Source organism: Pseudomonadales bacterium (genome assembly GCA_041395945.1).
Lineage (GTDB): Bacteria > Pseudomonadota > Gammaproteobacteria > Pseudomonadales > Azotimanducaceae > SZUA-309.
In genome coordinates this window covers 1266414-1727786 of sequence record JAWKZN010000001.1, presented here as the reverse complement: position 1 = coordinate 1727786, position 461373 = coordinate 1266414, and the positions used below count along the sequence as shown (strand labels likewise).

The 461373-nt window shown below is 60.9% G+C and carries 432 protein-coding genes, 5 tRNA genes and 1 other RNA gene (2 of these 438 running past the window's edge); 265 read left to right on the top strand and 173 right to left on the bottom strand.

Annotated elements, in window-relative coordinates:
• A protein-coding gene (locus R3E82_08125; GenBank protein ID MEZ5550839.1) for a methyltransferase crosses the window boundary here: on the bottom strand, window positions 1–39 show its 5' portion. Its footprint begins 1011 nt before the window's first position; only the first 39 of its 1050 coding nucleotides appear in the window; the start codon lies at window positions 37–39; its stop codon lies beyond the left edge, outside the window.
• 73 nt (window positions 40–112) lie between these two features.
• Here R3E82_08125 and R3E82_08120 point away from each other — a divergent pair, with 73 nt between their 5' ends.
• Together R3E82_08120 and R3E82_08115 are read left to right on the top strand one after the other, a co-directional pair.
• Entirely contained in the window at window positions 113–979 is an 867-nt protein-coding gene (locus R3E82_08120; protein ID MEZ5550838.1) for an SDR family oxidoreductase, read from the top strand.
• Window positions 976–1929 (top strand): DUF3667 domain-containing protein, encoded by a 954-nt coding sequence (locus tag R3E82_08115; protein ID MEZ5550837.1) that lies wholly within the window; start codon window positions 976–978, stop codon window positions 1927–1929. Before R3E82_08120 ends, R3E82_08115 begins: the two co-directional genes overlap by 4 nt.
• Window positions 1930–2024: 95 nt before the next feature.
• On the opposite strand, the gene R3E82_08110 is transcribed toward R3E82_08115, so the two are convergent.
• Window positions 2025–2180, bottom strand: a complete 156-nt coding sequence (locus R3E82_08110) for a hypothetical protein (GenBank protein MEZ5550836.1) — start codon at window positions 2178–2180, stop codon at window positions 2025–2027.
• Window positions 2181–2419: 239 nt separating this feature from the next.
• Here R3E82_08110 and R3E82_08105 point away from each other — a divergent pair, with 239 nt between their 5' ends.
• Complete coding sequence (locus R3E82_08105) at window positions 2420–3454, top strand: alpha/beta hydrolase (protein ID MEZ5550835.1); 1035 nt, start codon at window positions 2420–2422, stop codon at window positions 3452–3454.
• A gap of 33 nt (window positions 3455–3487) precedes the next feature.
• The gene (locus tag R3E82_08100; protein ID MEZ5550834.1) at window positions 3488–3838 is read left to right on the top strand and encodes a RidA family protein; all 351 of its coding nucleotides are present in this window, start codon (window positions 3488–3490) and stop codon (window positions 3836–3838) included.
• Between the two features lie 66 nt (window positions 3839–3904).
• Here R3E82_08100 and R3E82_08095 read toward each other — a convergent pair whose 3' ends face one another.
• From R3E82_08095 to R3E82_08085, 3 genes are read right to left on the bottom strand one after another with little or no spacing between them, the layout of a single operon-like run.
• On the bottom strand, window positions 3905–4192 hold the full coding sequence (locus R3E82_08095; protein ID MEZ5550833.1) for a hypothetical protein: 288 nt from the start codon (window positions 4190–4192) through the stop codon (window positions 3905–3907).
• Between the two features lie 18 nt (window positions 4193–4210).
• Complete coding sequence (locus R3E82_08090; protein MEZ5550832.1) at window positions 4211–4699, bottom strand: glycine/sarcosine/betaine reductase selenoprotein B family protein; 489 nt, start codon at window positions 4697–4699, stop codon at window positions 4211–4213.
• A 50-nt stretch (window positions 4700–4749) separates the two neighbouring features.
• Window positions 4750–5538: an enoyl-CoA hydratase/isomerase family protein gene (locus R3E82_08085; protein ID MEZ5550831.1), complete on the bottom strand. Its 789-nt coding sequence runs from the start codon at window positions 5536–5538 to the stop codon at window positions 4750–4752.
• A gap of 190 nt (window positions 5539–5728) precedes the next feature.
• Here R3E82_08085 and R3E82_08080 point away from each other — a divergent pair, with 190 nt between their 5' ends.
• The 7 genes from R3E82_08080 to R3E82_08050 all read left to right on the top strand — a co-directional run bounded on the left by R3E82_08080 (window position 5729) and on the right by R3E82_08050 (window position 15270).
• Window positions 5729–8155: a thiamine pyrophosphate-dependent enzyme gene (locus R3E82_08080; protein ID MEZ5550830.1), complete on the top strand. Its 2427-nt coding sequence runs from the start codon at window positions 5729–5731 to the stop codon at window positions 8153–8155.
• The gene (locus R3E82_08075; protein MEZ5550829.1) at window positions 8145–9209 is read left to right on the top strand and encodes an ACP S-malonyltransferase; all 1065 of its coding nucleotides are present in this window, start codon (window positions 8145–8147) and stop codon (window positions 9207–9209) included. Before R3E82_08080 ends, R3E82_08075 begins: the two co-directional genes overlap by 11 nt.
• 78 nt (window positions 9210–9287) lie before the next feature.
• On the top strand, window positions 9288–10433 hold the full coding sequence (locus R3E82_08070) for a serine hydrolase domain-containing protein (GenBank protein ID MEZ5550828.1): 1146 nt from the start codon (window positions 9288–9290) through the stop codon (window positions 10431–10433).
• 142 nt (window positions 10434–10575) lie between these two features.
• Window positions 10576–12063, top strand: coding sequence for an aldehyde dehydrogenase family protein (locus R3E82_08065; GenBank protein MEZ5550827.1), 1488 nt, complete (start codon window positions 10576–10578; stop codon window positions 12061–12063).
• Window positions 12064–12141: 78 nt separating this feature from the next.
• Entirely contained in the window at window positions 12142–13245 is a 1104-nt protein-coding gene (locus tag R3E82_08060) for a saccharopine dehydrogenase C-terminal domain-containing protein (GenBank protein MEZ5550826.1), read from the top strand.
• 170 nt (window positions 13246–13415) lie between these two features.
• Window positions 13416–14456: a peptidyl-alpha-hydroxyglycine alpha-amidating lyase family protein gene (locus tag R3E82_08055; protein ID MEZ5550825.1), complete on the top strand. Its 1041-nt coding sequence runs from the start codon at window positions 13416–13418 to the stop codon at window positions 14454–14456.
• Between the two features lie 19 nt (window positions 14457–14475).
• A complete protein-coding gene (locus R3E82_08050; GenBank protein MEZ5550824.1) occupies window positions 14476–15270 on the top strand; it encodes an enoyl-CoA hydratase-related protein in 795 nt (264 codons plus the stop codon).
• A gap of 76 nt (window positions 15271–15346) precedes the next feature.
• Here R3E82_08050 and R3E82_08045 read toward each other — a convergent pair whose 3' ends face one another.
• Both R3E82_08045 and R3E82_08040 read right to left on the bottom strand, forming a co-directional pair.
• Window positions 15347–16609, bottom strand: a complete 1263-nt coding sequence (locus R3E82_08045) for a serine hydrolase domain-containing protein (protein MEZ5550823.1) — start codon at window positions 16607–16609, stop codon at window positions 15347–15349.
• A 63-nt stretch (window positions 16610–16672) separates the two neighbouring features.
• Window positions 16673–17905, bottom strand: coding sequence for an MFS transporter (locus R3E82_08040; protein MEZ5550822.1), 1233 nt, complete (start codon window positions 17903–17905; stop codon window positions 16673–16675).
• Between the two features lie 272 nt (window positions 17906–18177).
• On the opposite strand from R3E82_08040, the gene R3E82_08035 reads away from it, so the two are divergent.
• The gene (locus R3E82_08035) at window positions 18178–18492 is read left to right on the top strand and encodes a hypothetical protein (protein ID MEZ5550821.1); all 315 of its coding nucleotides are present in this window, start codon (window positions 18178–18180) and stop codon (window positions 18490–18492) included.
• Here R3E82_08035 and R3E82_08030 read toward each other — a convergent pair.
• Both R3E82_08030 and R3E82_08025 read right to left on the bottom strand, forming a co-directional pair.
• On the bottom strand, window positions 18415–19452 hold the full coding sequence (locus R3E82_08030) for an alpha/beta hydrolase (GenBank protein MEZ5550820.1): 1038 nt from the start codon (window positions 19450–19452) through the stop codon (window positions 18415–18417). The two genes, R3E82_08035 and R3E82_08030, sit on opposite strands and share 78 nt — an antisense overlap.
• A gap of 245 nt (window positions 19453–19697) precedes the next feature.
• Window positions 19698–19853 carry a hypothetical protein gene (locus R3E82_08025; GenBank protein ID MEZ5550819.1) on the bottom strand — a complete coding sequence of 52 codons (156 nt, stop codon included), beginning with the start codon at window positions 19851–19853 and terminating at the stop codon, window positions 19698–19700.
• Between the two features lie 113 nt (window positions 19854–19966).
• On the opposite strand from R3E82_08025, the gene R3E82_08020 reads away from it, so the two are divergent.
• The 10 genes from R3E82_08020 (at window position 19967) to R3E82_07975 (ending at window position 32898) form a co-directional block, all read left to right on the top strand.
• Window positions 19967–21697, top strand: a complete 1731-nt coding sequence (locus R3E82_08020) for an autotransporter assembly complex family protein (protein ID MEZ5550818.1) — start codon at window positions 19967–19969, stop codon at window positions 21695–21697.
• Complete coding sequence (locus tag R3E82_08015) at window positions 21694–25035, top strand: translocation/assembly module TamB domain-containing protein (protein ID MEZ5550817.1); 3342 nt, start codon at window positions 21694–21696, stop codon at window positions 25033–25035. Before R3E82_08020 ends, R3E82_08015 begins: the two co-directional genes overlap by 4 nt.
• A 157-nt stretch (window positions 25036–25192) precedes the next feature.
• On the top strand, window positions 25193–27007 hold the full coding sequence (locus R3E82_08010; protein MEZ5550816.1) for a DUF3604 domain-containing protein: 1815 nt from the start codon (window positions 25193–25195) through the stop codon (window positions 27005–27007).
• A complete protein-coding gene (locus R3E82_08005) occupies window positions 27004–27687 on the top strand; it encodes an arginine N-succinyltransferase (GenBank protein MEZ5550815.1) in 684 nt (227 codons plus the stop codon). Before R3E82_08010 ends, R3E82_08005 begins: the two co-directional genes overlap by 4 nt.
• Window positions 27688–28040: 353 nt before the next feature.
• Window positions 28041–28526, top strand: a complete 486-nt coding sequence (locus R3E82_08000; GenBank protein ID MEZ5550814.1) for a hypothetical protein — start codon at window positions 28041–28043, stop codon at window positions 28524–28526.
• Between the two features lie 19 nt (window positions 28527–28545).
• Entirely contained in the window at window positions 28546–29262 is a 717-nt protein-coding gene (locus R3E82_07995; GenBank protein MEZ5550813.1) for a HupE/UreJ family protein, read from the top strand.
• The gene (locus R3E82_07990) at window positions 29259–29801 is read left to right on the top strand and encodes a hypothetical protein (protein MEZ5550812.1); all 543 of its coding nucleotides are present in this window, start codon (window positions 29259–29261) and stop codon (window positions 29799–29801) included. The genes R3E82_07995 and R3E82_07990 overlap by 4 nt, the downstream gene beginning before the upstream one ends.
• Window positions 29802–29868: 67 nt before the next feature.
• Entirely contained in the window at window positions 29869–30939 is a 1071-nt protein-coding gene (locus tag R3E82_07985; protein ID MEZ5550811.1) for an aldo/keto reductase, read from the top strand.
• The gene (locus R3E82_07980) at window positions 30846–32585 is read left to right on the top strand and encodes a thiamine pyrophosphate-requiring protein (protein ID MEZ5550810.1); all 1740 of its coding nucleotides are present in this window, start codon (window positions 30846–30848) and stop codon (window positions 32583–32585) included. Before R3E82_07985 ends, R3E82_07980 begins: the two co-directional genes overlap by 94 nt.
• A gap of 25 nt (window positions 32586–32610) precedes the next feature.
• Window positions 32611–32898 carry a ferritin-like domain-containing protein gene (locus R3E82_07975; protein MEZ5550809.1) on the top strand — a complete coding sequence of 96 codons (288 nt, stop codon included), beginning with the start codon at window positions 32611–32613 and terminating at the stop codon, window positions 32896–32898.
• Window positions 32899–32927: 29 nt separating this feature from the next.
• On the opposite strand, the gene R3E82_07970 is transcribed toward R3E82_07975, so the two are convergent.
• The gene (locus tag R3E82_07970; GenBank protein ID MEZ5550808.1) at window positions 32928–33257 is read right to left on the bottom strand and encodes a cupin domain-containing protein; all 330 of its coding nucleotides are present in this window, start codon (window positions 33255–33257) and stop codon (window positions 32928–32930) included.
• 88 nt (window positions 33258–33345) lie between these two features.
• On the opposite strand from R3E82_07970, the gene R3E82_07965 reads away from it, so the two are divergent.
• Complete coding sequence (locus R3E82_07965; protein MEZ5550807.1) at window positions 33346–33801, top strand: hypothetical protein; 456 nt, start codon at window positions 33346–33348, stop codon at window positions 33799–33801.
• Here the strand turns inward: R3E82_07965 and R3E82_07960 are convergent.
• Window positions 33771–35720: a pyrroloquinoline quinone-dependent dehydrogenase gene (locus R3E82_07960; protein ID MEZ5550806.1), complete on the bottom strand. Its 1950-nt coding sequence runs from the start codon at window positions 35718–35720 to the stop codon at window positions 33771–33773. The two genes, R3E82_07965 and R3E82_07960, sit on opposite strands and share 31 nt — an antisense overlap.
• A 166-nt stretch (window positions 35721–35886) precedes the next feature.
• On the opposite strand from R3E82_07960, the gene R3E82_07955 reads away from it, so the two are divergent.
• Window positions 35887–37557 (top strand): hypothetical protein, encoded by a 1671-nt coding sequence (locus R3E82_07955; protein ID MEZ5550805.1) that lies wholly within the window; start codon window positions 35887–35889, stop codon window positions 37555–37557.
• 65 nt (window positions 37558–37622) lie between these two features.
• Window positions 37623–38792, top strand: a complete 1170-nt coding sequence (locus R3E82_07950; GenBank protein MEZ5550804.1) for a steroid 3-ketoacyl-CoA thiolase — start codon at window positions 37623–37625, stop codon at window positions 38790–38792.
• 452 nt (window positions 38793–39244) lie between these two features.
• On the opposite strand, the gene R3E82_07945 is transcribed toward R3E82_07950, so the two are convergent.
• The 3 genes from R3E82_07945 to R3E82_07935 form a co-directional block, all read right to left on the bottom strand.
• Window positions 39245–40639, bottom strand: a complete 1395-nt coding sequence (locus R3E82_07945) for an MATE family efflux transporter (GenBank protein MEZ5550803.1) — start codon at window positions 40637–40639, stop codon at window positions 39245–39247.
• A 10-nt stretch (window positions 40640–40649) separates the two neighbouring features.
• Window positions 40650–41855: a CoA transferase gene (locus R3E82_07940; protein ID MEZ5550802.1), complete on the bottom strand. Its 1206-nt coding sequence runs from the start codon at window positions 41853–41855 to the stop codon at window positions 40650–40652.
• Window positions 41856–41955: 100 nt separating this feature from the next.
• A complete protein-coding gene (locus R3E82_07935) occupies window positions 41956–43047 on the bottom strand; it encodes a hypothetical protein (protein MEZ5550801.1) in 1092 nt (363 codons plus the stop codon).
• A 115-nt stretch (window positions 43048–43162) separates the two neighbouring features.
• Here R3E82_07935 and R3E82_07930 point away from each other — a divergent pair, with 115 nt between their 5' ends.
• Window positions 43163–44677 (top strand): AMP-binding protein, encoded by a 1515-nt coding sequence (locus R3E82_07930; GenBank protein MEZ5550800.1) that lies wholly within the window; start codon window positions 43163–43165, stop codon window positions 44675–44677.
• 8 nt (window positions 44678–44685) lie between these two features.
• On the opposite strand, the gene R3E82_07925 is transcribed toward R3E82_07930, so the two are convergent.
• Both R3E82_07925 and R3E82_07920 read right to left on the bottom strand, forming a co-directional pair.
• The gene (locus R3E82_07925; protein ID MEZ5550799.1) at window positions 44686–46614 is read right to left on the bottom strand and encodes an NAD(P)/FAD-dependent oxidoreductase; all 1929 of its coding nucleotides are present in this window, start codon (window positions 46612–46614) and stop codon (window positions 44686–44688) included.
• Window positions 46615–46664: 50 nt separating this feature from the next.
• Window positions 46665–47777: a PQQ-dependent sugar dehydrogenase gene (locus tag R3E82_07920; protein ID MEZ5550798.1), complete on the bottom strand. Its 1113-nt coding sequence runs from the start codon at window positions 47775–47777 to the stop codon at window positions 46665–46667.
• A 79-nt stretch (window positions 47778–47856) separates the two neighbouring features.
• On the opposite strand from R3E82_07920, the gene R3E82_07915 reads away from it, so the two are divergent.
• Together R3E82_07915 and R3E82_07910 are read left to right on the top strand one after the other, a co-directional pair.
• Window positions 47857–48906 (top strand): Ldh family oxidoreductase, encoded by a 1050-nt coding sequence (locus R3E82_07915; GenBank protein MEZ5550797.1) that lies wholly within the window; start codon window positions 47857–47859, stop codon window positions 48904–48906.
• A 26-nt stretch (window positions 48907–48932) separates the two neighbouring features.
• A complete protein-coding gene (locus R3E82_07910) occupies window positions 48933–50129 on the top strand; it encodes a CoA transferase (GenBank protein ID MEZ5550796.1) in 1197 nt (398 codons plus the stop codon).
• Between the two features lie 60 nt (window positions 50130–50189).
• On the opposite strand, the gene R3E82_07905 is transcribed toward R3E82_07910, so the two are convergent.
• A complete protein-coding gene (locus R3E82_07905) occupies window positions 50190–52487 on the bottom strand; it encodes a tetratricopeptide repeat protein (protein ID MEZ5550795.1) in 2298 nt (765 codons plus the stop codon).
• Window positions 52488–52581: 94 nt separating this feature from the next.
• On the opposite strand from R3E82_07905, the gene R3E82_07900 reads away from it, so the two are divergent.
• From R3E82_07900 to R3E82_07890, 3 genes are all read left to right on the top strand, one after another.
• The gene (locus R3E82_07900) at window positions 52582–52920 is read left to right on the top strand and encodes a hypothetical protein (GenBank protein ID MEZ5550794.1); all 339 of its coding nucleotides are present in this window, start codon (window positions 52582–52584) and stop codon (window positions 52918–52920) included.
• An 83-nt stretch (window positions 52921–53003) separates the two neighbouring features.
• Window positions 53004–54080: an NAD-dependent epimerase/dehydratase family protein gene (locus R3E82_07895; protein MEZ5550793.1), complete on the top strand. Its 1077-nt coding sequence runs from the start codon at window positions 53004–53006 to the stop codon at window positions 54078–54080.
• A gap of 5 nt (window positions 54081–54085) precedes the next feature.
• The gene (locus R3E82_07890; protein ID MEZ5550792.1) at window positions 54086–55543 is read left to right on the top strand and encodes an NAD-dependent succinate-semialdehyde dehydrogenase; all 1458 of its coding nucleotides are present in this window, start codon (window positions 54086–54088) and stop codon (window positions 55541–55543) included.
• Here the strand turns inward: R3E82_07890 and R3E82_07885 are convergent.
• On the bottom strand, window positions 55509–57686 hold the full coding sequence (locus R3E82_07885; protein MEZ5550791.1) for a PQQ-dependent sugar dehydrogenase: 2178 nt from the start codon (window positions 57684–57686) through the stop codon (window positions 55509–55511). The two genes, R3E82_07890 and R3E82_07885, sit on opposite strands and share 35 nt — an antisense overlap.
• 153 nt (window positions 57687–57839) lie before the next feature.
• Here R3E82_07885 and R3E82_07880 point away from each other — a divergent pair, with 153 nt between their 5' ends.
• Window positions 57840–58406, top strand: coding sequence for a hypothetical protein (locus tag R3E82_07880; GenBank protein ID MEZ5550790.1), 567 nt, complete (start codon window positions 57840–57842; stop codon window positions 58404–58406).
• 10 nt (window positions 58407–58416) lie between these two features.
• Here R3E82_07880 and R3E82_07875 read toward each other — a convergent pair whose 3' ends face one another.
• On the bottom strand, window positions 58417–59262 hold the full coding sequence (locus tag R3E82_07875; protein ID MEZ5550789.1) for a fumarylacetoacetate hydrolase family protein: 846 nt from the start codon (window positions 59260–59262) through the stop codon (window positions 58417–58419).
• A gap of 243 nt (window positions 59263–59505) precedes the next feature.
• On the opposite strand from R3E82_07875, the gene R3E82_07870 reads away from it, so the two are divergent.
• Window positions 59506–61902 carry a M14 family zinc carboxypeptidase gene (locus R3E82_07870; protein ID MEZ5550788.1) on the top strand — a complete coding sequence of 799 codons (2397 nt, stop codon included), beginning with the start codon at window positions 59506–59508 and terminating at the stop codon, window positions 61900–61902.
• A 199-nt stretch (window positions 61903–62101) separates the two neighbouring features.
• On the opposite strand, the gene R3E82_07865 is transcribed toward R3E82_07870, so the two are convergent.
• Together R3E82_07865 and R3E82_07860 are read right to left on the bottom strand one after the other, a co-directional pair.
• Window positions 62102–65197: an efflux RND transporter permease subunit gene (locus R3E82_07865; protein ID MEZ5550787.1), complete on the bottom strand. Its 3096-nt coding sequence runs from the start codon at window positions 65195–65197 to the stop codon at window positions 62102–62104.
• Window positions 65198–65200: 3 nt separating this feature from the next.
• A complete protein-coding gene (locus R3E82_07860; GenBank protein ID MEZ5550786.1) occupies window positions 65201–66295 on the bottom strand; it encodes an efflux RND transporter periplasmic adaptor subunit in 1095 nt (364 codons plus the stop codon).
• Between the two features lie 150 nt (window positions 66296–66445).
• Between R3E82_07860 and R3E82_07855 the strand changes: the two genes are divergently transcribed.
• Together R3E82_07855 and R3E82_07850 are read left to right on the top strand one after the other, a co-directional pair.
• A complete protein-coding gene (locus R3E82_07855; GenBank protein MEZ5550785.1) occupies window positions 66446–68023 on the top strand; it encodes a malonyl-CoA synthase in 1578 nt (525 codons plus the stop codon).
• Window positions 68020–68574 (top strand): hypothetical protein, encoded by a 555-nt coding sequence (locus R3E82_07850; protein MEZ5550784.1) that lies wholly within the window; start codon window positions 68020–68022, stop codon window positions 68572–68574. Before R3E82_07855 ends, R3E82_07850 begins: the two co-directional genes overlap by 4 nt.
• Here the strand turns inward: R3E82_07850 and R3E82_07845 are convergent.
• Window positions 68567–70279 carry a solute:sodium symporter family transporter gene (locus tag R3E82_07845; GenBank protein ID MEZ5550783.1) on the bottom strand — a complete coding sequence of 571 codons (1713 nt, stop codon included), beginning with the start codon at window positions 70277–70279 and terminating at the stop codon, window positions 68567–68569. The two genes, R3E82_07850 and R3E82_07845, sit on opposite strands and share 8 nt — an antisense overlap.
• A 16-nt stretch (window positions 70280–70295) precedes the next feature.
• Between R3E82_07845 and R3E82_07840 the strand changes: the two genes are divergently transcribed.
• From R3E82_07840 to R3E82_07810, 7 genes are all read left to right on the top strand, one after another.
• Window positions 70296–71594, top strand: coding sequence for a hypothetical protein (locus R3E82_07840; protein MEZ5550782.1), 1299 nt, complete (start codon window positions 70296–70298; stop codon window positions 71592–71594).
• Window positions 71594–72322 (top strand): alpha/beta hydrolase, encoded by a 729-nt coding sequence (locus tag R3E82_07835; GenBank protein ID MEZ5550781.1) that lies wholly within the window; start codon window positions 71594–71596, stop codon window positions 72320–72322. Before R3E82_07840 ends, R3E82_07835 begins: the two co-directional genes overlap by 1 nt.
• A complete protein-coding gene (gene paaA / locus R3E82_07830; GenBank protein ID MEZ5550780.1) occupies window positions 72322–73350 on the top strand; it encodes a 1,2-phenylacetyl-CoA epoxidase subunit PaaA in 1029 nt (342 codons plus the stop codon). The genes R3E82_07835 and paaA overlap by 1 nt, the downstream gene beginning before the upstream one ends.
• Window positions 73347–73631, top strand: a complete 285-nt coding sequence (paaB, locus tag R3E82_07825) for a 1,2-phenylacetyl-CoA epoxidase subunit PaaB (protein MEZ5550779.1) — start codon at window positions 73347–73349, stop codon at window positions 73629–73631. Before paaA ends, paaB begins: the two co-directional genes overlap by 4 nt.
• Complete coding sequence (gene paaC, locus R3E82_07820; GenBank protein MEZ5550778.1) at window positions 73612–74373, top strand: 1,2-phenylacetyl-CoA epoxidase subunit PaaC; 762 nt, start codon at window positions 73612–73614, stop codon at window positions 74371–74373. Before paaB ends, paaC begins: the two co-directional genes overlap by 20 nt.
• The gene (locus R3E82_07815) at window positions 74367–75467 is read left to right on the top strand and encodes a 2Fe-2S iron-sulfur cluster-binding protein (protein MEZ5550777.1); all 1101 of its coding nucleotides are present in this window, start codon (window positions 74367–74369) and stop codon (window positions 75465–75467) included. Before paaC ends, R3E82_07815 begins: the two co-directional genes overlap by 7 nt.
• An 83-nt stretch (window positions 75468–75550) precedes the next feature.
• Window positions 75551–76444, top strand: coding sequence for an NAD(P)-dependent oxidoreductase (locus R3E82_07810; GenBank protein ID MEZ5550776.1), 894 nt, complete (start codon window positions 75551–75553; stop codon window positions 76442–76444).
• A 97-nt stretch (window positions 76445–76541) separates the two neighbouring features.
• Here R3E82_07810 and trxB read toward each other — a convergent pair whose 3' ends face one another.
• Window positions 76542–77480 carry a thioredoxin-disulfide reductase gene (gene trxB / locus R3E82_07805; protein MEZ5550775.1) on the bottom strand — a complete coding sequence of 313 codons (939 nt, stop codon included), beginning with the start codon at window positions 77478–77480 and terminating at the stop codon, window positions 76542–76544.
• Window positions 77481–77696: 216 nt separating this feature from the next.
• On the opposite strand from trxB, the gene R3E82_07800 reads away from it, so the two are divergent.
• On the top strand, window positions 77697–79994 hold the full coding sequence (locus R3E82_07800; protein ID MEZ5550774.1) for an arginine/lysine/ornithine decarboxylase: 2298 nt from the start codon (window positions 77697–77699) through the stop codon (window positions 79992–79994).
• Here the strand turns inward: R3E82_07800 and R3E82_07795 are convergent, their stop codons facing one another.
• Together R3E82_07795 and R3E82_07790 are read right to left on the bottom strand one after the other, a co-directional pair.
• Window positions 79995–80642 (bottom strand): VWA domain-containing protein, encoded by a 648-nt coding sequence (locus tag R3E82_07795; GenBank protein ID MEZ5550773.1) that lies wholly within the window; start codon window positions 80640–80642, stop codon window positions 79995–79997. It abuts the gene before it with no gap.
• A complete protein-coding gene (locus tag R3E82_07790) occupies window positions 80639–82171 on the bottom strand; it encodes a hypothetical protein (protein MEZ5550772.1) in 1533 nt (510 codons plus the stop codon). The genes R3E82_07795 and R3E82_07790 overlap by 4 nt, the downstream gene beginning before the upstream one ends.
• 294 nt (window positions 82172–82465) lie before the next feature.
• Between R3E82_07790 and R3E82_07785 the strand changes: the two genes are divergently transcribed.
• Window positions 82466–83392, top strand: coding sequence for a cyclase family protein (locus R3E82_07785; protein ID MEZ5550771.1), 927 nt, complete (start codon window positions 82466–82468; stop codon window positions 83390–83392).
• On the opposite strand, the gene R3E82_07780 is transcribed toward R3E82_07785, so the two are convergent.
• Complete coding sequence (locus R3E82_07780) at window positions 83370–84392, bottom strand: alcohol dehydrogenase catalytic domain-containing protein (protein MEZ5550770.1); 1023 nt, start codon at window positions 84390–84392, stop codon at window positions 83370–83372. The genes R3E82_07785 and R3E82_07780 overlap by 23 nt on opposite strands.
• Window positions 84393–84444: 52 nt before the next feature.
• Here R3E82_07780 and R3E82_07775 point away from each other — a divergent pair, with 52 nt between their 5' ends.
• Window positions 84445–84897 carry an SRPBCC domain-containing protein gene (locus tag R3E82_07775; GenBank protein MEZ5550769.1) on the top strand — a complete coding sequence of 151 codons (453 nt, stop codon included), beginning with the start codon at window positions 84445–84447 and terminating at the stop codon, window positions 84895–84897.
• A 20-nt stretch (window positions 84898–84917) separates the two neighbouring features.
• On the opposite strand, the gene R3E82_07770 is transcribed toward R3E82_07775, so the two are convergent.
• Window positions 84918–85259, bottom strand: a complete 342-nt coding sequence (locus R3E82_07770) for a cytochrome c3 family protein (protein MEZ5550768.1) — start codon at window positions 85257–85259, stop codon at window positions 84918–84920.
• A gap of 8 nt (window positions 85260–85267) precedes the next feature.
• Entirely contained in the window at window positions 85268–85936 is a 669-nt protein-coding gene (locus R3E82_07765) for a ferric reductase-like transmembrane domain-containing protein (GenBank protein ID MEZ5550767.1), read from the bottom strand.
• A 126-nt stretch (window positions 85937–86062) separates the two neighbouring features.
• Here R3E82_07765 and R3E82_07760 point away from each other — a divergent pair, with 126 nt between their 5' ends.
• Both R3E82_07760 and R3E82_07755 read left to right on the top strand, forming a co-directional pair.
• Complete coding sequence (locus R3E82_07760; protein MEZ5550766.1) at window positions 86063–87310, top strand: amine dehydrogenase large subunit; 1248 nt, start codon at window positions 86063–86065, stop codon at window positions 87308–87310.
• Window positions 87307–87834, top strand: a complete 528-nt coding sequence (locus R3E82_07755; GenBank protein MEZ5550765.1) for a methylamine dehydrogenase light chain — start codon at window positions 87307–87309, stop codon at window positions 87832–87834. The genes R3E82_07760 and R3E82_07755 overlap by 4 nt, the downstream gene beginning before the upstream one ends.
• A gap of 57 nt (window positions 87835–87891) precedes the next feature.
• Here the strand turns inward: R3E82_07755 and R3E82_07750 are convergent, their stop codons facing one another.
• The 17 genes from R3E82_07750 to R3E82_07670 all read right to left on the bottom strand — a co-directional run bounded on the left by R3E82_07750 (window position 87892) and on the right by R3E82_07670 (window position 103777).
• Window positions 87892–90006, bottom strand: a complete 2115-nt coding sequence (locus R3E82_07750) for a molybdopterin-dependent oxidoreductase (protein ID MEZ5550764.1) — start codon at window positions 90004–90006, stop codon at window positions 87892–87894.
• Between the two features lie 286 nt (window positions 90007–90292).
• Window positions 90293–91858 (bottom strand): alkaline phosphatase D family protein, encoded by a 1566-nt coding sequence (locus R3E82_07745; protein ID MEZ5550763.1) that lies wholly within the window; start codon window positions 91856–91858, stop codon window positions 90293–90295.
• 112 nt (window positions 91859–91970) lie between these two features.
• Entirely contained in the window at window positions 91971–92573 is a 603-nt protein-coding gene (locus R3E82_07740) for a Yip1 family protein (protein ID MEZ5550762.1), read from the bottom strand.
• Window positions 92570–92722, bottom strand: a complete 153-nt coding sequence (gene ccoS, locus R3E82_07735) for a cbb3-type cytochrome oxidase assembly protein CcoS (protein MEZ5550761.1) — start codon at window positions 92720–92722, stop codon at window positions 92570–92572. The genes R3E82_07740 and ccoS overlap by 4 nt, the downstream gene beginning before the upstream one ends.
• Before the next feature lie 2 nt (window positions 92723–92724).
• A complete protein-coding gene (locus R3E82_07730) occupies window positions 92725–94947 on the bottom strand; it encodes a cation-translocating P-type ATPase (GenBank protein MEZ5550760.1) in 2223 nt (740 codons plus the stop codon).
• Window positions 94944–95156 (bottom strand): hypothetical protein, encoded by a 213-nt coding sequence (locus R3E82_07725; GenBank protein MEZ5550759.1) that lies wholly within the window; start codon window positions 95154–95156, stop codon window positions 94944–94946. Before R3E82_07725 ends, R3E82_07730 begins: the two co-directional genes overlap by 4 nt.
• Window positions 95153–96580 carry a cytochrome c oxidase accessory protein CcoG gene (gene ccoG / locus R3E82_07720; protein ID MEZ5550758.1) on the bottom strand — a complete coding sequence of 476 codons (1428 nt, stop codon included), beginning with the start codon at window positions 96578–96580 and terminating at the stop codon, window positions 95153–95155. Before ccoG ends, R3E82_07725 begins: the two co-directional genes overlap by 4 nt.
• 9 nt (window positions 96581–96589) lie before the next feature.
• Window positions 96590–97492, bottom strand: a complete 903-nt coding sequence (gene ccoP, locus R3E82_07715) for a cytochrome-c oxidase, cbb3-type subunit III (protein MEZ5550757.1) — start codon at window positions 97490–97492, stop codon at window positions 96590–96592.
• Complete coding sequence (locus tag R3E82_07710) at window positions 97489–97680, bottom strand: cbb3-type cytochrome c oxidase subunit 3 (protein MEZ5550756.1); 192 nt, start codon at window positions 97678–97680, stop codon at window positions 97489–97491. The genes ccoP and R3E82_07710 overlap by 4 nt, the downstream gene beginning before the upstream one ends.
• Window positions 97677–98294, bottom strand: coding sequence for a cytochrome-c oxidase, cbb3-type subunit II (gene ccoO, locus R3E82_07705; protein MEZ5550755.1), 618 nt, complete (start codon window positions 98292–98294; stop codon window positions 97677–97679). The genes R3E82_07710 and ccoO overlap by 4 nt, the downstream gene beginning before the upstream one ends.
• Window positions 98291–99685, bottom strand: a complete 1395-nt coding sequence (gene ccoN / locus R3E82_07700; protein MEZ5550754.1) for a cytochrome-c oxidase, cbb3-type subunit I — start codon at window positions 99683–99685, stop codon at window positions 98291–98293. Before ccoN ends, ccoO begins: the two co-directional genes overlap by 4 nt.
• Before the next feature lie 188 nt (window positions 99686–99873).
• On the bottom strand, window positions 99874–100239 hold the full coding sequence (locus tag R3E82_07695) for a response regulator (protein ID MEZ5550753.1): 366 nt from the start codon (window positions 100237–100239) through the stop codon (window positions 99874–99876).
• Window positions 100240–100346: 107 nt separating this feature from the next.
• The gene (locus R3E82_07690) at window positions 100347–100967 is read right to left on the bottom strand and encodes a response regulator transcription factor (protein MEZ5550752.1); all 621 of its coding nucleotides are present in this window, start codon (window positions 100965–100967) and stop codon (window positions 100347–100349) included.
• The gene (locus R3E82_07685) at window positions 100957–102390 is read right to left on the bottom strand and encodes a PAS domain S-box protein (protein ID MEZ5550751.1); all 1434 of its coding nucleotides are present in this window, start codon (window positions 102388–102390) and stop codon (window positions 100957–100959) included. The genes R3E82_07690 and R3E82_07685 overlap by 11 nt, the downstream gene beginning before the upstream one ends.
• Window positions 102391–102393: 3 nt before the next feature.
• A complete protein-coding gene (locus R3E82_07680; protein MEZ5550750.1) occupies window positions 102394–102837 on the bottom strand; it encodes a globin in 444 nt (147 codons plus the stop codon).
• Between the two features lie 13 nt (window positions 102838–102850).
• Window positions 102851–103228 carry a hypothetical protein gene (locus R3E82_07675; protein MEZ5550749.1) on the bottom strand — a complete coding sequence of 126 codons (378 nt, stop codon included), beginning with the start codon at window positions 103226–103228 and terminating at the stop codon, window positions 102851–102853.
• 84 nt (window positions 103229–103312) lie between these two features.
• Entirely contained in the window at window positions 103313–103777 is a 465-nt protein-coding gene (locus R3E82_07670) for a universal stress protein (protein MEZ5550748.1), read from the bottom strand.
• A 159-nt stretch (window positions 103778–103936) separates the two neighbouring features.
• Here R3E82_07670 and R3E82_07665 point away from each other — a divergent pair, with 159 nt between their 5' ends.
• The 5 genes from R3E82_07665 (at window position 103937) to R3E82_07645 (ending at window position 107759) form a co-directional block, all read left to right on the top strand.
• Window positions 103937–104380, top strand: coding sequence for a universal stress protein (locus R3E82_07665; protein MEZ5550747.1), 444 nt, complete (start codon window positions 103937–103939; stop codon window positions 104378–104380).
• Window positions 104381–104394: 14 nt separating this feature from the next.
• Window positions 104395–104979 (top strand): universal stress protein, encoded by a 585-nt coding sequence (locus tag R3E82_07660; GenBank protein ID MEZ5550746.1) that lies wholly within the window; start codon window positions 104395–104397, stop codon window positions 104977–104979.
• Window positions 104980–105101: 122 nt separating this feature from the next.
• The gene (locus R3E82_07655) at window positions 105102–105548 is read left to right on the top strand and encodes a DUF4136 domain-containing protein (protein ID MEZ5550745.1); all 447 of its coding nucleotides are present in this window, start codon (window positions 105102–105104) and stop codon (window positions 105546–105548) included.
• A 9-nt stretch (window positions 105549–105557) separates the two neighbouring features.
• Entirely contained in the window at window positions 105558–106988 is a 1431-nt protein-coding gene (locus R3E82_07650; GenBank protein MEZ5550744.1) for a nodulation protein NfeD, read from the top strand.
• A gap of 12 nt (window positions 106989–107000) precedes the next feature.
• A complete protein-coding gene (locus tag R3E82_07645; GenBank protein MEZ5550743.1) occupies window positions 107001–107759 on the top strand; it encodes a slipin family protein in 759 nt (252 codons plus the stop codon).
• 38 nt (window positions 107760–107797) lie between these two features.
• Here R3E82_07645 and R3E82_07640 read toward each other — a convergent pair whose 3' ends face one another.
• Window positions 107798–108724 carry a universal stress protein gene (locus tag R3E82_07640; protein MEZ5550742.1) on the bottom strand — a complete coding sequence of 309 codons (927 nt, stop codon included), beginning with the start codon at window positions 108722–108724 and terminating at the stop codon, window positions 107798–107800.
• A gap of 179 nt (window positions 108725–108903) precedes the next feature.
• Between R3E82_07640 and R3E82_07635 the strand changes: the two genes are divergently transcribed.
• Genes R3E82_07635 through R3E82_07625 form a run of 3 tightly spaced genes read left to right on the top strand, consistent with a single transcriptional unit; the run spans window position 108904 to window position 112050 of the window.
• Window positions 108904–109929, top strand: coding sequence for a universal stress protein (locus tag R3E82_07635; GenBank protein MEZ5550741.1), 1026 nt, complete (start codon window positions 108904–108906; stop codon window positions 109927–109929).
• A 19-nt stretch (window positions 109930–109948) separates the two neighbouring features.
• A complete protein-coding gene (locus R3E82_07630) occupies window positions 109949–110857 on the top strand; it encodes a universal stress protein (GenBank protein MEZ5550740.1) in 909 nt (302 codons plus the stop codon).
• Window positions 110858–110874: 17 nt separating this feature from the next.
• Entirely contained in the window at window positions 110875–112050 is a 1176-nt protein-coding gene (locus R3E82_07625; protein ID MEZ5550739.1) for a cation:proton antiporter, read from the top strand.
• Here R3E82_07625 and R3E82_07620 read toward each other — a convergent pair.
• Genes R3E82_07620 through R3E82_07610 form a run of 3 tightly spaced genes read right to left on the bottom strand, consistent with a single transcriptional unit; the run spans window position 112042 to window position 113219 of the window.
• Window positions 112042–112479: a cytochrome c gene (locus R3E82_07620; GenBank protein ID MEZ5550738.1), complete on the bottom strand. Its 438-nt coding sequence runs from the start codon at window positions 112477–112479 to the stop codon at window positions 112042–112044. The two genes, R3E82_07625 and R3E82_07620, sit on opposite strands and share 9 nt — an antisense overlap.
• A gap of 13 nt (window positions 112480–112492) precedes the next feature.
• The gene (locus tag R3E82_07615; protein MEZ5550737.1) at window positions 112493–112918 is read right to left on the bottom strand and encodes a CBS domain-containing protein; all 426 of its coding nucleotides are present in this window, start codon (window positions 112916–112918) and stop codon (window positions 112493–112495) included.
• A 4-nt stretch (window positions 112919–112922) separates the two neighbouring features.
• Complete coding sequence (locus R3E82_07610; GenBank protein ID MEZ5550736.1) at window positions 112923–113219, bottom strand: TraR/DksA family transcriptional regulator; 297 nt, start codon at window positions 113217–113219, stop codon at window positions 112923–112925.
• A 213-nt stretch (window positions 113220–113432) separates the two neighbouring features.
• Between R3E82_07610 and R3E82_07605 the strand changes: the two genes are divergently transcribed.
• Both R3E82_07605 and R3E82_07600 read left to right on the top strand, forming a co-directional pair.
• Window positions 113433–113882 (top strand): universal stress protein, encoded by a 450-nt coding sequence (locus tag R3E82_07605; protein ID MEZ5550735.1) that lies wholly within the window; start codon window positions 113433–113435, stop codon window positions 113880–113882.
• Entirely contained in the window at window positions 113879–114097 is a 219-nt protein-coding gene (locus R3E82_07600; protein MEZ5550734.1) for a hypothetical protein, read from the top strand. The genes R3E82_07605 and R3E82_07600 overlap by 4 nt, the downstream gene beginning before the upstream one ends.
• A 12-nt stretch (window positions 114098–114109) precedes the next feature.
• On the opposite strand, the gene hemN is transcribed toward R3E82_07600, so the two are convergent.
• The 5 genes from hemN to R3E82_07575 form a co-directional block, all read right to left on the bottom strand.
• Complete coding sequence (gene hemN, locus R3E82_07595) at window positions 114110–115480, bottom strand: oxygen-independent coproporphyrinogen III oxidase (protein MEZ5550733.1); 1371 nt, start codon at window positions 115478–115480, stop codon at window positions 114110–114112.
• A gap of 15 nt (window positions 115481–115495) precedes the next feature.
• Complete coding sequence (locus R3E82_07590) at window positions 115496–116212, bottom strand: helix-turn-helix domain-containing protein (GenBank protein ID MEZ5550732.1); 717 nt, start codon at window positions 116210–116212, stop codon at window positions 115496–115498.
• 100 nt (window positions 116213–116312) lie between these two features.
• The gene (locus tag R3E82_07585; GenBank protein ID MEZ5550731.1) at window positions 116313–116633 is read right to left on the bottom strand and encodes a 2Fe-2S iron-sulfur cluster-binding protein; all 321 of its coding nucleotides are present in this window, start codon (window positions 116631–116633) and stop codon (window positions 116313–116315) included.
• Window positions 116626–117783, bottom strand: a complete 1158-nt coding sequence (locus R3E82_07580) for a PAS domain S-box protein (GenBank protein MEZ5550730.1) — start codon at window positions 117781–117783, stop codon at window positions 116626–116628. Before R3E82_07580 ends, R3E82_07585 begins: the two co-directional genes overlap by 8 nt.
• Entirely contained in the window at window positions 117783–118865 is a 1083-nt protein-coding gene (locus R3E82_07575; protein ID MEZ5550729.1) for a ferritin-like domain-containing protein, read from the bottom strand. The genes R3E82_07580 and R3E82_07575 overlap by 1 nt, the downstream gene beginning before the upstream one ends.
• 187 nt (window positions 118866–119052) lie before the next feature.
• Between R3E82_07575 and R3E82_07570 the strand changes: the two genes are divergently transcribed.
• From R3E82_07570 to R3E82_07555, 4 genes are all read left to right on the top strand, one after another.
• Window positions 119053–120291, top strand: a complete 1239-nt coding sequence (locus R3E82_07570; protein MEZ5550728.1) for a thiamine pyrophosphate-dependent enzyme — start codon at window positions 119053–119055, stop codon at window positions 120289–120291.
• Window positions 120292–120293: 2 nt separating this feature from the next.
• On the top strand, window positions 120294–121310 hold the full coding sequence (locus tag R3E82_07565) for an alpha-ketoacid dehydrogenase subunit beta (protein ID MEZ5550727.1): 1017 nt from the start codon (window positions 120294–120296) through the stop codon (window positions 121308–121310).
• The gene (locus R3E82_07560; GenBank protein ID MEZ5550726.1) at window positions 121307–122707 is read left to right on the top strand and encodes a dihydrolipoamide acetyltransferase family protein; all 1401 of its coding nucleotides are present in this window, start codon (window positions 121307–121309) and stop codon (window positions 122705–122707) included. The genes R3E82_07565 and R3E82_07560 overlap by 4 nt, the downstream gene beginning before the upstream one ends.
• A 93-nt stretch (window positions 122708–122800) precedes the next feature.
• Window positions 122801–123100 (top strand): hypothetical protein, encoded by a 300-nt coding sequence (locus R3E82_07555; protein ID MEZ5550725.1) that lies wholly within the window; start codon window positions 122801–122803, stop codon window positions 123098–123100.
• A 13-nt stretch (window positions 123101–123113) separates the two neighbouring features.
• Here R3E82_07555 and R3E82_07550 read toward each other — a convergent pair whose 3' ends face one another.
• Together R3E82_07550 and R3E82_07545 are read right to left on the bottom strand one after the other, a co-directional pair.
• The gene (locus R3E82_07550) at window positions 123114–124784 is read right to left on the bottom strand and encodes an NAD-dependent malic enzyme (GenBank protein ID MEZ5550724.1); all 1671 of its coding nucleotides are present in this window, start codon (window positions 124782–124784) and stop codon (window positions 123114–123116) included.
• A gap of 75 nt (window positions 124785–124859) precedes the next feature.
• Complete coding sequence (locus R3E82_07545) at window positions 124860–125870, bottom strand: D-cysteine desulfhydrase family protein (protein MEZ5550723.1); 1011 nt, start codon at window positions 125868–125870, stop codon at window positions 124860–124862.
• Between the two features lie 215 nt (window positions 125871–126085).
• On the opposite strand from R3E82_07545, the gene R3E82_07540 reads away from it, so the two are divergent.
• The 5 genes from R3E82_07540 (at window position 126086) to R3E82_07520 (ending at window position 130954) form a co-directional block, all read left to right on the top strand.
• Window positions 126086–126811: a TetR family transcriptional regulator gene (locus R3E82_07540; protein MEZ5550722.1), complete on the top strand. Its 726-nt coding sequence runs from the start codon at window positions 126086–126088 to the stop codon at window positions 126809–126811.
• The gene (locus tag R3E82_07535; GenBank protein ID MEZ5550721.1) at window positions 126808–127821 is read left to right on the top strand and encodes an HlyD family efflux transporter periplasmic adaptor subunit; all 1014 of its coding nucleotides are present in this window, start codon (window positions 126808–126810) and stop codon (window positions 127819–127821) included. Before R3E82_07540 ends, R3E82_07535 begins: the two co-directional genes overlap by 4 nt.
• Entirely contained in the window at window positions 127814–128743 is a 930-nt protein-coding gene (locus R3E82_07530; protein MEZ5550720.1) for an ABC transporter ATP-binding protein, read from the top strand. Before R3E82_07535 ends, R3E82_07530 begins: the two co-directional genes overlap by 8 nt.
• Window positions 128740–129828: an ABC transporter permease gene (locus R3E82_07525; protein ID MEZ5550719.1), complete on the top strand. Its 1089-nt coding sequence runs from the start codon at window positions 128740–128742 to the stop codon at window positions 129826–129828. Before R3E82_07530 ends, R3E82_07525 begins: the two co-directional genes overlap by 4 nt.
• 103 nt (window positions 129829–129931) lie before the next feature.
• Entirely contained in the window at window positions 129932–130954 is a 1023-nt protein-coding gene (locus R3E82_07520) for a hypothetical protein (protein ID MEZ5550718.1), read from the top strand.
• Here R3E82_07520 and R3E82_07515 read toward each other — a convergent pair.
• On the bottom strand, window positions 130877–131161 hold the full coding sequence (locus R3E82_07515; GenBank protein MEZ5550717.1) for a DUF454 family protein: 285 nt from the start codon (window positions 131159–131161) through the stop codon (window positions 130877–130879). The genes R3E82_07520 and R3E82_07515 overlap by 78 nt on opposite strands.
• Before the next feature lie 337 nt (window positions 131162–131498).
• On the opposite strand from R3E82_07515, the gene R3E82_07510 reads away from it, so the two are divergent.
• On the top strand, window positions 131499–131705 hold the full coding sequence (locus R3E82_07510; GenBank protein ID MEZ5550716.1) for a hypothetical protein: 207 nt from the start codon (window positions 131499–131501) through the stop codon (window positions 131703–131705).
• 447 nt (window positions 131706–132152) lie between these two features.
• Window positions 132153–132917, top strand: a complete 765-nt coding sequence (locus R3E82_07505; GenBank protein MEZ5550715.1) for a hypothetical protein — start codon at window positions 132153–132155, stop codon at window positions 132915–132917.
• A 54-nt stretch (window positions 132918–132971) separates the two neighbouring features.
• Here R3E82_07505 and R3E82_07500 read toward each other — a convergent pair whose 3' ends face one another.
• The gene (locus R3E82_07500; GenBank protein ID MEZ5550714.1) at window positions 132972–133436 is read right to left on the bottom strand and encodes a hypothetical protein; all 465 of its coding nucleotides are present in this window, start codon (window positions 133434–133436) and stop codon (window positions 132972–132974) included.
• A gap of 90 nt (window positions 133437–133526) precedes the next feature.
• On the opposite strand from R3E82_07500, the gene R3E82_07495 reads away from it, so the two are divergent.
• Window positions 133527–134174 (top strand): DsbA family oxidoreductase, encoded by a 648-nt coding sequence (locus tag R3E82_07495; GenBank protein ID MEZ5550713.1) that lies wholly within the window; start codon window positions 133527–133529, stop codon window positions 134172–134174.
• Here the strand turns inward: R3E82_07495 and R3E82_07490 are convergent.
• Both R3E82_07490 and cysE read right to left on the bottom strand, forming a co-directional pair.
• Window positions 134169–134369: a transcriptional regulator gene (locus R3E82_07490; protein MEZ5550712.1), complete on the bottom strand. Its 201-nt coding sequence runs from the start codon at window positions 134367–134369 to the stop codon at window positions 134169–134171. The genes R3E82_07495 and R3E82_07490 overlap by 6 nt on opposite strands.
• Window positions 134362–135234 (bottom strand): serine O-acetyltransferase, encoded by an 873-nt coding sequence (gene cysE / locus R3E82_07485; protein ID MEZ5550711.1) that lies wholly within the window; start codon window positions 135232–135234, stop codon window positions 134362–134364. The genes R3E82_07490 and cysE overlap by 8 nt, the downstream gene beginning before the upstream one ends.
• A gap of 113 nt (window positions 135235–135347) precedes the next feature.
• Here cysE and R3E82_07480 point away from each other — a divergent pair, with 113 nt between their 5' ends.
• Complete coding sequence (locus tag R3E82_07480) at window positions 135348–136250, top strand: NAD(+) kinase (GenBank protein ID MEZ5550710.1); 903 nt, start codon at window positions 135348–135350, stop codon at window positions 136248–136250.
• A gap of 68 nt (window positions 136251–136318) precedes the next feature.
• On the opposite strand, the gene R3E82_07475 is transcribed toward R3E82_07480, so the two are convergent.
• Both R3E82_07475 and R3E82_07470 read right to left on the bottom strand, forming a co-directional pair.
• Window positions 136319–136888, bottom strand: a complete 570-nt coding sequence (locus tag R3E82_07475; GenBank protein ID MEZ5550709.1) for a nucleotidyltransferase family protein — start codon at window positions 136886–136888, stop codon at window positions 136319–136321.
• A 38-nt stretch (window positions 136889–136926) separates the two neighbouring features.
• Window positions 136927–137928 (bottom strand): XdhC family protein, encoded by a 1002-nt coding sequence (locus R3E82_07470; protein ID MEZ5550708.1) that lies wholly within the window; start codon window positions 137926–137928, stop codon window positions 136927–136929.
• A gap of 67 nt (window positions 137929–137995) precedes the next feature.
• Between R3E82_07470 and R3E82_07465 the strand changes: the two genes are divergently transcribed.
• Both R3E82_07465 and pepN read left to right on the top strand, forming a co-directional pair.
• On the top strand, window positions 137996–138892 hold the full coding sequence (locus R3E82_07465) for a rhomboid family intramembrane serine protease (protein ID MEZ5550707.1): 897 nt from the start codon (window positions 137996–137998) through the stop codon (window positions 138890–138892).
• Window positions 138889–141609 carry an aminopeptidase N gene (pepN, locus tag R3E82_07460; GenBank protein MEZ5550706.1) on the top strand — a complete coding sequence of 907 codons (2721 nt, stop codon included), beginning with the start codon at window positions 138889–138891 and terminating at the stop codon, window positions 141607–141609. The genes R3E82_07465 and pepN overlap by 4 nt, the downstream gene beginning before the upstream one ends.
• 49 nt (window positions 141610–141658) lie before the next feature.
• Here the strand turns inward: pepN and R3E82_07455 are convergent, their stop codons facing one another.
• The 7 genes from R3E82_07455 to R3E82_07425 are packed head-to-tail and all read right to left on the bottom strand — an operon-like array spanning window position 141659 to window position 149762.
• Window positions 141659–142888, bottom strand: a complete 1230-nt coding sequence (locus R3E82_07455) for a serine hydrolase domain-containing protein (protein MEZ5550705.1) — start codon at window positions 142886–142888, stop codon at window positions 141659–141661.
• Between the two features lie 39 nt (window positions 142889–142927).
• The gene (locus tag R3E82_07450) at window positions 142928–144619 is read right to left on the bottom strand and encodes a BatD family protein (GenBank protein MEZ5550704.1); all 1692 of its coding nucleotides are present in this window, start codon (window positions 144617–144619) and stop codon (window positions 142928–142930) included.
• Entirely contained in the window at window positions 144616–146340 is a 1725-nt protein-coding gene (locus R3E82_07445; GenBank protein ID MEZ5550703.1) for a VWA domain-containing protein, read from the bottom strand. The genes R3E82_07450 and R3E82_07445 overlap by 4 nt, the downstream gene beginning before the upstream one ends.
• Entirely contained in the window at window positions 146333–147337 is a 1005-nt protein-coding gene (locus tag R3E82_07440) for a VWA domain-containing protein (GenBank protein MEZ5550702.1), read from the bottom strand. Before R3E82_07440 ends, R3E82_07445 begins: the two co-directional genes overlap by 8 nt.
• Window positions 147334–147831 (bottom strand): DUF4381 domain-containing protein, encoded by a 498-nt coding sequence (locus R3E82_07435; protein MEZ5550701.1) that lies wholly within the window; start codon window positions 147829–147831, stop codon window positions 147334–147336. The genes R3E82_07440 and R3E82_07435 overlap by 4 nt, the downstream gene beginning before the upstream one ends.
• A gap of 37 nt (window positions 147832–147868) precedes the next feature.
• Window positions 147869–148783 (bottom strand): DUF58 domain-containing protein, encoded by a 915-nt coding sequence (locus tag R3E82_07430; protein ID MEZ5550700.1) that lies wholly within the window; start codon window positions 148781–148783, stop codon window positions 147869–147871.
• A 7-nt stretch (window positions 148784–148790) separates the two neighbouring features.
• Window positions 148791–149762 (bottom strand): MoxR family ATPase, encoded by a 972-nt coding sequence (locus R3E82_07425; GenBank protein ID MEZ5550699.1) that lies wholly within the window; start codon window positions 149760–149762, stop codon window positions 148791–148793.
• Window positions 149763–149867: 105 nt separating this feature from the next.
• Between R3E82_07425 and R3E82_07420 the strand changes: the two genes are divergently transcribed.
• The 4 genes from R3E82_07420 (at window position 149868) to R3E82_07405 (ending at window position 154048) form a co-directional block, all read left to right on the top strand.
• Complete coding sequence (locus R3E82_07420) at window positions 149868–150089, top strand: DUF2835 family protein (protein ID MEZ5550698.1); 222 nt, start codon at window positions 149868–149870, stop codon at window positions 150087–150089.
• Between the two features lie 10 nt (window positions 150090–150099).
• Window positions 150100–151149, top strand: coding sequence for a quinone-dependent dihydroorotate dehydrogenase (locus R3E82_07415; GenBank protein ID MEZ5550697.1), 1050 nt, complete (start codon window positions 150100–150102; stop codon window positions 151147–151149).
• Window positions 151150–151250: 101 nt separating this feature from the next.
• Window positions 151251–152465, top strand: a complete 1215-nt coding sequence (locus tag R3E82_07410) for an ammonium transporter (protein MEZ5550696.1) — start codon at window positions 151251–151253, stop codon at window positions 152463–152465.
• Window positions 152466–152572: 107 nt separating this feature from the next.
• Window positions 152573–154048, top strand: coding sequence for a hypothetical protein (locus R3E82_07405; GenBank protein ID MEZ5550695.1), 1476 nt, complete (start codon window positions 152573–152575; stop codon window positions 154046–154048).
• A gap of 71 nt (window positions 154049–154119) precedes the next feature.
• Here the strand turns inward: R3E82_07405 and R3E82_07400 are convergent, their stop codons facing one another.
• The 4 genes from R3E82_07400 to R3E82_07385 form a co-directional block, all read right to left on the bottom strand.
• Entirely contained in the window at window positions 154120–155064 is a 945-nt protein-coding gene (locus R3E82_07400) for a D-alanine--D-alanine ligase (protein MEZ5550694.1), read from the bottom strand.
• Between the two features lie 71 nt (window positions 155065–155135).
• A complete protein-coding gene (locus R3E82_07395; protein ID MEZ5550693.1) occupies window positions 155136–155666 on the bottom strand; it encodes a GNAT family N-acetyltransferase in 531 nt (176 codons plus the stop codon).
• A gap of 21 nt (window positions 155667–155687) precedes the next feature.
• Window positions 155688–155903: a hypothetical protein gene (locus R3E82_07390; protein ID MEZ5550692.1), complete on the bottom strand. Its 216-nt coding sequence runs from the start codon at window positions 155901–155903 to the stop codon at window positions 155688–155690.
• Complete coding sequence (locus R3E82_07385; protein MEZ5550691.1) at window positions 155900–156844, bottom strand: C39 family peptidase; 945 nt, start codon at window positions 156842–156844, stop codon at window positions 155900–155902. The genes R3E82_07390 and R3E82_07385 overlap by 4 nt, the downstream gene beginning before the upstream one ends.
• Between R3E82_07385 and R3E82_07380 the strand changes: the two genes are divergently transcribed.
• Window positions 156845–157090, top strand: a complete 246-nt coding sequence (locus R3E82_07380; GenBank protein MEZ5550690.1) for a glutaredoxin family protein — start codon at window positions 156845–156847, stop codon at window positions 157088–157090.
• On the opposite strand, the gene R3E82_07375 is transcribed toward R3E82_07380, so the two are convergent.
• The 3 genes from R3E82_07375 to R3E82_07365 are packed head-to-tail and all read right to left on the bottom strand — an operon-like array spanning window position 157064 to window position 160401.
• A complete protein-coding gene (locus tag R3E82_07375) occupies window positions 157064–157891 on the bottom strand; it encodes a TatD family hydrolase (GenBank protein MEZ5550689.1) in 828 nt (275 codons plus the stop codon). The two genes, R3E82_07380 and R3E82_07375, sit on opposite strands and share 27 nt — an antisense overlap.
• Before the next feature lie 59 nt (window positions 157892–157950).
• Entirely contained in the window at window positions 157951–159909 is a 1959-nt protein-coding gene (locus R3E82_07370) for a transglycosylase SLT domain-containing protein (GenBank protein ID MEZ5550688.1), read from the bottom strand.
• A gap of 18 nt (window positions 159910–159927) precedes the next feature.
• On the bottom strand, window positions 159928–160401 hold the full coding sequence (locus R3E82_07365; GenBank protein MEZ5550687.1) for a universal stress protein: 474 nt from the start codon (window positions 160399–160401) through the stop codon (window positions 159928–159930).
• Between the two features lie 58 nt (window positions 160402–160459).
• Here R3E82_07365 and R3E82_07360 point away from each other — a divergent pair, with 58 nt between their 5' ends.
• Both R3E82_07360 and topA read left to right on the top strand, forming a co-directional pair.
• Window positions 160460–161041, top strand: coding sequence for a hypothetical protein (locus R3E82_07360; GenBank protein MEZ5550686.1), 582 nt, complete (start codon window positions 160460–160462; stop codon window positions 161039–161041).
• A 79-nt stretch (window positions 161042–161120) separates the two neighbouring features.
• Window positions 161121–163925, top strand: a complete 2805-nt coding sequence (gene topA, locus R3E82_07355; GenBank protein MEZ5550685.1) for a type I DNA topoisomerase — start codon at window positions 161121–161123, stop codon at window positions 163923–163925.
• 51 nt (window positions 163926–163976) lie between these two features.
• Here the strand turns inward: topA and lexA are convergent, their stop codons facing one another.
• Window positions 163977–164579 carry a transcriptional repressor LexA gene (gene lexA / locus R3E82_07350; GenBank protein MEZ5550684.1) on the bottom strand — a complete coding sequence of 201 codons (603 nt, stop codon included), beginning with the start codon at window positions 164577–164579 and terminating at the stop codon, window positions 163977–163979.
• A gap of 124 nt (window positions 164580–164703) precedes the next feature.
• On the opposite strand from lexA, the gene R3E82_07345 reads away from it, so the two are divergent.
• Genes R3E82_07345 through R3E82_07325 form a run of 5 tightly spaced genes read left to right on the top strand, consistent with a single transcriptional unit; the run spans window position 164704 to window position 169667 of the window.
• Entirely contained in the window at window positions 164704–165522 is an 819-nt protein-coding gene (locus R3E82_07345) for an outer membrane lipoprotein-sorting protein (protein ID MEZ5550683.1), read from the top strand.
• A complete protein-coding gene (locus tag R3E82_07340) occupies window positions 165519–167285 on the top strand; it encodes a hypothetical protein (protein ID MEZ5550682.1) in 1767 nt (588 codons plus the stop codon). The genes R3E82_07345 and R3E82_07340 overlap by 4 nt, the downstream gene beginning before the upstream one ends.
• Before the next feature lie 16 nt (window positions 167286–167301).
• Window positions 167302–168369, top strand: coding sequence for a mechanosensitive ion channel family protein (locus R3E82_07335; protein ID MEZ5550681.1), 1068 nt, complete (start codon window positions 167302–167304; stop codon window positions 168367–168369).
• Window positions 168366–168917 (top strand): hypoxanthine-guanine phosphoribosyltransferase, encoded by a 552-nt coding sequence (locus R3E82_07330; GenBank protein ID MEZ5550680.1) that lies wholly within the window; start codon window positions 168366–168368, stop codon window positions 168915–168917. Before R3E82_07335 ends, R3E82_07330 begins: the two co-directional genes overlap by 4 nt.
• A gap of 6 nt (window positions 168918–168923) precedes the next feature.
• The gene (locus R3E82_07325; GenBank protein MEZ5550679.1) at window positions 168924–169667 is read left to right on the top strand and encodes an S-methyl-5'-thioinosine phosphorylase; all 744 of its coding nucleotides are present in this window, start codon (window positions 168924–168926) and stop codon (window positions 169665–169667) included.
• Here R3E82_07325 and R3E82_07320 read toward each other — a convergent pair.
• Together R3E82_07320 and mfd are read right to left on the bottom strand one after the other, a co-directional pair.
• Window positions 169626–170639, bottom strand: coding sequence for a CsiV family protein (locus R3E82_07320; protein ID MEZ5550678.1), 1014 nt, complete (start codon window positions 170637–170639; stop codon window positions 169626–169628). The genes R3E82_07325 and R3E82_07320 overlap by 42 nt on opposite strands.
• Complete coding sequence (gene mfd / locus R3E82_07315) at window positions 170636–174103, bottom strand: transcription-repair coupling factor (protein ID MEZ5550677.1); 3468 nt, start codon at window positions 174101–174103, stop codon at window positions 170636–170638. The genes R3E82_07320 and mfd overlap by 4 nt, the downstream gene beginning before the upstream one ends.
• Window positions 174104–174437: 334 nt before the next feature.
• On the opposite strand from mfd, the gene R3E82_07310 reads away from it, so the two are divergent.
• From R3E82_07310 to nqrF, 10 genes are all read left to right on the top strand, one after another.
• On the top strand, window positions 174438–176222 hold the full coding sequence (locus R3E82_07310) for an FAD-dependent oxidoreductase (GenBank protein ID MEZ5550676.1): 1785 nt from the start codon (window positions 174438–174440) through the stop codon (window positions 176220–176222).
• Window positions 176219–178045: a 2-oxoacid:acceptor oxidoreductase subunit alpha gene (locus R3E82_07305; protein ID MEZ5550675.1), complete on the top strand. Its 1827-nt coding sequence runs from the start codon at window positions 176219–176221 to the stop codon at window positions 178043–178045. The genes R3E82_07310 and R3E82_07305 overlap by 4 nt, the downstream gene beginning before the upstream one ends.
• Window positions 178042–179097, top strand: coding sequence for a 2-oxoacid:ferredoxin oxidoreductase subunit beta (locus tag R3E82_07300; protein MEZ5550674.1), 1056 nt, complete (start codon window positions 178042–178044; stop codon window positions 179095–179097). The genes R3E82_07305 and R3E82_07300 overlap by 4 nt, the downstream gene beginning before the upstream one ends.
• 124 nt (window positions 179098–179221) lie before the next feature.
• Window positions 179222–180691: a glyceraldehyde-3-phosphate dehydrogenase gene (locus R3E82_07295; protein MEZ5550673.1), complete on the top strand. Its 1470-nt coding sequence runs from the start codon at window positions 179222–179224 to the stop codon at window positions 180689–180691.
• Window positions 180692–180951: 260 nt separating this feature from the next.
• Window positions 180952–182307, top strand: a complete 1356-nt coding sequence (locus R3E82_07290) for a Na(+)-translocating NADH-quinone reductase subunit A (GenBank protein MEZ5550672.1) — start codon at window positions 180952–180954, stop codon at window positions 182305–182307.
• Window position 182308: 1 nt separating this feature from the next.
• Window positions 182309–183493, top strand: coding sequence for an NADH:ubiquinone reductase (Na(+)-transporting) subunit B (locus tag R3E82_07285; GenBank protein ID MEZ5550671.1), 1185 nt, complete (start codon window positions 182309–182311; stop codon window positions 183491–183493).
• Window positions 183494–183545: 52 nt separating this feature from the next.
• Window positions 183546–184319: a Na(+)-translocating NADH-quinone reductase subunit C gene (locus R3E82_07280; protein ID MEZ5550670.1), complete on the top strand. Its 774-nt coding sequence runs from the start codon at window positions 183546–183548 to the stop codon at window positions 184317–184319.
• Window positions 184320–184348: 29 nt separating this feature from the next.
• Entirely contained in the window at window positions 184349–185011 is a 663-nt protein-coding gene (locus tag R3E82_07275) for an NADH:ubiquinone reductase (Na(+)-transporting) subunit D (protein ID MEZ5550669.1), read from the top strand.
• Window positions 185012–185014: 3 nt separating this feature from the next.
• Window positions 185015–185623 (top strand): NADH:ubiquinone reductase (Na(+)-transporting) subunit E, encoded by a 609-nt coding sequence (gene nqrE, locus R3E82_07270; GenBank protein MEZ5550668.1) that lies wholly within the window; start codon window positions 185015–185017, stop codon window positions 185621–185623.
• A 61-nt stretch (window positions 185624–185684) separates the two neighbouring features.
• Complete coding sequence (gene nqrF, locus R3E82_07265) at window positions 185685–186914, top strand: NADH:ubiquinone reductase (Na(+)-transporting) subunit F (GenBank protein MEZ5550667.1); 1230 nt, start codon at window positions 185685–185687, stop codon at window positions 186912–186914.
• An 83-nt stretch (window positions 186915–186997) separates the two neighbouring features.
• On the opposite strand, the gene R3E82_07260 is transcribed toward nqrF, so the two are convergent.
• Both R3E82_07260 and R3E82_07255 read right to left on the bottom strand, forming a co-directional pair.
• Complete coding sequence (locus tag R3E82_07260) at window positions 186998–187408, bottom strand: TM2 domain-containing protein (GenBank protein MEZ5550666.1); 411 nt, start codon at window positions 187406–187408, stop codon at window positions 186998–187000.
• A gap of 237 nt (window positions 187409–187645) precedes the next feature.
• Window positions 187646–188776, bottom strand: a complete 1131-nt coding sequence (locus R3E82_07255) for an aminotransferase class V-fold PLP-dependent enzyme (protein ID MEZ5550665.1) — start codon at window positions 188774–188776, stop codon at window positions 187646–187648.
• A 169-nt stretch (window positions 188777–188945) separates the two neighbouring features.
• Between R3E82_07255 and R3E82_07250 the strand changes: the two genes are divergently transcribed.
• Entirely contained in the window at window positions 188946–189869 is a 924-nt protein-coding gene (locus R3E82_07250; GenBank protein ID MEZ5550664.1) for an alpha/beta hydrolase, read from the top strand.
• Between the two features lie 7 nt (window positions 189870–189876).
• On the opposite strand, the gene R3E82_07245 is transcribed toward R3E82_07250, so the two are convergent.
• The 3 genes from R3E82_07245 to R3E82_07235 form a co-directional block, all read right to left on the bottom strand.
• Complete coding sequence (locus R3E82_07245) at window positions 189877–190686, bottom strand: DUF2799 domain-containing protein (GenBank protein ID MEZ5550663.1); 810 nt, start codon at window positions 190684–190686, stop codon at window positions 189877–189879.
• Window positions 190687–190760: 74 nt separating this feature from the next.
• Window positions 190761–191183: a hypothetical protein gene (locus tag R3E82_07240; GenBank protein ID MEZ5550662.1), complete on the bottom strand. Its 423-nt coding sequence runs from the start codon at window positions 191181–191183 to the stop codon at window positions 190761–190763.
• A 24-nt stretch (window positions 191184–191207) separates the two neighbouring features.
• The gene (locus R3E82_07235; GenBank protein ID MEZ5550661.1) at window positions 191208–191693 is read right to left on the bottom strand and encodes a glycine/sarcosine/betaine reductase selenoprotein B family protein; all 486 of its coding nucleotides are present in this window, start codon (window positions 191691–191693) and stop codon (window positions 191208–191210) included.
• A gap of 59 nt (window positions 191694–191752) precedes the next feature.
• Between R3E82_07235 and R3E82_07230 the strand changes: the two genes are divergently transcribed.
• Both R3E82_07230 and bfr read left to right on the top strand, forming a co-directional pair.
• Window positions 191753–191965, top strand: a complete 213-nt coding sequence (locus tag R3E82_07230) for a hypothetical protein (GenBank protein ID MEZ5550660.1) — start codon at window positions 191753–191755, stop codon at window positions 191963–191965.
• A 215-nt stretch (window positions 191966–192180) separates the two neighbouring features.
• Complete coding sequence (gene bfr, locus R3E82_07225) at window positions 192181–192654, top strand: bacterioferritin (GenBank protein ID MEZ5550659.1); 474 nt, start codon at window positions 192181–192183, stop codon at window positions 192652–192654.
• A 29-nt stretch (window positions 192655–192683) separates the two neighbouring features.
• Here bfr and mobA read toward each other — a convergent pair whose 3' ends face one another.
• Window positions 192684–193340: a molybdenum cofactor guanylyltransferase MobA gene (gene mobA, locus R3E82_07220; protein ID MEZ5550658.1), complete on the bottom strand. Its 657-nt coding sequence runs from the start codon at window positions 193338–193340 to the stop codon at window positions 192684–192686.
• Window positions 193341–193512: 172 nt separating this feature from the next.
• Between mobA and R3E82_07215 the strand changes: the two genes are divergently transcribed.
• The 3 genes from R3E82_07215 (at window position 193513) to R3E82_07205 (ending at window position 198309) form a co-directional block, all read left to right on the top strand.
• Window positions 193513–195147, top strand: coding sequence for an EAL domain-containing protein (locus tag R3E82_07215; protein ID MEZ5550657.1), 1635 nt, complete (start codon window positions 193513–193515; stop codon window positions 195145–195147).
• A 178-nt stretch (window positions 195148–195325) separates the two neighbouring features.
• Complete coding sequence (locus R3E82_07210; GenBank protein MEZ5550656.1) at window positions 195326–196540, top strand: TAXI family TRAP transporter solute-binding subunit; 1215 nt, start codon at window positions 195326–195328, stop codon at window positions 196538–196540.
• A complete protein-coding gene (locus tag R3E82_07205) occupies window positions 196537–198309 on the top strand; it encodes a TRAP transporter fused permease subunit (GenBank protein ID MEZ5550655.1) in 1773 nt (590 codons plus the stop codon). Before R3E82_07210 ends, R3E82_07205 begins: the two co-directional genes overlap by 4 nt.
• Window positions 198310–198359: 50 nt before the next feature.
• On the opposite strand, the gene R3E82_07200 is transcribed toward R3E82_07205, so the two are convergent.
• Genes R3E82_07200 through R3E82_07185 form a run of 4 tightly spaced genes read right to left on the bottom strand, consistent with a single transcriptional unit; the run spans window position 198360 to window position 205049 of the window.
• Window positions 198360–200321 carry an alkyl sulfatase dimerization domain-containing protein gene (locus tag R3E82_07200; GenBank protein ID MEZ5550654.1) on the bottom strand — a complete coding sequence of 654 codons (1962 nt, stop codon included), beginning with the start codon at window positions 200319–200321 and terminating at the stop codon, window positions 198360–198362.
• On the bottom strand, window positions 200318–201199 hold the full coding sequence (locus R3E82_07195) for a transglutaminase family protein (protein ID MEZ5550653.1): 882 nt from the start codon (window positions 201197–201199) through the stop codon (window positions 200318–200320). Before R3E82_07195 ends, R3E82_07200 begins: the two co-directional genes overlap by 4 nt.
• 2 nt (window positions 201200–201201) lie before the next feature.
• Entirely contained in the window at window positions 201202–203679 is a 2478-nt protein-coding gene (locus tag R3E82_07190; GenBank protein ID MEZ5550652.1) for a circularly permuted type 2 ATP-grasp protein, read from the bottom strand.
• Window positions 203676–205049 (bottom strand): alanine/glycine:cation symporter family protein, encoded by a 1374-nt coding sequence (locus R3E82_07185; GenBank protein ID MEZ5550651.1) that lies wholly within the window; start codon window positions 205047–205049, stop codon window positions 203676–203678. Before R3E82_07185 ends, R3E82_07190 begins: the two co-directional genes overlap by 4 nt.
• 319 nt (window positions 205050–205368) lie before the next feature.
• Between R3E82_07185 and queF the strand changes: the two genes are divergently transcribed.
• Entirely contained in the window at window positions 205369–206202 is an 834-nt protein-coding gene (gene queF, locus R3E82_07180; GenBank protein ID MEZ5550650.1) for an NADPH-dependent 7-cyano-7-deazaguanine reductase QueF, read from the top strand.
• Between the two features lie 13 nt (window positions 206203–206215).
• Here the strand turns inward: queF and R3E82_07175 are convergent, their stop codons facing one another.
• Both R3E82_07175 and R3E82_07170 read right to left on the bottom strand, forming a co-directional pair.
• A complete protein-coding gene (locus tag R3E82_07175) occupies window positions 206216–206938 on the bottom strand; it encodes an acyltransferase (GenBank protein MEZ5550649.1) in 723 nt (240 codons plus the stop codon).
• 82 nt (window positions 206939–207020) lie between these two features.
• On the bottom strand, window positions 207021–207857 hold the full coding sequence (locus R3E82_07170; GenBank protein MEZ5550648.1) for a hypothetical protein: 837 nt from the start codon (window positions 207855–207857) through the stop codon (window positions 207021–207023).
• 200 nt (window positions 207858–208057) lie between these two features.
• Here R3E82_07170 and ffs point away from each other — a divergent pair.
• Window positions 208058–208154: signal recognition particle sRNA small type (gene ffs, locus R3E82_07165), an RNA gene on the top strand.
• 18 nt (window positions 208155–208172) lie between these two features.
• A tRNA-Ser gene (locus R3E82_07160) sits at window positions 208173–208260 on the top strand.
• 45 nt (window positions 208261–208305) lie between these two features.
• Here the strand turns inward: R3E82_07160 and R3E82_07155 are convergent.
• The 4 genes from R3E82_07155 to R3E82_07140 form a co-directional block, all read right to left on the bottom strand.
• Complete coding sequence (locus tag R3E82_07155; protein MEZ5550647.1) at window positions 208306–209496, bottom strand: ISL3 family transposase; 1191 nt, start codon at window positions 209494–209496, stop codon at window positions 208306–208308.
• A 166-nt stretch (window positions 209497–209662) separates the two neighbouring features.
• Window positions 209663–210205: a hypothetical protein gene (locus tag R3E82_07150; GenBank protein ID MEZ5550646.1), complete on the bottom strand. Its 543-nt coding sequence runs from the start codon at window positions 210203–210205 to the stop codon at window positions 209663–209665.
• A gap of 82 nt (window positions 210206–210287) precedes the next feature.
• On the bottom strand, window positions 210288–211787 hold the full coding sequence (locus R3E82_07145; protein ID MEZ5550645.1) for an FG-GAP-like repeat-containing protein: 1500 nt from the start codon (window positions 211785–211787) through the stop codon (window positions 210288–210290).
• Complete coding sequence (locus tag R3E82_07140) at window positions 211784–212134, bottom strand: hypothetical protein (GenBank protein MEZ5550644.1); 351 nt, start codon at window positions 212132–212134, stop codon at window positions 211784–211786. The genes R3E82_07145 and R3E82_07140 overlap by 4 nt, the downstream gene beginning before the upstream one ends.
• A gap of 471 nt (window positions 212135–212605) precedes the next feature.
• On the opposite strand from R3E82_07140, the gene R3E82_07135 reads away from it, so the two are divergent.
• From R3E82_07135 to R3E82_07120, 4 genes are all read left to right on the top strand, one after another.
• Window positions 212606–213622: a hypothetical protein gene (locus R3E82_07135; protein MEZ5550643.1), complete on the top strand. Its 1017-nt coding sequence runs from the start codon at window positions 212606–212608 to the stop codon at window positions 213620–213622.
• A 190-nt stretch (window positions 213623–213812) separates the two neighbouring features.
• On the top strand, window positions 213813–215513 hold the full coding sequence (locus R3E82_07130) for a hypothetical protein (GenBank protein ID MEZ5550642.1): 1701 nt from the start codon (window positions 213813–213815) through the stop codon (window positions 215511–215513).
• A gap of 53 nt (window positions 215514–215566) precedes the next feature.
• Window positions 215567–216175, top strand: a complete 609-nt coding sequence (locus tag R3E82_07125; protein MEZ5550641.1) for a PEP-CTERM sorting domain-containing protein — start codon at window positions 215567–215569, stop codon at window positions 216173–216175.
• 94 nt (window positions 216176–216269) lie between these two features.
• Window positions 216270–218372, top strand: coding sequence for a TonB-dependent receptor (locus R3E82_07120; protein MEZ5550640.1), 2103 nt, complete (start codon window positions 216270–216272; stop codon window positions 218370–218372).
• 1307 nt (window positions 218373–219679) lie between these two features.
• Here R3E82_07120 and R3E82_07115 read toward each other — a convergent pair.
• Window positions 219680–221941: a TonB-dependent receptor gene (locus R3E82_07115; GenBank protein MEZ5550639.1), complete on the bottom strand. Its 2262-nt coding sequence runs from the start codon at window positions 221939–221941 to the stop codon at window positions 219680–219682.
• A 217-nt stretch (window positions 221942–222158) separates the two neighbouring features.
• On the opposite strand from R3E82_07115, the gene R3E82_07110 reads away from it, so the two are divergent.
• Together R3E82_07110 and R3E82_07105 are read left to right on the top strand one after the other, a co-directional pair.
• Complete coding sequence (locus R3E82_07110; protein ID MEZ5550638.1) at window positions 222159–223100, top strand: AraC family transcriptional regulator ligand-binding domain-containing protein; 942 nt, start codon at window positions 222159–222161, stop codon at window positions 223098–223100.
• Window positions 223101–223296: 196 nt separating this feature from the next.
• Complete coding sequence (locus R3E82_07105) at window positions 223297–223785, top strand: hypothetical protein (GenBank protein MEZ5550637.1); 489 nt, start codon at window positions 223297–223299, stop codon at window positions 223783–223785.
• A 136-nt stretch (window positions 223786–223921) separates the two neighbouring features.
• On the opposite strand, the gene R3E82_07100 is transcribed toward R3E82_07105, so the two are convergent.
• The 6 genes from R3E82_07100 to R3E82_07075 form a co-directional block, all read right to left on the bottom strand.
• On the bottom strand, window positions 223922–224242 hold the full coding sequence (locus R3E82_07100; GenBank protein MEZ5550636.1) for a hypothetical protein: 321 nt from the start codon (window positions 224240–224242) through the stop codon (window positions 223922–223924).
• Window positions 224243–224310: 68 nt separating this feature from the next.
• The gene (locus tag R3E82_07095; GenBank protein MEZ5550635.1) at window positions 224311–224859 is read right to left on the bottom strand and encodes a GNAT family N-acetyltransferase; all 549 of its coding nucleotides are present in this window, start codon (window positions 224857–224859) and stop codon (window positions 224311–224313) included.
• 33 nt (window positions 224860–224892) lie between these two features.
• Complete coding sequence (locus tag R3E82_07090; protein ID MEZ5550634.1) at window positions 224893–225900, bottom strand: hypothetical protein; 1008 nt, start codon at window positions 225898–225900, stop codon at window positions 224893–224895.
• Between the two features lie 113 nt (window positions 225901–226013).
• Window positions 226014–227453 (bottom strand): MFS transporter, encoded by a 1440-nt coding sequence (locus tag R3E82_07085; GenBank protein MEZ5550633.1) that lies wholly within the window; start codon window positions 227451–227453, stop codon window positions 226014–226016.
• Window positions 227454–227581: 128 nt separating this feature from the next.
• Entirely contained in the window at window positions 227582–228985 is a 1404-nt protein-coding gene (locus tag R3E82_07080) for a M20/M25/M40 family metallo-hydrolase (GenBank protein MEZ5550632.1), read from the bottom strand.
• Between the two features lie 96 nt (window positions 228986–229081).
• Window positions 229082–230233 carry an alpha/beta hydrolase gene (locus R3E82_07075; GenBank protein ID MEZ5550631.1) on the bottom strand — a complete coding sequence of 384 codons (1152 nt, stop codon included), beginning with the start codon at window positions 230231–230233 and terminating at the stop codon, window positions 229082–229084.
• A gap of 231 nt (window positions 230234–230464) precedes the next feature.
• Here R3E82_07075 and R3E82_07070 point away from each other — a divergent pair, with 231 nt between their 5' ends.
• Genes R3E82_07070 through R3E82_07060 form a run of 3 tightly spaced genes read left to right on the top strand, consistent with a single transcriptional unit; the run spans window position 230465 to window position 233399 of the window.
• Window positions 230465–231814, top strand: a complete 1350-nt coding sequence (locus tag R3E82_07070) for a response regulator (protein MEZ5550630.1) — start codon at window positions 230465–230467, stop codon at window positions 231812–231814.
• Window positions 231815–231862: 48 nt separating this feature from the next.
• Entirely contained in the window at window positions 231863–232534 is a 672-nt protein-coding gene (locus tag R3E82_07065; protein MEZ5550629.1) for a protocatechuate 3,4-dioxygenase, read from the top strand.
• Window positions 232479–233399 (top strand): M23 family metallopeptidase, encoded by a 921-nt coding sequence (locus tag R3E82_07060; protein ID MEZ5550628.1) that lies wholly within the window; start codon window positions 232479–232481, stop codon window positions 233397–233399. Before R3E82_07065 ends, R3E82_07060 begins: the two co-directional genes overlap by 56 nt.
• Here the strand turns inward: R3E82_07060 and R3E82_07055 are convergent.
• The 4 genes from R3E82_07055 to R3E82_07040 all read right to left on the bottom strand — a co-directional run bounded on the left by R3E82_07055 (window position 233383) and on the right by R3E82_07040 (window position 236312).
• Window positions 233383–233973 (bottom strand): GNAT family protein, encoded by a 591-nt coding sequence (locus R3E82_07055; protein MEZ5550627.1) that lies wholly within the window; start codon window positions 233971–233973, stop codon window positions 233383–233385. The genes R3E82_07060 and R3E82_07055 overlap by 17 nt on opposite strands.
• Window positions 233970–235052 (bottom strand): alpha/beta fold hydrolase, encoded by a 1083-nt coding sequence (locus R3E82_07050; protein MEZ5550626.1) that lies wholly within the window; start codon window positions 235050–235052, stop codon window positions 233970–233972. The genes R3E82_07055 and R3E82_07050 overlap by 4 nt, the downstream gene beginning before the upstream one ends.
• A complete protein-coding gene (locus R3E82_07045) occupies window positions 235049–235474 on the bottom strand; it encodes a hypothetical protein (protein MEZ5550625.1) in 426 nt (141 codons plus the stop codon). Before R3E82_07045 ends, R3E82_07050 begins: the two co-directional genes overlap by 4 nt.
• A 406-nt stretch (window positions 235475–235880) precedes the next feature.
• Window positions 235881–236312, bottom strand: coding sequence for a hypothetical protein (locus R3E82_07040; GenBank protein ID MEZ5550624.1), 432 nt, complete (start codon window positions 236310–236312; stop codon window positions 235881–235883).
• Between the two features lie 85 nt (window positions 236313–236397).
• On the opposite strand from R3E82_07040, the gene R3E82_07035 reads away from it, so the two are divergent.
• From R3E82_07035 to R3E82_07015, 5 genes are all read left to right on the top strand, one after another.
• Window positions 236398–236673, top strand: a complete 276-nt coding sequence (locus tag R3E82_07035; protein ID MEZ5550623.1) for a hypothetical protein — start codon at window positions 236398–236400, stop codon at window positions 236671–236673.
• Window positions 236674–236876: 203 nt separating this feature from the next.
• Window positions 236877–237494 carry an FHA domain-containing protein gene (locus R3E82_07030; GenBank protein MEZ5550622.1) on the top strand — a complete coding sequence of 206 codons (618 nt, stop codon included), beginning with the start codon at window positions 236877–236879 and terminating at the stop codon, window positions 237492–237494.
• A 27-nt stretch (window positions 237495–237521) separates the two neighbouring features.
• On the top strand, window positions 237522–238163 hold the full coding sequence (locus R3E82_07025) for a cytochrome b/b6 domain-containing protein (protein MEZ5550621.1): 642 nt from the start codon (window positions 237522–237524) through the stop codon (window positions 238161–238163).
• Between the two features lie 17 nt (window positions 238164–238180).
• Window positions 238181–238555, top strand: coding sequence for a DUF1924 domain-containing protein (locus R3E82_07020; protein MEZ5550620.1), 375 nt, complete (start codon window positions 238181–238183; stop codon window positions 238553–238555).
• 7 nt (window positions 238556–238562) lie between these two features.
• Complete coding sequence (locus tag R3E82_07015; GenBank protein ID MEZ5550619.1) at window positions 238563–239141, top strand: hypothetical protein; 579 nt, start codon at window positions 238563–238565, stop codon at window positions 239139–239141.
• Here the strand turns inward: R3E82_07015 and R3E82_07010 are convergent.
• Window positions 239133–240032 (bottom strand): class I SAM-dependent methyltransferase, encoded by a 900-nt coding sequence (locus tag R3E82_07010; GenBank protein ID MEZ5550618.1) that lies wholly within the window; start codon window positions 240030–240032, stop codon window positions 239133–239135. The genes R3E82_07015 and R3E82_07010 overlap by 9 nt on opposite strands.
• A gap of 60 nt (window positions 240033–240092) precedes the next feature.
• Here R3E82_07010 and R3E82_07005 point away from each other — a divergent pair, with 60 nt between their 5' ends.
• The 3 genes from R3E82_07005 (at window position 240093) to R3E82_06995 (ending at window position 244643) form a co-directional block, all read left to right on the top strand.
• The gene (locus R3E82_07005) at window positions 240093–241259 is read left to right on the top strand and encodes a hypothetical protein (GenBank protein ID MEZ5550617.1); all 1167 of its coding nucleotides are present in this window, start codon (window positions 240093–240095) and stop codon (window positions 241257–241259) included.
• 7 nt (window positions 241260–241266) lie between these two features.
• Window positions 241267–242328 (top strand): phosphotransferase family protein, encoded by a 1062-nt coding sequence (locus R3E82_07000; protein MEZ5550616.1) that lies wholly within the window; start codon window positions 241267–241269, stop codon window positions 242326–242328.
• 83 nt (window positions 242329–242411) lie between these two features.
• Entirely contained in the window at window positions 242412–244643 is a 2232-nt protein-coding gene (locus tag R3E82_06995) for a PQQ-dependent dehydrogenase, methanol/ethanol family (protein ID MEZ5550615.1), read from the top strand.
• A gap of 61 nt (window positions 244644–244704) precedes the next feature.
• Here R3E82_06995 and R3E82_06990 read toward each other — a convergent pair whose 3' ends face one another.
• Genes R3E82_06990 through R3E82_06980 form a run of 3 tightly spaced genes read right to left on the bottom strand, consistent with a single transcriptional unit; the run spans window position 244705 to window position 246558 of the window.
• Entirely contained in the window at window positions 244705–245283 is a 579-nt protein-coding gene (locus R3E82_06990) for a hypothetical protein (GenBank protein ID MEZ5550614.1), read from the bottom strand.
• Window positions 245280–245897, bottom strand: a complete 618-nt coding sequence (locus R3E82_06985; protein MEZ5550613.1) for a hypothetical protein — start codon at window positions 245895–245897, stop codon at window positions 245280–245282. The genes R3E82_06990 and R3E82_06985 overlap by 4 nt, the downstream gene beginning before the upstream one ends.
• Window positions 245887–246558, bottom strand: coding sequence for a MotA/TolQ/ExbB proton channel family protein (locus tag R3E82_06980; protein MEZ5550612.1), 672 nt, complete (start codon window positions 246556–246558; stop codon window positions 245887–245889). The genes R3E82_06985 and R3E82_06980 overlap by 11 nt, the downstream gene beginning before the upstream one ends.
• A 184-nt stretch (window positions 246559–246742) precedes the next feature.
• Between R3E82_06980 and R3E82_06975 the strand changes: the two genes are divergently transcribed.
• Window positions 246743–247756 (top strand): Yip1 family protein, encoded by a 1014-nt coding sequence (locus R3E82_06975; protein MEZ5550611.1) that lies wholly within the window; start codon window positions 246743–246745, stop codon window positions 247754–247756.
• Here R3E82_06975 and R3E82_06970 read toward each other — a convergent pair.
• Window positions 247748–249193, bottom strand: coding sequence for an MFS transporter (locus tag R3E82_06970; GenBank protein MEZ5550610.1), 1446 nt, complete (start codon window positions 249191–249193; stop codon window positions 247748–247750). The genes R3E82_06975 and R3E82_06970 overlap by 9 nt on opposite strands.
• Window positions 249194–249390: 197 nt before the next feature.
• Between R3E82_06970 and R3E82_06965 the strand changes: the two genes are divergently transcribed.
• Window positions 249391–250821, top strand: coding sequence for a saccharopine dehydrogenase C-terminal domain-containing protein (locus tag R3E82_06965; GenBank protein MEZ5550609.1), 1431 nt, complete (start codon window positions 249391–249393; stop codon window positions 250819–250821).
• A 44-nt stretch (window positions 250822–250865) separates the two neighbouring features.
• On the opposite strand, the gene R3E82_06960 is transcribed toward R3E82_06965, so the two are convergent.
• Together R3E82_06960 and R3E82_06955 are read right to left on the bottom strand one after the other, a co-directional pair.
• Entirely contained in the window at window positions 250866–251732 is an 867-nt protein-coding gene (locus tag R3E82_06960) for an LLM class F420-dependent oxidoreductase (GenBank protein ID MEZ5550608.1), read from the bottom strand.
• Window positions 251729–252025: a hypothetical protein gene (locus R3E82_06955; GenBank protein ID MEZ5550607.1), complete on the bottom strand. Its 297-nt coding sequence runs from the start codon at window positions 252023–252025 to the stop codon at window positions 251729–251731. Before R3E82_06955 ends, R3E82_06960 begins: the two co-directional genes overlap by 4 nt.
• 231 nt (window positions 252026–252256) lie before the next feature.
• On the opposite strand from R3E82_06955, the gene R3E82_06950 reads away from it, so the two are divergent.
• Window positions 252257–253174 carry an MBL fold metallo-hydrolase gene (locus R3E82_06950; protein MEZ5550606.1) on the top strand — a complete coding sequence of 306 codons (918 nt, stop codon included), beginning with the start codon at window positions 252257–252259 and terminating at the stop codon, window positions 253172–253174.
• Between the two features lie 3 nt (window positions 253175–253177).
• Here the strand turns inward: R3E82_06950 and pspF are convergent, their stop codons facing one another.
• Window positions 253178–254179 (bottom strand): phage shock protein operon transcriptional activator, encoded by a 1002-nt coding sequence (pspF, locus tag R3E82_06945; protein ID MEZ5550605.1) that lies wholly within the window; start codon window positions 254177–254179, stop codon window positions 253178–253180.
• A gap of 221 nt (window positions 254180–254400) precedes the next feature.
• Here pspF and pspA point away from each other — a divergent pair, with 221 nt between their 5' ends.
• The 4 genes from pspA to R3E82_06925 are packed head-to-tail and all read left to right on the top strand — an operon-like array spanning window position 254401 to window position 256456.
• Entirely contained in the window at window positions 254401–255114 is a 714-nt protein-coding gene (gene pspA, locus R3E82_06940; protein MEZ5550604.1) for a phage shock protein PspA, read from the top strand.
• Between the two features lie 8 nt (window positions 255115–255122).
• Window positions 255123–255368 (top strand): envelope stress response membrane protein PspB, encoded by a 246-nt coding sequence (pspB, locus tag R3E82_06935; GenBank protein ID MEZ5550603.1) that lies wholly within the window; start codon window positions 255123–255125, stop codon window positions 255366–255368.
• Between the two features lie 5 nt (window positions 255369–255373).
• Window positions 255374–256168, top strand: coding sequence for a PspC domain-containing protein (locus R3E82_06930; protein ID MEZ5550602.1), 795 nt, complete (start codon window positions 255374–255376; stop codon window positions 256166–256168).
• Window positions 256169–256228: 60 nt separating this feature from the next.
• Window positions 256229–256456 carry a hypothetical protein gene (locus tag R3E82_06925; protein ID MEZ5550601.1) on the top strand — a complete coding sequence of 76 codons (228 nt, stop codon included), beginning with the start codon at window positions 256229–256231 and terminating at the stop codon, window positions 256454–256456.
• On the opposite strand, the gene R3E82_06920 is transcribed toward R3E82_06925, so the two are convergent.
• Window positions 256398–257126, bottom strand: a complete 729-nt coding sequence (locus tag R3E82_06920; GenBank protein ID MEZ5550600.1) for a glycerophosphodiester phosphodiesterase family protein — start codon at window positions 257124–257126, stop codon at window positions 256398–256400. The two genes, R3E82_06925 and R3E82_06920, sit on opposite strands and share 59 nt — an antisense overlap.
• Before the next feature lie 43 nt (window positions 257127–257169).
• On the opposite strand from R3E82_06920, the gene dnaX reads away from it, so the two are divergent.
• The 15 genes from dnaX (at window position 257170) to R3E82_06845 (ending at window position 272985) form a co-directional block, all read left to right on the top strand.
• Window positions 257170–258759, top strand: coding sequence for a DNA polymerase III subunit gamma/tau (gene dnaX, locus R3E82_06915; GenBank protein MEZ5550599.1), 1590 nt, complete (start codon window positions 257170–257172; stop codon window positions 258757–258759).
• Entirely contained in the window at window positions 258756–259073 is a 318-nt protein-coding gene (locus tag R3E82_06910) for a YbaB/EbfC family nucleoid-associated protein (protein MEZ5550598.1), read from the top strand. Before dnaX ends, R3E82_06910 begins: the two co-directional genes overlap by 4 nt.
• Complete coding sequence (gene recR / locus R3E82_06905) at window positions 259073–259672, top strand: recombination mediator RecR (GenBank protein MEZ5550597.1); 600 nt, start codon at window positions 259073–259075, stop codon at window positions 259670–259672. The genes R3E82_06910 and recR overlap by 1 nt, the downstream gene beginning before the upstream one ends.
• Window positions 259641–260750, top strand: a complete 1110-nt coding sequence (locus tag R3E82_06900) for an HRDC domain-containing protein (GenBank protein MEZ5550596.1) — start codon at window positions 259641–259643, stop codon at window positions 260748–260750. The genes recR and R3E82_06900 overlap by 32 nt, the downstream gene beginning before the upstream one ends.
• Window positions 260747–261007: a YcgL domain-containing protein gene (locus R3E82_06895; protein MEZ5550595.1), complete on the top strand. Its 261-nt coding sequence runs from the start codon at window positions 260747–260749 to the stop codon at window positions 261005–261007. Before R3E82_06900 ends, R3E82_06895 begins: the two co-directional genes overlap by 4 nt.
• Entirely contained in the window at window positions 261007–261444 is a 438-nt protein-coding gene (locus R3E82_06890) for a YcgN family cysteine cluster protein (protein MEZ5550594.1), read from the top strand. The genes R3E82_06895 and R3E82_06890 overlap by 1 nt, the downstream gene beginning before the upstream one ends.
• Window positions 261444–261788, top strand: coding sequence for a hypothetical protein (locus tag R3E82_06885; GenBank protein ID MEZ5550593.1), 345 nt, complete (start codon window positions 261444–261446; stop codon window positions 261786–261788). The genes R3E82_06890 and R3E82_06885 overlap by 1 nt, the downstream gene beginning before the upstream one ends.
• A 105-nt stretch (window positions 261789–261893) precedes the next feature.
• The gene (locus tag R3E82_06880; GenBank protein ID MEZ5550592.1) at window positions 261894–263882 is read left to right on the top strand and encodes a VWA domain-containing protein; all 1989 of its coding nucleotides are present in this window, start codon (window positions 261894–261896) and stop codon (window positions 263880–263882) included.
• Between the two features lie 117 nt (window positions 263883–263999).
• Window positions 264000–264848, top strand: a complete 849-nt coding sequence (locus R3E82_06875) for a MoxR family ATPase (GenBank protein ID MEZ5550591.1) — start codon at window positions 264000–264002, stop codon at window positions 264846–264848.
• Window positions 264849–264906: 58 nt separating this feature from the next.
• The gene (locus R3E82_06870; protein ID MEZ5550590.1) at window positions 264907–266085 is read left to right on the top strand and encodes a VWA domain-containing protein; all 1179 of its coding nucleotides are present in this window, start codon (window positions 264907–264909) and stop codon (window positions 266083–266085) included.
• Window positions 266086–266242: 157 nt separating this feature from the next.
• Window positions 266243–269998, top strand: a complete 3756-nt coding sequence (gene hrpA, locus R3E82_06865) for an ATP-dependent RNA helicase HrpA (GenBank protein ID MEZ5550589.1) — start codon at window positions 266243–266245, stop codon at window positions 269996–269998.
• A 141-nt stretch (window positions 269999–270139) separates the two neighbouring features.
• Window positions 270140–270532 (top strand): hypothetical protein, encoded by a 393-nt coding sequence (locus R3E82_06860; protein MEZ5550588.1) that lies wholly within the window; start codon window positions 270140–270142, stop codon window positions 270530–270532.
• A 45-nt stretch (window positions 270533–270577) separates the two neighbouring features.
• The gene (locus R3E82_06855; protein ID MEZ5550587.1) at window positions 270578–271420 is read left to right on the top strand and encodes a DUF692 domain-containing protein; all 843 of its coding nucleotides are present in this window, start codon (window positions 270578–270580) and stop codon (window positions 271418–271420) included.
• Window positions 271401–272177: a putative DNA-binding domain-containing protein gene (locus tag R3E82_06850; GenBank protein MEZ5550586.1), complete on the top strand. Its 777-nt coding sequence runs from the start codon at window positions 271401–271403 to the stop codon at window positions 272175–272177. Before R3E82_06855 ends, R3E82_06850 begins: the two co-directional genes overlap by 20 nt.
• Complete coding sequence (locus tag R3E82_06845) at window positions 272170–272985, top strand: VacJ family lipoprotein (protein MEZ5550585.1); 816 nt, start codon at window positions 272170–272172, stop codon at window positions 272983–272985. The genes R3E82_06850 and R3E82_06845 overlap by 8 nt, the downstream gene beginning before the upstream one ends.
• Before the next feature lie 80 nt (window positions 272986–273065).
• Here the strand turns inward: R3E82_06845 and R3E82_06840 are convergent, their stop codons facing one another.
• Together R3E82_06840 and dusA are read right to left on the bottom strand one after the other, a co-directional pair.
• Window positions 273066–273509 (bottom strand): TerB family tellurite resistance protein, encoded by a 444-nt coding sequence (locus R3E82_06840; protein ID MEZ5550584.1) that lies wholly within the window; start codon window positions 273507–273509, stop codon window positions 273066–273068.
• A 5-nt stretch (window positions 273510–273514) separates the two neighbouring features.
• Entirely contained in the window at window positions 273515–274528 is a 1014-nt protein-coding gene (gene dusA / locus R3E82_06835; protein MEZ5550583.1) for a tRNA dihydrouridine(20/20a) synthase DusA, read from the bottom strand.
• Window positions 274529–274829: 301 nt separating this feature from the next.
• Between dusA and lpxC the strand changes: the two genes are divergently transcribed.
• Window positions 274830–275732: a UDP-3-O-acyl-N-acetylglucosamine deacetylase gene (gene lpxC / locus R3E82_06830; GenBank protein ID MEZ5550582.1), complete on the top strand. Its 903-nt coding sequence runs from the start codon at window positions 274830–274832 to the stop codon at window positions 275730–275732.
• Between the two features lie 9 nt (window positions 275733–275741).
• Here lpxC and R3E82_06825 read toward each other — a convergent pair whose 3' ends face one another.
• The 4 genes from R3E82_06825 to R3E82_06810 all read right to left on the bottom strand — a co-directional run bounded on the left by R3E82_06825 (window position 275742) and on the right by R3E82_06810 (window position 282616).
• The gene (locus R3E82_06825; GenBank protein MEZ5550581.1) at window positions 275742–277100 is read right to left on the bottom strand and encodes a hypothetical protein; all 1359 of its coding nucleotides are present in this window, start codon (window positions 277098–277100) and stop codon (window positions 275742–275744) included.
• Window positions 277101–277244: 144 nt separating this feature from the next.
• Complete coding sequence (locus R3E82_06820) at window positions 277245–278885, bottom strand: hypothetical protein (GenBank protein ID MEZ5550580.1); 1641 nt, start codon at window positions 278883–278885, stop codon at window positions 277245–277247.
• Window positions 278886–278921: 36 nt separating this feature from the next.
• Window positions 278922–281396, bottom strand: coding sequence for a LamG domain-containing protein (locus tag R3E82_06815; protein ID MEZ5550579.1), 2475 nt, complete (start codon window positions 281394–281396; stop codon window positions 278922–278924).
• Between the two features lie 17 nt (window positions 281397–281413).
• Window positions 281414–282616 carry a hypothetical protein gene (locus R3E82_06810; protein ID MEZ5550578.1) on the bottom strand — a complete coding sequence of 401 codons (1203 nt, stop codon included), beginning with the start codon at window positions 282614–282616 and terminating at the stop codon, window positions 281414–281416.
• A gap of 332 nt (window positions 282617–282948) precedes the next feature.
• Here R3E82_06810 and R3E82_06805 point away from each other — a divergent pair, with 332 nt between their 5' ends.
• The 7 genes from R3E82_06805 to R3E82_06775 all read left to right on the top strand — a co-directional run bounded on the left by R3E82_06805 (window position 282949) and on the right by R3E82_06775 (window position 290605).
• Window positions 282949–285669, top strand: a complete 2721-nt coding sequence (locus R3E82_06805) for a hypothetical protein (protein ID MEZ5550577.1) — start codon at window positions 282949–282951, stop codon at window positions 285667–285669.
• A gap of 29 nt (window positions 285670–285698) precedes the next feature.
• On the top strand, window positions 285699–286475 hold the full coding sequence (locus tag R3E82_06800) for an outer membrane beta-barrel protein (protein ID MEZ5550576.1): 777 nt from the start codon (window positions 285699–285701) through the stop codon (window positions 286473–286475).
• On the top strand, window positions 286445–287101 hold the full coding sequence (locus tag R3E82_06795) for an outer membrane beta-barrel domain-containing protein (GenBank protein ID MEZ5550575.1): 657 nt from the start codon (window positions 286445–286447) through the stop codon (window positions 287099–287101). Before R3E82_06800 ends, R3E82_06795 begins: the two co-directional genes overlap by 31 nt.
• Before the next feature lie 14 nt (window positions 287102–287115).
• Complete coding sequence (locus R3E82_06790) at window positions 287116–287352, top strand: DUF4266 domain-containing protein (protein MEZ5550574.1); 237 nt, start codon at window positions 287116–287118, stop codon at window positions 287350–287352.
• Complete coding sequence (locus R3E82_06785; protein ID MEZ5550573.1) at window positions 287339–288559, top strand: DUF3570 domain-containing protein; 1221 nt, start codon at window positions 287339–287341, stop codon at window positions 288557–288559. Before R3E82_06790 ends, R3E82_06785 begins: the two co-directional genes overlap by 14 nt.
• An 80-nt stretch (window positions 288560–288639) precedes the next feature.
• Complete coding sequence (gene gltX, locus R3E82_06780) at window positions 288640–290139, top strand: glutamate--tRNA ligase (protein MEZ5550572.1); 1500 nt, start codon at window positions 288640–288642, stop codon at window positions 290137–290139.
• 61 nt (window positions 290140–290200) lie between these two features.
• Entirely contained in the window at window positions 290201–290605 is a 405-nt protein-coding gene (locus tag R3E82_06775) for a DUF4345 family protein (protein ID MEZ5550571.1), read from the top strand.
• A gap of 7 nt (window positions 290606–290612) precedes the next feature.
• Here the strand turns inward: R3E82_06775 and R3E82_06770 are convergent, their stop codons facing one another.
• Window positions 290613–291446 (bottom strand): class I SAM-dependent methyltransferase, encoded by an 834-nt coding sequence (locus R3E82_06770; GenBank protein ID MEZ5550570.1) that lies wholly within the window; start codon window positions 291444–291446, stop codon window positions 290613–290615.
• 139 nt (window positions 291447–291585) lie between these two features.
• Between R3E82_06770 and R3E82_06765 the strand changes: the two genes are divergently transcribed.
• Window positions 291586–292995: an MBL fold metallo-hydrolase gene (locus R3E82_06765; GenBank protein MEZ5550569.1), complete on the top strand. Its 1410-nt coding sequence runs from the start codon at window positions 291586–291588 to the stop codon at window positions 292993–292995.
• Here R3E82_06765 and R3E82_06760 read toward each other — a convergent pair.
• Entirely contained in the window at window positions 292979–293554 is a 576-nt protein-coding gene (locus R3E82_06760) for a YceI family protein (GenBank protein MEZ5550568.1), read from the bottom strand. The two genes, R3E82_06765 and R3E82_06760, sit on opposite strands and share 17 nt — an antisense overlap.
• 183 nt (window positions 293555–293737) lie before the next feature.
• On the opposite strand from R3E82_06760, the gene R3E82_06755 reads away from it, so the two are divergent.
• A tRNA-Ala gene (locus R3E82_06755) sits at window positions 293738–293813 on the top strand.
• Between the two features lie 21 nt (window positions 293814–293834).
• Here the strand turns inward: R3E82_06755 and R3E82_06750 are convergent.
• Window positions 293835–295322 carry a helicase HerA-like domain-containing protein gene (locus R3E82_06750; protein ID MEZ5550567.1) on the bottom strand — a complete coding sequence of 496 codons (1488 nt, stop codon included), beginning with the start codon at window positions 295320–295322 and terminating at the stop codon, window positions 293835–293837.
• Between the two features lie 250 nt (window positions 295323–295572).
• On the opposite strand from R3E82_06750, the gene mscL reads away from it, so the two are divergent.
• From mscL to R3E82_06735, 3 genes are all read left to right on the top strand, one after another.
• Window positions 295573–295989, top strand: a complete 417-nt coding sequence (mscL, locus tag R3E82_06745) for a large-conductance mechanosensitive channel protein MscL (protein ID MEZ5550566.1) — start codon at window positions 295573–295575, stop codon at window positions 295987–295989.
• A gap of 102 nt (window positions 295990–296091) precedes the next feature.
• Window positions 296092–297738, top strand: a complete 1647-nt coding sequence (locus tag R3E82_06740; GenBank protein MEZ5550565.1) for a response regulator — start codon at window positions 296092–296094, stop codon at window positions 297736–297738.
• A 42-nt stretch (window positions 297739–297780) separates the two neighbouring features.
• Window positions 297781–298317, top strand: coding sequence for a YaeQ family protein (locus R3E82_06735; protein MEZ5550564.1), 537 nt, complete (start codon window positions 297781–297783; stop codon window positions 298315–298317).
• Window positions 298318–298370: 53 nt separating this feature from the next.
• On the opposite strand, the gene R3E82_06730 is transcribed toward R3E82_06735, so the two are convergent.
• A complete protein-coding gene (locus tag R3E82_06730) occupies window positions 298371–299006 on the bottom strand; it encodes a hemolysin III family protein (GenBank protein ID MEZ5550563.1) in 636 nt (211 codons plus the stop codon).
• Between the two features lie 231 nt (window positions 299007–299237).
• On the opposite strand from R3E82_06730, the gene R3E82_06725 reads away from it, so the two are divergent.
• From R3E82_06725 to R3E82_06715, 3 genes are read left to right on the top strand one after another with little or no spacing between them, the layout of a single operon-like run.
• On the top strand, window positions 299238–301361 hold the full coding sequence (locus R3E82_06725) for an adenosylcobalamin-dependent ribonucleoside-diphosphate reductase (GenBank protein ID MEZ5550562.1): 2124 nt from the start codon (window positions 299238–299240) through the stop codon (window positions 301359–301361).
• A gap of 40 nt (window positions 301362–301401) precedes the next feature.
• A complete protein-coding gene (locus R3E82_06720) occupies window positions 301402–302040 on the top strand; it encodes an NrdJb (protein MEZ5550561.1) in 639 nt (212 codons plus the stop codon).
• A 52-nt stretch (window positions 302041–302092) separates the two neighbouring features.
• Entirely contained in the window at window positions 302093–303373 is a 1281-nt protein-coding gene (locus R3E82_06715) for a DUF418 domain-containing protein (protein ID MEZ5550560.1), read from the top strand.
• A 21-nt stretch (window positions 303374–303394) separates the two neighbouring features.
• Here R3E82_06715 and R3E82_06710 read toward each other — a convergent pair whose 3' ends face one another.
• Complete coding sequence (locus R3E82_06710; GenBank protein MEZ5550559.1) at window positions 303395–304582, bottom strand: acyl-CoA dehydrogenase family protein; 1188 nt, start codon at window positions 304580–304582, stop codon at window positions 303395–303397.
• Window positions 304583–304706: 124 nt separating this feature from the next.
• On the opposite strand from R3E82_06710, the gene R3E82_06705 reads away from it, so the two are divergent.
• The 5 genes from R3E82_06705 (at window position 304707) to can (ending at window position 310587) form a co-directional block, all read left to right on the top strand.
• Entirely contained in the window at window positions 304707–306476 is a 1770-nt protein-coding gene (locus tag R3E82_06705; protein MEZ5550558.1) for an SUMF1/EgtB/PvdO family nonheme iron enzyme, read from the top strand.
• A gap of 75 nt (window positions 306477–306551) precedes the next feature.
• Entirely contained in the window at window positions 306552–307733 is a 1182-nt protein-coding gene (locus R3E82_06700) for a pectin acetylesterase-family hydrolase (GenBank protein MEZ5550557.1), read from the top strand.
• A gap of 5 nt (window positions 307734–307738) precedes the next feature.
• Window positions 307739–308932 carry a class I SAM-dependent rRNA methyltransferase gene (locus tag R3E82_06695; GenBank protein ID MEZ5550556.1) on the top strand — a complete coding sequence of 398 codons (1194 nt, stop codon included), beginning with the start codon at window positions 307739–307741 and terminating at the stop codon, window positions 308930–308932.
• Window positions 308933–308967: 35 nt separating this feature from the next.
• Window positions 308968–309963: a magnesium transporter CorA family protein gene (locus R3E82_06690; GenBank protein MEZ5550555.1), complete on the top strand. Its 996-nt coding sequence runs from the start codon at window positions 308968–308970 to the stop codon at window positions 309961–309963.
• A gap of 9 nt (window positions 309964–309972) precedes the next feature.
• The gene (gene can, locus R3E82_06685; GenBank protein ID MEZ5550554.1) at window positions 309973–310587 is read left to right on the top strand and encodes a carbonate dehydratase; all 615 of its coding nucleotides are present in this window, start codon (window positions 309973–309975) and stop codon (window positions 310585–310587) included.
• Here can and R3E82_06680 read toward each other — a convergent pair whose 3' ends face one another.
• Window positions 310588–311622 carry a DUF21 domain-containing protein gene (locus R3E82_06680; GenBank protein MEZ5550553.1) on the bottom strand — a complete coding sequence of 345 codons (1035 nt, stop codon included), beginning with the start codon at window positions 311620–311622 and terminating at the stop codon, window positions 310588–310590. It abuts the gene before it with no gap.
• A 146-nt stretch (window positions 311623–311768) separates the two neighbouring features.
• Here R3E82_06680 and R3E82_06675 point away from each other — a divergent pair, with 146 nt between their 5' ends.
• From R3E82_06675 to R3E82_06660, 4 genes are all read left to right on the top strand, one after another.
• Complete coding sequence (locus R3E82_06675; protein ID MEZ5550552.1) at window positions 311769–312632, top strand: mechanosensitive ion channel; 864 nt, start codon at window positions 311769–311771, stop codon at window positions 312630–312632.
• Between the two features lie 176 nt (window positions 312633–312808).
• Window positions 312809–313633, top strand: coding sequence for a TonB-dependent receptor plug domain-containing protein (locus R3E82_06670; GenBank protein ID MEZ5550551.1), 825 nt, complete (start codon window positions 312809–312811; stop codon window positions 313631–313633).
• The gene (locus R3E82_06665; protein ID MEZ5550550.1) at window positions 313566–315842 is read left to right on the top strand and encodes a TonB-dependent receptor; all 2277 of its coding nucleotides are present in this window, start codon (window positions 313566–313568) and stop codon (window positions 315840–315842) included. Before R3E82_06670 ends, R3E82_06665 begins: the two co-directional genes overlap by 68 nt.
• A gap of 107 nt (window positions 315843–315949) precedes the next feature.
• A complete protein-coding gene (locus R3E82_06660; protein ID MEZ5550549.1) occupies window positions 315950–316393 on the top strand; it encodes a hypothetical protein in 444 nt (147 codons plus the stop codon).
• Window positions 316394–316399: 6 nt separating this feature from the next.
• Here the strand turns inward: R3E82_06660 and R3E82_06655 are convergent, their stop codons facing one another.
• Both R3E82_06655 and R3E82_06650 read right to left on the bottom strand, forming a co-directional pair.
• Complete coding sequence (locus tag R3E82_06655) at window positions 316400–316660, bottom strand: MoaD/ThiS family protein (GenBank protein ID MEZ5550548.1); 261 nt, start codon at window positions 316658–316660, stop codon at window positions 316400–316402.
• Window positions 316657–317850 carry a hypothetical protein gene (locus tag R3E82_06650; GenBank protein MEZ5550547.1) on the bottom strand — a complete coding sequence of 398 codons (1194 nt, stop codon included), beginning with the start codon at window positions 317848–317850 and terminating at the stop codon, window positions 316657–316659. The genes R3E82_06655 and R3E82_06650 overlap by 4 nt, the downstream gene beginning before the upstream one ends.
• 186 nt (window positions 317851–318036) lie before the next feature.
• On the opposite strand from R3E82_06650, the gene R3E82_06645 reads away from it, so the two are divergent.
• From R3E82_06645 to R3E82_06630, 4 genes are read left to right on the top strand one after another with little or no spacing between them, the layout of a single operon-like run.
• The gene (locus R3E82_06645) at window positions 318037–318468 is read left to right on the top strand and encodes an NIPSNAP family protein (GenBank protein MEZ5550546.1); all 432 of its coding nucleotides are present in this window, start codon (window positions 318037–318039) and stop codon (window positions 318466–318468) included.
• A gap of 46 nt (window positions 318469–318514) precedes the next feature.
• On the top strand, window positions 318515–319654 hold the full coding sequence (locus tag R3E82_06640; GenBank protein ID MEZ5550545.1) for a serine hydrolase: 1140 nt from the start codon (window positions 318515–318517) through the stop codon (window positions 319652–319654).
• Window positions 319655–319700: 46 nt separating this feature from the next.
• Window positions 319701–320465: a glutathione S-transferase N-terminal domain-containing protein gene (locus R3E82_06635; GenBank protein MEZ5550544.1), complete on the top strand. Its 765-nt coding sequence runs from the start codon at window positions 319701–319703 to the stop codon at window positions 320463–320465.
• 53 nt (window positions 320466–320518) lie between these two features.
• Entirely contained in the window at window positions 320519–320698 is a 180-nt protein-coding gene (locus R3E82_06630; protein ID MEZ5550543.1) for a PLDc N-terminal domain-containing protein, read from the top strand.
• A gap of 9 nt (window positions 320699–320707) precedes the next feature.
• Here R3E82_06630 and R3E82_06625 read toward each other — a convergent pair whose 3' ends face one another.
• Window positions 320708–321892: an acyl-CoA dehydrogenase family protein gene (locus R3E82_06625; GenBank protein MEZ5550542.1), complete on the bottom strand. Its 1185-nt coding sequence runs from the start codon at window positions 321890–321892 to the stop codon at window positions 320708–320710.
• Between the two features lie 126 nt (window positions 321893–322018).
• Here R3E82_06625 and R3E82_06620 point away from each other — a divergent pair, with 126 nt between their 5' ends.
• Window positions 322019–322456: a PaaI family thioesterase gene (locus R3E82_06620; GenBank protein MEZ5550541.1), complete on the top strand. Its 438-nt coding sequence runs from the start codon at window positions 322019–322021 to the stop codon at window positions 322454–322456.
• Window positions 322453–322899: a PaaI family thioesterase gene (locus R3E82_06615; GenBank protein ID MEZ5550540.1), complete on the top strand. Its 447-nt coding sequence runs from the start codon at window positions 322453–322455 to the stop codon at window positions 322897–322899. Before R3E82_06620 ends, R3E82_06615 begins: the two co-directional genes overlap by 4 nt.
• 37 nt (window positions 322900–322936) lie before the next feature.
• On the opposite strand, the gene R3E82_06610 is transcribed toward R3E82_06615, so the two are convergent.
• The 4 genes from R3E82_06610 to R3E82_06595 form a co-directional block, all read right to left on the bottom strand.
• A complete protein-coding gene (locus R3E82_06610) occupies window positions 322937–324148 on the bottom strand; it encodes a CaiB/BaiF CoA-transferase family protein (GenBank protein MEZ5550539.1) in 1212 nt (403 codons plus the stop codon).
• Between the two features lie 63 nt (window positions 324149–324211).
• Entirely contained in the window at window positions 324212–325444 is a 1233-nt protein-coding gene (locus tag R3E82_06605) for an acyl-CoA dehydrogenase family protein (protein MEZ5550538.1), read from the bottom strand.
• A gap of 49 nt (window positions 325445–325493) precedes the next feature.
• On the bottom strand, window positions 325494–326627 hold the full coding sequence (locus R3E82_06600; protein ID MEZ5550537.1) for an acyl-CoA dehydrogenase family protein: 1134 nt from the start codon (window positions 326625–326627) through the stop codon (window positions 325494–325496).
• 15 nt (window positions 326628–326642) lie between these two features.
• Window positions 326643–328538 carry a DUF3604 domain-containing protein gene (locus R3E82_06595; GenBank protein MEZ5550536.1) on the bottom strand — a complete coding sequence of 632 codons (1896 nt, stop codon included), beginning with the start codon at window positions 328536–328538 and terminating at the stop codon, window positions 326643–326645.
• Between the two features lie 202 nt (window positions 328539–328740).
• On the opposite strand from R3E82_06595, the gene R3E82_06590 reads away from it, so the two are divergent.
• The gene (locus tag R3E82_06590; protein ID MEZ5550535.1) at window positions 328741–329355 is read left to right on the top strand and encodes a glutathione S-transferase family protein; all 615 of its coding nucleotides are present in this window, start codon (window positions 328741–328743) and stop codon (window positions 329353–329355) included.
• Here R3E82_06590 and R3E82_06585 read toward each other — a convergent pair.
• Entirely contained in the window at window positions 329349–329777 is a 429-nt protein-coding gene (locus R3E82_06585) for a globin (GenBank protein ID MEZ5550534.1), read from the bottom strand. The genes R3E82_06590 and R3E82_06585 overlap by 7 nt on opposite strands.
• 237 nt (window positions 329778–330014) lie before the next feature.
• Between R3E82_06585 and R3E82_06580 the strand changes: the two genes are divergently transcribed.
• Window positions 330015–331394 carry a M28 family metallopeptidase gene (locus R3E82_06580; GenBank protein ID MEZ5550533.1) on the top strand — a complete coding sequence of 460 codons (1380 nt, stop codon included), beginning with the start codon at window positions 330015–330017 and terminating at the stop codon, window positions 331392–331394.
• Here the strand turns inward: R3E82_06580 and R3E82_06575 are convergent.
• The 4 genes from R3E82_06575 to R3E82_06560 form a co-directional block, all read right to left on the bottom strand.
• On the bottom strand, window positions 331384–332619 hold the full coding sequence (locus R3E82_06575; protein MEZ5550532.1) for a CaiB/BaiF CoA-transferase family protein: 1236 nt from the start codon (window positions 332617–332619) through the stop codon (window positions 331384–331386). The two genes, R3E82_06580 and R3E82_06575, sit on opposite strands and share 11 nt — an antisense overlap.
• Complete coding sequence (locus R3E82_06570) at window positions 332606–334117, bottom strand: M81 family metallopeptidase (protein MEZ5550531.1); 1512 nt, start codon at window positions 334115–334117, stop codon at window positions 332606–332608. Before R3E82_06570 ends, R3E82_06575 begins: the two co-directional genes overlap by 14 nt.
• On the bottom strand, window positions 334114–335118 hold the full coding sequence (locus R3E82_06565) for a mechanosensitive ion channel (protein MEZ5550530.1): 1005 nt from the start codon (window positions 335116–335118) through the stop codon (window positions 334114–334116). The genes R3E82_06570 and R3E82_06565 overlap by 4 nt, the downstream gene beginning before the upstream one ends.
• Window positions 335119–335203: 85 nt before the next feature.
• On the bottom strand, window positions 335204–336364 hold the full coding sequence (locus R3E82_06560; protein ID MEZ5550529.1) for a CaiB/BaiF CoA-transferase family protein: 1161 nt from the start codon (window positions 336362–336364) through the stop codon (window positions 335204–335206).
• Window positions 336365–336541: 177 nt separating this feature from the next.
• On the opposite strand from R3E82_06560, the gene R3E82_06555 reads away from it, so the two are divergent.
• From R3E82_06555 to R3E82_06535, 5 genes are all read left to right on the top strand, one after another.
• A complete protein-coding gene (locus tag R3E82_06555) occupies window positions 336542–337369 on the top strand; it encodes a hypothetical protein (GenBank protein MEZ5550528.1) in 828 nt (275 codons plus the stop codon).
• Window positions 337338–338477 (top strand): hypothetical protein, encoded by a 1140-nt coding sequence (locus R3E82_06550; protein ID MEZ5550527.1) that lies wholly within the window; start codon window positions 337338–337340, stop codon window positions 338475–338477. Before R3E82_06555 ends, R3E82_06550 begins: the two co-directional genes overlap by 32 nt.
• A gap of 42 nt (window positions 338478–338519) precedes the next feature.
• Window positions 338520–338960 (top strand): DUF6152 family protein, encoded by a 441-nt coding sequence (locus R3E82_06545; GenBank protein ID MEZ5550526.1) that lies wholly within the window; start codon window positions 338520–338522, stop codon window positions 338958–338960.
• A 186-nt stretch (window positions 338961–339146) separates the two neighbouring features.
• Complete coding sequence (locus R3E82_06540) at window positions 339147–339698, top strand: hypothetical protein (GenBank protein MEZ5550525.1); 552 nt, start codon at window positions 339147–339149, stop codon at window positions 339696–339698.
• 34 nt (window positions 339699–339732) lie between these two features.
• A complete protein-coding gene (locus R3E82_06535; GenBank protein MEZ5550524.1) occupies window positions 339733–340086 on the top strand; it encodes an MFS transporter in 354 nt (117 codons plus the stop codon).
• Between the two features lie 26 nt (window positions 340087–340112).
• Here R3E82_06535 and R3E82_06530 read toward each other — a convergent pair whose 3' ends face one another.
• The gene (locus R3E82_06530) at window positions 340113–340580 is read right to left on the bottom strand and encodes a hypothetical protein (GenBank protein ID MEZ5550523.1); all 468 of its coding nucleotides are present in this window, start codon (window positions 340578–340580) and stop codon (window positions 340113–340115) included.
• Window positions 340581–340698: 118 nt separating this feature from the next.
• On the opposite strand from R3E82_06530, the gene R3E82_06525 reads away from it, so the two are divergent.
• The 5 genes from R3E82_06525 (at window position 340699) to R3E82_06505 (ending at window position 346211) form a co-directional block, all read left to right on the top strand.
• Entirely contained in the window at window positions 340699–341607 is a 909-nt protein-coding gene (locus tag R3E82_06525) for a TauD/TfdA family dioxygenase (protein MEZ5550522.1), read from the top strand.
• Between the two features lie 215 nt (window positions 341608–341822).
• A complete protein-coding gene (locus tag R3E82_06520; protein ID MEZ5550521.1) occupies window positions 341823–342143 on the top strand; it encodes a 2Fe-2S iron-sulfur cluster-binding protein in 321 nt (106 codons plus the stop codon).
• 100 nt (window positions 342144–342243) lie between these two features.
• Window positions 342244–343515, top strand: a complete 1272-nt coding sequence (locus R3E82_06515) for a cytochrome P450 (GenBank protein MEZ5550520.1) — start codon at window positions 342244–342246, stop codon at window positions 343513–343515.
• A 53-nt stretch (window positions 343516–343568) separates the two neighbouring features.
• Window positions 343569–345002 (top strand): aldehyde dehydrogenase family protein, encoded by a 1434-nt coding sequence (locus tag R3E82_06510; protein MEZ5550519.1) that lies wholly within the window; start codon window positions 343569–343571, stop codon window positions 345000–345002.
• Window positions 345003–345512: 510 nt separating this feature from the next.
• Window positions 345513–346211, top strand: coding sequence for a YafY family protein (locus R3E82_06505; GenBank protein MEZ5550518.1), 699 nt, complete (start codon window positions 345513–345515; stop codon window positions 346209–346211).
• 19 nt (window positions 346212–346230) lie between these two features.
• Here R3E82_06505 and R3E82_06500 read toward each other — a convergent pair whose 3' ends face one another.
• Complete coding sequence (locus tag R3E82_06500) at window positions 346231–347133, bottom strand: aldo/keto reductase (protein ID MEZ5550517.1); 903 nt, start codon at window positions 347131–347133, stop codon at window positions 346231–346233.
• Window positions 347134–347427: 294 nt separating this feature from the next.
• Between R3E82_06500 and R3E82_06495 the strand changes: the two genes are divergently transcribed.
• Both R3E82_06495 and R3E82_06490 read left to right on the top strand, forming a co-directional pair.
• On the top strand, window positions 347428–348618 hold the full coding sequence (locus R3E82_06495; GenBank protein ID MEZ5550516.1) for a thiolase domain-containing protein: 1191 nt from the start codon (window positions 347428–347430) through the stop codon (window positions 348616–348618).
• Between the two features lie 2 nt (window positions 348619–348620).
• Complete coding sequence (locus R3E82_06490; GenBank protein ID MEZ5550515.1) at window positions 348621–349049, top strand: OB-fold domain-containing protein; 429 nt, start codon at window positions 348621–348623, stop codon at window positions 349047–349049.
• Window positions 349050–349109: 60 nt separating this feature from the next.
• On the opposite strand, the gene R3E82_06485 is transcribed toward R3E82_06490, so the two are convergent.
• From R3E82_06485 to R3E82_06475, 3 genes are read right to left on the bottom strand one after another with little or no spacing between them, the layout of a single operon-like run.
• Entirely contained in the window at window positions 349110–349529 is a 420-nt protein-coding gene (locus R3E82_06485) for a MaoC/PaaZ C-terminal domain-containing protein (protein MEZ5550514.1), read from the bottom strand.
• Window positions 349526–349990 carry a MaoC family dehydratase N-terminal domain-containing protein gene (locus tag R3E82_06480; protein MEZ5550513.1) on the bottom strand — a complete coding sequence of 155 codons (465 nt, stop codon included), beginning with the start codon at window positions 349988–349990 and terminating at the stop codon, window positions 349526–349528. The genes R3E82_06485 and R3E82_06480 overlap by 4 nt, the downstream gene beginning before the upstream one ends.
• Window positions 349987–350622 carry a PHP-associated domain-containing protein gene (locus tag R3E82_06475; GenBank protein MEZ5550512.1) on the bottom strand — a complete coding sequence of 212 codons (636 nt, stop codon included), beginning with the start codon at window positions 350620–350622 and terminating at the stop codon, window positions 349987–349989. The genes R3E82_06480 and R3E82_06475 overlap by 4 nt, the downstream gene beginning before the upstream one ends.
• A gap of 48 nt (window positions 350623–350670) precedes the next feature.
• On the opposite strand from R3E82_06475, the gene R3E82_06470 reads away from it, so the two are divergent.
• From R3E82_06470 to R3E82_06460, 3 genes are all read left to right on the top strand, one after another.
• The gene (locus R3E82_06470) at window positions 350671–350991 is read left to right on the top strand and encodes a 2Fe-2S iron-sulfur cluster-binding protein (protein MEZ5550511.1); all 321 of its coding nucleotides are present in this window, start codon (window positions 350671–350673) and stop codon (window positions 350989–350991) included.
• Window positions 350992–351112: 121 nt separating this feature from the next.
• On the top strand, window positions 351113–352315 hold the full coding sequence (locus tag R3E82_06465; protein MEZ5550510.1) for an amidohydrolase family protein: 1203 nt from the start codon (window positions 351113–351115) through the stop codon (window positions 352313–352315).
• On the top strand, window positions 352312–352749 hold the full coding sequence (locus R3E82_06460; protein MEZ5550509.1) for a thioesterase family protein: 438 nt from the start codon (window positions 352312–352314) through the stop codon (window positions 352747–352749). The genes R3E82_06465 and R3E82_06460 overlap by 4 nt, the downstream gene beginning before the upstream one ends.
• A gap of 195 nt (window positions 352750–352944) precedes the next feature.
• Here the strand turns inward: R3E82_06460 and larE are convergent, their stop codons facing one another.
• The 4 genes from larE to R3E82_06440 are packed head-to-tail and all read right to left on the bottom strand — an operon-like array spanning window position 352945 to window position 357174.
• Window positions 352945–353769: an ATP-dependent sacrificial sulfur transferase LarE gene (gene larE, locus R3E82_06455; protein ID MEZ5550508.1), complete on the bottom strand. Its 825-nt coding sequence runs from the start codon at window positions 353767–353769 to the stop codon at window positions 352945–352947.
• A 27-nt stretch (window positions 353770–353796) separates the two neighbouring features.
• Window positions 353797–354534: a nickel pincer cofactor biosynthesis protein LarB gene (larB, locus tag R3E82_06450; protein MEZ5550507.1), complete on the bottom strand. Its 738-nt coding sequence runs from the start codon at window positions 354532–354534 to the stop codon at window positions 353797–353799.
• Complete coding sequence (gene larC / locus R3E82_06445) at window positions 354531–355997, bottom strand: nickel pincer cofactor biosynthesis protein LarC (protein MEZ5550506.1); 1467 nt, start codon at window positions 355995–355997, stop codon at window positions 354531–354533. The genes larB and larC overlap by 4 nt, the downstream gene beginning before the upstream one ends.
• A gap of 10 nt (window positions 355998–356007) precedes the next feature.
• Window positions 356008–357174, bottom strand: a complete 1167-nt coding sequence (locus R3E82_06440) for an aldo/keto reductase (protein MEZ5550505.1) — start codon at window positions 357172–357174, stop codon at window positions 356008–356010.
• Between the two features lie 168 nt (window positions 357175–357342).
• Between R3E82_06440 and R3E82_06435 the strand changes: the two genes are divergently transcribed.
• The 5 genes from R3E82_06435 to R3E82_06415 all read left to right on the top strand — a co-directional run bounded on the left by R3E82_06435 (window position 357343) and on the right by R3E82_06415 (window position 361511).
• Entirely contained in the window at window positions 357343–358611 is a 1269-nt protein-coding gene (locus R3E82_06435) for an HDOD domain-containing protein (GenBank protein ID MEZ5550504.1), read from the top strand.
• Window positions 358612–358721: 110 nt separating this feature from the next.
• Window positions 358722–359606 (top strand): enoyl-CoA hydratase, encoded by an 885-nt coding sequence (locus R3E82_06430; protein MEZ5550503.1) that lies wholly within the window; start codon window positions 358722–358724, stop codon window positions 359604–359606.
• 9 nt (window positions 359607–359615) lie between these two features.
• Window positions 359616–360392, top strand: coding sequence for an SDR family oxidoreductase (locus tag R3E82_06425; GenBank protein ID MEZ5550502.1), 777 nt, complete (start codon window positions 359616–359618; stop codon window positions 360390–360392).
• Between the two features lie 9 nt (window positions 360393–360401).
• The gene (locus tag R3E82_06420; protein MEZ5550501.1) at window positions 360402–361067 is read left to right on the top strand and encodes an HAD hydrolase-like protein; all 666 of its coding nucleotides are present in this window, start codon (window positions 360402–360404) and stop codon (window positions 361065–361067) included.
• 15 nt (window positions 361068–361082) lie between these two features.
• Window positions 361083–361511, top strand: a complete 429-nt coding sequence (locus R3E82_06415) for a GFA family protein (protein ID MEZ5550500.1) — start codon at window positions 361083–361085, stop codon at window positions 361509–361511.
• A 3-nt stretch (window positions 361512–361514) separates the two neighbouring features.
• Here R3E82_06415 and R3E82_06410 read toward each other — a convergent pair whose 3' ends face one another.
• Together R3E82_06410 and R3E82_06405 are read right to left on the bottom strand one after the other, a co-directional pair.
• Window positions 361515–362654, bottom strand: coding sequence for an acyl-CoA dehydrogenase family protein (locus R3E82_06410; GenBank protein ID MEZ5550499.1), 1140 nt, complete (start codon window positions 362652–362654; stop codon window positions 361515–361517).
• A 15-nt stretch (window positions 362655–362669) separates the two neighbouring features.
• A complete protein-coding gene (locus tag R3E82_06405) occupies window positions 362670–364169 on the bottom strand; it encodes a CoA-acylating methylmalonate-semialdehyde dehydrogenase (protein MEZ5550498.1) in 1500 nt (499 codons plus the stop codon).
• A gap of 139 nt (window positions 364170–364308) precedes the next feature.
• Here R3E82_06405 and R3E82_06400 point away from each other — a divergent pair, with 139 nt between their 5' ends.
• Window positions 364309–365094, top strand: coding sequence for a head GIN domain-containing protein (locus tag R3E82_06400; GenBank protein MEZ5550497.1), 786 nt, complete (start codon window positions 364309–364311; stop codon window positions 365092–365094).
• 23 nt (window positions 365095–365117) lie between these two features.
• A complete protein-coding gene (locus R3E82_06395) occupies window positions 365118–365810 on the top strand; it encodes a nitroreductase family protein (protein MEZ5550496.1) in 693 nt (230 codons plus the stop codon).
• Window positions 365811–365845: 35 nt separating this feature from the next.
• Here the strand turns inward: R3E82_06395 and R3E82_06390 are convergent, their stop codons facing one another.
• A complete protein-coding gene (locus R3E82_06390; GenBank protein MEZ5550495.1) occupies window positions 365846–366841 on the bottom strand; it encodes an arginase family protein in 996 nt (331 codons plus the stop codon).
• Between the two features lie 160 nt (window positions 366842–367001).
• Between R3E82_06390 and R3E82_06385 the strand changes: the two genes are divergently transcribed.
• Window positions 367002–367775 carry a type III pantothenate kinase gene (locus R3E82_06385; GenBank protein MEZ5550494.1) on the top strand — a complete coding sequence of 258 codons (774 nt, stop codon included), beginning with the start codon at window positions 367002–367004 and terminating at the stop codon, window positions 367773–367775.
• Here R3E82_06385 and nhaC read toward each other — a convergent pair whose 3' ends face one another.
• Window positions 367776–369290: a Na+/H+ antiporter NhaC gene (gene nhaC, locus R3E82_06380; protein MEZ5550493.1), complete on the bottom strand. Its 1515-nt coding sequence runs from the start codon at window positions 369288–369290 to the stop codon at window positions 367776–367778. It lies immediately after the preceding gene.
• 142 nt (window positions 369291–369432) lie between these two features.
• The gene (locus R3E82_06375) at window positions 369433–370530 is read right to left on the bottom strand and encodes a metal-dependent hydrolase (GenBank protein ID MEZ5550492.1); all 1098 of its coding nucleotides are present in this window, start codon (window positions 370528–370530) and stop codon (window positions 369433–369435) included.
• Window positions 370531–370685: 155 nt separating this feature from the next.
• Here R3E82_06375 and R3E82_06370 point away from each other — a divergent pair, with 155 nt between their 5' ends.
• From R3E82_06370 to R3E82_06355, 4 genes are read left to right on the top strand one after another with little or no spacing between them, the layout of a single operon-like run.
• On the top strand, window positions 370686–371153 hold the full coding sequence (locus R3E82_06370; GenBank protein ID MEZ5550491.1) for a phasin family protein: 468 nt from the start codon (window positions 370686–370688) through the stop codon (window positions 371151–371153).
• An 18-nt stretch (window positions 371154–371171) separates the two neighbouring features.
• Window positions 371172–371690, top strand: coding sequence for a MauE/DoxX family redox-associated membrane protein (locus tag R3E82_06365; protein ID MEZ5550490.1), 519 nt, complete (start codon window positions 371172–371174; stop codon window positions 371688–371690).
• Window positions 371683–372273, top strand: a complete 591-nt coding sequence (locus R3E82_06360; protein ID MEZ5550489.1) for a hypothetical protein — start codon at window positions 371683–371685, stop codon at window positions 372271–372273. The genes R3E82_06365 and R3E82_06360 overlap by 8 nt, the downstream gene beginning before the upstream one ends.
• Entirely contained in the window at window positions 372270–373580 is a 1311-nt protein-coding gene (locus tag R3E82_06355) for an aspartate aminotransferase family protein (GenBank protein ID MEZ5550488.1), read from the top strand. Before R3E82_06360 ends, R3E82_06355 begins: the two co-directional genes overlap by 4 nt.
• A gap of 53 nt (window positions 373581–373633) precedes the next feature.
• Here the strand turns inward: R3E82_06355 and R3E82_06350 are convergent, their stop codons facing one another.
• Window positions 373634–374086 carry an Lrp/AsnC family transcriptional regulator gene (locus tag R3E82_06350; GenBank protein MEZ5550487.1) on the bottom strand — a complete coding sequence of 151 codons (453 nt, stop codon included), beginning with the start codon at window positions 374084–374086 and terminating at the stop codon, window positions 373634–373636.
• A 160-nt stretch (window positions 374087–374246) separates the two neighbouring features.
• Here R3E82_06350 and R3E82_06345 point away from each other — a divergent pair, with 160 nt between their 5' ends.
• The 6 genes from R3E82_06345 (at window position 374247) to R3E82_06320 (ending at window position 380013) form a co-directional block, all read left to right on the top strand.
• Window positions 374247–375104: an MBL fold metallo-hydrolase gene (locus R3E82_06345; GenBank protein MEZ5550486.1), complete on the top strand. Its 858-nt coding sequence runs from the start codon at window positions 374247–374249 to the stop codon at window positions 375102–375104.
• Between the two features lie 25 nt (window positions 375105–375129).
• Window positions 375130–375654: a sulfur transferase domain-containing protein gene (locus R3E82_06340; GenBank protein ID MEZ5550485.1), complete on the top strand. Its 525-nt coding sequence runs from the start codon at window positions 375130–375132 to the stop codon at window positions 375652–375654.
• Entirely contained in the window at window positions 375655–376602 is a 948-nt protein-coding gene (locus tag R3E82_06335) for a putative sulfate exporter family transporter (protein MEZ5550484.1), read from the top strand.
• A gap of 323 nt (window positions 376603–376925) precedes the next feature.
• Window positions 376926–377195, top strand: a complete 270-nt coding sequence (locus R3E82_06330) for a hypothetical protein (GenBank protein MEZ5550483.1) — start codon at window positions 376926–376928, stop codon at window positions 377193–377195.
• A 23-nt stretch (window positions 377196–377218) separates the two neighbouring features.
• Window positions 377219–379378 (top strand): selenide, water dikinase SelD, encoded by a 2160-nt coding sequence (gene selD / locus R3E82_06325; protein MEZ5550482.1) that lies wholly within the window; start codon window positions 377219–377221, stop codon window positions 379376–379378.
• Window positions 379379–379398: 20 nt separating this feature from the next.
• The gene (locus R3E82_06320) at window positions 379399–380013 is read left to right on the top strand and encodes a DsbA family protein (GenBank protein ID MEZ5550481.1); all 615 of its coding nucleotides are present in this window, start codon (window positions 379399–379401) and stop codon (window positions 380011–380013) included.
• A 42-nt stretch (window positions 380014–380055) separates the two neighbouring features.
• On the opposite strand, the gene R3E82_06315 is transcribed toward R3E82_06320, so the two are convergent.
• The gene (locus R3E82_06315) at window positions 380056–381141 is read right to left on the bottom strand and encodes a homoserine O-acetyltransferase (GenBank protein MEZ5550480.1); all 1086 of its coding nucleotides are present in this window, start codon (window positions 381139–381141) and stop codon (window positions 380056–380058) included.
• Between the two features lie 157 nt (window positions 381142–381298).
• Between R3E82_06315 and R3E82_06310 the strand changes: the two genes are divergently transcribed.
• Together R3E82_06310 and R3E82_06305 are read left to right on the top strand one after the other, a co-directional pair.
• Window positions 381299–381898 (top strand): hypothetical protein, encoded by a 600-nt coding sequence (locus tag R3E82_06310; GenBank protein MEZ5550479.1) that lies wholly within the window; start codon window positions 381299–381301, stop codon window positions 381896–381898.
• A gap of 263 nt (window positions 381899–382161) precedes the next feature.
• Complete coding sequence (locus R3E82_06305) at window positions 382162–382881, top strand: hypothetical protein (GenBank protein MEZ5550478.1); 720 nt, start codon at window positions 382162–382164, stop codon at window positions 382879–382881.
• Window positions 382882–382925: 44 nt separating this feature from the next.
• Here the strand turns inward: R3E82_06305 and selB are convergent, their stop codons facing one another.
• The 3 genes from selB to R3E82_06290 are packed head-to-tail and all read right to left on the bottom strand — an operon-like array spanning window position 382926 to window position 387237.
• Window positions 382926–384788: a selenocysteine-specific translation elongation factor gene (selB, locus tag R3E82_06300; GenBank protein ID MEZ5550477.1), complete on the bottom strand. Its 1863-nt coding sequence runs from the start codon at window positions 384786–384788 to the stop codon at window positions 382926–382928.
• Entirely contained in the window at window positions 384785–386155 is a 1371-nt protein-coding gene (gene selA / locus R3E82_06295; protein ID MEZ5550476.1) for an L-seryl-tRNA(Sec) selenium transferase, read from the bottom strand. The genes selB and selA overlap by 4 nt, the downstream gene beginning before the upstream one ends.
• A complete protein-coding gene (locus tag R3E82_06290) occupies window positions 386155–387237 on the bottom strand; it encodes a glycoside hydrolase family 172 protein (protein ID MEZ5550475.1) in 1083 nt (360 codons plus the stop codon). Before R3E82_06290 ends, selA begins: the two co-directional genes overlap by 1 nt.
• Before the next feature lie 273 nt (window positions 387238–387510).
• Between R3E82_06290 and R3E82_06285 the strand changes: the two genes are divergently transcribed.
• Together R3E82_06285 and rpoS are read left to right on the top strand one after the other, a co-directional pair.
• Entirely contained in the window at window positions 387511–388125 is a 615-nt protein-coding gene (locus R3E82_06285) for a response regulator (GenBank protein ID MEZ5550474.1), read from the top strand.
• 8 nt (window positions 388126–388133) lie between these two features.
• The gene (gene rpoS, locus R3E82_06280; protein ID MEZ5550473.1) at window positions 388134–389063 is read left to right on the top strand and encodes an RNA polymerase sigma factor RpoS; all 930 of its coding nucleotides are present in this window, start codon (window positions 388134–388136) and stop codon (window positions 389061–389063) included.
• Window positions 389064–389141: 78 nt separating this feature from the next.
• Here rpoS and gltA read toward each other — a convergent pair whose 3' ends face one another.
• Window positions 389142–390434, bottom strand: coding sequence for a citrate synthase (gene gltA, locus R3E82_06275; GenBank protein ID MEZ5550472.1), 1293 nt, complete (start codon window positions 390432–390434; stop codon window positions 389142–389144).
• A 456-nt stretch (window positions 390435–390890) separates the two neighbouring features.
• Here gltA and sdhC point away from each other — a divergent pair, with 456 nt between their 5' ends.
• From sdhC to aroC, 13 genes are all read left to right on the top strand, one after another.
• Window positions 390891–391268, top strand: coding sequence for a succinate dehydrogenase, cytochrome b556 subunit (gene sdhC, locus R3E82_06270; GenBank protein MEZ5550471.1), 378 nt, complete (start codon window positions 390891–390893; stop codon window positions 391266–391268).
• Entirely contained in the window at window positions 391262–391630 is a 369-nt protein-coding gene (gene sdhD, locus R3E82_06265) for a succinate dehydrogenase, hydrophobic membrane anchor protein (GenBank protein MEZ5550470.1), read from the top strand. Before sdhC ends, sdhD begins: the two co-directional genes overlap by 7 nt.
• A 4-nt stretch (window positions 391631–391634) precedes the next feature.
• Complete coding sequence (gene sdhA, locus R3E82_06260) at window positions 391635–393407, top strand: succinate dehydrogenase flavoprotein subunit (GenBank protein MEZ5550469.1); 1773 nt, start codon at window positions 391635–391637, stop codon at window positions 393405–393407.
• A gap of 65 nt (window positions 393408–393472) precedes the next feature.
• The gene (locus tag R3E82_06255; GenBank protein ID MEZ5550468.1) at window positions 393473–394177 is read left to right on the top strand and encodes a succinate dehydrogenase iron-sulfur subunit; all 705 of its coding nucleotides are present in this window, start codon (window positions 393473–393475) and stop codon (window positions 394175–394177) included.
• 133 nt (window positions 394178–394310) lie between these two features.
• Window positions 394311–397151 (top strand): 2-oxoglutarate dehydrogenase E1 component, encoded by a 2841-nt coding sequence (locus tag R3E82_06250; protein ID MEZ5550467.1) that lies wholly within the window; start codon window positions 394311–394313, stop codon window positions 397149–397151.
• 28 nt (window positions 397152–397179) lie between these two features.
• A complete protein-coding gene (gene odhB / locus R3E82_06245; GenBank protein ID MEZ5550466.1) occupies window positions 397180–398457 on the top strand; it encodes a 2-oxoglutarate dehydrogenase complex dihydrolipoyllysine-residue succinyltransferase in 1278 nt (425 codons plus the stop codon).
• A 19-nt stretch (window positions 398458–398476) separates the two neighbouring features.
• Window positions 398477–399925, top strand: coding sequence for a dihydrolipoyl dehydrogenase (gene lpdA, locus R3E82_06240; GenBank protein ID MEZ5550465.1), 1449 nt, complete (start codon window positions 398477–398479; stop codon window positions 399923–399925).
• Between the two features lie 35 nt (window positions 399926–399960).
• Entirely contained in the window at window positions 399961–401130 is a 1170-nt protein-coding gene (gene sucC / locus R3E82_06235) for an ADP-forming succinate--CoA ligase subunit beta (GenBank protein ID MEZ5550464.1), read from the top strand.
• Window positions 401127–402002: a succinate--CoA ligase subunit alpha gene (gene sucD, locus R3E82_06230; GenBank protein MEZ5550463.1), complete on the top strand. Its 876-nt coding sequence runs from the start codon at window positions 401127–401129 to the stop codon at window positions 402000–402002. The genes sucC and sucD overlap by 4 nt, the downstream gene beginning before the upstream one ends.
• Window positions 402003–402106: 104 nt before the next feature.
• On the top strand, window positions 402107–404035 hold the full coding sequence (gene htpG, locus R3E82_06225; GenBank protein ID MEZ5550462.1) for a molecular chaperone HtpG: 1929 nt from the start codon (window positions 402107–402109) through the stop codon (window positions 404033–404035).
• Window positions 404036–404119: 84 nt separating this feature from the next.
• Window positions 404120–405019, top strand: a complete 900-nt coding sequence (locus tag R3E82_06220; GenBank protein ID MEZ5550461.1) for a DUF4892 domain-containing protein — start codon at window positions 404120–404122, stop codon at window positions 405017–405019.
• Window positions 405012–405878, top strand: coding sequence for a 50S ribosomal protein L3 N(5)-glutamine methyltransferase (prmB, locus tag R3E82_06215; protein MEZ5550460.1), 867 nt, complete (start codon window positions 405012–405014; stop codon window positions 405876–405878). Before R3E82_06220 ends, prmB begins: the two co-directional genes overlap by 8 nt.
• A gap of 46 nt (window positions 405879–405924) precedes the next feature.
• Window positions 405925–407010, top strand: coding sequence for a chorismate synthase (gene aroC / locus R3E82_06210; GenBank protein MEZ5550459.1), 1086 nt, complete (start codon window positions 405925–405927; stop codon window positions 407008–407010).
• Between the two features lie 11 nt (window positions 407011–407021).
• Here the strand turns inward: aroC and R3E82_06205 are convergent, their stop codons facing one another.
• Window positions 407022–407921 carry a LysR family transcriptional regulator gene (locus R3E82_06205; protein MEZ5550458.1) on the bottom strand — a complete coding sequence of 300 codons (900 nt, stop codon included), beginning with the start codon at window positions 407919–407921 and terminating at the stop codon, window positions 407022–407024.
• 101 nt (window positions 407922–408022) lie between these two features.
• Here R3E82_06205 and leuC point away from each other — a divergent pair, with 101 nt between their 5' ends.
• The 18 genes from leuC (at window position 408023) to R3E82_06115 (ending at window position 427710) form a co-directional block, all read left to right on the top strand.
• On the top strand, window positions 408023–409438 hold the full coding sequence (gene leuC / locus R3E82_06200) for a 3-isopropylmalate dehydratase large subunit (protein ID MEZ5550457.1): 1416 nt from the start codon (window positions 408023–408025) through the stop codon (window positions 409436–409438).
• Window positions 409435–410094 (top strand): 3-isopropylmalate dehydratase small subunit, encoded by a 660-nt coding sequence (leuD, locus tag R3E82_06195; GenBank protein MEZ5550456.1) that lies wholly within the window; start codon window positions 409435–409437, stop codon window positions 410092–410094. The genes leuC and leuD overlap by 4 nt, the downstream gene beginning before the upstream one ends.
• A gap of 4 nt (window positions 410095–410098) precedes the next feature.
• Window positions 410099–411226, top strand: coding sequence for a 3-isopropylmalate dehydrogenase (gene leuB / locus R3E82_06190; GenBank protein MEZ5550455.1), 1128 nt, complete (start codon window positions 410099–410101; stop codon window positions 411224–411226).
• Window positions 411223–412245 (top strand): aspartate-semialdehyde dehydrogenase, encoded by a 1023-nt coding sequence (locus R3E82_06185; GenBank protein MEZ5550454.1) that lies wholly within the window; start codon window positions 411223–411225, stop codon window positions 412243–412245. Before leuB ends, R3E82_06185 begins: the two co-directional genes overlap by 4 nt.
• Before the next feature lie 453 nt (window positions 412246–412698).
• On the top strand, window positions 412699–415002 hold the full coding sequence (locus R3E82_06180) for a FimV/HubP family polar landmark protein (protein MEZ5550453.1): 2304 nt from the start codon (window positions 412699–412701) through the stop codon (window positions 415000–415002).
• A gap of 12 nt (window positions 415003–415014) precedes the next feature.
• Window positions 415015–415812 (top strand): tRNA pseudouridine(38-40) synthase TruA, encoded by a 798-nt coding sequence (gene truA / locus R3E82_06175; protein ID MEZ5550452.1) that lies wholly within the window; start codon window positions 415015–415017, stop codon window positions 415810–415812.
• A 198-nt stretch (window positions 415813–416010) separates the two neighbouring features.
• Window positions 416011–416661, top strand: a complete 651-nt coding sequence (locus tag R3E82_06170) for a phosphoribosylanthranilate isomerase (GenBank protein ID MEZ5550451.1) — start codon at window positions 416011–416013, stop codon at window positions 416659–416661.
• A 31-nt stretch (window positions 416662–416692) separates the two neighbouring features.
• Window positions 416693–417898, top strand: a complete 1206-nt coding sequence (gene trpB / locus R3E82_06165) for a tryptophan synthase subunit beta (GenBank protein MEZ5550450.1) — start codon at window positions 416693–416695, stop codon at window positions 417896–417898.
• Window positions 417895–418707, top strand: a complete 813-nt coding sequence (trpA, locus tag R3E82_06160) for a tryptophan synthase subunit alpha (protein ID MEZ5550449.1) — start codon at window positions 417895–417897, stop codon at window positions 418705–418707. Before trpB ends, trpA begins: the two co-directional genes overlap by 4 nt.
• Before the next feature lie 5 nt (window positions 418708–418712).
• Entirely contained in the window at window positions 418713–420014 is a 1302-nt protein-coding gene (gene folC / locus R3E82_06155; GenBank protein MEZ5550448.1) for a bifunctional tetrahydrofolate synthase/dihydrofolate synthase, read from the top strand.
• Window positions 420015–420029: 15 nt separating this feature from the next.
• Window positions 420030–420557 carry an SPOR domain-containing protein gene (locus tag R3E82_06150; protein MEZ5550447.1) on the top strand — a complete coding sequence of 176 codons (528 nt, stop codon included), beginning with the start codon at window positions 420030–420032 and terminating at the stop codon, window positions 420555–420557.
• 31 nt (window positions 420558–420588) lie between these two features.
• The gene (locus R3E82_06145) at window positions 420589–421086 is read left to right on the top strand and encodes a CvpA family protein (GenBank protein MEZ5550446.1); all 498 of its coding nucleotides are present in this window, start codon (window positions 420589–420591) and stop codon (window positions 421084–421086) included.
• Window positions 421087–421090: 4 nt separating this feature from the next.
• The gene (gene purF / locus R3E82_06140) at window positions 421091–422617 is read left to right on the top strand and encodes an amidophosphoribosyltransferase (protein ID MEZ5550445.1); all 1527 of its coding nucleotides are present in this window, start codon (window positions 421091–421093) and stop codon (window positions 422615–422617) included.
• A gap of 1 nt (window position 422618) precedes the next feature.
• On the top strand, window positions 422619–423539 hold the full coding sequence (locus R3E82_06135) for an AAA family ATPase (protein ID MEZ5550444.1): 921 nt from the start codon (window positions 422619–422621) through the stop codon (window positions 423537–423539).
• A gap of 32 nt (window positions 423540–423571) precedes the next feature.
• Window positions 423572–424582 (top strand): DUF58 domain-containing protein, encoded by a 1011-nt coding sequence (locus tag R3E82_06130; protein MEZ5550443.1) that lies wholly within the window; start codon window positions 423572–423574, stop codon window positions 424580–424582.
• On the top strand, window positions 424563–426602 hold the full coding sequence (locus R3E82_06125; protein MEZ5550442.1) for a DUF3488 and transglutaminase-like domain-containing protein: 2040 nt from the start codon (window positions 424563–424565) through the stop codon (window positions 426600–426602). Before R3E82_06130 ends, R3E82_06125 begins: the two co-directional genes overlap by 20 nt.
• A gap of 50 nt (window positions 426603–426652) precedes the next feature.
• Entirely contained in the window at window positions 426653–427090 is a 438-nt protein-coding gene (locus tag R3E82_06120) for a DUF1289 domain-containing protein (protein ID MEZ5550441.1), read from the top strand.
• On the top strand, window positions 427087–427710 hold the full coding sequence (locus R3E82_06115; GenBank protein MEZ5550440.1) for a tRNA-(ms[2]io[6]A)-hydroxylase: 624 nt from the start codon (window positions 427087–427089) through the stop codon (window positions 427708–427710). Before R3E82_06120 ends, R3E82_06115 begins: the two co-directional genes overlap by 4 nt.
• 26 nt (window positions 427711–427736) lie before the next feature.
• Here R3E82_06115 and R3E82_06110 read toward each other — a convergent pair whose 3' ends face one another.
• Window positions 427737–428444: a UDP-2,3-diacylglucosamine diphosphatase gene (locus R3E82_06110; GenBank protein MEZ5550439.1), complete on the bottom strand. Its 708-nt coding sequence runs from the start codon at window positions 428442–428444 to the stop codon at window positions 427737–427739.
• Window positions 428444–429307 carry a bifunctional methylenetetrahydrofolate dehydrogenase/methenyltetrahydrofolate cyclohydrolase FolD gene (gene folD, locus R3E82_06105; protein MEZ5550438.1) on the bottom strand — a complete coding sequence of 288 codons (864 nt, stop codon included), beginning with the start codon at window positions 429305–429307 and terminating at the stop codon, window positions 428444–428446. Before folD ends, R3E82_06110 begins: the two co-directional genes overlap by 1 nt.
• Window positions 429308–429480: 173 nt before the next feature.
• Between folD and R3E82_06100 the strand changes: the two genes are divergently transcribed.
• The 9 genes from R3E82_06100 to R3E82_06060 all read left to right on the top strand — a co-directional run bounded on the left by R3E82_06100 (window position 429481) and on the right by R3E82_06060 (window position 438602).
• Window positions 429481–429557, top strand: a tRNA-Pro gene (locus R3E82_06100).
• 61 nt (window positions 429558–429618) lie between these two features.
• A tRNA-Arg gene (locus tag R3E82_06095) sits at window positions 429619–429695 on the top strand.
• A 126-nt stretch (window positions 429696–429821) separates the two neighbouring features.
• A tRNA-His gene (locus tag R3E82_06090) sits at window positions 429822–429897 on the top strand.
• A gap of 22 nt (window positions 429898–429919) precedes the next feature.
• The gene (gene tig / locus R3E82_06085; protein ID MEZ5550437.1) at window positions 429920–431317 is read left to right on the top strand and encodes a trigger factor; all 1398 of its coding nucleotides are present in this window, start codon (window positions 429920–429922) and stop codon (window positions 431315–431317) included.
• Between the two features lie 27 nt (window positions 431318–431344).
• Window positions 431345–432001 carry an ATP-dependent Clp endopeptidase proteolytic subunit ClpP gene (gene clpP / locus R3E82_06080; protein ID MEZ5550436.1) on the top strand — a complete coding sequence of 219 codons (657 nt, stop codon included), beginning with the start codon at window positions 431345–431347 and terminating at the stop codon, window positions 431999–432001.
• A 130-nt stretch (window positions 432002–432131) separates the two neighbouring features.
• Window positions 432132–433412: an ATP-dependent Clp protease ATP-binding subunit ClpX gene (gene clpX, locus R3E82_06075; GenBank protein ID MEZ5550435.1), complete on the top strand. Its 1281-nt coding sequence runs from the start codon at window positions 432132–432134 to the stop codon at window positions 433410–433412.
• 191 nt (window positions 433413–433603) lie between these two features.
• Complete coding sequence (gene lon / locus R3E82_06070; protein MEZ5550434.1) at window positions 433604–436063, top strand: endopeptidase La; 2460 nt, start codon at window positions 433604–433606, stop codon at window positions 436061–436063.
• 138 nt (window positions 436064–436201) lie between these two features.
• Complete coding sequence (locus R3E82_06065) at window positions 436202–436516, top strand: HU family DNA-binding protein (protein ID MEZ5550433.1); 315 nt, start codon at window positions 436202–436204, stop codon at window positions 436514–436516.
• 184 nt (window positions 436517–436700) lie between these two features.
• Complete coding sequence (locus R3E82_06060) at window positions 436701–438602, top strand: SurA N-terminal domain-containing protein (protein MEZ5550432.1); 1902 nt, start codon at window positions 436701–436703, stop codon at window positions 438600–438602.
• Between the two features lie 43 nt (window positions 438603–438645).
• Here R3E82_06060 and R3E82_06055 read toward each other — a convergent pair whose 3' ends face one another.
• The gene (locus R3E82_06055) at window positions 438646–440211 is read right to left on the bottom strand and encodes a LysM peptidoglycan-binding domain-containing protein (GenBank protein MEZ5550431.1); all 1566 of its coding nucleotides are present in this window, start codon (window positions 440209–440211) and stop codon (window positions 438646–438648) included.
• A 17-nt stretch (window positions 440212–440228) separates the two neighbouring features.
• Here R3E82_06055 and R3E82_06050 point away from each other — a divergent pair, with 17 nt between their 5' ends.
• Genes R3E82_06050 through dnaQ form a run of 3 tightly spaced genes read left to right on the top strand, consistent with a single transcriptional unit; the run spans window position 440229 to window position 442315 of the window.
• Window positions 440229–441119, top strand: a complete 891-nt coding sequence (locus R3E82_06050; GenBank protein MEZ5550430.1) for a class I SAM-dependent methyltransferase — start codon at window positions 440229–440231, stop codon at window positions 441117–441119.
• Window positions 441116–441568: a ribonuclease HI gene (gene rnhA / locus R3E82_06045; GenBank protein ID MEZ5550429.1), complete on the top strand. Its 453-nt coding sequence runs from the start codon at window positions 441116–441118 to the stop codon at window positions 441566–441568. The genes R3E82_06050 and rnhA overlap by 4 nt, the downstream gene beginning before the upstream one ends.
• Window positions 441569–442315 (top strand): DNA polymerase III subunit epsilon, encoded by a 747-nt coding sequence (gene dnaQ / locus R3E82_06040; protein ID MEZ5550428.1) that lies wholly within the window; start codon window positions 441569–441571, stop codon window positions 442313–442315. It abuts the gene before it with no gap.
• On the opposite strand, the gene nhaB is transcribed toward dnaQ, so the two are convergent.
• Window positions 442275–443783, bottom strand: a complete 1509-nt coding sequence (nhaB, locus tag R3E82_06035) for a sodium/proton antiporter NhaB (protein ID MEZ5550427.1) — start codon at window positions 443781–443783, stop codon at window positions 442275–442277. The two genes, dnaQ and nhaB, sit on opposite strands and share 41 nt — an antisense overlap.
• A 179-nt stretch (window positions 443784–443962) precedes the next feature.
• Between nhaB and nudC the strand changes: the two genes are divergently transcribed.
• The gene (gene nudC, locus R3E82_06030) at window positions 443963–444844 is read left to right on the top strand and encodes an NAD(+) diphosphatase (protein ID MEZ5550426.1); all 882 of its coding nucleotides are present in this window, start codon (window positions 443963–443965) and stop codon (window positions 444842–444844) included.
• Between the two features lie 49 nt (window positions 444845–444893).
• Here nudC and R3E82_06025 read toward each other — a convergent pair whose 3' ends face one another.
• The gene (locus R3E82_06025; protein ID MEZ5550425.1) at window positions 444894–445241 is read right to left on the bottom strand and encodes an SCP2 sterol-binding domain-containing protein; all 348 of its coding nucleotides are present in this window, start codon (window positions 445239–445241) and stop codon (window positions 444894–444896) included.
• Window positions 445242–445310: 69 nt separating this feature from the next.
• Between R3E82_06025 and sohB the strand changes: the two genes are divergently transcribed.
• Together sohB and R3E82_06015 are read left to right on the top strand one after the other, a co-directional pair.
• Window positions 445311–446369, top strand: a complete 1059-nt coding sequence (sohB, locus tag R3E82_06020) for a protease SohB (GenBank protein ID MEZ5550424.1) — start codon at window positions 445311–445313, stop codon at window positions 446367–446369.
• 25 nt (window positions 446370–446394) lie between these two features.
• Window positions 446395–447381, top strand: coding sequence for a YhdH/YhfP family quinone oxidoreductase (locus R3E82_06015; GenBank protein MEZ5550423.1), 987 nt, complete (start codon window positions 446395–446397; stop codon window positions 447379–447381).
• A gap of 12 nt (window positions 447382–447393) precedes the next feature.
• On the opposite strand, the gene R3E82_06010 is transcribed toward R3E82_06015, so the two are convergent.
• Entirely contained in the window at window positions 447394–448566 is a 1173-nt protein-coding gene (locus R3E82_06010) for a cation:proton antiporter (protein ID MEZ5550422.1), read from the bottom strand.
• Between the two features lie 218 nt (window positions 448567–448784).
• Here R3E82_06010 and R3E82_06005 point away from each other — a divergent pair, with 218 nt between their 5' ends.
• Window positions 448785–448910 (top strand): hypothetical protein, encoded by a 126-nt coding sequence (locus R3E82_06005; GenBank protein ID MEZ5550421.1) that lies wholly within the window; start codon window positions 448785–448787, stop codon window positions 448908–448910.
• A 12-nt stretch (window positions 448911–448922) separates the two neighbouring features.
• On the opposite strand, the gene metH is transcribed toward R3E82_06005, so the two are convergent.
• The gene (metH, locus tag R3E82_06000) at window positions 448923–452582 is read right to left on the bottom strand and encodes a methionine synthase (protein MEZ5550420.1); all 3660 of its coding nucleotides are present in this window, start codon (window positions 452580–452582) and stop codon (window positions 448923–448925) included.
• A gap of 220 nt (window positions 452583–452802) precedes the next feature.
• On the opposite strand from metH, the gene nfuA reads away from it, so the two are divergent.
• Entirely contained in the window at window positions 452803–453384 is a 582-nt protein-coding gene (nfuA, locus tag R3E82_05995) for a Fe-S biogenesis protein NfuA (GenBank protein ID MEZ5550419.1), read from the top strand.
• An 18-nt stretch (window positions 453385–453402) separates the two neighbouring features.
• On the opposite strand, the gene R3E82_05990 is transcribed toward nfuA, so the two are convergent.
• Entirely contained in the window at window positions 453403–454479 is a 1077-nt protein-coding gene (locus tag R3E82_05990; protein MEZ5550418.1) for a 3-deoxy-7-phosphoheptulonate synthase, read from the bottom strand.
• A 542-nt stretch (window positions 454480–455021) separates the two neighbouring features.
• Between R3E82_05990 and R3E82_05985 the strand changes: the two genes are divergently transcribed.
• The gene (locus R3E82_05985; GenBank protein ID MEZ5550417.1) at window positions 455022–455417 is read left to right on the top strand and encodes a TerB family tellurite resistance protein; all 396 of its coding nucleotides are present in this window, start codon (window positions 455022–455024) and stop codon (window positions 455415–455417) included.
• Window positions 455418–455432: 15 nt separating this feature from the next.
• On the opposite strand, the gene R3E82_05980 is transcribed toward R3E82_05985, so the two are convergent.
• Together R3E82_05980 and R3E82_05975 are read right to left on the bottom strand one after the other, a co-directional pair.
• Window positions 455433–455819 carry a PilZ domain-containing protein gene (locus R3E82_05980; protein ID MEZ5550416.1) on the bottom strand — a complete coding sequence of 129 codons (387 nt, stop codon included), beginning with the start codon at window positions 455817–455819 and terminating at the stop codon, window positions 455433–455435.
• Window positions 455820–455939: 120 nt separating this feature from the next.
• Window positions 455940–456425, bottom strand: a complete 486-nt coding sequence (locus tag R3E82_05975) for a molecular chaperone DnaJ (GenBank protein MEZ5550415.1) — start codon at window positions 456423–456425, stop codon at window positions 455940–455942.
• 130 nt (window positions 456426–456555) lie between these two features.
• Between R3E82_05975 and R3E82_05970 the strand changes: the two genes are divergently transcribed.
• The 4 genes from R3E82_05970 (at window position 456556) to thrH (ending at window position 459401) form a co-directional block, all read left to right on the top strand.
• Window positions 456556–456753 (top strand): DUF465 domain-containing protein, encoded by a 198-nt coding sequence (locus R3E82_05970; protein ID MEZ5550414.1) that lies wholly within the window; start codon window positions 456556–456558, stop codon window positions 456751–456753.
• A gap of 10 nt (window positions 456754–456763) precedes the next feature.
• The gene (locus R3E82_05965; protein MEZ5550413.1) at window positions 456764–457657 is read left to right on the top strand and encodes a 5'-nucleotidase; all 894 of its coding nucleotides are present in this window, start codon (window positions 456764–456766) and stop codon (window positions 457655–457657) included.
• 39 nt (window positions 457658–457696) lie between these two features.
• On the top strand, window positions 457697–458683 hold the full coding sequence (cysB, locus tag R3E82_05960; GenBank protein ID MEZ5550412.1) for an HTH-type transcriptional regulator CysB: 987 nt from the start codon (window positions 457697–457699) through the stop codon (window positions 458681–458683).
• Window positions 458684–458798: 115 nt separating this feature from the next.
• Window positions 458799–459401 (top strand): bifunctional phosphoserine phosphatase/homoserine phosphotransferase ThrH, encoded by a 603-nt coding sequence (gene thrH / locus R3E82_05955; GenBank protein MEZ5550411.1) that lies wholly within the window; start codon window positions 458799–458801, stop codon window positions 459399–459401.
• 45 nt (window positions 459402–459446) lie between these two features.
• Here thrH and R3E82_05950 read toward each other — a convergent pair whose 3' ends face one another.
• The 3 genes in view from R3E82_05950 to purB are tightly spaced (at most 1 nt apart) and all read right to left on the bottom strand, a layout consistent with a single transcriptional unit that may run on beyond the window.
• Window positions 459447–459953 (bottom strand): hypothetical protein, encoded by a 507-nt coding sequence (locus tag R3E82_05950; GenBank protein ID MEZ5550410.1) that lies wholly within the window; start codon window positions 459951–459953, stop codon window positions 459447–459449.
• Window positions 459950–460924, bottom strand: coding sequence for a GNAT family N-acetyltransferase (locus R3E82_05945; protein MEZ5550409.1), 975 nt, complete (start codon window positions 460922–460924; stop codon window positions 459950–459952). Before R3E82_05945 ends, R3E82_05950 begins: the two co-directional genes overlap by 4 nt.
• Window position 460925: 1 nt before the next feature.
• On the bottom strand, window positions 460926–461373 hold the end of the coding sequence (purB, locus tag R3E82_05940; GenBank protein MEZ5550408.1) for an adenylosuccinate lyase. It continues 923 nt past the right edge of the window; 448 of the gene's 1371 nt are visible here — the last part of the coding sequence; its start codon lies off the right edge, out of view; its stop codon occupies window positions 460926–460928.

The following is a 461373-nucleotide window of genomic DNA, read 5'->3' as shown; positions in this document are numbered from 1 at the left end:
GGTCTTCTGACCAGTGGCTGGTCCGGGTATTGTGCTCATGGCTACGTCCTCCGGGATTGAAAGGTATCATGGTCGCCTACCGGACTGGTGGTTGTCAGCAGAGGGGGTGTCGGTGTCATATCGATCGGGATTTCGTGCCGGTCTGTTCGAAGGGCAGACCATCTTTATTCCTGGCGGCGGCGGCGGACTCGGTCGCTGTATTGCGCATGAGCTGGCTGCACTGGGTGCGCACCTGGTGCTCAGCGGACGTACACTGGCCAAACTTGACAGGACACGATCGGAAATCGAAGAGGATGGCGGCCGGGTACTGGGCTGCTACACGGCTGAACTGCGTGACGAAACGGAAGTGCGTGATCTGGTGGCCAAGGTGCTCGATAGGCATGGCGCCTTCGACGGACTGGTAAATGCCGCCGGGGGTCAGTTTCCGGCACAGCTGAAGGATCTCTCACTCAACGGCTGGAATGCCGTGCTGCACAACAATCTCACCAGCTATTTTCTGCTGGCACGGGAAGCCTTCAATCAGTGCCTCGCGGATCGTGGTGGCAGCATTGTGAACATCGGTGCCGATCACGACCGGGGGATGCCTGGTATGGGGCATAACGGTGCTGCGCGCGCAGGGCTGAGTAATCTGACGTATACGGCTGCCACCGAATGGGCACATGCCGGAGTGCGGGTGAACTGTGTGATCCCCGGATTCATCGCCACGACAGGGCTCGATCGCTATCCCGAGGCGGACTGGCCTGCGCTCAAAGCGATCGAACGCCAGGTGCCGCTGCGGCGCCATGGCACTGCAGCGGAAGTCTCTGCCATGGTGGTGTTTCTGATGTCGGAAATGGCCGCCTATGTGACCGGTGCGGAGTTCCGTGTGGATGGTGGTATCCACAATGGCAGCGGAGGCTTCCTGTTCCGGGCACCGGAGCCACGCAGACGCCAGGTTTACAACGGCTTCCACCGGGATGAGCCGTCGAAGCTGCTGTGAGCGCGACCCGGTGTGCCAACTGTGGGGCCCGGCGCACGGGCCGCTTCTGTTCGAGCTGCGGGCAGAACGATCGGGATTACCAGCGCTCGCTGCCGCCAATGCTGGGGGAAATGCTGCGGGAAACCTTCGAGGTGGACGCACGTCTGGTGCAGACACTGAAACGCCTGCTGTTCCAGCCCGGGGCACTGACCGAAGAATTCTCGAGCAATCGGCGGGCGAGCTATGTCAGCCCGATTCGCCTCTATCTGTTTGTCAGCCTGGCATTTTTCTTTCTGCTGGCAGTCAATGTGGACATCGAGCTGTCCCGTGCGCAGATGCGCGTCGATGTAGAGATCGCTGAGTCGATCGCAGCTGCCGATATGGGTCCCCTGCGTGAGCGCCTTGATGAAGCACACCGCTACAAGGTGGATGAAATCCTCATGCGGCCCGCAGATGCGATCAGTCGCTCCCTGCTGATAGAGCTGAGCCAGTCCCTGGCGGAGGGGGAGGGCGAAGGGCTCCATCCCGATCTGCTGAACCTGATTCTGGACGGACTCTACGAGCCACGTCTGGCCTTCGAACGCTCCCTCGACAATCTGCCGGTGGCCATGTTCCTCATGCTGCCGATTTATGCCGGATTACTGGCGCTGCTTTATGTTCAGAAGCGTCGTTACTTCGTCGAGCATCTGGTATTCGCCGTGCATGTGCAGACGTTTGTTTTTCTGGCGCTGATCATTCTCCTGCTGCTGCCGAATCAGACAGCGCTGCCTCGGCTCGATCAGGCGATTGCAGGGGTTGAAGCGGTGCTGATGGCGGTGACGTTTGTGTATCAGTACCAGGCACTGAGGCGCTACTACGGGGAAGGCAGGTTCGCCACCCTGATAAAGTTTTCCGTATTGCTGTTCGTGTACTTCGTGCTGCTCGTACCGGCTCTGCTCGGGGTGATGTTCGTCGCTTTTGTCGCCGGTTGACGACTGCCGGTTGATGACTCGCACAGGCTGGGTCGCAGCCTGGGCGCCAGGCCCGGTGACAGTGCTCTCAGTAACCTGACCAGGCCATCAGGCCATCAGGCCATCAGGCCTCCGGTGATGCCAATCAGCACGGCCGCAGAGATACAGCCGGTAAACCAGCGTGCGTAGCTTGGCAGGTCCCGCCACCAGTGTTCGAGCTGATCGAATTTTCCTGGCAGAGTGTGTGTCTGGAGTTGTATTTCAGGTTGCATCGGGGTTGCCTCTCTTTTAAGGGAAACCTTTGACGACAGGCCAAAGATAGCGCCGGATTCTCGATGAATACCCCAGAAATGAGGGAAGATGCTGCAGAAATACGGGAGGACTCAAACGGCGCACCTGAGCTTCTGTCCCAGTCAGGGCGCGCACTTCGGCCCCGCGCAGCGCGCAGGATGGTATTCTCCGCGGCTGCCGGCTGATCAACGAATTCAATTTTTTCCACACAGGTCGAATCATGGCATCAAAAATCGAAAGTGACCGAAGAATAGATCCCCGCATCCGGATGATCATGGGTGCGATCCCGAGTACCACCCAGAGCAACGTGGACACCCGCGAACAGCTCCTCGAAGAGGCCAACAGCGAGTCAGCGATGGCGGCCCGCGAAGGCATGAAGGTGTTCATGGAAGCCTGCGACAGCGAGGAAATAGCACCCTCAGCGGGTCTGGTGATCCGTACCCTGGATTTCAGGTCCGCGCCGGACGGCAACAGCATCAAGGTGCAGTTCATCCGACCGGATACCGACGCCATCCTGCCCTGTGTGTATTACATCCATGGCGGTGGGATGCAGACGATGTCCTGCTTCGACGGCATGTATCGAGCCTGGGGCAGGATCATTGCCGCACAGGGTGTGGCGGTCGCGATGGTGGACTTCCGCAACTGCCTCACCCCGTCCTCTGCGCCCGAAGTGCTGCCGTTCCCCGCCGGGCTGAACGACTGTGTGTCCGGGGTCAAATGGCTGCATGGCAAGGCGGGCGAACTGAAGATCGATCCCGCCCGCATCATCGTTGCCGGTGAAAGTGGTGGGGGTAATCTGACCCTGGCCACCGGACTGAAGCTGAAACAGGACGGAGATCTGAACCTGATCCAGGGACTGTATGCGCTGTGTCCCTACATCGCGGGCAGCTGGCCCCAGGATAAGTACCCGTCTTCCACAGAAAACAACGGCATACTCCTCGACCTGCACAACAATCGTGGCGCCATGGCCTACGGTATCGACGAATTCGAAAAGCGCAATCCGCTCGCCTGGCCAGGCTTCGCCAGCGAAGCGGATGTGACAGGACTGGTACCCACGGTGATCAGCGTCAACGAGTGCGACCCGTTACGTGACGAAGGCATCGAGTTCTACCGGCTGCTGCTGCAGGCCGGTGTGCCGGCGCGCTGCCGTCAGGTGATGGGCACGGTCCATGGCACGGAGGTTTTTGCAATCTCCGCACCCGACGTGAGCCGCGAGACCGCGGCCAGCATTGCGCACTTTGTGCGCGGTGGGTGAGAACGCCCCGTTCATTCAACTGGAGCTATCCACATGAGCATCAGACGACTACATGTCGGTCCGCGTCTTTCGCAGATCGCCATACACGGCAATACGATCTATTCCGCAGGGATCGTTGCGGACGACCCCAAACAGGATGCGGCGGAGCAGACCCGCCAGATCCTCGCCCGCATCGACCAGTACCTGGAAGAAGCCGGGTCCGATAAAAGCCGCCTGCTGTCGGTCACCATCTGGCTGGCAGACATGAAGGACTACAAACCGATGAACGGCGTCTGGGATGCCTGGGTTGCGCCAGGCAATTCACCACCCCGGGCCTGTGTGGAGGCGAAGCTGGCGACGCCGGACTACAAGGTGGAGATCCGCGTGGTTGCAGCGAAAGACTGAGAGGCGATACGGCGGGCGCCCGGATTCGCTGCAGCGGCGGCAGATCGAGTGCCCCCGGTAATCCGTTCAACCCATCGTGTTCGCACTGCCAGGCCGGAACTCGAATGGCTCGGACCACTCGGTCGGAAAATCTTCGAGAATCCCGCCTTGCGTAGCCGTTTCAATCAGCGAAAGTGCCCGCCGGAGGATCAGGGTCTGGGTCTCCACATCACCTGCAGCGCCGAAGTTGTTGCCCATCGGGTGATTCACGAACAGTGCCCGGGGTGGCTTCACCAGGGAGATGAGATCCCGGCCGGTTGCCACACACACCGTGGCGATGCCGCGTTCTTCGACCAGGCGACATACCAGACCCACGGTCTGGTGGTCGAGGGGTCATGAGGGTGCGGCGATGAGTACATCCACACCATCTGCGATGAGTGCATCGGCAAAGGCAGGCCCGGACTCGTTCAGTACCTTGCTGCGGTTGTAGATGCGACCCATGAAGCCGCTCCAGAATCGCGGGGCGACACTGCCGATCTCTCCCCGTGCGGCGAATTCCCGCAGGCGCTCCAGGGGGAAGATGCAGTTGATGTCGCGGTCGGCGTCGCTGTGATCGTAGTAGCTGTCGTGGACCTGGAAGTCATCACCCGCAGTATCCGAAGGTATAGCATCCAGGCGATGGTCGTTGCGGGCGTCCGGGTTGAAGGCGGGCAGGGCACACTGTGAGACACCACCCGAGGTGAGCAGGCTCACCTTACATTCCCGCAGTGGCCTGCTGAGCCGGTGCAGGGGTGCGGTGTCGTTGACCGTCCACTGATAGGGCGGGTTGCCAAGGGATCCGTAGTAGCTGTTGAGCGTGTCTACATAGCGGATGGGCTGCATCGGGGATTCTCCTTTTCGGTACTGTTTCTCGTTCGACGTCTGCGCGTTGCTCAGTGCTTTTTCCTGTCCGCTTTACTGTTGAAGCGATTGCGTGCGGCACGGGCATCGTCGCTGGCAGCGGTAAGCTGGCTCTGGTCTGCGTCCGCGAAACTGGCCGCTCTGTTCAACGCTGTCACCTGGGCGTTCACGGCCTCCTTGATCATGCGGGTGGCGATGGCGGGCATGTCTGCCGCTGTACGAGCCATCTCGAGCGCTTTTGCCACAGTCTGACCATCCGCGGCGACTGCGTCCACCAGGCCCCAGTCCAGGGCGGTAGCGGAATCCATGCGCTCGCAGAGGATGCAGATGCGCTTGGCCCGGGCCGGCCCCACCATGTTCACCAGGCGCGGCAGGGCGCCCCATTGCAGATTCAGTCCGATCTGCACTTCCGGTACCCACAGATAGCAGCTTTCGCCCATGACCCGCCAGTCGCAGGCCAGGGGCAGTGCTACACCGGCACCGACGGCGAGTTTCTCCATGGCCGCGATGGTGATCTGTGGCATGGCTTCCCAGGCTTCGCACAGACGCACGCCACGATAGAAAATCTGCCGGCGTTCCAGGTCAGAAAGGGACGGGTCGCTGCGCGTGGACAGATCTTCCAGATCCGCCCCGGCGGAAAAATAATTCGTCGATCCGGTCAGCACCACCGCGCGGGTTTTCACATCGTCGTGAAAACTGCGGGCGACGGCGGTGAGTTCGAGGATGAGCTGGCCGTCGAATGCATTGAGGTTCTTCTTGCGGTCGAAGGTGATGGTGGCGATCGGACCATCGTGTTCGACGCTGACGTAACTGGATGACATGGTTTTTCCCCTGGGCCACTGATCGGTTGAGGTCTGTCTGCGAGGCTGGTTGCCGGACATCTGCCGCTGCTGGCAACGGCGTTTCCGCAGAGGCTCAGAGTATCCGACGCTTGAGCCGCGGATGCCAACTTTCGGTACCCGGCAACGGACGGTATGATCGCACCCCCCTGATGCCACAAGTCCAGAGCTCGTGAGCGAAGCCCCCCATATCCGCCTGATGCGCAGCTTCCGCGAGCGGGTGGCTGCCGGTGCTCTGCCCGGACCGAGGCACAACCTGAACGCTGCTGCGGTCGGGATCACACCCGAGCGGCTGGTCTCCGTTTTCGAAAGTCAGCTCATGAGTCGCCATCTGGACTACGCGGCGCGTCGACTCGGCGAACAGAAGCGCGGCTTCTACTCCATCGGCTCCGCCGGTCACGAGGGCAATGCGGCGGTGGCCAGTGTGCTGCGGCCCACAGATATTGCCTTTCTGCACTACCGCTCAGGCGCTTTCCTCATCGAGCGTCAGAAGCAACAGCCCGGGTCCACGCCGCTGTGGGACATGGCGCTGTCCTTTGTCGCCAGCAGCGAAGATCCGGTATCCGGCGGGCGCCACAAGGTGCTGGGCAGCCACGCACTCAAGGTGCCGCCCCAGACCAGCACCATTGCCTCCCATCTGCCGAAGGCGGTTGGGGCGGCATTCTCGATCCCGTTGGCTCGTCTGTTGAATGCGGACTTTGCCGAGCTGCCCTTCGATGCACTGGCGCTGGTGAGCTTCGGAGATGCCAGTGCCAATCATTCCACGGCGCAGGGTGCGCTCAATGGCGCGGCGCTGACCGCCTACCGGCGCCTGTCGCTGCCGCTGATCTTTCTCTGCGAAGACAACGGCATCGGCATCTCGGTGCCGACGCCGGGTAACTGGATCGCAGCGAATTATGCCAACCGTCCCGGTCTGCACTATCTGCACGCCGACGGCACTGAGATCCTCGAAGTACTGGCTGTCGCTCAGGAAGCGGCGCAGATCGCCCGGCAGCAGCGCAAACCGGTGTTTCTGCATCTGGAGATGGTGCGACTCATGGGTCATGCCGGCTCGGATGTGGAAAGCGCCTATCGGCCGGGTACGGAAATCGAGGCGGCGGAGGCGGCCGATCCACTGCTGAAAACGGCGCGCACCCTCATCGATGAGGGCATCCTCGCAGAAGCGCAGATTCTTGAGATGGAAGCTCAGATCGCCGAGCGGGTGAACCGCATTACTGAACTGGCGAGCGCCAGGCCCAAGCTCACCAGCGCCGCCGCCGTGATGCGTTCGATCCTGCCGGGTGGCGACGCACTGCTCGCACCGCTCGATGCTGCACGCGACAGCGCGCCTGGCAGCGTTCCCGGCAGCGCGCGCGATGAAGGGCAGGATCCCGCGCACAACGATGTGCATGACAAGGCGTACGCCAGTGTGCGTGAAAGTTCGCTGGTCTGGTCGACGGCAACGGCCGCCATTGACCGGCGGGCGACGGTTACTCCGCAACATCTTTCCAGACTCATCTCCCTGACCCTTGCAGGCATCCTCGCGAATGATCCGCGCGCGCTGGTATTCGGCGAAGATGTGGGGCGTAAAGGCGGCGTGTATGGCGCCACCACGCGACTGCAGGGCGAGTTCGGTCTGCGCCGGGTGTTTGATACCCATCTCGACGAGCAGTCGATACTCGGACTCGCCATTGGCCTGGCCCATAACGGCTTTGTGCCCCTGCCGGAAATCCAGTTTCTCGCCTATGTGCACAATGCCGAAGATCAGATCCGCGGGGAGGCGGCGACCCTGTCGTTCTTCTCGGACGGCCGTGCAGCCAACCCGATGGTCATCCGTATCGCCGGGCTCGCCTACCAGCGCGGTTTCGGCGGACACTTTCATAACGATAATGCCATCGCCGTGTTCCGTGACATTCCCGGCCTGGTACTCGCCACACCGTCCCGCGGCGACGACGCCGTCGGCATGCTGCGCACCTGCTACCGGCTGGCCCGGGAGCAGGGGCGGGTGGTGGTGTTCCTCGAACCCATCGCCCTGTACAGCGTCAAAGACCTCTATGAAGAAGGCGATGGCCTCATGAGTTTCAGTTACGAAGCGGTGACAGGCGAGGTCGAGTTCGGCCGTCCGGGAGTGGAAGGTGGAGAAGACGGGGATAGTGCAGTGGATGTCGCCATTGTCTCCTATGCCAACGGCGCCTATCTGTCGCGGCGGGCGCGACGCACGCTGGAAGCCGAAGGTATCTCCAGCCGGCTCATCGATCTGCGCTGGCTCAATCCACTGCCCGTCGACGCGGTGCACGACGCCATCGGTGCGGCGCAACGGGTGCTCATCGTGGATGAATGTCGGCGCACCGCCTCGCCGAGCGAAGAACTGATCACTGGACTCATCGAGCGCGGATTGTCGTTACCGCTTGCGCGGATCACCGCCGAGGACAGCTTCATTCCTCTGGGAGCCGCCGCCTACGAAGTGCTGCCGAGTGAAGATCGTATCGTCGCCCGGGTGCGGCAGATGATGGCCGCCACGACCGCTGACCCGGGTGGCAGGAAGCCTGCCACCGGTAAGAAGCCCACCGCAGGCAAGAAGCCCTCCACAGGCAAGCGGGATACCGACCGTGGCCACTGAGCACAGTCCCGGCCCACGTCGGCCAACCGCAGTGGTGATCGCCCCGGGGCGGGGTACCTACAACACTTCAGAGTTGGGATATCTCTCTAAATATCATGGAGATAAGTCAGATTTCCTCGATTCAATCGACCAGTTCCGTGCCGGGCTGGAGCGGGAATCGGTGCGTGCCCTGGATGGGTCCGAGAAATTCTCCCTGTCCCGCCACACCCGGGGCAGCAATGCGGCCGGCCTGATCTACGCCTGTGCCCTGGCGGATTTTCAGGACATCGGGGATTTCGACATCGTGGCCATCACCGGTAACTCGATGGGCTGGTATCTGGCCCTGGCAGCGGGCGGCTGCCTCGACTGGCGCGGTACGGGCCCGGGCTCGGGGATCGAACTGACGGAAACCATGGCCGGCCTGATGGATGCGGAAGGCGTTGGCGGCCAGCTCCTGTATCCGCTGGTCGACAGCGACTGGCAACCGGCTCCGGCCAGAGTGGCGGCCGTCAACTCAGTGCTGGCACAGATGCCCGAGCTGCAGGTATCGATCCGGATGGGCGGATCCGTGGTGCTGGCCGGTCCCGACGCCGTGCTGCGTGCGGCGATGCAGGTGCTGCCCGAAGTGGAGGGACGCTTCCCGCTGCGGCTTGCCAATCACGCAGCCTTTCACACCGCACTGCTTGCACCGGTGAGCGCACGCGCCTTCGAGGTGCTGCCGGTCAACCACCTGCAACCGCCCCGGGTACCCCTCATCGATGGCCGCGGCGCCATCTGGCAGTCCTGGTGTGATCTCGATGCGCTGCGTCGCTACACCCTCGGCACACAGGTGACCGAGCGCTACGATTTCACCCATGCCATCGAAGTCGCGCTCAAGGAATTTGCCCCCGACCGGCTGATCCTGCTGGGTCCCGGTTCGACCCTGGGCGCACCCGTGCTGCAGACGCTGACCGCGCAGCGCTGGCTGGGCCTGGACAGCAAAGCCCGGTGGCAGGAGCGCCAGGCGCAAGACCCGTTCCTGCTGGCCATGGGCATCGAGGCCCAGCGCACACTCGCTACCCGCACCGGTTGTTGACTATCCGCTCAGATGCGCCGCAGATTCCGATCACCGGCTCGCCCTTTTTCTCAAAGACGTTAACTAAGGAACTGCAAGATGCCCGATAACAGCCCCACCATCCACGGCCACTGCGATCCCCGTTTCGAAGCGGTGAAACAGGCCTTTGCAAACAACTTCGCCGAACACGGTGATGTCGGCGCCAGTGTGGCGGTCACCCACAATGGTGAGTACGTGGTCGACCTCTGGGCCGGCAGTCGCGACGCGGCGGGTGAGGAGCCCTGGCAGGAAGACACCATCGTCAACGTCTACTCCACCACCAAAACCATGGCGGCACTGTGCGCCCTGGTGCTGGCCGATCAGGGTGAGATCGATTTCGAGGCGAAGGTGGCCGACTACTGGCCCGAATTCGCTCAGAACGGTAAAGGCGATGTGCGGGTAAAACACGTCATGAGCCACAGCGCGGGCCTGTCCGGACTGGATGTGCAGATCAGTGCCGAGCAGGCCTATGACTGGGATTTCATGATCGACACCCTGGCGAAGCAGGCCCCCTGGTGGGCGCCGGGCACGCAGAGTGGTTACCACGCCCTCACCCAGGGCTATCTGATCGGTGAAGTGGTGCGACGGGTGACAGGTCAGAGTCTCGGCACCTTTTTCAGGGAGCAGATTGCCCAGCCGCTGCAAGCGGACTTTCACATTGGTACCGGAGAAGAACACTTTGCCCGGATCGGCGAACTGATTCCGCCGCTGGCCGGACCTGCCAGCCAGGCCGGTGATCCGGACAGCATTGCCGCCCGCACCTTCCGCTCGCCCGCCATCGATGCGAAGGACTCCCGCACACCCGGCTGGCGCAAAGCGGAGATTCCGGCCGCCAACGGACACGGCAATGCGCGTTCGGTGGTGCGGGTGCAGTCGGTGCTGGCCAATGGCGGCGAAGCCTTCGGCAAACGCATCCTGAGCGAAGCGGGCTGTGCCCGGGTCTTCGAAGAACAGACCAATGGTCCGGATCTGGTGCTGGGTATCCCGGTGCGTTTCGGCATGGGTTACGGACTCACCAGCGAACTGATGCCGATGGGGCCGAATCCGCGGGTCGCCTACTGGGGCGGCTGGGGTGGCTCGTCCATCGTGGTGGATGCAGACGCCAGGTTATGTGTGTCCTATGTGATGAATCGCATGGAGGCCAATCTCACCGGCGATCCCCGGGGCTTCGGCATCCTGGGTGCCGCGTTGCAGTCGGTACTTTGAGCACCGCGGTAGGCAAAGGTAGAATCGCCGCCCTCGCCATCCCCGGGAAAAATGCTGCAGAAGCGCCATTTTCCACCCATTGAAAGACTGCAGGAATAAGACAATGCCCCATCTGGACGTGATCACCCGAGCAGGCATCCGCATGGCGGGCGCCTACCCCGAAGGTTTTGCACGAGGCACTGCCGCTGGGGAACTGATTGTCCGCTCGCCCATCGACGGTGCCGAAATGGCGCGTCTGCAGCCCCACAGTCAGGCCGATGTGACGCGCATGATCGAGCAGGCCGACGCTGCCTTCCGTGCCTGGCGCAGCGTGCCGGCCCCGCGGCGCGGTGAGTTCGTGCGTCTGTTCGGCGAGGCGTTGCGCGCGGAGAAAGTGGCACTGGCGCAGCTGGTTTCCAGCGAATGCGGCAAGATCCTCGCGGAGGGTCTCGGCGAAGTGCAGGAAATGATCGATATCTGCGATTTCGCGGTGGGTCTGTCCCGCCAGCTCTATGGGCTGACCATGCCTTCCGAGCGCCCCGGTCACGTGATGCGTGAACTGTGGCAGCCGATGGGCGTCTGCGGGGTGATTTCGGCCTTCAACTTCCCGGTGGCCGTCTGGTCATGGAACGCGGCACTCGCGCTGGTCTGCGGCGACAGCGTGATCTGGAAGCCGTCGGAGAAGACACCGCTGACCGCGCTGGCGGTGCAGAACATTTTCGAGCGGGTGGCGGCCGGTTTCCAGGAAGCACCAGCGTATCTGAATCAGGTACTCATCGGGGATGCCACCATCGGTGCTGCGCTGGTTGCCAGTCCCCGGGTGCCGATCATTTCTGCAACCGGATCCACTGCCATGGGGCGGGCGGTAGCGCCGGTGGTTGCGGCAAGATTCGGCCGCTGCATCCTCGAACTGGGCGGCAACAACGGCATGATCGTAGCGCCCTCCGCCGATCTGGAACTGGCGGTACGGGCAATCGTCTTTTCCGCAGTCGGCACGGCGGGCCAGCGCTGCACCACGTTGCGCCGCCTGTTTGTCCACGACAGTGTCTACGACGAGCTGCTGGCGCCGTTGCGGAAGATCTACGCGAAGCTGTCTATCGGCAGTCCGCTCGAAGAAGGGGTGCTGGTCGGTCCGCTGGTCGACGCCGAAGCCGGTGCGTGCATGACGGCTGCACTGGAGACTGCGCGTGCGCAGGGCGGCCAGGTGCATGGTGGTGGACGGTTGCTCGAAGACAGGTACCCGGACGCCTGTTATGTGCAGCCCGCAATCGTCGAGATGCCGGGTCAGACCGACATCGTGAAACACGAAACCTTCGCGCCTATCCTCTATGTGATGCGCTACCGCAGCTTCGAAGAGGTCGTGGCGACCCACAACGACGTACCCCAGGGGCTTTCCTCCTGTGTGTTCACCGGCAGCGTCAAAGAGGCCGAATATTTCCAGTCACCGGCCGGATCGGACTGCGGCATTGCCAACATCAATATCGGACCATCGGGTGCGGAAATCGGCGGCGCCTTCGGTGGTGAAAAGGAAACCGGCGGTGGCCGGGAATCCGGATCCGATGCCTGGAAAGCTTATATGCGCCGGCAGACGGTGACGGTGAATGCATCCGACGCACTGCCACTGGCTCAGGGTATCAATTTCGATGTGTGAACCGGTCACCGGCGCATCCTTGCGGGCAGGGATACGGGCAGGGAGGGTTGAATCGAACGCAGCTTGTGAGGACTCTCGATGAGCGCTGACAGAATCAGAAAAATAGCGGTGGTCGGTCTCGGTGGTGTGGGAGAGCTCGCTGCACGCCTGCTGCACGACACCGGCTTCGCCGTGACCGGAGTGGACGTGCGGGCACCGGAGGCTGAAGTGCCGTTCCCGGTGGTGACCGCATCCGCCGCATCGATGGACAAGCTCAGGAAGGTTCTGAAAGGTCAGGACGCGGTATTGTCCTGTCTGCCTTATCACCTCAACAAGGATCTCGCGCGGCTCGCCAGCGAACTCGGCATCTTCTACTTCGATCTCACCGAAGACGTGCCCACCATGGAACTCATTCTCGAACTGTCGAAGACCAGCAAACGCCTCATGGCGCCCCAGTGTGGTCTGGCGCCGGGCTTCGTCGGCATCGTAGGTGCCCATCTGGCCGAGCAGTTCGAAACCATCCGTTCCATCAAGCTGCGGGTCGGTGCACTGCCTCAACATCCCACCGGACTGCTGGCCTATTCGTTCAACTGGTCGCCGGAAGGGGTGGTCAACGAGTACCTCAACGATTGCGAAGTGATCGAACTCGGCGAACACAAATGGGTGTCGCCCATGGAGTGGATCGAGACGGTGCATGTCAACGGTGTGCGGCTCGAAGCTTTCACCACTTCCGGCGGACTGGGCACCATGTGCGAGACCTACAAAGGTCGTGTCGCCAATCTCGACTACAAGACCATGCGTTACCCGGGCCACTGCTCGCTGATGAATTTCTTCTTCCACGAGCTGCTGATGCGCGATGACCGGGCGCTGGCCGGAAAGATCCTCACCAACGCCAAGCCACCGGTGGACGAAGATGTGGTGCACGTACACGTTTCGGCGGAGGGCATGCAGGGTGAGCGCCTCAGTCGCCGGGAGTTCGTGCGTTCCTACTATCCGGTGAAGATTCACGACCGAATCTGGCGCGCCATCGCCTGGACCACCGCCTCCTCAGTGTGTGCGGTCATCGAAATGGTGAACAACGGCACTCTGCCGGAGACCGGTTTCCTGCATCAGGAGAAGATTCCTCTGGAGGATTTCTTCCTCACGGTAAACGGCAGCCGCTACGCGGCCCACGGCCAGGGTCGCAGCTGGGAAGAGGAGTAGCTTCGGCCTGCCTTCCGAGCGCTCCGGAAAACGGCGCGCCGTTGTGTACAATCGACCGGGTCCTGAGTGCGCCTGCGCCAGGTGCACGTCCGCATGTCTGCACGCGTGCATATCTGCGCAAGCGCACAGGATGCGAATTCGCCAACAACAGAATCCCCGGGGGAAACCAGATGACGCGTCCCGATTTAACCGCACGACCTTGGCTGGCCGCGCTGCTGAGTGCACTGGCCCTGATCAGCGCTGCTGCGATCGCCGAGAACCACGCGCCCAACCCTTACACCACCATCGAAAACTGGGGCAAGCTGCCGGAGGGGCGCACCTGGGGGTCTACCAGCGCCATCTATCCGACCCGGGACGGCAGACACATCTGGGTGGGCGAGCGCTGCGGGGCCAATGTCTGTGTCGGCAGCGATCTGGATCCGATCCTGCTCTTCGACCTCGACGGCAATCTGGTACGCAGTTTCGGTGCCGGTCTGATTGCCTGGCCCCACGGGCTGCATGTGGACGCCGACGACAATGTCTGGGTCGCGGATGCGGTGGGCTACGCGCCGGTCCCGGAAGGCTGGGGGCATGTGGTCTACAAATTCAGCCCCACCGGCAAGGTGCTGATGGTGCTCGGTAAGAAAGGCGTTGCTGGCGCTGGTAAGGACACCTTCCGCAAGCCCAATGATGTGGTGGTGGCGCCAAACGGTGACATCTTTGTGGCTGACGGTCACGGTTCCGCGCCGGATGAACCGGTCAACAACCGCATCGTGAAGTTCGCCGCCGACGGTACCTATCTCATGGAGTGGGGCGTGCCGGGTGGAGACCGCAGCGAGTTGAACGAACCCCACGGGCTTGCCATGGATTCCCAGGGCCGCATCTTTGTCGCCGACCGTCAGAACAGCCGTATCGTGATTTTTGATCAGCAGGGCCAGCACCTCGGTACCTGGACTCAGTTCGGCAGACCCAGCGGCCTGTTCATCGATGGCAATGACAAGCTGTATTCCGCCGACTCCGAATCCAATGCGCGGCGCAATACGGGCTGGAAGCGGGGCATCCGCATCGGCAGTGTAAAGGATGGTTTTGTCACCGCCTTCATCCCGGATCCGGAACCGGATCAGGACAACTCGGGCACCAGTGGTGCCGAAGGGGTCGCCGTGGACGCCATGGGGAATGTCTACGGTGCGGAAGTGGGCCCGAAGGGCGTGAAGAAATACGTGCGCAAATAGCGCAGCAGAGGAGCCGGTAATGAGCGAAGTGCTGACAGAAGATCGGGGCCACGCGCGCTGGATCATCCTCAACCGACCCGAAGCCATGAATGCCATCACCGGCACCATGCTCACCGAACTCAATGATGTGCTGAAGGCGGCGGATGACGATCCTGAGGTGCGGGTGGTTCTGCTCACCGGTGCCGGACGTGCCTTCTGCGCGGGGCTGGATCTCAAGCAGGCGGCCGCCGGTGAGGGCATTGGCGGGGCCGGACTCGCCAGCGCGGGCGCGCGTCATTACTCGACCCGGGAAATCTGCACCGTGACCCTGCAGCGCATGGATACGCCGGTGATCGGGGTGATCAATGGTGCTGCAGCCGGTTATGGTCTCGACCTGGCGCTGGGTTGTGACATGCGGCTGATGTCGGATAAGGCGGTGCTGATGCCGGGTTTTGCGAAGATGGGTGTGGTGCCCGAAAGCGGTGGCACCTGGTATCTGCCGCGGCTGCTCGGCTGGGCCAAGGCCTGCGAGGTGTCCATGCTCGGTGATCCGCTCAATGCCCAGGCCGCCGTCGACTGTGGACTGGCGAATCGGGCAGTGCCTGCTGCTGAACTGGAGAACACGGCCCAGGACTGGGCGGACCGGATCGCCGCGAACGCACCGCTGGCCATCGCCGAGATGAAGCGCCTGTTCCGCCACGGCCAGACCCAGGATTTTGAAAGCCACTCACACCATGTGCTGATGTCGGTGCTGAACCTGTTCAAGTCGGAGGATTTCCGGGAAGGGGTGCAGTCTTTCGCGGAGAAGCGTCCACCGAATTTCAAGGGAAAATAACCGGACTCTCAGCGATGTTCCTGCATCGCTCGATGGCTCTGCATCGCTCGATGGTCCTGCATCGCACCTGCCAGGGTCAGGAAAGCGCCACGTGCCTTCGTCGATAGCTTATCCAGCGGAGGACCGCTGCCAGCAGCCAGATCACACCCAGCCCGACGAGCGCGATGCGGATGCTTGAGTCTGTGACGTAGCCCAGTCCCAGAAAATCCGGTTTCCCCGTCTGCCAGAAAACCCATTCAAACCCCAGATAGGTTGCCAGTGACCGGTTTCCGGAGGCGAGTGCAATAAAAGCGTCCCGGCTAGCGGGGTTGATGCGCAGTGACGAGTTGATGGCGGGTTCGTTCTGGCCGTCGTGGCCGTAGACGAAATCGCCTGAACCGGTGCCTGCATACAGGATAGTGCCCAGTCCCCAGATCTCGAATCCGAACAGGCTCGCCTGGGGTGCGCGCATGTGCCGCAGAGTGTCCTGAGCGATCACATCCGGTGCACGATCGTTCAGGACAGCGTCTGCCAGACGGGTCAGATCTGCCGCGGTGGACGCGAAGCCGGTGGCAGCGCTGGCCGCGTACTGGTAAAGCTCGGCTGGCGTGCCGTCCGGGTTGTACACATTGGCTGCGTTTTCTCTAAGCCCCGGAAAACCATAGGTGGATCGCGACATACCCAGAGGATCGAGCAGGGACGACTGCATGTACGCGGGAAAGGTCTGTCCCGTCACGTCCTCGATCAGCAGTTGCAGAATCAGATAGCCGCCCCCGGAGTAGTCCCATTCACTGCCGGGTGTTCGGCCCAGGACAATCTGGACTTTCTCTCCCGAGGATGAGCGGGGATTGTTGAGTGATTCGACCAGCGAGGGGAGGGTTTCACCGATCGCGTACTCGCCGAAGCCAAGGCCGTCGGTCAATCCGGCGGTGTGACTGAGGAGTTGTCTGACGGTCACCGCTGCGCTTTGGTACGGGCTGTCGGGAATCTGCCAGCGTCTGAGATAGGTCGAAACCGGCGCATCCAGTTCGACCCGGCCGGATTGCGCAAGGTGCATGACGCCGAGTGCGGTAATCCATTTGCTTAAGGATGCGGTAGGAAACAGGGTATCCCGGTCGATCTTCTGACTCTGCTTGAGGAAGCCTTCAGCGAAGCGTTCGCCATCCTCGATCAGCACCAGTGCGAAATTACCCCTGTTGTGTGACTGCGCATAAGCCATGGCCGCCTGCCGGAACGCTGCAGGGTCGGTGCTGTCGGTCAGAGGGGTGTGCCACCAGCCGTTCACTGTGGTGTAGCCCACCAGCAGGATCCAGCCAGCCGATGCAACCGCCGCCACTGAAACGATTCGCAGAATGTTCACATGCTGCTCCACGGGTAGTCCATATCACTGATGGTCAGAGCCTGCATCCTGTGTCTTCGAGGCTCAACTGGCCCGTCGGGCGAGCCGGGCCAGCCGCGCAGTGGCAAGCATCATCCCCGCGGCCACCGCTGCCAGGCCGATCAGTCCGGGCGTGAAACTGCCTGTGGTGTCATAGAGCAGCCCGAGCCCCAGTGGCCCCAGCACGCCGCCGACTTCGGCAAAGGAAAAGAACAGTCCGCTGGCGGTGCCCGTTCTGCGCGGATTCATGCCGGGCAGTTCCATCAGCGTCAGAATCAGGACCGTCATCAGGGAAGCGCGCACCAGACCCTGCAGCAGCAGCGCACCGGTCAGCACCAGGGGTGCGGTGCTCAGCAGCAGCAGACAGGAGACAGCGCCGGCGAGACACAGCCCTGCCAGGATGCGGAAGCGACGCTCGGGCGTCGCCAGTCTGGGAATGGTCAGCGACCCCAGAATGCCGACCAGCATAGGCAGTGCGGCCCAGTAGCCGGCCGCCGTGATCGACATGCCACCGCTGCGCAGCAGCTCCGGCAGCCAGTTGCTCAAGCCGTGATTGATGAGAAACACACCCACACTCATGGCGAGTACCAGGCGCACGGCGGGCATTGCGAGCAGCACCATGACAACAGAGCGACTGGGCGCGACCCTGCCGGCAATGGCATCCTCCGAAGCGGGCGGATCCGCCGCGCCGGGCGCTTCGGGGAACCCGGGCACGCGCTGACCACACCAGGCCGTGATCGCCCACCAGAGAATCGCCGCCAGCAGGCCCACGGTACCCCACAGCAGCATGATGGCGCGCCAGCTCTCAGCAAACAGCGGCATCAGCAGCGGGTGGGTGAGGGTGAGGGCGAGGATGCCACCCAGGGTCGGGCCGGTGATATAGATGCCCATCGCAAGCCCCCGGCGGGTACCGGAGAAAACCTGGGCCACCACCTTTGGCGCACCGGACGAAATGATCGGTCCGCCGATGCCGAACACCATCACTGCCAGCAGCAGCGCCCAGTAGCCGTCTGCCAGCGCGCGGCCGGCCGCTGAGGCGGCGATCAGCAGCACGCCGATAAGCAGTGCACGCCGGCTGCCCAGGCGATCGAGCAGCAGTCCGCCGGGAATCGCTGCGGCGATGTAGGCCAGTTGCCAGGCACCCATGATGCTGCCCATGGCAGAGTGGGACAGACCCAGATCCGCCTCGATCACCCCTACCAGGGGTGCCAGGGAGCTCGCGATGGCGCCGAAGGCCAGATAGCAGACCCAGAGCCCGAAGAGCAGAATCCACTGCAATTTTTCACAATCCACTTGGCTAAACGATCAATCGACTATAAATTTGCGCTCCGATGGTGACCAGGGTGTGATTCTCCGGGTCCTAACTGGCGAATATTCGGCACCTTATGCCGGGGTCCTGACAGCCGGACTCGCTGTCCGAGTTGGCTGGACGCCAGGGCGAGAAACGTAGTGTTCAGAGAATATTCAGTTGAAACAGTGTGTTATGGGCGTTATCGGGAAATTGGTATGGATGCTGCTGCATTTTTTACCAGCCGCCCTGGAGTGAGTTGATGAGTCAGCCCTTATCGGACCGCCGCCTGCACAGCGAAAACCTGGCCTATGCCGGGACCGGCGGCGTCAGCCAGAACAACGGCCGGGCGGGTTTCGTGCCAGCCTTCCGCGACGATGCCACCGGCAGGGTGGAAGTGGCCCGGATGGAAAATGGCGAACCGGCCACCATGCATCTGCTGTGTGCCTTACCCGATGAGTGGGTGTGTGCGCGGGATGCGGATGGGCGGGTGACGGCTTTACTCGCCTCCGTCGTTGCGGGATTTGTTCGGGAAGGTCGCTTCTACACCCGGGAGGAAGCTGCCGCCCTGGTCTGACTGCAGTCCACGCAGGAAGATTCTCACATCCGCCGCCGAACGCTTCGGCACCTCTTCCATCGGCAGGTGGCCGACATGCTCGTACACCACCAGCGTGCTGTCGGGAATCGTCGCTGCGAAGCGCTCGCCCACCGCTACCGGAATCAGTGTGTCGGTATCTCCCCAGAGGATGAGTGTGGGTACACGAATTCTGTTCAGAGGCGTTTGCGTTGCGGAGCTGTTGCGATTCTGACTGAAGCGTTTCAGGGTTGCCGCGCGTGTACCCGAACGCATGTTGAGTGTGTAGTAGCGTTCGATGAGAGCGTCGCTGACCAGCGCAGGATTCGCGTAAGAAGATTTCAGTCCCTGGGAGACCAGATAGGCCGGATCCAGATAGCGGGCGATGGACTGGAACCAGCTCAGGCGCAGCAGTCTGAAAGCCAGAGGGGATTCACCGGGTGTGTCTCCCTCCGCTACCGCACGCCAATCGGCGGGACCCGACGCATCGACCAGAATCAGGGCAACCACTTCCCGGGGATGTCGGAGCGTATAGCGCCAGGCGACACCGCCACCCATCGAGTTGCCGCCGAGGACGAATGCCGGCAGAGCAAGGTGTCGGGTCAGCGCCTGCACCACGTCCATATAGGCCTCGGCGGAGTAGTCGTCTTCCGGCGTCCGCCCTGTCAAGCCGTGTCCAGGCAGATCCAGGCTGACGATCCGGTACTCGCTACCGAGGGTGGCGACCCAGGGTTCCCAGGTGTGCAGGGAGGCGTTGGAACCGTGGATCAGAACCAGCGGCAGCCCATCCGGCCTGCCTTCGTCCCGATAGTGAATGCGGGCGCCGGACTCGAGGGTGAGGAAGCGCGATGCTGCACTCGTGTATCTGGCGTCAACCGTCTCTGCCGGGATGTCATGCTCGAAAACGCCGAAGGCGACGATGACTGCGATCAGCAGCCCGAAAAACGACAGATATTTGAACAACGGCTCGACCCCTTGCCTGAAGTGAAAGGGCAGACTGGTAGACTGCCCTGGCGATGATGCGATGCAGGGGTCAATGATGTTGGAAGTAAGCCTGCATGCACAAGGGCGCATACAGCGGGATCAGAAGATTGTGAGCACCGGGGTGTGCAATGGGCGGGCCCGAAGTGCCGGCAGTACCCGGTTTCCCGGACTGATCCGCCCTCCCTGTGCGGGGAAGGCGGATCTGTCGGGGGTGGTACAGGCTGCTAGGCTGCCACTGAGCTGGCCGCCTGCGCTTCTCGCGCCAGCAGCTGGAGGGCCGCCTTCAGGGAAAGATAGAAAGCGTCGGGCTGATATTCGTCCAGTTCAAATTCGTCGTCGAACTCATCCGTGACGCCGTTGCCGAAGTATTGATCTTCCATGAGTCTTACCATCCTTTTAAGTAAGTTTTTATTTGGCCCGTCTTCGATGGTAGTACGTGGCGACCCGCAGGCTGTGACGTGGGTCTTGTTTCCGCAAGCCGGGCGATGTCCGCGTGCCTGATCGTTTTGCATGGTTGGTCATTCTTGCGTGGCTTGTCTGCGGGCAGCAGGCCATTGCCGATGTGCGCATCGACGGTCTCAAATCAGAAAACGATGACGCGATACGGGAAAACGTGCTCGCCCACCTGCGGGTAGACGACGAATCCTGTGACGCGGATGCCGCCCGGGTCCGTTATCGCTTCGGTAATGCCCGGGAAGAGATCCGGGAGGCCCTGCAGCCCTTCGGCTATTACTCTGCCGAGATCAGCGCTCAGCTGGAATTTCCGGAAGACGCCTGCTGGCTGGCGCGGTTCGCGATCACGCTGGGCAAACCGGTACGAATCAGCGCCACCGAGATTGCCGTGGTCGGGGCGGGTGCAGGTACCGAGGAGTTTGCTGCGCTGCTCGACCGGCATTCGCTCAAGCCCGGCACGCAACTGTCTCACAAGGCCTACGAGTCGCTGAAGAGTCAGCTGCTGATCACGGCCCGCGAGTACGGCTATTTCGATGCCCGGCTGGTGAAAAACCGGATGGCCATTACACCGCACCTGTTCCAGGCGCAGGTCGAACTGGTTCTGGACACAGGCCCGCGCTACAGCTTCGGTGAACTGTACATCGAAAGCGACAGCCTCTCGCCCAATCTGATCCGCCGTTACGTGGACTTCAGACCTCAGACCCCCTTCGAGCAGCGCCGGTTGCGCAAGCTGCACAACGATCTGGTGACGGGAGAGTATTTCCAGGAAGTGGACATCCGTACCGTCAACACGGCGCAGCAGACGGTGGATGTCCATGTCAAGCTCACCCGCGGGCGACGTTTGCGCTACGGGGTGGGACTGGGATTCGGGACTGACACCGGCGTGATGGTGCGCGGAGATTTTGTCAGCCGCTGGGTCAACGCACGCGGGCATCGACTGGAACTCGACACCCGGCTTTCGACGCCGGAGCAGAGCGCAACCTTCGATTACCGCATTCCGGGTAAAAGGCCCCAGCGGGACTGGTATTCGATCTACGGGGGTTATCACGAGAAGGATACGGATGCCATCAGGACCACGGGCTGGAAACTTGGGGTGCGCGACACCCGCTTCCACAGCAGCCGCTGGAGTTCGAGCCGCTTTCTGGAGAATGTGGTGGACCGTTATGAGCAGGATGGCGACTGGCAGGAGCAGCAGACCCTGGTGCCCGGTTATGTTCTGACCTACCAGGTCGCCAATGCCACCGAGCGTCCAACCCGGGGTCTGCGCCTCAGCGCTGAGGTGCTCGGTGGCAGCGATGCACTGCTGTCTGATGTCACCTTCGCCCGCTTCAAAGTCGGCGGCAAAGTCATCCTGCCTGTGACAAAACGTGGCCGCCTGCTGGTGCGGGGTGAAACCGGCTGGATGGAGACGGACAATTTTGATGGCGTGCCGCCTACCTGGCGTTTCTTCGCGGGGGGTGACAGCAGTGTGCGGGGGTATGACTACCAGTCGCTGGGCCCGGTGGATGAGGAAGGCAAGAGTCTGGGTGGCGAACGACTGCTGACCTTCAGTGCGGAGATGGACTGGCAGATCTGGCAGGGCTGGTCCGGCGCCCTGTTTGCCGATGCCGGAAATGTCGGCAAGAACGATCTGCTCAAAGACATTCCCTGGAGTGTGGGAATGGGGGCGCGATGGTATTCGCCGCTGGGACCGATCCGGCTCGATCTGGCCTTTCCCCAGAGTGGTGACGGCAGTTTCCGGATTCACGTGTCCATGGGCCCGGATCTGTGAGCTCAGGATTACGCTGGCCGAGTCTGATCCTGCTTCCTCCGCTGCTGATCGCGGTGGTGGCAGCGGGTGTACTTTTCTTCACACCGACGGGTGTTGGTGTGGCGCTTGCCGTCGCTGATCGACTGCTCGGACCGGCGCTGCAGGTCGAGGGCTGGAGCGGGACCCTTACCGGTACCGTGTGTGCGGATTCCGTCGTTTACCGCAAGGCTGGGATCGATGTTGAAGCCGTGTCCGTCTGTGCACAGGTGAACCTGTGGGAGTCCTTTGACTTTCTGCGGGTCAGTCTGGCCGCAGTCGATGCTGCCCGGGTACTGGTCATGGTCACCGCGACCGACGACGCACCGGCACCCGATCCCCGGGATCTGAATCTGCCTGTCACCATCAAAGTACAGCGTGCCGCCATCGAGCTGCTTGAGATCAATGGATTCCGCATTGACGATTTCAACACCCGGGTCCGACTCGATAACGATGATCTGGACAGCAGCAGCACCTTCGAACAGGCGGGCAGACGCGTTTCGGTAACGACAAGCGGGCCCTGGCAGAGACTTACGGCGGAAGGCTGGATCGAGGTGCCTGAGACGATCGCGCTCTCCGGCTTCGTCGACCTCACACGGGCAGCGCTGCCTTTCAAGGCGACGGTGGAAGCCGCGTCACTGGCACTCGAGCCCTGGACCGGTCGGGCGCTTGACCTCGGCACCGTACTGCTGGATGTGCAGGGTGACAGCGCGTCTTACAGGTACCGGCTGAGGGGGGACGTTGACGATGCTCTGCTGGGGTACGCGCGGGTCCAGGCGGAGGGTGAAGGCGATCTGCAGGCACTGACGCTGGATGCCCGGGTGAATGCAGATCCGCTGGCCACCGGGGTGGGTGCGGTAGAAGGCGTCCACCTCACCGGCAGGATTGCCTGGCTGCCTGGCTTTGCATTCGATCTCGTGGCCGACGCGGACGCGGTGCCTGTGGTGCTGGCCGGTTACAGCGCGCAGTTCAGCGGCCGGGTACAGGGTGCGGGTGATGCGAACTCCATCGATGTGTCCGTGACGGCACTTCAGGGTGTGGTGAATGACACTCCGGTTGCGGGGGAAGGGGCTCTGCGGTGGTCGAGTTCCGGCTCCGCTGCCGGCTTTGCACTCGGGATCGAGCGAGTGGCGCTGTCCGTCGGGCAGGGGTCCGTCGACGCGCATGGTTCGGTGCGACCGGACGCGGCCGATCTGTCGATCACCGCGCGTAACTTCGCTCTGCCGTTTCTTTATGCGCCGCTGGGCGGACGTGTGAGCGGTTCCCTGGACCTCTCCGGTGAGATGACTGCGCCGGACATCGTCTCCGAAGTGGTGGTGGAGGAGCTGACCTTCGCAGGTCATTCAGTGGCCAGGGCAGAGTTCACCCTGGGTGGCAGCTCGGCGGAAGGGGGGCTCAGAGTCGATCTTCGCGGTGCGAGCCTCTATGCCGGTCGCAGTACAGACGGCGATGCCGGGGAACCTCTGATCGCTGACGCGGGCATCCGCGGCAGTGTTGTTTACAGGCATCGGGACACGCGCTGGGATGTGGAGGTGAACGAATTTGCTTTTGAATTCGAAGATCCACTGGCAGGTGTAATGCAGTTTGAACTCACCACCCCCGGTCTGGTCAGCTACACGGAGGGTCGCTTCGAACTGAGTGAAGCCTGTCTGCAGGCACGTGTCGCGCTGGTGAGCGGCTCACCAGCACGGCTGTGTGCATCGGGACGTTATCCCGAAGGTCCGGTACATCTGGAGATTTCGGACCTGCACCTCGTCGATTTCCGCACACCGATCAACGACATCAGTCTGAGTGCGGGTCTGGCGGCGAAGGTCGACTTCAGTTCACTGCAGCCACTGATCGGTTCCGGCGGGTTGCAGATGACAGCACTGACAGCCAGACCTTCCGCAGACGAAACCCTGCTGCTGGGCGACCTGTCGGCGGATCTGGAAATCGATACGCGCGCAGCCCGGCTGGTACTCACAACCCCGCAGAATCAGCCCCTGCTGATTGCCGGCGATCTGCGCGGTCTGGTTGCACAGGAACTGATGGCGTCGAACATCGAGGGCGAGGTTCGCATCGACGTCGATGGCATCTGGGCCATAGAGACTTTTCTGCCGATGAGCGTGAATTACGAACTGGCACGGATGCGCGGTGCGCTTGCACTCGATGCCTCGGTTTCCGGAACCTTTGAGGAACCGGTGATCAGTGGCGGAGTTTCGGTGCGGGATGCAGGGTGGGATGTGCTGGCGGTGGGTGCGGCGTTTTCAGAAATCGGGCTCGACGCCCGGCTCATCGACTCGCAGCGCATGAGTTTTCAGGCCGGCGGTAATCTGGGCGGTGGTGCCTTCAAACTGACAGGCACACTGGAGCAGCTGCAGTCGGACGATCGACAGCTGACAGCCGCCCTCGAGCTGGAACCCGGCCGGGTGGTTGACCTGCCGGACTATCGCGCCGATATCGGTGGTCAGATCACGGTGGCGATGGGACCCGATTCACTGCAGATCGAAGGTGAACTGAGCATGCCGAGTGCGCTCATTCGAATTGACGCTCTCCCGGCGGCTGCGGTGGGTGTGTCTCCGGACGCGGTCGTAATCGAAGACGACGCCGAGACTGAAGTTGCTGTGCGACAGATCCGCCGCAGCAACCTGAAGCTGACCCTCGGGGAGGATGTTCGACTCGAAGCTTTCGGTCTGGCGACCGGACTGCGAGGCAGCCTGAGGGTGCAGGAGCGGCCGGATGAGCCGCCAGAGGTTCGCGGCACCATCAACCTGCGCGATGGGGTCTTCGCTGCCTACGGACAGGAACTCAGCGTCGAGCGCGGACGGCTGAGATTCGCAGGTCCGATGGATGACCCGAGCATCGACGTGCTCGCCAGCCGGGTCGTGCCCTATGGGGAAAACGAGGTAACCGTGTCCCTGCTGCTGGGAGGTACGGCGAAGGCGATCACCACTGAGGTTCGATCCACGCCTGTGCTGCCCGAAGGGGATGCGCTGGCGCTGCTGATGACCGGCCGGACCCTGTCTGAAATGTCCAGCCAGGAGCAGACCAACGTCTATGGCGCAGCCATTGCGCTGGGCATGTATGGCGCATCGGGCATCACGGAGACGGTCGCCTCCACCCTGGGGCTCGAAGAAATCATCGTCGAACAGGACAATCTGGGTGAAGTGAAAGTCGGCGCAGCGGTTCGACTGAACAAGGATCTCTATCTGCGCTACACCTACGGCGTGTTTTCCCGACTGGGGGGCGTGCTGTTGCGCTACAGCCTCAACAAACGACTCTCGGTGCAGGGGCAGGCGGGGGATGCCCAGTCGATCGAGATCCGCTACGGCGTGGATGGCTGAGGTACAGGTCCGATCGCTGGCATGATCGGGAGCTGGTTCGGCAGTTCGACCGGGCATGGGTAAAACAGGTATCGTCCCTCACCGGAAGAATTCAACGCAGAGGAATCTGGGTATGCGTGGTTGGATGACTGTACTGGCGGTAGTCGGAATGCTCGCAGTGTCAGCAATCGGAGCGACTGAATCGAAACAGCTGCTCTGGGGCGATACCCATCTGCACACGTCTTATTCCTTCGATGCTTTCCTCAACAACAACCTGAGCGCAGATCCGGACACCGCCTTCCGCTGGGCGAAAGGTCTGCCGGTGATTCACCCCTACCATCGGGCGCGGGTGCAGCTGTCGCGACCGCTGGACTTTCTGGTGGTCTCAGACCATGCAGAACTGCTGGGTGCACTGCGGGACATCTACTACAACGGCATCGAGCGCCAGGATGCAGGCGTCATCGGCGGACTGACCGACTGGTATACCGCACGTGTGGTACGGGATGCGATCGACGAACGCAGAGGTGCGGAGTTGTTCGCGGGTGCGCTGCCGGTCTCTGCGGATCCCCGTGCAGCGGCAGAAGGCTGGAAGGCACAGGTGGCCGGCGCCTTCAGGATTTCCGACGGTATCGTTGCGACCAGCTGGCAGCGCAGCGTTGAGATCGCGGACAGCCACAATGTGCCCGGTCAGTTCACCAGTTTCATCGGCTGGGAGTGGAGCTCCATTCCCGGCGGTGCCAACCTGCACCGGGTGGTCTTCACCAGTGCGGATGGGGCGATAGCCGGCAGGTTTCAGCCTTTCGCCAGCAGCGACAGCCCGTACCCTGAGGATCTGTGGCGCTGGCTGGAAGCAACCAGCGCGGCCACCGGCGCCGAGTTCGTCGCCATCCCGCACAATTCCAATATCTCCAAAGGATTGATGTTCGACGACCGCTCCCTGCGCGGAGAACCGATGACGGCCGACTATGTCCGGCGTCGCGCACGCTGGGAGCCGGTGGTGGAAATCACCCAGATCAAAGGGGATTCGGAGACCCATCCGGCTCTCTCGCCGGAAGACGAGTTCGCGGATTTCGAGCACTATCCTTTCTACATCCAGCAGGCGCCCGAACCCTATGTGGCAGCGCCGGGTGACTTCGTGCGCAGCGCTCTGCGCAGCGGGCTTGCGCTGGGTGCGTCGCTCGGCACCAATCCTTATGCCTTCGGTGTCATCGGCTCCACGGATTCGCACAGCGGGCTGGCCTCGCCGGACGAGACAAACTTCTGGGGCAAAATGGCCACGGACTCGACACCGGAGACCAAGAGCGGCTTCAGCATCGCCGGTGGACCCAGCGGCTGGAACATGTCTGCCCAGGGGCTGGCTGCGGTGTGGGCGTCGGAGAACACCCGGGAAGCCATTCTCGCCGCATTCAAGCGACGTGAGGTGTACGCCACCACCGGACCACGGATCCAGGTGCGACTGTTTGCCGGCAATGGGTTCAGTGAAGCGGACGTCTCTGCTCCCGGTCTGCTCGATACCGGGCTCGACGCGGGTGTGCCGATGGGCGGAGAACTCGATCGAGCGGACCTCACCGAGGCAATGCAGATTCTGGTAGTCGCACTCAGAGATCCGGAAGGGGCGAATCTCGACCGGATACAGATCGTGAAAGGCTGGCTGGATGCGCAGGGTCAGACCCATGAACGTATTTTCGATGTCGCCTGGTCCGGCGCGCGCGCACCGGGCGAAGACGGGCGCCTGCCGCCGGTTGGGAATACTGTCGACCGGCGCACCGGCCGCTATACGAACAGCATTGGCGATACCGAACTGCGCGCACTCTGGCAGGATCCGGAATTCGATCCTGCACAACCCGCCTTCTACTATGCCCGGGTGCTCGAGATTCCGACCCCACGGCACAGTCTGCTGGATGCGCTGGCGCTGGGGATAGAACCGTCGGCTGACTATGCGCTCACACTCCAGGAGCGCGCCTATTCCTCACCGGTGTGGTACCGGCCATGAGTGATTCCTCTGGTTTCAGCGGCAGGCAGGTGCTGCTTATCGTCTTTCTTGCCATCCTGCTGACCGCGGCGGTGTCCTACTGGTTTGTGCGCACCTACATTTATGCCGCTGACTTCACCCCTGTCACCCTGTCGGAAAAGGAGCAGTCGCAGCTGGACGGTAAGCTGGCAGAGCTCGGTCTCGATCCGCTGGATGTGATGCCGGAAGCGCAGCGGAGTCGTGGCGATGCCGACCGCTTCGATAAAGACGGACGCCTCATCCCAGAGAAGTATTCTGAAGCAGGCGCGAGCCGTGAAATTCATCTCACCGAAAAGGAACTCAACGCGCTGGTGGCGAGCAGTCCCGATCTCGCACGACGCTTCGCCATCGATCTGTCGAGCAGCCTGGCCAGCGCGAAACTGCTGGTGCCGGTGGATCCGGATTTTCCGCTCTTCGGGGGCAAGACCCTGCGGGTGACGGCGGGTCTGGAACTGGACTACCGGAACCGGCAGCCGGTGGTGATCCTGCGGGGGGTCAGTGTCATGGGGGTACCGATTCCCAACGCCTGGCTGGGGAATCTCAAGAATGTGGATCTTGTGGAGCAGTTCGGAGGCGGACCGGGCTTCTGGCGCGGATTCGCCGACGGTGTGGAGACGATCGAGATCCGGGATTCGGAATTGCAGATCGTGCTCAAAGAGTAGACGGCGGTGTGGTCGGACCCCCGCCACCCACCTGCAGGACTCAGGTGACGGTAGCGACGATGGCGATCAGGGCGAGACTCACCCCTATCAGCACAACCACGTTGATTCCGATGCGTTTCATGGTCGCAGCATCTGCGGGATCGAGGTAGCTCACGGCTTTCTCCAGCAAGCAAACGCTTAAACATTACGGGCGGGCGGGACAGGTGACTTTGATTCAGATTAATCAGAATGCTGATGGTGCCTGCAGCGTGCAGTATTGCGGCGATTCGGCGTCGGGCGGACACTCGGTTACACTGCATCCTCCCCGCCACCGGGCGCGGGAAAATTATCTGCAAGCCCTGGAGAGCAAGCGCGTGGAAAGACGATGGAACAGAGCCCTGGGCACGGTCATTGCCGGCGTTTTTTTGGTTGGACTGCTGGGCGGCTGTGCCGAACCGCAGGTACAGGTGCCGTACCGGGCCGTCACCGACAGCAAGCAGTTCATGAACTGGGTGCTGGATCCCCAGGCGGATGTGATCTGGGGTTCCGCGGGCGTGGTATCCACCCTGGAGGGAGAGCGGGATCTGCGGCCTACCACCCAGGAAGACTGGGACGCGGTACGGAACGCGGCCGCCACGATTGCCGAAGCGGGCAATCTGCTCATGATGCCGGGTCATGCCCGGGCAGGCGCTGACTGGAACGAAATCTCCCAGGGATTGACCGCCAAAGGCATGGAGCTGGTGGCTGCAGCGGAAAACAAAGACGCCGACGCGATCTTCGAACTCGGTGGCCACCTCTACAACATCTGCGTGGCCTGCCATCAGTTGTACGTGTATCCGGACGGTGATCAGGGCGAATAGGGAGCCTGTGATCCCGCCAGTGATCCTGCCCGCGACCTTGCGCGCGACCTTGCGCGCGCTCCTGCGGGCATTCGGGACGATGGTGCTGCTGGCGCTGTCTGTGGATGCGCTGGCGCACAATCTCTCTGCCAGTAACGCGAGTTTCGTCGAAGCGCTCAACGGTCCGGCGATCGTGCCCTTCCTGTATCTCGGCGCCAAGCACATGGTTACCGGCTATGACCACCTGCTGTTTCTGATCGGTGTGGTGTTCTTCCTGCGCGAAGCGAAAGACATCGTTCTGTATGTGTCGCTGTTCACCCTCGGTCACAGCATTACGCTGCTCGGCGGTGTGCTGGCGGGATGGCAGGTCAACGCCTATCTCATCGATGCGGTGATCGGTCTGTCCGTAGTCTACAAGGCGTTCGAAAACATGGGCGGTTTCGACAGACTTGGCCGCTGGAAGCCGGACACCCGGGCTGCAGTCGGCCTCTTCGGCCTGTGTCATGGGCTTGGGCTGGCGACAAAACTGCAGGATCTCACCCTGACTTCAAACGGACTGATCACCAACATGGTCAGTTTCAATGTTGGGGTTGAGCTCGGTCAGCTCGCGGCACTGGCGCTGATACTCCTGCTGCTCATGCGCTGGCGTTCGGGTGCAGGCTTCGAACGTCAGGCGTTTGCCGCAAACGCGGTACTGATGACCTGCGGTTTCCTGCTGGCCGGCTATCAGCTCGGTGGTCTGGTGCTGGAGTCGTGAGTGCCGCACCCGCGCGGCGACTCTGGAAGGCGACACTGGCGTCGTTCGTCGTGGCGGTGGTGGTACTGTTCACCCTGGTGCTGCCCGCGGAATATGGGGTGGATCCCCTCGGTACCGGTGAAGCCCTGGGACTGCTCGGATTGTCGAGAACGGGTCCTGCGGCGGTGATCGGTGCGGAGGAAGGCTATCGGCAGGATCACATGCGCTTCGAACTCGCGCCTTTCGAGTCGGTGGAATACAAGTACCGACTGGAGCAGGACGCCGCCATGCTGTTCGACTGGACTGCCACAGGTGAGCTGGTCTACGAACTGCACGCGGAGCCGGACGGGGCGGAAGCCGGTTATGCAGAGAGTTTTGAGAAGGGCCGCGCCAGCGCGGCTGCGGGCACCTATCTTGCGCTGTTTCCGGGCATTCACGGCTGGTTCTGGGAAAATCGGGGGAATCAGACCCTGACCCTCGAATTGCACACTGCGGGCTATTACTCCCTGGCCATCGAGTTCCGGGACGGCGATCGCAGCGAGCGGTTACCGTCGCGATGAGACGCGCCTCTCCAAGATCGCACTAATCGGGGTAGAATCCCCCGAGGTTCAATTCGGGAGGGAGACCATGGATCAGGATTTCAGTCAGGACAGTCGGTCGCCTGTCACCGGCACCAGCCGACGACGCTTCTTTCAATACGCGGCTGCTGTCGGTATCGGTGCCCAGACGCTCATGCGCTCGGGTGATGTCCGCGCCGCGGTGTTCGATGCGAAGGAATCCGTTGCGCTGCCCTGGCCGGAAATGCGCTACCGGACCCTGGGCAGAACGGGCTTCGAAGCCAGCCGTCTGATCTACGGCTGTGGTGCAGCGCTGATGCGGCGCCCCAACGACAGACTGCTCAACACCGCGCTGGAGGCAGGCATCAATGTCTTCGATGTGGGCACCAGCCGCTACTACGACATGGCGGAACGCAATCTCAAGAATTTCCTCGCCGCCAATCGCAAGAATATTTTCCTGATCTCGAAATCCTTCATTCCGGAACAGGTACAGCCGGATGACGATTTCAGCGTCGCCGATGCACAGGCGGCGGCAAAGGGCTGGCTGTCCATGCTCGATGAAAGTCTGAGTGAACTCGGGGTAGAGCAGGTGGACGCCTATTATCTGATGGGTTCCAACAATGTCCGGGTGATCGGCAGTGAAGAGATTTATCGGGCGTTCCAGTCTGCGAAAGCTGCCGGTAAGGCGCGCTTCTTCGGACTGAGCACACACCAGAATGCCCATGCGGTGCTCGAAAAGGCCATCGAAACCGGCTGGTACGACCTGGCGATGATCGCCATCACCCCCGGCGGCTGGTATGACTGGGAGACCAAAAAGCTGCTGCCTGGTACGCCGAGCATGGTGGAACTGCGACCCCTGCTCGATCGGGCCCGGGCAGCCGGTATCGGTATGATCGGAATGAAGGCCGCCCGCTACATTGCCGGTCGCGGTTTTCTCGGTGGCGGCAATGCGGACGCCTTTGACGGGCACTATCAGGGTGCGCTGCTGCAGGCGAAGCTGTCGTCCTTCCAGCGCAGCTACGCCTATGTGCTCGAACACGGCCTCGACTGTGTGAACGCCGATATTCAGAACTACGACCAGCTGAAGGAAAACTACGTCGCCGCCGCGACATCCAGCGAGTACTTCAACGCCACCGCCTGACCGGAGCATGCACCATGAATGTAGGTGAGGGCATTGCCCACGCGCTGAAGCGGGAAGGGGTGGACGTGCTCTTCGCCTACCCGGTGAATCCGCTGATCGAAACCTGTGCGATGGCCGACATCCGCACGGTGATCGTGCGTCAGGAACGGGTGGGCCTGCACATGGCGGATGCCTATTCGCGCCTGTCGTCGGGTAAGAAGATCGGTGTGTTTGCCATGCAGCACGGGCCTGGTGCGGAGAACGCCTTCGGCGGTGTCGCCCAGGCCTATTCCGAGTCGTCACCCATCCTGGTGCTGCCCGCCGGTTATCCCCGGCGGCTGGCCCACTACTACCCGAATTTCAATTCCACCCTCAACATGCAGCATGTCACCAAGTGGGCAGAGCCGGTGACCATGGGCAAGGCGCTGCCCGAGATCATGCGGCGCGCCTTCTTTCAGTTGCGCAACGGTCGTCCCGGGCCGGTGCTGGTGGAGGTGCCGCTGGATGTGTTCGCTGAAGAGGTACTCGATGGCTGGCAGCATGAACCGGCGTATGCTGCCCGTTCGGCCCCGGATCCGGTTGACGTGGAGAAAGCGGCGGCAGTCCTGGCGGCTGCGCAGCGGCCGGTGATCTATGCCGGACAGGGCGTGCACTATGCCGAGGCCTGGACTGAGCTCAAGGCGCTGGCCGAGGCCTGGAATATTCCGGTGACCACCAGCCTGGAAGGCAAGAGTGCGTTTCCGGAAAACCATCCCCTGTCTCTCGGCAGTGGCGGGCGTGCGAATCCGCGGCCGGTGAAACGTTTCCTCGAAGATGCGGACGTGATTCTCGGCATCGGCTGCAGCTTCGCGCTGACCGCTTTCGGTGTGGCGATGCCACGGGGCAAGACCATCATCCACGCCACTCTGGATCCCATGGATCTCAACAAGGATGTCCCCGCGCAGCACGCCCTGATCGGTGATGCCAAACTGACGCTGGCAGCACTTACCGATGCGATGAGCGGGCACCCCCGGAAGACGGCGGACGCACGCAGAGGTGTCGGTCAGCAGATTGCCGCGCTGCGGGAGGAGTGGCTGGCCGAATGGATGCCGAAGCTGACCTGCGACACCGCACCGATCAATCCCTACCGGGTGCTGTGGGATCTGCAGCACACCGTGGACAGGGACGAGACGATCATCACCCATGACGCGGGCAGCCCACGGGATCAGCTCACGCCGTTCTGGTCGAGCACCACACCCCTGTCCTACATCGGCTGGGGCAAGACGACTCAGCTCGGTTACGGCCTGGGTCTCGCCATGGGAGCGAAACTGGCACGGCCGGAAAAGCTCTGTATCAACGTGTGGGGTGATGCCGCCATCGGCTTCACCGGTATGGATTTTGAGACTGCGGTGCGGGAGCGGATTCCCATACTGTCGATCCTGCTCAACAATTTCTCGATGGCCATCGAGCTGCCAATCATGAAAGTCTCTACCGAGAAGTATCGCAGCACGGACATTTCCGGCAACTATGCGGACATGGCCAAAGCCTTCGGCGGCTATGGCGAGCGGATAACAAATCCTGCGGATATCCGCAGTGCCATCAACCGGGGAATCGAAGTCACCCGGGGCGGACAACCGGCACTGCTCGAGTTCATTACCGATAAAGAGATCAGTATTTCGGCGGGATGAAACCTGCCGCAGTGGAGAATTGATAATGGCGAATGAAGGCTACCATGAACCCATCAACGAGCTGTCCGATGAGACCCGGGACATGCATCGTGCAATCACGTCGCTGATGGAGGAACTGGAAGCGGTGGACTGGTACAACCAGCGGGTTGATGCGTGTAAGGACAAGGAACTCAAGGCCATACTTGCGCACAACCGGGACGAAGAGAAGGAGCACGCCGCCATGGTGCTGGAGTGGATCCGCAGAAAGGATCCTGCCTTTGATCATGAGTTGCGTGATTTCCTTTTCACGGATAAACCGATCGCTCACGATTAGGCCGACAACCGGGATCCGGTCGGTGCGGGTCAGACGGCGGCGGCGAAAAAGACCAGCAGTGTCATGTCCTCCTCAATTTCGAAGAAGCTGTGTGTCTCGGTCGCACGCACGTAGATCACACTGCCTGCGCTCACCGATTTGAGCTCATCCGCGATCTTCACGTTGGCGCGGCCTTCGACCACGTAGTAGACCTCGTCCTCATCGTGGGGACTCTGCATGTCCTTGGAGCCGGCTGCCAGATGGTAGACGCCGCAGGAGAGTGCCGGCACCCGCAGAAATTCCTTGTACTCCACACTCTTGCCTGTGAGCCGGGACTTGATTGCGTCGAGGTCAAATATTTTCCAGGGATCATCGGTCATGCGGGAGGTACTCGGTGGATTGGCCTGCCTGCATCATAGAGGGCCGTGGGTTATTCTCAAGCCAGGCTTATGGGGAGACAGCGGGTAAATGGATCTGATGAAACTGCGTGATGATGCGGCCGGTGAGTGGGCACGGCGGCCCTGGTGGCTCAACCTGATCGGTCTTTTCTGCCTGTATATGACCTTCCTGTATATGCCATTCGATCTCTTTCTCAAGCCGGTGGCCGTTGACGAGGAGGTCTGGTTCGGTATCACCCTGCACGGCTGGCCGGCCAAACTCACCGCGCCCCTGCACTGGCTCATCTATGGGGCAGGAGCCTGGGGCATCTGGCACATGCGTGTCTGGATGTGGCCCTGGGGGGCCGTTTACCTGGCGCAGATCTGTATCAGCATGCTGGTCTGGAATCTGCTTGATCCCAGAGGGCAGGGCTGGACGGCGGGGCTGATTGCGGCGGCCGTCTTTGCGGTGCCGACGATTGCCATGTGGCGCTCCCGCGGTCTGTTTTCACCGGGTTATCGTTCGACCGCCTCTTCGAGGGCATAGGCGATCAGGTAGTCGGCGGCGGGCGCATCGCTGGTCCAGTGTCCACCGGCAGCCACCACCACGAACTGACGCCCGCCCGAGCTGTAGCTCATGGGGACCGCATTGGCCGTTGTCGGCAGTTTGTCACGCCAGACTTCCTCGCCGGTGCTGATGTCGAACGCACGCATATAACGGTCGCTGGCAGCTCCGATGAACACCAGACCGCCACCGGTGACCATCGGTCCGCCCATTTCGATACCGCCCTTCATCCGGGAGACCGGCCAGGGTGCTGTTTCTTCGAGTGTGCCGAATGGCACCTGCCAGAGAATATCGCCGTTCGACAGGTCAATGGCCGCGAGCGTGCTCCAGGGTGGGGGGCTGCAGGGTGCACCCAGTGGCGAAACCAGGGGCTCGAGCTGGACACAGTAGGGTGAGCCCAGCTGGGGCCAGACGTTCTCGGGACAGATCGCCCGGGGAATGAGACGCACGGTGAATGCCATATGTTTGGTGTTGGCAACGAGAATCTGTCGTTGTGGATCCAGTGCCGGGGCACCCCAGTTGTTGCCTCCCAGAGGGGAAGGGTAGTAGACGGTGCCTGCCAGGCTGGGCGGGGTGTAGATGGGTCCGGTTTGCAGTTTCTCGATCTGCCTGCGACAGCTGCCCCTATCGAGAAATGTGAAACCCCAGGCATCTTCCGGTCCGAAGCGCAGCGCATGGAGGGGTTCGGGCTTGACCGGGAAGGGCTGGGTAGGGCTCAGGTACTCACCGGGTACGGCACCGTCCTGTGGCACCGGCCGCTCTTCGACCGGAAACAGGGGGATGCCCGTGCGTCGATCGAGCACGAAGGTCATTCCCATCTTGGTGACCTGCACCAGTGCTTTCTGCAGTTTGCCGTCTATGGTGAGATCGGCGAGGGTGGGTTGCGCCGGGGTGTCGTAGTCCCAGATGTCGTGATGTACGAACTGGTAGTGCCAGACCACCCTGCCGGATTGTGCATCCAGTGCCACCACCGAACTCGAGTAGTGATCCAGATCGCCCTTGCGGTCCCCGCCGTAATAGTCGGGTGAGGAATTTCCGGTGGGAACATAAATGAGGCCGAGTTCAGGATCCACCGATATGATCGACCAGACATTGGTGGTGCCACTGACATAGGTACCGTCCTCGGCGATTGCTGCACTGCCTGGGGGTACCGGGTTCCAGCCCCAGCGGAATGCGCCGGTCACGACGTCGTAGGCGCGCACCACGCCGGAGGGTATGTCGTTACGCTGACTGTCGGCGACGTATGCGCCGGTGACGAGTGTTTGTCCGATGATGGCGGGTGGGCTGGTGATGCTGTATTCCGAGGCGGTGTGTTCTGTCAGCCCGGCACTCAGTTCGATGTCGCCCCCTCCGGCGAAATCCTCACAGCGTTTGCCGGTTGCGCCGTCGACGGCGACGATGCGTGCGTCCAGCGTACCCATGATGATCCGGTGGTCGCAGGCTGCCCCGCTGGGGATGGGGTTCTGCCAGGAACTCACGCCCCGGCAGTTCGTGAGGCCCTCTACATCGATGTTCACTTTCGGGTCGAATGACCATTTTTCAGCACCGGTCTGGGCATCGAGTGCAAATATGCGGTTGAATGGTGTGCAGTAATAAAGGGTATCGTTGACCATGATCGGCGTAGTCATGAAGGTCGTAGGTCGTACCTGGTCTGCATCGACCCTTTCCGTCAGTTCAATCAGCTCGGCTTCGCGGTAGTCGCCCGATCGGTGCTGCCAGGCGACCTGCAGTCGGCCCACGTTGTCCGCATCGATCTGAGTGGCGGGTGAGAATTTTCCGCCACCGGGACCCGCGCCATAAGCGCCCCATTCGATGTCTGTTTCCCGCTGCTCGCCGCTCGCAGCGGCGCAGAGTGCAGCAGACAGCCACAGACCGACGACGCTGAGTGTGCGTAATGCCATATGCCATTCCCCTGTTTCCCGTAATCGATGATAAACGAGTTGTGCACTGAGCTGGACTTCCGGTTTTTCCGGAGTCAGAGAAGCCGGAGTGTCGGGGCGACGCGCCTAGGCGTTGCTACTTGCTCAGAGGTTCCCTAGCATCGCCCGGGCACTGAGAGGATTAGCGATGAAGGCTGTAGTGTTTCTGATCGCCGTATCGGGACTGCTCACGGGCTGTGGCAGCGAGCGTGATTCCGGGGAAGATCTGTCGCGGCAAACGGGCGCGGCGGAACCGGGTACGACTACCGATGACGCGAAGGCCGAGGTGGTGGTGCTGGCCAGGGGTGCGGCTATTTCCGGCGCCAACGGGATAGCATTCGCCCCGGACGGCCGGCTGTTCATCGCCTCGGTGATCGGATCAGAACTGGTGGTGATGGATCCGGACAGCGGCAGGATTCTCGAGCGCCGCTCCGATGGGGTGGATGGCCCAGACGACATCGCCTTTAACAGCCAGGGTGATTACTACTGGACCTCGATCCTCACCGGCGAAGTTGCCGGCATGACCGCCAATGGCACAAGGATCACCGCGGCGCGGCTTACCCCCGGGGTTAATCCGCTGACCTTCTCGGATGACGACAGGCTTTTCGTTTCCCAGTGCTTCTTTGATGACAAGCTCTACGAAGTAGATCCGCGCGGCCTCACCCCGGCACGCCTGATCGCGGACGATCTGGGTCCCGGCTGCGGTCTCAACGGCATGGACTGGGGGCCGGACGGCAGGCTCTACGGGCCGCGCTGGTTTCAGCAGCAGGTAGTCAGTTTTGACGTGGACACCGGTGAGCGGCGTATCGAAGCAACCGGACTGGAAGTACCTGCAGCGGTGAAATTCGACTCCAGGGGCGTGCTCCATGTGCTGGATACCATGGCAGGTGCAGTCGTTCGTATCGAAGACAGCAGACAGACCATCGTCGCCGACCTTGAACCGGGACTCGACAATCTGGCCTTCGATGCGGCAGATCGCCTGTTTGTATCCAGCTTCGCGGACGGCGCGGTCTGGCGGATCGAGGCGGATGGCACACCCAGGGCCCTGGCACCCTCAGGCATGGCGCATCCGGGCGGGGTCGCCCTGCTCGAGCGCGCGCGGGGCAACCTGGTTGCGGTCGCCGATCTGCATGCACTGCGGGGCTTCAGCGTGGAAGACGGTACACCGGTCTTTACCCAGCGCAATGTTCTGGGCGTTGGTGCGCTGGGATCGTTGACCAGTCTGACTGCCGATGGTGCCAATCTGATCCTCACCTCCTGGACGGAAAACAGCGTGCGTGTCTGGGATCCGGTTGCGGAGAAGACCCTGGAACGGCACGACAATCTGCGTCTGCCGGTGAGTACGGTGCGTTATCAGGGCGAACTGGTGGTTGCCGAGCATGCGGCAGGCGAGGTGCGCAGCATGGGTACCGCGGGCAGCACGGTTTACGCCAGCGGCCTGAGCGCGCCGACCGCGCTGTGCACGGACGGCCGTTCCCTCTGGGTCAGCGATCGGGCCGAGGGTCGGGTCCTGAGGATCGCTGACGATGGCAGGGCAATCGAACCGGTTGTTGTCGCCGAGGGCCTGGCAGCACCAGAGGGTCTCGCACTCTGGCGGGGCAGACTGCTGGTCCGGGAGGGGGAGAGTGGTCGGGTTCTGGTTCTCGATTCCGGTAACCCGCGGGTGCTGGTCACACTGGGTGCCGGATCACCGGCGGCATCAGAAGCCCAGCCGCCTTCGATGATATTCAATGACATCGTGGTCGCCGGAGAGCGACTCTACGCCGCGGATGAACTGACACGCCAGCTGGTACGGGTGGATCTGAGTGGCGTGAATTGAGACCGGCGCCCGAACCGCTACAATAGCCGGCTCATTTTTCAATCGTTTGTTCAACAGAGGTTCCCATGGAAGACGTATACATCATCGAAGCCGTCCGCAGTCCGATCGGTAAGCGCGGCAAAGGTCTGGCCGGCCTGATGCCGGCAGATCTGCTCGGCGCGGTGCAGCGCGCGGCACTGGAGCGCAGTGGCATTCCCGCGGAGAAGATCGGTCAGATCATCGGCGGCTGCGTCTCCCAGGTGGGCGAGCAGTCTTTCAACATTGCGCGCATCGCCTGGCTTTCCCAGGGCCTGCCGGAAGAGGTTGCCGCTACCACTGTGGATTCCCAGTGCGGCTCCAGCCAGCAGGCGACCTCCCTGGCAGCAGCCATGGTGGCCTCCGGTATGGAAGACATCGCCATGGCCTGTGGCGTGGAAATGATGTCCCGGGTGCCACTGGGCTCGAACATGAAAGACGGGGTGCCCATGGGTGCCAGTTACATGTCCCACTACCAGCCCACCAGTCAGTTCATGGGTGCGGCGATGATCGCCGAGGAATATCAGATCACCCGCGCGGATACGGACGCTTTCGGTCTGCGTTCACAGGAGCGGGCAATCCGGGCGTGGGAGGAGGGCCGATTTGATCGGGAGATTGCCCCGATTGAGGCACCCGAACTCGACGCCGAGGGTAAACCCACAGGTAAGATGCGGACGATTTCAAGGGATGAAGGGCTGCGTGCGACCACCCTGGAATCCCTCGCCGGCCTGCAGCCGGTTGCCGGGCAGGAACTCCACACCGCCGGCACCAGCTCCCAGGTATCCGATGGGGCCGCAGTCGTCATCGTGGCCAATGCCAGGGCGGTAAAAGAACTGGGTCTGAAACCCCGGGCGAAGATCATCGCCACCACGCTGGTGGGAGTGGATCCGGTCACCATGCTGAAAGGACCGATTCCGGCAACCCAGAAAGTGCTCGCTCAGACAGGTCTCAGCGTGGACGACATCGATGTTTTCGAAGTCAACGAAGCGTTTGCCTCGGTCGTACTCGCCTGGGAGAAGGCGCTGCATCCGGATCCGGAGAAGGTGAATCCCAATGGTGGTGCAATCGCGCTGGGTCATCCCACCGGTTCCACCGGTGCGCGGCTGCTGACCACGGCACTGCATGAACTCGAGCGCACGGGCGGACGCTACGGGCTGGTGGCGATGTGCTGTGGTGGTGGACTTGGGACCGGCACCATTATTGAACGGATCGACGGCTGAACAGTAACCGTCGCTGATTTACTGCTGCCGAACGGTCAGCAGAGATCGGGCAAGGGGCCCGGACGGAAGTTGATCCGGGCGTGAGCGAGGACGGGCTAACCCGGGCCTCGCTCGACAGCTCCGCTGTTCCCTCGCGCAGCTATTTGCCTCGCGGGAAGCCCGCGAGTCAAATAGCCTTACTCGGCCTCGCTACACGGCCCGGGTTCGCCCGTCCTCGCTCACGCCTGGTACATCTCTCCGAACTTCTTGATCGCGCTTCCGCCTGGTGATCGGAGTAGTCCTGCGTCTGTAGAAGCGGATCTGCGAATCCTGCATTGTGGGCGAGTCGTGCATGGAGTCGATACGCTGGTCTGGTCTCACAGCTCTGTCCCGGATCCACCCCAGCCACGAACTTCGCTCCGAAGACAGCTCTCTCCGAGCAGCAGCCAAGCGAGATCAACCTCCGGACTGTTTCACATATGCGAAAAGCGCGTAATCCTCTCGACGTTGCTGCTGGTGGAGCGCAGTCGCCAACCCATGCACAGCGCCACCAGTCCCAGTCCGATGGTCATGCCTGTCCAGAATCCGATCACTCCCATGGGCTCGAATCCCAGCAGGCCGAAACCCAGTACTGCACCCAGCGGCAGCGAAACTGCCCAGTAGCCGAGAATGAAAAACAGCATGGGTATCCGGGTGTCCTTGTAACCGCGCAGTGCGCCGACCAGAGTGCCCTGGGTGTCGTCGACGATCTGATAGATGGCAATCAGCAGCAGCACTGAGGAGGCCAGGGCCGCCACCGCAGGATCGGAGGTGTAGACGCTGATGATTTCATGGCGGGCCAGCACCAGGATCGCGCTGACGATCAGCGCGTAGACCAGAGAAACGCCGAAGGCCACCACCGCCACGTGACGGGCTGCGCCGAACTGATTTGCTCCGACAAAGTAACCGACGCGAATGCTCGCGGCCGCACCCAGCGACATGGGCAGCACGTAGGTCGCCCAGCCGACGTTACCGGCAATCGAGTGTGCGGCAATAGCTGTCACACCCAGGGATGCGATGAGGAAAGTCATCACCGAAAACACGGTCATCTCGAGGAAGACGGTTACCGCGATCGGCAGGCCGATTTTGAGGATGGACAGAAAAGCCGTCAGGCTCGGTGGTTCGAGGTGGCTGAGTACACCGGTTTCCCGGAAATAGCGGGCCCGCAGCAGCAGGCTCATGAGTGCCAGTTCGAACCACAGCACAATGGCGGTTGCCCAGGCACAGCCTTCGCCGCCCAGCTCCGGTGCGCCGAATTCACCATAGATGAAGGCATAGTTGAGCAGCGCGTTGAGTGGCAGCGCAGTGCCGGCGATGATCATCGGTGGCAGCGTCCGGCCGAGACCTTCGCTGCTGTGGCGCAGAGTCACGTAGAGCAGCATCGCAGGCACTCCCCAGGCCACCGCACTGAGATAGCGCCCGGCGACCGCCGCAGCGGCCGGGTCTGCGTCTGCCCAGACGAATATCGGGTCCGCATTTACCACCAGCAGGATGCACAACACCGATACGAACACAGCGAGCCACAGTCCCTGACGGATCTTCGCACCGGTGGCTGCCAGTTCACCTCTGCCGCGCAGCTGGGCGATGATCGGGGTCAGCGCCATGTTGAGTCCGGCAAAGAACATCATCACCGGCCACAGCACGTTGCTGCCGAGGGCAACACCGGCGAGATCGGTGGAGCTGTAGTGTCCGGCCATGGCCACGTCGAGAAAGCCCATCGCCATGATGCAGAACTGGGTGGCGGCCATGGGAGCGCCGAGCCGGAACAGGGCCAGCAGTTCGCCCCGGATACCCTGCCTGACGGCGGCGCCTGTCGTGAGAGCGCTCATGGCAGAGCTGTCAGATTGCGCCGCTGGTCCGGAAGGCGCGGATCTGCGCTTCGTCGAAACCGATTTCCTGCAGTACCGAATCCGTGTGCTCGCCCAGGCGCGGTGGCGGCAGTTTCGTCGCCGGTCCGTCGTCGTCCGCAATCCATCCGGAGCGGACCAGTTTCACACTGCCCCGAGTGCCGGTTGGATCCGGAAAGTCGATGAAGGCACCGCGGTGCGCAAACTGCGCATCAGCGAGCACCTCGGGATAAGCGCGGATCGACGCGGCCGGGACATTGGCGGTGGCGAATACATCCAGCCATGCCGATGTGGTATCACCGACCAGTGCGTCGGCAATCAGCGTGCGTGTTGCCTCATAGTGCTTTACCCGTGCCGGACCGGAAGCGAAACGCGGATCGCTCAGTGCATCTTCCCGGCCGATGCAGCGGAACAGTGCCGCAACCTGACCGTCGCGCAGGGCCAGTACATTCATGAAGCCATCCGCGGTTCTGAATGCATTCGCGGTGGGCTGACCGGTTGGCGAGCGGTTGCCGAGCAGTTCCGGCACGACTCCGTTGACCAGATAGTTACTGACCTGGGCTGTCTGCAGCACTATGGCGGTATCCATCATCGCGACATCGAGGAACTGACCGAGTCCGGTGGTGCGGCGGCGATAGAGGGCGGTTGCGATGGCGAAGGCGCTGTTGAGTGCGGTGGCCATGTCCACCGGCATATAACCGGTGCGGGTGGGGCCGGTTTCCGGATAGCCGGTGATTGCCATCATTCCGGAATCCGCCTGAATGGCGCCATCGTAGGCGGGCACTGCCGCTTTCGGACCGGACTGACCGTAACCCGAGATTGCGCAGTAAATGAGATCGGGGCGAATCCGGCGCAGCGCCTCGTAGCCGAAACCGAGCTTGTCCATCACCCCGGCCCGGAAATTCTCCACCACCACGTCAGCGCCGGAAACCAGCCGCTCCACAATGAGCTTCGCCTCGGGAGATTTCAGATTCAGGGTGATGCTGCGCTTGCCCAGGTTGCAGCTCAGGAAGGACGGCGACATCCCCGCACTGCGGTCTTCCCGGTCGTTCATCAGCCCCCGGGTCTGGTCGCCGATCTCGGGTTGCTCGATCTTGATGACATCGGCACCCAGCAGGGCCAGTTGCTGGGTGGCAAAAGGTCCTGCCAGTACCTGGGTGAAGTCGATGATACGGATGTCGCCGAATGCAGGGTTCATGAATCTGCCGGAAGTGAGGTTTGCGTGCGGTCCGAATGTACTAGGAATTTACGCCGACTGCTGCCCCGATCTGAGGATTCGCGCAGATCGTACCCATCCATCAGTCCAGCTGCCGGACCACGCGCAGGCGCCATAGCCCCACGGTGAAAAGCGGCAGCAGATAGACGAACAGGAAGCCCCAGGCCAGGGTGCCGTAACCCGAGGCGATCAGATCGACGATGCCGACCGAGGACAGAGTGCCTGAAAGTAACAGGATCGTGCCGGCAATCACCGCGTGATGACCGCGCCCGAGCACGACGCCTCGACGCTCGCGCCACCAGGTATCCAGCCGCTCGATGAATCCCTGTATGTTGCCTGCGCCGGTTTCGATGAAGGTGCCGAACAGCACGACCAGATAAGCCGTCTGCAGCACGGGCAGGGAGAGTTCGGCGAAGATCGAATACACGGGCAGCGCCTGATCGAGTATGCCCGGGTATGCACCAGCGAAGCTCAGATGAAACAGCATGGCGGGAATCATGGCCACCAGCCCGCCGATGAGACCGGCCGATATGGCCTGATTGCGGGACTCAATCGCACGGGCCGAATAAAGGATGATGGGGATGCCGGAGACGTTGTAGAACGCATACTGAAAGCCGCCCACCACCCAGTCGGCGCGCCAGTCGAAGCTGAAGGTCGGGATGATCTCGCCAACCGGATGGAGATTCATCACCGCAAGGAAATAGGCGATGAATACCGCGTACAGCAGCAGACTCCAGGAAGCCAGTATCCGGGTCACCCAGTCCCGGCCGAAGTAGTTGAGTGCCACCACTGCACCGAGCATGAAGACACCGCCGAAAATGGCAGGCAGTCCGAGTTCCGCTTCGATGATGCTGCCCGCCGCCGCGCCGATCACGGCGAGTACCACAATGAATATCAGCACGCTGAGAATTTCGAACAGAAACCAGCCCCTGCCCAGCAGCAGCTTGAAGAAGGTACGGTAGTCGTAGGCGGTGTAGCGCTGTGCTACCGCCAGGGTGGCGGCAAACACGATGGACATCGCCGCTGTGGCGAGAATCATCCCGGCAAAGCCGTTGCCCATGCCGAAGCGGGTGAAGAACTCCACCAGTTCCCGGCCGGTGCCGTAGCCGCCACCGATATTCACGGACTGCAGGATGGCGCCGGGCAGCAGGTAGATTTTCAGAATGCGCAACATGGGCGGCGATGCTAGGCGACCGGTGAGGTGCTGGCAAACACTCTCCCGGGTTTCGGGTGGGTTTGCCTGGCATTCCCATTCGAGCGACACTCCTGCCAACCGGGAGGAGAGAACGATGCATACATTCGCAGTACCCCTGCAGGCAGCACTCAGAATCGCAGCGGATAAAGTGGCGGTGATCGATGGTGACCGATCGATTACCTACGAAGAGCTGCACGAGCGTGTTCGCGCACTCACCGGTGGTCTGCGCGCGCTCGGTCTGCAGCGGGGTGATCGCGTGGCCATTCTTGCGGCAAACGGCCATCGCTACATCGAGACCTATGTCGGGGTGCCCGCCGCAGGTTTCGTGGTGGTACCGCTGAACACCCGCCATGCGGCTCCCGAACTCAAATATGCGCTGGAAGACTCCGGCGCGCGGGTACTCATCACTGACCGGGATCCGGGTGGCCTGGCGGGTGTGGTGGAACAGGTTGTGAGGATCCCGGATGGCTATGAGGGATTGCTGAACAAGGGCGAACCCATGGATCCGGGGGCCGGTGTGGTGGAGAGCGATCTCGCCGGGCTGTTTTACACCGGAGGCACCACGGGGAAGTCCAAAGGGGTGATGCTCAGCCACCGCAATCTGATCGCCAATACTTTTCAGTTCATGGTGGCAGTGCCACAGACCCGGGATGAGAAGGTTCTGGTGATGGCGCCCATGTTTCACGCGGCGGGTTCCAACGGTATTCTCGCCAACATCTGGACCGGAGGCACCCAGGTGCCCCTGGCGGTTTTTGATCCAGCAACGGCGCTGGATCTGATCGAGCAGCACGGCATCACCGAGACTCTGGGAGTGCCCACCATGCTGGCTGCCATTGCGGAAGAGCAGCTTGTGCGTCCCAGGAAAGTCGACAGCCTGCGCATCATGGCCCACGGCGGCTCACCGATCGCCACCGAAGTGCTGCGTCGCACCCACAAAGCTTTCCCCACCGCGGTACTCGTCGAAGTCTATGGGGCCACCGAACTCTCCCCGCTGTGCACGGTGCTGGTGGGCGAAGAGAAGCTGCTCGATTCTCCCGTCGTGCGCTCCTGCGGGCAGCCCGTCACCGGCGATCTCATCGACATCCTCAGTCTGGACGGTGAACCCGTGGCACCGGGGTCGGTCGGAGAAGTGGTGGTGCGGGGTGCGAATGTGATGATGGGCTACTGGAACAAACCCGAGCAGACCGCCGCGGTACTGAAAGACGGCGCCTACTGGACGGGCGATCTCGGCTATATGGACGCCGACGGCTATCTCTATCTTGTAGACCGCAGCAAGGACATGATCGTCTCCGGTGGCGAAAACGTGTACTCCACTGAAGTCGAAGAAGTGCTGTACCAGCATCCTGCGGTGCTCGAGGCCGCCGCATTCGGTGTGCCGGATGAGAAGTGGGGTGAAGCCGTGTGGGCGGTGGTGGTGCCCCGGGCAGAGCACAGCAACATCGATCCCAGAGAGATCATCAGCTTCTGCAGACAGCAGATCGCCGGTTACAAAGTGCCCAAAGGCATCGATCTGCGCAGCGAGCCGCTGCCGAAGTCAGGACCCGGGAAGGTGCTCAAGCGGGAACTGCGCGCACCCTACTGGGAGGGCAGGGACCGGTCAGTGAACTGATCCGCCGCTTAGGCGAAATCGAAGTCCGCCGGATCGGGCGATCTCGTGTTACGCCAGAAATCGAGCAGGGAAAAAGGCCAGTTCTGGGTCACCCGGCCTTTCTCATTCTTGTACCAGGTTGGCACATTGGCAGCACCCCAGGCCATGTTCAGATTGCCTTCGTCGATGCGCCTGTTATAGGCATCATGTACTTCCTGTCTGCAATCGAGTGACCGGCCTTTGCGCTCCAGCAGCAGCTTCAGGCAACCGAGGATGTAGCGGGCCTCGCATTCCGAGAAAAAAATGATGCTGCCGTTCACCACGATGTTGGTGTTCGGGCCATACATGCAGAACAGGTTCGGAAAACCCGGTATGGTGATTCCCAGATAGGCTCTCGGATCGCCGTCCCAGTGCTGCTGCAGATCCAGACCGTTACGCCCCCTGATTTCCATCGGCCAGAGAAAGCGGCTGGCGTGGAAGCCGGTGCCGTATATGATGACATCGCCTTCATGCCGGGTACCGTCTGCCATGACCACGCCGGTCTCGGTGATCTCGCTGATCTGATCGGTGATCAGGTGCACATTGTCTCTGCGCAGTGCGCGGATCCAGTTGCCGTTGTCGAACAGAATCCGTTTCGCCCCCGGCGGGTAGTCGGGAACCACCTTGGCCAGCAGGGCTTTGTCGTCGCCGCAGAGTTCTTCGAGTGACTCGGTGAAGAGCTGGCGGATTTCGTCATTCTTCTCGCTCACGGAGCGATCCTGATCGTTCCAGGCGGGATCCTTTGCCACGCCATCGAGAATGCCTTCCGCTGCACGCCAGAAGCTCGCGAAGCGGAACCACTTGGCGTAGTAGGGGATATGGTTGAGACACCAGTGTTTACCTGCCGGGACATCGTCGTGATATTCGGGCACCGGCGCCATCCAGTTGGCCGTGCGCTGAAAGATGGTGACTTCGGCTGCCGTTTTCGCGATTTCCGGTGCGAACTGGAATGCGCTTGCTCCGGTGCCGATGACGAGAATGCGCCTGCCGCTGAGATCGTGCTGGTGCTGCCACTCGGTGGAGTGGAAGGAAATGCCCTTGAATCGATCCTGACCGGGAATCGACGGCCATTTCGGACGGTTGAGCTGGCCCACGGCGTTGATGACGGCATTGGCTGTGAGGGTGTCCGTGTGTCCGTCCTTGCCCTGCACCTCCACCTGCCAGGTGCCGTCGGTATCGCTGTAGATACAGCGCTTCACTTCGGTGTTGAATCGCACCCGGGGTTTGATGCCGTAGTCGTCGGCACACTGATCGAAGTACTGACGCAGAACTTCCTGGCGTGAAAAGAACTGGGGCCAGTCGTTGGGTCGGAAACTGTAGGAGTAGATGTGGTTGGGGCTGTCGACCCGGCAGCCCGGATAGGTGTTCTGGTACCAGGTGCCGGCAACCTGGGGATGTTTTTCGACGATCTCGTAGGAGATGCCCGCCTGCTGCAGGCGAATGGCTGCGAGTATGCCCGACATGCCCGCGCCGATGATGACCACCTTGAAACTGCTGCGGTCAGCCTCGGGGATGCCGTCGAAGTCCGGCGGTGCATAAGGGTCGTCGCCGTCGAGCATGAGTTCGGCGTGCAGGAAGTCACCGTAGTCCGATGACACTTCGTGGCCGATCATGAAATTGACCATCTCACTCACCGCGGCCGGGTCCGGTGCCGGCGGGATCTGGTGGCCATTGTCCCGATAGGCGCGCAGGGCATCGAAAGCCAGGCGGCGTACGGTTGCCTGATCTTCCGGCGTGATGTTGCCCTGGGGGTCGCCGAAGAAACCGTTGTCCGGTCGAATATCGCCGCGCAGCAGGCTGACGTCGCCGGTGATGTGTACCAGCGCGCACATGAGTGAGGGAATGTGGGCCTCCTCCAGAGCACTCGCGATGTCGTTGTCGTCTCCGGGCAACGGGTCGAGGTGATCGAATGCGGCCATGATTCTCCCCTGGGTGCGGGTGCAGCGTGTTTATTAGCGCAGGTGCTCGCTCACTGCAACCTGTCCGCACGGGCAGGGGTCAGTTTCAGGAGACGCCCGCCGGCTTTATCTTCCAGCACCCAGATTGCGCCGTCCGGTCCCTGTTCGATTTCCCGGATGCGCCGGCCCATGGCGAAGCGTTCCACCTCCCGGGCGTCAGTGCCGTCGATGGCGACTCTGACCAGTGCTTCGGAAGACAGCCCGCCGAGAAAGGCGTTGCCCTGCCAGTCGGGAAACAGTGTGCCCGAATAGATCATCAGTCCCGCCGGAGAGATGGCGGGTACCCAGAATACCCGGGGTGCTTCGAACTCAGGGCGGGTGTGGTGATCGGGAATGTCTTTGCCGTCGTAGTGGTCGCCGTTGGAGACGATGGGGTAGCCATAGTTTTTTCCCCGCAGCACCAGATTCAGTTCGTCGCCGTGCCTGGGTCCCATCTCCTGATTCCACAATCGGCCCTGTGCATCGAAGGCAAGGCCGAGGGGATTGCGATGCCCGAGGCTCCAGACCTCCGCCGCGATTCCCCCCTCATCCGCGAACGGATTGTCCTCCGGCACGGTGCCGTCATCGTGCAGACGGAGGATCTTGCCGAGATTCTGCTCGAGATCCTGGGCCGGAGTGAATTTCTGCCGGTCTCCTGAGCTGATGAACAGGTAACCGTCCGGGGAGAAGGCCAGGCGATGGCCGTAATGACCGCGCCCGGAAACCTTGGGTACCTGGCGCCAGATCACCTGGAGATCCTCGAGCCGGCCGCCGGTCGCATCCGGAATCAGGCGTCCCCGGGCGACCGCGGCACCGCGTACATCCCCGTTGCCGGCTTCGGCATAGCTGATATAAATCAATCTGTTACGAGTGAATTCTGGGTGCAGAATCACATCTCCCAGGCCGCCCTGACCGCCGTAATCGACTTCGGGGATTCCGCTCACAGGCGCGGATTTCACACCTTCCGGGGTAACGATGAGCAGACGTCCCGGTTTTTCAGTCACCAGCAGACGACCGTCGGGGAGAAAACTCATCGCCCAGCCTTCGTCGAATTCGGTGATGACGGTGGTGTCGTAAGCGTCCACCGAGGCGGACTGGCAACCGGCGAGCAGGCTGAGCAGTAACAGGGTAAGAAAACGTTTCATTCCGGATCCGTAGGTACAGGGTGACCGACAGGGTATACCGGCGGTGGGCTGTTACAAGCCGCCCGTTTAGACTCTGCCCATGCCCGCACGCTTTGACCCAGACCAGCTCACCGGATTCGTCGCCGCGCTGTTCGAAAATCACGGGGTTCCCGGTGCGCAGGCGAAGGTGCTGGCGCGGGGATTTCTCGAAGCGGATCTGCTGGGTTTCGACACCCATGGGCTTGCCCGGGTGCCGGCGAACCTGGAGTGGCTCGAGCAGGGCCTGACCCGCAGCGACGTGGCCCCGCTTGTGATTTCAGAACGTGCCGCGGTCGCCTGCTGGGATGCCGGATGCCTGCCCGGACCCTGGGTCATGCATCTGGCCGTGCAGCATGCGATGTCCCGGGCGGTGGCAACCGGCAGCTTCACGCTCACGCTGCGTCACTGCCAGCACATCGCCTGTCTTGCGGCCGCTCTGGTGCCGGTCGTCGAAACCGGTCTGGTGGGCCTGGTGATGGCCAGTTCGCCGGATGAAACTTATGTGAGTCCTTTCGGTGGCAGCGGCCGGCTGTTTTCCAACAATCCTATCGCCTTCGCTGCGCCGACCTCCCGCGAGCCGCTGCTGTTTGATATCAGCATGGCGATAACCGCCGGCGGACGGGTTGCCCGTGCGCAAAAAGAGGGTGTGCGATTATCCGAGGCCGCGCTCAAATCCACCGGCGGCCAGGTCAGCGATGATCCCGAGGTGTTTGCGGCAGGGGGTACGGTAATGCCGATCGGCGGCACCGGCCATGGCCACAAAGGCCATGCACTCACGCTCATGACCGAAGCGCTCACCCAGGCCCTTTCCGGTCATGGCCGGGCCGACTCCAGCGGCGATTCCGAAGAGAACAGCGTGTTTCTGCAGGTGCTGGATCCTGAGGCGTTCGGTCCCCGGGAAGACTATCTGCGGCAGATGGATCATCTGGTGGGGATCGTCGCCGCAAGCCCGGCGGATCGGGTAGATGAGCCGGTGCGCGTGCCCGGCCAGGGTGCCTGGCGCAAACGGACCCGGCAGCTGCGTGATGGAGTGATACTGTATCCCGGTGTTTTCGAATCGCTGCTACCCTGGGCGGAAGCAGACGGTATCAGACCACCGACGCCGCTGTGATCTGTACTGTTTAAGGAGAGGCATTCATGGACCAGCTGCTGACAGGCCTGAAGGTAATCGATGCCGCATCCTTCCTCGCCGGGCCGGGTGCGGCGACCGTGCTGGGTGATTACGGCGCGGATGTGATCAAGGTGGAGCCACCCGGCGGTGACGGCTATCGCACCCTCTCCGCGCCCTACCGGGTGGACTACAACTGGATGCTGACCTCCCGCAACAAGCGCAGCATCGCCATCGATCTCACCCAGGTTGCCGGGCAGGCAGTACTGCAGAAACTCCTCGGCGACGCCGATGTCTTTGTCGTGAACTACTTCGATGATCAGCTTGCCCGGTTCGGTATCGACTACGAACGGGTACGCACGCTCAATCCCGGCATCATCTTTGCGCGTCTGTCTGCCTATGGCAGCCGCGGTCCGGAAGCGGACAAGCGCGGCTTCGACTCCACAGGCTGGTGGGCGCGCACCGGCATGATGGACCTGGTGCGGGATCAGGGTCAGGCGCCGGTGATGGGAGCGCCCGGCTTCGGCGATCACTCCAGTGCCATGTCGCTGTTCGGCGCCATCATGCTGGGTCTGTATCGGCGTGAGCGCACGGGTGAAGACTGTTTTGTGGAAACCTCGCTGCTCGCCAATGGTGTCTGGGCGAACGGCATGCAGGTGCAGGGCGCGATCGCCGGATTCGATCTGGGCCGTCTGCGCCAGGAGAAAGGGCTGCAGAACCCCTTCACTTCGGTCTTCGCGACCGGTGATGGACGCCATGTTCTGCTTGCGGTAATCAATGTCATGAAGGAGTGGCCGCGCTTGTGCCGTGCACTGGACCGGGAGCAATGGCTCGGCGATGAACGTTTCGCCGATTTCCGGACCCTGATGCGCCACCGACTGGCACTCAAGGCGCTGATGGCCGACGTTTTCGCGGCACTGAGTCTTGCTGAGGTTCGTGCCCGTCTGGAAGCGGAGCAGGTAACCTTCAGTGTGGTGCAGAATCTCGACGAAGTGATAGAAGATCCCCAGGCCCGGGCCGCGGGCGTTGTCGTGGAAACCGGGTCCGAAGACCCGGATTACCGCTTGACCGTGGCGAGTCCCATCGAGATGCGCGGGGTTGCCAAACGGGCGCCGGGGGGTGCACCGGCCGTCGGTGAACACTCGATCGAGATACTTCGGGCCCTGGGCCACACGGCCGAGGAAATCGCCCAGCTGCTCGAACAGGGTGCCGTTGTCGGGACCTGACGGCTGCCTCATTCGCAGCACCCCGTCCGGTAGCGATCACCGGGCCGGCTTTCCGGCCGGTCAGCGGGTCGGCTGCTGCGCCAGCTGCTGGCGGAAGCGTCGCAACTGCTCATCGTCCGGACGCAGCTGCAGCAGACGATCGAGATGGACCAGCGCCTGCTGAAAGCGTCCCTGATCACGCAGTGTGGTGGCTGCTGCGAAAAGGATTTCCTCGTTCTCCGGAAAACGCACCAGCAGTGCTTCGAGTTGTTCGATGGTGCCCTCTGGGTTACCGGCCGCACTCAGCGCGAGGGCATGGGCATAGCCGTAGGTCGGGGTATCCGGCGCCAGTGCGGCGGCTCTGGCCAGATAGTCGACGCTGTCCGCGCTGCGACCCTGGCGGGTGAGCCAGAGTCCGTAACCGAAGCTGGCCTCCGGGGAATCCGGCGCGATTTTCAGGGCGGCTTGGTAAGCACCGCCGGCCTGCGCTTCGCGGCCGCTCGCCCGGTACAGGTCGGCGAGATTGAGCCAGCCGGGCACCCAGCTCGGCTGCAGGGCAAGCGCTTCATTCAGGGTCGCTTCCGCTGCCGCCGCATCCCCCAGCGCCACCTCGGCAGCCGCGATGTTGGTGAGCGTCTCCGGAAAATCCCGGTTGAAAGCCTGTTCCGAGAGAAAGGTCGGCAGATAGGCTCTGAGTCTCGCCGCATAAGCGGGATCCGCACCGGCGATGGGTAACAGGTTGTTGAACGCCTGATACCTGACTGCACGCAATTCATCATCGAGCAGGGGAGAGATCAGTCGCCAGCGGGTCCGGGGACTGAGACTCGCCGCCGCCTGGGGGGCTGCGAAACGCAGCAGAGGCTCTGTGGAACGGGAGAGGCTGATGGCGTCGATCACATAGCCCCGCGAGTAGCGACCGAGCAGGCCCAGCGCGCTGGCCCGCACCATGATCGGCTGGGTGGTGTCCGCGACCAGTGCGGCCAGTTCTCCTCCCGCCTGGGATTCGCCGCGCTGCGCTGCGGCGAAAGTTTCGGCGAAATGGCTGGCCCGGGTGGGGCCGAAGCGCGCAGAGATTTCCGCTGCCGCCCAGCCCGGCGAGCGATCCTCATGGCAGCCGGTGCAGACGTCAGGCACACCAAGGGTCCCTGCCAGATCCGGGCGGGGGCGCCGGAAGCTGTGATCCCGACGTTCGTCGACGCCCATGTAGGTGACAGCCGGCATGTGGCAGGACACACAGCGCGCGCCCGCGCTGTCCGTTTCATGGAAGTGGTGCGACGGATCGTCGTAGATTTTCTTTGTAAGTGTTTGAAATTGCTCATTTCCTGAGCTCTGGTGGCACTGGGTGCAGACGGCGTTGCCAGGAAATCTCAGTTTGCCGCTGTGCGGCTCATGACAGTGACTGCACTGCACACCGGCGCGATGCATGGGGCTCTGCAGGAAGGATCCGTATTCATAAACCTCGTCGAGAATCTGCCCGTCCACATGGTAGAGGCCCGCCCGCAGCAGTGAGGGGGCGTAGTGATCGAAGAAGTCCGTGGCGGGTGTGAAGCCTTCGGCCAGCTGACTGCGCCGGGAGTGGCACGGGGCGCAGACATTGATCTGTTCATCCTGACGATCGAGGCCGGAGAGGGGGTACGCCTGAGGGGTTGCAGCGTGCAGCGATCCGGCGCCATGGCAGGCCTCGCAGCCCACATCTTCAACCTCAAACGATGTGCTGTAGGCGCGGGCTTCCGGATCGTAGTTTTTCTGCACAGCGGTGGAATGGCAGTCGGCACACTGGGCATTCCAGCTGTTGGCGCGTCCGTTCCAGTGCATGGGATCGCCAGGCGGGCTTGCACCCGGATAGAGCTCGTACCAGCGCTGCCCGCCGGCACTTTCGGGCCGGCTGTCCCAGGGTGTTGGAAAAGTCTGCAGGCGGCCGTCTGCAGCCTCAACCACATACTGCTGCAATGGCTCGACTCCGAAGGTGAAGCGCACGGGCAGTGGCGGCTCGTCCACAGCAGGCCGGATGGTGTAACCGTCAGCATCCTGGATGAAGTGCACGCCGTTGAATTCATCGTCGAAGGGGGCCAGCACCGTCTCCGGTGTGCTGATCTGCAATGCCAGATCGTGATGGGAACCTGACCAGGCCGCATGCTCCCGGGCATGACAGTCCGCGCAGGCGGTGCTGCCGATGTAGGTGGCCGCCTCTGCGGTCGCAGAGGTGCTGGACTCTGACCCCGCACCTGCGGCGGACTCTCCAGGCGGTTGCAGGGTCGCTGCGCTGTCAGCTGTGTCCGTGCAGCCGGCGAGCAGCGCCGGGATCAGCACCAGCCATCGCAGCAGATGTCTTGAGAAGCATTGCGCTCGAAGTAATCGGGAGGTGGTCGTCTCGCTCATGCAGCGCGAGCATAGCAGGCAGATCAGGATCCGGTATCCACCTCCGGGTCCGGCATCGCTTGTGCTCGATTGCAGCGACGGGTAGCTTCGCGCCATGGGAAGACTGGATGAAGAATTCGACGAACTCGGCGACGCGGTACGCGCCCTCATCGGTCTGCTGGAAGAAGTGGCGCCGGTCGCCGGGGGGCAGGAAAAATTCTGGCTGACCTATCTGCGCCGGGGATTGATGCAGATAGACGAGCACAAACTGGCGGGTGCGACCGCCGTGCTCGGCTGCTTCGGCGGAGAAGATACTTTTTCGGATCTGGTGATCGGCCGCGACCTGGAGGTGAGTGAGCCTCTGCGGTTCCGTAACCTCAATGCCCGGCTCGTAGAGTTGCGTAACCGGACCTTTGATACGGCCAGCGCGATCGCCTCCCGGCGCAGCTGGTAAGCGAAAGCCTGCGGATTCCCTCCCCAGGATCATGCTCAGAATGTAGCATGGTCCCCCGATAGCAGTCAGAAGAGAGCCCTGAGATGGCACCAGTTCCAAAAGGCGGCACCATTGCTGTGACCGGCGCTGCCGGATTCATTGGCGGCTGGGTGGTGAAAAACCTGCTCGATCGTGGCTACAGAGTGCGCGCCTGTGTGCGGGATGCAAACGATGCCGTGAAGACGACGTTTCTCAGGGAAATGCCCGGACACGCCTCGGGACGGCTTACCCTGCACTCCGCCGATCTCGATGTGGACGGCTGTTTCGATGAGATCTTCAAGGGCTGCCATGGGGTGGCTCACGTCTCCCATGTGAGCAACTACAACGATCAGGATTATGTGAAACGGGTGTGTGAGCACATCATCGCCAGTGTGAATGCCTCGGAGACGGTCACCCGGGTGATCGTCACGTCCAGTACTGCCGCGGTGATCTCCGAGGCGGACATGCAGGAGCTGGTGCGTCGGCCTGTATGTTATGAAGACCGCTATCCGGACGAGCAGAATCCGAAGCGACGTCCCGAGCGGGGTCAGGGGTATTCCATGAGCAAGGTGCTCGCCGAGCGGGTGTTTGCGCAAGCTGCCGCTGCGCACGGACGGTGGGATGCCATCACCCTGTGTCCGGCGGACAACGTGGGTCCCATTCTCTCCGCGCACCAGAGGGAAAAGGGGTCCTGGCAGCACAACATCGAAACGATGCTGCTCGGCGAGTATTACCAGAACGGCGCCTACCGGCCCTGGATGGTTGTGGACGTGCGGGACAACGCGGACTGCCACATCGGTCTGCTGGAGAGCACCGAGGTGCACAACGGCGAGCGCTACATCGCCTGGTCCACCGAAAAGCGCAATGTCGAAGACATCTGCGCGGACATCGACCGGCTGCTGCCCGAGCTCGGTCATGCCACTCCGGCGGTGACCGATCCCTTTCCCGACCGGATCAAGGCCCGTGAAGCGGAACTGCGCGCGATCTGGGCGGGCTGTGAACTGCGCAACGATCGTATCCGCGCGGTGGTGCCCATCCGCTTTCGTCCGCTGGATCAGTCCCTGCGCGACTGTGTGGAGTCGCTGCTTGCGGTGGCCAGGGTCAAACCCGTTCTCAAACCCGGTTTTGGAGGAAATGCGTGATGGCTCTGCGTCTGGAAGATTCTGCGCTGCTGCGCACTCAGGCCTATGTGGACGGCCAGTGGATTGACGCGGATTCCGGTGGCACGAGTGCGGTCACCAATCCGGCCAATGGCGCCACACTGGCAGAGATTGCCCGCTGCGGCACGGCGGAAACCCGCCGCGCGATCGAAGCCGCCGAGCGCGCGCTGCCTGCCTGGCGTGCCCGCACCGCCAAAGATCGTGCCGGACTGCTGCGCAAGCTTTTCGATCTCATGATGGCTCATCAGGAGGATCTGGCGAAGATCATGACCGCCGAGCAGGGCAAGCCACTGGCGGAGTCCCGCGGTGAAATCGCCTATGGCGCCAACTTCATCGAGTGGTTTGCCGAGGAAGCCAAGCGCGTCTACGGCGACACCATTCCCGGTCCCTCACCGGACAAACGCATCGTCTGCATCAAGCAGCCGGTCGGTGTGGTCGGCTGCATCACGCCCTGGAATTTTCCGAACGCCATGCTCACCCGGAAGATCGCGCCAGCGCTGGCCTCGGGCTGCACAGTCGTCTGCAAGCCGGCCAATGCGACCCCGCTTTCCGCCTTCGCCATTGCGGAACTCGCCCATCGCGCCGGCATTCCGGCAGGTGTCATCAACATTCTCGCCGGCAACACGGCCGAAATCGGCGCAGAACTGACCGGCAATCCCATCGTGCGCAAGGTCACCTTCACCGGATCGACCGAGGTCGGTAAGCAGCTGATTCAGGAGTGTGCGGCAACCGTGAAGCGCACGTCGATGGAACTCGGCGGCAATGCCCCCTTCATCGTCTTCGACGATGCGGATCTCGCTGCGGCAGTGGCCGGGGCGATGGCTTCGAAGTATCGCAATGCCGGACAGACGTGCGTGTGCGCCAACCGCATGCTGGTCCAGGCGGGTGTGTACGACGCCTTTGCCGAAAAACTCACTGCCGCGGTGCGCAAGCTTGTCGTCGGCGATGGCATGGACCAGAAAACCACGGTTGGCCCCCTCATCGATAGGAAAGCGGCGGACTCGGTGATCGCCATGATCGATGATGCCGTGACCCGGGGCGGCAGGGTGGCCATCGGCGGTAAACGTGCGGCGAATGGTGAAGCCTTTGTCGAGCCGACGGTGATCACCGGGGTCACCCGGGAGATGCGTGTATTCCGCGAGGAAATCTTCGGACCCGTGGCACCCCTGGTGCGTTTCGAGACCGAGGCGGAGGCCATCGAAATGGCCAACGACACCGAGTTTGGTCTCGCCGCCTATTTCTACTCCCGGGACGTGGGCCGCATCTGGCGGGTAGCCGAAGGGCTCGACTATGGCATCGTCGGCATCAACGAAGGCCTGATCTCCAACGAGGCCGCCCCCTTCGGTGGCATGAAAGAATCCGGCAACGGCCGGGAAGGCTCCAAGTACGGCATGGACGAGTACCTGGAGATCAAGTACCTGTGTCTGGGGGGGATTGACCGCTGAGCAGGGTGGGAGAGGGCACCATGCGCACGATCTGCCCGCCCGAGTTGTGTTCGAGCAGCAGGTAGATCAGTCCGTCCGCACCGACTTCGATGTCCCGGAAGCGCACCAGGTCTTTCAGCAGCGGTTCCGTATGAACGACCGTGTTGTCCTCGATTTCCATCCGGTAGAGGGTGCGGCCTTTCAGTGAACCCACGATGAGGTCGCCCTGCCAGCCCGGGAACCGGTTGCCTGCATAGAAGATGAAGCTGGAGACCGCCGGAGACGGGGACAGGTCGACGACCGGCTGGTCGATGTCTCTGAGATCAAACTCGATGCCGAGATCCTTTCCGTAGTCGACCGGGCTGCCGTCGTAGTTCAGACCTCTGGAGGTCAGCGGCCAGCCATAGTTGTGGCCGGGCAGAAGGCGGTTTACCTCGTCGCCGCCGCGGGGTCCCATTTCGGTCCCCCAGAGTTCGCCTGTTGCCTGACGGTATTCCAGCCCCTGGGGGCTGCGGTGTCCGTAGCTCCAGATGCTTTTCATCGCACCCGGGGTGTCCATGAAGGGGTTGTCGAGAGGGATCGTCCCGTCATCGTTCACACGATGGATTTTGCCCCAGGGTGTGGCGAGATCCTGGATGCCGGTGTGATTGTCGATACCTTTCACGCCGACACTGAAGAATACGTGGCCGTGTCCGTCGAAACTGATACGGCCCCCTGCACCGATGTCGGGTACCGAGCCGTAATACTGGATGGGTGACTGCCAGATCACTTCCTCATCGAGCCACTCACCGTCGGCGATCCTGCCGCGGATGAGCTTGTTCATGGACACCGGAGTACCGGCGGCGCGGCCGATGTCATTGCAGTCACTGCAGCGGTCACCGTAGAGCAGATAGATCCAGCCGTTGTCCAGGTAGTCGGGATGCGTGGCGACATCGAGCATCCAGCCGTAACCCCACTCCTGTTTTATCGCGATGGTGTAGGTGTCGTCGTAGGCTTTCGGGGCGCCTTCGATCAACGGCGACTGCTCTCCTGAGGTGGAGATGATACTCAGACCGCGTTTTTTCTCTGTGAGCAGAATTCGGCCATCGGGGAGGGGGGCGATCGAGAAGGGCAGTGGATCCAGACCGGAGATCACCATTTCCAGCGTGAACGCATGGCGTTCCGATTCGATGACACCTGCGGGCACGGTGAAGGCGGTGTCGTAATTGAAGTCGGTGTAGCTGAAACCGGATCTGGTCTCGGAAATGTACAGGGCCAGACTCTTGATCTGTGACTCGCTCAAGCTCTGTGCCCATTCGGGCATGCCCTTCAGGGGAAAGCCTTTTGAGATGCTCAGGATGAGCGCGTCGATGCTGTCGCCGTGAATCAGGTCGACACCGACCAGGGGTGTGCCCTGTGCTTCACCCTGCAGTCTGTCACCATGACAGACAGCACACTGGACCTGGTAGAGATCCGCGTAGTCGGAGAGCCGGGACTGCAGCACTTCATTCTGCTCAGAGGCTGCGGATGAAACGCCAGGCGTTGCGGATTCATTCAGCGCGGCGTAGTCCCGTGCCCCCTGTACGATGGCGCGTACACAGTCCGCCGGGGTGGTGCCGCCGTCGAAAAAGCCCAGGCAGGGTCCGGTGAACACCTCCGGACGATTGTCCGCCAGCCAGACGAGCATTTCGTCGAATACTTCAGGATCGTCGCCTTCGAATGTCACGGCGCGGATTTCCCCTGCACTCAGGCCGAGCGTGAAGGTATCCGTGGCCACATAACCCAGGGCGCCGCCAAGATCGTCGGTCACCGTGATGGCGCAGGTGATCTTTGCCAGCTCTGCATTTCCTGCATCTGCAGCAGGCTGGCAGGGTCTGCGGGTTTGAATTGTGTAGTTGCCGGCTTCGGCCCAGGCCTGATAGTAAAGAAGTCGCGTGGCGTCGCCGGGTGCGTTGATGGCAGCCTGGAGACGTTGCGGATTCCAGGAGTAGAAGGCGTCGATGAAGGCTTCCGCTGAACGCAGGTCCGCACCTTCGATTGTGGTGACCGCCTGGCCCGAAGCAGGTCCCGGCGCGGTGTCGGCATTCAGGGTGGCTGTCGACATCGCGCAGCTGAGGATGAGACCGCTGAGCGTGATGGCATGACGTGCGTGTTGCAATCCCGATGTCAGACTTCCCTTTATCACCCGCTCCTCCCAGGATCGTGCTGCCGGCGGGAGGCCCGCCGATGGGGGGACAGTGTGTTGGAACCGAAGCAATCACACAACTCGATGGCAACCGGCTCGAAGGCACTCCACTCAGCCGCACCTGGTTCAACAGTTACAGGCGACCGAAGTGGTTTGCCCCGGTGGCTGTCGATCGGTTTGCAGCCACTGATTCTGGTCAGTGTCCTGGCCTTCTGGTATTTCAATCGGGATCTGCCGGCCATTTATCCCCTGGTCGTCGTGAGTGTGCAGCTGCTGCTGGGAATTCTGGAGCACGGGTACCCGGCGCGCCGTGACTGGATGCAACCTGCCCGGGAAAAACGGACCAACATTTCGATCGTGGTGGTGATCTCGATCGGCACCCTTATGGTTGCGCTCTGGTACAGCGCCCTGCTGGCAGCGCCGCTTTCCTCTGTGCGGGAGGCGCTGCATCTGGATATCTGGCCGCTCGTGTGGCGGGCGTCCGGTCACGGCGCTCATCACTCATTCAAACGTCCGGGCGCGATCAACTTCGGGGCCAATCATCCGCTGGAGATGTTCCTGCTGGTGCTGCCTTCGGCCATTGTCTGGGACCGTCTGTTCGGAACTTCTGCAGAGGGCCCGATCTTTGAAGCCGGTACCGGGCCGACGGAACCGAGCCTGTGGGCAAAAGTGATGATGCCCTTCAGGGAACCCCGGGATACGGCGATCGCACCTCGGTGACGCCAGGTGGTTAGGCGTTGTCGACTGCGGGTTCGTCGATGACCGGATTCTTCAGCGTGCCGATCTCCGGTGCGGAAATTTCGACGACATCTCCGGATGCGAGAAACAGGGACAGTTCCCGGTCCGCACCCGACCCTGCAGGAGAGCCGGTTGAGATCACATCGCCGGGTTTCAGCCGGATGAAAGTGGAGAGATAGCTCACCAGATAGCGGAAATCGAACAGCAGGCGGGCGGTTGAGTCCCGCTGGCGTTCCTCACCGTTCACCGAGCAGCTGAATTCCAGATTCTCCGGGTCCTGCAGTGCGTCCAGGGTTACAAACCAGGGTCCGATTGCGCCGCTGTGTTCGAAGTTCTTACCCTGGGTGACGTTGCGCGCGCTGTGGCGGAGCCAGTCCCGCACGGTGCCATCGTTCATCAGGGTGACGCCGGCGATGTGATCGAGCGCGCGCTCCGGTGCGATCCGGCGTCCTTCGGTGCCGATCACAAGGGCGATTTCCGCCTCGTAGTCGAGCTGGGTCGATTCCGGTGGTCGCCACAGAGGCGCTCCATGACCGACCAGCGAGTCCCGTGTGCGCAGAAATATACTGGGATACCTGGGCTCACCGTCGGCGCGTCCCGGATAGTTGAGGCCCACGCAGAGGATTTTTTCGGGATCCGGAATCGGTGGCAGAAATTCAATTTCCTTCAGGGCGTAGTCGGCGGATGTTTCGGCGGCGATGTCGATCGCGCGGGTCAGTGCACCCGCCAGCAGGACCTGGCGCAGTCCTTCATATTGCGGCATATGTCTGCCGAGATCTACTACCCGGTTTTCAACCAGCGCGCCGAATCCGGTCTTTTGTCCAACTCGAAAACTCAAGAATCGCACACTTGCTCCCCCGAACAGGTGCCGGCGCGCACGTGTGTGACACGCTGTGCTGTTTGACCACCGGCTGGTGGGTGGTGAGAATCCCCCACCGGCACGGGCAAGTCAAACAGCGTCGACAACCGTCAGCCGGCATAAGCACAGCGCAGGAACGCCACACTGAAATCTATCCCTCACCGCTCGCAGAAGTCTGCCAGCGGGTTTCCAGGCCGATACCGTTTCCCATCCGGCAGGGTCGTGCTGCTGCTGCTGTGGGTGCTGCCGCTGTCTGCAGAAAGCCAGGATGCACGAACGGGAATTGAGGAGCTGCTGCCGCCGTCGGCCCTTGCCTTCGATCCGGGCGTGCCGCGACCGGAGTCCGTGCTGGGCTTTCCGGCAGGATCCAGGATCGCGCAGCAGGACCGGCTGGTCGCCTGGTTTGAAGCTCTGGCCGCGGCATCTGACCGGGTATCGGTGCGCCATCTCGGCGACACCCACGAAGGTCGCCGACAGATCACAGTGGTGATCTCCTCCCCGCGTCATCAGTTTGATCTCGAACACCAGCGTCACAGGCACCTCGATGGCGAACGGGGCGCTCCGCTGGTGACCTGGCACGGCTTTGGTGTGCACGGTAACGAGTCTGCCGGTCCGCAGGCGGCCATGCTGCTGGCCTGGTATCTGGCGGCGAGTCGGGATGCGGCAATCGCAGACATGCTCGATCGGGTGATCGTTCTGATTGACCCGCTCCAGAATCCGGACGGCTACGTACGCTTCTCACGCTGGCTGGATCTGCCGGGCAACCCGCCCGCGCTCACACTCCTCAAGGCCCTGCCCGAACCCTGGCCTGGCGGGCGCACGAATCACTACCTTGCGGATCTGGACTCGGACTGGCTGCTTCTGCAGCAGCCGGAGTCGCGCAACCGGATGAAGCTGCTGCAGGCCTTCCGGCCGCATGTCATGACAGATCATCATGAGACCGGAGATCCTGCCGGACATTGCAAAGTTGCGGAATGTACCTCTCTCCTGCGCCCGAACCCATCCAGACCGGACGATCCCGCACACTGGCTTGCTGAGCGTCTGGGTGCCCAGGTGCAGGGTGCGGGGTCAGTACACCCGCCGCTGCTGCTCGCTGCAGATACTCTACCGTGGGCCGAATTGTCAGGCGTGGTGGGTCTGCGGCTGACACAGATTGCTGCAGCGGATGCCGTGAGTGAGGTGGAGCTGATCCGCGGTCACCTGCACGCCGCGCTGGGCGTGCTCGAAGGTGCGGTGGAATTCGAGCAGGCGCTGAAGACATTTCGCGATGCGCACCGGGACGGCACGCTGGCCGCACCTGCCGGACCGGCGGGCTGGCTGATCGGTGGCGGACCGGACACCAGTCGCAGCACGGCACTGCTCGAGGTGCTCGCCGGTCAGTCTCTCACCGTATTCGGACTGCTCGATGCCATGGACCGGGATGGCAGGCGTTACGTACCCGGTGCTGCCTGGGTGGTCCCCGCACTCGGACCCGGCGCCGGGATGACCCGGGCCATCCTCGGCGAAACACCGGGCTCCGTGGCCCTGGCGCAGGCGATGGGCCTGTCGAGCCTTGCACTGGATGAGCTGCCTGCCGGTCTCGACAGCAGCGCGCGGGTGGATCGGGCATCCGGCAGGCGTGGATCCCGGGAGGCGGCAGCCTGGATTCTGCCCTGGAACGATTTCTACGCACCGGCGGTACTGAATCGGCTGGCCGGCGCCGGGGTCGGGGTGCGGGTTGTAACAGCACCGCTGACCCTGGGCAGTGGCGATGACAGGGATGAGATCGGGCCGGGCGCAATCGCCATCCGCCGGGTGGATGTGCCCAGGCTGCGGATACCGGCGGTCACCTTCCTCGACCGGATCATCCGCAGCGAAGTGCCGCTGCTGGGACTGGATCACCTGCCCGACCAGTCCGGGCAGCCATCCTGGCTGCCTCTGCAGCCGGTGCGAATCGGTCTGCTCGAGGGAGACGGGATCGATACGGCCTCTGCCGGTTCCCTGGCCTTTCTGCTGGAGCATCGCCTCGGCTTCTCGGTAACTGCCATCCGACCTCTGGGTTTGAGTGCAGACCTGCTCGGCAGCTTTACGCACCTGGTGATGCCCGCAGGGGACTATCAGCAGATCCCGTCCCCGGTCAGTGGCGCGCTGGGGGACTGGGTGCGACACGGTGGTGTGCTGATCACCCTGGCGGGTGCGACAACCTGGGTGCTGGCGGAATCCTGGCCCTGGTCAGCACCGCCCGGTCTGCAGGGGCTCGGTGTGGGCGGCGCGCAGGGAGCACTGATGGTCCAGTCCTCCCGACGTGATCTGCGTATCACCGGACAGCACCCGCTTGGTTTCGGCCTGCCTGCCGAAATCAGGCTGCCCCCGGGCGACTGGCCCGATCTGGCCGTCGCCAGTGAAGGAGCGGCCGAGGCGGTTGCCCACTATGTCGATGGCGGTACTGCCATCGTTGAACTGGGTGTCGGGCGCGGCGTGGTGCTCGCATTCGCCGGTGATCCGATGCGTCGCGGTATCTGGCTCACCGGAGAGCGGCTGATCAGCAATGCCGTGAGTTTCGGTGAAATCCTCCGCCGTCCGGCTGCAGAAATACCGGGTGCGCCGGCCGAACTGCTGACCTTGGCAGGGTCCCGCTAGCTGTTTGCGGAGCGTATGCCGATGCTGGGGTGGCGAGGGGGGGGTGTGGCGGACCTACGCTCGGGCCCTCCGGGCTTTCCTCGATCGGCGGAGTTGCCTCGCGCAAAGCCGCGAGTCAATCCACCTCACTCGACCACGCTTTGATCAATCTCTTCCCAAGCTTCTCAGCAGTACACCTGAGTCCTGTGGCGGATGCCAATCAGAGGGTGCCACCCAGCTCTTCCAGCTCCCGGGCAATGGCCTTCGGTGAGCCGCTGTTCTTCGCGAGCAGCTGATAGAAGGCGGGAACCACAAAAAGGGTGAGCAGTGTCGCCAGGGACACGCCGGCAAATATCACGATGCCGAGTACGTTGCGGCCGGACGATCCCGCACCGCTGGCGACAATGAGGGGTATCGATCCGATCACCGTGGAAATGGTTGTCATGAGCACCGGCCGCAGGCGGATCCCGGCAGCTTCCAGTATGGCCTCCTGGAAATCCCGACCGGCGTCCCGCAACTGATTGATGAACTCCACGATCAGCACTCCGTTCTTCGCCGCGATGCCGATGAGCATCACCATGCCGATCTGACTGTAAATGTTCAGGGTCGACCCGGTCGCGTAGAGTCCGAAAAGCGCGCCTGCCACCGCCATGGGTACCGACAGCAGAATGACGAAGGGGTGAATGAAGCTCTCGAACTGGGCGGCAAGCACGAGAAACACGATGAGCAAGGCAATCGTGAAAGTGAAGAGCAGGCTGCCGCTCGCCTCTTTGTATTCCAGGGACTCGCCCTTGTAGTCGATCTGGGCAAACTCGGGCAACTCGGTGGCTACCGTATCTTCGAGAAATTTCAGCGCGTCCCCGAGTGCGTAGCCCTCAGCGAGGTTGGCGGTGAGCGTGACCGCACGTAACCGGTTGTAGCGATTCAGGCTGGCTGGACCTGCGGTCTCTGCCATGTAGATGAGGTTCGACAGGGGAATGAGTTCGCCGGAAGATTCGGAGCGCACATAGATGTTCTGCAGATCCCGCTCGGTCGCGCGCTGGTCTTCAGCCGCCTGCAGGATCACATCGTATTCCTCGCCATCCTGGACATAGGTGGTGACCCGCTGCTCGCTCATCATCGCTGCCAGCGTACGTCCCACGTTCTGTACGGAAATACCGAGGGCGGCTGCGCGGTTCTTATCCACACGCACAGACACCTGGGGCTGGGTCTCCTTGAGATCACTGTCGATGCGTTCCAGTCCAGGATAGCCTTCCGCCCGCTCGATGAGGATGTCACGCCATTCGGCAAGGGTTTCGAAGTTCGGTCCGCCGATCACGAACTGCACGGGACGGTCACCGCCCCCCTTCGACAGTCCAGAACGGACGAAGGCGAAGGCGCGAACAGAAGGGATCGTCTGCCAGTCCGCCATGACCCGGTCTACCGCCTGCTGGGTGGTCAGGGTGCGTTCGTCCCATGGAGCCATGCTGACGATGAGTATGCCCGTGCTGGTGGCGGTGTCCCCGAAGCCCGGCACCCGGGACACCACCCGGGATACCTCGCCTTCTGCATAGAGCTGCATCAGGGGTGCTTCGAGCCGCTCCATCAGGCTGAGCATGCGACTGATGCTGGTGCCTTCCGCGGCCTGAGCCCGGGCGAAGAATCCGCCCTGATCTTCCTGCGGGGCGTATTCCTGGGGTACGTTTTTTGCCAGCCACCAGGTCGCGCCCAGCACCAGACCGGTCGCCACCACCGCCAGCCAGCTGTGGCGGAGGAAACGTTGCAGCAGGTACTGGTAGAGGGCTTCGAAGCGGGTGAAGTTGCGATCCACCTGTCGGGTGAATGCATTGCCGCGGTGTTTGCGGGACAGCAGTTTTGCACACATCACCGGAGTGAGTGTCAGTGCCAGCACACTGGAAAAAATTACCGCAGCACTGATGGTGACTGCGAGTTCCCGGAAGATCACCCCCATGTTGTCTTCAAGGAAGATGATCGGCGTGAACACGGCGACCAGCACTGCGGTCGTGGCGATTACCGCGAAGGCAACCTGCCGAGCGCCATTGTAGGCGGCGAGTAAGGGCGGCTCTCCTTTTTCGATACGGCGGTAGATGTTCTCCAGCACCACGATGGCGTCATCGACCACCAGCCCGATGCACAGCACGAGCGCGAGCAGGGTGATGAGATTCACCGAATAGCCGAACAAAGCCAGGGCGATGAAAGAGGAAACCAGGCAAACGGGAATTGTGATCGCCGGGATCAGCATGGTACGCAGGGTGCCCAGGAAGGCCAGGATCACGAAACTCACCAGCACCGTGGTGGCACCAATGGTCTGATACACCGCATCGATGGCTTCGCGAATGAACAGGGAGTCGTCCTGGCTGGGGATGAGAGACATGTGCGCAGGCAGAGTTTCCTGTACGCGGACGATTTCAGCTTTGACTGCTTCCAGCATCTCCAGGGTGTTGGCAGTGGACTGCTTGCTGATGCGCAGCCCCACTGTGGCCTGCTGATTGGAACGGAAGGTCTCCCGGGTGTTGCGGGGGGCGAGTTCGACTTTTGCGACCTCACCGAGCCGGATGAGGTGACCGTCCCGACCCTGACCGATGACCAGTGCCCGGAAGTCTTCCGGTGTCTGATAACTGCGTTCCAGCCGCAGCCGCATTTCCAGTGACTCGCTTTCCAGTCTGCCGGCGGGCAGCTCGACGTTTTCCCGGCGCAGGGCGTTTTCGATGTCGGTCACGGTGAGGTTGCGGGCAGCCAGCGCCAGCCGATCGAGCCAGATGCGCATCGACGGCCGGGCACCGCCACTGATATCGATGTTGGCCACTCCGGGAATCACCGAGAAGCGGTCGGCGATGTAGCGTTCCACGTAGTCGTGGAGATCCATCATCGGCATCGAGGTGCTGGAAACGTTCATGTACATCACCGGCCGGGCGTCCGAGTCCGCCTTGGCAACGATGGGCGGGTCCACGTCCTGGGGCAGGCGTCCGAGCACCCGGGACACCCGATCCCGGACGTCGTTGGCGGCCTCGTCGATTTCCCGGTCGAGTTCGAACTCGATGTTGATCGATGACGCTTCATCCCGGCTCGACGAGCGGATGTTCTTGATGCCTTCGATGCCGCTGATCTGATCTTCGATCACCTGAGTAATGCGGGTTTCGATGACATCCGCCGAAGCACCCACGTAGTTGGTGTAGATCGATACGATGGGTGCGCTGATGTCCGGGTACTCACGCAGGGGCAGATAGTTGAAAGACAGTGCGCCGAAGGCCACCAGCATCAGACTGATGACTGTGGCGAATACCGGACGTTTGACAGAAATGTCAGACAACCACATGGCTCAGTCTCCAGCTGTTGTTACCGGTGCGCCTTCACGCATTTTGATGACGCCTTCGGTGATCACCCGCTCCCCCGGCTCCAGACCGGCGAGAATCTCGATCCAGCCCCGATCCCGGGCACCGCTGGTCACCTCCTGCATGGAGGCCTGACCGTCGACGATCGTGTAGACGAACACCTGAGAGGAGCGCTGCACCAGGGCAATTTCCGGGACCATCAGAGATTCCCGTTCCGAGGCGATGAGCCGCACGGTCATCAGCATGCCCGGACGCAGCAGCAGGTTGTCGTTGTTGATGTGGGCGCGCACCGTCGCCGAGCGGGTCACCGGATCGATGCGTGAGCCGATTGTGTTGACGGTGGCGTCGAAATGGGTGCCGGGATAAGCCGAGCTTTCCGCCACGAGCTTCAGGCCCGGTCGCACCAGAGCCAGATGAACTTCGGGAATCGAGAAGTCCAGCTTGATCACCGAGATGTCATCCAGCGTGGTGATTGCCGTGCCCGGTGACACCAGGGTGCCGGCGCTGACCTGCCGGAATCCCAGCAGTCCGGAGTACGGGGCGCGGATCAGCCGGTCCTCCAGTCGTGCCATCAGGGACTGGTGGCGGGCCTGTGCTGCGTCGAGCCGGGCCCGGGATTCATCCAGTTGTGAGACCGGTACACTGCCGTCCGCGGCGAGCTTTTCGAAGCGGCGGAACTGGTTTTGCGCATCCTGCACATTGGCTTCGGATTCATTGAGCAGGGCGGCCTGCTCGGTGTTGGTCAGTTCCAGCAGTACCTGGCCACGCTCGGCAAGTTCACCGTCTTCGAAGCGCACCTTGCTGACCGTGTCCGTGACCTTGGCAGTGAGGGTGACGGACTCGTTGGCGTAGGTGGTACCGATTGCCTCAACTTCTTCTCGGATCGTGCGCACACTTGCCGGTGTCGCCACGACCAGTGTCGGTCCCCGGGAAAAACCTCCCGGTCCACCCCGCGCCGGCCCGCCACGCGATTGCCCCTGCGCACCCGCACCTTGTGCCTGCGGATCTGCGTTCGGGTCGCCGTCGTTTCCGTCACAGGCGCCAAGCAGCAGAGAAAACGCGACGATAAGGAGGGTTCGCAATGGTCTGTCACCGGCAGTTGGCTGGCTAGATTACCCTCTTTAGGACGCGTATGGCGACCGAAGTTCCGCGTGTACACTGTCGCTCAAGCGTTAAAGAGTCTCTGAGGCGGGGATGTTTGAGCAGAGGCTGCTTAAGGGTAACAGAGGGCTATGAACGAAAACTTCTACTGGCTGTTGCGCCAATCCTTCCTGCGCGATCCGTCCAGGATCGCGATGGAAGTACCGGGCGGCAGGCAGATCCGCTACGGTGAACTGGATACCCAGGCCGGAGTGTACTCGGAGAAACTGCGCACGCTGGGCGTGGAACCGGGTGACCGGGTGCTGGTGCAGGTGGAGAAGTCGCCCGAGGCGGTGTTTCTGTATCTGGCCTGTCTGCGCAGCGGCGCGGTCTTTGTGCCGATCAACACCGCCTATACCCCGGAGGAAGTGGCCTATTTCCGTCGTGATGCGGAGCCGGCACTGTTTGTCTGCAGACCGGCAGATGAGGGGGCGTTTGCCCGGGTGGCGGATGCCGTCACCGTGCGTTCTCTGGGCACTGATGGCCGGGGATCGCTGCCCCAGACTACGGCATCCGCCGCGACGGACACAGCGCAGCGAAGCACGACGGATCTCGCTGCCATTCTTTACACCTCCGGCACTACCGGCAGATCCAAGGGGGCCATGCTCAGCCACGGTAACCTGGCAACCAACGCGGTCATCCTCATCGATTTCTGGGGCTGGCACGATGATGACGTGTTGCTGCACGCATTACCGGTCTTCCACGTTCACGGCCTGTTCATTGCGCTGCATTGCGCGCTGCTGAAAGCCTCGAAGATGATCTTCCTGTCCGGGTTCGACGTGGCGGAGGTGCTCAGCAGCCTGCCACGGTCAACGGTGATGATGGGCGTGCCGACATTCTATACCCGACTGCTGGCGGCGCCCGGGCTGACCGCGGACATCTGCAGCGGCATGCGTCTGTTCATCAGCGGTTCTGCCCCGCTGACCATACAGACCTTTGAAGCCTGGGAGGCGCGTACGGGACACACCATTCTCGAGCGCTACGGCATGAGCGAGACCATGATGAACACGTCCAATCCGCTGCAGGGCGCCAGGGTCGCCGGGACCGTCGGCTTTCCACTGCCTGCAGTACAGTTGAGAATCGCATCGCCGGAGGGAGAGGTGCTGCCCGCAGGGTCGGTCGGTGTCATTGAAGTTAAGGGTCCGAATGTCTTCAGCGGCTACTGGAAGCTGCCGGAGAAAACCGCAGAAGAATTCCGTGCCGATGGTTTTTTTATCACCGGCGATCTCGCCACAATGGATGCGCGGGGACGGGTCAGCATTGTCGGTCGTGGCAAGGATCTGGTGATCTCCGGTGGCTACAACGTCTATCCCAAGGAAGTCGAGACGCTGCTCGATGAGATGCCCGAAGTGGAAGAAAGTGCGGTGATCGGGGTGCCGCATCCTGATTTCGGGGAAGCCGTTGTGGCTGTGGTCGTGCCTCGCGGTGAACCGGTTGCCCTGGCGACGGTGGATGCTGCCCTGTCCGGCAGACTGGCCCGGTTCAAACAGCCGAAGCGGGTAATCAATCTGGAGCAGCTGCCGCGCAACGCCATGGGTAAGGTGCAGAAGAACGCGCTCAGGTCACAGTACGCGGATCTGTTCCCGGCAGCACCGGCAGGGGGGGGTGTGGGCAAAGACAGTAGAGGAAGCAAAGAAAACAAAGAGCGCGAAGAGGGTGCTGGCCCATGAGCTGGCTGGCAGTCGCGACCGGCCTGCAGTTTCTGATTTTGATCGGACTTGCGGTTGTGGTGCTGTCGCTGGCGCGGCAGATCGGCATTCTCCACGAACGAACCGCGCCCGCATCACTGGCCCGCAATCAGCCCCATCTGCATGCCGGGGATCGCCTGCCGGAGATCACCGTGCCGACACTCGCCGGTGGAAAGGTCAGTCTGGGTGGTGGTCAAACGACTGAATCTTTCACCAGTCTGCTCTTCATAGCTGCAGATTGTCCGATCTGTCGCAGCGTCCTGCCGGCCTATCAGAGTGCGCTGGAAACCGGGGCCGTCAGTGCCTACTGGGTCGGCGACGGCATGCCGCTCGCCGCCTTTGAGCGCTATGCGGATGAGCAGGGTATTGATCCCGAACGGCTGCTGCTGTCTCAGGAACTCGGTCTGCGGCTCGGTGTGCGGGCGCTGCCGGCACTGGCGCTACTTGATGCCGGGCAGCGGCTGGTCTCCCTGGACATCATCGATGGGCCGGCCCAGATACGGAAACTGATGGCCACCGAAAGCTTCAACTAGCCAGTCCAAGCCGGGAGAACACCAGATACAGCCCCACCATTGACGCCAGCAGCACCCCGCTCACCGGTCGGGCATAGCGCCAGGGTGTCATGTCGATTACTGCGCGCTGCAGCGGCGAGTTCGCCAGCGCCGGCTGACGCCAGCCAAACCACAGCATGATGCCGATCTCGCAGATGAACAGCAGTGCGTAGAGGTGAATGAAGTGGATACCGCTGTCCCAGACGAAGGTCAGTATTCCGTAGGCCACCAGGTGGAAGCCGATGGCGGCCAGTGCGCCGCTGGCGGGCACCCGGTGGGTACCGCGACCCCCCAGAACGGCCATGGTGACGATGGCGATGATGGGAATGTTGTAGAACCCGGTGAAGCGCCGGATGAGCTGCCATAGTCCTTCCGGCGCGTACTGCAGCAGCGGCGCTACGATGAAGGAGAACAGGGCGAGAAGGGTGCCGATGATGCGGGCCACCCGGATCAGTTCTGCATCGGATGCTGCGGGGCGCAGCGGCTGGTAGAGGTCGACGGCAAACAGGGTGGAGGCGCTGTTGAGCAGCGAATTGAATGAGCTCAGCACGGCACCGAGTAACACGGCGAGGAAGAATCCACCCAGGTAGTCGGGCAGCACGTCGCGCACCAGGGTAGGGTAGGCGTCGTCCATGCTGATGAGACCACCCCCATACAGGTGAAAGGCGATGATGCCGGGAAACATCATCAGAAAAGGCACAGCAAGTTTGAAGAAACCGGAAATCAGCACGCCTTTCTGACCCTCGGCGAGACTGCTCGCGCCCAGCGTACGCTGAATGACGTACTGGTTGGTGCCCCAGTAGAAGAGGTTGGCGAGGATCATGCCGGTAAACAGGGTGCCGAAGGGGGTAGGATCGGTCGCGGTACCGATGGCGTTGAGTTTGTGCGTGTGTTCACTGGTCAGGATGGCGAGTCCTTCCAGCGCGCTGCCGCCACCGAGTTGCACAAGTCCGAGCACCGGCACGATCACACCGATGATCAGCAGCCCTGCGCCATTGAGGGTGTCTGAAACGGCGACTGCCTTGAGTCCGCCGAATATTGCGTAGGCAGCTCCCACGAGACCGATGATCCACACGGTCACATGCAGTGCCTGGTCGCGTTCGAGCTGCAGGAGGCCGGATACGTCGAACAGCGCGAGCACGGCGAGCGAACCCGAGTAGAGCACGGCAGGGATGGTGACCAGAGCGTAGCCGAGCAGAAACAGCAGAGCGGTGGCGCGCCGTACCCGGGCGTCGAAGCGGGACTCCAGAAACTCCGGCAGGGTGGTGAATCCTCCGGTCAGATAGCGCGGCAGCAGAAACATGGCCATCACCACGATGGCGACTGCGGCGGTGACTTCCCAGGCCATGCTCGATAGATTGAAGGCGTAGGCCGAACCATTCAGGCCGATGAGCTGCTCGGCAGAAAGATTGGTGAGAAGGAGCGAACCCGCGATAAAGGTACCTGTCAGACCATGACCCGCCAGGAAATAGCCATCGCGGCTGCCGGTCTGACCCCGGGTGCGGCGGTAGGCATACCAGGCCACCAGTGCCATGAAAAAAGTGCAGGAAATCAGTGTGATCACAGCCGACAGGGTAACCCGCCCTGCCACAGATGAGCGATCGATCTGGCTGCCCAGGTGCAGCTGGTGCGCAGCGGCACTGCTGTGGCTGCTGATCGGACCAGTGCCGGTCTCTGCGAGCGCCACCCCTCACGAATATAGAGTGCAGGTAGCCGACGACCTGTCGTCCGTTCTTGTGCGGGCGCAATTCGCTGCAGCGGTGAGCGAGCTGCAGGCTGAACAGGGCAGGAGTGAATACCTGCGCGGAACGGATCGCTGCGATACCGGCAGTCTGCGTCTGGCCGGCAACCGTATCCTTGCCGGCGAGCTGCGCTGCCTCGAGTACGAATACCCGCTGCAGGCACTGCAGGATCGGCGCAATCCACCCGTTGCCGCCGACGTCCGGGTGACCACCCCCGCCGCCTGGTTGTGGCGGCCGTCCCGCGCGGCTTCCCGGGGAATACAGGTGACTTTTGTGCTGCCGCCCGGGATACGGGTCTCGGTACCCTGGCAGGCACTGGGCGACGGACGCTTTGTCGTGTCTGACTCACCCGGCAGCAGTACGGCCATTGCCGTGTTTGGCCGCTTTGAGGAGGCGGTCATCGGGTCAGGCAATGCCGCAATCCGGGTTGCGCTGATCGACGGTCCGCAGCAGCGCCTCGACCGAAACAGGATGCTGTCCTGGCTCGGCACCTCGATTGCGGATGTGGCCTCGGTAGGGGGTCGATTCCCGTCCCCCGGGGCGCAGGTGATCGTGCAGCCGGTCCCGTCCGGCGGGCGCTCGGCCGTTCCTTTCGGCTACGTGATTCGAGACGGCGGGGAGAGTGTGCGGTTCTTCGTGGATGCGTCCCGGTCTCTGACGGATCTCGATGGCGACTGGACGGCGACCCATGAGTTCAGCCATCTGCTCCTGCCCTATGTGCGTTCCCGGGAAAAATGGATATCCGAGGGTTTTTCCAGTTACTACCAGAATGTGCTGCTGGCGCGGCGCGGCATCTACAGTCCCCTGGAAGCCTGGCAGAGACTGCACCGCGCTTTCACCCAGGCCGACGCGGTGGCGGATCCGCCATTGCTGAGCAGGATCGACGAACGCCCTTTTCGAGATATGCGCATGCTCATCTACTGGAGCGGAGCCGCCCTGGCACTGATGGCCGATGTCCGGCTGCGCGAACTGAGTGCTGGACACGAGTCCCTGGACAGTGTGCTGGCTCGACTCGCAGCCTGCTGCCTGCCTTCCGCGCAGATCTGGCGGGGCGAGGAGCTGTTCAGCCGGCTCGACAGCCTCAGCACGCACCCGGTGTTTATCCCGCTTTATCGGGCGTTTGTGAGCAGCGAGGGTATGCCGGATCTGCGCAGTCTCTATACTGATCTGGGCCTGGAGACTGCAGGCCCGGACCTGCGCTTGCGGGATGACGCCCGACTTGCGAGCATCCGGAGTGCCATCATGCAGGGGAGTCAGTGATGCCGATGTTCGAGCAGGGTGAGGTCGCCATCCACTATCAGGTTCAGGGTGAGGGATTTCCGCTGCTGCTGATTGCGCCTGGCGGGATGCGCTCCGCCATGGACTTCTGGGAACGCACCCCCTGGAATCCCATCGAGGATCTCAGTGGACAGTATCGGGTCATCGCCATGGACCAGCGCAACGCCGGACGTTCCACTGCGCCGGTTACGGCGTCGGACTCCTGGCACGTCTATACCAGAGACCAGCTGGCGCTGCTCGATCATCTCGGTGTGGATCGCTTTCATGCTGCCGGTATGTGTATCGGCGGCTCCTACATTTTCGGCCTGATCGAGGCAGCTCCGGAGCGGGTTGCGTCCGCCGTCCTGTTTCAGACCATCGGGCTGGACAACAACCGGCAGGCCTTTTATGACATGTTCGACAGCTGGGCAGACGAGCTGAAAGCCCGGCATCCGGAAGTCAGCGAGGCATCCTGGCTGGCGTTTCGCGACCGGATGTATGGCGGAGAATTCCTCTTCACGGCGGATCGGGATTTTGTGCGCAATACCCAGACTCCGCTGCTGGTGCTGTGCGGCAAAGATCTCTATCACCCGGAGTCAGTCTCCCGGGCGATTGCCGAACTCGCACCGCATGCGGAATTTATCGAACACTGGAAGGAGCCCGAGCACCAGGCTGGCGCAAAGCGGGCGGTCGCAGACTTTCTCGATCGGCATACGCCGGGAGCCCTCTGATGTACAGCCAGGGGCTCGACGCAAGTGAAGCGGCACTCAGTGCCGAGGAGCGGTCAGAACTCGAAGCCCGTTTCCAGGCACGCATCGATGCGGAAGAGAAGATCGAGCCGCAGGACTGGATGCCCGCCGCCTATCGGAAGACGCTGATCCGGCAGATTTCCCAGCATGCCCACTCCGAGGTCGTGGGCATGCTGCCCGAAGGCAACTGGATCACCCGGGCGCCGACTCTGGAGCGGAAGCTGATCCTCATTGCCAAAGTGCAGGACGAGGGCGGCCACGGCGCTTACCTGTACAGCGCGGCGGAGACGCTGGGAGTATCCCGGGAGGAGCTGATCGATCAGCTGCTCAGCGGCGCTGCGAAATACTCGAGCATTTTCAATTACCCGACGCTGACCTGGGCGGATGTGGGCGCCATCGGCTGGCTGGTGGATGGCGCTGCGATCATGAATCAGATCCCCCTGGCCCGCTGCTCCTATGGACCCTATGCCCGGGCCATGGTGCGCATCTGTCGGGAGGAGAGTTTTCATCAGCGTCAGGGTTTCGACATCATGCACGCCCTGGTGCGTGGCAGTCAGACCCAGCGCGACATGGCACAGCAGGCGCTGGAGCGCTGGTGGTGGCCGAGCCTGATGATGTTCGGGCCCAGTGACGCTGAGTCCGTCCATTCCAGTCAGTCGATGGCCTGGAAGATCAAACGCTTCAGCAACGACGAGCTGCGCCAGAAGTTCATCGATGTCACCGTACCCCAGGCCGACTACCTGGGCCTTGCAGTACCCGATCCGGAACTGCGATTCGATGCCGCAACCGGCCACTACCGCCACGGCGCCATCGACTGGGAAGAGTTCCAGCGGGTACTCGCAGGCGATGGCCCCTGCAATACGGAGCGGCTCGATGCCCGCAGAGCGGCCCATGAAAACGGTGCCTGGGTGAGAGAGGCAGCCGCAGCCTATGCGCGTAAACATGCTGATACACGGATAGATACCCGGGCAGCCTGGCGCGGCTCGGAAGCGGCGGGTGAAACGCTGTGAGTGATCAGTGGCCGCTCTATGAAGTTTTTGTGCGTGCCCGGTCCGGTCTCGATCACCGGCATGTCGGCAGCGTCCATGCCACCGACCCCGCCATGGCGCTCGAACATGCCCGGGATCTGTACACCCGGCGCATGGAAGGGGTGAGCATCTGGGTGGTGGCGTCCCGGGACATTCTGGCCTCCGACCCTGCAGACGCTGACGCCTTCTTCCAGCCCGCTCAGGGCAAGGTGTACCGGCACCCGACCTTCTATGAAATCCCCGATGACGTCGACAACCTCTGAGCGGCAGACCTATGTGCTGCGCCTGGCAGACACCCATCTGCTGCTGGGGCAGAGACTGGCCGAGTGGATCGGTCATGCCCCGGCCCTGGAAGAAGAACTGGCGATTGCCAATCTGTCCCTGGACTGTCTCGGTCAGGCGCGCGCACTGCTGACCTATGCCGGCGAACTCGAGGGGGCGGGACGGGATGCGGATGCCCTGGCGTTTCTGCGGGAACCGGAGGCTTACTGTCACATCAATCTCGCGGAACAGGACAACGGCGACTTCGCGACCACAATCGTCCGGCAGGTGCTGGTCGACGCCTGGCGGCTGGTACTGCTGGAGGCTCTGGAGTCCTCCAGCGACGAACGACTCGCTGGTATCGCCGCCGATGCGCTGATCGAGGCCCGCTACCACTGGCGCTTCAGCCGGGGCTGGCTGGTGCGTCTGGGCGATGGCACCCGGGAAAGTCAGACACGTACCACTGCAGCGGTGACGAAATTGTGGAAGTTCACCCGGGAACTGTTCGCAGCGGATGCCATCGACCAGGCTATGGCAGCGGCCGGTATCGGACCGGACCTGGCCGCCCTGCGCGCTGACTGGGATGCTCTGATCGATGCCGCCCTGGCGGAGGCCCGTCTGCAGCGGCCGGGACAGTCTGACTATCGCTGGTTCGGCAAGCGCGGAGAACATACGGAACTGCTGGGACCCCTGCTCGCGGAAATGCAATTTCTGCAGCGTACCTACCCCGGCGCAAGATGGTGATCGAACGTGCCTTTCATGCATTGCAGGTCCGCAGCAAGCGCCCCTCGGGTAACGCCGGAACCCTCATCACTATCGCAGTGCCCCGTGAGCTGCAGTCGCTCTACCAGGGTCTGCCGGGCCAGCACATTGTCGTGCGCGCCCGGATCGCGGGCGCAGAGGTCCGACGCACCTACTCCCTGATTTGCCCGGTGGTCGGGCAGACGGTGGAGATCGCGGTGCGCACTGAACCGGCTGGCGCCATGTCACGGTATCTGTCTGACGTAGTGGAACCCGGCGACCTGCTCGAAGTGATGCCGCCGACGGGCAGCTTCCAGAGTCGGCTTACGGGAAAGGGTCCAAGGGCCTACCTGATGGTGGCGGCGGGGTCCGGCATCACACCGGTACTTGCTCTGCTGCGTGCCAAGCTGGAGCAGGAACCGGACTGCACCTGCACGCTGCTCTATGGCAACAGGGATACGGCGCGCATGCTGTGCCGGGAGGAGGTGCTCGCACTCAAGGACCGGTTTCTCGCCCGCCTCAGCCTGTATTTCTTCATGAGTCGGGAGCCCCAGGCACAGAGCCGTTTCAATGGCCGAATCGACGCCGCGCGACTGCAGGATTTCATGACGCTGTATCCCCGTGCACCGGCATTCGATGAGTGCTTCGTCTGTGTGCCTTCGGTGCAGGATGGCAGCCTGCAATCTGTACTGCAGGCGAATGGCGTTGCAGGGGATCGCATTCACTGGGAGTCCTTCACGACCACAGCACAGGGGCAGAGATCCCTGTCGGGTGCCGCTGCAGAGCAACCGGCGAGCACGGCAGTCGAGGAGGGGAGCGAAGTCGCCGTAACCATCGTGATGGGTGGCAGGCGGCGGACGTTCGCCACCACCACCACGGACAGCGTCCTCAGCGCCGGGCTGGCCGCCGGGCTGGATCTGCCTTACTCCTGCTGTGGTGGCGTCTGCTCCACCTGTCGCGCGCGGATTGTGGAGGGTGAGGTGGAGATGGCGCAGAATTACGCGCTCGAAGACTGGGAAGTCGAGGCGGGATTCGTGCTGGTGTGTCAATCCAGGGCGGTCACACCCACGCTGGTGGTGGACTACGACAGCGTCTGAGCGCCACGGGAAATCCTGCAGGCTGGCCCGTGGCAGTCCGGAAACGGACCGGAAACAGACTGGAAACAAAAAAAGGATCAGGTGTGGGCAGTAAACAGAAGTGTGCGTTTGTGGGTCTGGGAACCATGGGATATCCCATGGCCGGGCATCTGGCGAAAGAAGAGTATCCGGTGACCGTATACAACCGGACCGCAGCCCGGGCCCGGAACTGGGTGGATGCGAGTTCTGCTTCCTGGGCGCCGGTGGCCGCCGCGGCGACACCGGCAGAGGCGGCGGAAAAGGCGGAAATCGTATTCGTCTGTGTCGGCAACGACGACGATGTCCGCTCGGTCGTCTATGGCGACACCGGCGTGCTCGCCGGTCTGGCCGAAGGGGGCGTGCTGGTCGATCACACCACCGCATCGGCGGAGCTTGCCCGGGAACTGGAAGCCGCCTGTGAAAAAAAGGGTGTGGGGTTTCTGGACGCACCGGTGTCCGGCGGACAGAACGGTGCGGAAAACGGTCAGCTCACCGTGATGGTGGGTGGACGCCAGGAAATTTTCGAAGGTATCGCCCCGGTGCTGGAGTGTTATGCGAAGTCCGTGCGCCTGATGGGGGATGCGGGAGCCGGCCAGCTGACGAAGATGGTCAATCAGATCTGTATCGCCGGGGTGCTGCAGGGACTCTCTGAAGGTCTGCACTTTGCGGAACAGGCGGGACTGGATCTCGAAGCGGTAGTGGACGTCATTTCCAAAGGTGCCGCCCAGTCCTGGCAGATGGATAACCGCTCCGGGACCATGGCCAGTCAGGAATTTGATTTCGGCTTCGCGGTCGACTGGATGCGCAAGGACCTGGCCATCGCGCTCGGCGCGGCGCGTGGGCTGGGAGCACGCCTGCCATTGACGGCTCTGGTGGACCAGTTCTACGCCGACGTCCAGAGCTACGGCGGCGGCCGCTGGGACACCTCCAGCTTGATTCAGCGCCTGCGGCGTTCCTAAAAAAAAGATTGCGGCGTTCCTAAAAAAAAGACTGCGGCGTTCCTAAAAAAAGACTGCGGCGTTCCTAAAAAAAAGACTGCGGCGTTCCTGACCCGCGTCAGTCCATCGCGTCGAAATATTTCTCCGCGTCCAGAGCGGCCATGCAGCCGAAACCCGCCGAGGTAATGGCCTGGCGGTAAACGTGGTCAGCCACGTCGCCTGCGGCGAACACACCCGGCACACTGGTTGCTGTGGCGCCACCTTCGTTACCGCTGCGGATGCGGATGTAACCGCCTGCCATATCGAGCTGACCGGTGAAGAGGTCGGTATTCGGGTGGTGTCCGATGGCGATGAATACACCCATCAGCGGGATCTTGCGTTCGTTACCCGCCTTATCGACGATGCGGATGCCGGTCACGCCACTTTCATTGCCGAGTACTTCGAGCAGATTGTGGTTCCACACCGGCTCGATGTTGTCCCGCGCAAACAGGCGATCCTGCAGAATTTTTTCGGCACGCAGTTCATCGCGGCGATGCACCAGATAGACCTTGCTGCAGATGTTGGAGAGATAGAGCGCTTCTTCCACAGCCGTGTTGCCGCCACCGATCACTGCGACTTCCTGGTTCCGGTAAAAGAAGCCGTCGCAGGTGGCGCAGGCGCTCACGCCGCGACCCTTGAATGCCTCCTCCGAGGGCAGGCCCAGATACTTCGCCGAAGCACCCGTTGCAATGATCAGCGCATCGCAGGTATAGGTGCCCGCATCGCCGATCAGCTCGAAGGGCTGCACGCCGAGACTGGCGGTGTGGATGTGGTCGTTCACCAGCACTGCATCGAAGCGTGCCACGTGTTCGGCCATCTGCTGCATGAGTTCGGGTCCCTGCAGGTCGGCGTGGCCACCGGGCCAGTTCTCGACTTCGGTGGTGGTGGTGAGCTGACCCCCCACCTCGATGCCCGTGATCAGGGCGGGCTTCAGGTTCGCACGGGCGGCATAGAGAGCGGCCGTGTAGCCCGCTGGACCGGATCCGAGAACGATCAGACGATGATGCTGCTGGCTCACTGCTTGGTCCTGGTCAAAGGGTCGCTATTCTAGCAGGCTGCTGAAGAAGTCTCGAAAGCTCAGAGGCTCTGGCACGCGGGCTGGCAGGACGCACCTCGAAGGCAATGTTGGTTACCTTGCTGAGAGGTGCAACGTAGTCAGCGTGCGTGCCAGTCCCCAGCCGCGCCCTTGGACCTGCCGGTCAAGTGCGTATACTGCCGGCCAGCGGAGTCATCGATGGTTCCCGTACCTCCGCAGCCCCTCAACCCGCAGACTCAGGAAGCCCGTATGCGTTTTCAGTATCCGATTGTCATCATCGACGAAGACTTCCGCTCGGAGAATGCCAGTGGTCTGGGGATTCGTGCGCTCGCAGCGGCAATCGAGGAGGCTGGCGTCGAAACGCTGGGGGTGACGAGCTACGTGGATCTGTCGAGCTTCGCCCAGCAGCAGTCCCGGGCAGGGGGCTTCATCCTCTCCATCGACGATGAGGAATTCAGCGATCCGGACACTGTAGAAGGCAGTCCGGTCGCCCAGCTGAGAGCCTTTGTTGAAGAGATCCGTTTCCGTAATGCCGATATCCCGATCTTCCTGCATGGCGAAACCCGCACTTCCCGGCACATTCCCAACGATGTGCTGCGGGAACTCCACGGTTTCATTCACATGTTCGAAGACACCCCGGAATTCGTCGCCCGGATGATCATCCGGGAATCGAAGAAGTATCTCGACAGCCTCGCCCCGCCTTTCTTCAAAGCACTTACCCAGTACGCACAGGATGGCTCCTATTCCTGGCACTGTCCCGGTCATTCCGGCGGTGTCGCGTTTCTGAAGAGCCCGGTCGGGCGGATGTTCCACCAGTTCTTCGGTGAGAACATGCTGCGTGCCGATGTCTGCAATGCGGTGGACGAACTCGGCCAGCTGCTCGACCACACAGGCCCGGTGGCAGCTTCGGAGCGCAATGCTGCGCGCATCTTTGGCGCTGATCATCTCTATTTCGTGACCAACGGCACTTCGACGTCGAACAAGATCGTCTGGCATTCGACGGTGGCCCCGGACGACATCGTGGTTGTCGACCGCAACTGCCACAAGAGCGTATTGCACTCAATCATCATGACCGGTGCGGTGCCCGTGTTCCTGATGCCGACCCGCAATCACTACGGCATCATCGGACCGATTCCCAAGAGCGAATTCGAACCTGCCGCGATCGCGAAGAAGATCGCGGCGAACCCCTGCGCCAAAGGTCTAAAGGGTAAGCCGCGGGTTCTGACCATCACCCAGAGCACCTACGATGGGGTGCTCTACAACGTCGATGAAATCAAATCCCTGCTCGATGGCAAGGTCGATACACTGATGTTCGACGAGGCCTGGTTGCCCCACGCCACCTTCCACGAGTTCTATCACGGCATGCACGCCATCGGGCGCGATCGTGAGCTGTGCAGAGAGTCGATGGTGTTCGCCACCCAGTCGACACACAAACTGCTGGCGGGTCTGTCCCAGGCGTCACAGATCCTGGTGCAGGAATCCCAGACCCGGAAGCTCGACCGGTACAGCTTCAACGAAGCCTATCTGATGCACATGTCCACGAGTCCGCAGTATTCGATCATTGCGTCCTGCGATGTGGCCGCGGCCATGATGGAGCCGCCGGGTGGCAAGGCACTGGTAGAGGAATCCATCCGGGAGGCGCTGGACTTCCGGCGCGCGATGCGCAAGGTGGATGATGAATTCGGCGATTCCTGGTGGTTCAAGGTCTGGGGTCCGGAACATCTGGCAGAGGAAGGCGTGGGATCCCGGGAAGAATGGATGCTGCATGCGAACGAACGCTGGCATGGCTTCGGTGATCTGGCAGAAGGATTCAACATGCTGGATCCGATCAAGGCCACGGTGATCACACCCGGTCTCGATGTGGATGGTGACTTCTCAGAGACCGGTATTCCCGCCGCCATCGTCACCAAATACCTGGCCGAACACGGGATCATCGTCGAGAAGACGGGGCTGTACTCCTTCTTCATCATGTTTACGATCGGTATCACCAAGGGACGCTGGAATACCCTGGTGACCGAACTGCAGCAGTTCAAGGATGATTACGATTCCAACCAGCCCCTGTGGCGGGTGCTGCCGCTGTTCGTGGCCAAATATCCCCAGTATGAACTCACCGGCCTGCGTGACCTCTGTGAGGAGATCCACTCGATCTATACCGAGTACGATGTGGCGCATCTGACTACCGACATGTACATGTCGGAGATGGAACCGGTGATGAAGCCGGCAGATGCATTCGCCAAGATGGCCCATCGGGAGATAGACCGGGTGCCCATCGACGAACTCGAAGGGCGTATCACCAGTGTTCTGCTCACCCCCTATCCGCCGGGGATACCGCTGCTGATTCCAGGCGAGCGTTTCAACAGAACAATCGTCGACTATCTGCGCTTCGCGCGTGTATTCAACCGACGCTTCCCCGGTTTCGGCACCGACATACACGGGCTGGTCGAAGAAAAGGTCGGCGGTGAGAGCCGGCTCTTCGTGGACTGCGTGCGTGTCTGATCAGCTCGTAAAGAGTTTTTCGAGCCGATCCAGATCGTTGATCACCTGCCAGCGTCCGCCGGACTGCTCAATGCGACTCTGCCAGTAGGCCAGCCGGTCGAGATACTCCCGGGGATCGACATTGTCGGAGCGCAGCTTGGTGACATTCATCGCCACCACGTGCACGTCGGTAAAGGTCATCGAGAAATCTCTGATGAAGCCTTCTGCCAGATCTTCCTTGAGATCGGAGAATATGAATATGGTCTTTCTGCCCGGTGATTTTTCTGTCAGGTATTCGAGTGCCTGCAGCAGCCCGCCCGAGATGTCCGTGTAGGGTGAGCCGTGCACTTCGTGCACGAACCGGTTCACATGTTCCTGGAACTGGCGCTTCTGACCGTTGGCCGTGCTCGGGCGGTCGTCGAAGGTTACTTTGGCGACGATGTCCTTCTCACTGAAACTGGCAGTGTCGATTCGCGCCACCGCGAATGAGTCGCCGGGATTCAGCTTGGACAAGGTGTAGTTGATGATCTGCTGGGCCTTGTCGATCTCCTCGGTGTAGGTTCCCGACGTATCCAGCAGCATGTACACGCCGGTGGCATGGTTGGGCCGTTCGCCACAGCCGGTAAGGATCAGCCAGGTCAGGAGTAAGAGGGCTGCACTGTACTTCATGCCGGATTGCCTCCGTAGGTGAACGCCCGGTGTCCCATCGGCGACGGCTCGATGGTGGGCTGCCGGATGGGGTTCGCTGAGTTGTCTGCCCCGGTGATTTCGGATGCCGCCGGTTCCCGTGCGGCTTCGGCCTGCGCCTGGCGCTGCCGTCGGGCACCGAGCCGATCTTCAATCCACAGCGGCGCGAAGATGATCAGATCGTAGAGATGCAGACACAGCACGCCGATCTGACGCAGGAGATTGCCGGTTACCCGCAGGGCAAGCGCCAACAGATTCAGTATCCCCATGGCGACCAGGCCCAGCACATGGCGCAGTGTCTGCACGAAGGTCTCCAGCGGAATCGCCACGAAGGTGAGGGCGAAGGGCAGAATAAAGCCCAGACCCATCTGAGCGGCGGTGGTGATCCACAGCGCCTCATTGGTCATGATCAGTGCTTCGCCTCCACGCAGAGCGGAAGCGGTCGCAAGTTCGTCCTGCAGCAGTACCTCGCGCATATAGGCCAGCCCCGCCTCCACACTGGCGAGTGTGGTCAGCAGGGTGAGTGAGACGCACGCCATGATGATGCGGGTCCTGTCCGGCAGTGCCGCGATCACCGGAAACAGGCGGGTGATCCGCAGCGATTCCATGAGGAACAGGCCCATGGAAATTTCCACCAGGATGATCACCAGCGCGGCGATGTCCGCGCTCTGATAAGGGCCGATATAGCTCGTGCCGCCAACCATCTCGCTCATGGGCCGGGCGATCAGCGAGAAGTTGATGACAGCACCTCCTACCGCGATGAGGATGACAAGTGAGGCCACCGCGAACTGTACGAGTGCAGAAGTTGACAGCGCCTGCACCGCATGATCGGTGCCCTTGACGATCTCCCGGTACTCGTCCATGTGGCGATCGATACTGCGGGCACGCTCGAGAATGGAGTCCACCGCGCGCTCCATGCGGGTGAGGGTGCGCTGCAGGCCGGTCCAGGCGGGCCTCATGCGGGACAGCAGCCGGTGGCGTTCCCGGCTGGCGATCCGGTAGGCAGACAGGGAGCGGGCCTCGGCTTTCTCCAGGGACTTGTGGATGGCCTCGAGGACGACCTGCACGGACGGATCCGCCTTGGTCGTGACCCGGGCGACGGCTTCCACCGCCTTGCTCCAGCCGGGTACCTCCTGGGGCACTTCGGTGCTGTTGAGGTGATCCTCATCGATGCGCGCAGTGGTTTCCGCCAGCATCCGCTGGGTTTCCGGGTAGCGCGCGAGATCCCGGTGTACCGTGTCGGTGATGCGTTCGAATTCCCGGGAGATGAGTCGCTCTTTGGCTTCCCGACCCTGGACGAGCAGCACCTCCCGATTCCGATGAGCCAGGCTGTTGCGGGCACTGAGCACGGCCTGGGCCGTCAGCCGCAGCGCGTTATGACCGAGCCGCACCAGTGCAAGCAGCGCGTGGTGTGCCGGTACGCGCCCGAAGTAGAGGGCGCAAACGCCCAGGATCGACCAGATCGACACAGACAGCGCGAGACTGTCTGTCACCATCAACAGATCTTCCATTCTTAACTCCCTCTGTCCCCAGCGAACGCCTGATCAGATATCCCCGGACGCTCTGCCGTTGTTAGACCTCGAGAAGGAGTCTGACCAAGGATTTCGGGAGATTGTGTGATCGAGGTGTCAGTTCAGGGTCGAGCGGACTGTCAACCCTGTTTGCCAGGTGGTTCGACCACAGGCCGGGATCCCGCATTTTTTCAGCCCTGGCCGCTGCCTTGCGCCATTCCTATCCGCGGAATCGTGGATACCTGTTCAGAGTCTCCTTAGACTGCTGTGACTTTAAACGGGGGAGTGGATTCGATGAGAACTGTAGTGCTGCTGTTGACCCTGCTGTGTGCCAGCGCCACCTGGGCCGCCGACTGGTATCCGTCCCGCTATGGCGCCGACGACACCCTGGGTGCGATCAACAATCTGTCTCCCGGGGCTGTGGTCGACGCAGCGCGTCTGGTGCGGACCGGCAAAACCTATGCGCTGGGCGTGGTCACCGGTCCGGACTCACCCGCTTATCCACCGCGCCGCTACTCGATGACCGTGCTGCAGCCGCCGGATGGTACGGGCACCATGCTGGGCAGCAATCGGGCGACCTACAACGACGATCTGCTCTTCACCTGGATGGGCATCGGCAGCCAGCTCGACGGGCTGGGCCATCTGGGCACGGAGCACCGTTACTACAACGGTCTGCGCGCCCAGGACTTCGTGACCACCACAGGGCTGACCCGACTCAACGTGGACGCCCTGCCGCCCATCGTTAGCCGTGGTGTGCTGCTGGACATGGCCAGGCATCTGGGACAGTCACCGGTTGCGGCGGGCACAGCATTCAACCGGGCAGCCATCGATGCTGCGGCCAGCGCCCAGGGCATCAGTCTGCGCAAAGGTGATGTGGTGCTGTTTCACACCGGCTGGCTGAATCTTGTCGGTGTAGACAATGCCGCCTTCATGAACGGTGAACCCGGACTCGGTGTGGAAGGTGCGCGCTATCTTGCCGGGCTGGGCGTGGTAGCAGTGGGTTCGGATACCTGGGCGGTGGAGGCCATACCCCACGAGGATCCTGCCCAGGCGTTTCCTGTGCATGTCGAGTTGCTGGCCAGGCACGGTGTCTACATCCTGGAAAACATGGATACCCGGGCACTGGCTGCGGATGCCGCATATGAGTTTCTCTTCGTGCTCGGGGCGCCGCGCTTCGCGGGTGCCGTGCAGGCAGTGATCAATCCGGTTGCGATCCGATGAGCAGGACTTTCGCACCGCGCACAGATTCGCGTTTCAGGCTCACCAGCGCCGCATTGGCAGAGAGCAGCGGGTAGGTCTTCACTTCGGAGCGGATCGGGATGGCCGCGGCGATCGGCAGAAATTCGGCGATGTCGTAGTGGGTGATGTTGGCGACAGTCTTGATCTCCCGCTCCATCCACAGGTGCTGATGATAGGAAATCCGTGTCAGCGCAGACCGATCAGCGTCTTCCTTGCGGATGGCATTGATGACCAGCCGTCCGCCCGGTGCCAGATTGGCCAGCGCCTCGACCACGGGTGTCCAGGCGGGGGTAGTGTCGATGATGGCGTGCAGTCCCGGACTGACCCGATCCGTGGTGTTGCCCGCCCAGTCGGCGCCGAGAGAGCGTGCGAATTCCCGGGATCCGGCATCCCGTGCAAACACATAAATCTTCGAGTGGGGGTAAAGGTGCCGGCACAACTGCAGGACGATGTGCGCCGAACCGCCGAATCCGCTGAGACCGAGACGCTGGCCATCGCGCAGGCCCGACAGCTGCAGCGCCCGATAGCCGATCGCACCTGCGCAGAGCAGCGGTGCTGCCTGCACATCGTCGAGTGTGTCCGGAATCGGGTAGGCGTAGCCGGCGGGCACAGTCATGAATTCCGCATAGCCGCCGTTCACATCCCGGCCGGTGGCGCGGAAATCCGGATCGAGATTCTCGTCGACGGCACCACTGGAGGAATGTATCCAGCCCACCCCGACCCGGGCGCCGGCAGGCAGCTCGAAGTCGCCGGAGCCGAAGGCCTCGATTCTGCCCACCACTTCATGACCGGGTACCACGGGCAGACGGGGTGGCAGAGTGCGCCCTTCGATCTCGTCCAGTTCGGTATGGCAGACACCACAGGCGCTGACCCTGAGCAGCAGTTCACCGGGGCCCGGTTCCGGCACGGGCAGGTCCACCGGTGTCAGGGGCTCATCTTCTTCGAGCAGTGAGACCGTCCTGGTCATCTGCATGGCAAGCATAGGGCAGTTACTCAGGTAAGATCAGCAGCATTGTAACGGCGGGAGCAGACCCATGGGCGTATCAATCAGTCCTCTGCACGTGCGCAGAGGACTCTGGATGGCGGCCTCGGCCTCACAGATCTGGCAGGAATTCGAGACCATGCATCGCCTTTCCGCCTGGTTCGGGCGCGGGCATGAGCTGGTCTACTTCGAACCCGTGCTGGGAGGACGTATCGAACTCAGTGTGGTCGTCGATGAGGAAGTGCGTCCCTTCGGTGGCCAGCTGATCGTCTGGGAGCCTGGTTGTGAGATGACTTTCGAGAACAACTGGCACCCGCCGCATCAATGGCCGGTGTCCACCCTGCTCACCCTGCGCCTGGTACCGATGTATGAAGGGACCCTGGTCGAGCTGTTTCACCATGGCTTCGAGCGTCTCGGTGCGGGTGCGGGGGATGAACTGGAAGGGTACGAAGCTGGCTGGTCCGTCCGTCAGTTGAGTGCGCTCAAGGCAATCGTCGAAGGTTGAGCGGCTGCGGATAACGGCAATCAGGGGGCGTCGTCCGCGACGTGGCACCCTTTGCAGCTGCGCAGCGGGCCCGCCTCGTCACCCTGGGCCTGTCGCTGCGCATGGCAGTCCCTGCATAAGGTGTGAAACTGCGCCTCCCGGAGGCCGCGCACGTCCGGGTGATTTTTGTGACAGTCGAAGCACAGCCCCTGTCCGGTCTGATCGATGAAGTTGTGGTGACAGGTGATGCAGTTCACCGAAGTGTGATCCGCATGGGCAAAAGTAACCGGCAGCATGGGCGCAGCCTCGCGAGCCTGTTGTCGATAGCCGTCGCAGGTCCACACCGACCCGGCGAGCACCATCAGCACAACGGCACTGCGCAACAGCGTCCTCACAGATTTTTCAACAGGCCATAGCCGACAGCCAGACACAGCCCGGCAGCGGTCGCGGCTATTGCGTGTCGATCTGCTGCACGAATGTCCGCCGGCGGCTGACTCCAGCCCCTGTGCCCGCCGTTGGCGCGGCGCAAGCGGGCGACCAGGGGCAGCAGGGCGGCCCCAGCGACCAGCACGCCTGTTCGCCAGGGCCCCTGAAAGGTAGAGCCGATGCCGAGCAGGTGCCAGAGGCTGCCCGCCAGAGCGAGCAGCGACAGGGCGATGTGCCAGCGGCGGAAATTCCGGAATCCTGCGTAAATACGATGGCGGATGCCGGGAAAGGAGGTGATGCCGAGTATCACAATGATCAGGAGGGCGGCGAGGGCAATGAGCATGTGCACGGGCGCCGTCGGCTTCAGGTGTTCGAGCAGCAGGGGATCGAAGAGCAGAAAGCCGACGCTGTGAGCAGTCACCAGCACCAGAGCACCGAGGGCGAGATTCTGATGGAGGCGCAGCCGCACCGTGCGCGAAGGCGACTCCGCGTCCCAGGCCAGGGCAATGAGCAGCGCGAGGGCGCTGATTCCCAGCCCATTGAGGGCATCCCAGCCGAACCCCGCGGCGGGCAGGCGATCGGGCAGCAGGGCGGCACCGAACAGCAGCAGGGCGACGAGTAATCCGGCTGTCATGGCCGGGTCTGGAGGGAGGATCCGGCGGCGACGCGGAAGGGACTCCGCTGCTGGCTCACCCGGCGTTCGACAATTCTGAACCAGCTGCCTAGACTCGGCGGGGGAATGGCTGACAGGGGAGTCCGCATGAGAAGTCTGCAGCGCTGGCAGCACAGGCGTGACGGTGTGTCGCATCGGTTGAGGCGGCTGCCGATACTGACTGCGGCGTTCGGGGTCATGATGGTCTCGAGTCTACCGCAGCCAGCCCTGGCTGCGACCCTGGAGCCGGAACCGGTCGGCACCATCACCAGCCTGCCCAGCCCCTATCCGGCGCACTGGCTCATCGTGCACGACACCGCATTCAATCACATGCGGGAAGGCAAGCTCTTCATCGTCGACCCTCGGATACCGGGTGGTGGTCAGATCAAGGGGATCCTGTCCGCGGACTTCTTTGCGAGCTTCCTGATCGGTCACGCCCGCAACGAATTCTATGTGGTGGAGTCCTTCCACAGCCGGGGCGGTCGGGGTGGGGAGCGCACGGATGTCGTTACCATCTATGACCCTGCAACCCTGGGTGTGAAGGCGGAGGTCGTGGTGCCGGCGAAACGGCTCACCGGGATGCCCAACAGATTTCAGACGACGCTTACCGGCGATGGCCGTTTCCTGCTTATCTACAACTACACACCGGCCCAGTCGGTGACGGTGGTGGATGTGGTGCAGCAGAAGGTCGCAGAAGAAGTCCCGCTGCCCGGTTGCGCCTTCACGATTCCCGTAGCCGCCCGGGGATTCCTCTCGATCTGCAGCGACGGCAGTGCGCGCTCCACCCTGCTGCAGGAAGACGGCAGCGTGGCAGACGCCGTCCGTATCCCGCCCTTCATCGATGTCGACGAGGACGCGATGATGGAAAAACCGGCGATTGTGAACGGTGTAGCCTACTTCCCGACCTTCACTGGTAATCTGCTTCCCATCGATGTCAGTGCGCATCCGGCCCGGGTGATGGCGTCCTGGTCATTGACAACGGCCCAGGAGCGGTCTGCGGGCTGGCGTCCGGGTGGTGCCTGGCCTGCGGCGGGGGATGCTCAGGGCCGAGTGCATGTGCTGATGCATTCGCATGGTGCTGAGGGTACTCATAAGGACGGGGGTGATCAGGTCTGGAGTTACGACGCTGCAACCGGCACTCGAATCGGGGATTTCGCCCTGAGAGAGTGGGGGCTGGCGATCACTGTGGCCGCGACGGATCCCGCGTCCATCATTGTGACCGGCGCTGCGGGCAGCATTGACCTCTACAGCGCACAGGGAGACCACAATACAACGCTGGATTTACAGATGGAGTTCCCCCTGTTTGTGCATTCCCTGAGTCCGCCGTCGACCCGATCGGAAGGAGGTGCACGATGAGCTGGTTTGATCGTCTCATCGAACAGTCCGCCCGTGACCTGGCCCGGCGCACATCACGTCGAAGCTGGTTGAAAGCCATGGGTACGGTGCTCGTGGGCGCTGCGGGTCTGCCGCTGCTGCCGGTTGCCCGGGCAGCGGGCGGCGCGCATGGTGGCGCACCGGGTGACGGCGCTCCCGATGCTGGTGATGCCCGTTCCTGCGACTACTGGCGCTACTGTGCCATCGACGGTTTTCTCTGCGGCTGCTGCGGCGGATCCGAGACCGCCTGCCCGCCGGGTACCACCATGTCGCCCATCACCTGGGTGGGCACCTGCCGGAATCCGGTGGACGGCCACAGCTATGTGATTTCCTACAACGACTGCTGTGGCAAGACGGCCTGTGGTCACTGTTTCTGCAATCGCAACGAAGGCGATCGGCCCATGTACCGGCCGGACAAGAGCAATGACATCAACTGGTGTCTGGGGGACGGCAGCAGCCTGTACCACTGCTCTACCGCCATCGTGGTCGGTGTCGCGCCGGATTAGTGGGCCGCACCGAAGTGTTCGTTCCGCTCACCAGGCACCAGCCATGTCCAACGGGCACTAAAGGGGCGTCACCTCTACCGCGATACCCGTCATATGTGCCTGGCTCGACAGGGGTTCGAAGCTGCCAGGCCCGGAGGGCAGCAGCACGTTACAGTTCACTCCCGCCCGTTCCCGGGCGACCTGCATTCCCCGACTCCTGGCGTGTCCCCAGCCGTGCGTCATCGCAACCACCCCGGGCATCAGGTCATCGGTGAGTTTCACCGGTGCCTGTATTTCTCCATACCGGTTGCGGATGGTCACCGCGGCACCTTCCACAATCTGTCTGCGCTCGGCATCACCCGGATGCATGAACAGATAGTTGCGGTCGCGATCGCCACGTTTGAGTTTGTCGACATTGGCGAACCAGCTGTTGAACGTGTAGGCGTCCCGTTTCGAGATGAGTTTGAGCGCGCCCGCCGGTTCGGATTCGAGCTGAGCGAATATCTCTGACATGCGTGTCAGGGCCTTGTCGAAGCTCGGCGGAAAGCAGTCGATCTGCTGATCTTCCGATTGCACGAATTTAAGAAATTCCTCCGGCCGGGATCGCTCGAGGGCAATGATCTGCTCGCTGCGCAACTGCGCCATCGAGTAGCCGCGCGAACGCAGCATTGCATCGACCCGACCCCACAGGTTGGGCTCAGCTTCATCCAGCAGAGAGGTGAAGCCCATCGCCTTGCACAGGGATTCGTAGATCCACCAGTCCGGCCGGCGTTCGTAGGCCGGAGGCACGACGGCTTCGGTGTACTGCACACTGGGCTTGAACTGCATACCGAGGCCGGTGATATTGATGTCTTCCCGTTCGAATGCACCGGCGGCAGGGAGAACGTAATCGGCGTGTTCTGCGGTGGCGTTGCGGTAGATGTCCACACAGACCAGCAGATCCAGGGACTCGAGGGCTTCGCGCATGCGTTGCTCGCCGGCGATGGACAGAACCGGATTACCGGAACTGACGAAAAGCGCACGCAGAGGATCAGGGTCGTCGAGTATGTAGTCTGCGAGCAGGTTACCCGGCAGACTGATGCCCACACCACCGGGCTTGCGGACTTCGCCGAAAGGTGTCTCGAGATACCCTTCCGGCACCGCTTTTCCCGCGGCCGGAGCGCGTTCGTAGAAACCCAGTGAGTAAAAATTGCCACCGGTTCGACCCAGATTACCGGTCACCAGCAGCAGCATCTGCAGCAGCCAGTAGGCGAGGGTGCCCTGACGGCCCATGTTCACCCCGGTGGACATGTGCGCACAGGCGCTGGGTGCTGCCGCAAAATCCTGCGCCAGCTGACGGATCTCGGCAGCAGGAATGCCTGTCACCCCTGCCACCCGCTCTGCCGGGTAGGCGGCAACAAAGGCCTGAAGCTGTTCGAGACCGCGACCGTGACTGCGTGCATCCGCATGAAATCCGCGGGTGTCCGCGTGGAAACCTTTGCCCGCACCGATCTCGTGGATCAGCGCAGCCAGCAGATAGACGTCCGTATCCGGCCGGATGTGCAGCACGTCCCCCGCGCCACGGGCGGACTCGATCCTGCGCGGATTCACATAGAGGATCCGGGCGCCCCGGGCCTGTGCCGCCTTCAGGTGTGCCATCGGATTGGGGATCGACACGAATGACATGTGGCTGACCGCGGGATTCTCACCGAGCAGCAGGATGAAGTCTGAGTTGTCGATGTCAGGGACCGGGTGCAGTGTACGGGTGCCGAACACCGCCTCGCTGGCCGCAAATTTGTTTGCACAGTCCTGAGTGCCGGAACTGAAGTGGCGCCGCGCCCCGAGCTGGCGCATGAAGCTGCCGAAAGAGGGGCCGTAGAGCGCGTTGAAAGCGGTGGGATTACCCGTATAGGAGCCGATGGCATTGCCGCCTCTGGCGGTTTTGATCGCGCTCAGACGTGCGGCGATTTCGGCCAGGGCGGTATCCCAGCTGATTTCCTCAAACTCACCCTGCGCGGTGCGGCGCAGGGGAAATCGCAGACGATCCGGATCGTTGTGCATATCGAGGCCGTAGATGCCTTTGTTGCACACGAAGCCCTCTGAGATCGGGTGGGACTTGTCTGCGGCGAGCTTGATCAGCCGATCGCCGTCGACTGTGGCGATCATCCCGCAGGCCGGTTCACAGACCCGGCAGAACGTACGGACTTCGCGCACTGCAGACGAACCTGTTGTCGATCTGGATGCTGCGACCATAAACACTGCCTCTGACCGGGTTGCCGCATCATACTCCTTTGCAGCGCCCACCTCGAAAGCATGCGCAAGCGGGCACGATGTCCCGGGGCTGCCTTATTTATGCGCGTTTATGCGCGGCGCCGGTCGCGAATGTTCCTGTACGCCCGTTTAATGCCTCGCGGAGCGCCCGAGCGAGACCCGGATTCCCCTGCTGATTCCCACCCCCGACAGACTCCAATTGCGGAGTTCCGGAATCGGCTTATCGCCTTCAGGCATCCTTCACCAGATGATTCGCCCCGTTTTCGGTGACATAGGCCGTCGCCAGCCGCTGTCCGCTGCTGCGCCGGGAGATCGTGTCCACCATCCAGAACTCACCGCGGGCGCGCTCGCTGTCGATATCCAGCAGCAGGTAGCCGTGTTCGCGCAGATTCACGTAGTGAATATGGGGACGCTGCTCGATCAGTTCGCGCTCTCGTTCCGCAACCGTCTCGGCTTCGCGCCAGGGGCCGGGTGAGGTGACCGAGGTTGTGACCAGCTCCACAGCCAGAGAGCCACGTCCGCTGCTCGGATCGTACGCGGAACTGTAAGGATCGCGGGCGATGTCCATGGCCCAGGCGCTGTGTATGTCTCCGGTGAGGATCACGGTGTTGTCGATGTGTTCGGCGGCGAGCTGATCGAGCACGGCATCGCGGGATGCGGGATAGCCGTCCCACTGATCGACATTCAGCAGCACGCCTTCTTCGTCGAGCAGCTGCGCGAACATGAGCTGCTGACCGAGCAGGCGCCAGGTACGGTCATTGCGCTTCGAGGCGCGCAGTTGCTCCGCCAGCCAGGCCTGCTGATCGGCACCCAGAATGGTGCGGGCAGGATCCTTGAGGCCGCTGCGGTCCTTGCGGTCATCGAGCTGCTTCGTGCGGCCGTAAAGACGGGTATCGAGCATGATGAGATCCGCAAGGCTGCCGAAGCGAAAGCTGCGGTAGATAAACGGGCCGTTGGCCGAGGGCTGTTCCCGGATCGGCAGCCACTCGTGATAGGCCTGAATGGCGGCAGCGCGACGCGCCGGCCAGTCACCTTCGCCGAGATCCGGATTGTGATTTTCCGCTCCGTCCCGCCAGCTGTTGTTGGCGCTCTCATGGTCGTCCCACACACAGATCCAGGGATGAAGCCGGTGGGCTTCCTGAAGATCCGGATCCGTCTTGTACTGGGCGTGGCGGGTGCGGTAGTCGGACAGACTGATCACTTCCCGTGCAGGCAGGTGCGAGCGGCCGTACTCTGCACCATTGCCATACTCACCGGGCGCGTACTCGTAGAAGTAATCGCCAAGATGCAGTACTGCGTCGAGATCGTCCCGTTCTGCTACCCGGCCGTAGGCATTGAAGTAGCCGAAGGGAAAGTTGGAGCAGCTCACCACGGCGAATCTGAGGCGGCTGGCGGTTTTCTCCGGGAGGGTACGGGTGCGGCCGATTGGGCTGGCTTCGCCGGCGGCATCGAAACGGTAGTAGTAGGTGCGTCCCGGCTGCAGGCCGACCGCATCGACTTTAACCGTGTGATCCCGCTCGGGCAGGGCACTGATCACGCCCTGGTTGACTACGTTTTTCAGTGCGGCATCGCTGGCGATGAGCCAGCGCACGGGCACCACACTCGAATCGGCAGTACTGATGCGTGTCCAAAGCATCACCCGGTCAGCGAGCGGATCTCCGCTGGCGATTCCGTGCTGGAAAACCGGATTGCTGCCTTTGCCGGTGGTGGCACCGGCGCCTGCTGTGCCGACCGCACAGCCGGAAAGGGCGGTAGCGGCGGTGGTTGTTGCCAGAAACTGACGGCGTGTTGCCATGACGGATGCCTCCAGACGGTTGTTCGAATCACCGCTGCACCCTTCCGGCAGCACAGCCGGATTCAGGCAACGGGGAAGATCAAGCGCCTATAGTGTCTCAATCCGGCCCGTATCAGTAGGTGTATTCCGGTGCGGGTCCGAAGTCCCACATGACCACGGTTGCGCCGAGCAGCGCGACGAAACTCACCAGGGCGACAGCGAAAACTGCGCTGGCGTAGAGAAAGGACCGCTCCGGAGCGACCTCCATGACCGGTCCCGTACCCAGGTAGAGGAGATAGATGCAATAGCAGGCCACCAGGGTGCCGATCATGATGTCCAGCCAGAGGACCGGGTAGAGCCCGAGAAACCCGGCAAGAAAAAAGGGGCTCGCTGTATAGCTTATCAGGGAAGTACCCTTTGCGAGGCCGCCCTGGGTTCCGTAGGAACCCGCCATCCAGCTCACCATGTAGCCGAGAAACAGCACACCCGCCACCATCGCGAAATAGAAGAGCGCACACAGGGGCAGGGCGCTCTGCGCGGTGAGCCGCACCGGATCTCCAGCAATCGTCCAGCCCTGGGTGGTGACCCCGAGATACCAGCACAGAGCAGGAATGAGCGCGAAGGGCAGCGTGTGCAGACAGAGCACCCTGGTCACACCCGGACGCTCCGCAGCGATGCTGAGCCAGGTACCTTGTGGGGCAAACAGGATCAGTATGCCGTTCAACAGCGTCTTCATGGGTTGTCTCCTCCGTCTTCTTCGAATATGTCGAAACCGTGTTTGTCCAGGGAATCGAACTGGTTGTGGTTGACCGCCCAGGTGAACAGGGCAGCGGCGATGGCGATCAGCACGATGGACACGGGAATGAGCAGCAGCAGTACTTCCATCTTCAACGCTCCCCGAAAGCGGGTGTATGCAGCAGCCTGGAGGCATTGAGCATCACCAGGGTCGAACTGCTCGCCATGCCCAGGGCTGCCAGCCAGGGCGGCATGAAACCCAGTGCGGCCACCGGTATCGCAATACCGTTGTAGATCAATGCCCAGAGCATGTTCTGGCGGGTTATCCGACCGGCGGTCCGGGCGATGGTAAAGAGGTCCACCAGAGGGCCGAGCCTGCGTGTGAGCAGCAGCACGTCGGCTTTGGATTTGACCAGGTCGCTGGCTTCCACTACCGCTACGGACACATCGGCGCGGGCGAGCACCGGTACATCATTGATGCCATCACCCACCATGAGCACCTGGTGACCATCGGCCTTCTGCTGATCGAGATGGGCCAGTTTTGACTCGGGAGTCTGGCGCGCCAGATAACCGATGTCGAGTTCAGCCGCTGTCTCGGCACAGCGGCTGTCCGCATCGCCGCTGAGCATGACCGGTTCGATCCCCAGCGACTTCAGCGCAGTGACCGAGCCAAGCGCATCCTCCCGGATCTGATCCGACAGTGTGAAGCGGGCGCGTGGCAGACCGTCGACAGCCAGGTACACGGCGCGGGAATGTACATCAGCTTCGCTGCCTGCAAAAGTGGGCGAACCGATCTTTACCGAACGCCCGTGCCAGAGTCCCCGTACACCCTGGCCGGTCACCGTCTCGACACTGTCGAGGGTCTCGACACCGTCGAGGATCTCGACCGAATCGAGGGTTCCGACCGGGTCGACGGCCCCCATGGCGCCGGTGCGGCCGGCGTTGCTGCCACGGCCCGGGTTTGCAAAGGCGCGCGTTGCAAAGGCGCGCGTTGCAAAGGCGCGTGCATAGGGATGCGCAGAATACTGCTGAAGGGATGCTGCGAGCGCGAGACAGCGGGCTTTGCTGAAGGTCGGGTCGAGTATCTCGATCGATTGGATTGTCGGCTCGTGGAGGGTCAGGGTGCCGGTCTTGTCGAAGAATACACGATCAATCTTCAGCATCTCTTCCAGCGCGCTGCTGCGGGTGAGGACGATGCCGAACTGACGCAGCCGTGACATGGCGGCAGTAAGGGTTGCCGGTGTCGCCAGGGAGAGCGCGCAGGGACAACTGACCACCAGTACGGTCAGACAGGCGAGCAGAGCGCGGTCCGGATCGATGAAGGACCAGACCACGAAGGTGAGGGCGGCGATCGTGAGAATGCCGGGCACGAATACGGCGGCAACCCGGTCTGCCAGTTGCACAGAAGGCGCATTGCGGATCTCAGCCCTGTCTGCTAGTGCGGCGATGTCTGCGATCCGCGAGCGCTCATAGGCGGCTGTGGCACGGATCTCGAAGCTGGCACCGCGATTCAGGGTGCCGGCGTAGACGGCATCCCCCGCACTGCGTCGTACCCAGTCTGACTCTCCGGTGAGGAGCGCTTCATCGAGGGTGGCGAGGGTGGAGATCAGCACACCGTCTACTGGTACCTGTTCTCCTTCTCCAACCCGGATCTGATCGCCTGCACGGATTGCTGCCACGCTGATCGATTCCCTGGTACCGTCCCGCAGGCGGGTGGCGAACGCTGGCAGGGCAGCCAGCAGACTGCTGCTGGCGTCAAACCTGCGGCGCAGTCGATTGTCGATGTAGCGTGCGCCGAGCAGGAGAAAGGTGAACATCACCACCGAGTCGTAGTAGACGTCCCCGGTGCCCCGGACGGTCGCAAGAAGGCTGGCTGTGAATGCTATTGCGATGGCCAGCGCGATCGGTACATCCATATTGATGCCGCGTCCGGGGTTCGCGAGAACAGACAGTGCGTTGCGGAAGAACGGCACAGCCGAATAGCACACCACCGGAATGCAGAAGATCAGGCTGGTGAGTTCGAGCAGTCGCACATAGGCGGGCTCCATGCCATTGAAGGCTCCCGCATAGAGCGCGAAGGCAGCCATCATCACCTGCATCATCGCCAGGCCGGCGATCCCCAAGCGCTTGAGCAAAACTCTCTGCACCGCGTCGTGATCGTCGCCGCCGGCGAGTGCCGGACTGAACCCGGCGGATTCGATCTGGCGCAGCAGCTCCAGGGCGCTCAGGGTCTGATCATGGTCCACGAACACCATGCGTTTTGCAGGGTTGATGTGTGCCGCATGGATGCCCTGCAGGCCGGCCAGCGCCTGGCGGATCTTACTGCTGCAGGCGGCGCAGTGCATGTCGGAAACACTGATGGTGCTGATGGTCATCGCTGAGCGGGCACCTGTTGCCTCACTGGCGGCGTGTCCGTTTCTCTGTCTGCAGGGACCGTATCCCGCCAGCTGGTTTTACCCAGGGGGGGGGCCTGGAGTCGGACCACCGGGTCCGGATCACTGAAAGCGAAATAGAGATTCACGATACCCATCGCGACGCTTGCAGCGGGGATCAGGATCACCAGATAGAGGGTCAGGCGTTTCATGACGTGGGCCCCAGGAAGCTGCTCACTTCGGATACGCATTCGCCGCTGGAAGTTTCACAGAGGGTGATCGTCACCGGCGTGTTCGGTGACTGAATCGCTGCTGCCGGTGCACTCAGGGTCATGGGGGCATCCACCAGTTCGCCAGGTTCCGATGCCAGCGCCGCGGCTACCGCGTCCGCGGAAATCAGCTCGATGGGCAGCGCCGACTCGACGACCACGCTGTAGTTCTGGGGGGACTGGGTCTTGTTGACCACGCGCAGACTGTAGGCGTTGCTGACCATACCTTTGGCACTGGTGCGGAACAGCTCGCCGCGCTCGCGCAGCACATCCACCTCGAACGTGCTGCGGTTGAACAGTGCGATGCAGAAAGCCAGCGTCATGATGGTCAGTGCGGCCGCATAGCCGACACTGCGGGCGCGCAGCCAGTGGGTAGTGCCCGAGGCAAGTTCACGTTCGGTCGTGTAGCGGATCAGCCCCTTCGGATAGTTCATTTTGGACATCACCTGATTGCAGGCGTCGATGCACTGGGCGCAGCCGATACACTCGTACTGCAGTCCATCACGGATATCGATACCGGTAGGGCAGACCTGTACACAGAGGTGGCAATCGATACAGTCGCCGAGGCCGGCGTCGAGTTCGGCATGTCCGGTTGAGCGTTTGCGGGGACCCCGCTTCTCACCTCGCGCCGTGTCGTAAGAGACGATCAGGGTGTCCTGGTCGAGCATGGCGGACTGAAATCGCGCATAGGGACACATGTAGATACACACCTGTTCACGCAGCCAGCCGGCGTTGATGTAGGTGGCCGCGGTGAAAAATGCGATCCAGAACACCGACCAGCCACCGGCTTCCAGGGTGAAAAGGTCTGCGGTAAGCGCGCGGATCGGCGTGAAATAGCCAACGAAGGCAAGTCCGGTGAGTCCGGCCCAGCCCAGCCACATGGTGTGTTTGAAGGCGCGTTTGCGGAGCTTTTCAATGCTCCAGGGTGCCTCTTCGAGCCGGATGCGCGCGTGTCTGGGTCCTTCCGCGAGTTGTTCTGCCCACATGAAGATGGCAGTCCAGACAGTCTGAGGGCAGGTATACCCGCACCAGAGCCGTCCCACGACCGTGGTTACCGTGAACAGCCCGAAGGCGGCGATGATCAGCAGCCATCCCAGCAGCCAGAAATCCTGAGGGAGAAATGTCAGTTCGAATATATGGAACTGGCGCTGGGGGAGATCGAACAGCACAGCCTGGCGGCCGTTCCAGTTGAACCAGGGCAGCAGGAAGTAGCCCATGAGAAGCGGCCAGCCGCTGAAGAAGCGCAGCCGCTGATAGAAGCCGCCAACAAAACGCGTGAATATTTTCTCCCGGCTCTTGTACAGATCCTGCGGACCGAACCCCTCCAGGCGGATCGGATCTTCAGGAGTCTGGCTGGCGCCGTTCATCCGGATGGCCTATCTGCCGCTCGGCGAGCCGGTGCCGGAGGCACTGTCGCCGAGCGAACGGACGTAACCGGCCAGGATGCGGACTTTGTCTTCCGCGAGGAACTCGGCGAAGGACGGCATGTTGCCGTTCCGGCCATGGCGGATAGTGAATGCGATTTCGTCCGCGCTGCTGCCGTAAAGCCAGCTGTCGTTGTTGAGTCTGGGTGCACCGAGCTGGGGATTGCCGGAACCGTCTGCCTGATGGCAGGCCACGCAGAATATCTGATACTGGGCCGCACCGCGTGCCGCGGCGGCCTCATCATGATCCCGACCGGCGAGCTGGAGCACATGCTGCGTCACATCAGCGACGCCTGCGTCACCCAGTGCTGCACCCCAGGGTGGCATGATGCCCGTTCTGCCATTGGAGATTGTCTGCTGTATCGCGCTGAATTCCCCACCCCAGATCCATTCATCGTCTGTCAGATTCGGGAAGCCGAAAGTACCACGGGCTGTGACACCGTGGCAGGTGGCGCAGTTGTTCAGGAACAGGCGCCTGCCGACCTGCAGCGCGCGCCGGTCAGAACTCAGCTCTTCTTCCGACAGTTCGGCGAGAGACGCATACAGCGGAGCGAAGCGCTCGGTGTGGCGGTCAACTTCTTCCTGCCACTGACCCACCGACGTCCATCCGGCGGTTCCCGCGAAATTGCCGAGGCCGGGATAGTAGATAAGGTAGAGGCCTGCGTAGATCACTGTCGCCACGAACAATCCCACCCACCACATGGGCATAGGGCTGTCCAGTTCCTCAATGCCGTCGTAGCTGTGACCGGTGGTCTCCTTGCCGGAAGTTCGACGGTTGGCGAACAGCATATAGAGGTACCACAGCAGGCTGCCGATGGTGCCGATGATGACGAACCAGCTCCAGCCGCTGCTCATGTCCGTACTCCCTCAGGGTCGGTTGAATCCTGCCCGGCGGAGGTCCCCCCGTCCTGGGCCTCCTCGAGGTCCAGCGGAATGCTGCCGTAGCTTTCGAGCTTCTGACGGTTGGAAGGCCAGTAAACCCAGACGACCAGCGCACTGAAGCCGATGGTGACCGCGAGCAGAGAGAACAGGGTGGCGCTCATCGCATGCCTCCATAACCGCGCATGTCCTGTCCGAGGCTCTGCAGGTAGGCAATCAGGGCGTCTGCTTCGGTAAAGCCCGCGACCGCGTCGCCGGCACCACTGATGTCTGCATCCGTGTAGGGCACTCCGAGGGTTCTCAGCACGCGCATCTTGGTTGCGGTATCCGATCCATCCAGTGGTGTGTCGAACAGCCAGGGATAGGAGGGCATGTTCGATACCGGTACCACGGTGCGGGGATCCGCAAGGTGCGCACGGTGCCAGTCATCGCTGTAGCGGCCACCGACTCTGGACAGATCCGGTCCCGTGCGTTTCGAGCCCCACAGGAAGGGGTGTTCGTAGGAGTCCTCTCCGGCGACTGAGTAGTGACCGTAGCGGGCGGTCTCGGATTGCAGGGGCCGTACCATCTGGGTGTGGCAGACGGTGCAACCTTCCCGGATGTAGATGTCGCGACCTTCGAGCTGAACAGCCGGATAAGGACGCAGGGTTTCGATGGGCTTGGTCCCGGATTGCTCGAACACCAGAGGGAAAATCTCCACCATGCCGCCGACACTCACGGCGATCAGTGTCAGTGCTATGAGGATGCCGACATTTTTTTCAATGCGATCATGGTTCACGCTGCACCTCCGCGAGCGACCAGCGGTGTGGCTGGAGCCTCGGACTCCATGCGCCGTTCACCCTGCACGGTTTTCCAGACGTTGAACGCCATAATGCACATTCCGATCAGGAAGATGGCGCCACCCAGAAAGCGGACGTAGTAGCCCGGATAACTGGCTTCTACGGTTTCAGCAAAGCTGTAGGTCAAGGTGCCATCTACCGAGGTCGCCCGCCACATCAGTCCCTGCAGCAGACCGTTCACCCACATCGAGGCGATGTAGAGCACGGTGCCCAGGGTGGCCAGCCAGAAGTGGAGGTTGATCAGCTTCACGCTGTACATCTCGCCGTGTTTGCGGCCATAGAGCAGGGGAATCAGGTGGTACATCGCGCCGATACTCACCATGGCCACCCAGCCGAGAGCACCGGCGTGCACGTGCCCGATGGTCCAGTCGGTGTTGTGACTCAGCGCGTTCACCGTCTTGATCGACATCATCGGTCCTTCGAAAGTCGACATGCCGTAGAAGGACAGGGACACGATCAGGAATTTCAGGATAGGATCGGTACGCAGCTTGTCCCAGGCACCGGACAGGGTCATCACACCGTTGATCATCCCGCCCCAGGAGGGTGCCAGCAGCACCAGGGACATCACCATGCCCACGCTCTGCGCCCAGTCCGGCAGGCTGGTGTAGTGCAGATGGTGAGGACCGGCCCAGACGTAGATGGCGATCAGGGTCCAGAAGTGCACGATCGACAGGCGGTAGGAGTACACGGGTCGCTCGGCCTGTTTCGGCACGAAGTAGTACATGATGCCGAGAAATCCGGCAGTCAGAAAAAATCCGACGGCGTTGTGGCCGTACCACCACTGCACCATGGCATCCACTGAGCCCGCGTAGATCGAATAACTCTTGGTCAGCGACACCGGCAGCGCCAGTGAGTTGAAGATGTGCAGCACGGCGACACCGATGATGAGCGCGCCGTAAAACCAGTTGGCCACATAGATGTGCTCCACCCTGCGTCTGGCGATGGTGCCGAAGAAGACAACGCCGAAGGATACCCAGACGATGGCGATGAGAATGTCGATGGGCCATTCGAGTTCGGCGTATTCTTTGGTGGTCGTCAGACCCATCGGCAGAGTGATGGCGGCCAGCAGGATCACCGTCTGCCACCCGAAGAATACGAATTTCGCCAGACCGTTGGAGAACAGCGGAGTGCGGCAGGTACGCTGCACGACGTAGAGTGCGGTCCCCATCAGCGCGCAGCCGCCAAAGGCGAAAATCACGGCGTTGGTGTGCAGAGGTCGCAGGCGTCCGTAAGAGAGCCAGGGCAGATCGAAATTCAACACCGGCCACGCCAGCTGTCCGGCAATCAGCACGCCGACCGCCATGCCGACGATGCCCCAGACCACCGTCATCACTGCGAACCAGCGCACCACCTCCAGGTTGTAGGGTATATCTTCCGTGACCACGGCAATTCCTTTGTTGTTGACAGCTGGTTGATGGCCGGAGTGCCCGCCGGGAGCGGATCGGTCAGCCTTCGGATATAGTACGCGGGCTGGATGGTAGATGCTCACACAAACCGGACCATTCGTAGAATCCCTGATTATACGGAAAGGTCCCCCACAAAATCCAGCAGGTGGCGGTAGACGAGGGGTTTCAGGAACAGCCAGGAGATGCCGCATTGTCGTGCGGTTGCAACAATGCTGTCGTTGCGGCGGCTGATGAGAAGGGCGAATGGTATGTCGATCTTCAGCCGCGCCAGTTGCCGGTAGATCTCAAGTCCGCTGGCATCAGGCAGCTGGGCTTCGCAGACGATGCACAGCGCGTCTGTGTCTTCATGCAGAGTCGCGAGGAAGGATTCCCCGGTCGCGAAGGCGCGTACCTCATAGCCGTTGAGGTCGAGCAGAGTGGTCAGGCTGTCCCGGATTGCCGGGTCCGCGTCCACTACATACACCAGGGTGCTTTCCATCAGTGGAAAGCTAGGCCATCCCGGTCATCCCCGACCATACGCGAAATCCCCTAAGGAGCCCCTGCGAGCTCGAAAGCTGATCCGCAGCGTTCTGAGCGACGGCGTGCTCAGCTGTTCTGATCCAGCAACAGCTTCATCCGCACCAGGTCGGCCAGGGTTCGGGCCTCGGTCTTCTGCATCACCTGGGATCTGTGAATTTCCACCGTGCGCTCACTGATATTCAGATCAATGGCCACGACCTTGTTGGCCTGACCTTCGGCGACACGCTCGAATACCTCCGTCTCCCGCGGTGTGAGCCTGGCGACACGGCTCCGGATGGACTCGAGGTCGGCGAACTGCTGGCGATGATCCGCATCCTCGTTCAAGGCCTCATGAATCCGGTCCAGCAGATCCTGATCCCGGAAAGGCTTGCGGAGGAAATCCACAGCACCTTTTTTCATGGCTTCCACCGCCATGGGAATGTCGCCATGACCGGTGATAAAGATGATGGGGATCGGTGCATTGCGCGCTTTCAGGTGGTCCTGCAGCTCAAGACCGCTCATGCCCGGCATACGGATGTCGAGGACCAGGCAGCCCGTGCGCCCGGGCGCGTACGCGTTGAGGAATTCCTGCGCGGTGCCGTAGGTCTCGTAATGGATGTCCACGGATTCGAGCAGCAGTCCGATCGCATCGCGCACAGGTTCATCGTCGTCGACAACGAAGACGCAAGGCCGGGTATCAGGCGTCATGCTGAGGCAGCCGGAAGAAAAAAGTTGCGCCGGCATCCGGCTTGTTGCGGTAGCTGAGTTCGCCGCCGTGTTCAGAGATGATTGTGCGGCAGATCGACAGACCCATGCCCATACCTTCCTTTTTGGTTGTATGAAACGGGGTAAATAGCAGGTCTACCTGGTTGTCGGCAACCCCCGGGCCGAGATCGGAGACCGAGACTTCGATCTCCCCCTGGGAATTCAACTCTGAGCGCACCACTATGGTCCGACCATTGCTGCAGTCTATTTCCAGCATGGCGTCGATGGCATTGCGGATCAGGTTGAGTACGACCTGTTGTATCTGAATGGGATCCACGAAGAGCGCAGGCAGATCGTCCGCCAGTTCCAGCTTCAGCTCGATGGAATGAAGGCGCGCGTCGCTGCCGGCGAGTTTGAGCAGATCGCGGATCAGTTCGTTGGTATCTGCGAGTTCACGCACGCTGTCCTGTGCGCGGGCGAAACGCTGGATTCTTTCGATGACCGCACCGGCGCGCAGAGCCTGGACATTCAGTTTCTCCAGGGCATCCATGATCTTCGTGGTGTCCCGGTTCTGCTGCAGCATTTTTACCCCCGCCTGGGCGTACATGGCGATGGCGGTCAGCGGCTGATTGATCTCATGGGCGATACTGGCGGTCATCTCACCCATGGTGCTCAGTCGCCCCACATGCGCCAGCTTTTCTCGCTGTTCAACCAGGGCTTCCCGGGCAGCGTGCTGCTCGGTGAGATCCCGGATGATGCCGGTGAAGCGACGGCGACCGGCGAGTTCGATCTCGCTGACCGCCAGATAGATGGGGATCATTGCCCCGGAAGCGGTGCGTGCCTCCAGTTCCCGGCCAATGCCGATGATTTTCTTTTCACCGGTTATCAGGTAATTGGCGAGATAGCTGTCGTGGTCCGCGGCGTGCGGACTGCCCATCAGCATGGCGATGTTGCGACCCTGGACCTCCTCGAAGCTGTAGCCGAACAGGTCGCAGGCCGCCTGATTGAATGTTTCGATCCGGCCTTCGGCGTCGATGGTCAGAATGGCGTCGACTGCGGTTTCCAGGATCGCTTCGGTTTCCGCCTTGCCGAGCGTGTACTGGGTGACATCGATCAGAGAGCCCAGGAGCTGCGGCTGGTTCGCGCCATCCGGTATTGCGGGCTGAGCGACCAGCTCGTACCAGCGTTGCGGTTTGCCCGGTGGCTCCGCGCGAAGTCTGATGGTAAAGGGCTCATTGGCTTCGATGCAGCGGCTGCGCAGTTGTGCCCTCTGGGCTGCATCGAATTCCCGGAAGGGCAGGTACCAGAACTCTCCCGGAGGGACGCCGAGCTGCTCCGTCCAGGCGACATTGGCCCAGATCAACCGACCCTCATCGTCGCAGCGGAATACGGGAACCGGCAGGCGGTCCAGGGCGGGCAGTTGCATGAATCAGTCTTGGGTGCGGCTATGTCCAGCCCCAAGATGACCCACCAGGCGCATGTAGGTCAATCCTGGCGTCATTGCCAGGCGCCACGCCATCTCGGTAAGTTCATCGCAGTCGGCGTCCTCCTCCCGCACCGTCTGGATCAGTGCGTCGAGCCAGGTGTCGTAGAGCACATGCAGGATTCCCAGCCGATCGTGAAGGCGAGCAATCCGGTCGAGTTCTGCGGAGGGTTTGTGGCTGGCGTAGAAGGCGACAAGGTGGAAAAAGGAACTGCGCAGCATGCCGGCCTGGTGGGCCATGTCGGTACCGGAAAACAGCTCGGCCACCTCCGGGTCGGCGAGAAAGTGAGTGTAAAATTTACTGAAGAACTGATCTGCACGCTGATCGATGCCGACTCCCTCTCCGAACAGGCGTTCGTAGCTGGCGTCGAAGTATCTGTTCGCGCTCATGCGGCCATCGCGATCAGGTGTCCGTTCGTTGCCAGTCCCGGCGCACTACGCTGAAAAAATCGGCCCAGATCTTCGACAGTGGCGCAAGTTCCGATTCCAGGAGCTGCCGGTACTGATCGAATCCTCTGCGTACATGGTCTATCCGGTGTGTGACCAGATTCGGCAGAGCTGACGTTTTGCGTTGCATGTCCATGGACAGAGCGTCCCGCCAGAAACTGGAATGATCCTCCAGCAGCCAGGAAATCTGCTGGCGATGTATCTCGGAACTCTTCTCGAGCGTGTCCCAGAAGCTGCCTGCCACCTCCACGAGTTCTTTTCCTGCCACGAGTTCCGCGCCCAGAAGCTCCTCGCTGATGCGACGGGTCGATTCGTTGATAGTCTCTGTTTCCATAGTTCCTCTTCCCATACTCGCTCCCTCCATCGCCTCTCCCTCCGATCGAAGTTCGCGTTCAGTGCCCCAGGGAGTCTGTGGCTGTTATCCCGGCAGCCGGGTGACGAGCACGTTGACCGGTGCTCCGTGCAGCACTGCATTCGCTGTGGAGCCCAGCAGCCGGTGCCAGCCCTGCTGATTGTGTGCACCCACCACGATGACTTCCGCGCTGTGATCCCGGGCGAGATCGTGTATCCGATCGGCCGCCCGGCCAAGCACGATGATCTGCGCGTCCACGCTGACCTTCTCCGCCCGGGAGAATGCAGCACAGAGCTCGGCAAGCCTGCCTGTCGCTGTGGCGATGGCCTGCGCTTCGAGTTCATGATTCAGAGAGCCGGTGAAGGTGGGGTCGAAGCTGTACTGCACGTACTGTGGTTCGACCACGTGTGCAACAATCAGCTTTCCTCCAGGAGCCAGCAGTGTGGCCGCGCGGCGCAGTACCCGGGAAGCGGCGTCCTCGGTCAGCTCTATGGCTGCAAGTATGGTTTTGTACATATGAAAGGCGCGCACCGCGATCTGCTGGAGGATTAGTCCAATACTGACAGACTTTGGCTATGATGACGTCTAGGTGGAAACCGAAGAGTCACCCAGGCATGTCCCGATGGTGCGATTGCGCCGCCACGCTACCCTGCCTGGGTCCGTCGAATCTTGAACCCGAAGGAGCCAGACATGGGCTACAAAACCATACTCGCCGCAATTGATCTGTCGGATGAATCACAGCAGGTACTGGACGAAGCCAAGCGCCTCGCCACGGACCATGGGGCGAAGCTGATGATCCTTTCGGTAGTCAAGCCACTCACCCAGGTCTACGGCGGGCTGGACATGGCCGCTTACACCCAGGCAACCGTCAATTTTGAACGGGAAGCACAGGTACAGGTGCTCGCTCAACTGCAGGAGCTGGGCAAGAAACTTGGAGTCAAAGCGGACGATGTGCAGGTCACGATAGGCTCGCCTGCTTCACAGATCGTCGATGTCGCGAAGACCGCGGGAGCCGATCTGATAGTGGTGGGCTCACACGGGCGTCATGGCCTGGGGCTGCTGCTGGGCTCGACGGCGAATGGCGTGCTCCATCATGCAGAATGCGATGTGCTCACCATCAGAATCAAAGACTGACTCCGGGTGCAATTATGACCAGAATGCGAAAGGTGCTTATCGCCCTCGATGCGACGGATGAAGCGGAAGACGTGCTGGAGGGTGCTACCAGCATCGACCCCCGGGGCGCTGTGGAGTACCAGGTGATCACCGTGGTGCCGCCGCTGGTCGGTGGGGTCAGTGGTATGGATGGAGCGAGTTTTGCGGCCTCCTGGCCGTTGCGCGACATGGAAGAAACCATTGCTGCGGAAACGACCCGGTACGTGCGGGAACGTGCAGCCGCTTTCGGCATCGAGCCACAGAAAGTGTCGACTCGAATCGGCCGTCCGGCGGTCGAGATCCGTGCCCATGCAGAGCACATCGGCGCGGATCTGATCGTGATCGGTTCACACGGGCGTCACGGAATTACCGGGCTGCTGCTGGGATCTACTGCCAATGGCGTCCTTCACAACAGTCCATGCGATGTACTCATCGTCCGGATCCAGGCGGATGAGGGAGACCGCAAGGAAGGAAAACAAAAAAGCGTAAAGGAAGATAAAGCAAAGGAAAACAGAACGACGGAAAATAGAGGAAAGGAAACCGGAACAAAGCAAAGTAGAGACAAGGACAAGAACGCGTGATGTGGAAAACTGAGTATCTGCCCGGCGCGGGAGGGCCATTTCCTGCAGGATGGCGTGCGGCTGCAGCAGTTCTGTTCAGTTTCGCACTGTTGTGTACGTCAGGCTGTGCTACGACCACTCGCATGGATACCTACGTTCCCGATCACTGCCACGGCACCGCAGAACCCTTTTCGACCTATGCATTGCGCATGGAAAACGTACCTGGATTCATCCATGAAGTGATCGATGTCTCGATTCGGGGTGCACTGGAACGGGTCGGGCTGACTGCGCGGGACGAGGGTGCCGATATACGGGTCAATGTCGCACTGGAAATAATCGATCGGAATCCTCCTCGCATGCACAGTGACCCCTTCGGTGAAACCGTTGCGCCGAACGAACTGAACAGATTTGTCACCCACCTCAAAGTTGGCATCACCGACGCCAGAACTGAGCGCCTGATCTGGACTGGAGCCATGGACCGTTTCCACGCGATTCAGGGTGGGGAGACGTTCCATGATGAGCGTGCTGCGCTCATCATCAGCCAGGCCTTCGACGACATGTTTGTTGGCTTGACCACAGCATGCGAGTAGTGTGTTTGTATGGACCGATGGCTGAAACTTCTGGTGGCGGCCGCAGCGGTGAGCGCCGGGATCATCCTTGCTGCCGCGGAACCGGCCGGGGCGGCCTCTGATGCCGTGCAGCCGTCCGGGACCACAGGGCACTCCGCTGCCCGGGTCTGGCTGGTGGAATTTGATGGAGCGCTCGGCCCGGCAACCGCGGATCTGATTGTCCGATCGATCGACTCTGCCGGCGCGGCGGGTGCGAGTGCCCTTATCATCCGCATGGATACCCCCGGCGGCCTGGACAAGTCCATGCGGCAGGTGGTGCAGGCGATACTGGCCGCAGAGATTCCGGTCATCACTTATGTTGCACCCGGCGGTGCCCGTGCCGCGAGTGCTGGAACCTACATCGCTTACGCAAGCCATATCGCCGCGATGGCGCCGGCGTCCAATATCGGTTCCTCGACACCGGTGAGCATTGCGCCTCAGCCGAGCCTGCCGGTGCCGGCTCAGCCCCAGCCTTCGCCGGACGGAGAGGGGGCGCCGGAGGGGGCTGCGACCGCGCCGGTACCAGGCGACGCGATGACACGCAAGGTGATCAACGACGCGGTCGCCTATCTGCAGTCTCTGGCCGAACTGCGCGGGCGCAATATCGAATGGGCCGAGGCAACGGTTCGGGAAGGTGCGAATCTGCGCGCTTCAGAAGCGCTTGAACTGAATGTCATAGATCTGATCAGCAGGGATCTGGATGAACTGCTGCAGGCTGTCGATGGCCTTGAGGTGAAGTTGAGCAGTGGATCGACGCAACTGCGTACTGCCGGGGCTGCGATCCACTTCGTGGAATCAGACTGGCAGCACGACCTTCTCGAGTTGATCACGGATCCCACCATTGCCTACGGCCTGCTGATTATCGGCATCTACGGACTGATGCTCGAGTTCTACAATCCGGGCATGGTGTTGCCTGCGGTAGTAGGCGTGATCTGTCTGCTTCTCGGGGCCTATGGTTTGCAGATGCTGCCGGTCAACTACGCAGGACTGGCGCTGATTCTGGTGGGTATCGGCATGATGGTTGCTGAAATTTTCACACCAACCTTCGGGGTGCTGGGTGTTGCCGGGGTGGCGGCGTTCGCTTTCGGATCTGTGATGCTGCTCGATACCCAGTCCCCTGGTTACAGCGTACCGCTTTCGGTAATCGCCGCATTCACCGTGAGCACCGGTGCGCTGGTGGTGCTCGGTATCGGCGCCGCGGTACGGGCGCGTGGACAGGCTGTCCGCACCGGACCGGAAGCGTTCGCAGGCGCTCCGGCTGTGGCGATTGAGACGTTTGAATCAACCGGTCGCGTTCGAGCCTTCGGTGAGATCTGGCAGGCAGTCTGTGAAAAACCGGTTACTGCGGGTGAGCGGCTGCGCGTGATACGCAAGGAGGGTCTGACCCTGATTGTCGAGGCGGCCCCGGTGTCTGAAGCTTAAGGAGTTATAGCAATGGAAATTTTTTCGGTTGTAGTCATCGCCCTGGCAGCCGGCCTGCTGATGAGCGCGTTCAAGGTGCTGCGCGAGTACGAGCGCGGTGTGGTGTTCATGCTTGGACGCTTCCAGAAAGTCAAAGGACCCGGTCTGATCATCATCATTCCCGTGATCCAGCAGATGGTCAGGGTAGATCTGCGCACCCTGGTGCTGGACATCCCCAGCCAGGATCTGATTACCCGGGACAACGTTTCGGTGAAGGTCAATGCTGTTCTGTATTTCCGGGTCGTGGATCCGGAGCGGTCCATCATCAATGTTGAAAACTACATGGAAGCAACCGGTCAACTGGCGCAGACCACCCTGCGTTCCGTGCTGGGTCAGCACGAACTCGATGAACTGCTCGCGGAGCGGGAAAGGCTCAACAACGATATCCAGGAAATCCTTGATCAACAGACAGATCAGTGGGGCATCAAGGTCGCCAATGTCGAGATCAAACATGTGGATATCGACGAAAGCATGATCCGGGCAATCGCCCGGCAGGCCGAGGCCGAGCGGGAACGACGCGCGAAGATCATTCATGCAGAGGGCGAGGAGCAGGCCGCGCAGAAACTCGTGGATGCCGCCGTGCTGCTCAGTCAGCGTCCGGAGGCCATGCAGCTGCGCTATATGCAGACTCTGACAGAGATCGCCGGTGAAAAGAGTTCTACTATCGTTTTCCCGCTTCCGGTCTCATTCATGGATTCGTTGAGCCGGATGGCGGCTGGGCCGGACGGTTAAAAAAGACGGCTGCCAGTTCAGCAGGTATCCGCCCCCGATCAGCCAGATTCCCGAACCGTGATCACATCGCTGTTCAGCGCGCTGATGATGGCTTCTGCCGTGTTGCCGATGATGAGCTGAGAAAGTCCACGTCGCGCCGCGGTACCCAGCACGGTAACCGCTGCACCCAGCTCATTTGCCATTCCGGGAATGACATCCCTGGCGCGACCTTCGAGAAGGTGAATTCTGGTCACCGCCGCTCCGACCTCGGTTACGAGAGACTCGATGAACTTTGCTCTGGATTCCCGCATATCCTTCTTGATGCCTGCGTAGTCCATCGCGACCTGCAGTTCATTGACCGTCTGGCCCAGACTGGGATAGGCAGACACCACGTGAAGATCGCAGCCGAGTATTCTGGCGATCTGATCCGCATGTTCCAGAATCACCCGGTTGAGAGCGGCATGTGTGGTGTCTGCCGCATCCAGTGCTGCCACCACATGGCGGGTTACCGGCCAGGGCTGCTTCGAAATCAGCACCGGGCAGGGTGCTGCGCGCATGAGTGACCAGTCCAGAGGGGCCTGCAGCCGATCGAGCAGAATTTTGTGTTGCGAGACGGGTTTGATGAGCAGATCGACACCGTTGAGGGCGTCCAGCACACCTTTTGCAGCCTGCTTGTTCCAGAGGACGGAACAGCTGAGATCGGCCACCCGGGACTCATAGGGCTCGATCAGCCTGCGCAGGCCTTTACGCTCCGCGGCCTTCAGGCCTTCGATCAGAGCGGCCTGTTGAGGTCTGGGAAGTACGGCTTCGGGTTCCTCGGCAATGGTGTCGTAGATCACTTCCGCCACTTCGATTGCGGCACCGCTGAAGTGCTCGATCAGTGCGGCTTTTTCGAGCGCGATGTCCATGCCCTGGAGACTGTCGTTGGCGATCAGTATCTTCCTGAACAGTGTCTTCGCCGGGGCATCGTTAGCTCGCTTTACCATCTCCACTCTCCGGATTGCATTGAAGGAGTCTGCTGACTGACCTGACCAACCTTACCGTCCGAGTCGATCCAGGCCATTAGGTAGATTCCGAGGGTTCGGTGGAAATACGGATAGCTTACCGGGGATTGGGCGTTACCGTGTGAGTGAAGGTCCTGCTCAACGGAATGGGAGATGTGAAGGTGGCTGCGAAGAAACAGAATCGAACAGTGAAGCGTTCCCGGGCAGGCGACCCGCCTGGCGACAACTCGAAGATGCATCCGGAAAACCTTCTGTTGGTTTACGACGACGCGTTGAGTTCGTCCTACCTGTTTGAGAAAGCACGGCTTCTCTCAGGACCCGCTACCCGGGTACATGTGGTGCAGGTCATCTATGAAGGGATAGCCGATCTCAGTGTTTCGGCCATCGAGAATTCAGCGCAGCTGAAGACCTTTCTGCTCGAATCCGCCGAGAGCGAACTCGAAGAGCAGCTTTTCAGGGTCCGGTCCAGGCTGCCCGACCTCGAGTCCGCCACGTTGTGGAATTCCCGCCATTGGGAGGGTGTGCTGCACGCTGCGGCTGAAACTGATGCCGATCTGATTCTCAAAGCCGCGGATGAAAAGCAGGCTGCCGGGATCGGCGCGCTGGTGCGCACCCCGTCCGAGTGGAATCTGCTCAGACACTCGAAGGTGCCGGTGATGATCGTCAAGCCTCAGGCATGGCCGAAGACGCCGACTCTGTTGTGTGCGCTGGACGTGTTCGATGAAACGCATCAGGCATTGAATCTCGATCTGCTTGCTCAATCGCGCCACCTGGCCGATGCGCTTTCTGCCGACCTCTGTCTGGTCTGTGCCTATCCGTTGTTCGAACCCTGGGTAGGTGAACTCGGGGCGGTAAAGAGCTATGAGGAAATCAAAGATGCTGTGGAACAGGACATCCGTGATCGTATTGCGAAGCTGGTGAAGAAGGCGGGTATCCGCTATCGACACCTCATTCTCGATGAAGGACAGGCCGCCGGTGTGCTCGCCAGAGTCTGCGAAGAGGCCGATGCGGCGTTGCTGATCCTGGGTACCCATGCCCGGGAAGGTGTGGGTGGTGTTTTACTCGGTAACACCTCGGAGCGTATTCTCCATGCGGTTGATACCGATGTACTGACGGTACCGCTGCGCAGCAGAAATCGCTCTGCGAAGACCGCCCGGCGGGCCGGCAAGTCATCGAAAACTGAGTAATCATGAGGATACCCCCAGCGTGAAGAACCCGCGATCCATACTTGTCATCCTGGACAAACCCAAACATCCCCAGGCGGCTCTGGAACGGGCAATCGAGCTGCACAGGCACAGCAATGCTCATCTGCATCTGACGTCCTTTGCCTGGCAGGCGATGGTGGAACAGAACCCGGTTTACGATGTCCACCAGCGCCGCGCGCTGAAAAAGGAAATTCTCCGCCAGCGGAAGGTGTGGCTGGACGCCACCCTGCGGGATCGGAACCTGCTTGCCGGGAATCTGAGCCTGGAAACGGTGTGGACCTCGGATATCGCGGAGTGGGTTGCTGAGCATGCCAGTGACGTGGATCTCGTGGTTAAGTCGGTGCACAAGACCCAGACCCTTGTACACACACCACTGGACTGGCAGCTCATCCGCTCCTGCCCTAAGCCTCTGCTGCTGGTGGGCAGTCAATCAGGCGGTGGATCCGGGAAAAAGTCCCGGAAGAAGGCCGGCCGCGATGTGCTGGCCACACTCGATCTGCGCAACGCGGATCGTAAACATCAGATGTTGAATCTGAAGGTACTGGACGCGGCTGCGCGTTTCGCAGAACTGCAGGGCGGCAAGCTGCACTGTGTTGCTGTGGTTGAGTATTCCGAGGTACTGCACGATCTGGATCTGGTAAACCCGCGTAAGATCCGCAAGCAGGCAATCGAGGCCACGGGAGAATTCCTGGCGTCTCTGATCAGCCGCTACGGTATTCCGGCTGCCCGCGTGCACCGGCCGGCCGGTAAGGTGGGTCACATGGTGAACGCCACAGCGCGCAAGATCAACGCGGGTCTGATTGTCGTCGGCAGTGCCGCCCGGCGTGGGATCAACGCCCGCCTGCTCGGCAACTCGGCGGAAAAAATACTCACTCGCTCACCCTGCGATCTGCTCACCATCCATCCCTGATGTGGGCACTTCCCTAAATGGATCTGCTGGTCCTGGGCGGGCTGTTTCTGGTTGGTCTGGTGGCGGACGTCATTGGCAAAGCCACTCCGCTGCCCCGTATCACCTGGCTGCTGGCCTGCGGGGTCGCCATCGGTCCATATGGGCTTGATCTCGTTTCCGGGCGCATCATTGATGAGTGGTTTCCGCAGCTCACCGGGGTTGCGCTGGCGCTTGTGGGTTTTCTGCTGGGCCGCCATCTCTCACCGGTAATCCTCCGTGCGCGGGGAGCAGACATGACGCTGCTGGCACTCGGGAAAGTGTGTGGGTCCGCGCTGGTGGTTTTCGTGGTGCTGATCTGCGCAGGTGTCGAGCTGCCGCTTGCGCTGCTGTTTGCCGGCATCGCCTCGGCGACAGCGCCTGCTGCGACATTCGATGTGGTGAAAGAGGCGGATGTGCGTGGTGACTTTGTCGATCAGCTGCTCAGCATCGTTGCCATCGACGATGCCCTGGGTCTGATCCTCTTTTCACTTCTGCTGGCAGCGGCTACCGTACTCACAGGCACCCCGGGTCTGGAGCCGCTGTGGCTGGGAGTGCTGGAAATTTTCGGAAGTGTGCTGCTCGGCGGGCTGCTCGGAGTGGCGATGGGACTGCTCTCCGTTCGGCTGGCTTCGCTGAAGGTGAACGGTGATTCCACCCAGGCCGAAGCTTTCGGATTTCTGTTTCTCTGCGCAGGCACTGCCGCCGTTTTCGACCTCTCGCCGATTCTCTCTGCGATGACCATGGGCGCCGTCGTCGCCAGCTTCGGCAAAGACTCCGAAAAGCCGTTTCAGTCCGTAGAGCAGGCCGAGTGGCCGTTCATGATTCTGTTTTTCATCTTCGCTGGTGCATCGCTCGCCGTTGTATCTCTGACGCTGGTGGGTGTCATCGGTGTCCTCTATATCCTTGCCCGGGGAATCGGTACCTGGCTCGGACTGGCTGTGACAAACCGCCTGCTGAGTGTAGAAGTCCGGGCGCCCGGCATGCTGTCCTTAGCCCTGCTGGCCCAGGCTGGTGTGGCTCTCGGCATGGCCCTGATGGCTTCGCAGCGGCTCCCTGAGTATCGGGAGACCATATTGAGTGTGATTCTGGCAACCACATTCCTGCTTGAGCTGACGTCACCGGTGCTGACCCGCTGGGTGCTGCGCCGCGTGGAGGAGCGGGGACTGTCAGTCTGAAATCTGCATTCTGCGCAGGAATTCGACCAGCGCATCCACCTTCGCCTGCGCTCTGGCCAGGGCCGGCTCGTCAAACCCTTCAGACCGGGTGAATTCCGCACCCCACACAGGCATGCCCGATGGCCCGTGAGTCGCGCGTGTGGTTCTGCCGTCGATGATGTCCCGGACGAAGGCCTCGGGATAGCTGCCTGAATTGCGGGCAGAAAGATACCTCAGATCCAGCAGTACCACCGAAAGGTCCGGAGTGACGGCACCGTCTCCCTCGCCATAGAGGCCGTGACAGTTCGAACAATTGGCAAGGTAGAGTGCCGAGCCATCATAGGCGGGAGGGTGTTCGGCAGTCTCTGCCGCCTCATCGCCGGATACGCTGCTGTAGCAGCCGCTCGCCAGCAGGATCAGGATCTGAATCAGAAGACGCAGCGGCATCATCAATTGTCTCCTTTCATGCGGATGCAGCGGGAGGATGGAAGCGCTCCTGCAGATAGGCGGCAAACACCCGACAGGCATCTGTCGCTGTGAATATCCCGGCGAGGCGGCCGTGATGTGTCACCAGCGCGGCGCCAATGTGGCGTTCGGCCATGGTGGACAGCACCTGCTGCAGGGGTACATCGAGATCCACGACATAGCCCGGGCTCACGTAGGCATCCTCGACAGTGAGTTCCTTGGGGTCCGGTGAGCCCAGTTCGGGACCCAGGATCAGCTTGATGTCCCGGTCGGTGATGATACCGACCAGTTCATCGCCCCGGGTCACCGGAAGATGATGCACCCTGCGTTCGAGCATGAGCGCCCGCGCCTCGCCAATGGGTGCGATGACGTCAATGGCATAGGGGAAAGCCGTCATCGCTGATTTGACCCTGGGCTCCTGCATCGCTTCAGTCCCGGGTCAGGGACTTGTCGTTCGCACAATCGATACAGAGTACGGTGACGGGTACGGCATCCAGACGGTCGTCGCCGATTGCCTCTCCACAGCTTTCGCAGTAGGCATAGTCGCCGGACTCGATTCTCGCCAGTGCGCGATCGATTTTCTTTATCTCGGCTTCCAGTTCCTGGTCCAGGGCGATCAGGGTTTCGCCGTTTTCGAGTTCCACTGCCTGCTCCGCGAAATCGGCCGGCAGCGGCTCCTCCCGATGGCGGGTGTGTCGCGAAATCCGCTCGTGCCGTTCCATCATTTCGATTCGCCTGGCTTCGAGTAGCTTTCGGGCGGTGTTCAGATTTGGCATGATTCATTCGGGCCCTGGCAGATGAACCCCGATTAACCTCGACCGGCCACTGATGTGTCACTAAGGGCTTTCCGAATCCGGACGGCGGTGATCCACGGGTAGTCAGTGCAGGCGGATCGCGTAGGCTCGTTGGTTATCCAGGAAAAATCGGGGCGGGTGCGTATGGGGTATTCAAACATTCTGGTTGCCGTGGATCTGTCTGAAGAATCTGTGCAAGTCCTGAAGCGGGCGCAACAGATCGCTGACAACAACAATGCCAGCCTGCACCTGCTCACGGTGATCAAACCCCTGACCCAGGTTTACGGCGGTCTGGATATGGCGCCGATCGCATCGGGCGCGGTGTCCTTCGAAGAGGAAGCGATGAAACAGGCCCAGGATCAGCTCGGCGACCTCGCAACCAGATTCCAGATCAAGCCGGATCACGTCCATGTGGTACTGGGTTCTCCGACTCACGAGATCCGGGAGATGGCGACAGGCTTACGCACCGATCTGATCATCGTGGGCAGTCACGGCCGGCATGGCCTCGGTCGAATTCTCGGATCCACCGCAAATGGCATACTGCACGGCGCTAAGTGCGATGTTCTGGCGGTTCGGGTCGATCACCCGGAATGAGCAAGTACAGTGTTGCCAGAGGGGCGATTACCCGGGCGCTCGAAGCCGGCGAGGGAGACGGATGCAGCAGGGAGGATGTGTTGCTGGCGCTGCTCGTCACCTGCGTGGCGGATTATCGATCCCTCGCAGGCGCGGAAGCAGCAGCAACGGCGCTGCGCTACGAACTCGGCGAGCTGGATGGTGCCATAGACACCCAGTTCATACGTTCCCGCTGATCAGCCCGGTGTTCAGATAGCCTTTGAGAAACTGGTTGTGGCCACCGGCAGATGGCGGTCGAACACCATGCACACATTGCGAATCAGATACCTGCCCCGTTCGGTGACGTTGAGCCGACCGGGCAGCAGTTCGACCAGCCCATCTTCGGCCAGAGGCCTGAGGGCGGGGAGCGCGGATTCGTAGACTTCACGTCCCGGATCGCCATAGCTGGCTTCCAGAGCCCGGACATCCAGTGTGAAGTGACACATGAGATCACCGATGATCTCCCGGATCATCGTATCCTCCCCGGTAAGCAGCAGACCCCGCTCGACAGGCAGTCGTCCGGACGCCAGTGCGGCGGTGTAATCAGGCAGGCTCTTGGCATTCTGGCAATAGCGGTTGCTGATACTGCTGATGGCGCTTACCCCGAGCCCTACGAGTTCGCAGTGGCCGTGGGTCGTGTAGCCCTGAAAGTTCCGGTGCAGGGATCCATCAGCCTGAGCTTTCACCAGCTCATCTTCAGGTCTGGCAAAGTGGTCCATGCCGATGTGTATGTAGCCGGCGGCGCTGAGCGTCTCGACAGCAAGCTGGAGAAGGCCCAGCTTGGCTTCCGGACTTGGCAGGTCGGCGGTGTTGATCTGTCGCTGGGTTTTGAACCGCGCGGGCAGGTGAGCGTAGCTGTACAGGGAGATTCTGTCCGGATTGAGGCCGATCACGCGTTCCAGAGTCCGGGTGAAGCTGCGCGGGTTCTGTTTCGGCAGTCCATAGATGAGATCCACACTGATCGACTTCACGCTGTTGTCGCGTGCTGCTCTCATGATGGCGGCGGTATCGTCTTCGCTCTGCAGTCGATTCACGGCGAGCTGCACATCCGGGTCGAAATCCTGAATCCCGAGACTCATGCGGTTGATTCCGATTTCACAGAGGAAGCGGATTCGCTCAGGTGTCACCGTGCGGGGATCTATCTCGATGGAGTAGTCCCGGTCCGGCCCGCTCTGCAGCTGGAAGCGCTTCTGGAGATGGTCGAAGACTTCTACGAACTGCGCGTCGCTCAGATAGGTCGGGGTCCCGCCACCGAAGTGAAGCTGCTCCACCGGATGGAAGCCCTGCAGTTGACTGCTGACCAGATCCATCTCGGTGAACAGGCTGTTCAGATATCCGATTGCGTGACGGCGGTTATTGGTGATGATTTTGTTGCAGGCGCAGTAGTAACAGATCGTGGCACAGAAAGGCACGTGAATGTACAGGCTCAAAGGTGCGCTGTCGGGAAGTTCCCGGAGTGCCTGGGTGTATGCGTCCGGTGCGAATGACTCGGAAAACAGGTTGGCGGTCGGGTAGGACGTGTAGCGTGGGCCGTTGACGTCGTATGCGCGGATGAGGTCCGGGTCGAAATGGCTGTTCACGGATCGTGTTCCTTTTCAAACACCGCCGAGGTGCGGTGCACTGCAGGCGAGTTCATCGGGTTTGAGGATGCGGATGAGGTCGCGGTCGGTATCGATCACGCCTGTGCGCCGCCAGGTATTGAGTACCCGCGACAGGCACTCCAGGGTGAGTCCGAGATGGTTGGCAAGATCTGTACGGCTCATGGACAGCGGCAGGTGGTTGGGATCGAAACCGAGTCTGGCGAAGCGGAGTTTCGCGAGCGACAGAAATCCGGCAATACGTGCGGGCGCCCGGGACTGGCAGAGATTCACCTGCAGGTTGATACGCAGACGCTCGTGTTCGCCGATCAATCGCAGCAGAGCCTGTCCCGCGCCCAGGCTCCACAGACGGGGCAGCTCCTGCAGACGGATTCGACACACCGTGCCACTGCCCAGGGCAATGGCAGTCTCTTCGAAGTGTGCCGCACGCAGCCCGCTCAATCCCAGCAGTTCACCGGGAAAAGCAAAGCCGGTGACATATTCTTCGCCGGCGCCGGTGGTCTCAGTCGTCTTGAAAGCGCCGGAACGAACCAGGTAACAGTGTTCGGATCGATCTCCCGTACGGTAGAGGATGTCTCCTTTCCCAAGGGGATCCGAAGTACTCAGGCAGTCGTCGAGATGAGACAGGGCCGCTCCGTCGAGATCGGCAGCAATACAGACCGACCGGGTGGGACAGAGTGTGCAGACAGATGTGGCGCGGGCTAAAACTGGCATGAAGGTGACTCTGCGACCTCCCGGGATAGCCAGAAATACGGGGATACCCCTAAGGAAGCGCTGATCAGACCGCCCTCGCGCCCTCGCCTGCCGCTCTGTATCAGTACTGACGTGAGGGCATGCGCACCACCATGCCGTCCATGTCCTCGGTTACCGGAATCTGGCAGGAGAGCCGGCTGGCATCGTTCACATCAAAGGCAAACTCGAGCATTCCCAGTTCGAGTTCATCCGGTTCACCGCACAACGCTGCCGACTCGGCTGTCAGATAGACGTGGCAGGTCCCGCAGGCACACAGGCCGCCGCAGTCCCCTTCAATGCCGGGAACCAGGTGATTGATGGCACCCTGCATGAGGCTGGTGCCGACAGGCACCTCCACCTCGTGTTCCGTGCCGTTATGCTCCACGTAGATGATTTTAGGCACCGGCACCCTCTTTCGTTTCGAGAAGGTCCCGGGCTTCGGCAATCATGGCGAACATCTTCTGCTGGTGAAGGACCGGTGTCAGGGAGAAGTCGAGAGCCTGGCTGTGACCATCGGGGAATACTACTGTGGCCGGCACGCGGAAGGTTTTCCCCTCTTTGCAGGCCGTGATGGCCTCCTCCAGTTGTGCGGATGTCGCGGCGGGATCCTCCGAGAAGAAGGGCAGTGTGCTGAACTGCTGGCCAATGACGTCCAGACCTTCCGGCAGCAGTCGGCGCGCTGCAGCGTTGATCTGTTGCACCCGTCCCTGTGCGTCCAGCAGTGCCATGGCCTGCAGTGCGTGTTCGAACACCGTTTCGAAACTGGCAAGGGATCGTGCGAGCTCGGCAGCCTGAGCGTTGCGCTCACGAAGATCTCGCAGATGAGCGCTGTAGACAAGCTGCTGATCCAGAGTGACCTTGGTAATGGAAGCTTCGAGCGGAATTTCCTCGCCGGTGGCGGTGAGTCCAACCACCTGACTGCGTTCACCCATCAGTCTTGCAGCGTGGCGCTCACCGGAAAAACGCTGCATGTGCGCAGAATGGTCCGCGCGAAAACGTCCTGGCAGCAGCGTGTCGAGGGGTTTGCCGACCAGTTCACCGCTTGCGTACCCGAACAGTTTCTCGGCGCTCGGATTGCCGTAGAGGATGTTGAAGTTCTGATCCACATTGATGATCGCATCCGCTGAGATCGCCAGCACTCTGGCCGCCAGCCGATGAGCCTGCCGGGTCTGCTGTTGTCTGGACTGCTCCGCCGTTATGTCCTGAAAACTCACCAGGTAACAGGCATCTACACCCTCCCGAAGACGGCCGACCCGCACTCTGACCGGAAGCTCTCTGCCGTCTTCGGTCTGCACCAGCAGGTGCACGTGCTGCAGCTCCGGAGCATCCGGCACTTCCGCCCAGCGCTGCATCCAGGCAAGGGGATTGAGTCGGCTGCGCTCCTGCTCGGGAAGAAAATCGAGGATGCTGCGGCCAACCGGGTCTCCGGTGAGACCCAGCAGGTCGGTGGCCGCAGGGTTTGCGTACAGCAGCGAACCGCTGGGCTCCATGATCAGCATGGGCTGAGGGAAGCTCGCGAGCAGCTCGGTCGCCGGGATGTCCTGTAGCGGCACTAGTACGCGGCCTGTTCCGAGTTCAGCACGTTCATGTCGGATTTCCGGTCTTCCATCGCCTCGAGCACCGACAGATCTGCGTTCACCGGTACTCCCGCTGCTTCGAACATCGCCTTGGTTCTGGGTGTCACCAGTCCTGCGCGGATCAGGGCGGGAATCATGAGGTCCTTCAGGGAATGGATCTGACCGGGTGGCAGATCCCGGGTGATGCCGAGCTCGGCGGCTTCCTTCAGGCCCGCCATGAAGTCATTCGCGTCGATGCCGCTGACTTCGAGTACTTTCCGGAAACCGGCATCCATGGGGGTCTTCTGTCCTTCGACCAGGATTTTCACCGCGTCGAAGGCGAACTGGGCAAGATCTTCCCGCTCGTCCGGGTGCAGAGCGGCGACGGTGGGTGTGAGGTAGACGTGCCCGAAAGAGACATGGCGGGATTCGTCGCGCATGACGTTGAAGGTGATGGACTTGAGCAGTGGCTCCTCGGTCTGCTTGTACATGTTGTTGAACGCACCGAGCGCGAGTCCTTCGATGATCATGTTCATGCCGATCATCACCTTGCAGAAATTGTTGGTGTTGAGCGTGGTGTCGATGAGGGTCTTCAGCCAGGGCACCATCGGATAGTGAATGGCGATCTTATTGACATAGCGGTCGTAGGCTTCCACGTGTCTGGCTTCGTCGATCGTCTGGGTGGCGGCGTAGTATTTCGCCTTCATGTCGGGTACCCCATGGGCCACCGTTGCGGCGGTGAGCAGTGCCCCCTGCTCGCCGTGCAGAAACTGGGAGAGCAGCTGGGCGGTGGAGTGGGCCGAGAAGGTCTCACGCTGGGTCTGGGACAGCTTCTGAAAAAAGGGCATCCGGGCGTACTGACTGTGTTCTGACGCGATGATGGGATTGGAAGGATCGATGGGGGTATCCCAGGCCAGTTCCGAAGCATTCCACTGGTTTTCTTTGGCCCGGTTGTAGAGGTCGTCGAGCTTGGCCACCTTGCCCCGATAGTCGAAATTCCAGGACACCTTCATGAGTGCATCGTAGGTGTCTGATGGGGCGGCAGTTACGGTGTGTTTCCCTCTTACGACGGCGGCCATATGAGTACTCCACAGATGAGGCGATTCGGGCTTTCAGGCTGACATCCGGCAGCAGCTGATGCGTTGATCCGGATCAATTCGAAGTGACGTGCGTGGGGCGGGCGGGCCGCTGCGGGAGCCGGCGGCGGCTGGTCTGGAGGGATCAGTTGGTCCAAACTGGCCCGCAATACAGTGGACGGAAGTCGCCATGTCCCGTACCCCGCGCCTGCACATTCCCCATCCTCCGGGCCGTCCGGGTGATGTCCCGGATTTCAGCTATGTGGAGATCTCACCGGCGGGTGCAGTGCCCCGTCCGGATATCACAACCCGGCTCAGAGACATTGAGCGCAGCCTCGCCTTCGACATGGTGCGGGTGCTGGACGATGCGCATGAGGCGGTAGGACCCTGGCATCCCCACCTCGAAGCCCAGGATCTCCAGGTCGGCCTGCGCCATATGCTGCTCACCCGTCTCTACGACGACCGCATGGTGCGTATGCAGCGTCAGGGCAGGATCTCCTTCTACATGAAGAGTCGCGGTGAAGAGGCGGTCGCCGTCGCTGCGGCGATGGCTCTTGAACCGAGTGACATGCTGTTTCCCTCGTATCGGACCCAGGGTCTGCAGATCAGCCGGGGCAGGAATCCGGTGGATCTGATGTGTCAGTGCCTGTCCAATACCCGGGACATGTGCAAAGGACGCCAGATGCCGGTGATGTACCACTGGGCCCGGGGCAACATCTTCTCGATTTCCGGAAACCTCACCACCCAGTTTCCCCAGGCGGTAGGCTGGGCGATGGCGTCCGCGATAAAGGGGGAGGATGCCATCGCGGCAGCCTGGATCGGCGAGGGCTCGAGTGCCGAGGCAGACTTTCACCACGCGATGACCTTTGCTTCCGTGTATCGAGCGCCGGTGGTGCTGAACATCGTCAACAATCAGTGGGCGATCTCTACTTTCCAGGGCTTTGCAGGTGGTGAGAACCGGCCTTTTGCCGCGCGCGGCCCGGGCTATGGCATCGCCGGATTGCGGGTGGATGGCAATGATTTCCTCGCGGTGTATGCGGCAACTGCCTGGGCGGCAGAGCGTGCCCGCCGGGGTCATGGACCCACACTCATCGAGCATGTGACCTATCGGGCAGACGCCCATTCCACCAGTGATGACCCCTCCCGCTACCGGCCCAAGGATGAAGCGCTCGCCTGGCCGCTGGGGGATCCTCTGGAGCGTCTGAAGCAGCATATGATCTCAGAGGGCTGCTGGAGTGATGAACAGCACGAGAAGCTCACACAGGAGCTGACGGCCCTGCTCGACGCCGCCTGGGTGGAAGCCACCAGTTACGGCACCATGACTGAGGGTCCGAGTCTCGATCGCAACGAACTGTTCGAAGATGTGTTCAAGGACATGCCGAATCATCTGCTCAGGCAGCGCGACGAACTGCGCGCACTGGAGGGTTGAGAATGGCCCGGATGAACATGATTCAGGCGCTCAACTCGGCGATGGACATCATGCTGAGCAGAGACCCGAATGTGGTGATAATCGGGCAGGACATCGGCTATTTCGGCGGTGTCTTCCGGACCACGGATGGGCTGCAGCGCAAACACGGCGAACATCGGGTAATCGATGCCCCGATCGCAGAAGGAGGCATCATCGGCAGCGCGATCGGGATGGGGGTGAACGGTCTGCGGCCGGTCGCTGAGATCCAGTTCGCCGACTACATCTACCCCGGCTGCGATCAGATCATTTCCGAACTGGCGCGGCTGCGCTACCGTACGGCGGGAGACTTTTTCGCGCCGGTAACCATCCGCACACCCTGTGGCGGCGGCATCCGGGGTGGTCAGACCCACTCCCAGAGTCCCGAGGGTGTATTCACCCACGTCTGCGGACTCAAGGTGATCATGCCGTCGAATCCTTACGATGCGAAGGGCCTGCTGATCAGTGCGATCGAAGACGACGACCCGGTAATTTTTTTCGAGCCGAAACGGATCTACAACGGACCCTTCGATGGCAACCCGGACCGGCCGGCGGTGCCCTGGACGATTCATGCGAAGGGCGAGGTTCCGGAGGGGTACTACACGGTACCGATCAGCCGGGCCGAGATCGTCGAACCGGGCGAGGATGTGACCGTTCTCTGCTACGGAACCATGGTGCACGTATGTCAGGCGGCCGCCCGACTGGCGGACGTGGACGCTGAGATCATCGACATCCGCACCCTCGCGCCGCTGGATGTCGACACGATCTGCACATCCGTAGAGAAAACCGGGCGTTGTGTGATCGCCCATGAGGCGACGCGTTTCAGCGGCTATGGAGCCGAGCTCTCCGCCACCGTGCAGGAGGAGTGCTTCTACTCGCTGGAAGCTCCCATTCTGCGTGTCACAGGCTGGGACACGCCGTATCCCCATGCCTTCGAATGGGATTATTTCCCCGGGCAGAAGCGGGTTGCCGCGGCCCTTGAAAAGGTGATGGAGGCGGCGTGAGCGAGTATGTATTCAAACTGCCGGATCTGGGTGAAGGCACTGTCGAGGCTGAGATCGTGGCGTGGCATGTCAAGCCCGGGGACCGGGTTTCCGAAGGCGATACTATCGCCGATGTCATGACCGACAAAGCCAATGTCGAGGTACCGGCGCCGGTAACCGGTACGGTTCTGCGGACCACCGGTGAGCCGGGAGATATGGTCGCGGTCGGTGACGAGCTCATCGCTTTCGAGGTTGCAACGGACACGGCTGCAACACCAGCTGCATCCGCATCAAAAAAACCGGTCCCAGTTGAGAAGCCGGCACCCGGGCCTGCGCCGGCAGTCAGTCGATCCGGTGAAAATGCCGACGAAAAAACGCACGAGCAGACGGAGGGGGCGAGTTCAGTACCAGCGCCATCAGCACCAGCACCAGCACCATCAGCGCCGGCCCCTTCAGCGTCCGCACCCGCAGCACCGGTGATTGAGCCTGAAGCAGGTCAGGTGTCCGCGCAGGGTGAAGCAGACGCCAGAATTCGAACATCCCCCGCCATCAGACGCCACGCCAAAGAAGCGGGCATCTCACTGGCCGGCATCACCGGCACCGGCCCGCGTGGACGGATCCTGCGACGGGACCTTGAAGCCGCTCTGGAAGGCCACGCACCTGCGGCGGCAGTCGCGGTGAGCGGGGTAGGCCCGATAATCGAGCGCAAAGTCATCGGAGTGAGGCGGCTGATCGCTACCCGACTCCAGGCCAGCAAGCGCGAGATCCCGCACTTCGCCTATGTGGAAGAGGTGGATGTCACCGCGCTGGAATCTCTGCGCCGGAGACTCAATACCGGTGCCGACGACGGTGATTCGAATGCGGTTCGTCGCACCGGTGCCGGAGAGTCTCTGACCTTTCTGCCGTTTATTGCCTTTGCTCTGATGCGTGCGCTCAAGGCGCATCCCAACTGCAATTCACACTTCGACAGTGAGCGCGGCGTGCTGCTCGAATATGAGCGCGTGCACCTGGGAATCGCGACCCAGACAGACGATGGTCTCAAAGTGCCGGTGGTGCACAACGCCAGCAGCCTCGGTTTGCGCGCACTGGCGCAAGAAATCGCCCGGGTCGCCCAGGCAGCCCGGGACGGCAGCGCTACCCGGGCGGAACTGGGTGGTTCCACCATCACCCTCACCAGCCTCGGGCGCCTCGGCGGAATCGTTTCGACTCCGGTGATCAATGCGCCGGAAGTCGCCATCATCGGGATCAATAAAGCGGTCAAACGACCCATGGTTGTCGATGACGCTATCACCGTGCGGCTGATGATGAATCTTTCATCCTCCTTCGATCACAGATTCGTCGATGGCTACGACGCCGCCTCACTGATTCAGCGGATGAAATCCTTTCTGGAGGAGCCGGCTACCCTGTTCATCGACTGAAAAGGCGTTCGGCACACCCGGTCCCGACCGCAGCGGGCGCATTTGTGCATCGCAGTCGTTACAATCCGCCCAGCAAATCAGCCGGAATCGAAGATGACCGACACCACACCCGAAGAAGATCAGCAGCGTCAGCGCGACGACATCCGCTGCGATGCCGCGCTGCAGACGCTTGAAGATGTGCTCTGGCGGTTCAATGAAAGCAGCGAAGGCACCCTGTCTGTCTATGATCTGATGGGATTTCTGGTCGAAGACCTGGTGCGGGAGGGTTTCTGCCCCGCCTGTGTGAACGAAGCGATGGCGGCCGGGCTCGCGCGATCGGGTGGGGATCCCAAAGTACACCGCAATGATGACGGGGAGCTGGTCGTCCGCGGTCCGGACGACGTGTTTCACTGATCGGCGGACAAGCTCAGAGAAATATCGGGTAGTCGGGCCACCACATGGCATCCGCTACCGCTGCTTCGATATCGTCGAAAGGCGCTGTGGTGGCGGTACCTTCTGCAAAAGCAGTGGCGCAGACACGCACGGCGCAGTGCGCGGTGATTTCCCGCAGCCGGGAGATGTCCGGATACAGCAGTCCGCGTTCGAGTTCCTGTTCGGTGACCTGATCGGCCAGCGCGCTCGCGGCTGCGGTGATCATGGTGTCGGTGACCTCACGGGCCCCGGCAAGCAGGGTACCCAGCCCGAGTGCGGGGAAAATGAACACGTTGTTGCCCTGGCCGATTTCGATCTGCCGGTCATTGATCGTGACCGGTGCAAAGGGACTTCCGGTTGCGATCAGTGCGCGACCCTCGGTCCAGGCCAGCAGATCTTCGGGGGTGGCTTCCGTGTTCGCGGTCGGATTTGACATCGGCATGATCAGCGGTCGATCGACATGGTCCGCCATTGCACGGACCAGACTGCGATGGAAGGCACCGGGCTGACCGGAGGTGCCGATCAGTACCGTCGGCCGATAGGCGTCCACCGTCGCCTCGAGAGTGCGGTCCTCATCGATGCCGATTGCCAGGGCGCTTGCGTGTGGCCAGCACAGCTCGGCTTTGTAGGCATCGCTTGGCGGTACGTCGTCGATCAGCAGTCCGCGGCTGTCCAGCAGCGCCAGATGCCGGTGCAGATCTTCCTCCGCCACACCCTCAAGGCGCAGAGCGGCTTTGATCTGGCGCGCGATACCCAGACCTGCGGCACCAGCGCCATGGATGACGATACGCTGAGCCGAGAGTGTCTGATTGACCACCCGCAGTGCGCTGAATATGCCCGCCAGCGCGACGGCACCGGTGCCCTGGATGTCGTCGTTGAACGACAGTTTTTTATGGCGGTAGCGTTCGAGGATGTTGAGTGCGTTGTCTTTGCGGAAGTCTTCCCACTGAATGAGCGCGTCTGGAAACAGGTCGGTGAACGCGGTCACGAATTCTTCAATGAACTCCGCGTATTCCGCCCCGCGCATTCTCTCCGCGCGCCAGCCGAGATACAGATCATTCTGCAGCAGTGCTTTGTTGTTGGTCCCGACATCGAGACTCACAGGCAGGGTTTCCGCCGGATTGATTCCGGCAGCCGCGGTGTAGAGGGACAGCTTGCCAATGGAAATCGCCATTCCGCCGGCACCCTGATCGCCGATGCCGAGAATGGATTCGTTGTCGGTAACAACAGCCAGACGGATCTGCCGGCCGGAGACGGCGGCTTCCAGGCGGGACTTCATCTGGCCCCGATCGGCCGGGCTGATCCAGATGCCGCGACCGCGCTGAAACACTTCACTGAATTTCTGGGTCGCCAGTCCCACGGTGGGGGTGTAGACGATGGGCATCAGTTCAGCAAGGTGATCGATGAGGATCCGATAAAAGAGGTGCTCGTTGCGATCCTGCAATGCCAGCAGATCCCGATAACGCGCCAGCGGTTCGGCTACCGTGCACAGCCGCTCGTAGAAGCGCACCGCCTGCTGATCCTGTGTGTTGTAGCCGGCGGGAATCAGGCCGTGCAGGCCCAGCAGTTCTCGCTCCTCGTGGGTGTGAGCCGTGCCTTTGTAGAGCAGCGGATCCCGCAGGACACCATTGCCCCGCAGCTGGGTGTGGACGATCTTCTGTGCCATAGGTCTTTTAATCTGGGAGATAGGCGGTCAGGTGAAAAGCCAGGCACGGTACTCCAAAATGCCCGGGATGTCTTGTCAGAGCACCGAGCCGTATACCGGCAGAGCGGCGCTACCGCCGGTATGAATGAAAACCAGATCCTGCACAGTGTCGAACTCGCCACGACGGATGCGATCGATCAGTCCGCCCATTGCCTTGCCGGAATAAACCGGATCCATAAGCAGCCCTTCGCAGGCTGCCACTTTGCGGATGGCCTCCACTGTCAGCCGAGTGGGCAGACCGTAGCCTTCACCAAGATATCGCGAGTCGATCAGGATCTGCCCGGGATCGAGTTGTGTCCCGGGCTGGTGTGTCTGCAGCAGTTCGGAGGCGATTTTCTGCACCGCATCGAAAAGCGACTGCTGATCCGGCTCCGAGACGTTGATTCCGTGCACACGTATGTCAGGCGAAGGCTTAAGGGCGGCGAAACCGGCGATAAGGCCGGCCTGGGTACCTGCGCTGGAACTTGCATGGGCAATGTCCGTGAGCTGCAGTTCCTCAAGGGCACTGGCCTGGTCGATGAGTTCCGCTGCACAGGCGGCATAACCGAGTGCGCCGGTGGCGTTGGAACCGCCAGTGGGAATGACATACACACGACGTGAACGGGCCTCCAGTTCTGCACGCAGTGCGGCATAGCGGCTGTTGAACTCCCGGGCATCCACCAGATGAACGCTGGCACCGAGCAGGCGATCGAGCTGCGGGTTACCGAGATGTTCATAGTTGACGTCGTCCCAGGGCACCTTCCGCGCCAGCAGCAGGTGGCATTCCATACCGGCAACAGCGCAGGCGGCGGCCGTCTGGCGGGCGTGGTTGGACTGCACGGCGCCGAAAGTGATCACCGTGTCCGCACCCGCCGCGCTGGCCGCGCCCAGCAGGTATTCAAGCTTGCGTGTCTTGTTGCCGCCGGTCGCCAGTCCGGTGCAGTCGTCGCGCTTGACCCAGACACGGGGTCCACCGAGTTCGGCACTCAGTCGATCCAGGGGCTGCAGCGGCGTCGGCAGCAGACCGAGAAGCTGGCGGGGCAGGGTGTTCAACCAGTCCAGAGGCATGGGCAAGGTTCCGGGATGTGCCTGAAAATCTTCAGCGCGATGGCGATGGCAATTGCGATGGCGCCGGAGGGTTGCCGGCTACTTTACACAAAGGCCGGCAGCCGGGCAGCTGCCGGACCCGGTCATGGGCTAGTAATTAAACATTCAATTAATTACTATTCCGGCACTGAACAGACGAATCGAGGAGACCTGGACGTGTTGCAGGGTCGTCGGGCGTGAAAACCCGGAAAGTACCGGAGCAGATCCCGCCCAATCCGGTGGGCCGTCCTTCCGGCGAGCAGGGAGTGGAAGCGCGCGGCCGGCTGATTCATGTGGCGGCGGAGCGGTTCGCGGCCCAGGGTTTCGACGGCACCAGCCTGAAACAGGTCGCCGAAGGCGCAGGCGTGACACCGGCAATGGTGGCCTACTACTTCAAAGACAAGGCCGGGCTGCTGGAAGCGGTGGTGATCGATGGGCTGGAGCGGCTGTTCGGCGCACTCGAGGGCGCAGTTGCGGCGTCCCAGACCGAGCCCCTGGTGCCCGTTCTGGTGCGCAGTTATCTCCGCGTCATCAGTGCCGATCCCTGGATTCCGCAACTGCTGATGCGGGAGGTGATCTCCCGGGACACACCGTTACGCACACTGTTCGTGGAGCGTTTCGCGCGTCGGGCGCTGGCTCTGGTGCCGGCCAGGGTCATGGAGGAAATGCAGGCCGGTCGACTCAATGCGGACCTGGATCCCCGTTTCACATTGCTGTCCCTGATCGGCATCTGTGTCTTTCCGTTCCTTGCCCATCCGGTGCTGGGCCCGCTGTTTGGTTATGAACTCGACAGCGCCTTCGGCCGCAGCTACGGCGACCATGCAGTGGCTCTGCTGATGAGGGGCATGGGTGCCGGCGGAAACTCTCCGGATGGACCAGCGGGTGAAATGCCGGAAGAAGCGGCCTCAGGAGGCAGAGAATGAACCCAGCAGGCTGGTGCGGCCCCGTTGTCCTGATTGCCTGCCTCAGTGGTTGTGGTACGCCGGTGGCCGATTACGCGGTGGGCACCCTGGAGCGGGATCGCATCGAACTCGCCGCCTTCAGTACCGAGCCCATCCGCATGATCCGGGTGCAGGAAGGAGACCGGGTGCCAGCCGGCACCGCGCTGCTGGAGCAGGACACCGCCAAGCTCGACGTGGCGTTGAGCCGCGCCCGGGCTGATCGCGACCGCGCTCTCGCGGTACTGCGGGAGGCCGAAGCCGGGCCCCGTGCCCAGGAGATAGAGCGTGCCAGATCGCGTCTCGCCGCTGCATCGAGTGCGCTGCAGACCGCGCGCCACGAACTCGAAAGACAACAGTCCCTGGTCAGTGCCAATTACACCAGCAGAAGTCAGATAGACATTTCAACCAGCCAGGTCGATGAGGCCCTGGCGCGGCGGGAAGAAATCGAAGCCCAGCTTGCGGAACTGCTCGAAGGCACGCGCAGCGAACAGGTGGATCAGGCGCGCGCCGCCTACACCGCCGCCAGTGCGCTTGTGGAAGATCTTGAAATTGATCTGAGCCGCGCCGTGCTGCGGGCGCCCGTCGATGCCCTGGTCGAAGCGCTGCCCTACGAAATCGGTGAGCGTCCCCAGGCAGGCAGGAGCGCGGTGGTGCTGCTCGACGCCTCAAGGCTATACGCCCGGGTCCACATACCCGAACCCCAGCGCACGCTGCTGAAAACGGGGGCTCCTGCTCAACTGCGGGTAGATGGCCATCCGGAGGATTTTGCGGGTCGTATCCGCTGGATAGCGAGTGCTGCGGCATTTACGCCGTTTTACGCATTGACACAGCATGATCGCAGCCGGCTCGTCTATCTGGCGGAGGTTGATATTCTGGAACCTGCGGATCTGCCGGTGGGGGTGCCGGTCGAGGTGCGCTTTCCAGACTCGGAGTCCCTCCTTCCAGACACGGAATCCCTCCTTTCAGACTCGGAGTCCCTCCCCAGTGGCTGAGGCCGATGCCATCGTAAGTCGCGGGCTGAGCCGGCGCTTTGGTGACCTGCTGGCGGTGGATAATCTGGATCTCGTCGTCCCGAAGGCCTGCATCTACGGATTCCTCGGCCCCAATGGCTGTGGCAAATCGACCACGATCCGCATGCTCTGCGGTCTGCTCACGCCCACCTCCGGCAGTGCCATGGTGCTGGGAGAGCGGGTGCCGGAAGATGCGGAACGTCTGCGCCACAAGATCGGCTACATGACGCAGAAGTTCTCGCTCTATGAAGACCTCACCGTAATGGAGAATCTGCGTTTTCTGGCGCGCATTTATGCCTTACCCGATGCCGGGCGGCCGGCGATAGCGCGTCAGCTCACGCGTTTCCAGCTCGAAGACCGGGCCAGGCAGATCACCGGTACATTAAGCGGCGGTCAGCGTCAGCGACTTGCCCTGGCAGGCGCCACGCTGCACGACCCGGAACTGCTGTTTCTGGACGAGCCCACCAGTGCCGTGGATCCCGAAAGCCGCAGGCGTTTCTGGGAGCACCTTTTTGAAATGGTCGATCATGGCACTACGGTTCTGGTCTCGACCCACTTCATGGACGAGGCCGAACGCTGTCATCGGCTCGCCATTCTCAACCGGGGCGCTCTGGTGGCCAGCGGCGCCCCAGACGATCTGATGAATGAGCTGGGTGCGCGCGTCGTGGAGGTGCGCGGCGCGGACTCGAAGGGTCTGCGTGCGCAGCTCCTCGCCGCGCCGGCGGTGTGGCATGTGGCGCAACTCGGCAACAAGCTTCACGCGCTGGTGGCTCCGGATGTGGCAGATCCGCAGCAGATGATTGAGTCGCTGTTGCGTCCTGTAGACGGACAGGCCCGGGTGCAGCTCGTGCGGGCGAACCTCGAGGATGTGTTCGTGATGGCGACTTCCGAGCAGCCTGCATGAGCGGCAGTGTGAATCGCATTGTCGCGATTGCGCTGAAGGAGCTGCGCCATCTGAGCCGTGATCGATTAACAGGCGGGATGATTCTGGGTATCCCCCTCATCATGACTCTGCTGTTCGGCTATGCCATCAATCATGATGTGCGCCATCTCAGAGCCGCGGTCGTAGACGACGCCGGGACTTCGGCTTCCCGGCTGCTGATCAGCAAGGCCCAGGCGACCAGCCTCATCGACGTGTACTACCGTTTCGAATCGGTGACGGATCTGGAAGCGGCCATGGCGCAGGGCAGGGTTTCGGTCGGTATTTTCATCCCCGCTGACTTCGAATCGCGACTGGTTACGGCAGACCGGCCCCTGGCCCAGCTGTTCGTGGATGGCAGCGATCCGGTGGTTCAGAGTGCCGTGCGCGGTCTGCTGCAGCTGTCGGCCGCCGAGCTGGGTCAGGACGTTCCGGGTTTCGAAATGCGGGTGCTCTACAACCCGGAGCGGCGTTCGCCGGTATTCATCGTACCGGGTCTGTGCGGGGTCATCCTCAATCTGACCATGGTGCTCTTCACAGCGGTTGCTCTGGTCCGGGAGCGTGAGCGGGGCAATCTCGAGCTGCTGATCACCACTCCCATCGGCGGGCTGGAACTGATGATCGGTAAAATCCTGCCTTACGTGCTGATCGGCTACCTGCAGGCCACGGTCATCATCGGGCTCGGGGTCGGTCTGTTCGATGTGCCCGTGCTTGGGAACTGGGTCGATTTCTATCTCGGCATTGGCCTGTTTGTGCTGGCCACGCTGAGCCTGGGCCTGCTCATTTCCACCATCGCCACCAATCAGTTCCAGGCTTTTCAGATGACCTTCATGACGTTTCTTCCACAGCTGCTGCTGTCCGGGTTCATGTTTCCCTTCGAAGGTATGCCCCAGCCCGCACGCTGGCTCGCTGAGCTGTTTCCGCTGACCCATTTTCTGCGAATCGTGCGGGGGGTCGTGTTGCGGGAAGCGGGTCTGGTGGATCTCTGGCCCGAAGTCTGGCCGCTGCTGCTGTTTGTGCTCGTTTTCCTGGTGCTGGCAACGCTGCGTTTTTCGAAGCGGCTCGATTGAGGCTGTTGCGTCACAATGGCAGCAACCCCGGCAACACTATTGAGATCGCCTGATGGTACGCATCATAAAATGCATTAAATTCAGCAAGATAAAAGTTTATTTTGTGGTGCTTTCTATACTGCTGACAGCGGTCTCCAGTTGGGCTGCGGCTGGTGGCCAGAGAACAGAAGTCGGCAGGAAAATCGAGGGCTGGGTGGTGCAGCGGGTCGCCTACCTCCTTGCCGGTGCCGCAGAGCCCAGGCACGGGCGCGGGGGCGTGGTGCTGCTGCCCGACCTCTATGCGCGGGAGTGGGCCACCTACCTTTATCTCCACGCGCTTGCCTCGGAGCGCCCGGAACTGGCGGCCTCTCTCGACAGGCTGGGGGAAGGGTGGTTGCAGTTGCTCGATCCGGTATGGGGTGGTGTCTATGCCCGCACACCACACTTCGAGATCGCAGAGACGCTACCGGGGAAAACGCCCGGCAGTGTGGTCGCATCCGCCGATTCGGACTATGAGAAGCGCCTGTCGGATCAGGCCGGCGCTCTGCAGGTGTTCACTGCGGCTTACACGAAGACCCGGGAGGCACGGTACCTGCGGGCCATCGAGCGGACGGACACCTATCTGCTGGAGTGGCTCGCGGATGGCCAGGGCCTGTTTTTCGCCGGGCAGCGGTTCGCCGCCGATCCCGCCGCTGTTCTCATCGCTGGCCGCAGCGGGGCTGCCGCCTACTGGCAGCTGACTTCGGAGCACCAGCGTCGGCAGTTCGGACTGCCTGTGCGGGCACCGGAAAAACCGCTGCGGGCGAATGCGGCTCTCGCTACCGCCTACCTGATGGCAGCCCGGGTAACGGCGGATCCGAATCACATCGCACTTGCCCGGCGGATTGCCGCGCGCCTGCCGGCTGCCGGTGATTCCCGGGGCGGTGACGGCGAAAACGGGTTTGAAGCAGAGGCGGAACTGCTCGCGATGCTTGCGACCTACACCCGCCCTGAGGTGCTCATCCCGGATGAGATCGACGTCCGCGAACCGCTGCCCGAAGGGGTTGCCGCCTTCGGGCTGATGCTGCGTTCAGCGGGTCCGGAAGGGCCGGGTCGCGGCCTCCGCGGAGAGCCAGAAGGCGAGTTTCAAGCGGGCGGCGAAGGGTAGTTGCGCACCCGCGCGCCAGCGCATATGCCAGTCACGCCAGGCCGGATAGCGGTTGAGACGGTGTGCCAGTTGCGGAAGCACACTGGCGGCGCAGAGCAGAGCAACGCCCAGGAACAGCACACCCGGCAGGATGGGAATCACCAGTCCGATGAGTCCGAGCGCACAGAAAATGGCTGCCAGGGTCAGGATTGCTGCACGTTTGATCACGAAACTTTCTCCACTGTTACATTCGGTCCGGCAGATCTGTCGAGTTGTCTGGATTACTGGTATGACAGGAAGCAACTCCTATGCCACTTATAAGATATTGATATCTATAGATTTATCCTGGGGGTCTGGTTCTGGCCTGGTCAGATTGCCCAGTTTCTGGCCGGCAGCCCCGCAGTCCCTGGGGCGGGACGACTGGCGCGGGACGAATTGTGGGAGATGCGCCGCCTAAGTGCTTACATTCCTTAACCGCGCGCCCATGCGGTTGGCCTATGCTCAGTGCTGGCTGGATGTCGTCAAGGCGGTACCGGCCGGACTCCTGAAGTACAGAGTAATCGCCATGAATCAGCTCGTAGGACGCAGATTTTCAGTCGGAGAAGGGGAATATCGGATCGTGGACGCGCTGCGCGTCGGCGGCGAAACCATGGTCTATGCGGAAGAGGTGGGTGCCGGGCAGAAAGCGGAACGGCGTCCGCGGCGGGCGGCCTTCCACTATGACGACATCGTCGGCTTCCTCGCTGGCGAGACCAGCGGCAAACCCGCCTGAAGGCTGTCATAGCACTTTCACACATCCGAGCTAGGCTTCCTGCTGACATAGAGAAATAAGACTGCGCACCTTCTGTGCGTGGATCTGCGCAACTTTTACGCAGCCTAAGGAGCATCCAGGATGGAGCTTGAAGAACTGGGAGAACCCCTGTGGGTCTGGCAGACAGAAACAGACCGGGAAAACCCTCTGCATGAAGAGCCGGAGCCCGCCTGGGTCGACGCCTACGAGTTTTGACTGATATCGCGTTTTTTCCGTGAACCGACACGCGGCAGTTTGCTGCCCCCTCTGATCTAATCATTCTGTCCAGATAACCGGATTGAGAACAGGAGTTCCCGATCCTGTGTTCTATCAGCCAATGGCGGCCACTGGCCGCTGTCGACCGCCGATGGCTGCCAATCGTCACGATCCGGGCGGGAACACGCAGCGCGCAAGGATGTTGTCAGCAGCATGACTGAACAGGAAGGATTTGCCGAAGCAGTACTGGTCTTCGAGGCCGACCTGATGGGTGTGGCCAGCGAAATGCGCCTGTGTGAATTCGATGCTGTCACGGAGGGTGCCGCAACTCTGGAGCGCTTTGCTGCCAGTGTCGCCCGTGCGGCGTACGTGGTGGTGGGTACCGCACTGTCCGTTCGGGGGGTCGTGTTCTTCTCTTTCAAGGTTGATGAGGAAGGTCACGTCGACCGTTCCTTCAACGTGCCGCTGCAATACCTGATGGAGCATGCCGGCCCCGGCCCGGATCTGGGTACCGGACCGATCAGACTCGCCTGTCGGGGTCAGTGCCCGGTTCCCTGGCACTCGATGAATCTCTGGGAGCCGCAGAAGGAGGGTGAAGCTGATTCGCTGCAGATCGTGCAGCGGGCGATCTGGCGCAACCGCCTTGGTCTCAAACCTCGTGGCAAAGCCAATCGACTGCTTGAAGACAACTTCGTGCTCGAAGATCCGCTGGCCTCTCAGCGCAAACTCGAGACCCGGCTGACTGAGACATTCGGAGAGGAAGGCCGGGTGAATCTGGAAGCCCTGATCCGCCAGCACAATGAGCAGATCGAAAAAATATCCGCCCGCTACCGCACCGACCTCGAACGTCAGCAGCAGACCTATCTCGATCAGATCCGCAACAGCAGAGACGAGATCCAGAAGTTGAAATCCGCCTTGCGCCATGAGCAGGAGCGCAGCCGGCGTTTGCAGTCACTGCTGCGGGGCGAACCCTCCTGATGTTCGGATCAGCCCGCTTCTGATCAGAGCCGCTGCCGACCGACCCGCTTCCACTCAACCCTGAGGGGCAGGTGGCGGTCCGAACAGGATGGTCCAGAATATCCCCAGTGCGAATACCCCGATGAGTATGAAAAGCCCGGTCAGTGCCCCCACACCGGCGGCACGCAGATTCGAATGCAGAAAGCCCCGGTTCTGAACGTGGTAGGCGATCGCTGCACCCTGCAGACGATCGGTGAGGAAGTAGGCGGCCGCTGCCTGGAGGCCGATCATCACGAAGCTGGTAGCCGGAGAATTGGGCAGCTGGGTGGTTGCCGCGATCAGCACGATGCACAGCACTGCTCCCCAGATCGCGACTTTCCGCGCGAGTTCGTCGCGACCCAGCGCACGGTAATTCAGATAGAGCATGGCCACGCCCGCGGCCAGAGAGCCGATGAAGGTCCCGATCACCACGCCGGTGACGCTGTACAGTGAGGGACCGTTGCGGGTAACCGGCCCCTGCGGTTGATCTGAATCAGACATGGCCGGATGATGACACAGGTTGACCGGGAAGCCGCCCGCAGGGCGCGTTTTTTTCGTGGCTGGCATGACGGGAACACGGGGAACACGAAAATGATTCTGGAAATATTTTCTGATCTCATCTGTCCCTGGTGCTACATCGGCAAGCGCCGCCTGGATTCGGTGCTGGAAACAGCAAGCGGTACGGATGTACAGGTGGTGTGGCGGGCCTTTCAGCTTTATCCGGGCATCCCGGCGGAAGGGATGTCACGTCAGGATTTCCTGCTGGCACGCTATGGTGCCCAGGGCGTTCCGGGCAACGGTCGGGAGCAGCTCGTCGCAGAAGCAGAGGGTGCGGGTATCAGTATGGATTTTGCAGCGATCTCGCGGATGCCGAATACCTTCGTCGGCCACCGCCTGCTCCATGTCGCCAGAGCATCAGGTCATCAGCATGCCCTGGCGGAGCGGCTGTTTTCCCTTTACTTCGAAGCTGGTGAGGACATCGGAGACCTGCAGGTGCTGGCGGCGGCTGGTGCAGCGGTGGGCATGGACCCGGACAGTGTTGCCAGTGCCCTCACCGGGACTGCAGGTCATGACGCAGTGCTGGCAGAGCTGGATCGGGCTGCGAACATCGGAATCTCCAGCGTGCCCTGCTTTCTCTTTGCGGGAGCATTCGCACTGCCCGGTGCACAGAAACCGGAAGTCATGGGCCAGTTTATCGAGCGTGCCCGCAGCCGGCTTTCCCGTCCCGCTGAGTCATAGTCCCGGGAGTTTCAGTTTCGGTGTCACCGGCTGGCTGAAAACATGCTTGGCCAGCACGTTGTAAACGTGGCCGCAGGCGTCGCAGTAGACCACCAGATACCAGGGTTGTTTGGTTCTGGAACGCTCCACACTTTCTTTCGACTGGATGTGCTCGACACCGGCCACACCGCACTTCGGACAGGTCGGCTCAGCCATCAGGCATTTCCCAGTTCTGGTCCATTTCATGTGCTGGTACGGTGCCCCGGGTCCCCCCCACGATCCGGGCGGGCACACCGGCCACTGTAACGAAGGGCGGAACATTGTCGAGCACCACACTGCCGGCACCCACTTTTGCACCTTCACCGACTTCGATATTGCCGATGATCTTGCAGCCGGCGGCAAGCAGTACACCACGCCGGATCTTCGGATGGCGATCACCGCTGACTTTACCGGTGCCGCCGAGCGTCACTGAATGGAGGATGGACACATCGTCTTCGATCACCGCGGTCTCACCGACCACGATGCCGGTTGCGTGGTCGAGCATGATTCCGGACCCGACCTTCGCGGCCGGATGGATGTCGACCCCCAGGGTCACACTGATCTGATTCTGAAAAAACTGGGCCAGAGTGCGCCGCCCCTGCTGCCAGAGCCAGTGCGCGATCCGGTGTGCCTGCAGTGCGTGGAAGCCCTTGTAGAAGAGGAACGGAGTCGTGAGGTCCGCGCAGGCCGGATCTCTCGAGAAGGTCGCGAGCACGTCGATTTCCGCTGCACGCAATATGCCCGGGTCTTCCGCCAGTGCTTCCTGGATCACGTCCCGGATCAGCATTGTCGGCAGCATGGGAGTATCCAGCTTTGAGGCGAGACGGAAACTTAAGGCAGATCCGAAGTTGCTATGGTTGAGGATAGTCGCGTGGAAATAGCTGCCCAGTATGGGTTCTTCAGACGCTTTTACAGACGCTTCGGTGCGCATCAGCTGCCACAGATCCTGACCGTTGATGAGTTCGGCCTTGGCGTTTCCCGGGAGTTCCGCCAGGATCTGGTGGAAGCGTTCTTCCAGGTTGCTGGTCAACACGGTGCTCATGTGCCGAACTCTCCGGTGGCGGTGTGCATGCTTCGGGCTGCCGCCAGCCTATTGATACGAATGGATATTGCAAGCATTGTGACACCTCAAGCTTCGTTAGGACACGCACCCGGATGATCAGTTCATTTTCTACCGTCGGTCTGATCGGCCGCCGCGGCACCACGACCATTCTCGACAGCCTGGATGCGGTGCTCGAGTGCCTGGAGCGCCACAGGGTGCAGGTCGTGGTCGAGGATGATACTGCTGTTCTGATGAGCAATAGTGCACAGGCGGTGCGCAGAAAACACACTACGGCCCCTCGTCTGGAACTGGGAGCGCGCTGTGACCTCATTGTGGTGGTGGGCGGCGATGGCAGTCTGCTCGGCGTAGGACGCGATCTCGCCCATGCAGGCATACCTGTGGTGGGTGTGAATCGAGGGGGACTGGGCTTTCTGGCCGACATCGCCCCGGATCAGATAGAGACGAAACTCGGCGCCGTACTGTCGGGCGACTACAGCATCGAAGACCATTTTCTGCTCGAGGCCCGGGTCAGTCGGGATGGTCGCGAGCTCGCCCGTTCTGCAGCCCTGAATGATGTGGTCGTACATCTGGGTACCATGGCCCGTATGATGGAATTCAATCTCTGGGTAGACGGTGAATTTGTCTACGATCAGCGTTCCGATGGCGTGATCATCGCATCCCCCACCGGTTCCACAGCTTACTCCCTGTCAGCGGGAGGTCCGATCATGCATCCCAGTCTGGATGCGATCGTGATCGTGCCCATGTTCCCCCACACCCTCAATTCGCGTCCGCTTGTCGTACGGGGGCAATCGGAAATTAAAGTCGTGGTCGGCTCTCCGGATCACAAGGCGCAGGTGAGCTGTGATTCCCAGGTGGACATCGAGCTTGCAACTGGTGATGAAGTGCTGGTGTCGAAGTATGCAACACCGCTGCGTCTGCTCTATCCCCCGGGGCACAACTTCTTCGAAGCCTGTCGCAGCAAGCTGGACTGGGCGAGTCGACTCGGCGGACGCTAGGGAACCTCTGATTAAGTATCAGCGCCTCAGAGCCTCTCGCAGCTTCAGCCTCGCGATCCGCTGCCGGGTCAGCCCGGAGTATCGAAGTCTTCGATCACACCGGGATCATCGGTTGCCACGCGACGCAGGACGTCAGAATGGCGCTCTAACACTTCCCGCGCGCCCCGGTCTCCGGACAGCGCGCTGAGCTCGAAGAAAAAGCGCCGATGGAACACCACAGGATGGCCTGCCCTGCCGCCATACTGAGGCTGAATGATGGCCGCATCGGTGGCCGCTTCGATCTCCCTGCGGAGCAGGCGCAGGGTATCGGGATGAATGTTCGGCATGTCTGCCAGCGCCACGAAAGCGTAATCCCAGTCCGCCACCGAATCGACGCCTGCCGCCAGTGAATGACCCATGCCGAGATGGGCGAGGGGTGCATGGACGCAGCCTACGTCCGCAAAGCGCGCGCGCACGTCGGCCTCGATGTCGTCCTCGTGCCGCAGCACGACCACAACACGATCGAATACCTGTCGGTAGACGGATACCGTGGTGATGAGCATCGTCGATCCGTTCTCGAGTCGGTGACGTCGCTTGTCACTGCCAAAGCGCCGGCTGACACCTGCCGCCAGTATCAGGGCTCCACCGCTTGTCGCCATTCAGCATGCTGCCCGGAGTCTGACGGGGTGCAGGAGCTTCACGACGCGATGGCGGCTTCGGCACCCGCACGTGCGGCCTCGTGGACGCCGGCACGTACCGCGGTGATTTCTGCGAGGATGGATATCGCGATTTCGGGGGGTGTCTTGCTGCCTATCGGCAGCCCGACCGGCGCATGCAGGCGGGCGATTTCCGTATCCGTGAGATCGAGCTCCTTGAGACGTGTGCGACGGCTGGCGGAAGTCCGTGAAGATCCCAGAGCGCCCACGTAGAAAGCCTCAGTCTTCAGGGCTTCCATGAGTCCCATATCGTCGATTCGCGGGTCATGGGTGAGGGCGACAATGGCCGTTCCGGGATCGCTGGCGCCGGCACGGATGGCGTCGTCCGGCATGTCACTGACGAGTCTGACACCGGCAACGCCAAAATCTTCGAGCATCTGCTGGCGGGGATCGCACACGGTGATCGCGTAGTCCAGGCTGCGCGCCATCTCTGCGAGGTATCTGGACACCATACCTGCGCCGATGATGAAGAGCTGGTGACGCGGACCATAGGTGTGGCGCAGTTGCTGCTTCTCTTCGTCCCAGAACAGTGGTGTGAAGCCGTCCGCGGTTTCGAGCCGGGTGGTCTGATTGCGGAGGTCGACGAGTCGACGCATATGGCGTCTGGCCAGCAGGGCTTCGCTGAGCTGCCGGAACTGGTTGCCTGCATCGGCCTGCGAGCCGAGGGGCTCAATGATGATACGCAGCGTGCCGCCACAGGGCAGACCGAACTTTTCGGCTTCTTCGTCGTTTACGCCGTAGGTGAAGAACTGAGCCAGATCGGCAGCCAGCTCGCCACGGGTAAGCTTTTCGAGCAGATCATCTTCCACACAGCCGCCGGACAGGGAGCCTGTGAGATGGCCATTCTCATCACAGGCCAGCAGTGAGCCTACGGGCCTTGGCGAGGAACCCCAGGTGCCGATCACAGTGGCCAGCCAGCAGCGGCGACCTTCTGCGAGCCAGTCGCCGAGGGTTGTGATCACTTCTTCGTCTGCGGCGTGCATGGTGCTTGCATCTTCCCGGATCAGCTTGTTTAGTGGCCGAGTTTACTACCAGTGCACTACGTTATTCATGCGTGTGATCGAAACTTCCTGTGATGAGGATCTGGCCCCGTTTTCCCGATACCTCTGGGAGCAGCGGATACTGCATCGGATCTTCGAGGAAAGGGGGCGGCAGATACTCGAGGTCGCGGAGGCAGCGCATGCGCTGCCGGTGCGTAATGCCCATGCCGCCTGGCTGCGGGGTGAACTGCGGCTGCCAGCGCTGGAACAGCGTCAACCGGCGAACGACGACGGCGGATCCCGCCTTGCTACCCTCGCGAGCTGGATGCGCGGGTACCCGGTTCTGTGCCTGCTGGTGCTGATCTCTCTCGCCGCTTATCCCTTCAGTGCGCCGATCTCTGAAGGACGTCTGACCGATGTCGCGAACTGGCTGACCCTGATCGACTTCCGGACACCGGATCCGGCCGATCCACAATGGTCGTCGGTCTTCGCACCCTCCGAGCCCTGGCGTCTGCTGACACCGGTGTTTCTGCATTTTTCCATGGTGCATCTGCTCTTCAACTGTGCTGTAACCCTGGAATTCGGCCGCAGAGTAGAGGCTGTGCGAGGCAGTCTGGTGCTCCTCATCATCTTCATCGTTGCCGGCGTTCTGAGTAACCTGGGGCAATTCTGGTGGAGCAGCAATCCGCTGTTCGGCGGTCTTTCAGGCGTCGCGTACAGCCTGCTGGGATTTGTACTGGTGAGCGAGCGCCGCAGGCCGGCCGAGGCGCTCTGGAGGCTGCCGAAGGGAATGGCGATGGGCCTGCTGGTGTTTCTCGTGATCTTCTCTTCGGGTATCACGGAAGCTTTCGGACTCTACATCGCCAACGCCGCCCACTGGACGGGACTGCTGACCGGCTGCGCGCTGGCACTGCTGTGGCCGGGGGACAGGCAGAACCAACAGGGACAATCACAGGAACAGCCATGAGTGCGAGCCGTCATCCCGGAGAAATCCTGCTGGCCGACTACCGGCCTGCGGATTTCGCCATCGATCACACTGAACTGACCTTTGCTATCGCAGAAGGCACGACCACCGTCAGCAGCCGGCTGCAGGTACGCCGTCGCAGTTCGGACCCGGCGACCAGACTCAGACTCGACGGAGTGGACCTGGAACTGGTGTCTGTGAAGGTCGATGGCCAGCCGCTCTCCAGCAATGCCTATCAGGCAGATGCGACATCGCTGTGCCTGTTCGATCTGCCCGGTGAATGCACTGTCGAGATCGTCAATCGGATTCATCCCGAGCAGAACACGGCCCTGGAGGGCCTTTACAAATCCGGCTCCATGTACTGTACCCAGTGTGAGGCAGAAGGCTTCCGCCACATCACGTATCACCTCGATCGACCCGATGTGCTGTCGAGGTTCACAACCACGCTGATCGTCGGACCCGAGTTTCCGGTCGCGCTGTCGAACGGCAATCTGGTTGCTGAGACAGTCCTGGCGGACGGTCGCAGATCGGTGACCTGGGAAGACCCCTTTCCGAAGCCCGATTATCTGTTCGCCCTGGTGGCTGGCAGGCTTGCCCTGCTCGAAGACAGCTTCGTTACCCGTTCGGGGCGCACGGTCGCGTTACGCATCTATTCCGAAACCCACAACATCGACCAGTGTGACTACGCCATGGCTGCGCTGAAACGCGCAATGCGCTGGGATGAAGAAGTTTTCGGCCGCGAGTACGATCTCGACGTTTTCATGATCGTGGCTGTAGAAGACTTCAACATGGGCGCCATGGAAAACAAGGGACTCAACATATTCAACACCAGCTGCGTTCTGGCCACGCCGGATACCGCGACGGACCAGGCCTACCAGCGGGTGGAGGGCGTCGTCGCCCATGAGTACTTTCATAACTGGTCGGGTAACCGGGTCACCTGCAGGGACTGGTTTCAGCTCAGTCTGAAGGAAGGCTTCACGGTATTCCGGGATGCAGAGTTCTCATCGGACATGAACTCCAGAACGGTCAAGCGCATCGAAGATGTGAGCTTCCTGCGGTCCGTGCAGTTTGCGGAGGATGCCAGCCCGCTGGCGCATCCGATCCGCCCGGACAGCTACATGGAAATATCCAATTTCTACACCCCCACCGTCTACGAGAAGGGTGCGGAAGTGGTACGCATGGTCCACACGCTGCTCGGTGCGGAAGCCTTTCGCCGGGGTACTGATCTTTACTTCGAACGGCACGACGGTATGGCGGTCACCACAGACGATTTTCTTACCGCCATGGCGGATGCCTCGGGTCAGGATCTCTCCCAGTTCCGTCGCTGGTACGAGCAGGCGGGCACGCCGCTGATCAGAGCCCGGGACGAGTGGCTGCCGGATACTGCGCCGGAAAAAGCAGGCGGCGTGTGGCGGCTCACCATCAGTCAGAGCAACGCACCTACTCCCGGGCAGAGCGACAAACCGCCGCTGCACGTCCCGCTGCTGCTGGCGCTGCTTAACCCGGAAGGACAGACGCTGGATCCCGCAGCGCTGGAGATCGAGTGCGACAGTCGTCTCGAGACCCGGCCCGAAGGCCTGCTGCTGCACCTGCGCACCGTCTCGACCACCCTGTCCGTGCGCGGACTGGCTGTCGCACCGGCAGTGAGTTTCCTGCGCGGATTCTCCGCACCGGTACGGGTGCACTATGCGCGCCCGGCAGCGACGTTGCGGATGCTGGCTTCCCGGGATCCGGATGGATTTGCAGCCTGGGATGCGCTGCAGACACTCCTGGTGGCGGAAGTCAGGCGGCTCGGCAGCGCGGAGGTGGTGGACGACACGGTCATCGATCTTTTCGGAGAACTGATCGATGGGGCGCTGTCGCTGTTCACGGGGGAAACGATGCCCGGCAGAGATACAGCCCTGACAGAGCAGCGCTTTCTGATCGGTGAGAAGCTGAGACTCCCCGCCGAGGCCTATCTGTTCGAGCAGGTCGATGTCGTGGATGTGGATCAGGTCTGCGCCGGGCGCGATCGGTTGCGCGAAGCCCTGGCCGGAGCTCATGTGCAGAAATGGCGGAGGCTGCTGGCTGCAGCGGCACCCCGCGGCGCCTATCGACCGGATGCGGCGGACATGGCGCGGCGTGCCCTGCACAACACCGCGCTGGGTTATCTCTCCCTGGTGCTCGAGGACGAAGAACTATCCGGCCTGCTCGAAGACCTGTATCAGGGTGCGGATAACCTCACCGACCGTCGTGCCGTGCTCACCGCCGCCCTCGATACCCGACCGCCGACCGATCCGACCTGCAGGCGACTGCTGGAGGACTTTCTCGAGCGCTGGCGCAGTCAGGCACTTGTGGTGGATGCCTGGTTCAGCATGCAGGCAGCAGGTCGCTTCTGCGACAGTACGGTGATCGCCCGACTTGCGCAGCACGATGCCTTTGACCTCCGTAACCCGAACAAGGTGAGAGCCCTCTATGGCGCATTCTGTCAGCAGAATCTCCGGCACTTTCATGCGGCAGATGGTTCCGGTTACAGACTGCTGGGTGATCTGGTGCTCGAACTCGACCCGATCAATCCTCAGGTCGCAAGTCGACTTGCCAAAACGCTGACCCGCTGGCGGCGCTTCGCGGGCACTCGCCCGGGCAGAATGAAGGCGGTGCTGCAGCAGATCGCTGACCGGCCGGGTCTGTCACCGGACGTGTACGAAGTGGCCGTCAAAGGACTGGCGCCACGAAGTTGAAGGGCCGGCACCGGAGTGGGCCGACTGGTGCAGACCTTGGGGTCGGTGGTTACTGGTAGATGAGGCGCTTGGTTTCGCGGTGCAGGCCGATGGCCTGGGGCACGTTGCGGGTCTGAATCATGCCGATGAAGACGAGATCGTTCACCGGATCAATCCAGAACCAGGAACCGGCAATGCCGAACCACCAGTAGACACCCTCGGGCTGTCCGAAAGCTTTTGCGGAATCATTCACCACCGCGAAATCCAGACCGAAGGTATTGCCCGGATCCAGGAATCCACCGAGACCTGCAATACCCTCAGGCAGCTGGTCGCTGCGCATCAGGTCTACTGCTGCGGTGGACAGGATTCTCACGCCGTCCAGCTCGCCACCGTTGAGATGCATCTGTGCGAAGCGCAGATAGTCGGCCGCGGTGGAGACCAGTCCGCCGCCTCCGGAAAACAGAGCAGGCTTTTCGAGGTACTCATCCTGTTCCGCGCTGCTGAGCTGACCGTTCTGGCTGAGGTAATAGCGGGACAGTCGAGGGGCTTTTTCCGCCGGTACATGAAAGCCGGTATCCGGCATGCCCAGCGGTTCGAAGATTTTCTCCTGCAGATAGCGATCGAAGGTCATACCTGAAAGTACTTCCACCAGATACCCCTGCACATCGACAGAGATACTGTAGTGCCAGGTGCTGCCCGGCTGGGCCTTCAGCGGGATCCTGCCGAGTTTGTCCACCATCTGCTGCAGGGTGGAGGCACGATCGAGCACATTGGCGGCGACGTAGAGCGAATCGACCTGAGACTGGGAGAAATAACCGTAGGTCAGTCCGCCGCTGTGGCTCATGAGTTCCCGGATGGTCATCCTGTGGGCCTGGGGCTCGGTGATGGGTAAACCATCCGGCCCGTCTTCTTTCGCGACCTTGAGCCCGACGAACTGGGGAAGATATTTTTCAACCGGATCATCGAGCTGAAACAGGCCCTGGTCATACAGCATCATCAATGCGGTACCGGTAATCGGCTTGGTCATGGAAAAAATCCGGAAAATCGTATCGGTGCGCATCGGGACGCTGTTTTCGAAATCCTGATAGCCCAGGGCCTCGAACTTTCTGGTCTGGCCGTTCTGGGTGATCAGAACCACGCCGCCAGCGAGCAGCCCGCTGTCGATCCGGGCCTGCACCGCGGCGGTGGCGGCGTCAATCCCGGCTTGAGAAATCTGTTCTCCCAGGGCCGGTGCCGCAAATGCCGACAGAGCCAACAGCAGCCAGACTGTCCGGGCAGGGGCACAGAGTTTTCTGTTCATCGATGGATCCTCTGTTGAGCGCCTGTCATTGCAGATTCTTCACGCCGACAGGGGCGGTAACTGATCGAGAGCCTTTCGCCTGGTTCGCCTGCCGGTATGTCTGCGGGCTTCCCTGCGCGCCACGGAGAGCAGCTCGCGGAGAACCTCGGTACTGAATGCTGTGGCTCCCGGACGATCCGGGTCAGCCTGATAGAGCAGGGCATCCAGAGCGTCGAGCTGTTCGGCTGCGCCAGGCAGACGGCGGAACTGCTGCAGAGCATCCTGTACGGAACCACCATAGAGTTTGTGCAGGAAGTCGAGCAGGGTGCGGCGAATCGCCAGGAGGTCGGCGCCCCGCAGCGCCTTCTCGAGAGACCTGAAATCTGCCTGCTGGGGATGCATTTTGGAAGACCGGAGGTCATTCGGCACCAGCCGGTATGCCGCGTAGGCGAGGGCGGCGAGCAGCAGCAGCGCGGCGGTGGTGAGAGCGACTGACCGCCAGGGCAACAGGGAAGCCGGACCACCCGTTGCCGGCACCGGAGTCGCGGCCGCTTCTGCAGGTGCTGCCGGTGCGGCCGCTGCATCCGAGGTGGCGGGAGGTTCCTCGAAGACGGCCTCGCCTTCGATGGTCAGTTCCTTCGCCTCCAGAGATGCTGTTCTGACCTGATCCGCCACGGTATCCCACCAGGTTACCGAGACCGGCGCCAGACTCACCTTCCCCGGCGCGGTCGGGATCAGGGCGTAGCGCTGTGTGCGACTGCCTGTGACACTGTCCGCGGCAGTGGATTCTTCGAGCTGGGGCGCTTCGGGATAGAGCTTGAAGTGGGTGTCAGGCAGGCTCAGACCCAGAGGCGGTATCGCACTCGATGTGTTGCCCTCCACCTTCAGTCGCATCGTCAGATGCAGTTGACTGCCCACATCGATGTCAGTGCGCTCCGGCTGCCAGGCCTGACTCAACTGCAGGTTGCGTGCGGGCAGCCAGGGTACCCCGGGCGGATAACTGTCGGGAATCGGCAGCACGTCGAGGGTGATCGCCTCGGTGCTCACCCGGATTCCGGAGCGGCGGATACGGCCGCCACTGGTAAGCCGCACGCTGCTGGTAACCGAGATCGGCTCGATTTCCAGCGGGCCGCTGCGCTCGGCGAACAGGGCGAACCGCTGTTCGATCACGCCGTAGCGCAGGCCTCCCCGGATCGTCGAGTAGGAGCGGGTCTCTCCCAGGGGGATGACCACCGCGTCCGGCAGGTCGGGTACACCGGGAAGGTCGCTGTAGATCTGGACGCCGTTTGAATAGAACAGTCTGCGGATCAGCACCGTCTCTGCCTGCACGTAAACGGGGTTGGTGCTGATTTCGGTCTCGAAGAAAACCATGTTCTCGATCGTCTGGCGCAGACCGGGATCCAGCGGCCGCACCATCAGGGTTACCGCTTCCGATCGCTCGCCGCCGACCTCTATCGAAGGCACTCTGATTTCGCCGGTGTGTTTCGGCCGCAGATTGATCTGATATTCGACCATGGCGGTCGTGCGCCCGTTGATGCTGCTGATCCGACTCGACGTCTGGGAACCCAGCACTTCGAAATCCTCCTCTAAGGGTGCGAGATCGGGTGCCTGGGCCTGGGCCTGGCCGTCGATGCGCAGGATCAGCTGGACGGTTTCCATCTCATCCACCAGACGGGGCTCGAGCACCGTGTGTACGGCGGCTTGTGAAACCCCGGTGAAAATCAAAACCAGCAGGCCGGCGAACCGCTTCACCAGATCTTCTCCGTTTCTCTGCCACTGTAATCGCCGCTGCGCAGCCGCTGATTGGTCTCGTACTGGAATTTCCGCCGGAGCAGGCCGCCAGGATCGTCCGGCACCCGGCGCAGCCACTGTTCGAGTGCTTCCTGGCGCTCGTCGCGACTGCTTTCGCCTTCGTCCGTTTCACCGGGTTCTGCCTGATCATCGCTCTGGGACTGGTCCTGTTCCGACGCTTCCGGCTCTGGAGGCTCCTCCGGCTGGTCACCCTGCTGCTGATCGTCCTGGGGCTGCTGACCTTCGTCGCCATACTGGGGCTGATTCTGATCCTGGGGGTTGCCGCCGTCTTCGCCTTCGCCCTCGGAATTCTCGGCGGAGGACTGCTGCTCTTCGAGCATCCGCTGCACCAGTTCCCGATTGAAGCGGGCGTCTTCGTGGTCTGGCTGACTGGCCAGGGTCTGGTCGTAAGCGGCGATCGCTGCTTCGAGTTCGCCGGCCTGGGCCAGTGCATTGCCGCGGTTGTAGGCAGATTCCGGGTCTTCGAATCCGGCGAAACTCTCGGCTGCGCCACCGAAATCGCTGCTGCGGTACTGAGCGATCGCCCGCCACTTCGGATCGGTGAACAGAGCCGCCGCCAGCTCCGGGTCACCTTCGTTGAGACTGCGGTATGCCTGCTGATCGGCGCGCTGCCACAAGTCTTCCCAGATGCCCGCCTGGGCCGGGGGTGGCAGGATGCACAGACACAGGGCGGCAAACAGCCCCCGCCGGAAGCCGAGTAACAGAAGCGGCAGCAGGGCGAGGGCCGCCAGATACCCCCTGTCTGCCCAGGTATCGAATTCCCGCTCGACTTCCCGGGTCCCGTCTTCGCTCGGCAGTGGCGTGGCAAGCAGATGGTCGATGTCCGTGTCGCTGAGTTCCAGGGTCCGGTAACGGCCGTGGCAGTTCGTGGCGAGGGCGGTGAGTCGGTCTTCGTCCAGGCGCGCGATGATGGGATCGTTGCCCTGGGTGCGCAGAACCTGGCCCGCCTGATTGACGAAGTCCAGGGGGATAGTGCCTCCGGCAGTGGTTCCGACGCCGAGTATCGACAGGGGAAAACGCCGATCACACAATACCCGGACGCTGCCGGGATCATCGATTGCGTCCGTAACCAGCAGCAGGCGGCCCTGGGGAATCCGGGCGTTTTCGAACAGCGCCCGGGCAAGGGTCAGGGCGTTTTCCAGATTGCTGCCCAGCACGGGCATCATTTCCGGTCCCAGGGAGGCCAGCAGATTCTCGATGGTGCGGGTGTCATCCGTCAGAGGCGCGACGGTATGCGCGTCCCCGGCGTAGGCGATCAGGGCCGTATAACCTTCCGTACGAGCGCGCAACACATCGGTGATCTTCTGACGCGCCCGGACCAGACGGGAAGGCTTGATGTCCCGGGCAAACATGCTCAAAGACAGATCGAACACGATGACCAGGGCGTCGTTCTTCTGTTCTACCGGCTGTGGCAGACGCTCCCACGCAGGGCCTGCAAGGCCGACGGACGCCACTGCCAGGGCAAAGGCCACTGCCCAGGCGAGTCTCTTAAAGCCGCTGTGCCCGACCGGGTCCAGCAATACTGCAAGCAGCACCGGATCAATACTGCTTTCCCAGTGGGAGGCCGACATCCGGCGTCGCGCCCAGAGCACGGCGAGCACCAGGGCCGGCAGGGCGGCGAGCAGCCACCAGGGGCGCAGAAAGAGGAAGGAGTCAAACACGCCCCCACCCCCGCCAGTCACAGACGATCAGCAGCAGAAAGAGCAGGAAGCCGGCAGCCAGCGGCCAGTGGTAGAGCACGGCAATGGGCCGATAGGTTTCCGCTTCCTGTTCGATGGGCTCCAGCTCATCGATGATGGCGTAGATCTCCACCAGCGTGGTGGTGTTCTGGGCACGGAAATAGCGGCCACCGGTGGTGTCGGCGATGGCGCGCAAGGTGTCTTCATCGAGCTCGGCGGAAGGATTGACGACCCGCGAGCCGAAGACGCCGAAGATGCTCGGCAGGCGCATCTCGTCCGCGCCGACGCCAATCGTATAGACGCGGATGTTGTCGCCGGCGGCCAGTTCGGCGGCCTTCACCGGAGCAACTTCGCCGACGTTGTTCGCGCCATCGGTGAGCAGGATGAGGACACGGTCCCCAGCCGGCCGCTGGCGCAGCCGCTTCACCGCGAGGCCGATGGCATCTCCGATAGCCGTTTTGCCACCAGCGATACCCACGGGTGCTTCGGTGAGCAGGCTCTGGACGGTCTCCAGATCGAAGGTCAGCGGCGCCTGCAGGTACGCGTTGGTGCCGAAGAGGATGAGGCCGACACGATCCCCCTGGCGCGCGGCAATAAACTGACTGACCACGTTCTTTACTACGGCGAGGCGGTTCACCAGCTGTCCGCCGAGCTGCATGTCCTCTGTACCCATGCTGCCGCTGATATCCACAGCCAGCATGAGATCCCGGCCGGTGGTGGGCAGGGTGATGGCTTCACCCGTCCATTGCGGGCGGGCGGTGGCCACCACCAGTGTTGTCCACACCAGCCACATCAGCAGCACGCGCCAGGCGATGGTGCCGCCACCCAGCGCTCCGGCACCCGGGTCGACGGTGCGGAAACTTGCCACATCCGGGACGGTCAGAGCTGCCTGCTCGCGCTGCAGCGCGGGCCACAACCAGCGCAGCAGTGCGGGGAGAGGCAGCAGCAGGAACGCCCAGGGCCAGATCCACTCGATCATGCGTTCACCCGATCGGTGGCTGCCCGGGCGTGAGCGAAGAATTTCAGCAGCAGGGGATGCAGCGCTTCGATGTCCGCCTGTGGGTCGGCACGGAAGCGCTGATTCCCCAGCAGTTTTCCAGGCCCACGGGTGAAACCATCGGCACCCAGCTGTTTGTCGAGCAGTGCCAGCCATTGATCGTCGTTGGCTTTGCGGGCCTGGTATTCGCCGAGAGCAAAAATCATCAGTCGCTTGAGCAGTTCATTGCTCTGATGCAGATAGTCGGGCGGACTGATGAGACCGGCGCGATAGTCGGCATACAGCTGCTGATACAGTCGCCTGGCGTGCTGCACCGGACGCTGTCGCTGCACCCGCCGGAGAATCCGGCGCAGGAGCAATACCATGGCGACCACTGTCAGCAGTGCGAGCAGCCACCAGCCCGGAGCGGGCGGCCACCAGCCGGGCGCCACTGGCAGGTGAATGTCCCGCAGCTGCTGGAGCAGATCAGATTCCATCAGAGCGCACGAGTCCTGGGCTGAGGGTGTCCGGGCATCAGAACCAGCCTCGATTCAGGGCCAGAGATTCGTTGGTGGGCACGAACTGATAAGCGGCCATGGTCTGTTCGCAGACACGCTGAAACTGGCTCTGATGATCATCGAAGCGCTGACGGTACTGACTGCGCAGCCGGGAATTGCCGGCGTGAAACTGCCAGCGGTCCACACCGTCGGTCACCGTATAGCTGTCGGATGGTGGCAGTTCCCGCTCGAGGGGATCATAGATGCGCAGGGCGATGACTTCGTTGTGCCGGCCCAGCTCACGGAAGGCGTCACGCCAGTGGTCGCCCATGGGCTCGAAATCGCTGATGAAACAGATGCGGTAGTTGCGTCTCGCGAGTCGGCGCAACTGGGCGAGGGCGTCTGCCAGCTGGGTGAGAGACTGATGTGCGCCACCGCGCCGCAGCGACTGATTCTGGCGGGTGAGATCACCCAGCAGTCGCGCCACGGATTTCACATTGCGATAGGGTTTGTGTATCAGGTGGCCGCTGTTACCGATCACCATGCCACCGACCCGATCGTTGTGAGACAGCGCCTGCCAGGCGCACAGGGCAGCCGCTTCGGCGGCAGCGACGGATTTGAGACGGATCTGGGAGCCGAAGAACATGCTCTGGGTCTGATCGACCACAAGCAGGGTAAGCCGCTCGCGTTCCTCTCGAAACACCTTGGTGTGCGGTTTGTTCTTGCGCGCAGTCACCCGCCAGTCGATGGTGCGGACATCGTCACCCGGCTGATAGGCCCGCACCTCAGAAAAATCGATGCCCCGTCCCCGCAGCTTGGAGATGCGGATCCCGGCCTGGTTGCCCATGACACGGGCTGCGGGATCTGTCGTATTGGTGCGCCGGTAGCGCAGGGCGAGCAGGTCGTTCAGCTCGACGTAGGGACCGGTGAGGATGGGCTCTGGTGCCGCCACAGTTCGATCAAGGCACAGGGACCTGGTCGATGAGGATATCGACCACATCGTCCGCGGATACACCCTGGGCTTCGGCATCAAAGGTCATGATGAGGCGATGGCGCAGCACATCGTGGGCAACCGCCTGGACATCGTCTGGCGTCACAAAATCCCGCCCCTGCAGCCAGGCCAGCGCCCGGGCGCACTGATCCAGCGAGATGGTGCCCCGCGGGCTGGCCCCGAATTCGAGCCACCGGCCCAGTTCGCCACGGGCTTCCCGGGAGGCCATGACCAGACTCACGATGTAGCGTTCGACGGGTTGCGCCATGTACATCCCGAGGATGGCCTGGCGGGCGGAAAAAATATCCTCCTCGGTGAGCCGATAGGGCGCCGGAACGTCCTTCGCCTTGCGACCGGATTCGGTGCGCACCAGATGCAGAATTTCGGTTTCGGCTGCTTCGTCCGGATACCCGACCTTCACGTGCATGAGAAAGCGGTCGAGTTGTGCTTCCGGCAGGGGATAGGTGCCTTCCTGTTCGATGGGATTCTGGGTGGCCATAACCAGAAACAGCTCCGGTAAGGGGAAGGTCTCGCGACCCACGCTCACCTGGTGCTCGGCCATGGCTTCGAGCAGTGCCGACTGGACCTTCGCCGGTGCCCGGTTCACTTCGTCTGCCAGCAGCAGATTGTGGAAAACCGGTCCCCGCTGGAATTTGAACGACCCGTCCTCGGGCCGGTAGACCTCGGTGCCGGTCACGTCGCTGGGCAGCAGGTCGGGAGTGAACTGAATCCGGTGAAAGTCCCCCTCGACAGCGCTGGCGAGTTCCTTGATGGCCCGGGTTTTTGCAAGCCCAGGGGCACCCTCCACGAGCAGATGACCGCCGCACAGGAGTGCGGTCATCAGCCGCTGCAGCAGATGGTGCTGGCCGATGATGCGCTTTTCGAGCCAGGCGGTAACCTCCGCGACCCGTTCCTGCTGAACGTCTTTTACGGCTTCCATCGGCTTAAAGGATGTCTCCGGTGTTCGTATCGAGCGGCGCACTATACTCCATTTGTCAGGTCAGTTTTCCAAGAGACCCAGCGGCGATCAGCCACAGCGGCAGGGATGCGCGAATACATCATCGACATCGAAATAGACCGCGTACGCCTCCTCGCGTTCTATCGGGGCAGTGTCAATGCGGTGCAGGGGGTGGCCCGCAGTGGTGAGCGTCTGCGTCTGCCGTTGTCCTGTCTGCGACCCTGGGTCGGTGCAGGCGGACTGAAAGGGACCTTCCGCCTGGAGGTGGACGATCGACGTCGACTGCGGTACATCCGCCGGATCGCGTAGAATCCCGGCCATGTACGAATTCGCCCGCCCCCTGCTGTTTCTGCTCGATGCAGAGCGCGCCCATCATCTGGCACTGCAGTTTCTCCAGCTCTCCGGCCGTCTCCCCGGCAGCCTGCATCCGCTGCGCGGGGCGGCGCCCCTTGGTTCAGCCGGTCGTTTCATGGGACTGGAGTTTATCAATCGACTGGGTCTCGCCGCCGGGCTCGACAAAGACGGGGTGGCGATCGAAGGCCTGGCGCGACTGGGCTTCGGCTTTATCGAAGTGGGCACCGTGACTCCGCTGCCACAGCCGGGCAATCCCCGGCCACGCATGTTCCGCCTGGTGGGTGAGCGGGCGATCATCAACCGGATGGGCTTCAACAATCAGGGCGTGGAGGCCCTCGCCGGCCGTCTGCGCGGAGTACGGGCGCGGGATCGTCTGCGTGGAACCCTGATCGGAGTCAATGTGGGCAAGAACAGGGACACACCACTGGACTCGGCGGCCGACGATTACGCCCGCTGTATCGAGGCGGTCTATGACTGTGCCGATTATCTGACTCTGAACCTTTCCTCTCCCAACACCCCCGGCCTGCGTGCATTGCAGGCGGGGTCAGCACTGCGGCAACTGCTCGATGCAGTGTGTGGCACACGCTCCCGGCTGGCACAGGGCGGTCGTCGCGTACCCCTCGCGCTCAAGGTGGCTCCGGATCTCACCGAGGATGATCTCGACGAAATCACTGCAGCATTGAGTGAGTTCGATATCGACGCCCTCATTGCGACCAATACCACGATTTCCCGACCGGGACTCGATGGTCAGCGTCTGGCACTGGAAGCCGGCGGACTCAGCGGTGCGCCGCTGGCGCCCCTCGCGCGGACCGTGGTGGCAGGGTTCCGGGCCCGTCTCGGCACGCAGATGCCGATTATCGGCGTGGGTGGGGTGATGGACAGTGCCCGGGCTGGCGCCATGCTCGGGGCAGGTGCCGATCTCCTGCAGGTTTATACGGGATTTATCTATTCGGGCCCCGGCCTCGTCCGGGAACTGATCAATGCCGGGGGCTGGGTGCCTGCCGGCGGCGGCTGACAGCTCCGGCTCAGCCGTGTCGCCGACTCTGGCGGCTCAACGTCAACTTGCGTAGAGTTTTGTCGGGGAAAAACGGCAGCCGCCAACTCAGGGGAGAAGAAATGCTCGATTCCGGAAGCACGGCCTGGATCCTGACAGCAACCGCTCTGGTTCTGTTCATGACGATTCCCGGATTGTCACTGTTCTACGGAGGGCTTGTTCGGGGTAAGAACGTCCTCAGCGTACTGATGCAGTGCTTCGCCATCACCTGCCTGATGTCGCTGCTCTGGGTGGTGGTGGGCTACAGCCTGGCCTTCGACAATCAGGGGTACGGGTTCATCGGAGGGCTCGGCAAAGTCTTCATGTCCGGTGTCGGCGAGGCCGCCCTGTCCGGTGATATTCCGGAAATCGCTTTCGCCCTGTTTCAGATGACGTTCGCCATAATCACGCCCGCGCTCATCGTCGGCGGGTTTGCGGAACGCATGCGGTTTTCCGCGGTACTGATATTCAGCGCGCTGTGGCTGCTGCTCGTCTACGTACCCGTCTGCCACTGGGTCTGGGGTGGTGGCTGGCTCGGGCAGATGGGGGTGATGGACTTCGCCGGCGGTGCGGTGGTGCATATCACGGCGGGCAGCGCGGCCATCGTCGCAGCCATGGTGCTTGGCAATCGCCGGGGTTTCCCGGAGACCGCCATGATGCCCCACAATATGACCCTCACCGTCGCGGGTGCCGGCATGTTATGGGTCGGCTGGTTCGGTTTCAATGGTGGCAGCGCACTGGCGGCCAATGGCGACGCAGCGATGGCCATGTTTGTGACTCATACCTCCGCGGCAGCTGGCGCGTTTACCTGGCTGTTGTGTGAGTGGGTGCGTTTCGGCAAGCCCAGCGCGCTGGGTGTGGTGACCGGGATGGTTGCAGGACTGGGCACCATCACCCCGGCGTCCGGCTTCGTAGGACCCGGTGGTGCGGTGATCATCGGCATTTCAGCCGGCATCGTCTGCTTTGCGGCGACCAATTACCTGAAAAGAACCCTGCGCATCGATGATTCCCTGGACGTGTTCCCCGTTCATGGTGTGGGCGGCATTCTGGGCATGCTGCTGACTGGCGTGTTTGCCAGCAATGCGCTCGGCCTGTTCAGCGGTCAGCAGGACATCGTGATTCTCGATCAGCTGGGCATACAGGCGGTCGGGATTGTGGCTGTGCTTGTCTATACGATCGCTGTCAGCTATGTACTGCTCAAGATCGTGGACCTGATGGTGGGCAATCGGGTGCCGGAAGATCAGGAAGTGGAAGGCCTGGATATCGCCCAGCACAACGAGCGGGGTTACAACTTCTGAGATACCGCAGCGGGGGATTCCCGATCTGAGAAGCCGCGCACTGCTCTGGCGCTAAAGTTCACAGCCACCCGGCCGACAACCTTGATGGACCCCCATGGAAGGTGGCTGTGAACACAATTCAATCTGGTACTTTTTCCCAAGTTTATCCGCAGACTGCGGCAGAGGCTGCCGGTGCAGGCAGTGCAGCCGCGCTGGCGACATCTGCACCGAAACCGGCGGCGGCTGCGGCCACCGTGCCCACGCACAGGGTAACGCCGAACGCGACGGCGGCATCGGGTACAGCGAACGCTGCTCCCCAGCACATGCTGGGATATCTGAGTCCGGCCTATTTCATGGCCGCGATGCAGATGATGCCGACCCAGAGCATGTTTCCCGGAATGATGCCTTTTGCGGGTGTGCCAGCTCAGAGCGCGGCTGCCCCACAGATGCCGGGCGCCATGACACCGGCGCAAGGATCCGCCGCACAGACCGGCGGACACGTGACCGCCAATACCACCAATTCCCTGGCGGCAGCCCAGACTTCGATGGCAGGATCGATGCTGCCTTCCAGCATGGGCGCCATGCAGGGCATGGGCGCCATGCAAGGCATGGCGGGTGCGATGGCGATGCCCATCGGCTTCGTGTTTGCCCAGCCGATGATGCTCAGCCCGGTACTGTTCGGAGTGTTCTTCGGCTTCGCCGCGATGCCCGCCATGAACGTGCCGCCAGCAGCACAGCAGCCGGCTCAGCCCGCACAACCAGCCCCCGCAGATCCGGAGGCCGTGGCTGAACAGCCAGCGGCGGCGACGACGCCTGCTGCCCAGATCCCGGCCGGAGAATCCGTGGATGAGGAAAACGCGGCGGTGAAACCTCCGGTCGTGGAAGTCGGCGCGGAAGAATTCCGCAGGCTTCGGGCGCGCAGCAGCAAGCTCGAGACCTCACTTCAGCTGTCGCTGACGACGAAAGACGGCGACACGGTGACTCTCGATTTCAGTCAGATCGATCTGCTGGAGAAATCACGTTCCCAGGGTCAGGCGGATGGCAGTAAGGGAAGCCGGCATCGCAGCCTTGTCGAGAGTCATGACCGGGTGGTGAACATGAGTGTGCAGGGAGATCTCGATGAAGGCGAGCGTTCAGCAATCGACGCGGTGCTGGCGGAAGTCATCGATCTTGCCAACCGGTTTTTCACCGGCAACCTGGATGGCGTGATGGAACGTCTCCAGTCCTTCGATCTCGATACCGAGGCCCTGGCGGAGTTTTCTCTGCAGATGAACATGACCAGGAGTGTGAACTTCTCCCGCGCCCACCAGCATGGTCGCGGGCCAGAGATTCAGAAACTGGCGAGCCGGGATGGCGAGGTCATGAAGATGCTCGAGTTCTTTGCAACAGAACAGCGCACGCTCATCAGATCCGCTAGTGAGGTGCTCGATGCACCGAGCGCGGTGAAGCTGGTCAAGGGCCTGCTGCCACCCCTGCTCGATGATTCTTTTGCCCGCCTGGCCCAGGCACTGGATGACGCCGAAGAGCCGGTGGCTGGCGACGCCAGCGAAGGGGATGTGGTCGCCGTGCAGTCACCGGATGAGGAATCACTCGAAGCCTGGTAGCGACGGCGGATGGCCCCCGGCGACAGCCCGCGCCGGGGGTTCCCTGGCGGAATCGAGCCCGGGAAAGGGCCTCAGCCCTGTGCCCGGGCGAATGCGCTTCTTACCAGCACGTCCACCAGGGCTGGAAAGTCGTAGCCGATGGCCTTTGCAGCATCTGGAAACAGGCTGGTGGGCGTCATTCCGGGGAGGGTGTTTACCTCCAGCAGCACGATCTCGTCACCGTCTGTGACAATAAAATCCGCTCGCGACAGATCACGCAACTGCAGTCTGATGTGCGCGGTGACAGCAATCTGCTGCAGACGCTGGTTTACCGCTTCCGGCAGCCGGGCGGGGATGATGTGATCGCTGCGTCCCTGGGTGTATCGATTCGTGTAGTCGTACCACTCATTCTGGGCGGTAGCGATCTCGATGACCGGCAGTTCCTTCGGCACAGCCCCGTGCAGATCCAGTACACCGACGGTGATCTCCTTCCCCAGAACATAGGGCTCGACCAGCACGCCGCCACCGAAATCAAGGGCTTTGCGCAGGCCGATCTTCAGATCGCCGCCATTGGCTGCCAGGGTGACCCCGATGGCGGAACCCTGACTCAGCGGCTTGATGACCACCCGGTCGCCGAGGCGTTCGAGCACCTGCCGCTCGGCGTCCACCGGATCGCATCCCGGCGCAATCACCACGTCGTCGACTACCGGCAGCCCGGCACGCCGGAAGACGGCCTTGGCGAGGGATTTATCCATCGCTACCGCGCTGCCGTGGACGCCACTGCCGACATAGGGCAGGCCGAGGATCTCCAGGAATCCCTGCACGGTGCCATCCTCTCCCGGAGGTCCATGCAGGGCCGGGAAGACAACGTCCGGAGCCAGCTCGATCAGCCGCTGGTGGATTCGTGCGTCCAGTTCCACCAGGGTTGCCCGATGGCCGGCCTCGGTCAGTGCTGCTGCGACCCCTGTGGCCGACACCCGTGAGACTGCAGCCTCCGCCGAAGGACCGCCCATCAATACCGCTACTGCCAGACTCATAGACGATTTCCTTTTTCCGGGAGAACCGGTTGTCTCCGGAGAACCCGACTATTCCGCAGAACCCGGCGCGTTCAACGATGCAGGCCGGTGCGGTCGTGCACCCAGGCCCAGCGCTGATGATCCCGCCAGTGACCATCGATGAACAGATAGTCCCGACACAGACCTTCCGCCTCGAAACCGCACTGGGCAACCAGCGCGATCGAACGCTGGTTGCCGGGCTGGATGTTGGCTTCCAGCCGGTGCAGACCGAGCTGCTGGACGCTCAGCAGTTTGAGCTGCTCGAGCCCCTCCCGCATCAGCCCGAGACCGGCAAACGGCGCACCCACATAGTAGCCGAGAGTCGCGGAAAGAAACGAGCCACGAACGATGTTGTTGAGGTTGATGACGCCGACGATGGCGTCGTCGGCGGTATTGCACACCAGCATGCCTTCGTGATCGTCCTGCTGTGTGCGCGCGAGGTAGGCGTTAAAACTCAGATCGGTGAGCGGTGGTGAGATCCAGGGATGATGCAGCGCCTGACTTGAGCGCATGAGATCGAGGAACTCCGCCCGATCTGTGGCGGCGACGGTGCGAAGGTAGGTGCGAAATTGTGGTGTCGCCATGGCTCGTCGGAGATTCTCTGTTCAATCGCTGTGATGCTGATTTTCGAGGATGAAAATTTCCCACAGGGCGGGTGGAATCATCGCCAGACCCAGTACCAGGACGTGCAGAGGATGGGGAGACAGGCTCAACAGCCAGACCCCCTCGAAACTGAAATTCGCCGACCGCCACATCATCAGTCCCGCGGTGGTGAGCGCGAAGCCTGCCATCAGTAACAGGAATCGGGTCAGGTATTTCATGGCAGGAGAATATACGCTGCACCCCGATGACGGAACCACGCCTCGCTGAAGGCTGTAACAGGATAGCGGCGGTTGACTGCACCGTGGTGGGGGGCCGCGGGGTCATTGACCAGCACGCTGTCGCCCTCGAGTCCGTGCACGACCACCAGATGGCCGGCTGTTGCGGCCATGGGAGCACCTGGAAGGGTACCGGCACTGAAGCGGATACTGGCCACCACAGGCAGATCGCGCTCCAGGCAGGCGATCACCGGAGCCCAGCCTTCGAACAGCTCAACTGCACCGATACTGCCCTGGCGACTGGCGGCATGAATGGCCAGGGGCCATACCCCGTAGGCGCGGGTGAGCGGATCGAGGCAGGCGGCGATGAAGCGTTCGCGCACGGGCAGGTGGCCGTGATGGGCGAGCACCATGGCTGCACTCACCGGTGAGCAGATACCGGCAGCGTGACGGGGGTTCTCCAGCATCTGACTGTAGGCGGGTGGCAGACCGGTACGAAACGCGCGCGCTCCGGCGGGGCTTCCACAGCCCGGCATGTCCGCTTCGAGCAGAGCAGGACGGGCACTCACTGAAAACAGATAGCGCTGTGGGGGGTGCTGTGACCGGCAGTGCACTTCCAGGCGTACCCGCGAAAGCGGCATGAGACTGTGGTAGCAGTCGATGGCGGTCTGCACCTGACTGTCACTTGCGTTGGTGAGGGTTTCCCGTCCGGGTACCCGGGCGAGGGGATAGCGTGTCTCTTCTACACACAAGCAGAACTGAAAGTCGTAGTCAGCCTCACTGAGTAACGAAAAACTGGGTGCGACGATCTGACCGGCCGGCAGTTCAGGCAATTCGATCGCTGTCAGCCAGCCGTCCCCCGCGCACTGCCAGTCCGCCGGACCTGCCACGGGAAACGGATATTGCTGTAGAGTCAGTGCGTCTGCGAGCCTGTGCGCGTACATTTGAAAGACCTCGTCCTCTACTCGACCGATCACTGCACTCTGTGCGACGCGGCATTGGATCTGCTGCTCAGTATGCCAGAACTCGGTGGATGCTCGGTGCGGGTGGTGGATGTTGCGGTGGACGATGCTCTGCTGCAGCGCTACGGGGAGCGGATACCGGTCCTTGCTGCAGTGAAGGAACGGGTGGAGTTTACCGGCCCCTTCGAGCGCGGCCGGTTATCAGCCTGGCTCGGGGATCTGCAGTAAGCGCAGTGCGTTGTTGCGTGTCTGCTCGGCAATGAATGCGGGTGACTCCCGGCGCAACCGCGCGATCTCTTCGACCACGAAGTGCAGCAGGGCCGGCTCGTTGCGGCGGCGGGGCGCTGCCACCGCGTGTGTCGCGTGCCAGTCGGCGGGTGTATTTCCGGGCAGCAGGAAGGGGGCGTCGGTTTCGATCAGCAGTGCATCGATCGGGATCCGCGTCACCAGCTCACGCAACCGCCCCCCGCGACGTCTGTCGCAGATCCACCCTGTGATACCGATGCAAAAGCCCAGCGCCAGGTAACGGCTCAGATCTGCTTCCGTGCCGGTGAAACAGTGGACGACCACAGCGCTTAATCTGTCTGCTGCACCGGCCAGTCGCTCCGCTGTCTCACCCGCACTGTCACGATCATGGACGAACAGCGGCAATCGGCTTTCGATCGCCACCTCGATCTGCGCGCTGAACACCGAGCGCTGTACTTCGGCGGGTGAAAAATTCCGGTTGAAATCCAGTCCGGTTTCACCGATTGCCTTCACGCAGGGCGCGCGGGCCAGAGCGAGCAGATGTTCCGCAAAGTCGGCGCCTGCACCGCTGGCATCGTGGGGGTGAATGCCGGCGGTGCAGTGGAGACCACGCGGCTGACAGTAGGCAATGTTCTGTATCGTGGACTCGATGCTGGTTGAGGTTACCAGCATGCCGGCCACACCCTGGTCGCGGGCCCGCGCCAGGACGTCTTCGCGATCGACATCGAACTGAGGATGGAGAAGATTCACGCCGATATCAAACAGGGTGGGAGTCTCAATCATCTGCTGGCCGCGGGAGCCCTCGGAGTCCGGCCGGAGGTGGACAGAAACTTCGAGGCTCGCTAAGGGATATGGGATTCCTGAGTCTGCAGCATGGGCATCGGGCTGCCCAGCAGGTGGGAATAGACCAGCGCGAACGCCAGAACGTTTTTCACATAGTCCCGGGTCTCCCGGAAGGGAATGGTCTCGATCCAGACATCCATTTCCGTGCCGCTGGCGTCCCGGATCCAGCGCTGCACCCGGTGTTCACCGGCATTGTAGGCCGCAGCCACCAGCGGTCGACGATTGCCATAGCGGTCCATCAGGGCGGCCAGGTGATGCCCGCCGAGTTCTATATTCAATCCCGGGCGGTAGAGGTCACTGGCGCTGGGTGCCGAAACACCGATACGTCTGGCAACCTGTTCGGCCGTCGGCTGCATGAGCTGCATCAGTCCGCGTGCGTTTGCATGTGAGCGCGCGGTCGGGTCGAAGGCGCTTTCCTGGCGGGCCACCGCAAGCAGAAAGGCCTGCGGTACCGTGGTGATGTGACTGATGCGCTCGAACTCCTGTTCGTAAACCACGGGAAAGCGGAGATTGACCGCATCGTGCAGACCGCCGCTGTTGGCTGCGGCGATGGCCTGTGTGGTCCAGCCGAGTTCAGCGACGAGGGTCGCTGCGGTGGCACGCTCGAAGATGTCGAGCTGGGGCAGAAGTCGAAACCATTCGCGCCGGGCGTTGATGATGTCACCCACCGCATAGAGTTCGGTTGCCCGCTGCACGGCTACGCGCTCCTGGAGACGCCCGATATCCTGGGCCTTGACTGTCGTCGAGTGATTGTTGAGTTCGACCGGTACTCCGATCCGCTCCGCTGCAAGGAAGCCGTAGTAGTCCCGCCGCCCCGCGAGTGCGGCGAAGGTTTCTCTGGCGCGCTCAGACCTGGCTTCGCCGGCATCGAGCGCGCGCGCGAGCCAGTACTGCCAGATCCGTTCCGCGCGAACTTCCGCGTCCAGTTGCTCGATCCAGTACAGGGCGGCCTGCCACTGAGCCTGGGTCACGGCCGCCTTCGCCATTTCCGGTGCCGCAGCGCGACGTCGCGGCTCCGGGATCAGCTCCGGATGCTCGGGAAACTGCTTCATTCGGGCGTGCCCGGTGAGCAGCGCCGTCTCGATTCTTTCCGACAGATCCGCGGTAAATGCATGGCTGTCCTGATAACCGAGCCAGGCCTTAGCCGCATCCTCCGGTGCGCTTGCCGACAGCCGGATCAGTCCATGCGCGATTACCTGACGTGACTGGGCGTTGTCCGTGCGGAAGCGCTGGGCACTGGTGATCGTGGCCGGATTGTTGTGAACCGCGTAGTAACTTTCAGCCACTTTGGCGATCGGGCTTTCGAAGAAGCGCAGCAGGTAGCGGGCCAGGGTTCGGTTGTTGGCGTCGATGGCCAGCGTAAGGCGCTCCCACACCATGGCTTCTGTGAGGTTTCCGCCCGCGATCCAGGACTCGAACAGCGGGTCGCAAGCTTTCGGCTGGGAGTGTGCGGATATCCACAGGTAGGGAACCTGGGAGTAGGCGGTGGCTTTCTGGTCTGTGGCGAGCAGCGCGCGAAGGTGGTAGCAGCGCAGTTCGGCATCACTGCCGGCCTCAAAGTGGTCGATGAACGTCTGCCACTTGCGCTGGGTGGCGAGGCGCTTCAGCCAGCGGTTGAAGAGAATGTCGGCAACCGGCAGATCGGCATGGGTGGTGCGGAAATCCACCACACTGGCGGCACTTGCCGTGGATAGCCGGCTCTGCAGGGCGTAATAGTCCAGGTAGGGCGCCAGGGGATAATCCGACAGCTCAGTACGCGACTTGCGGAAATCGTCCATGCGGCCGGCGGTAAGGTGGTCGAGGGCCGCCTTGTAGGCAGTGCGTTCCTCGTAACGGCTGCTGGCCTGCGCGACAGGGGCCGCAGCCGCGGTCAGACACAGGACGGTCCAGGCGCAGAGCAGGAACCCGGCACTGGGCAGCCGTGATGGTAAACGGTGAGTAATTCTCTCTGGAAACATCGAAGCGGGACTGCGCCGTCAGGCGTTCTCCGCTGCCTGAGGTTCCGGATCCACGCCAACCCGCACGGCGATCACGTCACAGGCCGCACCGTGGAGAACGCCGTTGGCGGTAGATCCCAGAAGCAGGGCGAGACCATGCCGGCCGTGGCTGCCCACCACGATCGCGTCGGCCTGTTTGGATTCGGACACCCGCTGAATTTCACTTTCCGGACGTCCGAATATCAGGTACTGACGTTCCGGGGGAATGTTCAGCGTGGCTGCGAACTCAGCGAGATGGGATTTGGCCTGCTCATGGATCTGTTCCTGCACGGAAGAAAGGTCCATGGGGATGTCGCCACCATAGGCCAGGCTCAACGGTTCGATGACATGTACGACGTGGAGCTCGGCGTCGAAAGCCCTGGCCAGCGCAACCGCGCGTTTTGCGACCTTGACGGACTCCTCCGTGAGATCCACTGCCAGCATGATGCGGCGGTAGCCGCCGACTTCAGGCATGTTGCCTCTCCCTGAGGGTTGCGGCGACGATACACCCTGTGAATCGAGGGAATCAACTGTGAGCTGGATTGTGATCGCCGTGGTGGTGCTTGCCGCTTTCGGGCCGGTGTTGTGGATTCTGCCGAGCAGGAAAGACCGTCGCCTGGCGGCACTGCGCGCGAAAGCGAGGGAGGAGGGACTTGTGGTCGATCTGCGCAGTCTGCCGAAACGCAATGCGGCCGCCCATGAGCGGGTGTCTGCCGCAGGCCAGGTCCGGGATCCGGTGGTGGAAGTTGCCGCCTATACCCAGGGTCTGGAGCGGAAACTGCGCAACCTGCCCGTCTGGCGCCTGCAGCGGGGCGAGGAGGAGGGCGAGACAGGAAATGCGCCCCGTGAGGGGTGGATCTATCTGGACAGACCCACCGGGAAAGCACATGTCGCGGCGATGCTGGAGCTCGCAGACCCGCTGCTGGCGGCATTGCCGGCAGACGTTCTGGCCCTGGAAGTTGCGCCGCGAAGTCTGCTGATTTACTGGCTCGAGGGCCGTGAGGCCGGACCGGAGCAGGTCGGCGAACTGGCCGCGCGGTTGCGGGAATTCGGGGCCCGGCTGCTGGCGCTGGATGAGCGGATCAGCGCCAGGTCCGAGGACGAGGATTCTTGACAGCCATTTCGACGAACCCGTATAACGGCGCCGAATTCGATTCAGGAGCAGCGATCCTTGCGCTGCATTCAGGAGCGCAATGGCCCGTTCTCTCGTCATCGTCGAGTCGCCCGCGAAAGCGAAGACCATCAATCGCTATCTCGGCAATGACTTCATAGTCAGATCCAGTGTGGGTCATATCCGCGACCTGCCGGTGGGCGGCCGGGTGTCGGATCCGAAAGCGCGCGCAAAGGAGGCGGCGAAGACCCGCAAGCTGCCGCCCGAGCAGCGGGAAGCCTATAAAAAGGAGCGGGCACGACTGCAGCTGATCCGACGGATGGGGGTCGACCCGGAGGGCGACTGGGCGGCGGAATACGAAGTTCTGCCCGGCAAAGAGAAAGTCGTCGCCGAGCTGTCGAAACTCGCTGAGAAAGCCGACGCCATTTACCTGGCGACGGACTTCGATCGCGAAGGGGAGGCGATTGCCTGGCACCTGCGCGAGACCATCGGCGGTGACCCCCGGCGCTATCGCCGGGTGGTTTTCAACGAGATCACCCGGAAGGCCATCGCCGAAGCCTTCGAAGCACCCGGTGAACTGGACATGAATCAGGTGCACGCCCAGCAGGCGCGGCGGTTCCTGGATCGTGTGGTTGGCTTCGAACTCTCTCCTCTGCTCTGGGCCAAGATTGCCCGGGGACTGTCCGCCGGACGGGTACAGTCCGTGGCCGTGCGGCTGGTGGTGGAGCGGGAACGGGAGATTCGCGCATTCGTCCCCGAAGAGTACTGGGAGGTTTTCGCGGATCTGGCACGGCCCGGTGACGATGAACCCGTCCGTTTCCAGCTGAGCCGGGATTCCGAAAACGTCTTCCGGCCGGACAACCGCGCTGCCGCGGATGAGGCACTGGCGCGGCTGAAAAGCCGACAGTTCGAGGTGGATTCCCGGGAAGACCGGCCTACCCGCAGCAGGCCGGGAGCACCCTTCATTACCTCCACGCTGCAGCAGGCGGCGAGTACGCGGCTCGGGTTTTCGGTGAAAAAAACCATGACCATGGCCCAGCGCCTCTATGAGGCCGGCTACATCACCTACATGCGCACGGATTCGACCAACCTCTCCGGCGAAGCCGTTGCCGGCTGCCGCGATTATGTCGCGAAGAAATTCGGCGCTAACTACCTGCCGGACAGTCCCCAGGTTTATACGAGCAAAAAGGATGCGCAGGAGGCGCACGAAGCCATCCGTCCCTCGAACGTGGGTACCCTTGCAGAGCACCTCAGCGGTGTGGATGCAGACGCGGTGCGGCTGTATGAACTGATCTGGCGGCAGTTTGTCGCCTGCCAGATGGTGCCTGCTGAATACCTCAGTACGACCGTGCTGGCCAGAGCCGGTGAGTTCGAGTTGAAGGTCCGGGGTCGGATCCTGAAGTTTGATGGTTACACCCGGGTACATCCGCCCCAGGCGCGCAAGGATGAGGATCGGCCGCTGCCGGATTTTCAGGTAGGAGAAAGCCTCAAGCTGGTGGCCGCAGAAGGCGTGCAGCATTTCACCAAGCCGTCTCCCCGGTTCGGCGAAGCCAGCCTGGTACGGGAGCTCGAAAAGCGCGGTATCGGTCGTCCTTCCACCTATGCAGCCATCATCTCGACCATCCAGGATCGGGGCTATGTCACCCTGGTCAACAAGCGCTTCCACGCCGAGAAGATCGGCGAACTGGTGACCGACAGGCTCATGGAGCAGTTCGAAAACCTGCTCGACTATGGATTTACCGCACGGATGGAGGGTGAGCTCGACCGGATCGCCGAAGGTGAGGCCAACTGGCGGGGTGTGCTCAACGGCTTCTACTCCGATTTCAGTGGGAAACTCGACAGCGCGCAGCGGGCGGAGGGTGGCATGCGAGCCAATCAGCCCACGGATACCGATATCCCCTGCGCCACCTGTAACCGGCCGATGCAGATCCGCACCGGCAGCACGGGTGTGTTTCTCGGCTGTTCCGGCTATTCGCTGCCCCCCAAGGAACGCTGCACCAGAACCCTGAATCTGATTCCCGGTGAAGAAGCCGTCGACACGGACGAAGATGCCGAAGGGGAGTCCCGCCTGCTGCGGGCAAAGCGCCGATGTCCGATCTGTGACACGCCAATGGACAGCTATCTGATCGACGAAGCCCGCAAGCTGCACATCTGCGGCAACAATCCGGACTGTTCCGGTTACGCCGTGGAAACCGGCAGCTTCCGCATCAAAGGCTACGACGGCCCGGTGATTGAGTGCGACAAATGTGGCGCTGACATGCAGCTCAAATCCGGACGTTTCGGCAAGTACTTCGGCTGCACGTCGGAGACCTGCAGGAATACGCGCAAGCTGCTGCGCAGTGGCGAAGCCGCACCGCCGAAGTCGGACCCGGTGCCCATGCCCGAACTTCGCTGCGAGAAGGTGGACGACTACTACCTGCTGCGCGATGGTGCGTCCGGTATATTCCTTGCAGCCAGCCAGTTTCCGAAAAACCGGGAAACCCGGGCACCGCTGGTATCGGAAATCCGCCCTCATGCCAACGAGCTCGATCCCAAATTCAGCTATCTGCTGGATGCGCCCGAGAAGGATCCGGAAGGCCGACCTGCTGTGATCCGCTACAGCCGTAAGACGAAGGAGCAGTACGTCCAGTCCGAGGTGGAGGGCAAGGCGACAGGCTGGAAGGCCTTCTACCAGAACGGTCGCTGGGTGGAAGAAGCTGCACCTGTGGCGAAACCGGCTGCCCGGAAAAAAGCCCCGGCCCGGAAGAAGTCGGTGGACGGCAAAGCGGAGACTGCAGAGAAACCTGCGCCGAAACAGAAAGCGCCGAAAAAGAAAGCGCCGAAGAAAAAGGTGCCGAAAAAGAAGGCACCCGGAAAGCAGCCGGTTAAAAAAGAAACGGGTGAATAGGCCCCCTGGAACGGCGCAGTCCAAGCACCGGCCCGCAGGCTGGAGTGGCCTTCAGATCCGCTGGCGGATAACCCCGACGCTGAGTCCCTCGATCTGGAACGCCTGGGTTTTCAGATCCACTTCGATAGGCTCGAAGTCCGCATTCTCCGGCAGCAGCAGAATTCGATTGCGCTGACGTGTCCGCTGAAAGCGCTTCACTGTGACTTCGTCTTCTATCCGCGCCACGACGATCTGGCCGTTACCGGCTTCCGGCGTCTTGTGCACAGCGAGCAGATCGCCATCGAGGATGCCGGCGTTGCACATGCTGTCTCCCTGCACTTTGAGCAGAAAGTCCGCCCGGGGATGGAACAGGCCGGCGGGGAGGTTGAGCCGGTCTTCGATGTTTTCGGCAGCGAGGATGGGGTTACCGGCTGCAACCCGACCCACCACTGGCAGTCCGGTCTCATCCGGCAGGCGGATTCCCCGGGAGGTCCCGGGAATCATCTCGATCGCCCCTTTGCGGGCCAGAGCTTTCAGATGCTCTTCCGCCGCATTCGCGGAGCGGAAGCCGAGCTCCTGTGCGATATCTGCCCGGGTCGGCGGATAGCCGGTGTCTGAGATGTACTGGCGGATGATGTCCAGAACCTGGGCCTGGCGGGAGGTGAGTGTGTCCATCGGTACCGGTTTGCCTGTGTGGATATACAGTGGGCTGTGAGTATATACAGTAGCTGCGTTCATTGCACACCCTTCTGCAGTTTCTTAATATCCGCCTCTAAGTGCTCACCACATGGAGTTTTTTTTGAATTTCAGCACGACGATCACCGGCCTGGCCTGTCTGATCCTGACACTGCAGGCCCAGGCCGTGCCCGAGTCCAGCTTCTCTATCCAGGGGCTGACACCTGAGCAGGCCGGTCTGGCGATTTTCCGTGAAGCGGACCGACGCGAGTCCGGTTATGGGGACCTGCAGGTGGACCTGGAGATGGTGCTGAGGACTTCATCCGGGGACGAAAGCCGGCGCGACCTGCGGATACGCCAGCTCGAAGTAGACGGAGACGGTGATCGGCTGCTGGTGGTATTCGATACGCCGAAGCCGATCAGCGGTACTGCGCTGCTCAGCTATGCCCACAAACTTACCGCAGACGATCAGTGGCTCTACCTGCCTTCGTTGAAACGGGTGAAGCGAATTACCAGTCAGAACAAGTCCGGTCCGTTCTTAAGCAGTGAGTTCGCCTATGAAGATCTCGCGCTTCAGGAGGTCGAGAAGTACAGCTACCGACTGATTCAGGTGCAGGGTTCGAATGAGAACACAAGCTATGTGGTGGAACGCACGCCGACCGACGAGTTCTCAGGTTACGCCAGGCAGGTGGTGGTGGTGGATGCGGCGGAACTGCGCGTTCAGAGCATCGAGTATTTCGATCGGCGCAATCGACTGCTGAAAACCCTCGAGGCAACCGGCTATGAGCTTTATGCCGGGCATTTCTGGAAGCCCTCCCGCATGCTGATGGCGAATGTGCAGAGTGGAAAATCCACTGAGCTCGTGTGGCGCAATTACCGTTTCGGTACCGGTCTCGAGGCGGATCGTGATTTCTCGACAAACAGTCTGCGGCGTGTGAGATGAACACGCCTGTGCGGCTGCGACTGCTGATGGTGCTGTTCCTGCCGGCAGTACTGGCTCCGGCAACCGTGCGGGCTGATGAACAGCTGGTCTTCGGCAGTTTCCAGAATCCGGACAATGCGGAAAACTGGGCTACCCGGGTGGGTGCGCTGCTGAATGCTCCCATCTCGGTCGCGACGGTGACCGACGCAGGCGTGCTCTGGTACCGGGTGGTCAGCCCGGTGCTGGCCGATGCAGATGCGGCGAGACTGAAACGGCTTGCGGCGCTCCAGCAGTTGCGGCACTGGCAGATCACCGGCCTGGACCCTGCGGGTCGGCTGGAACAGCGCACGATGGACAGGGTGGCGGGAACAGCCAGTGCCCCTGCGCCATCGCCGGCGTCTGCCGAATCCGCTGCTTCGGATGAATCCGCAGCGCTGGAAAACGCTGCGGAGAATGCGGCTGCCTCGACATCCGCTGCAGCGGCGTCGAGCGCGGCAGTGACGCCGCCGGTCGCCGCCCAGCGCCAGCCAATTGCCCAGGGTCCGGAACGCATCCAGCCGCCCGCAAGACCCTCGGAGATTTATGGTGAGCCGGGTGAACAGCGCACTGCCACGGCGGGTTCAACCGTTGTCCAGATTCTCGATGTGGACGCAGGCGCCCAGGCACGCACCTTCTTCGATGAAGGCCTGGCCGGGCAGTCCCGCTTTCAACCCTCGCTGAGTCTGCGGGCCGACTATTACCGGAGCTGGGACAGCGAACGTCAGAGCCTGACCGTCGCACCCTTTTACCGATACGACGCTCAGGACCCGGAGCGTACTCATTTCGATCTGCGCGAAGGGTTCTGGAGTCTGGTTGGCCAGAACTGGGATCTGCATGTGGGTGCCAGGCAGATATTCTGGGGTGTCACAGAGTTCAAACACCTGGTTGATATCGTCAACCAGACCGACCTGGTCGAAAACCTGGACGGTGAAGACAAACTCGGAGCACCCATGGTGCATCTTTCGCTGCTCAGAGACTGGGGCATTGTGGATCTGATGCTGCTCACCGGTTTTCGCGAACGCACGTTCGCCGGTTTTGACGGGCGTCCGAGATACTACGTTCCCGTCGATGATGATGATCCGGTCTACGATTCCGCCGCTGAAAACAAGCGTGTGGACGGCGTCGTGCGCTGGTCGCACAGCGCAGGCGCCTTCGATTTTGGCGTCTATCACTTTTCCGGTACGAGCCGCGATCCTCTTTTTAACGCACTGGTTCGTCCGGACGGCGAACTGGTACTGCAGCCGCGCTATCCGGTAATAGATCAGACCGGACTCGAAGCCCAGGCGATCGTCGGCGACTGGGCCTGGAAACTCGAGGCCATCAGCCGCAGTGGCTTTGGCGACCGCTATTTTGCCTACAATGCCGGGTTCGAGCGCACCCTGGTGGGTGTGCTGGGCAGCAGCGCCGACCTCGGACTGGTGGTGGAATATCTGTACGATGAACGGGGCGATGCCGCTTTCGATACACTGTTCGAACACGACATCGCCTTCGGCACGCGCTGGCAGTTCAATGATCTGAGTGATTCCCAGGCACTTTTCGGAGTGATCTGGGATCCTGAGTACGATGAAGTGGCACTCTCTCTGGAGGCCAGCCGTCGACTCGGTGAGACCTGGACGCTGATGATCGAAGGGCGGGCGTTCGTCGGCGATGATATCGATGCCGCCATGCCGCTGGCACCGGAGAACAAGATGGGTTCTCTCGGTAACGATGACTACATCGAACTGGAACTGACCAAGTTTTTCTGACTGATTTCTGGAACACATGAACGAACTGCTTGAACCCCTGCTCGGGGAAAACGCCTGGGTAGGCGAGGTCTTTCTGATGGTGCTGGCTACGGGCGTGGTGCACTACTTCGCGAGGGTCATCCTTGCCCGTATGGGACGCAGCTTCGAGAAAACCCGCAACCTCTACGATGACGCACTGATCCAGGCAGTCCGGTCTCCGCTGACCTGGGCCATCTGGCTGGTGGGTGTGAGCTGGGCAGCGGAGCTGGCCGGAGGCAGCGCCCAGGCGGACGTTTTTTCCTCGGTGGGCCAGATCCGCAACACCGGGATCATCATGCTGCTGTGCTGGTTCGCCGTGCGATTCATCTCCTATGTGGAAGTGCACGTCTCGGATCCGAGCTATCGGGACCAGCCGACGGACCCCACTACCGCCTCGGCCGTCGGTAAACTGCTGCGCGCCAGTGTCATCATCACCGGGGCGCTGATGGTGCTGCAGACCCTGGGGTTCAGCGTATCGGGTGTGCTCGCATTCGGCGGCATCGGCGGCATCGCCATCGGCTTCGCCGCGCGGGATCTGCTCGCAAATTTTTTCGGTGCGTTCATGGTGTTTCTGGACCGGCCCTTCTCGGTGGGTGACTGGATTCGCTCCCCGGACAAGGAGATCGAGGGTACCGTGGAGGACATCGGCTGGCGCCTGACCCGCATCAGAACCTTCGATGCCCGGCCGCTGTATGTGCCCAATGCCACCTTCGCCAGTATCACGGTCGAGAATCCCTCGCGGATGACCAATCGACGCATTCGCGAGACCATCGGTGTCCGCTACCAGGACATTGCCGCGCTGCCCCGCATCGTCAGTGAAATCGAAGACATGCTCAAACAGCACGAAGCCATCGATCAGTCCCGCACGCTGATGGTGAACTTTGTGGAATTCGGTGCGTCTTCTCTCGACTTCTTCATATACACATTCACCCGGACAACGGTCTGGACCGAGTTCCATGCAATCAAGCAGGATGTGCTGTTCCGGGTCGCGGCCATCATAGAAAAAAATGGTGCCGAGGTGGCTTTCCCCACCCGCACCCTGATGATCGAACAGGTGGAGAAGTGACAGACGCACCACCGGCAGTGCTTGCCGCGCTGCGGGATGCGCAGGTCCTGGTGGATGCCGACGCGCTGGTGCGAGCCATTGATCAGGCTGCCGTGCGTCTGGCTGTGCTGCTCACCGGAGAAAATCCGGTGGTCCTCAGTGTGCTCAACGGTGCGCTGCCGTTCACGGCCGCACTGCTTCAGCGTCTGCACTTTCCCCTGGAGCTCGCCTGTATACAGGTCAGCCGCTATCGCAGTGCGACCACGGGCGGCGAGCTGCACTGGCACGCACGTCCTTTGATCAGTCTCGCCGGCCGCCATGTGCTGATCGTCGATGACGTGCTCGATCAGGGCCTCACCCTGGCGGCGATACGTGACTGGGCTCTGGAGGTGGGCGCTGTGCGCGTCACCGTCGCCGTCATGGTCGACAAAAAGGTGGAAAGACTCCGTCCGCTCGCTGCAGACGTGGCGGCACTGGAATGTCCGAACCGCTACCTGTTCGGCTTCGGCATGGATTTCCAGGGTTACTGGCGGAACCTGCCGGCCATTTATGCCCTGGCCGAGCGCTGAGACACGATGGCTCGATTCGGACTGATCATCGGCTCGGGTGAATTGCCCTGGCCTTCACCCTGGCGCGCACTCCCACACACATCGACCCGGTATGGCGAACCTTCCGGGCCGGTCACCACCAGCGGGTGCGCGGATCATGAAATCTTTGCCCTGGCCCGACATGGCGTGCCGCACCGGCTTGCACCCCATGCGATCAACTACCGGGCCAATCTGCGAGCGCTTGCGGATCAGCAGGTGGCCGCGGTGCTGGCCCTCAATACGGTTGGCGGGATCTGTGCCCAGGCGCAGACAGGGCGGCTGCTGATCCCTGATCAGATCATCGACTACACCAGCGGTCGACCACTGAGCTTTCATGCGGACGACGATGTGCATCACATCGATTTCAGTGAACCCTACGATGCGAAGTTGCGTGCGGCGCTGCTGGCAGCGGGTAACCAGCTCGGGCTGCATCCCGTGGACGGCGGCACCATGGGTGTCACCCAGGGGCCGAGGCTCGAAACTGCAGCGGAAATCGCCCGGATGGCCCGGGACGGCTGTGCAGTGGTGGGCATGACGGGAATGCCCGAGGCGGTTCTGGCACGGGAGCTGGGGCTGCCCTTCGCCTGCATCAGCCTGGTGGTGAATCCCGCCGCGGGAGTGGCATCCGCAACCATCGACCTTGCGGCGCTAGCCGGGGCGTCAAGACGGGCGATGGCGGATACGGTGGCTCTACTGGAGCGGTTCTTCGAGATTATTGAAGGATTCCAGTAACGGGGCGGGGATGACCACCGGATCTATCCGTACTACCAGACCCAGCTTGGGGTGGTCCAGATAGTGGAGTTCGGCCGAGCGCATCCTGCGGCTTTCCGACAGCTTCATGTAGCCGCCTGCGAAAGACGGTGCTGGAACTTCCCGCCGGAACCCGGAGCCGTCAGCGAAGACGCTGACCGGACTGCCATCCAGTGCCGGTGCTTCGAAGAACAGGTCAGCTCGAAAGTGCAGGTAGCGGCCGAGGGTGACTCCCACGGTGCCCAGCAGTTCCTGTCCGGGCAGCAGCGGTGCCAGTGATTCGCCGGCGCTGAGCAGCAGCGGATTCGGCGCGGTGCGCGGGGGTACCGGCATCCGCCAGCGCCCGTGAAACAGCAGCCGGCCGGTCCCGCTGCGCTCGATACGGCGCGCTTCACTGCGCAACTGCAGGCTTTCCTGGGGCAGCCACTGCAGCGCTGAGTCCAGCAGTTCCTGTTCGAAGGCGGCGATGGCCGTGAGCAGTCGTTCTCTTGCGGTTGGCGGCTCGGGTGTCAGGGTCTGCGTATCAGCCGGTACTCCTGGGGCGGCGGGGGGGAAATCGTCAGCGGCTGATTCCGCTGCTGCCGGTGTCCCGTCACCGGCCTGTACCGGCACCGCCCCGGATTCCGGCTCGGCAGCATCCAGTGGTCGGATCTCCAGAGTCGGATAGTCCAGACACAGGCGGGTCTGTGTATCGACCTGGTAATAAGCTGCAAAGCCTTCCGGCCCTGGCAGCGGGGCGACCATCTGCAGCGGCAGGCTGCGTGGTGCGTGGAGCACCAGTCGCTCGTCGGACGTATGTTCCATGACTTCGGTGCGTTCGAAGACGAAAAACTCCACCTCATACCAGTCGTGTTCGAAGGCATCCGTGAGCTCGGCAGCGCGACTGTGACCCGGATGGCACAGGCCGATCAGCAGTGCGCCCAGGCCGACGCCCCACCCTGCTGACCGGCTCACGCGTTCACCGCTTCAGAGATCGACCGGGGTGTCAGCCGATCCAGCAGCCGGTCGGTGAATTCGACACGCTGATCGAAGGTATTCAAGGTTCGGGAAATCCGCAGCAGTGTGGCACCTTCGAGACGATACGTGTTCGGTTCGCGCTGTACCAGCTGCACGATGCCCAGCGGATCCACCAGAGTCTGGTTGCTGAATTCCACCCGACCGCCGTTGTCGCCGAAATCCACCTTCAGGATGCCAAGTGCCTGGAGGCGCAGCTTCAGGCCGGTGACCTGAATCAGCCGTCTCGCGGCATCGGGGAGCGGTCCGAAGCGGTCCACCAGTTCCGCATGCAGATCGTCCAGCTCATCACTGCTCGCAGCACTGGCGATGCGTTTGTAGAGAATCAGGCGACCGTGAACGTCGGGCAGATAGTCGTCGGGTATCAGCGCGCTGCCATGGAGATTCACTTCCTGATTCACCGGCTCGAGGGCGGTGTCGAGATTGGGCGCCTTGCCGTCTTTGATCGCCTGCACCGCCCGGTCGAGCATGTCCATGTACAGCGAGAAACCGATCGACTCGATCTGACCGGACTGGTCAGCGCCGAGCAGCTCACCGGCACCGCGGATCTCCAGGTCATGGGTTGCCAGGGTGAAACCCACCCCCAGTTCCCCGGCAGCCTGTATGGCCTCGAGACGTTTCACTGCATCCGCGGACATGGCCTTCGGATGGGGGGTGAGGAGGTAGGCATAGGCCTGGCGGTTGGAACGGCCTACCCGGCCGCGCAGCTGGTGCAGCTGACCGAGACCGAACTTATCCGCCCGGTCGATGATGATGGTATTGGCGTTGGGCACATCGATGCCATTTTCGATGATGGTCGAACACACCAGAAGATTGATACGGCGATGATAGAAATCGTTCATCACCGCTTCGAGTTCACGCTTGGGCAGCTGACCGTGTCCAACACCCACTCTGGCCTCAGCGACGAGCGCGGCCAGTTCGTCGGCGGTCTGCTGAATTGTGCGGACTTCGTTGTGCAGGTAGAAAACCTGACCGCCGCGCATGAGTTCCCGGGTGATCGCCTCGCGGATCAGGTGTTTGCGCTTCTCGTTGACAAAGGTCTTGATGGAAAGACGCTTGGCCGGGGGAGTGGCGATGATGGACAGGTCACGCATGCCGTGCATGGCCATATTGAGGGTGCGGGGAATCGGCGTCGCCGTGAGCGTCAGTACGTCCACTTCGGCGCGCAGTGCGCGGAGCGCTTCCTTCTGGCGCACGCCGAAACGGTGTTCCTCGTCGATGACCACCAGGCCAAGATCCCTGAAGCGGATCCCGGGGCTGAGCAGCTTGTGGGTACCGATCACAATGTCGAGTTTCCCGCTGGCCAGTCGACGGCCGATCGCACCGGCCTCGCTTTCGGAGCGCATGCGTGACAGGGCCTCGATCTGAACCGGCCAGTCAGCGAAGCGATCCCGGAAAGTGTCGAAGTGCTGCTGGGCGAGAAGGGTCGTAGGTACCAGGACGGCCACCTGCTTGCCGCTGTGCACCGCCAGGAATGCGGCGCGCATGGCGACTTCGGTTTTACCGAAACCGACATCGCCGCAGATCAGCCGGTCTGTGGCGTGGGGAGAGCACAGGTCTGCGATGACTTCATCGATGGTGGTTTCCTGATCCGGTGTCACCTCGAAGGGAAACTGATCGCAGAAGCGACGGTAGTCGGCACCGGGTTCGGTGAAGGCGAAGCGGTCGGCAGTCTCGCGCCGGGCATAGATGTTGAGCAGCTCCGCCGCCACATCGTGGACTTTCTCGGCGGCACGACGCTTGGCTTTCTCCCACTGATCCGAGCCCAGCCGGTGCAGGGGTGCGTGGGCCGCATCTGCGCCGCTGTAGCGGCTGATCAGATGCAGGGAGGTTACCGGCACATAGAGCTTGGCGCCGTCTGCATAATCCAGCGCAAGAAACTCGTTCTCCATGCCGCCGATGTCGAGAGTTTCCAGGCCCTGATAACGGCCGATGCCGTGTTCGAGGTGCACGACGGGCTCGCCGATATGCAGCTCGGTAAGGTTGCGGATGATCTGGTCCGGATCCAGTGCGCGGCGCGCCCGGCTCCGGCGTTCGCTGACCTGGTGTCCGAAAACTTCGGTTTCGGTGATGACAATGAGGTCATCCAGCCACAGACCTCTCTCCAGGGGAGCGATGGTCAGGCCCAGGGGTTCGCGACTGCGCCTGAACTCATCGATTCCGGCCACCTCCACCGGGCGCAGACCGATGGAGGCCAGGTGCTCGTGGAATATTTCTCTGCGTCCGGCGCTTTCCGCCACGAACAGAATTGGCTGATCTGCCGCAGCGACGAAGCGCTTCAATGCCGCTGCGGGTTCCTGGGCTCTGGGGTTGGCGCCGAGGTCGGGCAGGGGGCGACTGGCAAAGGGGATCTGATGCCGGGATTCTCCGCGCAGGGTGACGACGGCCAGTTGCTTCAGCTGATGCGCGAATTCCTCTTCCTTCAGAAACAGCACAGGCGGCGGCAGCACGGGTCGCTCGACGTCATGTGCGAGGTCGTCGTAACGCTGTGCCACCTCGGTCAGATGACTGCGTGCACCGGCAAGGGGATCCGCGTCTGCGATCACCAGGCTGTTCGGTGGCAGGTAGTCGAACAGGGTGGCCAGTTCGGAAAAGAACATGGGCAGGTAGTACTCGGCACCATTCGGTGCCACCCCCGCGCTCACATCCTGATAGAGACTGCAGCGCCGTACATCCACGTTGAATCGCGCGTGCCAGTGCTCACGGAACAGCGCGATGGCCGCTTTGTCGAGGGGAAATTCTCTGGCCGGGAGCAGTTTCAGGGCATCGATCCGCTCGATGGTGCGCTGGCTGTCCGGGTCGAAAGTCCGCAGGCTCTCGACCTCATCATCCAGCAGATCGACACGGACGGGCAGGGCGGCACCCATGGGGAAGATGTCCATGAGCGAGCCCCGTACGGCGTATTCGCCCCTGGCCGAAACGACCTCGGTTGCCAGGTAGCCGGCCGCTTCCAGTCGAAGGCGCTCCTCGTGCACGTCGAACCTTCGTCCGACGGCGAGGTCCACTGCGTAGGCATCCACATACTGGCGCGGCGGCAGACGCTGCAGCAGCGTCTGCAGGCTCACCACGAGCACGATCTGATCGGCACTGGCGCGAGGCAGTCGGTGGAGTGTGGCGAGACGTTCTGAGACGATGTCCTGGTGCGGAGAAAAGGCATCGTAGGGCAGCGTTTCCCAGTCGGGAAAATAGAGCACATCGAGGCTCGGGGCGAAGAATTCGAGCTCCGCCACCCAGCGTCTGGCCCCCGCGGTATCCGCCGCGATCACCAGAGTCAGGCCGGGATTTGCGACGGCCGCCTGACCGACGGCCACGGCACTTGCCCCGGCCTCGAGATGGCTCCAGAGGATGCGCTGACCGGCACCCGGCGCAACAGGTGGGGTAAATGGAGAAAGGCGTGCGGACATGGAGAGTGTGCGGTGCTTGGCGGGAGGGGCGCGTATTCTAACCGGGTTGTCTGAGGCTGCCATCCCATCCCTGGAATGAGTGCCCTTTCGCGGCGGTTGGCACCGCCAGGGATTACCGTTAGAGTTCAAAGAGTTAAACAGAAGCAGGCAGCAGCCCGCCGGGATTCGGAGTTTCAGCCACTGGCCTGAAGAGTCACTGAACAGCACCTCGAGAAGCGAGGCGCTTCGAGAGGTAAAGAAGCAAGGCGCTTCGTGAGGTAAAGAAGCAAGGCGCTTCGTTAGGTAAAAAGGAGAGTCGCCCGCCGGGCGCGGATTCGCGCAGGTGGTTTTTCGCATGAAACCAACAAACATCTTCGATCCTAACTATTTCCATAAAGTCGTGGATTGCCAGTGGGCGTGCCCTGCGCATACTCCGGTCCCCGAATACATCCGCCTGATCGCACAGGAACGCTACACCGAAGCCTACATGCTCAACTGGGACTCGAACGTGTTCCCCGGCATTCTCGGTCGTACCTGCGACAGACCCTGCGAGCCTGCCTGCCGGCGGGTACGCACCGAAGAAAAGCCGGTCGCCATCTGCCGCCTGAAACGTGTCGCTGCGGACAACAAGGGCGACATCAGTGACTTCATGCCTCGGGTACCCGAGCAGAAGAACGGCAAGCGGATCGCCCTCATCGGCGCCGGCCCCGCTTCACTCGCGGTTGCACGGGATCTGCTGCCGCTGGGCTATGAGGTTCATCTGTTCGAAAAGGATCCGGCTGGTGGCGGCATGATGCGCTCACAGATTCCGGCCTTCCGCCTGCCGATCGAAGTGCTGGAAGAGGAAGTCGAGCTGATTCTGAATATGGGGGTCGTTACCCACTTCAATCACGAAATCACCAGCATGAAAGAAATGCTGGCCGAAGATTTCGATGCCTTCTTCATCGGGACCGGTGCGCCGAGGGGTCGTGATCTGGACATACCCGGTCGCAGTGAGGTCGGTGATCATATTTCAATTGGTATCGACTGGCTCTCCAGCGTTGCTTTCGGCCACACCAGCGCCATCAAGGGCAAGGTGATCGTGATGGGTGGCGGGAACACGGCCATGGACTGCTGCCGGACGGCGAAACGCCTCGGTGCTGAGTCAGTCACTGTGGTCGTACGGTCTGCATTCGATGTGATGAAAGCATCCGAATGGGAAAAAGAAGATGCCATGAGCGAGGGCATCCCGATCGTGAACAACCGGCCACCGAAGGAGTTTGTTCATGTGAACGGCAGGCTCAAGGGTGTGGTCTTCGAGTGTGTGAAACCAGTGAAAGGCGAGGATGGTCGTCTGCGTTACGAGCCGAGCGGTGAACCTGACGTCTTCATGGAGGCGGATCACGTGCTGATGGCCATCGGCCAGGACAACCACTGCCCCTGGATTGAGCGGGACATCGGCATCAAGTTCGACAAGTGGGAATGCCCGGTGCTCGAAGAAGACACCCTGCAGTCGAGCCATCCGAAGGTGTTTTTCGGTGGCGATGCAGCGCTTGGACCGGAGAACATCATCTGGGCCTCCGCGCATGCCCACAAAGCGGCGATTTCAATTCACCTGTTCTGTCAGGGGCTCGACCTGATTAAAGACCGCCCACCCGAAGGCGTGAATCTCGTCAGTCAGAAGATGGGCGTGCACGAGTGGAGTTACGACAGCCCGCATGACCCCTCCAAGCGTTATCTCGTGCCCCATGCGGACAAGGCGAGAGCACTGTCCAACATCAAGGTTGAGGTGGAACTTGGATTCGACAGAGCGCTGGGAGCGAAAGAAGCCCAGCGCTGCCTGAACTGCGATGTGCAGACGGTTTTCAGCGATCGCCTCTGTATCGAGTGCGATGCCTGTGTCGACATCTGTCCGATGGACTGCATCTCCTTTGTCGAAAACGCCGAAGAAACCAAGCTGCGCACGGTGCTGACCGCACCGGCGTCGAATGTCGAACAGGACCTGTATGTGTCCGACGAGCTGGCGACGGGGCGGGTGATGGTGAAGGATGAAGACGTGTGTATCCACTGCGGGCTGTGCGCGGAGCGTTGTCCGACCAACGCCTGGGACATGCAGAAATCGGTCGTCCACATTCCGCAACTGGGGTCCTACGCAGAATGAGTCCGATATTCAACGACTTCGTTATCAAGTTCGCCAACGTCAATGGTTCCGGCTCGGCGAGCGCCAACGGCATGTTTGCGAAAGCGCTGTTCCGGATGGGTGTGCCGGTCGCCACCCGCAACATATTCCCTTCGAACATCCAGGGACTGCCGACCTGGTTCGAAGTACGGGTCACCGAGAAGGGCTACCTGGGACGCCGCGAAGGTGTGGACATCATGGTGGCCATGAATGCCGAAACCTATGAGGAAGATGTTGCCTCGATCAGGACCGGCGGCTACCTGATCTACGACAACTCCAAACCGCTTGCCGCGCATCTGCGGCGGCCGGATGTTACTGAGATCGGGATCCCCCTGACCTCACTGCTGATGTCCGAGTTCGATGACATCAAACAGCGCGGTCTGTTCAAGAACATCACCTACCTGGGTGCGCTGGCCGGATTGCTGAACATCGAGTTCGACGTGATAACCGGGATGGTGTCAAAGCAGTACAAGGGGAAAACGGCTCTGATCGCACCCAACATCAAGGCGCTTGAGATTGGTCGGGACTACGCGCTTCAGTACCTCGAGTGCCCGCTGAAGTTCCAGGTCCGCCGTACCAATCAGATCGGTGACAGGATCATGGTGGACGGCAATACGGCGTCCGCACTGGGTGCCGTCTATGGTGGTGCAACGGTCTGCGCCTGGTATCCGATTACTCCGTCGACTTCGGTGGCTGAGGGATTCGAGCGTTACGCCAACCGGCTGAGAGTGGACAAGGCCAGTGGTGAGAACAAATTCGCGATCATTCAGGCCGAGGATGAACTCTCGGCAATCGGCATCGTGATCGGTGCTGCCTGGAATGGCGCGCGGGCGTTTACCGCCACCAGCGGTCCCGGGATTTCTCTGATGAGTGAGTTTCTCGGGCTCGCCTACTTCGCGGAGATACCGGCGGTGATCATCGACGTTCAGCGGGCCGGACCCTCCACCGGAATGCCCACCCGCACCCAGCAGGCGGACGTTCTCAGCGCAGCCTATGCTTCCCACGGAGACACCAGACAGGTCCTGCTGTTTCCTTCGACACCGAAGGAATGTTTCGATTTTTCCGCCACAGCGCTCGATCTTGCGGATCGGCTGCAGACTCCCGTCATCGTGATGAGCGATCTCGAACTGGGGATGAACGACAATCTCTCCGAACCGTTCGAATGGGATGACTCCCGCCAGTACGACCGGGGAAAGGTACTCGATGCCCAGGCGCTGGATGCAGCCGGTCGTTTCGGCCGTTATCTGGATGTCGACGGAGACGGCATCGGCTATCGCACCTATCCTGGCACACACCCCGAAAAAGGTGCTTTTTTCACGCGCGGAACTTCCCGGGACGAGTATGCCTCCTACACGGAATCGCCCGAGGCTTATATCGAGAACATGCAGCGTCTGCAGAAAAAGTGGCAGACGGCGGCGACACTGGTGCCGTCGGCAGAAATCCAGAGCTCGAACAAGAAAGCCGGCATCATCTACTACGGCACTACCGCGCTGCCGATGGGTGAGGCGCTCGACCTGCTTGCCGGGGAGGGCATTTACCTGGATACCCTGCGTATACGGGCATTTCCTTTCGGCGCGGAGGTATTCGATTTCATCGATGCCCATGAATGTATTTTCGTGGCAGAACAGAACCGTGATGCCCAGATGAAATCGCTGCTGGTCAACGAAGGCGGTGTCGACCCGGCTCGACTCAACTCTGTGCTTTATTACGGTGGGCTGTCGATTTCCGCTGACACGATTCAGGCCCAGGTTTCCGATTACTTCACGGCGCTGAAGCTGCCGCGCCTGACCGAGGTGAAATCATGACGTTCGTTGCCAAACCCCGGGTACATCACCCCCGGCTGCAGGTCAACCAGATCGGGCTCACCCGCCGGGACTACGAAGGGCCTGTGTCGACGCTTTGCGCCGGATGCGGCCACGATTCAGTGAGCGCCGCGATCATTCAGGCCTGCGCGGAGCTGTCACTGCCTCCGCACAAGTTTGCCAAAATCTCTGGCATAGGCTGTTCCTCGAAGACGCCCAGCTACTTTCTGAGTAAATCCCACGGCTTCAATTCGGTACACGGCCGCATGCCATCGGTCGCCACCGGCGCAAATCTTGCGAACAGAGAGCTTTACTGTATCGGTATATCAGGAGACGGAGACACAGCGTCCATCGGTCTGGGTCAATTCGCTCACATTGTGCGCCGTCGCATCAACATGGTCTACATCGTGGACAATAACGGCACCTACGGACTCACCAAGGGTCAGTTTTCGGCCACCAACGACAAGGGCTCAACGAGTAAGAAAGGCGCACCGAATCTGTATGACGCCATTGACCTGGTGTCACTTGCGTTGCAGATCGGTGCCAGCTTTGTTGCCCGCAGCTTCTCTGGAGACAAGAAGCAGCTTGTGCCGCTCATCAAAGCCGCCCTCATGCACAAGGGATTCGCGTTCCTCGATGTGATCTCTCCCTGTGTTGCTTTTAACAATCATGCAGGCTCCACCAAGAGTTTCGAGTATATGCGTGGTCACAGCGAGCAGGTCGTGGCCACCGATTACTTCGAACCCCGGCAGGAGATAACGGCCGATTACGCCCCGGGAAGCTGCGAAGATGTGCGTATGCCCGACGGTTCGGTGCTGCGGCTGCGCAAGCTCGACGACGGCTACGATCCCCACGATCGGGTGAGTGCGCTGAATTATGTGCAGCGGCGCCAGACACAGGGCGAAATCGTGACAGGCATGCTCTATGTCGACCCCAATACATCGGACTGTCACGAGATACTCAATACGGTAAGGCGGCCGCTGAATGAGCTCGAAACCGCCGATCTGTGCCCGGGTAGTGCCGCTCTGGAACCGATCAACGAAGGGTTCCGCTAAGCGGTGACCACGATGAGATAAGAACCGCGGCGGGCTGATGCATTCAACCGGATTACAAGCCGGTTGTTGCCCCGCCCAGGTGTCTTTCCCATAATACGCGGCCTCCCTGACAAGAGGATCTGCCGTGGCACTCCCGAGCCTTGACGACTACTTCCCCGACTGGAAAGAACGCGAAGCCCTGGCTGAGGCGATGATCCCCATCATCGGCCGGCTCTACCGTCGCAATGTGGTCAGCTACTGTTACGGCCGCGCACTCTACAACCAGAGTGTCATCCAGATCATGAAGACCCACCGCTATGTGCGGCAGGTCGCCCAGAACGAGCTGTCCGAGTTCGAAAGCTATCCGATTCTCGAGGCCCTCTCCCAGCTCGACCTCGGTCCTTCCCACATCGATGTGGGCAAGCTGGCCACCCGTTATATGGAGGAGGCTGCGGCGGGCGAGATCACACCGATGGATTTCTGCAGGCGCGAATGTGCCACGGTGATTGGTCGCCACGTACCACCCCTTGCCCGCCCTCAGGATGTGGTGCTTTACGGGTTCGGCCGTATCGGCCGGCTGCTGGCCCGGCTGCTGATCGAGAAGACCGGCAGCGGTGAACAGCTGCGTCTGCGCGCCATCGTCGTTCGTGGTGGCAGAGATGATGATCTGGTGAAACGGGCTTCGCTGCTGCGCCGGGACAGTGTACATGGAGGCTTCAACGGCACCATCCGGGTCGATGAGGAAAACAGCTGCATCATTGCCAACGGTAACGTGATCCGGGTGATCTACGCCAACTCGCCGAGCGAAGTCGACTACACGAAATACGGCATTCAGGATGCGATCGTGATCGACAACACCGGCGCCTGGCGGGATGAAGCCGGCCTGAGCCAGCACCTGAAATCTCCAGGTGCGGCCAAGGTGGTATTGACCGCCCCGGGCAAGGGCGCCATCAAGAACGTGGTCTCAGGTGTGAATTCTCACATCATTGAACCCTCGGACAGGATCATCGCTGCGGCGTCCTGCACCACCAATGCCATCGTACCCGCGATGAAGGTGATGAATGATGAGTTCGGTATCGTGCGCGGTCACATGGAAACGGTGCACGCCTACACCAATGACCAGAATCTGATCGACAACTACCATAAGAAAAACCGGCGCGGACGCAGCGCAGCGCTCAATATGGTGATCACCGAGACCGGCGCCTCATCGGCTGTAGTCAAGCTCCTTCCCGAACTGGAGGGCAAGCTGACCGGGAATGCCATTCGAGTACCGACACCTAACGTATCCCTGGCCATTCTCAATCTGACCCTGGAGCGCAGCACGAGTGTGGAGGAAGTGAACGAGTTTCTTCGTCATGCCTCGCTGCACTCCAAGCTGCAGCGTCAGATCGACTTCACCACTTCGCCGGATGTGGTCTCCAGCGACCTGGTCGGCAGCCGTCATGCCTGCATCGTCGACGGCGGCGCGACCATTGTGAAAGACAACAGTGTGGTGCTCTACGTCTGGTACGACAATGAGTTCGGCTATGCCTGTCAGGTGGTTCGAGTGGTCCAGAAGTGGGCGGGCATATCCTACCCCCTGGTGCCCAAGGACGTCGATCAGCAGGGATTCTAGAAGCGGGTAGGGGGGCTGCGCGGTACAAAATCGCGATTGCCGCCCCCCGAATTCTTCACTTCGGAATCACCTTGGACGTTGGCAAGTGACCAGCGCGCCTCTATAATTCGCGTGGCCTGCCGAGGTGTTCAAGTGCACCCGAGTCTTACGCCTCCTCACAGCCAGCAAAAATATTCCGTGTCAGCGCCTATTGCTGGCCAACGAGAGCCGCGCCGTGCCCCATTGGGTGTGGCGCGCAAATTTGGAACCACGATTCGACCATGATCAAAATCAAGAAAGGTCTCGATCTGCCGATAGCCGGAAAGCCGGAGCAGCGGATCGAAGATGCTCGTGCTGTGCGTTCGGTTGCCGTACTCGGTCCCGACTATCCCGGCATGAAGCCGACGATGCTGGTGCAGGAGGGGGATCGGGTGTTGAAGGGAGCGCCTCTGTTCTCCGACAAGAAAAACGAAGGCGTGACATTCACCGCGCCTGCGGCGGGCACCATCGCCAGCATCAATCGTGGCGAAAAACGGGTTCTGCAGTCGGTGGTGATCGATGTGGAAGCAGACGCCACCGGTGCAGACCAGGAGAGTTTCGAGGCAGTCTCCGCCAGCGGTATTGCAGAACTGGACGCACAGCGTATCAGAGACACTCTGGTTCGCAGCGGTTTGTGGGTGGGACTGCGCACGCGTCCCTACAGCCGGGTGCCCGCCATCGACAGCACGCCCCATTCGATTTTTGTTACTGCGATGGATACCAACCCCCTGGCTGCAGATGCCGCCATCATTATCGAAGCGGCGGCAACAGAATTCGTCGCCGGTCTGGATGTCCTGGTGAAGTTGACCGAAGGCTCCCTCTATCTGTGCCAGGAAGCCGGGAAGTTTCTGCCCAGTGGAGGCAGTTCGAGAGTCTCGGTACAGGAGTTCAGTGGTGTGCATCCCGCCGGATTACCGGGTACTCACATTCATTTCCTGGATCCGGTCGGTCCGAAGAAAACCGTCTGGTTCATCGGCTATCAGGACGTGATTGCGATCGGCAGCCTGTTTCTCAACGGAAAAATCGACAGTACCCGGGTGATCTCACTGGCAGGCCCGGGTGTGGAGCGACCGCGCCTGCTGCGCACGGTGATGGGTGCCAATCTCGAGGAACTGACCGCCGGCGAGATCAGAAGCGGAGACCAGCGGGTGATTTCCGGGTCTGTGCTGTCCGGTCGGGCGGCGCGCGGACCGGTGGCCTTTCTGGGCCGCTACCACAACCAGGTATCCGTGCTCCCGGAAGATCGGGAGCGGCGACTTTTCGGCTACCTCAGCCCGGGGGCGGATCGACACTCCGTGTTCCCCATTTATCTGTCGAAGTGGCTGGGTGAGAAGTCGCTGCGTTTCACCACAACGTCTAATGGCAGCCCCCGGGGCATGGTGCCTATCGGCACCTACGAATCGGTGATGCCCCTCGACATCCTGCCTACTCAGCTGCTGCGCAGTCTGCTGGTGGGGGATCTCGACACGGCAATCAATCTCGGTGCGCTGGAGCTCGACGAGGACGATATCGCCCTGTGCACTTATGCCTGCCCGGGAAAGTACGACTACGGCCCGGTGCTGCGCGCCGTGCTCGATACCATCAAGAAGGAGGGCTAGGATGAGTCTTCGTTCCGTCCTCGACAGCATCGCGCCACATTTTGAAAAGGGTGGCAGGCTGCATGCGCTGTATCCCGCCTACGAAGCGATCGACACCGCGCTGTATACACCGGGCCGTGTCACCGCCGGACCTTCCCATGTGCGCGATGGACTCGATCTGAAAAGGATCATGATGACGGTCTGGGCCTGTGCGTTCATACCGGTGTTTGTGGGCAGCTACTTCCTGGGCCAGCAGGCCAACGAAGCCATGCAGGTTCTCGGACTCACCAGCGCAGACAACTGGCGCGCGATTTTCCTCGATGTGCTGATCAGCTACGACCCGAACAGCGTCTGGGACTGTCTGATTCATGGACTCGGCTACTTCTTCCCGCTGTATATCGTGGTGTTCGGTACCGGGATCATTTTCGAGATCTGGTTCGCCTCCAAGCGTGGCCATGAGGTCAATGAAGGATTCTTTGTTACCAGCATTCTGTTCACGCTGACCCTGCCACCGGCGGTACCGTTGTGGATGGCAGCCATCGGCATCATCTTCGGCGTGGTGATCGGGAAGGAAGTCTTCGGCGGTACCGGCAAGAATTTTCTCAATCCCGCCCTCACGGGGCGAGCGTTCCTGTATTTCGCCTATCCGGCGCAGATGTCCGGAGACGCGGTGTGGGTAGCGGTGGATGGATACACACGCGCCACCGCGCTGGGTAATGCGGCCCTCGGACAGGACTATGGTGTCTCCTGGCTGCAGGCTTTTCTGGGCAGCATGCCTGGCTCACTGGGAGAAACCTCGACTCTGGCGATTCTGATTGCCGCCCTGGTCCTGGTTGCCACCCGTATTGCTTCGTTCCGAATCATGGCGGGGTGTGTGGTCGGACTGGTGGCTGCCTCGCTGGTGTTCAATTCCATCGATTCCAGCAATCCGATGTTCGCCATGCCCTTCTACTGGCATCTCGTGCTGGGCGGTTTTGCCTTCGGTGCGGTGTTCATGGCGACCGATCCCGTGTCAGCGGCAATGACGAACGCCGGGCGCTGGATATACGGCATTCTGATCGGGGTGATGTGCGTGCTGATCCGGGTCGTGAATCCGGCATTTCCTGAGGGGATGATGCTCGCCATTCTGTTCGGAAATCTCTTTGCGCCGCTGATCGATCACTTTGTGGTGCAGTCCAACATCAAGCGGAGGTTGGCTCGTGTCTGACAGCAATGAGCAGAAGGCCGGCTCAGACGAAGCGGAATACGACAAGGAAAGCCTGAAAAACGTATTCCTCGTGGCCATTGTGGTGTGTCTGGTGTGCTCGATCGTCGTATCGACTGCGGCGGTCACGCTCAAGCCCATGAGACTTCTGAATCAGGAACTCGATCAGAAGCAGAACATCCTGCGCGCTGCCGGACTGCTGCCCGAAGGCGCCAAAGTGGACGATCAGGGCAGAGGTGTCGATGAACTGTTTGCGCAGTTCGAAGTACGGGCAGTGGATCTCGAACGCGGCGAATTTGTCGATTCGGTGGATGTGGCAGCCTATGACCCGATCAAAGCCGCCAAGCAGCCCGATCGGTCTTCGGACCTTTCCGACGACGAGGACACCGCCACCATCGGACGACGGGAGGATGTTTCTCTCGTCTATCTGAAGCGTGACGGCGATCAGATCGAAACGCTCGTGCTTCCGGTTCGCGGCTACGGTCTGTGGGGCACACTGTATGGTTATCTGGCCATCGAAGGCGATCTGAACACAGTGAAGGGCATCGGCTTCTACTCACACAAGGAGACACCCGGTCTCGGTGGTGAGGTGGACAACGCCAACTGGAAGGCTCAGTGGCACGACGTAAAACTCTTCGACGAAAACGGCGAGCCAGCGGTATCTCTGGTCAAGGTGCGCGCACCGGCAGGTGGTGCCGCGGCGTCACATGAAGTGGACGCTCTGTCCGGTGCCACCATGACTTCCCGGGGAGTTGAGAATCTGGTCAATTTCTGGACCAGCGAACTCGGCTTCGGACCTTTCCTGAAAAACCTCAAGTCCGCAAGCTGACAGTACAAGCGCAAAGGTAGGCGAATAGCATGTCGACACCAAAAGAGATCCTTGTTGATCCGATTTTCAACAACAACCCCATTGCGCTGCAGGTGCTGGGAATCTGCTCCGCACTGGCGGTTACCATCAATATGTCGACCACTCTGGTGATGTGTGCGGCGGTGACATTCGTAACCACCCTGTCGAACGTTGCTGTATCGCTCGTCCGGAACAGAGTGCCGGGCAGTATCCGCATGATTGTACAGATGACGATCATCGCGTCTCTGGTGATTGTGGTAGACCAGGTACTGCAGGCGGTGGCCTACGACATATCCAAGAGCCTGTCGGTTTTCGTGGGTCTGATCATCACCAACTGCATCGTCATGGGGCGCGCAGAGGCTTTTGCCATGCAGAATGGTCCCTGGCTTTCGGCGCTGGATGGATTCGGCAACGCGCTCGGCTACAGCGTTATTCTGATCTGTGTGGCACTGATCCGTGAACCCCTGGGATCTGGAACATTGTTCGGTTTCGAAGTGCTGCAGAAGGTGACCGCAGGGGGCTGGTACCAGCCGAACGGCATGCTGCTGCTCTCACCCAGCGCGTTCTTCATTATCGGCCTGTTCATCTGGGGTATCCGGTCCTGGAAACCCGAGCAGGTCGAAGAGGCCGAATACGAAATCGCGCCGAACCTGCAGTACAAGGAGGCGATGTAAATCATGGAGCATCTCCTGGGTTTATTCGTCAAAGCCGTGTTCGTGGAGAACATGGCGCTGACCTTCTTTCTGGGTATGTGTACCTTCATCGCGATTTCGAAAAAGATATCAACAGCGATTGGTCTCGGTGTTGCGGTGGTGGTGGTGCTCGCCATCACAGTGCCGGTGAACAACCTGATTTTCAATTATCTGCTCAAGGATGGTGCACTGTCCTGGGCGGGTCTGCCCGGCGTCGATCTCAGCTTTCTGGGTTTTCTCTCTTACATCGGCGTGATCGCCGCCATGGTCCAGATTCTCGAAATGTTTCTCGATAAGTATGTGCCCGTGCTTTACAACGCGCTGGGTGTTTTCCTGCCACTGATTACGGTGAACTGCGCCATTCTCGGTGCTTCACTGTTCATGGTAGAGCGGGACTACACTTTCGCTGAAAGTGCCGTCTTCGGGCTGGGCGCCGGTGTTGGCTGGGCACTGGCGATTACCGCGCTTGCTGGTGTGCGTGAAAAGCTCAAATACAGTGATGTGCCCCAAGGCCTGCGCGGGCTGGGTATCACGTTCCTTTCCGTGGGGCTGATCAGCATGTGCTTCATGTCTTTCGGCGGCATAGATATCTAGCAATGTCACATCAGAATCATTGCGAGATGTCTCTGGCCGGGTTTTCTAAAGGATATTAGAGATGCAGGATCCGACGATCATTCTTGGTGTTGGTATGTTCACGGCCACGGTTCTTTTCCTGGTCATGGTAATACTGTTTGCGCGCTCCCGGCTGGTGAGCACGGGCAACATCACCATCGAGATCAACGATGATCCGAGCAAGGCGATTGTGGTTCCTGCCGGTGGCAAACTTCTGAACACACTGGCTTCCAAAGACATATTCCTCGCAAGCGCCTGTGGCGGGGGTGGTACCTGTGGCCAGTGTCGCTGCAGGATCCTGGCCGGCGGCGGCAGTATTCTTTCGACCGAGGAAGGTCACTTCACCCGCGGTGAGATCCGGGACAACTGGCGTCTGTCCTGTCAGGTGGCGGTCAAGCAGGACCTCAAGATCCAGATTCCTGAGGATGCTATCGGTGTCGAGCGCTGGGAATGCGAAGTCATCTCGAATCCGAACGTTGCAACCTTCATCAAGGAACTCAATCTCAAACTTCCGGAAGGCGCCAATGTGGATTTCCGCGCGGGTGGCTATGTACAGCTGGAAATTCCGCCCTACGAGATGGATTACAAAGAGATCGAAGTAGACGAGAAATACCACAGCGACTGGAACCGCTTCGATATATGGAAGTATCACAGCAAAGTCACCGAGCCGACCATCCGCGCTTACTCGATGGCCAACTATCCCGCTGAGAAAGGCATTCTAAAATTCAACATCCGGATTGCGTCTCCACCACCGGGCATGGATGTGCCTCCCGGTAAAATGTCTTCCTACACATTCAATCTGAAGCCCGGAGATAAGATCACGGTGTTCGGGCCTTACGGTGATTTCTTCGTCAAGGATACGGATGCGGAGAAGATCTGGATCGGTGGCGGCGCGGGTATGGCGCCGCTGCGTTCCCAGATTTTTGATGAGCTCAAGCGCAACCATCGCAAGACCAAGATGAGTTACTGGTATGGCGCGCGATCTCTGCGGGAAATGTTCTATGCGGAAGAGTTTGATCAGCTCGCCAAGGATTGCGATAACTTCGAGTGGCATGTCGCACTCTCAGATCCCCTGCCTGAAGATAACTTCCAGGGGCATGTGGGTTTCATCCATCAGGTGGTGTTCGACAACTATCTGAAGAACCACCCCAGCCCTGAAGACTGCGAATATTATCTGTGCGGGCCGCCACCAATGGTTGCAGCCGTGCTTTCGATGCTCGACGAACTCGGTGTTGAGCCTGAGAACATTCTCCTCGACGACTTCGGCGGCTGATGCGGCTGATCGTTTAAAGCAGTCACCCGAACAGGTGACTGTTCTGCCGAACAGCGGCACTCATCCTCGCCGGAACTTTCCGTTCAATAGGCGTATCGGCAGTCGCGATGGTTCTGCTGGCTGATCTGATCGTTGAGTGTCCAGTAGTCATAGATCACGCCAATCAGCAGCAGGCCGCCGGTGAACAGATAGAGCAGGCCGGTCCCCCATTTGCCCTGGTAGAAGCGGTGGATGCCGAATATGCCGAGGAAGGTGAGCAGCACCCAGGCGACCGTGTAGTTCGTCTCACCCGGAGTGAAGGTGCGGTCCGCCTGGGCTTCGAGTCGCGGCATCAGCACCAGGTCCACCAGCCAGCCGATCAGAAACAGGCCGAAGGTGAAGAAGTAAATGGTGCCGCTGACCGGCTTGCCATAGTAGAAGCGGTGCGCACCCAGGAAGCCGAAGATCCAGAGCAGGTAGCCGACGGCGAGGCTGTGGGTTGTCTCTCTAGTCATCTGAACAGGGTCTCCGTGTGTTACCGGCAGGGACTCACCTTGCAGGCAGTCCGGCAACCATACACTTGAATAAGCAAGCATCGGGCCAGTCGAGACGAGGGTTGCCATCCGCGGGCCGCCGTGCCCGTCGGAGGGTGTGTCGATAGCGGCCGCTGCGATCGGGTGGTCAGATTTCCGGGAAATCGGCGAATTCCACCTGCTATCTGTACCGGCCGGTGCCTGTGCGCATCCGCTGGATCAGCCGATCACCTCATCCAGCGCCCGTTCGAAGGTGGCCACAGTACGCCCCACGTCTGTGAGCTTATCGAGGCCGAACAGTCCGATGCGGAAGGTTTTGAAACTGGCCGGCTCATCGCACATGAGCGGTACACCGGCTGCGATCTGCAGCCCGGCTTCGCGGAATCTGGCGCCGTTTTTGATCTGGTCGTCTCCCGTGTAACTGACAACCACACCGGGGGCCTGAAAGCCGCGGGCCGCCACGCTGTGTATCCCACGGGATTCGAGCACCGCGCGCACTCGGCGGCCAAGTTCAATCTGATTTTCCTGCAGTGTGGCCAGACCGATGGCCTGCGCCTCCCGCATGCTGTCCCGCAGCGTGCGCAGGCCATCTGTGGGCATGGTCGCGTGATAGGCGTGTGCGCCCCCTTCGTAGGCTTCCATGATCTCGAGCCACTTTTTCAGGTCGCAGGCAAAACTGCTGCTGGTTGTATCTTCGATTGCCCGGCGCGCAGACTCCCCAAGCATGACGAGTCCGCAGCAGGGTGATCCGCTCCAGCCTTTCTGAGGCGCGCTGATGAGAATGTCGACGCCGGTGGCCTGCATATCCACCCAGACAGCGCCTGAAGCGATACAGTCCAGCACGAACAGGGCGCCTACTTCGTGAGCCGCCTGCGCTACCGCACGGAGATAGTCGTCGGGCAGCAGCATGCCGGATGCGGTTTCCACGTGGGGGGCGAAAACTACCCCAGGCTGTTCGCGACTGATTGCAGCGACCACCTCCTCAATGGGGGCCGGTGCGAAAGGTGCATCCGCTTCATTGCCAGCCTGGCGCGCCTTGAGCACGATTTCCTCTGCTGCGATTGCGCCGGTGTCGAGAATCTGACTCCAGCGGTAACTGAACCAGCCGTTGCGGATGACGAGACATTTTTTCCCCGTGGCAAACTGTCGAGCCACTGCCTCCATAGCGAAAGTGCCACTGCCCGGGACGATAATAGCGGAGTGCGCGTGGTAGGCGTCTTTCAGCATGCCGGAGAGGTCCTTCATCACGCTCTGGAAACTCGCAGACATGTGATTCAGGGACCGGTCGGTGTAGACCACGGAGTATTCGAGGAGACCATCAGGGTCGATATCGGGACGGAGACCGGGCATGTTCGGGTACCTTTGCAGATTGTCGGTTGGTTGTCTGGACGCTTCACGATGGAAGAGTCGGCTGTCTGTGTGCTGAGGATGATTGCACATCGGCACAGCGAGGAGTAATACAATGCCTCGGGAGCCTCTGAGCAGGTATCAGCGCCTCCCCGGGAACAGAGGAGAATGCATGAAAGTACTACTTGCGCTGCTGCTGTCAACGGCGGCATCCACAGCATGGTCGGAACTCTGGGATGATGTTGAGCACGGTTATGCCAGCAGCGGCGATGTGAAAATCCACTACGCCACCATCGGCGAGGGACCTCTGGTGGTGATGATCCACGGCTTTCCGGACTTCTGGTACAGCTGGCGGGATCAGATGGCTGGACTGCAGGACCATTTCAAGGTCGTGGCAATGGACCAGCGCGGTTACAACCTCAGTGGAGCCCCGCAGGGAAAAGAGAATTACGCCATGGCTCTGCTGGTTGAGGACGTGGCCGCGGTGATCCGCCACTTTGGCGCTAAGAAGGCGGTCGTGGTCGGGCACGACTGGGGTGGGGCGGTCGCCTGGAACTTTGCGTTCACCCACCCGGAAATGCTGGACAAGCTGGTGATTCTCAACCTGCCCCATCCGAATGGCATCGCGCGGACGGTGGCAAGTAATCCCGTGGCGCGGGCCAACACGGGCTACGCTGCGGTTTTCCGGGAAAAATCAGCGTCCGATGCGGATGTATTCTTCGGCGGACCGATGACGACCCGGTCACTGGCCGGCTGGGTCCGGGATCCGGAGGCCCGGACGCGTTACGTCGAGGCCTTCGAGCGATCCGACTTCGACGCCATGCTGGCGTACTACAAGATGAATTATCCACCGCCGCCCGAACTGGGATCTGCACCGGCGCCGCTGTTGCCAGCGCTGGATGCCCAGGTGCTGATTTTCCACGGGCTGGAAGATACGGCGCTGCATTCAGACGGTCTCAATAACACCTGGGACTGGATCGAACAGGATGTGACGATTGTCAGTGCGCCCGGAGCGGGTCACTTCGTACAGCAGGATGCGTCTGCACTGGTCACCAGCACCATGAAGTGGTGGCTGCTTGCCCGCTCCGGCGACTGAATCTGCTTCAGTAGCCGGCGATCAGCGAAGATCGAAGCACCCGCAGGCGCTCGCTCCTGACAGCCACAGCGATTTCCAGATCCTGGATTTCCGCCTGCAGGGCACCTTCTTCCCGGCTGAGACTCCGTGTCAGTTCGAGCAGTTCACGGCGTTCTGCAGCAGTGGCAGCCTCATCGATCAGGTCGGCCTCGGCACTGGTACGCTGCGCGGCGATCTGGCGGAGTCTGTCTGATTTCCGGGCAATGGTGCGATTGAACTGATCGATGGCAGCCTGGGCTTCATACAGTTGCCGACCTTCTTCGTAGGCTTCCTGAAAAGCGCCCTGCAGATGGGCAGGACAGACGTTGTTGTAGCCGGCACCGCGCTCACCGACGACGAAGCCGTTGTCCGGCTGACAATACTGCCTGACACCCTGTTCCCAGCCGGCCAGGTATGCCTGCCGATCGGGCACCACACCATGTTTCACACAGGCGTTCTGGTGGTTGAGGAGATGTGCGCTGTGCTGCCCGGCCAGACCATCTCTCATGCCGACCGTCTGCCAGTCTCCGGCGATACACTGGCTTTCGCTCAACGAGGCGCAGCCTCCGAGCAACAGGCTGAACACGAGCACGACGGAGAGGACCGGCTTATCGAGGTGACGGATACCGGAGCTGGTGGGTGTCTTCGACATGGAAATCTCCGTGTTGTCCTGCTGCTTGAGGCTTCCCTGCCACCGTTGCAGCCTGTCGTCGGTTGCGGCCATGACAGAAGGCCCGGGAACCGCGTGGTTCCGGTCACCATAGGTGATTCTCAGGCCGGTATCGGGGGTGTGGGTCACAGATTTCAATCAAGCCCAACGGCGAGCGTGCGTCCAGCGGCCTGCGCTCAGCGGGACAGGGTGTCAGGAGATCTTCAGGCCGACAGGAAAACGCAGCCCGGGCACTGGCCGGTTCGCAGCAGACGCTCCGCGGCCAGCCTGTCCGCTTCGTTCTGGTACTGGGGAAGTTCGTGGCGGGCGACGCGATCATCCCGCACCTTCGAACCGCGCCCGCCAACGGATTGCGGGCGCATCACGGTGTCTTTCCAGGCATCGTCCGACTGCCACTGATAGGGGAGCTTGCGGAGTGTGCCGGGTATCTGGATACCATCGAGCATACTGAGGGTATCAATCATGATCTTGCGCTGGAGGGCCGGATCATCGCGTTTGCCTGCGGTGTGGCCCAGGGGGAAATCCAGGAAAACGGCCCGGGGAGGATTCACTGAGCGGGTGATCGACCAGGCGCTCGATAAGCAGATGGTGGCGATGCCGCGTGCTTCGATTTCTCTTGCGATCAATCCCACGGATTGATGGCAGACTGGTCAGACAGGGACCAGGATGGCGGCATCGACCTCGTCGCGAATCAGTCGATCAGCAAGCGCTGGTGCCAGTACCTCCCGTACTTTTCGGGCGGAATAGATACCGCCCATGAAGGTGTAGGCCGGATCAGAGAGTTCGCCGATCCGTCCGGAATGCTGCAGCGCGCGGAGCGCGGCGAGTGGAAAGACCACGTTCGGATCTGCCCGCGCATCCGTGACATCGTAGGCGAAGTGGGAGATGCGAAGCTCCGCCGTCGGCGTATCCACCGGTATTTCCCGGAAGCTGATGTCGTCTTTGAAATGGAATGCGACCTGGCCGTGGCGATAAATGCCGCCGGAGGCGAGCAGTGCAATGCGCGCCCGGGAGAGCGGCACGGCCAGGGGAGTAAACGGAGGCTGGTCCGGGTTTTCAATCCACTGGTAAGGCGGATACCCAAGGGCCTGATACTGTTCCCGGGTGCGCTCGATGTAATCGACTGGTTCGGACATCCGGGGATTCTACCTGGCATGAGACCGCACAGGGGAGTGGTTCTGGAGGTATGTGCGGTATGCGGCTCGAGGCCTCAGGCGGCGTAGGATCGGGCCTCGGCGAGGCGCTGGTCGATGATCTGCTGAGCGAAGTCCCGGCATCGACCGCAACCGGTCCCCAGTCCGCAGGCGTCTTCGAGGTGATTCACCGCAACAGCACCCTGGTCTACGGCTTCCACGATCTGATCATCGGTGACCGCTTTGCAGAGGCAGACGTACATCGTTTTTCCTGAAGGTGAGTCTGCCCGCATTTAAATGCAAATCATTCTCGATTGCAACTGCACTTACTCCAAATGGGTGCGGTCCACGGCGGGGACCCGGACGGAAAATTATTTTTATTTAATATCAATCAGTTAGAGCCTATATCGACTTGATTCTCGCGAACGCATCGGGCATCGTGTGAGCCGTTTTCCACCAGATCATGGCCGCGAGGTAAGGACACAGCGATATGCAACCCATCAACAGCGAAATCATCGCCCATCTGAACCGCGCGCTGCGCAACGAACTGACTGCCATCAACCAGTACTTCCTGCACGCGAGGATGTTCGAGGACTGGGGACTGGCCCGGCTGGCCGCCCATGAGCGGGAGGAATCCATCGACGAGATGCGCCATGCCGATGAGCTGATTGCCCGGGTGCTGTTTCTCGAAGGGCTGCCGAATCTTCAGGACCTGGGAAAGCTCTACATCGGCCAGAATGTACAGGAGATCCTCCAGTGCGATCTCAAACTCGAAATGGAGGCGGTGCCGGATCTTCGGGAATCGATAGAATACGCCGAGAAAACTGGCGACTATGTGAGTCGGGATCTGTTCGCTGCCATTTTGAGTTCGGAAGAGGAACACATCGACTGGATCGAAACCCAGCTGTCCCTCATCGACAGGCTGGGGGTGGAAAACTACACCCAGTCACAGGTGCGGGCGTAGCGCGCAACCTGGATCAGGCCGTCGGAGCATCAGCCATCGCTGGGGGGAATGGGACGGATGGATGAACGTGCGAGAGACTGCAGTTCACCGAGGTCGTCCACGTCCTCAAGCTGTACAGCGAGATCCGCGCAGTCCACGTCCATCGCTCCTATCCGCTCCAGCCAGCCGAGGACACTGCGCTGACCGCCAGCCAGATAGCGCTCAAGGTGCGTGAGTGGATTGAGCGGCGACCGGCAGTTGATTGCCAGGAACAGGGGCTGGCGGCGGGTGCCATCCTGTGCGCAGACAACGTTTTTCTCAGACGTGCTCAGCGCGTCCAACAGCTTCTGCCACAGTCGGGTCGTTACTCGGGGTGCATCCCCGGGGCAGACGATGGCGAAGGGCGTGTCTGTCTGTTCGAGGCAGGCGGCCACACCCGATAAGGGTCCCGTGAAGCCGGGTGCTTTGTCTGCAATGACTTCGCCGTAGCGGCTGTAGAGGTGCGGATTCCGGTTCGCAGAAATGAGGATCCGGCTGACCAGCGGCTGAAGAGATGCGGCCACATGCGCGACCAGTGGCTTGTTAGCGAACTCGAACAGTGGCTTGTCAGCCCCGCCCGCGCGGCGTCCGGCACCGCCGCAGAGGATGATGGCGGTGGTACTGGTTCTGGTGGGTTCTGCGGCGCCCGGCGTGGTTTTGTTCATCATAGCGGCGCAATCCTGTAGCATCCTGTCACCGACAATATTGAATGAGCCGGCAGAATTGTCCGGCCGGAGTTGGCTCATACTGCCGACAAATCCTCACAACAGACAACCTTCATTGAGCTACCTTGACGTGTTGGGAGGTGGTCAGGGCGACCGCCAGACAAGAGGACCTCGGATGCGGGAGCAGGAAACGGCCCAGCTGGCTGTGCTCGACAGTGGCGATTTTCCAGATCTGGCAGGTCTGCGTCGCGCATTGGGTGAGCACACGGAAGGGGGGCGGAGTTGTCTGTTGCTCATTGATGAGGATGAGCTGGAGGCGCTGCGTCTGCAGATCGATGCTTCTCCCTCGATTGATTTCCTGGTCCGCCCGTTTACCGCCGAGCAGATGAAACTGCGAATGAACAAGCTCGGTGCGGTCGTATCGGCGCTGCAGAACGCCGCTGCCGCAGTCGACTCCCTGCAGAATCAGCTGGACCGGCTCGGCTATCAGGATCGCCTCACCGGACTCCCGAGCAGTGCTTTTTTCGAACGCCACCTGACCTATGAAATCCGCCACGCCCAGCGCTACGGACGCCAGCTCGCGGTGCTGGCCGTCGACTGCAGACCCGCGCCGGGCGCTGTGGCACTCAGCACGGTTGTCAAAGAAGCACTGCTCTCTGGTATGGCGGAACGGCTGGTGCAGGAGCTGCGTAATCACGATGTGATCGGACAGACGGCCAATCTCATTGCGGAAGACCGCAGTTCCGGTGGTTCAGATCGCTGGCGTTTGCTCATTGTGCTCTCTGAATTCAAACGCCTTAAGGATGTCACGGCGATCGCCGGTCGGCTGGTCGATGCACTCGCGGATGAATTCATCGTCGACGACATCGTATACGGGCTCGAGGCCAGGTTCGGCATCAGCATATTTCCCGCAGACGGCGAAAGCCAGGAAGCGCTGATACGCAATGCCCAGATAGCGGTTGCGCACGTCGACGAGCAGAAACTGGGCGGTTTTGCCTTTTTCTCCGATTCGATAAACCGACTGGTTGCGGATCGCGCAGCGGTTGAGAAGCGCCTGCGCACTGCGCTCGAAGGCGGTGCTTTCCACCTTCTATATCAGCCGCGGGTGGACTTCGACGGTGAAGCCACGACCGGGTTGGAGGCGCTGGTGCGCTGGCAGGACGAGGAACTTGGCAACATTCCGCCAGCGAAGTTCATTCCGCTGGCGGAAGAGCTCGACCTGATCGGCGAAGTGACGCGCTGGGTACTCGGGGAGGCCTGCCGGCAGAGCCGCCGATGGCAGGATGCGGGCATCCCCGCGGTTCCGGTCGCTGTGAATCTGTCGGGCCGCGACTATCTGCGATCGGATTTTCCTGATTTCGTGAGCGGTATTCTGCTGGACAACGGAATCGCGCCCAGACTGCTCGAGCTCGAGATCACCGAATCGGAACTCCCGGAACATCTGAATACCGCGGTTGCCGTGCTCGAAGAACTCCGTAAAATCGGAGTAGGTATCACGCTCGATGGCTTCGGCAAGGAATCCATGCTGCTTGGCCAGCTGCATCAGATGCCGATCGATGTGGTGAAAATCGATCGCAGTTTCGTCCGTCACATCACCGAAGACTGGTCGAGTGCTGCGGTGACTGCCGGTGTCATCAATCTGGCACGCAGCCTGAAGTTGCGGGTGGTCGCAGAGGGAGTAGAAACGACCGAGCAGATCGAACTGCTGCAGGAGCAGGGGTGCAGCGAAGGGCAGGGTGCTGTTTTCAGCATGCCGCTGGCGCCGGATGTGGCGCAGCAGTGGCTGCAGAGTCGTCTCGATGGCGGCTAGGGAACCTCTCAGGCGTTGCTGCCTGATCAGCGGCTCCCTGGGATCAGGTATCGCCGACAGCTGCTGATCTGCGCGAAGCTCTGAGACGCGGATACCGCATCAGCGCCTGCCTGAAATACTTTCTCCCGCTGGCTCCCAATGGATATCGGTTAATGGCTATCACTTAAGGATGGTGCAGATGGTGCATGCAACGGATTGCCGGCTTACTGCCGCGGCGCGGCGGGGCAGTGTGCGGCTTCGGCTGACAGCTTCTGTGCTGCTGCTGTGTGCAGCTGCCGGATCCGGTGGCGCGTGGACCGCGGATTCAGCACTACCGCGTAACATGGCCTGGAGCGCCTATAACCTCGGAACGACCGGCTACAGCCAGGCGGTCGGCATCGGCAAAATGCTGAAGGATCACTACGGGGTGAACCTTCGCGTACTGCCAGGCAAAAACGACGTTTCCCGACTGCTGCCTCTGATCAGCGGCCGGGTTCAGTTTTCCGCCAATGGCGTGGCTACCTACTTTGCATCGGAAGGTGTTTTTCAGTTCGCCGCACCCGCCTGGGGTCCGATCCCTCTGCGGCTGGTGATGACCTCCAACGGTGAGAGCAATCAGGCCCTGGGAGTGGCAGCAGATTCCGGTGTGCGGCAGTTGAGCGATCTGCGTGGCAAGCGGGTGCCATATGTTCGCGGTGCGCCTTCGCTCAATGTCAGCACCGAGGCGTATCTTGCCTGCGGTGGACTGACCTGGGCCGACGTTGAGCGGGTTGAGTTTCCCGGCTATGGCGCGATGTGGAATGGCATCGTCAACAATCAGATTGATGCGGCCTACGCGACCACCGTATCCGGACCCACCCGAAAACTGGAAGCATCGCCGCGCGGCATCCACTGGCCTACGGTTTCGCATACAGATACAGCCTGCTGGGATCGAATCCGGAAAGTGGCACCCTATTTTCATCCGCATATCGCCACCCGCGGCGCTGGGATATCCCAGCTGCAACCCCATGAAGGCGGCACCTATCCTTACCCGCTGTTGACCGGACTGGCCGATACTGACCCGGCACTGGTGGAAGCGCTGGTCAACGCACTGGTGAGTCACTTCGATGATTACAGGGACTCGGATCCCGGTGCCATTGGCTGGGCGCTGGAACGACAGATCTTCCGCTGGGTTGTGCCCTATCATGAAGGTGCAGTGGCAGCTTTCCGCGCACTCGGCGTCTGGAACGACGAGGATGAATCCCATAATGCGAACCTGATCGAACGTCAGCGTGTACTCGCACAGGCCTGGAGCAGCATGCAGTCGGTGAGTGGCGACGACTTCCAGAAGATCTGGATGCAGCGTCGCGAGGATGCGCTGGTGGCGGCTGGGTTCGATCCCATCTGGCGGGCGCAGCAGGCCACCACCCGTTGAAACAGCTGCCCGTGGCGGCTGCAGCAGTCGTCGCCCTCATCCTGGCTCTCGATTCCCTGCGGATGTTTGGCGGTACGCAACTGCTGGGAAACTGGATCGTTCTGGAAACCCACTATTTCTTCGCGCTGCTCGGCGTACTGCTGCCTGGAGTATTTTTCACGCATCCGAGATGGCGGTGGATTGATCCGATCCTGGCTCTGGGTGTGCTGTTCGCGTGTGCATACTTTTTCGCGCATGGCGAGCAGATTGTCGACGAGGGATGGGAATTTACCGCGCCACCTCTCGCCGTGGGATTTGCGGGACTGCTTTGGGTGCTGCTGCTGGAAGCGGTGCGCCGGGCGGGTGGCACCGCACTGTTCGTCATCGCAGCGACGTTTTCAGTTCTGCCCCTGATTGCCGATCAGATGCCCGCCCCGTTGACCGGTCTGCCGGCCAGTGCGGCAGAAACCGCCGCGTACCATGCGCTGAGCATCGAAAGTATTTTCGGTCTGCCTTTCCAGGCGTTTGCCGAACTGGTGATCGGCTTTCTGCTCTTCGGTGTAGCTCTGCAGCACACCGGCGGTGGGAAATTCTTCCTCGACAGCGCCTTTGCGCTGCTCGGTCATGTGCGCGGAGGACCCGCGAAGGTTGCGGTGGTGAGCAGCGGGTTCATGGGTTCCATGAGTGGCAGTGTGGTTACCAACGTGCTCACGACCGGTCAGCTGACCATACCGGCAATGAAACGGATGGGTATGACGGGCGCGATTGCCGGCGGTGTGGAAGCCTGCGCCTCCACAGGCGGGGTGCTGCTGCCGCCGATCATGGGTTCCACTGCCTTCGTGATGGCGACGTTCCTGGATGTCGCCTACTACGAAGTTGCCCTGGCAGCCACGCTACCCGCGCTGCTCTATTTTTTCGGGCTGTTTCTGCAGGTGGACGCCTACGCAGCGAAACATGCACTGGCCGGTGCACCCAGGGAATCGCTGCCGCGTATCGGCAGCGTCTTCAAAGAGGGATGGCATTACCTGGGTGCGTTTCTGCTGCTCGTCTTCCTGTTGCTGATCATGCAGCGCGAAGCGGTCGCCCCCTACTATGCAACGGTCGCACTGCTGGTATTGAACCAGCTGACACCCGCTCATCGCTGGAACTGGACAGGCCTGCTGGCGTTCCTGAACGCCACCGGTCGCCTGCTTATCGAAATCGTCACGGTTCTGGCCGGTGTGGGTCTGATCGTCGGCGCGCTGTCGATCACCGGGCTGTCCGGAACTCTGGTGAATGATCTGCTGTTTATCGCTGGTGATAATCTGTGGCTGCTGCTCATGATGGGTGCCTTCACCAGCTTCGTGCTCGGTATCGGGATGACGGTTACCGCCGCCTATATCTTTCTCGCGGTGATACTTGCGCCTGCACTGGTCGGGCAGGGCGTGGATGCCATCGCCGTGCATCTGTTCATTCTCTACTGGGCGATGCTGTCCTTCATTACTCCTCCTGTCGCGCTAGGCGCCTATGCCGCAGCGAGCATCGCGGGAGCGAAACCGATGCAGACAGGTGTCGCCGCCATGCGCCTGGGCAGTGTCATTTACTTCATACCCTTCCTGTTTGTGCTTGATACCGGCCTGCTGCTCCAGGGCGGGTGGCTGGACATTGCGCAATCGATCTTGCGTGCAGTCCTGGCGGTCGGTCTCGTTGTCGCCGGTCTGCAGGGTTACCTGCTCGGATACGGTGCACTGCGCGCCTGGTGGTCGCGAACGCTGCTGCTTTTGACCGCCGCGCTGATCGTTCTCATCTGAACTGTGTATCCAGGCGGTACCCCGGCCGGATCAGCGCAATGGTCTGGCCTTCAATCCGTGAAAGCTCTTGGTGTCATGATCGGAAAACGCCGGGCGAAGCGGTCAAACAGCCCGGTGAACTTCACCAGAACCTCCGGTGAACCGGAGACTTCCAGGTCCTTTTTATCCAGAAGTTCGGGAGCCTCCACCACTCCCAGCATCAGACGTTTGAAATTCAGACTGGTGCAGGTAAGCGAGGCGTCGGCGTGATCGCTGCGGCGATCCCCTGTGACGTGCAGAACACTGTTTTCGATTGTCAGCAGATAGGGACGATCGAGATCGGTAAACTCCAGGTTGAGTTTCATCACCAGACCCTCGGCGCGGGGTCCGTTCAGGCGCACGGCCATCGCCTGGAACAGGTTATCCAGTGGCATACCCCGGGCCATACCCTCACTGGCGCTGAAGCGTGAGCTGGTCGTTGTGGGTTCGCGCAGTTCCAGTGCCCCGGTGAGATAGAAGTTACGCCATACGGCGGATTCCGCCTGGTAACCGAGCTGCTCCAGCGCGTCTGCCAGTAAAGCACGACCTGGCGCGTTGTCTGGATCACTCATGACGAGGTGATTCAGTACCTCGGCCACCCAGCGATACTCACCCTGATCGAAACAGCTCTGCGCTTTCACAAGTAGAGCGTCGGCGCCTCCCATGAATTCCACGTAACGTCTGCCGGCTTGTGAAGGTGGCAGTCTGTGCAGAGTGGCAGGGTTGCCATCGAAGAAGCCCAGGTACTTCACATAGACGGCGCAGGAATTGTGATAGAGGGAGCCGTAGTAGCCGCGGTTCGAGAAGTTCCGGCCGAGGCTTGCAGGCAGCCGCATCTGTTCGGCGATTTCTTCCTTGGTAAAGCCGTGGTTGGCAAGACGCAGGGTCTGATCGTGGATGTACTTGTAGAGATCCCGCTGGGAAGCCAGATAATCGCAGGCTTCTTCTCTGCCCCAGATGGGCCAGTGGTGGCAGGCGAAGAGGGTCTCCAGCCTGCTGCCGAAACGCTCCAGAGACTCATTGATCTGACTGCTCCAGGCCAGAGCATCACGAACCTGTGCACCGCGCAGTGTGTAAACGTTGTGCATGTGGTGAGAGGTTATCTCCGACATGCACAGGGCGCGATGTTCCGGCAGGTAGAAAACGAACTCCGCAGGCGCTTCGCTGCCCGGTGTCATCTGAAACTCGAATTCGATGCCATCGATCAGGCGCCGTTCGCCGGTCTCCCGGACGAGGTCATTGGGTACTATGAAACCGGTACTGCCCATGGAAAGGGCAGCGCCTAATCCGGTAGTGACGAAACCGGTGGGTGAGGGAGTAAGCAGATTGCCGTACATGTACGTCGCGCGGCGGTTCATCACATTGCCCGCGAGCACGTTTTCGGACAGCGCTTCATCGACGAAGTGTTCGGGTGCGATTACCCGGACTTCGCCGGATTCCGCAGCCTCGGGACTGATGACGCCCAGCGCACCGGCGAAATGATCCACATGACTGTGGGTATAGATGACGGCGACCACCGGGCGCTCACCCAGTTCTCGATCAGCCAGAGCCAGCGCCGCCCGGGCGGCTTCCGAAGACGTCAGCGGATCGACCACGATCCAGCCGTGCTCACCACGGATCAGGGTCATATTGGCGATGTCGAAGGAGCGGACCTGATAGATGCCCTCGGTAACCTCATAGAGCCCGTTGAATCGGGCGTTAAGCCGGGCCTGGCGCCAGAGGCTGGGATTCACGGTATCCGGCGCCCGGCCATCGAGAAAACCCATTTTTGAAAGGTCGTAGGCGGGCGGGCGCCTGGGACCCGCATCGTGGGGAATTGTCAATGGGGTCAGGGTTGCAATGAAGCCGCGTCCGGCGTTTTCGAAACTGCGTGTATCTTCTTCGAAGGGCAGTTCTTCACGAGTGCGCTTCTGGTGCTCGACGGTGTACCGGGTCGCCGGTTTCGGCGCCCCGGGTGGTGCCTGGTCGTGCGGGCCTTTTTCATGCGTGCTCATAAAGACTCTCCAATCGGTTGCACGTCGACGGATACGCTGAGTTTCTGGGTGCCACCGCCGAGTAGAAATCCCCGGGTGGGACTTACATCCAGATAATCCCGACCCCAGCCCAGCGTGATGTGTTCGGCGAGTGTGCGCATGTTGTTGGTCGGATCGAAATCCACCCAGCCGAACTCCGGGCACCAGACCGACAGCCAGGCGTGGGAGGCATCGGCGCCGACGAGTCTTGACTGACCCGCGGGAGGGTGGGTGAGGAGGTAGCCGCTCACATAGCGCGCGGGCAGACCATATGCTCTCAGACAGGCGATGCCAACATGAGCAAAGTCCTGACACACGCCCACACGATTGCTGAGAATTTCAGACACCGGGGTATAAGCGTCGGTCACGCCGCCCTGATACTGAAATTCCTCGTGAATGCGCTCGGTGAGTTCCATTGCCAGTCTCAGAAAAGGCTTCCCGGCAGTGATCAGTGGTTCTGCATACTCCCGCGCGCCTTCCAGAGCGATCTGCTCAGAAGGAAAACAGAACCGTGCTGCGTCCCAGGCCCCGGCACTGTCCGGATACCGGGTCTGCTGGGCCACCGTTTCCCAGGCAGGACTCAGATCGAGCAGTATGTCGTCCCGGCTGCGCACCTGGACCCGCGAGGTGCTGAGAATTTTCAGCGCGTGGTGATTTTCTCGTATGAGAACGTCTGTGACCTGATTACCGAAATAGTCGGTGCGCTGGCTCTGGGTGCGGGGGAGCGGATCGACACGGATCTGTGCACTGAGCACCCGCTGATACTCTGAGTCACGCGGGGTCAGCCGCAGAGCCTGGTGAGAGCTGCCGGCCGGATGCTCATATTCGAATCGGGTCTGATGATTGATGAGGTAATCCATGCTTACAGGCGCCTGGGCAGGGCTGGATCGAAATAGGTGCCGGTGATCTGGCTGTGCAGTTCGTGCACGTTTTTCTCTACCCGGTTGAGCAGTCGATTGAGATGCGTGCGCACACCTTTCCTGGTGATCACCTCAGCGAGCTTTTCCATGTCCGCGAGGGCGAGTTCACTCTGACAGGTGAGCAGAACGCGCTCGATGTCGGAAAGGCTCCGTTCTTCGGTCGGTTGCGGCATGGCAGCAAAGTGCGCCTGCAGCGATTCGATCTGATGGATGATGGCACGCGGATTCGAGTTGTCGACCAGCAGCAGGTCCAGCACAGTGATCAGACTCGGATCGCTCTGGTAGCGGGCCCGATGTGTGATGGTGCTGTCGCAGACATCCAGAAGCAGTACCAGGGATTCCAGCGCCAGAGGCTCCCGGGTGGCCAGCTCTCTGATCACCCGTACCACATAGAGACTGCGCTCCAGTCGACGTCCGGAATCCAGCATCCGCCAGCCATGACCCCGGGTCATGTTTTCGTGTATCTGCCCGTTAACTCCGGAGAGCTTTTCGACCAGGTCATCGAGAAGGGCAACCGCATCCGCGACGGTGTGGACCTGCCAGCTCAGCTCAGGCACCGAAGTCAGCTTCTCGAACAGCCGCCAGGCGTCCCGGGACAGACGCTCGCGAACGTGTTCCGCGGTCCGGTCCAGATTGGCCAGCACCCGGGCGAGACCGTCATCGCTTTCCGGATCGAAGAGGATGGTCCACAGCTCCTGCTCGACAGCCCGGCGGCTGGAGCCGATCGCGCGTCGCGCACGGGCAGGAGAAAGATAGTCCATCGATGTCAGCAGGCGGACGAGAATGGTCAGAGCGAGGGGACGCTCGCTGATTTCTCCTTCACCGCTGATGTGACGGAACAGGCTGCGATAAAGCCGCACAGCCCCCTCGGTGCGCTCGAGATAGCGACCCAGCCAGAACAGATCATCCGCAGTGCGACTGGTCAGATCCCGGTCGCTGCGCCGGGTGGTCGTCTCGGCAGCCGGCAGCAGGGTAGTCTGATCACCCTGTTCGCGCGGCAGCCAGACGTCCTTGCTGATGTCACCCTGTTCGGTTGCAACCCGCACCAGGCCTCCGGGGAGCAGGCTGTAACCGTCCGGCGTTGCGGCGAGGTAAAGGCGCAGCGTCATCGGCGCGTTGCGCCAGCCCTGCTCCCGATGCCAGTAAGGAACTTCGGATAGGGCGACCTGTTCCCGGCCGACGAAGTCGTAGGGGCTGCGCCGTATTCGTTTGATCAGTTCATCCCGATCCCAGCTGCCAAAGTCGGTTGAGAGGTAGGTGGTAACTCTGGTGTCCAGCAGCGTCTTGCGTCCGAAGGCGCTGTGGATAACCAGACTGTCCAGATTGTCGATCGTGAACTCGAGTGCGTCAGTCTGACCACACCACCAGCTCGCGAGACTGGGCAGTTCGAGGCTTTCGCCGAGAATCTGCTCGCACAGACCCGGCAGGAAACCCATGATCGCTTCGTTTTCCACCACACCACTGCCGATCGCGTTGGCGACAAGAAGATGGCCGCTGGCCGCCGCTCTCAGCAGACCGGGAGCTCCCAGCATGGAGTGCACGCGGAGTTCCATCGGATCCGAATCGGCTGATTCGATCTGCCGGATCACGAGGTTCACTGGTTTCAGCCCTTCGAGGGTTTTCAGATAAACCCGTTCGTCCCGTACCGTGAGGTCGGCACCTTCGACCACGGGAAATCCCAGGTATCTGCCGAGGAAAGTGTGCTCGAAATCATTGGTACGCTCTGGTCCCGCAGAGAGAATGACAGTCAGTGCATCGCTGACCAGGCTGCTGGCAGCAAGGGATTTCAACGACTCGCTGTAGTCGCGGAAGAAGTGAGCGAGTCGTGCAATACTGCCGCGCCCGAACAGGTCGGGCACCGAGCGGGACATGATCATGCGGTTTTCGAGAGCATAGCCCAGTCCCGAAGGTGCCTCTGCCCGATTGCTCAGGACCCGCCACTGACCGTCCGGCGTCCGACCGAGATCGAAGGCGATCAGATTCAGGAAGACGTTGTCAGGCGGATGATAACCACACGCAGGCAGGAGGTAGTTCGGATTCGCGAAAGCCAGGGCAGGCGGCAGTGAACCGCGCAGCAGCGTCTGGGAGCCGTAGAAGTCCCCGACGATGGCATTGAGCAGACGCGCTCTCTGCTGCAGCCCGCGCTCCAGCCTGCTCCAGTCGAGTGGGTCAATGACATAGGGCAGGCCGTCGAGCTGCCAGGGTCGATCGGCGCCGTTTACCTGATAGGTGACTGCACTCTGTTCGAGGAGTCTGGAGATACGCGCGTCCTGCAGACGGATCCAGGCGCGATCTTCCACATGGGGCTGCAGGAACTGCCAGTGTGGGCGTATGCCATCCGGTCCTCGGAATTCGTCGTAGCCTGTCGCCTTCGCCGCGATGGAGCCGAAGTCGGGGGTCGGGGATGCGGACTGACTCATGATTCGCGCAGCTGGTGAAAATAGGTCTGTGCGGCAGCCCGGACATGCGGTGCCAGCATGAGCGCCGAAAACATGGTGGGAACAGCCATCATGGCGAAGGCTCCGTCGATGATGCTTATGGCAGCACTCAGGGATACCACACTCGCAATCACAATGAAGCCAACGTAGATGCAGCGATAGTAGATCTGGGATCGAACCCCGAAGAGAAAGCTGGCGCACTGACTGCCATAGAAAGAATAGGTGAATATGGTCGTGGTTGCGAAGCAGACCACGCAGACGAAGAGTATGACCACCCCCGGCGTGCCGAGGATGTGATCGAATGCCGCGGCGGTCAGGGTTACCCCATTGCCGTTGCCACCCTCCTGCCAGACGCCGGAAAGCAGGATCATGAATGCAGTGGCGGTGCAGATGAGCAGGGTGTCGATGATTGGTCCGAGCATTGCGACCAGACCTTCGCGGATCGGCTCCCTGGTTTTGGCTGCGCCGTGGGCCAGTGCCTCGGTGCCGATGCCCGCCTCGTTCGAATAGGCGCCCCTCTGCACGCCATAGAGAATCACACCGAGGAGTGCGCCCCCGCCCACCGCGTCACCGGTGAAGGCATCGCCGATGATCAGGGTGACCACACCGGGAATGGCTTCGAGATTGAGCAGCAGAGCGACGACGGCGGTGGTCAGGTACAGCAGGGACATGAAAGGCACCAGCCGTCCCGCCACCTGCGCAATCCGGGGCAGACCGCCAAATATCACGAATCCGGCAATCAGCGCGAGTGCAAGGCCCATGGCAAGGTTGAAAGCAAAAGGATCCATATCGGAGAAGCCGTTGCTGCCGGTGAAGACCACCTCACGGAGAATCTGCACGAGCTGATTGGCCTGGAGTGCGGGGAGGGCGCCAATGAGTCCGAAGAAAGCGAACCAGTAAGCCAGGAAACGCCAGCGTCTGTGGAGCGCTTCGCGGATGACATACATCGGACCGCCCTGCAGCACGCCGTCGCTGTCCTGACCGCGATACATCACGGCCAGCGAGCAGGTGAAGAACTTGGTGGCGATACCCAGCAGTGCTGTCATCCACATCCAGAAAATGGCGCCGGGCCCCCCGATGGCTATCGCCAGGGCGACACCCGCGATGTTGCCCATGCCGATGGTCCCGGCCAGGGCGGAACTCAATGCCTGAAAGTGGGTGATCTGTCCCGGATCGCTGGCGGAGTCGAAGCGTCCTCGCAGCAGTTGCCAGGCATGTGGCAGGTGGCGAAAGGGCACAAATCGGGTATAGAGAAGAAAAAAGGCACCGCCTCCGAGCAGCAGTACCAGAAGCCAGGGTCCCCAGGCGAGCCGGGCGAAAGTCGTGGCGACCAGTTGAATCTGTTCGAGCATTGTCTGCTTTCTTTTCCTTGGTTCGGGCCCCTGGCCTGCGCAACTTACCGAGTTTCCCCGCGTGAAGCACGCGCCATGATGCAGACGCCCTCAGACACGCGCGCACCGTCGCTCGCGCATGCATCAGCCCTTCGACAGTCCGCTGTCTGTGTCAAATTATCTGACATCGTCCATGATCAGCGGACAGGTCGCCGAAGTCCTTCAGGCTCCAGCGCCCGGGGCCCTTCACCGGTCGCGCGGGAAATCGAGCCATTCGTCGGCGCCGGGTTGACGGGTCGTGACTGCCGGCGTGTAGTGGTGCAGAGACCTCGAGGTGGACATGACTGCAGCCAAGCTGCCAAACGCCCTCCCGCTCGGCCGCCCGGTCGAATACAGGGATACCTACACGCCCTCCCTGCTGGCTTCGATCGATCGCTCGGACAGCCGCGAGGCTATGGCTGTGCCCGAGCCGCTCCCCTTCAAAGGTGAGGATGTCTGGAATGCCTATGAACTGACCTGGCTCGATGATGCGGGTAAGCCCGAAGTGGCGGCGGTGCGCATCAATGTACCCTGTAACTCTCCATCCATGGTGGAGAGCAAGTCCCTCAAGCTCTACCTGAATTCCTTTGCCCAGACCGGTTTCGGCAGCCGATCCGAGGTGCTCGGCACCCTCAATTCAGATCTCGGCGTAGCATTCCGTGCGCCGGTGATGATCGAACTGCTCGATGTCGGCCGGCTGCCGCCAACCGCCTCACATATGCCGGGGACCTGTATCGATACGCTGGATGTGGCGGTGAGCCATTACGACCGCACGCCCCACCTGCTGCAGCTTGAAGATGGTCAGGAGCGGATGGTGAAGGAGACCCTCTATACCCATCTGTTTCGCAGCCTCTGTCCGGTCACCGGCCAACCGGATTTCGCGACTGTGAGCGTGCGTTACCTGGGACGCCCGATCCGCCGCTCGGCACTGCTGCGCTATCTGATTTCCTATCGGTGCCATCAGGCTTTCCACGAAGCCACAGTGGAACAGATCTATCTCGACATAGCCGCTTACTGTCGACCGGAGCAGCTTTCTGTCTCAGGACACTTTCTGCGCCGGGGTGGAATCGACATCAATCCGTTCCGCTCCAATGTGGAGGACCGGGGCCCCGGGCTGCGGCTGGGCCGCCAGTAGCCGCTCGCCGCACCTAATCATCCCGGGTCGGGCGCAGCACAGACTTCATCCAGCCCCACCAGGTCCTGCTGCCGTGCAGATAACGTTCGAGCTGATCGACCTGGTGATCCAGGGCGAGCTGATCCTCGAGAAGGTCCTGACGGCGACGCAGGGGTATGGAGGCGTCGAGTGGTCGGATGACCCGGGCAGGATTCCCGGCTGCAATCACACCGGCTGGAAGATCTGAGGTGACCACACTGCCCGCGCCAACCACCGTGTCCGCACCGATCCGCACACCCTTGCAGACGATGCAGCTGTCTCCGATCCACACGTTGTTTTCCAGAATGACCGGGCGGGTGGTGCCGATGGGTCGGGTGCGATCGTAGAGGTCGTGCCAGTCTGCATCGGTGATGTACACGGAGGCTGCCAGCATGCTGTTGCTGCCGATCTCAACGCAGGTGGCAGAGTCGATGCGCACCCCGGGACTCAACAGACAGAAATCGCCGATGTCTATGTGTCCCGCATGTTCGGCGAACTGCCAGGTGGTGAGGTTCACGTTGCGATCCGCGGCGTTGATAATGTGCACACTTCTGCCGATGCGGATATTCGCGCCGCTCAGGTTCAGGTGCCACGGCTTCATGATCTGGTGATGGGGACCCAATGCGTCGAGTTGCGGACTCACAAAGTGATCGACGTAGGCACGCTCGATGGCGCGGTGCAGTCGCTTGGCGGCGTAGGGACGGTGATCGTGTCTCAAGATAGGTGGCGCGGGCGAAGGGTAGGGCGAGGGTACCCGATGTCGGGCTCAGGCACGAGCAGCGGGCCTGGTGGTGGAATGCTCAGGCAGCGTTTTCTTTACCCAGTACGGGCTCGTCGCTCCCCTCAACGGGCGCCTCCACTGAGGCTGGCTGGTCGGGCTCCTCGCCGGTCTGCTGACGCAGAGTGGCATTCTCCGTCTCGAGCTGCTGAATGCAGGCCATCATGTCCCGACTGTCTTTGGTGAATTGCTGCAGCAGAGTTTTAAGATCCTCAGCCTGTTCTTCGGCCGCTTCACCGCTGGCGAGCTTCGATTCCAGTTGTGCTCTGGTCTGTTCCAGCTCCTTCTGCAGAAGTTCATTCGTGGCGCGAAGATTTTCCGCCTCCTGAGAAGCATCCGTGCTGTCCCCCGGAGCGACCGCAGGTGGATCGGACAACTGTGGGGATTTCATACCCACTTCCTGATCGAATGCCCCGTAAGCCAGGTGCAGCTGACTGAGCGTGGCGTAGCTGAGCGGGTATTTTTCGATCAGCTCCTCGGCCACCTGGTGAGCGCGCTTTCTCGCCGGCTCCCACTTTGACCGCAGAATCCTGCGAGTAATCGGGTTATCTGACAAACACTCTGACAGATCCGGGGCGAGGTTGTCCGAAGGTTCCAGCTCGTTGGCCAGAATGACCCGCTGCAGGGCTCCGATGTCCGTACTGACGTCCAGAGCTTCGAGGCGATCGCGCAGCCAGACCCGCTCTGCTCCGTCCGTCATTCGCAGTCTGGCCGCCGCGACGGCCTCTGCTGCGGCTTCGAGTCCCTCGAAGAGGGCGCGATAACGCTGATGGAGGGCCCGATTACGCACCAGGAAGGCCACGCTGATGCCCAGCGTGAGCGCGGCAAGCTGAATAACCGCAAAGAGCGGCCAGCTCACGGTTCTGTGCCCGATTTCTGTTTCATGCAGGAAGTATAGAAGGCTCGCCGCGGTTCGCCCGGGAAGCGGCACGGCGACTACCGTTCAAGTGGGATCTCCGCCAGGGCACCTACGCATAAGTATCAACGCCTCAGCGTGTCGTACCGGCGTTGATACTTATGCGGAGGTGCCCTAGCATACGCGCCCTCGATGGTGACCCTTTCCGGTCCCCTCGCGACGAAAAGCTGCGAACTCCGCCAGGCCCGGAAGGGAGCAACGGTAGCAGCCGACTCGGGCGCCGGGGTGTGGCTGGATTGGGTCGCCACCCATTTTCACGGAGAGGTGTCCGAGCGGTCGAAGGAGCACGCCTGGAAAGTGTGTAAGGGGTAACTCTTCGAGGGTTCGAATCCCTCCCTCTCCGCCATTAAAAAACGGCTCTACCCGATTAATGGGGATGGGCCGTTGTTCACTAAACCCGGTTGATGATGCCATCCCAGCCGCAGTGGGTTAAGACCCGCAGCCGGTAGTTCTCAAAGTTTCTGAACCCGTAGGCTCTTCTCGACATCATTTCCATCTTGGTGTGGAAGCCCTCGGTGATGCCGTTGCTGCGCGTGAATCGCCACATGGCGACGATGGGTGCAAGCCATGAGGTGAGTGTTTTTGCGAGCCGGTGGAGCGGACTGACGTGGAGCTGCTCAATCAGCGTAAGGAACTCGGGCAACGTGCTTCTGGCTTTCCTGGCGTTCAGTGCTTTCAGCAGCAGGAGGCGGTTCAGCCGCTGCTTGGCATCGTACAGCGCCTTGAGCACGGGCCATTCTCCGAGATAGCTTCTGAGGTTGTCGCGCTGCTCATCGGACAGATACCACTCGTGCCGACGCATCAGACTCAGTAATCCGCGGTTGCTTCGACCCTCGGGATCCTGTTGTTGCCAGACCTTGAGAAAGTGCTGGTTTACCAGCCGGATTACATGGAAGCGATCGGCGACGATCGTGGCCTGGGGGAAGTACCGGCGGGCAATGCTGCGGTAGGTCTCGGACAGATCCATGACGATGACCTTTACCTGATCCCGGCCCGGTAAACGCCTCAGATAGCGTCTTAAGCTCGGTTCAGAGCGTCCGAGTGCCACGTCGAAGACTTTGTGGTTCTTCAGATCCACAAAGCTTGTTGCATACCCTCGTCGGCGGGTGAAGAAGTGTTCATCGATACCCAATACCCGTGGACAGGGGCGGTTCGACATCTCAGAGCACCGTTGCCGACAATGGCTCTGATACCAGCGCTCGACGGTTGCCGCACTGATGCCGTGGGTGCGCGTGATCTTGCGCTGAGTGACGCCGCCATCATGCGCTTCGAACACCTCGAGCCGAAACGCTTCCGACGCTCTGAAGCGCGGCCGAACGCCCTTGAACCGGTGGCAGAAATAGCGCCCGCACTGTGGGCAGTGGTACTTGGGCGACTTCAGGTGCAAGGTCATCACCTGGTTACCCTGACGCGTGTGCTTGAGGGTTCGTTGACGGGTCGCCTTGATCCTCACCCCCTCGTGCTCGCAATGAATGCACGAGGGGCGTCTGGTAGGCCGGGCATAGACCTTGATGCCCTGGTCCCGATCAACCTTCTCGATCTCAAGGTCAGATATGCCTAATATGACTCCTGCGTGGGACATCGGTGGTATCTCCATTAAACGATCTTCGCAAAATCAGTTTAATGAACACCGGTGTCCCCCATTAACTGATGAAGAGCCTAAAAAACGGGCCTGTTGGCCCGTTTTTTAATGGCGGAGAGGGAGGGTAAAGCAGAGAGCCCTCCGGCTCAGCGGTCCTCCGGAAGAGTCAGAAATTCACCTGTGCCTGCAGCGCCATGGTGCGTGGTGGATCGATGAACTGGAAGTAGTTGTTGCCGAGCAGATTCCCCAGCGGCACATCGTTGTCCCACGCCGTGGTTTTCTTGTCGTTGAGGTTTTTCCCGATCAGAGCAAGCTGATAGCGGCCGTCGAGGGAATCCAGTGAGAGTCGGGCATTGAGTTTGTAGAAGCTGTCCTGAGCCATGAGCGGATCCAGATCGCCGGGAACTTCATACTTATCGCTGAAATTCACGTTTGCCTGAATACCCATTTCCCAGTCCTGCGCAACTGGTACGTAGTACGTCCCAGGATCGTCCTCATCGAACCCGCCTGCCTTGAAGCCCTGTCTGAAGGTGGCGTAAAGCATGGCGTCGGCGGTTGCATCCCACTCCACGGTCACGAAAGGACTCAGCTCGTCTTCGTCCCGGGAAAGGTTGGGGAAAGTGTGAGGATTGCCCAGCGTCATCAGTCGTTGCGGAGTTGGGATTTTCAGATACGGGATGCAGGAGAGTGTGCCTGACGATTCACTCATCGTTACATGCGCACCATAAGACACGCGCATCATAGGTGTGCCTGCGATCAAAACTGCGCACGCCAGCGCCTCGGCCTTGAGTCTACTGTGCTTTCGTGCCATCAGGGGACTCTACGGACTGGTCAGTCTCAGAGTTCCCCGAGTTGGGATTCCTCGTGAGAACGAGCGCGGAGTGTCCGGGGATCCCCGCTAGCCGGTAGTAGCCAAAGGCAAGCACCTCGGGTACATCGCCGCCGTTATCCAGAGCCGCTAGCGTGGGAATGGTACTACCGGATTCCAGTAGCGCGTGGCTCACAAAATACCCGGGTCGAACCTGTTCGAATAGTACGGCACCCGGTGGGTCGTTCGATTCATCGAGCGTCGGGGATTCAAGGAACCAGCTGCCAGCCACCACATCGCTGTCGCCATCGCCGTCGATGTCCGCCACCAGCGGACTCACCGCACCATAGAGTTTGCCGATGTCGTGTGGCTCGAACCTGAACCCAGGCCGCTGTTCCAGCCAGGAAACGCCGTGCCAGGGCTTGAACCGTACTCCGTCGTCCATGGAATCACCATTCGTGAACACAACGTCGAGGTCTGCGTCTCCATCAAGATCGGCAATCGTCAATCCGTTCATGCCCCAGTTCGGATGGGGTGCGCGGTATAGCTCGTTGGTTTCGAAGATGAATTTTCCCTGGTTGAGGAACGCCGCGATGGTCTCGTGTTCCTGGGAAAACGCGGTCACGATGTCAATTCTGCCGTCGCTATTGAGGTCTGCCGGTACTACCCGCACTGCTCCGCTGCGGGAGTCAAGGGTTATAGGGCTAGAGAAGGATCTCCCACCCAGATTCTCTAACATGATGATTGCACCGCTGCGGTTGCCGAATACCGAACTCACCACATCAAGATCCCCGTCGCCGTCGAAGTCCGCAGCTCGGGCATCGCTAACCCTGCCGAGGCGTCGCGCCAGTTGCCGTAGCTGGAACTTCCCGTCCGGGCTGCCGAACGCGGCAGTGATGGTCCCGAGGTTCGCATCCGAGGGAGTTGCCCACCCGATCCCGGCGATGAGCAGATCCGCAAACCCGTCCCGATCCAGATCAACCACCTGTGCGCGTAGAGGTAAGCGGGTCCGCACCAGCACCTCCAGCGGACCCATCGGTGGGCCCGCAAGGATACTGGCTGCACCCATATCTACGACTACAAGTTCGACTCCCGGTGCCGGCAGGATATCGGCAAAGAACACATCGGATACCTGGGAATGATCTGTGACCGAGGGAACCAGGGTCGACCGATACTGCGTCGAAGTGCGGTCGAAATCGGCTTTCCACAATGCCGCCTCCAGCTTCTCTGGCGCGCTGCTCTCATACCAGTGGATGATGGTTTCGAACTCACTAGGGGCTATTGCGTTGACTGTACCAGCCGCCAGTTCGTACATCTTCTGGATGATTTCACGCCATTTGTTTTGTGGCAGCACGTTCGCGGGTGGCAGTGCGTGACACGCACCGCAGCGTGAAGCGACGGACGGCGGTGCCGTATCCGCCACGACAGTACCGGCATGACCAGCGACAAGCGCAACAACGAGAATAAAGGACTGATGGTTCATCGGTCCACATTGACGAAGGATGCGGACCGTTCAACGCTGTCGCGCAGAAAGCGAATGGACAACCGGGGGCCTGCGAACTGAGATCCCAGCGGTGGAGGAAGCTTCGCCAGATCCGCGACGGCGAAACCGTTGATCTCGGTGATGCGATCACCACTTAGCAGTCCCAGGTAACGGAACATGTCGTCGTTCACGCGCAACGCTCCGTCGGATTCAATCTGGAACGAGAAACTTTCCCGCTCGAATGCATCGCGCAGTTCACCGTAGAGGTGATCGAAAGGAACCCCGGTCAGTTCGACTATCTCTGTGGCCTGAGCGGCTGGCGGTTTAAAATTGGCGGGTGTAGCCACGTGCCGATCCCCCCGGATAGCAGTCGCAGGTTCTTGTTGAATGATTGCAGGTGGCTCGATTTCCTTGCGGGAAACAATCTCTGCTACGGTACTACCGGTCTGCCGGTTCAGGATAAACGCGAAAGTTCCCACTGCCAGAGCTGCTAGGACTACTCTAATGACAATTCTATGCACGCAATATGCCTGGCAGGCTACTCGACGAACGCTGCAGGCTAGCATATCCCACCAGCGGTCGACGGTACCTGGGCGAACGCGAACTCTGCCTGTCAGACTTTCATACAGCTTAAATGGCCATTCGGCCTGTTTGCGTCGAAGAATTTTACAACTTGATCAGACTGGCACTCCGGCCTCCTCTTAACCTATTGATTCCAAAGAGCCCCTTATTCTGGCGCGATACTTGCAATTTTTAACGTGACTCACGCGAAATCAGTGGTGTTTCCGTGAGCTAGGGGCATTCCAAGGGGGGAGGCCATGCGTTCGGTGTCAGTTCTAGTTGCGCTGCTTATCGGTGGTTGTTCTGCGGCACCGCAGGAGCGGCCGCAGGAACTGTTATTTTTGGCACAGGACGACGGCGACTTGGAGCTGTTTGTAGCCGAACTGGGTTCAAAGGCTGCCACGCAGCTGACCAGCAATCATCGGGACGAGGCAAGCCCTTCCTGGTCGCCTGATGGCAAGCTCATTGCCTACGCTTCTGCTGAGAGCAACAACTACGATATCTACACCATCGCCCCGGATGGTTCGAATAGACGCCAGATTACCCGCGACAGCGGCAATGAGCTGCAACCCGCATGGTCACCGGATGGCAGAGAACTCGCTTACCTCGGGGTTCGAGAAGGCCGCATGACCCCACTCGTTGTAAACCTTGCGAGCGGTAAGACCAGGGTGCTCGGGCCGGTCACAGGCGAGGCGAACGGGATATATTGGTCACCGGACGGCAAATTCGTCGCGATTCCCGAGCGTGTCGGACACCAGCATAAACGCCTGCTCATTATGCCGGCGGACGGTAGCGGGACCGGTTTCGGAGTGGCAGATGAAGCTGGTATGGAGGTGTTGCGCCTGGCGTGGTCACCAGACAGCACCAGAATTGCCTTCTCCGCCTTCCGTAAGCCATCCGTGGACGTCTATGTTGCAGATGTAACTTCGGGGCTTGTCGCACAGCTCACCGACGATCCCTCCATCGATACGGAGCCAGTCTGGTCACCTGATGGCCTCAAGCTGGCGTTTGTGAGCTCGCGTGACCGGGGAACGGAAAATCAGCTTTACCTGATGAATCCTGACGGCTCCGACCAGGTGCGGGCGTCGCACTCGAAGCATGAGGAGATGGACATGTCCTGGTCTGAGGATGGGCGTTATCTGGCATTTGTGCGGTATCAGGATAGGGTGTTTCGGGCCAAGGTCCGGGATTTGAACAGTAGTGAAGAGTTTGAAGTTTACTCATCGGGTGAAGGCCTGCAGTTTTCTCCACGATTTCGTCCCCAGGTTCATTGAACCTAGGATCGCGGCGCGGTGATCGGTCTATCGGCCTAGTAAAACTGTAAGAAGCGGAGGATACATGGCTAAGTTAATTTTGAGCGCCAAGCAAGACAGAGAATCATGTGATCACGGTGCAATTCGCAATTGGATCGCGGTTGGACTCCTGAGCCTGCTACCTACAGCAGTGTTTGCGTTGGAGTTCAATGTGACCTTGGACGCAGAGTTCGATACGGGCACGCTCAACGGCGTCAATCACGACGCGCCAAACAATGACCAGCTGCAACTCAACACGACAGGGTCTACCTTCCCTGTGTTGTGGGTGGCCAATGCCGGTGAGGATACGGTGTCCCGTATCGACACCGACGCAGACTGTGAGGTGGCGCGATACGAAACCTGGTTCAGCTCTGGTATTCACGGTGCGTGGAATGGTCCGGCGCCTTCGCGAACGGCAGTCGATGGCGAAGGCAATGTCTTTGTCGCCAACCGTCATTTTGACAATCGGCCGGTTTCCGTATTGAAGATACTCTCCGAGGGTGGCATCGATCGCAATGGCAACGGCGTCATCGACACCTCCGCAGATGCGAACGGTGACTGTCAGATCACTCCGGATGAAATGATCCCTCTGGTGGACGGCAATGCCAACGGCATTCTGGAGGACGCAGAACTTGCCGACGAACGAGTAGCCTGGGTGGAGCAGATCCCGAATACTACTGGCCAGCTTGGACGTTCTCTGTGCATCGCCGGCGACGGTAACCTCTGGGCGGGAACGTATAATGGCCATGCCTATTACGAACTCAATCCCGACAACGGTTCGGTTTTGACTGGCCCGATCGCGACACCCGGGCTCAATCCCTATGGTTGCGTGGTGGATGGCGACGGCATTCTCTACAGCGCAGGTCTGAGCAATGTGATGGGTGTTCTGGACACGAACACGAACACCTTTCTGGGGGCTTTGAACGCTGGTTCGTTCTTCTATGGGATCACTGCCGGCAACGGTAAGATCTACGGTGGCAGCAGTAGCAATCTTTCTTACCTGCAGTTCGATCCAAACGTTGGCGTCGGAGAACCGGACGGCAACCCGGCCACGGGTACCTTCTCCACCCCGGCGAGCGTGTCTCTGTATAGTCTGGGGGTCGGTATCGACGGCAACGGCCAGATCACCGTCGGCCAAGGCTCCTCGCTGACCAAGTTTGACAGAGATACCGGCGCCGTGGTCTGGACCACCACCAGCGGCAGCTACGGTGACGTGCGTGGAATCGTAACCGACTCCAACAACAATACCTGGGCCATCAGCCGTGACCGCAACGCGGTTTACAAATTCGACGGTGCTACCGGCAACCTGCTGACAACGGTACCCGTGGGCAACGAGCCATATACCTACAGCGACGCCACCGGCTTCGCGTTCCGCAACACTACTGATCCATTCGGCGTCTTCACGGTGATCATCGACGGTGCCGCTGGTGCGGTGTGGGATTCGGTCAGCTGGAATACCGAGCCTGAAGGCAGCATTCCCACCGGAGCATCCATCGTAGTAGAAGCTCGGGTGGCCGACTCGTTGGCGGGTCTGGGTGGTGCGACTTATGCGCCGGCGACCAACGGTATGACCGGATTGGCCCTCGCTGGCCAGTTCATTCAGATCAGAAGCACTTTGCGTCCCAACTCAGCGGGAGAGAGTCCTGTACTGTCGAATCTGCTGGCGATCACTGTCGAAGAGGGCGAACCTATGGCCTGTGATGCAGACAACAATGGGCAGATCGACCGCAACGATATTGCATTGATTTCAGCAGCCCGTGGTCAATCCGCCCTGCCCGGTGATCCACGCGATCTGGATGGCAACGGCATCATTACCGTCAACGATGCCCGGGGATGTGCTCTGCAGTGCACGAACGCGCGCTGCGCACCTTAAGCAGTAACACGGGCTCCACTATCGGTGGAGCCCCTGAATTGAGGAGAAGTAAGATGAAGATTAGACTGATAGTTGGAGGGTTGCTGTTCGCGCTCAGCATGACTGCGAATGCCGCGATCATTTCCTTTTCCCTGGCGGGGCCCTACACAGTGGACGGGGGTGGCACTCTGTCCGTCGACGTAGTGGTCTCCGAACTCGGTGGGGAAATTGTTTCGGGCTTCGATATCGACATCGAATACGATCCAGGGATTCTCTCTGTCGCCGGCATCACTCAGCACGAGGTGTTGGGCGATTCGTCCCTGTTCGATGCGCTCTATGATCCGGATCCTGATGGACTGTTCTGCCTGAGCCCGGCCAGTGGATGCCTGAGCATTTTTGGTGTCTCGCTGCTGGACGACTTGAGCATTGCAGGCCTGCAGAATGGTGCATCCGTGATCCTGGCAACCCTCGACTTCAATGTCATAGGCATGGGTAGCGATATCGTCACGGATCTGGCCTTCTTCCTGGATGTTTCTCTGGGTAAGGACGTCAAAGGCTTCGGGAATCAGGTCATCGTTCCAGCCACGAGCGTGCCGGAACCCGGCTCCCTGGCGCTGCTTGGCATAGGTCTACTGGCTTTGCTGAGCGGGCGGTTGCGGCCACGCTCGAACGCTGCTGCTTGACTTCACTTGGCTGAAGAGGGTGGCCGCATGCCACCCTTTTAGCCGGGGGTATTCGTTCGCTTACTTTACCTGAATGTGTTGGAGCTTCGTCGTAATGCAGTTGACGACAACATATCTCCGGAAAGTTGCTGGAACTGCTGGCTGCATCGCGAATGTCCTGTTGCTGTCGTGTTGGGCGCACGCCGACGGGGACAGCTTCATCGACGATCAACGGGCATTGGTAGAGACTGTTGTGGTTGTGGCCACGCGCCAACCGTCCGAGCAATTGCGGCTTCCGTACACAACTCATGTGATCCAGCACCAGGCAGCAGTTGAAGCCCAGTACCGCACTCTACCCCAGCTTCTGCGGGACTTTCCGGGGGTGATGGTTCAGGAAACCGCATTTGGTCAAGGCTCGCCTTATGTTCGAGGAATGACCGGCTTCCGTAACCTGATGTTGATCGATGGTATCCGGATAAACAATTCAGCTTTCCGAGATGGACCTAACCAGTACTGGTCGACTGTGGACGCTCTGGGGCTGGATCGGGTCGAAATGGTCAAAGGCCCGACTTCAACCCTGTACGGCAGTGACGCAATTGGCGCCACCGTCAATGCAGTGACCTTGGATCCATTTCTGGCACGAAGTGAAATGCTCATGCGAGTGGCTTCGGCTGAGGAATCGGTGAGCGGGCGGGCGCAATTCGGCACCACGTTGAGTGATCGGTTTGGGCTGGCGGCTGGCATTACGGGTAAGAGCTACGGTGACCTGGAAGGCGGTTCCCAGGTGGGTACTCAGCGTGGGGTTGGTTACGATGAACAAGGTGTGGATATCAAGGCGGCCTGGCTTGCGCCAGGGGGCTGGCGCGTCGATGGATTCACCAGTGAGTTGCGGCAGAATAACGTGCCGCGAACTCACAGTACAATTGCAGGAGTATCTTGGCACGGCACTACAGTTGGTAGCGACTTGCGCCGTGAACTAGACCAGCAGCGAAGTCTCTCTTACCTGAAGCTTACCCATTCGGATCTTGTGGGTATGGTAAAGGTTGCCGAGTTTACCGCTTCTTATGCGCAGACGAAGGAGGTGGAGGATAGAATCCGTGGTTCCGGGCGCTGGGACAAACAGGGCTTCGACCTGGCAACTTCGGGCCTTCTCGCCCAGTTTCGCAGCGATTCACCCATTGGCAGCCTCACTTACGGAATCGATTACTATCACGATTCCGTGGATTCCTATTCCAGCCGCAATCCGGTCCAGGGTCCGGTCGCTGATGACGCCAGCTACCGAACCATAGATCTGTATCTGCAGAACCGCGTATCGTTGAGTACATCCGTGGAGCTGCTGGCGGGCATTCGCCGCACATGGATCGGCACCGATACGGACAGTGTGCTGGATCCCCAGACCGGTGAGGTCCTTGGCATCAACGACTCTTGGTCCTCCACCGTCGGAAGTCTGGGTGTTAACTGGGCAGTGCAACCGGACAGGCTTGCCGTGTTCGCCAATTTGTCTCAGGGATTCCGCGCTCCCAACCTGTCCGACCTCACCCGGTTTGATAGTGCGCGCTCCAATGAGGTAGAGACCCCCGCGCCGGGGCTGGAACCGGAGCATTTCCTGACTGCGGAGGTTGGGATGCGGTTGCGCGGTGAGCAATCGCGACTCGAGATTTCAGTGTTCACTACCGGCATGGATGATCTCATCCAGCGTGTCCCTACAGGAAATCAGCTCGACGGAGAATATGAAATCACCAAAACCAATGCGGGAGATGGGCGTGTTGATGGTGTCGAGATCTCGTGGACTGTCTTTGTCACCCCGACGTTTGAGCTGTTCGGCCAGATGGCATGGCTAGATGGTACCGTCGGTACGTTTCCCACCTCGGAGCCCATACGTGTCGACGAGGCCATTGACCGCATGATGCCACTGAACGGCTCCATTGGACTGCGATGGACACCCGCCGAAAGCCGCTATTGGCTGGAATGTCAGTTCGTTGCGGCGGATGGTCAAAGTGACCTGTCCACACGTGACCAGGAAGACACCAGCAGAATTCCTCCAGGTGGAACACCAGGATATGGTGTGATGCATTTGCGAGGCGGCTATCGAATCAGCGAGACCCTACGCGTATTCGGTGCTTTGGAAAATGTCACCAACAGGGACTATCGCGTGCACGGTTCCGGCACCAACATGCCCGGTCGCAACTTTATTGTTTCACTACAGGCAATACTGTAAGTCAATTTCAGTGTCCACGCCAAAGCTTGATTGTTGCTTTTTCAATCGCGAAGAGCGGTCAAAATACAACGGCCGGACTCCCTATGATCTCTAAATTTCCCTGGGAATAGCTGTTGCAGCCGAATTGAAGCAACCTGGGGTCTGTGCTTGAATTTGAATCCCCCGAGAGTTTCCACCACAGTTACCCAGCTCTTCCTGCTGGCAAGCGTGGTATTTCATTCCGTTGATGCGTTTGCAGTTCGAGATGCTTCGAAAGGGTGACGGTCCCGTTTCACTCGGGCTTCCAGCCGGGGAAATCAATCCAGTTTCGAAGCGCTCAGACGTGCCGGGGTTGATCCTCTGAACACCGCCATAGACGGGATATTGGGCGATGACGTATTCAGAGTGGCAGCATCGCGATCACCTCGATTGCAGAGCTTTCTCGAATACCGAAGGCAGATCCAGGATAACAAACATGTTATCTGTGTAAGTAACGGCGGGCGACCAGTCCGAAAAGAACTCAGCCAGTTCAGGATATCGGTTCTTCAGGTGTAGCAGATTCGCAGCCTCTTTCCGCAATGGAATTGAGAAGTTCTCGACACTGAAGCGGTGTTGCGTGCAATTCGAATCAATTGCCGGTTCACCGTACTTCCGATAGAGGGGCAGCTTCAACGAATGAATCTCCGTTAGCGAGGATTCTGGTTGCGCCATCCGTTCGGACCTGCTTGGCCATTCAACATTGTTGAAGAGGCAGTGAAATTTCCCACATCTGTATGAGATCAGACTTGTCTTCAGAACTTCTTCGCCGGCGATAGAAGACTGAGTGTTTTCTGGTCGGCTGGGAGTCCGGAACTCAGTTCTCAAAAGACAAAGAGAGACCAGATAATCGACGGCTTCGGAAGTCCCGGAGTCATGTGCAAGATCAAGTGCGTTCTATAGTGCTGTGTCCTGTCGCCAGATATCGGCACTATTTCCGACGAGAAACCTGGCAGTTTCCGTCCTTTTGATTGCGGCCGCCGCAATCAAAAGTGTGCGCCGTGATAAACAAAGCTGTTCGGATTTGTTCCCCGCATCACAAGATGTTGAGCCTCTTCGGTTTTTTCATTTTTGCAATTCATTGAATCGGCGTCTGTCCGCCCTGTGTGTGGATAGTGATGTCCGCACCCCGGGCAAGCAGTAAATCCAGTGCTTCGCGACGATCGCCGATGATTGCGCCTCCAACCGGGCATCCGCACCGGCACAAAACACCGGTATTTGATAGCCCGGAGGACCCGGGATTCGTCAGGGCAGGAGGTAGATTGAATCTACCTCAACCGTCCTGAGCTGGCTCAGAAATTCACCTGTGCCTGCAGCGCCAGGGTGCGTGGTGGATCGATGAACTGGAAGTAGTTATTGCCGAGCAGATTCCCCAGCGGTACATCGTTGCCCCACGCCGTGGTTTTCTTGTCGTTGAGGTTTTTCCCGATCAGAGCAAGCTGATAGCGGCCGTCGAGGGAATCCAGTGAGAGTCGGGCATTGAGTTTGTAGAAGCTGTCCTGAGCCATGAGCGGATCCAGATCGCCGGGAACTTCATACTCATCGCTGAAATTCACGTTCGCCTGAATACCCATTTCCCAGTCCTGCGCAACTGGTACGTAGTACGCCGCAAATACGTTGCCGCTGTATTCGGGCGCAAACTGCAGGCTTTCTCCGGTGAGGTCACACACGGCCCCGGCCCCGAAAATGCAGGGTCCTTCCTCATAGCTGTCGTACTCCGCGTCGAGGAAGCCGATGGCTCCGCCGACGGTCAGCCGATCGGTGACCTGCCAGCGCAGATCGAGTTCGAGTCCCTGGGTGACCGCCTTCGCGGCGTTGCCAACGAGAAATGCGGCAGCACCGTCGAATGTGGATACCTGCAGGTTGTCAAATTCGGCACGGAATGCTTCGGCTGTTAAAAAAGCAGCACCATCGGCCAGCGACAGTTTCAGACCGATGGAATAGCTGTCGACGTCCTCGGATTCGAACTCTTCGGAGTCCACCAGACCATTGACATTGTCCTCATCGAACCCGCCTGCCTTGAAGCCCTGGCTGAAGGTGGCGTAAAGCATGGCGTCGGCGGTTGCATCCCACTCCACGGTCACGGAAGGACTCAGCTCGTCTTCGTCCCGGGAAAGGTTGGGGAAAGTGTGAGGATTACCCAGCGCAAGCAGTGGATAGGTGGCGTTGGTGACGGGATCGACCACGGAGGAGCCGAGAGTAGAAAAATACAGCTCCTTGTCGGCGTCCTTTTCGTCCTCCGTGTAGCGCAATCCGCCCATGAGCCGCAGTCGATCGCTCAGATGCCAGGTCCCCTGCGCGAACAGAGCCCAGCTTCGGGTTTCCTGCTCGAATAACTGATTACGGGAACCAGTGCGGGGTATCGCGCCAGGCAGATTTGCATCCAGTGCCGGTACAGCAGCCAGGTTGACGTCCACTCGCTTGTTGGATTCCAGATTCTCGCGGGAGTAATAGGCACCGACAATGTACTCGAACCTGTCGCTGAGTGGCGAGGCCAGTCGTACTTCCTGGGACCAGGTGTCGTAATCCTGCTTTCCGGGAATGGCCAGCAGCGAGAGGTTGGTGAAGTCGACATCGTCATTCTTGTCGAACTCGTAAGCGATGTAGCTGGTTATGCTCGTCAGGGTGTGCTCCCCCAGCGAGTAGTCGAATGTAAGTGTGACGTTCTGCGTCTCGGTATCGTCGAACTCCTCGGTGAAGAATGGCAGAGAACCGGGTCCCGATTTCTTATAGTCGAAATCGGTTTCCGCCCGGGGATCATTAGCCTGGCTCAAGGCGACCAATGTCGGCGTTGCAATGGTGAGCTGATTGGCACGGCCATTCACTTCAAATTCACTGGCTTCGGCCTTCAGGGTAACGGTGAGGTCATCAGTCGGGTCCCAACGCAGCGTGCCGCGGACTACCCACTCGTCACGTTCCGGCTCATCGTCGCCAGTCAGCGAATTTTTCATGTAGCCATCTGAGGCAGCGAACCTGCCGACCACACGGAGGCCGAAGTCATCCGAAAGCGGACCGGAGAGCACTCCCGTGATTTCACGGGTATCGAATTCCGGTTCCCAATACGCAGCCACCGAGTTCTCCCATTCGGTCGTCGGAGCGCGCGTGGTGATGTTTAACGCACCAGCGATGGTGTTCTTACCGAACAGGACTCCCTGTGGACCTTTCAGTACCTCGACGCGTTCCACATCCAGAAAGGGGTTTCGTGCTGAGCGTGAGCGACCGTAGTAGACGCCGTCGATGAAGGTGCCGACGGACTGTTCGAATCCGTAGTTTACGCCGGACCCTACACCGCGGATGAAGATGTTGGTGCTCACCGCTGCTTCGGATATCTGCACGCTGGGAACGTAGTAGGTGAGTTCCTCGAGCGTGGTGATCGCCTGCTGATCGAGCTGCTCCCCGGCCATCACCGAGACCGCCACGGAGACATCCTGCAGGCTTTCCGGGCGTTTGGTGGCGGTGACCACGATTTCTTCGAGCACCGGTGCGGCGATGGCCGGAACGCCCGGAACCGCGCACAGCAGCGCTGCAAAGATGGTGAATGAAAAGTTTCTCATCGCGTATCTCCCCATAATTACCGATTGTCGCCCCGACTACCCCCGGCGGTCAGCAGCCCGACAATTTAGCGTTTCCACGGAGTTGTTTCTTAACCGGTGGAAGCGGATATTTATCTTTTTGCGACATCCTGAGGACGATGCCCTACTCGACCACCAGCAGCTGGCTGTTAACCTTGTTGCGCACCCTGGATGCCCGGGGGCTGATCTTCAGGCGTTCCTGGCCACCGAGGAACTCACGCTGGAGGCGCTGCACTCAGCCAGTCTGCGTATCCCGGTCGAGGTCATGACGCGGCTCTGGCGGCGGGCCAGGGAACTCACCGGCAACCCGGCCATCGGTGTGGCGGTGGCGGAGTTCGTGGGACCGACAACGTTCGGCACGTTGACGATGGCGCTCTATGCCGCCCCCGACCTCGGGACCGCACTGAAGACACTCGCGCGCTACGGGAGTCTGTTTACCGACGGGGCCATCTGGTGGATCAGACGCGAAAAGCAGCATGTGGATCTGTTTGTGCTGACACGGTTCGATACTGCGGATGAAGTCGTTGACGCCGCAGGTGCCACCTACCTGAAGATCCTGAGGGACATATCCACTCAGAAACTCGTTCCGATGCGTGTCCGCCTGGCCAGGGTTGCACCCACAGACAGGACGCCGTGGCAGAACTTCTTCGACTGTCCTTTGCTGTTCAACACCCAGCTGCCCACCGTCATGCGCTTCGGCGCAGAAGGCTTTGATCGACGACTGTTCGGATACAATGCTGAGCTCTTCGAATACGCCATCAACATAATGGACGCCCAGCTCGCCGGTCTGAAGCAGGGACCGATAACCGCTCACGTTCGCGCCCGGATCGTGGTGGGTTTATCGGAACACGCAGCGGGGATCGAAGTGATCGCACAACAATTGGAGATGACTCCGCGATCCCTGCAGCGGAAGCTGAAGATGGAGGGCCGGAGCTTCAGCGATCTGGTCGACAATGTCCGGCGTGAGCTCGCCACCCGCTACCTGCAGCACTCGGTGCTGCCGATCTCCGAGATCAGTCATCTGATCGGCTACAGCAATCAATCCAGTTTCACTCGCGCCTGCGAGCGCTGGTACCAGCAGCGGCCCCTGGATGTGCGCAGATGTGGCCACGTCTGCAGTCCTGAGCTTCGCAAGAGCTGATGCAAACGACTCGAATCGGGTGGGGAATGTACGCAGGTTCTGTGCCTTTTTACCGGCGCAGTGCTGACTCGAATCCGTGCCGGTCGCAGGAGCGGGAGTCGATGAGTCGGCGAAAGCTAGACCGATGGAGAAGTTTCTGCGAGGGTCGAAGCAGCACTCAAACCTCATCGGAAATTTTCGTCATTGCAGGGAGCTGATGAAAGACTTCGATATCGAGCTTCTCTATGCCGAACTCGATCAGAAGCGGGTATTACTGGGACTGACCTGGAAGGGTGTCGCGAAGGAGATCGAGCACCGCTTTGCAAAGGTATCGCCATCGACAATCGCAGGTCTTCGCGGCAGAAAAATCGTCGAGGGAGATGGCGTTCTGCAGATGCTGCTGTGGCTGGAGCGAGCGCCGGAAAGCTTCGTGCCGGGCATCAAGCCTGAACGGAAGCACCAGCTGGTCGAACCGAAGAACGCCGTACTGCGCTTCGATGTGAGGAAAACATACAGGCTTCTCGATGCGAAACGGCTCGAAGAAGCGCTGACCTGGGAAGATCTCGCAGATCAGATTGGCGGATTCTCAGCGGGTGCATTGCAGCGTTTCGGGAGGGGAGGCAGGACGGCTTTTCCGGGGATCGTGCGTATCGCGCGATGGCTCGGCATTGCTGTGAAAGAGCTTACCGGCGAATATCCAGGATGACGGTAATGCGTATCTGGGTCAGCGCAGACAGCGCGAAGCTGGTGCAGGCGTACGAATGAGCCCTTCGAGCTGAGATTCAGGTCTGAGTGGACTGGAGAAATACCGGGTTTCGGGTAGCCCTTCCTGACTGCGGAGGTCAGGCGATCCCGATCTTCACGCTGCCGATGAGCGAGATAGTCCGCATGGGTGGAGTAGATGTCCCGGACCAGCTCATCGGGAAAAACGGTCTGGAAGCGGACGATGCCTCGGGCAGCCGTTGTCTGCGCACCGAAGATGGGATGAAGAACGGGCCTTCGATCTGCTCAGGTGTGAGCAGACACAGATCTTCGTCGACGTCCGGTGAGGCTGTGAGTTGAAGCTCCTCGTTGCGGCACCGGGTCAGGGCCCATCGGGTTGTTTCATTGCGCTGCCACCAGGCAATCGAGCCGAGGCCGAGCAGGGCGGCACCTGCCTGCATCAATCGTCTTCTGCGCAACGCCGCCTGCCTGCAGAGCTTTGCCGCTTGCTGTCGTACTCTCCGGGGCGCTATTGACCATCCTGATCGTTCATTCTCCCGGTCACCCGTTCCGCGCCACCGAGCTGGAGCTGCATATCCTGCACCAGCAGATTCCGGTTCGGCCGGATCGGTACGGGACTGCCGATTGCTTCGAAGCCGGTGGATGTGTAGAGATCTGTTGCTATTCTATTGCCCAGGGTGACGCCAAGTCTGACTGAGCCAGCGCCCTGCGCGCGAGCCCATCTGATGATCTCCATCAGCAGCCGTCGACCGATCCCAAGCCCTCTGAATTCCGGTGCGACCCACATCTGAAACACCTGTGCGGTGACCGGTTGCGACGCCTCGATCTGACCCCAGGCAAGACCGGCGGGTCGGTTCTCACAGTCCGCACGCAGGGGCAGATCCCGGCTCGGTGCCAGATTCTCGAGGCGGGAAATCCAGTACTGATCCGGTCGGTCGATTGCCTCTTCGTAGGTCGACCCGAAGGCATCCGGTGCGTCCTGCAGCGCCTGCAGCCTCAGGGTTCGATAGACCTGCCACTCGGAACTCGCAAAAACGTGGATGCTAGCGTCGCTCATGGAACCCCGTTGCCGAACTGAACAGAGATGCACTCAGGATTTCGCCCGTTGGCACCATTGCCTGGCAACTTCCATGTCTGTTTCAACACCCAGACCCAGTTCGTACATTGTGCACAGTTGCCACATGGCCTCGCGATTACCGCCAGCGGGATGCTCAGCGGCTGCAGTGAAACATTGCAGTGACTCCGGATAGTCCCTGTGAGCGAAGAACGCCTTGCCGTATTCGAACAGTGCCGAGGATGGCAGTTTCAAAAGGGATATGCAGGCATCCATTGCAGGCTGTGCCGGTAGCGGAGCGGACTGTGCCGGGCTTACCATGACATTGAATTCAGGATTGCCGTCCGCGCGGGCAATCATTTTCCCGATATCCGTGGGTCGATAGAGAAACCAGTCGTCGTCCATGGCCAGCCGTGAGTAAAACATGACGAGCAGCACGGCAGAGGACATGTTCTGGCGTCTAAGGATCAGTGATCCCTCCTGAGTCAGTGCGAACACGAAATTCCACCAGCTCGATATCGGGGCACCCAGACCGAGCGTTCCCACGTAGTACATTGCCGAATAAAGCGGATCGAAGTCATCCTGCTGATAACTCCTGAAGCCCTCGTGGGTTGCCGTCGTGGAAATAAACCATCGCTTATCCTGGCAGCGGAAATCGACGCCTGGAATCACCCGGGTTCTCAGTATGGTTTCGCTGCCTTCTGCAACGCCCAGGGATTCGATCTGCAGATCACCGTTTTCCAGTTTCTGTAATCGTATATGCGTCACAGGTTGGCCGACGCTGCTCACACCGAGTACGGAGCTGAGCCGGGGTGCCGGAGTCCTGGGCCCGGAGGACTCCGGATATTCGAAGTGTTCGAGCCAGTGGGTATTCTCAAACGTACCGGTGGGCGGGTCACACTGACGCTGCGCGGCGGCTGCCAGCTCGGGCCAGCCCGACGGGTAGACCTTCTGCTCGGGTGTGATCGTGGTGCAACCACCCAGCAGACAAACCAGCAGGGCAAGTCTCAGGCTGATCTGACTGCGCGGGTTGCTGTGGCTCACTTCGATGATGGTTATCCCCTCATGCCTTTCAGGAGCGGACGGGCATCCATGCCTGTCAACGGGCTGATACAGGCGCACACTCGTCTTCGGCAATCCTGACCCGGGCCCCGCTGTCAGCCCGAGCCGGCGCCACTGCGCAATTTCTCAAGATTGTCCTGATGTTCGCCTTCGCTCAGCTTGTAGAAGGAGATCACCGCGATCATCGACATCCACAGGAACAGGATGGTCGGCACATAGTAGGCACCCAGGCGCCACACGGTTTCGTCGGTGACCTGCTCTACCGTCGCACCTGTCGGAAACTCAGCCAGGGCCAGCACGAAGGAGGCGACCATCAATCCCAGACCCTGGACGCTTTTACGCACGAAGGTGACACTCGAGAAAAATACACCTTCGGATCGCCGGCCGGTTCGGAGCTCAGCCTGTTCAACCAGGTCCGCAGTCATGGAGGAATAGAGGATCTGGAAGCAGATGATAAGCCCAACATCGATGATGCCGGTGATGAGCACGAACCAGAAAATGAATGGGGATCCGTTGTCCGGAAGCACGTCGATCAGACGCAGGAAAACCGGCAGGGGTGCACCCAGAAACGCTATCAGCCCGACTCCCATTGCACCGCGCTTCTTGCCGAAGCGTCGTGTGACGATGGGCGCGAGCACGCCGCCGAGCACCGCAGCCAGGAAGACGCCCATGGTGATCAGTCCGGTCTGCACGGACGTGAACTCCCAGAAGTAGGTATAGAAGTAGAATGCCAGCGCGGCGGCCAGGCCGGTCGCAACAGCACCGAGCAGCGCGCCGACGAACAGAGCGATAAACGACCTGTTGGCCAGGGTTTCGTACAGTTCCCTGAAGATTCTGCCCAGGGTCATTGTGCGCTGCGGCGGTGGGCTCTTGAGGTACGGGATGCGCGAATGCGTACCCGCGGTCGATGCGAGGATCGAGATGAAAATAAGCACCGAGCCGACCACGCCGAGCACCTCATAGCTTGCCGGATTGAAACGGCCATCCGCGATGGATGGTGTCGCGAATGCGGGGAAAATGGCGAAGAACATCATCACCGTCATGGCGTTGCCGCCGGTCCAGCCGAAATAATAGCGATAGCTGAGCAGTGAACTGCGTTCGTGATAATCGCCGGTCAGCTCCGGTGTGAGAGCGGTACTGGGTGTCTCGTAGAGGGTGATAAAGGTCCGTATGCACACGGCAAGCAGCAGCAGATACCAGAACAGCCCCGTCTGTCCCCAAGCTGTGGGTGGATTCCAGAGCAGGAAGTAGGACAGGGGAACCGGCAGCAGCGAGGCGTACATGAACGGATGGCGCCGACCCCAGCGTGAACGGAGATTGTCAGACCAGTAGCCGACCACCGGATCTGACAATGCATCGAAGACCAGCGCGGTCGTGATGGCGATGCCCACCAGGCGCGCGTCCAGCCCTACTACCTGGCTGTAGAAGAGCAGCAGAAAGTAGTCGAAGCCGTTGTTCTTGACCCCGAAGGCTACGGAACCGAAGCCGTATGCGGTTTTCAGCCAGAAGGGAATGGGCGGGGTTGCGGGATTCAATGAGGCGAGTCTCGAAGTGCTGAGAGTGCCCAGTGTAACCGTGGGGTGGCCCGCTTTACGACGCAGGAATCACGAGGGCCAGTCGACCCCGGCCCGAAGCGGTCTCTGCACAGCGAAGGAATCTGTGCTTACCGGGAGGTGGCGATGTCCGCCACGATATCGTAGTGAAAGCGGACGAAGCGCAGCAGTTCACTCTCCAGAATGCGCTCCTGGTCGCTGTGGGCGCCGTAACCCTTGGGGCCATCTTCGATGTCTATCGCCGGTCCGATGCCATAGCACTGAATGCCCCGGGCACGGAGGTACGCCATATCGGTAGCACCGGTGCTCATCGTCGGCAGGGTGGTCGCCTCATAGTGTTTGCGGACGTTCGCTTCGATGACTTTGAAGGCCTCCGTGTCGAGGCTCGAGGTGCCGGCGGGTCGGATATTGCGGGGTGCCCAGTTTACTGCGATAGATGGGTCATTGATCACCCCGCGGACCTGCTCGAGGAATGCTTCCGCGTCTTCGGTGGGTTCGAGGCGTGTGTCGAGGGTGGCCGTAGCATCCGAGGGGATGACGTTCACCCGATAGCCGCCTTCGAAGATGGTCGGAGAGATGGAGGTGCGCAGCATGGAAGCGTGGCGTGGTTCATGGCGGCGGAAATAGTCGTCTGCGGCATTGCGGATTGCGGCATCCGGGTGGAGGACGTCCATGTACCGCTGCGCATCTTCCGGTGAGGAGATAGCGGCCAGACGTTCGAAATAGGTTCTGGTGGTTTCGTTCAGGCGGATGGGAATCCGCCACTGACCGACAGCGCTAACGGCTTCTGCGAGGTGAAGGATGGCATTGTCCATCAGGGGTACGGAGCCGTGGCCAGCGGGTCCTGTGGCGGTGAGTGCGATGGCGCGCGGTATCTTCTCCATGGTCTGAACGGCCGCATAGCCGACCTTGCCGTTCTGTCGGGTGACGCCGCCGCCTTCCGCATAGCAGAACTCGGCTTCGATGGCGTCGAGATGATTGTTCACCATGTACTCGATGCCCACCTGTGTCGCACCTTCTTCCCCGGACTCCGCCAGAAATATCACGTCCCTCTCCAGCGGTATGTTGAGCCGCTTGAGCGTCAGCATGGCCATCAGGGCGGAAACCAGGTTGTCTTTGTCATCCACTGTACCGCGGCCGTAGACGTAGCCTCCGGCACGGGTAGCGCTGAAAGGCGGTACCTGCCACTTGGCCGGATCCACATTGACCGTATCCGTATGCGCCATGATCAGAATCGGCAGCTTGCTGCCGTCGCCCTTCAGCCGCGCCACCACATTGGGTCGATGCGCTTCCAGGGCAAAGGTCTGTACCGGGATGCCGTCTGCTTCGAGTGCACGAACGAGATACTCGGCTGCATCAATCTCACGTCCCGGCGGATCGGTGGTATCGAAGCGCACCAGGGCGAGAAAGTGTTCCAGAGCTTCTGCTTCGATCGCGGCCCAGTCAGGCTGAGGTGCGGCTACTGCGGAACCGGTAAACAGGCTGACAGCAAGCACGAGGGTTATTTTTTTCATGGCGGGAAGCATAACGTCCGCCCCGGGCGGGCGCCAAGGGTCGTCGCTGGCTTGCTGTTTCATCCGGACCTCTGGCGGTCCCCGCAGACGGCTGAATCAGGGAGTGGGTCGCCATCGTCTGGCTGCCCGGGTCGCGCGGCGCTGCAGCAGTCGGGTGACGCTTTTTCGCAGTCGGATCCAGAGGCTCAGAAAGAGTCTGCGTCTGCGAGTGGCCGGAGTTTCTGCCATGTGAAGTTCCAGAAATTCCACCGCCTCCTGCACCACGCGACGCGCACTGCCCATGAACTCCATCTGCATGAAGCCGTGCGGCATGGTGGCTTCTTCGATGTAGTGATGGGGTATCTGGGCCGTCGCCAGTGCGTCGCGGAGTCGCCGGTTCTGTACCAGCAGCGAATCCTGAGTGCCGACCACGACGAAGCAGGGCGGCAGTCTGTCCGCCCAGGAGATCGGGCTGACCCGCGGGTCGGCGAGCTGTTCGGGCGTATCACCCTGCAGATAGGCCCGGTGAATGAAGCGGTTGGCGCTTGAACTGCCCATGTCGCTCATGTCGAACACGCCATAGATCAGCAGTGCCGCAGAGAGTTTTGGCGCGGTGAGGCGACCCGCCAGCAACCCGGCGGTGGCACAGGCCAGGTTCGCCCCGGCTGAATCTCCGCCAATTGCGATCCTGGCGGGATCCCCGCCGAAACGGACCGCATGTTCAGTCGCCCAGTACACGGCCTGCACGCAATCCTCCAACCCGGCCGGGAACGGGTGCTCGGGCGCCAGTCGATAGTCGACGCTGAGTACCAGGAAGCCTTTCTCGGCGAATCGGGCCGTCAGTTTCCTGTGACTGGCGGGACTGCCGGCGACCCAGGCGCCCCCATGGAGATAAATCAGCACCGGAAAGGGTCCCGGTCCATCGGGCACCAGCAGATCGATTGTTGCCGTCGTGTCCGGACCGATTTCAATACCCGACACCAGGCGGCCGAACTTCGGCAGACGGACATTAAGCAGGCTGGTGACGCTGTCAAACAGCGCCCGCAGGCCGCCGACACTTGCGCCACTGCGGAATTCCCCCGCCAGACCGGCTTCGGTACTCAGGATCGAGTCCTCCACCGGTGCCAGACGCTGCGCCAGGTGGTTACGGACGTTCAGCGCTCGCTGTCGCAGGCCGCGGACGCGGGTGGTTGCCGCTGCTTCGTCCGCCGTTTTTTCTGGTGCCGTCATGCCATGGCCTCTGCGCACCAGCGGCAGAATTGCCCTCATGGTGCATCGCAGCAAATAATAGCAGGAAATTGGTGCAATGCAATAAAACCGCTCGATCGCTCAAAAAGACCGGGTTCCCCGGGGCAGGCGCTGTGGCCTGGTCCACATCCCGGCAACAGAAAGTTGACCGCCGCAGGCCATATGGCCACATTGTTTGTCCTTGGCAGGCGCCGCTGCCTGGTATCGCAGGGTGCGCCGCTTACTCCGCCGTCGACTTGTGCAGGTAGGGAAATGTCCATCAAACACGCTCTGGTGGTCGATGATTCGAAATCGGCGCGAGTCTCGCTGCAGAGAATGCTCGAACTGCATCATCTGGTCGTGTTACAGGCCGAGTCCGGTGAGGCCGCTCTGGAGTTGCTCGAACATCAGAATGTGGATGTGATCTTCATGGATCACACCATGCCGGGTATGGATGGTCTGGAGGCTGTTGCGGCCATCAAGCGCAATCCGCAGACCGCCATGATTCCTGTGATGATGTATACGACTAAGGAGGGTGAGGTGTACGTGGGTCAGGCGCGTGCTCTGGGAGCGATCGGCGTGCTGCCTAAAGAAGTCCAGCCTCAGGCTTTGTTCGACATGCTGGTGAAACTGGGACTGGTGGCAGAGAGACGCAGTTCCAGCACGCCCAAAGGGCTCGACGTTCCCCAGAGGCGACGGGACGATCAGATGGCTGTATCCGGGCAGACCCGTGAGCACCCGGCCCCAGGTTTCTCAGTGGAAGCGCTGCTCAATCGTATCCTGGAAGATCAGCGCGATCTGCGTGCCGAGTTGCTGCGTGGCAGTCGCGTTGTCGCGCGGCAGGTGGCGACGGAAATCGTCGAGGAACAGATGGCGCGCCAGCGACCTGTCGAAGCAGCAGATGCCCCCCCGGGCACAGGATCCGGATCGAGATTCGGACTGTTCGGTCTGGTCGCGGTGCTCGCCTTCGCAGCCGGCGCGCTGTTCTGGCAGGTGCGCGTTGACCGTGCCGGTGATGGCCTGGCGGTAGCGGCAGGCGATGCAGCATCCCGGGCGCAGCAGCAGATCCGTACTCTGGAAACGGAACTCCACACGCAGCGCACTTTGCAGCAGCAGCGCAGTCTCCGCGCGATCGACGCGCTGCAATGGGCGATCAATCGAAACGCTTCGCTGCCCTTCGAGGAGGTTGCATTCAACGATGCCCGGGCATCCGGTCTTGGGGATCTGCTCTCGCAACTCGTCTCTCTCGACTTCCGGGGGAGGGTGCGTATCGAATCTCATCTCGGCGAATTCTGTCTCGAAGAGGATCCGGCAGGTGGCTATAGACCTGCCGCGCCGGATACGCGACTGGAAGCCTGTGCGTTACTTGGACATCCCCTGGACGATTCTTCGAGTGTGAGTGAGCGGGAGTCGGTGGGATTTGCCGAATTCATCGCGAATTCGCCCTTCCTCCAGGACTCGGGTATCGAGGTGGAGCTCGTTGCCCATGATCGAGAGCGTTCATTCGCCCAGTATCCTTACCCCCTGGATTCAGCCGTTGCCGGTGACTGGAATCGGGTTGCTGGATTGAACAACCGTTTGGAGTACTCTCTGATCATCGATCGGTCCGCTCTGCCGGAGTAGGGGTGGCTGGGATGGCCGGTGCATGCGACTGTGCGGGCTGGAGGGGCTATGTCCAACGGATTCAATCCAACCAGAAGACGGATCACTCTGGGGCTGGGGGCCGGCTTCGGCCTGTCGGTGTCCTCGGGTGCACGGGTGTTCGCGGGCACCCGGTCACCGACCCCTGCACAGATCGAAGGGCCCTTCTATCCCGTCGACAAGCAGGCCGACACCGATCTGGATCTGACAACAGTGGGGGATCGCTCCGCAACGGCCGTCGGTAGCGTCATCCTGGTGCGCGGACGGATTCTCGATGTCGAGGGGGCGCCTGTGCAGGATGCGCTCGTGGAGATCTGGCAGGCCAATCACTACGGACGCTATGCCCATCCCCGGGACCCCAATCCGCAACCGTTGGATGAGAATTTTCAGGGTTGGGGAACGGTAACCACCGCGGCCGGTGGTGAGTATGGATTCAGGACAATCAAACCCGGTCCTTACTCACTGGAGTATCTGGGCGCCAGCGGCTGGCGCTGCCGGCACATACATTTCAAGATATCCAGGCAAGGCTACCGATCACTGACCACCCAGATGTACTTTCAGGGTGACCCACTGCTGGCGCAGGATGCGGAAATCGCCAAGTTGGCAGCGGCACAGAGGCCGCGACTTATCGTCGCCGAGCAGACCGATGCAGCTACTGCGCTGCCGCTTTTTCAGTTCGATGTGGTTCTCGCGGCGCTCTGAAGCGGAGGGTTGCCAGATCTGTCTGTTCCGCTCTCTCTTCTGCCTCGTCCTGCTGCTGATGGCAGACCTGACCGCGCTTGCAGCTGATCATCCCGTCAACGTCAACTGCAACGCCGACCTGCTCTGTGTAGAGGTTTTCAAGGCGGCTCAGATACGCCTGATTGTCGACAACCGCACCATTAAACCATTGAGTTTCGGCCTGTTTCTGCAGGGCTATCCGGATTCCGCAAAGCCGTTCCTGCTGACCCTCGACCAGCCTCAGCGGGTCGAACTGGTGGCGCTGCCAAACGATGGTCGTCGCTGGAGTTATGAGTACCGTATTCATTACGGGCACGAGCGCTACCCGCATGACGATGGATACCTCTATCGGCTGCCTTACGCACCGGATTCGGCTTTCGAAGTGACTCAGAGCCACACCAATCTGACGACCCATCACACCGGGAACCGGTTCGCTCTGGATTTCGCCATGCCGATCGGCACGCCGGTACATGCAGCCCGCGGAGGCAGAGTGGTCAGCGTGTTTCAGGACTCGGATGCCCGAAGTCTGCAGGGAGAGGCTTCGGCCAATCACGTCTGGATTCTGCACAGCGATGGGACCATCGGAAAATATCTGCATCTCGCCCATCAGGGGGTGAGGGTCTCGGAACAGGACCTGGTCGATGCGGGGGAGATGATCGGTGTGTCCGGAAATACGGGTTTCAGCACCGGTGAGCATCTGCATTTCAGCGTATCGACCCTGCACGACGGGACGCTTTACGAAACCTTCAACCTGCGCTTCGCGACCGGATCAGGCGAGGAGCATCTGGTCAGCGGGATGCGCTACCTGAACCCGTCTGCTGTGCGCCAGCCTAAAACGCTTCCTTGAGTCCGTACTGTTGCAGTTTCGCCTGAAACTCCGCCACATCATGGGAGAGAATGACGATGTCGTGTTTGGCACCGGAAGCGTCCCGCACATGGTCGCGCAGCAGCGCCTCCGCTCGAAAACCAAGTCCTTCGAAGACGGCGATCGCGGCCTGCTGATCTGCTGTCATCTGGGCGGTGAGTTTTTCCAGTCCCTGAGACAGGGCAAGAATGAAACTTTCCTGGATGAGGGTGCGCCCGAGACCCTTTTCTCTCTGTTCCGGGCTTAACAGCACCCGTAATTCTCCGACATGGGGTGACCAGGAGTGTTCGTCCCGCACGACGGCCGAACAGCCGAGCAGCTTACCCTCACGAAGTGCGAGGAGGCTGGTGATAGTGCCGGCTTCGAGTTCCCTGATCCAGGCAGACAGAACTTTCGGCTGGGTGATATCCCGGCGCAGAAACAGCAGATCGTGTGCGGGCAGGGTGCGTGCGAATTCCAGTACGGACTGTTCATCGGCCGGGGTCATGAGTCGTAACTCGATTCGGGAACTGGAGAGTTCGACGGTTCGCGGGTAGCGGGATTCCGGTTGAGTCATACTGAACGCTCCGCCAGCCAGGCATCGAGTCGGGGCCACATTCTGCGTACTGCGTTGGGCCCGGCGATCAGACTGACATGTCCACCTTTCAGGAGAACCTCTTCCTTGTCGTGTGAGCTGACCAGTTTCATCAGGGGTTTGCTGCACTCATAAGGCACCAGATGGTCGTGTTCCGCGACGATGGTGAGCAGCGGCACTTTGATATTTGACAGTTTTGCAGGCTTGCCGCCGACCACCAGTTCTCCGGTGAACAGCTTGTTACCCCAGCTCAGTTCCCTGGTGGTCTGGCGCATGTATTCACCGGCCAGTGGCAGCGTCTCATTACCCCAGCGGTCGAAGACCCGGTAAGACTTCACGAATTCGTCGTTCCACATCTGCTCCCACACCCGCAGTTGTCCGGCGATCTTCTGGGCCGGTCGCTGCATCTCGAAACCCTGGGTTACGAAGTCCGCGGGGATGATCCCCAGAGTGTCTACCAGCCGGTCGACGTCGAAGTAGCGCTGGTCCTGCCAGACGTTGTTGAGCCCCATCTTGTGCCAGTCGACGGGTGTGGTGAGACAGACGAGGTTTTTCAGAGGACCGTCTGCGTGGGTTGCTGCGTAGATCAGGGACAACACGCCACCCATGCAGTAACCGATGATGGACACGTCGGTCTCGCCGCTGACCTGCTGCACTTTGCGCACGCAGGTCGGCAGGAAATCCTGGGTGTAATCCTCCAGTTTGAGGCCGCGCTCTTCCGGAGTCGGTGCTTCCCAGTCGATCACAAACACATCGAAACCCTGGCGGAGCAGGTATTCGACCATGCTCTGTCCGGGTGCGAGATCAAAAACGAACGCTTTGTTCGTGGTTGCCATCACCAGCAGTACGGGGATCCGATAGACCTCGTCGGTCTGCGCGTGATAGTGATAAAGGCGCAGGGTGCCGCGCTGGTAGATCACATCCTTCGGGGTGAGTCCTACCGGCGGCTTCGGTGCGGTGACAAATTCCAGTCCCTTGATGCTGCGCTGAATGGCGCGATCGACGATGGCCTGGGCGCGTTCCCGCAGTCCGTCCGTCTCCTGGGCAGATGCTTCGCTCATGTGGGCTTTCCTTCTTTCGCAGGTGTTTTTGCGGGTGCGCTCGCCCCGGTGGGTGTGGTGCCTGGTGGTTTCCTGGTCCTCGGTGGTCCCTTGCGCTGATCCGGCATGTTCTGGCCTTTCAGCGGAAGAATGTCTTCAAGCATTGCCTCGATCCGCAGCATACGCCGGTTCAGCTCCTGTACGGATTCTGCAACCCGCAGCAGGTCGTCCCGGGACGGCATGTTGGCGTTGCTCAGATTCTGGGTCATGAAGTCCTTGTAGAGCTTCTGCATACCCAGACGCAGGTCCTGCATCTGATTCATGGACTGGCTGAACCCTTCCGTGCCCATGAGCTGATTGGCCAGGGAATCGAATCCGCGTTCCCAGCGGGTGAGGGTCTCGCGGAAGGCGTCTGCCGGATCCGGGGGGGATTCCTTGCTCATTGTCGTCTCCCTTTAAGGGTGTATCCCGGATTAAGGGTGTATCCCGGATCAGCCCGGTGGTGGCCGACGGCTGGGCCAGGGTCTGCCAATGGTATCACCGATGGTGCGCCTCCCGGTTGCCGGCCGGTGATGCATTCCGTCCCGCCCAGGCGTTTCTGCGGTAACGGGGCGGCCGCCGTCGGCCCTGGCAACAGCGGCCGGTCCGGGAAAATGCCGTATCTGACCGTCTCAGCAGGTAATCCACAGCTTGTCCACAGGTGCTGCCCGGCATCCTTCCCTAGAGTTCGAAAGCCATGGAACGCGCACTCCGGGTGACCATTGAGCGCGATTCCTGCATGTGCTCCCCGCATGCACGAGACGGCGGGGCCGGTCGAAACGCCGGCTTCCGCCTCCTTAAACCAATCTTTCAGCGCCCTGGTCCCTTGCGGGGTCGGGTCAGCTGTGTGCCACACAGGTCCACAATGTCTAGACGAAACCTCATCTGCACGACCACGCTGTGTTCGATTCTGCTGCTCGGAGGCTGCTCGGGCAGCTCCAGTGAGCGCTCTGCGCCCGTTACCCAGGGGCCGTTTTCTGTGGCGGATACCAAGTCACCGACCCTCGGCACACCCGCACCGCCTCCGACTACCCCGGCGACCACGACCCCCGCTGTGCCGGCCCCGACCACGCCGTCCACCCCTGCAACACCCGCCGTGCCGGGATCGGCACCTGCACCGAGCGTCCGTCTGACCAGCGCCTCCGCAAATCTCAACAGCGGCGCGGCGACCACACTGAGCTGGAGTTCGACCGATGCGAGCAGTTGCAGCGCCAGTGGCGGCTGGAGTGGCTCGAGAGGCATCTCAGGCAGTCAATCCACGGGGCCTGTCACCGCCAACACGACATACTCGCTCAGCTGTTCGGGAGCTGGCGGGACTGCGGTCAGCATGATCACGATCAGCGTGACCGGCAGTCTGGCATTGAACTGGCAGGCACCGACCCAGAACGTTGATGGCAGCCCGCTGACGGATCTGGCCGGTTATCGGATCTACTACGGTCAGGTGTCGCGCAACTACACCGGTGATTCAGCGGTCAATAACCCCTCAGCTTCCAGCGCTACGATTGCGCTGCCTTCCGGCACATATTATGTGGCGATGACGGCCCTGGATGCGGACGGAAACGAAAGCGCATACTCTAATGAAATCGTAAGAAGAACTCTGTAACCAATTGATATAAAAGGATGGAGTGATAAACCCATACCCGAAGATCGGGGTGCCGGAGTGTTGTCAGCGGAAGCGAACCGCGGGGAATTGATTTACAAAATTCATACATACAGGCCAGCCACCTGTTAGCATGCGGCCCAGCAGAAATCGGGGATCTGGAGAGATCTGACTACAATCGATAGATGCTGAGGCTTCTCAAATAAATGGCGCTGCAGTTCGGTGTTTCCTTCGCAGGCGGTGATTTCGAGTTCGTGCGGGTCCGTCGCTGGCCGTTCTCCATCGGTCGCGGCCAGCGCAACGACCTCTGTCTGAGCAATTCCAGCCGGATCTCCCGGGCCCACGCGAGGATCAGTAAAGAAGGCGACATCTACCAGCTGATCGTTTTCGGCCGCAATCCCACCTACCTCAACGGCGAAAAAGTACCTGCGGACCAGCCGAGGAAGATTCAACCCGGCGATACCATCGAATTTCCAGACTACCGACTGAGCGTGCGGGATACCGCAGAAATCCGCACCAATACCGCCACCATCAATGTTCAGGCCGTGACCACAACCACCATTCTGGTGCGGCGGATCGCTTCCGCTCTGAACACGCACCGTTGGAGTGTGGAGGCCATTTTCGACTGGCTGCAGGAAGCCAGGGGCCGGGAGATCTGGATCAGACATCAGAAAGTGGAACTCTATCTGCACCCGCGCCTTGGGCTCGAAGATCTCAGTACGCGCATAGCTCTGTTCGATCAGCTCATTACCCACCTCGACCCGCATCAGCTTGCAATCGAAATTGCCGACGTGATCGCTTCCCCTCGCACCGGGTCGGGCTGATATCCTCAGGGGAACCTGGTCGCGGTGATGAGCATCGAGGGTATGAGCTCGGGACCTTCAGAAGCCAAAGCTGTATGGGATCCGTTAGTCCGATTGTTCCACTGGTCGCTGGCTGCCTTTTTCTTTCTGGCGTATTTCCTCGAGAATGACTGGATAGCGCTGCATGTTCACGCCGGTTACACCGTGGCAATGCTGGTGGGCTTCCGGGTCTTCTGGGGTTTCGCGGGAGAGTCCCACGCCCGCTTTGCGGATTTTCTGACGTCTCCAGCGCGTTCGGTCCGCTATCTGTGGTTGCTGCTCAGAGGCAGGGCGCAAGCATACCCGGGCCATGATCCGGCCGGGGGGATGATGATTGCCGTACTGCTGGTCAGCCTTCTGATTACTGCCGGTTCCGGGATGTCACTGTTCGCCATGGAAGGCAGCGGCCCCCTGGCGAACACGTTCGTTGCGACTCTGCGCCAGGAGCCGGTTGTCAGCCTGCATCATTTTTCCGCGGATTTCACAATGGCGCTGGTGGTAGTCCATATCGCCGGTGTTTTGCTGGCCAGTTTCTCGTTAAGGGAGAATCTCATCGCAGCGATGTTTACCGGGCGCAAAGTGCGCGGGGCGGAAGAGGCTGATGTGGCAGTCCGGGCGGGCGCGGATCAGGCTTCCGCGAGACAGCAGTGATCGCTTTGCGGGCTGGCATGCGCTGTTTGCTGTTAGTCGGTGTGCTGGTCGGCAGTTCGAGTCAGGCTGCGGAGGTGGTTAACCGGATGCTGGACGAGCTTCGTGCGCAGGCCATGGAGGATTTCACGGCCGAGGCGGGCAGGGCGGTCTGGTTCCGGAATCAGAATGGTCGCAGCTGCACAAGTTGTCACACCGATGCAGTGAGAGGCAGCGGCCGGCATGAGCGGACGGGTAAAATCATTGAGCCCATGGCACCTTCGGTGAACGCGGAGCGGCTCACCGACCGGAAGAAGATCGACAAGTGGTTCCTGCGCAACTGCAAGTGGACGTTCCGCCGTGAGTGCACGGCCCAGGAGAAAGGTGATGTGCTGGTATGGCTGATGGAGCAGTAGACAGATCATGAAATTATCGAAATGGGGTCTGCAGAGGCTGGTATCTGGCGGGGTATTGCTCGGCGGTGTGCTGGTCTTCGGTGTCTGGGGTGTGATAGCACTTGCGGTTGCAGGCGAGCCGGCAAGGTTTACGGAAGACGCCGTCTATATCGATGAATGCGGGGCCTGTCATCTGGCGTATCCGCCCGACCTGCTTCCGGTTGCAAGCTGGCGGCGCATCATGGAGGGCCTCGAGGATCACTTCGGTGAAGACGCGACACTGGATGAAGACACCGTCGACCACATCGGCACCTACCTGGACGCCCACGGCCTGGAAAAAGGGCGGCCATCCGCGATGAGCAGGCTGTTACGCAACCTGCCTTCGCCGCCACCTTTGCGCATCACCGAGTTACCGGCTTTCGTGAACATGCACTATGAGATTCCGATCCAGCTGCAGGTGAAGGAACTGGAGGTCGGCTTTCTCAGCCCCTGCGCCGATTGCCATAAAGAGGCGGCCAGGGGCATCTACGATAAGGATCGCCTGCACCCCGGCTATGGACCGAGCGTGTGGGGAGGGCAGGCGGACACACCTGAGGATTCAAACTGAGTTCGCGGGGCGTTGCTCCGGTGTCTCTGCGCGCTGCAGGTGCAGCAGATGGGCGAAACCGGGTACCGCCAGTCCGTCGCGGCGGTTGCTGAGATAGCGCTGGTTCTGTGCAGCAGGTGAGCAGTTCTGCAGCACGTGCCAGCCGCACTCTGCCGCAAACCGCTCGATTTCATCCGGGCTGAACAGCGACCGCAGGGGCTCTCCCTGCAGGGCGACGGCAAGACGGGTTCCCCAGAGCAGGGCGCTGCCACCTGAGCCAGTCGGGTTTTCATTCCAGTAATCGAAAACGAGTTGAGCGCCCGGTCGAGTCAGCTGTGACAGCGCGGTGAGCGTGCTGCGGATCGAGTCTCGACTCAGGTAGTAGGTGGTACCCAGCCAGGAAACGAAATCGATGCTGCCTTTGTCTACCCACACCGACGGGAGTGCTGTTTTTTCGAAATCCACGGGCAGGAAGCTCAGCAGGGCGGGAATCGAAAGGCCGGATCGCCCCAGCAGCCAGCGCTTCCAGTTCTGGGTAGCAGGGTGATCGATCTCCACGACCTCGATACCGGGCTGCGGTTGCCGCAGCGCGAAGGTGTCCAGGCCGGCCCCGAGGATCAGGTAGCGTGAGATTCCCCCGCTGCGCGCCACTGCCAGGGTATCCTCCGCGAATCGCGCCCGCACCAGTACCTGGGCGCGGATGGCTGTCAGAGCTGAGTCCGGTGGCCGCATCCGGCGCGGCCAGAGGCGTGCGAGACGGCCCATGCTGCGAATCTGCTGCCGCTGCAGTGCGGGTAGCAGCCTGATCGCCAGTTGATCCGTAAAGACGGGTGGAGCATCGTCGATGTACAGGTGCAGGGCGCGGAGATAGGCTGTGGCCTGAGCTGTGCGGCTGGGTGAGCTGTCGTACATGGTGCAACACTGGTCAGACTCTGGAAGGACAGTATGGAAGAAACAGGGGGAGGTGTGCCGATGCACACCAGGATCCAATCGCAGAAACGCTTCGGAACTGGCATCGCCTTGAAGACAGGCTTTGAGTTTCACGTTACCCGGGCAGCACTGCTGCTGTCGCTGACAGTGAGCGCAGGCGTTTACGCGGAAGATGGCTTCACGCCCAAACGCACAGCTTCGGGGAAGCCGGATTTCAGCGGCGTCTATGATGGGGGCTCGCTGACCCCCCTGAACCGCCCGAAAGAGTTCGGGGATCGGGCATTCATGACCAAGGCGGAAGCAGACGGTATTGCGGGAACGCTGGCCGGTCGTCTGGCGGCCGCGGGCGCGCAGAGCGATCCGGATCGTGGAGCACCCGTCGCGGGGGGTGATGGCAACAACGCGGCCGGTGCCGGCGGTGTCGGTGGTTACAACGCTTTTTATGTGGACATGGGCAGCGCGGTAGATGAGATCGACGGCAAGTACCGCACCTCCATCATCTACGATCCCCCGAATGGCCGGCAGCCTGCCATGACAGAAGCCGCGCAGCGCAGAATTGCAGACAACTTCAGTTCCTTTTCCCACGACAATGACGGCACCGCATCCTGGCTCGCTCACGAAGGACCCGGTCCTTTCGATGGTCCTGAAAGTCTGGCACTCTCTGAGCGATGCCTTCTCGCTTTCAGCTCCGGCGTTCCCAGTATTCCGAGCCTTTACAATAACTTCCGGAGTATTACTCAGACGGAGGATCATTTCGTCATTCTCCTCGAGATGGTCCACGACGCCCGGATTGTGCGGATCAATTCCGAGCATGGACCCGAGGCCAACCGGAAATGGCTGGGTGATTCGATCGGTTACTGGGAGGGCGACACCCTCGTGGTCGAGTCGAAGAACTTCCGGGCCGTATCGGCACTCAATGGCGCGGATGAAAACCTGCACGTGGTCGAACGTTTCACCCGGATGGCCAACGGCAACCTCCTCTACGATTTCACGGTGACCGATCCGACCGCCTGGACGGCCCCCTGGAGCGGCCAGTTCGTGTGGAAACGCAGCGATCAGCTGGTTTACGAATATGCGTGCCACGAAGGCAACTATGCGATGGGAAACATCCTCCGCGGCGCACGCCTGCTGGAGCGCGAGGCCCTGGAGCAGGGTTCAGTTGAAGCAAGGTCCCCGCAGCAGGGTGCCGCAGTCGAATCTGGGGAGTAGCCGAGCGGTGAGCAGTCACGATGAGAGTCTGGGACCGGAGGGTTATCGGGTAGAGGCAGTGGAGGCCTGGATAGGGGCGAACATCCCGGCACTGGCACCGCCCTTTCAGTGGACGCGGCTGGAGGGCGGACATTCGAATCTGACTTATCGGATCGACGACAGTAAAGGACGCGCGGCGGTCATTCGCAGACCGCCGCAAGGCGTGCTGCTGCCGAAAGCGCACGACATGAGTCGGGAGTGGTCGCTGATCTCCGCCCTGGGTCAGACACCGGTGCCGGTACCGGAGGCCCTGGGCTTCTGTGAAGATCCGGAAATTACCGGGGCCTGGTTCTATGTGATGGGACTGATCGATGGCCATCCCCTGTACAACTCGGAAGATACCCGGAAATACGTGCCGCAGGCGCAGCGAAGGAAGATGGCCATGTCTTTCATCGATGTGCTTTCAGCACTTCATGAAGTGGATCCCGACGCGGTGGGTTTAGGCGCGCTCGGTAAAAAGGAAAATTATGTCGGGCGACAGCTGAAGACCTGGTACCGTTCCTGGACTTCCTCGGTTGCCGGGGCTGAATTCGATGACCCGCGTGCCCACGAGTTGCAGAAATACTTTCTCGAGAACATCCCTGACCAGGGGCCAGCGAAGGTTGTGCATGGAGACTATGGTGTACACAACTGTCTGGTAGGCCCGGACTGCACCATCGCTGCGGTGGTTGACTGGGAAATTTCGACGCTGGGTGATCCCCTCGCGGATCTGGCCTATGCCCTGAATCAGTGGCCGGACCCGACGGATTCCGTCGCCTTCGCACCCGAAGCAGCCACCGCGCCGCCCGGCTTTCCGACCCGGACAGAGCTCGCACAGCGCTATGCAGAAAATACCGGCCGGGATCTGTCGCGACTGGATTACTACATCGGTTTCAACCGCTGGAAGAGTGCGGCCATTCTGCACGGGGTCTATGCCCGCTACCGGGAAGGCAAGAAGAGCACAGACGGCATCGATCTCGACGACATGCGCGCACGGATTGAACTGACACTGGACAGATCAGCTGAGGCGGTGCAGCACCTGCGCGCCTGATCCCCGCGTCACCGCGCCTGCAGCCGGTTTGGTGACAGACCGTCCGGGGGCTATGATCCCCAGGGGAAACAGGGGGATGGTTCATGCAACGCCTTTTCATCTGGGTTGCGGCAGCTGCCGTGGCCGCGCTCGTCTACTACTTCGCGATCTACCAGCAAGGCAATCGGTCCGCACCCGGCTCCGACCCGGCGTCGGCTGTGGTGCCGATACCGGAAATCCCGCCGCCGACCATCGGTGTCATCGATGATGCCAGGATCAATGCGGCGGCAACGGAACCGGGCAACTGGCTTGCCTTCGGTCGCACCTACGAGGAGCAGCGTTTCTCGCCGCTGACCGGCATTCACAAAGGAAATGTGCAGCAGCTCGGTCTGGCCTGGTTCAAGGACATGGGAACCAACAGAGCCCAGGAAGCCACCCCTATAGTGGTCGACGGCATCATGTTCTTCACCAGTGCATGGAGCCGGGTCTTCGCGGTGGAAGCACAGACGGGCAGGACACTGTGGAGTTTTGATCCCGAAGTACCGGGCGAGTGGGGCAGACGCGCCTGCTGTGATGTGGTGAACCGGGGTGTAGCCGTTTATGAAGGTCGGGTCTATGTCGGCAGCCTGGACGGCCGGCTGATCGCGCTGGACGCGGCCACCGGTACCAGGGTCTGGGAGCAGGACACGATCATCGACCGGGATCGTTTTTACACCATCACCGGCGCGCCCAGAGCGGCTCGAGGCAAAATCTTCATCGGCAATGGCGGTGCGGAATTCGGCGTGCGGGGTTATGTCAGTGCGTATGACGCGCAAACCGGGGATCTGGTATGGCGCTTCTACACAGTGCCCGGTGATCCCTCGAAACCCTTTGAACATCCCGAAATGGAAATGGCCGCCGGTACCTGGAAAGGCGGAAACTGGTGGGAGGTCGGTGGCGGCGGCACGGTCTGGAATTCGATCGTTTACGACCCGGACTTCAACCATCTCTATCTCGGCGTCGGTAACGGGGCGCCCTGGACGCGGGTAATCCGCTCTCCCGGCGGTGGCGACAACCTGTTCCTGTCTTCTATCGTTGCCCTGGATGCGGATACCGGGGTCATGAAGTGGCACTATCAGACCACGCCGGGCGACAACTGGGACTACACCGCAGTGCAGGACATCGCGCTGGCTGACATGACGGTGGATGGGAAAGATCGCAAGGTGCTGCTGCAGGCGCCGAAGAACGGCTTCTTTTACGTGCTCGATCGCAGCGATGGGAAACTCCTGAGGGCAAATCCTTTCGCGACGGTCACCTGGGCGTCTCATGTGGATCTCGAAACCGGACGCCCGGTTGAGAACCCGGATCTCGATTACACCAGGCGCGAGAAGTGGGTGCTTCCCGGCCCGCTCGGTGCACATAACTGGCAGGCGATGTCGGTGGATGTCGAGGCCGGGGTGGTTTACCTCCCGGCACAGGACAATCCGCTGATCTATGGCATGTCCGAACAGTGGCAGCAGACGGGTCTGTACAAGCGCAATCCAGGCGGATGGAACACGGGTCTCGAATTCGGTGCCATTGCCCAGTTGTTCGTGGACAATCTCGATGACCAGCCCACACCGAAGGGCTATCTGAAAGCCTTCGACCCGCTGACGGGCGAAGACAAGTGGGTGGTGGAAATTCCCCACTACTGGAACGGTGGCGTGCTCGGAACCGCGGGGGGGCTGGTCTTCCAGGGTGATGCGCTGGGTTATCTCACCGCGTACGACAAAGCCAGCGGTGAAGTACTCTGGCAGTTCAATACCTACACATCGATGCTGGCGCCGCCGATCACCTTTGAGATCGATGGTACCCAGTATCTTGCCATTCTGACCGGAAGTGGCGGGGGCGATCTTTTCGCCGGTGAGGCCATGGACCCGGTCAAAACCGCTGCCTCCACGACCTACGGTAATCAGGGTCGCATGCTGGTGTTCAAACTGGGGGGCGCAGCGGAGCTGCCGATTCCGACGGCGGTGGACAGAACCATACCGGAACAGCAGCCGGTGAACGCGAGTGATGAGGAAATAGCCAGAGGCGAGCGCCTCTACAACACCTACTGCACCTTCTGCCACGGTCTCATCGTGCGCTCGGGTGGTTCGATTCCCGACCTGCGCAGAATGAGTGAAGGCTCTCATGAGGCTTTCAATCAGATTGTCCTGGAAGGACTCCTCGCGAGAAACGGCATGGCGTCCTTCGCCGACGTCATGGCAGTAGAGGATTCAGAAAGCGTGCACCTGTATGTTAGGGCACGCGCGCATGAGGATCGGGAGGTTGCACTGGGCAACAAGGAAGAGGCGAGGCTGACCTGGTTGAACTGACAGCTGTCGTCACGGGCTGACAGACTCTGCCCTGCACTCGGGCCGTCTTTGCTGCGGTTGCCTAGGAAGCGGCAGGAGCATCCTCTACAACGCCTTTCGATGGCAGTGCGGGTGGCGGAACCCGACTGAACTCGATGAGCCGTGGGTCCAGTCCGTCTCCAGACAGTGCGCGCTCACCGGCGTGGTCACTGCCTTCAGGCGGTGACTCGGCATCGCTGACCGTATTGCGACTCATGCGGCCGTTGAGGAGCTCACCCGCCTCCATGCGCTCGAGGGCTTCCTGAGCGGCTTCGGCAGAAGCCTCACTCCAGGCGATACGATGTGCGCGGGGTTCACCCACCGGCAGTCCTGCGCCATCCAGTTTCCGCACCCAGTAGTAGATTGCACCGGGTGTTCCCGTCGACTTGTCAGGATCGTCGAGCGCGATCCACAAAACCCGGAAGTTGTCTGCCAGGGACTCGGGCGATGCCCAGCCGAGCAGGCTCCGGGTACCGAACCAGGTTCCCGCATAGAGCGTGGTTACCAGAAGGATGGTCGCCAGCTTTATCCAGGGACCATGCGGACTGTTCAGATTCAGGTGCAACAGCAGGGCGGCGACCACCGCATAGCTGAGCGCAAGGCCGATCACCGTCCCTGTCACTGTTTGGCCTGCAGTGCCCGGGTAAGCAGCCGTTTGGGAAGTTCGGAGGTACCTGTCACACTGCCTTGTGCGCCGATGGTGAACCGTACTGCAGTCTGTTCATCACCGCTGCCGGTGAGTTCCCGGGTGCCGTAGTACACGAGGCTTACGGTCGGATTGAGTTTTTCGACCTTGACGGTTACCGGCAGGCGTTCGCTGTAGTTGGCCTGATAGTGCAGGAGATTCACCACATATTCGCCCGGCTGCAGAGACCGCACCGTCACGGTCTCCTGATTGATGGGATTGGAGACCTCCACGCCGTCGAGAACGATACGGTCGGCGAAAAGGCCTCGGTCGTCCCGATCCAGATGCATGAGCCCGGAATCCCGATTGTGATACCACACCAGATTTCCGTGGGGACCTTCCACAAGTGTGTCGACATCGTCCGGATGTCTGTCGGGCCAGCGCACGGTGATGAGAATTTCAGCCTTGGAGTCAACCTTTCCAGCCTGTGTCGGATCGCTGATCAGCGCGAAGGCGGCGATGAACATGAAAGCGAACCCCAGCAGGGCATTGAACAGCAGATCGGTGAAGGCATCCTGGGACTCGCGCTGACCGAAAACCCTATGGCGCACCGTGTTGCAGCCTTACATCAACCAGCACCGCCAGTCGGGTAACCAGTTCCGCCGCCGAAGCATCCAGCAGGTGATACTGCATTTTGAGCAGAGTACTGGTGATCAGTCCGGCCAGGGTCGTGTAGAGGGCAACCGCCATGCCGCCGCTCATGGAGGACAGCAGACGCTGCATCAGGCTTGGATCGAACTCCCTGATCTCTCCCATGGGCATCAGCATGAGAATGAAGCCCACGATGGTGCCGAGAAGCCCGAGCTTGAGAAGAACATCACTCAGAAAGTGCCCCAGCGCATGGCGATTGAGCAGCTGGTCACCGAAGGCCTCGAGCAGGGCGGTGGCGTTGGCGTCCCGCTTCCTGTTGAGATTGTCGAGAAAAGCACCGAGCAAGCCCGTGCTGCCCGGGCCGGGAGGCTCATCTGCTGCTACCGCAGTTTCAAGCCGCCTGAATTCCTGGCGTTCCGAACTCAGCCGGTAGGACAACCACAGCCATTGCGCCGTGGCCAGCAGATAGATGCACAGGATGAGATAGGAGATGTAGCTTCTGTCAGCGTTCAGCGCAAGGCTGACCAGATCGTAGCGTTCAGCAAGGAAAAAGCCGAACAGAATCAGACCGGTGATGATGAGGGCCCGGAAGATGAGATTCGCATCGCGGAGTTCAGACATGGCGAGAGTCTAAATAAGATCAGCAAAGCGAGCCAGCATTCCCGTGGCCGCGCCCTTGTGTGCGGAGCGCGTCAGGTCTGGCATCATTCGGTGATGTCGGCAGAGGCATCGGGCAGCCAGACATAATGACGCGCTGCAAACTGCCCACAGGAAAACAGACGCACAGAAAAACCAGGGAGAGCACATGATCGATCCACAATTCACGCTGCGGTGGGTAATGGCCGTATTGAGTGACCCGGCCTCTGCCAGTGTGGCGTATCGGGAGACAGAGGCGTCCTGGCAGCAGTCGTTCCTGCAGCTCACGCTGCCACTCTATGTTTTGGCCTACATCGTGGCGGCCATCGTCGCACTGGTCACCGGGGGTTCCTTCCTGTTCGGATCTCTGACGATCGGTATCTTCATTTTCTCGCTGGTCTGGGGTCTGGCCTGGACGCTGGTCATTGCGTTCATATTTGACTACCTGGCGGGCGTCTTTGGTGGAAGGCGGGGGTTCGACGCAGCCTACGCCCTGGTGGCTCTCGCCATCATTCCTGCCGCGATTGGCACTGCCGTCAATCCGCTGCCGTGGCTAGGCTGGCTGCTGGGTCTGGCTGCGGGCATCTACAGTCTGGTCCTGGCCTATCGTTTTCTCCCGCTGTATCTCGAGATCCCGGAAGGTTCACGGGTGAAGCACTTCGCACTGTCAATCGCCGCGGCGCTGGTCGTGAATATCCTGGTCAGTCTCATGCTGCTGCCCGTCTTCGGACCGGCGATGATGGATTCCGGAGCCGATGGTACGGCACCGGTCACAGGGGGCATGCTCGGCGGCTTTGAGCGCCAGGCGGAATTTGCGGATGCGGCATCGAAGGATACCTACCGGCCGCCGGAGGATGGCCGGCTCACAGATCGGCAGGTGCGGTCGTATGTGGACGCGCTGGGCAAGACGCAGGTCCTGCGGGAAAGGCTGATGGAATCCATGAAGACAACAGGCGACAGTGACCCCTCCCTGTCCGAAATCTTCAGTGGCGTGGGAGGTGCAGTGCGCCTGTCCACGGCGGAGATGGAGGTGGTGAAGAGTGCGGGTGGCAACTGGGCCGAGCACCAGTGGGTGGGTGGCCAGATAGAGACCGCGCGCATTCAACAGGACCTCAATGAAACCACCGCACACAACTACGCGCTCTTCAAAAAATACCAGCAGGAAATCGAAGCGTTAGATTGATCCGGTGTCCGCAGCGGGGATCGCCACCGCCGGCGACGATGCAAGACGCCGGTCTCTGCGTTCGATATGGTTGCGCATCCGCTCCTGTCGAACCCGGGTCAGGGGATATTTCCACAGCAGTGGCAATGCAACACAGGCCAGCGCTGCCGGGACGATACTGTAGAGACAGGCCACGGCGAGTTTTGCGGTTGCCGTGTTCTCGAGGCTGGTGGGGTCAAATCCGAACCAGGTGACACCATTGGTCGCGAGAAACACCCCCACGGCTACGGCTGCTTTGTTGACCATTCCCCACAGTGAAAAATACAGCCCCGTGCGCTGCTCACCGGTGCGTAGCGTGTCCAGGTCGATCACGTCTGCGGCCATGGATGCAGGCAGAAAGACCAGCGCGCCGATGGCCGAGCCCTTGAGCATCATGATGAGGAAGAACAACCAGTAGTGGCCGGGACCCAGCAGGGGAATGAAAGCACTCCAGATTGACAGCCAGACGATGCCCAGTACGACGGTCCGGTGTTTACCGATGCGGCGGGATACTGCAAACCACACCGGGATCGCGAGGCTGCTCGACAGATAGTAGGCGAGAATGAAGAGCGCGTACCTTTCGAAGGACTCCTCCATTACGGAACCGACGAAGAAGAAGGACAGCGATGCGGTCATGCTGACCGCGGCAACCAGGAACAGCAGGCTGATGACTAGCCGGCGATAGGGGCCATTGCGCAGCACGATTTTCAACCCCCGTCGCCAGGGAACCGGGGCAGCCGGTTTGGATCGCGAAGGAAGCTCCCGCACCAGCAGCAGCGCTGGCGCAGTCAGCAGCGGCATGAGCACGACTACAAAGGCCGCCAGGGCGAGCAGCGCGTTGCCGGCGCCCGGACGATCAAACAACGTGGACATCAGCAGTGGAATCAGCAGTGCCGCCAGGGTGCCTCCGTAGCCGAAAGCTTCCCGCCAGCCGGTAACCCGGGAGCGCTCGTCATAGTCGGGGGACAGTTCCGCTCCCCAGGCCCGATAGGGCAGGTCGACCAGTGTAAAACCGAGGTAGAGTGCACTGATCCAGACAAACAGATACAGATTGGTGATCGCCTCTCCACCCATCAGACCCCAGACGTATTCTGCAAAGCCGCTCTCCGGCACGAAAAGCATCCACAGCGACAGCACTTTCAGCGGCATGCCGAGCACCATCCAGGGTTTGCGGCGCCCGAAACGCGTCTTCCACCGGTCCGACGCGATACCGATTGCCGGATCGGTGATCACGTCAGTCAGCCTCGATAGAGCGATGAGTGCTCCAACCGCAGCGAGAGAGAGACCGAGGTTCTGCGAATAGAAGGCAGGAATGTAGAGCGCAATGGGCAGGCCGACCACGGAGGTCGGGAGATTCACAAGCCCGTACAGGGCGATTTTTGCACGCCCGATGGTTGTTGCTGATGCTGCCGCGGTCACGTGGTTGTCTGCTCGAGGCTTCCTGGACGCACGACTCTGACATCTAATCAGCCTCTTCTGCAATAGTCAGGTGCACCCTGCCACCGGTCAGCCAGCAACCGCTTGACCGGTTTCCCGATCGTTTGGCGAATTATCGAGTACATCGGTTAAAGTCAGCGGTTAAATATTTCCGCTCACTTGAACAGGAGAATCGCGAATTGGCTCTGCACTGGCCCAAATATGCGGCGATCGATGGTCCGATACTTTTAATAGGATTCGGATCGATAGGCAGGGGCGTATTGCCATTGCTGGAGCGTCACTTTGAATTCGATGCTGAGCGCCTGTGGGTCATTGATCCGGACTCCATGCACCGACCGTTTCTGGAGCAGCGGAACATAAAACTGCTCGCGGAGCCGCTGACTGCAGAAAACTTCAAAGCGATTCTCCGGCAGATATTTTCCGGCGCGAAGGGTCAGGGCTTCGTGGTGAATGTGTCAATCGAGACAGACAGTCTCGACATCATGAAGTATTGCCGTGAACTCGGCGTGTTCTACATCGATACCGTGGTGGAGCCCTGGCCGGGTCTGTATTTCGATGCCACCCGCCCGCTCGAAGAGCGCACCAACTACGCACTGCGGGAGCGGGTGCGCAGGGAAAAGACCGTCAATCCCGGAGGCACTACCGCGATCTCCTGCTGTGGCGCAAATCCGGGAATGGTGTCCTGGTTTGTGAAATCCGCACTTGTGGAGCTTGCCAGGGACCTGGGTCATGAATTTGCCAGGCCCGTCAGCCGTCGGGACTGGGCTGAACTGATGCGGGACCTCGGAGTGAAAGGTGTGCACATCGCAGAACGCGACACCCAGGTTGCCAGGCAGCCGAAGCCGGTGGGCACCTTTGTGAACACCTGGTCTGTTGATGGTTTTCTCTCGGAGAGTCTCCAGCCTGCCGAGCTCGGCTGGGGAACCCATGAGAAGTGGTTTCCGGAGAATGCGCGCAGGCACCAGGCGGGCTGTCAGGCGGCCATCTACCTGACAAGCCCCGGTGGAGGGATACGGGTACGCAGCTGGTGTCCGACTTCCGGCCCACAGTTCGGCTTTCTGGTGACCCACAACGAAGCCATTTCGATCGCAGACTATTTCACCCTGGGGGATCCGGGCGCTCCCGATTTCCGTCCCACCTGCCACTATGCCTACCATCCGTGCAACGACGCGGTGCTTTCCCTACATGAGACTTTCGGCAGCGGTCTGCTGCAGACGCGTCAGCTGATCCTCGATGAAACGGAAGTAGTGGAGGGCGCGGACGAACTGGGTGTGCTGCTCTATGGACATGCGCGGAATGCTTTCTGGTACGGCTCGAAACTTACCATTGAGCAGACCCGTCGACTTGCTCCGTATCAGAATGCGACGGGACTGCAGGTGAGTTCCGCGATTCTGGCGGGCATGGTCTGGGCGCTTGAGAATCCTGCAGCGGGTATCGTTGAAACCGAGGAAATGGATCACACCCGGTGCCTGGCTGTGCAGATGCAGTATCTCGGCTCGATCGAGCGGTACTACACGGACTGGCACCCCCTGACCAATCGCTGGAGCCACTTCGAAGAGCAGACAGACGATACGGATCCCTGGCAGTTCAGGAACGTGCTGGCGAGTTAAACGTGCTGGCGAGTTAAGCGTGCTGGCGAATTAGAAGGCTCAGCTCAGACCGTCGCGATTGGTTTGATCTGCTCAATGAGCTTCTGCACCCCTTCGACCGGGTTTGCACCCAGCGCCATCAGGGGCACGACCAGTCGCGAGACACCGGCCTGCGCCAGGGCCTCCACCGCCTGCGCACCGCCGGTTCCCGGCCACATGCAGGTGATTTCGATGTCTTTGTAGTCGCGCTTTTCCTGGTCGCAGGCTGCTTTGAGTTCCTTGAGCGCTGCTGTCAGCTCGGCGGGGTTGCCAATCGGGGCGAACCAGCCGTCTCCGTGTCTGGCGATGCGCTGGTAGATCTTTCCTTTGGCTCCGCCGATCACCACCGGAATATGCGGACGCTGCTTCGGAATCGGATAACTTTTGAACCCATGCCAGTGAATGAAATCACTGTCGTGTTCGACGACTTCGCCGGACCAGATCTTTTTCATCGCGACCACGTAGTCGTCAAACCGCGCGCCGCGACGTTCGAAGGGGACACCGAGCGCTTCGAACTCCTCCTTCAACCAGCCGATGCCAACTCCCAGCAGAAAACGGCCATCGGACAGCAGATCCAGGCTGGCAGCCTGTTTGGCCATGTAAAGCGGATTCACCTGGGAAAGAATATTGACGCCGGTGCCCAGGCGGATGGTGCTGGTCACCGCTGCTACGGCGGTCAATGCAATCAGCGGATCGATGAAGCTGGCTTCTGCGGGTACACCCATCTTACCGCTCGGGTTGTAGGGGTATTTCGACTGATAGTCGACGGGAACGATGACGTGTTCAAATGTCCAGAGCGATTCGATACCACCGGCTTCCGCCATTCGGGCGAGGCCCGTCATCTGTTCGAGAGATTCGACACCGATGTTGACGGGAATGAGTCCGAATTTCATGAGGCATCCTGGCAGTCTTGAGTGAACGTGCAGTAGAAACCCAAAGGCGCCGCTAAGCAACCGAGTGCGCCGGCGTTGTCGGCCCTAAGGCCTGCTTCCTGCTCCCGTTCGCTGAGCTGCCGGGTTGTGCCGTCAGCCATGTACACGCTGAGCATGTCTTCGAGATCCGCCGGTGCGAGCTTCCTGATTCGCAGGCTCGGTGTCTCGAACAGCACTTCGAAATCGAGATTGGCGGGGTAGAATGCCACCGCGGCTTCCACATCCTCAACGATGTAGCGGACTTCGACGGTCACAGACCACTCCCTGACAAGACTGCTGCGGGGTCGGCTATGGTACAACGATGCGGCAATCGCCTGATTCTGTGCTGTTGGTTGGCTGCATAAGCATTCCGCAGTTCCCGTGCCACAGTTCCCGTGCGAGACTGACGGAACCAAACTCATCCAACGCCTTGAAGGGTGTCGCCACGCGGATCGCGGTGCTTCATCCTGAACGCATGGCAGATTCAATCAGTGCAGGGAGACATCATGAAGCGCTGGCAAACCCTGGTTGCGGCGGTACTGGTCCTCGTTCTGCTGGGCGCGGCGCTCGTCTATAACCGCATCCGGTCGCTGGAGGTGGAGCAGCTCAGCACGGATCTCTTCGTGCTGCGGGGCATGGGCGGGAATGTCGCGGTGCTGCGAACGGATACCGGCTCCGTAGTCGTAGACAGCATGACGCTGCCAATTCAGGGTGAGCGCATTCGCGAACTGGCCCGGGAGCTTACCGGCGTGGATGTTCTGCTCATCATCAACACCCACTATCACCTCGACCATACCCATGGCAATCCGGCGTTTGCACCAGGCACCGCTGTGATGTCCACCGAGCGCACGCTGCAGCACCTCAAGGCGCTCGACGCCGACTTCTGGAGCGGCGATGCGGCCCGTCTGTTGCCGGGCGAAACCTTCACAGATCAGGCCACATTGAATATCGGTGGCAAACGCATCGAACTGATTCACCCCGGGCCGGGACACACCGACGGTGATCTGGTGGTCGTATTCAGCGACGAGCGGGTCATCCACACCGGTGATCTGCTGTTCAACGGGCACTACCCGAATATCGACCTCGAGGCCGGCGGCACCATCAGTGGCTGGCCGGCAACGCTCGATCGGGTACTCGAACTGGATTTCGACCGGGTGATTCCCGGTCACGGACTCACGACAGATGCGGCGGGCATCCGTCAGTTTCAGCGTTTTCTCAGCCAGCTGGGTGAGATCGGGCGCAGGGCTGTGGAAACAGGCGCCGGGCTTGAGTCGGTCCGCAGCAGCGATGCGCTCACTGAGGACGCCGGTTATGAACCAATCCGGTTTTTCGGCGTTTCGCTCGGCCTGGATCGCTCATTCGTGCTGCAGAGGGCCTGGGAAGAGGCAACCGGTAATTTCACGCTGGCAGAGCATCTGCGCTGAGAGTCATTCCTTGCTCAGCAGATCATATTTTTTCAGATAGCCGCGCAGCTGGTGATAGGTGACCTGAAGCAGTTCTGCCGCCTTCCGCTGATTGAATTTCGCTGCTTCCATGGCCTGGTTGATCAGGTCGATTTCGTAGTCCTGCACAGACGCCTTGAGATCCATCGGAAACTCCGCCCTGCCTGTCGCTGCCGCAGGCTGCCGGGAAGCTGCGCTGCGATTCTGCGGCCGGAAAGGAGAGTCGAAGGGGTCGAATACGATCGTCTCGACTTCCGCGGTGCTGTCATGCCGATACACACAGCGCTCGACGACGTTTTTCAGTTCCCGGACGTTGCCGGGCCAGTCGTATTCCAGCAGGCTGGCTCTGGCACGGACGGAGAAGCCGGGAAAGTACTCGCGGCCGAGCTCGCTGGCCATGCTCACAGCGAAGGATTCGGCCAGCAGCAGGATGTCCTGCTCACGTTCTCTCAGTGGCGGCAGGGTCAGCACATCAAAAGCGAGCCGGTCGAGCAGATCACTGCGGAAACTGCCTGCGTCAGCGAGCGCCGGCAGATCTTCGTTGGTCGCGGCGATCAGCCGCACATCGCAGTGCAGGGTCTTGTTGCCACCGACCCGTTCGTATTCGCCATATTCGATCACCCTGAGCAGCTTCTCCTGCACCATGGGTGAGGTATTGGCCAGTTCATCAAGGAACAGCGTGCCGCCATTGGCCCGCTCGAAGCGCCCCTGATGTGCCCGGGTCGCCCCGGTAAAGGAGCCAGCCTCATGGCCGAACAGTTCGGTCTCCAGCAGGCTGTCACTGATCGCTGCACAGTTCATTTTCAGATACTGACCTTCCCATCGATTCGACAGAAAGTGCAGGCGCGCGGCGATCAGCTCCTTGCCGGTCCCCCGCTCGCCAACGATGAGTACGGGTTTGTCGAGCGGGGCGACCTGGGAGACCTCTTCGAGGATGCGAAGAAATGCGGGGGATTCGCCAAGGAGTCGATCGGGTTCCTGCGCCATGTTCAAGTACCGGGAAACTGAGCCAGGGATTCTGCCAACAAGTGGTGAGATTTACCATTTGCGCCTGCTGCCGTCCAGGGGTGCTGTGAATATATCCAATGAATACAAGGAATTAGCGTGTCAGCTGAAATTGGCACAGATTCTGTAAGGGTATGGGTCGTGATGCCCTTGGACCCGAACGTCGACGGCATCGATCCATAATTAACGGAGGCAGACCGAAGATGAGCATCTTCACTCGCATGAGCGACATCATCAATTCGAACATCAACGCCCTGCTCGACAAGGCGGAGGATCCGGAGAAGATGGTGCGCCTGATTATTCAGGAGATGGAAGAAGCGCTGGTGGAGGTCCGCAGTACCTCGGCGCGCGCCATCGCAGACAAAAAGGAACTGGCCCGGCGTCAGGAATACCTCGCCAGCGAAGCCGCCGAGTGGGAGCGCAAGGCGGAGGTTGCGGTGAACCGCGGTCGCGACGATCTCGCCAAAGGCGCGCTGATTGAGCGCAACCGGGCACAGGAAGCCTCGGACGCGGTGAGTGCCGAACTCGAACTGATTGCCGAGTCGCTTGCGCGCATGAATGAAGACGTTGGCGCACTGCAGGCGAAGATCAAGGATGCCAAGGCACGACGCAATCTGATTGTGCGCCGCGGCAAGACGGTAAGCACGCGACTCGGTGTGAAGCGCCAGTTGAATGCGCACAACATCGACGACGCCATGCAGCGATTCGAAAGTTACGAGCGTAAGATCGATGATCTCGAAGCCCAGGTCGAGGCGTATGATATGGGCCAGCGTACACTCTCAGACGAGATCGAAGATCTCGAGACAGATGTCGAGATCGATGAGCAGCTGGCCAGTCTGAAGGCGCGTCTGAGCGGCGCATCAGCGTCGAAGCCTGCTGCAGGGACCGCCGCTTCTGATCAATCGTCCAACGCATAGGAGCCAGGATGGACGGTATTGTTGTGGCCTTCTTTGTGCCCACGGTCATTTTCCTCACGATCGTCGCACCGATCTGGATATTCATGCACTACCGGGGTAAGCAACGTTCCCAGACAGCGCTGTCGGATGATGAGCGCCTGGAGCTGGAGACCCTCGCCGCCCATGCCGACCGGATGCTCGAACGCATCGACACGCTGGAAGCGATACTCGATGCTGAAACACCCGGCTGGCGCAAGCGTCTCCACGCGGAGTGAATGGCATGACAGATTCACAGGATCGACGACACAGTGGCTCGCGCGACAGCAGCGAGTTCCAGCAGGCGATCGATCGACTCGAAAAGGCTGTACAGGGCGTGGTGGGCTCAGCGACCAGCGAGTTTGCCGATCGGGCGACCAGCTTCCTCAACGAAACCACCGCCAGATTCGAGCGCGAATATGGCCAGTACGGTGATGAGGAAGATCTCTACGATCCCGAAGCGCGCAGTCAGCGGCACTCTTCAGCCGAGCGGATGGCGGCCCGCCGCCGTGCCCGCTGGCAGTCACAACGCTCCACCGGCCGCAGTGCCCGCCTGTATCGGGATGTTGAAAATGAAAAAATTGCCGGAGTCTGTGCGGGAATCGCCCGCTATTACGGCATGGAAACCTGGGTCGTGCGCTGCATGGCGGTGACCGGGTTGCTGTTCTTTCCGAGTATCGTTTTCCCGGCTTACTGGATCATGTACTTCGTGATGGGAACCCCGCCGAAGGCGGAAGGCGGATCGGGACGCAAGGGAGGTTCCCGGCGCGCTTGGGCTGAACGGGGAAACCGGATTCAGGGCGGGCGCGCTGCAGAAAAATTTGAAGATGCCGGTTCAACGCCCAGGTATCGGCTGCGTAATGTCCAGGCGGATTTTGCCGAGATCGAGCTGAAACTGCGGCGCATGGAATCCCATGTCACCTCCGGCCAGTATGAACTGCAGCGGGAGCTGAACCGGATCGAGGCCGAACCGCCGGCGGCCTCCGGGTCGGACCAGCGGTCCGCCGATGTGGCGGGATCCGGACCCGACCGCCGATGACACCCGCCTGGTATGAAACACAGGCGCATATAACAGGGCTGAAACTACAGGGATCAGAAGATGGATGTATTCGTATTCGTCACCATCGTGGTGCTCATCGGGTGTGGCAGCGGTGTGCTCAACAACTATCTGAAAAACCAGCGCGAGCGGGACAAATACTCCGTCAATGAAGATGTGGCGGCAGAGCTCTCGGCGCTGCGCGAACGCATCGAGGTCCTGGAAAGCATTGTCACAGACGAGAAGTACCACCTTGCGAAGGAGCTCGATCGGCTGGAACGACAGACCTGATCCGATCCGGGTAGTCTGTGAACAAGCCCTGTACGCCCATTGCATACAGCTGCTGCGCTTCCTGCGGATCATTCACTGTATAGACGAGCAACTTCAATCCCGCGGCCTGTGCAGCGCGACAGCGCACAGCAGTCACCAGTTTGCGACTCAGATTGAGGAAACCACCGCCGAAAAGACTGGCTGTGGTGATCGGATCGCCCTTCCAGCGTGAGTACAGTGGTGCGGCACGGATATCGGGAGCGGCCCGATGAAACTGGTCGAGCAGGTCATGATCGAAGCTCGACACCAGCAGATCCCGATCGGGGATTCCCCTGAGCAGTTCCGCCAGGGGCAGGGCGGTCCCCGGCCCCTTCAATTCGATATTGATCCCGGTCTGTCCGGGCAGAAGTTCCAGGATCTCTTCGAGCAGGGGAATCTGAGCGCCCTGACCGGCGTCGAGTCTGCGCAATGCGGCCAGCGTCTGGGAGGCCAGGGTGCCGGTGCCATTCGTCGTCCGCTCCAGCGTATCGTCATGGATGACGATGAGCCGCCCTTCGCACAGGTGGATGTCCAGCTCCACCGCATCGACCCCCAGTTCGAGAGCGCGGGCGAAACTCGGCAGCGTGTTCTCCGGGACCAGCCCTGCTGCCCCGCGATGCCCGATGATCAGATACGAACCGTCGAATCCCATTGCTATCTCTGACCCGGTGAAGCCACTACAATAGCCGCTCATCATGGGTTACCAGGTTTTAGCGCGCAAACTCCGTCCCGGCACATTCGAGGGCCTGGTCGGTCAGGAACACGTGGTGCGTGCGCTCGCACATGCCCTGGATCACGACCGTCTCCACCACGCCTACCTCTTTACCGGCACCCGGGGAGTGGGTAAGACCACGATCGCCAGGATTCTCGCGAAGAGCCTCAACTGCGAGACCGGGGTGTCTTCCAGGCCCTGTGGTATCTGCTCTGTGTGCACCGAAGTCAATGAAGGCCGCTTCGTCGATCTCATCGAGGTGGATGCGGCATCCCGTACCCGGGTAGACGATACCCGGGATCTGCTGGAGAACGCCCAGTACCTCCCGACACGGGGCCGCTACAAGGTTTACCTCATCGACGAAGTGCACATGCTCTCCGCGTCGAGCTTCAATGCGCTGCTGAAAACCCTTGAAGAGCCTCCGGAGCACGTCAAGTTTCTGCTCGCGACAACGGATCCCAAGAAGGTACCGGTCACCGTACTTTCGCGCTGCCTGCAGTTTCAGCTCAAGAACATCTCCGCGGAACGCATTGCCGACTATCTCGCATCGGTGCTTGCTGCCGAGAAAATTTCCTTCGAACCGGAAGCGCTGACGCTCATCAGCCGGGCCGCCCGTGGCAGCATGCGGGATGCGCTGTCCGTCACCGATCAGGCCATCGGCTTCGGCCAGGGCAGCCTGGAAGCGGCATCTGTGGCTCAGATGCTGGGCCTGGTGGGCCGCGATGAGGTGGGCTCACTGATTGAGGCGCTGGCTTCCGCCAGCGCCACCCGGGTACTGGCAGTGGTTGCCGAGCTGGCGGATCGCGCTGCGGACTTCGACACTCTTCTGGAGGAACTGCTCGCCGCCCTCCATCAGATGGCGGTGGCCCATGCGCTGGGAGGCCGGGACAGCGCCGGCACTCGGCCGCCGTTTTCCGCGGAGGTGGTACAGCTGCTCTATCAGATCGCACTGATGGGATACCGGGACCTGCAGATCGCCCCGGATCCGCGTGCGGGTGTGGAAATGACGCTGCTGCGGATGCTGGCCTTCGCCCCGGATGATGCAGGTCTCAGTGTGCCGGCGTTGCAGGCGGCTCAGCCGTCCGTCAGCAGCGGACCCGGAGCAGAGGCGGCGATCAGGAAATCACCCGCTGTTGCACCGCGTGCGGCAGCCCGCACACCGGATAGCGACAGCTGGTTTACCCTGGTTTCCGAGCTTGAACTCGGTGGTGTGGCGCGGATGCTGGCCGAACATTCGGTGCTCGCCGCGCAAACAGAAGACAGCATCAGCCTGCTGCTCGATCGGGCACACGACATGCTGCTCAGCGACACTCAGGTGAGCGCCGTGCAGCGGGCGCTGAGTCTCCGGCTCGGTCGCGAAATGCGGCTTGCCATCGAACCCGCAGAGCTGTCCGAAGAAACTCCCGCACAACGGCGGCAGCGGGAGGCGGAGTTGCGGCAGAAGGACGCACAGAGACTGCTCGAGCAGGACAGCACGGTGCAGTCGCTGTTGCACGAGTTCGGTGGCCGGCTGGAGGATGTCCGACCTCTGGAAGCCGGCCGTTCATCTTCCGGAAAGGGGAATCCAGCATGAAGGGTATCGGAGATCTGATGAAGCAGGCTGCCCAGATGCAGGAAAAAATGCAGGAGATGCAGGCTGAGATCGCCGCGCTGGAAGTGACGGGTGAAAGTGGCGCTGGTCTGGTCCGGGTCATCATGAACGGTCGACATGAGGTGAAGCGGGTACAGATTGATTCGAGCCTGATGAGTGAAGACAAGGAGATCCTCGAGGATCTGATCGCCGCAGCCTGCAACGATGCCGCGCAGCGGGTCGAAGCCGCTCAGCAGGAAAAAATGGCTGGCATCACCTCCGGACTCGGTCTGCCTTTCGGCAAGATGCCGTTCTGATGGGATTGAGTCCGCTCATCGATCGATTGATCGAAGCCTTACAGATTCTGCCCGGCGTAGGGCCGAAAAGCGCGCAGCGGATGGTCCTGCATCTGCTACAGCACAATCGACCCGGTGGCAGCGCGCTTGGTGAGGTGCTTGCCCAGGCGATGAATGGTGTGGGCCACTGCAGCCGCTGCAGAACCTTCACCGAGCATGCGCTGTGCCGGTTCTGTGAAGATCCGCGCCGGGATGATGCCCAGCTGTGCATCATCGAATCGCCCGCGGACATCCTGGCCATTGAACAGGCAGGTGGATTTCGGGGGCGTTATTTCGTGTTGCACGGACATCTTTCGCCCATAGACGGCATCGGGCCGGATGAACTCGGCGTCGAGGATCTGCTCCGGCGGGTGCGCGAACTGGCACCCTCCGAGGTGATTCTGGCGACGAACCTGACGGTCGAAGGTGAGGCGACCGCACACTTTATTTTTGAAATGCTCAAGGACGACGTCACCACGATCAGCCGGATTGCCCACGGGGTGCCACTGGGTGGTGAGCTCGAATACATTGATGGAGGAACTATTGTTCATGCCCTGCAGGGACGCCGCACGTTCAGTTGAGTGGATCAGTACAGACGCCGAGCTGGCTGAGGCTGCATCGAAATGGAGCAACGTCATCGGCATCGATACGGAGTTCCAGCGCACGGATACCTTTTTTCCCCTTCCGGGGCTGTATCAGATCGCCAGTTCGGAGGTTGTCTATCTGCTCGACCCCCTGGCTATCGACAACTGGCAGCCGCTGCTCGAGCGCCTGCACGACCCGGAGGTAGAGCTGGTCATGCATGCCTGTGGTGAAGACCTCGAACTGTTCAATGCTCACCTGAACGCAGCCCCCACCGGGATATTCGATACCCAGCTCGCCAATGCCTTCCTGTCTCCGGATTTCTCCCTGAGCTACACCAACCTGGTGGAACGCCATCTGGGTGTGACACTCGGTAAACCACAGACCCGCTCCAACTGGTTGCGCCGCCCCCTGAGCGAAGAGCAGGTCCGTTACGCCTGCGAGGATGTTCTCTATCTCGGCGAGCTCGAATCGCGGCTGGAATCCCGGCTGCAGGCGGCAGGTCGACTGTCCTGGTTCGAGGAAGCGATGGCGGGGCAGGGGGTGTTTTCTCAGGTAGCCCCGGCCGACTATTACCGCAATTTCACCGCCGCCTGGCGGCTGGATGGTCAGGCGCTGGCGATATTGCAGGAACTCGTGTTGTGGCGGGAACTCAAGGCGCGATCCGAGGATGTGCCTCGCAGCCGGGTTGTGCGGGACGAGCATCTGCTGGCCTTTGCACAAATGCCGGAGCTTGCTGAGCGGCGTATCGAAGAAGTTCTGCCGAATTCCGTTGCCCGGCGCTACGGGCAGGAACTGCTGCTTGCCCATCAGCGTGGACGGTCAGCACAGCCAGTGGCGCGACTGGACGCGCCGCTGAACCGGGCGCAGGGAGAGGCCAGTCGCAGTGCGCGGGAAATAGCCCGCCAGCGAGCCGAAGCCGCCGGCTTCGCCCCGGAGCTGCTGGCCCGCAAACGGGACGTCGAGGCCTGCCTGCGGCATTTCTGTGCAACCGGCGAGCTGTCTGATCACTACCTCGGCTGGCGGGAGTCTCTGGTGGGAGACGATTTCCGCAGGATTCTGGGGAAACTGACGTGAACGGCCCGCGCCTGGTCAGAGTCTACAAATCACGCCGCAAACTGGACATGTATCTCTATGTAGACATGGCAGAGGGCCTGGCCCGGGTCCCGGAGATGCTGCTCGAGCGTTTCGGTGCCCCTGAACCGGCTCTGACGTTGAGGCTCACGCGGGAACGGCGTCTCGCCCGGGCGGATGCCGCAGAAGTTCTGGAGGCCCTGGATCGCCAGGGTTTCTATCTGCAACTGCCGCCCCCGGTTGGGGCGGTCTCGCGCTGATGGGTTTCTGGCACGAAAAGTCCCTGGCACAGATGAGCGATCAGGAGTGGGAGTCGCTGTGTGACGGCTGCGCTCGCTGCTGCATGATCAAGCTTGAGGATGAGTCGGATGGTTCCGTGCACTACACAGCACTGGTTTGCGAACTGCTGGATGAGCAGAAATGCCGGTGCACGCGCTATCCCCGGCGTCATGAACTGGTGCCGGACTGTATTCAACTGACTCCCGATCTCGCCGGGCAACTGCGCTGGCTGCCGACCAGCTGTGCCTATCGTCGCCTCGCGGAAGGGAAAGATCTGCTGCCCTGGCACCCGCTGGTTTCCGGGGATCCGGAGTCGGTGCACCAGGCCGGAATCAGTGTCAGAGACCGGGTAATACCCGTGCACTGGGTGCATGAGGAAGAACTCGAAGATCACATCGTGAACTGGATTGAGACCTGATGGCGTACCTGAATACCTGGATCCTCATTGGCGCTGCGGGGCTGATCGGCACAGTTGCGCTGTTTTTTGCCACCAGCGGGGTACGCTGGTGGCCCTGGCTGGTGACAGTCATCCGTCTGCTGCCGCTGGTAGTACTCACCACACCGGCCCCCGTTCCGGCCCATCCGGATCAGCTGGCCCCCGCTTTTATCGTTCTGCTCTTCGAAGGCCTGTTCCAGTCGGAGGGTGCACCCGGTCAGGCAGCCGCGATTCTGATCGCCGTCAGCGCTGGTTTTCTGCTGCTGGTGAGTCTCATCCACTGGCGGCGGCGTTCGGTTACAGACTCCGCTCCGGATCCGGCCTGAGCCGTCGGAGTTCCAGGGCCTGCCGGGACAGGAGTCGCGTCGTTCCCCGGGCCTGCGATGCAACGAAGACCGGCAGGGTTGCCCGGCAGCGTCTACGCTTAGGCTATGACTTCCATTCACCGGACCTGCGACCCTGGCCGGCCCAGACGCGCGATTGCCGCTCTGGCAGGTGTGCTGGCCCTGGCTGGACTGACCTGTTCCTCCGCAGCGACCGCAGCCGGCAGCCCCATCGATGTCCGACTGGTGGTCGACGTCTCCGCCGGTATGGCATCCGCAGATCCGGCAGGTGACCGGGCGAAGGCCATCGGGCTGCTGCTGGAACTGCTGCCCGGGCACAGCGAGGCCGGCATCTGGACTTATGCCCGCTATGTCAACATGCTGGTCAAGTACGGCCGGATGGATGAGGTGTGGCGACAGCGCGCCCGGGAGGCCACTGCGGTGCTGCCGGCCACCGGTGAGGAGGCGAATCTGCTGGCTGCGATCGAGGCGGCGAGCTGGGATCTCCCTGTCGCCGGGGCTTTAAAAAACGCCGGCGCCGCCGGGCAGCGCCGGCATCTGATCATTCTCAGCGACGGACGAATGCGCACTGGCACCGGGGATTCCACAGACAGTACCCGGCAAGCACAGTTGAAGAAACGGGTTGCTGATCTGGCGGCTGCGGGCTTCGTGGTCCACGCCGTGCAGCTGCCTGTGCGAACTGAGAACGGCAACGGGAGTGAAGCGGAGGCGGGTCTGCTGCGGCAGATGGCACTCGCCACCGGCGGCGTCTACCTACCGATCCGCGATTCCCAGGGTCTTTCCGCTGCCTTTGCCCGGGTTTTCCAGACCGTTGCCCGACCCCAGACCATCCCCGTGCGTGGAGACGGATTTCAGGTGGATGCAGGCGTCGAGGAGATCACCGCATTCCGCCCCCGGGCGGGTTCAGACGATGACCTGAGGCTGGTAGATCCCCAGGGCAACATCCTGGACCGCGCCAGGCTGCGCCCGGGTGTGCGCTGGCACGAGGGCGCTGGCTATGACCTGGTCACAGTGCACAGGCCCGTGCCGGGAAGCTGGCATTTTGCGGGCGCTGCCGGTCCGGCGGCCCGGGTGTACGCCGTTGGTGATCTCGAGCTGGAACTGCAGGGAATTCCGGCGACCGTTTTCCCGGGGATGCTGAAAACCTTTGAACTGCAGCTCACCAACCGTGGCAGGCCAGTCTCGGACCCTGATTTTCTGGCGTTACTCCAGATCCGCGCGGTGATCGCTGCGGGTCAGGGTCCGATTCCCGTGCTGGTCGACGACAGGGGCGCCGGCCGCTATCAGCTCAAACTGCTGGCACTGGAGGAGCAGGGAGAGCACGAAGTCCGGGTTCAGGTCACCGGTCCCACCTTCAGCCGGGAACTGGTTGCGGCTTTTACCGTGCGTAATCCGGTTGCGCTGAGCATCCTGCCGGATGCGCAGGGTACTCTGGTGTGGCTGGAGCTCAATTCAGCGGAGGTGGATTACCAGGGCCTGGTCGTCAGTGCATTGGCCAGACAGCCACCCGCGGCAGGTAAGCCGGTTGCCATAGAAGCACTGCCCGCCGGCTTATGGAAAATGCGCTTGCCGGAGGCCCGAGGGGCTCTCGAACTGACCATAGATATCGAAGGTAACTATCTGAATCAAAGTCCATTCAGGTTGCAGACCGAGCCAATTGTATTGTCGATGCCGCTGCGCAGTCCCCTGGCTGTGAATCTGGATCTCAGCGGCACCAAACTCGCAGGCAAAGGTGAAGTGGGCCAGCGGTTCAGAACCGGGACCGATGCGCCTGTGCCGGCTCCTGCCCGGCCCGGCAGCCGGGGCGCGCTGGACGCCGCCACAGCGTCAACCCGGGACTCCAGCGAGGCTGGAGACCTTGCACCGGCCCGGGAGGACAGCCTCATTCCGCTGTGGTTTGCGGCGCTGCTTGCGGTACTGAATCTCGCCGTCGGCCTTTCGGTCTGGCTGCTCCTGAAGGTTCCGGAGGCCGCGACAGCTTTTCTCGCAGAGGTCGACAGCCTGCGCAGTCTGTTCGCCGATCCGACCGGTGCAGAGTCTGATGAGAGCGGAGAACTCGTACCCGTCTCCGCCTGATCCCGCTGATCCACTCCCGCCTGCCATCCTTGTTCGGGCCCCCACCGTCCAGTAAAGTACGGCGCTTCGATCTTTTCAGCCTTTTCATCAGCCTTACAGGGCCTCAGGTACCACCGAATGATATTTGACAGCACCGATTCCTATATTTCGACCGACGAACTGAGTATGGCTGTGGACGCCGCCGTGAAACTCGAGCGCCCGCTGCTCGTGAAAGGTGAGCCTGGTACCGGAAAGACGATGCTGGCAGAGGAGGTGGCGAGCTCTCTTGGTATGCCTCTCATTCAGTGGCACATCAAATCGACGACCAAGGCCCTCAATGGTCTCTACGAGTACGACGCGGTTTCACGGCTTCGGGATTCCCAGCTTGGCGATGAGCGGGTGCGCGACATCCGCAATTACATTCGCAAGGGCAAGTTGTGGCAGGCCTTCGAGGCAGAAGAGCGGGTGGTACTGCTGATCGATGAGATCGACAAGGCAGACATAGAATTTCCCAACGACCTGCTGCAGGAACTCGATCGGATGGAGTTCTTCGTCTATGAACTGAGCGAGACAATCAAGGCCAAGAACCGGCCAGTGGTGATCATCACCTCAAACAACGAAAAAGAACTGCCCGATGCGTTTCTGCGCCGCTGTTTCTTCCACTACATCAACTTCCCGGATCGGGAAACGATGCAGCAGATCGTGGAAGTGCATTTCCCCGGCATCAAGCGCGATCTGGTCAAGGAAGCAATGGATATTTTCTTCGATGTGCGCAAGGTCCCCGGCCTGAAGAAGAAGCCATCCACTTCGGAACTCATCGACTGGCTGAAACTGCTCATGGCTGATGACATCCCGGAGGAAATTCTGACCAACCGCGATCAGTCGAAAGCCATTCCGCCTCTGTATGGCGCGCTGGTGAAGAATGAACAGGACGTGCACCTGCTTGAACGGCTTGCATTCATGAACAGACGGGATTCCCGCGGTTGATTGATCTTTTCACCGGTATCAATATCCAACTGATGAAAACGCTCCCGGGGGCGCAGGTATGCTGATCAACTTCTTCATGACATTGCGGAAGTACAAGGTGCCGGTCACGATCCGCGAACTGATGGATCTGATCGCAGCACTCCAGCAGCGCGTGGTTTACGCGGATGTGGACGATTTCTATCTTCTGGCCCGCACCTGTCTGGTCAAAGACGAAAAGAACTACGACAAATTCGATCGGGCATTCAGCGCCTATTTCAAGGGGCTGGAGGATCTGCACGGCCTGCTCGAGTCGATGATTCCTGATGAGTGGCTGCGACGCGAATTCGAGAAATCGCTTACTCCTGAAGAGCTCGAGCAGATCAAGTCTCTCGGTGGCCTCGAAAAGCTGATCGAAGCGTTCCAGAAGGCGAAGGAAGAGGAAGAGCGCCGTCAGGCCGAAGAGGCAAAGAAGGGCAAGGAAGGCAAAGAGGGTCAGGAGGGCGATGCGGATCGTCCTGGTAACAAAGGCCCGAACGGTGAAGGCAGAGGCAAGAAGAAAAAGGCCAAGAAAGTCTGGGATCAGCGTCAGTACAAGAACCTTGATGACTCGGTAGAAATCGGTACCCGTAACATCAAGATGGCATTGCGCAGACTGCGGAAGTTCGCCAGAACCGGGGCTGAGGAAGAGCTGGATATGGACAACACCATCCGCTCAACCGCACACAATGGCGGCATGCTCGATATCAAGATGCGTCCGGAACGACGTAACACCGTGAAGGTGCTGCTGTTTCTCGACATCGGCGGATCCATGGATGCGCATGTGAAGGTGTGTGAGGAGCTGTTCTCTGCGACCCGCACGGAGTTCAAGCACCTCCAGAGTTTCTACTTCCACAATTTTCTCTATGAGAGCGTCTGGAAGGACAACAAGCGCAGGATGACGGAACGTCTACCGACCTGGGAGGTGCTCAACAAGTACACCCAGGACTACAAAGTCGTGTTTGTCGGCGACGCGACCATGGCACCCTATGAGATTACCCACGCCGGCGGCAGCGTCGAGCACTGGAATGAAGAGCCGGGAGTGGCCTGGATGTCACGCTTCACCGATCTCTACGAAAAGATCATCTGGATCAATCCGACCCCTCAGGAGACCTGGGAATACTCTTCATCGGTATCGCTGATCCAGCAACTCGTGGACGGCCAGATGTATCCGCTGACCATCCGTGGACTGGAAGAAGGGATGAGCGCGCTGTCGAAGTAAGTGCCGCCCGGATCGTCGAGCCGGAACCAGCACCTTGCGATCGCTGGTCCGGCACGCCTCTCTCTTTCCGAAACCAGAAGATCGAAACCGAAAGGACGCTGCGCTCGACAGGGCCTACTGTAGGCTCTCCCGGCTCCTGAGGTGTATTGCCTGGTAAATGAATTTGAGTGCTGATGTGAAAATGGATCCTGCCGGCAGCGGCGGTCTGCACATCGAGTTTCCGTCCGATCTGCCGATCTCCGCCCACGTCGATGAGATAAGGGCTCATCTGCGCAGTTCCCAGGTGCTGGTGGTGGCAGGAGAAACAGGCTCGGGAAAAACCACGCAACTGCCGAAAATCTGCATTGCCGCGGGCTATGGAAAGCTGGGCATGATCGGCCATACCCAGCCCAGGAGGCTGGCCGCTCGGGCTGTGGCTGGCCGCATCGCGGAGGAGACCCGTTCACAGCTGGGTGCCGCGGTCGGTTATGCCGTGCGCTTCAACGACGTGGTCAGTGCTGACACCCGAATCAAGATCGTTACCGATGGTCTGCTGCTCACCGAAATCCGTCGCGACAAACTCCTGTCCCGCTACGAGGTCATTATTGTGGACGAGGCGCATGAGCGCTCTCTGAACATCGACTTTCTCCTGGGGTATCTGCAGGGCGTGCTCGAACGTCGCGCCGATCTGCGGCTGATCATCACCAGTGCGACCATCGATGTCGCGGCATTCTCGAGCCATTTCCGGGATGCACCCATCGTGGAGGTCAGTGGTCGTTCCTATCCGGTGACCGTCGAGTATCTGGACGACGCCCTGGCTGCGAGTTCCGCGGAAGAACGCCTCCTCGGTGCGCTGGAAGAGATCGAAAGCAAGCCCCGGACCGGCGCCCGGGATGTGCTCGTGTTTCTGCCGGGTGAGCGGGAAATCATGGAGTGTGCGAGATTCCTGCGCGAAACCGCCGGGCAGCGCTTCGAGATTCTGCCCCTGTATGCGCGACTGTCCGCCGCGGAACAGCAGAAGATCTTCGCAACTGGCCGGCTGCGCCGGGTCGTGCTCGCCACGAACGTGGCTGAGACGTCACTGACCGTCCCGAATATCGGTTTCGTTGTCGACTTCGGCACCGCCCGGGTGAGTCGCTACTCCTTTCGCTCCAAACTGCAGCGTCTGTCGCTTGAACCCGTATCACAAGCCAGCGCGGATCAGCGTGCGGGGCGATGCGGGCGAATCGCGCCGGGCACCTGTCTGCGGTTGTACACGCGGGAGGACTTCGAGAGCCGACCCGCCTATACCGACCCCGAGATCCAGCGAACCAATCTCGCTGCCGTCGTACTGCAGATGCGGGCGTTCGGTCTGGGGGATCCCAAAAGCTTTCCCTTCCTCGAGCCGCCCGACCCGCGGGCGATCCGGGATGCGGAAAATCTGCTGGCGGAACTGGGAGCATTGACGGGGGAGCGGCTCACGGACCTGGGCCGCATGATGGCGCGGATCCCGGTGGATCCGAGACTGGCGAGAATGCTGATTGCGGCGGATCGCACCCGGGCCCTGACCGAGATGCTGGTAATCGTCAGTGCGCTGGCTTCGGCCGACGCCCGGGAGCGCCCGTTGCATAAACAGGGCAGCGCAGACCAGGCCCACGCGCAATGGGCCGACCAGCGATCTGATTTTCTGACTCTGCTGCGCCTGTGGAACTGGTTCGAGGAACGGCGCCAGCAGCTGACCCGGGCTGCACTGCGCCGCGAACTCGGCCGAAATTTTCTGTCTGTCAGTCGCATGCACGAGTGGCGCGCCCTGCACCGGCAACTGCTGCTGGTAGCCCGGGAGCTGAAGCTGAAACCAAACGGGACCGCCGCCGACTATGCGAGCGTCCACCAGGCACTGCTGCCCGGCTCACTCAGTCTGATCGGCCGCCATGAGGAGCGCGGCGAGTATCTGGGTCCGCGCAACCTGCGGTTTCGCATTTTCCCGGGTTCGGCACTGTCGGCGAAGACGCCTAAATGGCTGGTGTGCGGGGAAATCGTGGAAACCAGCCGGGTTTACGCTCGCCAGGTTGCCGGTGTTGAACCCCGCTGGATCGAGGAAGCCGCCGCACACCTTGTCAAGAAAAGCCACAGCGAACCGCACTGGAGCATCAAACGCGGTGAGGCGGTTGCCTATGAGACCGTTACCCTGTTCGGATTGAGTCTGGTCGAACGGCGTCTGGTGAGTTACTCGCGGATCGATCCTGTGGTCAGCCGCAATCTGTTTCTCCTCGATGGGCTCGTGCGCGGTGCCCTGCGCAAGCCACCGGACTTCCTGAATCACAATCTGGAGGTGATGGGACGCATCCGAGAGACAGAGGATAAGGGTCGGCGTCGCGACCTGCTGGCTCCGGAGTCCGTGATTGCAGAACTCTATGATCGGATCGTGCCGGCTGACGTAATCAGTGCGCAACGGCTCGACCGCTGGCTGCGTAAGGCGGAGCCCCAGACACTGACTGCCCTTTATTTCAGCGAAGCGATGCTGTCGGCGGAAGATGGCGGAGGCTACAGCGAGGCAGATTTTCCAGCAGAGCTCGTGCTACGGGATGTCAGTTTCGCGCTGAAATACCGGTTCGCACCGGGAGAGCAGGACGACGGTGTGTCGATTCAGGTTCCGGTAGGGCTGCTTCACCTGCTGGCGGATACGCTGCTCGACTGGTCAGTCCCCGGCATGCTGGGCGGCGTGGTGGAGCAATGGCTGCGCAGCCTGCCCAAGTCCAGGCGGCGGCCACTCACCCCGATACCGGATGCCGTCGAAAAAGTCCTGCCCATACTGCTGCAGCCCGCCATCTACCGACAGGGCCGTATCGGGGTGGCCCTCGCCGATGTGTGTTGGCACGAGTTCGGGGTACGCATCGATGCCGGTGACTGGGATCGAACCCGGCTGGACGCGCACTGGCTCATGAATGTGCAGGTTGTCGATCCACAAGGCCGGATACTGGCGCAGAGCCGCGATCTCGAGAGGCTCCAGGCAGAGTTTCGCCGGGAACTGGAGGCGCGTCTGGAAGGCGGACTGCGCGAGCGTCACGAGTCCTCGGGATTGAAGGAGTTCCCGGCGGAGCCGCTGCCGGCGAGTGCCGTTCTGGGGGCGGCAGGTGCGGAAGTGATCGTCTACCCTGCGCTGGTGGACGAAGGTGCAACCGTTGCGGTGCGACACCTGCTCGATGAGCGCGCCCAGGCTCGTGGCAACCGTCAGGGATACCCGAGACTGGCACTGCTGACGCTGGGACAATCCACCCGATACCTGAGGAAGCAGCTGGCCGCCGATCGTCGGCTCGGACTTCTCTATGCGCCTCTGGGCAGCGCGGCACAGCTCGAGGAGGAGGTCCTCAAAGCCAGTGCCTGGTATTGCTACTTCGAGGGTCGGGAACTGCCCGTTGACGGAACCGGTTTCGCCAAAGCGCTGCAGGATCGGCGAGGAGATCTGGTTCCCTGTTTCGAAAGAATCACCGCCAGTCTGGCTGCCGCGCTGGCGCTTCGCATGGAGGTGATCCGGGCGCTTGATGCGACCACATCACCAGCTTTTGCCGAGTCGGTTGCCGACATGCGTGACCAGGTGATCCGACTGATCCCTGCCGATGTACTCAGTGTGACGCCGCCCGAATATCTGGGCGAGCTGCCGCGCTATCTGGAGGCAGTCAAAGTGCGACTCAACAGCCTGCAGGGAAAGGTCCCCCGGGATCGCGAACTCAGCCGGGTGGTGCAGGGTCTGGCGGAACGGGTGGCAAAAATCGACGCCACCGGAGAACTGTGCGAACGGGATTGCCAGCTGCTGCGTTTCGAACTGGAAGAGGTCCGGGTCAGTCTGTTTGCTGAAAGCCTTGCCTCCCGCTCCAAGGCTCGTGGTGTGAAATCATCTCCCAAGCGGCTGGACCGCCATCTGCAGGGTATCGAGCGGGATCTTGGGCTTGTTTGAGAATCTGTCCTGGCGCGTATACTCATCGTCGGCTGATCCTGAACCATTCAGGAACCACAGGGTCATACCACGGGGGCGCATTCCGCGCTCAAAGCAACATCAATACGGCCCGGATGGGGCTGGAGAGGAGAATCTGAAGATATGAGCACCTTGAATCGAAAGATGAAGCCCGTCACTGCGGCTGTAGGAACTGCGTTCGTTGCCTCCCTGGCAGCAGCAAGCTACGCGAGCGCCGAGAACCCCTTCGCAACCGATGATCTTGCCCGGGGTTACGACCTGCTTGCCCAGGCCGATGCGGAGGGCAAGTGCGGTGAAGGCAAGTGCGGTGAAGGCAAGTGCGGCGAAGACAAGGAAGGCGAAGGCAAGTGCGGCGAAGGCAAGTGCGGCGAAAACAAGGACGGCGAGGGTAAGTGCGGCGAAGACAAGGACGGCGAGGGTAAGTGCGGCGAAGACAAGGAAGGCGAAGGCAAATGCGGCGAAGGCAAGTGCGGTGAAGAGAAATCCGCAGAAGGCAAGTGCGGAGGCGCAGCCTAAGCCAGCGTCCTGCCGGTCACATCAGAGGGATTTGAGTCCATGCTGATGCCTCCGGTAACAGGTGCCGGGCTGGGGTTGCGGCGAGGGCTGCTGCCCCAGCTGACTTCGGTGGCTGAAGGTGCCATCGATTTCCTGGAGCTTGCACCGGAGAACTGGATTGGAGTGGGTGGTCGGTTCGGCCGCCAGTTCCAGAAACTCGCCGATCGATTTCCCCTCGTCTGTCACGGCCTGTCCCTGTCCATCGGCGGACCGGCGCCGCTGGATCGTGTGTTTCTGAAGGAAGTGAAGCAGTTCCTCAGTGACTTCCACGTCCGCTGCTATACCGAGCACCTGAGCTATTGCAGCGACGACAAAGGGCATCTTTACGACCTGATGCCGATTCCCTTCACCGAAGAAGCCGTTCGCTATGTTGCCGACAGGATCCGCGATGTACAGGACATACTGGAGCGGCGGATCGGCATCGAGCACGTGTCTTACTATGTGGCACCTGGTGCGCAGATGCGGGAGGTCGACTTTATCAATGCTGTCCTGCGCGAAGCAGATTGTGACCTGCTGCTGGATGTCAATAACATTCATGTCAACGCGATCAATTTCGGCTATGACCCGTACGAATTTCTGGACCGCATCGACGGCGATCGCACGGTCTACACGCACATTGCCGGTCACTACGTGGAAGCTCCCGATCTGCGCATCGACACACACGGTTCCCGGGTGATCGAGCCGGTCTGGGCGCTTCTCGAAGCCGCTTACGCGAAGTTCGGTGTCTCGCCCACACTACTGGAGCGGGATTTCAATTTTCCGCCGCTGGACGACCTGCTTGCCGAAGTGGATCGGATTCGTCAGCTGCAGCGTCAGCGGATTCAGAAGAATGCCGCACTCGGGCACTAATCTCCCCGAATTCCGGGAAATGCAGCTGGCGTTTGCCGCCCACATCCGCAACCCGCTGGAATACCCGGTGCCGGCAGGGGTAGATGCCCGGCGGATGCAGGTTTATGTGGACCTGTTCTTCAACTCAATCGAGAGTCTGCTGGCCGGTTGCTTCCCGGTGAGCAAAAGGGTGCTGGGGGAGGAAGCCTGGCGTGGCCTCGTGCGCGAGTTCATTCATCACCATCCCAGCGAGTCGCCCTATTTTCTGGAGGTCAGTCAGGAGTTCCTGGATTTCGTGCAGAGCGGTGTCCCGGCGGAGCTGCCCGACTTCCTGCTGGAACTGCTCCACTATGAATGGGTGGAACTCGCGCTGGGTGTGAGCGATGCCGAGTTTCCGGTCAGGGATGTGGATCCAGACGGTGACCTGCTGGCAGGTGAAGTAGTGGTTTCCCCCCTTGCGCGATGTCTGGCCTATCGATACCCGGTACACGAAATCGGGCCGAACAATCGACCTTCGGCGCCCCCGGATCGACCGACCGAGCTGATTGTTTACAGGCGTCGCGACGATTCGGTTCATTTCATGCGGGTGAACGCTCTGACATTGCGTCTTGTAACGCTGCTGTCCGAGGTTACGAACGGTCGCGAAGCGCTGGAGAACTTGGGTCGGGAAGCTGCGCACCTCGATCCGGCGCTTACTTTCAAAGAGGGGATTGCAACGCTCGAGCGGTTGCGAGAGGCTCAGGTCCTCGTGGGTACGAGATCTCCAGGGTATGGCTGAGGTTCCCTTCCAGCGCCTGTTGGTGCTGTTGCTGCTGCTGTTTTTCTGCGTGTCTGCTGTCAATGGGGCGGAGTCGGACCGGTCTGCCGGCCGGACAGACGAGGCTGAGAGATCTCTCAGTGAACCAGCTGCCGGGGAGTCGGAATCCGACCCGCAGCCTCGCTACCGTGATCCGGATCCCTGGATTGGCCTGAATCGTGGCATCCATCGGGTGAATGATCGGCTGGACAGCTGGATCCTGCGCCCGATCGCCCGGGGCTATCACTGGGTAGTGCCGGATCCGGTTGAAGACGGTGTCAGCAATTTCTTCGACAACCTGCAGTCTCCAGGCATCGCATTGAATCAGATTCTCCAGGGTAAGCCGGGGCCGGCCGCCAATGATCTTGGCCGTTTCCTGGTGAACACGACCCTGGGAATCGGCGGGCTGTTCGATGTGGCGTCCCGCTTCGGGATGCCTCAGCACGAAGAAGATTTCGGACAGACCCTGGCGGTCTGGGGCATTCCAGAAGGTCCCTTTTTCATGATTCCAGTGCGGGGGCCCTCAACGGTGACCTATGCTGTCGGAATGATCGGGGATGCCTTCACCAATCCCATTGGTTTCATCGACAACGTCCGGGTCCGTAATTCGCTCTACGGACTCTACTTCATCGATCTGCGCGCGCGACTGCTGTCCGCCGAGGATCTCATCACCGGCGACGAATACCTTTTCATCCGTGATGCCTATCTGCAGCGCCGCGCCTATCTGGTCAAAGATGGCGAGTTCGATGAAGACCCTTTTGAAGATTTTGAGGACTACGAAGACCTGTAGTGGCCTGAAACAAGCCACCAGCAAGTTGAAAGGAGCGTTTCTCCAGCGCCACCGGATAGCCCGATCCGCGGCGCTGGAGTTCAGGCAGACTGCCGCGCCAGAAATTTTGCCTCGATGAACCGTCTGTGGCTGAGGTACAGCAGATCGGCGATCCGACGGATGGTGTGCTCCTCGAGCGGGTCAACACCGGCGCCTGCGTAGGCGAGTCGCCACAGGTTCACGACAAGTTCAAAGCGTTCCTGTTCGTTCCAGCTCTCATTGATCGCCTGGGTATAGGGTTGAACGCCCACGCTCTGCGCCTGGGCCTGCCGGGATTCTTCGATCAGGGCATCGAGCGTGGTGCCATCGAGTTCGAACTGAGTGGTCAATGCTGACCGCAGAATGGCGATTTCCTCATCTGAGATGTCATGGTCTGCCCAGGCAACTTCCAGCAGCAGTATGGCTGCCGCGAGCACCGTGACAGGCTGGCCGTCCTGCTCCCGGGCATTGCGGATTCGGATGCGGTCAAGCAGACGGGTGAGCATGGTGGTCAGCCGCTCGCCGCAGCCTTGAGCGGTGGCTGTGGCTTGCGCACCATGGCGGCCGCTTCCCGCACCAGGTCGGGATCATTGCGCCTGAGGGTATGGGTGTCGCTCAGCACCTGTCGGTAGCGGCGAGCGCCGGGTCTTCCTGCGAACAGCCCCAGACAGTGACGGGTCATGCTGTGCAGTGGCGTACCGCGCGCTACCTCGGACTCGATGTAAGGAAGATAGGCGCTCAGCAGTTGCCACGGATCGAGACATTCGCCTCCGAAAAGCATCTGGTGCACCGCGTTGAGAAACAGTGGCTGGTGGTAAGCCTGGCGCCCGATCATGAGACCGTCTGTACCCGGCAGCTGGGCGGTTGCGACCTCCAGAGAATCGATTCCGCCATTGAGAATGATGCCCAGCTCTGGAAAACGGGCCTTCAGCGCATGGACCCGCTCGTACTGCAGGGGTGGTATGTGACGGTTCTGCGCGGGCGAAACACCCTTGAGCAGCGCTTTACGGGCGTGCAGATAGAAACGTGAGCATCCCGCGGCCGCGACGGTCGCAACAAAGGCTTCGAGCAGCGGCTGGCTGTCCGCCTCATCGACTCCGAGCCGGCATTTCACGGTCACCGGGATACCCGTGCTGCTGCGTGCTGCGCGGACAAGATCAGCGACCAGTCCGGGTTCGCGCATCAGGCAGGCGCCGAAGCGGCCCTGCTGCACCCGCTCAGACGGGCATCCGACGTTGATGTTCAGCTCATCAAAGCCGGCGGCTTCGACAATTTCGCCGCACTTTGCGAAGTCCGCCGGATCACTGCCACCCAGTTGTACCGCGATGGGATGCTCGGCGGGATCGAAGGCGAGCAGACGGTCCCGGGGGCCATGGAGGAGGGCACCTGTGGTGATCATCTCCGTGAATACCGTCGCCCGCGGTGCACAGATCCGGTGCAGATAACGGCAGTGCCGATCGGTCCACGCCATCATGGGGGCGACAGAAAGGAGGGGACTCACAGCAGGGTGGTTGAGGGCTGGCATGGCAGGCCGGATAGTTTACTGGCTTCTGGTGCGACTGGCAGCGCGAAAATCGTGCCCGGGCGGCGGTCGTTGCGGCCGGAGCACCCCTGCAGTCTTCATAATTCTGTCAGACACGAAAATAGCAATGGATCCTGGATAGATGACCTAATCTATTGATTTGTAATAAAAATATGGAAAGAAGTAAAACTTGCGTCCGTTCATAGTTCTTCCATATTTTTCTCCATATTTCCTTCATTTTGCTGGAGAAGGTCTGTATAGTCCCGTGCCAAGCGTTTGAAATCAAAAAAGAACCCTCTAAAAAATGCAAACACAAAGAACTCTGCAACGGTCGGTCCACGCTATCGGAATCGGTGTTCATTCGGGTCAGAAAGTTCGTATGACCCTTCGCCCTGCCGGGGAGAACACGGGCATTCGTTTCATTCGCACGGACCTCAATCGTGCCCAGGTGAAAGCGAGCGCCATGCATGTTTCGGACACGACCCTGTCTACCAGCATTGCAGAACGGGATGTGCAGATTTCCACCGTGGAACATCTGATGTCAGCGCTGTGGGGGCTGGGTGTGGATAACCTTTCGGTTGAACTGAACAGCGAAGAAGTGCCGATCATGGATGGCAGCGCGGCACCCTTCATCAACCTCATCCGCAGCGTGGGTCTGGTTGATCAGAATGCACCTAAGGAATACATCCGCGTCACCCGTGTGGTGGAAGTCAGTCAGGGTGATGCGGTCGCCCGTCTGAGCCCCTTCGACGGCTTCCGGGCCGACTACACCTTCGAAGCCGATCATCCCGTGTACAACCGCTATCCGAAGCGTGCGGTGCTGGATTTCTCACACACCTCTTATGAGGATGAAGTCGGCGGTGCCCGCTCATTCGGCCTCGTCAAGGAACTGGATCAGGCCCGTTCGATCAATCGTTGCCTGGGTTCCAGCCTTGAGAATGCCGTTGGCATCGACGATGAGCGGATCCTCAATCCGGACGGCCTGCGCTACCGGGATGAGTTCGTAAAGCACAAACTTCTGGATGCGATCGGCGATCTTTATCTGCTGGGCCGTCCGATCCTGGGCAGCTTCCATGGCCACAAATCGGGCCACGCCCTGAACAACAAGCTGGCGCGTGCCCTGCTGCGCTGCGAGGATGCCTGGGAGATGGTCACGGTCGGAAGTCCGGACTTCGCGGACGTTCGAGTGCTTGCGCCGGCGATCTGATTCGATGAGCTACAGCCCGGCCGGGCTGGAAGCCTCTTCGTACATTTTGATCAGAAAGCCCCGGATGGCGGCTTCGGCATCCGCTCTGGGCATGATCTTCTGTTCCTCCATGACCAGCGCCATGTCTTTGAGCGATCGTTTACCGTCGATCAGTGACATGATGAACGCGTGCATGCGGGTGGCGAACGCCTGGTTCTGAAATGCAGGCAGGAGGGGAATCGCTCCCCGACCCTTCGCGATCCAGTCGGGCAGACTCTGATACCGCGTCACGGTAGCCGCGCTGCTGGTCCTGGTCGCCAGAAAGTTCACCACGCTTTCTGTTCTGCCGTGGCGACTGTCCGGGGAAGTCATGTAAGGCAGGATTTCTTCCCGGCAATCTCCAACCGCGAAACCGCTGGCCGCGGCAAGTACCAGCAGCTCCTCGAGACTCCCGCAATCCTGAGGGGATACCGGGGTAAAGGCGGCGGAGCCCTGGTAAATCCAGCTGCCCCCGTCCGCAAGCAGCCGATTCAGGCCGGCAAGCATGTGTCCGATGGGGGACTCGATCACATCGAGCAGCCAGGGTGTGATTACCAGGTCGAAAGTACCTGCCTGGAAAGGGGGTCTGGTGACATCGGCCAGTATGACCTCGAACCCCGGTCGCGCCGGCTCAGGCGCCTCGAGCCGACGTGTGATCGCGCTCAAAGATGGCCGACGTGGAGCCAGTGGAAATTCCGTCATCTCGACGGACATTCCGTCGGCCAGCTGGCGCAGCAGCGTTGTCAGCATGGGATTCAGGTCCATGGCCACCGTCAGCGCGTCGGGGAGTGCCTGATGGATATCGTAGGCCAGCCGGCCGGCACCCGCGCCGAGTACCAGTACCCGCCCTGGCGATTGCCCGGCAATGAGCCCTGTCACACCCCTCAGGGCGGCTGCGTTCTCCGCTTCCCCCCATGCCCAGTCGCGATGCGCGTTGGCATCGTAAGAGTGCAGTCCCATCCGGGAGGGCAGCCGGGTTTTCAGCGCGAGATAAGTCTCCAGATTGGCCGGGATACCGAGCTGCAGACTGCCAAGCAATGTCCGCAGGCTCTGCTGTTGTGCGACGCATCCTCTGATGATGGATTCGAGGCGTTCGCTCGCCGGACCCCGCGCCGCGACCTCTGGCAATGCCGCACGAGCCTGCTCCTCCTGGGCCTGCAGTGACGCCAGGGCCATATGCCAGCGATTGCGCCACTGTGTTCTGCAGGCCTCGGGATCCGCGACCAGCCAGGGAACGCCATCATGAAGCGGAAAGGTGATCTGACAGGCGGAACAGGACAGATTGTCCAGCGCCGTATCGCAGCGGGGGCAGGCGAGGAGATCCATCAGTGTCGGCAATTCCAGATCCATATGTGCCGTGACTGTTGCGATTGTAGTGGATGTGGGCGCGTTTTCTAATCGCGCCCCGCTGCACCGCCATGCCACGCCACTGTGGCCCGCTCTGACGAATGGCGCCTGACCGAACGACGCCCGCTCAATACAGTGCGCTTTCCCTCAGATGAAACCGTTCACGATCGGCTGGAAGGCCGTGTACAGATCCTGCTGCGCGGCAACCGGCGAGTTACCGAATATGGTGCTGAACTGGTTCTGCTCTCCGTGCAGGGCCATGTAGTTCAGCAGTACAGTCTGCACCAGAAGATTCACGTTGTTGGCGGCGGGTGTGCCGCTGGTTTCCACCGAGCCGTCCGGCCTCATGAAACCGATCTGCTGGTGACGGGCCTGTTCTGCAGGGGTACCGCCGATCAGTGTCGGTCGACCATTGGGACTGTAGACAAGGAAGAAGGTCGCTGCGGTCGAACTGTTGTCGCTCGTCCACTCCCCCTTGCCACGTCCGTCGACCGTATTGTCGATTACACCATTGGATGACAGGGAGCCGTCGGACATTACGTAGAGCATCAGCGGCACACCGACACGAGCAGCATACTCAATGCAGGCGCCCATGCAGACCCCGGCGCGGAAGTCCTTCACTTCGCCTTCGGCCCGGCGGCCGCCGTGATAGTCGTAGCCGCCCATCTGCACGGTGCCGGCGCCCGCGAAGCCATTGATGACCATCTTCATCACGGAAGCCGTCTTCTGGAATTCCCGGGCATTCTGATTGCCGGCGTCCCATTCCGGTTGAGTGAAGATACCGGTCGCACCGACGATGTCGGGATCGCCACCGGGTGAGAGTGTCGCCGGATTTCCGAAGCGATCGGCGAGATCGGCACTCTTGAGATAGCCGCAGCGGACGAGATCCTTGACCACATCCGAGGTGGTGATGGCCTGGCCTGTGTTCATGCCATTCATTTTCGAGTCGCTGATGCGATAAATCGACTCCATGACCGCCACCGCATCTGCCTGGGTCAGGACGCTGGTGAGATCACCTACATCCACCAGTCCGGTGACGTCACTGGGACGGTCTACCTTGGTCGGCCGGATGGTCAGGTCGATGAGCGACAGGGGTGCCATCGAGTTGCCACCCGAGTCTGTGTTTGCAGAACCGATCAGGGTCAGCAGCGAGCCGTCGGCCCCTTTGCCGATGATCGTGGGATTGTTGTTGATGTCCCGGCCGATGCCTGCGCGGGCGATGCCATACATGGGGTTATGGGGATTGTTGCCGGTGTCGTTATCGGAACGTGCGGGAATGACCGCACCACTGACATTGGCCGCGGTGGTGGGACTGATCCGGGTCATCATGCCGCGCAGAAAGGCGCTGTCTGAATGGAAGGCAAGCCCGAGGCGCTGATCGATGAAGTCGTTGGTCTGGGTACCCGGATTCACGATCGGGGGAATCATGTCGCCCGGCAACCCCTGCCGCTCGTAGCCCGCGGTTGAAAGAAAATCGAGCTGTCCATCCCGCTGACCGACCAGCACGTTGGAACCCGCCTGATTCGAACCACCGGCGAGGTCGAAACAGATGAAGGGGACCTTGCCCGCACCATTCTGGGCGATACCGCAGTTCTGAATCAGAGGCAGCAGATCATTTGACAGCACCGCATGGGCTTTTCCGCCTAGCGAAATACTGGTGGTGCCAAACAGCGCGCCTGCACCACCCATGAGAAAGCCCTGCGCCAGAAATTCCCGGCGCGTGCGTGGACGCTTGTGATTCGGATGACGGATCGGGTCGTCATAGTTGCGCTTTGTTCGTCTGATCATGATGAATCCTCGGAAACTCTTTTCGAATACCTTTGACTACTGGACCAGCATCGCCGCGCTGCCGAGCACGGAGGCACAGGCTCCTTTCATGATGGAGTCCGTATTGCTGGGTCCGCCGATCAGGCGATCGATCAGCGCGTTGACTTCCGCAGTGACCTCCGCGGGATCCGCTTGCGTCGGCAGGTTCAAACCGACCATGTTCGCGAGCAGCGGGTCGATTACCAGGGCACGGTTGTTGAAAGCGGTCGCCTTGGCGGTGCCCCAGGGGAAACCGGGCCAGTAGGCGGCGCGATCACCCGCGTCGTCCACGAGTGCCGCGCAGTAGGCGATCGCGAGCTGGGTAACCCCCATCTGTTGTGACGAGATGAATCCCGCAATCTTCGGTTGTACCGGCATTGCCTGATAGACCTGCTGGTAGGTGGGCATCACGGCAGGATGGGAAACCGGCACACCGGTCATTCTGGACATGGTGGCATTGATCTCCGCAAAGTCACGGATGCCACTCGGCGGCGCCTGATCTGCAGGATCGACATCCGGTGGCGGGGGAGGCGCCAGCGGCGCTGGTTCGGTTACCACATTGACGGCATCACCCAGGCGCTCGAAGGTAAGGAAGAACTCGTCGCTTTGTGGACCGTTCTCCAGCGGAATCACCGTGCCCAGTGTCGACAGCCACTGCAGTCCTTCCGTCGCATAGGCCGCATCGGTGATAGTGACGTCGATATTCCCATAAGCCTGGCCTACGCCGATTTCTCTGCCATTCAGACCGATGCGCATGCCCTGGACCGGAATACTGCCCAGAGTCACACCGGCCGGGTTGAGCACCACGAAGAAGGGCTCGTCGAACAGGTAGGCGTAGGAGTCGTACTGGCTGACCTCCATGACCACATAGGCGTCGGCGATGCCGATGTGATCGCCTACGTTAAAGAGCAGGAAATATTTCTCCCCGACGCCTACCTCGAAGTTCTGCATGACCTGGGCCGGGGTCAGAATGCGGTTGTGAACGGCGAGCAGTCGCATCGTGCCCGCCCAGCGGTTGTTGTTGTCGACCTCACTGCCGATGGCGAATGCGAAGGTGTCGTCCCACACATTCAACAGAGCAGGCGGTGTGGCGTCGGTTACATCGATCCGTTCACCGTTGACGAAAATCTGCCTGCCATTGATCGGATCGTAGTTGAGTACCACGTGCTGCAGAGAGGCCTGGAGCACTTCATCCGCGTTCGGCGTTGACAGCAGTTCGCCATCAGCGTCCGCTGGATCGTTGCGCACGAAGGTGTCGTAGTTGTACAGCGTCTGGCCCAGGAGGAAATTCCTCGAGTTGGAGGATCCTGAGTAGGTAACGATTCGCGCGGGGCCGTCCTGGGTCACATTACCGGGAGCCACCCAGGTTTCGATGGAGAATTCCCCGGTGGAGGTGATCAGATCGTACAGTTTGGCACTGGCCGTAGTGGAACCCTGTGCCTTCCCTGCCACGAATTGAACCCCCCAGCCGCCAACCCAGTTGTAGCTTCCGGACAGTGTGAGATTCAGAGAGGGCTCGACACCACTGGTGTCATAGACCTGATTGCCGTTGCCGGTCTTGAATTCGTAGAGGGCGATGACATTTGCCTCATAGCGGCCACCGGCAGAAGAGATGATGCCCTCCGGCAGCGTCAGCGCCATGCTGGTGACCAGACTCGGATCGATGATGGTTATAGGAATGGCTGCGGACAGATTGAATATCGCAGTCTGCATGAGGCCGGAATCGTCGCCATCCATGAAATCCTGATTGCCGTTGTCGCAGACATTCCAGCAGTTGTGGGATTCCTGCCGCAGGCGCAGCACAAAGCGGGAGTTGGCGGGAGTGTCCAGATCGATTTTCGAACGGGCAGCGTCATAGGCGACGTCGATGTCAGCGCTCGCGAAGAAGGGAGACTGAGGTATCGCTGCAGCGTCGGAGTGACATCCGGCGCAGTACTGCGTCAGCAGATCGTGTACCTGTGCGAACTCGGCAGGGGGAACATCCGGGAAATTTCTGCTGCTTCCCGGTGCCCGCAGAACGGCCGGTGCAATCAGCTCTACCTGTTTGCCTGCGCCGCCGAGAGTCGCTCCAGCCCAGTTTTCGATGTAGGACTGGATGATGTCGCCACAGGCGTTGTCATCATTGAGCCAGCAGTTGTGTCCGCCACGGACTTTGGAAACCATGATCGACTGGCCAGGGTCAGCCAGGTTCACCACGGTGTTGGCCGCATCGTATGCCAGATTGATGTCATCGGCGCGCACGAAGCGCGGGTTCTGCGACTGGTTGTGACAGCTGCCGCAGCGGTTGTTGGGCACCAGGTTGTCCCAGAGCGCGAGCTTGAAACTCTGCACGTCCGCGGTTGCGGGTGGTGGACCACTGTAGTTACTGACATTTGGTGCAGAAGTGAGGGGATTCGCGACCGTAGCCGCGCCGCTGCCACCACCGCAACCCTGCAGAAAGGCCACAGAGACGAGCAGTGCGACCAGATACCGTAAAGCGTTCGCTGAGTACATTTTTGCTCCCTCTTGGCCTAGTCGCCCATGCAGTACACGGCGGACTCGGCGTATACCTGCTTGAGGTTGTAGTTGCTGCTGCGGAAAGAACCCAGCATGGCTGCGATCTGGGCGCGGTCTGCGGCATCCTCTACGGGATGCAGGCAGACGTTCTCGAATACCTTCCGGACCTGGCACTGGGCGAAGATGTCGCTGTTGGCGAGTTCCTCACCCATGGATTTGGCGCCGGAACCGGCGCCGGGGAGGGAACTGTCCCAGCCGAGCAGCTGGTTCGGTCCGTTGCGCCAGTAGTTGAACCAGCTTTCATCGGTCGTGATGAAACCGTGTTCGAAGTTGTTTGAATTGTTGAAGTACTTGGAGGCGACCTGGCTCGAGTCGTAGACAATCCGGCCATTGTTGCCGTCCGGGTCGGTCACGGGGTCGTAGACGTAGTCGTAGTGGGCGTATGCACCGGCCAGAGGATCCATACCCGAGTGGCAGCCGATGCAGTTGTTCAGAAACAGACGGCTGTCGCCGCCAGGACTGCGCGAGACATCCTGACGGATACGATCGGGAATACGTGAGGTGTCCATGACCTGTTCAAGGTCATTGCACATGTGATTCAGCAGTGTGAACCGGAACATGGCCCGGTTGGTGCCGTCAATAAAAAACGCCTTCGCGGCAGCCCGGGTAGTCATGACCCCTGCGGTGGCGGAAGCAGGCACCCCGGTGAGTGCTGACTGCGGGGTGAACTGAAGGTTGGCAGAAAGATCGATTCCGGCGTTCTCCAGTGCTTCGTAGTGTGCATTGCTGGTGTTCGAATATGCCGGGATACCATTACCGGAGCCCGTGTAGAGCACGTCAGCGCTGAGAATCTCGCGGAAGTCCCAGTTGTCCCGAACCATGCCGATGATGGTGGCTATGTAGTCATTGAGCGGGACAAACACGCTGCGCTCCCGGTTTGTCCAGGGTGCTGCAAAGTTTTTCAGGGTGACGTTGTAGAACTCGGGAGCGTCTGTTGCCAGAAGAGCAGCACCGACTTCATCGTTGTTGCCGATCCGGGTTGCCATCTCAGCGAGAGTCGCCTCATCCGGTGGTACACCGGCGATCCGGTCGTGAATTCGTTTCGCCTGGTCTCTGGCATCTCCCAGACTCGCGGGTGAAGCGAGCGAGCAGGTCAGTGCCACGCACGCAAGGAACGCGCCGTAACCCGTGCGGCGGGTTGGTACATTGGACTTCATGAACACGCTCCTATCGTGTTTAGTGTTCCCAAACACTTCGGTCATCGAAGGCACAGACGGGCACACGACACTTCCCGCGGTTCCATCGACGGGACAGACAGGCTGCAAGACTCCTTGAAAGCCGGTTGGCCCACAGTGACCCAGGTCACACAAGAACAAACTCGCCCTCCCGTCGGCTCTTCCATACCGTCGCCCTCCCGTCGGCTTTCCCGCACCGTTGACGAAGGCCGCAATTCAGGCTCGGGCGCCCTGTGACCCGCCGCACAATCACCCTGACGACCTTATGGAAGAATGCGCGGAAGTTGCCTCAATCGAAGTAGAAGGGCGAAACCGTGCCTGATGATCTGAATACTGCCCCCCGGTGCACACCACTGCCTCGACACTCGGGGCTGGTGGTTCTGATGCTGCTGCTGGCCCTGTCGGGTTGCGGTGGCGGCAGCAGTTCGACAATCGGAGGCACTCAGGGTGCAGATCCTGTCGTTGTCGATTTCCCCATCGTGTATGTCAAACGTCCTGTACTGCTGGACGCCAACGGCGACCTTGTCACCACCAACGTTCGCGAACCGGCGGCATTCTTCCCGGGAGCCGAACTGTTCATTCGAGATCGCGCGTCGCCGAGTGCACCGGAAACATCCCTGACTGCAGGCATATTTCCGGACGATCAGGACGGCAATCCGCCTCAGTACGATGTGAAAGACATCAGCGCCTCCTTCGATGGGGAGCGTCTGGTGTTTGCCATGCGTGCCCCGGAAGATCCCGATCTGGATGACGACGAGCAGCCGACCTGGAACATCTGGCTGTTTGATCGCAGTACAGGAGAAGTGAGTCGAGTGATTACCTCGGACATCGACTCGGAAAAGGGCGACGACATCGCGCCGAAGTTTCTGCCTGATGGACGCATACTGTTTTCATCCACCCGGCAGACTCAGGCCAAGGCGATTCTGCTCGACGAGAACAAGCCGCAATTTCCGGCCTTCGATGAAGATCGGGACAATGAGGCCTTCGCCCTGCATGTCATGAACGATGATGGCAGCGGCGTTCACCAGATCACCTTCAATCAGAGCTCAGATCTCGACCCTTCAATACTGGGAGATGGCCGGATCGTCTTCAGTCGCTGGGACAATGTTGCGAATATCAACCGGATCAGTCTGTACACCGTTGCTCCTGATGGCCGGAACCTGGAGCTGCTCTACGGCGTTCACAGCCACGACACCGGTCCGTCCGGCGAGATCATTGAATTCGTAGAAACCCAGGAACTGCCGGACTCGAGACTGCTGGTACTCATGCGACCTGCCGGCGATCAGTCGCGCCTGACAACGGTACCTGTCGCCATCGACACCGCCAATTTCGTCGAAAACGATCAGCCGACATTTGCGAATGCAGGACTGCTGACCACTGCGCAGGAGTTTTTTCTTCCGGACACACTGACTCTGGACGAGACGGCACCGGTGGTGCAGGGCCGCTACGCAAGCTTCGCTCCCCTGTTCGATGGCACCAATCGGATGCTTGCTTCCTGGAGTCAGTGCCGCCTGATCGATGAGATAACAGACCCCGCGAATCCGGTTATCTCTCCGTGCACCAGTGAGTATCTGGCGGATCCGAACTACGTGGAGGCTGATCCGCTGTTCGGTATCTGGATGTTCGATGCCGACGAAGGCACTCAGCTGCCGATTGTGGTGGCGGCGGAAGGTGAGCTGTTCACGGAAGTGGTCGTGATGGAATCCAAAACGCTTCCACCGGTAGTACTCGACGGTGTCGCCGGACTGGATCTCGATCCGGATCTGGTCGCCGAATCGGTGGGCGTGCTGCATGTTCGCAGTGTCTACGACCTTGATGGAACCGCGACTGCGGATATCGCGAGTCTGAGTAACCCGCTGACGACCACCGCCGCGCTGAGACCGGCCCGCTTTGTCCGCATAGTGAAGGCCGTGTCGATGCCGGACGATGATCTGGTGGATCTCGATGGAACGGCGTTCGGGCGCTCCCAGGCGCAACTCATGCGCGAGATTCTGGGCTACGCAGCCGTGGAGCCGGATGGGTCTGTAAAGCTCAAGGTGCCGGCAAACGTGGCGTTCTGGCTCGATGTACTGGATAAAGATGGTCGTCGGGTGTTCCCCAGGCATCAGAACTGGCTGCAGCTGAAGGCAGGCGAGGAGCGCGAATGCTCAGGCTGTCATACCGCGACGAGTGAGTTACCCCACGGGCGTCTGGATGCCCAGGCTCCTTCCGCCAACCCGGGCGCGCCCGCAGACGGTTCTCCGTTTCCGAACACCATACCGACGCTGTTCGCGAACATGGGTGAGTCGATGGCGGAGGTGTATGCGCGTATCAATGGCCCGCGAACGCCCTCGGTGGACCTGACATTCGTCGATGAATGGACAGATCCGGCGGTCAGAGCTCCCGACCCCTCTTTTGATTATTCCTACACAGATCTGACGACGACACCGCCCGTCGATCCAGGCTGTGTGACGAACTGGACCGCCCTGTGCCGGATCGTGATCAATTACGAAACGCACATTCATCCGCTCTGGAACGTCAATCGTCCGGTTTTCGATCCGAACGACGGCGTAACGGAAATTGCCAACAACCGCTGCACGACATGCCACAACGTGGTGGATGATGCCAGCATGGCCATGGTGCCGGAGGCTCAGCTCGATCTGTCGGACGGTGTCTCAGATCAGGAAGCCGACCACTACAAGAGCTATCGGGAACTGCTGTTCAATGACAATCAGCAGACCCTCGATGCAAACGGTGCGGTGATCGACGAGCTGGTCCAGGCAACGGACGGAAACGGGAATCCGCTGTTTGTTGTGGATGGCAATGGTGATCCGGTCCTGGATGGCAACGGTCAGCCCATTCCAGTGCTGGTGACCATCAACGTCTCTCCGAGTCTCAATGTGGCAGGAGCGGACTTCAGTCCGCGCTTCTTCAGCCGCTTTGCGGCCGGCGCCAGCCATGATGGGCGCCTGAATGCCACAGAATTGAAGTTGGTCTCAGAATGGATCGACCTGGGCGGGCAGTATTACAACAACCCGTTTGACGTTCCCCAGTAGTCGGGAACCGCCGGTAAAGGATTAACGGCATGAACAAGCACTCCGCAGGCAGATTTATCGCGCTTCTGGCCATCTGGCTGGTTGCACTGCCTGCGCTGGCGTTGCCCAATCCCTTCGCGAAGTACCAGCCTGACGTCGTCGTTTCTGATCCCTACATCGAGATGCACACCGGGCCGGGCCGCGGCTATCCCGTGTTCTACGTGGCCGGGCAGGGGGACAGAGTCACCATCCTCAAGCGTCGCACTGACTGGTTCAAGATCGAAGTCCCGCGCGGCAGCCACTCGGTGCGTCGGGGCTGGGTGCATGTCGATCAGATGCGCCATACCCTGGATCTCGAAGGTAATCCCATCGAGATCGGCGAGTACGGTCTGGAGGATTTCAGCCACCGCCGCTGGGAATTCGGACTGGGTGGCGGCGACTTCGATGGTGCGGCGACGATCAGCGCTCAACTTACCTTCAACCTGAATCCCTATATCGGTCTGCAGATGGAAGCATCCCAGCTGCTCGGCGATTACTCGGACGGGTATATGGGTAACGTGGGCATCGTCATGCAACCGTTCCCGCGCTGGCGTATCTCACCCTTTTTCACGATCGGCACCGGATATCTGCACGTCGAACCCCAGACAACCATCGTCCAGGCTGCGGATCTTGACGATGAGATTGTGCATGCAGGAGTCGGGGCCAACGTCTACATCAGCGACAAATTCATTCTCAGGATGGAATACAGGCGCCACACGGTGCTCACCAGTCGAGACGACAACGAAGAGTTAAACCAATGGAAAGCAGGATTCAGCATATTCTTCTGACCCTGGGTATCGCGGCGGTACTACTGCCGGTGTACGCGGGCGCAGCCACCAATCCGGACGAACTGGAGCTCGAACCTCTGGTCGTGCGCGAGCCCGAGCGCCGGGAAGTGAAGATCGACAGAATCGATACTGAGAACTTCGAGATCGGCGGCTATGGCGGGTTGCTGAACGTGGAGAATTTCGGCACCAATTCCACGCTTGGTTTCAGAGGCGCATACCATGTGACCGAAACCTTCTTCATCGAAGGGCAGTATGGCACCACGACTCTGGGTGAAACCAGCTATGAGCGACTCAGTGGTGGTGCTGCGCTGCTCACCGACGATCAGAGAGACCTTACGTACTACAACGTTTCCCTGGGTATCAATCTGTTTCCGGGAGAATCGTTTCTCGGCAGCAGATGGGCGTTCAAAGGCGGTCTCTATCTGATTGGCGGTGTAGGCAGCACCGACTTTGCAGGCGACGAGAGATTCACGATAAATGCCGGGGTCGGTTACCGGCTTATAGCGACCGACTGGCTGGCGTTCCACGTCACCGTGCGCGATCACTTCTTTCAGTCCGACCTCCTCGGTGTGGAAGAGGACTATCACAACATCGAGTTTACCGGCGCGCTGTCGCTGTTCTTCTAGGAAAACGTGCTGCGATGAACAGAAAAGTACTTTCGGTATTGCTGGCGGCTGCGGTGTTCTCAGCGGGTGGTTGTGGATCCTTTGAGATCAAACCCTGGGTCAGTCCTTACGAGCGCAATAACCTGGCTGATCCGATCATGAGCTTCAATCGTGATCCCGTTGCAGCGGCCTATCTGCATCATGTGTATCAGGCACGGGAAGGCGCGCGAGGTGCGGAAGGTGGCGGTGGAGGCGGCTGTGGATGTAACTGATTTCCTGCGGGCGGTACAAAGCGAGGTGCGCCATGAGCGAGGAAGAAGGCTCACCCGGGTCGGTCTCATCGGCCGCCTTCTGTGTTTTTTCATCGGCATGCAGCTGACTTTGACCGCAGGCAGCACCCAGGCTGCCATCCTTCCGGAAGACCGCAGCGATGTGATGTATCACGGCTACGATGGTGGTGGTCTGCAGGTCAATGGACCGTCTGTACTGGTTCGCAAGAGTATCAAGGACAAAGTGTCGATCTGGGGCAACTACTATGTGGACATGATTTCCAGTGCGTCGATCGACGTGGTGACCACGGCGAGCGCCTATGAGGAACAGCGCGACGAAATGAGCGTCGGTGTCGACTATCTTCATGGCAAGACGTTCATGGGCTTCTCCTATACCAACAGCGAAGAAAGTGACTACTCGGCAAACAGTGCCCGCTTCGGCATCAGTCAGGATTTCTTCGGTGACCTGACCACGCTCGGAATCAGCTACACCAGAGGCTGGGACGAAGTCCGTCGTAACGGCGATGATCTCTTCAGGGAAGACACGGACCGGCAGGGCTACCGGGTGGACCTTTCCCAGGTGATTACCAAAAATTTCATTCTGAACCTCAATTATGAAGCGGTGACAGACGAAGGCTTTCTGAACAATCCCTATCGCCAGGTCCGTTTTCTGGATGCCAGTTCCGCCAGGGGCTACAGCTACGAAGCGGAAATCTACCCCCGGACCAAGACTTCCAGTGCGACCGCCATTCGAGGCATGTACTACCTGCCTTATCGCGCCGCGCTGAAGGGCGAATTCCGTTATTACTCGGACACCTGGGGGACCACCGGCTGGAATGCGGAAGTTGCCTATGTGCATCCCGTGACCGAGTCTTTCACGGTGGAGGGCAAGTACCGCTACTACCAGCAGACCGAAGCGGATTTCTATGCGGATCTCTTCCCGTACTCCCGGTCACAGAATTTCATGGCGCGGGACAAGGAACTTGCCGCGTACAGCAGCCACACGATCGGACTCGGGGTCAGCTACAAATTCAGGATGCCCTGGGTTTCTTTCCTCAAGAGAGGTGAGGTGAGTCTGTTCATGGACTATCTGCTCCTGGACTACGACAACTTCACGGACCTGCGGGTCACGGATACTGCACCAGGAGAGGAACCGCTCTACAGCCTCGATTCAACCATCATCAGAGCCTTCATCTCGTTCTGGTACTGATGGGGCAGAATTTCTTCCCGGCACTTTTGCCGGGATAGTGGATTACCGCGAGGCCATTCTGTCCGTATAATGCGCCGCCTATGAGCGTCCGCACCCGAATAGCCCCTTCCCCGACCGGTGATCCACACCTCGGGACCGCCTACATGGCACTGTTCAACTGGGTCTTCGCCCGCAGTCAGGGTGGCCAGTTTATTCTGCGCATAGAAGATACGGATGTGGCCCGCAGCACGCCGGAATCCGAGCAGATGATCCTCGATTCACTGCGCTGGCTCGACATTGATTGGGATGAGGGTCCGGACAAAGGCGGCCCGCACGGACCCTACCGGCAGAGCGCCCGCACGCACATCTATCAGGAACACGCGCAGAAACTCATCGCCAGCGGCCACGCGTTTCACTGTTTCTGCTCTGCCGAGCGGCTCGATGAAATGCGCGCTGCGCAACAGGCAGCCGGTGAAAATACCCGTTATGACGGCCTCTGCCTCGGTCTGTCGGTGCAGGAAATCCGCCAGCGGCTGGGTGCGGGAGAGCCTCATGTGATCCGCATGAAGGTGCCTGAGGAGGGTGTGTGCAGCTTCGATGACGTGTTGCGCGGGTCCATCGAGATTCCCTACGCTCAGGTCGACATGCAGGTGCTGATCAAGGATGACGGTTTTCCGACTTATCATCTCGCGGTTGTGGTGGACGATCACCTGATGGAGATCACTCACATCTTAAGGGGTGAAGAGTGGATCAATTCCGTGCCGAAGCACCTCCTTCTCTACCAGTACTTCGGATGGCAGGCCCCCGTGCTCTGTCACCTGCCGCTGCTGCGCAATCCGGACAGGAGCAAGCTTTCGAAGCGCAAGCACCCGACCAGCGTCAACTACTACAGGCGGATCGGCATACTCCCGGAAGCACTGCGCAACTACCTCGGGCTGATGGGCTGGTCGATGCCGGATGAGCGGGAAGTCTTCACGCCGAGTGAGATGGCGACGGATTTCGAATTGCAGCGTATTCATCTCGGTGGCCCCGTCTTCGATCTCGACAAGCTGTCCTGGCTCAACGGACAGTACCTGCGCGCGCTGACACCCGATCAGTTCATGGATCGGGTCGCGCAATGGGCACTCAACAGGGAGAATCTCTCTGCCCTGGTACCGCTGCTGCAGGCGCGCACGGTGCGGCTCGCAGATCTGCCCGGTCAGGTCGACTATCTGCTTGGAGACCGGCGTCCCCTTGCTGCGGAGGATTTCACCGGCGGGAATCTGGATGGCGAAGTGCTGGTCCAGGTCCTCGACCACCTGAGTCGGGAACTGGATGCGTTGCGACACTGGGAGCGGGACCGGCTGTTGCAGATCTGCCAGAGTCTGGCCGACTGGATGGAGCTGAAGATCCGCGACTTCCTGCATCCGGTATTTATAGCGGTATCCGGGCGCACCGTGTCTCTGCCTCTGTTCGATTCGATGGTGTTTCTGGGTTCCGATCTCACCCGGGTGCGGATTCGAGAGGCACTTGCCGTTCTCGGTGTATCCAAGAAGCAGGCGAAGCGACTGGAAAAACTCTACCAGGGCTATCGGCATTCACTGGCAGAGCCTCGCGCCTAGGAAGCCAGTCTCTGCTGCCGACAGTAAACGGGGAGATATTTCATCAAGAACGAGGGGAGAAATGATGCTGCTGACTATGAAAATCCTGGTAGGGCTGATCGCTCTGCTGTTCCTGTCCATGGGTGGGAACCTTCTGCTCAATCCGGGGGAAGCGGCTGCCAGCTTCGCGCTTACCCCGGTCGGTGAAGCGGGTCTCAACACGCTGCGCAGTGATTTCGCCGGCCTGTTTCTCGCGTCCTGCCTGTTTCTGATTCTGGGCCTGGTGCAGGGAAGGGGGGTATGGTTGCAGGTCGTGGCCATTCTCATGCTGCTGATCGCAGCAGGACGTCTGCTCGGGTTCGTGGTGGACGGCGCACCGGTGCCGGCAAATATTCAGGCCTTCGTCGCCGAAATCGTCATCGCCGCCATCCTGCTGGTGACTGACCGGATCATGATTGCCCGGAGTACCGCAGCCACCGTCTCCTGAGGGCGTGTCAGGCGATGGCGACGATCACGAACAGACCGGTCTGATCCGGATCCCAGCCGCCACTGAGTGATTCGTGTCGGCGGGTCGTTGAAAAACCAGCTTCGCGGAGCAGCGCTTCGTACTCGGCATCCGAGTAAGCCTGGTGTGTGCTGATGTATTCACAGGGTCGAGCAGCGCCATCCTCCAGCACGAAATAGCGGTCCGTGCTGGCACGTTCCTGGGGATGCCACTGGCTTTCGTGGAGACAGACGTGGGGGTTGCTGCTGAACACGCTTCGCGGCGCACTGAACCAGTTAGGCGGGCGCTGCCCGCTGCGACGGATGTAGTCTTCGGTGTGTGGTTCGAGGATGAGGAGGCCACCCGGAGCAAGGGCCTCACGGGCATGCCGGAGTATGGCAATGGCATCTTCCGGTGCGAATGCATTGAACTCGCCGAAGATGAGCAGTGCGGCATCATAGTTCTGTCCGTATCCGCCACAGCGTATGTCCGCGAGGCAATAGTCTATCGGTAGTGCGTCCGCCTGAGATTGGGCATGAGCGATGGCAGCCGGGCCATAGTCGATACCAACGCACCGATGGCCGAGCGCGCCCAGCCCGGCGCAGTAGAATCCGGGTCCGCAGCCGAGATCGAGAATCCGTTGCGGTCTGCTCTGGAGAAGCTCCTGGTGGATCCAGCGAACCTGTCGATCGATCAGTGCCAGTGGTCGGCTGGCGGCGCCGTGACTCTGGTCCAGATGCTCCTGCAGCATTCGCTCACTGAACGATGGATCATTCCAGGGAATTTTCGATGTACCACTCCAGGGCACGACGGGCACCCGCGAGACGAGCTGATTGAGATCCATGATTGCTGTGAATTTTTCTTGTTGTGACTGAGAGTTCAGGCAACCCTCGTTGAGGGATCATTGTGCGACTCCACGGAATTATAGTTCAGGGTGAGATCGAGTACAGTTGTGGTTGAACAGAATCTCACCGGGATACTTCATGAAACTTGAATTTTATGGCGCGGCCGGCTGCGTCACCGGCTCCTGCCATGTTCTCGAAGTCAATGGACGCAAAGTTCTTCTCGACTGCGGACTGATTCAGGGCAGCAGGAAAGACGAGGCCGGCAATTCCGATCCATTTCCATTTGACGCCGGAGCGGTGTCAGCCGTTGTCCTCAGCCACGCGCACATCGATCACTCGGGGCGTCTCCCGCTGCTGGTAAAGCGTGGCTTCGGCGGCCATATCCACATGCAGAACGCGACCCGGGCGCTCTGCTCAATTCTCCTCACCGATGCGGCCGGGCTCGAAGCCGGCAGAGTGCGTCGGGAGAATCGACAGCTGGAGGAAAAAGGCAAGCGGCTTCTGGAACCACTCTACGAGCAGTCGCACGTGGACCAGGTGATCGGCCAATCCGTAGGCCATCCCTATGATCGTGTCTTTGACGTAGTACCCGGTGTGCGGGTCTGCTATCGGGATGCGGGCCACATCATGGGATCGACAGTGGTGTCGGTGGAGATTACCGAAGGCTCCCGCAAGTGCACGCTGGTCTTCAGCGGGGATCTCGGTCAGTTCGACTCTCCGATACTCAGAGATCCGCAGTCGCCGCCTGCTGCCGATCTTGTGCTGATGGAGTCCACTTACGGAGACCGCTTGCACCGCGATCGCGCTGCATCACTGGTGGAACTCGGCGAGGTGCTGGAGACGGCCTGGGCGCAGGGTGGCAATGTGCTCATTCCAGCCTTCGCGGTCGGGCGCAGTCAGGAAATGCTCTACCAGCTCGGCAAGCACTACGACAGCTGGCAGATTGATCGCTGGCAGATCTTCCTGGACAGTCCGCTGGCCATCGAAGCCAGTCAGGTTTACTGGGAGTACGAACACCTATTCGACGAGGAAGCCGGGGACGTTCTGCGCATCGACAGCGGCATGCCGGCGTTACCCAATCTCCACCTCACCCGGACCGCTGCTGAGTCCAGAGTCATCAACCGGCTGTCCGGAGGGGCGATCATCATTGCCGGGAGTGGCATGTGCAATGGAGGACGAATTCTCCACCACATGAAACAGAATCTGGGCAGGCGGGAAGCCCACCTGGTGTTTACCGGCTATCAGCCGCCCGGGACGCTCGGCCGAAGAATCATCGATGGCGCGGAATCCGCCCGCATTCACGGCGAGACCTACCCGATCCGGGCCCAGGTCCACACGATCGGCGGCATGTCCGCGCACGGCGACCAGGGCCATCTGTTGCGCTGGTACGAGGGTATTCCGGGTCGTCCACAGGTGTTCCTGGTTCACGGGGACCCGGATGCGGCCCGCGTACTGCAGAGCAAACTCGAAGCGCTGGGTGCGGATGCCCGGGCAGCCGCACCCGGGATGACGGTGGATCTCGGTGCGTCTGCTAAGGCGCCCGGTTGAATGTGAGGACCACGCTGACCGGAACCGCGCTGCTGATGCTCGGCAGACCGGCGACTTCCCGCAGCGCTTCAATCCCATCGGTCAGCCCCAGATTTGCTGCATTGACAATGATCGGCTTGAGGGTCGCGGCGACTACCCGCCTGGCGGAGAGCCGGGAGACGAGCAACTCCGCGGTAAATGGCAGTTCTCTATCCTGAAAGTTCAGGACCACTTCTGTCGCGATCTCCAGTGTGCTGCCGGGTGCCAGCGAATCCAGGGCTTTGAGATCGAGGCTGGTCAGTACGGTAGCCGTCGGGAACAGGTCGGTTCTGAAGAGCGTCTCGCGCATGCGCTGGTCGCGAATGGGTATCAGGGTGTCCACGCTGGCCAGCTGAATGGTGAGCGTGGCTATGCCGTCTGCGGAAATCCTCCCCGACACCTCGGTGAACCGGTGCACTTCCGCGACACTTTGAGCCTTGATCGACACGAAGCTGATCTGTGAGCGCGTCGGGTCAAGATTCCAGGCGCCGAATGCGGCGGGCCCGAAGACCATCAGCAGGGTCGCGAAAAGCAGCTTCATGACGGGGTTCTCTTGCGTTATTCCGGGGCAGCTTAGTCCGGGGGCGTGTCGAGGTCTACCGCAGCCTCCGCGCGGTCCTTTCGGGGCTGCGCCGACCGGGTTTCCGGCCCCCAAGTTGACAGCTCAGGAGGCGACCCCTAGTATCTCGCGCCTCAATCCGGACCGGTCCGGACGTCCACATGGGGGGCCATAGCTCAGCTGGGAGAGCGCCTGCATGGCATGCAGGAGGTCGGCGGTTCGATCCCGCCTGGCTCCACCACCTTTCCTGGCTCCCTCATCTTCATTTGAGCAGTGATCCCAGCAGCCCGCGCACCAGGCGCCGGCCCAGAGAACTGCCGACCGATCGTGCGACACTCTTCATCAGCGCTTCCCCGACGCTCTGGCGGTTGCTGGTTTTCGCGGCTGAGCGTGGCGCCGCATCTTTCTGCCGGCGTGCCTCTGCAAGCTCCTGTTCCGTATCCATAGCGCGCTGTCGGGCCCGCTCGAGCAGCTTTTCGTGGGCGGACTCACGATCGACTGCTTCGTCGTAACGGCCGCCCACAGGTGACCGAAGCACCAGCTGGCTGCGTTCCTCCTCGGACAGGGGTCCAATCCGGGATTCCGGTGGTCGGATCAGCGTCCGGGAGACCGGTACGGGTGCACCCCTGCTGTCGAGGGAGGAGACCAGTGCTTCACCGCGCTCGAGCTCGCTCAGTACCGCTGCCACATCCATGTCCCCGTCGGAGCGGAAACTCTCCGCCACCGCCCTGATGGTCCTGCGATCTTTCGGGGTGAATGCCCGCAAGGCGTGCTCCACCTTGAGCCCCAGCTGGCCGAGTACGTCCTGGGGCAGATCGAGGGGACTCTGGGTCACGAAATACACACCCACACCTTTGGAGCGGATCAGGCGAACCACCTGTTCGATCTTGTCGAGCAGCGCCTTTGGAGCGTCATCGAACAGCAGATGCGCTTCATCGAAGAACAGAACAAGGCCGGGTTTCTCAGGATCCCCGAGTTCGGGGAGGTCTTCGAAAAGCTCAGAGAGCAGCCACAGCAGGAAGGCGGCGTACACCTTGGGGGATTCTCTGAGCAGCCGGTCACCCCGCAACAGATTGACCACCCCCTGCCCGGAGAAATCCACGCGCATGAGATCGCGAAGATCCAGGGCGGGCTCACCGAAGAAGCGATCTGCCCCCTGTTCTTCAAGGACCAGCAGGCTGCGCGCGATAGCGCCCACGGATGCGCTCGAGATGTTCCCATAGCGGGCTCTGAGGTCTTTCGAGTTTTCGCTCATCCAGTTCAGCAGTGATCTGAGATCCTTGATGTCCAGCAGCAGCAGGCCTTCGTCGTCTGCGATGCTGAATGCGGCATGCAGGATCCCGGACTGGGTGTCGTTCAGGGTCAGCAGATTGCCGAGGATGAGCGGGCCCATTTCTGAAATGGTGGTTCGCACCGGGTGCCCCTGTTCGCCGTAGATGTCCCACATAACGGTGGGGCAGCCGCGCTGCTGATAGCCGGGGATGTCGATGAGGCCCAGGCGTCTGTCGATTTCAGGGTGGGGATTTCCAGCGGCTGCGATGCCGGACAGGTCGCCTTTCACATCGACGGCGAAAACCGGCACACCGGCACGCGAGAACCCTTCCGCGAGCACCTGCAGCGTCACCGTCTTGCCAGTCCCCGTTGCTCCGGCGACCAGGCCATGACGATTGCTCATTCCGAGCAGATGGGAAACCCTGTGCCGGTCCGCATCGGCCCCGATGAGAATCGACGTCTGTCGTTGTGCGGTCACTGGAGCAGCCTGGTTGCGAGGAAGGAAAATCATACCTGCCGGTGGCGCTGCAGTGAAATCGCCAGGATCCGTGTTCATCTGCTAAAGTTGCCGCGGCGCACTCAGACGGGAGGCGCCGTTGACCGGTAATCGCACGCCGTTGCCCGGCAGTTGTCCGGCGGTTGTCCGCCGTTGACTGGCGGCGGTTGTAGAAAACCGGCGATCAACCAATCAAAAAAAATCGTTCAGACATCCGCAGGGAGGGGGTCTCATGCTTGAAGAGTTCAAGAAATTTGCCATGCGTGGCAACGTCGTCGACATGGCGGTCGGTATCATCATCGGTGCCGCGTTCGGCAAAATCATCACCTCGCTGGTCAACGATGTGATCATGCCGCCGATCGGGATGCTGATGGGCAATGTCGATTTCAGCAGTCTGTTCGTCACGCTGGACATGGGCGACTATGCGTCCCTCGCCATTGCCGAGCAGGCGGGCGCGCCGATCATCAAGTACGGAGTGTTCATCAACACGGTTCTGGATTTCGTCATCGTCGCCTTTGCCATCTTCATGGTGATTCGCGGGATGAACAGGATGAAAAAGGCAGAAGAGGAGAAACCGGCTGCCCCTCCGGCTCCTTCCGAGGAGGTCAAACTGCTGACCGAGATCAGGGATTCCCTGAAGGCCCGGTGAACGGGCCCCGGCTCGCCTGGGATTTCTGACAATCTGGTTGCACCAGCGATCCACCGTCGACTATCGTGGGCGGGTTACAGCTCAGAGAAGGTTGGGGAGCCGGTGACCACACATCCGGAGGAGGGCGAGCGTGCGGCGGCACAAACCGCGGCGGCTCGACTCTCCAGATTCGCACCTGTGTACCGGGTCGCGGGCATTCTCGGGATTGCCCTCCTGGCGCTTGTGATTCCGGAGTTCGGACCGAACCGTTATCTGCTGGCGGGCCTTCTCCTGCTGGTGTGCACACCGGTCGGGTGGTGGCTGAGCCGTACGCTCTCCTCCGAGGCAGATGCCTGGGCGGAGCCGCTCTTCGATCTGCTGCTGGTAGTCGGATTCGTGCACCTGGTACCGGCAGTCTGGTTACCGGCGCTTTGTGTGGGCGTGATGGTTGCGCTGGCCCCCAGTGTCGGACTCCATCCACGCAGTTTCCGCATCTACTCCGGCTATGCACTGATCCTGATATTGGGGATGGGATTCGCGGCATGGCTCCACGAAGTACCCGACAGCCTGCTGCCGCTGGTGGCCATTGCCGCCATTTACCCTTCACTCCTCTTCTATGCCTATGTGCAGGCCCGGCGAGCCGAGGAACTGCGGAGGCGATCCCAGCTGGTCGAGAGCCTCGCTCAGGTAGCGGGTGGGGTTGCCCACGATTTCAACAATATGCTCATGGGCATCATGGGACACAGCGAACTGGCGCTCATGGATCTGCCGGAGGATCTTCCGGCTGCGAAGTCGCTGCGGGAAATCATCATCGGCGCGAAGCGTGCGAGTCTGCTGAGCCGGCAGCTTCTGTCTTTTTCCGGACGGGATGTCGGCGCAGAGGGCGAGCTGGAACTCAACTCGGAGCTGGACATGATTGTTCGGCTTATCCGACCGCTGTTGCCGGATGGTGTGCGGCTTGCTCATTCGAAGCCGCAGGAGCAGCTGTTTGTCCGTATGGACAAGTCACAGATGCACCAGATCATCCTCAATGCCGTGCTGAATGCCGCGGCGTCCCCGGATGGAAGGTTGCCTCGAATCGAACTGCGTCTGAGGCGCATTGTCCGGCAGGGTCAGAACTGGGCGAGCCTGACGATCAGCGAGCCGGTTGCAGGAAGGGGGCTGGCTGCAGCGCGCCGCTGGTCCAATCCCTTCGTCGCTTCCGAGCACCAGCGCCATCGATTCGGCCTCACGGGTGGAAGGAAAGCCCTGCGCGCGGTCGGAGGGTCGATCGAGCTGAAGCAGGTTGAGGGCATTGGCTTCACCGTCTGTCTGCTCCTGCCGCTGCTGCGCGTTGTGCGGCCCGATGCGGACACAGCCTTGAATACAGACCGGTGGTGCGGGCGCATACTCGTGGTCGACGACGAGGTGCAGGTACAGGATGTGCTTTACGCCTTTCTGGATCGACTCGGCATCGACGCGGTAGTTGCCGGAGACTGCGAGGAGGCGGTGAGGGCCTTTGCGCAGGCGGGAGGCGACTTCGACACCGTGCTGCTGGATCTGAAGATGCCGGGCAAGGATGGCTGGCAGTGTCTCGAAGAACTGCGTGCCATTCGCAGTGACGTACCGGTAATCATCTGCAGCGGCTACAACCCCGAAGCCCGTGCGGCGGATGTGGGGCGCGTGGAAAATGTGCGGTTTCTCAATAAGCCCTTCGGTTTCGAAGAGCTGAAGTCTGTATTGAAGGAAATCCAACCGATGGTCATCCAGGAGACGAACCTGGCAGGTTGATCCTGTGTGCTATCCGCACCCGCCCGCAATCTTTAGGAAAAAATGGCGCTGAAGCCGACAATATACCGATTCAGTATCGAACTGGCCGACCTTGATCGGGAACGATACGACACGCTGAATCTCACCGTCGCCCTGCATCCATCGGAAACACCCGAGCGAATGCTGGCACGCATCCTTGCTTTCTGTTTCAGCGCGCAGGAGCGGCTGCAGTTCAGCAGGGGGTTGAGTGATCCGGATGAGCCTGCGTTGTGGAGCCGTACGCTGGACGGACGGATCGATTCCTGGATCGAAGTGGGTGAGCCGACCTTCGATCGGATCAGGAAAGCAATCAGCCTCTCCGAGCAGACAAGCGTTTACTGTTTCAACACCAGAGCCGGCGTGTGGTGGGAGCAGATCCAGCCTCAGCTGAAAGCGCTCCCGGTGAGCGTGTATCGATTGCCCTGGGCTGCGCTGCAGACGCTGGCCGGGTCCGTCAGTCGGACCATGGCTATCAGCGTGACGATATCAGGCGGTGCGCTGTATCTGTCGGCTGGCGCAGACACCATTGAACTGAGTCGCGAGGAGCTGCAGATCGCCTGAGCTCACCCTGTGCTGAAGCGCAGTCGGCTACCGGCGCTCGACCCCGAAATTCCTCAGGCGTACGCGTAGACGGCGACGAAGTGGCAGACACTGCCCGCGAGGACGAAGAGATGCCAGGTGAAGTGCGCGTAACGAAGCCGCTCATCGAGAGCAAAGAAGATCACCCCGAGGGTATAAGCTGCACCGCCCGCGATGATCCAGAACAGTCCCATTGCCGGCAGTTCAGAAAACAGCGGTTCCGCGAACGCCAGTGCCAGCCAGCCCATCGCAAGATACAGGCCGGAGGACAGCCAGGGATGTGACGCCCGGCCGGTGGACTTCAGCAGTATGCCCATACCGGCCAGTGCCCAGATCAGTGCAAATACGGACCAGCCCCAGCTTTCCCGGAAAACGCCCAGGGCGAAAGGTGTGTAAGAGCCGGCGATGAGCACATAGATGGCGGAATGATCGAGGACTCTGAACACGCGTTTGGCGCTGCCATCGGGCAGGGCGTGGTAGAGGGTGGATGCCAGGTACAGGACCACCAGAGCGGATCCGAACAGACTCACGGCAAACAGATCAACGGGGCCACGTCCGGTCGCTGCGTAGTGCACGGTGAGCAGTGGGATCGCGGCGATCGCCGCCAGGGCGCCGCAGCCATGGCTGACCGCATTGGCGATTTCTTCTCCCAGAGTCTGGGCTCGATCCATCTGCTACCCTCGATACGTGGCCGCATACTAGCCGCTCCAGGTGGCCTCGAGCACCAGGAGAGTCCAGGCAACTTGATTCAGATCAAACTTCGAGTTCAGAATCAGATACAAGATGTTGTGACCTGATGCTCAAATTCTTCCCATATATTGTGTTCTGATCGAGGCGCGCCCATGACCAGCCAGAAATCCAGCAGACCTGAGTCGACCCGACCGGAAGCCATCGTCGTCAGCATGTCCCGGCCCCCGGAAATCCCCATGCAGACCGCCAGTCTCGACATCTGGGATACCAAGTATCGACTCAAGCGGAAGGACGGCACCCCCGTCGATGCAACGCTCGGCGATACCCGTGCGAGAGTTGCCCGGGCGCTGGCGGAAGTCGAGGCGCCGGAGAAGCGCGATCACTGGTATCGGGAGTTTCTCTGGGCGCTCGAAAATGGTGCGATCCCGGCAGGGCGCATTCTCTCGAACGCGGGTGCGGGGCCTTTAAAGCCCGCAACATCCACCATCAACTGCACCGTATCGGGCACTATCGGTGATTCGATGGACGACATTCTCGGCAAACTTCACGAAGCGGGAATGACCCTCAAAGGGGGCAGTGGGATCGGCTATGAATTCTCCACGCTGCGTCCCCAGGGCGCCTATGTGGCCGGCGCAGATGCCCGGACGTCCGGGCCGCTGTCTTTCATGGATATATTCGACAGCATGTGCCGGACCATCTCCTCCGCGGGTGGACGGCGCGGTGCCCAGATGGCCACTTTCGATGTCGGTCACCCGGACGTTTTCGATTTCATCGCCGCCAAGAAACAGGATGGCCGGCTGCGCCAGTTCAATCTGTCGCTGCTGATCTCCCAGGATTTCATCGACGCCGTGCGGGGAGACCTGCCCTGGGCTCTGGCGTTTCCGATGAGCACCAGGGAGTGCGAAGACAGTGGGCTCGATCTGGAGGATCCGCAGCAGGTTGTGTGGCGGGACTGGCCGAACGCCTCAGACGCCGTACTCGACCCGGAGGGGCGGGCGGCCTGCCGCGTGTACCGCATCGTGCGGGCTCGAGAGGTGTGGGACGCGATCATGGCCGCTACCTATGACTATGCAGAACCCGGTTTCATCCTTATCGACCGGGTCAATGAGATGAATAATGCCTGGTTCTGCGAGAACATTCGGGCCACCAATCCCTGTGGCGAACAACCTCTGCCACCCTATGGCGCATGTCTGCTCGGGTCAGTAAATCTGACCTGCTTCGTGGTCGAACCATTCACCGAGCGAGCGCGCTTCGACTGGCAGTCGTTCAGCAAAGTCGTGCGAACCTTTACCCGGATGCTCGACAATGTGGTGGACGTCCACGGCCTCGCCCTCCCGCAGCAGGCAGAGGAAATCGTCCGCAAGCGACGCCACGGCATGGGCTTTCTCGGCCTCGGTTCTGCCCTCACGATGCTGCGTCTGTGCTACGGCGAATCCGCTTCCCTCGAGTTCACCGAGCGGGTAAGTCGTGAACTGGCGTTGAGCGGCTGGCGGGAAGGTCTCGAACTCGCCCGGGAGAAGGGACCTGCACCGATCATGTCCGAGTCCTTCCCGGTCACACCGCGGATGCTTCGCCAGAGACCGGAGCTCGTCGAGGAGGGTTATGCCGCGGGAGACAGTATTCCCGGCAGGGTGCTTTTGGCGCGCTACAGTCGATACATGCAGCGCCTGGCTGCAATCGATCCGGAACTCGTGGAAGCAATCGCCCAGGAAGGTGCCCGCTTTACCCATCACAGCTCCATTGCGCCTACGGGCACCATTTCCCTGTCTGTGGCGAACAACGCCAGCAACGGTATCGAACCCACCTTCGCCCATCGCTATCTGCGCAACGTGATACAGGAAGGCAGGAAATCAAAAGAACAGATCGAAGTACTTTCCTACGAGCTGCTCGCCTATCAGCGACTGGTGGATCCGCTCGCAGAACCCGGAAATGCGCAAGCCGAACACCAGCTGCCACACTACTTCGTTGCGGCGGATGTTATCTCGCCGAAGCAGCATGTGGACGTCCAGGCGGCGGCCCAGAAATGGATCGATTCGTCGATTTCGAAAACGGCCAATGTCCCCTCTGACTTTCCCTTTGAAGACTTCAAGGATATCTATCTGTACGCCTGCGAACAGGGTCTGAAGGGCTGCACCACGTTCCGTTTCAATCCGGAGCGTTTCCAGGGCGTGCTGGTACGGGAACAGGACCTCAAGGATACCGTTTATCGGTTTGTGCTCGCGGATGGCTCGGTGATGGAGTTTGAGGGTGATGAAGAGATCGAATACGAAGGCGAGACGCATGTGGCGGCAAACCTCTACGATGCGCTGAAGGAAGGTTACTACGGGAGAATGTGAAGTGAGCGTCGCGAAGAAAATCAGAAAAATCGAAGATCGGATCGTGGCGGTGGAAGTGGTTACCCGGGAAACCGCCACGGCGGATCCCGTCGTTCACATGCATGAAAAGGTTGAGCGGCCACCGGCGCTGGAAGGCAGTACCTACAAGATCAAAACGCCACTGTCCGAGCATTCCCTGTATGTGACCATCAACGACATCATCCTCAACGCGGGTACCCAGCACGAGCTGCGTCGACCCTTCGAGATATTCATCAATTCGAAAAACATGGACCATTTCCAGTGGATCGTGGCACTGACCCGAATCATGTCCGCCGTGTTCCGGAAGGGGGGAGATGTGACTTTTCTGCTCGAAGAACTCCACAGTGTCTTCGATCCGAAAGGGGGTTATCTGAAGAAAGGCGGGCGCTTTGTACCTTCCCTGGTTGCCGAGATCGGCGACGTGCTGGAAACACACCTCAAGTCCATCGGCATCCTCAAGGATCCTGCCCCGGATGAGCACATGAACCGCTTCCTGGAAGAGAAACGGCAGCAGCACGCAGCAGCCGAAACATCCCGCAAGGATCAGGACATGAGTCTGCCGCCATCTGCCGGTATCTGCTCGAAATGCAGAACCCGGGCGGTGGTCAGTCTGGACGGCTGTCTGACCTGTCTGTCCTGCGGCGATTCGAAGTGTGGTTGAACAGGGGCGATCTGTCGTAGGGTAGCCAGTTGCGAACCGGCGGACAGATCAGATGCAACCCACCACCGAAGCGGAACGCATCGGATCCCTGGATGAACTGCGCGGATTCGCGCTGCTCGGGATCCTGCTGCTCAATATTCTCGGCTTCGGTCTGCCGTCGGCTGCCTATTCATTTCCCGGTTTTGATCTCGACGGAACTCTGACCGCTGATCTGATTGCCTGGGCGAGTGTGGAACTGTTCGCGGAAGGTGCCATGCGCGGACTCTTCTCCATGCTCTTTGGCGCCGGTGTGCTGCTGTTCACCCAGGGCGCCTCAGGTACCGGCGGACGGGATGCCGGGCTGCACTATCGGCGGACCTTCTGGCTGCTGGCCTTCGGTCTCTTCGATGGCTATGTACTGCTCTGGAATGGCGACATCCTCGTGAGTTATGCGCTGGCCGGTGCCGTTCTGTACTGGATGCGCAATCTCAGTGCACGGACGCTGCTGGTCCTGGCAGGCGTGCTGCTGATCCTCATGTCAGTCCTGCACCTGTTCATCGCGGATCAGATGAGTGCGGGCCGGCTGGCTTCTCTGACCATCGAACAGACAACGGCGGGTGTGCGGGTGGACGAGTCGCTGCAGCAGCAGGCGGCGGTCTGGGAGGATTTTTCCACGAGTTACTTTCTCACGAGCGGGGAGGTGGCGGCGGAACTCGAAGCCCGACGGGGCAGTTACGCATCGGCTTTCAGCTGGAATCTGCAGGCGAACACCGAGATGCTGCTGTTTGTGCTGCCGGTCTTCCTGTTCTGGGATGCCCTGGCATTCATGCTCATCGGCATGGCGCTGTTCAAACTTGGTGTGCTGCAGGGTGGCAGGACAGATAAATTCTACTTGGGCCTCATGCTGGCCGGATTCAGTGTGGGATTGCTGGTCAATGGCATTGAGGTGTGGCGGGGTATCTCTTCAGGCATGGAGCTGACCAGCATTTTCGCCCAGATGCAGTGGACCTATCACCTCGGTCGCCTGGGCATGAGTCTCGGCTATGTGGGTCTGCTCCTGCTACTGTGGCGTCAGGCGCGGCTCGCGCAGTTCCGCCGGCTGCTGGCCGCCACCGGTCGCATGGCGCTCAGCAACTATCTGCTGCAGTCGCTGATCTGCCTGTTCCTGTTCACCGGGGCCGGTCTGGCGCTGGTGGGGGAACTCAGCCGCGCCGAACTCTATCCCATCGTCTTCGGGATCTGGGTATTCCAGCTTGCTTTCAGCCGCTGGTGGCTGGGCCGATTCCGTTTCGGCCTTCTGGAATGGGTCTGGCGAGCACTCACCTACGGCCGGCTGCCACCGCTTGTGCGTTGAACTCACGCTTGTGCGTTGAACTCAGTCGGGCAGCCCGAGTACGCGTTTGGCGATGATGTTGCGCTGAATTTCATTGGAGCCGCTGTAGATCGAGGCGGCCCGGTTCGACAGGAAATTCCGGGTCCACTCCTTCGATTCTGCATCGAAGCTGTCTCCCGACCAGCCGTAGCCCTGGAAACCCCGCAGCTGGCACATCAGGTCGGATTTCTCCTGCTGCAACTCGGTGCCATACATCTTGAAAATGGAAGTGGCGGGTCCGGGTGTGCTGCCGTCGGAGGACTCTTCGACCGTTCGTCGCTGTGTCAGGCGGAATGCCTGGCTGTTCATGTTGTGCACAAGCACCCGTGCGCGCAGGGCCGGGTCATCGATACGACCCGACTGATCTCTGCCGAGATAGTCGATGGCAACTTCCTGCAGGGAACGACCCGGGTCCCTGGCCCGAGCACCCACCAGAGACGCCATACCGGAGCGCTCGTGCTGCAGCAGACGCTTGCCCACGGTCCAGCCTTTGTTCAGCTGGCCGACCAGGTCCGATTTCTGGGCGATTGCCTTGTCGAAAAAGGTTTCGCAGAACGGTGAATTGCCGCTGATCAGCCGTATGGGTTTCACGGTAACGCCCGGCTGATTCATCGTGAGCAGCACAAAGCTGATCCCTTCGTGTTTGGGCGCATCGGGATCCGTGCGCACCAGGCAGAACATCCAGTCCGCAAACTGTGCGCCCGAGGTCCAGATCTTCTGACCGTTGATCTCAAAATGATCGCCCCTGTCTTCCGCCCGGGTGCGCAGACTTGCCAGGTCTGAGCCCGCGCCGGGCTCGCTGTAGCCCTGACACCAGGCCACTTCTCCGCGTGCGATGGGAGGCAGATGACGTGCCTTCTGGTCCGGGGTGCCATGTTCGAGCAGGGTCGGTCCGATCAGTCCGGTGCCCATGCCCATGAGCGGTGGTCGGGCGTCTATCCGGCGCATCTCCTCGACCAGCACCACGAGAGCGGCGGTATCGAGACCGGCGCCACCGAACTCCTTCGGCCAGGTGGGCACCGTCCAGCCTTTTTCGACCATCCGCTCCAGCCACAGACGCACGTCCGGGTCTGTGATCTTGATTCTGGTGCTGCCCGTGGGCACCTGGCCTTCTCCTCTCGCACCAGGCGGACAGTTCTGTTTCAACCAGGCTCGGGTTTCCAGCCGGAAGTCCTGCAGTGATTCAGCCATCTCATCTTCTCCCTGGATCTGATGGCGGAGGATTGCGCAAGCGCCGGGACAGTTCAAGCGGGATGACAGTCGCGGATCGGTCGGCCATCATGACCGCCCCGAATGACCCGAGCGGCCACCCGGCATGCGAGATTCCACCAAGCCGAATCCTGGTGAGCGATCTCCGGATCAGTCCGCTGCCGGTGGCCGATCGCCAGGCAGCCGACGCCGCACGCTGACCTGGATTCTCTTCGGCGCGGTACTACCTCTGACATGGCTGGCCTATCGCTACAGCGGCGCGCACCTGGTGGTGGAAACCCGGCCGCCTGAAGCGGTGGTGCGCCTCAATGGCACTGCCGTTGGAAAGACACCCCTGCGCATGCTGATTGAGCCGGATCGCTATCTGCTTGAGGTCGAGCATCCTGAATTCGAAGTGATCAGCGAGACGGTGGATGCCATACGGGGCGCCGACATCGTGCGGCAACTGCAGTTGCAGGTCGGGCGCGGAAAACTTCGCCTGCTGTCCAATCCCCGGGGCGCCTGGGTGGAAGTGGATGGCCAGCGTCTGCCTGAAGTCACGCCCACTGAGGCCACCGTGGATTCGGGAGAACGACGGATCAGCATGGGCCTGCCCGAGCGACGCACCGTAGAGCAGCTGTTGAGACTGGAATCCGGCGCCGAACGCGAAGTGAACCTGGATCTGGAGGTCGAACCCCATGGTTCCCTGACCCTGCGCCTGTCCCCCGGTGACGCCCGGGTGATCCTGCCGGAGCTCGATCTGAACTATGTGGCTGGGATCCGCCTGCCCGTCGGCGAATATCTCCTGCGGATCAGCCGCGTGGGCTACGTGAGCAGGGACATTCGCTACACCATTCGCAGCGGCGACAACCAGCCCCGGGTCGACCTGCAGCGTGCCAGGGGAGGCCTCCAGGTGGATACCACACCGGGTGATGCCCAGGTCACAGTGAGCTACCATGACGAAAGCGGCAGACAGCGAACCCTCGATTACAGACCCGATCTGCAACTGCCCGTGGGCCCCGTCGAAGTGAGAGCGAGCAGAATGGGACTGCGCAGCGCCTACAGACGGCTGAATCTGACTGAGGGGACCCGGCGGGTAAGCCTGACCCTGTCCGGCGCCGGTTTCAAACCTGGTGAGCGTATTGAAGATCCGTTGCAGATCGGCGGGCATGGACCGGTGATGCTGGTTCTGCCCCCGGGCGAGTTCACCATGGGATCCGATGCGGGTCCGCCATCATTACAGCCTGCGCGCCATATCAGACTTACCCAGCCTGTGGCCATGTCGATGACCGAGATCAGGATCGGCGACTATCGCCTTTTCGAGACGACAACCGGGCGCGGCAGCGACCGGCGACTGAATGGGGTACGCGAAGACGAGCCTGTGCGGTATGTGGACTGGAACGATGCAGTGGCATACGCCGACTGGCTCAGCACACAGACGGGTGCCCGATATCGGCTGCCCAGCGAGGCGGAGTGGGAGTACGCGGCTCGAGCGGGCAGTCCGGGCGACTACGGTTTCGGCGATGATTCCGCGCAATTGTGCCGGTTCGCCAACCTTGCCGATCAGAGCACTCACAAAGTGTTTCGCGACTGGGAAGTTGCGGAATGTGATGACGGGTTCCCGAAACTCGCCCCGGTGGGTCAGTTCCAGCCCAACGCCTTCGGGCTCTACGACATGCACGGCAATGTGGCCGAATGGGTGCTCGAATGCGGCATGCCCGGCTATGCAGGAGCGCCTCTGGACGGCCGTCCCGCGGACGATGGACGTGGCTGTCAGTCCCATGGATTCAGAGGTGGCTCCTGGGACGGGCAGCCGCACGCGTTGCGGTCGGCTCAGAGAGGGGCTAACAGCGGGCCGGGGGATGATCGTGGCATCCGCCTGCTCAGGGAGCTGTGACCTGCGGGTGGCGCCCGAGGTCTGAACCGGTATGCTTGTCGCGTTTTTTTTCACCAGCCACTCGGAAGCAATCCTATGCATGTGCGATTAATCGGGATCCTGTCGATCACGTTTACCGGAAGTCTGGTCGTGGCGGGCTGTACACCAGCGGCTGAAGAGTCTGCTGCAGCATCGAGCGAGCCTGCTGCAGCCACGGGCACCCTGGTCGCGGACTCGACCCGGAGCACAGAGTCCGGGAGTGGTGACTGGCAGGTGATCGAGCCCGGTGCTGACACCGTCTGCTCGGATGGCTCTGCCTACAGATTCTTTGTCAGAGCCGCCGATCCGGCAAAGCTGCTGGTGTATTTTCAGGGCGGGGGTGCCTGCTGGTTTCCTGAGAATTGTGACACTCATCTCCAGCCGAGTTACAAGGTCAATGTCGCAGACGATGATCCCAGCCGCTACGACGGCATCTTCGCCCTGACGAATCCGGATAATCCGTTTCTGGAATACAGCATGGTGATCGCGCCCTACTGCACGGCAGACACGCACATGGGGGATCGGCAGACCAGCTACCAGGCCCCGGCAACCGAAGATCACACAGCCCACGAGCTGACAATCCATCACCGGGGATTTGTGAACTCGAACGCCGTTCTTGACTGGATCTACGGGGCGTACTCGAATCCTGCCGAGATCTTCGTCACCGGATCCAGTGCAGGCTCGATTCCTTCTCCCTACTTCGCCTGGCAGATTGCCGCCCAGTACCCCGGGGCCCGGATTGCCCAGCTTGGCGATGCCTCCGGTGGTTACCGGCGCAGTGCGACGACAAACACCGATCGCATGCTGCAGTGGGGCACCCTGGATTATCTTGCCAGCAGACACCCGGAGTTCTCGGAGGTGACGGAGGACGCCTTCAACTACGAACTGCTCTATATCAAGGCAGCACAGGCCCGTCCTGACATACTGTTCGCCGAGTACGATGCTGCAGAAGATACCGTGCAGAAACGCTTCCTGGCGCTTGGTGGCAGCACGGCTGACTCACTGCTGGATCTGTTGCGGGCCAATCACCGTGACATCCGCGCCGAAGTCTCGAACTTCCGCACCTACGTGGGCCCGGGGGATTCGCACACGATTCTCGGCAGACCGGAGTTCTACACCGCCGAGTCGGACGGTGTCCGCATCCGTGACTGGGTCGCCGATCTTGCCGCCTATCGCACGGTGCAGAATGTTGAGTGTGACCCCTGTGTACTGCCGGCTGCTGCCGGGAAAGCAGATTGATACCGGTGCAGAAGCAGCTGGTGCTCAGGAAGGATCAGGAGCGGCGGCTGAAAGCCGGCCACTGCTGGATCTACAGCAATGAAGTCGATGTGGCACAGACACCCCTTGCCGCGTTCACACCCGGCGAGATCGCCGCCATCCACAGTCGGTCGGGACAATGGCTGGGCTGGGGTTATGTGAATCCCCACACCCTGATCTGCGCCCGGCTGGTGAGCACTTCAAGATCCGTCGTACCAGGCAGGGAGATGTTTATTGCACGCATCCGCAGTGCGCTGCGCCTGCGGGAGCGTCTTTACGCCGATCCCTTCTACCGTCTGCTGTTCGGTGAGGGAGATGGTGTGCCGGGACTGGTGGTGGATCGCTATGGCGACATACTGGTCGTCCAGATCACCACAGCGGGTATGGAGTGCCTGCGCGACGATATCCTCGATGCGCTCAATGAGGTGGTGCAACCGGCCGGAATCCTGCTGCGCAATGATGTCAGCATGCGGAAAGTCGAGCAGCTGGACACCACTGTGGAAGTGGCCACCGGCAGCGTACCGGACTTTCTCAGCATCCGTGAGGGCGGTATCGACTTCCAGGTTGCTGCGATGAACAGTCAGAAAACCGGCTGGTTTTTTGATCAGTCGGCTAACCGGGATCGATTGCTGAAATACGTGACGGGACGGCGGATGCTGGATGTATTCAGCTACGCGGGTGGGTGGGGGGTGCGTGCCGCTGCAGCTGGTGCTGCCGCAGTGACCTGTGTAGACAGCTCGGAATCGGCCCTGTCTGCAGCAATCGACAACGCAGCCCGCAACGGAGTGAGCGAGAAGCTCAAGACCGTGCAGGGAGACGCCTTCGAAGTGCTGAAGAATCTGGCTGGAGAGGATGCACGATTCGATGTAATCGTGCTCGATCCACCCGCTTTCATCAAACGCCGTAAGGACGACAAGGTCGGCCAGAAGGCCTACCAGCGCCTCAACCAGCAGGCCCTGGAACTGCTCGAGCCCGATGGTGTGCTGGTGACTGCTTCCTGTTCTTTTCATCTGGCACGTGATGAGTTCCTGCGCATTGTGCAGCGCTCGGGCAGGGGTGCAGGAGTGCAGCTGCAGCTGCTGGAGGAGGGACGTCAGGGTGCCGATCATCCCCAGCATCCGGCGATAGCGGAAACCGGCTATCTGAAAGCCTTCTATCTGAGAAGCGTCGAAAAGTTCTGATGCATGGCACGGCTTCGACAATCAGGGAGTGATCAATGAAACAGGCCTACCTCTTTGATGTGACAGGTACGGTCCCGGTATTGCGTGAAGATGGCGAATCGGCCCTGCAGACCTGGCGGGATCAGGGCGGTTACGCCAACCATCAGCAGTTCGTCTGGCTGGATCTGAGCGGTGAGACCGACCCGGCAGTGGAAGAGCAGCTGCTGCGCAGCGCATTCGGTATCGAGAAAATGGCGATTCAGGATGCCCAGCGCACACGCCATCCGCCAAAGTTCGAAGCCTTTGCCGATTATTACTTCATCCTGCTGCGCGGTTTGTCTTCGAAATCCACGACCATCGATTTCCAGACGATTCAGATTGCTCTGTTCATCGGCACCAACTTCATCGTTACCCGACACCCGGAGCCCTCTCCGAGCGTGGAGAAATCGGTGCGGCAGTTCATTGAGAGTCCGGAATTGCTTGCGCTCGGTCCGAAAGCTGCAGCGCCGCTGATCGGGCGCAACATGGTGGATCGCTATCTCACCGTGCTGCTTTCACTAGAGCCCAGACTCGACAGTCTGGAACTGGAAATGGTGGAAAATCCAACCGCCGCGCAGCTTGCGGAGATCACCGGATATAAGACCCGGCTGAAGAAGCTGCGGCGCATCTTCAGCTATCACGAGCAGGTTTTTTCGAGGGCGCGGACCAGCGAGTTCGCGAATGCTGAAAGCCGGCTCACCCATCACTTCAATGACACCTATGAGCAGATTGAGCGGGCGAATTCTCTGGCGGTGCTCTACTACGACCTCGCCAGCGATCTGATGAACTCCTCCATTTCCATGGAATCCCATCGGCTCAATGGCATCATGAAAGTCCTCACGATCATCACGGCAATCTTCGTTCCATTGGGATTCATTGCCGGCGTTTATGGCATGAATTTCGAGTATATGCCGGAACTCGGGCGTCCGACCGCGTATTTCACCGTGCTCAGTACCATGGGGGTGATTGCACTCGGATCCCTCATCATCTTCAGAATCAAGAAATGGATATAGGGTAGCCAGATGTCACTGCAGCGACTGCTCGACAACAATCTCACCTGGGCGGCCGGGCGGGTTGCCGATGACCCGGATTTTTTCAAGCGACTGGTCGGCCAGCAATCGCCGGAGTTTCTCTGGATCGGCTGTTCGGACAGCCGGGTACCGGCAAACCAGATTGTGGGACTGGCACCCGGCGAAGTGTTCGTGCATCGCAATATCGCGAATGTGGTGGTCCACACGGACCTCAACTGCCTTTCGGTCCTGCAGTTTGCAGTGGACGTACTCGGTGTGAAACACGTGATTGTGTGCGGGCATTACGGATGTGGCGGGGTGCGTGCCGCACTCGAGGACAGCAGCCACGGTCTCATTGACAACTGGCTGCTGCATATCCGGGATATTGGCGAAAAGTACGCCGATGAACTTGTCGGGCTTACTGATCAGACCAGACGGGAGGATCGGCTCTGCGAACTCAATGTGATCGAGCAGGTGCGCAATGTGGCTAAGACGACGATCGTCAAGCAGGCCTGGGCACGCGGCCAGGAGCTGGCCCTGCATGGGATCGTCTACGGTCTCCATGATGGCCTATTGAGAGATCTCGGCATGCAGATCGGCTCACTTGCGGAGTTCAATCAGACCTGATCAGTGGATACCGTGCAGAAGCCGGTCGAAGAGATCGGCACCGGTAATGATGCGCGGCCTGTCGCCCCAGATCAGCACCACATCGTTCTCGATCACTCCCTTGTGCAGGGTCTTCTTCCTGCGGATGTCGTAGATCACTTCTCCCAGCGGTGTGTGTTCGTCTGTGATCACGATAGGGCGATGGCAGAAGTCGTAGGGCGACACGGGATCATTCTGAAAAAGCACTGCGCGCAGGAATCCGTCGGCATCCAGAAGCAGCAGCGGCGCACCTGATTCATTGGTGAGCACCACCCACTTCTTTCCCGATGCATTGATCTGGTGGAGAAATGGATCCTCTATGTCGCGCCGATACTCCGGGAACCTCGGCAGATCGATGTCGGTCGCCATGGTCACGATGCTCGATGGATCGATGAACTCGCCTTCTTCGATCGCACTCAGGTCATCGATTTCCAGAAAGTTGAGGGCACCGATACCTTCAATTGAGCTGACGTCGCTGCTGAGGTCCTCCACGTGCTTGACCAGGATGTCCTTGATCACGTGCTCGCGGAAGAATTCCGGCGCTTCCTTTCCCAGCCAGGCATCGAGGGCGATTGCCGAGGGCTTGGCCACCGGATAGAGAATGAACTGGTACAGCCGCAGTATCGGTGCCAGCGCGGAAGCCATGCGCAGGGAATGCCGGGAAAAATAGGCCTGGGGGGTGATCTCGCCGAAGAAAGTGATGAGCACTGTTGAAAACAGAAAGGCAGAGACTCCGGCCAGCACCGAATTCGAAAGCAGCGTCAGCAGCACGTTGATGCTGACATTGCCCCAGAGAATGGTGGTGAGCAGAAAATTCGAGTCCCTGCGCATCTCCAGAACCCGTCGGGCGCGGGGGCTGGACTCGGCTTCCGCTTCGAGCTGCAGTCGGGAAAGACCGAAAAAGGCCAGGTTCAATCCTGAAAACATGGCGGATTGGCTGATGCAGAACAGGATGCCGAGCCAGATGTGGGTGTTGTCCATGGCAGAATCGAGGTGCGGCTGACCGGGGGCGCGCATGATAGCTGAATCCTCCCGCGGGGCGGAGATATCCTGAGATACTGGAAATCAAAGTGTCCCTTCTCGGGCACAATTGACGGTGTGACCTCGGGGCCGCTGACGGAGTCGGCTTACCGGGCAGTACGGGCATGCAACTGGGAGGGGTAATGGGGCTTACCGAGATACTGGAAATACTGAATACCGTGGTATTCACCTTCGGGGATCGTTCTGTCACCGTGTTTCAGATCCTCGTCGTGCCACTGCTGGTGCTCGTCGGCTTCATGACAATCCGCTGGTCGGAACGCTGGCTGAGCAGAAAGCTCACGGCTCGCGGAGTCAATGCGGATCTGATCCATCTGATGCGTCGGGTTTTTCTGGTCGTCGCGATTGCCGTGCTGGTCGTCACCACCCTCGATCTGCTCAATGTACCGATCACCGCGTTCGCGTTTGTATCCGGCGCTGTTGCCATCGGTGTGGGTTTTGGTGCCCAGAATATCCTCAATAATTTCATCAGCGGCTGGATCCTGATGTGGGAACGGCCGATCCGGATCGGCGACTTCCTCGAAGTCGCTGATACCCGAGGCACGGTTGAAGCGATCAACACCCGTTCTACCCGCATCCGCCGGGTGGATGGTGTGCATCTTCTGGTACCGAACAGTTTCCTGCTCGAAAATACGGTAGTGAACTGGACCCTGGTGGATCGCCTGACCCGTTCGGTTGTCCGTGTGGGAGTCGCCTACGGCTCTCCGGCTAAGCGGGTGGCTGAACTGATCACCCGGGCGGCAACCGAACATCCGGATGTGCTCGAAGAGCCTGGGCCTTCCGTGTTTTTCGAGGATTTCGGCGACAGCGCCCTGATCTTCGATCTGCTCTTCTGGATGGAGTCGATCGGTGAGAAGGAACTGCGCCGTACACGCAGCGACATCCGATTTCGGATAGATGAGCTGTTCGCAGAGGCCGGAATCGTGATCGCGTTCCCTCAGCAGGACGTTCATCTGGACGGAGTGGTGAGACTGCTTCCGGCTGAATGATCGGGCCGGTGTCTGGCCCCTTGTCACGCCGGGTTGTGGTTGCGCGCACCTGTTATTCCTGAGCGATCTGCTCGGGTATTCTCCTGTTCTCAGGTTCTTGACAACGCATTGTTTTGGAGGGACTCTGCAAGTCGGTCCGTGTAGGGAGCGGATCGTCACGACAAGGGGAAAAAGCTATGGGAGCACGGGCGGCTCGATATGGGGCGTGGGTACTACTCCTGTGTGTGGGCTTCACGGGCCCGGTCTTCGCACAGGAAACCATCGAAGAAGTCATCGTAACCGGATCTTACATCAAGCGTGACAGCTTCGATTCATCATCACCACTCACGGTAATCGACAGCACTGACATCACCAACAACGCTACTCCGAATCTGGGTGAGCTGATGGCGGATCAGACTTTCAATTACGGCAGTGATTTTCAGACCAACACCTACGCTGCACGAGGGCAGGGGGGTACCACCACCACGGCCAACCTGCGCGGCCTGGGTGCCAGGGCTACCCTGAATCTGATCGATGGCAAGCGTATGAACTATGCACCCAATGCCTCATCCGCCGGAAACCTGAACAATGCGATCCCGCAGATCGCCATCGAGCGGATCGATGTGCTGAAGGACGGAGCCTCCGCGCTGTACGGCACCGACGCGGTGGCCGGGGTGGTGAACATCATCACCAAGAAGGACTTCGATGGCACCAAGTTCTCGGCCTTCTATACCCAGGATAAGGACGGTGATTTCGACGAGGTCCAGTTCGAAGGGATGTTCGGTACTCAAACCGATTCCGGACACTTCACTTTTGCTGCCTCCTATCGGGACCGGGGCCAGCTTGAGCAGACCGAACGGCCCAAATTTCTGCGGGAAGGCTTCGAGCGTTCCGGTACCGGCAATCCCGGCGACTGGCTGGTACCTGTCCGGGATGCAACCGGTGCGATCACGGATGCCAGCCCGACAACACCCGGCTTTCAGCGTGGCGCGTATGCCGGATCCCGGCTGCGGTGCTTATGACGGTACCGGCGGCAGAGATGTTGGCGTAAAAGATAACTGGCGCAGTGGGGATCGCACGGCCACAAACTGCCGCCTGCACTTCGGCGAGTTCTGGAATTACATGAATCCCGTGAAGCAGACGGCGGTGTGGACGAATTTTTCCCACGCCTTCAATGACAGCCTGAGCAATGAGCTGGACATGTACTACACGCGGCTGAAGACCGAAAGCCGAGGATCGCCGCAGAATCCCGGTGGTCGCACCGAGGAGTTCCCGATCGTGCTCGGTGATCATCCAGGTAATCCGTTCCGCGCCATGGCAAATCGCGGCAATGGGCCGGAGCCGCTCTTTGCACTGGATGCCAATGCAGATGGTATTCCGGACCGTGGTGCCATGGACGTGAATGGCGACGGGATCAATGACGTGATTCTCAACGCTGATCCATTTTCCAATGCAGGTGGCGGTGTGCCCTTCAACGAAGACGTGGATGTGGTCGCACTGCGAATCTACGGCAAGCTCGGCACCAAACCGACGGCCTTGAATGCCGACGGCTCCAACACAGGCAACGCAACCTTCGATGAGCAGGACTTCCGCATAACGGACACGCTGACTTACGTGATCCCGGACTCATCCTGGGAGGTGGCGTTTGGCGGGATCTATGATCGAATTGAGCGAACCTTCAGGCAGAAGAACACCAGCCAGGCGGCTCTCGTGCAGGGACTGCAGGGTCAGCTGAAAGCTTCGCCCATCGACACCACGACCAGCTACTGGAATCCCTTTTCCACCCAGGAGCTGAACTGTGTGAATCGGGTCTGCACCCAGGGGACACCGACCTTCCCAAATACCCAGAGCGTCATGGACGCGATCGACGTCACTGCAAACGACGTGCTGGAAAGTATCTACCAGGAGTGGTCGCTCATCGCCACAGGAGATCTGTTCGAGTGGGACGCAGGCACCGTTGGTGCCGCCGTCGGCCTGCAGTACCGCAAAACCCGCTGGGACGTCGATCTGAACGCCCCGCAGAACCAGTGCGACTGGCATGAAGGCGGCTGCGGATTCGACTACACCGCCAGCCAGAAAGTGAACGCGGCATTCTTCGAAGTGGTCGCGCCGCTCTTCCGGAGTGACACCTTCGGCTATGGTGAAGTACAGCTTGCCGGCCGTTACGAGGATTACAGCGGCGGCATCGGCAATGACTTCAATCCGAAAATCGCCGGGTTGTGGCAGCCGACTCAGTGGCTGTCTGTGCGCGGTTCCTGGAGTTCTGCCTTCATCGCTCCGACCCTCGAGGATCTCTATGAACCCGAAGACTGCGGGCTCGAAACCGCATCCGACCCGCTGACCGGGGATCTGTCGCAATCCTTCCGGGTCGCCTGTGTTGCCGGTAATGACGAGCTCGATCCCGAAACTGCCGACATCTGGAGTCTCGGCTTCTCGCTGAGTCTGCTGGAAGGGGATCTGACCTTAGGTGTCGATTACGTCTCCTTTGATTTCAAGGATCGTATCGCCCAGACCACGATGAATCAGCTTTTGAGCCGTGACTTCGCGAACTACCTCGCTGCGGGCAACACCCCGGGCGACCTGGCTGATATCGCAGCCTGGACGGCGCCGGGTGGCGGATCCGACCCGGCCATTCAGCGGGACTCCACCGGTGTGGTTACGCGGGTGACAACCTCGCTGGTGAATGCCCAGCAGATGAAACACAAGGCGTTTGATTTCTATGGTACCTACACCCTGTCCACAGACAGCTTCGGTACCTTCGGTCTGAATCTGGCGGCCACCCTGGTGGATGAATACAGCTACGATCTGGGCTTCGGCATTCCGCCGGGTGATGGTGTTGGCAGGCAGAATGAAAGTGTTGCCGAAGTGCCGCCGATTCCTGAGTGGCGCGCAACCGGAACCCTGAACTGGTTCCTCGGCAATCACTCCGCCCTGGTGCGATTGCGCTGGACCGACGAGGTCGATATCGACTTCAACTCGGCGGCACTGCAGGGCGCTCAGATTGCCATCAACGGTACGGATGTGATGGATGACATGCTGTACACCGACATTCAGTACTCCTACACCTTCGACAACCTGACCGGCGGTGATCGCGCGACGATGGTCGAAGTCGGTGGAAGAAACATTTTCAACGAGTTCCCCGACCCGATTTTCAATCTGGGCGGTATCGAAACCTATCTCTATGACATCCGTGGTGCGACCTGGTACTTCAGAGTCACCCAGGATCTCTGACCGCCTCATTTGCGGCGACCGCCTCATTCGCGGCGACCGCCTCGGGTGAGACGACCGGAAACCCCGATCGACAGAGTCGATCGGGGTTTATCCTGCTGTTATCCCTGGTGCTCTCTCTCCCGGCGCTGGCGTCAGACCCGGGACAGGGCCTGCTGGAGTGTCTCGATCAATCCGATCCGGAGCTGCGGCTCGCCTGCTATGACCGGCTGGCGGAGCGGGTTCGCGATACTCCACCTGCGCCTGACCTGCAGGATCAGGGGATTCCCGGGAACAACGCGTCCCCAGCGTCCACGGCTGGCACCGCGTTCCCCGGCCCGGTTGCTGCTCAGTTATCCGAGCCTGCGTCCATTTCCAGCCGCATTTCGAAGGTTGCCAGGACAGCACGGGGCCACCGGGTCGTCGTGCTGGAGAACGGACAGACCTGGATCGAGGTGGAAGTCGGTCGCCAACCGATTGAGGCGGGGCAGACGGTAACTGTGAACAAGCGCCGCTGGCGATACGTGATGCAGCTCGAAGGCATGCCGGATGTCGGAGTGCGACGTGCGGAATGAGAGGCTTCAGCCGCCGGAGAGCGCGTGCAGGATCACAACCTCGGAACAGTCCGCGAGGCTGGCGTCGAGATCACGGGTGCGCATACCGCCAACAAAAAAAATGATGTGAGGCCGCATGTCGTCCTGCTCGTCGATCATGCGGAAGCGGATACCAGGGAAGCGCCGGTCGAGATCCTGGAGCAACGCTTTCAGTGTGTCCCCTTCTGCGTCTACCCGATCGCGTTCGCCGGTGTAGGAGCGCAGGGGTTGGGGAATGAGCACTCTCATCGGATGCTGGCAGCTTCCACCGCATAAATTTCCGGCAGATGCGCGGCGAGGGATCGCCAGCTGTCGCCTTCGTCTGTGCTGCCCCAGACTTCACCACTGGTGGTGCCGAAAAAGACACCGGCGGGTGTCCCGTCGTCGACGCTCAGGGCCTGGCGTTTCACGGTATGCCAGCCGCGTTCCGGAAGGCCGTTGTCCTGGCGCTGCCAGCTGGCACCCGCATCCCGGGTCCGGTACAGGGCCGGTCGCCCGTCCGGACTGGTGCGGGGCCACACACTGGTCCCATCCATGGGGAACACCCAGCAGGTATCCGGGTCCCGGGGATGCAGACCCATCACGAATCCGATATCGCCCACGTCCTCAGGCATGTTTCTGCCGATGCGTTCCCAGCGCCGGGCAGGACGTTCGAGCCGATAGATGCCGCAGTGATTCTGCTGATAGAGCACGTCGGGGTTGGCGGGATGTACCCGGACGCAGTGCGGGTCGTGCTGTGGTCCAACCTCTTTCCAGCTCAGGTCATCGGGTGCGGTTTCCATCAGGGCATCCGGACTCGGATCACCGCTTGCCGTGGACATGCCCTGGTTCAACGCCGCCCAGGATTCCCCGCCGTCTTCGCTTTCGTAGACACCGCCGCCCGAGAGACCGAAGTAAAGGTGCCTGGGATCCCGTGGATCGATGCTGATCGAATGCAGCACCGGACCATCCGGGGTACCCGCCTGAGGGTCCTCGGTGCGGGTTTCATAGTCGGGATGATCGTTGAACCCCCGCACACTCTCCCAGGTGGACCCGGCATCCCGGGTAATCCACAGCGCCTGGGGAGACGTGCCCGCGTACCAGACTCCGGGCTGGGATGCATGACCGGGCGAGAGCCAGAAGGTATGACTGACAGATCGCTTTTTCTGGCCTGGTCCGGCTTTGTCGAAGGCTGGTGGTCGAACGGCCTCCTGCCAGTGCCTGCCTGCGTCGACGGAGCGGAAGATCGTGGGGCCGAGGTGCCCGGTACGGGCGGCGGCGAGCAGGGTAGACCCGTCTCTCGGATCGAGTACCGCGTGATTGATGATATGGCCCAGGAAGACCGGTTCGGCCAGTGTCCAGGTGCGCCGATCGGCGGAAGCCTGAAGGAAAAACAGTCCCTTGCGGGTGGCGACCAGGAGGGTTCGCCCGGACCTGAGTTCTATACCGTCTGTAAGCATGTATCACCCCCCCTGGCAGATACCATTGCGCAGATCCGAAAGTGTCACCTAAGCTGGCGGGCCTGGTCAAACCGCGAACGGGAGCACGCAGCATCGGCACGGGCAACAGCGTGCGCGGAAGCCATGAGGTTTCCGCGGGTGTGAAATGTCCTACACTGCGCTTTCAAAAAATCAGGGGAGACGACCATGAAGTTACTGCAAAGCGGACATTTCCACGCGGTGCTCTGTGCATTCGCCATCACACTGGCACTGACCAGTTTCGCACCACCGTCAGTCGCTCAGACTGATGATGCGGTTTTCGAGCTGCGCACCTACACCACCCGGGAAGGCAGGCTGCCCGCGCTGCATGCCCGGTTCCGCGATCACACCATGTCCCTGTTCGAAAAGCACGGGATGCGCAATATCGGCTACTGGACACCGAAGGATAAGCCGAACACCCTGGTGTACCTCATCGCCCACGACAGCCTCGAAGCGGCGGCAGCATCCTGGAAGGCTTTCGTGACCGATCCCGAGTGGCAGAAGGTGGCCGCCGATTCCCAGCGGGACGGACAGATCCTGGTCGAAGGTGGGATCGTCAGCGAGTTTCTCGATGCCACTGACTATTCCCCCATACACTGATGTCGCTGCAGTCGCTGCATAGCGACACTTCAAGGAGCCGATTGTCATGAAGTATTCCCTCGTTTCTGCATGGCTGCTTTCTTTGCTGCTGCTGTCGCAAGCAGCGGGCGCCGAGGAGGTCAGCGGTGAGAGCATACTGTTCTGGACTCCCCAGCAGCAGATCACCGGCTATCGGGCAATCGACAAGCTGTTTTCGACCCGGCCGGTCACCGCGTCCACCCGGCCTTATCCGCTGCTGCCGGATCCCAGGGATTTTTCCGGTTTCTCCTACAGATATGATGGCCGGAAACTCGGCCTGGAGGACTATATCCGCGAGATGCGGGCCGCAGGACTGATCGTGGTGAAAGACGATCGGGTGCTGCTCGAGCGCTACAGTCTGGGTAATGATGCGGACAGTCGCTGGATCTCATTTTCCATTGCCAAGTCCGTAGTGAGCATGCTGATCGGTGCCGCCATCAGGGATGGCTATTTCGGGGGTGTTGATGACCGCATTGTCGACTATCTGCCACAGCTGAAAGGGGGTGGCTATGACAAGGTGACCGTACGCAATATCCTGCAGATGTCATCAGGGGTTGCCTGGAATGAGGACTATGCGGACCCGCAGTCTGACGTTGCCCAGGCACCCGGCGGGACACTGCCTCTGTTCAGCTATATGCGAAATCTCCCGGTTGAAGCCGTGCCGGGAAAGAAATTCAACTACAACACGGGTGAAACCAACATAGCCGGCGCGCTGCTGCGGGCGGCGATCGGCAACAATCTCTCCACCTATCTGCAGACGAAGATCTGGCAACCCTATGGGATGGAATCAGACGCCAGCTGGCTGCTCGAAGGTCCGGGTGGGGTCGAATTCGGCGGATGCTGCATCAATGCCACATTGCGCGACTATGTCCGCATCGGCCTGTTCGCCATGCGCGGTGGTGTGCTGCAGGATGGCGAGCGGGTGCTGCCCGAAAACTGGATGGCGGACTCGACCGCACCCTCCAAGGGTTATGATGGTTACGGGTATTACTGGTGGCTGCTCGGTGACGGTGTCTATGCAGCACTTGGCGTGTTCGGGCAGATGATCTGGATCGATCCTTCCCGCAGAATCGTCATAGCTCTGCACAGTGCCTGGCCCTCGGCAGGCACTCCGGTGCTACGCGAACACCGGGCGGCTTTCATCAAGGCTCTTGCGGCTTCGCTCTAGAGGCGCGGAACAAACCAGACTGACAAGCGGAAAACAGAGGTAAATCATGATCGATCTTTATTACTGGCCGACGCCCAACGGATGGAAGGTGTCCATCATGCTCGAAGAATGCGGGCTCCCCTACAAGGTGATACCCGTGGACATCGGTGGCGGTGACCAGTTCAAACCGGAATTTCTGCGCATCAGTCCGAACAACCGCATGCCGGCGATCGTCGATCACGAGCCGATCGGAGGTGGCAGGCCGCCGGCGATCTTCGAATCCGGCGCCATCCTCGAATATCTTGCGGACAAGACCGGGAAGTTTCTTTCGAAGGATGCGCAGCAGCGCTACAAGGTACTGCAATGGGTGCACTGGCAGATGGCTAATCTGGGGCCGATGATGGGCAACGCCAATCATTTCAAAAACTACGGGAAAAACATCGCAGAAGATCCGAAGCAGCTCGAATATGGCACCAGACGTTTCGTCGGTGAAGTTGATCGCCTGGCCGGTGTCATGGATGCTCAGCTTGCCGCGAATACTTATCTTGCCGGCGATCAGTACAGTATTGCAGACATCATCACCTGGCCCTGGGCGCGGCTGATCGGCAGACTGATCGACGAGTCGATGTGGGAGACCTTTCCCAGTCTGAAGCGCTGGGTGGATGATGTCGGCGCGCGCCCGGCCGTGGACAAGGGCTGGCAGGTGGGTCGGGATCTTGGTAAGCAGGAGCGCACAGAGGCTGAGGAGAAAGCCCGTCGCGAGCTTCTGTTCAATCAGACCAACGACAAGGTCCGCAAAGCGCGGGAAGAAGCGGCGAAGCTTGCTTCCTGAGGAACCGCTCTGGCCGGGATGTTTGAACGGGTCTGTTAGAAAGGGAGAAAAAGGTGGGAATCGAAGTCAGTGGAATCGGTGGTCTGCTCGTCCTGATTCTGGACGTGTGGGCCATCATCAGAGTGGTGGGCAGTCGGGCCAGCACCGGCAGCAAGGTGCTGTGGACGGTGGTCATACTGCTGCTGCCGGTTCTCGGCGTGATCCTGTGGTTTTTCTTCGGGCCGAAAGACTGACGCCGAATCTCAATCCGGCAGTCCCAGCACCCGCTTGGCGATGATGTTGAGCTGAATCTCCTTGGTGCCACCCGCGATGGTGAGCGATTTCTGTCGCAACCAGGTGCGGGTGGCGCTGAGTTCATCACTATCGAATCCGTCTCCCGTCCAGCCGATGCCGCGCGTACCTGCAAGGGCGAGCCGCAGCTCGTCGCCTTCCTGGGTGAGCAGGGCGCCGGACAGCTTCACGGCGGACGAAGTGTATCCGGGAGCCCGTGATCGCAGTTCTTCTATGGCCCTGCGCTGGGTGAGCCGCTGGGCCAGTCCCTGCATCTCGTAACGGATCAGGCGATCACGCAACAGCGGATCTGTAAGCCGTCCACTGTCTGAGCCCGCGTAGTGTCTGGCGCAGGCGGGCATTCCGCTTTCCTCCGAGCGACCACCCTGGGAACCGGAGATATTGATGCCGGCATGGGTCGAGCGTTCAAACTGCAGGAGTCGCTTGCCCACCGTCCAGCCGTTGTTGACACCGCCAACCACATCGTCTGCCCGGGCGATTGCATCCTCAAAGAGGGTTTCGTTGAAAGGCGACGCCCCGGAAAGCAGGCGGATGGGCCGCACCCTGACACCCGGCTGATGCATATCGACCAGCAGCAGGCTGATACCTTCATGCTTGGGTCGAGACGGATCGGTACGCGCGAGCACGAAGATGAAGTCACAGTCCATCGCGTCCGATGTCCAGGTCTTGCGACCGTTGATTCGATAGTGGTCGCCGGCAAGGACAGCGCGGGTGTGCAGGCTGGCGAGGTCCGATCCTGCGCCAGGCTCGGAGTATCCCATCGCCCAGCCACCGTCTCCTCGCGCAATGCCGGGCAGCCAGCGTGCCTTCTGCCTGTCATCGCCGAGTTCGAGCAGGGTGGGGCCGATGTAATTCACACCCCGACCGGTGAGGGGCGGGCGTGCATCGATGCGCTTGAGCTCCTCGATCAGCACCGTGTATTCGTCCCTGCTGAGTTCTGCGCCGCCGTAGCTGCGGGGCCAGGTGGGCACCGTCCAGCCGCGCTCCGCCATGCGTTCGAGCCAGAGCCGGGAGTCCGCATCCAGTTTGATCCTGCGGCTGCCCCAGGGGATCTGACCTGGACCCCGCGCGCCGGGTGGACAGTTGGCCGCCAGCCAGTTTCGGGTCTCGGCTCTGAATTCGTGCAGCTGACTCATGCGCTTTGGCCGGTAATGGGAGCCCGATAGGGTAGAGTGAACGCCTCGCCTGGAGCAACAGGGCTCTTCCTGACTTCCAGGCCGGTATCTCTGAACTGTCAGCAACAGGCGTTTACGGAGTCCTTCGTGGAAATCAAGGAAGACTACAGCCAGGTCCCCCATGCCGCAGCCATCGGGATCGTGACCACCGCGCTGCCCGATGGCCGCCCGGCCATGCGGCTGCCTTATGCGGCGCACCTTGTCGGCGACCCGGATACCGGGGTCATTCACGGCGGTGTGATCACGGCGCTGCTCGATCAGACTGCGGGCATGCTCGCCAGACCCCTGGAGCAGAGCAGAGAGGAAGTGGCGATCGCCACCCTCGATCTGCGCATCGACTACATGGGACCCGCCACTGTGGGAGAGGACCTGTGGGCAACGGGCGAGTGCTACAAGCGCACGGCGGATGTGGCCTTTGTGCGTGCCTGCGCATTTCACACCTCCCCGGAGGATCCGGTTGCGACCTGTGTCGCGACCTTCATGCTCGGCACCCGCAATGAACCACGTACAGAGCAGACCCCATGAAGCTGCTCACTGAACTCCGTGCCAGCGGACAGGGACAGGACATGGTGGCTGTGGTGGAGCACCTGCCCTACGCCAGGTTCCTCGGGGTCGAAGTGCAGCAGCAGGGTACCGAAGTGATCACCGTGCTGCCCTTTGGCGAGCATCTGATCGGCAACCCGATTCTGCCGGCAATTCACGGCGGGGTGATCGGGGCGTTCCTGGAGATCACCGCGGTGCTGCAGCTGCTCTATGAGACCGACTGCGAGCGCTTACCGAAGACCATCGATGTCAATTTCGACTATCTGCGCTCCGGTCGCGCGGTGACCACTTACGGTCGTGCCATCGTCAATCGTCGCGGACGACGGGTGGCCAATGTGCGCGCGGAGATCTGGCAGGAGAGCCGGGAAAAGCCCATTGCCTTGTGCCATGGACACTTTCTGCTCAAGCCGCTGCCGCCGGGCTGACCGATTCCGCGGAGGACTGCTGATCGACCGGCAGTTATCAGATGTCGCCGTTTGCCGCCAGCGCTTCGATCTCCGCAGCACTGTAGCCCAGGTCCTTCAATACACTGTCCCGATGCACGCCGACTTCGGGACCGCCCCAGCGGGTGGTTCCCGGTGTGCGGGCAAGCTTCGGCAGCAGGGCGGGGATGGTGAGTGTGCCGCCGGGTACTTCGACCTCTTCGAACATTCCGCGCGCCTGGTACTGTGGATCGTTCAGCATGTCCTGTGCGTCGTAGATCAGTCCTACCGGGACATCGGCAGCCTCCAGCGTGGCAACTACCTCCGCAGCACTGAGCGTTGCCGTCCACCCGGCGATGGCGGCATCGATGCGGGCCTGATGCTGCACGCGGCCCTGATTGTCGCTGCAGGCGGGATCTTCCCCGATGTCCGATCTGCCGGCCGCGTTCATCAGTCGGACAAAAATCGAATCGCCGTTGCCGCCGATGACCACGAAGCGTCCGTCCGCACAGCGGTAGGTATTGGTCGGCACGATGCCGGTAATCGTGGTGCCTGAGGGTGCGCGTATTTCCCCGGCGCCGCTGAACTCGGGAATCACACCTTCCATCAGGTTGAACATGGATTCGTACAGGGCGATATCCACAACCTGTCCCGCGCCATCCTGCTGGCGCTGCAGCAGCGCAAGTAGAACGCCCAGGGCGGCATGGATACCAGATACCGTGTCTCCCGTGCTCAGATTAGGACGCACGGGTGCCTCTCCTGGAAATCCATTCAGATGACGGAAGCCACTGAAAGCTTCAGTTACCGACGCGTAGCCGGGCTTGTGTGCATAAGGGCCGGTCTGGCCGTAGCCGGATATGCGGGTGTAGATGAGACGCGGATTGGTTTTTTCAAGATCCAGCGGTCCCAGCCCCCACTTTTCCATGGTGCCGGGTTTGAAGTTCTCGATGACCACATCGGCACTGTCCATGAGCTGCCGCACGATCCTGCGGCCTGCGGTGCTGCGCAGGTTTGCTGTGACCGACAGCTTGTTGCGGCCGAGGCTGCGCCACCAGTATGAGGTACCTTCGGGATCCAGGGTGCGCCAGCCGCGGATCGGATCGCCCCGTCCGGGCGGTTCGATCTTGATCACGGTTGCGCCGAAGTAGGCGAGCAGGGTCCCGGCAAAGGGTCCGGCCAGCAGTTGACCGACCTCGACGACACGGATTCCGTTGAGGGGTCCCGTACCTGGCGCGGCGGGAGTGGATTGCATTTCAGTCAATTGTGCTACTCCGGATGAATCAGTGGACGGTAACGGGCATTTCGACACAGCTGGCTAGTTGCGTCTGACATCCCGGAACGGACCCGTGTCGAAGCGCGGTTCCTTGTCCATGCCGAGGACCCGCTCCGCGATGATGTTGCGCTGGATCTCGTCGGTGCCTCCGGCGATGGAGATGGCCGGAACCGACACCAGTATCTCAGCAATCACTCCGGACTCCGGACTTTCCGGTCCGCTGAGCAGTGCACTCTCACCGCTGATCAGCGTATGCACGCGGGCCGCGGCTCGAGCGAGATTGCTGGCCGCCAGTTTGCCGAGTGAACCCTCGGGGCCCTGAGGTTTACCCCGACGTTGTGCCGCACGCGCCCGCAGTGCTGTCCATTGCGACACCTTCTCGAGGGTCAGTAATCGTGCGATTTCCTGGCGGATCACCGGATCTCTGATCGCACCGGTTGCCCGTGCACGCGGCAATACCAGATCCACACGACCGGCCCGCTGGGGATACCAGGTGTAAGGCGCGAGCAGCACAGCGGTTTCTTCGGCGGCCTCACGATGCACCCGGCCGCTGCCTCTGACGGTCGCAGTGGCACGCAGCACATCACCCATGCGTCGCTCATGTGCGAGTGTGGTGAGGGCCACCTGCCAGCCGTTGCCGGGACTGGAGACCATCTGATCGGCGGGGATGCACGCATCGGTGAAGAAGACTTCATTGAAGGAGGCGTGTCCGTTCATCTGTTTCAACTGCTGGACACTGACACCAGGTTGTTTCATGTCCAGCACGAAGAAGGACAATCCCTGGTGCTTGGGTACATCCCAGTCTGTGCGGGCGACCAGAATTCCGTAGCGGGCGTGATGAGCGCTCGTGTTCCAGACTTTCTGCCCGTTGACGATCCACTGCTCGCCATCGAAATCGGCGCGGGTGGTCGATCCTGCCAGGTCCGAGCCGCTGCCCGGTTCGGAAAACAGCTGACACCACAGGTCTTCGCCGGTGAGAATGCGGCGCAGATAACGTTCCTTCTGGGCATCACTGCCATGCTCGAGCAACACCGCAGCCGCGAGCCGGCCGGGACCGCCGGCCGCGACACCGACTGCACCCGCTGCGGACATTTCCGCGGCGACGATGGCCGCCTGGCGCGCGTCGAGGTCTTTGCCGAACCAGCGCTCCGGCCACTGGGGCATGGCCCAGCCGGAATCCACCAGCACGTTGCGCCATTCGACCAGGCTTGCCTGGGGATTCCAGTGTTCGCGCAGCCAGCTGCGCACTTCTTTGCGCAGAGTTTCGTCCGACATGCTCATTTCAGTACGTCCATCTCAGTTTCGCCATTCCGCACTCTCCTCATCAATGTCCCCATCGCTGCAGCATCAGTTCACGATGGTAGTCGGGCGTGCCGAGGAGAACCTCGGAACTCTTGGCGCGCTTGAACCAGAGATGGGTGTCGTTTTCCCAGGTGAAACCCAGGCCACCATGAATCTGAATGGTATCGATCGCCGCGCGCACGTAGGCGTCTGCCGCGGCTGCTTTGGCGAGGCAGGCGAGAGCGGGTGTTTCCGGGTCACCGGCAGCGCTCGCTTCTGCGGCGTAATAGGCGGCGGAGCGGGCGGACTCCACATCGAGCAGCATATCGGCGCACTTGTGCTTGATCGCCTGAAAGGAGCCGATGGTGCGTCCGAACTGCACCCGGCGACCGGCATAAGCCACGGCGGATTCGAGCAGCACCTGGGCGCCGCCTACCATTTCATGGGCCAGTGCAATCGCCGCATCGTCCAGGGTGGCTGACAGTGCCGGTGTGCTATCGGAGCCCGCATCACCCAGCGGCAGTGCTGGCACGTTGTCGAAATGCACCTCTGCCAGTTTGCGGGTGCTGTCCATCGTCGTCAGCAGGTGACGGCTGACACCGGGTGCGTCCGCATCGACCGTATACAGGCCCAGAGCGTCTCCGCGCCGCGCGACCACCACAAAGAAATCTGCGCTGAGCCCATCAACCACGAAAGTCTTGGTCCCGTTCAGACGGTGGTCGGCACCCTCTGCGCGCATCTGCAGCGATCCGGGTGCAGGACCCCGGTCTGTTTCGCTGCAGGCGAGCGTACCGCGCCGGGTGCCGGCAGCCAGCCCGGGCAGCAGTCTGTCTCTGTCCGCGGCGCTGCCGGCGTGCAGGATGGCGCGGGTCGCCAGTACCGCGGAGGAAAAATAGGGCGCACAGAGCAGGGTGCGACCGGATTCCTCCATCACGATCCCCAGCTCCACGAGAGAGAAACCGGCACCGCCATGCGCTTCGGGAATGGCAATGGCACTCAATCCGAGATCGCTGCACATGCGCATCCAGACCTCCGGATCGAAACCCGTCTCGGTGTCCATGAGGCGGCGGACTTCCGCTGTGGGAGAATGACGCACGAGGAAGCGTCGCACGGCGTCCCGGAACTGCTCCTGCTCCTCTGTGAAGGAATAGGTGAATGTAGATGCGGGTGCTGTCATCGGATAAGCACAGGCTTACGCGCCGGACGGTTCAAACCAGATTGGCGAAGACCAGGCCCGTTCCTGGATGACGGCAGGCAGGTCCGGACGCAGTGCGGCACCCGCTCGCAGCGCATCCCATGTCGACCAGCGGCAGGTGGGATTTTCCAGCACCCGCGCGTAGTAAACGGCGCGCTGTGCCGGGTCGAAGCCGGGATCTCTCCACAACGCGCCGAGTTCGGCTGCCCCGCGCGCCTCGTCGATCTCGCAGGTGGTCACATCGACCTTGGCACCGTTGTCCGGACAGCGGTAGGTGCCAGGATCCGGGCTCGCGCCGCCGGAGCAGGCGACATCGTAAACCTGCTCCCGGCTCTCACCGTCCGCCATCCAGCCTTTGACGATCTGAATGCGCTGCAGCGGTGCCGAATCCGGAGCCCGGGCGGCCCACACGAAGAAGGCGGGGGCCGCAGCTCCGCGGGCCAGCAGGTCGCCACCCATGGGAACCGCCTTCTGATACGCGAGGGCGATGCTGTCAGCGCGCCCCGGCAGATCGGCGGGCAGTTCGAAACCGGCAAAAAATCGCACGGGAATCCGCGGGCCACTGGTGGCAAAGGTCTCCCGTCGGCGCATGGCATCATAGAGATCGTCCCGGGTGTTGGATTCGGACCACACCCCGGCCAGTCCGGAGGCGCCCCAGTAGCGGGCGGCCGGCTGAGTGTAGGAACCTGCCTTTTCACCGGAAGCGACCGGAACAGAACCCCGCAGCTCGGGTGTCGCATCGGTGAGTCCGGTTTTACTCCAGTAGTTGTATTCCTCGAATGATCCGGCACCGTTGTGCGTATCGCTGGAACCTATGAAACCGAAGCGGAAGGGATTGAATCCCTCGGTGTCCTGATACTGGAGGCCCCGCTGCAGGGCCTGGCGCACATAGCTGCCATCGGGCTGGCTGGGCAGGTCACTGGCGATCCGCAGGGGCATGATTTCGAAATCGGCCCATTCGTCATTGGGTGAAAGTGCTGGATGGGTTTCGGAAGTGCCCTTGACCTGGGTCAACTCAACGAGCGGCTCGTTCCGCATGCGCTGATCGGCATAGTCGGCGTCCATGGGGCTGCCGTCGAATCGGCCAGGCCGGAACATCCAGCCGTTGGAGCCATTGGAGTTGTGGGGAATGGCCAGCAGCTCCCGGCCAGATGCCCGCTCGGCATCCATCCAGTTCCAGAGGTCTTCGGGATTGGTGCTCATCGACGCGGTGAAGGGCATATCAGGTGCGCGACCACCACGATAGATCACATTGCGATGCAGGTTTTCGAATGCCGGACCGGAACTTGTGTATTCATAGCCGATGAAGGTGGTGAAGACGCCGGGTTCGTTGTGACGCTCGGCTGAATCCACGATCTCAGACCAGGCCGCTTTGGAGACCTCGATATCAAAGAGATCGTCGGTAACATCGCCGCGCAGCAGGCCGATCACCCGGCCGAAGGCCGTACGCCGATCCGCAGCCGTCTTCGCTTCGCGGATCGCCACGGAAATTTCATGGCGACCTGCTTTCGATTCAGGATCGTTCATCGCAGGCAGCATGCCGAGGTAGATGCCGTGATCGGTGACCGCCTGGAAATCCAGCGCGGCCGACCCTTTCATCTCGAATCCGGCCGGGTGCTGGATCGCTTCTCCTTTCGCATACTGGTAGGCATCGTCCGGGGTGGTCCTGGTGCCGAATATGAAGGCATCAAAAGAGTAGGTGGTGTGCACGTGCAGATCGCCGTAGTAGGCGTCACGCTGGGGATTGCGTGTCACGGTGGCGGTGCTGGTGTCTGCTGCGCTGGTTGCGGCGTTTGCGGCAGGGTTCGCCGGTGGTGAAGGCGCCTCCTCCGGTGTGCAGCCCAATAGAGCGAGCAGCATCACCATCACTCCGGCGCGTTCAGAATTTCTCATGGCGTTTCCTCCCGAATTCAAGCCTGCACACCGCTCCCTGTTCCGGACGGAATCACCGCAGTGGTCAGTGACTGATTCCGGCAGAGCCTCCCTGATGTCGAGTGTCCGATAGTTGAGGGTGGGTGACAACCTCGAGCTGAAGGGCGGGTAACGGAGCGGGAAATGCTGGCACAATGCGTCGTGAGAGCGAGCGAGGACGATAATGATTGATATCTATCACGCACCGGGTACCCGATCCCTGCGGGTCATATGGCTGTGCGAGGAGTTGCGGCTGCCGCATCGGGTCATTCCGGTGGACTTCTCCCCGGAATATCGGGCGAGCGCCGAATGGCGGAAAAAAAACCCGGTGGGCAAGGTCCCCGTTCTGGTGGACGGCGATCTGACGCTCTTCGAATCCGGTGCCATGGTGCAGTATCTCCTCGACCGCTACGGCGAGGGACGTCTGCAGCCTGCACGGGGCACGCCTGAGCATGCGCTTTATCTGCAATGGAGCTGGTTCGCCGAGGCCACCTTCGCCCGCCCGCTGGGTGAAATTGTCAATCACCGCCGGGCCATCCCGGAGGCTCAGCAGAGCCAGACAGCCATCGAGGAGATGCAGGCTCGTGCCTGGCTGTGTGTGGAAGCGATCGACAGAGCGCTGGAAGGACGCAGCTACCTGCTCGGTGCGGAATTCACGGCTGCAGACATCATGACCGGCTACACCCTCATGCTGGCGGACAGGTTCCTGCCACAGCGCCTGCCGCCCCGGGTTGCCGAGTACTGGGCCGATCTCGCGGCGCGCCCCGCCTGCGCGGCCGCACTTTCACACGATCACTGAATCGCTTTTGCGGCCGGGGCAGCCAGCCTGCGGGTTGCCGACTCGACTGCCCGCAGCAGACTCTGCACACGGGATTGCCAGGCCGCTTTCTCCGCCGCAGTGAGATCCTCGGAAAGACTGGCGTAGACGACATCCTGAACGGCGGCAAAAAGATTTTCGTACATGTAGTACTCCACACCGTAGGAGGCATGATTGGCAGTTTCGAAGGCGAGATAACGCTGCAGCTCCTCTTCTCCATCTTCCATCAGCAGCAGCAGTACCTGCTCAAGCATGCGACCCTGCATATGCTGATCCATATGGCTCATCAGTCCCCGGGATCCTTCGCACCGTGCCAGATAGTTTGCAAAAATCGCCTGGGTAATGTCGCCGCTGCGCTGTGCAACCCGCTCCATGGAATTGATGATGATGGCGGCCGTCTGCATGTTTTGCTCCAGTAGGGGTATGCCCGCAGATAGGAAAGTGTGCCGAGATCAGCTGCTGCTGAAAACCGCTGCGTGCGGGGTAGACTCCGTCAGTGGTTCAGCGCTGTCAATACGCGGCGGGCAGGGAGATTCACGCAGCGGGTTGGGATATCTTCTGATGCAGGTGCGTAGCCCACGGTTGAGCGGCGGGAACTGTGCGCAGACCGCGCGGAGAAATCTGGAATTCGGGAGTGATACATGAGCAGAGAACCCGGGCGGCGTTTCCATCTGACGATGGTGCTGACAGCAGCGGGTGCGTTGATGGGTTCCGTGCAGGCCGATACACGTACGCCGGTCGATGACCCCATGGACCTGCAGAGCATTGTCACCCGGGTGCGTGCGGATCGCATCGAAGCCGACATCCGCGCACTTGTGGGGTTCGGGACCCGTCACACCCTCTCTGCCACCGATTCTGAAAAGCGCGGCATCGGCGCGGCGAGACGCTGGATCGAGGCGGAGTTCAGGCGTACGTCAGCGGTCTGTGGCGGCTGCCTTACCGTGGTTACCCAGAGCGAAACGGTATCCGGAAGGCGGATCCCCACGCCCACCGAGGTTGTGAACGTGCTGGCCATCCAGCGGGGTGAAAGCGAGCCGGATCGCTATGTGATCATGAGTGGCGATATCGATTCCCGGGTCAGTGACCCGCTGGATGCCCGCGCGGACTCACCCGGCGCGAACGACAACGCAAGCGGCATGGCAGGCGTGCTCGAAGCGGCGCGGGTGCTGACCCGCTACAGGTTCCCGGCAACCATCGTCTACGTCGGACTCTCCGGTGAAGAACAGGGACTCTACGGCGGCGCAATCATGGCCCGCGCCGCCAGTGCCCAGGGCTGGGCGATTCAGGCCGTACTCAACAACGACATGATCGGCAACATCGAAGGAGTGAACGGTGTGATCGATAATGCTACTGCGCGCGTGTTCTCAGAAGGTACGCGGATGGCGGAGACAGAAGAGGAGGCACGGCAGCGGCGCTACACGGGCGGTGAGGTGGATTCCGCTTCGCGCAACCTCGCCCGTTTCATTGACCTGATGGCCGACAGGTACATACCCAATCTCGATGTGATGCTCGTCTATCGACTCGATCGCTTCGGACGGGGTGGCCATCATCTCCCCTTCAACGAAGCCGGTTATCCGGCTGTGCGGATCATGGAGACCAACGAAAATTACCGGCGCCAGCACCAGGACATCCGGGAGGAGGGCGGGGTCGCCTATGGTGATGTGATTGCCGGGGTCAACTTTCCCTATGCGGCGAAACTCACGGCCCTCAATGCGGTCTCCCTCGCCGCAATGGCAGCAGCACCCGCACCACCGGACGCGGTTTCCATCGAAGGTGCGGTGCAGCCGGATACCCGGCTGCAGTGGCAGGCGGTGCCGGGGGCGGCCGGCTACCGGATCTACTGGCGGGAAACTTCCGCACCGACCTGGACACACCATCGCGATGCAGGCGATGTCACCGAAGCGACCTTGGACAACCTTGTCATCGACAACTATTTCTTCGGCGTGTCGAGTGTTGGAACCGGCGGACTGGAGAGCCCGGTGGTTTTTCCGGGACCTGCGGGCGACTTTTTCAGGGACTGACGGACGAGGTCTCCCGGCACAGCACGCCGGTCTGCTCCAGTAAATCCAGTTGCGCCGCATCGAGACCCAGGCGCTCGCTCAGTTCACTGCGATTGTGGGCGCCGCGCAGACAGGTGCCGGTGCGGGGGCCGATTCCGGGTGAGGCTGAAAAACGCCACGGCGAACGTGGTACCTGGACCTGCGCACCTTCCGCATCTTCATCGTTTGAGCGCACGGCGACGAAGGCACCCCTCGCCAGCGCCCAGTCTTCGTGCAGGGTACCTGCCAGGGGTTTGACCTGTCCCAGGGGAATTCTTGCCGCATCCAGTGCCGCTTCGAAGGCGCGCACGGATGGAAATTCCGCAGCCCAGCTCTGCATCAGCGCCTTGATGGCCTGTTCGTGGCCCTGGGTATCCGCGGGGGTCAGCCAGCCGCGCTGCTCCAGCTCACCCTGCTTCCCCAGGGCCCGGGCGACACCGAAGATCCAGGTCGTCGGATTGCCGGGTACCTGTACCCAGGCACCATCCGGGAGTTTGAGGAGCGCAGCCCTGCCAGGTCGGAAAGGGCTGATCTGGCCGCCGAAGCCACCGTTGACTTCGACCGCCGTCCACTCGTTCATCGCCAGCATCGTCTCCGCCATGGAAACGTCGATGTGCTGGCCGCGCCCGGTGGCCTGCCTGTGGAGGAGTGCGGCGAGGATCGCCGTCGCCGCCTGGGCGCCGACGGCGAAATCCGCGTGAGAGACTGCCTCCGGCAGGGGCTCGGTTTCCCGCTCCCGGGCGTTGAGATCCAGCAGGCCCAGCTCGGCGTGAATGATCGGCGCATAGGCCCGTCGGGAAGCCGCGGGGCCATCCTGTCCGTAACCGGAGATCGAGCAGTACACGAGGCCGGGATTGCGCGCGCTCGCGGAAGCGAAATCAAGCCCCAGCCGGGTGGTGACCCCGGGTCGGTAGTTCTCCACCAGCACATCGGCGCGATCGACCAGCCGCTGCACCAGCCGCTGCCCTTCCACCTGCTGCAGATCGATGGAGAGCATGCGCTTGCCGGTGTTGAGCTGGGTGAACCCGACGGCGACACCGGATACCTTCGGAACCCCCTGTCGCAGGAGATCTCCATCGGGTGGTTCGATTTTCAGAACTGTGGCGCCCAGGTCACAGAGGGTCCGGGTAGCGCTCGGTCCAGCAACCACCCGGGTGAGATCGACAACGGTGATTGCCTGCAGCGGCAGGCTGTCAGTGTGGTGCAAAGCGGGTGTCCGGGTCGGTGGGCCAGAGTGGCTCCTGAGTGCGCAGCCGGGGAAATACCTCGATGTGATGAGTGGTGAGCCCCGGCGGATCGGCAGTGACAATAGCGCTCGCCAGTTCCTGAAATCCTGCACGGAAGTGGTTGCTCGATTTGAGCGCCACGTACTGCTGCTGCTCCACATCTATCCCGACCGCCAGGAACGGCTCGCGGTCGAATGTCTGACTGCGCCGGCTGGCCACGATGATGTCCATGCCCTGTGCCTGGAGTCTGGCGAGCGGACCGAGATTGAGCGGTGAACCTTTGAACATGGCCTGCAGCCTGATCCGTCCGTCATGCAGTGCCTTCACATAGGCGTTCAGGGTAAGAGGTGCGCCGTGCAGATCATCGTACTTTCCACCAAGCTCGATCTGAACGGTTGCGCCGGTACCCGCGCGGTGGGCGATGGCTGCCACCTCCGGGTCTACGATGAAACCGAAGCATGCGCCGCTCAGCCCCGCCTCGAGCATGGCCCGCAGCAGATGGGTACCGTCACCCGGCGCACCCCCACCGCAGTTATCCGAAGTCTCGTGGATCACCACAGGCCCCACCCGGCTGCCGGGCGCACCATCGCGCCGACCTGTCCGCCGCTTTCCAGCGAGCACCTGCGCCGCCGCGACTGCCTCTGCCGCAGACAGACTCTGCGGCCTGAATTGCTCCCGCTGCGCCCACAGATACTCGGCGAGTTCACCGGCGATGCGCTGCGCCTGTTCTGCATCCGCTTCCGTCGTGACCGCAACAGAACACCCCACGTGAGCGACGTCGGTGTACGGGAATCCGTGAAACCAGCTCACATCGATCACACCGGCTGCTTTTTCTGCCGCCAGCATGTGCTCGAGCATCGACCGCCCCGGATCCAGATAGGTGGTCGAGGTCGGCAACAGCATCGGCAGGCGGATGACGCGCACTGACGTTCGCAGGTCGTGGCGGAATATCCGGATTGCCAGTCGCACCGCTTCGGCCGCCCGGGCATGGAGATCGATGTGTGGATAGTGGTGACAGGCGAAAACACCGTTGAGTCCGTCTGCCATGCGCTGGGTGATGTTGCCGTGCAGATCAAAACTCGCCGTGATCGGCAGACGATTCCCCACCTCACGACGGATGGCTGCGACCAGATCGCCTTCGAGATCCTCGATTCCTTCTGCAACCCCTGCGCCGTGCAGGCACAACATCAGCGCATCCGGTTGTTCACGGCGCAATCCGGTGATGATCTCTTCCCTGAAGCTCAGGTAGGCGTCGGGATCTATGGTGCCGGAAGGCTGCGCGGAGGCAAACAGCAGGGGAACGGGTTCAACACCTTCGGCAAGGCAGGCATCCACAGCGCCACCGACATCCGATTCCTGTCCCGAGGTTTCCAGCAGCCGGCTGCCGCGCAGCTGATAAAAATCGGCAGCGGTGGTTGGCGCTTTGCAGTAGGTGTTGGTCTCGTGGGAGATCCCGGCGATGGCAATCCGCATGCTCATTCCGTCTCGATGGAATCGATGAGCTGCTCCAGGGACCTGATCTGGTTCTCACGCCAGGTGATTTCTGCAGGTGAGGGTTCCGCAGAGGACTTCAGATCGTCTATCTCGGCCTCCAGTTCTTCCTTCTGATGGCGCAGAGTGCTCAGGTGGCCGGCCAGTTCCGCTTTATCGAACATCAGTTTTTCGACTTCCGTATCCTCCGGCGTGGTGGCAGTGTGCTCACCGGGTATGAATCGATAAGCCGGATCAAGCCGCCGCTGATTGACGAAAGCCGGGGAGACGATTTCTATTCCAGCCGCGTGAAGGCTGTCGAGCACGCGGCTGTTCAATTCTGTGCGTTTGCTCACCAGGTTGCTGACGTCTTCCAGAAAACCGAGCACCTGGTAGACGACTGCATGATCATTGAGGGAGACGATCTGTACAAAGGGCTCCTTGAGATCCGCGGTCTCGGCCGCGGCCTTGAGGGCATCTCGGATCTGGTTGCGATGCACGTCGTAGCCGAGTGAAACCTCTGCGCTGATCAGCGTGCCGGATGAGCGCACCACCTTGACCGGTTGATTCATCACAAACAGGTTTGGCAGTGTCACCAGGTCCCGATCCACGCTCTGGATCTCGGTGTGGAGCAGACCGCTCTCGGTGACCCGACCGAAATGGTCGGCCACCTGGATGAAGTCTCCCGGGTGGAAATTTCCCACCGCCCGCAGCATGAAGCCCGCCATGAGGTTGCTGACGAAAGAGGTGGAGGACAGGGCGATCACGGCGGTCAGTACCAGCCCGAACAGACTGAGCAGCTGCCCGCGGGTTTCCGTGTCCAGCGGCAGGACCAGCACGATGAGCACATTGGTGGACAGGACCACGGTGATGATCCATACCTGCCGGAACACCCGGGTTCTCGGTTCGTCCGGAATGAATCGACGACCGGCCCAGACGAACAGGGCAGCGACAGCGCAGCTGAAGAGGATGGGTGCGCCCCATTCGACAATCAATGTGAGCCAGTTCATGGCGGGGGATTGTATACCGCCGGCTGTGGCCACCGCACAGGGGCTGTGTATATGAAAGCGTGCGCCCCCTTTCGTGGTGTCGGATTCAGACGACGCCGCCGGCTCGCAGCGCGTTCACTTCCTGCCTGCTGTAACCCAGTTCGGTGAGCAGGGCGTCGGTATGCGCGCCCAGCTCGGGAGCGGAGAAATTGATCCGCGCCGGTTCGTGGTGGAATTTCAGCGGTGTCCCCAGATGCTCTTTGCCGGTGTTATCCGTCACCAGCATCTCCCGGTGAGCTGTCTGGTCGAGATCGAGACCGGCGCGGAGGTCGTTGACCGGCGCAAAGCACACATCCAGCCCGGCGAAGAAGCGGATCCACTCAGCCTGGGTTCGGGTTGCGAAGGTTGAGCCGAGAAACTCCACCAGCGGCCGCTGCCCTGCGCCTGGCGGCAGCTCACACAATGGCAGCAGATCCGGTCGATCCAGCGCGGTGAGCAGATTGCGCGCGAATTTGAGCTCGGAACCACCCAGCACCACATGCCGGTCATCCCGGGTACGGTATATCCGATACAGCGCGTTGCCACCCCAGATCCGTTCCTGTGCCGGTTCGGGAGCGCGCTTTTCCGCAAAGGCTGTGCCCATGCTGTTGGGCATGCAGGCGAAGATGGAATCCATCATTGCAACATCGAGGTAGTCACCGACCCCCGTCCGGGTGCGGCGCAGAAGCGCCATGAGAATGCCACTGAGGGTGAGCGTCGCGGCCAGCATATCGCCCGCGGGCATGGCGGGCATTACCGGATTTCCCGCGCTGTCCAGATTGTTGGAAAGCAGTCCGCACATTGCCTGCACCGCAAGATCGTGGGCAGGGTCCTGCTGGAGGGGTCCGCTCTGCCCATAGGCGGATATCGACGCATAGACGATTTCCGGCCGCAGCGCGCGGACACTTTCGTAGTCCACACCCAGACGCTTCACGACACCGGGTCGGAACGACTCCAGGATCACGTCGGCACGCCGGGCGAGGCGTAGAAAAACCTCGACGCCTTCCGGAGCCTTGAGGTTCAGGGTCAGGCTCTCCTTGCCGCGATGGGTGCAGGCGAAGTACACCGACTCGGTACCGCGACGCTGGCCTATTTCGCGAGTGGGCTCACCCCCTGCGCGATTTTCTATCCGCACCACCCGGGCGCCCTGATCCGCCATAAGCTGGGTCACTGTCGGGCCCGGCAGAAAAGCGGACAGATCGATTACGGTCAGGCCTTCGAGTTTCATGGTTTTCTCGGATTTCTTGTGGCTGCTCGCAGATGAAGGTGGTAAATATATAGACAGAGGGTCGGATTGGCGCGTGTTGATTCCCACCGGGCGGGTATATATCCGAATTCCGGCTGGTGATTCCACCGACTTGAAAAAGACAATTCAAAGAGATCACTGAGAGCTTAAGGGGAGATTATGCGAGTCCTGATGTTGTGTGTGGCGCTGCTCTGTGCGCCTGCTGCACTGGCAGCCGATTACAAGCCTGCGAAAGGACCGGACGGCAAAAGCCCGGACCTCAACGGCATCTGGCAGACGATGAATGAGGCGAACTGGGATCTCGAACTGCATCTGGCCAGGCCCTCACTGCAGGTCCGGGAAGGACCTCACGGCCCGGTGCCGGCCAAAGTGGCTCTGGCAATGGGTGCGGTAGGTGCCGTGCCGCCGGGTATGGGCGTGGTAGAGGGGGGTGCGATTCCCTACAAGCCCGAAGCACTGGCCGTAAAGCAGGAAAACCAGGCGAACTGGGCCGAACGCGATCCGGAAGTGAAGTGCTATCTGCCCGGCGTACCCCGTGCGACCTACATGCCGCAACCCTTCCAGATTTTTCAGAGCAAGGACGCGGTTTTCATCGCCTACCAGTACGCGGGCGCCGTTCGTGAGATCTACATGAAAGATCCCGGCCCGCCCCAGGTGGATACCTGGATGGGTCAGTCCGTCGGGCACTGGGAGGGCAATACCCTGGTTGTGGTTGCGAACGGTTTCAACGGTCAGGCGTGGCTCGACCGTGCGGGCAATTTCACCAGTTCACAGCTCACCGTAACGGAACGATACACGCCGACCAGCCCGAATCACATGCTCTATGAGGCCACCATCGAGGATCCGGAAACCTTCACCCGCCCCTGGAAGATCAGCATGCCCCTGTATCGCAGGATGGAACCGAACGCGCAGCTGATGGATTTCAAGTGCGTGGAATTCGTCGAGGAACTGCTGTATGGCGAATATCGCCGCAATCCACTGGACTGATCGCACGCAGCATCCGGGCACCCCCCTGACGGGCGCTGGATTCTGCGCGGCAGGTGCAGCGCTGCTCGGACTGTTGCTGGCAGTCGGCACAGTCGCTGCAGCGACCCGCACCGTACCGTCCACGGATCGAGTGCCGGATCTCACCGGCACTTACGATATCGCCACGATCACCCCGCTCGAGCGTCCTGAGCAGTTTGGTGAATCGCTGGTTCTGAGTCCGGCCATCGCCGCAAAGATGGCAGCAGACATTGCCGCCTACAAGCAGGCGGATCTCGAAGTCAGTGACCCCGACAGGGAAGCACCCCCGAAAGGTGGCGACGGTTCCACCGGCGCTGCCGGCAACGTCGGCGGCTACAACACGTTCTGGATCGACAATGGAGATGCCGCTTTCAGAATCGATGGCGACTATCGCACGTCCATTCTCACCGAGCCGGCAGATGGCCGAAGACCCGCCATGACACCCGCGGCGACGGCACGGGCGGCGGCGCGGCGCGCGATGTTCCGGGACAACAAGGGCGATGCCTGGTGGGTGGGTGAAGAAGGCCCGGGGCCTTACGATGATCCCGAGAGTCGGACCCTCAGTGATCGATGTCTGCTCGGCTTCGGTTCCACCGGGGGACCGCCCATGCTGCCCACGCTCTACAACAACATGAAGCGCATCGTGCAGACGCCGGATCACGTGATGATACTCGTGGAGATGGTCCACGATGCGCGAATCATCCGGCTCAACAGCGAGCACGCTCCGGCATCAGTACGCAAATGGCTCGGAGATTCCATAGGCTGGTGGGAGGGGGATACCCTCGTCGTAGACACCACCAACTTCACAGACAATCCGGCGCTGGGACTGGCCTCCCGGGACCTTCATGTGGTGGAGCGGTTCCGTCGCATCGATGATCAGACCCTGCTCTACAGTTTCCGGGTCGATGATCCGAATACCTGGAGTGCGCCCTGGGGTGGCGAGTATCCCTGGCCAGCCACGACTGACCAGGTCTACGAATACGCCTGCCATGAAGGCAACTATGCGATGGAAGGCATTCTTCGCGGTGCCCGCCTGCTGGAAGCAGAAGCATTGAGCCCATCCGCTGCCGGTCGCAGCGGTGGGCGTTAAGCCTTACACTTATCGTTGGAGAGTAACTGAGAGATGTTCAAGATGTTCAAGACGTTAAAGATACTGAAATTTTCAGGATTCGGCGTAGCCCTCGCGCTCACGGTCAGCTCGGTACCGGTGAATGCGCACCACGCCTTCGGTGCTGAGTTCGATCCTAACCGTCCGCTGGTGCTGCGTGGGCCGGTTGTGAAAGTCGAATGGGTGAACCCGCATGCGTGGATTCATATGGAGATCACCACGGAAGACGGCAGCAAGGAAGTCTGGATGGTGGAAGGCGGCACGCCCAACACATTGCTGCGGCGCGGGTTGACCCGCCAGTCTCTGGTACCGGGTACTGAGATCGTCGTGGACGGTTATCAGGCCAAGGATCGCTCGAATCGGGCCAATGGTCGGGATGTGACCTTCACCGACGGTCGCAAGATCTTCATGGGATCCTCCGGCACGGGTGCACCGACAGACGGCCGCGACCCGACCGACAGGTAATCGGTACGGGATGGATCCAGCGCCGGGCTGTACGATGCAGCCCGGTAGCGGGATCAGATCGCAACGCGTTTGCACGCCGTCAAGAGGCGGTGCCGGTCGGCGTGTCTCCACAAAACCCGCCACGGGGATGGCGCGAGGATACGCGAAGATGGCGCTAGTCTGACACGAGAATGGAAAGACGCTGACATGAGGCTGGAAGGGTTCCTGTTTGGCCTGCGTCAACGCCTGTTCCCGTCGACCCGTCTGATCTGCGGACTCTGTGTCAGGGCTTCGGCGGGCCTCTGGAAATGGGTCCTCCTGTCTGTGTTATCAGCCCCTCTTGTTGCGCTCGCGGACCTGAATGGCGCCCCCAGTACCGGCACGTTGCCGGAGCAACACTCACCCGGTTTCGAAGAAATCTATGACCTGCTGAAAACCCATTGCGGTGCCTGCCACGTACGCGGTGGTGCGGACGGTCCCTGGAGTCTGGATACCCCGCCGGATGCGGATCGATTTCCTTTCTGTCTGCAACCGGCGGCGGCGGCACTGCGCTGCGCAACCTATCACCAGCTGACAGATGCACCGGGCCCGGATATTCCCGCCTGGGTCCGACCGGAAGAAGCAGCCGCCAGTGATCCCTACGTGCAGGCGTGTGTTCCCGGCTCGAGCTTTCACATAGGTCACGCACTGCCAGAGGGCATTCCGGCTGCAGACTGCACCAGGCTGCTGCGCTGGATCGAGACAGGCGCACACTATTGATCGCGGTATCCTGAACAGCGTACCGAGGCAGGCAGTGGCACCAGGTTCCCCGAACGGTCTCGCACTGAAGCTCGGCTACGCATCGGGAACGCTGTCCTTTTCAGTCAAAGATGTCGCCTTCGGCTCCTTTGTACTTTATTACTACACCAGTGTGGTCGGTCTGAAAGGCAGCCGCGCCGGCCTCGTACTGTTTATCGCGATGGTGTGGGATGCGCTAACGGATCCGATTGTGGGATCCATCTCGGACAATCTGCGTACCCGCCGGGGAAGGCGTCATCCTCTGGCTGTCTTTCTCGCAGTGCCCTATCAGTGTGCTCGCCGACTCAACACCAGTCGGGCCGGTCATGCCAGAATCCGCGCCGATCTGGATGTCCGGGAATCCTTCTGACTGTCGATCGGTGAACGGCTGCCCGCTCAGTCCGGATCCGGGTCTGCCATACGCTGCAGCGCTTCCTCGATCAGGTGGTCTGCGCCCGGGCTGTCCCGAGCTTTGCTGACATCGCGACGCAGCCGGTGGAGGCTGCCCGGGTGGGTCACCGTGACCGGGGCGATATCCAGGTCCGCTCGCGCGGGGCAATCGACGGTCGCCTCGAACAGAAGGCAGCCGGGATCCTGGCGCAGCGCGACCGAGGGATCTTCGATACTGGGCAGCGCGGTTTCCTGGCGCAAGCGCAGATCGGTGATGCCGAATTCGATGGTATGTGCCCTGGATGCGCCGTCGCCGGCCGCCTCTGTTCCTGCAGCACCGGCGGGCGCGGCATTGGCAGCAGCTACACTCATCAGCCCTGCGATGCCCTGCGGGCCTGCAGCATCCAGCAGGCCCGCAATACACACAATGAGGGCAAGACGGTAGCAGCCGAGGCGGAGGTGCGGACATTTCATCCGCTAATGCTGGCGCTCGGAGGCGCCACGGGCAAGTCTCGGGCGACGAACCGGGGCCTTGAGCATGCCGGACTCAATCCCGCAAGATAGGCGCACTTCCAGAACAGGGGCAGGAACGATGACAGATTCCGACGGTTCACAATGGCAGATCAACCGCCTGGCACCGGCCCTCGGCGCGGAGATCCCGGGCGTGCGGCTTGCCCACGCCAGTGACACAGACATAAAGACCATCAAGGAGCTGCTGCTCGAGCACCAGGTCCTGTTCTTTCCGGGGCAGGAAATCACTGTCGATGAGCATGTGGAACTGGGTCGCAGGTTCGGCCCGCTCGAGGGTCATCCCAATCTCAAGAATCCCTTCACACAGCATCCGGAGCTGTTCGAACTGGCCGCTACCCAGGGTGGAGTGGCAGATGAGTGGCACACTGACATCACCTTCCGCGACCAGCCGGCGCTGATGTCCATTCTGCATATGGTGCGCTGCCCCCAGACGGGGGGCGATACCATGTGGGCCAGCCTCTACCGCGCTTATGACGAGCTCTCAGAACCCATGCAGGCGCTGTGCGAGGGCCTGACTGCCCTGCACGACGCCTTACCGCACAACCGTCCGGACCAGATGGCCGTGCATCCGGTAGTGAGAACGCATCCAGAAACAGGCCGTAAGGCCTTGTATGTTAACGAACATTTCACGCGCAGAATCGTCGAAATGAACGCCTATGAGAGTGATGCGCTGCTGCGGCACCTGACGCGCTGGGTCTCCAATCCCCGCTTCACGGTGCGCTACCGGTGGCGTGAGCACACCATCGCCATGTGGGACAACCGCTGCACCCAGCACTTCGTGCTCAACGACTTCGAAGGTGAGCGGGTGATTCAGCGGGTGACGGTGATGGGGGATCGTCCGGAGGGGCAGCCACCCCGATGGCAGCCTTTTGTACGCCCGGGCCGGCTGTCGGCGACCTCCCGCCATGACCGTCAGCTCCATCAGTTTCTGACTGCCAGGGCGGGGAAGATTTCAGAAGCGGCGGGCTGACGGCCGTCAGCGCACTCCGGATTCCGCGTATTTACCGGGGGCTGTCTTAAACCCGGCCTGACAATCTTGGCATCGTCATTTTTGGCGCAGATCGCTACAATCCGCGCTTCACATTTCGTGATCCCGTGTCTGCCAGCGAATCCCGGCAACCCGGTATGGGTCCGGATGTGGTGTGCGGAACTAAAACAGCAGGAAATCTGGAGCAGGAGTCTTGAATGGCTAAGATTACGTTTATTACCCACGATGGCACAGAACATCCGGTCGAGGCAGACAACGGTATTTCTGTCATGAACGCCGCCATCGACAACCTGGTGCCCGGGATCGATGCCGACTGCGGTGGCGAGTGCTCCTGCGCAACCTGTCACGTGGTGGTCGATGATGCCTGGTGGGACAAGGTTGGTGCGCCCAATGATCGCGAAGAGTCGATGCTCGACCTCAATCCGGAGCGGGAACCCCATTCCCGACTGTCCTGTCAGATACCGGTACGAAACGAACTCGACGGACTGGTGGTGAAGGTGCCCGAATTCCAGATGTAGAGTTGAAGTCCGGGCACTGTGAACATTCCGGGCGCAGTGAACAAAAGGAGCCGGATGGTCGGGGCCGTGTCTCCGATACACCTGCCACAAGGGGAAGACTATGAGCCAGGCACTGGATCTGAAAGCAGCGAAGACCAGACTCGATGAGGCCCGTAAGCAGGCCTACGCGATTCCACTCGAACAGCTCGATGTGGCTCAGCCCGCTCTGTTCGAATCGGATACCCACTGGCCATACTTCGAACGGCTGCGCGCGGAGGCGCCCGTGCACTACTGTGCACAGAGCACCTTCGGACCCTACTGGTCGGTGAGTTCCTACGATCTGATCAAGGAAGTCGACACCAACCATGAAGTCTTTTCTTCGGAGCCGGTAATCGTGATTGATGATCCGGACGAGGATTTTCAACTGCCCATGTTCATTGCGATGGACCCCCCGAAGCACGACATTCAGCGCAAGGTTGTGTCTCCCGTTGTCGGACCGCGCAATCTCGCAGCGCTGGAGCCCATCATCCGCGAACGTGTCTGTGACATTCTCGATGCACTGCCGATTGGCGAGACCTTCAGCTGGGTGGACCGGGTTTCGATCGAACTGACGACCCAGATGCTGGCGACCCTGTTCGATTTTCCCTGGGAGGATCGCCGCAAACTCACCCGCTGGTCCGATGTCGCCACCGCCAACGAAGAGTCCGGCCTGGTGGAGTCTGAGGATCAGCGTCGTGCAGAGCTGTTTGAGTGCCTGGAATACTTCAACCGGCTCTGGGCAGAACGCGCGGTTGCGGAGGAGCCAGGCCACGACCTGATATCGCTGCTCGCGCACAGCGACTCAACCCGGGATCTGCCAACCCGCCCGATGGAATATCTGGGCAACCTGGTGTTGCTCATCGTCGGTGGCAACGACACCACCCGGAATTCACTGTCAGGCGGAGTGCTGGCCCTGAACCAGTTTCCGGAGCAGTTTGAGAAGCTGCGCGCCAACCCGGCACTGATTCCGAACATGGTATCGGAGATCATCCGCTGGCAGACGCCGCTTGCACATATGCGGCGCACGGTTCGGAAAGACACCCGGCTTGGGGGGGAAACCCTCAAGGCCGGTGAGAAAGTCGTAATGTGGTACGTTTCCGGCAATCGCGATGCAAGCGTATTCGATCGGGCAGACGAGTTTCAGATCGACCGGGAAAACGCGCGCAAGCACATCGCTTTTGGATTCGGCATTCATCGCTGCATGGGTAATCGGGTTGCCGAGATGCAGCTGCGCATCGCCTGGGAGGAAATCCTCAAACGCTTCAGCAGCATCGAAGTGATGGGCGAGCCGACCCGGGTTCGATCGAGTTTCGTGAAGGGCTATCTGGATCTGCCTGTCCGCCTGACGGCATGAACACAGCCACAACTTAAACGCCATTCAATCTGGAAAGTAAGGAAAGGATAAATATGGAAAACGCACTGAAGTTCTACATAAACGGCAAATGGGTAACACCATCCACAAAGACCACCCTCGATGTGATCAATCCGGCAACGGAAGAGTCCATCGCCAAAATTGCGATGGGTGGTAAGGCTGACGTCGACAATGCGGTCGCCGCGGCGAAAGCCGCATTCGAGACCTTCTCCCGGACTACGGTCGAAGAACGCATCGCGCTGCTGGAGCGGATCATCGCCGCTTACCAGGCTCGGATGAGCGACATCGCACAGACGGTGTCCCAGGAGATGGGCGCACCCATCGGACTCGCGTCCGCTGCACAGGCCCCCGCGGGACTCGGACATCTGATGAATTCGCTGAAGGCACTGAAGTCCTTCCAGTGGTCGGAAGATGTGGGTACGGCACGAATCGTGCGTGAGCCTATCGGTGTCTGTGGACTGATCACGCCCTGGAACTGGCCGTTGAACCAGATCGCAGCGAAAGTGGGTCCGGCGATTGCGGCGGGCTGCACCATGGTTCTCAAGCCTTCCGAAGTGGCACCGCTGAATGCCATTCTGTTTGCCGAAGTGATGGATGCCGCAGGCACCCCGCCCGGTGTCTTCAATCTGATCAATGGCGATGGTCCGACTGTGGGTGTCGCCATGTCCGCCCATCCGGACATCGACATGATGTCTTTCACCGGTTCGACCCGGGCTGGTATCTCGGTTGCCCAGGAGGCAGCGGTTACCGTGAAGCGGGTAGCTCAGGAGCTGGGCGGTAAGTCGCCCAACGTGATCCTCGACGATGCGGACTTTGCCAAGGTCGTAGCGCGGGATACTTTCGGTGTCTGCATGAACACCGGACAATCCTGTAACGCACCGACCCGCATGCTGGTCCCGGCCAACCGCATGGAGGAGGCTGCGGCCATTGCCAAAGCGACTGCCGAGACGATCAAGGTGGGTGACCCTGCAGACAAGGCGACCCAGATCGGGCCGGTGGTCTCGAAAGTGCAGTTCGATAAGGTTCAGGCGCTGATTCAGAAGGGTATCGACGAGGGAGCGAAGCTCGAGACGGGCGGTGTCGGACGACCCGATGGTCTGAATCGGGGTTACTTCATCAAACCGACCATCTTCTCGGATGTGTCCAATGAAATGAGTATCGCCCGGGAAGAGATCTTCGGACCCGTTCTCTCCATCATCCCCTATAAGGATGAGAGCGATGCGATCCGCATCGCAAACGCGACAGTCTATGGCCTGTCGGCTTACGTGAGCTCTTCAGACCTGGAGCGGGCCAAGAAGGTCGGCAGCCAGATCCGCGCCGGTAACGTACACCTCAACGGTGCCGGCGTGGACCCGGGTGCACCTTTCGGTGGCTACAAGCAATCCGGCAACGGCCGGGAATTCAGTAAGTGGGGTCTTGAGGAGTTCCTCGAAACCAAGGCCTTCCTTGGCTTTAACGCCGCAGGCTGATCCGCAGGGCAGGGCGTACCGGGTGGTACGCCCTGCCGCCCCTTCCTCCAATTGCGGCAATCCGCTTTCTAAGTTCTCTGCAACTATCTGATATTACTTATATTTGTTTCGAGAGCATTGCCAGCCTTCGAGCGAATCCGGCGTGTCCGAGGGCGCGCAGGTTCACGAACCGCCGCCAGGGCAGAGTTGCCGTCTGGAGTCTGGCCGGGATCCCGGCGGGCTGACGCCCTGCGCGCAGCTCAGGGTCAGGATGAGCGACCGCTGCGAACCCATCACCGCCGCTGTCGCTGGCGGGCAATGGCGGGTGATTGCGGTTGTCGAGGCCTGTACAAAGCGCATGAGTCATCGAACCATTCCGCTCGTCTGTCAGCAAGGTGGCCAGATTACGCCCCTGATACTGACAGCGTGGTGTCAGCTACCTCTCTGACAGCGGCTGATTGAGCGATCTCTCCTGACAAGGCATGTCAGGAGATGTCAGCAACTGGTCAGGAGCGCTGGTAGGATGCGGCCATGCGACCCGCAGACCGACTCTTTCAAATCGTGCTGATGCTCGGCCGGGGCCGGGTGGTGACCGCCCGCAGTCTGGCCGAGCGCCTCGAAGTCTCTGAGCGCACCGTCTATCGGGACATCCAGGATCTTGCAGCCTCCGGTGTGCCGGTTTCCGGTGAGCCGGGCGTGGGCTATATCCTGCGGCGCGGTTTTCAGCTGCCGCCGCTGATGTTCACCGAGGAAGAACTGCAGGCGCTGGTATTCGGTGCGGACGTGGCACGAACCTGGGGTGACGAACAGATGGCCGCTTCCGCCGAAAGCATACTCGCCAAAATTGATGCGGTACTGCCGCAGCGGCTGCGACCGGCGTTGAACAGCCATCGGGTGGTGGTGCCGGACATGGAACTCCCGGAGCGTCTTACCGAGCGACTCGGTGAGGTGCGCGCAGCGATCAACCGGGGTATGCGGCTGTTTCTCGACTACCGGGATGCCGGTGATGCGTCCACCGAGCGCATCGTCTGGCCACTTACCCTCGTTTACTGGGGTACCACCTGGTCACTCGGCGCCTGGTGCGAGTTGCGGCAGGACTTCCGCAACTTCCGGGTCGATCGGATCCACCATCTCAACGTTCTGCAGTCGCGCATACCGGATGAACCCGGAAAGCGGCTGGCGGATTACTTCGCTGCTGTTGCGGGGGAGCGGGAAGCGGACCGGGACTGATCCGCCACGGAATATCCGGCTAACGCCGACCTGCCACCGGCCGCACATCATCACTCACATCCCGTACGAACAGAGGCTCAACACCCAGAGCGTCCTGGTCCCGGGCCATTTCCGCAGCCGAGGGTTGAATGATCGGGGCGGCAGCCGCAGCGAGCACCGCGGGCAGCAGGGTGGCATCGCTGGTGGTGTTGAGGAAAGTCCCCGGACGCGAGAGCACGTAATCTATCGCCCGCTTCAGAGGCGCTTCTGCGCGGATGGGCATGTACCAGGAGAAGCGCTTTTCCGGGTCCTCTTCGTTCCAGCGGCGCCGCGCGATGGCCTTGATGGTCTGACAGGCGACCCGCCTGGCCGCACAGGCTTCGATGAGCTGATCCAGATCCCTGCGGAACCGGGAATCCTGACGCATGCTGTAGTTGTAGGGGACCAGCACGGAATCGAACTCGAAAGCATCGAGGCTGCGCAGATGCATGGCGGCGGCGTAGGTGCCATGACCGGTAACGCCGATGAAGCGCACCAGTCCCTCATCCCGGGCTCTGATCAGTGCTTCGAGTGCGCCACCGGTACCCATCGCGGTGCGCCAGCCTTGCTCATCGGTCAGATTGTGCATCTGGATCAGGTCGACCTGTTCCGTGCCGAGACGCTGCAGTGAAAATTCCAGCTCACGGCGTGCTTCGCTGCCAGTGCGTTCGCCTGTTTTCGTCGCCAGAAACACGTCTGATCGATGATCCTCAAGAAATGGCGCAAGACGCAGTTCCGAGTCGCCATAGCTGGCTGCCGTATCGAAATGATTGATGCCCGCGCGCCGCACCAGGTCGATCACCCCGTCCGCTTTCTCCTGGCGCATGCCCCCGAGCGCGGCGGCGCCGAAGATTATCCTGCTCGAGCGATGGCCCGTACGGCCGAATTCGATCTGTTCGATCATCGTCCAGACTCCTGTGTGCCTTGTGTGGATGGGGGTCGATACCTGCCATTCACACCCTGATCTGAGGTGTGAGCAGCTGCACCACCGGGAATGTACCCTGGATGGACAAGCCTTTCACCCGGAACGCCGCCGTGTCTGTTTCAACTCCGCTTCCGGCGCCTTAAACTCGAGGCTGCCCGCATTCGTCGCGTTCGGGGCGGGGTCGCGAGGAGGCGGGGTCGCGAGGAGGCGGGGTCGCAATGGAGACTGGGTCGCGATGATGTCGGGAGAAAAATCAATGAACCTGGAGCGAATATGAGTGCGCAGCGTCGCGACGCAGCCATTGTCGGGATTCACGAATATCCTTCCCGTGATGTTGAAGGTCGTGTGAGTGCGCTGCAGATCAAGGCCCGGAGTGCTGCTGCCGCGCTGGCCGATGCCGGACTCGAGTGGCAGGATGTAGACGCCATCTATGACGCAGGGGAGGGCGGCGGCATGAGCGGCCTGACCATCGCCGAGTACTTCGGCCTGCGACCGAGGGTCATAGACACCACCAGCGTCGGTGGCAGTTCATATGAATTTCATGCCGCCCATGCGCGGCGGGACATCGCCGCAGGAAAGGCCAGAGTCGCACTGCTCAGCTACGGCTCCACAGCGCACAGTGCGATGCAGAGGATCGGCGCAGGCGGCCGCGGCCTCGGCGCCCATCCCAGTGAGAATATGGAATCCTTCAGTGGTATGACCCTGGTGGCCAACTACGCCATGGTTGCCGCCAGACACATGCATCAGTACGGCACCACCTCTGAACAGCTCGCGGAAGTTTCTGTCGCCACCCGCTATCACGCCATGCGCAACCCCGAGGCGGTGCGGGCCATGCAGGATCTTGAGTTTCTGGACATCCGGGAAACGACCATCGCCGATGTGGTGAACTCGCGCATGATCGCCGATCCCCTCCATCTCCTCGAATGCTGCATGATTTCAGACGGTGGCGGTGCGGTAGTGATCGCCGCGCCTGAGGTGGCGCGTGATTGCCGCAAACCGCCGGTCTGGATTCTCGGCAGCGGTGAGGCAACCGGTTATCCGACCAGTGGTGGAGACATTACTGTCAGTGCAGCCGCACAGTCCGGGCCCCAGGCATTCGCCGAAGCAGGGCTGACTCCGGCCGAAATCGACATCGCGATGATTTACGACTCCTTCAGCATCACCGTGCTGGCGCTCCTCGAAGACCTGGGCTTCTGTGCCAAAGGGGAAGGCGGCCGCTGGGTGTCGGGTGGACGCCTGCGTTTCGATCAGAGTGGCGGTCCCGCACTCAACACGGACGGCGGAGGACTTTCCTCCAATCATCCGGGCATGCGGGGCATCTTTCTGCTCATCGAGGCAGCCAGGCAGTTGCGGGGGGAGTCCTGCTCTCAAGTGGCGGACGCGAAGCTTGCGGTAGCGCACGGCAACGGCGGCATGCTCGGGTCCCGCCACTGTGCCGGTACCGTCATTCTGGGGAGGGACTGAACGTGAGTGAGCCGTCGAGACCTCTGCCGGCGCTGGATGAGCCGGACACCGCCGAATTCTGGCGGCGGACCAAAGCCGGAGAGCTGAGTTATCAGCAGTGCGCGGACTGCGGAGGCGTGGTGTTTTACCCGCGCAGCCACTGCACCCACTGTCTCTCCGGCCGCCTCGAATGGCAGACGGCGAGTGGGCGCGCCACCCTTTACACCTTCAGTGTGGTCAGGCAGAGCTACCACCCGTTTTTCCGCAGCCGGGTGCCCTACGCGGTGGCCTGGGTCGATCTCGAAGAGGGTCCGCGACTGTTGACCAACATCGTCGGTGTAGCGGAGCCTGCCCTGGATCTGCAGATCGGGCAGGCGCTCAGGCTGGAATGGGAACACCATGAGGCGCTGGCCATTCCGCTGTTCCGTCCGGTCCAGGGCGCCTCTGCATAATATCAATGCCTCAAAACTTCTCGCAGCCGTCGCCGCAATGCGCGAGGCGAAGGCTGGCAGTCAGCCCTGGACGGGCAGGCGCACCCTCGCGGTGCCGAACACCCGGGTTTCGCCGGCATCGTTGGTTACGGTCAGATCGATCTCCACCAGACCCGAATCTTCCTCGATGTCTGTCACCACACCGTTGATGTGATACCGGTCATCCACGATCACCGGGGCGCGGAAGATGGTGTCGACATGCTCGATCCGTGCTTCGGGCGCCCACCGGTGGATCATAGCCGCCAGAAAGCCCTGACTCATGATGCCGGGTACCAGAGCGCCTGGCAGGCCTTCGCGGCGTGCCGCCTCGTGATCCGTAAAGCGCGGCCCGCGCCAGCCGGCTGCCTCGGTAAAGCGGATGACATTGGCAAGACTCGTATCCGGATCGAATACCGGCAGCTCCTCGCCGAACTGGACAGCTGACAGGGTCGCGACACTCACTCGGATTCTCCTTCTTCCGGCTTCTCCCGGATCACCACCCGGGTGTCCGCATGGGCCAGCAGCGTGCCGCTGGCATCGCTGAGTTCCATGCGGATCACGAAGAATGTCATACGCCCCGAACGGCCAGTTTTTGCATAAATTTCATGGAGATGGGACCGACCAGTGACTGTAGTATCAGGTCGGATCGGTGCCAGAGGAGCAACTGCCTTGCCGGCATCCATGCCCAGACCGGGCAGCTTCGGGAAGCCGTCCGGCAGGCGCCGGTCAGGTCTCAGGCTGGTGGCAAAGGTTGGCGGTGCCTGGAAATCGGGGTGCCCGGGATCCGTGTAACGGGGTGCCCGTTCGCCGCAGGCGATGGCATAGTCGGCCAGCTGGGCGGCATCGAAGCGGAATTCCTTGGCATCGAACTCCTTGTTGAGGAACTGCGCCCGCAGAGCGTCGAGATCCAGCAGTCTGCTCATGCGTTCTCCCGGAAGGTCAGGGCTTCGAAATCACCGGCAGTGAGGGCCTCGACCAGCTCCGCTTCGGAGCGGATCGGCGCGGGGAAACGGGTGGCGCAGCGGCCGACATGGCTGACAATGTGGGCGTCGCTGCCACCGATACCCCGATAATTCTGCTCCCGGGCCATGGCCTGGGCGATCTGATCTTCCTCGCCGCGGCTGCCGCCATTGTAGGTCTCGACGATGCGCACCCCCGCCGGCACGCCGAATTCGTCGATGTGTGCGCACATGCCGACCCGCTTGCGGCCCGGATGACAGGGGACGGGCACCGCGTGATGCCGGCCACAGGCTTCGATCACCTGGGCCAGTGGCAGGTGGATGTTGCTGAAATCGAACTCAGCCATGAGCGGCTCGGTAACTCCGAAGACCAGCACGTGGCCGTATTCGGTTTCCACCTCCGCACCTTTGAGAATGGTGATGCCGTATGAGGCGGCGAGTTCGGAGTAATCGGACTCCAGATCGAACTGGCGGTGCTCGGTGAGCACGAAACCATCCAGCGGCAGCTCGCGGCTGCGGATCCACTGGCAGTAGTTGGCCACCTTGGCGCGGCCGTCATCGGACTTGATCGAATGGGTGTGGAGGTCGAGTATCACTGGTTTGACCGCTGCAGACAGGCGCGGCAGTTTAACAGGAGCTCTCTGGTGCCGCGAGCAACCTACAGGCAATGGGACGGAACCGAAGCTACCGTGGAAATTGCCTGCGGTGACAGCCTCATGGATGGCGCGCTGGATCACGGCCTGCCCGGCATCATCGGCCAGTGTGGCGGCGGCTGCACCTGTGTCACCTGCCACTGCTATGTGGCAGCAGAATGGCGCGACCGTCTGCCGGCGGTGCGTGCGGACGAGGCCGAACTGCTGGCATTCGCCATCGATCCGGGCCCGGGCAGCCGGCTGGCCTGTCAGATCCTCATGACGGACGAACTGGATGGTATCCGGGTGCAGTTACCGCAACGACAGCTCTGAGAACTTGGATCCGGGCCCGGCTGCGGTTGTCGTGAGATACCCTATCGTCGTGTCGCCATCGAATCATCGGGTCAACCTGCTAACATCGCGTCCAGGCCCGGGAATGCAAGGAGGGAGTTCGATGAAAGAGCAGAATCCAGGCGCCGATGAGGCCAACCGCTGGCGGCTCGAAACGCCGGGCAGTGCGGATTGGCCCCGATCTCCCCGTCCAGGCGCACCCAACAAGTATTTCATGGTGTCTGCTGACGGCCATGTGCAGGAACCGTCTGACCTCTGGCGAACGCGTATCGATGTCCGCTACCGGGATCGTCTGCCGGGTGTTTCGGTAAATCCCCAGGGGGAGAAGTTTCAGAAGACTGAAGGGTTCCGGCCGCTGCGCCTGCAGAATGTCGCCTTCGAGGGGGAGGACCTGCTGCGCAATCAGTCCGGCGTGACCCCCGAACAGCGTCTGCAGGATCTGCGCGCCGACGGTGTCGATGCGGAAGTTCTGTTTCCGAACAAGGGACTCACCATCTGGGCAACACCGGACGCCGACTTCAGCCAGGCGATGTGCAGAGTCTTCAATGACTGGGCGTGGGAAACCTTCGGCGCTTACAACGACCGGCTCTCCCCCATGGCCTGTGTGGCTGCTGCGGATCTCGAAGGCGCAATCGCCGAGATCGAGCGCTGCGCGGCGCTGGGTTTTCGCGGTCTGTGCCTGCCCTGTAAACCGGTGTGGGGTCCGCCGGATCACGAAGCGCCGAACTACAATCTGCCCCAGTTCGATCCGCTGTGGGCCTGCATCCAGGATACCGATCTGCCGGTGACCTTCCATGTGTCTACCGGACGCGATCCACGCACCGCCCGGGGAAACGGCGGCGCGGTCATCAACTACGCGGTGCACTCACTCGCACCCACCATGGAGCCGATCGTGAACATCTGCGCTTCCGGTGTCATCGATCGATTTCCCCGTCTGCGTTTCGGCACCATCGAAGCCGGCATCGGCTGGGTGGCCTGGGCACTGGGGGCAATGGACGAGGCCTATCGTAAACACCACATGTGGGTGCGCCCGAAACTCAAGCGGCTGCCGAGCGAATACTTCATCAGCAACGGCTTTGCCAGCTTTCAGGAAGACCGGGCGGGCCTCGACCTGGCGCGCAGCCATGGCCTGGTCGGGAACTTTCTCTGGGCCAACGATTATCCCCACCACGAAGGTACCTGGCCGCATTCCGCTGCCGCCATCGAACGCACCATGGCTGCGCTGAGCGATACGGAACGCGCCGCAGTACTTGGACTGAATGCCGCGCGCGTGTTCGGTTTCGAGGTGCCCGCCGGCTATCGATGACCTGCAGCTGGGACCACCCGGATCCGTTCGTCCTCGCCGTGACTGCGGGCGCCGAGGACGTGGACTCGTACGGGCACGTAAACAACGTCGTCTATATACGCTGGCTCGAGCAATGCGCCTGGGCACACTCCGCCGCGGTGGGTTTACCGGAGTCCCGTTGTCTGGAAATGCAGCGGGGCATGGCCGTGCGCTCACTGCGGGTCGACTACCTTGCCGCCTGCTACGCGGGTGACGAGATTCTGGTGGGTAACTGGATCTGTCGCAGCGATGGGCGCCTGCGAGTCTCACGACGCTACCAGTTGATCAACCTCGATCGAGACAGCGTGGTGATGCGTGGCGAAGCGGACTTCGTCTGTCTGAATCTTTCCAATGGCAGGCCCGTGCGGCTGCCACCGGCATTCGCCGATGCCTACAGGGCCAGCGTCAGCGCCTGAGCCGAATAGGACGCCAGCAGCGCTAAACCCAACGCGGCCAGCAACAGGAGTTTGGTGGTTTTATCCATCTCTGCTTCCCCCGAAACAGTGCGGACCGCGAACTATACGCGCAGGGAGGACGGCAGGTTGTCATCCAAATGCAAATTTATATATTTCAATAAGTTAATGGATAACTATAAGGATATTTCGAACGTGCTAGTCTCCGACTCTAACGATCTGAATGAGGCTGTCATTGAGTGAGCCGGAACGAAAACCGCCGAGATCCATCGCCACATAGGTATACCCGCAGGCACGGATCCGGGCGCTGAGTTCAGCCGCGTGCTCGAGTGCCCGGGGAAATTCCGCGGTACCGATCTCCAGGCGCGCCACCGCTTCGTGATGACGCACCCGGTACTCCCTGAAACCGAATTCTGCGAGTACGGCTTCAGCCTGCTCCACCTGGGCAAGTCGTTCGAGGGAGATGTGACTGCCATAGGGGAAGCGGCTCGACAGACAGGCGGCCTGGGGTTTGTCCGCATTCTCCAGGCCCAGCCGGGCGGCGAGGGTGCGAATGTGCGGCTTGTGAAATCCCGTCTCCACCAGCGGCGATACCACGTCAAAATCGGCCGCGGCGATCAGCCCCGGGCGATGATCGCCGAGATCGTCGCAATTGGTGCCATTGAGAATGGTCTGGATGCCGCGTGCCGCAGCGATCCGGGACAGGGCTTCATAGAGTGACGTTTTGCAGTGGAAGCAGCGGTCGACGGGATTGGCCCGGTAGTCGGCTTTGGACAACTCGTCGGTAACGATGACCTCGTGCTGCATACCCCACTTTTCAGCGAGCTCCGTGGTCAGCGACAGGTCGCTGCGTTTGAGACTCGGCGAACCGGAAGTGATCGCCAGCGAGCGGCTGCCCAGCACCTCAGCTGCAACATAGGCAACCAGGGAACTGTCGATACCACCGGAAAATGCGACGATCACACTGTCGAATCGCGCAATGTTCGCCTTCAGGTCCTCGTGCATCTGTGCAAGGTCGGTCAATTCCCCAGGCTCCAGGCTGTGCAGTCGCTACAGACGGTTCATCATGCTGGCCAGATAGCCGGCACCAAAACCGTTGTCGATGTTTACCACAGAGACGCCGCTGGCGCAGCTGTTGAGCATGCCGAGGAGGGCTGCGATGCCCCCGAAGGATGCGCCATATCCCACGCTGGTGGGAACGGCGATGACCGGTTTGTCCACCAGGCCGCCTACCGCACTCGGCAGTGCACCCTCCATCCCCGCCACCACGATCAGCACCCTTGCTTCGCGCAGCACGTCGAGGCGAGCCAGCAGGCGATGGATTCCCGCCACGCCCACGTCACTGATGCGGGCGACCGGATTGCCATAGAACTCTGCGGTCAGCGCAGCTTCCTCGGCAACACCGCGGTCCGAGGTGCCCGCGGTCACGACCGCGATGGTGCCGGAGGCAGGAGTGACCGGGCGCACCCGGCAGGTGATGAGGCGCGCCTGTTCATGAAACTCGGCCTGTTTGACGATTTTTACCACTGCGTCGAACACCGCTTCGCAGGTGCGGGTCACCAGCACATTGTCCCCCCGGTCGACCATGGCGGTGACGAGATCGAGAATCTGAGCGGTCGTTTTGTGTTCGCCGTAGATGACCTCTCCGGCACCATTGCGGCGTCGGCGATCATTGTCCAGCGTGCTGTGACCGAGATCCTGAAAGAAAGTGCTGCGGATCATCTGCCCGGTCCTGTCGGCATCGAACTGACCGCTCTTGAACGCACTGAGAATTTCGTCGAGCGTCATGGCGTTCTGCTGTCGTCATTGCCGTGGGAGCGATCGGTGCGACTGTCAGCTTCCGGTGGGTGAGCGGCGCTCTCACGAAGCCGGGTGACTTCTGTTTCCAGCTGTCGGTGGATCTGCAGATAATTCCGACCGGTCGCGCTGGCGATTCTCATCACGTCGTCATGCTCCACCTTGAATCGCGAGACGCCATCGGGCAGCCGCACCACCTTGACCCTGACTTCTCCGAGACTGGTTCGGTAGCTCGTCTGGGTGCGGGGCAGCATGTGCTTTACCACCTTATGCGCGCGCACGCCGATGCTCGAGGAGTGGTCGAACAGTACCCGGAGCAGATCCTGAAAGCGGGCCTCGGGCGACAGCACAGACAGCAGCACACCCGGGCGCGACTTCTTCATGATGACCGGAGTGAAGAACACGTCATTCGCACCCTGCTCAAACAGCCGGTCCAGCAGTGGCTGATAGGCCTCGGGTGACATGTCGTCGATGTTGCACTCGATCTGCAGATTGGTTTCGGTCTCGACGCCCTCGATGGTCACGAGATCTGAATCGGTGTCAGGGTGTTGTGCAGTTTCCACGACATCGCCGAGCATGACCCGCAGCACGTTCGGAATGCTGAAATCCTTCTGGCCGACGCCATAGCCGATGCGCTCGATGTTGAAGCCGACCGGAATTCTGAAACCCGACACGCAGTGTCTGAGTATGGCAGCGCCGGTGGGGGTGGTTGCCTCCTGATTGACCCCGTTGTACCGGCAGGGTACGCCTGCGAGTATTTCCGCGGTGGCTGGGGCGGGCACCGGCATCAGGCCGTGGGCACAGCGCACCATGCCACCGCCAAGTTCCAGAGTGGCACAGTAGGCCTGGTCGATCTGCAGATACTCCAGACAGAGCGCGGCGGCGACGATGTCGACAATGGCATCGGTCGCGCCCACCTCGTGGAAATGCACGGCATCCACGGCAATGCCATGCACTTTGGCTTCTGCAACCGCAATGCGTGTGAAGATGTCCAGCGCGCGGGCCTGCACCGCGGCCGGGTAACCGGCGGCTTCGATGATGCGCCTGATTTGCGGCAGGTGGCGGTGGCCGCGACTACCGAGAGTTTCCGAGGTCTGCTCCCCGCCATTATCCCGGTGGTGATGTTGATCGTGCGGGTGGCTGTGTACATTGTCGTGAGCGTGCTCGTGATCGTGACTGTGATTGTGGCGATGACTGTGATCGCGGTTGCGGTGCTGAGAGTGGTCGTGGTCGTGTGAGCGGGAGCCAGGTGCTGTCAGTTGGACCGTGGCCCGGGTACCGGTGATTCCCAGTTTTGAACCCGGACTGACTTCGAGCAGAAATTCGTCCCCCAGCCCGAGCCGGGCCAGTTCGCGCCGCAGATAGTCCTCGGGTACGCCAAGGTCGAGCATGGCGCCGATGTGCATGTCGCCGGAGATGCCGCTGAAGCAGTCATAAACCAGAATACGGGACATCGCGAGGGTCTCAGGCAAGCATCCTGTGAGTGGCTGCGCAGAAAGCGCTGATATCCAATCCATGGGTACAGGCGCTCCGGCAGGGCTCGCCGGAACAGCTCAGGCAGGCATCGGCCCGCGCCTCGAGCGCGGCATATTCATCCTGTGCAAACTCCCGGTCCCGATAGTCGACCGCGTACATCCGGGTCCGCAGAACGTCCGCTATGGGGACACCATAAGGACAGGCACCTGCGCAGTCGTTGCACGCCTGCCGGCAGTAGCTGGTGCCGTTGAGTCGGGCGTAGCCGCGAAGCAGGTCGAGATCGACCCGGCTAACGGCTGTGCCACCGGATGCTCCGAGAAATTCGTCGATGTCTGCGGTGCTTGTCATGGAGATGACAAGACCGTCCACATCGGGATTTGCCAGCGTCCAGCGGAAGGCGGCCTGGGAAAAGGTCGCGCCCGAAGACTCGTAGGCACGCATATCGTTGAGCCGTGCGCCCATCAGCGTCTTCATCGCCACCACACCGATGTTCTTCGCCTTCGCCCTGGCGAGCACGCCCGGAAGTCCCGGGTGCACGGCGATCCGGTCGAAAGAGCGGGTGAGGGACTCGTAGAAGGCCGGATCCTGACCGAAGTTGTATGCGACCAGCATGACGTCAACCAGATCACCGGCGATGGCATGTTCCAGGCAGTCGAGCAGGCGCCCCGCATGTCCCGACATCCCGGTGAAGCGGATCTTGCCCTGGGCTCTGGCCTTCTCGACAAATTCGAACCAGTGCGGGTTGTCGAGCCGTCCGGTGTCGTTCACTGCGTGATTGAAGTAGATGTCGACATGGTCGGTGTTGAGACGGCGCAGGCTCGCGTCCAGGGCAGCCATGATCGCATCCGGGCGCATAGCCGCACCGACATGAGTTTTCGTCGCCAGGATTACCTCATCGCGATGTCCGGCGAGAGCCCGGCCGAGCACCGTCTCGGACTGGCCACGGGTATAGGAATCGGCGGTGTCGAAATAGTTTACACCCTTGTCCAGTGCATGCTGCACGAGGGCCTCTTCGCCGTTTCGCAATCTGCTGGTGCCGAAGGAGATGTCTGCCATCTTCAGTCCCGTGCGACCGAGCACGCTGTAGCGCTCGACGCGACTGCCACTGAAGTCGTTGGCTGGCCTGTCAGCGGCCGGAGCAGTCAGGGCAGTCATCGGCACCAGTCCTGCACCGGCACCTAGCTGCAGAATTTTGCGGCGATTGAATGTTTTCGGCATGGGGCAAGGGTAACCCCCGTCTGCCGGGGTTGTCGATGGAGTTCGGGTCAGCGGATCCTTTCCTATACTTCGGAGGAAACTCTGACTGAACAGCACAAGGCAGCCATGGGAAATTCCCTCGAAAAGTTTGAAAAACCCCTGTCGGCGGGCTCTCTGAAGCGCCTGCTCAGCGCACATCCCTTCTTCGAGGACTGGGGTGACGACCGCTGGCAGCGGATCGCCCCCCATTGCCGGCTGCTCGAACTCCCGGCCAGTGCCGAGCTGCTCGCCGAGGGCGATCTGAGCCCGTATGCCCATTTTCTTCTGGACGGAGCGGTCTGTCTGAAACCTTCCCAGGGTGCGCAACGGCGACTCGGGGCAGGGGATCTGGACAGTCGCTTCCCCTTTGCCCGGCTGCGCCCGAGCCGTTATCAGGTCACCGCTGAACCCGGGGCACGGGTGCTGAAAATCGAGTCTTCCCGGATGCAGCGGCACGCAGGAAAAGTGCAACCTGCTCGCTTCCTCACGAACGGCAGGACCACCGGCGGCAGCTGGCGTGCGCATCCGCTGGTGAGGGACGTACTGCGGCGTCTGGAGACAGGGACACTGGATATTCCCCCACTACCTGCAATCGCACTGAAAATCCGCAAGGCGCTGAGTCGAGAGGATTTCGAAATGGCGGAGGTTGCTGCCATTGTAGGTGCGGATCCGGCCATTGCCGGTCGGCTGATCCAGGTCGCCAACAGTGCCATCTTCCGCGCCCAGAGCCACTGTGAAACCGTGCAGGCCGCCCTGGTTCGACTGGGTGTAGAACGTACCCAGAACATCGTGCTGTCCCTCGCCACGGGTATGCTGTTCCGGGCCACCGAGTCCGGGCTGCGCCGGCACCTGGTGGAGCGCTGGCGCCATGCCATCGATGTGGCCGCACTGTGTGCAGTACTTGCCAAAATCACTCCCGGGCTGAACAGCGACAAAGGCATGCTGGTGGGACTGCTCCATGAAGTCGGCAGTGTCCCCGTGCTCCATGCAGCCCGGGAATATGCAGAGTTCGCGCAGAATCCGGGCATCCTGATGGAAATCGTCGAGGGTCTGACACCGGAGGTCAGTCCCAGGGTGCTCGCTCACTGGCAGTTTGCGGACGTCTTTTCCGCGGCAGCCGCCCAGCAGGACAACTGGTTCTATGAGCATGAAGGTCCCGCCGACTACAGCGATCTGCTGATTGTCGCCCATCTGCATGCTCTGATCCGTCAACGGGAGTTCCGCAAGCTGCCCAGGCTCGACGAGACCCCGGCGTTCGGTAAGCTGGCCCTCGGAGCACTTTCTCCGAGCCTCAGTCTGCAGGTGCTCGATGAAGCCCACGAACAGATACAGGAGCTGAAGTCTCTGCTGAACTGACTCTGTGGCAGCTGAGCCTGTGGTCGCTGTCCCTGTCGTCGCTGACCTTGTGGTCAGCATCCTCGGGCTGAAGCTACACTGCGCAGCTGGCACAGCCGTCAGGAAGAGGCATGAGCGACAGTATCCAGCCGGGAGAAGCCGAGGGAACTCCACCCCCGGTGCGCTACAGCAAACCGCATCCACGCATCGCGCGCATCGTGTTGAACCGACCCGAGCGTGCCAATGCGCAGAACTATCAGCTCCTCTACGATCTCAATGATGCCTTCGACCGGGCCTGTGCCGACGACGAGGTGCGGGTCATCGTGCTCGCGGCCGCCGGGAAACACTTCTCCTCCGGACACGACCTCAGCGGTGATCGCACCTTTTCCCTGCAGGACGCTGCTGTAGGCCCGGGCGGCGGGTTTGATCTGCCGGGCATGGAAGGTTACTGGGCGCGGGAAGAGGAGGTGTACTTCGGACTGTGCTGGCGCTGGCGCAACCTGCCCAAGATCACCATTGCCGAAGTGCAGGGCAAGGTCATTGCAGGCGGGCTGATGCTGGTCTGGCCCTGCGATCTTGTGGTCGCCAGCGAAGATGCCACGTTCCAGGATCCGGTGGTGGCATTCGGGGCCAACGGGGTCGAATACTTCGGTCATCCCTGGGAGTTCGGACCGCGCAAAGCCAAGGAACTGCTCTTCACAGGTCGCGCACTGACCGCGCGGGCGGCCAGAGAACTCGGTATGGTGAACCGGGTTGTTGCGCGCGAACTGCTGACAGCCGAAACCATGGCCCTGGCGGAAGAAATCGCCCAGCAGCCCATGATGGGATTGAAGACAGCCAAGGAGTCCGTGAATCAGGCCCAGGATGCGCAGGGTTTCTACAGTGCGCTGCGCAGTGCCATGTCACTGCAGGAACTGGCACATGCCCAGAACTTCATCGTGCACAAGTCTCCCGTGCATCCGGATGGTATGGGTATCGTCCGGGAGCTTGCAAAGAAATCACCATTGAATGAATAGGCGGAAGCAATGAGCGAATCCATAAATCTTTTCGATCTGACCGGCAAGGTCGCGCTGATCACCGGCGGCAGTCGCGGACTCGGGCTGGCGATGTCTCATGCCTTTGCCGCTGCGGGAGCGAACGTAGTGATCGCCAGCCGTAAACTCGATAACTGCATTGAGGCCGCGACCGCGGTGCAACAGGCGAGTGGACGGGAGGCGCTGGGTGTGAAGTATCACGCTGGTGAGTGGGCGGACAACGATACCGTGCTGGCGCAGACTCTCGAGTGTTTTGGTCGGATCGACATACTTGTGAACAACGCCGGCATGTCCCCACTGTACAAATCTCTGGCTGAGATATCAGAAAGTCTTTACGACAAGGTGCTCGAGGTGAATCTGCGCGGGCCTTTCCGCCTCTCAGCCCTGGCCGGCGAGCATATGGCAGCCGCTGGAGGCGGCTCGATCATTAATGTCAGCAGTGTGGCAGCGGTGCAGCCTTCGCCGATCGAACTGCCCTACGGCATGGCCAAGGCGGGTCTCAATACGATGACCCTGGGTCTGGCGCGGGCCTATGCGCCGAAAGTACGGGTCAACTGCATCATGCCGGGGCCCTTCCTCACCGACATCAGCAAAGCCTGGGACCTGGATGCTTTCAGGCGCAATGCGGAACGCAACATTCCACTCGGCAGGGGAGGAGAGCCGGAAGAGGTTATCGGCGCAGCATTGTATTTCGCATCCGCTGCGTCGAGTTACACGACCGGTGCGATTCTGAAGATCGATGGCGGCTCCGTGTACCCGGCTGCCTGACACCCAGTGATGGCAGCGGACCTGTTTTTCGATCTCGACGGCACGCTGACCGATCCGAAGATCGGGATCACGCGCTGTATTCAGTTTGCTCTCGAGCAGCTGGGTCAACCGGCACCACCCATGGAAGATCTCATCTGGTGCATTGGCCCGCCATTGATTGAGAGTTTCCGGACTCTTGTGGGAGAGCGTTGCGCGGGTACCGCGCTGACCAGGTATCGGGAACGTTTCACGGAGACTGGTCTGTACGAAAACCAGGTGTATTCCGGGATGCCGCAGGTGCTTGATACTCTGCGCCACCATGGTGCCCGTCTCCATGTCGCTTCCAGCAAACCGCTGATCTATGTTGAGCGCATCCTGAACCACTTCGAACTGAGCGCCTACTTTGATACGGTTTTCGGTGCCGAACTCGATGGTACCCGGTCGGATAAGACCGAGCTGCTCAACCATGCTCTACTCGAAACGGGCGTCCACCCCGGGCGGGCAGCGATGATTGGCGATCGAGCCCATGATGCGATCGGTGCGAAAAACAACAATATGGATTTCATTGGCGTACTTTACGGTTACGGCGACGAGGCGGAACTGCGCGGGGAGGGTGCTGTGCACCTGGCGGACAGCCCGCAGTCTCTGCTGAACATGCAGCCCGTATTGAAGCTGATGAGCAAAAGTGATGAATAACAAGCGGGGAGAAGTATGATGGCAGGTAAAACCTACTCGGGGTCCTGTTTCTGTGGTGCTGTGAAACTCACGGTCAGCGGAGAGCCCGCTGGCATGGGCTATTGTCATTGCGAGTCCTGCAGGCACTGGTCTGCCGGACCGGTGAATGGCTTCTCGCTGTGGCAGCCTGACGCACTGAAGATAACCAGCGGGCAGGAACACATCGGCAGCTTTGCAAAAACACCTGCGAGCGAACGCAAATGGTGCAGGCTGTGCGGCGGACATCTCTACACGAATCATCCCGCCATGGGACTGGTGGACGTTTACGCGGCCATTCTGCCTGAGCTGGAATTCACCCCGGGGCTGCACGTCCATTGTCAGGAATCGGTGCTGGCAATCGCCGACAGTCTGCCGAGGATGAAGGATCTGCCCGCCGAGATGGGCGGCAGTGGCGAGACCCTCTGAGCTTCAGCCGCTGACCAGATTGCGACCGATGATCATGCGCATGATCTGACTGGTTCCTTCGAGAATCTGATGCACCCGCAGGTCGCGAAGGAAACGTTCGACCGGATAGTCCATCAGATAGCCGTAGCCGCCGTGCAGCTGCAGTGCATCGTTGGCGATGGCTGAACCGGCTTCCGTGGCTTTCAGCTTTGCCATGGCCGCGAACGGGGTTTTATCCGGTGCGTTGTCATTGACCTTCTGGGCAGCAATGTAGAGCAGGGCGCGTGAGGCGGCGAGTTCCGTGGCCATGTTGGCCAGCATGAACTGGGTATTCTGGAATTCCGCCACGGCCTGGCCGAACTGGCGTCGTTCCTTGACATAAGCAATGGCTTCGTCGAGGCAGCGCTGGGCGCCGCCCAGGGAGCAGGCGCCGATATTGAGCCGACCGCCGTCGAGCCCGGCCATGGCGATTCTGAAACCCTGGCCCTCGTCGCCGACCAGGTTTTCCAGCGGCACCCGGACATCTTCGAAACTGACCATGGCGGTGGGTTGGGAGTGCCAGCCGAGCTTGCGCTCGTTGGCTCCGAAGCTCACCCCCGGGGTGTCCTTTTCGATCACCAGACAGCTGATGCCGCCATGACCCGCTTCACCCGTACGCACCATGCAGACGTAGACTTCGTTCTCCCCTGCACCGGAAATGAAGGCCTTACTGCCATTGACCAGGTAGTGATCTTTCTCGCGCACCGCCCGGGTCTTCAGCGACGCCGCGTCAGATCCCGCGCCTGGTTCGGTCAGGCAGTAACTCGCGAAGTGTTCCATGGTGACCAGCTTCGGCAGAAAGCGTCTGCGAACGTCTTCTCTGCCGAAACTGGCGATCATCCAGGTGGCCATGTTGTGTATGGATATGAACGCCGCCGTGGAAGGGCAGCCGTAGGCCATGGCTTCCATGATCAGCGCGGCTTCGAGGCGGCCCAGGCCGATGCCGCCAACAGACTCCTCCAGATAGATCGAGCCGAATCCGAGCGCGGCCGCTTCGCGGATGGTGTCCCGCGGAAACAGGTGCTCCGCATCCCAGCGCGCGGCATGGGGCGTAATCGCATCGGCGGTAAACCGCTCTGCAAGATCCTGGACGGCGCGCTGTTCTTCGCTGAGACGGTAATCCACTTAACTGCTTCCCGGCTATTGCATGGTGGGGATCACGAAGCTCTGACCGGCAGGACCACCCTCCGGCCAGCGCTGTGTAACGGTTTTGATCTTCGTGTAGAAGCGCACGCCTTCGGTGCCGTGCTGGTTGGCGTCGCCGAAAGCAGAGCGCTTCCAGCCACCAAAGGTGTGATAGGCGACCGGCACCGGTATCGGCACGTTGATTCCCACCATACCGACACTCACCCTCCGGGCAAATTCCCGCGCAGCGCCGCCATTGCGGGTAAATATGGAGACACCGTTGCCGTACTGGTGTCTGGTAGGCAGTTCGATGGCAGCTTCGAGTGAATCGGCGCGAAGGATCTGCATGACCGGCCCGAATATCTCCTCCTGATAGCTGCGCATGGCTGGCTGTACTTTATCGAACAGGCTGGGTCCGATGAAAAAGCCCTGCTCGTAACCCTGCAGGGAAAAATCACGGCCATCGACCAGCAGTTCCGCGCCTTCGTCCACCCCCATCTGAATGTAATCACAGACGCGTTTGCGGTGCGCGGCGGTCACCACGGGACCATAGTGGGCGTCAGTATCTGTGGAAATACCCACGCGCAGCGCTTCGATCTCCGGAAGCAGCCGTTCGATCAGCCGCTCTGCGGTACCCTTGCCGACAGCGACAGCCACCGGCAGCGCCATGCAGCGTTCACCGGCCGAGCCGAAAGCGGCCCCCACCATGTCCCTGACCGTCTGCTCAAAGTCTGCATCCGGCATCACGATGCCGTGATTCTTTGCGCCACCCATCGCCTGCACGCGCTTGCCGTGGGCAGTCCCGGTGGCGTAAACATACTGCGCGATGTCTGAAGAGCCCACGAAGCTCACCGCCTGGATTCCAGGATGGGTGAGGATGGCGTCCACCGCTTCCTTGTCACCATTGACGACGTTCAGCAGTCCGGCCGGTGCGCCAGCTGCCAGCATCAGCTCGGCGAGTCGCATGGGCACGCCGGGGTCCTTTTCTGAAGGCTTCAGGATGAAGGCGTTACCGCAGGCGATGGCGGGCCCGAACATCCACATCGGAATCATCGCCGGAAAGTTGAACGGGGTGATACCCGCCGCCACGCCCACCGGCTGACGCATGGAGTACACGTCGATCCCCGGTCCGGCACCCTCGGTGTACTCACCCTTGAGCAGGTGTGGAATACCACAGGCGAATTCGATCACCTCGAGGCCACGCTGCAGGTCGCCGTGGGAGTCCGCAATGACCTTGCCATGCTCTTCCGAGAGCAGGCGGGCCAGGTGATCCGCGTCTGCCTCGACCAGCGCCTTGAACTTGAACAGTACCCGGGCGCGTCTTTGCGGATTCACCGCCGCCCATTCCTGCTGTGCCGCCTGGGCGCTGCGTACTGCCGTATCGAGCTCTGCAGCACTTGCCAGCGCTACCCGGCCCCGGACCTCGCCGAGCGAGGGATTGAACACCTCCCAGTAGCGACCGCTGCTGCCTGGCACGCTGTTGCCATTGATGAAGTGTCCGTATTCAAGGCTCATAGTGATTCCCGGGTGAGTTTGTGGGGATTGTAATCGCTTTCCGCGCCCGAGATCACGCCGCCGTGTTGACGCGGACGGGTGCTTTGCCCGGGCTGGTCAATGCTGACAGACTGCACACTCTGCACTGACAGGAGCTGGTATGAGATTACTGCGGAATCGACTCGGGTCGCGCGAGTGCCGCCACACAGGGATGGGCATGATCGTCGGGGCAGCTCTGCTTGCCTGGATAGCTCCGGCGCTGGCGGAAACCGAAGTACGGGTGGTTACAGCATTTCATGCCGTGGAGTTTGCCGCACCCGGCGAGCTGACACTCAGCCTTTCGGACGCTGAATCCCTCACCCTGGATGCGGCCCCCGAGGTGCAGGCCCGCATCCTTACCGAGGTCGAAAACGGTGTGTTGCGGATCGAAGTTGCCGGGACCTCGCCGTTGCGTTCGAAGGCGCCAATCCTGATTGCGGTCGGTTACCGGAAACTCGACCGGGTCGGCGTGGAAGGCAGCGGCTATCTGCGCTCGGGCGCCATGGCCTCAGACACCCTCGATCTCAAGGTCATCGGCTCCGGGCGCCTGGAGATTGGCACATTCGAAGGGCAGGCGCTCACTGCCGCGGTGGCAGGATCCGGCTCATTGCATGTGAAAGCGCTGACCGCACAGACTCTGTCCGGGTCCGCATCCGGATCCGGTCGCCTGTTCTTTGCCGGTACCGTGGCAACCCAGGTGGTCAGTCTTTCCGGCAGCGGCGCCCTGCAGGCTCTGGAACTGCGCAGCGCTGACGCCACCATCAATCTCGCCGGCTCCGGCTCTGCCCGGGTCTGGGTGGACGATCACCTCAATGTCACCCTCAGCGGTTCGGGCAGGGTGCGCTACCGGGGGGATCCGCATGTGCGTCAGTCCATTACCGGGTCTGGTGTAGTACGAAAAGAATAGTTTCAATCGCTTAGGAGATATTTGTGAGCTCCAATTCAGAAGCTGACCGCGTTCCCGCCACGCCACTCTACGATGCCATGAGCACCCTGCGCGCCGTGCGCCGGCTCAAACCGGATCCGTTACCCGACCCGGTGCTGGGACGGATTCTGCAGGCGGCAGCCTTCGCGCCCAGCGGCGGTAATGTACAGCCCTGGCGGGTGCTTGTGGTGAGAGACGAGGGTCTACGCCGGGGTCTGGGTGATCTGTATCGCCCTGAATGGGGCCGGTATGCGGCAGGCGCCCGCCAGGGGCTCGAACAGATGACCGGTGAGGCCAAAGAAAAGCAGGTACGAATGCTGGCAGCCGCAGACCATCTCGGTGAACACTTCGGTGACGCTCCCGTGATTCTGGTGTTCTGTTTCAATCCCCAGATCATGGCCATCACGGATGCCGAACTGGGTCGACCCAGCGTGGTGGGCGGTGGATCCGTCTACCCGGCGGTGCAGAACGCCATGCTCGCCTGTCGGGCCGAGGGGGTGGGATGCACCCTGACCACATTGCTGTGTTTCCGCGAAGCAGAGGTCCGGGCACTGCTGGGCATACCCGATCCCTGGTACACCTGTGCGTTCATTCCCATTGGCTATCCCGTGGGACGCGGTCACGGACCCATCAGCCGACGGCCGGTGTCAAAACTCGCCTATCTCGACAGCTGGGGCAGCGCATACCCGACAGCCTGACCCGCCAGGGAGCGAATCCGGGTGCGTCAGAGCCTTCAGTCTGCAGAGGGCGAAGTTGCCCGGTTCTGGAGTCCTCGAATCGCGCCCTCAACCATGCGGTGAACGGCCTTCAGGGTCAGCTGACCCGGATCGTCGGTGTGCGGGTAGGAGGCGATGCCCAGAGCGTGGGTTTTCGGATACTCGAACATGACCCGGATGGCTTCACCGAGCTCGGCGCCGGTAGGCCCATTCGGCACGGTCAGGGGATGACCGGAGACCTCGGCGGGATCCAGCACATCGAGATCAACGTGCACGTACACGATATCGGATATTTCGCTTAAGCGTTTCATCTGTCCGTGCAGATTTGCAGAGAGACTTCGCACATCCTCGGTGCTCACCTGGGGAATGCCATCCGCTTCGATACGCGCCTGTTCCAGCGGGTCCGTATCCCGCACACCCACCATGATGATGTTCTCCTTGGGCAGAGGTACTTCGAGTCCCGCCTGTTCGCGCATTCTGCTCAGCCCATCACCCGCCGCGATGGCAACCGGCATTCCACCGAGCATGCCGGAGAGGGAGGTTTCCGGGGTGTTGTAATCTCCGTGGGCGTCTATCCACACCAGACCCACCCGCAGGGGTGTGGGTGCTGAGTGGCGCAATCCACCGAGCATGCCCATCAGCGAGCCGCAGTTGTTGTACAGTCCCAGATTGAGAACACCCGCGGCTTCGTTGGCACTCGCCATACCGGCCAGGTGTCCGCTCGCCAGACCGAACCGGTTCCAGCGGCCGTAGGCCTTTTCGTCTTCAGCGAGAAGCTTTACCGTCTGGATATCCTCGATCCGGGCGCCCGCAGCGACGATCAGTTCCGGCAATCCTCCGCGCAGCATGGCTGCTGCATCCTCATCCTGCTCCGGACCGGCTCTGTCACCGGCATAAGGGTTGATGATGATGCCGACCCGCACCACGTCTGCGGATGTGGCTGAATGAGCGGGTGCGGTGAAACCGACCATGGCTGCAGCGAGCGCGATCAGGGAGCGGAGTCTGAATCTCATGGGAACTGACCTGGTTGAGTGAAAGGCGGTGACCGGCTGGACGTCGTGTACCCGCGCTCGCTATCCTGCCAGCCCCGCGGGGCTGTGCAGTCTGATATCCATCAGCCTGATTCGAACAGACAGTCCGCCAGCGGGTTCACCAGCTTTTATCGGGGGAATTATGTTGCTCTGTCTGGATGTCGGCAACAGCCAGATCTACTGCGGTGTTTACGAAGGCGAGCGGCTGGCGCTGCAGTTCCGGCGCACATCCACCATGCGCAGCTCGTCGGATGAGATCGGTGTGTTCCTGCGCGGTGCGCTGCGGGAGAATGGTGTGCAGCCTGAGTCCGTCACACAGATCGCCATCTGCTCCGTGGTCCCGGACATGCTGTATTCCCTGCGCTCCTGCTGCCAGAAATATTTTCAGCTGGAACCCCTGGTGATCCGTCCCGGGGTCAAAACCGGATTGAAGATCGACTACAAGGATCCGAAGGAGGTGGGTGCGGATCGCATCATCGACGCGCTGGGTGCCGTCACCCTTTATCCGGGCCGCAATCTCATCGTGATCGATTTCGGTACCGCGACGACCGTCTGTGCCATCCGCAAGGACCGTACCTTCCTCGGCGGTAACATCATCCCCGGTGTACGTCTGGCGATGGAGGCACTCGAAGAAAAAACCGCCCAGCTGCCCTCAGTGGAGATCGTCCCGGTGCAATCGGCGATTGGCCGATCCACGGTCGAGAGCATCCAGAACGGCCTGTACTGGAGCAATGTGGGCATGGTGAAGGAACTGGTTCGCCGTATCACCGACGAAGCCTTCCGCGACAGTGAAGCACCGATGGTGATATCTACCGGCGGTTTTGCGCATCTGTTCGATGCCGAAGATCTTTTCGATGCGGTCATTCCCGATCTGATTCTGCAGGGCCTGCGCGAGGCGGTACGGCTCAATACCTGATCAGAGGCTCCCCGGCGCCACTCCGGCTCTCTCGTCCTCGACTGCCAGGGGTTCGATCCTGAAGCCCGCGTAACCGTAGCCTATGGCGACGAACGGATTGATCAGATTGAAGAAGCAGAACGGCAGGTAGGCGAGGGTGGGCACACCGAGGGTTGCTGCCATGAAAGCACCGCAGGTATTCCAGGGCACCAGGGGTGAAGTTATGGTGCCACCGTCCTCCAGAGTCCGCGCCAGGTTTTTTGCATGGAGACCCCGCTCTGTGTAGGCATCGCCGAACATCCTGCCTGTGATCACGATGGACATGTACTGATCCGCGGCGAGGGCATTCACCCCCACACAGGTTCCTACCGTAGTCGCGATCAGAGCGCCGACACTGCGGACACGTTCGACAAGACCGCGCACGACCCGTTCCAGAATGCCGGCTTTCTCCATTGCCGCACCGAAACTCAGGGCGGCAAGGATGAGCCACACCGTGTTCAGCATCGAACTCATGCCGCCACGCGACAGCAGTGAGTCGAGCGCACTGTTACCCGTATTCGCGCTGTAGCCGTTGAAGAGCACGGTCCATACAGACTTCAGCATCGCGGCGGCTGCGCCTGTTTCGGTGTCTGCCGACAATCCCATCACGGCAGGGTGCTGGAACAGCAGTGCCACGACCACGCCCGCCAGGACACCGGCGAGGATCGATGCAACCGCGGGTGTTTTCCGGTAGGCCAGGTAAACCACCAGCAGCACCGGGGTGAGCATGACCGGATTGATTGTGAAATTCTCATCAAGTGCCGACAGAGTTGCCAGCAGTGTGTCAGGCGCTGAACCCGCGGATACCGACAGGCCGATGACGGCAAACCCGGCCAGTGCTGCCAGAAAGCTGGGTGCCGTGGTCCAGACCATGTGATGAATGTGGGTAAAAATGTCGATACCCGTGACCGCAGGGGCGAGATTGGTGGTATCAGACAGGGGAGACATCTTGTCCCCGAAATAGGCGCCGGAGATGATCGCGCCTGCCGTAATCTCCACCGAAAGACCCATGCCGGCTGCTACCCCGATCAGACCGATGCCGAGCGTGCCGGCGACGGTCCAGGAACTGCCGATGGACAGTGCGGTGATTGCACAGAGCAGGCAGCTGGCCGGGTAGAAGAAAGCGGGATCGAGCAGCAGTAGTCCGTAATAGATCATGGTCGGCACGGTGCCAGACAGCATCCACGCACCGATCAGACTGCCCACTGAAAACAGAATCATGATCGCCGGCAGCGCGGTCGCGATCCCTGCGACAATGTTCTCTTCGATCACCTGCCAGGTATGCCCGTTCTTGATCCCGACGATGGTGGCGATCACTGCACCGATCACCAGGGCGATCTGATTGGCGCCGCTGGATGAATCGCTGCCGAAGAGGATGACGGACAACGCGAGCAGGCCGACCGTCAAGCCAATGGTGACAGCAGCATCGCCTCGACTGGCCTGGCGCGCCTGCTTCTGCCGGCGCACATCCCTCTGCGCAGAATGCCTGTCGCTCAATGAATCCTCCTTCTCTGCCGTTCCCGGCGCATCTGCCGTTCCCGGCGCATCTGCCGTTCCCGGCGCATCTGCCGTTCCCGGCGCATCTGCCGCTCCCGGCGCATTGTGCGGGATGGGGCCCTGTACCGCACCCCGGTTCCCGTTACTGCAGGAACCGGCACACGGGTGTGTAGGTTGCTGTCAGCAGATTCGCAAGCGTGTCTCCCGGGTCCATTCTCATGTCTCGACCGACGGCAATGGGTGCGCGAATCAGCCCGGTGAAATCGAGTCTGGTCGACAGGGAAAATATGCTGCGGGCTGGATCCTCGTCGAAACCATAACGCAGGTCACTGGCGATCAGATCATATCCACCGCTGCCGGGTCTCAGGCTGTAGTGTGTCCAGCCCATTGAAAACCAGTCGAACACCCGTCCTTCCCTGGTATTCCGGTAGCTGTCGAGCAGCGGTCCCCCGGCGCTGGTCGCGCCGCGCCAGGTGATCTCACAGGGTGCCCAGTTGGAGTAGTAACCAACCAGGTCCTGATCCGGCAGACGTGCAACCACGCGCCGGTAGTGAATCTGCAGCACGGTCGGGAAAGCGGCCAGACGTACGGGTCTGATTCCCTGCGCGGCAAGCTGCTGCACAGCGATGACTTCCGTATGACGGTTCAGCGCCCAACCCCAGCCGAGATAGGCGGTGGAAAGGATCAGAGTCAACAGGGCGGTCAGCTGCGCTGGCCGGGCTCGCGCGGGTGTGTCCGGTACGCTGTTGGAAACATCTGCCTTCGCGAACCGCCAGGCGATGCCGAGGCCAAGCAGCAGCAGCAGTGTGTAAACGGGATCGATGATCGGCATCGCATTGATCGCGAAGCGGGTATCGCTGAAAGGCTGCAGCAGCTGGGTGCCGTACGGCGTCAGCAGGTCCAGCAGGGGATGGGAGAAAATCGCCAGACTGACAACCAGAATCCATCGATACAGGCGCACGCGGTCCTGGTGCGCGGTGCCGGGTACCGGCGGTCGTTCAGCTTTCCAGACGAGCCAGCCCAGAAGAGGGCCCGCCACCGGGGCGAAAAACAGGGAATGGGTGATACCCCGATGGGTGATGAGCTGGTCGATAAAATCGCCGTTGATCGAAAACAGGACATCGATGTCGGGCATCGCGCCGGCGACTGCGCCGACCGCGACCACGCGCAGACCCAGCTGGCGCTGACCGGCGCTCTGGGCAACCACCGCACCCAGTGCTGCCTGTGAAAGTGGATCCAAATTCGTAGTCCCGCAATGCCGGAGAGGCCAGCCCAGGCGGACATTCTACGGATCCGGCGCAGTTTGACTAATGCCACGACGGGGCGAAGAATCCCCACGAGGCGCATAGCGAGTGATTCACACCAGGAACCCGAGCCGGGTAATGAGAGGAAGAGATGTCAGACAAGCAGGACGCGCAGCAGAGCAACCCGTTCGGATGGCCCAATCTGAACATAGAGCAGGTGCTGGAGCAGATGCGCGAGCAGTTCAAAGTACCTGGCGTGGATGTCAGTGCGATTTTAGAATCCGAACGCAGGAATTTCGAGGCGCTGCAGGAGGCGGGCAAGGCGATGAACGAAGGCTGGCAGGCGCTGGCCGAACAACAGCGCGAGATCTTCGAAAGTGCCGTGAAGCGCTGGCAGGATTCCCTGACCCAGGGCATGCCGGGTTCGGCGAATGAGGCACTGGAGAGGCAGTCGGCATTGAGCAAGGAGGTCATCGAAGAAGCGCTCACCAACATGCAGAAGCTCTCCGAAACGGCCGCCGGTGCGCAGGCGAAGGCTTTTGAAGTCATCCGCAACCGTTTCGAAGCCAGGATGAAGGAGCTTGCCGGCGGCGCAGGGGATAAGGCCTCGAATACCTAGACAGCGGTCTGGAATCCTATGCTGGGTTGGGTGATTCACATGACTGCCACGGGTACCCTCATTGCGGTATTCGGACTGAGCCTGCATCACAAGCTGCGTCGCTTCAGCCGCTTCCGTGCGTCTCTGGAAGCCTACGGGCTGCTGCCGGCGCCGCTCGTGCACAGCGCCGCGGTCCTGCTGGTGGTGCTGGAAGTGGTTGCCGTGCTTTGTCTGATCCTACCTGCCGGTATCGCCTCCGGTCTGGCCTTCGCGCTGCTCGCCCTCTACACCCTGGCGATCACCGTGAATCTGCTGCGAGGTAACACGGCGATTGATTGCGGGTGTGGGGATACCCCGACTCCACTTTCCGGCTGGCTGCTGCTGCGCAATGGTGTGCTGCTGGTGCTGGCGGCACCCCGGGTCGACGCCGGTCTCGATCCTGGCCCCGCCGGCTGGGCGCTGGTGAGCGCTCTGGTGGTGGGACTGGTGCTGTTCTATGTGATCATCGAACGTCTGCTCAGCAATCAGTACGCATCCCGAATCACTGAGCATGGATGAACTGCTGATGATTGCCCACTGGTCGCTGTGGCTGTGCATCGCTGCGCTGGCTGCCCTGGTCGGCGTGTTGCGGCTGCAGATTGCGGGGCTGTTCGGCCGGATCGCTCCGGCGGGTGCACTGATGGTCAACGCGCTGCTGAAAGTCGGTCAGGCTGCACCCCGTCTCACTGTTTCCTCGCTGGCCGGGCGCCCTTTCAGCGTCGGCGGTCCTTCCCCGCGCAGCCAGCTGCTGCTTTTCGTCTCCCCGGATTGTCCGATCAGCCGCTCACTGTTACCCGCCGTGCGCTCCCTGCCGAGGACGGAGACCTGGCTTGATACGGTGCTGTGCAGCGATGGCGACGAGGTCGCCGTGCACCGGGCGTTTGTGCAGGATGAAAATCTGGACGCCTTGCCCTATCTGCATTCGGAAGCCCTGGGTCGTGCCTTTGGCGTCAGCAAACTGCCCTATGGCGTCCTCATAGATGAAGACGGCAGTATCGCCGCCATGGGCATCGTCAACTCCCGCGAACATCTCGAGAGTCTGTTCGAAGCCAAAGAACGGAAGATCGCCTCGGTGCAGGATTATCTGAAGGAGTATCGATGAACGCTGCAGAACTGGACGCCTACTGGATGCCGTTCACCGGCAATCGGCAGTTCAAGGCCGATCCGAGAATCATTGTCGGGGCGCAGGGCTGGCACTATCGCAGTGCGGATGGCCGCCAGATTCTCGACGGCCTGTCCGGCCTGTGGTGCTGCGGTGCGGGGCACGGGCGCAGCGAAATCACCGCCGCCGTCGCCCGCCAGGCGGAACAGCTCGACTATGCGCCGGCCTTCCAGTTCGGTCATCCGGGGGCATTCAAACTTGCTCAGCGGATCCGCGAGCTGACTCCGGATGGGCTCGACTACGTTTTTTTTGCCAACTCCGGCTCAGAGGCCGTGGAGACATCCCTGAAAATTGCGCGCGCCTACTGGCGCCAGCGGGGTCAGCCGGGCAAAACCCGCCTGATCGGGCGCGCGAAGGGGTATCACGGTGTCAATTTCGGTGGCATTTCCGTCGGAGGTATCGGGGCGAACCGCAAACTGTTCGGCGCCACCCTGGAGACTGATCATCTTTCCCACACGCTGCTGCCGGAAAACCGCTTTTCCCGGGGGATGCCCTCCCGGGGTGCGCACCTGGCGGACGAACTCGCGGAACTGATTGCATTGCATGATGCGTCAAACATCGCTGCGGTCATTGTCGAACCCTTTGCGGGATCGGCCGGTGTACTGCCGCCACCGAAAGGCTATCTGCAGCGACTCCGGGCACTGTGCGATGCCAACGACATCCTGCTGATTTTCGATGAGGTCATTACCGGCTTCGGCCGGTGCGGCGCAACCACAGGCGCTGAATTTTTCGGCGTGACACCCGACATCGCGACCTTCGCCAAGCAACTCACCAACGGTGTGATCCCCATGGGTGCCGTGGTGGTTGGCGCCGGGATCTACAATACTTTCATGGATCACGGGGGACCCGAGTATCTGGTGGAGTTTCCCCATGGCTACACCTACTCAGGTCACCCACTGGCCTGTGCGGCAGGACTCGCGGCGCTGGATCTGTTCGAGTCCCTCGATCTCGCCGGCCAGGTCAGAGACAAGGCCGGACATTTCGAAGACTGTATACACGGTCTGGCCAATCATCCCCATGTGACCGACGTCCGTAACCTGGGTCTCGCGGGTGCGCTGACCCTCGCAGCTCATCCGGGGGAACCGGCGCGCAGACCCTACGAGATCGCCATGTGGTGCTGGCAGCGCGGGCTCTATGTCCGTTACGGTGCCGACACACTCCAGTTCGGTCCCGCCTTCGTGATGGACAAATCCGACATCTCGGAAATTTTCAACATCGTCGGAGACGCACTCCGGGCTGCCGCCTGAGCAGCGGGAGAAAATCCGTCCTCAGCGCGCGGTTACCGGCCGCTGCGGCCTGTTCAACCGAGCGGAAGGGCGGTCGAAGATTTGATCCGCTGCATTGCGAATGACGAAGACACGTCATGCAGGGGGGCTACGGCAATCAGTTTTTTATACACCCGATCGTAGTCGGCAATGTCCCGGGCGACGATCTTCAGCAGATAGTCCACGTCGCCACTCATTCGATAGAACTCCACGACCTCCGGAATGGCTTTTACCCCTTCCGCAAAGTTCTTCAGCCAGTGCTCGTTGTGTTCGTTGGTTTTGATACCGACGAACACCGTGACCTTCAATTCGAGCTTCTCCTGACTGAGGAGGGCGACCCGCTTGCGGATAATGCCCCGCTCTTCGAGACGCTTGGTCCTTCGCCAGCAGGCATTGGCGGACAGTCCCACCCGTTCAGCAAGCTCGGCGTTGGACAGGGAGGCATCCTCCTGCAACAGGTCGAGAATGCGGCTGTCGAGTCGATCGATGGCTTCCATGGTAATACCCGCAAGCTGAGGAATATTTCTCTAGAAATCGGCATTTTAACGGTTGGTTATTAGGCTATCCTGCCTACTGCAGGAAATAAATAGAAAATAATTCGGCCCCTGATGCAATAAAGTGGGTATCAACCCAGCCTTGGAGACTGACATGCACCCGATGGTCGCTGCGTTCCTCGATTCAGCCACCAGCTCCTATTCCTATGTGGTGGCAGAGCCGGGCTCCCGGACCTGTGCGGTCATCGATCCGGTGCTCGACTTCGATCCCGCCACGGGTATCACCTCCACCACGGGTGCCGACCGGATTATCGATTTTGTAAGAGCCAACGACCTCATTGTGGAGTGGCTGCTGGAAACACACGTGCATGCCGACCATCTTTCCGCCGGCCATTATCTGAAATCCCACTTTGTCTGTGCACAAACGGGCATCGGCCGTGGCGTGATCGAGGTGCAGGAAACTTTTGCCGATTCTGTGCCCCGGTGTCCGGACAGTCCGCTTGTCCCGGACGGACACCAGTTCGATCGCCTGCTGGATGCGGGTGAAAAGCTGTGCCTTGGCCACGCCTGCGGTCGGGTACTGGCGCTTCCAGGACACACTCCGGCCTGTGTCGGCTATCAGTTCGACGATTTTATCCTGGTGGGGGATACTCTTTTCATGCCCGACTACGGCACCGCCCGCTGCGACTTTCCCGGAGGAGACTCCGCGACGCTGTACCGCTCGATCCAGCAACTGTTCGCCGAACCCGATGAAACCAAGCTGTTGATGTGTCACGACTATGCACCCGGCGGTCGCAGCCACAGGTATCTGTCCACGGTCGCCGAGCAGCGCGCGCACAACATCCATATCCGCGATGGTGTGAGTGAGGCTGAGTTCGTAGCGTTCCGGAACACGCGGGACGGTACTCTGTCTGCCCCGGCACTCATGACCGTTGCGGTACCCTACAATCTCACCGCCGGCCAGCTCGACACCGCTGACCTCAGCCTGCTGCACAAGCGCATGGCTGCCTGATTCAGAAATCATCCGGAGGAACACCATGCCTGCAACCTGCCGCCCTTTCATTGCACTGATCGCGTTGTGCACCGGACTGTTGACAGCAGCGTGGACGAATGCCGCAGAGGAGCCGTTCGGTGATCCTCATTTGTGGATCGGCGACAATCTGGTGATCGCCGGCCCGCCGGATCTTCCCGCATTGAAGGCTGGCTTCCCGGGTGCCGTGGTGATCATCGATTTAAGAACAGCGGAAGAAGGCACTGCGACAGAACAGGCACAAGCCCAGGACCTGGGTCTTACGTACCACAATCTGCCGGTAGACGGGGCAAACATACGGGACGAACAGGTCCTCGCACTCGACGCGCTACTGAACTCAGCACCCCAGGAAGCCCTGGTCGTACTGCACTGCGCATCCGGCAATCGGGCCGGTATGCTCTGGGCGGCAGGCGAAATGCGCCGTGGCCGGGAGGTAGAGGATGTTCTCGAACAGGTTGCCCCGGTTGTGACCAAGGCTCCGGTTGCCGCCGCCGTCAGAGCCTATGCGGACACCCTGAACACCGCCCACTGAATGGCAGTCAGCGGGCAGACATGGCCGGCGTATACCGGAACTCTGTTGTTGTGCGCGCTGCTGCTGGTACCGCTCATCATGCTCGGCAATCCGGCCGCCGCACTCCTCACTGGCGGCGCCATCGCGCTGACACTGAATCGAATACCGATCCCCCGGGCCGGTCTGCTTGGCCGGTACTGCCTGCAGACGGCCATTGTTCTCCTTGGTTTACGTCTGCATCTGGAGACCGTGTGGTCCCTGTCTGCGAGCTATACCTGGGCAGTCGCACTGTTCGTGGTGAGCACTCTGTCGCTCGGCCTGCTGCTCGGCTGGCTGCTGCGCGTGGAGAAGATTCCCGCCCAGCTGCTGGCTGCGGGTACTGCCATCTGTGGAGGTACCACGATCGCCACCCTCAGCCCGGTACTGGGTGCTAAAGCAGAAGACACGGCAGTCGCCCTGGGACTGGTGTTTCTGCTCAACGTGGTTGCTCTGCTCGCCTTTCCGCTGATCGGCCACTGGCTGGATGTCTCCCAGATTCAATTCGGTCTGTGGTCCGCTCTCGCCATCCACGACACCAGCTCGGTGATCGCGACTGCCACCCTCTATGGGGATGAGGCCAGTGAAGTCGCGACCACCCTCAAACTCGGGCGCACGCTCTGGCTGATTCCCCTCGCCCTGGGCGCCAGTCTGATGGCCGGGCAGGGTAATGTGCGCCTGCGCATCCCGGGCTTCATACTGTCGTTTCTGCTGGCCACCGCTGCAGCGTCGCTGCTGCCCATACCCGTTCAGATCACCACGCTTGCAGGGACATTGAGCAAGGCCCTGCTCGTGTGTGCATTGTTTTTCATCGGCACGGAGCTCACCCGAACCACGGTGCGCCGCATTCATGGCAGGGTGCTCTGGCACGGCCTGCTGCTGTGGCTGATCGTGGCGCCGGTAAGTCTCTTCGCCATTCTTCAATGGACCTGAACGGCCTGCACATCAATCCCGGTTATATCCATAGCGAAATTTGATTCTTCCAAGGCGCCCGGACGCGTCGTAGCGTAGGCCACATGAAGAAGATCGGCATTCCAGACACCCTCAGCCTGCTTGCAGTACTGGCCTTTGTCGGCTATCTGCTGCTGCCCGTTCTCGTCTGAGTCCAGAAGCTCTCTGTCCCACCGACATCGTCCCCTCTGCCTGCTTCAGTCGGCGTACACCGAAAGCGCTTGACAGTGACCTGCTTCGTGCTAAAAACACCGCATTCAAACGAGGTGCCCCTTCAAGGTGTTCCAGGAAGCCGGACTTGATCGATGAGTGATCGCGAAGACGAAGTAGAACAGGACCTCGAAGAGGACCTGGATGGCGATGAATCCACAGAGGCGGATGTCGGCGCGCTGGATGAAGTCGATGAAATCGACGATCTCGACGACGACTCCCGGGAAGATCTCCGTGCGGTAGACGAGGCGCTGAGCCAGAAGGACCAGAATGCGCGATCGCTGGCTATTCGCCGGGCGATCGAGGCGCGCATGGAAGAGAAAAAGCTCAATACCGATCTGGACTATCTGGATCTGGACGACTGATTCATCGACGTAACCGGAGTGCAGTGAGCACGGTACCCGCACTCCGTGATCTGGTACTGGTGGGTGGTGGCCATGCGCATGTCGAGGTACTGCGCCGGTTTGGTATGCGCCCGCAACCCGGTGTGCGACTCACCCTCATTTCACGTGAAACACTCACGCCCTATTCGGGGATGCTGCCCGGTCTTATCGCCGGCCAGTATGCCCACGATGACATCCACATCGATCTGGTGCCGCTCGCAGCGTTTGCGGGGGCGCGCTTCATTGCGGATGAACTGGTCGCTCTGAATCTGCAGACCAACCGGATCGAACTTGCCGCACACCCGGCGCTGCGTTTCGATCTGCTGTCACTCAATACGGGTGCCATTCCTGCAACCACTGGCGCATTTGGCACCCGTGTAAAGCCGATCGGCCGCTTTCTGCCTGAGCTCGAGCAGATTCGAACAGCGGCTGCAGCGGGCGATACGCTGGCTGTGGTGGGTGGGGGAGCCGGTGGTGTGGAACTGATCCTGGCGTTGCGCCAGTTGCTTCCCCGGGCCGTGCGTCTTGTGCTGGTCACGGATCGGCTGCTGCCGGGCCTGCCCGGGCGTGTGGTGCGCAGGTTGAGCGGCATACTGAGCAGTCGCGGAATCGAAGTCCTGCAGGGATTTCGAGTGATCGCAACTTCGGCTGCCCGGCTCGAAGCGGAAGACGGCAGATCTCTCGAATTCGATCATCTGCTTTGGGTGACCGGGGTCGCCGCGCCTGGATGGGCACGCAGTGCCGGGCTGGCCACCGACGACGCCGGTTTTGTGCGGGTCGATGCCACGCTGAACTCTCTCTCCCACTCCCAGGTATTCGCTGCCGGTGATATCGCCTGTCTCGAAGGCCAGGAACGATCGAAGGCTGGTGTGTATGCCGTGCGTCAGGGCGGTGTGCTGGCCGCCAACCTGCGGCGGCGCCTCCTCGGCAGCAGCCTGCGCCGCTATCACGCTCAGCCGGCACATCTGGTGATTGCCGGCACGGGTGATGGGCGCGCGGTGGCTGCCCGGGGCGCTTTGTCCCTTTACGGCCGCTGGGTCTGGCGATGGAAGCGCTGGATAGATCGCCGTTTCGTACAACGCTTCAGCCGGCTTCCGGAACCGATGGCGCCTGGAGGGGGGGTGCTGCCGCGAATCCTGCAGCCCGAAGCGCCGGAGCCCATGCGCTGCACTGGTTGTGGATCAAAGCTCGGCGCCGGTCTTCTGGATCGGGTGCTCGCCCGGCTGCCGCGGCAGGGAGAATCGAACCTGCTGCTGGGTGTGGGGGACGACGCTGCCGTCGTGCGGGTTACCGAACCGGAACTGATACTGAGCGTGGACGGCTTTCCGAGCATGCTGTCGGACCCCTACCGGTTTGGCCGCATCCTGGCCCACCACTGTCTGAACGATCTGATCGCGATGGGCGGCAGGGGCAGGTATGCGCTCGCCTGCGCGAGCGTTCCCCTGATGTCGGAAGCCATGATGGAAGAGGACCTGCATGCTCTGTTGCTCGGTGCTCTGGAAGTGCTCAACCGGCACGGTGTATTTCTGGTGGGTGGTCATTCCCACGAAGGCGCCGACCTTACCCTGACTCTGACCCTCACCGGCGATATGGACGGCCAGGCAATCCTGACCCGTGCAGGACTGCGCGATGGGGATGCCCTGATTCTCACCAAGGCTCTGGGCTCAGGCGTGCTGCTGGCGGCCAACCGGCGCGGGCGTGTGTCCGGCCGTCTACTCCATACCGCTCTCAAACAGATGGAGCAGTCCAATGCGGACGCACTCCCGGTGCTCAGGGCCGAGGGTGTCAGTGCCCTCACCGATGTATCCGGTTTTGGATTGCTGGGGCATCTTGCCGAGATGCTCACCGCGTCCGGTACCGGTGTGCGGCTTGCGGCACAACAGGTGCCCCTGCTCCCCGGCGCCCTCGAACTGATCGGCGGGGGTATTCGCAGTTCCCTGCATACCCAGAATCAGAAGGTGCTCGATCGCTTCCGCTTATCCCCACAGATTTCCCAGGACATCCGCAGCCTGCTGGTGGATCCTCAGACCTCCGGTGGACTGCTGGCGGCGGTGCCCGAAGCCAATGCGGCACGCTGCCTGCAGGCTCTCAGGGAAGCGGGGTTTACCGCTGCAGCCCGCATCGGAACCGTCGCCCCGGCTGCCTGGGAAGTCACCGCCCTATGAATCCGGTCCGGATACTCCTGGTGACAGACCCGATGTGTTCCTGGTGCTGGGGCATGTCGGCTGCCGTCGAAGAAGCTGTCCATGTTCTGGCTGGCGAAGTGGCCTTCGACCTGCTCCTGGGCGGCATAAACACCCACGGCAGTCAGCCGATAGGCGAGTACGGACGACGACATCTGCTGCACATCTGGCGTGAAGTCAGGGCCACCACCGGCCAGGAATTCGGCATGGTGGTACCCCGTGGACTGATCTACAACAGCACACTGGCCTGCATCGCGATTGAAGCCGTGCGCAGAAGACACGGGCGACCACCATTCGGTTTTCTGCACCGGCTGCAGCAGTGCCTGTTTGTAGAGGGGCGGGACATCAGCAGGGCGGATGTGCTGGCCCGGATTGCGGAAGAATTCGAATGGCCAGCGGCAGAGTTCCTCGAAGCCCTCAACAGTACCGAACTCCACAGTCGGGTAAAGTCGCAATTCGCCTCATCGCGAGGCTACGGCACCAGTGCCCTGCCGAGTGTGCTGATCGAACAGCAGGGAAGACGACGCCTGCTGTTTGGCGGCTACGCGGATTCGCCCACCATGATCGAGCTGATTCGTGCCGCTGCAGTCCCTGACGACGAAGGCCCTGAAGTCTGAAATGGGCCTGCCGGGGAGACTCTGATCCGGTCTCACGTCTCCCTAGAAAAACTCCGCCACCGCAGGCCGGAACCGGTCCATGTCCACCAGAAAGGAGTCGTGTCCCTGAATGGATGACAGGCGCCGGAAGCTCACATCAGCGACGACCTGCTTGAGCCCGATCGCGAGTTCCTCCTGCTGCTCCACCGGAAAAAGAAAGTCGGTCTCGACACCGATGATGAGTGCCCGGGCAAGCTCGGTTCGACGCAGTGCGGCAGTCAGGCTGCCACCGTGATCGGTCACATCAAACAGGTCCATGGCACGGGACAGATACAGATAGCAGTTGGCGTCGAATGTGCCCACGAAGCGATTGGCATGGGCTTCCAGATAGGACTCCACTTCGAAATCGATGCCGAAAGGCGGGGGCCCGGAGGCACCGTCGCCCGAGGCGCGCTCGCGGCCGAATCTTTCCGTCCACTCGTCCGCCGATCGATAGGTGATCATGCCGAGCTTGCGGGCCAGGCGCATACCGGTCACCGGACTGCGGTCCAGCGGATAGTTGCCGTCGCACCAGGCTGGATCACTGCGGATCATCTCACGCTGCAGGGAACGCACTGCGATGGAAAAGGGCAGGCTGCGCGCCGCCGAAGAAATGGACAGCAACCCCTGGCTGCGAGAGGGATGCAGAAGGGCGAATGCCAGCGCCGTCATACCGCCCATGGACGCACCCACCACCGCGTGCAGGCGATCAATGCCGAGGTGGTCCAGCACCAGCGCACCGCCATTGGCTACGTCTTCCAGACACAGAACCGGGAAGGTCAGTCGATAGGGCTGCCCGGTCCCGGGATCCGGACTCGCCGGACCCGTAGAGCCGAAACAGCTCCCCAGAGAATTCACACAGATCACGAAGTAGCGGCTCGTATCTATAGGTTTGTCAGGTCCCACCATATCTTCCCACCAGCCGGACGCGGAATTCTCTTCCGAGGAGGCCACATGCGCCGAAGGGGACAGGCCGGTAAAAATCAGCACTGCGTTGTCTTTCGCAGGGTTGAGGATGCCCCAGGTTTCGTAGGCGAAAACAGGGTTGCGCAGGCGACCGCGTCGCATCCTGAATTCACCTTCGAAGCGGAAATGTTTGACTGCGGACATGGGTAGCATCCGTGGGGTCGGCCAGTCTACCACCAACTTCAGCGATCGTTGCCTTGGCAGCAGCACCCACATCGGGCACTCTTCCCGCCGATGAGTGAACGTTCTCTCCCCGTACCCGATCGCCAGATGCTTCATCCGCGCACCGGCTGACAACGGCATGAGCGTGCAGGCGATCCGGATCCGTTTGCTGTGCATTGTGGGCTTCGCGTGGCTGACCGGGGCGTTTTTTCCGAGCGCATCCGCGGCAACCGCTGAACAGCTGATTGAGGAAGTGCGTGTCACTGCGTTCAACGGCTGCGGACCCTGGCCCATCAGTCATCGACTGATCTCAACCTGCAGCTATGCCCAGCTCAAACGGGAAAAGCTTGAGACTGTCAATGCACTGCGCACACGGCAGGCGGCTGTCTGCCTTGTCTGTGACTCGAATATCTGCCGTCCTGCCCGGCATCGGCTCAGTTCGGAAGCAGATACCAAACTCTGCAGGAAACTGTTCTGGACACCGACCAGGGTTGGTGTGATCCGGCGTTCGATGGTGTCGAGCCAGGATCTTGTCGTGGATTTCAGCTACGGGATTTCCCGCGAAGGCAGAGTGACGGATATCAGAATCACCTACCTGGAAAGCGAACTCTCCCGCCGCAAAGTACTGGCCCTGATCCGGGAGGGGGCAGCCCAGATCAGCTTCGAGCCGGTGGAGGTTGCGGGTGCGCCGGTGGAAATTGTGGATCTGGCCCATGGTTACACATTGCAGGCTCGATAAGTGACGACGACGATCCACACCAATGGACATATCTTCCACCCGGGCCGCGCGCATTCAGGGACAGATCGGACGGGTATATCCCCTCCGGAGCCCGGTAGTGTTAGCCTGCCTGCCGCCGGATTGGATGAGTTGGGACCTGAGTCACGCTGACCAGGTGCCTGACCAGCCATTGTGTGACGAAGAAACTGCCCGTCGGCTTTTTTCCTTCTGCTGATTTACGCGATCTGCAGAGAGAAGCGCTTTTCTGAACCCAGGAACGTTGAATGAAATTTACCCCGGACTATGGTGCAACGATCACTCTGTTGTTTCTGCTCCTGAGCGTCGATGCGGCATTCATCGGTATTCACATTCTGCATGTGTGGTCTCCATGGCTTACCAGTCAGGCCTTCTCGATCGAAACTGATCGTGGCATCGCGGAAATCTATCAGTACATCAAGCTCTTCTGGCTCAGCCTGTGCCTGATTCTGATTTACCTGCAGACCCGTCTGCGCGTCTTTATCGGCTGGGCGGTCCTGTTTGCTTTCCTGCTGCTGGACGACGCGATGCAGATTCACGAGCGTGCGGGGTTCTGGCTCGGAGCAACCCTGAATCTCCCCGAATTCGCTGGACTGCGGCCAGATGATTGCGGAGAACTCCTGTTCGCTGCGCTGATCGGCTGTCTGACACTGGGCCTGGCTGCTCACGCCTTGTGGCGCGGCAGGCCATCCGCCCGCCAGGCGTCCCGCGATCTCCTCTGCCTTGTCGGCCTGCTGGCCTGCTTTGGCGTCGGCGCGGACCTCCTGCATGTGATTGCCCACTTCAGAATCCCTGCGATTTCAGCACCGCTGGCGCTCATCGAGGATGGTGGGGAAATGATCGTCATCAGTGCCATGACCGGCTATGTGTTCGACATCGCCAGCAACTCGGGAAAGATGCGAATCAACCTGTGGCTTCGGATCGAGCAGATCTGGAAACCTGTCGATCCTGCTGAACAGCCGGTCTGACCTTCCGCTGAGAGACGACCACTGTTTCGCGGGCGGAAACAACATCAGCCGAGCACGCGGTTCGGTTCACCGACGATGTTGCGCAGATCACCCTGACGGCGGGTGTAGGCCCGGCGATCGAAATATTCGAGCAGTTCTATGGCGACATTGCGACCGATGCCGGCGGCGTCGCGGAAATCCCTTGCCGAGAATGGGCCCCGGGCACCCAGTTCCCGAGCCGTCTCTGCCAGCGCCATGATCTGACCGGGTGCATAGAAGCGGTTGTCGCTGATCCGCACCAGCAGCTTCTTGCTCACCAGCGGTACCAGGCCTCGACTGAGCGCTGCGATGGGTATGCGCACCTGTTTGCTCAGATCGCCAAGGCTCGGTGGTTGCGGCTGATCCAGATGAGGGAGCAGGGCAGACAGCAGGCGCGATTCTTCGGCGCTCAACGCGACCTGATGGTCGGCGGGGGCATAGCGACCCGAGGTGACGACCAGTTCGCCCGCGCTCACCAGTTCCGCCAGTACGGCACCAAGGAAGCGGTCCGGCGTCGATCCGTCAAGCGCACTCTGCTTGGTGCCCTGCAGGGAGGGGTCCGCTGTGTGCAGACGTACGATCTCCTTACGCACCGACTCCCGCCAGCGTTGCCACAGGCTGCCGGCGATCGCGTGTCCTTCTATGACCCTGGCCTGCTGTGCGTTGACGAGTGCAGCCAGCTCCGAGTCACTGCATCCCCAGTTATCCTTGAATCCGCTGAGATTCACAGTGCCCAGCGCAAGATGGCTGGCGAAGGCGGTGGCAGCGTCCTGTGCATTGTCCGCAGCCAGTCTCTGCAGTCGCTCCGGATCGCGGCGCCTGCCCTCGGGTCGCTGCCGGCTGATAACTCTACCGCCGCCAAGCGTACGATCCAGTCCCTGATCCCGCAGGATCAGCCGGTCGCCGGGGTGCACGGCCAGTGGTTGCGCCGTGATCAGCTCCACCAGTGTGCTGGTGCCGGGCTCGATACGGCCCTCACTGAGCACGGCGATGTGTGCAGTGGTATGGCTTGTCGCGTGGTAGAGGTGCACCGGCAGCCAGTGGCGGAGCGCACGCGGGAAATCCGCCAGTACACGCAGCTCCACCGCGAACTGGGAGACACCCCTGTCGGGATCTCCGCACAGCCACTGTCCCCGGGTCACCTGATCCATGGCAACCCCGCTGATGTTGAGTGCGCAGCGGTCTCCAGCGCGTGCGCTGGTCACGCTGGTGTCCTGGGCCCGCACGGATTTCACCCGAACTGTGTCTCCAGAGGGGAACAGGCTGAGCGTATCGTCGCTCGCGACCCGGCCTGCGTGTACCGTGCCGGTGACCACAACACCGGCACCGGTGACCGCAAATGCCCGATCGATGGCCAGACGAAAAGACTGCTTCACCTCTGTGGACGACCGGGCGAGGTCGAACTGCAACAGCTCCGCCTGCAATTCTGCGATCCCTGCGCCACTGGTGATGGAGGTTTCGATGATGTTCGCGGATTGCAGAAACGAACCCTTTACCAGTTGCGCGATACCGGCACGCGCTGCATCGATCTGTGCTTTGCTTACCCGGTCACATTTTGTCAGCGCAATTGTCCCGCTGCGCACACCGAGCAGATCGAGAATCTGCAGGTGTTCGCGGCTCTGAGGCATCGGACCATCGTCGGCAGCGATGACCAGCAGTGCATGTTGTCCCGAAGCGACTCCGGCAACCATGTTATGAATGAAACGGTGGTGGCCGGGGACATCGACGAATCCCAGTAACTGCTGCGGGGTCTTCAGGTAAGCGAAACCGAGGTCGATTGTCAGACCGCGACGCTTCTCCTCGATCAGACTGTCCGTATCCACCCCGGTCAGCGCCCGCACAAGAGACGTCTTACCGTGATCCACATGGCCCGCAAGGGTGACGATCATGCGGTCAGCGCCAGCGAGCGCAGATTGTCACAGAGTTCATCCAGCCGTTCTGCCCCACGCATATCCAGCCACAGGTGATCCTGCTGCAGTCTGCCGATCACAGGTACATCCAGTCGGCGCAGACGATCTCTCAGCCCTTCGAGATCAGCAGACTGCGGGTGTGCGATACGTATCGCACGGCTGCTGATTCGCTGTTCCGGCAGAGAACCGCTGCCAAGCTGGCAATCGCTGTCCACGACATCGATGGAGAAATCCGGCAGCACGTCGAGCAGGATACTGCGGACTCGATCGCCCCGAGCCTGCAGTTCACTCAAGGGCGCAGTCAGCGTCCGCACCAGGGGCAGGGTTTCATTCAGTGTGTCGGGAGTTTCGTAGAGACTCAGAGTTTTCTCCAGAAATGCCAGCGTGAGCTTGTCCGGGCGGAGTGCGCGCTTCAATGGATTGCGTTTCAGCCCGGCGATCAGATCGGCGCGTCCGAGAATGATACCCGCCTGGGTCGCACCCAGGAGCTTGTCACCGCTGAAGGTCACGAGGTCTGCACCCTGTCTGAGCACTTCCTGGGGCATGGGTTCGTGGGGAAGCCCGAAGCGGACCAGATCAACCAGGGTACCGCTGCCGAGATCAACGCATACCGGGATGCTGTGGGTGCGGCCGACTTCTGCCAGGGATCGCACATCGACCTCACTGGTGAACCCGCTGATGTGATAGTTGCTGGGGTGAACCTTGAGCAGCAGGCCGGTCTCCGCTGCAATCGCGCCTTCATAGTCCTTCAGGTGTGTACGATTGGTGGTGCCCACTTCGCGCAGCCGGCATCCCGAGCGACTCATGATATCGGGCAGACGGAAACTGCCACCGATTTCAATCAGTTCACCGCGTGACACGGCTACCTCACGCCCCAGTGCCAGGGTATTGAGCACAAGCAGTACAGCGGCAGCGCCATTGTTGACCACCGTAGCAGCTTCGGCTCCGGTGAGCGCTTTGAGTTTTTCTTCGACACTGCGTTCCCTGTCGCCACGCCTGCCAGCAGCGAGATCGTATTCGAGGTTGATCGGGCGGGTCACAAGCTCCTCGATGGATCTGTACAGCTGGGAATCGATGAGCGCGCGGCCGAGATTGGTGTGAATGATGGTGCCGGTCAGATTGAATACCGGGCGATAGCCCTGACCGTGCAGACGCTCGGTCAGTACCCGCTCATACCCTGCCACATCCGCGGCCCATTCGGGTGCCTGGCCGGCGCCCCGCCATGAGGACTGCAGCGAGCGCAGTGCCTGCTTGACGATTTCAAGGCCATGGCGCTCGATGAGTGATTGCAGTCCGGGGTCCCGGATGAGCCGGTCGATGGCGGGGAGATCGCGAAGGCTGTGCATCAGATCACTTCCAGTCCGTCTGCATCGGGCAGCGCAGGCAACCGGCTCACGGGTGACCGCTGATACCAGTAAGCGACCGAAGCGATATCGTCCTGGAGTGGCAGATAGCGCCGACCGCTGCGCCAGCCGAGCGCCTGCATGGTGACCTTCAGACGCTGCCGGAAACGGATCGGGTCCGGAATGTGCCAGCGATACATGCCGAATCGCTGCTGCGAACCGAATCTCCCCGAGGGTTTGATCACCTGGTGCAGCCCGGCGTAAGCCGTGCTGAAACGTTCGTATCCCTGTTCGCGATCCTTGGCGAGAAAACAGTAGGAACCACAGAAATAGTCTTCCGTGCCGGTACCGCAGATCGTCGGGAAGTCGAGATCATCATCGATGTAGAACTTGGCTTCACCTTCTCCCCACCAGCCCCGGTTGTTCGACCCCCAGGCCATGTAGGTGCCCACATAGTGGCCATCGCCCTCGCACTCCAGCAGGGTGTGAACCTGGCCGAGTTCGAGTGGATTCACCCGGCGGAAGTGCGCGTGAAAATAGCCACGATCGTCTTCCACTTCGGTCAGCGTGTAATTGATCTGGAAGTAGAGGGTCACGGGTTCGCTGCTGACATTCTCTATGGTCAACCGCGCATGGCTGCGGAACGGCATTTCCCAGTAACTGTTGAACCCGCTGCCCGGGTTCACGCAGATGGCCAGAGAGTTCAGCGGATCATATTCACACCATCCCATGCCGAAGAAATCCGCAAGGGGACACAGCACGCACGGATGCTCCTGACCGTCCCAGTACGCCCTGAGTATCTGCTGGCGCCAGTTACCGGTGGGCGTCAGCCAGATCTGCTGGATCGCGCCGCTGCCGCGGATGTCGGCCAGCTCGAAGGTCGCACCTGGTTCGATACGCACCGAAGGCGAGATTTTCCAGCCTGCGCCCAGATCCCTCGCGGCCTGCGCACCGGTGCCTTGCGTCGCGCGCCCACCGGCACCAGGCTCTCCGCTGAAATTCTCCGGGCTGATGGATCGACTGCGGGCAGCTGAAAGCCGCGACAGATTGCCGAGATGCATACCTAAGCCATTGAAAGACGTCATCTTCAGCCGCCTGCCTGGGGAATCGGCGAAGAGTGTAACCGAACTTGGGCACGCGGCTTCGCACCTCGTGCAGCATCGTCTGCCGATGCGTTTTTTGCTCCATTTCGGACAGTGTCTAGATCAAATCGGTATTAGACCAATACGATTAAACCGATTAGCCTTCCCTTCCTCGATTCGATTAAACCGATTGTTTCGATTAAACCGATAGACGCGCTGCGGCACATCGATCGGACGGGAACCAGGGGAATGCGGGAGATGCGGGAGATGCGGGAAATGAGTGACACGACCAGCGGCAGGGATTTTCTGACCCCGAATGAGGTCGCCACACTGCTGATGGTGTCACCGATCACGGTCCGCCAGTGGGCACAGAAAGGCATTCTCGAAGCTCAGACCACCGCAGGCGGACACCGGCGGTTCGCCACCAGCGTCGTTGCCCGTTTTGCCCGGGATCGGGGCATCAAACTGCCCGGAGTGACGGAATCACTGCTCATCGTGGACGACAACCGGCAGTTCAATACCTTCCTCGAAACCCTCTTCGCCACTGAAATTCCCGGACTGCCCATCCACACGGCTTACGACGGTTTCGAGGCGGGCAGAGCCGTGCAGCAGCACAAGCCCACCGTGGTCCTGCTGGACGTGATGATGCCGGGGGTCGATGGGATCGAGGTATGCAGAAGCCTTAAAAACGATCCGGAAACCAAAGATATACGGGTGATAGCTATGACCGGTTATCACTCTGCCGAGCTCGAAAAGAAGATGTTGAGCGCCGGCGCACAGGTCCTTCTGAAGAAGCCGTTTCCCGCCGAAGTCGTACTCCGTGAGTGCGGCTTTCGCGAGGAAAGCGCCTCCGCAGGGGGCAAACTCAAGCAAAAAAGCGCAGGGGAGTAAGCGTAGTCATGCTGGAACAACTGGACACCACAGATGACTGGACAGATTCGGACACCGAGGTGGCGGAGCGGGCCAGGCCTGCCCGGGCGAAAAAAAAACGCCTGAGCGAAATGGGCGATGTCACCGACATGTACCTCGCGGAAATTGGCCGCGCCCAGCTGCTCACAGCAGATGAGGAGAAGGAACTGGCCCGTAAGGTACAGAAGGGCGATGCGAAAGCCAGGGCCCGCATGATCGAGAGCAATCTGCGGCTGGTAGTGAAAATCTCCCGGCGCTATCTCAACCGCGGGCTGCCGCTGCTCGATCTCATCGAGGAGGGCAATCTCGGCCTGATCAGAGCGGTGGAGAAGTTCGATCCGGAGAAAGGATTCCGATTCTCCACCTACGCGACCTGGTGGATCCGTCAGGCTGTGGAGCGGGCCCTGATGAATCAGGTCAAGACCATCCGCCTGCCGATCCATATCGCGAAAGAACTCAACTCATACCTGCGCGCACAACGGGAACTGGGTCAGAAACTGGACCATGAACCGACACCTGAGGACATTGCCGAGCTGGTCGGCAAGCCGGCAGAGGGTGTGCGTCATCTCATGCAGCTGTCTGATGACATCAGCTGCACGGAGATCTCGGTACTGGAGCCGGAAAAGGCCGCCTGGGATACCTTTGAAGACACCAAGTTTGAAGATCCCTGGCAGTTGCTGCAGAACGAGCAGCTCGCGGAACACATCGATCGCTGGCTCGAAACCCTGCCCGAAAAGTCTCTCGATGTGGTGTGCAGGCGGTTCGGTCTGCGTGGACACGACATCGCCACCCTTGAAGAAGTCGGCAAAGCCATCGGTCTCACCCGGGAACGGGTACGGCAGATTCAGGTGGAAGGACTGAAGTCGCTCAAAGCCGTCCTGCTCGAAGAGGGCTTCCGCAAGGAGACGATACTTGGCTGAGGGCTCTTAATCCGCTGAAGGCTCTTAATCCGCTGAGGGCTCCGGCACCCACCCCGGGTGGGCGCCGGTTCTCGAGGCTTAGCGCTTGGCGATCGGCACGTAGTCGCGGCGCTTGGAACCCTTGTAGAGCTGGCGGGGGCGCCCGATCTTGTAGGGATTGCTGATCATCTCGTTCCACTGGGCGATCCAGCCCGGTGTCCGACCGGTGGCAAAGATCACCGTAAACATCTCGGTCGGAATACCGATCGCTTTGAGAATGATTCCGGAATAGAAATCCACGTTGGGGTAGAGCTTTTTCTCCACGAAGTAGTCGTCTTCGAGGGCGATCTTCTCCAGACGCTGGGCCAGCTTGAGAATGGGATCGTTGTCCACACCCAGTTCGTCAAACACCTCCTTACAGGTCTGCTGCATGACCTTGGCCCGGGGATCATAGTTTTTATAGACACGATGGCCAAAACCCATGATCCGGAAGGGGTCATTCTTGTCCTTGGCCTTCTTCACATACTTGTCGATGTGCTTCTCATCGCCGATCTCGGCCAGCATCTTCAGCACCGCTTCGTTCGCTCCGCCGTGAGCGGGGCCCCAGAGGGCGGCGATACCGGCGGCGATGCAGGCGAAGGGATTGGCGCCGGTGGATCCGGCCAGCCGGACGGTAGAGGTGGAGGCATTCTGTTCGTGATCCGCATGCAGCAGGAAGATACGATCCATCGCCTTCGCGATTACTGGATTGACTTCGTAGGCCTCACAGGGCGTACCGAACATCATCTGCAGGAAATTCGCAGAGTAGTCCAGGTCATTGCGCGGATACATGAAGGGCTGACCCAGCGCGTATTTGTAGCTCATCGCCGCGAGGGTGGGCATCTTCGCGATCAGTCGATGGGCGGTTACGCGTCGATGATCGGCATTATCGATGTCAATGGAGTCGTGATAGAAGGCGGAGAGGGCACCTACCACCCCGCACATGATGGCCATCGGGTGGGCGTCGCGGCGGAACCCGCGAAACAGATGCACCAGCTGTTCGTGGACCATGGTGTGGTGTTTGATGGTATCCACGAAGCGCGCTTTCTCTTTGCCATTCGGCAGTTCACCGTTGAGCAGCAGGTAGCACAGTTCCAGATAATCTGATTTTTCCGCCAGCTGCTCGATCGGATAGCCCCGATGCAGGAGAATGCCGGCATCACCATCTATATAGGTGATATCGGAATCGCAGGCGGCTGTGGAAACGAAACCGGGGTCGTAGGTGAAGTAACCTTCTCCGGTGAGCTTACCCACATCGATCACATCCGGGCCTTCAGAACCCTTGTAGATGGGTAAGTCGATGATTTTGCCATCGACATGCAGTTGGGCGGTTTTGCCCGAAGAGTCTGCCATGCGTCCTCCCGCGGAGATGAATTATTTGCCAGGGCCTTTCTGAGTACAGGCATCAGGCCAGTGTGGGGGTCCCCGGCTGTTCTTAGATGGGGCGAGCGGGGAGCGTATAAATGGCGATGGCGGATGTCAATTAACTCCGACACAGGCGGTGCACAAAGATGGCCGGCGGGCGACCCGAGCAGGTTTGACCTGTACAATGCGGACCCTGGCCGACTAAAATTTGGCCGCGCTCGCCAGCCCGATTGTTGCAAGCCGTTCCCACCAGACCCGATTCGGCCAGGTGCGATGTCTGCGCTCGGAGCGGAAGGCGCCCTGTGTCCGAAAGCGGACCGCTGTCACCGGCGGCCGCGGATATCGATCAGCTTTCGCAAGCGACTGCTGGAAGGATTACCGGAAGGATTGCCGAAAGGTAGAAGGAATGCCGGAAGGTAACAGAAGGGATCTATAAGGGATTAAATGACGAACAAACAACGCCCCGTTTATCTGTCTCTGACTCAATTTCGCTGGCCGCTTCCTGCAATGGCTTCGATCACCCATCGGATCACCGGCGTCATGCTCTTTGTCGGCGTCGCCTATCTGTTGTGGCTGCTGGACCTGGCGTTGCAGTCGGAAGCGGGGTTTGCAGCCGCAGCCGCGACACTGGCCCTGCCGCTGCCCAAGCTGGTGCTCTGGGGGGTACTGGTGGTGCTGCTCTACCATCTGATCGCCGGCGTGAAGCATTTGCTGCTCGACTTCCACATCGGGGACACCATGGAAGCTGCACAAGCCGGAGTCTGGACCGTTTTCGCCATCACTGCGGTACTGGCCGCTCTGCTGGGAGTGTGGATATGGTAGCCAATGTCACAAGCCTGACCCGCAATGGTCTCTCCGATTTCCTGCTGCAGCGGGTGAGCGCGGTCATACTCGCCGTCTACACGCTCTGTGTCCTGGGATTTTTTCTCGCAAACCCGGAGCTGACGCACCTGCAACTGAAGGCTTATTTTGCTTCCACGCCCATGCTGCTGTTCAGTACCCTGACCGTGCTCGCCACCGCAGCCCATGCCTGGATCGGCATGTGGACGGTCGGCACGGACTATATCCGCGAACACTATTTCGGCCGTCACTCGACGGCTTTCCGAATGGCATACCTCAGTGGCTGTGTACTGCTGCTGTTCATCTATGTGGTATGGGCCTTACAGATGTTTTGGAGTCTTTAGAGCGATGGCCAGAATTCGAAAGATGGAGTTCGACGGTGTGATCGTCGGCGGTGGCGGCGCCGGCATGCGCGCATCTCTGCAGCTGGCCCGGTCCGGCCTGAAAACGGCCGTCATCACCAAGGTGTTTCCCACCCGATCCCACACCGTTTCGGCCCAGGGCGGTATCACCTGTGCGATCGCCAGCGACGACCCGAATGACGACTGGCGCTGGCACATGTACGACACGGTCAAAGGATCCGACTACATCGGCGACCAGCGGGCCATCGAATACATGTGCAGCGAAGGCCCCCAGGCTGTGTTCGAGCTGGAACACATGGGACTGCCGTTCTCACGAACCGAGAACGGGCGCATCTACCAGCGTCCGTTCGGCGGTCAGTCCAAGGACTTCGGCAAAGGCGGGCAGGCCGCGCGCACCTGCGCAGCCGCGGACCGCACCGGCCACGCGCTGCTGCACACGCTCTATCAGGCTAATCTGCGGGCCAACACCACCTTCCTGAACGAGTGGTTCGCCGTAGATCTGGTGAAGAACCAGGACGGCGCAGTGGTCGGTGTGATCGCCATCGAAATCGAATCCGGCGAAGTGGTCTATGTGCAGTCCAAGGCCACCGTGCTCGCCACCGGAGGCTCGGGGCGCATATTCGCAAGCACCACCAATGCACATATGTGCACCGGTGACGGTGCGGGCATGGCTCTGCGCGCCGGTTTCCCGCTTCAGGATATGGAGATGTGGCAGTTTCACCCCACCGGCATTTACGGCGCAGGCACTCTGGTCACTGAAGGCTGTCGCGGTGAAGGTGGCTATCTGATCAACAAGGACGGCGAGCGCTTCATGGAACGCTATGCGCCCACAGCCAAAGACCTGGCGGGCAGGGATGTCGTCGCCCGTTCGATGATCATCGAGATCCTCGAAGGACGGGGATGTGGTCCGAACGGCGATCATGTGATGCTGAAACTCGACCATCTGGGTGCGGATGTTCTCAACAGCCGACTGCCCGGTATCCTCGAGCTCTCACGCACCTTCGCGCATGTGGACCCCATCAAGGAACCCATTCCCGTGGTACCCACCTGCCATTACATGATGGGTGGCACTCCCACCGGCATCACCGGGCAGGCGATCACCCAGGATGGCAATGGTGTGGACCAGCTGGTGCCCGGCCTTTACGCCGCCGGAGAGGCGGCCTGCGTATCCGTGCATGGCGCCAATCGTCTCGGCGGCAATTCGCTCCTCGATCTGGTGGTGTTCGGTCGTGCGGCAGGCATGCACATCGAAGAGGTCATGCGCCAGGGCGTGAGCTACCGCGAGCCCAGCGACAGCGATCTCGAGCAGGCCGAGTCCCGGCTGAATCGATGGGAAGCCTCGACCAGCGGGGAATCCGTGGCGTCCCTGAAGAAAGAACTGCAGACCGTGATGCAGAACAGTTTCGGTGTATTCCGCACAGAAAAAAACATGGTTGAGGGGATATCCAAACTCAACGATCTCCGCCAGCGGATTGGCAAAGCACATCTGTCGGACAAGAGCCGCGCTTTCAATACCGCCCGAATGGAAGCCCTGGAACTGGACAATCTGCTCGAAGTCGCCGAAGCCACCGCCATCGCCGCGGAAGAACGCAAAGAGAGTCGCGGAGCACATGCCCGGGACGATTACCAGGTTCGCGATGACCAGAACTGGTTGTGTCACAGCCTGTATTTCCCGGGTGAGAAGCGGGTCGCAAAGCGTGGGGTCAATTTCGAGCCCAGCACGGTACCCGTATTCGAACCCCAGGAACGCAAATACTGACAGTCAGTTCCAGGACTGAAGCCAGCAAATTTAGAAAGCCAGCAGCTTAGAAGGATTGAATCGACATGCAGGTGAGCGTCTACCGATACGACCCCGACGTTGACGAGGTTCCCGCGATGCGGGAGATGAGCATTGAACTGCCTGCGGGGAAAGACCTCATGGTGCTCGATGTTCTGGAACTGCTGAAAGAAAAGGATCCTTCACTTTCTTACCGGCGCTCCTGCCGGGAAGGTGTGTGTGGTTCCGACGGCATCAACATGAACGGTCGCAACGGACTGGCCTGTATCACGCCCGTGTCCGAAGCCGCCAAGAACGGCAAGCTGGTACTGCGGCCACTGCCGGGCCTCCCCGTGATCCGCGATCTGGTCGTGGACATGACCCAGTTTTATCAGCAGTACGAAAAGATCAGCCCGTTCCTGATCAACAGGACACCGGCTCCCGCCCAGGAGCGCCGGCAGACTCCCGAACAGCGGGCCGAACTCGACGGACTCTACGAATGCATTCTGTGCGCCTGCTGCTCCACAGCCTGCCCGTCTTTCTGGTGGAATCCGGACAAGTTCATCGGTCCTGCAGGATTGCTGCAGGCCTACAGGTTCCTGGCAGACAGCCGGGACACTGCCACCGCCGAACGCCTGGCCGACCTGGACGACCCCTTCTCAGTGTTCAGATGCCGGGGCATCATGAACTGCGTCAGCGTCTGCCCCAAAGGCCTCAATCCCACCCGGGCAATCGGGAAGATCCGGACTATGCTCCTGCAACAGGGGACCTGAACTATCCAGCGAGTGAACAGCACAGGCGCACCCGCCCGTACGGGTCGCTCGATGAGGAAGCGGCTGAACGGGAATCAACGCCTCGGCGGCTGCCCGTACGCACGTCACCGTAAGATTTTCGGAGTGAATGAGCATGGCTGAATCGTTTCTCGAACGCATGCAGCGCAGTTCCCATCTCGATGGTAACAATCTCGCATACGTGGAAGGTCTCTACGAATCTTTTCTCGAAGACCCCAATTCCGTGGGTGAACAGTGGCGCAGCTACTTCGAGCAGCTGCCGCGGGTGGAAGGTGCCATCCAGGCCGACATCCCCCACAGCACGGTGGTGCAGCACTTCGAGCGGCTGGGGCGCAATCGGCTCAAGGCCCGTCCGGAGCGGGAGAGCACACATGTACAGAATGCGCACGAACGCAAACAGATGCGCGTGCAGGATCTGGTCGCCGCCTACCGGCATCGCGGTCATAAAAAAGCCGCCATCGACCCTCTGGGCCTCATGGAGCGACCGCCGACTCCCATTCTCGATCTTGCCTACCATCACCTGAGCCCCGCGGATCTGGAAGAGACCTTCCATACCGGCACCTTCCACTACGGACAGGGTGCCGTAAAACTCCGGGAACTTGTCGGCGCGCTGGAACAGACCTATTCCAGCTCCATCGGCTTCGAATACATGCACATCGTGGATGCCTCGGAGCAGCTCTGGGTGCAGCAGCGGATCGAAAGCGTGCGCGCTCATCCTCAGTACAGCAACGCTCAGAAACTGTCGATTCTCGAACGTCTTACCGCGGCGGAGGGCCTGGAGAAATACCTGCACGGCAGGTATCCGGGCACCAAACGGTTCGGGCTGGAAGGCGGAGAGAGTTTCATCCCCATGATGCACGAAATGCTGCAGCGTCTCGGTTCCCACGGTGTGATCGAGACTGTCATCGGCATGGCGCACCGCGGTCGCCTCAACGTACTGGTCAATGTCCTGGGGAAAAACCCCTGGGACCTGTTCAATGAATTCGACGGCAAACTGCCGGAAGGGCCAGTCGAGGAAGCTGGGGATGTGAAGTATCACCAGGGTTTTTCCACCAATGTGATGACGCCGGGTGGCGAGATGCACCTTGCCCTGGCCTTCAACCCGTCTCATCTGGAAATCGTCAATCCCGTGGTTGAGGGCTCCGTGCGCGCCCGCCAGGATCGTCGCGTCGACAGTGACGGTAAGCTGGTTGCGCCGATTCTGGTGCACGGGGACGCCGCATTCGCCGGGCAGGGTGTGGTGATGGAAACCTTCCAGATGTCCCAGACCCGGGGCTTCAAGACGGGTGGAACCATCCATGTGATCATCAACAACCAGGTGGGATTCACCACCCACCGGCAGATCGATGCCCGTTCCACAGAATACTGCACAGAAGTCGCGAAAATGGTGCAGGCACCTATCTTCCATGTGAATGGCGACGATCCGGAGGCGGTGCTGTTTGTCACGCAACTCGCCGTCGACTACCGGATGGAATTCGGAAAAGACGTGGTCATCGATCTGGTGAGCTACCGCAGACGCGGCCACAACGAAGCCGAAGAGCCGATGAAGACCCAGCCGATCATGTATAAGAAGATCCGCTCGCTGCTGACCACCCGCACGCTTTACGTGCAGAAACTGGTCGCCGAGGGTGTCGTCACCGAGCCCCAGGCTCTGGAGATGGCAGAGACTTACCGCAAGACCCTCGAAGGGGGCGGACGGGTCGCACTCAGCCTGGTTCATGAACCCAATCCCCAGCTCTTCGTGAACTGGGGGCCATACCTCGGGCATGACTGGAATTTCCCAGCCGATACCAGGCTGCCACTGGATACCCTGCGTTCGCTGCAGACGCGTCTCGAACAGCTGCCGGAAAATTTCGTCGTGCAGCGGCAGGTGAAGAAGATACTCGAGGATCGCCACAGGATGGCCGCGGGTGCCATGCCGATCAACTGGGGATTCGCCGAGGTCATGGCCTATGCCTCTCTGATCGATTCCGGTTATGGTGTCCGCCTCACGGGACAGGACGTCGGTGTGGGCACCTTCTCCCATCGTCATGCCTGCATTTTCAATCAGAAAGACGGTAAGCGCTTCATCCCGCTCAATCATCTGAGCGAAAAAGTGAATTTCGACATTTACGACTCACTGCTGTCCGAAGAAGCCGTGCTCGCTTTCGAATACGGTTATGCGACCACAGCACCCAATGTCCTGGTGATCTGGGAAGCCCAGTTCGGTGATTTCGCCAACGGCGCGCAGGTGGTTATCGACCAGTTCATTTCTTCCGGTGCGACAAAGTGGATGCGCCTGTGCGGCCTGACCATGCTGCTGCCTCATGGCTACGAAGGGGCAGGTCCCGAACACTCATCGGCACGACTGGAGCGGTTTCTCCAGTTGAGTGCACAACACAACATGCAGATCTGTGTGCCCACGACACCTTCCCAGGTCTTCCATATGCTCCGCCGTCAGGCCATACGACCGACCCGGATTCCGCTGGTGGCGCTCACGCCTAAGAGCCTGCTCCGACACAAGCTGGCGACCTCCACGCTGGAAGAATTGAGCGAAGGATGTTTCTACAACGTCATGCGTGAAATCGACCCTCAGGACCCGGCCGGAGTGGATCGACTGGTGTTGTGCAGTGGTAAGGTGTACTACGACCTCCTCGAACGGCGGCGCGACGCAGGAGCACATAACGTGGCGATCGCCAGGCTGGAGCAGATCTATCCGTTTCCCGAGGCGGAACTGGAGGCTGCAATGGCACCCTATAGGAATCTCAAGGAAGTGGTCTGGTGTCAGGAAGAGCCGATGAACCAGGGTGCCTGGTATTCCAGCCAGCATCACATGCGTCGGGTGATACTGCGGCATTCAGAATCGATCTATCTGGCTTATGCCGGTCGCGAACCTTCAGCGGCACCCGCGGGGGGATATGCGGCGGCGCACACGATCCGTCAGCAGCGCCTGGTTGAAGAAGCTCTTTTTGGATAAACAGGACAGGATTGCAGGAAGCGCGACTATGGATATCAAAGCACCGACCTTTCCCGAATCGATCAGTGAAGGCACGGTCGCTGTGTGGCACAAACGCCCCGGCGATCCGGTCATGCGGGACGACCTGCTGGTCGATATTGAGACCGACAAAGTGGTCCTGGAAGTGGTCGCACCCGCAGACGGACAACTCAGCAGTATTCTCAAGGATGAAGGGGAGATCGTCGCCAGCGAGGAAGTCATCGCCAGCTTCACCGCCGGTGCCGTGGACAGCGCGCCGGCCCCGGTTGAAGACAACGCTGAAGCGTCAGCTGCGGATGCAGATGCAGCGGATGAATCCGGGACTGCTCAATCCGCTTCTGAAAAGTCCGGTGTTAAAGCGAAAGCGGCGATACCGGCAGCCTCAATCAGCGCAAGTCCGGCCGCACGCAAGATGGCGGATGAAGGCGGTGTCGATATCAAAGCGGTGAGTGGTACCGGCAAATCCGGACGGATTACCAAGGAGGATGTCAGCCGTGCCCTGAAAGAACAGCCTGCATCCGGGAAACCTGCTGCAGGCACGGCAGCGAGCACTGCGCCTGAATACGAAACCACAGCGCAAGGTGAGCGGGTCGAGCGGCGTGTGCCCATGACCCGGCTGCGTGCCAGCATAGCGCGCCGACTTGTGGAGGCTCAGCACAATGCGGCGATGCTGACCACGTTCAACGAGGTCGACATGCGTCCGGTGATGACAATGCGCAAGCGCTACCAGGAGGAGTTCCAGGCGCGGCACAACGGCACCCGGCTTGGCTTCATGTCCTTCTTCGTGCGTGCAGCCGTCGAAGCACTGAAGCGTTTCCCATCGGTCAACGCATCCATTGACGAGTCCGACATCATCTATCACGGCTACTACGATATCGGCGTTGCGGTCAGTACCCCGCGAGGACTCGTAGTGCCGGTGATTCGTGATGCGGATGCGTTGAGCCTCGCCCAGATAGAAGACCAGGTGAACGAATTCGGCGGCCGCGCCCGTGAAGGCAAGCTCACGATCGAAGAAATGGCGGGAGGCACATTTACCATCTCCAATGGCGGTGTTTTCGGGTCGCTGCTCTCGACTCCGATCCTCAATCCACCCCAGACGGCCATTCTGGGTATGCACAAGATCGAGGACCGGGCTGTGGTGGTTGAAGGTGAGATTGTCGTGCGTCCCATGATGTATCTGGCGCTTTCCTACGACCACCGGCTTATCGACGGTCAGGAAGCCGTCCGCTTCCTTGTGACCATCAAGGAAATGATCGAGGATCCCGCGCGGATTCTCCTGGAACTGTGAGCGGAGGCTCCAATCAGTTATGAGTGATTCATTCGATGTAATAGTGATCGGTGCCGGACCAGCCGGTTACCATGCGGCGATCAGGGCCGCCCAGCTCGGGTTGAAAACCGCCTGTATCGACAAATCCCTGGGAAAGGACGGCAAGCCGGCCCCTGGCGGTACCTGCCTGAACTGGGGCTGCATTCCCTCCAAAGCCCTGCTCGATTCCTCATACAAGTATGCGGAAGCAAAGGACCACTTTGCTGACTTCGGTATCGGTGTCGAAAAACTGAGTCTGGATGTGCCGAAAATGATCGCCCGGAAGGACGACATTGTCGCGAAACTCACGGGCGGTATCAGTGGACTGTTCAAGAATAACGGTGTCACGGATCTGCCGGGCACCGGAAAGCTGCTCGCCGGCCATCAGGTCGAATATACCCCCCATGAATCGTCGAAACAGGACAAGCCCCGGACATTGAGCGCGAAGCACATCATTCTCGCACCCGGGTCGGTGCCGGTGGAAATTCCACCGGCGAGGACCGATGGCGAGCGGATCGTGGATTCCACCGACGCACTGGAATTCCAGTCCGTGCCCGAACGGCTCGGGGTGATCGGTGCCGGTGTGATCGGCCTCGAGCTGGGCAGTGTGTGGAGCCGTCTCGGTGCCGAAGTGGTGGTGCTGGAAGCCCTCGAACAGTTTCTGCCCATGGTGGATGAGCGGATCGCCCGGGATGCACTCAAGCAGTTCAAGGGACAGGGTCTGGATGTTCGTCTCGGCTGTCGGGTGATGTCCGCAAAGTCCGGAAAGAGTGGTGTTGACATCGTCTATCAGGACAGCGAAGGCGAGCATTCGATGAAGGTGGACAAGCTCATCGTCGCGGTCGGCCGGCGCCCCTATACCGAGGGCCTGCTGGCGGCGGACAGTGGCGTCCATCTGGATGAGCGCGGTTTCCTGGCTGTCAATGATTTCTGCGCGACAGACGCCCCGGGGGTGTATGCCGTGGGAGACGTGGTCCGCGGACCCATGCTGGCTCATAAAAGCATGGGGGAGGGCGTCATGGTGGCCGAGCGCATCGCCGGTCAGAAACCCCTGGTGAACTACGACTGCATCCCGTCGGTCATTTATACCCACCCCGAAATCGCCTGGGTGGGTAAGACCGAGCAGGAGTTGAAGGCCAACGGCGATGCCTATACCGTCGGCAGTTTTCCCTTCTCGGTCAGCGGTCGTGCCATGGCGGCCAATGAGACCCAGGGCATGGTGAAAATTCTCGCGGATGCGGAAACGGATCGGATCCTGGGTGTCCACGTGCTGGGCCTGCAGGCTTCCGAACTCATCGCCCAGGCGGTGATCAGCATGGAGTTTGATGCCTGTGCCGAAGATCTGGGATTGATCATGTTTGCCCATCCAACACTGTCGGAAGCTGTACATGAGGCTGCTCTGGGTGTTGGCGGCCACGCAATTCACATGGTCAACCGTAAGAAAAAATAACCCTTAGCTAATCCTCAGGAAGAGGCTGGACTCAGATGAACCTACACGAATATCAGGCGAAGAGCCTGTTTGCTCAATATGGACTGCCGGTGTCACAGGGCCATGCCGTCGACACCGCCGATGAGGCGGTAGCTGCTGCGAAGAAGATCGGCGGGAATCGCTGGGTCGTCAAAGTACAGGTTCACGCAGGTGGCCGGGGCAAGGCCGGTGGTGTGAAGCTTGCCGACTCGCTGGAGGATATCCGGGCGTTTGCCGACAAGTGGGTTGGAAAGAATCTGGTCACCATCCAGACCGACGAGAAGGGCCAGCCGGTCAGCAAGATCTACGTCGAAAGCTGCACCGATATCGACCGGGAGCTTTATCTGGGTGCGGTCGTCGATCGCGGCAGCCGGCGGGTCGTGTTCATGGCTTCCACCGAAGGTGGCGTGGAAATCGAGAAGGTGGCGGAGGAAACACCGGAGAAGATCCTGCGTGCGGTCATTGACCCTTATGTTGGCGCACAGCCCTACCAGGGACGGGATCTGGCTTTCCGGCTGGGTCTGAAGGGTGATCAGATCAAGCAGTTCACCAGCCTGTTCATGGGGCTGTCTCGACTCTTCCATGAGCTCGACTGCTCGCTGCTCGAAGTCAATCCGCTGGTGGTCACCAGTGCCGGCAATATCCATTGTCTCGATGCCAAGGTGAACGTCGATGGCAACGCCCTCTATCGGCAGAAGGTAGTGGCTGCAATGCACGATCCTTCCCAGGAAGACGAGCGTGAGGCTCAGGCAGCCAGGTTCAATCTCAACTATGTCGCCCTCGATGGCAGCATCGGCTGCATGGTCAATGGTGCAGGCCTGGCAATGGGCACCATGGACCTGGTCAAGATTCATGGCGGCAACCCGGCCAACTTTCTCGACGTGGGAGGTGGCGCGACCAAAGAGGCGGTCTCTGAGGCTTTCAAGATCATCCTCTCGGATAGCAACGTGAAAGCTGTACTCATCAACATCTTCGGCGGCATCGTCAGCTGCGCCACCATCGCCGAAGGCATCATTGGTGCGGTTCAGGATGTCGGCGTGGAAGTGCCTGTGGTGGTCCGCTTCGAGGGCAACAATGCGAAAAAGGGGCGTGAGACCCTGGCGAAGAGCGGTCTGAACATCATCGCCGCCGAGAGCCTCACTGACGCTGCGAAAAAGTCTGTTGCCGCCGCAGGAGGTCGCGCATGAGCATTCTGATCAACAGGAACACCAGGGTAATCTGCCAGGGCTTCACCGGATCCCAGGGTACGCTGCACAGCGAGCAGGCAATCGCCTACGGCACGCAACTCGTGGGCGGTGTCACACCCGGCAAGGGCGGTACCGAGCATCTCGGCAAGCCGGTATTCGATACGGTTCGCCAGGCCGTCGAGGCAACAGGCGCCACGGCAAGCGTGATCTATGTCCCAGCCCCCTTCTGCCAGGATTCCATCCTGGAAGCTGTGGATGCAGGCATCGAGCTGGTGGTCTGCATAACCGAAGGTATTCCCACGCTGGATATGCTCAGAGTGAAGGCCAAGCTCGACACCACCGGGGTACGACTCATCGGACCCAACTGTCCGGGTGTGATCACCCCCGGTGAGTGCAAAATCGGCATTATGCCGGGTGAAATCCATCTGCCGGGCAAGGTGGGCATCGTTTCCCGCTCCGGCACTCTGACCTACGAAGCAGTCAAGCAGACTACGGACCGGGGCTTCGGTCAGAGCACCTGTGTCGGTATCGGCGGCGATCCGATTCCCGGCAGCCATTTCATCGACATCCTCCAGCTGTTCGAGGCAGACCCGAAGACCGAGGCGATCGTGATGGTCGGCGAAATCGGTGGCACCGCGGAAGAAGAGGCCGCCGCCTTCATCAAAGCAAACGTCAGCAAGCCGGTGGTCTCCTATATTGCGGGCGTAACTGCGCCCCCCGGCAAGCGCATGGGACACGCTGGCGCCATCATTGCCGGTGGCAAGGGTACCGCTGCGGATAAATTCGCAGCCCTCGAGGCCGCCGGTGTACGCACCGTGCGCAGCCTCGCCCAGATCGGTGATGCGCTGGCGGAGGTGACCGGCTGGTCTTAGTCGCCGGCAAGCTGCCCTGGTGGAGCGCCGGATACCCGCGTGCTCTTGAATTGAGGCAACCAGACCCCATATAGCGCCTGGTATTGGACTAGGCGCGTACTGACATGGCTGAACCGGCAACCGAAACCTTCGGCTTCCAGACCGAAGCGAAGCAACTGCTCAAACTGATGATCCACTCCCTGTATTCCAACAGGGAGATCTTCCTGCGTGAACTCATTTCCAATGCATCGGATGCGATCGACAAGCTGCGATTCAAATCCATCTCGCAGACCGGACTCCTCGATGAAGACTCAGACTTCCGCATCCGGGTCAGCTTCGACAAGGAAGCCGGCACCCTGACGATTGCCGACAACGGCATCGGGATGACCCGGCAGGAGGTCATAGACAACCTCGGCACGATCGCCCGCTCCGGCACTGCAGACTTCCTGAACAGCCTCACCGGCGATCAGAAGAAGGATGCCAGGCTGATCGGTCAGTTCGGTGTCGGCTTCTACAGCGCCTTTATCGTTGCGGAGGAAGTCGAGGTCATCACCCGAGCAGCGAGCACCGGGGATTCCCGCACCGGTGTGCGCTGGGTTTCAAAGGGAGAGGACGCCTTCTCCATTTCGGAAGTCGATGACGTGGATCGTGGCACCGAGGTCATCCTGCATCTGCGCGCGGATGCGCTGGAATTTGCCGACGACTATCGCCTGCGCCACATCGTCCGTCGCTATTCCGATCACATTGGCGTGCCTGTCGAGATGCCGGTAGCAGGCAACGACCCGGAGTCCTCGGACGACGGGAAAAAGGCAGCAGATACCCCGGTTGAATTCGAGGTGGTGAATTCCGCAAAGGCACTCTGGACCCGCTCCCGCAGCGAGATCACAGACGATGAATACAGGGAGTTCTACAAACACATTTCCCACGATTTCCAGGACCCGCTGACCTGGAGCCACAATCGGGTCGAAGGCAAATTCGAGTACACCAGTCTGCTCTATCTTCCCCGTCATGCGCCCTTTGATCTGTGGAACCGGGAAGCACCCAAGGGGCTGAAACTCTACGTGCAGCGTGTCTTCATCATGGACGAAGCAGAACAGTTCCTGCCGCTGTATCTGCGCTTCATCAAAGGGGTCGTGGATTCGAATGACCTGCCGTTGAACGTATCCCGGGAGATTCTCCAGCAGGACGAGCGGGTCACCTCGATCCGCAACGCGCTGACCAAACGCGCGCTCAACATGCTCGAGAACCTGGCGAAAGAAAAGCCGGAGGACTACGCCACATTCATCGACGAGTTCGGCGAAGTTCTGAAGGAAGGGGCCGGAGAGGATTTTGCCAACCGGGAAGCCATTCTCAAACTGTTGCGCTTCTCCACGACCCACGACAATCTCGAAGACAAGCGTCAGGGCCTGGATGACTATCTGTCGCGGATGGTGGAAGGGCAGGACAGGATCTATTACCTGGTCGCAGACTCCTACGAAAGTGCGAAATCCAGCCCACACCTGGAAATTTTCCGGAAACGGGGCATAGAGGTCGTGCTGCTCTACGATCGGATCGATGAGTGGATGATGTCTGCCCTGCAGAGCTATCAGAACAAGGACTTCCAGGACGTCATGCGCGGAGATCTGAGTCTTCCCGGAGAAGCAGCGGATGCGGAATCCGAAGACAAAGCAGAAGATGCCGCCGTGGATTCGGAGTCCCTGACCACCCGGATCAGGACGGTGCTGGAAGATCAGGTCGAAGCGGTACGGCCGTCGAAGCGGCTGACCGATTCACCCGCCTGTCTGGTGCTCGCCGAGTTCGCGATGGGGCCTCAGATGCGGAGAATCATGGAGGCTTCCGGCCAGTCGGTGCCTGAGGAGAAGCCCATTTTCGAGTTCAATCCCTCACATCCGCTGATTCACCGACTCGATCGGGAAACGGACGAAGACAGGTTCCGGGATCTGGTGCTCATACTCTTCGATCAGGCCAGCCTGGCCGATGGATCGCCACCGAGTGATCCGGCCGCCTATGTGGGTCGATTGAATCAATTGCTGCTGAACCTCCTCAACGACTAACATCGGGCGATGACATTCATCACCGCGCGAGCGCAGCACTTTCGGTCCCTGTGCCTTGAGTACCGGACTGAGTATCACCGGCGGGTGAGCAGGGTTTTTCGCACCTTTGGTGTTCTGATCCTGGGAGCTGCCCTTACCCATCCCGTTGCGGCAGCATCGGCGACACCGCGGGATCCACTGGATCTGGAGCGGTTTCCCCACTCTACGATCGTGAAGTACGATCTGGACGAAGCGCTGCTCCCCAGGGAGTTTGCCATCGGCAGGGTGGACAAATCCCGGCGTGATGTTCGAGCCGAGCGGGAGGTACGCCCGGAGGCGACGCGGGAGACGGCGACCTATGAGATGCCACCGGCCACCAAACCTGAGGATGTCGTCAACCACTATCGGGGCTTACTGGGCAGCGGCACGATCTTCACCTGTAAAGGCCGCGATTGCGGTCGTAGCAACGACTGGGCCAACTACATCTTCGGTGAAGCCATTCTCTATGGACCGGACATCGGCCAGTTCTATCTGGCCGCGGAGCTTGGCGAACATCTGGTATCCGTTTATGTGATCGAGCGGGGTAACAAGCGGGTATACGCGCACCTTGAGGTCCTCCGGCCCCAGACCCCCATGGTTCTGCGCGGTAATGCGGAGGTAGTACAGCGTCTGGCTGGAGATGGAATCACACTCATCAGTGGCGTGAAGCCTGACAGAAACGGCGTGCTGTCAGATGGGGCACTGACCCTTCTCGGGACTCTCGGCGATGACCTCACAGTATTCAACGGACAGACCCTGTATGTGGTCTGTCATCTTTACGGGCCTGTGGATGCAGAACGTCTGATTGAACGATCGACAGAATGCGCCGGACAGGCAGCGCGCGCGCTGGCCACGGATAACGGACCGGAGTTCCGCGCTTTCGGTGCCGGCCCGCTGCTCCCCCGCACGAGCGGTGCGGCATCCCGTCTGGAGCTGGTACTGCCGCATCGTCTCAATCGTGACTGACTCAGGATCATCGCCGACGATCGGCGATGCCATCCATCAGGCTGCGGAAGCACTCGAGACCGGCGGGGTGGTGTTCGGTCACGGCACCGACAACGCCTGGGATGAGGCCGTGGCACTGGTGTTGAGTGTCACCCGGCTGCCGGATGACCGCGTCAGTCTGAACCAGCCGCTCACTGCCTCCGTCAATGCACGGATCCAGGAACTCCTGGGGCGACGCATCGCTGAACGGATACCTCTGGCCTATCTGCTCGGACACGCGCCTTTCGCCGGCCTGGATTTTCTGATCGAACCCGGTGTCGTCATTCCCCGGTCACCGATTGCCGAGCTGATCTGCCAGGATTTCTCACCCTGGCTGAGGCAGCCACCGCAACGCATCATCGACCTGTGCTGCGGCAGCGGATGTATCGGCATAGCCGCTGCGCTGAACTTTCCGGACGCGCACCTGACACTGGTGGACGTGGATGCCCAGGCGGTCAGACTCACCCGGAAGAACGTTTCCTTACACGCACTGGGAGATCGGGCAACGGTGCTGCACTCCGATCTCTTCGAGGCCCTCGCACCCGGTGGCTTCGATCTCATCCTCAGCAATCCACCTTATGTGGATGGCACCGACATGCGTGCGCTGCCCCCGGAGTACCGCCATGAACCGGGGCTGGGCCTGGATGGCGGACCCGACGGTCTGTCCGTGGTGCACCGGATCCTCGCGGCTGTGCCGGAACGACTGAACAGCGGCGGGATCCTCGTGTGCGAGGTCGGTGCGAGTGCACCTGCGCTGCTTCGTGCCTATCCAGAGACCGAGTTCTTCTGGCCAGACCTCACCGGCGGGGGAGAGGGCGTGTTCATTCTGTCGGATCATTGAGACATACTGGCGCCGCATCCACACAACGTCCCAGCAGAGCGAATCTATGGCCGGCAACACCTTCGGACAGGCTTTCACTGTCACCACCTTCGGTGAGAGTCATGGCATTGCACTGGGTGCTGTCGTGGACGGCTGCCCGCCGGGACTGGCGATCTGCGAAGCGGATCTGCAGTACGATCTCGACCGGCGCCGTCCCGGCCAGTCCAGATACACGACCCAGCGGCAGGAACCGGATCAGGTTCGGATCCTCTCCGGTGTGTTCGAAGGTCTCACTACAGGCACACCGATTGGTCTGCTCATCGAAAACGTTGATCAGAAAAGCAAGGACTACGGCGCGATCAGGAACGTCTTTCGCCCCGCCCACGCCGATCTCACCTACCAGGCCAAGTACGGCCATCGGGACTATCGGGGTGGCGGCAGGGCGTCCGCCCGGGAGACTGCGATGCGGGTTGCTGCTGCCGGGATCGCCAGGAAGTTTCTCCGCAAGGAGGCTGGAATCGAGATTCGCGGCTATCTGTCCGCGATCGGCGACATGGTTCTGCAGCCGAAGGATCTGTCGATTGTCGACAGCAATCCGTTTTTCTGCCCTGACCCTGACAGGCTGGACGACATCGCCGCCCTGATTGATCAGCTGCGGCGGGAGGGGGACTCCATCGGCGCGGAAATCACTGTGCTGGCAACCGGCATGCCGGTGGGCCTCGGTGAGCCGGTGTTCGGCAAGCTGGACGCGGAACTGGCCGGCGCACTGATGAGTATCAATGCGGTGAAGGGTGTCGCCATCGGTGATGGCTTCGAGTCCGTGCGCCAGCGAGGTACAGAACACCGGGATGAAATCCGCCGCTCGGGCTTCCTGAGCAACCATGCCGGCGGCGTGCTCGGTGGCATTTCATCCGGACAGGACCTGATTGCCCGCATCGCGCTGAAACCCACCTCAAGCCTGACCACACCCGGGAGAAGCATCGACCGTCAGGGTAACGAAGTCGACGTGATCACCAAAGGGCGCCACGATCCCTGTGTGGGTATCCGCGCCACACCAATCGCCGAAGCCATGACCGCCCTGGTGCTGATGGATCAGTATCTGCGGCACCGGGGACAGATCGGCAGCTTCCGGGGGTTTCCGGAGCCGGTCTAGCACGGTCCGGGTCAGTCGCCGGAAGCGTGTTCCGGATCTGCGTGGTCGCGCAGGATACCGAGGAACGCACTGGCCGCATTCGACGCAGTGCGTTGCGGATGGGTGACATGGCCCAACTGCCGGCGCAGGGGCGGGGCATTCGTCTCCAGCGCGATCAGGGATTCTCCGACCATGGAGGCGGGCAGCACACTCCAGCCCAGTCCAATGCCGACCAGCATGCTGATGGTCTCGAGAAAATTCGTCGACAGGGTCGGATTGAGCGCAATGTCCCGGGATTCGAACAGATCGGCGACGATGCGTCCCGTGTAGGTCGCCATGCCGGGTAGCACCACGGGATGCCTGGCGAGTTCCTGCAGGCTGAGCGCCCCACCAGACCTGCCCACCAGTGGATGATCCGCGGCGACCACGAAGCACAAGGGGTCATCCCATACAGGTACACAATCGAGCTCGGGATCTCCTGCGGGATTCAGGGTCACCACCGCGAGTTCGGTTTCCGTGCGGCGCACGAGTTCGTGGGCCGCTTCGGAATCCTCGAAACGGATGTCCAGAGACACCGCCGGATGGGCGCGGCTGTATGCCCGCAACACCGGGGCGAGCCGATGCAGGCCGACGTGATGAGAAGTCGCCAGCCGCAGCGAGCCTTCAATCCGGCTGTCCAGGTTGCGCAGCAGCCGCTCCGTATCCGCCATGCCTGCCAGCAGACTGCGTGCCCTGGGCAGCAGCAGAGCGCCGCCATCGGTCAGATAGACCCTTTTCCCGATGCGATCGAAAAGCCGCGTATTCAGACGGTTCTCCAGATTCTGGATACGCTTGGTCACAGCCGGCTGGGTGATATGCAGGGATTCAGCCGCCCGGGAGAAGGAACCGCTGTCGGCTACCGCCAGAAAGGTTTCCAGATCGATGGTCTGCATGATTCCAGATATCTATCAGAAGTATAAAAATAATGAATTTGTTTTATTCCGTAAGCGATTTTAGGCTTCCGTTTCCAGAATTCAATCCTTAAGGGCAGCCTGTGACCGCCAGAACTCTGTACGACAAGGTGTGGGACGCTCATGTGGTGGGCGAGCGCGCCGACGGTCAGACCATGATTTACATCGACCAGCAGCTGCTCCACGAAGTGACTTCTCCCCAGGCCTTCGAAGGTCTGGCGCTCGCCGGTCGCACGCCCTGGCGGGTCGACGCCAACCTGGCGACCCCGGACCACAATGTGCCGACCGACCATCGGGAGCTGGGCATCGCGGGCATCAAGGATCTGATTGCCCGGGAGCAGGTGGAGACCCTGGATCGCAACTGCCGGCGTTATGGCATCACCCAGTTCGACATACTCGACCCGCGTCAGGGGATTGTGCATGTGATCGGTCCGGAGCAGGGGGCCACACTGCCGGGCATGACGATTGTCTGCGGGGATTCCCACACCTCCACCCACGGCGCTTTCGCAGCTCTGGCCCAGGGCATAGGCACCTCGGACGTGGAGCACGTGCTGGCGACCCAGTGTCTGGTGCAGCGCAAGGCACGAAATTTCAGTGTCCGGGTCGAAGGCAGCCTCGCCCCCGGTGTGTCTGCGAAAGACCTGATTCTCGCGGTGATCGGAAAGATCGGAACCGCTGGTGCGACTGGCCACACCATCGAGTTCCGGGGTAGTGCCATCCGCGGCCTGAGCATGGAAGGCCGCATGACCCTGTGCAATATGGCCATAGAGGCCGGGGCCCGGGCGGGCATGGTCGCCGTCGACGACATCACCCTCGACTATGTGCGCGGACGGCCCTTCAGTCCGAAAAAATCCCAGTGGCCTGCCGCGGAAGCCTACTGGCGAACCCTGGTGTCGGATCCGGGGGCCCACTTCGATCGGGAGATCGAAATCGATGCGGCCGACCTGACTCCCCAGGTCAGCTGGGGCACCTCTCCGGAAATGGTCGCCGGTATTGGCGATCGGGTACCGGATCCTGAACAGCTCGCGGATGCCTCGGCTCGCGAAGCACTGGTTCGAGCGCTCACCTACATGGGCCTCAAAGCCGGCCAGTCGATCAAAGACATTGCCGTGGATCGGGTATTTATCGGCTCCTGTACCAACTCCCGGATTGAGGATCTGCGTGCGGCAGCCGCGGTGATCCGGGGCAGGCGGGTCGCCAGAACGGTAAAACAGGCAATGGTGGTCCCCGGGTCGGGTCTGGTGAAGGCTCAGGCCGAAGCGGAAGGACTTGCCGCGATTTTCCAGTCTGCAGGTTTTGAATGGCGCGCCGCGGGGTGCTCCATGTGTCTGGCGATGAATCCGGATCGACTGCACCCGGGCGAGCATTGCGCGTCCACTTCGAATCGGAACTTCGAAGGCCGTCAGGGCCACGGCGGACGGACCCATCTGGTGAGTCCGGCAATGGCGGCAGCTGCCGCACTGCATGGTCATTTCGTGGATGTGAGGGAGGAACTGTGAAGGCCTTTACACGGGAAAGCGGGAGCGTTCTGCCCCTGGATCGGGCGAACGTGGATACCGATCAGATCATTCCAAAGCAGTTTCTGAAATCGATCCATCGTACCGGCTTCGGCGACAACCTCTTCGATGCCTGGCGTTACCTGGACGAAGGTGCGATCGGCATGACACCGAACGAGCGGCGCATCAATCATGAGTTCGTGCTCAACGATCCCCGTTACCAGGGTGCCAGGGTACTGCTCGCCCGGGACAATTTCGGCTGCGGGTCGAGCCGTGAGCACGCCGTGTGGGCGCTCCTCGAATATGGATTCCGGTGTGTGATCGCACCGAGTTTCGCAGATATATTTCTTAGTAATTGCTTCAAAAATGGACTGCTACCTATTGTTTTAGAAGAAAATATCATCGATGAACTCTTTGCGCTTGCTGGGGGTGAGCGGCCTTTGGAAGTCACCGTCGATCTGCCCAGGCAGCAGATTGAATTGCCGGCGGCGAACGGCAAACTCCGCACGCTGAATTTTGCGATCGATCCCCAGAAGAAAGCTTCCCTGGTAGGCGGACTGGATGATATTGGCCTGACGCTGGCCCATCGCGAAGCGATTGCGGCATTTGAATCTTCTCATCGTCAGGCGATGCCCTGGCTCTTCAACCGCGGAGGTTAGTCCGGTGAGTACTGCGCCTGTAGAAAAAGCACTGCAGAAAATCCTGGTGCTGCCCGGTGACGGAATCGGTCCGGAGGTGGTAAGTGTGGCCGTCCGCGTGCTGGAAACGGTCGCTGCGCGCAACGGTCTGGGTCTGGAACTGGAACAGGGCCTGGTCGGCGGCGCGGCCATCGACGCCACCGGTGTCCCGCTGCCCCCGGAGACCCTGGCCAGAGCGCGATCCGCAAGGGCCATACTGCTCGGTGCCGTTGGCGGCGAGAAGTGGGACAAATTGCCCACGCTGTCCCGTCCCGAGCGGGGTCTGCTCGGGTTGCGTTCGGGTCTCGAACTGTTCGCCAATCTGCGCCCGGCCATCCTTTTCGAGCCTCTGGCTTCCGCGTCCTCGCTGCGGGCTGAACTGGTGGCCGGACTCGACATTCTCATAGTTCGCGAGCTCACCGGCGGCATCTATTTCGGTGAGCCCCGGGGCATCGAAATCGTCAATAACGAACGCCGCGGCTTCAATACCTATGTCTATTCAGAACACGAGATCGATCGAATCGCCCGGGTCGCGTTCGAACTGGCACGTAAGCGGGGTGGCCGTCTGTGTTCGGTGGATAAGGCGAATGTGCTGGAGGTGACCCAGCTCTGGCGGGAGGTCGTCGAACAGGTGGGCGCCGACTATCCGGATGTGAAGCTCAGTCACATGTACGTGGATAATGCCGGTATGCAGCTTGTCAGGGCGCCCAAGCAGTTTGATGTGATCGTCACCGGCAACATGTTCGGCGATATCCTGTCGGATGTCGCGGCGATGCTTACCGGCTCCCTCGGCATGCTGCCGTCGGCTTCCCTGGCTGCAGACGGCACCGGCATGTACGAACCCGTGCATGGATCCGCACCGGACATAGCAGGGCAGGACAAGGCCAATCCGCTCGCGACCATCCTCTCGGTGGCCATGATGTGTCGTTACAGTCTGGATGCACCTGCGGCCGCCGATCAGATCGAAAGGGCTGTGGGCCGGGTACTCGAGCAGGGCGTGCGGACGGCCGACATCTGTCCGCCGGCGGCAGACGCGGACTCGGAAAAATTTGAAGTCGTCGGCACCATCGCCATGGGTGACAGAGTGCTGACCGAACTGGAGCAGCTGTCATGAGTGAAGGGTTCGACGTAGCCGTCGTCGGTGCGACCGGTGCTGTGGGCGAGGCGATGATCGAGATTCTGGCCAGCAGAAATTTTCCGGTGAGGAGTCTCCACCTGCTCGCCAGCGAGCGCTCGGCGGGCAAGCGCCTGCAGTTCAACGGCAAATACCTTACCGTCAAGCGGCTCGATGAGTTCGATTTCAGCCAGGTACAGATCGGGCTGTTTTCCGCAGGTGGTGCCATATCGGCCGAATATGCACCCAGGGCTGGTGCCGCTGGCTGTGTGGTGATCGACAACACCTCCCATTTCCGCAATGAAATCGATGTGCCCCTGGTTGTGCCTGAGGTGAACCCACAGCGTGTGGCCGACTTTCGAGCGCGGAATCTGATCGCCAACCCCAACTGCTCGACCATACAGATGGTGGTGGCACTCAAACCGCTGCACGATGCCGCCCGTATCACCCGGATCAATGTGGCCACCTACCAGGCGGTATCCGGGGCCGGCGCGGGCGGTGTCCGCGAACTGGCCGCGCAAACCACGAATCTGCTGAACACCAAGCCCATTGAAGCGAAGGTGATGCCGGTGCAGATCGCCTTCAACGTTGTGCCCCAGATCGACAAATTCCAGGACAACGGCTACACCCGGGAAGAGATGAAGATGGTCTGGGAGACCCGCAAGATCCTCGAAGATGACAGCATCCAGGTGAACCCGACCTGTGTGCGGGTACCAGTTTTCTACGGCCATTCCGAAGCCGTACACATAGAAACGGAGCGCAAACTGACCCCCGAAGAAGCCCGCAAACTGCTGTCCCGGGCCCCCGGTGTGAAGCTGGTGGACGAGCGGGAACCAGGCGGATATCCGACCCCCGTGGGCCAGGCCGCCGGCACTGACCCGGTTTTCGTCGGCCGCATCCGCGAAGACATCTCTCATCCGAGAGGCCTGAACCTCTGGGTTGTCTCCGACAACGTACGTAAAGGCGCTGCCCTCAACAGCGTACAGATTGCGGAAATTTTGCTAAAACATCTGGGTTGAGGTACAAACCTCGCGCACCCTCGCGCTTCTGGTGCAGGCAGCGTGCACAGCGCACGGCAGTTTCGTGAATCTGTACGCATTACCTGGTGTTTGAGTGGCCGGGTAGAAACAGCCTGCAGATGGGTACCCAAAAGGCAAAAAGAACTGCCATAATTGATACTTACTGCAATTTTCAGCCTGGGTTTCTAGGTTACCGTTGCTTGTCAGGAACATGGATTTCCCGTGAACAGGCTTTCAAAACACACTGCGGTGGTGAGACCCCTGCGATGACCTATGCAAGGCAGCTTGCACTGGGCCGTTGTGCGCATGGCAACCCGGTTGGCAGCAGCACCTCAAAGCGCCGGTCTCGGCACTCCATTAACTGGTACTCGACAGGGGGCGCCTATGGTTAGGTTTTTGCTCAATAGGTTGCGCTCGGGCGCAATCTGCGTGGTCGGTATGGCTGTTTTTGCCATGTCGACCCCCGCATGGTCGTTGGGACTCGGCGAAATTGATCTGCAATCCGCCCTCAACGAGGAGTTTGTGGCCAGCATCGAACTGCTCGACGCACAGGGCCTGCAGCCGGATGAAGTGCTGGTCTCCCTCGCATCGACAGAGGACTTCAATCGGGTCGGTGTCGAGCGTTTCTTCTTCCTGACCGACCTGAAGTTCCAGGTGATCAGCGCAGCGAACGGTTCCGCACAGGTGCAGATCACCAGTTCGCGCCCGATCACCGAGCCCTATCTGAACTTCCTGGTCCAGGTGTTGTGGCCCAGTGGTCGACTGCTCAAGGAGTACACCGTACTGCTTGATCCCCCGACCTTCAGTGCCGCCGCAGCACCGGCCGTCAGAGCCCCTGCCCAGGATCGCGCAGCCGCAGGCTCGGGTCAGGTGCAGCGCTCCGCCGGTCAGGGCCGGCCGGCGGACCGGGTGCAGGTTGCACCCGCGGCCTCGGTCGCGCGTGATGGCGCCACCAGCGCACTGGATGAAGACGTGGTCGGCAACGAGTTCCGTATGACGGACCGGGACGATACCCTCTGGTCAATCGCATCCCGCAGCAGACCGTCTGCTGCGGTGAGCGTGCAACAGAACATGCTCGCGATCCAGCAGCTCAATCCCGATGCCTTTATCAACGGCAACATCAATCTGTTGAAGGCCGGTTATTCACTGCGCCTGCCCGACGAAAGACAGGCACTGGCCCTCTCGGACGGCGAAGCGCTGGCTGAGGTCTCCCGCCAGAACAGCGAATGGCAGGCCATCAACCGTGGTGAACAGATCGCAAGTCGAGGAGAAACCCAATCCACGACTCAGACAACCCGGACCGCGGACGCTGCTCCCGCAACGTCGCGCAGTCCGGTCGATGCCTCCAGCCGGAGCACAGGAACCACGCCGGCGCGACAGACAGACGGCGAACTGAAAATCATTGCCGATGATGGCGACAGCGTCGTCGGTGTGGCAGATGCCAGCGGCAGCGGCCAGTCAGCGGCCATACTGGAGGAAAACGACAGGCTCGCCCGTGAAGTGGAACAGCTGGCATCCCAGCTCGATCGCGAAAAGGATATCGCGAGCGATCAGATCGCTGTCAAGGAACGACAACTGGAAGTCAAAGATCAGCAGATCGCGGAACTCCAGGCTCAACTGGCCGCAGCCCAGCAGCAGGCTGCCAGCGCACCTGCCCAGAGCCAAAACCAAAGTGCAGCGCCCCGGCCGGACCAGGCCTGGTGGCAATCACCCCTCGTACTCTACGGCGGAGTGGGTGCTTTGGTTTTGCTTCTGGCCGGCTGGATGGTGCGCGCTCGCCGCCGTCGTGAAGAAGATGATTTCTATGCGGACAGCGAAGCCATCAGCGAAGACCGCCACGAGCCCGCCCTTGGTCAGGCTTCCGGTACCCCGGCCGAAGCCGACCTGGAGGATTTCGAAGACGAGGAGCCGGTTGCCCGGGAAGCGGACAGCAGCGAACACGAAGTACCGGATTCGGAAACCAGCGATGTCATCGGTGAGGCTGACATCTATATCGCCTATGGCCGCTACCCCCAGGCCATCGGCCTGCTGCTGGGTGTCCTCGACGAAGACGCAACCCGCAATGATGTCCGCCTGAAGCTCCTCGAAGTCTATGCGGAAACCAGTGATCGGGAAGCCTTCGATACGCACATGGCCGCGCTGATCGAGCATTGCGACGAAGAGGATGCGCTGCTGACTGCAAGGGATCTCGAGGCACGGTTCGGTGAGGGCCCCATCTCCCTGGACGAAATGGTTCAGGAACCCGACGAGCCGGCGAGCACAGCGATCGCCAGCAGGGCGGCAACCACTACCCGAACCGCGGCAGATGCGCTGGATTTCGATACCGGACTCGACGGCCAGGCGGAGGCGGCTGAAGAAGTCGAACCCCGTGACCGACCCATCGACTTCAAGCTGGAAATTGACGACGCCGCCACCGATGAGGAGGTTGAGTCACCCCCTACATCAGGTGCAGGTGACGAACTGGGCGGCGATCTGGGTATCGACTTCAACCCGGACCGTGAAGACACCGATACCCTGACCATCGATGGCGAATCCGATGATGATGCTGTGGCCGCCCTCGATGAACTGAGCCTCGATGACAGCTCGGAATTCGAATTCGACGATGAAGGCGACAGCGCCAATACCAAACTGGATCTGGCCAGGGCCTACATCGATATGGGCGACGCAGACGGTGCCCGGGACATCCTTAAGGAAGTCATCGACGAGGGCAACTCCGAACAGCAGCAGCGTGCCCAGTCGATGCTGGAAGCCCTTTAGGAAGCCATTCCGATGCGAGTGGCCCTCGGCGTCGAGTACGACGGCGGCGCCTTCAACGGGTACCAGCAGCAGCTCCAGGTGCCCAGTGTGCAGGAAACCCTGCAGATTGCGCTGAGTCAGATTGCCGATGAGCCTATCCAGCTCGCCGCCGCCGGACGAACCGACGCGGGCGTGCATGCCACCGGCCAGGTTGTGGCCTTCGAAACTGCCGCTGAGCGTCCACCACGCGCCTGGCTGGATGGTGTCAACTCCCTGCTGCCGGCGACGCTCAACGTACACTGGGCCCGGACCGTCGAGACATCCTTCCATCCCCGCTTCGATGCGACCGCACGGCGCTATATGTATCTCTTTTACGAAGATGCACGGCGCTCGACGCTGCTGGATGCTTACGCAGTACGCAGTCAACCTCTGGACGACGACGCCATGCACCGCTGCGCGGCTGTACTGGTGGGCGAACATGACTTCAGCACATTTCGGGCAGCAGGCTGCCAGTCCCGCTCACCCTTTCGCTGTGTACACCGCATCGCCATACACCGGTTCGAATCCTTCGTGGTCATCGACATCACCGCCAATGCGTTTTTGCTCCACATGGTCCGTAATATCGCCGGTGCACTGTGGCAGGTCGGTCAGGGACGCGGCAGCCTGTCCTGGATCCGGGAACTGATGCGGGCCGGCGATCGCAGCAGGGCACCTGCGACAGCACCGGCCCGGGGCCTCTACCTTGTGGACGTGCGATATCCGCACGAGCACCTGCCGGGTGGCCGACTGCCCGGACTGCTGCGCGCCCTCGGCAGCCTTGACCGGTTTTAAAGAGACCGGTTTTAAAGAGACCGGTTTTAAAGAGACCGGTTTTAAAGAGACCGGTTCTGAAGACCTCCCGGCGCCATGATCCGGGCCCTGCAGGCGGGGGATGGGCGCACGGCCCTCAAAGCGTTTTTCATCCCCGCACGCCTTCGTTAGACTAGCGCGCTTTCTCACCCCACCCGGCGGTGCGGACAGTGAGCAAAGATGACAGAGTGCTCCGGAACCCGAATCAAGGTCTGTGGAATCACCCGTCCTGAAGATGCCGAGGCGGTGGCCCGGGTCGGCGCCCATGCCCTTGGCCTGAATTTTGTCGTTTCCAGCCCGCGGGCTGTGGGAATCGCAACCGCCGCAGAGATCGCCGGACAGGTCGAAGGCAGGCTGCAGCGGATTGCCCTGTTTGCGGATTCCGGCATTGCCGAAGTCGAACAGGTGCTGCGCAGCGTCGACATCGATCTGCTGCAGTTTCATGGTGCTGAGCCCGGCGCACTGTGCCGCAGTTTCGGTTTACCGTACATGAAGGTGGTCAGTGTCGGGCGCAATCCCATCGACCTGTCGCTGCTGGCCGAAGAGTATCCGGACGCCTGTCTGCTGCTCCTCGATACCTACATTCCCGGACAGGCAGGCGGCACGGGCCGGCCTTTCGACTGGTCGCTGTGGCCGCAGAGGTCCCCGTGGCCCCTGGTGCTGGCGGGGGGCCTGACGCCGGACAATGTCGAAGCGGCCATTCGACTCACACATCCCTTCGGGGTCGATGTCGCCGGTGGCGTCGAGGGTCCGGTCAAGGGTGTAAAAGACCCGGATCGACTGGCCCGGTTCGTGGCCGCCGTACATGCGGCGGATCGACGGGACAGCTGACCTCAGGCTTCAGTCAACACAGGAATCGAACATGGACGGCGCTAACAGATACGACCAGCCCATCGGCGGCCACTTCGGCCAGCATGGCGGCCGTTTCGTTGCGGAAACCCTGATGCATGCGCTGGATCAGCTCACCGAGCTGTATGAGTCAGCATCGAAGGATCCTGAGTTTCAGGCCGAGTTTCGTCGCGATCTGGCCAACTACGTGGGTCGGCCGACACCGCTGTACTGTGCCGAGCGATTGACCCGGCATCTGGGTGGCGCGCGCATCTACCTCAAGCGGGAAGATCTCAATCACACCGGCGCCCACAAGGTAAACAACACCATCGGCCAGGCACTGCTCGCCAAACGCATGGGTAAACCCCGGGTCATTGCGGAGACCGGAGCGGGACAGCACGGGGTCGCAACTGCAACGGTCGCCGCCCGGCTCGGTCTCAAGTGCCAGGTTTATATGGGTGCTGAAGATATCAAAAGGCAGAGTCTCAACGTCTACCGGATGAAGCTGCTGGGCGCGGAAGTGATCCCCGTGCACTCCGGCTCCCGGACCCTGAAGGACGCCATGAACGAAGCCCTGCGGGACTGGGTAACCAACGTGGACGACACCCACTACATCATCGGCACCGTTGCGGGTCCGCATCCATATCCGATGCTGGTTCGGGATTTTCAGTCGGTGATCGGCACCGAGGCTCGCGCTCAATGTCTCGAAGCCGAAGGGCGTCTGCCCGATGTACTCGTTGCCTGCGTGGGCGGTGGTTCAAACGCTATCGGACTGTTCTATCCTTTCATCGATGACGCCAGTGTGCGAATGGTGGGAGTGGAAGCCGGCGGCGACGGCATCGAGACAGGACGCCACGCAGCTCCATTGAATGCCGGCCGCATCGGTGTATTGCACGGCAACCGCACGTACCTGATGGAAGACGACGACGGCCAGATCATCGAGACGCACTCGATCTCGGCCGGCCTCGATTATCCGGGTGTCGGACCGGAGCACGCCTACCTCAAGGACATTCGACGCGCCGAATACAGCGCCGTGACAGATGACCAGGCGATGGCCGCCTTCCGTCTGCTCAACCGTGTGGAGGGTATTCTCCCCGCACTCGAATCCAGCCATGCGCTCGCCTGGGTTTCCGAGCATGCGGGTTCAATGGATCCGGAACAGATCATCATCGTCAATCTGTCCGGCCGCGGCGACAAGGACATCCTCACCGTCGCTGACATCGATGGAATAGCACTGTGAGCCGCCTGACGGGCTGTCTGCAGACACTTCGATCCAGCGGTCGCAAGGCACTGGCCACTTTCATCACCGCCGGTGATCCGGACAGTGCAGCGACTGTTCCCGCACTGCATGCCCTCGTCGCCGGTGGTGCAGACATTCTCGAACTCGGCATACCGTTTTCCGATCCGGAAGCGGAAGGACCTACGATCCAGGCTTCATCCGAACGCGGTCTGGCCAGCGGGATGACTCTGCGTGGCTGCCTGAAGCTGGTGGCGGGTTTCCGGGAGAAGGATGCGGAAACTCCGGTAATTCTCATGGGTTACCTGAACAGTGTCATGGCCATGGGGTTTGCAGCTTTCGCCGGTGCCGCCGCACAAGCGGGTGTGGATGGACTGATCCTGGTCAATCTGCCACCCGAAGAGGCGGAAGAACTCAAGGGGGAACTCGCGCCGCACGGCATCGATCTCATCTTCCTCGTAGCGCCAACGACGACCACTGAGCGTGCCCGGATGATTGCCTCCCATGCCAGCGGCTTCATTTATTACGTGTCCCTCAAAGGCACTACAGGAGCCGGTCATCTGATCGCGGAATCGGTTGCAGCAAAGGTGAGTGAGTTGCGCGCGGCCAGCCCCCTGCCGGTACTGGTTGGGTTCGGTATCAAGGATGGCGGGACGGCGAGTGCGGTCGCCCGCCACGCTGACGGTGTGGTGGTCGGCAGCGCGCTGGTCAATACCATGGCCTGCCAGCAGAATTCCACGCTTCGACTGCAGGAGTTGACCGCGCAGGTTGCTTCGATTCGGACTGCGCTCGATGCCGGGAGCCCGGGCTAGCAGAAATGCAGGCAGATCCCTCAAGTTCGATCGACCGCACGAAGTCCCTCGCCGACTGGCTCGAATTCGCGGAGTCCATTCACCCCAAATCGGTGGATCTCGGCCTGGAGCGTGTGCGCCGCGTGGCGGAACGGCTGGGTGTGCTCAGGCCCGCACCACTGAGTCTCATCATTGCAGGAACAAATGGGAAAGGTTCCACGGCAATTGCCGCCGAAGCCCTGGGTCTGACCGCCGGTCTGAAGGTCGGCACAACCCTGTCACCGCACGTACACCACTTCAATGAGCGGGTTCGTATCGGCGGCGTGCCACTCGATGATGCTGCGCTGGCCGACCTGTTTGCCCGGGTGGATGCGGCAAGAGACCAGGAAACTCTCACCTATTTTGAATTTTCCGCCCTGGTGGCGCTGCTCGGCTTCAGGCAGGCCCGGGTCGATCTGGCGATACTCGAAGTCGGACTCGGCGGACGCCTGGATGCCTTCAACATCGTCGATGCGGACCGCGCGATCGTCACCAGCATCGGACTGGACCATCAGGACTGGCTCGGCAGTGATCTCGAGCAGATCGGCCGGGAGAAGGCGGGCGTGTTCCGTCAGGGCCAGCCGGTGGTCGTGGGGGCTGTGACAGATTCCGTCATTGCTGCAGCAGACAATCTCAACTGTTCGGTGCAGCGCCTCGGCAGGGAATTCAGCATCCAGGAGTCTCCCCGGGATTGGGTATATCGATCATCCCGGCGTGCTGGAATCCGGATTCCCCGCAGCGATCTTGCGCCGGCCAATTGCGCACTGGCCATTGCCGCACTGTCCAGCCATCTGCAGCTGTCAGATCCGCAGATCGTGCAGGCCATGAGTGGACTGTCGCTGACCGGCCGCATGGAGCTGTACAAGGTGCAGGGTGTGAGCCTGATTCTGGACGTCGCGCACAATCCAGCTGGGGCTGATTTTCTGCGCCAGCAGTTGGAGCGCCGCTTTCCTGAGCAACGCTTTGTGGCCGTGTGCGGCATGCTGGCGGACAAGGACGCCGCGGGAGCTGCAGCTGCACTCGATGGCATAGTCCGGCAGTGGTTGACTGTGGACACCACAGGACCCAGAGGGCAGAGTGCCGCCAGCCTTGCCGAGCAGCTTGTCTCCGGTCTGGAGAAAGGGCGGGCTGGGCAGCGTGCCGCCCACACCGGGATCGGAACATTCGACCGTTTCGGGGATGCCTGTGACGCCGCCGTGTCGTGTGCCGGAGCGAAGGATGCTATTCTCGTGTTCGGTTCGTTCAGCGTGGTGGAGCAGGCACGAAATCACTTACGCGAAGCCAGATAGTATATGCGGGAAAAGATGGACGAACAGACTCGCTATCGGGTGACCGGCAGCCTGTTTCTGCTGGCTGTCCTCATCATCTGCCTGCCGATGATCTTTGACGGCGAAGGCGAACCTCCGCTGGAGATCGAGCCTCTCGAAGTGGTCACCGTATCGCCCGAAGTCACCGCACTGGATACGGTCGCACCAGACAGCGAGATCGTTGCCCGTGCGGACGAACTGCGCGGTCGCTACGACCAGGAAGGTTTCTCCACTACCGATGGCACCCGCATCGGCGAACCGGTGCTGACGACCCCGACGCCTGAAACCAGGATCTGGGCAGTGCAGGTGGCGAGTTTTTCCGATTCCGAGAACGCCTCCAGGATGCGCGACAAACTCCGCGAGCAGGGCTTCGAAGCATTCATTTCTACGGCTCGGTCCGGTGAAAGTGTGATGAGCAGAGTGGGTGTAGGGCCTCTGTTGAGTCAGACAGATGCAGAAACCCTGCAGAAAGAACTGGCGCAGATGCTGTCGGTCAAAGCGCGCGTGATGGCTTTCGCCAACTGATGATCAACCACAGACAGATGGCTGCAAACTGATGGCCGCCGCTGACATCGTTATCCTGATCGTGGTGCTGCTTTCCGCAGTCATCGGGCTGGTGCGCGGACTCTTCCGCGAGGTTCTGTCTCTTGGTACCTGGCTCGCCGCATTCCTGCTCGCCCTGTTTTTTGCGCCGGACGCTGCAGAGCTGCTGTCCGGTCAGATCACCGACCACTCGGTGCGGCTGATTGCTGCTTTCTTCATCATATTTCTGCTCACGCTCATTGTCGGGGGTATCGTGCAGTGGCTGGTGAAGCAGTTGATCACCACCACCGGACTCACGGGAACCGATCGCTTTCTCGGTTTTCTTTTCGGCAGCGCGCGCGGGGTGCTGGTCTGCATCGTTGCTCTGATCGCTGCACGACCCTTTGTCGAGGAAAGCGACTGGTGGCGTGCAAGCCGTATCGCGCCTGAGCTGCTGGCTTTCGAACAGGATGTTCTGAAGCTGTTTCAGAAAGGCAAGGATGTAATTTCAGAAGTCTCGGAACAGGTCTGAACACATGTGCGGTATCGTTGGAATCGTCAGTCAACAGAACGTCAATCAGCAGATTTATGATGCCCTGACCGGCCTGCAGCATCGCGGCCAGGACGCCGCCGGCATGGTCACCAGTGATGGCCAGCGTCTGCACCTGCGCAAAGGTAACGGACTGGTTCGTGATGTGTTCCAGCAGCATCACATGCAGCGGCTGATCGGCACTGTTGGAATCGGGCATGTGCGTTACCCCACGGCAGGGAGTGCCAGCTCGGCGGAAGCCCAGCCCATGTACGTGAATTCGCCCTACGGCATCATGCTTGCCCACAACGGCAACCTCACCAACTCGAACACCCTGCAGGCGGAGGTCTTTCAGGAAGACCTCCGTCATGTGAATACCAACAGCGACTCCGAAGTGCTCCTCAACGTCTTCGCACACGAACTGCAGATCCAGCGGGCCCTGCGGCCGGATCCCTCGCATGTCTTTAATGCCGTCGCCGGTGTCCATCGTCGCTGCAAAGGTGCATACGCGGCAGTTGCGCTCATCGTGGGGTGTGGCGTCGTCGCTTTCCGGGACCGGTTCGGGATTCGTCCTCTGGTGTTCGGTCGACGGGAATCCGCCACAGGATACGACTACATGGTGGCGTCAGAAAGTGTCGCGCTGGACACCCTCGGCTTCGAGCTGATCCGCGATGTCGCACCCGGGGAGGCCGTGTTCATAACCAACGACGGGCAGGTGCACACCCAGGTCTGTGCGCAGGAGACGGAGCTCACACCCTGCATATTCGAGTATGTCTATCTGGCCAGACCCGACTCCATAGTGGACCGGATATCGGTCTACAAGTCCCGTCTGCGGATGGGAGAGCATCTGGCAGAGCAGATCCTCGAAAGATTTCCCAACGGCGATCACGACATCGACGTGGTCATTCCGATTCCGGACACCGGGCGTACCGCGGCACTGCCGCTGGCCCACCAGCTGAACGTGAAATACCGGGAAGGCTTCATCAAGAATCGTTACATCGGCCGGACCTTCATCATGCCCGGTCAGAAGTTACGCCAGCAGTCTGTCCGCCAGAAGCTCAATGCGATCGAGCTCGAATTCAAAGGCAAGAACGTGCTGCTGGTCGATGATTCCATCGTTCGCGGTACCACCATCCAGCAGATCATCCAGCTGGCGCGTGAAGCGGGTGCACGCAAGGTCTATATCGCCAGCGCGGCGCCCGCCATTCGATTTCCCAACGTCTACGGCATCGATATGCCGACGCCCAATGAATTTGTCGCCTACAACAGGACTGAAGAGGAAGTCGGACGCCTGATCGGTGCCGACATGCTGGTTTACCAGCGGATCAGCGATCTCATCACCAGCGCCCGGGAAGGCAACCCCTCCATCGGGCGATTTGACTGCTCTGTGTTCGACGGGGATTACGTGACGGGAGACATAGACGATGCCTATCTGGAGCGTCTATCGTTAGAGCGGAGCGATTCCATGAAGCAGCGCCGTGACACCGAACTCAACCCAGATCAGACTGTCATCGAACTCCACAACCACGCATGAGGTGAAAGACCTCACGGCGAAGCTCATTGACGGGCTGAATGCAATTCTGCTCGGCAAGGATACCGCGGTGAGGCTGGCGCTGACCTGCCTGCTCGCCAGAGGGCACCTGCTGATCGAAGATCTTCCCGGTATGGGCAAGACGCTGTTGTCTCACGCCCTGGCCCGGGTGCTGGGTCTGTCCTACAACAGGATACAGTTCACCAGCGACATCCTGCCGGCAGACATCATCGGTACCTCCATATTCAACCGGGACACCAGCGAGTTCCGCTTCATCAAAGGCCCGCTGTTTGCCCAGGTAGTCCTGGCGGATGAGATCAACCGGGCAACCCCGAAGAGCCAGAGCGCACTGCTGGAGGCGATGGAGGAACGACAGGTCACAGCGGACGGCCAGACCCGCCCGCTGCCGGAACCTTTCTTTGTGATCGCTACCCAGAATCCTACGACCCAGACAGGCACCTTCCCTCTGCCGGAATCTCAGCTCGATCGCTTTCTCATGCGTGTGGAACTCGGCTACCCGGAGCCCGAGGCAGAGCGGGAACTGCTCCGTGGCGGCGACCGCCGCCGGCTGCTCGAAGAACTGCAACCCATCACGGATCTGGAGTCCCTCCAGGCGCTGCAGTCGGCGGTGGACGCAGTGAAAGTATCCGAACCACTGATCGAATATGTACAGCGCCTGGTCGGCTACAGTCGGCGCGGTGCGGAGTTCGCCTTCGGCCTGTCACCGCGGGGATCTCTCGCCCTGCTGCACAGCGCCCGGGCCTGGGCAATGCTGCATGGCCGCAGCCATGTGGTGCCGGAGGACGTGCAGGCCGTGCTGCCAAGTGTGGTGGAACACCGTCTTCGGGAAGCAGCCGACTACACCGGTCATGGCGGTGGGGCACTCGCCCAGAAGCTGCTCTCCCGGGTGGACGTCGTAGGCTAGGTCAAACGCAGGTCAGGTAAAGAGGTCGAAGGGTGTCTGAACCCTCACCAGAGAATTCCCCCGCCTCCTGGCGGACGGCGATTGCCCGGGACGATTCCGTAGTCGGCAGGCGCTTCGGGAAATGGATCGATCGCCGTATTCCTCCGAGCCAGCAGATCACCCTGAGTCAGCGCAATGTTTTCATTTTCCCGACCCGCACCGGTTTCGTGTTCGGCGGCCTGCTCATCCTCCTCATTCTGGGAGCCATCAACTACCAGGCCAGTCTCGTCTACGGCGTCGCATTCCTGCTCGGCAGTCTGTTTCTCGTCACCATTCTCTACACCTTTCGCAATCTTTCCGGACTGAGTCTCGAGTTCGCAGGGGGGCGCAGCGGATTCGTCGGGGAGGATGTCGAGTTCACGGTGCGGGTCGTCAGGACAGCGGAAAGGACCAGAGAGGGCATCCAGCTCGGCTGGCCGGAAACCATTATGCAATGGGCGGAACTGATGGAGCGGGAAGCAGACGCGCTCCGGCTTTATGTGCCGGGTCTTCGACGCGGCTATCTCAATCCGGGACGTCTGCTGGTGGAGACCTACTATCCCCTGGGAATTCTGCGCGCCTGGACCTGGGTCGATCTGGATGCCCGGGTACTGGTGTATCCCAAACCGATCTTCCAGGAGTTCCCGGAGCCGGGCGGCGGACGCCGGGACGAAGGTCAGCTGATCGATCCATCAGGCAGCGACGACTTTACCGACATCAAGGATTACCGCGCCGGCGATCCGGTGAAGCACATCATCTGGCGCTCTTATGCTCGCTCGGAGCAGCTGATGGTGAAGCGCTATTCAAGCTACGTCGAACCCCGTCTGTGGCTTGATCTCGACCTGGTCAGTGGAGATCTCGAGGAGAAAATCAGTCGACTGACGGGACTTGCCCTCAAAGCCAGCCGCCTGGAACGGGAGTTCGGTTTACGGCTGGGGCATCTGACCATCAAGCCCGCACTGGGCGATGCGCATCTGGAACAGATTCTGCGGGAACTGGCCGTCTATGGACTCGCCCAGGCATAGCGGCGCCCTCGGCGTCGCCTACCAGATCCCGCGTAACACGCTGGCGCTGCTGATGGTCGCTGAGGCAGTGGTGATCCTCCCGTATCTTTTCCAGCTGTCACCCTGGCTCATCGCCGTGGGGCTGTTCTGTGGGTACTGGCGGGCCGGCGTTTACCAGGGACGCTGGGACTATCCGCCACGGTGGGTGAAGCTGATTCTGGTTGTGCTCTCGGTGCTGGGTGCGCTCACCAGTGGCGCCGACGCCTTCAGCCTGGAAACCGCCGCATCACTTCTGATTGCGGCTTTCGCGCTGAAGCTCATCGAGATGAAGAGCCGGCGCGACGCCTACCTGGTCATCTTTCTCTCATACTTCGTGATCGCTACCCAGTTCCTGTTCGATCAGAGCATTCTGATCACCCTCTACGAACTTGGCGCAATGATCGTGGTTACCGCCGCGCTGGTCGGTCTGAACCAGCTGCACACCCGTGTGCGACCGCTGGCATCAATGAAAATTGCCGCCACCCTGGTGCTGCAGGCGCTGCCCCTGACCATCGTCCTGTTCCTGCTGTTTCCGCGCATCGCTCCGCTGTGGTCCGTACCGCTGCCGTCCAGCGGATCGACCGGGATCAGTGACACTGTCACCCCGGGAGCCTTCGAGCAGCTCACCCAGTCCGATGCACTGGCGCTGCGGGTGGTCTTCGATGGCCGGATTCCGCTACCGCGGGATCTCTACTGGCGGGGTCTGGTGTACTCGGAGCTGGATGGCAGCACCTGGCGTGCAGACAAGCGCCTGCCGCCACTGGGGGAGAGCGGGATGCCGGAGGAGGGTGAGTCCTTCGACTACGAGGTACTGCTCGAGCCCACTCAGCGAACCTGGCTGTTCGGCATGAACGTCGCACATCCGCTGGACGCCGGTGTACGGCGCACGCGCGATCAGCGCATCGAGGTGGCAGAGCCGGTGCTCTCAGTTTTTCGCTATCGCGTGCGCTCTTTCCCTCAGGAAGCATCCGACCTGCTGCTCAACCCGGTCCTGCGCACGAGGGAACTGCAGCTGCCCGGGTTGCTCAATCCGCGAGCGAGATCCTTCGCCGCCGAGTTGCGCGCCCGCCATGACGACGACGCGGGCTTTGCGGCGGCGCTTCTGACCCACATCCGGGAGCGACCTTACCGGTACACGCTCAATCCACCCCGCTATCCGGACCCCGATCCGATCGACGCTTTCTGGTTCGACGGGCGGGCAGGCTTCTGTTCGCACTATGCCGGGGCATTCGTATTCATGATGCGAGCCGCCGGTATCCCGGCGCGGATGATCGGTGGTTATCAGGGTGGCGAAATCAATCCCTTGTCGGGACATCTCATGGTGCGTCAGTACGATGCGCACGCCTGGGCGGAAATCTGGCTCGATGGCGTCGGCTGGCAGCGTTTCGATCCGACTGCCGCCGTCGCCCCGGAGCGGATCGAGCGCGGCTTGAGCAGCGCGCTGTCCGCCGAGGACAGGGCGACACTGTCGCTGCTGACCAGTGCCCGGCTCGGTGACTGGGCGCTTGCCAGCCGACTTCTGCAGTGGGCGGATTCCATGGAGCACCGCTGGAATCTCTGGGTAGTCGGCTACGACAACAGGTTTCAGTCGGATCTTCTCAGTGCTCTGCTGGGCGAGATGACACCGGCACGGATGGGGCTTGCACTGCTGGTGGGCGGTGCGCTCAGTCTCGGCGCTGTTGCCATAGCCCTGTTCTGGCGCCGCAGGAGCGTCCGGCGCAACCCCGTGGAGCAGTTCTTCCTGAATTTCAGCAAGCGCCTCACAGGCCAGGGCCAGGTGAGGCAACCCTGGGAGTCTCCACCCGCCTTCGTCCGGCGTGTGGCAGACGCGGCCGGTCTCGAAGATCCCCAGGTCGCCACCCTGATCGCCGACCTGGAACAGCTGCTGTACAATCCGACCACCGCCTCCGGACCCGCCGAACTCGGTGTACTGCGTCGAGCACTTCGCAGACTGCAGTTCCGGCTGGCATTGCGCATCGCCCGCCAGGGGGGCTCTGATTGAGTGTCAAAGCGCCCTGGACGCGATCCAGTCTCAACTGGAGTGTTTCGAGTATGACTGTGCTGCGACGGACACCCTGCATCGGTGTCTGCTCAACAACCTATGGCGACCTTGTCTGCCGGGGCTGCAAGCGTTTCGCCCATGAAGTCGTGCAGTGGAACAGCTTTGATGCCACACAACAGCAGACGGTCTGGGAGCGACTCTTCGAACTGCGCGCCGGCGCTCTGAGCCACCTCGCCGAAATAGCGGACACACAACGCCTGCTGCTGCAGGCGCAACGTCTGGGAATTTCCCGGGAACAGCGGATCGAGCTCATCGCTTTTGAAGTGCTGCGTCGGGCAGCGGCCGGCGGCCCCGATCTCCGGGAACTCGGCATCAGTCCCAGACAGACTGCGCTCAACCCGGCCGAGCTGTACACCAGCATAGAGCAGGAGATCTACCGTCGTTCCCTCGCACGCTACGAGCACAGTTTTCACATCCCTGCACAATGAGCACGCGCCAGGACAATGCCGTCCAGCGGGTTCTGAAATTTCTGCCCTGCCGCACCCCCCAGGCCTGGCTGGATCAGGTACCCGCGCATCTGCCTGAGCTGCTCATAGATCATGCCAACTGCGAAAAAAAGGCCGCGGGCAGCGCTCTGTCGCTGCTGTATCGATACGTGGAACATCCGGAACTGATGAGCGCGCTGTCGAAGCTGGCCAGGGAGGAGCTGCGACATTTCGAGCAGGTGTGCGAACATCTGGCTGCCCGGAAGATCCCCTACCGGCATCTGTCATCCAGTCGCTATGTCGCAAGCTTGCGATCTCACATACGTACACACGAGCCATGGCGGCTGATCGACACGCTGCTGGTCTGCGCCGTCGTCGAAGCCCGCAGCTGTGAACGGTTTCTGAGTCTGGCGGGTGTTCTGCCGGAGGATCTGGCGGCCTTCTACCGCAAGCTGCTCGCTTCGGAAGCCCGGCATTTCACAGGCTATCTGCATCAGGCAGAACGTCTCGCAGGCGAGTCCTGTGCGGAAAAGCTGGCGCAGTTACTGACGGCGGAAAGGGATCTGATTCTCTCCCCGGACACGGATTTCAGGTTTCACAGCGGCCCTCTGCGGGCCGTCTGACCGGGTTACTGCTCAGGTCCTGTCTATCAGATTCTGTCTAAAGGGAAGCATTCGAGTCGAGGCGACTGCCCGGGCAGCATTCGCAGCAGCCAGCCGCAACGCTCCCAGGCACCGAGGACGTAACGCGCTCCCCAGTCGCTGACATGCACCCCGGGCCTGTGGGTGTGTCCGTGCACCAGTCTGTCAGCTCCGGTTTCCCGAACTATCCGGCTCACCTCGATTGAGGAGACATCCATGATGTTGGCCGCCTTGTTTGCGCTGGTGCGCTGACTCTCTGCACGCATCGCACCTGCAAGTACTCGACGCTGCTCGAGTGTCATGCTCAATATGCCCTGCTGCCACTCGGAGGAACGCAGCGTCTGGCGTGCCTGCTGATAGGCGACATCGTCGATGCAGAATCCGTCGCCGTGGCTTAAGAGGGTGCCGTCCTCCAGGAGCGTCGTATCTTCGAGCAGCTGACAACCGGTCTCCTGCGCAAAGCGGGGGCCGATCAGAAAATCCCGGTTGCCATGCATGAGGAAGATCGGACAACGACGACTGGCAGCCCGCAGCAGCTCGCGCAGAGCGCAGGCGAGGGGCCCGTCATCATCATCGCCAACCCAGACTTCGCAGAGGTCACCGAGAATGTAGATAGCGCTGGCGCGCTCTGCCTCCTGTTCGAGCACACGGGCGAAGGTCGCGAAAGATGGTGTGGCTGGCTGATCGAGGTGCAGGTCGGACAGAAATATCCGCATCAGTGTGTCGCAGCATCCGCAATTTCGGCTGCCTGCAGGGTGTTCTGCAGCAGCGCCAGGCGGGTCATGGGTCCGACACCGCCCGGTACCGGGGTAATCCACGCCGCGCGTTCCGCGGCAGCTTCGAACTCCACATCACCTCGAAGTTTGCCATTGGCATCCCGGGTTATTCCCACGTCGATGACGATGGCACCCGGTTTGATCCAGGCTCCGGGTACCAGGCCCGGTTTGCCGACAGCAGAAACCACGATATCCGCATCGGCCACTTTGCGGGCCGTATCCTGAGAGAATTTGTGAGCGGTGGTAACCGTGCAGCCGGCAAGCAGCAGCTCCAGCCCCATGGGTCGACCGACATGGTTGGAGGCGCCGATTACCGTGGCGTCCAGGCCACGGATCTCAACCCCCGTATGCTCGAGCAGCTGCATGATGCCTTTCGGCGTGCAGGCACGAATGGAAGGTCGCCGCAGGGCCAGTCGGCCGATGTTGTACGGGTGGTAGCCGTCCACATCTTTTTCCGGGTCGATCCGGTCGATAAGGCGCGCGGCATCGAGATGATCGGGGAGCGGCAGCTGCACCAGCACGCCATCAATGCTCGGATCCGCATTGAGCTCGGAGATCCGCTCCTCCAGATCCCGCTGGGTGACATTACTGCTCAGGTGCTGGAAATTCGAATGGAATCCCACTTCCTCGCAGTCCCGCCGTTTGCCCCGCACATAGACTTCGGAAGCGGGGTCGCTGCCGACCAGCATGACCGCCAGGCCCGGCGGTCGCAGCCCGCGTGAGGTGCGCGATAATACGGCCGCACCGATGTCGGCACGCAGTGCGCGGGCAATGGCGTTACCGTCGAGAATCCGGGCCGGCATGGCATCTCCTGGCAAATGGCGCCGCCCAGCGGCGCAGGAAAAGCGGGCATTCTACCCCGGCGCTCGGTGTTAGGAAGCCGGATCGGCGGGTCTCCAGGTGGCCCCGCGGCAGGTTTGACGCCTCCGGATACCGCCAGTATCATCGCGCCGTTTCAGCGGCAGGCTTCACCGACCGGGGTATAGCGCAGTCTGGTAGCGCGCCTGCTTTGGGAGCAGGATGTCGGGAGTTCGAATCTCTCTACCCCGACCAATCACTCCAAGTCCTCCTGTTTACCACCTTGAACTGCCGTGACGGGGGGTCGACTGGCAAAGCGCCCGTAGCTCAACTGGATAGAGCATCGGCCTTCTAAGCCGGCGGTTGAAGGTTCGATTCCTTCCGGGCGTACCAGGTACTGTACAATCAGCGCGGCACGCCGGTGCCGGCAGCAAGGGAAAGCAGAGGAAGCAGAAAATAAGACGGCGCATCCGAGTACGCCGAATTCTGGCGCATCGAGACGCGCTTAATCAAACCGTGGTGGACGTAGCTCAGCTGGTAGAGCTCCGGGTTGTGATCCCGGCGGTCGTGGGTTCGAGCCCCATCGTCCACCCCATTTAGCACGAAGCCCTATTTATATGCAGATCTCCATCGAAACCATGAGTGGCCTGGAGCGACGGCTCACCATTTCGGTTCCTTCCGAAGCCTTCGAAGCACAAATTCGCAGTCGCCTCAGCGAAGCCGCCCAGCGTGTCAAGTTGCCTGGCTATCGCCCGGGCAAGGTTCCGCTGAAAGAGGTGCGCAGACGCTTCGGTCCGTCCGTCCGGGCTGAGATCGCCGGAGAACTCATGCAGTCGAGCTTTCTCGATGCCATCCGCCAGGAACAGCTGTCGCCCGCGGGTTCACCGAATCTCGAAGTGGTGAAGATGGATCCGGGCATCGATTTCGAGTTCACCGCCACGTTTGAAGTCTATCCCCAGGTCGAAGTTGCCAACCTCAAGGCTGTGACCGTGCGCAAGCCGGAGGCTGAGATCACGGATGCGGATGTGGACGCGATGATCGACCAGCTTCGCGACCAGCGCAAAGACTGGGTGTCCGTCAGCCGTGGCGCTGAGCCCGAAGACCGGGTGACCCTCGACTTCGTGGGCAAAATTGATGATGTCGCTTTTGAAGGCGGCACCGGCGAAGACGTCACCTTCGAGGTCGGCGCCGGTCAGATGATTGAAGATTTCGATCAGGGCGTCCGTGGCGTGGCCGAGGGTGAAGAGGCGGAATTCACAGCCACCTTCCCGGAGGATTATCAGGCCGAGAACCTGCGCGGCAAGACGGCGACTTTCACGGTTAAGGTCAAAAAAGTGGAAAGTGCAGTCCTGCCGGAGCTGGACGACGAGTTCTTCAAGGCCTTCGGGATCAGTGAAGGTGGCGAGTCGGCTTTTCGCAGCGAAGTTCGCAGCAACATGCAGCGTGAAATGGACGCTGCGGCATCGAATCAGGTGAAGAGTCAGGTCATGGACCAGCTCCACAAACTCCACACCGTGCAGTTGCCGAAGGCGGTGGTCGACCGGGAAATCGAGGCTCTGAAGCAACAGATGATGGGCCAGTTTCAGGCCTACGGGCAGAAAGCGCCTGAGATCGATCTCCCGGGTGAGTTGTTTCTGGAACAGGCGGAACGACGGGTCTCGGTCGGTCTTATTGTCAACGAAATTGTCTCAAAAGCAGGGATCACACCGGATGCTGATCGGGTCAAGGCGCGCATCGAAACCCTGGCAGCCGGGTATGCCCAGCCTCAGCAGGTGGTGAACTACTATTACGGTAATCCGGAACAGCTCGAAAAAATCGAGATGGCGGTCTTGGAAGATCAGGTGATCGACCACATATTGGCTAAGGCGAGCGTGGAAATCGTGCCTTCCACCTATACCGACATCATTCGTGGCACGGCTGTCGCCACCGATGAGGACGAGGCGGCCCCGACATCAGCCGACCCGCAGTCGGCCGACCCGCAGTCGGCGGGCGGTCAAGCCTCGGCAACAAGCTAATTTCCTTCGAGCAGCCCAGGAGCATCAATGTCCAACTCCAAATTCGACGACAGCGGCTATCCGGCCACCACCAATCTCGGCCTGGTGCCCATGGTGGTAGAACAGTCCGCCCGGGGCGAACGCGCTTACGACATCTATTCGATGCTGCTGAAGGAGCGGATCGTCTTCATGGTCGGTCCGGTTGAGGATCAGGTGGCCAATCTGGTTGTGGCCCAGTTGTTGTACCTTGAATCCGAGAATCCGGATAAAGACATACACCTTTACATAAACTCTCCGGGGGGCTCAGTCACCGCAGGGATGGCCATCTACGACACCATGCAGTTCATCCGCTGCGATGTCAGCACCATGTGTATCGGTCAGGCCGCCAGCATGGGCTCCTTTCTGCTTGCGGCAGGGGCAAAGGGCAAGCGCTATTGCCTGCCAAACGCCCGTATGATGATGCACCAGCCCTCAGGGGGTTCGCGCGGCGTCGCGAAGGACATCGAGATTCAGGCCAAGGAAATTCTGCTGCTTCGCAAGCGCCTGAACGGTCTGCTTGCGGAACATACAGGTCAGCCCGTGGAGCGTATTGCTGAAGACACCGATCGGGATTTCTGGATGAGCCCGGATGAAGCGAAGGCCTACGGACTGATCGACGTGGTTCAGACGCCTCGCAAGAAACTTCCGAAAGCAGTCGCGGGCTGAACCCCCTCTGCGAACTTCCCGGCTGCGATTTCCTTGCAAACACAACCGGTTCGGACTACATGCCAGGGGTTGCAATATGCCCCCCAAGGCAGCAAGGTAGCGGCTATTAAGAGGATAAAGGCTTAGATTCATGGCAGACGAAAGCGGTAAGGGCGACGACTCCGGAAAGCTCCTGTACTGCTCCTTCTGTGGCAAGAGTCAGCACGAAGTTCGCAAGCTCATTGCCGGGCCCTCGGTGTTCATCTGCGATGAATGCGTCGAGCTGTGCAACGACATCATCCGTGAAGAGGTCTCGGAAGGCAGCCAGAGCAAGCAGACGGACCGATTGCCGGTTCCCTCTGAGATCAACGACATCCTCGACCAGTATGTGATCGGTCAGGAACATGCGAAGAAGGTGCTGGCGGTAGCGGTATACAACCACTACAAGCGCCTGAATTATGCCGGTAAGAAAGACGACGTCGAACTCTCGAAATCAAACATCCTCCTGATCGGACCGACAGGCAGTGGCAAGACGCTGCTCGCCGAGACCCTGGCCAGGCTGCTGGACGTGCCCTTCACGATCGCAGACGCCACCACGCTCACTGAGGCAGGCTATGTCGGCGAAGACGTCGAGAACATCATCCAGAAGCTGCTGCAGAAGTGCGATTACGACGTGGAGCGCGCTCAGGTCGGCATCGTCTATATCGATGAAATCGACAAGATTTCCCGCAAATCGGACAATCCCTCCATCACCCGGGATGTTTCCGGAGAAGGGGTGCAGCAGGCACTTCTGAAACTGATCGAAGGCACCATTGCTTCGGTGCCACCCCAGGGCGGGCGTAAACATCCCCAGCAGGAGTTTCTGCAGGTCAATACGTCAAACATCCTCTTCATCTGTGGCGGGGCCTTTGCCGGTCTCGACAAGGTCATCCGGGATCGTTCGGAGAAATCCGGCGTCGGCTTCAGTGCCCAGGTGAAGGGTGAGGATGAGCGGAAATCGATCGGCGAGACGCTCCGCAACGTGGAACCCGAGGATCTGATCCGTTACGGGCTGATCCCGGAGTTCGTGGGTCGACTGCCGGTAGTGGCCACTCTGGAAGAACTGGACGTCGATGCTTTGATGCAGATCCTCACCGAACCCAAAAACTCGCTCACCAAGCAGTACTCGAAACTCTTCGAGATGGAAGGGGTCGAGGTCGATTTCCGGGAAGACGCGCTCCGTGCAGTCGCACAGAAGGCCATGGAGCGCAAAACGGGCGCCCGGGGGTTGCGATCTATCCTCGAAGCCGTGCTGCTGGACACCATGTACAGCCTGCCCTCTACGGAATCCGTTGCCAAGGTGGTGATCGACGAGAGTGTCATCCTCGGTGAGAGCGAGCCCATGCTCATGTACGAAAACGTCGAGAAGGCTCAGGCTACCCCTCAGGATTGAGCCTGCATCACAGACCGAATCGTATCGAAAGCCCCGGCGACCGCCGGGGACTGGAAGTTCAACTGGAGTATGCAGCTGAGCGGTCGCACGGAGATGCAGCAGGGGCATGGGCAACCTGATATCCGGTTTCGCCGGATCGCGCCCGGTCCCTCCGGCAGACACCCTTACCAGACACCCGAACCCGAGAAGATATGACTGAAACTGTACTGACAAATATTCCCGTACTGCCATTGCGTGACATGGTCGTCTACCCCCATGGGGTGCATCCGCTCTTTGTCGGCACCCAGAGTTCAATTAAAGCGCTCGATGCGGCAATGTCCGACGACAAGCAGATCCTGCTCGTCGCCAAGAGAGACCCTGAGGTCGATGCGCCCGGGGAGTCGGATCTCTTCAACACGGGAACCGTGGCAACAGTACTGCAACTTCTCAAGCTGCCGGATGGCACGGTAAAGGTGCTCGTAGAGGGTGGCCAGCGTGCGCGCGTACTGCGTTTACTGAACGACGACGGGAGTGCGCCGGACTACATTCAGGCCGACGTGCAGACCATTCCCGAACCGGAAGCCGAAGCACGGGAAGCAGATGCGATTGTCCGCAGTGTGCTCCAGCAGTTCGAACAGTACATCAAGGTCAGCCGGAAAGTACCCCAGGAAGTACTTTCTTCGCTATCAAGCATCGATGATCCCGCACGCCTCATAGATACGATTGCCGCCCAGATCGCCATGTCGATAGAGGACAGGCAGGCAATTCTGGAATGCTTCGAGCTGAAAGCGCGGATGGACGTGCTGCTCGGCTTCATTGAGGCGGAGATCGATGTTTCCCAGATGGAAAAACGCATCCGCGGGCGCGTTAAAAAGCAGATGGAGAAGAGTCAGCGCGAGTACTACCTCAATGAGCAGATGAAGGCCATTCAGAAGGAACTCGGCGATCTCGAGGATGCCCCCAACGAAGTAGATGAACTTCAGCAGCGGATCGATACCAGCGGCATGGGCAAGGAGGCCAGAACCAAGGCCCTGGCTGAACTGAACAAACTCAAGCTCATGTCGCCCATGTCCGCTGAAGCAACCGTTGTGCGCAGCTACCTCGATTGGATGGTGGGTATTCCCTGGAAGAAGCGCAGCAAGGTCCGCAAAGATCTTGCAGACGCGCAGCGGATCCTCGATGAGGACCACTACGGCCTCGAAGAAGTCAAAGAACGTATTATCGAATATCTGGCAGTACAGACCCGGGTGCGCAGGATGAAAGGGCCTGTGCTTTGTCTTGTCGGCCCGCCTGGTGTGGGTAAGACATCTCTTGGTGAGAGCATTGCTCGAGCCACCAACAGGAAGTTCGTGCGCATGGCTCTCGGTGGCGTCCGCGACGAAGCCGAAATACGCGGCCACCGGCGGACCTATATCGGCTCGATGCCGGGAAAGGTGCTGCAGAAGATGGCGAAGGCAGGGGTCCGCAATCCGCTCTTCCTCCTCGACGAAGTCGATAAGATGGGAATGGACGTGCGCGGTGACCCTGCAAGCGCGCTGCTCGAGGTGCTCGATCCGGAGCAGAACAACACCTTTAACGACCATTATCTCGAGGTGGACTACGACCTTTCGGATGTCTTTTTCATCTGCACTTCCAATTCAATGAATATCCCCGCGCCACTGCTGGATCGCATGGAAGTGATCCGTCTGCCCGGTTACACGGAAGACGAGAAGAAAAACATCGCCAGAAAGTACCTGTTGCCGAAGCAGGTCAGCGCCGCGGGTCTCGGAGCAGAGGATCTCAAGCTCGACGATGCGGCCATTCTGCATCTCATCCGTTTCTATACCAAAGAGGCAGGCGTCCGGGGCCTCGAGCGTGAAATCGCAAAGCTTGCGCGCAAGGTGGTCAAAGAACAGACCCTCAAAGGGCATCGAAATGCGGTAGTACTCCAGGCTGCCGATATCGAAAACTACAATGGCGTGCGCAAGTACTCCTATGGACTCGCAGAGGAGAACAATCAGATCGGCATTGTCACCGGACTGGCCTGGACACAGGTTGGCGGTGAACTGCTGAGCATCGAGGCGGTTGCAGTGCCGGGCAAGGGCAAGCAGACAAAAACCGGTTCACTGGGCGATGTGATGCAGGAGTCGATTCAGGCCGCCCTGACCTTCGTCAGAAGTCGGGCCGACGTGCTTGGTGTACCGAAAAACTTCCATGAACGGTTCGACATGCACATCCACGTACCAGAAGGCGCCACGCCGAAGGACGGTCCCAGTGCAGGAATCGGGATGTGTGCAGCCATCGTCTCCGTGCTGACCGCCATTCCCGTCCGCGCCGATGTCGCCATGACGGGTGAAATTACGCTGCGCGGCCAGGTGCTTCCAATCGGCGGGCTCAAGGAAAAACTCCTGGCAGCCCAGAGAGGCGGCATCCGGGAAGTCATCATTCCTGCCGAAAACGAGAGAGATCTCAAGGAAATACCGGACAATGTCAAGGAAAACCTCAAGATCCATCCGGTGAAATGGATGGATGAAGTGCTTGAAATCGCGTTGGAGCGTATGCCGCAACCGGAAGTGGCCAACGATCAGCTGACGATATCAGACGAAGTCGTTGCCGAAGTTGCCAACACGGCGGCAAACGTGGGTAAAAGCACCGGAAAGGAAGAGGGAGAACTTCCCATCAATCCACACTGACCCGTACCGCTGCTTTCTCCAGACCGCATACTGAGCTTGCAGCACTTCGGGGGTGTTGGTATAAATCGTCGCGAACCTTCGAGCGCTTTTTACTAGCAGCAGTACCCAACTTGCGGAATTCACGGAATCCGGAAGTTCATAAAGAGATCTCGACATCCCATCATTACCAAGGGGCAGAATGTGAATAAGACCGAACTGATCGATCGAATCGCGGAATCAGCCGATATATCAAAAGCATCTGCCGGACGGGCACTGGATGCTGCACTCGAAGCAATCACTGATTCGCTCAAGAAAGCCGACCCGGTAGCACTCGTCGGGTTTGGTACTTTTACTGTGAGAGAGCGCGCAGCTCGTACCGGGCGGAACCCCCAGACCGGGGCGCCGATCCAGATCTCAGCAGCCAAAGTCCCGGCATTCAAACCGGGCAAAGCTCTGAAAGATGCTCTGAACTAGGCAGCCGCGCCTGCCAGCGAACGTAAAGGCGCGTCACCGCGCCTTTTTTCGTAGGCTCCTTTAGTGCCTTTTTTTGCACGCTTAGTTTGTGCATTAGTTCCTGGCAGGCGACTCTCGTTTAAGCTCAATACGGGTGGTGTTGACAGACGCAACCGCCTGAAATAACAAACCGACGGACACATCGATGCTTCAGAAACTCAGAGATCAGACACAAAGCCTGTTTTTCAAGGTGCTTGTGGGGGTCATCATTGTTGTCCTGGCTATTTTCGGATTTGGCGCATTCAATCTGTTTGTGACCTCAGACCCGGCTATTGCATCTGCCAATGGTGAAGACATCACAGAACGGATGGTGATGGCAGAGGCGGAGCGGGAACGCAGAAGGCTGGCTGCCCGAATGGGTGAAAACTTTGATCCGGAGATGATCGATCCCCTTGCCTTGCAGACCATGGTGATCAATCAGCTCATTGCGCGTACGTTGCTCGGGCAGGCGGTTGATGATCTCGGTCTGGGTGCCAGCGACACACAGGTCAATGCAAGCGTCACCGATAATCCGAATTTTCAGATTGACGACAGGTTTGACGAGTCCACCTATCGTCGAGTCGTTCAGCTCATGGGCTACACGCCGCAGGAGTTTCTCAACACCACCCGCGAACTGCTGGCCATCGAGCAGCTTCGTTCCGGGGTCGTCGACACGGGGTTTCTCACAGACTGGGAGTTGCGCCAGAATGCCCGCGTGCTCAACCAGCGTCGTGACCTTGCCTACCTCACATTCGATCGGGAAACCTTTGCGGATCAGGTTGAAGTAGATGATGCCGCTGTCAGATTGCGCTACGAGGAAAACCAGCTCGACTACATGACAGATGAGAGCGTTGACGTCGCCTACGTTGAGCTCACGGTCGACGGGCTGATGCAGGATCCCTCCATCGAGGTCACAGAGGAGGATCTGATTGCTGCTTATGAAGCTGAAAAAGCAGCCACGCCGCTGAGTGAGCAGCGGGACAGCCGGCATATTCTGCTGCAGGTGAACGACGAGCGGACAGTGGAAGCCGCAACAGCCCGGATTCTGGAAATCAGGGAGCAGATACTTTCCGGTGCCGACTTCGCTGAGATTGCGGCGGAAGTGTCGGAAGATCCCGGTTCGGTGTCAGCCGGTGGTGTACTGGGACCTGTTGGAAAAGGCGCCTTCGATCCATCCTTCGAAGCGGCGCTGTGGGCACTTGCGGAGGGTGAACTCTCCGGGCCGGTGGAAACCGAGTTCGGCGTGCATCTGATCCGACTCGATAGAATCATTCCCCAGGTATTTCCGGCATTCGAAGAGATGCAGGCACAGCTCGAAACGAGATTGCGGCGCGAGCAGGCAGCAGAACTCTTTCTGGAGCGGGTTCGCGAACTGGACAATCTTGCCTTCGAACAGCCGGACTCCCTGCAGGGGCTCGCAGAGAGTCTCGATCTGGAAATCCGTTTCGCCGAAGGCGTCACCAGAGACACGGGTCCGGGAATTTTCGGCAATGTGCAGCTGCGCGGTGCGGTATTCACGGACGAGGTACGGAAAAACGGCTTCAACAGTCCCGCAGTCGAATACACAGAACAGCGTGCAGTGGTAGCCCGGGTGACCGCTGAATATGCGCCTGAAGCGATTCCATTCGAAACGGTTGCGGATCAGATCCGGAACGACATTGTCTCCGAGCTGGCTCAGGTCGCTATAGATTCCGCACAGACGAGGGCCCTCGAGCAGGTTAAGGCAGGGGAGAATGTCACCGCAGTGGCCGAGGAGTTCGGGCTGCAGTGGCGCCGGGTCGAGCTGGCCCGGCGGAATCAGCCGGGGGTGCCTCCTGAGGTGCTGCAGACGGCCTTTAATCTGCCCAGGCCGACGGAAGAGACCAAACGTGTCGACGGCGCAACCGGCTCAGCAGGAACAAAATACGTGGTCACGGTGACACGGGCAGTCGATGGAGATCTGTCGACCATGACCGAAGCCGAGATCGGCAGCGTGCAGCGATTCCTGGCTGCGCGGGTGGCGGATCTCAGTTTTGAAGGTTTCTACAACACGCTTGAGCAGGAAGGGTCGGTACGCAGACCGAATTGAACCCACTCTGACAGCCGTCTGAACGGGCTGAGTCAGCGCAGTTTCAGTCCCCGACGGGGGCGGACACGTCGACGTGAATCTTCAGCCGCTGTCCGGGCTGCAGGTAGTCATTGAGACTCAGTCGGTTCCAGCTCACCAGGTCCCGCACGCTGACATTGAATTTTTTCGCGATGCGGGCGAGTGAATCACCCTTGCGGACGCCATAGCGGACCTCTCTCATTACCCCTTCCCGGGTGTCTGCCTTGGTCACGCCAGGCACGGTCAGACGCTGTCCGATCTTCAGATAGTCCTGGGGGCCGACCTGGTTGGCTTTCATGAGCTGATTCACTGAAACATCGTGGCGCCTGCTGATGCTCCACAGTGAATCACCCGGCTGAACCACATAGCTGCCTTCTTTACCGCGGCCCGCGATCGGATTGGCCAGCGCAGCAGGGGATTTCGGGATGAGAAGGGTCTGTCCGGCACGAATCTGCGTACCTCTCAGGTTGTTCGCCTTCTGCAGGCTCGCAACATCGGTGTGGTGACGGACGGCAAGTTGACCCAGTGTGTCTCCCTGACCAACTTTGATGCGCAACCAGTGCAGTCGCTTGTCAGCCGGAACTGCCGCGAGCCGTTCCGCCACTTCGGATCCTGGGCGCAACGGTACAACCAGCTGGTGTGGGCCGGCGGGCGGGGTCGACCACTGATTCAATGCAGGGTTCCATCGGTAAAGCGTATCGAGGTCGATGTCAGCAACCTGACTGACCACGCTGAGATCAATCTGCCCGCCGGTCGCGACGACTTCAAAAGGAATTTCGGGACCCATCGGCGGCAGAGTGACACCGTAACGTTCGGGGTTGGCGACCAGCTCAGCCAGCGCCAGCAATCGCGGAACGTAGGCGCTCGTCTCTTTGGGCAGATCAAGCTCCCAGAATGTTGCACCTTCGTGTGCTCGTTTGCGGGCGCGTGCCACATTTCCTTCACCCGCGTTGTACCCGGCAAGGGCGAGATACCAGTCATCAAACATGCGGTGAAGATCGGACAGGTAATCGAGCGCGGCACCCGTGGAAGCAACGGGGTCACGCCGACCGTCATACCACCAGTTGCGATCCAACCCATAGCGTTTGCCTGTCGCAGGAATGAACTGCCAGAGCCCGGCCGCTCCACCGTGTGAAAATGCATAGGGGTCTACGGCGCTTTCAACGATGGGCAGCAGCGCGATTTCGCTGGGAATGCCGCGCAGACTCACCTGTTCATGTATATAAGCAAGATGCCGTTCCAGGCGGGGTGCCAGATAGGCCAGATACTCGGGTCGATCTTTCAACCATCGGAGTTCCTGCTGGACCCGTTTCTGTTCGATGTGGTGGGAGAGCTGAAAGCCTGCGCGGATGTCGCGCCAGAGATCGGGCGTCGGCAGAGTGATGCCTGGCGCGATCTCGCGACCGATTTCCTGCAGGCCGAAATCTTTTCGGCCTGTGCGGGAGACTGTCACCAGCGGACTCGGCTCGCTGATTGCTTCCAGGACCTGTCGATCCAGCGCGTCTGCTGCATCAGTCGGTGAAATTGCCTGACACGCCGCAAGACCGAGCAGGGCAATCAGGACGAATGGGCGCAGTGCGGTTGCGGTCATGGTTAGCTGAAGTCAGAATGTTTGCCGTACTTTGCGATATGGCCCCGTCGTTGGCAACTTCCTCGATCGCGAGACTTTCCCGCTGGTTTCAGACCCCGACCGGTCGGCGACTGCTCAGTGAACAGTCACCCCTGGTGCGGGAGTGCGCCCGACGATTCCATGGCGACTCGCTGTTGTGGGTAGGTTGCCACACAGATCTTGCCGAGACCGTGCGCGGGTGCATGGTTCGTAATCGATTTTTCCTCAGCCTTCCCGGCGTTTCCGGGCCGATGTCGGCTCGAGTCGACACTCATCCGACCCGCACAGAGGCCCAGGCGGAGGGGGCCAGCCCGGCCGATCCGGCCCTGGATCTCGCCGAATTCCAGAGTTCGCTGGAGGAGATCCCCCTGCCGAACGGCTCACTGGATGCAGTCGTGCTCCATCACGTGCTGGAGGCTGCTGCTGATCCCCGCACGGCGATCCGGGAACTGTCCCGGGTCCTCGCCCCGGGGGGCCGCCTGGTGATCTGCACGTTCAATCCCTTCAGTTTATGGGGCATCCGGGGCATCTGGGCCCGTTTCAGGGAAGACGGTTTCAGCGATCTCAGATTCGTGAATCCCATCCGTCTGTTGGATTGGCTCGCCGTGCTGGGATTCGAGCTGCAACACGAAGTAAAGTATATGGCGTATGGCCTGCCTTTCCCTACCGGCGATCGCGATCCCGCACTCTGGAAGCGAATTCGGGCCAGGCTGGCCGACTATCGGATCCCCTTCGGCGGTGTCTATCTGATATCGGCGGTAAAGCAGGCAGCGGCGGCAAGACCCAGCCACAATCTCGACCCTGCCAGGGGTCGCACACTCGCACCAGCCGCCTACCCGAAGATCAGCGCACTGTTGAGAACGCCCCCCGAGGAGTCGGAAACGCCTTGAGGATTCAGGTCGAGATCTTTACCGACGGCGCCTGTCGTGGCAACCCGGGTCCGGGCGGCTGGGCGGCTCTCCTGCGTTACGGGGAGACGGAGAAGCTGCTCAAGGGGGCTGAGCCGGAAACAACGAACAATCGCATGGAGATGACTGCGGCGATTGAGGCGCTCGCCGCCCTGACCCGACCGAGCCGCATCGCGCTGACCACCGACTCCCAGTATCTGCGCCAGGGTATCAGCGACTGGCTGCCGCGCTGGAAAGCCAATGGCTGGCGCACGGCAGCAAAAAAGCCGGTCAAGAATCAGGATCTCTGGGAGCGGCTGGATGCAGTAGCCAGCACCCATCAGATCGAGTGGCACTGGGTAAAAGGGCACAGCGGCCACCCGGAAAACGAAAAGGTGGACAGCGCGGCCAATGACGCCATCGATGAGATGCTTGGCGCAAGGGCTCCCTGAATGCGGCAGATCGTACTCGATACGGAAACTACCGGCCTTGAAGCGGCGAAGGGACATCGGGTGATCGAGATCGGTGCGGTCGAACTGATCGACAGGCGCTTTACCGGCAAGCAGCTCCATCACTACTTCAATCCCGAACGGGAAATCGATGACGGTGCATTCGAAGTACATGGACTGAGCTCGGAATTTCTCGCTGACAAGCCACTGTTTGCGGAAGTTGCCGACGAGTTACTCGCGTTTCTCACCGGCGCGGAACTGATCATTCACAATGCTCCCTTTGATCTGGCTTTCCTCGATGCGGAACTCGCCCGACTGGGTGGGCGCCGACCGCGACTGCACAGGCTCTGCCGCATCACCGACTCTCTGGCGCTCGCGCGCCGCAAGCATCCGGGTCAGAAGAACAGTCTGGATGCACTGTGCCGCCGCTACGGCGTCGACAACTCCGCCAGAATGCTGCACGGAGCCCTGCTCGATGCGGAAATTCTTGCCGACGTGTACCTGGCACTCACAGGCGGGCAGACGGCCCTCTTTGGCGCCGAGTCCGACCAGGAGCGGAAAGATCGGGGTGAGCCGGCTGCCGCTGCGCCGCGTGTCGACGGCTCTGCACTGAAGGTCGTGGAGGCGTGCCCGGAAGACATCCAGGCCCACGAGGCCTGGCTTGATCTGCTGGACGAAAAATGCGATGCAGGCAGTGCCTGGCGCCTGATCAGGCAGACAGCAGATAGTTCACGCAATACCAGCCGGTGACGCCCATGGTGATCGTATAGGGCAGGGCCATCACTACCATGCGGCCATAAGATAGCCGGACCAGCGGTGCCACCGATGAAGTCAGCAGAAAGAGGAAGGCTGCCTGGCCGTTGGGCGTGGCTACGCTGGGTATGTTGGTACCCGTATTGATGGCAACCGCCAGCAGTTCGAGATGCTCGCGGCTGATACGGGCCGTCTCATAGGCGCTCACAACCTCGGTGATATAAACCGTTGCTACAAACACATTGTCGCTGATCGCGGACAGCAGGCCATTGGCGATATAGAACATACCCGGCTGAGTTGCCGCGGGCAGCGCGAGCACGTAGTTGATCACCGGCGTGAACAGGTGCTGGTCGTGAATTACAGCCACAATACCGAAGAAGACCACCAGTAGCGCGGTGAAGGGCAGTGCCTCTTCGAATGCCTTGCCCACCTGATGTTCTTCGATCACACCATTGAAAGCTGTCTGGATCACGATGACCATCAGGCCGATCAGACCGACCTCGGCCCAGTGCATGGCCAGTGCCACCACCAGCATCACTGCGGCAATTGCCTGGATCAGCAGACGGGCGGAATCCCGCGGGGTGCGCTGGCGGGTCTCTTCCGCGTCGAACTCGGTAAGGATCTGGCGCACCGGTTCCGGTAAGGGCGAGCCGTAGCCGAAGCGCTTGACCATCTCCAGCAGTACACAGGTGCTGAGACCGATCACCAGCACCGGCATGGTCACCCTCGCCATGCGCACGAAAAATTCCATGAAGTCCCAGCCCATCTGATTGGCGATGAGCAGGTTCTGCGGCTCGCCCACCGTAGTGCAGACGCCGCCGAGCGCCGTACCCACAGCGCCATGCATCAGCAGACTGCGGAGAAAACCCCGGAACGTTTCCAGATCTTCCCGATGCAGTTCCCCGATCGAATCATCGTGGCCGTGTTCGTGTTCATCGCGGAACTGCTTGCCCGAGGCGACGCGGTGGTACACCGAGTAGAAACCGAGCGCGACGCTGATGATCACAGCGGTCACGGTGAGCGCGTCGAGAAAGGCAGACAGGAAGGCGGATAGTGAACAAAATAATAAAGATATCAATATCTTAGAGCGAATTCCCAGAATTATCTTCGTGAATGTGAACAGCAGCAGTTCCTTCATGAAGTAGATGCCGGCGACCATGAACATCAGCAGCAGAATCACCGGAAAATTCTGGAACACCTCAGTGCGGATCGTGTCCGGGGTCGTCATCCCGATCACCACGGCTTCGAATGCCAGCAGTCCACCCGGTTGCAGGGGATAGCAACGCAGAGCCATGGCCAGGGTGAAGATGAACTCGAGTACCAGAACCCATCCCGCCACGAAAGGTGAAACCAGGTAGAACAGGACCGGGTTGAGCAGCAGAAAGACCAGGATGGTGCCTTTGTACCATTCGGGTGCCGGCCCGAGAAAATTCGCCCAGAGGGATTTGGCGTCGATACCACTCATGATGCTGTCAGATCCTTCCCCGAATTTGTGTTCTTGTGCCGCCCTTTCAGGGGCGCACTACACTAGCCGCATCGCCGTTCAACATGCAACTCAGGTGATCCGGCGCATGCCGCACTGTACTGGCGCTGATCGGTCAGCGCGGTACACTGGGAAGGCTCTGCCCGGAGTCTCCCTCGGGAATGAGCGAAGCCCCTCGGGAACAAACAGGAATTACAGCAACGGGTAGCGATATGTGGCCGATGGATCCTGATGAATTCGAAGTTCTTCTGCACCCGCCTGAAGGGGCAGACAGAAACGAGGCCATGTGCTTTCTCATCATCGACGGCAGACTGGCGTGCGTCTCAGAGCGTGGCATACCCCGACCGGTCTCCGGGGATGAGTTGCGCTGGCTCGACATCGAGATCACTTCCGAGCACTATCTCGGCCGCTACAGAGGACGCTGCTGCATAGCCATCGAAGCCCGGGGACGCTTACCGGAAGGCTTCGCCCTGGCTGGATTGCGCGACTGGCTCGGCCGGGTCGAACCCCCTCTGTTCTATCTCGCAGGCCGCGCCCAGCAGGTGATCGAATGGCACAACACCCATCGCTTCTGCGGACGCTGCGGGAGTGCGATGGAGGATCACGGCGCAGATCGGGCGAAAACCTGTCCTGAGTGCGATCTCGTGTGCTATCCCCGCCTGGCACCGAGCATCATCGTGCTGGTCACGAAAGGGGAAGAGCTGCTCCTGGCCCGGAATGCCAACTGGCCGACGAACATGTTCAGCACACTGGCAGGGTTCGTTGAACCCGGAGAGTCCATCGAGCAGACCGTGCATCGTGAGGTGATGGAGGAGGTTGGATTGACCGTCCGCAATCTCCGCTATCGGGGCAGTCAGAGCTGGCCGTTCCCCAACCAGCTGATGCTGGGCTTCCATGCGCAATACGCTGGCGGCGAAATCTGCTGCAACGACGAAGAAATCGCCGAAGCTCGCTGGTTCAGGGCTGACAATCTGCCCAACATCCCGCCCCGTACGGCGATTTCACGCTGGCTGATCGACGCTTTCCTGGAAAACGGCGGTTGAGCAACCGCAAGCGGGGGCCTGCAGACAAACGCTTCCCCACCGGTGCAGCTCACTCCACGGGATTTTCAGGGAGACTCTCGCTCTGGAACATCGCCATCATCGTGAAGGCCCACATGAGATAGCCGTCTGCCCGGAAAGTCCCCTGCATGAACGCGCTGAAGGCATCGGCGCGCCCCGACAGAAGGTTCCATGCGGTGTCCATATCCGAAAAAAAGAAGGTTGCGTCCGGCGTCCTGCCGACTGCCTCCTCAAAACTGATCGTCTCTCCAGCCACCCGGAATGCCAGCGTCTCACCGCCGACGGAAAGTTGAATCACCGCATCCATTCCGGTGCTTGCCGGTGGCAGGAAGGACTTCTGCAGTTGCGCCTGCAGGGACTCCAGCGTCTGTTGTGCCATTTTTCTCAAAGTGGACGGATTTGAACCTTCTACAGTACAGTAGCCGGCCTTTCTCAGACACCCCGCTTCATGGACTATCTCTTCGAATATCTGCTGTTCCTCGCTCAGGCAGTCACCATCGTTGCGGCGATCCTGCTGGTGATCGCCGCAGTCGCTTCACTGAGCATGAGACGCCAGCAGGGCGATTCCGGTCATCTGGAGATCATCCGGCTCAATGATCGTCTGAAGGATCTGAGGGACGGTGTGCGGCAGGCCGTTTTGCCCCCGGCTGAATTCAAGCGGATCCTGAAAAAGGACAATAAAGCCGAGAAAAAGGCCCAGAAGCAGCTGGCAAAATCGAGCGCCAGATCGGGCGGAGGATCCGAGGCGGGGCCAGAGGAGCGCAAGCGACGGGTGTTTGTCCTCGACTTTCGTGGCGATCTTCAGGCGAGTCGGGTGAAGCTCCTGCGCACCGAAGTCACTGCAGTGCTCACCCTCGCGGAAGCACCGGATGAGGTGCTGATCCGGCTCGAAAGTCCGGGGGGCTCAGTGCATGGCTACGGTCTCGCCGCTTCCCAGCTCGACCGCTTCAAGCAGCACGGTGTGCCGTTGATCGCTTCGGTCGACAAAGTGGCTGCGAGTGGCGGCTACCTGATGGCGGCGGTGGCGGACCGCATACTGGCGGCACCCTTCGCGGTCATCGGCTCCATCGGAGTCGTCGCCCAGATTCCGAACGTTCACCGCCTCCTGAAGAAACACGATGTGGACGTGGATATACTCACCGCAGGTAAATACAAACGCACCCTTACCGTGCTCGGCGAAAACACCGAAGAAGGTCGCCAGAAATTCGTGGAGGAACTTGAAGACCTGCACAGCCTGTTCCAGGAATTCGTGGGCTCGAGGCGTCCGGCGCTGGACATCGAACAGGTGGCGACCGGTGAAGCCTGGTATGGGAAGCGCGCGCTCGATCTGAAGCTGGTCGACGAGATCTGCACCAGCGATGAGTATCTGGCAAAAGCGTGCATGGATGCGGATGTCTTCGAAGTCCACTGGGTGGAACAGAAAAAGCCGATCGAGCGTCTGCTCGCACAGGCGGAATCCTCACTGACAAGTCTGCTGGAACAGGCTCGAGGTGTCTGGCACCGTTAGTAGAGCCCTTTCCCGGAGATATGAGATGAACACCTTCAAAGCGCTGCTGATCGAAAAGTCAGAGACTGGATTCACCCGCAGCATCGTAGATCGATCGCTTGCAGACCTGCCTGATGGCGACGTACTCATAGACGTACGTTTCTCTTCGCTCAACTACAAAGACGGCCTGTCCGCAACGGGCAATCCCGGTGTGACCCGGAAATTTCCGCACACCCCGGGCATCGATGCGGCGGGTGTGGTGGTGGAATCCCGCAGCAGCGATTTCTCACCTGGAGACGAGGTTATCGCAATCGGTTTTGATCTCGGTATGAACACACCCGGCGGGTTTGGCCAGCGGATCCGGGTGCCGGCAGGCTGGGTTGCGCACAAGCCGGATGGTCTGACCCTGGAACAGAGCATGATTCTCGGAACTGCCGGGTTCACCGCAGCACTGTGCGTTCACAAGCTCGAAATGGCAGGGATGAGCAGTGCAGCCGGCCCTGTGCTGGTAACCGGAGCAACCGGTGGGGTCGGGTCGGTGGCGGTGATGCTGCTTGCTAAACTCGGCTATGAGGTCACTGCAGTAACCGGCAAAAGTGATCAGATCAGTTTTCTGAACCGCATTGGTGCGCGCGCAGTCATCAGCCGGGAAGACGCGCTCGAAGGGGCCTCGAAACCGATGCTGGCCGAACAGTGGGGAGGGGTTGTCGATACCGTAGGGGGCGACATTCTGGTCAACGGTATCAAGGGATTGCGCTATGGATGCAGTCTGGCCGCCTGCGGACTCGTTGCATCACCACAGATCCCCACCACTGTTCTTCCCTTCATCCTGCGCCATGTGAATCTGCTCGGTGTCGACTCCGTGCAGCTCCCGTTACCTCAGAAAATCGAAATCTGGAACAAACTCGCGGGACCCTGGAAACTCGAAGAACTGGATACCCTGAAAGCAACTCTCACACTGGAACAGGTTTCCAATACCCTCGATCGAATACTCGCCGGAAAAATGGTCGGAAGGGGCCTGCTCGTCCACTGAGGGGGATTCGTCTCAATCTCTGCGCAGCGCCTCGTTGACGGCGATGGGTGTCGGATAGCGGAATATTACCACGTAGCTTGACAGCAGCAGGGTGAGCACGGTGGCGCCCTGAATCACGTGAGCTGCTTCCACGCTCAGCAGGGCTGCACCCACCGCAACGTAGCTGAGCAGCAGAGAAAATTCACTGGTCTGTCCGAGCCGATAGCCGACCTCCCAGCTCGCCTCCTTCGGTTCGCCCTGCCATCCCAGCAGCAGCGCAAAGGTACCGGGCTTCACTGCGATCAGTGCCATACCGAGCAGCAGCGTCGGCAGCAACAGTTCCAGGAGCAGCGCAACGTTGAGCTCTGCACCCACGGAAAAGAAAAACAGCACCAGAAAGAAATCACGCAGTGGACGCAGTGATTCTGCGATGTACTGAGAAATGCGGCTCGTCGCCAGGGACACACCGGCGACAAATGCGCCTATTTCCAATGACAGTCCGGTCATCGAAGCCAGAGTCGCCAGTCCGAGACACCAGCCCACCGCGACCAGAAAAATGTACTCATGAAACGCATCGAAGCGCGCAATCAGCGGCAGCAATACGAAGCGCACCGACAGAAAGGCAAACGCCGCGAGTGCCGGTAAAGCCAGCAGAACGATACCGAGGTTGCTCAGCGTGGTCGCGATGGAATCGCCGTAGCCTGAAATCAGAATGAGCGCCAGAATGGCCAGTAGATCCTGAATGAGCAGCAGGCTCACCACGATTTCTCCGACATGGCGATGGTGCAGCACGGTAGTCGGCAGCAGTTTGATGCCGATGATGGTACTCGAGAAGGTTACCGCGATGCCGGTGATTACCGCATCCGAGGTCGAGAAGCCGAAGCCGAGCATGAGAGCGAATCCGACGAGGAAGAACACGCCGGTGCTTACCAGCGCGGTCAACAGACCCTCTCCCGCCATGTTGCGCAGTTTCGCCGGTGGCAGGTCCAGCCCCACCAGAAACAGCAGGAAAATGATGCCTATTTCAGCGATTTCGGAGAGAACGTCAGGGTCGGCTACCAGTTTCAGGCCATGGGGACCGAGTAGGCAGCCGATGGCGATATAGGCGACGAGAAGGGGCTGGCGTGTGTAGAGGGCGGCGGTGGCGAGCACCGCCGCACCAGTAAAGATGAGGAAAAACGATTCTACAATTCCGCTGTCAGGCACCTCTCCGTATCCGCCGGTATACCGGGTTGGGTTCAATGACGCTAGCTTGATAGCAATCGCTATAAGGTGCAACCGTGCAGCACCGGCGCCGGCATCAATCCCGCCTTCCTGCTCGGCAGAATGCTTCGGCCTGTGCTGCGAGCAGCCGGGATTATTGAGTTGGATCAGGCACCTGGGTAGACTGCGCAACCCGGGAACGCAACCACGCACAGGTCACCATGAACTCAGATCGAATTGAGAACGAACGCGAAGCCGACAATCGGATTGACGCCCGGATGATCCTGCTGGTGTTCACCGCGCTCGTGCTCGGCGCGGTGCATTTTATTTCCGGCTGGACTTTCTAGAAGGCTGAAATACTAAAGCAGTGGCCGCAGCAGTCGCTGTGCCGTTGCTATATCGACGGCCTTCCGGCGGGCATAGTCGGCCACCTGGTCCGAGCCGATCTTGCCGATACCGAAATACCTGGCCTGGGGGTGGGACAGGAACCAACCTGAAACGGACGCCGCCGGGTCCATCGCATAACTCTCTGTCAGTCGGATACCCGTACGCGCTTCGGCTTCGAGCAGCCTGAAGAGCGTCTCCTTCTCACTGTGCTCGGGACACGCCGGATAACCGGGTGCAGGGCGGATACCCTGGTATTCTTCACGCACGAGCGCATCGTAGCCGAGGTTTTCTCCCCGGGCGTAACCCCAGTACTTCAACCGTACCTCCCTGTGCAGATACTCGGCAAAGGCTTCCGCCAGTCTATCTGCCAGCGCTTTGATCATGATGCAGGCGTAATCGTCCTCTGCATGATCTGCCAGGAGAAGCTCGATTCCCGATCCCGAAGTCACTGCGAAACCGCCTATATAGTCTGCATGAGGCGGTGGGGCGATAAAGTCGGCAAGCGAATAATTCGGATTCTCATCCGGCTTGACCGTCTGCTGTCGCAGATGCTGCAGGCGTGCAATCTCGGTGGTTCTGGATTCATCCGAGTAGACGGCCAGTTCTTCATCACCGACCCGATTACAGGGCCAGAGCCCGACAACGCCGCGTGCCACCATCCTGCCATCGGCGATGATCGTCTGCAGCATTTCGGAAGCATCCCTGAAGAGTTCGCGTGCTGCGCTACCGACCACCGCATCGTCGAGGATCTTCGGGTACTTGCCCGCCAGCTCCCAGGTCATGAAGAAGGGCGTCCAGTCGATGTAGGGCACCAGAGTCTCGAGGGACACATCAATTGTATGGACACCCGGCTGACGGGGTACCGGCGGCGAATAGGTCTCCCAGTCGAGCACCGGCGCCAGTCCCCTGGCCTCATCGAGTGTGAGCAATTTCCGCGCACTGCCCCGTGCTTCGGTACGGGTACGAACCTCATCGTACTCGACTCTCAGCGACTCGATGAAGTCGCCGCGCAGCTCCTCGGATATCAGACTCGAGGCAACCTTCACGCTGCGGGATGCATCGGTAACATAGACGGTGGCGCCACGCCTGTAGGCCGGCTCGATCTTCACCGCGGTATGAGCCTTGGAGGTGGTCGCGCCACCGATCAGCAGGGGTATTGCGAAGCCCTGGCGCTCCATCTCTGCCGCCACATACACCATTTCGTCGAGTGAAGGCGTGATCAGGCCGGACAGGCCGATGATGTCGGCCTGCTCCCGCCGGGCAGCCTCGAGGATTTTCTCGGTAGGAACCATGACCCCGAGATCGACGACGTCATAGTTGTTACAGCGCAGCACCACACCCACGATGTTCTTGCCGATGTCGTGCACGTCTCCCTTAACCGTAGCCATCACGATTTTCGCTTTGGCTTTGGGTGTGTCCCCCTGTTCTGCCTCGATGAAGGGCACGAGATGAGCGACCGCCTGTTTCATCACCCGGGCGCTCTTGACCACCTGAGGCAGAAACATTTTACCTGCACCGAAGAGATCACCGACCCGGTTCATGCCCTCCATCAGCGGCCCCTCGATGACCTCGATGGGTCGTGCCGCATTCAGTCGGGCGGCTTCCGTGTCTTCTATGATGAATTCCGTAATGCCGTGTACCAGCGCGTGGGCCAGGCGTTTCTCGACTGAAGTCTCCCGCCAGCTCAGATCCGGCCCGCTCTGACGCATACCTGCCCCGGCGTGATCCTGGGCAACCGCCAGCAGTCGTTCAGTAGCATCTGCCCGCCGGTTCAGCACCAGGTCTTCCACCCGCTCGCGCAGATCATCGGGAATGTCTTCGTAAAGCCCGAGCTGACCGGCATTCACTATGCCCATGGTGAGCCCGGCTCTGATCGCGTGGTACAGGAATACCGTGTGTATCGCTTCCCGGATGCCATTGTTGCCCCGAAAAGAGAAAGACACATTGCTGACACCCCCCGAAGTAGACGCATGGGGAAGGTTCTGTCTGATCCATTCACAGGCGCGAATGAAATCCACGGCATAACCGCGATGCTCATCGATCCCGGTGCCAATGGCGAAGATATTGGGATCAAAGATGATGTCCTCCGGGGGAAAACCGACCGCTTCCGTGAGCAGCCGGTAGGAGCGCTCACAGATCTGGACTTTGCGCTCGAAACTGTCGGCCTGACCGGATTCGTCGAAGGCCATAACGACCACGGCCGCACCATAGGCCCGGCACAGCCTGGCGCAGCGAAGAAATGCGCCTTCGCCTTCCTTGAGACTGATTGAGTTGACCACCGGTTTACCCTGAATGCACCTCAGTCCGGCTTCGATGACCTCCCATTTGCTGGAGTCCACCATGACAGGTACCCGGGCGATATCGGGTTCCGCCGCGACCAGATTGAGAAACTTCACCATGGCGGCCTGGGAATCGAGCATGCCTTCGTCCATGTTGATGTCGATGATCTGGGCACCGTTTTCGACCTGCTGACGCGCAACTTTCAACGCTGCATCATAATTTTCCTCTTTGATCAGTTTCTCGAAACGGGCCGAACCTGTGACATTGGTACGCTCGCCCACGTTGATGAAGAGACTGCCTTCTTCCCGGATGAAGGGTTCAAGTCCGCTGAGGCTGAGTCGGGGGGCAGGACGGCGCAGCTTTCTCGGTGTGGCGCCAAGAACCCGATCCCGCAGCGCTGCAATGTGCTCGGGTGTCGTGCCACAGCAGCCACCCACGATATTGACCAGGCCGTCGTCGGCGTATTCGCCCAGGACCCGCGCCATGGTCTCCGGCGTTTCATCGTAGCCGCCGAACTCGTTCGGCAGGCCCGCGTTCGGGTGCACGCTTACATTGACCGTCGCAATGCGACCAAGTCGCTCCACGTAGGGCCTCAGCTGATCTGCACCGAGGGCACAGTTGAAGCCGAACGACATCGGGTTGGCGTGTTGCAGGGAGTACCAGAATGCTTCGCATGTCTGTCCGGACAGCGTTCTGCCGCTGGCATCGGTAATGGTTCCGGAAATCATCAATGGAATCCGGCGACCCGATTCCGCCTGCAGATCCAGCAATGCATAAACCGCGGCCTTGGCGTTCAGCGTGTCGAACACAGTCTCCAGCAGCAGCAGATCCGCGCCGCCTTCCAGCAGTGCGATTGCCGCATCCCGGTAGTCGGCCGCCAGGGCGGCGAAGGTTACATTGCGCGCACCCGGATCGTTGACGTCCGGTGACAGACTTGCGGTCCTGTTGGTGGGACCGAGTACCCCGGCAACATAACGGGGGTGCTCCCGGGTGGAGAATTCATCTGCTACGCTGCGGGCAATCCGGGCAGCTGCCCGGTTCATTTCAGCAACCCGGTCCTCGAGCCGATAGTCGGCCTGGGCGATGCGGGTAGCCGTGAAACTGTTGGTTTTAATGATATCTGCACCCGCGCGCAGATACTCTCGATGGGCCTCGGCAACGGCTTCCGGCCGGGTCAGACAGAGCAGGTCGTGATTGCCTTTCACAGGAGACGAATGCCCGGCGAAGGCCTCGCCACGAAAATCCTCCTCTTCGAGGCGCAGCGCCTGGAACTGGGTGCCGTACGCGCCGTCGAGGATATGAATACGGCGGCGCAGCGCAGCTTCCAGAAGATGGGTCGATCGAGCAGTCAAAGCAAAACACCCTAAGCCGTCAGCACAAAGCGCACCAGTGTAGAGGCCCCGCACATGAATTCAATTGAAGCTCTGCCGAATAAAGTTGAACACTGCTCATACATCGGGATGCCGTGACTTTTAGATTAAGGGTCCGAATCCGGCTTTGAGTCGACCTGCTCCTTGCAGCCTGGCAGGGGTATGCAGTAAATTTCCGACTGATTTAGTCGGGATTAGGCACATGATCGAAATTTCCGCGCCGGCACAGGATTTTTTGCGCGAATTACTTGCCAAGCAGGATGACAAGAACGTCGGTATCCGGGTGTTCGTAGCGCAACCCGGTACTCCCCATGCGGAAACCTGTATCGCCTATTGCCGCCCGGGGGAGGAGCAGTCGGGAGACCTTCCCGTCGCTTACGAAGGGTTCACCGCATGGTTCGAAGAGCGCAGCATGCCTTATCTCGAAGATGCGCTGGTGGACTATCAGCAGGATCAGATGGGGGGGCAGCTCACGATCAAGGCGCCAAACGCCCGGGTACCCAGGGTGGGCCCGGATGCACCCCTGGAAGATCGCATCAACTACATCCTCCACAACGAGATCAACCCCGGCCTGGCCGCACACGGCGGCATGGTGACCCTGGTTGAACTGGTGGAGGACTCGGTCGCCGTGCTGGAGTTCGGCGGCGGCTGCCAGGGCTGCTCGGCAGTGGACATCACACTCAAGAACGGCGTCGAGCGCTCCCTGCTCGAGCAGATTCCGGAGCTGACTGCGGTGCGTGACGTGACAGACCACAGCGAAAGGGAAAACGCCTACTACCGCTGATCGGCAGAACCCGCATCCTCAGGCAGCGGCCGCACAGCGCGCGGGCAGCACCTTCGCAAGGCTGAGGGCCATCTCCTTGAGCAGCGTTGCCGTGGTGTTCCAGTCGATGCAGGCATCCGTCACGGAGACTCCATAGGCCATCTGCGCTCTGTCGGCGCTCAGCTTCTGATTGCCCGCGGCCAGATTGCTCTCAATCATCAGGCCAATCAGCGAACGGTTACCCGACCTGATCTGTTCTACGACCTCACGGGCGACAAGCGGCTGACGGTTGTGGTCCTTCTCAGAGTTCGCATGACTGCAGTCGACCATGATGTTCTGCCGCATACCGGCGCGCTCCAGCGCCTGCTCGCAGCGGGCGATACTCGCGGCGTCGTAGTTGGGGCCCTGACTGCCGCCGCGCAGCACGATGTGCGCATCCGGGTTGCCCCGGGTCTGCAGTACTGAGACCTGTCCGCTGCCGCTGATGCCGAGAAAATTGTGCGGATGGGAGACAGACTGGAGCGCGTTCAGCGCAACCTCGAGCCCGCCATCCGTGCCATTTTTGAAGCCCACCGCGGAACTGAGCCCGGAAGCCATCTCGCGGTGCGTCTGGGATTCGGTCGTGCGCGCCCCGATCGCAGACCAGGCGATGAGATCCTGCAGGTACTGCGGGGTGATGGGATCCAGCGCTTCCGTGCTCAGTGGCAGGCCAAGTTCAGCGATCTCCAGGAGCAGGCGCCGGGCAATTTCGAGCCCGTCGGCTATACGGAAACTGTCATCCAGGTAGGGATCGTTGATCAAACCCTTCCAGCCGATGGTGGTCCGGGGCTTTTCGAAGTAAGCGCGCATGACGAGGAACAGCTGGTCCTCAACCTCTGCCGCCAGACGCACCAGCCGCCGGGCGTAGTCCATGGCCGCGACCGGATCGTGGATAGAGCAGGGGCCTACCACCACCAGCAGTCGCGGATCTTCCCTGGCGAGAATCTTCCGGATAGTGTCGCGAGCGGCCTGCACCCCGGCCTCCGTGGCCCTGGAAGCAGGCAGCCGCAATTTCAGCTGCTCCGGCGTGATCAGTACCTCGGAAGAGGCGATATTCAGGTTTTCCAGCTTTGTCATTTTCAGGCTCCATTCACCGCAGATTCAGACCACCATCCAAAAAAAAACCCCGCCGGGGCTACCTGACGGGGTTCTCGTCGAAGGCAGCCTGCTCTGCCTTCGATTATTCGAAGACAGGGCTAACGGATAAAAAAGTAATAGCTGCACCACCCGGTGGCGGGGGTGGGCAGGTGCTGCGTGGACATGTGATCGGCTATTCGCATCTGGCCGATCTTACCGGCACCAGAGGAGAAAGCAACATCGGCGCATCCCCTGGAGATCGTCGACCCTGAGGGGAGGGTGCACCCATCTTCACAGTTCCGTGCCGCTCACCCGAGCTGTGCGCCCGCGCACCCGGTGACCTTTAACTACCCACATGAAGAGATATTTGGCATAGAATCCCGACTTCGCAATGACAGGATTGGAACTGACAGATGTGGTATCTGATCGAGGACTTTTTTGAACAGAGCCTGGTAATGAAGGCCTTCATCGGCTGGGGCTGGCTGTCGATCATCATCATGCTCGCCTCCCTCGCTCTCAGCTGATCTCTGGCTGGCTGCGCCATGTGGCTCTCAACCCTGTCGGTCGCTCAGCGCCAGGCATTGCTGGGCCTCGCGCACAACGTCATTGTCTCCGATGGTCTGCTCGACCCGAACGAAGAAGGCATGCTCGATGACTTCAAACGGGAGATGGATCTGCATCCGTCCCGGGAAGCCGAGTATCTGGAACTGTCCGGTATCGAGGACGTGTTCAGTTCGCGCAGATCCAGGATCGTGGCTCTGCTGAACCTGCTTCGCCTGAGTTATGCCGACGGTGCTTTCGAAATCGAAGAAGAGTGTGTGCTCCGGGAGATCAGTCGGGCGTTTCACATCCCCGATGCCGAGTTCATGCTTCTCGATAACTGGGTAAGACGCCACCTGGCCCTCGAAGAGGAAGCACGGGCGCTGATGGGCCCCTAGAGGTCGGAGCAGGCGCTAGCCCTGCGCGGCTATCTTCCTGAAATCGGTAAGCAACGATTCGAAATCAAGTAGCGCGGACTCGACCTGTTCCCGATCAAACTGCAGCGCGGACTGCGTCCTGAATCGGATGCCGCAGCGGTATCCGTCTTCCTGTGCGAAACAGTTGTGGATCACACCCACAACCTGATCCAGATGCAGATCAGCGCAGTGCAGACTCAGGAACACGAGCTTGTCTTTCGGCATCGGTCGATCAAAGCGCACAGCCAGACCGTGTCGATTGAAATCCAGCAGTTCAGCGGAAAATTTTGACAGCGCACCCCGGGGTCGCAGCGACACCTTGATCGAACCCGCCGCGTAACGCGGGTGGGATCGACGCTCGCTGTCAGCAGGTGGGGTGGCCATGGAGGGGAGCATAATCGAGCATTCCGGCCCTCACTGTGAACCAGAGCACAGCTCACCCTGCACTTACATTTCCACAGGAACTCCGCTGTGCGGGAATGACCGGCTGGGGACCTGGATGCCTTACCCGATGTGCTTGAGCAGAACCCGCTTGGCGTCGTTGAGCTGCTGCGCGAGGTACGTCGATCCTCCCCGATCCGGGTGCAGCTTCTGCATGAGGCTGCGATGGGCGGCAATCACTTCATCACGGGTCGGGTGGGAACCCAGACCCAGAATCCGGCAGGCGTCTTCGACAGACAGGTCTCCATTCGCTGTGCCGGTGTTGGAGTTTCCACGAGTCTGCTGATAGGCACCAAAGGCCCCTTTGATCCAGGGCAGATAGCGCAGGAGAGAGATCGCGCGTTTGAGGAAGGGGAGGAGGGCTGCTCCGACCGCCACGATCCAGTGCAGACGACCGGTAGCTGCCAGGATCGCCAGCCCGATAACCAGGACAGCAGCCGCAGCAGTGATCATCGTGGTGGAGCGGGCAGGACGCGCCGAGAGCCACAACAGCCGGACAAGCACAACAAAGGCCACCGCAGCCATGAGACCCGCCAGGGCAATCAGCATTGGTACGCTCGATGCCGCACCCGGCGCAACGGAGTCTGCTCAGTGGGCTGCTCGACAATTGCCACAATCGGCCTTTGAACCGCTTTCAGGACGGCTTATGATGCCACGGAACAGCAGTACAGGTAGGGCGGTGGACAACGCCGAAATCGAGCGCTGGCTTGAGGAACTGAGATTGGAACATCGCGATCTGGACGAAGTGATCGGCCACCTGGTTGAGGCCCGGCACCCGGACAACATGCGGATCCAGCGTCTCAAGAAACGCAAACTGAAGCTCAAGGATATGATCGCCCGTCTCGAGAGCGAACTGATCCCAGATCTCGACGCGTGAGCGTGCGGTTGTGATTCCCCTCACAGTCGCCATCAGTTCCCAGGCTCTGTTTGATCTGGCGGAGAGCAACCGGGTCTACGAAGAGCAGGGACTCGAGGCCTACCGCCACTATCAGATCGCCCAGGAAGACCAGGTACTGGAGCGGGGCGAGGCTTTTGTTTTTGTGCAGAAGCTGCTCAATATCAACAAACTGCTCGGCAAGCACCGGGTCGATGTGATCCTCCTCTCCCGTAACTCGGCCGACACCGGTCTGCGCATTTTCAATTCCATCAAGGCCTATGAACTGGACATCACCCGTGCCGCTTTCTGTGGCGGGCAGAGCCCTTACCGCTACATCCGCGCATTCGGCTGCAGTCTGTTTCTCTCGACCCAGGCAGAAGATGTCAGCCATGCCCTGGAACACGGCGTTGCGGCGGCCACCCTGCTGGGTCGGGGGGGCAGTCCCGCGACCAGTACCGGCGACGAATTGCGGCTGGCCTTCGACGGAGATTCGGTGCTCTTTTCAGACGAAGCAGAGCAGGTCTTTCAGGCGGAAGGGCTCGCAGCCTTCACCCGCAAGGAAGCTGCCGCCGCGGCCAGTCCGCTCGAGGGTGGACCCTTCAAGGGATTTCTCGCAGCCCTGCAGAATCTGCAGAAGGAGTTCACCGAGGATGCCTGCCCGATCCGAACCGCACTGGTCACAGCACGCGGTGCACCCGCACATGAGCGGGTCATCCGCACGCTGCGAGCCTGGGACATACGGCTGGACGAATCCCTGTTTCTCGGCGGCATGGAGAAGACCGAATTTCTCAAAGCCTTCGGTGCAGATGTATTTTTCGACGATCAGACCCAGCACTGCGAACGGGCGAGTGGTCATGTGACGGCTGGCCACGTCCCGCACGGCGTGGTGAACAACAGTGGCTGAAGTTATACTAAAAGCGTTTTTTATAGCGCTTATGGCAACATGAAGCTGCAGCAGCTGCGTTACATCTGGGAAGTCGCCCACCATGATCTGAACGTGTCCGCGACTGCTCAGAGCCTGTTCACCTCCCAGCCGGGGATCAGCAAGCAGATCCGACTGCTGGAAGACGAACTCGGCGTTGAAGTCTTTGCACGCAGTGGCAAGCACCTGACCCATGTTACCCCGGTGGGAGAGACCATCATCCGCATGGCGGGTGAAATTCTCCGCCAGGCGGAAACCATCAAGCAGATCGCTCAGGAATACAGCAACGAAAAGCAGGGCAGTCTGACCCTTGCTACCACCCATACCCAGGCTCGCTATGCGCTGCCCTCCATCATCCGGGAATTCCGCAAGGCTTATCCTGATGTGAGCCTGCATATGAATCAGGGCAGTCCGACGCAGATTGCCGAACTCGCGGCCACGGGTGGTGCCGATTTCGCGATCGCCACCGAGGGTCTGGATCTCTTCAATGACCTGGTAATGATGCCCTGTTATCGCTGGAACCGGTCTGTTGTAGTACCGAAAGGACATCCGCTCGAGGAGACGGCGAAGAAAACCGGCGGTCTGACCATTGCCGATGTCGCCGCTCATCCGATTGTGACTTATGTGTTCGGCTTCACCGGCCGCTCGAGACTCGACGAAGCGTTCTCCGCATCCGGTATGGTCCCCAACGTGGTGTTCACCGCCACGGATACGGACGTGATCAAGACCTACGTCCGCCTGGGTCTGGGGGTAGGCATCATTGCCGGCATGGCCCTGGATCCTGCAATCGACGGTGATCTCGTGGCTCTGGATGGTTCGCACCTGTTCGGCTCCAGCGTTACACACATCGGCTTTCGGAAAGGCACCTTCCTGCGTCGTTACATGTACGACTTCATCGGGTGGTTCGCTCCCCATCTTGATCAGGATACAGTGGACGCCGCCGTTGCCTGTGCGACGCGCACCGATCGTGAGGCCCTCTTCGAGCAGACAGAACTGCCGGTTCGATGAGACCCGGATAGACAGATCCGGATAAACCCATTCGGAAGAAAAGATCCAATCAACAGAAGCCTCACTGCCTCCCGCCAAACGCTGATCTCTTCATGCCCAAAGGAGGGCCATTGTCTTGGACGTACTCTGTCTCGATCTAGAAGGTGTTCTGATTCCGGAAATCTGGCAGGCCGTAGCAGGCCGGACGGGGATCGAGGAGCTCAACAAGACCACCCGGGATATACCCGTTTACGACGATCTCATGAACCTGCGCCTCGGCGTGCTGCGTGAACGGGACCTTTCCCTGTCTCTGATCCAGGAAGTCATCGACGAAGTGGAGCCGCTTCCGGGAGCCAACGACTTTCTGAACTGGGCGCGGCAGTTTTTTCAGGTTGTCATCATCTCGGACACCTTCTATCAGTTCGCGATGCCGCTGATGGCAAAACTTGGCCATCCGACCCTGTTGTGTCATCAACTGGATGTGGAGAAGGACCGCATCGTCGGCTACCGCATCCGCCAGCCCGATCCGAAACGCTGCTCGGTGCAGGCATTCCGGTCGCTGCGGTATCGGGTATTCGCCGCCGGCGATTCCTACAACGACGTCTCCATGCTGGACGAAGCGGATGCGGGATTTTTCTATCGCGCACCGGCCAACGTCCGCAGTGAATTTCCGCAGTACCAGGCAGCGGAGTCCTACGGAGAACTTCAGCAACTGCTCGATCAGGCGCGCCGGAACTGATCGCACAAGCCTTGCAGATCCGACCTGTGGGATGTCCCTGCGCAGTCATTGCACCGGGGATTGGCGGACACGGGCCCACAGCTGCCTCGCGTTCACCCGATCCAGACGCACCCAGGTATCGAGGGGGAGTGTCTCCAGATAGCGGACAGAACCTTCCTGAAGTTGCAGTCGGACACCACCGGGAGTCCGCTGCAAGGACATTCTGAAGCCATCGGAGCCGACGGCAGGCGCATACAACCAGAGCTGCCGCAGCGCCACCCACGCAGACGGGATGTCCGTCGTTGCGGGCATTTCAATCACCTCGCCGTCTTTCAGTTCCAGGGCAGATCTCCGGGAAGCTGTCTCCCGGCATCGTGCGGTGGAAGGCATAGGGTCCGTGCGCTGGCCTGTGGTGTGCGCCCGCTGGACGGTATCCTGCCCGTTCGCTGTGTCGGGCATCTCACAGGCTGGACGGTTTGCCGCAAATTCCACCAGATACCAGTCGCCGCTGTGAGTATGGCCTCCCGCAGCAATGCCCAGGCACAGCGCCGCTGTCAGCCACGCGCGCTTCACAATCGCAGCGTTCTCAATTCCGCATCCGTCTTACTGCGCTCCCAGAGGTAGTCGAATCGCCCGGCAAGGCGCTGCGCCTGTACCGGATCGTAGCGGTTGGCAAAGGCTAAGTAATTTTCTGCGTCCGGCATGAGGAAAAAACCCTGGTCGTCACACACCACTGCAGTATGGCGGTCGGTTGCCAGTTCCACCGGCACGGTTCGAATCTGGATTTTGCTGTCAATTCGCCGGGCCAGCTCGACAAGGCGATGCCCTCTGCTGACGACGGCACTGTTCGAATGAATCAGCACCTGCAGTCGGGCGGGTGGACCGGTTCTGACAAACGCGGACAGCGCCTCGACCACGCCTGGCTGGTCGAACAACACATGGTCAAGCAACTGGCTGTAGATGCGGAGAGTCCGCCGTGGCCAGTCCAGTATTTCCCGCAGCCCCTCCGCGCACTCGCTTTCGCCGTGAAACTGCCGCAGCTCACCGGCTTCACTCGCCGGGTCCGGTGCTTCTTCCCGGATCACCGGTTTATCAATACCGGGGACCGGTTCAAACGGAATCGGCAGCGCCAGGTCCATCGCCTGATGATCAATACCTGCCTCGGGGAATCTGTCGCCGAAGGGCAGAAATCCCGCTTTCCGGTAAAAGTCCTCTGCCTGTGCCTGAGCATGCAGAAACACACGATCTAAACCCAGACTCCTGGCCTTTTCGATGCAGGCATCCAGCAATCGATTGCCGATCTGCTGACCGCGCATCTCCTTGAGGACCGCCATCCGCCCGATCTGCCCGGTGGGGAGCAGCCGCGCACAGCCAACCCGCACACCGGCGCTGTTGATGGCCAGGAAATGATGGGCCTCTTCATCGAGACCGTCCCATTCGAGGTCCCTGGGTACCTGCTGCTCCTCGATAAAAACCTTGCCCCGGATCTCCTGCAGAACCCGGGCATCTTTGGACCAGTCGGCGGAAATCACATGCACGTCCATCTCAGTTCAATCCCTTGCGTGTGAGCAGTGCTGCCAGACCCACATAGCCGGCAGGTGTCAGGGCATCGAGCTGCGCACGCGATTCCGCGGGCAGATCCAGAGCTGTCAGAATCTGACGATAAAGCGCTTCATCCAGATGCTCGCCCCGTGTCAGCGCCTTCAGCCTTTCGTAGGGTTCCGCACCGCCCTGCCGGCGCATCACCGTCTGGATCGCCTCGGCGAGGACTTCCCAGCGCTCGGCCAGATCCGCGCTGATCGCGGGCGCATTCACCTCCAGACGACTCAGCCCCTTCAGGGTGGACTGATAGGCAAGCAGACAATGACCGAACGCACTGCCGATGTTTCGCAATACGGTGGAATCGGACAGGTCCCGCTGCCACCGGGAGACCGGCAGTTTGGCCGCCATGTGCTCAAGCAGCGCGTTGGCCACTCCGAGGTTGCCCTCGGAA

Coding starts and splice junctions, on each gene's coding strand:
- R3E82_08110 (MEZ5550836.1), bottom strand. CDS start 2,180: ATGCAACCTGAAATACAACTCCAGACACACACTCTGCCAGGAAAATTC.
- R3E82_08105 (MEZ5550835.1), top strand. CDS start 2,420: ATGGCATCAAAAATCGAAAGTGACCGAAGAATAGATCCCCGCATCCGG.
- R3E82_08100 (MEZ5550834.1), top strand. CDS start 3,488: ATGAGCATCAGACGACTACATGTCGGTCCGCGTCTTTCGCAGATCGCC.
- R3E82_08090 (MEZ5550832.1), bottom strand. CDS start 4,699: ATGCAGCCCATCCGCTATGTAGACACGCTCAACAGCTACTACGGATCC.
- R3E82_08085 (MEZ5550831.1), bottom strand. CDS start 5,538: ATGTCATCCAGTTACGTCAGCGTCGAACACGATGGTCCGATCGCCACC.
- R3E82_08070 (MEZ5550828.1), top strand. CDS start 9,288: ATGCCCGATAACAGCCCCACCATCCACGGCCACTGCGATCCCCGTTTC.
- R3E82_08065 (MEZ5550827.1), top strand. CDS start 10,576: ATGGCGGGCGCCTACCCCGAAGGTTTTGCACGAGGCACTGCCGCTGGG.
- R3E82_08060 (MEZ5550826.1), top strand. CDS start 12,142: ATGAGCGCTGACAGAATCAGAAAAATAGCGGTGGTCGGTCTCGGTGGT.
- R3E82_08055 (MEZ5550825.1), top strand. CDS start 13,416: ATGACGCGTCCCGATTTAACCGCACGACCTTGGCTGGCCGCGCTGCTG.
- R3E82_08050 (MEZ5550824.1), top strand. CDS start 14,476: ATGAGCGAAGTGCTGACAGAAGATCGGGGCCACGCGCGCTGGATCATC.
- R3E82_08035 (MEZ5550821.1), top strand. CDS start 18,178: ATGAGTCAGCCCTTATCGGACCGCCGCCTGCACAGCGAAAACCTGGCC.
- R3E82_08025 (MEZ5550819.1), bottom strand. CDS start 19,853: ATGGAAGATCAATACTTCGGCAACGGCGTCACGGATGAGTTCGACGAC.
- R3E82_08005 (MEZ5550815.1), top strand. CDS start 27,004: ATGAGTGATTCCTCTGGTTTCAGCGGCAGGCAGGTGCTGCTTATCGTC.
- R3E82_07985 (MEZ5550811.1), top strand. CDS start 29,869: ATGGATCAGGATTTCAGTCAGGACAGTCGGTCGCCTGTCACCGGCACC.
- R3E82_07975 (MEZ5550809.1), top strand. CDS start 32,611: ATGGCGAATGAAGGCTACCATGAACCCATCAACGAGCTGTCCGATGAG.
- R3E82_07970 (MEZ5550808.1), bottom strand. CDS start 33,257: ATGACCGATGATCCCTGGAAAATATTTGACCTCGACGCAATCAAGTCC.
- R3E82_07965 (MEZ5550807.1), top strand. CDS start 33,346: ATGGATCTGATGAAACTGCGTGATGATGCGGCCGGTGAGTGGGCACGG.
- R3E82_07960 (MEZ5550806.1), bottom strand. CDS start 35,720: ATGGCATTACGCACACTCAGCGTCGTCGGTCTGTGGCTGTCTGCTGCA.
- R3E82_07955 (MEZ5550805.1), top strand. CDS start 35,887: ATGAAGGCTGTAGTGTTTCTGATCGCCGTATCGGGACTGCTCACGGGC.
- R3E82_07950 (MEZ5550804.1), top strand. CDS start 37,623: ATGGAAGACGTATACATCATCGAAGCCGTCCGCAGTCCGATCGGTAAG.
- R3E82_07945 (MEZ5550803.1), bottom strand. CDS start 40,639: ATGAGCGCTCTCACGACAGGCGCCGCCGTCAGGCAGGGTATCCGGGGC.
- R3E82_07940 (MEZ5550802.1), bottom strand. CDS start 41,855: ATGAACCCTGCATTCGGCGACATCCGTATCATCGACTTCACCCAGGTA.
- R3E82_07935 (MEZ5550801.1), bottom strand. CDS start 43,047: ATGTTGCGCATTCTGAAAATCTACCTGCTGCCCGGCGCCATCCTGCAG.
- R3E82_07930 (MEZ5550800.1), top strand. CDS start 43,163: ATGCATACATTCGCAGTACCCCTGCAGGCAGCACTCAGAATCGCAGCG.
- R3E82_07925 (MEZ5550799.1), bottom strand. CDS start 46,614: ATGGCCGCATTCGATCACCTCGACCCGTTGCCCGGAGACGACAACGAC.
- R3E82_07920 (MEZ5550798.1), bottom strand. CDS start 47,777: ATGAAACGTTTTCTTACCCTGTTACTGCTCAGCCTGCTCGCCGGTTGC.
- R3E82_07915 (MEZ5550797.1), top strand. CDS start 47,857: ATGCCCGCACGCTTTGACCCAGACCAGCTCACCGGATTCGTCGCCGCG.
- R3E82_07910 (MEZ5550796.1), top strand. CDS start 48,933: ATGGACCAGCTGCTGACAGGCCTGAAGGTAATCGATGCCGCATCCTTC.
- R3E82_07905 (MEZ5550795.1), bottom strand. CDS start 52,487: ATGAGCGAGACGACCACCTCCCGATTACTTCGAGCGCAATGCTTCTCA.
- R3E82_07900 (MEZ5550794.1), top strand. CDS start 52,582: ATGGGAAGACTGGATGAAGAATTCGACGAACTCGGCGACGCGGTACGC.
- R3E82_07895 (MEZ5550793.1), top strand. CDS start 53,004: ATGGCACCAGTTCCAAAAGGCGGCACCATTGCTGTGACCGGCGCTGCC.
- R3E82_07865 (MEZ5550787.1), bottom strand. CDS start 65,197: ATGTGGTTGTCTGACATTTCTGTCAAACGTCCGGTATTCGCCACAGTC.
- R3E82_07855 (MEZ5550785.1), top strand. CDS start 66,446: ATGAACGAAAACTTCTACTGGCTGTTGCGCCAATCCTTCCTGCGCGAT.
- R3E82_07850 (MEZ5550784.1), top strand. CDS start 68,020: ATGAGCTGGCTGGCAGTCGCGACCGGCCTGCAGTTTCTGATTTTGATC.
- R3E82_07835 (MEZ5550781.1), top strand. CDS start 71,594: ATGCCGATGTTCGAGCAGGGTGAGGTCGCCATCCACTATCAGGTTCAG.
- paaA (MEZ5550780.1), top strand. CDS start 72,322: ATGTACAGCCAGGGGCTCGACGCAAGTGAAGCGGCACTCAGTGCCGAG.
- paaC (MEZ5550778.1), top strand. CDS start 73,612: ATGACGTCGACAACCTCTGAGCGGCAGACCTATGTGCTGCGCCTGGCA.
- R3E82_07815 (MEZ5550777.1), top strand. CDS start 74,367: ATGGTGATCGAACGTGCCTTTCATGCATTGCAGGTCCGCAGCAAGCGC.
- R3E82_07800 (MEZ5550774.1), top strand. CDS start 77,697: ATGGTTCCCGTACCTCCGCAGCCCCTCAACCCGCAGACTCAGGAAGCC.
- R3E82_07795 (MEZ5550773.1), bottom strand. CDS start 80,642: ATGAAGTACAGTGCAGCCCTCTTACTCCTGACCTGGCTGATCCTTACC.
- R3E82_07790 (MEZ5550772.1), bottom strand. CDS start 82,171: ATGGAAGATCTGTTGATGGTGACAGACAGTCTCGCGCTGTCTGTGTCG.
- R3E82_07785 (MEZ5550771.1), top strand. CDS start 82,466: ATGAGAACTGTAGTGCTGCTGTTGACCCTGCTGTGTGCCAGCGCCACC.
- R3E82_07780 (MEZ5550770.1), bottom strand. CDS start 84,392: ATGCTTGCCATGCAGATGACCAGGACGGTCTCACTGCTCGAAGAAGAT.
- R3E82_07775 (MEZ5550769.1), top strand. CDS start 84,445: ATGGGCGTATCAATCAGTCCTCTGCACGTGCGCAGAGGACTCTGGATG.
- R3E82_07765 (MEZ5550767.1), bottom strand. CDS start 85,936: ATGACAGCCGGATTACTCGTCGCCCTGCTGCTGTTCGGTGCCGCCCTG.
- R3E82_07760 (MEZ5550766.1), top strand. CDS start 86,063: ATGAGAAGTCTGCAGCGCTGGCAGCACAGGCGTGACGGTGTGTCGCAT.
- R3E82_07755 (MEZ5550765.1), top strand. CDS start 87,307: ATGAGCTGGTTTGATCGTCTCATCGAACAGTCCGCCCGTGACCTGGCC.
- R3E82_07745 (MEZ5550763.1), bottom strand. CDS start 91,858: ATGGCAACACGCCGTCAGTTTCTGGCAACAACCACCGCCGCTACCGCC.
- R3E82_07740 (MEZ5550762.1), bottom strand. CDS start 92,573: ATGAAGACGCTGTTGAACGGCATACTGATCCTGTTTGCCCCACAAGGT.
- ccoS (MEZ5550761.1), bottom strand. CDS start 92,722: ATGGAAGTACTGCTGCTGCTCATTCCCGTGTCCATCGTGCTGATCGCC.
- R3E82_07730 (MEZ5550760.1), bottom strand. CDS start 94,947: ATGACCATCAGCACCATCAGTGTTTCCGACATGCACTGCGCCGCCTGC.
- R3E82_07725 (MEZ5550759.1), bottom strand. CDS start 95,156: ATGAAACGCCTGACCCTCTATCTGGTGATCCTGATCCCCGCTGCAAGC.
- ccoG (MEZ5550758.1), bottom strand. CDS start 96,580: ATGAACGGCGCCAGCCAGACTCCTGAAGATCCGATCCGCCTGGAGGGG.
- ccoP (MEZ5550757.1), bottom strand. CDS start 97,492: ATGAGCAGCGGCTGGAGCTGGTTCGTCATCATCGGCACCATCGGCAGC.
- R3E82_07710 (MEZ5550756.1), bottom strand. CDS start 97,680: ATGAGCGCCACCCTGTTCTCTCTGCTCGCGGTCACCATCGGCTTCAGT.
- ccoN (MEZ5550754.1), bottom strand. CDS start 99,685: ATGACGGTGGTCTGGGGCATCGTCGGCATGGCGGTCGGCGTGCTGATT.
- R3E82_07695 (MEZ5550753.1), bottom strand. CDS start 100,239: ATGGAAAGCACCCTGGTGTATGTAGTGGACGCGGACCCGGCAATCCGG.
- R3E82_07690 (MEZ5550752.1), bottom strand. CDS start 100,967: ATGACGCCTGATACCCGGCCTTGCGTCTTCGTTGTCGACGACGATGAA.
- R3E82_07685 (MEZ5550751.1), bottom strand. CDS start 102,390: ATGCAACTGCCCGCCCTGGACCGCCTGCCGGTTCCCGTATTCCGCTGC.
- R3E82_07680 (MEZ5550750.1), bottom strand. CDS start 102,837: ATGAGCGCGAACAGATACTTCGACGCCAGCTACGAACGCCTGTTCGGA.
- R3E82_07675 (MEZ5550749.1), bottom strand. CDS start 103,228: ATGGAAACAGAGACTATCAACGAATCGACCCGTCGCATCAGCGAGGAG.
- R3E82_07665 (MEZ5550747.1), top strand. CDS start 103,937: ATGGGCTACAAAACCATACTCGCCGCAATTGATCTGTCGGATGAATCA.
- R3E82_07660 (MEZ5550746.1), top strand. CDS start 104,395: ATGACCAGAATGCGAAAGGTGCTTATCGCCCTCGATGCGACGGATGAA.
- R3E82_07655 (MEZ5550745.1), top strand. CDS start 105,102: ATGGATACCTACGTTCCCGATCACTGCCACGGCACCGCAGAACCCTTT.
- R3E82_07650 (MEZ5550744.1), top strand. CDS start 105,558: ATGGACCGATGGCTGAAACTTCTGGTGGCGGCCGCAGCGGTGAGCGCC.
- R3E82_07645 (MEZ5550743.1), top strand. CDS start 107,001: ATGGAAATTTTTTCGGTTGTAGTCATCGCCCTGGCAGCCGGCCTGCTG.
- R3E82_07640 (MEZ5550742.1), bottom strand. CDS start 108,724: ATGGTAAAGCGAGCTAACGATGCCCCGGCGAAGACACTGTTCAGGAAG.
- R3E82_07625 (MEZ5550739.1), top strand. CDS start 110,875: ATGGATCTGCTGGTCCTGGGCGGGCTGTTTCTGGTTGGTCTGGTGGCG.
- R3E82_07620 (MEZ5550738.1), bottom strand. CDS start 112,479: ATGATGCCGCTGCGTCTTCTGATTCAGATCCTGATCCTGCTGGCGAGC.
- R3E82_07615 (MEZ5550737.1), bottom strand. CDS start 112,918: ATGCAGGAGCCCAGGGTCAAATCAGCGATGACGGCTTTCCCCTATGCC.
- R3E82_07610 (MEZ5550736.1), bottom strand. CDS start 113,219: ATGATGGAACGGCACGAGCGGATTTCGCGACACACCCGCCATCGGGAG.
- R3E82_07605 (MEZ5550735.1), top strand. CDS start 113,433: ATGGGGTATTCAAACATTCTGGTTGCCGTGGATCTGTCTGAAGAATCT.
- R3E82_07600 (MEZ5550734.1), top strand. CDS start 113,879: ATGAGCAAGTACAGTGTTGCCAGAGGGGCGATTACCCGGGCGCTCGAA.
- R3E82_07590 (MEZ5550732.1), bottom strand. CDS start 116,212: ATGCCAGTTTTAGCCCGCGCCACATCTGTCTGCACACTCTGTCCCACC.
- R3E82_07575 (MEZ5550729.1), bottom strand. CDS start 118,865: ATGGCCGCCGTCGTAAGAGGGAAACACACCGTAACTGCCGCCCCATCA.
- R3E82_07570 (MEZ5550728.1), top strand. CDS start 119,053: ATGTCCCGTACCCCGCGCCTGCACATTCCCCATCCTCCGGGCCGTCCG.
- R3E82_07565 (MEZ5550727.1), top strand. CDS start 120,294: ATGGCCCGGATGAACATGATTCAGGCGCTCAACTCGGCGATGGACATC.
- R3E82_07555 (MEZ5550725.1), top strand. CDS start 122,801: ATGACCGACACCACACCCGAAGAAGATCAGCAGCGTCAGCGCGACGAC.
- R3E82_07550 (MEZ5550724.1), bottom strand. CDS start 124,784: ATGGCACAGAAGATCGTCCACACCCAGCTGCGGGGCAATGGTGTCCTG.
- R3E82_07545 (MEZ5550723.1), bottom strand. CDS start 125,870: ATGCCTCTGGACTGGTTGAACACCCTGCCCCGCCAGCTTCTCGGTCTG.
- R3E82_07535 (MEZ5550721.1), top strand. CDS start 126,808: ATGAACCCAGCAGGCTGGTGCGGCCCCGTTGTCCTGATTGCCTGCCTC.
- R3E82_07525 (MEZ5550719.1), top strand. CDS start 128,740: ATGAGCGGCAGTGTGAATCGCATTGTCGCGATTGCGCTGAAGGAGCTG.
- R3E82_07510 (MEZ5550716.1), top strand. CDS start 131,499: ATGAATCAGCTCGTAGGACGCAGATTTTCAGTCGGAGAAGGGGAATAT.
- R3E82_07505 (MEZ5550715.1), top strand. CDS start 132,153: ATGACTGAACAGGAAGGATTTGCCGAAGCAGTACTGGTCTTCGAGGCC.
- R3E82_07500 (MEZ5550714.1), bottom strand. CDS start 133,436: ATGTCTGATTCAGATCAACCGCAGGGGCCGGTTACCCGCAACGGTCCC.
- R3E82_07495 (MEZ5550713.1), top strand. CDS start 133,527: ATGATTCTGGAAATATTTTCTGATCTCATCTGTCCCTGGTGCTACATC.
- R3E82_07490 (MEZ5550712.1), bottom strand. CDS start 134,369: ATGGCTGAGCCGACCTGTCCGAAGTGCGGTGTGGCCGGTGTCGAGCAC.
- cysE (MEZ5550711.1), bottom strand. CDS start 135,234: ATGAGCACCGTGTTGACCAGCAACCTGGAAGAACGCTTCCACCAGATC.
- R3E82_07480 (MEZ5550710.1), top strand. CDS start 135,348: ATGATCAGTTCATTTTCTACCGTCGGTCTGATCGGCCGCCGCGGCACC.
- R3E82_07475 (MEZ5550709.1), bottom strand. CDS start 136,888: ATGGCGACAAGCGGTGGAGCCCTGATACTGGCGGCAGGTGTCAGCCGG.
- R3E82_07470 (MEZ5550708.1), bottom strand. CDS start 137,928: ATGCACGCCGCAGACGAAGAAGTGATCACAACCCTCGGCGACTGGCTC.
- R3E82_07465 (MEZ5550707.1), top strand. CDS start 137,996: ATGCGTGTGATCGAAACTTCCTGTGATGAGGATCTGGCCCCGTTTTCC.
- pepN (MEZ5550706.1), top strand. CDS start 138,889: ATGAGTGCGAGCCGTCATCCCGGAGAAATCCTGCTGGCCGACTACCGG.
- R3E82_07455 (MEZ5550705.1), bottom strand. CDS start 142,888: ATGAACAGAAAACTCTGTGCCCCTGCCCGGACAGTCTGGCTGCTGTTG.
- R3E82_07440 (MEZ5550702.1), bottom strand. CDS start 147,337: ATGATCGAGTGGATCTGGCCCTGGGCGTTCCTGCTGCTGCCTCTCCCC.
- R3E82_07435 (MEZ5550701.1), bottom strand. CDS start 147,831: ATGGAATCTGATCTGCTCCAGCAGCTGCGGGACATTCACCTGCCAGTG.
- R3E82_07425 (MEZ5550699.1), bottom strand. CDS start 149,762: ATGGAAGCCGTAAAAGACGTTCAGCAGGAACGGGTCGCGGAGGTTACC.
- R3E82_07420 (MEZ5550698.1), top strand. CDS start 149,868: ATGCGCGAATACATCATCGACATCGAAATAGACCGCGTACGCCTCCTC.
- R3E82_07415 (MEZ5550697.1), top strand. CDS start 150,100: ATGTACGAATTCGCCCGCCCCCTGCTGTTTCTGCTCGATGCAGAGCGC.
- R3E82_07410 (MEZ5550696.1), top strand. CDS start 151,251: ATGCTCGATTCCGGAAGCACGGCCTGGATCCTGACAGCAACCGCTCTG.
- R3E82_07400 (MEZ5550694.1), bottom strand. CDS start 155,064: ATGAGTCTGGCAGTAGCGGTATTGATGGGCGGTCCTTCGGCGGAGGCT.
- R3E82_07395 (MEZ5550693.1), bottom strand. CDS start 155,666: ATGGCGACACCACAATTTCGCACCTACCTTCGCACCGTCGCCGCCACA.
- R3E82_07390 (MEZ5550692.1), bottom strand. CDS start 155,903: ATGAAATACCTGACCCGATTCCTGTTACTGATGGCAGGCTTCGCGCTC.
- R3E82_07385 (MEZ5550691.1), bottom strand. CDS start 156,844: ATGTACGCGCACAGGCTCGCAGACGCACTGACTCTACAGCAATATCCG.
- R3E82_07375 (MEZ5550689.1), bottom strand. CDS start 157,891: ATGATTGAGACTCCCACCCTGTTTGATATCGGCGTGAATCTTCTCCAT.
- R3E82_07370 (MEZ5550688.1), bottom strand. CDS start 159,909: ATGTTTCCAGAGAGAATTACTCACCGTTTACCATCACGGCTGCCCAGT.
- R3E82_07365 (MEZ5550687.1), bottom strand. CDS start 160,401: ATGCCTGAAGTCGGCGGCTACCGCCGCATCATGCTGGCAGTGGATCTC.
- topA (MEZ5550685.1), top strand. CDS start 161,121: ATGGCCCGTTCTCTCGTCATCGTCGAGTCGCCCGCGAAAGCGAAGACC.
- lexA (MEZ5550684.1), bottom strand. CDS start 164,579: ATGGACACACTCACCTCCCGCCAGGCCCAGGTTCTGGACATCATCCGC.
- R3E82_07340 (MEZ5550682.1), top strand. CDS start 165,519: ATGAACACGCCTGTGCGGCTGCGACTGCTGATGGTGCTGTTCCTGCCG.
- R3E82_07335 (MEZ5550681.1), top strand. CDS start 167,302: ATGAACGAACTGCTTGAACCCCTGCTCGGGGAAAACGCCTGGGTAGGC.
- R3E82_07325 (MEZ5550679.1), top strand. CDS start 168,924: ATGGCTCGATTCGGACTGATCATCGGCTCGGGTGAATTGCCCTGGCCT.
- mfd (MEZ5550677.1), bottom strand. CDS start 174,103: ATGTCCGCACGCCTTTCTCCATTTACCCCACCTGTTGCGCCGGGTGCC.
- R3E82_07310 (MEZ5550676.1), top strand. CDS start 174,438: ATGAAACCAACAAACATCTTCGATCCTAACTATTTCCATAAAGTCGTG.
- R3E82_07305 (MEZ5550675.1), top strand. CDS start 176,219: ATGAGTCCGATATTCAACGACTTCGTTATCAAGTTCGCCAACGTCAAT.
- R3E82_07300 (MEZ5550674.1), top strand. CDS start 178,042: ATGACGTTCGTTGCCAAACCCCGGGTACATCACCCCCGGCTGCAGGTC.
- R3E82_07290 (MEZ5550672.1), top strand. CDS start 180,952: ATGATCAAAATCAAGAAAGGTCTCGATCTGCCGATAGCCGGAAAGCCG.
- R3E82_07285 (MEZ5550671.1), top strand. CDS start 182,309: ATGAGTCTTCGTTCCGTCCTCGACAGCATCGCGCCACATTTTGAAAAG.
- R3E82_07275 (MEZ5550669.1), top strand. CDS start 184,349: ATGTCGACACCAAAAGAGATCCTTGTTGATCCGATTTTCAACAACAAC.
- nqrE (MEZ5550668.1), top strand. CDS start 185,015: ATGGAGCATCTCCTGGGTTTATTCGTCAAAGCCGTGTTCGTGGAGAAC.
- nqrF (MEZ5550667.1), top strand. CDS start 185,685: ATGCAGGATCCGACGATCATTCTTGGTGTTGGTATGTTCACGGCCACG.
- R3E82_07260 (MEZ5550666.1), bottom strand. CDS start 187,408: ATGACTAGAGAGACAACCCACAGCCTCGCCGTCGGCTACCTGCTCTGG.
- R3E82_07255 (MEZ5550665.1), bottom strand. CDS start 188,776: ATGCCCGGTCTCCGTCCCGATATCGACCCTGATGGTCTCCTCGAATAC.
- R3E82_07250 (MEZ5550664.1), top strand. CDS start 188,946: ATGAAAGTACTACTTGCGCTGCTGCTGTCAACGGCGGCATCCACAGCA.
- R3E82_07235 (MEZ5550661.1), bottom strand. CDS start 191,693: ATGTCCGAACCAGTCGATTACATCGAGCGCACCCGGGAACAGTATCAG.
- R3E82_07230 (MEZ5550660.1), top strand. CDS start 191,753: ATGCGGCTCGAGGCCTCAGGCGGCGTAGGATCGGGCCTCGGCGAGGCG.
- bfr (MEZ5550659.1), top strand. CDS start 192,181: ATGCAACCCATCAACAGCGAAATCATCGCCCATCTGAACCGCGCGCTG.
- mobA (MEZ5550658.1), bottom strand. CDS start 193,340: ATGATGAACAAAACCACGCCGGGCGCCGCAGAACCCACCAGAACCAGT.
- R3E82_07215 (MEZ5550657.1), top strand. CDS start 193,513: ATGCGGGAGCAGGAAACGGCCCAGCTGGCTGTGCTCGACAGTGGCGAT.
- R3E82_07210 (MEZ5550656.1), top strand. CDS start 195,326: ATGGTGCATGCAACGGATTGCCGGCTTACTGCCGCGGCGCGGCGGGGC.
- R3E82_07200 (MEZ5550654.1), bottom strand. CDS start 200,321: ATGAGCACGCATGAAAAAGGCCCGCACGACCAGGCACCACCCGGGGCG.
- R3E82_07195 (MEZ5550653.1), bottom strand. CDS start 201,199: ATGGATTACCTCATCAATCATCAGACCCGATTCGAATATGAGCATCCG.
- R3E82_07190 (MEZ5550652.1), bottom strand. CDS start 203,679: ATGAGTCAGTCCGCATCCCCGACCCCCGACTTCGGCTCCATCGCGGCG.
- R3E82_07185 (MEZ5550651.1), bottom strand. CDS start 205,049: ATGCTCGAACAGATTCAACTGGTCGCCACGACTTTCGCCCGGCTCGCC.
- queF (MEZ5550650.1), top strand. CDS start 205,369: ATGACTGCAGCCAAGCTGCCAAACGCCCTCCCGCTCGGCCGCCCGGTC.
- R3E82_07155 (MEZ5550647.1), bottom strand. CDS start 209,496: ATGTCCCACGCAGGAGTCATATTAGGCATATCTGACCTTGAGATCGAG.
- R3E82_07150 (MEZ5550646.1), bottom strand. CDS start 210,205: ATGAGTGAATCGTCAGGCACACTCTCCTGCATCCCGTATCTGAAAATC.
- R3E82_07145 (MEZ5550645.1), bottom strand. CDS start 211,787: ATGAACCATCAGTCCTTTATTCTCGTTGTTGCGCTTGTCGCTGGTCAT.
- R3E82_07135 (MEZ5550643.1), top strand. CDS start 212,606: ATGCGTTCGGTGTCAGTTCTAGTTGCGCTGCTTATCGGTGGTTGTTCT.
- R3E82_07125 (MEZ5550641.1), top strand. CDS start 215,567: ATGAAGATTAGACTGATAGTTGGAGGGTTGCTGTTCGCGCTCAGCATG.
- R3E82_07120 (MEZ5550640.1), top strand. CDS start 216,270: ATGCAGTTGACGACAACATATCTCCGGAAAGTTGCTGGAACTGCTGGC.
- R3E82_07115 (MEZ5550639.1), bottom strand. CDS start 221,941: ATGAGAAACTTTTCATTCACCATCTTTGCAGCGCTGCTGTGCGCGGTT.
- R3E82_07105 (MEZ5550637.1), top strand. CDS start 223,297: ATGAAAGACTTCGATATCGAGCTTCTCTATGCCGAACTCGATCAGAAG.
- R3E82_07100 (MEZ5550636.1), bottom strand. CDS start 224,242: ATGCAGGCAGGTGCCGCCCTGCTCGGCCTCGGCTCGATTGCCTGGTGG.
- R3E82_07095 (MEZ5550635.1), bottom strand. CDS start 224,859: ATGAGCGACGCTAGCATCCACGTTTTTGCGAGTTCCGAGTGGCAGGTC.
- R3E82_07080 (MEZ5550632.1), bottom strand. CDS start 228,985: ATGAAAAAAATAACCCTCGTGCTTGCTGTCAGCCTGTTTACCGGTTCC.
- R3E82_07075 (MEZ5550631.1), bottom strand. CDS start 230,233: ATGAGGGCAATTCTGCCGCTGGTGCGCAGAGGCCATGGCATGACGGCA.
- R3E82_07070 (MEZ5550630.1), top strand. CDS start 230,465: ATGTCCATCAAACACGCTCTGGTGGTCGATGATTCGAAATCGGCGCGA.
- R3E82_07065 (MEZ5550629.1), top strand. CDS start 231,863: ATGTCCAACGGATTCAATCCAACCAGAAGACGGATCACTCTGGGGCTG.
- R3E82_07060 (MEZ5550628.1), top strand. CDS start 232,479: ATGCAGCTACTGCGCTGCCGCTTTTTCAGTTCGATGTGGTTCTCGCGG.
- R3E82_07055 (MEZ5550627.1), bottom strand. CDS start 233,973: ATGACTCAACCGGAATCCCGCTACCCGCGAACCGTCGAACTCTCCAGT.
- R3E82_07050 (MEZ5550626.1), bottom strand. CDS start 235,052: ATGAGCGAAGCATCTGCCCAGGAGACGGACGGACTGCGGGAACGCGCC.
- R3E82_07045 (MEZ5550625.1), bottom strand. CDS start 235,474: ATGAGCAAGGAATCCCCCCCGGATCCGGCAGACGCCTTCCGCGAGACC.
- R3E82_07040 (MEZ5550624.1), bottom strand. CDS start 236,312: ATGCCTCTCGAGCCACTCCAGCCGCCACTGGCGCTGCAACTGCTCGCA.
- R3E82_07035 (MEZ5550623.1), top strand. CDS start 236,398: ATGATCACGATCAGCGTGACCGGCAGTCTGGCATTGAACTGGCAGGCA.
- R3E82_07030 (MEZ5550622.1), top strand. CDS start 236,877: ATGGCGCTGCAGTTCGGTGTTTCCTTCGCAGGCGGTGATTTCGAGTTC.
- R3E82_07025 (MEZ5550621.1), top strand. CDS start 237,522: ATGAGCATCGAGGGTATGAGCTCGGGACCTTCAGAAGCCAAAGCTGTA.
- R3E82_07020 (MEZ5550620.1), top strand. CDS start 238,181: ATGCGCTGTTTGCTGTTAGTCGGTGTGCTGGTCGGCAGTTCGAGTCAG.
- R3E82_07015 (MEZ5550619.1), top strand. CDS start 238,563: ATGAAATTATCGAAATGGGGTCTGCAGAGGCTGGTATCTGGCGGGGTA.
- R3E82_07010 (MEZ5550618.1), bottom strand. CDS start 240,032: ATGTACGACAGCTCACCCAGCCGCACAGCTCAGGCCACAGCCTATCTC.
- R3E82_07005 (MEZ5550617.1), top strand. CDS start 240,093: ATGCACACCAGGATCCAATCGCAGAAACGCTTCGGAACTGGCATCGCC.
- R3E82_06995 (MEZ5550615.1), top strand. CDS start 242,412: ATGCAACGCCTTTTCATCTGGGTTGCGGCAGCTGCCGTGGCCGCGCTC.
- R3E82_06980 (MEZ5550612.1), bottom strand. CDS start 246,558: ATGTCTGAACTCCGCGATGCGAATCTCATCTTCCGGGCCCTCATCATC.
- R3E82_06975 (MEZ5550611.1), top strand. CDS start 246,743: ATGATCGATCCACAATTCACGCTGCGGTGGGTAATGGCCGTATTGAGT.
- R3E82_06960 (MEZ5550608.1), bottom strand. CDS start 251,732: ATGAAATTCGGACTCATTCCCGTCAACATCGGTGTCGAATCTCTCGAA.
- R3E82_06950 (MEZ5550606.1), top strand. CDS start 252,257: ATGAAGCGCTGGCAAACCCTGGTTGCGGCGGTACTGGTCCTCGTTCTG.
- pspF (MEZ5550605.1), bottom strand. CDS start 254,179: ATGGCGCAGGAACCCGATCGACTCCTTGGCGAATCCCCCGCATTTCTT.
- pspA (MEZ5550604.1), top strand. CDS start 254,401: ATGAGCATCTTCACTCGCATGAGCGACATCATCAATTCGAACATCAAC.
- pspB (MEZ5550603.1), top strand. CDS start 255,123: ATGGACGGTATTGTTGTGGCCTTCTTTGTGCCCACGGTCATTTTCCTC.
- R3E82_06930 (MEZ5550602.1), top strand. CDS start 255,374: ATGACAGATTCACAGGATCGACGACACAGTGGCTCGCGCGACAGCAGC.
- R3E82_06925 (MEZ5550601.1), top strand. CDS start 256,229: ATGGATGTATTCGTATTCGTCACCATCGTGGTGCTCATCGGGTGTGGC.
- R3E82_06920 (MEZ5550600.1), bottom strand. CDS start 257,126: ATGGGATTCGACGGTTCGTATCTGATCATCGGGCATCGCGGGGCAGCA.
- dnaX (MEZ5550599.1), top strand. CDS start 257,170: ATGGGTTACCAGGTTTTAGCGCGCAAACTCCGTCCCGGCACATTCGAG.
- R3E82_06910 (MEZ5550598.1), top strand. CDS start 258,756: ATGAAGGGTATCGGAGATCTGATGAAGCAGGCTGCCCAGATGCAGGAA.
- recR (MEZ5550597.1), top strand. CDS start 259,073: ATGGGATTGAGTCCGCTCATCGATCGATTGATCGAAGCCTTACAGATT.
- R3E82_06900 (MEZ5550596.1), top strand. CDS start 259,641: ATGCCCTGCAGGGACGCCGCACGTTCAGTTGAGTGGATCAGTACAGAC.
- R3E82_06890 (MEZ5550594.1), top strand. CDS start 261,007: ATGGGTTTCTGGCACGAAAAGTCCCTGGCACAGATGAGCGATCAGGAG.
- R3E82_06885 (MEZ5550593.1), top strand. CDS start 261,444: ATGGCGTACCTGAATACCTGGATCCTCATTGGCGCTGCGGGGCTGATC.
- R3E82_06880 (MEZ5550592.1), top strand. CDS start 261,894: ATGACTTCCATTCACCGGACCTGCGACCCTGGCCGGCCCAGACGCGCG.
- R3E82_06875 (MEZ5550591.1), top strand. CDS start 264,000: ATGATATTTGACAGCACCGATTCCTATATTTCGACCGACGAACTGAGT.
- R3E82_06870 (MEZ5550590.1), top strand. CDS start 264,907: ATGCTGATCAACTTCTTCATGACATTGCGGAAGTACAAGGTGCCGGTC.
- hrpA (MEZ5550589.1), top strand. CDS start 266,243: ATGAATTTGAGTGCTGATGTGAAAATGGATCCTGCCGGCAGCGGCGGT.
- R3E82_06860 (MEZ5550588.1), top strand. CDS start 270,140: ATGAGCACCTTGAATCGAAAGATGAAGCCCGTCACTGCGGCTGTAGGA.
- R3E82_06855 (MEZ5550587.1), top strand. CDS start 270,578: ATGCCTCCGGTAACAGGTGCCGGGCTGGGGTTGCGGCGAGGGCTGCTG.
- R3E82_06850 (MEZ5550586.1), top strand. CDS start 271,401: ATGCCGCACTCGGGCACTAATCTCCCCGAATTCCGGGAAATGCAGCTG.
- R3E82_06845 (MEZ5550585.1), top strand. CDS start 272,170: ATGGCTGAGGTTCCCTTCCAGCGCCTGTTGGTGCTGTTGCTGCTGCTG.
- R3E82_06840 (MEZ5550584.1), bottom strand. CDS start 273,509: ATGCTCACCCGTCTGCTTGACCGCATCCGAATCCGCAATGCCCGGGAG.
- dusA (MEZ5550583.1), bottom strand. CDS start 274,528: ATGCCAGCCCTCAACCACCCTGCTGTGAGTCCCCTCCTTTCTGTCGCC.
- lpxC (MEZ5550582.1), top strand. CDS start 274,830: ATGCAAACACAAAGAACTCTGCAACGGTCGGTCCACGCTATCGGAATC.
- R3E82_06825 (MEZ5550581.1), bottom strand. CDS start 277,100: ATGGATCTGGAATTGCCGACACTGATGGATCTCCTCGCCTGCCCCCGC.
- R3E82_06820 (MEZ5550580.1), bottom strand. CDS start 278,885: ATGATCAGACGAACAAAGCGCAACTATGACGACCCGATCCGTCATCCG.
- R3E82_06815 (MEZ5550579.1), bottom strand. CDS start 281,396: ATGTACTCAGCGAACGCTTTACGGTATCTGGTCGCACTGCTCGTCTCT.
- R3E82_06810 (MEZ5550578.1), bottom strand. CDS start 282,616: ATGAAGTCCAATGTACCAACCCGCCGCACGGGTTACGGCGCGTTCCTT.
- R3E82_06800 (MEZ5550576.1), top strand. CDS start 285,699: ATGAACAAGCACTCCGCAGGCAGATTTATCGCGCTTCTGGCCATCTGG.
- R3E82_06795 (MEZ5550575.1), top strand. CDS start 286,445: ATGGAAAGCAGGATTCAGCATATTCTTCTGACCCTGGGTATCGCGGCG.
- R3E82_06790 (MEZ5550574.1), top strand. CDS start 287,116: ATGAACAGAAAAGTACTTTCGGTATTGCTGGCGGCTGCGGTGTTCTCA.
- gltX (MEZ5550572.1), top strand. CDS start 288,640: ATGAGCGTCCGCACCCGAATAGCCCCTTCCCCGACCGGTGATCCACAC.
- R3E82_06775 (MEZ5550571.1), top strand. CDS start 290,201: ATGATGCTGCTGACTATGAAAATCCTGGTAGGGCTGATCGCTCTGCTG.
- R3E82_06770 (MEZ5550570.1), bottom strand. CDS start 291,446: ATGGATCTCAATCAGCTCGTCTCGCGGGTGCCCGTCGTGCCCTGGAGT.
- R3E82_06765 (MEZ5550569.1), top strand. CDS start 291,586: ATGAAACTTGAATTTTATGGCGCGGCCGGCTGCGTCACCGGCTCCTGC.
- R3E82_06760 (MEZ5550568.1), bottom strand. CDS start 293,554: ATGAAGCTGCTTTTCGCGACCCTGCTGATGGTCTTCGGGCCCGCCGCA.
- mscL (MEZ5550566.1), top strand. CDS start 295,573: ATGCTTGAAGAGTTCAAGAAATTTGCCATGCGTGGCAACGTCGTCGAC.
- R3E82_06735 (MEZ5550564.1), top strand. CDS start 297,781: ATGGCGCTGAAGCCGACAATATACCGATTCAGTATCGAACTGGCCGAC.
- R3E82_06730 (MEZ5550563.1), bottom strand. CDS start 299,006: ATGGATCGAGCCCAGACTCTGGGAGAAGAAATCGCCAATGCGGTCAGC.
- R3E82_06725 (MEZ5550562.1), top strand. CDS start 299,238: ATGTCCCGGCCCCCGGAAATCCCCATGCAGACCGCCAGTCTCGACATC.
- R3E82_06715 (MEZ5550560.1), top strand. CDS start 302,093: ATGCAACCCACCACCGAAGCGGAACGCATCGGATCCCTGGATGAACTG.
- R3E82_06710 (MEZ5550559.1), bottom strand. CDS start 304,582: ATGGCTGAATCACTGCAGGACTTCCGGCTGGAAACCCGAGCCTGGTTG.
- R3E82_06705 (MEZ5550558.1), top strand. CDS start 304,707: ATGCGAGATTCCACCAAGCCGAATCCTGGTGAGCGATCTCCGGATCAG.
- R3E82_06700 (MEZ5550557.1), top strand. CDS start 306,552: ATGCATGTGCGATTAATCGGGATCCTGTCGATCACGTTTACCGGAAGT.
- R3E82_06690 (MEZ5550555.1), top strand. CDS start 308,968: ATGAAACAGGCCTACCTCTTTGATGTGACAGGTACGGTCCCGGTATTG.
- can (MEZ5550554.1), top strand. CDS start 309,973: ATGTCACTGCAGCGACTGCTCGACAACAATCTCACCTGGGCGGCCGGG.
- R3E82_06680 (MEZ5550553.1), bottom strand. CDS start 311,622: ATGCGCGCCCCCGGTCAGCCGCACCTCGATTCTGCCATGGACAACACC.
- R3E82_06675 (MEZ5550552.1), top strand. CDS start 311,769: ATGGGGCTTACCGAGATACTGGAAATACTGAATACCGTGGTATTCACC.
- R3E82_06670 (MEZ5550551.1), top strand. CDS start 312,809: ATGGGAGCACGGGCGGCTCGATATGGGGCGTGGGTACTACTCCTGTGT.
- R3E82_06665 (MEZ5550550.1), top strand. CDS start 313,566: ATGCCAGCCCGACAACACCCGGCTTTCAGCGTGGCGCGTATGCCGGAT.
- R3E82_06655 (MEZ5550548.1), bottom strand. CDS start 316,660: ATGAGAGTGCTCATTCCCCAACCCCTGCGCTCCTACACCGGCGAACGC.
- R3E82_06650 (MEZ5550547.1), bottom strand. CDS start 317,850: ATGCTTACAGACGGTATAGAACTCAGGTCCGGGCGAACCCTCCTGGTC.
- R3E82_06645 (MEZ5550546.1), top strand. CDS start 318,037: ATGAAGTTACTGCAAAGCGGACATTTCCACGCGGTGCTCTGTGCATTC.
- R3E82_06640 (MEZ5550545.1), top strand. CDS start 318,515: ATGAAGTATTCCCTCGTTTCTGCATGGCTGCTTTCTTTGCTGCTGCTG.
- R3E82_06635 (MEZ5550544.1), top strand. CDS start 319,701: ATGATCGATCTTTATTACTGGCCGACGCCCAACGGATGGAAGGTGTCC.
- R3E82_06625 (MEZ5550542.1), bottom strand. CDS start 321,892: ATGAGTCAGCTGCACGAATTCAGAGCCGAGACCCGAAACTGGCTGGCG.
- R3E82_06615 (MEZ5550540.1), top strand. CDS start 322,453: ATGAAGCTGCTCACTGAACTCCGTGCCAGCGGACAGGGACAGGACATG.
- R3E82_06610 (MEZ5550539.1), bottom strand. CDS start 324,148: ATGCAATCCACTCCCGCCGCGCCAGGTACGGGACCCCTCAACGGAATC.
- R3E82_06605 (MEZ5550538.1), bottom strand. CDS start 325,444: ATGTCGGACGAAACTCTGCGCAAAGAAGTGCGCAGCTGGCTGCGCGAA.
- R3E82_06600 (MEZ5550537.1), bottom strand. CDS start 326,627: ATGACAGCACCCGCATCTACATTCACCTATTCCTTCACAGAGGAGCAG.
- R3E82_06595 (MEZ5550536.1), bottom strand. CDS start 328,538: ATGAGAAATTCTGAACGCGCCGGAGTGATGGTGATGCTGCTCGCTCTA.
- R3E82_06590 (MEZ5550535.1), top strand. CDS start 328,741: ATGATTGATATCTATCACGCACCGGGTACCCGATCCCTGCGGGTCATA.
- R3E82_06585 (MEZ5550534.1), bottom strand. CDS start 329,777: ATGCAGACGGCCGCCATCATCATCAATTCCATGGAGCGGGTTGCACAG.
- R3E82_06580 (MEZ5550533.1), top strand. CDS start 330,015: ATGAGCAGAGAACCCGGGCGGCGTTTCCATCTGACGATGGTGCTGACA.
- R3E82_06570 (MEZ5550531.1), bottom strand. CDS start 334,117: ATGAGCATGCGGATTGCCATCGCCGGGATCTCCCACGAGACCAACACC.
- R3E82_06565 (MEZ5550530.1), bottom strand. CDS start 335,118: ATGAACTGGCTCACATTGATTGTCGAATGGGGCGCACCCATCCTCTTC.
- R3E82_06560 (MEZ5550529.1), bottom strand. CDS start 336,364: ATGAAACTCGAAGGCCTGACCGTAATCGATCTGTCCGCTTTTCTGCCG.
- R3E82_06555 (MEZ5550528.1), top strand. CDS start 336,542: ATGCGAGTCCTGATGTTGTGTGTGGCGCTGCTCTGTGCGCCTGCTGCA.
- R3E82_06550 (MEZ5550527.1), top strand. CDS start 337,338: ATGGCGAATATCGCCGCAATCCACTGGACTGATCGCACGCAGCATCCG.
- R3E82_06545 (MEZ5550526.1), top strand. CDS start 338,520: ATGTTCAAGACGTTAAAGATACTGAAATTTTCAGGATTCGGCGTAGCC.
- R3E82_06540 (MEZ5550525.1), top strand. CDS start 339,147: ATGAGGCTGGAAGGGTTCCTGTTTGGCCTGCGTCAACGCCTGTTCCCG.
- R3E82_06530 (MEZ5550523.1), bottom strand. CDS start 340,580: ATGAAATGTCCGCACCTCCGCCTCGGCTGCTACCGTCTTGCCCTCATT.
- R3E82_06525 (MEZ5550522.1), top strand. CDS start 340,699: ATGACAGATTCCGACGGTTCACAATGGCAGATCAACCGCCTGGCACCG.
- R3E82_06520 (MEZ5550521.1), top strand. CDS start 341,823: ATGGCTAAGATTACGTTTATTACCCACGATGGCACAGAACATCCGGTC.
- R3E82_06515 (MEZ5550520.1), top strand. CDS start 342,244: ATGAGCCAGGCACTGGATCTGAAAGCAGCGAAGACCAGACTCGATGAG.
- R3E82_06510 (MEZ5550519.1), top strand. CDS start 343,569: ATGGAAAACGCACTGAAGTTCTACATAAACGGCAAATGGGTAACACCA.
- R3E82_06505 (MEZ5550518.1), top strand. CDS start 345,513: ATGCGACCCGCAGACCGACTCTTTCAAATCGTGCTGATGCTCGGCCGG.
- R3E82_06500 (MEZ5550517.1), bottom strand. CDS start 347,133: ATGATCGAACAGATCGAATTCGGCCGTACGGGCCATCGCTCGAGCAGG.
- R3E82_06495 (MEZ5550516.1), top strand. CDS start 347,428: ATGAGTGCGCAGCGTCGCGACGCAGCCATTGTCGGGATTCACGAATAT.
- R3E82_06480 (MEZ5550513.1), bottom strand. CDS start 349,990: ATGAGCAGACTGCTGGATCTCGACGCTCTGCGGGCGCAGTTCCTCAAC.
- R3E82_06465 (MEZ5550510.1), top strand. CDS start 351,113: ATGAAAGAGCAGAATCCAGGCGCCGATGAGGCCAACCGCTGGCGGCTC.
- R3E82_06460 (MEZ5550509.1), top strand. CDS start 352,312: ATGACCTGCAGCTGGGACCACCCGGATCCGTTCGTCCTCGCCGTGACT.
- larB (MEZ5550507.1), bottom strand. CDS start 354,534: ATGACGCTCGACGAAATTCTCAGTGCGTTCAAGAGCGGTCAGTTCGAT.
- larC (MEZ5550506.1), bottom strand. CDS start 355,997: ATGTCCCGTATTCTGGTTTATGACTGCTTCAGCGGCATCTCCGGCGAC.
- R3E82_06440 (MEZ5550505.1), bottom strand. CDS start 357,174: ATGACTGCCCTGACTGCTCCGGCCGCTGACAGGCCAGCCAACGACTTC.
- R3E82_06435 (MEZ5550504.1), top strand. CDS start 357,343: ATGGGAAATTCCCTCGAAAAGTTTGAAAAACCCCTGTCGGCGGGCTCT.
- R3E82_06430 (MEZ5550503.1), top strand. CDS start 358,722: ATGAGCGACAGTATCCAGCCGGGAGAAGCCGAGGGAACTCCACCCCCG.
- R3E82_06425 (MEZ5550502.1), top strand. CDS start 359,616: ATGAGCGAATCCATAAATCTTTTCGATCTGACCGGCAAGGTCGCGCTG.
- R3E82_06420 (MEZ5550501.1), top strand. CDS start 360,402: ATGGCAGCGGACCTGTTTTTCGATCTCGACGGCACGCTGACCGATCCG.
- R3E82_06415 (MEZ5550500.1), top strand. CDS start 361,083: ATGATGGCAGGTAAAACCTACTCGGGGTCCTGTTTCTGTGGTGCTGTG.
- R3E82_06405 (MEZ5550498.1), bottom strand. CDS start 364,169: ATGAGCCTTGAATACGGACACTTCATCAATGGCAACAGCGTGCCAGGC.
- R3E82_06400 (MEZ5550497.1), top strand. CDS start 364,309: ATGAGATTACTGCGGAATCGACTCGGGTCGCGCGAGTGCCGCCACACA.
- R3E82_06390 (MEZ5550495.1), bottom strand. CDS start 366,841: ATGAGATTCAGACTCCGCTCCCTGATCGCGCTCGCTGCAGCCATGGTC.
- R3E82_06385 (MEZ5550494.1), top strand. CDS start 367,002: ATGTTGCTCTGTCTGGATGTCGGCAACAGCCAGATCTACTGCGGTGTT.
- R3E82_06370 (MEZ5550491.1), top strand. CDS start 370,686: ATGTCAGACAAGCAGGACGCGCAGCAGAGCAACCCGTTCGGATGGCCC.
- R3E82_06365 (MEZ5550490.1), top strand. CDS start 371,172: ATGCTGGGTTGGGTGATTCACATGACTGCCACGGGTACCCTCATTGCG.
- R3E82_06360 (MEZ5550489.1), top strand. CDS start 371,683: ATGGATGAACTGCTGATGATTGCCCACTGGTCGCTGTGGCTGTGCATC.
- R3E82_06355 (MEZ5550488.1), top strand. CDS start 372,270: ATGAACGCTGCAGAACTGGACGCCTACTGGATGCCGTTCACCGGCAAT.
- R3E82_06345 (MEZ5550486.1), top strand. CDS start 374,247: ATGCACCCGATGGTCGCTGCGTTCCTCGATTCAGCCACCAGCTCCTAT.
- R3E82_06340 (MEZ5550485.1), top strand. CDS start 375,130: ATGCCTGCAACCTGCCGCCCTTTCATTGCACTGATCGCGTTGTGCACC.
- R3E82_06335 (MEZ5550484.1), top strand. CDS start 375,655: ATGGCAGTCAGCGGGCAGACATGGCCGGCGTATACCGGAACTCTGTTG.
- R3E82_06330 (MEZ5550483.1), top strand. CDS start 376,926: ATGAGTGATCGCGAAGACGAAGTAGAACAGGACCTCGAAGAGGACCTG.
- R3E82_06315 (MEZ5550480.1), bottom strand. CDS start 381,141: ATGTCCGCAGTCAAACATTTCCGCTTCGAAGGTGAATTCAGGATGCGA.
- R3E82_06310 (MEZ5550479.1), top strand. CDS start 381,299: ATGAGCGTGCAGGCGATCCGGATCCGTTTGCTGTGCATTGTGGGCTTC.
- R3E82_06305 (MEZ5550478.1), top strand. CDS start 382,162: ATGAAATTTACCCCGGACTATGGTGCAACGATCACTCTGTTGTTTCTG.
- selB (MEZ5550477.1), bottom strand. CDS start 384,788: ATGATCGTCACCCTTGCGGGCCATGTGGATCACGGTAAGACGTCTCTT.
- selA (MEZ5550476.1), bottom strand. CDS start 386,155: ATGCACAGCCTTCGCGATCTCCCCGCCATCGACCGGCTCATCCGGGAC.
- R3E82_06290 (MEZ5550475.1), bottom strand. CDS start 387,237: ATGACGTCTTTCAATGGCTTAGGTATGCATCTCGGCAATCTGTCGCGG.
- R3E82_06285 (MEZ5550474.1), top strand. CDS start 387,511: ATGAGTGACACGACCAGCGGCAGGGATTTTCTGACCCCGAATGAGGTC.
- rpoS (MEZ5550473.1), top strand. CDS start 388,134: ATGCTGGAACAACTGGACACCACAGATGACTGGACAGATTCGGACACC.
- gltA (MEZ5550472.1), bottom strand. CDS start 390,434: ATGGCAGACTCTTCGGGCAAAACCGCCCAACTGCATGTCGATGGCAAA.
- sdhC (MEZ5550471.1), top strand. CDS start 390,891: ATGACGAACAAACAACGCCCCGTTTATCTGTCTCTGACTCAATTTCGC.
- sdhD (MEZ5550470.1), top strand. CDS start 391,262: ATGGTAGCCAATGTCACAAGCCTGACCCGCAATGGTCTCTCCGATTTC.
- sdhA (MEZ5550469.1), top strand. CDS start 391,635: ATGGCCAGAATTCGAAAGATGGAGTTCGACGGTGTGATCGTCGGCGGT.
- R3E82_06255 (MEZ5550468.1), top strand. CDS start 393,473: ATGCAGGTGAGCGTCTACCGATACGACCCCGACGTTGACGAGGTTCCC.
- R3E82_06250 (MEZ5550467.1), top strand. CDS start 394,311: ATGGCTGAATCGTTTCTCGAACGCATGCAGCGCAGTTCCCATCTCGAT.
- odhB (MEZ5550466.1), top strand. CDS start 397,180: ATGGATATCAAAGCACCGACCTTTCCCGAATCGATCAGTGAAGGCACG.
- lpdA (MEZ5550465.1), top strand. CDS start 398,477: ATGAGTGATTCATTCGATGTAATAGTGATCGGTGCCGGACCAGCCGGT.
- sucC (MEZ5550464.1), top strand. CDS start 399,961: ATGAACCTACACGAATATCAGGCGAAGAGCCTGTTTGCTCAATATGGA.
- sucD (MEZ5550463.1), top strand. CDS start 401,127: ATGAGCATTCTGATCAACAGGAACACCAGGGTAATCTGCCAGGGCTTC.
- htpG (MEZ5550462.1), top strand. CDS start 402,107: ATGGCTGAACCGGCAACCGAAACCTTCGGCTTCCAGACCGAAGCGAAG.
- aroC (MEZ5550459.1), top strand. CDS start 405,925: ATGGCCGGCAACACCTTCGGACAGGCTTTCACTGTCACCACCTTCGGT.
- R3E82_06205 (MEZ5550458.1), bottom strand. CDS start 407,921: ATGCAGACCATCGATCTGGAAACCTTTCTGGCGGTAGCCGACAGCGGT.
- R3E82_06185 (MEZ5550454.1), top strand. CDS start 411,223: ATGAGTGAAGGGTTCGACGTAGCCGTCGTCGGTGCGACCGGTGCTGTG.
- R3E82_06180 (MEZ5550453.1), top strand. CDS start 412,699: ATGTCGACCCCCGCATGGTCGTTGGGACTCGGCGAAATTGATCTGCAA.
- truA (MEZ5550452.1), top strand. CDS start 415,015: ATGCGAGTGGCCCTCGGCGTCGAGTACGACGGCGGCGCCTTCAACGGG.
- R3E82_06170 (MEZ5550451.1), top strand. CDS start 416,011: ATGACAGAGTGCTCCGGAACCCGAATCAAGGTCTGTGGAATCACCCGT.
- trpB (MEZ5550450.1), top strand. CDS start 416,693: ATGGACGGCGCTAACAGATACGACCAGCCCATCGGCGGCCACTTCGGC.
- folC (MEZ5550448.1), top strand. CDS start 418,713: ATGCAGGCAGATCCCTCAAGTTCGATCGACCGCACGAAGTCCCTCGCC.
- R3E82_06150 (MEZ5550447.1), top strand. CDS start 420,030: ATGGACGAACAGACTCGCTATCGGGTGACCGGCAGCCTGTTTCTGCTG.
- R3E82_06145 (MEZ5550446.1), top strand. CDS start 420,589: ATGGCCGCCGCTGACATCGTTATCCTGATCGTGGTGCTGCTTTCCGCA.
- purF (MEZ5550445.1), top strand. CDS start 421,091: ATGTGCGGTATCGTTGGAATCGTCAGTCAACAGAACGTCAATCAGCAG.
- R3E82_06125 (MEZ5550442.1), top strand. CDS start 424,563: ATGGACTCGCCCAGGCATAGCGGCGCCCTCGGCGTCGCCTACCAGATC.
- R3E82_06120 (MEZ5550441.1), top strand. CDS start 426,653: ATGACTGTGCTGCGACGGACACCCTGCATCGGTGTCTGCTCAACAACC.
- R3E82_06115 (MEZ5550440.1), top strand. CDS start 427,087: ATGAGCACGCGCCAGGACAATGCCGTCCAGCGGGTTCTGAAATTTCTG.
- R3E82_06110 (MEZ5550439.1), bottom strand. CDS start 428,444: ATGCGGATATTTCTGTCCGACCTGCACCTCGATCAGCCAGCCACACCA.
- folD (MEZ5550438.1), bottom strand. CDS start 429,307: ATGCCGGCCCGGATTCTCGACGGTAACGCCATTGCCCGCGCACTGCGT.
- tig (MEZ5550437.1), top strand. CDS start 429,920: ATGCAGATCTCCATCGAAACCATGAGTGGCCTGGAGCGACGGCTCACC.
- clpP (MEZ5550436.1), top strand. CDS start 431,345: ATGTCCAACTCCAAATTCGACGACAGCGGCTATCCGGCCACCACCAAT.
- clpX (MEZ5550435.1), top strand. CDS start 432,132: ATGGCAGACGAAAGCGGTAAGGGCGACGACTCCGGAAAGCTCCTGTAC.
- lon (MEZ5550434.1), top strand. CDS start 433,604: ATGACTGAAACTGTACTGACAAATATTCCCGTACTGCCATTGCGTGAC.
- R3E82_06060 (MEZ5550432.1), top strand. CDS start 436,701: ATGCTTCAGAAACTCAGAGATCAGACACAAAGCCTGTTTTTCAAGGTG.
- R3E82_06055 (MEZ5550431.1), bottom strand. CDS start 440,211: ATGACCGCAACCGCACTGCGCCCATTCGTCCTGATTGCCCTGCTCGGT.
- R3E82_06050 (MEZ5550430.1), top strand. CDS start 440,229: ATGTTTGCCGTACTTTGCGATATGGCCCCGTCGTTGGCAACTTCCTCG.
- dnaQ (MEZ5550428.1), top strand. CDS start 441,569: ATGCGGCAGATCGTACTCGATACGGAAACTACCGGCCTTGAAGCGGCG.
- nhaB (MEZ5550427.1), bottom strand. CDS start 443,783: ATGAGTGGTATCGACGCCAAATCCCTCTGGGCGAATTTTCTCGGGCCG.
- nudC (MEZ5550426.1), top strand. CDS start 443,963: ATGAGCGAAGCCCCTCGGGAACAAACAGGAATTACAGCAACGGGTAGC.
- R3E82_06025 (MEZ5550425.1), bottom strand. CDS start 445,241: ATGGCACAACAGACGCTGGAGTCCCTGCAGGCGCAACTGCAGAAGTCC.
- sohB (MEZ5550424.1), top strand. CDS start 445,311: ATGGACTATCTCTTCGAATATCTGCTGTTCCTCGCTCAGGCAGTCACC.
- R3E82_06015 (MEZ5550423.1), top strand. CDS start 446,395: ATGAACACCTTCAAAGCGCTGCTGATCGAAAAGTCAGAGACTGGATTC.
- R3E82_06005 (MEZ5550421.1), top strand. CDS start 448,785: ATGAACTCAGATCGAATTGAGAACGAACGCGAAGCCGACAATCGGATT.
- nfuA (MEZ5550419.1), top strand. CDS start 452,803: ATGATCGAAATTTCCGCGCCGGCACAGGATTTTTTGCGCGAATTACTT.
- R3E82_05990 (MEZ5550418.1), bottom strand. CDS start 454,479: ATGACAAAGCTGGAAAACCTGAATATCGCCTCTTCCGAGGTACTGATC.
- R3E82_05985 (MEZ5550417.1), top strand. CDS start 455,022: ATGTGGCTCTCAACCCTGTCGGTCGCTCAGCGCCAGGCATTGCTGGGC.
- R3E82_05980 (MEZ5550416.1), bottom strand. CDS start 455,819: ATGGCCACCCCACCTGCTGACAGCGAGCGTCGATCCCACCCGCGTTAC.
- R3E82_05975 (MEZ5550415.1), bottom strand. CDS start 456,425: ATGCTGATTGCCCTGGCGGGTCTCATGGCTGCGGTGGCCTTTGTTGTG.
- cysB (MEZ5550412.1), top strand. CDS start 457,697: ATGAAGCTGCAGCAGCTGCGTTACATCTGGGAAGTCGCCCACCATGAT.
- R3E82_05945 (MEZ5550409.1), bottom strand. CDS start 460,924: ATGGACGTGCATGTGATTTCCGCCGACTGGTCCAAAGATGCCCGGGTT.